404 protein-coding genes, 4 pseudogenes, 5 riboswitches and 2 other annotated features (1 of these 415 only partly in view) are annotated in these 461,373 nt (G+C 46.5%); of the genes and pseudogenes, 125 read left to right on the top strand and 283 right to left on the bottom strand.

Annotated elements, in window-relative coordinates:
- A protein-coding gene (locus AC3WTP_RS02040; protein ID WP_492392901.1) for a VanW family protein crosses the window boundary here: on the top strand, nt 1–785 show its 3' portion. It extends 649 nt beyond the left edge of the window; 785 of the gene's 1,434 nt are visible here — the last part of the coding sequence; its start codon lies beyond the left edge, outside the window; its stop codon occupies nt 783–785.
- A 1,093-nt stretch (nt 786–1,878) separates the two neighbouring features.
- Here AC3WTP_RS02040 and argH read toward each other — a convergent pair.
- The 77 genes from argH to AC3WTP_RS01655 form a co-directional block, all read right to left on the bottom strand.
- A complete protein-coding gene (argH, locus tag AC3WTP_RS02035; RefSeq protein WP_492392900.1) occupies nt 1,879–3,300 on the bottom strand; it encodes an argininosuccinate lyase in 1,422 nt (473 codons plus the stop codon).
- Between the two features lie 40 nt (nt 3,301–3,340).
- Entirely contained in the window at nt 3,341–4,585 is a 1,245-nt protein-coding gene (locus AC3WTP_RS02030) for an argininosuccinate synthase (protein ID WP_492392899.1), read from the bottom strand.
- 78 nt (nt 4,586–4,663) lie between these two features.
- Complete coding sequence (argF, locus tag AC3WTP_RS02025) at nt 4,664–5,611, bottom strand: ornithine carbamoyltransferase (protein WP_492392898.1); 948 nt, start codon at nt 5,609–5,611, stop codon at nt 4,664–4,666.
- Nucleotides 5,612–5,668: 57 nt separating this feature from the next.
- Nucleotides 5,669–6,874, bottom strand: coding sequence for an acetylornithine transaminase (gene argD / locus AC3WTP_RS02020; RefSeq protein ID WP_492392897.1), 1,206 nt, complete (start codon nt 6,872–6,874; stop codon nt 5,669–5,671).
- A 107-nt stretch (nt 6,875–6,981) separates the two neighbouring features.
- The gene (gene argB, locus AC3WTP_RS02015) at nt 6,982–7,821 is read right to left on the bottom strand and encodes an acetylglutamate kinase (protein ID WP_492392896.1); all 840 of its coding nucleotides are present in this window, start codon (nt 7,819–7,821) and stop codon (nt 6,982–6,984) included.
- Between the two features lie 88 nt (nt 7,822–7,909).
- Nucleotides 7,910–9,124 (bottom strand): bifunctional ornithine acetyltransferase/N-acetylglutamate synthase, encoded by a 1,215-nt coding sequence (gene argJ / locus AC3WTP_RS02010; RefSeq protein WP_492392964.1) that lies wholly within the window; start codon nt 9,122–9,124, stop codon nt 7,910–7,912.
- A 127-nt stretch (nt 9,125–9,251) separates the two neighbouring features.
- Nucleotides 9,252–10,304, bottom strand: a complete 1,053-nt coding sequence (argC, locus tag AC3WTP_RS02005; protein ID WP_492392895.1) for an N-acetyl-gamma-glutamyl-phosphate reductase — start codon at nt 10,302–10,304, stop codon at nt 9,252–9,254.
- Between the two features lie 350 nt (nt 10,305–10,654).
- Nucleotides 10,655–11,557, bottom strand: coding sequence for a YitT family protein (locus AC3WTP_RS02000; protein ID WP_492392894.1), 903 nt, complete (start codon nt 11,555–11,557; stop codon nt 10,655–10,657).
- Between the two features lie 136 nt (nt 11,558–11,693).
- Nucleotides 11,694–12,810 (bottom strand): peptide chain release factor 2 gene (gene prfB, locus AC3WTP_RS01995; protein ID WP_492392893.1). Its coding sequence is split into 2 segments (ribosomal slippage): nt 11,694–12,737 and nt 12,739–12,810, totalling 1,116 coding nucleotides; the frame shifts between segments, so codons are not numbered across the junction.
- Nucleotides 12,811–12,903: 93 nt separating this feature from the next.
- On the bottom strand, nt 12,904–15,411 hold the full coding sequence (gene secA, locus AC3WTP_RS01990; RefSeq protein WP_492392892.1) for a preprotein translocase subunit SecA: 2,508 nt from the start codon (nt 15,409–15,411) through the stop codon (nt 12,904–12,906).
- Nucleotides 15,412–15,679: 268 nt separating this feature from the next.
- A complete protein-coding gene (gene hpf / locus AC3WTP_RS01985) occupies nt 15,680–16,228 on the bottom strand; it encodes a ribosome hibernation-promoting factor, HPF/YfiA family (RefSeq protein ID WP_492392891.1) in 549 nt (182 codons plus the stop codon).
- A gap of 134 nt (nt 16,229–16,362) precedes the next feature.
- Nucleotides 16,363–17,298, bottom strand: coding sequence for a DUF2920 family protein (locus AC3WTP_RS01980; RefSeq protein ID WP_492392890.1), 936 nt, complete (start codon nt 17,296–17,298; stop codon nt 16,363–16,365).
- A gap of 178 nt (nt 17,299–17,476) precedes the next feature.
- Nucleotides 17,477–17,674: a cold shock domain-containing protein gene (locus AC3WTP_RS01975; protein ID WP_019424729.1), complete on the bottom strand. Its 198-nt coding sequence runs from the start codon at nt 17,672–17,674 to the stop codon at nt 17,477–17,479.
- Nucleotides 17,675–17,814: 140 nt separating this feature from the next.
- On the bottom strand, nt 17,815–18,570 hold the full coding sequence (locus tag AC3WTP_RS01970; protein WP_492392889.1) for an acylneuraminate cytidylyltransferase family protein: 756 nt from the start codon (nt 18,568–18,570) through the stop codon (nt 17,815–17,817).
- A complete protein-coding gene (locus AC3WTP_RS01965) occupies nt 18,567–19,490 on the bottom strand; it encodes a Gfo/Idh/MocA family oxidoreductase (protein ID WP_492392888.1) in 924 nt (307 codons plus the stop codon). The genes AC3WTP_RS01970 and AC3WTP_RS01965 overlap by 4 nt, the downstream gene beginning before the upstream one ends.
- On the bottom strand, nt 19,487–20,476 hold the full coding sequence (locus AC3WTP_RS01960; protein ID WP_492392887.1) for a Gfo/Idh/MocA family protein: 990 nt from the start codon (nt 20,474–20,476) through the stop codon (nt 19,487–19,489). Before AC3WTP_RS01960 ends, AC3WTP_RS01965 begins: the two co-directional genes overlap by 4 nt.
- Nucleotides 20,477–20,553: 77 nt before the next feature.
- Nucleotides 20,554–21,606 carry a nucleotidyltransferase family protein gene (locus tag AC3WTP_RS01955; protein ID WP_492392886.1) on the bottom strand — a complete coding sequence of 351 codons (1,053 nt, stop codon included), beginning with the start codon at nt 21,604–21,606 and terminating at the stop codon, nt 20,554–20,556.
- Nucleotides 21,603–22,283, bottom strand: a complete 681-nt coding sequence (locus AC3WTP_RS01950; RefSeq protein WP_492392885.1) for an acetyltransferase — start codon at nt 22,281–22,283, stop codon at nt 21,603–21,605. The genes AC3WTP_RS01955 and AC3WTP_RS01950 overlap by 4 nt, the downstream gene beginning before the upstream one ends.
- Nucleotides 22,258–23,331, bottom strand: a complete 1,074-nt coding sequence (gene neuB / locus AC3WTP_RS01945) for an N-acetylneuraminate synthase (protein ID WP_492392884.1) — start codon at nt 23,329–23,331, stop codon at nt 22,258–22,260. The genes AC3WTP_RS01950 and neuB overlap by 26 nt, the downstream gene beginning before the upstream one ends.
- A 4-nt stretch (nt 23,332–23,335) precedes the next feature.
- Nucleotides 23,336–24,508, bottom strand: coding sequence for a UDP-N-acetylglucosamine 2-epimerase (neuC, locus tag AC3WTP_RS01940; protein ID WP_492392883.1), 1,173 nt, complete (start codon nt 24,506–24,508; stop codon nt 23,336–23,338).
- Nucleotide 24,509: 1 nt separating this feature from the next.
- The gene (locus AC3WTP_RS01935) at nt 24,510–25,679 is read right to left on the bottom strand and encodes a LegC family aminotransferase (protein ID WP_492392882.1); all 1,170 of its coding nucleotides are present in this window, start codon (nt 25,677–25,679) and stop codon (nt 24,510–24,512) included.
- Nucleotides 25,680–25,695: 16 nt separating this feature from the next.
- Entirely contained in the window at nt 25,696–26,703 is a 1,008-nt protein-coding gene (locus tag AC3WTP_RS01930; RefSeq protein ID WP_492392881.1) for an NAD-dependent 4,6-dehydratase LegB, read from the bottom strand.
- 24 nt (nt 26,704–26,727) lie between these two features.
- A complete protein-coding gene (locus tag AC3WTP_RS01925; RefSeq protein WP_492392880.1) occupies nt 26,728–27,735 on the bottom strand; it encodes a glycosyltransferase family 2 protein in 1,008 nt (335 codons plus the stop codon).
- 44 nt (nt 27,736–27,779) lie between these two features.
- Complete coding sequence (locus AC3WTP_RS01920; protein WP_492392879.1) at nt 27,780–29,618, bottom strand: motility associated factor glycosyltransferase family protein; 1,839 nt, start codon at nt 29,616–29,618, stop codon at nt 27,780–27,782.
- Nucleotides 29,602–30,216, bottom strand: a complete 615-nt coding sequence (locus tag AC3WTP_RS01915; RefSeq protein WP_492392878.1) for a DUF8042 domain-containing protein — start codon at nt 30,214–30,216, stop codon at nt 29,602–29,604. The genes AC3WTP_RS01920 and AC3WTP_RS01915 overlap by 17 nt, the downstream gene beginning before the upstream one ends.
- 146 nt (nt 30,217–30,362) lie before the next feature.
- A complete protein-coding gene (locus AC3WTP_RS01910) occupies nt 30,363–31,202 on the bottom strand; it encodes a flagellin N-terminal helical domain-containing protein (protein ID WP_492392877.1) in 840 nt (279 codons plus the stop codon).
- A gap of 101 nt (nt 31,203–31,303) precedes the next feature.
- Nucleotides 31,304–31,678: a hypothetical protein gene (locus AC3WTP_RS01905; protein WP_492392876.1), complete on the bottom strand. Its 375-nt coding sequence runs from the start codon at nt 31,676–31,678 to the stop codon at nt 31,304–31,306.
- A complete protein-coding gene (fliS, locus tag AC3WTP_RS01900; RefSeq protein ID WP_492392875.1) occupies nt 31,671–32,072 on the bottom strand; it encodes a flagellar export chaperone FliS in 402 nt (133 codons plus the stop codon). Before fliS ends, AC3WTP_RS01905 begins: the two co-directional genes overlap by 8 nt.
- Before the next feature lie 12 nt (nt 32,073–32,084).
- Nucleotides 32,085–33,461 (bottom strand): flagellar filament capping protein FliD, encoded by a 1,377-nt coding sequence (gene fliD / locus AC3WTP_RS01895; protein ID WP_492392874.1) that lies wholly within the window; start codon nt 33,459–33,461, stop codon nt 32,085–32,087.
- Between the two features lie 41 nt (nt 33,462–33,502).
- Complete coding sequence (locus AC3WTP_RS01890; RefSeq protein ID WP_492392873.1) at nt 33,503–33,877, bottom strand: flagellar protein FlaG; 375 nt, start codon at nt 33,875–33,877, stop codon at nt 33,503–33,505.
- 44 nt (nt 33,878–33,921) lie between these two features.
- Entirely contained in the window at nt 33,922–34,161 is a 240-nt protein-coding gene (gene csrA / locus AC3WTP_RS01885) for a carbon storage regulator CsrA (protein WP_458569897.1), read from the bottom strand.
- A complete protein-coding gene (gene fliW, locus AC3WTP_RS01880; RefSeq protein ID WP_492392872.1) occupies nt 34,142–34,600 on the bottom strand; it encodes a flagellar assembly protein FliW in 459 nt (152 codons plus the stop codon). The genes csrA and fliW overlap by 20 nt, the downstream gene beginning before the upstream one ends.
- Nucleotides 34,597–34,998 (bottom strand): DUF6470 family protein, encoded by a 402-nt coding sequence (locus AC3WTP_RS01875; protein ID WP_492392871.1) that lies wholly within the window; start codon nt 34,996–34,998, stop codon nt 34,597–34,599. The genes fliW and AC3WTP_RS01875 overlap by 4 nt, the downstream gene beginning before the upstream one ends.
- 43 nt (nt 34,999–35,041) lie before the next feature.
- A complete protein-coding gene (gene flgL / locus AC3WTP_RS01870; protein WP_492392870.1) occupies nt 35,042–35,956 on the bottom strand; it encodes a flagellar hook-associated protein FlgL in 915 nt (304 codons plus the stop codon).
- A 27-nt stretch (nt 35,957–35,983) separates the two neighbouring features.
- The gene (gene flgK, locus AC3WTP_RS01865; RefSeq protein WP_492392869.1) at nt 35,984–37,561 is read right to left on the bottom strand and encodes a flagellar hook-associated protein FlgK; all 1,578 of its coding nucleotides are present in this window, start codon (nt 37,559–37,561) and stop codon (nt 35,984–35,986) included.
- 27 nt (nt 37,562–37,588) lie between these two features.
- Nucleotides 37,589–38,089 (bottom strand): flagellar protein FlgN, encoded by a 501-nt coding sequence (locus AC3WTP_RS01860; RefSeq protein ID WP_492392868.1) that lies wholly within the window; start codon nt 38,087–38,089, stop codon nt 37,589–37,591.
- 40 nt (nt 38,090–38,129) lie between these two features.
- Nucleotides 38,130–38,405, bottom strand: a complete 276-nt coding sequence (gene flgM / locus AC3WTP_RS01855) for a flagellar biosynthesis anti-sigma factor FlgM (protein WP_492392963.1) — start codon at nt 38,403–38,405, stop codon at nt 38,130–38,132.
- Nucleotides 38,406–38,581: 176 nt separating this feature from the next.
- Nucleotides 38,582–39,004, bottom strand: coding sequence for a TIGR03826 family flagellar region protein (locus tag AC3WTP_RS01850; protein WP_492392962.1), 423 nt, complete (start codon nt 39,002–39,004; stop codon nt 38,582–38,584).
- Between the two features lie 92 nt (nt 39,005–39,096).
- Nucleotides 39,097–39,948, bottom strand: a complete 852-nt coding sequence (locus tag AC3WTP_RS01845) for a ComFC family protein (protein WP_492392867.1) — start codon at nt 39,946–39,948, stop codon at nt 39,097–39,099.
- Between the two features lie 17 nt (nt 39,949–39,965).
- Nucleotides 39,966–42,068, bottom strand: a complete 2,103-nt coding sequence (locus tag AC3WTP_RS01840) for an ATP-dependent helicase ComFA (RefSeq protein WP_492392866.1) — start codon at nt 42,066–42,068, stop codon at nt 39,966–39,968.
- Nucleotides 42,069–42,736: 668 nt separating this feature from the next.
- Entirely contained in the window at nt 42,737–43,180 is a 444-nt protein-coding gene (locus AC3WTP_RS01835) for a glycosyltransferase family A protein (RefSeq protein ID WP_492392865.1), read from the bottom strand.
- A gap of 115 nt (nt 43,181–43,295) precedes the next feature.
- Complete coding sequence (locus AC3WTP_RS01830; RefSeq protein ID WP_492392864.1) at nt 43,296–44,015, bottom strand: response regulator; 720 nt, start codon at nt 44,013–44,015, stop codon at nt 43,296–43,298.
- 4 nt (nt 44,016–44,019) lie between these two features.
- A complete protein-coding gene (locus AC3WTP_RS01825) occupies nt 44,020–45,174 on the bottom strand; it encodes a sensor histidine kinase (protein ID WP_492392863.1) in 1,155 nt (384 codons plus the stop codon).
- A 57-nt stretch (nt 45,175–45,231) separates the two neighbouring features.
- Nucleotides 45,232–47,949, bottom strand: a complete 2,718-nt coding sequence (locus tag AC3WTP_RS01820) for a stalk domain-containing protein (RefSeq protein WP_492392862.1) — start codon at nt 47,947–47,949, stop codon at nt 45,232–45,234.
- A 316-nt stretch (nt 47,950–48,265) separates the two neighbouring features.
- Nucleotides 48,266–52,606, bottom strand: coding sequence for an Ig-like domain-containing protein (locus AC3WTP_RS01815; RefSeq protein ID WP_492392861.1), 4,341 nt, complete (start codon nt 52,604–52,606; stop codon nt 48,266–48,268).
- Nucleotides 52,607–52,741: 135 nt separating this feature from the next.
- Complete coding sequence (gene metK, locus AC3WTP_RS01810) at nt 52,742–53,941, bottom strand: methionine adenosyltransferase (RefSeq protein ID WP_492392860.1); 1,200 nt, start codon at nt 53,939–53,941, stop codon at nt 52,742–52,744.
- A 187-nt stretch (nt 53,942–54,128) separates the two neighbouring features.
- On the bottom strand, nt 54,129–54,410 hold the full coding sequence (locus tag AC3WTP_RS01805) for an alpha/beta-type small acid-soluble spore protein (protein WP_492392859.1): 282 nt from the start codon (nt 54,408–54,410) through the stop codon (nt 54,129–54,131).
- Between the two features lie 173 nt (nt 54,411–54,583).
- Nucleotides 54,584–55,123, bottom strand: coding sequence for a hypothetical protein (locus AC3WTP_RS01800; protein WP_492392858.1), 540 nt, complete (start codon nt 55,121–55,123; stop codon nt 54,584–54,586).
- Between the two features lie 18 nt (nt 55,124–55,141).
- The gene (locus AC3WTP_RS01795; protein WP_492392857.1) at nt 55,142–57,643 is read right to left on the bottom strand and encodes a hypothetical protein; all 2,502 of its coding nucleotides are present in this window, start codon (nt 57,641–57,643) and stop codon (nt 55,142–55,144) included.
- Nucleotides 57,644–57,794: 151 nt separating this feature from the next.
- Nucleotides 57,795–60,776: an S-layer homology domain-containing protein gene (locus tag AC3WTP_RS01790; protein WP_492392856.1), complete on the bottom strand. Its 2,982-nt coding sequence runs from the start codon at nt 60,774–60,776 to the stop codon at nt 57,795–57,797.
- 543 nt (nt 60,777–61,319) lie between these two features.
- Nucleotides 61,320–65,363 carry an S-layer homology domain-containing protein gene (locus AC3WTP_RS01785; RefSeq protein WP_492392855.1) on the bottom strand — a complete coding sequence of 1,348 codons (4,044 nt, stop codon included), beginning with the start codon at nt 65,361–65,363 and terminating at the stop codon, nt 61,320–61,322.
- 195 nt (nt 65,364–65,558) lie between these two features.
- On the bottom strand, nt 65,559–66,692 hold the full coding sequence (locus AC3WTP_RS01780; protein ID WP_492392854.1) for an MraY family glycosyltransferase: 1,134 nt from the start codon (nt 66,690–66,692) through the stop codon (nt 65,559–65,561).
- Between the two features lie 120 nt (nt 66,693–66,812).
- On the bottom strand, nt 66,813–67,565 hold the full coding sequence (locus AC3WTP_RS01775) for a WecB/TagA/CpsF family glycosyltransferase (RefSeq protein ID WP_492392853.1): 753 nt from the start codon (nt 67,563–67,565) through the stop codon (nt 66,813–66,815).
- 16 nt (nt 67,566–67,581) lie between these two features.
- Entirely contained in the window at nt 67,582–68,703 is a 1,122-nt protein-coding gene (csaB, locus tag AC3WTP_RS01770; RefSeq protein ID WP_492392852.1) for a polysaccharide pyruvyl transferase CsaB, read from the bottom strand.
- Nucleotides 68,679–70,592, bottom strand: a complete 1,914-nt coding sequence (locus AC3WTP_RS01765; protein ID WP_492392961.1) for a DUF5693 family protein — start codon at nt 70,590–70,592, stop codon at nt 68,679–68,681. Before AC3WTP_RS01765 ends, csaB begins: the two co-directional genes overlap by 25 nt.
- Before the next feature lie 206 nt (nt 70,593–70,798).
- Nucleotides 70,799–71,233, bottom strand: coding sequence for a 3-hydroxyacyl-ACP dehydratase FabZ (gene fabZ / locus AC3WTP_RS01760; RefSeq protein WP_492392851.1), 435 nt, complete (start codon nt 71,231–71,233; stop codon nt 70,799–70,801).
- Between the two features lie 363 nt (nt 71,234–71,596).
- Nucleotides 71,597–71,890 carry a DNA-directed RNA polymerase subunit beta gene (locus tag AC3WTP_RS01755; RefSeq protein ID WP_492392850.1) on the bottom strand — a complete coding sequence of 98 codons (294 nt, stop codon included), beginning with the start codon at nt 71,888–71,890 and terminating at the stop codon, nt 71,597–71,599.
- A gap of 21 nt (nt 71,891–71,911) precedes the next feature.
- Complete coding sequence (locus tag AC3WTP_RS01750) at nt 71,912–72,742, bottom strand: flagellar hook-basal body protein (protein WP_492392849.1); 831 nt, start codon at nt 72,740–72,742, stop codon at nt 71,912–71,914.
- Between the two features lie 52 nt (nt 72,743–72,794).
- Nucleotides 72,795–73,652, bottom strand: a complete 858-nt coding sequence (locus AC3WTP_RS01745) for a flagellar hook-basal body protein (protein ID WP_492392848.1) — start codon at nt 73,650–73,652, stop codon at nt 72,795–72,797.
- Between the two features lie 57 nt (nt 73,653–73,709).
- The gene (locus tag AC3WTP_RS01740; RefSeq protein WP_492392847.1) at nt 73,710–74,711 is read right to left on the bottom strand and encodes a rod shape-determining protein; all 1,002 of its coding nucleotides are present in this window, start codon (nt 74,709–74,711) and stop codon (nt 73,710–73,712) included.
- Nucleotides 74,712–74,909: 198 nt separating this feature from the next.
- Complete coding sequence (gene spoIIID / locus AC3WTP_RS01735) at nt 74,910–75,197, bottom strand: sporulation transcriptional regulator SpoIIID (RefSeq protein ID WP_458569929.1); 288 nt, start codon at nt 75,195–75,197, stop codon at nt 74,910–74,912.
- Nucleotides 75,198–75,404: 207 nt separating this feature from the next.
- Nucleotides 75,405–76,166 (bottom strand): peptidoglycan DD-metalloendopeptidase family protein, encoded by a 762-nt coding sequence (locus AC3WTP_RS01730; RefSeq protein WP_492392846.1) that lies wholly within the window; start codon nt 76,164–76,166, stop codon nt 75,405–75,407.
- Between the two features lie 83 nt (nt 76,167–76,249).
- Entirely contained in the window at nt 76,250–77,314 is a 1,065-nt protein-coding gene (gene spoIID / locus AC3WTP_RS01725) for a stage II sporulation protein D (protein WP_492392960.1), read from the bottom strand.
- Between the two features lie 1,469 nt (nt 77,315–78,783).
- The gene (gene murA / locus AC3WTP_RS01720; protein WP_492392845.1) at nt 78,784–80,124 is read right to left on the bottom strand and encodes a UDP-N-acetylglucosamine 1-carboxyvinyltransferase; all 1,341 of its coding nucleotides are present in this window, start codon (nt 80,122–80,124) and stop codon (nt 78,784–78,786) included.
- A 275-nt stretch (nt 80,125–80,399) separates the two neighbouring features.
- Complete coding sequence (locus AC3WTP_RS01715) at nt 80,400–80,654, bottom strand: DUF1146 family protein (RefSeq protein WP_492392844.1); 255 nt, start codon at nt 80,652–80,654, stop codon at nt 80,400–80,402.
- 38 nt (nt 80,655–80,692) lie between these two features.
- Nucleotides 80,693–83,512, bottom strand: coding sequence for a S8 family peptidase (locus tag AC3WTP_RS01710; RefSeq protein WP_492392843.1), 2,820 nt, complete (start codon nt 83,510–83,512; stop codon nt 80,693–80,695).
- A gap of 261 nt (nt 83,513–83,773) precedes the next feature.
- On the bottom strand, nt 83,774–85,336 hold the full coding sequence (locus AC3WTP_RS01705; protein WP_492392842.1) for an NADH-quinone oxidoreductase subunit N: 1,563 nt from the start codon (nt 85,334–85,336) through the stop codon (nt 83,774–83,776).
- Nucleotides 85,333–86,940 carry a complex I subunit 4 family protein gene (locus AC3WTP_RS01700; RefSeq protein ID WP_492392841.1) on the bottom strand — a complete coding sequence of 536 codons (1,608 nt, stop codon included), beginning with the start codon at nt 86,938–86,940 and terminating at the stop codon, nt 85,333–85,335. The genes AC3WTP_RS01705 and AC3WTP_RS01700 overlap by 4 nt, the downstream gene beginning before the upstream one ends.
- Nucleotides 86,941–88,833: an NADH-quinone oxidoreductase subunit L gene (gene nuoL, locus AC3WTP_RS01695; protein ID WP_492392840.1), complete on the bottom strand. Its 1,893-nt coding sequence runs from the start codon at nt 88,831–88,833 to the stop codon at nt 86,941–86,943.
- Between the two features lie 66 nt (nt 88,834–88,899).
- On the bottom strand, nt 88,900–89,211 hold the full coding sequence (gene nuoK / locus AC3WTP_RS01690; protein WP_458569938.1) for an NADH-quinone oxidoreductase subunit NuoK: 312 nt from the start codon (nt 89,209–89,211) through the stop codon (nt 88,900–88,902).
- A complete protein-coding gene (locus AC3WTP_RS01685; RefSeq protein ID WP_492392839.1) occupies nt 89,208–89,855 on the bottom strand; it encodes an NADH-quinone oxidoreductase subunit J in 648 nt (215 codons plus the stop codon). The genes nuoK and AC3WTP_RS01685 overlap by 4 nt, the downstream gene beginning before the upstream one ends.
- Nucleotides 89,848–90,300, bottom strand: coding sequence for an NADH-quinone oxidoreductase subunit NuoI (gene nuoI / locus AC3WTP_RS01680; RefSeq protein ID WP_458569940.1), 453 nt, complete (start codon nt 90,298–90,300; stop codon nt 89,848–89,850). Before nuoI ends, AC3WTP_RS01685 begins: the two co-directional genes overlap by 8 nt.
- Nucleotides 90,301–90,316: 16 nt before the next feature.
- Nucleotides 90,317–91,327 (bottom strand): NADH-quinone oxidoreductase subunit NuoH, encoded by a 1,011-nt coding sequence (gene nuoH / locus AC3WTP_RS01675; protein WP_492392838.1) that lies wholly within the window; start codon nt 91,325–91,327, stop codon nt 90,317–90,319.
- Nucleotides 91,327–92,427: an NADH-quinone oxidoreductase subunit D gene (locus tag AC3WTP_RS01670; RefSeq protein ID WP_458569942.1), complete on the bottom strand. Its 1,101-nt coding sequence runs from the start codon at nt 92,425–92,427 to the stop codon at nt 91,327–91,329. The genes nuoH and AC3WTP_RS01670 overlap by 1 nt, the downstream gene beginning before the upstream one ends.
- Before the next feature lie 6 nt (nt 92,428–92,433).
- Complete coding sequence (locus AC3WTP_RS01665) at nt 92,434–93,318, bottom strand: NADH-quinone oxidoreductase subunit C (protein WP_492392837.1); 885 nt, start codon at nt 93,316–93,318, stop codon at nt 92,434–92,436.
- Nucleotides 93,315–93,833: a NuoB/complex I 20 kDa subunit family protein gene (locus AC3WTP_RS01660; RefSeq protein ID WP_458569944.1), complete on the bottom strand. Its 519-nt coding sequence runs from the start codon at nt 93,831–93,833 to the stop codon at nt 93,315–93,317. The genes AC3WTP_RS01665 and AC3WTP_RS01660 overlap by 4 nt, the downstream gene beginning before the upstream one ends.
- Entirely contained in the window at nt 93,818–94,186 is a 369-nt protein-coding gene (locus AC3WTP_RS01655; RefSeq protein WP_492392836.1) for an NADH-quinone oxidoreductase subunit A, read from the bottom strand. The genes AC3WTP_RS01660 and AC3WTP_RS01655 overlap by 16 nt, the downstream gene beginning before the upstream one ends.
- Before the next feature lie 456 nt (nt 94,187–94,642).
- On the opposite strand from AC3WTP_RS01655, the gene AC3WTP_RS01650 reads away from it, so the two are divergent.
- Nucleotides 94,643–95,296, top strand: a complete 654-nt coding sequence (locus tag AC3WTP_RS01650; RefSeq protein WP_492392835.1) for an SDR family NAD(P)-dependent oxidoreductase — start codon at nt 94,643–94,645, stop codon at nt 95,294–95,296.
- Nucleotides 95,297–95,815: 519 nt separating this feature from the next.
- On the opposite strand, the gene AC3WTP_RS01645 is transcribed toward AC3WTP_RS01650, so the two are convergent.
- The 22 genes from AC3WTP_RS01645 to ychF all read right to left on the bottom strand — a co-directional run bounded on the left by AC3WTP_RS01645 (nt 95,816) and on the right by ychF (nt 115,884).
- The gene (locus tag AC3WTP_RS01645) at nt 95,816–96,229 is read right to left on the bottom strand and encodes a F0F1 ATP synthase subunit epsilon (RefSeq protein WP_492392834.1); all 414 of its coding nucleotides are present in this window, start codon (nt 96,227–96,229) and stop codon (nt 95,816–95,818) included.
- 69 nt (nt 96,230–96,298) lie between these two features.
- Entirely contained in the window at nt 96,299–97,705 is a 1,407-nt protein-coding gene (gene atpD / locus AC3WTP_RS01640) for a F0F1 ATP synthase subunit beta (protein ID WP_492392833.1), read from the bottom strand.
- A gap of 85 nt (nt 97,706–97,790) precedes the next feature.
- Nucleotides 97,791–98,657 (bottom strand): ATP synthase F1 subunit gamma, encoded by an 867-nt coding sequence (gene atpG / locus AC3WTP_RS01635; protein ID WP_492392832.1) that lies wholly within the window; start codon nt 98,655–98,657, stop codon nt 97,791–97,793.
- A gap of 106 nt (nt 98,658–98,763) precedes the next feature.
- Nucleotides 98,764–100,278, bottom strand: coding sequence for a F0F1 ATP synthase subunit alpha (atpA, locus tag AC3WTP_RS01630; RefSeq protein ID WP_492392831.1), 1,515 nt, complete (start codon nt 100,276–100,278; stop codon nt 98,764–98,766).
- Between the two features lie 42 nt (nt 100,279–100,320).
- Nucleotides 100,321–100,860 (bottom strand): F0F1 ATP synthase subunit delta, encoded by a 540-nt coding sequence (locus tag AC3WTP_RS01625; RefSeq protein WP_492392830.1) that lies wholly within the window; start codon nt 100,858–100,860, stop codon nt 100,321–100,323.
- Nucleotides 100,860–101,345, bottom strand: a complete 486-nt coding sequence (atpF, locus tag AC3WTP_RS01620; protein ID WP_492392829.1) for a F0F1 ATP synthase subunit B — start codon at nt 101,343–101,345, stop codon at nt 100,860–100,862. Before atpF ends, AC3WTP_RS01625 begins: the two co-directional genes overlap by 1 nt.
- A 100-nt stretch (nt 101,346–101,445) precedes the next feature.
- Complete coding sequence (gene atpE / locus AC3WTP_RS01615; protein WP_458569953.1) at nt 101,446–101,658, bottom strand: F0F1 ATP synthase subunit C; 213 nt, start codon at nt 101,656–101,658, stop codon at nt 101,446–101,448.
- A 101-nt stretch (nt 101,659–101,759) separates the two neighbouring features.
- The gene (gene atpB, locus AC3WTP_RS01610; protein ID WP_492392828.1) at nt 101,760–102,506 is read right to left on the bottom strand and encodes a F0F1 ATP synthase subunit A; all 747 of its coding nucleotides are present in this window, start codon (nt 102,504–102,506) and stop codon (nt 101,760–101,762) included.
- Nucleotides 102,507–102,539: 33 nt separating this feature from the next.
- Complete coding sequence (locus AC3WTP_RS01605) at nt 102,540–102,920, bottom strand: ATP synthase subunit I (RefSeq protein ID WP_492392827.1); 381 nt, start codon at nt 102,918–102,920, stop codon at nt 102,540–102,542.
- A complete protein-coding gene (locus AC3WTP_RS01600; RefSeq protein WP_492392826.1) occupies nt 102,917–103,147 on the bottom strand; it encodes an AtpZ/AtpI family protein in 231 nt (76 codons plus the stop codon). Before AC3WTP_RS01600 ends, AC3WTP_RS01605 begins: the two co-directional genes overlap by 4 nt.
- 186 nt (nt 103,148–103,333) lie before the next feature.
- Nucleotides 103,334–104,488, bottom strand: a complete 1,155-nt coding sequence (wecB, locus tag AC3WTP_RS01595) for a non-hydrolyzing UDP-N-acetylglucosamine 2-epimerase (protein WP_492392825.1) — start codon at nt 104,486–104,488, stop codon at nt 103,334–103,336.
- A 94-nt stretch (nt 104,489–104,582) separates the two neighbouring features.
- Nucleotides 104,583–105,212 (bottom strand): uracil phosphoribosyltransferase, encoded by a 630-nt coding sequence (gene upp / locus AC3WTP_RS01590; protein WP_492392824.1) that lies wholly within the window; start codon nt 105,210–105,212, stop codon nt 104,583–104,585.
- A gap of 435 nt (nt 105,213–105,647) precedes the next feature.
- Entirely contained in the window at nt 105,648–106,898 is a 1,251-nt protein-coding gene (gene glyA, locus AC3WTP_RS01585; protein WP_492392823.1) for a serine hydroxymethyltransferase, read from the bottom strand.
- A gap of 82 nt (nt 106,899–106,980) precedes the next feature.
- Nucleotides 106,981–107,565: a TIGR01440 family protein gene (locus AC3WTP_RS01580; RefSeq protein WP_492392822.1), complete on the bottom strand. Its 585-nt coding sequence runs from the start codon at nt 107,563–107,565 to the stop codon at nt 106,981–106,983.
- Between the two features lie 19 nt (nt 107,566–107,584).
- Nucleotides 107,585–108,043, bottom strand: a complete 459-nt coding sequence (rpiB, locus tag AC3WTP_RS01575; protein ID WP_492392821.1) for a ribose 5-phosphate isomerase B — start codon at nt 108,041–108,043, stop codon at nt 107,585–107,587.
- 157 nt (nt 108,044–108,200) lie between these two features.
- Nucleotides 108,201–108,283, bottom strand: a riboswitch (ZMP/ZTP riboswitch).
- A gap of 62 nt (nt 108,284–108,345) precedes the next feature.
- On the bottom strand, nt 108,346–108,918 hold the full coding sequence (locus AC3WTP_RS01570) for a low molecular weight protein arginine phosphatase (RefSeq protein WP_492392820.1): 573 nt from the start codon (nt 108,916–108,918) through the stop codon (nt 108,346–108,348).
- A gap of 104 nt (nt 108,919–109,022) precedes the next feature.
- Entirely contained in the window at nt 109,023–109,586 is a 564-nt protein-coding gene (locus AC3WTP_RS01565; RefSeq protein WP_492392819.1) for a manganese efflux pump MntP, read from the bottom strand.
- 83 nt (nt 109,587–109,669) lie between these two features.
- On the bottom strand, nt 109,670–110,848 hold the full coding sequence (locus AC3WTP_RS01560) for an L-threonylcarbamoyladenylate synthase (RefSeq protein WP_492392818.1): 1,179 nt from the start codon (nt 110,846–110,848) through the stop codon (nt 109,670–109,672).
- A 124-nt stretch (nt 110,849–110,972) separates the two neighbouring features.
- On the bottom strand, nt 110,973–111,779 hold the full coding sequence (gene spoIIR, locus AC3WTP_RS01555; RefSeq protein WP_492392817.1) for a stage II sporulation protein R: 807 nt from the start codon (nt 111,777–111,779) through the stop codon (nt 110,973–110,975).
- A gap of 933 nt (nt 111,780–112,712) precedes the next feature.
- Nucleotides 112,713–113,636: a peptide chain release factor N(5)-glutamine methyltransferase gene (prmC, locus tag AC3WTP_RS01550; RefSeq protein WP_492392816.1), complete on the bottom strand. Its 924-nt coding sequence runs from the start codon at nt 113,634–113,636 to the stop codon at nt 112,713–112,715.
- Complete coding sequence (gene prfA / locus AC3WTP_RS01545; RefSeq protein WP_492392959.1) at nt 113,633–114,706, bottom strand: peptide chain release factor 1; 1,074 nt, start codon at nt 114,704–114,706, stop codon at nt 113,633–113,635. The genes prmC and prfA overlap by 4 nt, the downstream gene beginning before the upstream one ends.
- 77 nt (nt 114,707–114,783) lie before the next feature.
- A complete protein-coding gene (gene ychF / locus AC3WTP_RS01540; RefSeq protein WP_492392815.1) occupies nt 114,784–115,884 on the bottom strand; it encodes a redox-regulated ATPase YchF in 1,101 nt (366 codons plus the stop codon).
- 376 nt (nt 115,885–116,260) lie between these two features.
- Here ychF and AC3WTP_RS01535 point away from each other — a divergent pair, with 376 nt between their 5' ends.
- The gene (locus AC3WTP_RS01535) at nt 116,261–116,407 is read left to right on the top strand and encodes a hypothetical protein (RefSeq protein WP_492392814.1); all 147 of its coding nucleotides are present in this window, start codon (nt 116,261–116,263) and stop codon (nt 116,405–116,407) included.
- Between the two features lie 49 nt (nt 116,408–116,456).
- Here the strand turns inward: AC3WTP_RS01535 and AC3WTP_RS01530 are convergent, their stop codons facing one another.
- The 8 genes from AC3WTP_RS01530 to cls (AC3WTP_RS01495) form a co-directional block, all read right to left on the bottom strand.
- Nucleotides 116,457–117,608: a hypothetical protein gene (locus AC3WTP_RS01530; protein WP_492392813.1), complete on the bottom strand. Its 1,152-nt coding sequence runs from the start codon at nt 117,606–117,608 to the stop codon at nt 116,457–116,459.
- A gap of 184 nt (nt 117,609–117,792) precedes the next feature.
- Nucleotides 117,793–118,746, bottom strand: coding sequence for a hypothetical protein (locus AC3WTP_RS01525; protein ID WP_492392812.1), 954 nt, complete (start codon nt 118,744–118,746; stop codon nt 117,793–117,795).
- A gap of 218 nt (nt 118,747–118,964) precedes the next feature.
- On the bottom strand, nt 118,965–120,326 hold the full coding sequence (locus AC3WTP_RS01520; RefSeq protein ID WP_492392811.1) for a sodium-dependent transporter: 1,362 nt from the start codon (nt 120,324–120,326) through the stop codon (nt 118,965–118,967).
- A 176-nt stretch (nt 120,327–120,502) separates the two neighbouring features.
- The gene (locus AC3WTP_RS01515) at nt 120,503–122,233 is read right to left on the bottom strand and encodes a methyl-accepting chemotaxis protein (RefSeq protein WP_492392810.1); all 1,731 of its coding nucleotides are present in this window, start codon (nt 122,231–122,233) and stop codon (nt 120,503–120,505) included.
- Nucleotides 122,234–122,437: 204 nt separating this feature from the next.
- On the bottom strand, nt 122,438–123,505 hold the full coding sequence (gene fni / locus AC3WTP_RS01510) for a type 2 isopentenyl-diphosphate Delta-isomerase (RefSeq protein ID WP_492392809.1): 1,068 nt from the start codon (nt 123,503–123,505) through the stop codon (nt 122,438–122,440).
- 335 nt (nt 123,506–123,840) lie between these two features.
- The gene (gene sdaAA, locus AC3WTP_RS01505; protein ID WP_492392808.1) at nt 123,841–124,731 is read right to left on the bottom strand and encodes an L-serine ammonia-lyase, iron-sulfur-dependent, subunit alpha; all 891 of its coding nucleotides are present in this window, start codon (nt 124,729–124,731) and stop codon (nt 123,841–123,843) included.
- A gap of 72 nt (nt 124,732–124,803) precedes the next feature.
- Complete coding sequence (gene sdaAB, locus AC3WTP_RS01500) at nt 124,804–125,466, bottom strand: L-serine ammonia-lyase, iron-sulfur-dependent subunit beta (RefSeq protein WP_492392807.1); 663 nt, start codon at nt 125,464–125,466, stop codon at nt 124,804–124,806.
- Nucleotides 125,467–125,833: 367 nt separating this feature from the next.
- On the bottom strand, nt 125,834–127,345 hold the full coding sequence (gene cls / locus AC3WTP_RS01495; RefSeq protein WP_492392806.1) for a cardiolipin synthase: 1,512 nt from the start codon (nt 127,343–127,345) through the stop codon (nt 125,834–125,836).
- Between the two features lie 219 nt (nt 127,346–127,564).
- On the opposite strand from cls (AC3WTP_RS01495), the gene AC3WTP_RS01490 reads away from it, so the two are divergent.
- The 3 genes from AC3WTP_RS01490 to AC3WTP_RS01480 are packed head-to-tail and all read left to right on the top strand — an operon-like array spanning nt 127,565 to nt 128,825.
- Nucleotides 127,565–128,146, top strand: coding sequence for a TetR/AcrR family transcriptional regulator (locus AC3WTP_RS01490; RefSeq protein ID WP_492392805.1), 582 nt, complete (start codon nt 127,565–127,567; stop codon nt 128,144–128,146).
- A 29-nt stretch (nt 128,147–128,175) separates the two neighbouring features.
- Nucleotides 128,176–128,511, top strand: a complete 336-nt coding sequence (locus AC3WTP_RS01485) for a DMT family transporter (RefSeq protein ID WP_492392804.1) — start codon at nt 128,176–128,178, stop codon at nt 128,509–128,511.
- Entirely contained in the window at nt 128,511–128,825 is a 315-nt protein-coding gene (locus AC3WTP_RS01480) for a DMT family transporter (RefSeq protein ID WP_492392958.1), read from the top strand. The genes AC3WTP_RS01485 and AC3WTP_RS01480 overlap by 1 nt, the downstream gene beginning before the upstream one ends.
- Before the next feature lie 117 nt (nt 128,826–128,942).
- On the opposite strand, the gene AC3WTP_RS01475 is transcribed toward AC3WTP_RS01480, so the two are convergent.
- Nucleotides 128,943–129,620, bottom strand: coding sequence for a TorD/DmsD family molecular chaperone (locus AC3WTP_RS01475; protein ID WP_492392803.1), 678 nt, complete (start codon nt 129,618–129,620; stop codon nt 128,943–128,945).
- Nucleotides 129,621–130,075: 455 nt separating this feature from the next.
- Here AC3WTP_RS01475 and AC3WTP_RS01470 point away from each other — a divergent pair, with 455 nt between their 5' ends.
- Nucleotides 130,076–131,167: a M24 family metallopeptidase gene (locus AC3WTP_RS01470; protein WP_492392802.1), complete on the top strand. Its 1,092-nt coding sequence runs from the start codon at nt 130,076–130,078 to the stop codon at nt 131,165–131,167.
- A 134-nt stretch (nt 131,168–131,301) separates the two neighbouring features.
- Here AC3WTP_RS01470 and AC3WTP_RS01465 read toward each other — a convergent pair whose 3' ends face one another.
- From AC3WTP_RS01465 to AC3WTP_RS01435, 7 genes are all read right to left on the bottom strand, one after another.
- On the bottom strand, nt 131,302–134,019 hold the full coding sequence (locus AC3WTP_RS01465) for an alpha-mannosidase (protein WP_492392801.1): 2,718 nt from the start codon (nt 134,017–134,019) through the stop codon (nt 131,302–131,304).
- A gap of 46 nt (nt 134,020–134,065) precedes the next feature.
- On the bottom strand, nt 134,066–135,349 hold the full coding sequence (locus AC3WTP_RS01460; RefSeq protein WP_492392800.1) for a glycoside hydrolase family 125 protein: 1,284 nt from the start codon (nt 135,347–135,349) through the stop codon (nt 134,066–134,068).
- Nucleotides 135,350–135,496: 147 nt separating this feature from the next.
- On the bottom strand, nt 135,497–136,975 hold the full coding sequence (locus AC3WTP_RS01455; protein ID WP_492392799.1) for an ABC transporter substrate-binding protein: 1,479 nt from the start codon (nt 136,973–136,975) through the stop codon (nt 135,497–135,499).
- A gap of 102 nt (nt 136,976–137,077) precedes the next feature.
- Nucleotides 137,078–137,998, bottom strand: coding sequence for a carbohydrate ABC transporter permease (locus tag AC3WTP_RS01450; protein WP_492392798.1), 921 nt, complete (start codon nt 137,996–137,998; stop codon nt 137,078–137,080).
- A 16-nt stretch (nt 137,999–138,014) separates the two neighbouring features.
- Complete coding sequence (locus AC3WTP_RS01445; RefSeq protein ID WP_492392797.1) at nt 138,015–138,953, bottom strand: ABC transporter permease; 939 nt, start codon at nt 138,951–138,953, stop codon at nt 138,015–138,017.
- 183 nt (nt 138,954–139,136) lie between these two features.
- The gene (locus AC3WTP_RS01440) at nt 139,137–140,690 is read right to left on the bottom strand and encodes a response regulator (protein WP_492392796.1); all 1,554 of its coding nucleotides are present in this window, start codon (nt 140,688–140,690) and stop codon (nt 139,137–139,139) included.
- A 23-nt stretch (nt 140,691–140,713) separates the two neighbouring features.
- Nucleotides 140,714–142,552, bottom strand: coding sequence for a sensor histidine kinase (locus AC3WTP_RS01435; RefSeq protein ID WP_492392795.1), 1,839 nt, complete (start codon nt 142,550–142,552; stop codon nt 140,714–140,716).
- A gap of 369 nt (nt 142,553–142,921) precedes the next feature.
- Here AC3WTP_RS01435 and AC3WTP_RS01430 point away from each other — a divergent pair, with 369 nt between their 5' ends.
- A complete protein-coding gene (locus AC3WTP_RS01430) occupies nt 142,922–143,803 on the top strand; it encodes a C40 family peptidase (protein WP_492392794.1) in 882 nt (293 codons plus the stop codon).
- 37 nt (nt 143,804–143,840) lie between these two features.
- Here AC3WTP_RS01430 and AC3WTP_RS01425 read toward each other — a convergent pair whose 3' ends face one another.
- Together AC3WTP_RS01425 and AC3WTP_RS01420 are read right to left on the bottom strand one after the other, a co-directional pair.
- Nucleotides 143,841–145,397 carry a VanW family protein gene (locus tag AC3WTP_RS01425; protein ID WP_492392793.1) on the bottom strand — a complete coding sequence of 519 codons (1,557 nt, stop codon included), beginning with the start codon at nt 145,395–145,397 and terminating at the stop codon, nt 143,841–143,843.
- Nucleotides 145,398–145,891: 494 nt separating this feature from the next.
- Nucleotides 145,892–146,257 carry a cytochrome-c oxidase gene (locus AC3WTP_RS01420; RefSeq protein ID WP_492392792.1) on the bottom strand — a complete coding sequence of 122 codons (366 nt, stop codon included), beginning with the start codon at nt 146,255–146,257 and terminating at the stop codon, nt 145,892–145,894.
- Nucleotides 146,258–146,706: 449 nt separating this feature from the next.
- On the opposite strand from AC3WTP_RS01420, the pseudogene AC3WTP_RS01415 reads away from it, so the two are divergent.
- Nucleotides 146,707–147,609 (top strand): annotated as a pseudogene (locus tag AC3WTP_RS01415) (IS1595 family transposase).
- A gap of 760 nt (nt 147,610–148,369) precedes the next feature.
- Here AC3WTP_RS01415 and AC3WTP_RS01410 read toward each other — a convergent pair.
- The 5 genes from AC3WTP_RS01410 to AC3WTP_RS01390 all read right to left on the bottom strand — a co-directional run bounded on the left by AC3WTP_RS01410 (nt 148,370) and on the right by AC3WTP_RS01390 (nt 154,557).
- Nucleotides 148,370–148,708: a DsrE family protein gene (locus AC3WTP_RS01410; RefSeq protein WP_492392791.1), complete on the bottom strand. Its 339-nt coding sequence runs from the start codon at nt 148,706–148,708 to the stop codon at nt 148,370–148,372.
- A gap of 49 nt (nt 148,709–148,757) precedes the next feature.
- Nucleotides 148,758–150,434, bottom strand: a complete 1,677-nt coding sequence (locus AC3WTP_RS01405; protein WP_492392790.1) for a glutamine--tRNA ligase/YqeY domain fusion protein — start codon at nt 150,432–150,434, stop codon at nt 148,758–148,760.
- A gap of 96 nt (nt 150,435–150,530) precedes the next feature.
- Nucleotides 150,531–151,484, bottom strand: a complete 954-nt coding sequence (locus tag AC3WTP_RS01400; RefSeq protein WP_492392789.1) for a hypothetical protein — start codon at nt 151,482–151,484, stop codon at nt 150,531–150,533.
- Between the two features lie 98 nt (nt 151,485–151,582).
- Complete coding sequence (ilvA, locus tag AC3WTP_RS01395; RefSeq protein ID WP_492392788.1) at nt 151,583–152,836, bottom strand: threonine ammonia-lyase IlvA; 1,254 nt, start codon at nt 152,834–152,836, stop codon at nt 151,583–151,585.
- A gap of 88 nt (nt 152,837–152,924) precedes the next feature.
- Nucleotides 152,925–153,178: a binding site (T-box leader), on the bottom strand.
- 107 nt (nt 153,179–153,285) lie between these two features.
- A complete protein-coding gene (locus tag AC3WTP_RS01390) occupies nt 153,286–154,557 on the bottom strand; it encodes an MFS transporter (protein WP_492392787.1) in 1,272 nt (423 codons plus the stop codon).
- A gap of 240 nt (nt 154,558–154,797) precedes the next feature.
- On the opposite strand from AC3WTP_RS01390, the gene AC3WTP_RS01385 reads away from it, so the two are divergent.
- Nucleotides 154,798–156,141 carry a Na+/H+ antiporter family protein gene (locus tag AC3WTP_RS01385; protein ID WP_492392786.1) on the top strand — a complete coding sequence of 448 codons (1,344 nt, stop codon included), beginning with the start codon at nt 154,798–154,800 and terminating at the stop codon, nt 156,139–156,141.
- 166 nt (nt 156,142–156,307) lie between these two features.
- Nucleotides 156,308–157,189: an SPL family radical SAM protein gene (locus AC3WTP_RS01380; RefSeq protein ID WP_492392785.1), complete on the top strand. Its 882-nt coding sequence runs from the start codon at nt 156,308–156,310 to the stop codon at nt 157,187–157,189.
- 110 nt (nt 157,190–157,299) lie between these two features.
- On the opposite strand, the gene AC3WTP_RS01375 is transcribed toward AC3WTP_RS01380, so the two are convergent.
- The 7 genes from AC3WTP_RS01375 to AC3WTP_RS01345 form a co-directional block, all read right to left on the bottom strand.
- The gene (locus AC3WTP_RS01375) at nt 157,300–158,295 is read right to left on the bottom strand and encodes a hypothetical protein (RefSeq protein ID WP_492392784.1); all 996 of its coding nucleotides are present in this window, start codon (nt 158,293–158,295) and stop codon (nt 157,300–157,302) included.
- Between the two features lie 360 nt (nt 158,296–158,655).
- Nucleotides 158,656–159,459, bottom strand: coding sequence for an ABC transporter ATP-binding protein (locus AC3WTP_RS01370; protein ID WP_492392957.1), 804 nt, complete (start codon nt 159,457–159,459; stop codon nt 158,656–158,658).
- Nucleotides 159,460–159,513: 54 nt separating this feature from the next.
- A complete protein-coding gene (locus tag AC3WTP_RS01365) occupies nt 159,514–160,290 on the bottom strand; it encodes an ABC transporter permease (protein ID WP_492392783.1) in 777 nt (258 codons plus the stop codon).
- Nucleotides 160,287–160,580, bottom strand: coding sequence for a thiamine-binding protein (locus tag AC3WTP_RS01360; protein ID WP_492392782.1), 294 nt, complete (start codon nt 160,578–160,580; stop codon nt 160,287–160,289). The genes AC3WTP_RS01365 and AC3WTP_RS01360 overlap by 4 nt, the downstream gene beginning before the upstream one ends.
- 31 nt (nt 160,581–160,611) lie before the next feature.
- Nucleotides 160,612–161,661 (bottom strand): ABC transporter substrate-binding protein, encoded by a 1,050-nt coding sequence (locus AC3WTP_RS01355; RefSeq protein WP_492392781.1) that lies wholly within the window; start codon nt 161,659–161,661, stop codon nt 160,612–160,614.
- A 364-nt stretch (nt 161,662–162,025) separates the two neighbouring features.
- Nucleotides 162,026–162,138: riboswitch (TPP riboswitch) on the bottom strand.
- A 155-nt stretch (nt 162,139–162,293) separates the two neighbouring features.
- On the bottom strand, nt 162,294–162,980 hold the full coding sequence (locus tag AC3WTP_RS01350) for a queuosine precursor transporter (protein WP_492392780.1): 687 nt from the start codon (nt 162,978–162,980) through the stop codon (nt 162,294–162,296).
- 116 nt (nt 162,981–163,096) lie between these two features.
- Nucleotides 163,097–163,639, bottom strand: coding sequence for a PadR family transcriptional regulator (locus AC3WTP_RS01345; protein WP_492392779.1), 543 nt, complete (start codon nt 163,637–163,639; stop codon nt 163,097–163,099).
- Between the two features lie 372 nt (nt 163,640–164,011).
- Here AC3WTP_RS01345 and AC3WTP_RS01340 point away from each other — a divergent pair, with 372 nt between their 5' ends.
- The 7 genes from AC3WTP_RS01340 to AC3WTP_RS01310 all read left to right on the top strand — a co-directional run bounded on the left by AC3WTP_RS01340 (nt 164,012) and on the right by AC3WTP_RS01310 (nt 171,222).
- Nucleotides 164,012–164,860 (top strand): FMN-binding protein, encoded by an 849-nt coding sequence (locus AC3WTP_RS01340; RefSeq protein ID WP_492392778.1) that lies wholly within the window; start codon nt 164,012–164,014, stop codon nt 164,858–164,860.
- A gap of 185 nt (nt 164,861–165,045) precedes the next feature.
- A complete protein-coding gene (locus AC3WTP_RS01335; protein WP_492392777.1) occupies nt 165,046–166,920 on the top strand; it encodes an FAD-dependent oxidoreductase in 1,875 nt (624 codons plus the stop codon).
- Between the two features lie 118 nt (nt 166,921–167,038).
- Nucleotides 167,039–167,518 (top strand): adenylate kinase and related kinase, encoded by a 480-nt coding sequence (locus tag AC3WTP_RS01330; RefSeq protein WP_492392776.1) that lies wholly within the window; start codon nt 167,039–167,041, stop codon nt 167,516–167,518.
- A complete protein-coding gene (locus AC3WTP_RS01325; protein WP_492392775.1) occupies nt 167,505–168,500 on the top strand; it encodes a polyprenyl synthetase family protein in 996 nt (331 codons plus the stop codon). Before AC3WTP_RS01330 ends, AC3WTP_RS01325 begins: the two co-directional genes overlap by 14 nt.
- Before the next feature lie 176 nt (nt 168,501–168,676).
- Nucleotides 168,677–169,207, top strand: coding sequence for an ADP-heptose synthase (locus AC3WTP_RS01320; protein WP_492392774.1), 531 nt, complete (start codon nt 168,677–168,679; stop codon nt 169,205–169,207).
- Between the two features lie 248 nt (nt 169,208–169,455).
- Nucleotides 169,456–170,901, top strand: a complete 1,446-nt coding sequence (gene cls / locus AC3WTP_RS01315) for a cardiolipin synthase (protein ID WP_492392773.1) — start codon at nt 169,456–169,458, stop codon at nt 170,899–170,901.
- Between the two features lie 138 nt (nt 170,902–171,039).
- A complete protein-coding gene (locus tag AC3WTP_RS01310) occupies nt 171,040–171,222 on the top strand; it encodes a hypothetical protein (RefSeq protein WP_492392772.1) in 183 nt (60 codons plus the stop codon).
- A 1,605-nt stretch (nt 171,223–172,827) separates the two neighbouring features.
- Here the strand turns inward: AC3WTP_RS01310 and AC3WTP_RS01305 are convergent.
- The 8 genes from AC3WTP_RS01305 to AC3WTP_RS01270 form a co-directional block, all read right to left on the bottom strand.
- Nucleotides 172,828–173,700, bottom strand: a complete 873-nt coding sequence (locus tag AC3WTP_RS01305) for a UbiA-like polyprenyltransferase (protein WP_492392771.1) — start codon at nt 173,698–173,700, stop codon at nt 172,828–172,830.
- A gap of 7 nt (nt 173,701–173,707) precedes the next feature.
- Complete coding sequence (locus AC3WTP_RS01300) at nt 173,708–175,009, bottom strand: aspartate aminotransferase family protein (RefSeq protein WP_492392770.1); 1,302 nt, start codon at nt 175,007–175,009, stop codon at nt 173,708–173,710.
- 109 nt (nt 175,010–175,118) lie between these two features.
- Nucleotides 175,119–177,101 (bottom strand): peptidase U32 family protein, encoded by a 1,983-nt coding sequence (locus tag AC3WTP_RS01295; RefSeq protein ID WP_492392769.1) that lies wholly within the window; start codon nt 177,099–177,101, stop codon nt 175,119–175,121.
- Nucleotides 177,102–177,246: 145 nt separating this feature from the next.
- Nucleotides 177,247–178,044 carry an energy-coupling factor transporter transmembrane component T family protein gene (locus AC3WTP_RS01290; protein ID WP_492392956.1) on the bottom strand — a complete coding sequence of 266 codons (798 nt, stop codon included), beginning with the start codon at nt 178,042–178,044 and terminating at the stop codon, nt 177,247–177,249.
- 4 nt (nt 178,045–178,048) lie between these two features.
- A complete protein-coding gene (locus tag AC3WTP_RS01285; RefSeq protein WP_492392768.1) occupies nt 178,049–178,942 on the bottom strand; it encodes an ATP-binding cassette domain-containing protein in 894 nt (297 codons plus the stop codon).
- Complete coding sequence (locus tag AC3WTP_RS01280) at nt 178,915–179,739, bottom strand: energy-coupling factor transporter ATPase (RefSeq protein ID WP_492392767.1); 825 nt, start codon at nt 179,737–179,739, stop codon at nt 178,915–178,917. The genes AC3WTP_RS01285 and AC3WTP_RS01280 overlap by 28 nt, the downstream gene beginning before the upstream one ends.
- A gap of 110 nt (nt 179,740–179,849) precedes the next feature.
- Nucleotides 179,850–180,416 (bottom strand): Gx transporter family protein, encoded by a 567-nt coding sequence (locus AC3WTP_RS01275; RefSeq protein WP_492392766.1) that lies wholly within the window; start codon nt 180,414–180,416, stop codon nt 179,850–179,852.
- Nucleotides 180,400–180,792: a NusG domain II-containing protein gene (locus AC3WTP_RS01270; protein ID WP_492392765.1), complete on the bottom strand. Its 393-nt coding sequence runs from the start codon at nt 180,790–180,792 to the stop codon at nt 180,400–180,402. Before AC3WTP_RS01270 ends, AC3WTP_RS01275 begins: the two co-directional genes overlap by 17 nt.
- A gap of 252 nt (nt 180,793–181,044) precedes the next feature.
- Between AC3WTP_RS01270 and AC3WTP_RS01265 the strand changes: the two genes are divergently transcribed.
- On the top strand, nt 181,045–182,157 hold the full coding sequence (locus tag AC3WTP_RS01265) for an FAD:protein FMN transferase (protein ID WP_492392764.1): 1,113 nt from the start codon (nt 181,045–181,047) through the stop codon (nt 182,155–182,157).
- Nucleotides 182,158–182,298: 141 nt separating this feature from the next.
- On the opposite strand, the gene AC3WTP_RS01260 is transcribed toward AC3WTP_RS01265, so the two are convergent.
- The 5 genes from AC3WTP_RS01260 to AC3WTP_RS01240 form a co-directional block, all read right to left on the bottom strand.
- Nucleotides 182,299–183,150: a formate/nitrite transporter family protein gene (locus AC3WTP_RS01260; protein ID WP_492392763.1), complete on the bottom strand. Its 852-nt coding sequence runs from the start codon at nt 183,148–183,150 to the stop codon at nt 182,299–182,301.
- A gap of 242 nt (nt 183,151–183,392) precedes the next feature.
- Nucleotides 183,393–184,823 (bottom strand): NAD(P)/FAD-dependent oxidoreductase, encoded by a 1,431-nt coding sequence (locus tag AC3WTP_RS01255; RefSeq protein WP_492392762.1) that lies wholly within the window; start codon nt 184,821–184,823, stop codon nt 183,393–183,395.
- A gap of 107 nt (nt 184,824–184,930) precedes the next feature.
- A riboswitch (purine riboswitch) is annotated at nt 184,931–185,030 on the bottom strand.
- A gap of 187 nt (nt 185,031–185,217) precedes the next feature.
- Nucleotides 185,218–185,928, bottom strand: a complete 711-nt coding sequence (locus tag AC3WTP_RS01250) for an ABC transporter permease (protein WP_492392761.1) — start codon at nt 185,926–185,928, stop codon at nt 185,218–185,220.
- Nucleotides 185,925–186,773, bottom strand: coding sequence for an ABC transporter ATP-binding protein (locus tag AC3WTP_RS01245; protein ID WP_492392955.1), 849 nt, complete (start codon nt 186,771–186,773; stop codon nt 185,925–185,927). The genes AC3WTP_RS01250 and AC3WTP_RS01245 overlap by 4 nt, the downstream gene beginning before the upstream one ends.
- A gap of 136 nt (nt 186,774–186,909) precedes the next feature.
- Nucleotides 186,910–188,022, bottom strand: coding sequence for a LytTR family transcriptional regulator DNA-binding domain-containing protein (locus AC3WTP_RS01240; protein ID WP_492392760.1), 1,113 nt, complete (start codon nt 188,020–188,022; stop codon nt 186,910–186,912).
- Between the two features lie 278 nt (nt 188,023–188,300).
- On the opposite strand from AC3WTP_RS01240, the gene AC3WTP_RS01235 reads away from it, so the two are divergent.
- Entirely contained in the window at nt 188,301–189,671 is a 1,371-nt protein-coding gene (locus AC3WTP_RS01235) for a YjiH family protein (protein WP_492392759.1), read from the top strand.
- Nucleotides 189,672–189,852: 181 nt separating this feature from the next.
- Nucleotides 189,853–191,109 carry an MFS transporter gene (locus AC3WTP_RS01230; protein WP_492392758.1) on the top strand — a complete coding sequence of 419 codons (1,257 nt, stop codon included), beginning with the start codon at nt 189,853–189,855 and terminating at the stop codon, nt 191,107–191,109.
- Between the two features lie 603 nt (nt 191,110–191,712).
- Here AC3WTP_RS01230 and AC3WTP_RS01225 read toward each other — a convergent pair.
- Nucleotides 191,713–193,065 carry a solute carrier family 23 protein gene (locus AC3WTP_RS01225; RefSeq protein WP_492392757.1) on the bottom strand — a complete coding sequence of 451 codons (1,353 nt, stop codon included), beginning with the start codon at nt 193,063–193,065 and terminating at the stop codon, nt 191,713–191,715.
- Nucleotides 193,066–193,321: 256 nt separating this feature from the next.
- Here AC3WTP_RS01225 and AC3WTP_RS01220 point away from each other — a divergent pair, with 256 nt between their 5' ends.
- Nucleotides 193,322–194,302, top strand: a complete 981-nt coding sequence (locus tag AC3WTP_RS01220; protein WP_492392756.1) for a Rieske 2Fe-2S domain-containing protein — start codon at nt 193,322–193,324, stop codon at nt 194,300–194,302.
- Nucleotides 194,303–194,444: 142 nt separating this feature from the next.
- Nucleotides 194,445–194,864 (top strand): hypothetical protein, encoded by a 420-nt coding sequence (locus AC3WTP_RS01215; RefSeq protein WP_492392755.1) that lies wholly within the window; start codon nt 194,445–194,447, stop codon nt 194,862–194,864.
- Between the two features lie 96 nt (nt 194,865–194,960).
- Here AC3WTP_RS01215 and AC3WTP_RS01210 read toward each other — a convergent pair whose 3' ends face one another.
- The 3 genes from AC3WTP_RS01210 to AC3WTP_RS01200 form a co-directional block, all read right to left on the bottom strand.
- Nucleotides 194,961–195,449 (bottom strand): CcdC family protein, encoded by a 489-nt coding sequence (locus AC3WTP_RS01210; RefSeq protein WP_492392754.1) that lies wholly within the window; start codon nt 195,447–195,449, stop codon nt 194,961–194,963.
- 286 nt (nt 195,450–195,735) lie between these two features.
- The gene (gene hrpB / locus AC3WTP_RS01205) at nt 195,736–198,324 is read right to left on the bottom strand and encodes an ATP-dependent helicase HrpB (protein WP_492392954.1); all 2,589 of its coding nucleotides are present in this window, start codon (nt 198,322–198,324) and stop codon (nt 195,736–195,738) included.
- Between the two features lie 261 nt (nt 198,325–198,585).
- Nucleotides 198,586–200,379, bottom strand: coding sequence for a S9 family peptidase (locus tag AC3WTP_RS01200; protein WP_492392753.1), 1,794 nt, complete (start codon nt 200,377–200,379; stop codon nt 198,586–198,588).
- A 233-nt stretch (nt 200,380–200,612) separates the two neighbouring features.
- Here AC3WTP_RS01200 and AC3WTP_RS01195 point away from each other — a divergent pair, with 233 nt between their 5' ends.
- A complete protein-coding gene (locus AC3WTP_RS01195; RefSeq protein ID WP_492392752.1) occupies nt 200,613–201,491 on the top strand; it encodes a Rossmann-fold NAD(P)-binding domain-containing protein in 879 nt (292 codons plus the stop codon).
- A 16-nt stretch (nt 201,492–201,507) separates the two neighbouring features.
- Here the strand turns inward: AC3WTP_RS01195 and AC3WTP_RS01190 are convergent, their stop codons facing one another.
- The 6 genes from AC3WTP_RS01190 to AC3WTP_RS01165 form a co-directional block, all read right to left on the bottom strand.
- The gene (locus AC3WTP_RS01190) at nt 201,508–202,023 is read right to left on the bottom strand and encodes a VanZ family protein (RefSeq protein WP_492392751.1); all 516 of its coding nucleotides are present in this window, start codon (nt 202,021–202,023) and stop codon (nt 201,508–201,510) included.
- 136 nt (nt 202,024–202,159) lie between these two features.
- Nucleotides 202,160–202,510, bottom strand: coding sequence for a GIY-YIG nuclease family protein (locus AC3WTP_RS01185; protein ID WP_492392750.1), 351 nt, complete (start codon nt 202,508–202,510; stop codon nt 202,160–202,162).
- A 17-nt stretch (nt 202,511–202,527) separates the two neighbouring features.
- Nucleotides 202,528–203,289, bottom strand: a complete 762-nt coding sequence (locus AC3WTP_RS01180; protein ID WP_492392953.1) for a DUF2087 domain-containing protein — start codon at nt 203,287–203,289, stop codon at nt 202,528–202,530.
- Between the two features lie 186 nt (nt 203,290–203,475).
- Nucleotides 203,476–204,906 (bottom strand): amino acid permease, encoded by a 1,431-nt coding sequence (locus AC3WTP_RS01175; RefSeq protein ID WP_492392749.1) that lies wholly within the window; start codon nt 204,904–204,906, stop codon nt 203,476–203,478.
- A gap of 190 nt (nt 204,907–205,096) precedes the next feature.
- Nucleotides 205,097–205,675, bottom strand: coding sequence for a GNAT family N-acetyltransferase (locus AC3WTP_RS01170; protein WP_492392748.1), 579 nt, complete (start codon nt 205,673–205,675; stop codon nt 205,097–205,099).
- 788 nt (nt 205,676–206,463) lie between these two features.
- Nucleotides 206,464–209,649 (bottom strand): efflux RND transporter permease subunit, encoded by a 3,186-nt coding sequence (locus AC3WTP_RS01165; protein ID WP_492392747.1) that lies wholly within the window; start codon nt 209,647–209,649, stop codon nt 206,464–206,466.
- 172 nt (nt 209,650–209,821) lie between these two features.
- On the opposite strand from AC3WTP_RS01165, the gene AC3WTP_RS01160 reads away from it, so the two are divergent.
- Nucleotides 209,822–210,697, top strand: coding sequence for a TetR/AcrR family transcriptional regulator (locus AC3WTP_RS01160; RefSeq protein ID WP_492392746.1), 876 nt, complete (start codon nt 209,822–209,824; stop codon nt 210,695–210,697).
- A gap of 119 nt (nt 210,698–210,816) precedes the next feature.
- A riboswitch (purine riboswitch) is annotated at nt 210,817–210,918 on the top strand.
- A 65-nt stretch (nt 210,919–210,983) separates the two neighbouring features.
- Nucleotides 210,984–212,750 (top strand): adenine deaminase, encoded by a 1,767-nt coding sequence (gene ade, locus AC3WTP_RS01155; RefSeq protein WP_492392745.1) that lies wholly within the window; start codon nt 210,984–210,986, stop codon nt 212,748–212,750.
- Nucleotides 212,751–212,919: 169 nt separating this feature from the next.
- On the opposite strand, the gene AC3WTP_RS01150 is transcribed toward ade, so the two are convergent.
- Nucleotides 212,920–213,765: a polysaccharide deacetylase family protein gene (locus AC3WTP_RS01150; protein ID WP_492392744.1), complete on the bottom strand. Its 846-nt coding sequence runs from the start codon at nt 213,763–213,765 to the stop codon at nt 212,920–212,922.
- A 227-nt stretch (nt 213,766–213,992) separates the two neighbouring features.
- A complete protein-coding gene (locus AC3WTP_RS01145) occupies nt 213,993–214,481 on the bottom strand; it encodes a MarR family winged helix-turn-helix transcriptional regulator (RefSeq protein WP_492392743.1) in 489 nt (162 codons plus the stop codon).
- Between the two features lie 247 nt (nt 214,482–214,728).
- On the opposite strand from AC3WTP_RS01145, the gene AC3WTP_RS01140 reads away from it, so the two are divergent.
- Nucleotides 214,729–216,018, top strand: a complete 1,290-nt coding sequence (locus tag AC3WTP_RS01140) for an MFS transporter (RefSeq protein ID WP_492392742.1) — start codon at nt 214,729–214,731, stop codon at nt 216,016–216,018.
- A 107-nt stretch (nt 216,019–216,125) separates the two neighbouring features.
- On the opposite strand, the gene AC3WTP_RS01135 is transcribed toward AC3WTP_RS01140, so the two are convergent.
- From AC3WTP_RS01135 to AC3WTP_RS01085, 11 genes are all read right to left on the bottom strand, one after another.
- Nucleotides 216,126–216,356: a hypothetical protein gene (locus tag AC3WTP_RS01135; RefSeq protein ID WP_492392741.1), complete on the bottom strand. Its 231-nt coding sequence runs from the start codon at nt 216,354–216,356 to the stop codon at nt 216,126–216,128.
- 100 nt (nt 216,357–216,456) lie between these two features.
- A complete protein-coding gene (locus AC3WTP_RS01130) occupies nt 216,457–217,128 on the bottom strand; it encodes a DUF2642 domain-containing protein (protein WP_492392740.1) in 672 nt (223 codons plus the stop codon).
- 236 nt (nt 217,129–217,364) lie between these two features.
- Nucleotides 217,365–218,405 carry a hypothetical protein gene (locus AC3WTP_RS01125; RefSeq protein WP_492392739.1) on the bottom strand — a complete coding sequence of 347 codons (1,041 nt, stop codon included), beginning with the start codon at nt 218,403–218,405 and terminating at the stop codon, nt 217,365–217,367.
- 177 nt (nt 218,406–218,582) lie between these two features.
- On the bottom strand, nt 218,583–219,206 hold the full coding sequence (locus AC3WTP_RS01120) for a hypothetical protein (protein WP_492392738.1): 624 nt from the start codon (nt 219,204–219,206) through the stop codon (nt 218,583–218,585).
- A gap of 235 nt (nt 219,207–219,441) precedes the next feature.
- Complete coding sequence (locus AC3WTP_RS01115; RefSeq protein ID WP_492392737.1) at nt 219,442–219,606, bottom strand: DUF7577 domain-containing protein; 165 nt, start codon at nt 219,604–219,606, stop codon at nt 219,442–219,444.
- Between the two features lie 136 nt (nt 219,607–219,742).
- Nucleotides 219,743–221,482 carry an ABC transporter ATP-binding protein gene (locus AC3WTP_RS01110; RefSeq protein WP_492392952.1) on the bottom strand — a complete coding sequence of 580 codons (1,740 nt, stop codon included), beginning with the start codon at nt 221,480–221,482 and terminating at the stop codon, nt 219,743–219,745.
- 136 nt (nt 221,483–221,618) lie between these two features.
- Complete coding sequence (locus tag AC3WTP_RS01105; protein ID WP_492392736.1) at nt 221,619–223,352, bottom strand: ABC transporter ATP-binding protein; 1,734 nt, start codon at nt 223,350–223,352, stop codon at nt 221,619–221,621.
- A gap of 958 nt (nt 223,353–224,310) precedes the next feature.
- Nucleotides 224,311–226,062 (bottom strand): thiol reductant ABC exporter subunit CydC, encoded by a 1,752-nt coding sequence (gene cydC / locus AC3WTP_RS01100; protein WP_492392735.1) that lies wholly within the window; start codon nt 226,060–226,062, stop codon nt 224,311–224,313.
- Entirely contained in the window at nt 226,059–227,786 is a 1,728-nt protein-coding gene (gene cydD / locus AC3WTP_RS01095; RefSeq protein WP_492392734.1) for a thiol reductant ABC exporter subunit CydD, read from the bottom strand. Before cydD ends, cydC begins: the two co-directional genes overlap by 4 nt.
- Nucleotides 227,786–228,805 carry a cytochrome d ubiquinol oxidase subunit II gene (gene cydB / locus AC3WTP_RS01090; RefSeq protein ID WP_492392733.1) on the bottom strand — a complete coding sequence of 340 codons (1,020 nt, stop codon included), beginning with the start codon at nt 228,803–228,805 and terminating at the stop codon, nt 227,786–227,788. Before cydB ends, cydD begins: the two co-directional genes overlap by 1 nt.
- A complete protein-coding gene (locus AC3WTP_RS01085) occupies nt 228,798–230,210 on the bottom strand; it encodes a cytochrome ubiquinol oxidase subunit I (RefSeq protein WP_492392732.1) in 1,413 nt (470 codons plus the stop codon). Before AC3WTP_RS01085 ends, cydB begins: the two co-directional genes overlap by 8 nt.
- Before the next feature lie 743 nt (nt 230,211–230,953).
- Here AC3WTP_RS01085 and AC3WTP_RS01080 point away from each other — a divergent pair.
- From AC3WTP_RS01080 to AC3WTP_RS01070, 3 genes are all read left to right on the top strand, one after another.
- Nucleotides 230,954–232,162 carry an MGDG synthase family glycosyltransferase gene (locus AC3WTP_RS01080; RefSeq protein ID WP_492392731.1) on the top strand — a complete coding sequence of 403 codons (1,209 nt, stop codon included), beginning with the start codon at nt 230,954–230,956 and terminating at the stop codon, nt 232,160–232,162.
- 316 nt (nt 232,163–232,478) lie between these two features.
- Nucleotides 232,479–233,744 (top strand): Glu/Leu/Phe/Val family dehydrogenase, encoded by a 1,266-nt coding sequence (locus tag AC3WTP_RS01075; protein ID WP_492392730.1) that lies wholly within the window; start codon nt 232,479–232,481, stop codon nt 233,742–233,744.
- A gap of 196 nt (nt 233,745–233,940) precedes the next feature.
- Entirely contained in the window at nt 233,941–234,486 is a 546-nt protein-coding gene (locus AC3WTP_RS01070; RefSeq protein WP_492392729.1) for a GNAT family N-acetyltransferase, read from the top strand.
- A 62-nt stretch (nt 234,487–234,548) separates the two neighbouring features.
- Here the strand turns inward: AC3WTP_RS01070 and AC3WTP_RS01065 are convergent, their stop codons facing one another.
- Together AC3WTP_RS01065 and AC3WTP_RS01060 are read right to left on the bottom strand one after the other, a co-directional pair.
- Nucleotides 234,549–235,067, bottom strand: a complete 519-nt coding sequence (locus AC3WTP_RS01065; RefSeq protein WP_492392728.1) for a putative ABC transporter permease — start codon at nt 235,065–235,067, stop codon at nt 234,549–234,551.
- Between the two features lie 120 nt (nt 235,068–235,187).
- A complete protein-coding gene (locus AC3WTP_RS01060) occupies nt 235,188–236,135 on the bottom strand; it encodes a 1,4-dihydroxy-2-naphthoate polyprenyltransferase (RefSeq protein WP_492392727.1) in 948 nt (315 codons plus the stop codon).
- A 212-nt stretch (nt 236,136–236,347) separates the two neighbouring features.
- Between AC3WTP_RS01060 and AC3WTP_RS01055 the strand changes: the two genes are divergently transcribed.
- Entirely contained in the window at nt 236,348–236,479 is a 132-nt protein-coding gene (locus AC3WTP_RS01055; RefSeq protein ID WP_492392726.1) for a DUF4023 domain-containing protein, read from the top strand.
- Between the two features lie 120 nt (nt 236,480–236,599).
- On the opposite strand, the gene AC3WTP_RS01050 is transcribed toward AC3WTP_RS01055, so the two are convergent.
- Nucleotides 236,600–236,968, bottom strand: a complete 369-nt coding sequence (locus AC3WTP_RS01050) for an MFS transporter (RefSeq protein ID WP_492392951.1) — start codon at nt 236,966–236,968, stop codon at nt 236,600–236,602.
- Between the two features lie 449 nt (nt 236,969–237,417).
- On the opposite strand from AC3WTP_RS01050, the gene AC3WTP_RS01045 reads away from it, so the two are divergent.
- Nucleotides 237,418–238,749 carry an MFS transporter gene (locus tag AC3WTP_RS01045; protein WP_492392725.1) on the top strand — a complete coding sequence of 444 codons (1,332 nt, stop codon included), beginning with the start codon at nt 237,418–237,420 and terminating at the stop codon, nt 238,747–238,749.
- A gap of 445 nt (nt 238,750–239,194) precedes the next feature.
- Nucleotides 239,195–240,106: a lipoyl protein ligase domain-containing protein gene (locus AC3WTP_RS01040; protein WP_492392724.1), complete on the top strand. Its 912-nt coding sequence runs from the start codon at nt 239,195–239,197 to the stop codon at nt 240,104–240,106.
- 59 nt (nt 240,107–240,165) lie between these two features.
- Here the strand turns inward: AC3WTP_RS01040 and AC3WTP_RS01035 are convergent, their stop codons facing one another.
- On the bottom strand, nt 240,166–240,597 hold the full coding sequence (locus tag AC3WTP_RS01035; RefSeq protein ID WP_492392723.1) for an EamA family transporter: 432 nt from the start codon (nt 240,595–240,597) through the stop codon (nt 240,166–240,168).
- A 115-nt stretch (nt 240,598–240,712) separates the two neighbouring features.
- Here AC3WTP_RS01035 and AC3WTP_RS01030 point away from each other — a divergent pair, with 115 nt between their 5' ends.
- On the top strand, nt 240,713–241,159 hold the full coding sequence (locus AC3WTP_RS01030; protein ID WP_492392722.1) for a flagellar protein: 447 nt from the start codon (nt 240,713–240,715) through the stop codon (nt 241,157–241,159).
- A gap of 85 nt (nt 241,160–241,244) precedes the next feature.
- On the opposite strand, the gene AC3WTP_RS01025 is transcribed toward AC3WTP_RS01030, so the two are convergent.
- The gene (locus AC3WTP_RS01025; RefSeq protein ID WP_492392721.1) at nt 241,245–241,463 is read right to left on the bottom strand and encodes a cold-shock protein; all 219 of its coding nucleotides are present in this window, start codon (nt 241,461–241,463) and stop codon (nt 241,245–241,247) included.
- A 457-nt stretch (nt 241,464–241,920) separates the two neighbouring features.
- Here AC3WTP_RS01025 and AC3WTP_RS01020 point away from each other — a divergent pair, with 457 nt between their 5' ends.
- Nucleotides 241,921–242,901, top strand: a complete 981-nt coding sequence (locus tag AC3WTP_RS01020; protein WP_492392720.1) for a Gfo/Idh/MocA family protein — start codon at nt 241,921–241,923, stop codon at nt 242,899–242,901.
- A 123-nt stretch (nt 242,902–243,024) separates the two neighbouring features.
- Here the strand turns inward: AC3WTP_RS01020 and AC3WTP_RS01015 are convergent, their stop codons facing one another.
- Nucleotides 243,025–243,819, bottom strand: a complete 795-nt coding sequence (locus AC3WTP_RS01015; protein ID WP_492392719.1) for an AAC(3) family N-acetyltransferase — start codon at nt 243,817–243,819, stop codon at nt 243,025–243,027.
- Nucleotides 243,820–243,914: 95 nt separating this feature from the next.
- On the bottom strand, nt 243,915–244,226 hold the full coding sequence (locus AC3WTP_RS01010) for an antibiotic biosynthesis monooxygenase (RefSeq protein WP_492392718.1): 312 nt from the start codon (nt 244,224–244,226) through the stop codon (nt 243,915–243,917).
- A 260-nt stretch (nt 244,227–244,486) separates the two neighbouring features.
- Between AC3WTP_RS01010 and AC3WTP_RS01005 the strand changes: the two genes are divergently transcribed.
- The 8 genes from AC3WTP_RS01005 to qoxD all read left to right on the top strand — a co-directional run bounded on the left by AC3WTP_RS01005 (nt 244,487) and on the right by qoxD (nt 250,763).
- Nucleotides 244,487–245,035: a hypothetical protein gene (locus AC3WTP_RS01005; protein ID WP_492392717.1), complete on the top strand. Its 549-nt coding sequence runs from the start codon at nt 244,487–244,489 to the stop codon at nt 245,033–245,035.
- Between the two features lie 184 nt (nt 245,036–245,219).
- Nucleotides 245,220–245,600: a spore coat protein gene (locus tag AC3WTP_RS01000; protein WP_492392716.1), complete on the top strand. Its 381-nt coding sequence runs from the start codon at nt 245,220–245,222 to the stop codon at nt 245,598–245,600.
- A gap of 59 nt (nt 245,601–245,659) precedes the next feature.
- Nucleotides 245,660–246,115: a spore coat protein gene (locus tag AC3WTP_RS00995; RefSeq protein WP_492392715.1), complete on the top strand. Its 456-nt coding sequence runs from the start codon at nt 245,660–245,662 to the stop codon at nt 246,113–246,115.
- A gap of 41 nt (nt 246,116–246,156) precedes the next feature.
- Nucleotides 246,157–246,393, top strand: coding sequence for a hypothetical protein (locus AC3WTP_RS00990; protein WP_492392714.1), 237 nt, complete (start codon nt 246,157–246,159; stop codon nt 246,391–246,393).
- Nucleotides 246,394–246,944: 551 nt separating this feature from the next.
- Nucleotides 246,945–247,892 carry a cytochrome aa3 quinol oxidase subunit II gene (gene qoxA / locus AC3WTP_RS00985; protein ID WP_492392713.1) on the top strand — a complete coding sequence of 316 codons (948 nt, stop codon included), beginning with the start codon at nt 246,945–246,947 and terminating at the stop codon, nt 247,890–247,892.
- A gap of 39 nt (nt 247,893–247,931) precedes the next feature.
- Complete coding sequence (gene qoxB / locus AC3WTP_RS00980; RefSeq protein ID WP_492392712.1) at nt 247,932–249,875, top strand: cytochrome aa3 quinol oxidase subunit I; 1,944 nt, start codon at nt 247,932–247,934, stop codon at nt 249,873–249,875.
- On the top strand, nt 249,872–250,468 hold the full coding sequence (qoxC, locus tag AC3WTP_RS00975) for a cytochrome aa3 quinol oxidase subunit III (RefSeq protein WP_492392711.1): 597 nt from the start codon (nt 249,872–249,874) through the stop codon (nt 250,466–250,468). Before qoxB ends, qoxC begins: the two co-directional genes overlap by 4 nt.
- A gap of 1 nt (nt 250,469) precedes the next feature.
- Entirely contained in the window at nt 250,470–250,763 is a 294-nt protein-coding gene (qoxD, locus tag AC3WTP_RS00970; protein WP_492392710.1) for a cytochrome aa3 quinol oxidase subunit IV, read from the top strand.
- A 77-nt stretch (nt 250,764–250,840) separates the two neighbouring features.
- Here the strand turns inward: qoxD and AC3WTP_RS00965 are convergent, their stop codons facing one another.
- Nucleotides 250,841–251,491, bottom strand: a complete 651-nt coding sequence (locus tag AC3WTP_RS00965) for a TVP38/TMEM64 family protein (RefSeq protein ID WP_492392709.1) — start codon at nt 251,489–251,491, stop codon at nt 250,841–250,843.
- A 247-nt stretch (nt 251,492–251,738) separates the two neighbouring features.
- Here AC3WTP_RS00965 and AC3WTP_RS00960 point away from each other — a divergent pair, with 247 nt between their 5' ends.
- Nucleotides 251,739–252,878 carry an ATP-binding protein gene (locus AC3WTP_RS00960; RefSeq protein WP_492392708.1) on the top strand — a complete coding sequence of 380 codons (1,140 nt, stop codon included), beginning with the start codon at nt 251,739–251,741 and terminating at the stop codon, nt 252,876–252,878.
- Nucleotides 252,879–252,977: 99 nt separating this feature from the next.
- On the opposite strand, the gene AC3WTP_RS00955 is transcribed toward AC3WTP_RS00960, so the two are convergent.
- On the bottom strand, nt 252,978–254,258 hold the full coding sequence (locus AC3WTP_RS00955) for a Gfo/Idh/MocA family oxidoreductase (protein ID WP_492392707.1): 1,281 nt from the start codon (nt 254,256–254,258) through the stop codon (nt 252,978–252,980).
- Nucleotides 254,259–254,507: 249 nt separating this feature from the next.
- On the bottom strand, nt 254,508–255,023 hold the full coding sequence (locus AC3WTP_RS00950; protein WP_492392706.1) for a GNAT family N-acetyltransferase: 516 nt from the start codon (nt 255,021–255,023) through the stop codon (nt 254,508–254,510).
- Nucleotides 255,024–255,183: 160 nt separating this feature from the next.
- Here AC3WTP_RS00950 and pepT point away from each other — a divergent pair, with 160 nt between their 5' ends.
- The 6 genes from pepT to AC3WTP_RS00920 all read left to right on the top strand — a co-directional run bounded on the left by pepT (nt 255,184) and on the right by AC3WTP_RS00920 (nt 261,215).
- Nucleotides 255,184–256,416, top strand: coding sequence for a peptidase T (gene pepT / locus AC3WTP_RS00945; protein WP_492392705.1), 1,233 nt, complete (start codon nt 255,184–255,186; stop codon nt 256,414–256,416).
- Between the two features lie 161 nt (nt 256,417–256,577).
- Nucleotides 256,578–257,429, top strand: coding sequence for an ROK family protein (locus AC3WTP_RS00940; protein WP_492392704.1), 852 nt, complete (start codon nt 256,578–256,580; stop codon nt 257,427–257,429).
- Nucleotides 257,430–257,927: 498 nt separating this feature from the next.
- Nucleotides 257,928–258,632 (top strand): hypothetical protein, encoded by a 705-nt coding sequence (locus AC3WTP_RS00935; protein ID WP_492392703.1) that lies wholly within the window; start codon nt 257,928–257,930, stop codon nt 258,630–258,632.
- Nucleotides 258,633–258,642: 10 nt separating this feature from the next.
- The gene (locus AC3WTP_RS00930; protein ID WP_492392702.1) at nt 258,643–259,194 is read left to right on the top strand and encodes an RNA polymerase sigma factor; all 552 of its coding nucleotides are present in this window, start codon (nt 258,643–258,645) and stop codon (nt 259,192–259,194) included.
- On the top strand, nt 259,191–259,445 hold the full coding sequence (locus AC3WTP_RS00925; protein ID WP_492392701.1) for a hypothetical protein: 255 nt from the start codon (nt 259,191–259,193) through the stop codon (nt 259,443–259,445). Before AC3WTP_RS00930 ends, AC3WTP_RS00925 begins: the two co-directional genes overlap by 4 nt.
- A gap of 324 nt (nt 259,446–259,769) precedes the next feature.
- Entirely contained in the window at nt 259,770–261,215 is a 1,446-nt protein-coding gene (locus AC3WTP_RS00920) for a DEAD/DEAH box helicase (RefSeq protein WP_492392700.1), read from the top strand.
- A gap of 377 nt (nt 261,216–261,592) precedes the next feature.
- On the opposite strand, the gene AC3WTP_RS00915 is transcribed toward AC3WTP_RS00920, so the two are convergent.
- From AC3WTP_RS00915 to AC3WTP_RS00860, 12 genes are all read right to left on the bottom strand, one after another.
- Nucleotides 261,593–262,159 carry a GNAT family N-acetyltransferase gene (locus AC3WTP_RS00915; RefSeq protein ID WP_492392699.1) on the bottom strand — a complete coding sequence of 189 codons (567 nt, stop codon included), beginning with the start codon at nt 262,157–262,159 and terminating at the stop codon, nt 261,593–261,595.
- Complete coding sequence (locus tag AC3WTP_RS00910; RefSeq protein WP_492392698.1) at nt 262,156–263,103, bottom strand: phosphotransferase; 948 nt, start codon at nt 263,101–263,103, stop codon at nt 262,156–262,158. The genes AC3WTP_RS00915 and AC3WTP_RS00910 overlap by 4 nt, the downstream gene beginning before the upstream one ends.
- 490 nt (nt 263,104–263,593) lie before the next feature.
- Entirely contained in the window at nt 263,594–263,860 is a 267-nt protein-coding gene (locus AC3WTP_RS00905) for a hypothetical protein (RefSeq protein ID WP_492392697.1), read from the bottom strand.
- Nucleotides 263,861–263,922: 62 nt separating this feature from the next.
- Entirely contained in the window at nt 263,923–264,921 is a 999-nt protein-coding gene (locus tag AC3WTP_RS00900) for a phosphotransferase enzyme family protein (RefSeq protein ID WP_492392696.1), read from the bottom strand.
- Nucleotides 264,922–265,091: 170 nt separating this feature from the next.
- On the bottom strand, nt 265,092–265,799 hold the full coding sequence (locus tag AC3WTP_RS00895; RefSeq protein ID WP_492392695.1) for a DNA alkylation repair protein: 708 nt from the start codon (nt 265,797–265,799) through the stop codon (nt 265,092–265,094).
- A 70-nt stretch (nt 265,800–265,869) separates the two neighbouring features.
- The gene (locus AC3WTP_RS00890) at nt 265,870–266,475 is read right to left on the bottom strand and encodes an SdpI family protein (protein WP_492392694.1); all 606 of its coding nucleotides are present in this window, start codon (nt 266,473–266,475) and stop codon (nt 265,870–265,872) included.
- Between the two features lie 13 nt (nt 266,476–266,488).
- Nucleotides 266,489–266,749 (bottom strand): autorepressor SdpR family transcription factor, encoded by a 261-nt coding sequence (locus tag AC3WTP_RS00885; RefSeq protein WP_458569409.1) that lies wholly within the window; start codon nt 266,747–266,749, stop codon nt 266,489–266,491.
- 136 nt (nt 266,750–266,885) lie between these two features.
- Nucleotides 266,886–270,506: an S-layer homology domain-containing protein gene (locus AC3WTP_RS00880; RefSeq protein ID WP_492392693.1), complete on the bottom strand. Its 3,621-nt coding sequence runs from the start codon at nt 270,504–270,506 to the stop codon at nt 266,886–266,888.
- Between the two features lie 577 nt (nt 270,507–271,083).
- Nucleotides 271,084–271,911, bottom strand: a complete 828-nt coding sequence (locus AC3WTP_RS00875) for a ZIP family metal transporter (RefSeq protein WP_492392692.1) — start codon at nt 271,909–271,911, stop codon at nt 271,084–271,086.
- 172 nt (nt 271,912–272,083) lie between these two features.
- Nucleotides 272,084–272,836 carry a UMP kinase gene (gene pyrH, locus AC3WTP_RS00870; RefSeq protein WP_492392691.1) on the bottom strand — a complete coding sequence of 251 codons (753 nt, stop codon included), beginning with the start codon at nt 272,834–272,836 and terminating at the stop codon, nt 272,084–272,086.
- 474 nt (nt 272,837–273,310) lie between these two features.
- Complete coding sequence (locus AC3WTP_RS00865; protein WP_492392950.1) at nt 273,311–273,922, bottom strand: alpha/beta hydrolase; 612 nt, start codon at nt 273,920–273,922, stop codon at nt 273,311–273,313.
- Complete coding sequence (locus AC3WTP_RS00860; protein ID WP_492392690.1) at nt 273,922–274,869, bottom strand: ring-cleaving dioxygenase; 948 nt, start codon at nt 274,867–274,869, stop codon at nt 273,922–273,924. The genes AC3WTP_RS00865 and AC3WTP_RS00860 overlap by 1 nt, the downstream gene beginning before the upstream one ends.
- A 150-nt stretch (nt 274,870–275,019) precedes the next feature.
- Between AC3WTP_RS00860 and AC3WTP_RS00855 the strand changes: the two genes are divergently transcribed.
- Nucleotides 275,020–275,142: a hypothetical protein gene (locus AC3WTP_RS00855; protein ID WP_492392689.1), complete on the top strand. Its 123-nt coding sequence runs from the start codon at nt 275,020–275,022 to the stop codon at nt 275,140–275,142.
- 9 nt (nt 275,143–275,151) lie between these two features.
- Here AC3WTP_RS00855 and AC3WTP_RS00850 read toward each other — a convergent pair whose 3' ends face one another.
- On the bottom strand, nt 275,152–275,637 hold the full coding sequence (locus AC3WTP_RS00850; protein ID WP_492392688.1) for a hypothetical protein: 486 nt from the start codon (nt 275,635–275,637) through the stop codon (nt 275,152–275,154).
- Between the two features lie 279 nt (nt 275,638–275,916).
- Between AC3WTP_RS00850 and AC3WTP_RS00845 the strand changes: the two genes are divergently transcribed.
- Nucleotides 275,917–277,200 (top strand): histidine--tRNA ligase, encoded by a 1,284-nt coding sequence (locus AC3WTP_RS00845; protein WP_492392687.1) that lies wholly within the window; start codon nt 275,917–275,919, stop codon nt 277,198–277,200.
- 88 nt (nt 277,201–277,288) lie between these two features.
- Here AC3WTP_RS00845 and AC3WTP_RS00840 read toward each other — a convergent pair whose 3' ends face one another.
- From AC3WTP_RS00840 to AC3WTP_RS00825, 4 genes are all read right to left on the bottom strand, one after another.
- The gene (locus AC3WTP_RS00840) at nt 277,289–278,263 is read right to left on the bottom strand and encodes an aldo/keto reductase (RefSeq protein ID WP_492392686.1); all 975 of its coding nucleotides are present in this window, start codon (nt 278,261–278,263) and stop codon (nt 277,289–277,291) included.
- A 98-nt stretch (nt 278,264–278,361) separates the two neighbouring features.
- On the bottom strand, nt 278,362–279,282 hold the full coding sequence (locus tag AC3WTP_RS00835; RefSeq protein WP_492392685.1) for a DMT family transporter: 921 nt from the start codon (nt 279,280–279,282) through the stop codon (nt 278,362–278,364).
- A 174-nt stretch (nt 279,283–279,456) separates the two neighbouring features.
- Complete coding sequence (locus AC3WTP_RS00830; protein WP_492392949.1) at nt 279,457–280,200, bottom strand: MerR family transcriptional regulator; 744 nt, start codon at nt 280,198–280,200, stop codon at nt 279,457–279,459.
- A 90-nt stretch (nt 280,201–280,290) separates the two neighbouring features.
- Nucleotides 280,291–280,932 (bottom strand): TVP38/TMEM64 family protein, encoded by a 642-nt coding sequence (locus AC3WTP_RS00825; protein ID WP_492392684.1) that lies wholly within the window; start codon nt 280,930–280,932, stop codon nt 280,291–280,293.
- A gap of 226 nt (nt 280,933–281,158) precedes the next feature.
- Between AC3WTP_RS00825 and AC3WTP_RS00820 the strand changes: the two genes are divergently transcribed.
- Nucleotides 281,159–281,695 (top strand): CueP family metal-binding protein, encoded by a 537-nt coding sequence (locus AC3WTP_RS00820; protein ID WP_492392683.1) that lies wholly within the window; start codon nt 281,159–281,161, stop codon nt 281,693–281,695.
- 536 nt (nt 281,696–282,231) lie between these two features.
- Here AC3WTP_RS00820 and AC3WTP_RS00815 read toward each other — a convergent pair.
- Nucleotides 282,232–282,528: a DUF6509 family protein gene (locus AC3WTP_RS00815; protein ID WP_492392682.1), complete on the bottom strand. Its 297-nt coding sequence runs from the start codon at nt 282,526–282,528 to the stop codon at nt 282,232–282,234.
- Between the two features lie 152 nt (nt 282,529–282,680).
- Entirely contained in the window at nt 282,681–283,748 is a 1,068-nt protein-coding gene (locus AC3WTP_RS00810; protein WP_492392681.1) for a branched-chain amino acid aminotransferase, read from the bottom strand.
- 125 nt (nt 283,749–283,873) lie between these two features.
- Here AC3WTP_RS00810 and AC3WTP_RS00805 point away from each other — a divergent pair, with 125 nt between their 5' ends.
- Complete coding sequence (locus AC3WTP_RS00805) at nt 283,874–284,785, top strand: LysR family transcriptional regulator (RefSeq protein WP_492392680.1); 912 nt, start codon at nt 283,874–283,876, stop codon at nt 284,783–284,785.
- Between the two features lie 236 nt (nt 284,786–285,021).
- Here the strand turns inward: AC3WTP_RS00805 and AC3WTP_RS00800 are convergent, their stop codons facing one another.
- The 4 genes from AC3WTP_RS00800 to AC3WTP_RS00785 form a co-directional block, all read right to left on the bottom strand.
- Nucleotides 285,022–286,194 (bottom strand): GNAT family N-acetyltransferase, encoded by a 1,173-nt coding sequence (locus AC3WTP_RS00800; protein ID WP_492392679.1) that lies wholly within the window; start codon nt 286,192–286,194, stop codon nt 285,022–285,024.
- A 147-nt stretch (nt 286,195–286,341) separates the two neighbouring features.
- Complete coding sequence (locus AC3WTP_RS00795) at nt 286,342–287,346, bottom strand: hydroxyacid dehydrogenase (RefSeq protein ID WP_492392678.1); 1,005 nt, start codon at nt 287,344–287,346, stop codon at nt 286,342–286,344.
- A 269-nt stretch (nt 287,347–287,615) separates the two neighbouring features.
- Entirely contained in the window at nt 287,616–288,098 is a 483-nt protein-coding gene (locus AC3WTP_RS00790) for a GNAT family N-acetyltransferase (protein ID WP_492392677.1), read from the bottom strand.
- 17 nt (nt 288,099–288,115) lie between these two features.
- Complete coding sequence (locus AC3WTP_RS00785) at nt 288,116–289,189, bottom strand: MerR family transcriptional regulator (RefSeq protein ID WP_492392676.1); 1,074 nt, start codon at nt 289,187–289,189, stop codon at nt 288,116–288,118.
- A 249-nt stretch (nt 289,190–289,438) separates the two neighbouring features.
- Between AC3WTP_RS00785 and AC3WTP_RS00780 the strand changes: the two genes are divergently transcribed.
- Together AC3WTP_RS00780 and AC3WTP_RS00775 are read left to right on the top strand one after the other, a co-directional pair.
- Nucleotides 289,439–290,449 carry a YeiH family protein gene (locus AC3WTP_RS00780; RefSeq protein WP_492392675.1) on the top strand — a complete coding sequence of 337 codons (1,011 nt, stop codon included), beginning with the start codon at nt 289,439–289,441 and terminating at the stop codon, nt 290,447–290,449.
- A gap of 204 nt (nt 290,450–290,653) precedes the next feature.
- Entirely contained in the window at nt 290,654–291,538 is an 885-nt protein-coding gene (locus AC3WTP_RS00775; RefSeq protein ID WP_492392674.1) for a pirin family protein, read from the top strand.
- Nucleotides 291,539–291,563: 25 nt separating this feature from the next.
- Here AC3WTP_RS00775 and AC3WTP_RS00770 read toward each other — a convergent pair whose 3' ends face one another.
- The gene (locus AC3WTP_RS00770; protein WP_492392673.1) at nt 291,564–292,043 is read right to left on the bottom strand and encodes a MarR family winged helix-turn-helix transcriptional regulator; all 480 of its coding nucleotides are present in this window, start codon (nt 292,041–292,043) and stop codon (nt 291,564–291,566) included.
- Nucleotides 292,044–292,409: 366 nt separating this feature from the next.
- Between AC3WTP_RS00770 and AC3WTP_RS00765 the strand changes: the two genes are divergently transcribed.
- Entirely contained in the window at nt 292,410–293,036 is a 627-nt protein-coding gene (locus AC3WTP_RS00765) for an FMN-dependent NADH-azoreductase (RefSeq protein WP_492392672.1), read from the top strand.
- Nucleotides 293,037–293,105: 69 nt separating this feature from the next.
- Here AC3WTP_RS00765 and AC3WTP_RS00760 read toward each other — a convergent pair whose 3' ends face one another.
- The 6 genes from AC3WTP_RS00760 to AC3WTP_RS00735 form a co-directional block, all read right to left on the bottom strand.
- Nucleotides 293,106–296,354, bottom strand: a complete 3,249-nt coding sequence (locus AC3WTP_RS00760; protein ID WP_492392671.1) for a hypothetical protein — start codon at nt 296,352–296,354, stop codon at nt 293,106–293,108.
- Nucleotides 296,351–297,763, bottom strand: a complete 1,413-nt coding sequence (locus tag AC3WTP_RS00755; RefSeq protein ID WP_492392670.1) for a glycosyltransferase family 2 protein — start codon at nt 297,761–297,763, stop codon at nt 296,351–296,353. Before AC3WTP_RS00755 ends, AC3WTP_RS00760 begins: the two co-directional genes overlap by 4 nt.
- Before the next feature lie 31 nt (nt 297,764–297,794).
- The gene (locus AC3WTP_RS00750) at nt 297,795–298,787 is read right to left on the bottom strand and encodes a HEAT repeat domain-containing protein (RefSeq protein WP_492392669.1); all 993 of its coding nucleotides are present in this window, start codon (nt 298,785–298,787) and stop codon (nt 297,795–297,797) included.
- Nucleotides 298,781–299,713, bottom strand: coding sequence for a response regulator transcription factor (locus tag AC3WTP_RS00745; protein ID WP_492392668.1), 933 nt, complete (start codon nt 299,711–299,713; stop codon nt 298,781–298,783). Before AC3WTP_RS00745 ends, AC3WTP_RS00750 begins: the two co-directional genes overlap by 7 nt.
- 290 nt (nt 299,714–300,003) lie before the next feature.
- Nucleotides 300,004–300,981 (bottom strand): ring-cleaving dioxygenase, encoded by a 978-nt coding sequence (locus tag AC3WTP_RS00740; RefSeq protein WP_492392667.1) that lies wholly within the window; start codon nt 300,979–300,981, stop codon nt 300,004–300,006.
- Between the two features lie 210 nt (nt 300,982–301,191).
- Nucleotides 301,192–301,872, bottom strand: a complete 681-nt coding sequence (locus tag AC3WTP_RS00735) for a YdeI/OmpD-associated family protein (protein WP_492392666.1) — start codon at nt 301,870–301,872, stop codon at nt 301,192–301,194.
- A 211-nt stretch (nt 301,873–302,083) separates the two neighbouring features.
- On the opposite strand from AC3WTP_RS00735, the gene AC3WTP_RS00730 reads away from it, so the two are divergent.
- The gene (locus AC3WTP_RS00730) at nt 302,084–302,713 is read left to right on the top strand and encodes a uridine kinase family protein (RefSeq protein ID WP_492392665.1); all 630 of its coding nucleotides are present in this window, start codon (nt 302,084–302,086) and stop codon (nt 302,711–302,713) included.
- Between the two features lie 68 nt (nt 302,714–302,781).
- Here the strand turns inward: AC3WTP_RS00730 and metG are convergent, their stop codons facing one another.
- The 6 genes from metG to AC3WTP_RS00700 all read right to left on the bottom strand — a co-directional run bounded on the left by metG (nt 302,782) and on the right by AC3WTP_RS00700 (nt 309,207).
- A complete protein-coding gene (gene metG / locus AC3WTP_RS00725) occupies nt 302,782–304,434 on the bottom strand; it encodes a methionine--tRNA ligase (protein ID WP_492392664.1) in 1,653 nt (550 codons plus the stop codon).
- A 48-nt stretch (nt 304,435–304,482) separates the two neighbouring features.
- Nucleotides 304,483–304,745: a binding site (T-box leader), on the bottom strand.
- 32 nt (nt 304,746–304,777) lie between these two features.
- Entirely contained in the window at nt 304,778–305,680 is a 903-nt protein-coding gene (locus tag AC3WTP_RS00720) for an aminoglycoside phosphotransferase family protein (protein WP_492392663.1), read from the bottom strand.
- Between the two features lie 369 nt (nt 305,681–306,049).
- Nucleotides 306,050–306,610, bottom strand: coding sequence for a riboflavin biosynthesis intermediates N-glycosidase (gene ybiA / locus AC3WTP_RS00715; protein WP_492392662.1), 561 nt, complete (start codon nt 306,608–306,610; stop codon nt 306,050–306,052).
- A gap of 19 nt (nt 306,611–306,629) precedes the next feature.
- Nucleotides 306,630–307,637, bottom strand: a complete 1,008-nt coding sequence (locus AC3WTP_RS00710; RefSeq protein ID WP_492392661.1) for an AAA family ATPase — start codon at nt 307,635–307,637, stop codon at nt 306,630–306,632.
- Nucleotides 307,634–308,317, bottom strand: coding sequence for a nicotinamide riboside transporter PnuC (gene pnuC / locus AC3WTP_RS00705; RefSeq protein WP_492392660.1), 684 nt, complete (start codon nt 308,315–308,317; stop codon nt 307,634–307,636). The genes AC3WTP_RS00710 and pnuC overlap by 4 nt, the downstream gene beginning before the upstream one ends.
- Nucleotides 308,314–309,207 (bottom strand): NUDIX hydrolase, encoded by an 894-nt coding sequence (locus AC3WTP_RS00700; protein ID WP_492392659.1) that lies wholly within the window; start codon nt 309,205–309,207, stop codon nt 308,314–308,316. The genes pnuC and AC3WTP_RS00700 overlap by 4 nt, the downstream gene beginning before the upstream one ends.
- A 252-nt stretch (nt 309,208–309,459) precedes the next feature.
- Here AC3WTP_RS00700 and AC3WTP_RS00695 point away from each other — a divergent pair, with 252 nt between their 5' ends.
- The 5 genes from AC3WTP_RS00695 (at nt 309,460) to AC3WTP_RS00675 (ending at nt 315,535) form a co-directional block, all read left to right on the top strand.
- Nucleotides 309,460–311,016 carry a spore germination protein gene (locus tag AC3WTP_RS00695; protein WP_492392658.1) on the top strand — a complete coding sequence of 519 codons (1,557 nt, stop codon included), beginning with the start codon at nt 309,460–309,462 and terminating at the stop codon, nt 311,014–311,016.
- On the top strand, nt 311,013–312,113 hold the full coding sequence (locus AC3WTP_RS00690; RefSeq protein WP_492392657.1) for a GerAB/ArcD/ProY family transporter: 1,101 nt from the start codon (nt 311,013–311,015) through the stop codon (nt 312,111–312,113). The genes AC3WTP_RS00695 and AC3WTP_RS00690 overlap by 4 nt, the downstream gene beginning before the upstream one ends.
- Nucleotides 312,110–313,222 carry a Ger(x)C family spore germination protein gene (locus tag AC3WTP_RS00685; protein WP_492392656.1) on the top strand — a complete coding sequence of 371 codons (1,113 nt, stop codon included), beginning with the start codon at nt 312,110–312,112 and terminating at the stop codon, nt 313,220–313,222. The genes AC3WTP_RS00690 and AC3WTP_RS00685 overlap by 4 nt, the downstream gene beginning before the upstream one ends.
- 103 nt (nt 313,223–313,325) lie before the next feature.
- Nucleotides 313,326–314,426 carry a GerAB/ArcD/ProY family transporter gene (locus AC3WTP_RS00680; RefSeq protein WP_492392655.1) on the top strand — a complete coding sequence of 367 codons (1,101 nt, stop codon included), beginning with the start codon at nt 313,326–313,328 and terminating at the stop codon, nt 314,424–314,426.
- Entirely contained in the window at nt 314,423–315,535 is a 1,113-nt protein-coding gene (locus AC3WTP_RS00675) for a Ger(x)C family spore germination protein (RefSeq protein ID WP_492392654.1), read from the top strand. The genes AC3WTP_RS00680 and AC3WTP_RS00675 overlap by 4 nt, the downstream gene beginning before the upstream one ends.
- Nucleotides 315,536–315,845: 310 nt before the next feature.
- Here AC3WTP_RS00675 and AC3WTP_RS00670 read toward each other — a convergent pair whose 3' ends face one another.
- Nucleotides 315,846–316,187 (bottom strand): zinc ribbon domain-containing protein YjdM, encoded by a 342-nt coding sequence (locus AC3WTP_RS00670; protein ID WP_492392653.1) that lies wholly within the window; start codon nt 316,185–316,187, stop codon nt 315,846–315,848.
- A gap of 198 nt (nt 316,188–316,385) precedes the next feature.
- Here AC3WTP_RS00670 and AC3WTP_RS00665 point away from each other — a divergent pair, with 198 nt between their 5' ends.
- The 3 genes from AC3WTP_RS00665 (at nt 316,386) to AC3WTP_RS00655 (ending at nt 319,181) form a co-directional block, all read left to right on the top strand.
- Nucleotides 316,386–317,675, top strand: a complete 1,290-nt coding sequence (locus AC3WTP_RS00665) for an SPFH domain-containing protein (RefSeq protein WP_492392652.1) — start codon at nt 316,386–316,388, stop codon at nt 317,673–317,675.
- Nucleotides 317,676–317,691: 16 nt separating this feature from the next.
- A complete protein-coding gene (locus tag AC3WTP_RS00660; protein ID WP_492392651.1) occupies nt 317,692–318,435 on the top strand; it encodes a hypothetical protein in 744 nt (247 codons plus the stop codon).
- A gap of 263 nt (nt 318,436–318,698) precedes the next feature.
- Nucleotides 318,699–319,181, top strand: coding sequence for a hypothetical protein (locus AC3WTP_RS00655; protein WP_492392650.1), 483 nt, complete (start codon nt 318,699–318,701; stop codon nt 319,179–319,181).
- Between the two features lie 76 nt (nt 319,182–319,257).
- Here AC3WTP_RS00655 and AC3WTP_RS00650 read toward each other — a convergent pair whose 3' ends face one another.
- A complete protein-coding gene (locus tag AC3WTP_RS00650; RefSeq protein WP_492392649.1) occupies nt 319,258–320,004 on the bottom strand; it encodes a class I SAM-dependent methyltransferase in 747 nt (248 codons plus the stop codon).
- A 394-nt stretch (nt 320,005–320,398) separates the two neighbouring features.
- Between AC3WTP_RS00650 and AC3WTP_RS00645 the strand changes: the two genes are divergently transcribed.
- Genes AC3WTP_RS00645 through AC3WTP_RS00635 form a run of 3 tightly spaced genes read left to right on the top strand, consistent with a single transcriptional unit; the run spans nt 320,399 to nt 322,344 of the window.
- Entirely contained in the window at nt 320,399–320,977 is a 579-nt protein-coding gene (locus AC3WTP_RS00645; protein ID WP_492392648.1) for a methyltransferase family protein, read from the top strand.
- Between the two features lie 19 nt (nt 320,978–320,996).
- Nucleotides 320,997–321,512, top strand: coding sequence for a P-loop NTPase family protein (locus AC3WTP_RS00640; protein WP_492392647.1), 516 nt, complete (start codon nt 320,997–320,999; stop codon nt 321,510–321,512).
- Nucleotides 321,513–321,567: 55 nt separating this feature from the next.
- Nucleotides 321,568–322,344, top strand: a complete 777-nt coding sequence (locus AC3WTP_RS00635; protein ID WP_492392646.1) for a GNAT family N-acetyltransferase — start codon at nt 321,568–321,570, stop codon at nt 322,342–322,344.
- An 81-nt stretch (nt 322,345–322,425) separates the two neighbouring features.
- On the opposite strand, the gene AC3WTP_RS00630 is transcribed toward AC3WTP_RS00635, so the two are convergent.
- The gene (locus AC3WTP_RS00630) at nt 322,426–322,665 is read right to left on the bottom strand and encodes a helix-turn-helix domain-containing protein (protein ID WP_492392645.1); all 240 of its coding nucleotides are present in this window, start codon (nt 322,663–322,665) and stop codon (nt 322,426–322,428) included.
- Nucleotides 322,666–322,680: 15 nt separating this feature from the next.
- A complete protein-coding gene (locus tag AC3WTP_RS00625; protein ID WP_492392644.1) occupies nt 322,681–323,169 on the bottom strand; it encodes a DUF2975 domain-containing protein in 489 nt (162 codons plus the stop codon).
- 153 nt (nt 323,170–323,322) lie between these two features.
- On the opposite strand from AC3WTP_RS00625, the gene AC3WTP_RS00620 reads away from it, so the two are divergent.
- The gene (locus AC3WTP_RS00620) at nt 323,323–324,021 is read left to right on the top strand and encodes a Dph6-related ATP pyrophosphatase (protein ID WP_492392643.1); all 699 of its coding nucleotides are present in this window, start codon (nt 323,323–323,325) and stop codon (nt 324,019–324,021) included.
- A 49-nt stretch (nt 324,022–324,070) separates the two neighbouring features.
- Here AC3WTP_RS00620 and AC3WTP_RS00615 read toward each other — a convergent pair whose 3' ends face one another.
- From AC3WTP_RS00615 to AC3WTP_RS00605, 3 genes are all read right to left on the bottom strand, one after another.
- Entirely contained in the window at nt 324,071–325,117 is a 1,047-nt protein-coding gene (locus tag AC3WTP_RS00615; protein WP_492392642.1) for an LLM class flavin-dependent oxidoreductase, read from the bottom strand.
- A 133-nt stretch (nt 325,118–325,250) separates the two neighbouring features.
- A complete protein-coding gene (locus tag AC3WTP_RS00610; protein ID WP_492392641.1) occupies nt 325,251–326,849 on the bottom strand; it encodes a permease-like membrane multi-spanning protein in 1,599 nt (532 codons plus the stop codon).
- Nucleotides 326,842–327,555, bottom strand: coding sequence for an ABC transporter ATP-binding protein (locus AC3WTP_RS00605; protein ID WP_492392640.1), 714 nt, complete (start codon nt 327,553–327,555; stop codon nt 326,842–326,844). The genes AC3WTP_RS00610 and AC3WTP_RS00605 overlap by 8 nt, the downstream gene beginning before the upstream one ends.
- A 198-nt stretch (nt 327,556–327,753) precedes the next feature.
- On the opposite strand from AC3WTP_RS00605, the gene AC3WTP_RS00600 reads away from it, so the two are divergent.
- Complete coding sequence (locus tag AC3WTP_RS00600; RefSeq protein WP_492392639.1) at nt 327,754–328,116, top strand: VOC family protein; 363 nt, start codon at nt 327,754–327,756, stop codon at nt 328,114–328,116.
- A 55-nt stretch (nt 328,117–328,171) separates the two neighbouring features.
- On the opposite strand, the gene AC3WTP_RS00595 is transcribed toward AC3WTP_RS00600, so the two are convergent.
- The 4 genes from AC3WTP_RS00595 to AC3WTP_RS00580 all read right to left on the bottom strand — a co-directional run bounded on the left by AC3WTP_RS00595 (nt 328,172) and on the right by AC3WTP_RS00580 (nt 332,065).
- Nucleotides 328,172–329,770, bottom strand: a complete 1,599-nt coding sequence (locus AC3WTP_RS00595; RefSeq protein WP_492392638.1) for an alkaline phosphatase family protein — start codon at nt 329,768–329,770, stop codon at nt 328,172–328,174.
- A gap of 165 nt (nt 329,771–329,935) precedes the next feature.
- Nucleotides 329,936–330,895 (bottom strand): aminoglycoside phosphotransferase family protein, encoded by a 960-nt coding sequence (locus AC3WTP_RS00590; protein ID WP_492392637.1) that lies wholly within the window; start codon nt 330,893–330,895, stop codon nt 329,936–329,938.
- Nucleotides 330,896–330,983: 88 nt separating this feature from the next.
- Nucleotides 330,984–331,616: a hypothetical protein gene (locus tag AC3WTP_RS00585; protein WP_492392636.1), complete on the bottom strand. Its 633-nt coding sequence runs from the start codon at nt 331,614–331,616 to the stop codon at nt 330,984–330,986.
- Complete coding sequence (locus AC3WTP_RS00580) at nt 331,613–332,065, bottom strand: hypothetical protein (protein WP_492392635.1); 453 nt, start codon at nt 332,063–332,065, stop codon at nt 331,613–331,615. Before AC3WTP_RS00580 ends, AC3WTP_RS00585 begins: the two co-directional genes overlap by 4 nt.
- Before the next feature lie 406 nt (nt 332,066–332,471).
- On the opposite strand from AC3WTP_RS00580, the gene AC3WTP_RS00575 reads away from it, so the two are divergent.
- Nucleotides 332,472–333,329, top strand: coding sequence for a class II fructose-bisphosphate aldolase (locus AC3WTP_RS00575; protein ID WP_492392634.1), 858 nt, complete (start codon nt 332,472–332,474; stop codon nt 333,327–333,329).
- A gap of 94 nt (nt 333,330–333,423) precedes the next feature.
- Here AC3WTP_RS00575 and AC3WTP_RS00570 read toward each other — a convergent pair whose 3' ends face one another.
- Nucleotides 333,424–334,599 (bottom strand): MFS transporter, encoded by a 1,176-nt coding sequence (locus tag AC3WTP_RS00570; RefSeq protein ID WP_492392633.1) that lies wholly within the window; start codon nt 334,597–334,599, stop codon nt 333,424–333,426.
- A gap of 122 nt (nt 334,600–334,721) precedes the next feature.
- Here AC3WTP_RS00570 and AC3WTP_RS00565 point away from each other — a divergent pair, with 122 nt between their 5' ends.
- The 6 genes from AC3WTP_RS00565 to AC3WTP_RS00540 all read left to right on the top strand — a co-directional run bounded on the left by AC3WTP_RS00565 (nt 334,722) and on the right by AC3WTP_RS00540 (nt 340,762).
- Entirely contained in the window at nt 334,722–335,411 is a 690-nt protein-coding gene (locus AC3WTP_RS00565; RefSeq protein WP_492392632.1) for a response regulator transcription factor, read from the top strand.
- On the top strand, nt 335,408–336,412 hold the full coding sequence (locus AC3WTP_RS00560; RefSeq protein ID WP_492392631.1) for a sensor histidine kinase: 1,005 nt from the start codon (nt 335,408–335,410) through the stop codon (nt 336,410–336,412). Before AC3WTP_RS00565 ends, AC3WTP_RS00560 begins: the two co-directional genes overlap by 4 nt.
- Before the next feature lie 99 nt (nt 336,413–336,511).
- Entirely contained in the window at nt 336,512–337,273 is a 762-nt protein-coding gene (locus AC3WTP_RS00555) for an ABC transporter ATP-binding protein (RefSeq protein WP_492392630.1), read from the top strand.
- On the top strand, nt 337,263–339,209 hold the full coding sequence (locus tag AC3WTP_RS00550; RefSeq protein ID WP_492392629.1) for an ABC transporter permease: 1,947 nt from the start codon (nt 337,263–337,265) through the stop codon (nt 339,207–339,209). Before AC3WTP_RS00555 ends, AC3WTP_RS00550 begins: the two co-directional genes overlap by 11 nt.
- 117 nt (nt 339,210–339,326) lie before the next feature.
- Complete coding sequence (locus AC3WTP_RS00545; protein WP_492392628.1) at nt 339,327–339,845, top strand: GNAT family N-acetyltransferase; 519 nt, start codon at nt 339,327–339,329, stop codon at nt 339,843–339,845.
- A 26-nt stretch (nt 339,846–339,871) separates the two neighbouring features.
- Nucleotides 339,872–340,762: a GNAT family N-acetyltransferase gene (locus tag AC3WTP_RS00540; RefSeq protein WP_492392627.1), complete on the top strand. Its 891-nt coding sequence runs from the start codon at nt 339,872–339,874 to the stop codon at nt 340,760–340,762.
- A gap of 269 nt (nt 340,763–341,031) precedes the next feature.
- Here AC3WTP_RS00540 and AC3WTP_RS00535 read toward each other — a convergent pair whose 3' ends face one another.
- Nucleotides 341,032–341,184, bottom strand: a complete 153-nt coding sequence (locus AC3WTP_RS00535; protein ID WP_492392626.1) for a hypothetical protein — start codon at nt 341,182–341,184, stop codon at nt 341,032–341,034.
- Between the two features lie 454 nt (nt 341,185–341,638).
- Complete coding sequence (locus tag AC3WTP_RS00530; RefSeq protein WP_492392625.1) at nt 341,639–342,652, bottom strand: hypothetical protein; 1,014 nt, start codon at nt 342,650–342,652, stop codon at nt 341,639–341,641.
- Between the two features lie 372 nt (nt 342,653–343,024).
- Between AC3WTP_RS00530 and AC3WTP_RS00525 the strand changes: the two genes are divergently transcribed.
- Nucleotides 343,025–344,215, top strand: coding sequence for a coenzyme F420-0:L-glutamate ligase (locus tag AC3WTP_RS00525; RefSeq protein ID WP_492392624.1), 1,191 nt, complete (start codon nt 343,025–343,027; stop codon nt 344,213–344,215).
- 106 nt (nt 344,216–344,321) lie between these two features.
- Here AC3WTP_RS00525 and AC3WTP_RS00520 read toward each other — a convergent pair whose 3' ends face one another.
- On the bottom strand, nt 344,322–344,627 hold the full coding sequence (locus tag AC3WTP_RS00520; RefSeq protein WP_492392623.1) for an alpha/beta-type small acid-soluble spore protein: 306 nt from the start codon (nt 344,625–344,627) through the stop codon (nt 344,322–344,324).
- Between the two features lie 108 nt (nt 344,628–344,735).
- On the opposite strand from AC3WTP_RS00520, the gene AC3WTP_RS00515 reads away from it, so the two are divergent.
- The 10 genes from AC3WTP_RS00515 to AC3WTP_RS00470 all read left to right on the top strand — a co-directional run bounded on the left by AC3WTP_RS00515 (nt 344,736) and on the right by AC3WTP_RS00470 (nt 351,550).
- Nucleotides 344,736–344,921 carry a hypothetical protein gene (locus AC3WTP_RS00515; protein ID WP_492392622.1) on the top strand — a complete coding sequence of 62 codons (186 nt, stop codon included), beginning with the start codon at nt 344,736–344,738 and terminating at the stop codon, nt 344,919–344,921.
- A gap of 20 nt (nt 344,922–344,941) precedes the next feature.
- Nucleotides 344,942–345,088, top strand: coding sequence for a DUF4181 domain-containing protein (locus AC3WTP_RS00510; RefSeq protein WP_492392621.1), 147 nt, complete (start codon nt 344,942–344,944; stop codon nt 345,086–345,088).
- A gap of 178 nt (nt 345,089–345,266) precedes the next feature.
- Nucleotides 345,267–345,737, top strand: a complete 471-nt coding sequence (locus tag AC3WTP_RS00505) for a 2-thiouracil desulfurase family protein (RefSeq protein WP_492392620.1) — start codon at nt 345,267–345,269, stop codon at nt 345,735–345,737.
- Nucleotides 345,738–345,892: 155 nt separating this feature from the next.
- Nucleotides 345,893–346,294, top strand: coding sequence for a DUF3888 domain-containing protein (locus AC3WTP_RS00500; protein WP_492392619.1), 402 nt, complete (start codon nt 345,893–345,895; stop codon nt 346,292–346,294).
- 379 nt (nt 346,295–346,673) lie between these two features.
- Nucleotides 346,674–347,522 (top strand): GNAT family N-acetyltransferase, encoded by an 849-nt coding sequence (locus tag AC3WTP_RS00495; protein ID WP_492392618.1) that lies wholly within the window; start codon nt 346,674–346,676, stop codon nt 347,520–347,522.
- A gap of 157 nt (nt 347,523–347,679) precedes the next feature.
- The gene (locus tag AC3WTP_RS00490) at nt 347,680–348,219 is read left to right on the top strand and encodes a DUF6886 family protein (protein WP_492392617.1); all 540 of its coding nucleotides are present in this window, start codon (nt 347,680–347,682) and stop codon (nt 348,217–348,219) included.
- Between the two features lie 131 nt (nt 348,220–348,350).
- A complete protein-coding gene (locus AC3WTP_RS00485) occupies nt 348,351–348,857 on the top strand; it encodes a hypothetical protein (RefSeq protein ID WP_492392616.1) in 507 nt (168 codons plus the stop codon).
- Nucleotides 348,858–349,046: 189 nt separating this feature from the next.
- Entirely contained in the window at nt 349,047–349,802 is a 756-nt protein-coding gene (locus AC3WTP_RS00480; protein WP_492392615.1) for a creatininase family protein, read from the top strand.
- Between the two features lie 85 nt (nt 349,803–349,887).
- Complete coding sequence (locus AC3WTP_RS00475) at nt 349,888–350,865, top strand: phosphotransferase family protein (protein ID WP_492392614.1); 978 nt, start codon at nt 349,888–349,890, stop codon at nt 350,863–350,865.
- Nucleotides 350,866–351,160: 295 nt separating this feature from the next.
- Complete coding sequence (locus tag AC3WTP_RS00470; protein ID WP_492392613.1) at nt 351,161–351,550, top strand: iron chaperone; 390 nt, start codon at nt 351,161–351,163, stop codon at nt 351,548–351,550.
- Between the two features lie 74 nt (nt 351,551–351,624).
- Here AC3WTP_RS00470 and AC3WTP_RS00465 read toward each other — a convergent pair whose 3' ends face one another.
- Complete coding sequence (locus AC3WTP_RS00465; RefSeq protein WP_492392612.1) at nt 351,625–353,100, bottom strand: protein adenylyltransferase SelO; 1,476 nt, start codon at nt 353,098–353,100, stop codon at nt 351,625–351,627.
- Between the two features lie 222 nt (nt 353,101–353,322).
- Between AC3WTP_RS00465 and AC3WTP_RS00460 the strand changes: the two genes are divergently transcribed.
- On the top strand, nt 353,323–354,687 hold the full coding sequence (locus AC3WTP_RS00460; RefSeq protein WP_492392611.1) for a TrkH family potassium uptake protein: 1,365 nt from the start codon (nt 353,323–353,325) through the stop codon (nt 354,685–354,687).
- 63 nt (nt 354,688–354,750) lie between these two features.
- On the opposite strand, the gene AC3WTP_RS00455 is transcribed toward AC3WTP_RS00460, so the two are convergent.
- On the bottom strand, nt 354,751–355,539 hold the full coding sequence (locus AC3WTP_RS00455) for a class I SAM-dependent methyltransferase (RefSeq protein WP_492392610.1): 789 nt from the start codon (nt 355,537–355,539) through the stop codon (nt 354,751–354,753).
- Between the two features lie 55 nt (nt 355,540–355,594).
- Nucleotides 355,595–356,557 (bottom strand): phosphotransferase, encoded by a 963-nt coding sequence (locus AC3WTP_RS00450; protein ID WP_492392609.1) that lies wholly within the window; start codon nt 356,555–356,557, stop codon nt 355,595–355,597.
- A gap of 256 nt (nt 356,558–356,813) precedes the next feature.
- On the opposite strand from AC3WTP_RS00450, the gene AC3WTP_RS00445 reads away from it, so the two are divergent.
- Both AC3WTP_RS00445 and AC3WTP_RS00440 read left to right on the top strand, forming a co-directional pair.
- Complete coding sequence (locus tag AC3WTP_RS00445; protein ID WP_492392608.1) at nt 356,814–357,761, top strand: helix-turn-helix transcriptional regulator; 948 nt, start codon at nt 356,814–356,816, stop codon at nt 357,759–357,761.
- Between the two features lie 67 nt (nt 357,762–357,828).
- Nucleotides 357,829–358,368 (top strand): DinB family protein, encoded by a 540-nt coding sequence (locus AC3WTP_RS00440; RefSeq protein ID WP_492392607.1) that lies wholly within the window; start codon nt 357,829–357,831, stop codon nt 358,366–358,368.
- Nucleotides 358,369–358,450: 82 nt separating this feature from the next.
- On the opposite strand, the gene AC3WTP_RS00435 is transcribed toward AC3WTP_RS00440, so the two are convergent.
- The 6 genes from AC3WTP_RS00435 to AC3WTP_RS00410 form a co-directional block, all read right to left on the bottom strand.
- A complete protein-coding gene (locus AC3WTP_RS00435; protein ID WP_492392606.1) occupies nt 358,451–358,831 on the bottom strand; it encodes a VOC family protein in 381 nt (126 codons plus the stop codon).
- Between the two features lie 33 nt (nt 358,832–358,864).
- Entirely contained in the window at nt 358,865–359,380 is a 516-nt protein-coding gene (locus AC3WTP_RS00430; RefSeq protein ID WP_492392605.1) for an SRPBCC domain-containing protein, read from the bottom strand.
- 12 nt (nt 359,381–359,392) lie between these two features.
- On the bottom strand, nt 359,393–359,755 hold the full coding sequence (locus AC3WTP_RS00425) for an ArsR/SmtB family transcription factor (RefSeq protein WP_492392948.1): 363 nt from the start codon (nt 359,753–359,755) through the stop codon (nt 359,393–359,395).
- 145 nt (nt 359,756–359,900) lie between these two features.
- Nucleotides 359,901–360,692 carry a class I SAM-dependent methyltransferase gene (locus AC3WTP_RS00420; protein WP_492392604.1) on the bottom strand — a complete coding sequence of 264 codons (792 nt, stop codon included), beginning with the start codon at nt 360,690–360,692 and terminating at the stop codon, nt 359,901–359,903.
- A gap of 82 nt (nt 360,693–360,774) precedes the next feature.
- Entirely contained in the window at nt 360,775–361,575 is an 801-nt protein-coding gene (locus AC3WTP_RS00415; RefSeq protein WP_492392603.1) for a MurR/RpiR family transcriptional regulator, read from the bottom strand.
- Nucleotides 361,576–361,793: 218 nt separating this feature from the next.
- A complete protein-coding gene (locus AC3WTP_RS00410) occupies nt 361,794–363,740 on the bottom strand; it encodes an FAD-dependent oxidoreductase (RefSeq protein WP_492392602.1) in 1,947 nt (648 codons plus the stop codon).
- A 247-nt stretch (nt 363,741–363,987) separates the two neighbouring features.
- Here AC3WTP_RS00410 and AC3WTP_RS00405 point away from each other — a divergent pair, with 247 nt between their 5' ends.
- A complete protein-coding gene (locus AC3WTP_RS00405) occupies nt 363,988–365,043 on the top strand; it encodes a hypothetical protein (RefSeq protein WP_492392601.1) in 1,056 nt (351 codons plus the stop codon).
- 102 nt (nt 365,044–365,145) lie between these two features.
- Here AC3WTP_RS00405 and AC3WTP_RS00400 read toward each other — a convergent pair whose 3' ends face one another.
- The 4 genes from AC3WTP_RS00400 to AC3WTP_RS00385 form a co-directional block, all read right to left on the bottom strand.
- On the bottom strand, nt 365,146–365,967 hold the full coding sequence (locus AC3WTP_RS00400; RefSeq protein WP_492392600.1) for a TlyA family RNA methyltransferase: 822 nt from the start codon (nt 365,965–365,967) through the stop codon (nt 365,146–365,148).
- Between the two features lie 222 nt (nt 365,968–366,189).
- Nucleotides 366,190–366,849, bottom strand: coding sequence for a GAP family protein (locus AC3WTP_RS00395; protein WP_492392947.1), 660 nt, complete (start codon nt 366,847–366,849; stop codon nt 366,190–366,192).
- Nucleotides 366,843–367,616, bottom strand: a complete 774-nt coding sequence (locus tag AC3WTP_RS00390) for a MerR family transcriptional regulator (RefSeq protein WP_492392599.1) — start codon at nt 367,614–367,616, stop codon at nt 366,843–366,845. The genes AC3WTP_RS00395 and AC3WTP_RS00390 overlap by 7 nt, the downstream gene beginning before the upstream one ends.
- Before the next feature lie 28 nt (nt 367,617–367,644).
- Nucleotides 367,645–367,794 carry a hypothetical protein gene (locus tag AC3WTP_RS00385; protein WP_492392598.1) on the bottom strand — a complete coding sequence of 50 codons (150 nt, stop codon included), beginning with the start codon at nt 367,792–367,794 and terminating at the stop codon, nt 367,645–367,647.
- A 158-nt stretch (nt 367,795–367,952) separates the two neighbouring features.
- Between AC3WTP_RS00385 and AC3WTP_RS00380 the strand changes: the two genes are divergently transcribed.
- Nucleotides 367,953–368,612, top strand: coding sequence for a DUF4097 family beta strand repeat-containing protein (locus AC3WTP_RS00380; protein ID WP_492392597.1), 660 nt, complete (start codon nt 367,953–367,955; stop codon nt 368,610–368,612).
- A 96-nt stretch (nt 368,613–368,708) separates the two neighbouring features.
- On the opposite strand, the gene AC3WTP_RS00375 is transcribed toward AC3WTP_RS00380, so the two are convergent.
- The 3 genes from AC3WTP_RS00375 to AC3WTP_RS00365 form a co-directional block, all read right to left on the bottom strand.
- Complete coding sequence (locus AC3WTP_RS00375) at nt 368,709–370,328, bottom strand: sigma factor-like helix-turn-helix DNA-binding protein (protein WP_492392596.1); 1,620 nt, start codon at nt 370,326–370,328, stop codon at nt 368,709–368,711.
- A 142-nt stretch (nt 370,329–370,470) separates the two neighbouring features.
- The gene (locus AC3WTP_RS00370; RefSeq protein ID WP_492392595.1) at nt 370,471–371,928 is read right to left on the bottom strand and encodes a response regulator transcription factor; all 1,458 of its coding nucleotides are present in this window, start codon (nt 371,926–371,928) and stop codon (nt 370,471–370,473) included.
- A complete protein-coding gene (locus AC3WTP_RS00365; RefSeq protein ID WP_492392594.1) occupies nt 371,928–373,661 on the bottom strand; it encodes a cache domain-containing sensor histidine kinase in 1,734 nt (577 codons plus the stop codon). Before AC3WTP_RS00365 ends, AC3WTP_RS00370 begins: the two co-directional genes overlap by 1 nt.
- A 185-nt stretch (nt 373,662–373,846) precedes the next feature.
- On the opposite strand from AC3WTP_RS00365, the gene AC3WTP_RS00360 reads away from it, so the two are divergent.
- From AC3WTP_RS00360 to AC3WTP_RS00295, 14 genes are all read left to right on the top strand, one after another.
- A complete protein-coding gene (locus tag AC3WTP_RS00360) occupies nt 373,847–375,148 on the top strand; it encodes an ABC transporter substrate-binding protein (RefSeq protein WP_492392593.1) in 1,302 nt (433 codons plus the stop codon).
- 76 nt (nt 375,149–375,224) lie between these two features.
- A complete protein-coding gene (locus AC3WTP_RS00355) occupies nt 375,225–376,100 on the top strand; it encodes a carbohydrate ABC transporter permease (protein WP_492392592.1) in 876 nt (291 codons plus the stop codon).
- On the top strand, nt 376,100–376,921 hold the full coding sequence (locus AC3WTP_RS00350; RefSeq protein WP_492392591.1) for a carbohydrate ABC transporter permease: 822 nt from the start codon (nt 376,100–376,102) through the stop codon (nt 376,919–376,921). Before AC3WTP_RS00355 ends, AC3WTP_RS00350 begins: the two co-directional genes overlap by 1 nt.
- A 17-nt stretch (nt 376,922–376,938) precedes the next feature.
- Nucleotides 376,939–379,095 (top strand): alpha-amylase family protein, encoded by a 2,157-nt coding sequence (locus AC3WTP_RS00345; RefSeq protein WP_492392590.1) that lies wholly within the window; start codon nt 376,939–376,941, stop codon nt 379,093–379,095.
- A gap of 10 nt (nt 379,096–379,105) precedes the next feature.
- The gene (locus tag AC3WTP_RS00340; RefSeq protein WP_492392589.1) at nt 379,106–379,522 is read left to right on the top strand and encodes a hypothetical protein; all 417 of its coding nucleotides are present in this window, start codon (nt 379,106–379,108) and stop codon (nt 379,520–379,522) included.
- A 5-nt stretch (nt 379,523–379,527) separates the two neighbouring features.
- On the top strand, nt 379,528–383,946 hold the full coding sequence (locus tag AC3WTP_RS00335) for an S-layer homology domain-containing protein (RefSeq protein WP_492392588.1): 4,419 nt from the start codon (nt 379,528–379,530) through the stop codon (nt 383,944–383,946).
- Between the two features lie 390 nt (nt 383,947–384,336).
- Nucleotides 384,337–384,918, top strand: a complete 582-nt coding sequence (locus tag AC3WTP_RS00330) for a sterol desaturase family protein (RefSeq protein WP_492392946.1) — start codon at nt 384,337–384,339, stop codon at nt 384,916–384,918.
- Nucleotides 384,919–385,149: 231 nt separating this feature from the next.
- Nucleotides 385,150–385,461: an ArsR/SmtB family transcription factor gene (locus AC3WTP_RS00325; protein ID WP_492392945.1), complete on the top strand. Its 312-nt coding sequence runs from the start codon at nt 385,150–385,152 to the stop codon at nt 385,459–385,461.
- A gap of 73 nt (nt 385,462–385,534) precedes the next feature.
- A complete protein-coding gene (locus AC3WTP_RS00320; protein ID WP_492392587.1) occupies nt 385,535–386,710 on the top strand; it encodes an MFS transporter in 1,176 nt (391 codons plus the stop codon).
- Nucleotides 386,711–386,899: 189 nt separating this feature from the next.
- Nucleotides 386,900–387,454, top strand: coding sequence for a cupin domain-containing protein (locus AC3WTP_RS00315; protein WP_492392586.1), 555 nt, complete (start codon nt 386,900–386,902; stop codon nt 387,452–387,454).
- A gap of 246 nt (nt 387,455–387,700) precedes the next feature.
- The gene (locus AC3WTP_RS00310) at nt 387,701–388,075 is read left to right on the top strand and encodes a RidA family protein (RefSeq protein WP_492392585.1); all 375 of its coding nucleotides are present in this window, start codon (nt 387,701–387,703) and stop codon (nt 388,073–388,075) included.
- Between the two features lie 67 nt (nt 388,076–388,142).
- Nucleotides 388,143–389,495, top strand: coding sequence for a D-serine ammonia-lyase (gene dsdA / locus AC3WTP_RS00305; protein ID WP_492392584.1), 1,353 nt, complete (start codon nt 388,143–388,145; stop codon nt 389,493–389,495).
- A gap of 32 nt (nt 389,496–389,527) precedes the next feature.
- Nucleotides 389,528–390,865, top strand: coding sequence for a GntT/GntP/DsdX family permease (locus AC3WTP_RS00300; protein WP_492392583.1), 1,338 nt, complete (start codon nt 389,528–389,530; stop codon nt 390,863–390,865).
- A gap of 223 nt (nt 390,866–391,088) precedes the next feature.
- Complete coding sequence (locus AC3WTP_RS00295; RefSeq protein ID WP_492392582.1) at nt 391,089–391,967, top strand: helix-turn-helix transcriptional regulator; 879 nt, start codon at nt 391,089–391,091, stop codon at nt 391,965–391,967.
- An 89-nt stretch (nt 391,968–392,056) separates the two neighbouring features.
- On the opposite strand, the gene AC3WTP_RS00290 is transcribed toward AC3WTP_RS00295, so the two are convergent.
- The 4 genes from AC3WTP_RS00290 to AC3WTP_RS00275 all read right to left on the bottom strand — a co-directional run bounded on the left by AC3WTP_RS00290 (nt 392,057) and on the right by AC3WTP_RS00275 (nt 396,212).
- Nucleotides 392,057–393,025 carry an alpha-L-fucosidase gene (locus tag AC3WTP_RS00290; RefSeq protein ID WP_492392581.1) on the bottom strand — a complete coding sequence of 323 codons (969 nt, stop codon included), beginning with the start codon at nt 393,023–393,025 and terminating at the stop codon, nt 392,057–392,059.
- Between the two features lie 332 nt (nt 393,026–393,357).
- A complete protein-coding gene (locus AC3WTP_RS00285; RefSeq protein ID WP_492392580.1) occupies nt 393,358–394,248 on the bottom strand; it encodes an alpha/beta fold hydrolase in 891 nt (296 codons plus the stop codon).
- A gap of 125 nt (nt 394,249–394,373) precedes the next feature.
- Entirely contained in the window at nt 394,374–395,366 is a 993-nt protein-coding gene (locus AC3WTP_RS00280; RefSeq protein WP_492392579.1) for a MerR family transcriptional regulator, read from the bottom strand.
- Nucleotides 395,367–395,429: 63 nt separating this feature from the next.
- Complete coding sequence (locus AC3WTP_RS00275; protein ID WP_492392578.1) at nt 395,430–396,212, bottom strand: alpha/beta hydrolase; 783 nt, start codon at nt 396,210–396,212, stop codon at nt 395,430–395,432.
- A 311-nt stretch (nt 396,213–396,523) separates the two neighbouring features.
- Between AC3WTP_RS00275 and AC3WTP_RS00270 the strand changes: the two genes are divergently transcribed.
- On the top strand, nt 396,524–398,671 hold the full coding sequence (locus tag AC3WTP_RS00270; RefSeq protein WP_492392944.1) for a YhgE/Pip domain-containing protein: 2,148 nt from the start codon (nt 396,524–396,526) through the stop codon (nt 398,669–398,671).
- Between the two features lie 67 nt (nt 398,672–398,738).
- Here the strand turns inward: AC3WTP_RS00270 and AC3WTP_RS00265 are convergent.
- Nucleotides 398,739–399,008: pseudogene (locus AC3WTP_RS00265) on the bottom strand (hypothetical protein); the annotation flags it as partial.
- A 223-nt stretch (nt 399,009–399,231) separates the two neighbouring features.
- On the opposite strand from AC3WTP_RS00265, the gene AC3WTP_RS00260 reads away from it, so the two are divergent.
- On the top strand, nt 399,232–400,269 hold the full coding sequence (locus tag AC3WTP_RS00260; protein WP_492392577.1) for a helix-turn-helix domain-containing protein: 1,038 nt from the start codon (nt 399,232–399,234) through the stop codon (nt 400,267–400,269).
- Between the two features lie 58 nt (nt 400,270–400,327).
- Here AC3WTP_RS00260 and AC3WTP_RS00255 read toward each other — a convergent pair whose 3' ends face one another.
- From AC3WTP_RS00255 to AC3WTP_RS00240, 4 genes are all read right to left on the bottom strand, one after another.
- A complete protein-coding gene (locus tag AC3WTP_RS00255) occupies nt 400,328–401,884 on the bottom strand; it encodes an SAM-dependent methyltransferase (protein ID WP_492392576.1) in 1,557 nt (518 codons plus the stop codon).
- Between the two features lie 149 nt (nt 401,885–402,033).
- The gene (locus tag AC3WTP_RS00250) at nt 402,034–402,918 is read right to left on the bottom strand and encodes a hypothetical protein (RefSeq protein WP_492392575.1); all 885 of its coding nucleotides are present in this window, start codon (nt 402,916–402,918) and stop codon (nt 402,034–402,036) included.
- 116 nt (nt 402,919–403,034) lie between these two features.
- On the bottom strand, nt 403,035–403,226 hold the full coding sequence (locus AC3WTP_RS00245) for a GNAT family N-acetyltransferase (RefSeq protein WP_492392943.1): 192 nt from the start codon (nt 403,224–403,226) through the stop codon (nt 403,035–403,037).
- A gap of 309 nt (nt 403,227–403,535) precedes the next feature.
- A complete protein-coding gene (locus AC3WTP_RS00240) occupies nt 403,536–404,675 on the bottom strand; it encodes a helix-turn-helix domain-containing protein (RefSeq protein ID WP_492392574.1) in 1,140 nt (379 codons plus the stop codon).
- 211 nt (nt 404,676–404,886) lie between these two features.
- Here AC3WTP_RS00240 and AC3WTP_RS00235 point away from each other — a divergent pair, with 211 nt between their 5' ends.
- Both AC3WTP_RS00235 and AC3WTP_RS00230 read left to right on the top strand, forming a co-directional pair.
- Nucleotides 404,887–407,181, top strand: a complete 2,295-nt coding sequence (locus tag AC3WTP_RS00235; RefSeq protein WP_492392573.1) for a beta-glucosidase family protein — start codon at nt 404,887–404,889, stop codon at nt 407,179–407,181.
- Between the two features lie 22 nt (nt 407,182–407,203).
- Nucleotides 407,204–407,962, top strand: a complete 759-nt coding sequence (locus AC3WTP_RS00230; RefSeq protein WP_492392572.1) for an SDR family NAD(P)-dependent oxidoreductase — start codon at nt 407,204–407,206, stop codon at nt 407,960–407,962.
- A gap of 141 nt (nt 407,963–408,103) precedes the next feature.
- Here AC3WTP_RS00230 and AC3WTP_RS00225 read toward each other — a convergent pair whose 3' ends face one another.
- The 3 genes from AC3WTP_RS00225 to AC3WTP_RS00215 all read right to left on the bottom strand — a co-directional run bounded on the left by AC3WTP_RS00225 (nt 408,104) and on the right by AC3WTP_RS00215 (nt 412,006).
- Entirely contained in the window at nt 408,104–408,811 is a 708-nt protein-coding gene (locus AC3WTP_RS00225) for a DNA alkylation repair protein (protein ID WP_492392571.1), read from the bottom strand.
- A gap of 112 nt (nt 408,812–408,923) precedes the next feature.
- Entirely contained in the window at nt 408,924–410,348 is a 1,425-nt protein-coding gene (locus AC3WTP_RS00220; protein ID WP_492392570.1) for a PQQ-dependent sugar dehydrogenase, read from the bottom strand.
- A gap of 98 nt (nt 410,349–410,446) precedes the next feature.
- Complete coding sequence (locus tag AC3WTP_RS00215) at nt 410,447–412,006, bottom strand: MFS transporter (RefSeq protein ID WP_492392569.1); 1,560 nt, start codon at nt 412,004–412,006, stop codon at nt 410,447–410,449.
- Nucleotides 412,007–412,179: 173 nt separating this feature from the next.
- Here AC3WTP_RS00215 and AC3WTP_RS00210 point away from each other — a divergent pair, with 173 nt between their 5' ends.
- Nucleotides 412,180–412,701, top strand: coding sequence for a PadR family transcriptional regulator (locus AC3WTP_RS00210; RefSeq protein WP_492392568.1), 522 nt, complete (start codon nt 412,180–412,182; stop codon nt 412,699–412,701).
- Between the two features lie 78 nt (nt 412,702–412,779).
- Here AC3WTP_RS00210 and AC3WTP_RS00205 read toward each other — a convergent pair whose 3' ends face one another.
- A complete protein-coding gene (locus AC3WTP_RS00205) occupies nt 412,780–414,651 on the bottom strand; it encodes a leucine-rich repeat domain-containing protein (protein WP_492392567.1) in 1,872 nt (623 codons plus the stop codon).
- 212 nt (nt 414,652–414,863) lie between these two features.
- Nucleotides 414,864–414,961, top strand: a riboswitch (cyclic di-GMP riboswitch).
- A 92-nt stretch (nt 414,962–415,053) separates the two neighbouring features.
- Here AC3WTP_RS00205 and AC3WTP_RS00200 point away from each other — a divergent pair.
- Complete coding sequence (locus AC3WTP_RS00200) at nt 415,054–420,285, top strand: OmpL47-type beta-barrel domain-containing protein (protein ID WP_492392566.1); 5,232 nt, start codon at nt 415,054–415,056, stop codon at nt 420,283–420,285.
- 112 nt (nt 420,286–420,397) lie between these two features.
- Here AC3WTP_RS00200 and AC3WTP_RS00195 read toward each other — a convergent pair whose 3' ends face one another.
- Entirely contained in the window at nt 420,398–420,859 is a 462-nt protein-coding gene (locus AC3WTP_RS00195) for a UTRA domain-containing protein (protein WP_492392942.1), read from the bottom strand.
- Between the two features lie 102 nt (nt 420,860–420,961).
- Between AC3WTP_RS00195 and AC3WTP_RS00190 the strand changes: the two genes are divergently transcribed.
- Nucleotides 420,962–421,678, top strand: a complete 717-nt coding sequence (locus AC3WTP_RS00190) for a GntR family transcriptional regulator (protein WP_492392565.1) — start codon at nt 420,962–420,964, stop codon at nt 421,676–421,678.
- Nucleotides 421,679–421,843: 165 nt separating this feature from the next.
- A complete protein-coding gene (locus AC3WTP_RS00185; RefSeq protein WP_492392564.1) occupies nt 421,844–424,255 on the top strand; it encodes a glycoside hydrolase family 38 N-terminal domain-containing protein in 2,412 nt (803 codons plus the stop codon).
- 244 nt (nt 424,256–424,499) lie between these two features.
- On the opposite strand, the gene AC3WTP_RS00180 is transcribed toward AC3WTP_RS00185, so the two are convergent.
- The 3 genes from AC3WTP_RS00180 to AC3WTP_RS00170 all read right to left on the bottom strand — a co-directional run bounded on the left by AC3WTP_RS00180 (nt 424,500) and on the right by AC3WTP_RS00170 (nt 427,454).
- Nucleotides 424,500–426,059, bottom strand: a complete 1,560-nt coding sequence (locus tag AC3WTP_RS00180; protein WP_492392563.1) for a hypothetical protein — start codon at nt 426,057–426,059, stop codon at nt 424,500–424,502.
- 154 nt (nt 426,060–426,213) lie between these two features.
- Nucleotides 426,214–426,657, bottom strand: a complete 444-nt coding sequence (locus tag AC3WTP_RS00175) for a DUF4748 domain-containing protein (protein ID WP_492392562.1) — start codon at nt 426,655–426,657, stop codon at nt 426,214–426,216.
- Nucleotides 426,658–426,905: 248 nt separating this feature from the next.
- The gene (locus AC3WTP_RS00170; RefSeq protein WP_492392561.1) at nt 426,906–427,454 is read right to left on the bottom strand and encodes a pyridoxamine 5'-phosphate oxidase family protein; all 549 of its coding nucleotides are present in this window, start codon (nt 427,452–427,454) and stop codon (nt 426,906–426,908) included.
- 216 nt (nt 427,455–427,670) lie between these two features.
- Here AC3WTP_RS00170 and pdxR point away from each other — a divergent pair, with 216 nt between their 5' ends.
- Nucleotides 427,671–429,101, top strand: coding sequence for a MocR-like pyridoxine biosynthesis transcription factor PdxR (gene pdxR / locus AC3WTP_RS00165; protein WP_492392560.1), 1,431 nt, complete (start codon nt 427,671–427,673; stop codon nt 429,099–429,101).
- A 300-nt stretch (nt 429,102–429,401) separates the two neighbouring features.
- On the opposite strand, the pseudogene AC3WTP_RS00160 reads toward pdxR, so the two are convergent.
- Nucleotides 429,402–429,548: pseudogene (locus AC3WTP_RS00160) on the bottom strand (DUF8821 family protein); the annotation flags it as partial.
- Between the two features lie 311 nt (nt 429,549–429,859).
- On the opposite strand from AC3WTP_RS00160, the gene AC3WTP_RS00155 reads away from it, so the two are divergent.
- Entirely contained in the window at nt 429,860–430,546 is a 687-nt protein-coding gene (locus tag AC3WTP_RS00155; protein WP_492392559.1) for an early set domain-containing protein, read from the top strand.
- 79 nt (nt 430,547–430,625) lie between these two features.
- Nucleotides 430,626–431,675: a hypothetical protein gene (locus AC3WTP_RS00150; protein ID WP_492392558.1), complete on the top strand. Its 1,050-nt coding sequence runs from the start codon at nt 430,626–430,628 to the stop codon at nt 431,673–431,675.
- A gap of 293 nt (nt 431,676–431,968) precedes the next feature.
- Here the strand turns inward: AC3WTP_RS00150 and AC3WTP_RS00145 are convergent, their stop codons facing one another.
- Complete coding sequence (locus AC3WTP_RS00145) at nt 431,969–432,133, bottom strand: hypothetical protein (protein ID WP_492392557.1); 165 nt, start codon at nt 432,131–432,133, stop codon at nt 431,969–431,971.
- Nucleotides 432,134–432,413: 280 nt separating this feature from the next.
- Between AC3WTP_RS00145 and AC3WTP_RS00140 the strand changes: the two genes are divergently transcribed.
- Entirely contained in the window at nt 432,414–433,448 is a 1,035-nt protein-coding gene (locus tag AC3WTP_RS00140; protein WP_492392556.1) for an ABC transporter permease, read from the top strand.
- A gap of 1 nt (nt 433,449) precedes the next feature.
- Nucleotides 433,450–434,127, top strand: coding sequence for an ABC transporter ATP-binding protein (locus AC3WTP_RS00135; RefSeq protein WP_492392555.1), 678 nt, complete (start codon nt 433,450–433,452; stop codon nt 434,125–434,127).
- 121 nt (nt 434,128–434,248) lie between these two features.
- Here the strand turns inward: AC3WTP_RS00135 and yjeM are convergent, their stop codons facing one another.
- The 3 genes from yjeM to AC3WTP_RS00120 all read right to left on the bottom strand — a co-directional run bounded on the left by yjeM (nt 434,249) and on the right by AC3WTP_RS00120 (nt 437,521).
- Nucleotides 434,249–435,745 (bottom strand): glutamate/gamma-aminobutyrate family transporter YjeM, encoded by a 1,497-nt coding sequence (gene yjeM / locus AC3WTP_RS00130; protein WP_492392554.1) that lies wholly within the window; start codon nt 435,743–435,745, stop codon nt 434,249–434,251.
- A gap of 284 nt (nt 435,746–436,029) precedes the next feature.
- On the bottom strand, nt 436,030–436,623 hold the full coding sequence (locus tag AC3WTP_RS00125; protein WP_492392553.1) for a hypothetical protein: 594 nt from the start codon (nt 436,621–436,623) through the stop codon (nt 436,030–436,032).
- The gene (locus tag AC3WTP_RS00120) at nt 436,616–437,521 is read right to left on the bottom strand and encodes a hypothetical protein (RefSeq protein ID WP_492392552.1); all 906 of its coding nucleotides are present in this window, start codon (nt 437,519–437,521) and stop codon (nt 436,616–436,618) included. Before AC3WTP_RS00120 ends, AC3WTP_RS00125 begins: the two co-directional genes overlap by 8 nt.
- A gap of 494 nt (nt 437,522–438,015) precedes the next feature.
- On the opposite strand from AC3WTP_RS00120, the pseudogene AC3WTP_RS00115 reads away from it, so the two are divergent.
- The 3 genes and pseudogenes from AC3WTP_RS00115 to AC3WTP_RS00105 all read left to right on the top strand — a co-directional run.
- Nucleotides 438,016–438,180: pseudogene (locus AC3WTP_RS00115) on the top strand (transposase); the annotation flags it as partial.
- Between the two features lie 218 nt (nt 438,181–438,398).
- Nucleotides 438,399–438,986, top strand: coding sequence for a GNAT family N-acetyltransferase (locus AC3WTP_RS00110; RefSeq protein WP_492392551.1), 588 nt, complete (start codon nt 438,399–438,401; stop codon nt 438,984–438,986).
- A gap of 127 nt (nt 438,987–439,113) precedes the next feature.
- A complete protein-coding gene (locus tag AC3WTP_RS00105) occupies nt 439,114–439,779 on the top strand; it encodes a hypothetical protein (protein ID WP_492392550.1) in 666 nt (221 codons plus the stop codon).
- Between the two features lie 381 nt (nt 439,780–440,160).
- Here the strand turns inward: AC3WTP_RS00105 and AC3WTP_RS00100 are convergent, their stop codons facing one another.
- From AC3WTP_RS00100 to AC3WTP_RS00080, 5 genes are all read right to left on the bottom strand, one after another.
- Nucleotides 440,161–440,931, bottom strand: a complete 771-nt coding sequence (locus AC3WTP_RS00100) for a hypothetical protein (protein ID WP_492392549.1) — start codon at nt 440,929–440,931, stop codon at nt 440,161–440,163.
- Between the two features lie 1,019 nt (nt 440,932–441,950).
- Nucleotides 441,951–442,430: a 23S rRNA (pseudouridine(1915)-N(3))-methyltransferase RlmH gene (gene rlmH, locus AC3WTP_RS00095; RefSeq protein ID WP_492392548.1), complete on the bottom strand. Its 480-nt coding sequence runs from the start codon at nt 442,428–442,430 to the stop codon at nt 441,951–441,953.
- 351 nt (nt 442,431–442,781) lie between these two features.
- Nucleotides 442,782–443,312, bottom strand: coding sequence for a hypothetical protein (locus tag AC3WTP_RS00090; RefSeq protein ID WP_492392547.1), 531 nt, complete (start codon nt 443,310–443,312; stop codon nt 442,782–442,784).
- A 347-nt stretch (nt 443,313–443,659) separates the two neighbouring features.
- Nucleotides 443,660–443,830 carry a CxxH/CxxC protein gene (locus tag AC3WTP_RS00085; RefSeq protein WP_492392546.1) on the bottom strand — a complete coding sequence of 57 codons (171 nt, stop codon included), beginning with the start codon at nt 443,828–443,830 and terminating at the stop codon, nt 443,660–443,662.
- A 107-nt stretch (nt 443,831–443,937) separates the two neighbouring features.
- Nucleotides 443,938–445,194: a S1C family serine protease gene (locus tag AC3WTP_RS00080; protein ID WP_492392545.1), complete on the bottom strand. Its 1,257-nt coding sequence runs from the start codon at nt 445,192–445,194 to the stop codon at nt 443,938–443,940.
- A 342-nt stretch (nt 445,195–445,536) separates the two neighbouring features.
- On the opposite strand from AC3WTP_RS00080, the gene AC3WTP_RS00075 reads away from it, so the two are divergent.
- The gene (locus AC3WTP_RS00075) at nt 445,537–445,731 is read left to right on the top strand and encodes a hypothetical protein (RefSeq protein ID WP_492392544.1); all 195 of its coding nucleotides are present in this window, start codon (nt 445,537–445,539) and stop codon (nt 445,729–445,731) included.
- Nucleotides 445,732–445,759: 28 nt separating this feature from the next.
- On the opposite strand, the gene AC3WTP_RS00070 is transcribed toward AC3WTP_RS00075, so the two are convergent.
- From AC3WTP_RS00070 to AC3WTP_RS00005, 14 genes are all read right to left on the bottom strand, one after another.
- Complete coding sequence (locus tag AC3WTP_RS00070) at nt 445,760–446,581, bottom strand: MBL fold metallo-hydrolase (protein ID WP_492392543.1); 822 nt, start codon at nt 446,579–446,581, stop codon at nt 445,760–445,762.
- Nucleotides 446,581–447,324, bottom strand: a complete 744-nt coding sequence (yycI, locus tag AC3WTP_RS00065; protein ID WP_492392542.1) for a two-component system regulatory protein YycI — start codon at nt 447,322–447,324, stop codon at nt 446,581–446,583. Before yycI ends, AC3WTP_RS00070 begins: the two co-directional genes overlap by 1 nt.
- A gap of 25 nt (nt 447,325–447,349) precedes the next feature.
- Nucleotides 447,350–448,666, bottom strand: a complete 1,317-nt coding sequence (locus AC3WTP_RS00060; RefSeq protein WP_492392541.1) for a YycH family regulatory protein — start codon at nt 448,664–448,666, stop codon at nt 447,350–447,352.
- Entirely contained in the window at nt 448,666–450,537 is a 1,872-nt protein-coding gene (walK, locus tag AC3WTP_RS00055) for a cell wall metabolism sensor histidine kinase WalK (protein ID WP_492392540.1), read from the bottom strand. Before walK ends, AC3WTP_RS00060 begins: the two co-directional genes overlap by 1 nt.
- On the bottom strand, nt 450,537–451,259 hold the full coding sequence (gene yycF / locus AC3WTP_RS00050) for a response regulator YycF (protein WP_492392539.1): 723 nt from the start codon (nt 451,257–451,259) through the stop codon (nt 450,537–450,539). Before yycF ends, walK begins: the two co-directional genes overlap by 1 nt.
- 226 nt (nt 451,260–451,485) lie before the next feature.
- Complete coding sequence (locus AC3WTP_RS00045; protein ID WP_492392538.1) at nt 451,486–453,000, bottom strand: peptidoglycan DD-metalloendopeptidase family protein; 1,515 nt, start codon at nt 452,998–453,000, stop codon at nt 451,486–451,488.
- A 171-nt stretch (nt 453,001–453,171) separates the two neighbouring features.
- Nucleotides 453,172–453,909, bottom strand: coding sequence for a spore coat protein (locus AC3WTP_RS00040; protein WP_492392537.1), 738 nt, complete (start codon nt 453,907–453,909; stop codon nt 453,172–453,174).
- Between the two features lie 202 nt (nt 453,910–454,111).
- The gene (locus AC3WTP_RS00035; RefSeq protein ID WP_492392536.1) at nt 454,112–455,395 is read right to left on the bottom strand and encodes an adenylosuccinate synthase; all 1,284 of its coding nucleotides are present in this window, start codon (nt 455,393–455,395) and stop codon (nt 454,112–454,114) included.
- Between the two features lie 287 nt (nt 455,396–455,682).
- Nucleotides 455,683–457,038: a replicative DNA helicase gene (gene dnaB / locus AC3WTP_RS00030; protein ID WP_492392535.1), complete on the bottom strand. Its 1,356-nt coding sequence runs from the start codon at nt 457,036–457,038 to the stop codon at nt 455,683–455,685.
- Nucleotide 457,039: 1 nt separating this feature from the next.
- Entirely contained in the window at nt 457,040–457,483 is a 444-nt protein-coding gene (rplI, locus tag AC3WTP_RS00025) for a 50S ribosomal protein L9 (protein ID WP_492392534.1), read from the bottom strand.
- Nucleotides 457,480–459,465: a DHH family phosphoesterase gene (locus AC3WTP_RS00020; protein WP_492392533.1), complete on the bottom strand. Its 1,986-nt coding sequence runs from the start codon at nt 459,463–459,465 to the stop codon at nt 457,480–457,482. The genes rplI and AC3WTP_RS00020 overlap by 4 nt, the downstream gene beginning before the upstream one ends.
- An 11-nt stretch (nt 459,466–459,476) precedes the next feature.
- Nucleotides 459,477–460,403: a DUF2232 domain-containing protein gene (locus AC3WTP_RS00015; protein WP_492392532.1), complete on the bottom strand. Its 927-nt coding sequence runs from the start codon at nt 460,401–460,403 to the stop codon at nt 459,477–459,479.
- Nucleotides 460,404–460,409: 6 nt separating this feature from the next.
- The gene (locus AC3WTP_RS00010; protein ID WP_492392531.1) at nt 460,410–460,712 is read right to left on the bottom strand and encodes a MazG-like family protein; all 303 of its coding nucleotides are present in this window, start codon (nt 460,710–460,712) and stop codon (nt 460,410–460,412) included.
- Nucleotides 460,713–460,765: 53 nt separating this feature from the next.
- Nucleotides 460,766–461,188 carry a CBS domain-containing protein gene (locus AC3WTP_RS00005; RefSeq protein ID WP_492392530.1) on the bottom strand — a complete coding sequence of 141 codons (423 nt, stop codon included), beginning with the start codon at nt 461,186–461,188 and terminating at the stop codon, nt 460,766–460,768.
- Between the last annotated feature and the right edge of the window lie 185 nt (nt 461,189–461,373).

Below are 461,373 nucleotides of genomic sequence, written 5' to 3'. Positions count from 1 at the left end.
AAGTCGAAGGGATCGACCGTAAAATTATCGAAATGGTTACAAATATAGCGCCTGGGGATGCTGGACGTTTTCACAATGTTAAAGCAGCGGCCGATACCGTGAACAAGATGGTCCTAAAGCCGGGAGATATATTCGACTATGACAAAGTCATTGCCGAGGCCGAACGACAATACGGCTTCAAAGAAGCCCCTGTCATCTTAAATGGAAAGCTCGTACCCGGAATCGGCGGCGGAATCTGCCAAGTATCCAGCACACTCTATAACGCAGCACTCGGTACTGGGCTTGAAATCGTCGAGCGCCGCAATCACTCGCTGCCTGTAGCCTATATGCCAATTGGATTAGACGCAACCTTCGCTCAAGGCTATATCAACTTCCGCTTCAAGAACACAACCGGCAAAGATATTATCATCCATACATCCACTGACGACAATCGTCTCACTATCAAAATGTTCGGCACCATGGACCCAAGCATCAGCTATAAGACAGAAACTAAAACCACAAAAATCATTGAGCCTACCGTAAAATATGTCGTCAACAATAAACTTGCCGATGGACAGCAGGAAACGATCCAGAAGGGCAAGCGCGGGTACACAGTAGAATCCTATCGTATTAAAATGGTCAACGGCAAAGAAGTTTCCCGCGAACGTCTCGACGTAGATAACTATCGCGCACAGCCTACTATAATCGCGACCAGCTCCGGCGGGCAATTGGGCAAGTCCGATGCCAAGCAGGAGAATCCTACTCCGATTGTCGAAGACGGCCTAAGCGGCCCTAACTTCCGCTAACGCCATACAGCTTCATATTTATTCACGGCTGACAGCCGCTGGTTCAAGCTCGCTCGAGTGAGGGACCGGATCCTCACATTATTTCGGATCCCCCACTCGCCCGCTTCCCAGCGGCTGCAGCTGTATTCAAGGCATGCTCGAGCGCGCGCTTGTGCTGCCCCCTTGGCTGCCCCGCTCACCCCTGACCATTTCCGCGCGCATGCACTCCGCGCACACCTCTCACTGCTATCCCACTCCTTCAGGTGCGTATACCCTCTGTGTTTACATTGGGGTACTATACCATTCGCTCAGATTTGCTCACCCTCTGCGTTTACATCGGGGTACTTAACCGTTCGCTCAGGTCCGTATACCCTGCGCGTGAACCCGTTCAGATAATATCCCACTCGATCAGGTGCTCATATCCTCCGCAATCGTATCTGAGTATTACACCTTTCGCTCAGGTGCACCTTCCCTCTGCGTTCACATCGGGGTACTATACCGTTCGCTTAGGTCCTTATACCCCGCGCGAACCCGTTCAGGTAATATCCCACTCGATCAGGTACTTGTATCCTCCACAAACGTATCTGAGTATTATACCCTTTGCTCAGGTGGTCATTTGGTAAGAGGTATAAGAGATACCTAGCGAGAATCTGGATTTAAGCTTAGAGTGCAAAGAACTTATTCCATCTGAGGCATGGGGAGATTGGTCAAAGGCTTGCTCAGACTTAGTGCCAAGAGGTGGCTGGTTATTCAACTTCCTCAGGTTCGAAAGTGATTACCTGAGCTATTGGGAGATTGGTCAGAGGCTTGTTCAGACATAGTGCCAAGTGGCAACCGGTTATTCGAATTCCTCAGGTTCGTAAGTGATCACCTTAGGTATTGGGTGAATGGTCAGAGGAGTGCCTGAACATACTGGGAGATGATTTAGGGACTCTTTGATGAAATATTGCTAGAGAGTGGCGGATGGGGTTGAGAGAAAATTGAGTCGGTTAAGTTAAAGAAGAAAACCAACAAAAACAACAAGGCCGTCCTCTTCAAGCAGCAGAGGACGACTCTTATGGTCTGCTCACGCGCGTGCGGCCTCACTGGACCATCTTAACGCACGGAGCAAGGTTTATATTGTTTTCAGCACAGCTTCGTGTGCGGATAACCATTCTTTTGTGGTTTGCACGGCAGCGCCTGCGCGAGCGATGGCAGCCGCTACTTGCGGTGCAGCCGTACCGCCAAAGACGTTGCGGGCGTTGACCACCTGCTCCGGCTGGAGCACATCGTAGATCCGCTCGTCGAATAACGGTGAGAATTGCTTGAACTCATCGAGTGTCAGATCGAGCAGGTATACACCCTTCTGAATACAGTAGAGCACGGTCTTGCCGATGACTTCATGCGCTTGGCGGAAAGGCAGCCCTTTGTGAACGAGGAAATCTGCGATATCCGTAGCGTTTGAGAAGTCCTGACGCACCGCTTGACGCATGCGATCGCGGTTGACCTTCATCGTCGCAACCATCGGCGCGAACAAACGAAGCGCGCCATCTAATGTAGCGACGGTGTCGAACATGCCCTCTTTGTCCTCTTGCATGTCTTTGTTATAGGCAAGAGGCAAAGCCTTCAATACCGTCAGCATGCCGACGAGATTGCCATATACGCGGCCTGTCTTGCCGCGCACAAGCTCCGGCACATCCGGATTCTTCTTCTGCGGCATGATGCTTGAGCCGGTGCAGAAGGCATCGTCCAGTTCAATGAACTGGAACTCGGTGCTGGACCAGAGCACCATCTCTTCGCAGAAGCGAGAGAGATGTGTCATGATGAGCGATGCGTTCGCTAGGAACTCGACGATGAAGTCGCGGTCGCTGACAGCGTCGAGGCTGTTTTCGTACACGCGGTCGAAGCCCAATTGCTCGGCGACGAAGTGTCGATCGATCGCGAACGTTGTACCCGCGAGCGCTCCTGCACCAAGCGGCAGCGTATTGATGCGCTTGTAGCTGTCCTGCAGGCGTTCGATGTCGCGTTCGAACATCGACACGTACGCCATCAGGTGATGCGCGAACAAGATCGGCTGCGCCCGTTGCAAATGGGTATACCCTGGAACGATCGTATCGATGTTCGCTTCCGCTTGCTGGATCAGCGCTTCCTGAAGCTTGGATAGCAGCTCCACGAACAGGATCACATGCTTGCGCAGATACAGATGCATATCCGTTGCCACCTGATCGTTGCGGCTTCTTCCGGTATGCAGCTTGCCGCCTACCGGTCCGATCAGCTCGATCAGCTTCTTCTCGATGTTCATGTGAATATCTTCATCGGACACCGAGTAGATCATTTCGCCATTCTGGATAAGCTTCAGCACCTGGTACAAGCCGTCCTTGATTGTCTCGACATCTTCCTGCGGCAAGATGCCGCAGTGTCCGAGCATCGTGACGTGTGCCAAGCTTCCCTGTATATCTTCTTCTGCCATTTCCTTATCAAATGTGATGGAGGCAGTGTACTGCTCTACCAATTGGTCGGTTTGTTTCGTAAACCGGCCTCCCCATAGCTTACTCACACGGCTTCCTCCTTACGTTGCTTCGTCTTGTGGTATGAGATTATAATCCGTGAACCTTGGTACCGTGCACGCCGGAAGCCACTTTGAGGCGAAGCGCGTTCAGGTGGATGAAGCCTGTAGCGTCATTTTGATCGTAAGCTTGAGTTGGATCAGCTTCCATCGTCGCGATATCCGGGTTGTACAAGCTCACCGGGCTTTGGACGCCTGCGCCTATGATGTTGCCCTTGTACAGCTTCAAGCGCACCACGCCTGTGACGCCCTTCTGGCTCTCGTTCACAAGCGCTTGAATCGCAAGGCGCTCCGGTGCGAACCAGAAGCCGTTGTACACGAGCGTGCTGTACTTGGTGATGAGCGAGTCGCGCAAGTGCATCACTTCGCGGTCCATCGTGAGCGATTCCATCTTACGATGGGCCGTGAAGAGGATGGTGCCGCCCGGCGTCTCATATACGCCGCGGCTCTTCATGCCTACGAAGCGATTCTCGACCATGTCGACGCGGCCGATGCCGTGCTTACCGCCTAGTTCATTTAGGCGTTCCATGACTTCGAGCGGTGTCATGGACTCGCCGTTGATTGCCGTACAGTTGCCTTGCTCGAACGTAAGTTCAATGTATTCCGCCGCATCCGGCGCATCCTCTGGCGAGACGCTGAGGAGGTACATGCCTTTGTTCTCATCCGCGCTCGGATCGAACCAAGGGTCCTCCAACACACCGCTCTCGTAGCTGATATGAAGCAGGTTGCGGTCCATGGAGTAAGGCTTCGCCGCTGAAGCCTGCACAGGGATTCCGTGCGCTTCGGCATAGGCGATCATTTCCGCGCGTCCTGGGAACTGGGCGCGGAACTCTTCGGAACGCCAAGGCGCGATCACTTGAATCTCCGGCGCGAGCGAAGCCGCCGTCAGTTCGAAGCGCACTTGGTCGTTGCCTTTGCCTGTCGCGCCGTGCGCGATCGCCATGGCGCCTTCCGCGCGCGCGATCTCGACCATGCGCTTCGCGATCAGCGGACGCGCGATGCTCGTGCCGAGCAGGTACTGCCCTTCATAGAGGGCGCCTGCTTGGAACATCGGATAGATGAAATCCTTCGCAAACTCTGCTTGCAGGTTGTCGATATAAGCTTTGCTTGCCCCTGTTGCGAGGGCTTTCTCTTCCAAGCCGTCAAGCTCTTCTTTCTGACCAATATCCGCCGTAAATGTGATAATATCCGCGTCGTATGTTTCCTTCAGCCATTTTAAAATAACCGATGTATCCAAACCGCCCGAGTAGGCCAGCACGATCTTGTTCTTAGCCATAATGAGTTCCGCTCCTTCCAATCTGCCACCCGCAGTACGTCGATGTCGCTGGGTTGTGTTATCTGTTAATGGGGTTAATTAAGCCATCAAGGCTGCCATGATTGCTTTCTGTGCATGCAGGCGATTCTCCGCCTCATCGAAAATGACGGAATTCGGTCCGTCGATCACGCCCGAGCTAACTTCCTCACCGCGATGCGCAGGCAGGCAGTGCATGAACAGGTAATCCGGCTTTGCCAATCCGACCAGCTCTTCATTCACTTGGTAATCCGCGAATGCGACTTCGCGCGCCTTCTGCTCCGCTTCAAAGCCCATACTTGCCCATACGTCTGTATAAATGACGTCCGCGTCCTTGACCGCTTCCTTCGGATCGTTCGTCAACATGATGTTGGCGCCATTCTCCGCAGCGACTTCGTACGCTTGCTTCACGAATTCCGCATCCGGCGCATAGTTCGCCGGTGTTGCAACTGCGATCGTCATACCGAACTTCGCCGCACCCATCATGAGCGAATGAGCCATGTTGTTGCCGTCGCCCACGTACGCGATCTTGAGGCCTTCGAGCTTGCCTTTCATTTCATATACGGTCATGTAATCCGCCAACGCCTGACAAGGATGATTGAAATCCGACAGTCCGTTGATGACGGGCACGGTCGCGTTGCGAGCCAGATCAATTACGGTGTTATGGCCGAAAGTACGGATCATAATGCCGTCGACATAGCGGGACAGTACCTGCGCCGTATCGGAAATCGGCTCACCTCGCCCGATCTGGATATCGTTGCTGCTCAAGAACAGCGCTGAACCGCCTAGCTGATACATTCCGACTTCAAAGGAAACGCGTGTGCGGGTGGATGATTTCTCAAATACCATCGCCAGTGTCTTGCCCTTCAGCGGCTGCTCGGGGTCCCCTGCCTTCTGCTTGCGCTTAAGTTCGATCGCATAATGAATAAGTGCATACAATTCTTCTTGTGTATAATCAGCCAGCGCAATGAAGTCGCGGCCTTTCATTTGTTCAATAAGATTCAGGTTCATGTCGGTATTCCCCTCCGTGTCGTGCGGTCGTATTCTTCGTGCGTGATCATACCGGTGTTATGAAACCGGAATCGTGGCTTCCTGCAGCAAATGCTGCAGCATATTCACTGCCAGATCGATGTCTTCTTTCGTAACGAGCAAGCTCGGCAGAAGGCGAATGACATTCGGACCTGCGGTCACGAACAGCAAGCCGTCTTCTTGAGCTTTCGAGACGAACTCAGCCACGGGCTGTTTGCACTCGATGCCGATGAGAAGTCCCGTACCGCGGATCTCGGTTACGATAGGCAGATGGCCGATCTTATCGTGGAGCTGCGCTATCAAATAAGTGCCGGTATCAGCCGCGCGCGCTGCTAATTGTTCTTCGATATGCGTTTCGAGTGTGCCAAGCACTGCTGCCATCGCGAGCGGTGTTCCGCCAAATGTAGAGCCGTGGCTTCCTGGACCGAACGCCTCGCGGAGATGACCCTGCGCCAGCATCGCGCCTACTGGGAATCCGCTGCCCAAGCCTTTGGCTACTGTGAAAATGTCCGGCTTCAGCCCGTAATGCTCATGCGCGAACCAACGGCCTGTGCGACCCATCCCTGTCTGTACTTCATCGATAATGAGCAGCAAGTTATGCTCTTTGCACAATTGTGTCACGGCTTCGGCAAATGCAGGCTCGATCAGATGCACGCCGCCCTCCGCTTGCACGATCTCCAGCATAATCGCCGCTGTATGCGGACCGATGGCTGATGCGAGAGCTTCTGCATCGTTAAATGGAGCATAGCGGAAGCCTTCCGGAAGTGGCGCAAAGCCTTCCTGCACCTTGGCTTGCCCAGTTGCGGTCAGCGTAGCGAGCGTGCGGCCATGGAACGATTGATGGAAGGTGATGATCTCGTAGCGATCATTGCCCAATATCTTCTGATTGTAGCGGCGAGCCAGCTTGATCGCGGCTTCGTTCGCTTCTGCGCCGCTATTGCAGAAGAACACTGCGTCTGCACAGCTGTTCTGCGTGAGCAGCTGCGCTGCTTCCTCCTGCTGCGGAATGTGGAACAGATTGGACACATGCCAGAGGGTGTCCAGCTGAGCTTTTATTTTGTCTGCGACCCGCTTCGGCGCATGGCCGAGGTTCGTAACCGCGAGTCCGCACATAAAGTCGATGTATTCTTTGCCTTGATCATCCCAGAGCCGGCTTCCTTCACCCTTCACCAGCGCGATTGGATATCGCGCATAGGTTGGAAACAAGGCGCTTGCGTTAGAATTTGTCGAGTTGGACATGGACATCCTGTAATCCCCCTTTGTTGGCGCATATCGCAGCTTGAGCGTGGATAGCGCAGTCGTATATTCGCACCATGGTGCGTTGGAGTCTGAGCCACAGAGTGTGCGGTGATCTATCGTCGATGACCCGCTCCTGCTCCTGTTGTATCCGCCGCTGCTGTGTACGTCTTGACGATTCGTGTTCCCAGCTGCTCGCCCGCAGCCAAGCGCCGCATCACATCCGGCTCAGTTCCTTGGGCGATGACTACCTCCGCTACTCCTCCATCCATGCACTGCATCGCGGCGCGAACCTTGGGGATCATGCCGCCATATATGTCTCCGTCCGTGATCATCTGTTCGATATCTTCCGTCGATATGACTGGCAGCACTGTTTTCTCGCCATCTATCGACTTCATAATTCCTGGTACATCGGTGATGACGATTAGCCGATCAGCGCCTAGGTGAGCTGCAACCGCGCCTGCGGCGGTATCAGCGTTAATGTTATAGCGCTGACCTGCGGCGTCGATGCCGATCGGCGCGATAACCGGGATGTAACCCATTTCGATTACCCCTGTAATCAATGAAGCATCCACATGGGTTACATCCCCGACGAAGCCGATCTCAGCGGCTTGCGCCACCGGTTGCGCCTGAATCATGGCGCCGTCCGTGCCCGACAGCCCAATCGCAGCAGCTCCGGCCTGCGTAAGCCTGCGCACGATCTGTTTATTCATGCTGCCTGCGAGTACCATTTCCACAACATCCAGCACTTCTTCACTTGTCTTGCGCAGGCCGTTGATGAATTCGGTCTCGATTCCCAGCTTCTCAAGCGTTCCCGAGATTGCAGGCCCGCCGCCGTGTACGATGACAGGCATGGTCCCGCTAGCCTGCACATCACGGAGCTGTTCATAGAAGGAATCCGGCAAGGCCGCAAGCGTGCTGCCGCCGCATTTCATAACTAAACGCCCGTTTCCCATTCGGTTCTCCTCCTGTTCTCTTTCCTGCGATGTAGGATGTGTTGATCATGGAGGGCAGCTTCGTACTACACTCCCCTGTGCCAAGTCTCTATGTTCGATACGCCGCATTAATGCGGACGTAATCATAAGTTAGATCACAGCCCCAAGCGATTGCTTCCCCGTTCGCCATATTCAAGTTGACGTGGAACACAATCGTGTCTCCTTTTAAGTAAGCAAGCGCTGCTTCCTCATCAAATGCTATTGGTGTGGATTGGCGGAGCACTTCAATCGGTCCAACGGAAATGTCGACTGTGTCCACCTGCACCTGCTCGCCAGAGTAACCGACCGCCGCGATAATCCGCCCCCAGTTTGCATCAGCGCCAAATACCGCCGATTTCACCAAGCTTGAGCCAATGATGCTCTTTGCAATCACATGTGCGGAATGATCGGTAGAAGCGCCCGATACGCGAACCTCGATCAGCTTCGTCGCGCCTTCGCCATCGCGCGCTATGGCTTTCGCCAATGCTGCGCATACATGGTGGAATGCCGCTGCGAAAGCTTCCCATGCTTCGTGCTGCTTATTGAGCGTGTCGTTGTTGGCAAAGCCGCTTGCCATAACAAGGAGCATGTCGTTGGTGCTCGTATCACCGTCCACGGTGATCATGTTAAATGTGCTGTCTGTTGTGTGCTTTAGCAGCTCTTGCAGGGCCGTTTGCTCCACTGCCGCATCCGTCGTAACGAACGCCAACATGGTCGCCATGTTCGGGTGAATCATGCCCGAGCCCTTTGCAGTTCCTGCGATCGTGATCGGCTTGCCGTCTATCTCAACAACTACACATACTTCCTTCTTCACGAGATCCGTCGTGAGGATCGCCTGACTGAACTGCTCCGCTCCGTCCCGCTCCTTCGTGAGCTTGGCAGGCAATGAGGATATGCCGTTCTCGACGCGATCCATTTTCAAGTTTTCACCGATAACACCTGTAGAGGCTACGGCAACAAGATGCGGCTGGATGCCCAGCAGCTCCACCAATGCAGAGCGCATACGGTAAGCGTCAGCTTCGCCCTGCTTGCCCGTGCAGGCATTGGCATTGCCGCTGTTGACCACGACCGCCTGCAGCTTGCCTTCCACAGCGATGCTTGCGCGCGTCACGCCAAGCGGCGCGGCTTGGAAGGCGTTGGTCGTGTAGACCGCCGCCGCCGTTGCCGGCACGTCACATACGATCGCGCCGATATCGTTGCGCGTCGTCTTCTTGAGGCCGCAGTGCAACCCTGCGGCCCGAAATCCTTGCGGTGTCGTAACGGAACCTTCCGTCACTTGAAACATTGGCGTTCCGCCTGCCGCTTCCTTCGAAGCGTCTGCCAGCTTGCTATTCATAAGGCACTCCTCGCCCTTCATCTTGTAATCTATTACTCTATCTATTTCGTATATGAATAATGACTGAATCTCGCAATTATGGATAAACGGGCACGAACAACAACCCCGTCGTCTCATCCCAGCCCATCATTAGGTTCAGGTTCTGAATCGCCTGCCCTGCCGCGCCCTTCACGACGTTATCAATGACCGAGATGATCGTCACGCGCTGCGTTCGCTCATCGATATTAAAGCCGATGTCGCAGTAGTTCGAGCCGGTCACTTCCTTCGTCATCGGCCAGTGCCCTTCCGGTCGCACACGGACGAAGCGTCTGCCTTCATACATTTCATTGTATAAATGTACAAAGTCGCGTTCCGTGTACTGTCCGTTCAGCTTCGCGTACATCGTACACATGATGCCGCGCGTCATCGGCACAAGGTGCGGTGTAAACGTCACGGTCACCGGCTTGCCGGTCAGATCACTCAGCACTTGCTCAATCTCTGGCGTGTGCTGATGCTTATTGATCTTATAAGCCTTGAAGTTCTCGTTTACCTCAGAGAAATGAACCCCCATGTTCACTCCCCGCCCAGCGCCGGATACACCGGACTTCGCATCAATGATGATGCTGTCCGATTCCAGCCAGCCTGCCTGCAGCGCAGGCGCCAGGCCAAGCAGCGCGGCGGTTGCATAGCACCCGGGGTTCGAGATGAAGCTCTTTCCCTGCACATCGCTCCCGTACCATTCACACAAGCCATATACGGCTTGCTCCAGCGTATCGGGATCAACAGGGTCGTGCTTATACCACTGCTTATACTCCTCCGCATCCTTCAAGCGGAAGTCGCCGGACAGGTCAATGACCTTAAGGCCTGCCGCCAAGAGCTGCGGAACGAGCTTCGCACTTACACCAGAGGGAGTCGCCGTAAATACGATATCGGCCTTCTCCTTGATCACCTGGGGGTCTACGCCATCCAAGGTGTCCAACATGATCTGGTTCAAGTGCGGGAACCAATCCGCAATCGGCATGCCTGCGCTCGATGACGAGATTACCGATGTAATGTGAACCTGAGGATGCTGCTGCAATAAACGTATAAGTTCAACGCCACCGTATCCAGTAGAGCCTACGATAGCCACTCGAATGGTCGAAGATGTCATGATGAATTCTCCTTTTCCCCCTATAATGACGATCATCCGTTCACGATCAGAAGTTTTAGTTGCAAACCTCTTAAACAATTTATGTATCATTATACGATCGTATTTATAATAATACAACCACTTTATGAAAAAAACACAATCGCCTTTAAATCTACTAGGGAATCCCTTGTTTATTCAGCTCAAATTATTCAGTTATACCGATATTCATGCATAAATGGGGTTAATTATAGATTGGGTGAGATAGTTGAAATTTAAGATTTATGAGTCTATGAGTAGAAAAAAGATAACACCAAAAAACCGATCACCGCTCTTCTTAGCGTGATGATCGGTTTTATTGTTTTCATCGCATATTACGAATGAACTTTAAATCCTTCACCCAATACTTCATTCGCATCACTTATGATGACAAAGGCCGTTGGATCGACCGAGCGAACGATGCTCTTGAGCTTTACGATCTCCGTTTGTCCGACGACGACCATCAGCACCTGACGTCCCTCGCCTGTATACCCGCCTTCCGCATGCAGCTTCGTCAAGCCTCGATCCAGGTCATGAAGAATGGCGTTGCTCATCTCCTCATTCTTATCCGTTATGATATGAGCGAGCTTCGTATAACTGAATCCTAGCTGTACCACGTCCAGCGTCTTGCTCATTACGAACAGCCCGATCAAGGCATACATTGCCGCTTCAAATGACAGCATGAAGCCCGCCAGCAGGATGATTACACCATCGCATATCGCGACAGCAAGCGGCAAACTGATCCCTACGAAGGTATGCAGCAATTGCGCTGTAATCGCATTGCCGCCAGTAGATCCTCTTCCACGAAATACAATCCCAAGACCAAGTCCAATCCCGATACCGCCGAAGATGGCGGCTAATAGCTGATTATCCGTTCCCGCAGGCAGATTCTCGGTCAGATATATAAAGGTAGGAAATGCGATTGAGCCAACAAGCGTCCGAATGCCGTATTGCTTGCCTAGCAGCGAAACGCCTAGGATAAAGAGTGGAATGTTGAACGCATATTGTGTAATAGCTGGGTTCCAGCCAAATGTTTCTTCCAATATGATCGATAGCCCCGATATGCCGCCTGAAGCAATGTTGTTTGGCTGTTGCAGCATATTGAAGGTAACCGCCATGATAAATGCCCCGATCAGGATCATGCCGTATTCGATGACCGTATTTATGGGATGGTTAGGAGGTATTAGCGGCTTCCTGCGATTCTTCTTGGATAACCGGACGCGAGATGTTGATGACATGATTTCTCTCCTTTAATATACACTTAGTATGCTCGATAATAGATAATCTCTTACTCTGCTGTGCTACAGCGATCAAGTACATCAAAAAACCTGCCCCGACAATGTCGGTGGCAGGTCCATTACAAGCTCAGCATATTTATTGTTCAGAAGGCTTCTGTATACGGCTGCGTAAGTAGGCTTCAATGAACGAATCAAGATCGCCGTCCATGACGGCGCCGACATTGCCAGTCTCATTCTGTGTGCGATGATCTTTAACCATGCTGTACGGATGAAATACATAAGAGCGGATCTGACTGCCCCATGCAATATCCATCTGTTCGCCGCGAATCTCGGCAAGGTGCTTCTCCTGCTCTTCAATCTTAAGCTCAACGAGCTTGGAGCGCAAGTGGGTCATCGCACGTTCCCGGTTCTTAATCTGCGAACGTTCTGTCTGACAAGTCACAACTACTCCAGTTGGAATATGCGTGATTCGTACGGCAGAGTCCGTAGTATTGATATGCTGTCCACCTGCACCGCTTGCTCGGTACACATCAATTCGCAAGTCCTCTGTACGAATCTCAACTGCACTATCCTCAGTAATCTCTGGAACCACGTCACAGGATACGAAAGAGGTATGTCGACGACCCGAAGCATCGAATGGCGAGATGCGCACCAGACGGTGAACACCCTTCTCAGCCTTCAGATAGCCGTAAGCATTGAAGCCCTTGATGAGCAGCGTTACACTCTTAATACCCGCCTCATCACCAGGCAGGTAGTCTAGCACTTCAACCTTGAACCCGCGCTTCTCCGCCCAGCGTGTATACATACGGAGCAGCATCTGGCCCCAGTCTTGAGACTCGGTGCCGCCGGCTCCCGGATGCAGCTCAAGGATTGCGTTATTCTTGTCATACTCTTCGCTAAGCAGAAGCTGAAGCTCATACTTCTCTACTTTCTCGAATAGCTTCTCCACGGACTCGGTGATCTCCACCGCAAGACTCTCATCCTGCTCTTCCTCAGCAAGTTCCCACATCATCTCGATCTCTTCTTGCTCTTCCTTGAGCGTCTGGTATTGATCAACAATACTCTTAACACCATTCAATTCAGCAATTATGGCTTGAGCCTTCTCATTGTCATCCCAGAAGTTAGGAGCAGACATCTTCTCTTCATAATCCGCTATCTGTTCCAGCTTAAGGTCTAAGTCAAAGAGACCCCCTAAGATTTAATAGTTTCGCTGCGACTTCACGCAGTTGATGACGTACACTTGGATCGATCATCTGAGTCACCTCTATAGTAGATTGTTCACTTGTACAGCAACATCGGGCGCCCCGAGGGTCGCCCGATGTTTATATCATATGCACGGTTAGAGTTTATGCATCCTTACCGTGGCATTGTTTGAACTTCTTGCCGCTGCCGCATGGGCAAGGGTCATTGCGACCGACCGTAGCCTGCTTAACCACTGGCTTCTTCGTCGCAGGCTCAGCGTTAGTGGACATCTTGCTCTCTTCCACAACAGCTTGACGTTCCACCTTCTGTTGAACCTGAGCTTTCATGATATACGTCGCCACTTCTTCTTGGATCGTTGCGACCATCGCATGGAACATCTCATAGCCTTCAAATTGATATTCGCGAAGCGGATCTGTACCGCCGTAAGCGCGGAGGTGAATACCTTGACGCAGATGATCCATCGCATCGATATGATCCATCCACTTCGAATCGACTGCACGAAGCACGATCACTTTCTCGAACTCGCGCACGAGCTCTTCGCCCATCTGCTGTTCGCGTTCGATATACTTCGTCATGACTTTGTCGAAGAGGTATTCCTTGATCTCTTCTTTCTCTTTGCCCCAGAGGTCATTTTTCGATACTGAACCTTCTTCGAGCAAATGGCGATTCATATATTGAATAACTTCTTCGTATTCCCAGTTTTCTGGAATTTCTTCCTCATTGCAGTGTGCATCAATGATTCGATCGATACAAGGCTCGATCATATCCATAACAATCTGGCGGATATTGTCTGCGGCCAATACTTCACGTCGCTGACGATAGATGATCTCGCGCTGCTGGTTCATCACATCGTCATACTGCAGGACGACTTTGCGCAGGTCGAAGTTGTTGCCTTCTACGCGTTTCTGTGCCGATTCAACCGCACGCGTGATCAGCTTCGATTCGATCGGCTGATCTTCTTCGAATCCAAGCTTCTCCATCATGCCAAGCACGTTATCCGCACCGAAACGGCGCATCAATTCGTCGTCAAGCGACAGATAGAACTGTGTCGATCCTGGGTCGCCTTGACGTCCCGAACGTCCGCGCAGCTGGTTGTCAATCCGACGGCTCTCGTGGCGCTCTGTACCGATGATGTGCAATCCGCCTACTTCCGGCACACCTTCACCGAGCAGGATGTCCGTACCGCGGCCTGCCATGTTGGTCGCGATCGTAACCGAACCCGGCTGACCCGCACGAGATATAATTTCCGCTTCTTCAGCGTGGAACTTCGCATTCAGTACTTTATGAGCGATGCCCTTCTTGCGCAGCATATCCGACAACAGCTCAGAGTTCTCGATCGATACCGTACCGACGAGTACCGGCTGGTTCGTCTTGTGACGCTTCACGATCTCTTCTACAGCAGCGCGGAACTTCGCATTAACAGTCTTGTAGACGACATCCGGTATGTCTTTACGAATGTTCGGCTTGTTCGTTGGAATCTGAATAACTTCAAGACCATAGATGCTCTTGAACTCTTCTTCCTCTGTCTTCGCTGTACCTGTCATACCCGCAAGCTTGCGGTACATGCGGAAATAGTTCTGGAATGTAATCGTCGCGAGCGTCATGCTCTCATTCTGAACATCCAGCTCTTCCTTCGCTTCGATCGCTTGGTGCAAGCCGTCACTATAACGGCGGCCTGCCATCATGCGGCCTGTGAACTCGTCAACGATAACAACTTCGCCTTCCGTTACGACGTAGTCTACATCACGACGCATAATCATATGCGCACGCAAAGCTTGTTGAACGTGGTGGTTCAAGGTAACATTATTCACATCGAACAGGTTCTCGATACCGAATGCCTTCTCAGCCTTCGATACACCTGTCTCTGACAGCGCAACTTGGCGTGTCTTTACATCTACAGTATAGTCATCCTTCTCCAAGCGTCTAATGAAACGATCAGCCGCGAAGTACATTTCAGTAGACTTCGCTGCTTGTCCAGAGATGATGAGCGGCGTCCGCGCTTCATCTACCAGAATGGAGTCTACTTCGTCAATGATTGCATATGTCAATGGACGCTGTACCATCTGCTCCTTATACAGCACCATGTTATCGCGCAGATAGTCGAAGCCGAACTCATTGTTTGTACCATACGTGATATCGGCTGCATATGCTTGCTGCTTGTCGTCTGGATCCATGCCCGCAAGGTTCAAGCCAACTTCCATACCGAGGAAGTTATAGATCTGACCCATCTCTTCACTGTCGCGTGTAGCCAAGTAATCATTAACTGTGACGACATGAACACCCTTGCCTGCGAGTGCGTTCAAATAGACCGGAAGGGTACCAACCAACGTCTTCCCTTCACCCGTCTTCATCTCCGCGATCTTGCCTTCATGCAGAACGATACCGCCAAGCAGCTGAACGTCATAGTGACGCTTGTTCAATACACGCTTAGACGCTTCACGCACTGTTGCAAATGCTTCAGGCAGCAGTTGTTCCAGAGTATCTCCCTTCTCCAAGCGCTCGCGGAATTCTACCGTTTTCGCTTTGAGCTGTTCATCAGTTAATTTTACGAATTCTGGCTCTAAGCCATTGATGACCTCAACGGTCTTCATGATACGCTTTACTTCGCGCTCATTGACATCGCCAAATATTTTTTTAACAAGTCCTAGCATGGTTAACCCCTTTCGCCCCAAACAGATCGTTGTGGTCGTCACCATCATCATTATATGAAGGTGGAGAACTTATCCGTTGACTCGTGTTTGCAATAAATTGTAACAGTTTCACGGGAGAGCCGCAACCGCTCAAGTCTCGTTTCGACCGATAATCATGAGTTATAATATCTATTATACGTGAAAAGAGCCTATTCCGTTGTGGAATTAGGCTCAATTCATTATTGGCGTTAAATACCGTCTATATCAGGCGGTTGGCCGCTACCGTTTCTTAGCCTTGTTCAATGAGGCCATATCGTCCGTCATTCCGGCGATATACCACATTGACTTCCTTCGTCTCCGCGTTAGAGAAAACGAAGAAATTATGTCCGATCATATTCATCTGGAGGATCGCTTCCTCAACATCCATTGGCTTCAACGTGAACCGTTTCGTTCGCACAAGCTCGAGCTCATCTTCATCCTCTACAGTAGCAACAGGGGCTGCTTCTGTAAACAGTTGCTTCAAGCCGCCTTCTTGACGCTGGCGAATCTTGCGGTTGACCTTCGTCTTATGCTTGCGAATCTGGCGTTCCAGCTTCTCCACCACCAGGTCGATGGATGCATACATATCGTTGCTGCGGTCCTCTGCTCGAAGAATCAAGCCAGGCATAGGAATCGTAACTTCGACACTGTGCAGGTCGCGCGTTACACTGAGTGTAACGTTCACATCGGATGACGGGGGTGTTTCGAAATAGCGTTCTAGTCTACTAAGCTTTTTCTCAACGTATTCGCGAAGAGCTTCTGTGACTTCAATTTGTTGACCTCGAATGCTGTATTTCATAAGGAACTCCTCCTTTGCTTACCTGTATTATATCACAGGCAGGCACCTCAATTCAAAATGTCAGCCAGACTTATTTATGTACAATTACTTACATTTTTCACAACCGAGATGGAGGGGGGGAAACAGAGGGTGAATTATAAAATCAGAGCAGAAAACTGTAATAATCCACTCGAATAATCAATAGTAAATATATGCTCACTCGTCTTAATATCCACTCTAGGTAATTCAATTGATCTCTTCTTCTCGAATTTGACATTAGACATTACTTTTTCAAATAACAAGAGGAAATCCGCCCCTAGTCCATGGGTGTTTGATTTAAATACTATCCCATCTACATCATCCAACGTAATTAGGTTAAACTCCACGTTAGCGACCTGCTCGCAAAACTTCTTCTTGCTTGCAGAGGGCACCATAAGGTCTTGGTCACCGTTATAGCTTACAATCCTACATACATTATTAAATTTCCTATAAAGTGAAGGCAGATAAAATACCTCTTTTTCTTGTGGAAAGTCTGCGGCGATATAATGAAATCTAATCTGTTTATCCTCGGTGGTTAGTATACGATCTGACAGTAGATATAAAGGATATAAATAGGAAGAGTTATCAATTAATAATGTAAATAATCTTGGAGCAAATGCATTACACAGATACGCTAAATATGATCCATGCGACTGCCCGAGTACAATGACTTTTCCGTAATTTATATTACGGTTTTGCTCTTTAAGTATTCCTACAACTGTAAGCACAGCTGTAATATTATCTATGGCCTGCATAAACGACATATCGTTAAAGTTCTCAATATTCTCCTTTTGAACATCCAGTTGCATAAACTCTTGCCCGAAGTAATGACATTGAACTGCGATGAGATTGTATTGATTCGCAAATTGATCTCTCATCTTCTGATACACTTTAGATTCTGTAGTAGCACCGAATCCAGGGATTAATAACACGACCCCCGTCTCCTCATTTACTCCTTTGTTAGGCAAAGAATAGACGATATCTATTTCTCTTGGTGTATTCGTATAAATGTTACAATGACCCGGTGCTGATAATCTATAATGTTCTGCCATTGTATCCTCCTAGTGCTCTGATGTTAGAGTATGATAGCGCTATAATTCATAAAATAACTAGTCTATATATCGTCAATAATGCTGTTCGTCATTAGAAACCAAACCATAATAAAAACCCCCAGCAATGCTGGGGGTTAGCTAATCGAAATCATATATTATTCGGCGATTGCCGTAACAATTACAATTTGATTACGTTAGCTGCTTGTGGTCCGCGTGCGCCTTCCACGATATCAAATTCAACAGCTTGGCCTTCTTCCAACGTTTTGAAACCGTCAGTTTGAATAGCGGAGAAGTGAACGAATACATCGTTACCTTCTGCAGTCTCGATGAAGCCATAGCCTTTCTCTGCGTTAAACCATTTAACTTTACCTTGCATCTCTTAACATTCCCTTCATCTTCAAATCAGTAAGGATGACCCTCACAATTTCGACTATATCACCCAGTGGAAACGGTGTCAATGATAATTATGGGAATTATTTAATGAGGTGCTGATAAGTTTGAACATGAATCAGTGTGTCAATATAAATTCGAAATGTTATCGTATATGGCTCGTATTGCCGGATCTTCCGCAAGCAATTTCAAATATATATATTCCATCCACTTGAAATCTTCTTCTCCATCTATATCCAGCACTAATGTGTCATTCATCTCTATCATTCCGCATGCTCCATCAAAGATATGGGCATTTTTTGTCAAAAAATTCGGTTCAAATGCATAAATTGATGCATTCATGTCATACGTAAGTGGAACTTGCTGTCTAGCTGTATATTGGGCTGTTTGGACCAATTTAACTGTACTCTCATTCTCTTTCTTAACCATGTTGAAATATGGACTTCTTCTTGATTTCACAACAGAAAAGACAACATCTAAGTTTCTATGTTTCAGCTTGTGGTTAACTACAGACAAGATGTCGTTTACAGTTCTTATTGGCGAAGTAATGTCCAGATCTAACACGAGATCGTAATCAAAATTAGTCTGCTCCCTCATCTTGAGATAAGTATCCCTAATTACACTTATTTTACCGACATCATTTCCCGCCAGTAACACTTCTCTCTCGATCACTTTACAGTTCGGAAGCTTGGATGATAATTGCTTCAATTCCGCACTGTCTGTATTCATTGCTACATCTACTGATCCATCAATCTGCTTCATCAGCAGATCGATTGCCGATAAAGTGTACAAGACAAGCGGATAATCATTAAATTTTTTAATATTCTTCCCCTTTACCCCTTGAGAACCTGCTCTTCCGCATACCGTTACAAGTATTCTCATTGTAATGACTCCCCTTTGGCCAACTTAAGAACATGGCTAGCTCTCTTTAAATTATTCCAGTTCCCTTGCTTCTTCATTACAACATCTAAGAAGTAAGCTAGTTCTTGAATATACATCGTATTGGATATTTCTTGGGTATCCGCAATCTGGCCTTCCTTGTGAGAATAGATTGTGTTGTTGATGAGGTCACAAACAATTAGATCATCTTGAGTAACCAATTCAATTTGACGACGAGAATACATACCGAAATAGTCTAGATGAACTTCTACCACCTTATCCGTATACTCTAGTATGTATACAGCTAGATCATTACTACTAATATTTAGGTCAGATTTCTTGCTGAGTGTACAATTTACGCTGGAGGGAAGGCCAAACAAATCCGTTACATAGTCCAATTCATGAATACAATCTAATTCGATGCCGCCGCCCATTTCTTTTCTAGCAGAATACGAATTCCTATAATCACCGTCTCTCCATTGAGGAAGATAAGAAGAACATATGACCCTAACAGAATAAACCTGCTTATCTCCTATATAGGTTTTTAGTGACCTCATTATCCTTTTGTATCGTAACGGCGCAGCAACATAAACTGAATCTTCATCAATATCATTCAGCAACTCATAGTATAACGGTTTATCGAATACTGGCTTCTCCACAAAAAAATACTGTGCTTTATTCTTCATCTTTTGAAGAGTCTCATAATGAAGCGAAGTCGGATTGGTAATGAAAGCGACATCGTATGTAGCTGGCACTTCTTCTACATCATAATAAGTAGCAGATATGTGATCCACAATATCAGCTGTTCTGCTTGTTCTGTACGCATCTACTGTTAGATCAAGTTTCCTCTCTTCACATAACTCCACCAGATTACGAAGATGTCTCATTCCAATGGAGCCTAATCCAAAAAATATGACTTTCACTTCTCAACCCCCTCGATCCTGTCGATCAATTGCAGAATAGACTTATCTTCCGCAAATGAGTATCTTGTTGTTGCAACTTTCCCCTCAATATAGCTAAGAAACTCTCTGATCTCCTCCAAATATGCATCCTCAATAATTGTTTTGGAGTAAGCATCATCCTTCTCATACTTTGCATATGTACTGACTTGTTTCATAGTTGCCAGTTCTTCGTCCCACACTTGTAAGCTGGTAGGCGACCCTTCCCATTCCAATTGAAGATTCTCGCCTACAATCTCCAGACTCCGTTTAGCTACTCGTGAAACAACATTAATGTTCAACGTGCCCACTATTCCATTCTCATGTTTCAGTAGGATAGAGAAATGATCGGGGTAATCTATCTTTAAGCTAGTTATCTTACCTCTCTCGACATGAAAATCTTGAATCTGACCAAAGGTGCTTGTTAGCCAGGGTAGTTCGATCGCCATTAATTCTCTGCAGCCATTCGTTTGTTGATGTGCCACAAAAAAATCTTGATAAGACTCCCAAGGATGCCAATCCTTTAGATACTGTCCAACGTGATATCTATAGGTTATATTCCGGTAACTATTCGCTACTAACGATTGAATGTGCTGAACTTCCTTGCGATATAACATCGTAGACGACATGAACAGCTTAACATCGCAAGCCTCAGCTTTCCCCATCAATTCGTCGTAATAATTATGGAGTAAGTTGAGTTCAGTAAATACATGAAGCCCGTAGTTTATCGCTTGTCTAATAATCTCCTGATGCGTAATTGGAGAAGTACATACCATAACAGCAGTTATCTCCTCATGGCTAATCAGTGCATCAAGCGAATCGTATGTCCCAATCCCGTGCAGTGATCTCACTTCCGCTTGACGGTCTTTCCTTACATCAACACCATAAACTGTTATATGATTAAAGTTGTTTCTAAGCAATCGAATTCTTCTCTTCCCCATTGAACCTAACCCGATGATAGCAATCTTCATCCGTACTGCTCCTTCCAGATGTATATAAAAAAACGGATAATCCGTCTATTCAAAGCACGTAATTATCCATAGATAACTTATATTACCCCTGCCTCGACATCAATGTTTGCCCGTTTGAAATCGTCCATCTTACCGATATCAATCCAATATTCACGGATAGGGAATACAGTTGTTTGGAGCTGCTCCTGTATAAGCTGTTTAAATAGTTCAGGCATATCATAATACTCACCACGGGGAATAAAAGCCAAGGAGTCCGGATGGAGCACATATAGCCCACCATTAATAAAAAAGCGCTGTGTCGGCTTTTCTTCTATAGAAAGGAGCTTACTATCTTCTACTTTAACGACTCCGTAAGGAACCTGATACTCGTGCTCCCTTACACACATCGTAGCAACAGCCATATGTTCAAGATGATAATCCAGCAATTGCTCGAAGTTAACCTTGGTCAATAAATCACCATTCATGACAAAAAAAGACTCATTTATCCCTTTATCAGATAAATAGCCTAGCGCCCCTGCGGTGCCTAGTCGCTCTGTTTCATGTATATATTCTATCTCTACTCCCCACTTGGAGCCGTCACCAAAATGCTCGATAATCATGTCAGCATGATAATTAACAGTAATATAAAACTGGTAGAATCCATGATCAATAAAATTCTCCAGTATCATTTCCAATATTGGCTTTTCTCCAAGCTTAAGAAGAGGCTTAGGGCAGCTATCCGTTAATGGTCGAAGCCTTGTTCCCAGTCCCCCTGCCATTAATACAACCGGATTCGAATATAATCGCTTTTCTATAAAGCTATCTATCAATTCGATTCTTACGACTCTTCTTCCTGAATCAAGAACAGGAATTTGACGAAGGCGCTTTTTCTTCATTAATCCATAAATATTGCGTTTGCTCTCACCTAAATAAGCTACAATAGGATCCTCGTTCATAATTCTTGTAATAGGCTCCTCTAGAGAGACTCCTCGTAGTATTCCCCTGCGAACATCTCCATCTGTTACCGTACCTAAGAGTCTCTGCTCTGCATCAACAACAAGTGCGATTTGTAAACCTGCTGAGTCAATCCGCTCAATCACTTGCATTACCGTCATATGATCATGAACAAATATCTTCTTCCAATCAATCATGGTGACACCTCCCTAGCTGGAACCCCATAAGCAATAGCTCTAGATCCAATAGAACTCAGTACAACTGAGCCAGCACCTATCACACTTTCATGTCCTATATGAATCCCCTGAATTACCGTTGCACCCGCTCCAATGAAGCTGCTTGTCCCGACCTTTACATCTCCACAGAGGGTAGAACCAGGCGCTATATGTGTATGAGATCCAACTATACTGTCATGATCTATCGTTACGTTCGTATTAATGATCGAATTTTCTCCAATAATCGTATCTGCCTGCACGACCGCGCCAGCCATTATTTGTACACCTTGCTGAATTGAAGCGGAAGGGGAAACGATTGCTTGAGGATGTATAACTGTCATAAAGAGATACCCTGCTCGAATGAACTGATCATACACACGCTTTCGAACTGTAGGTAGCCCCACTGCTCCTATGCCATTGACCAATGCAATATCATTAACATCATAAATATTAATATGGGCATCATCGCCTAGATAGGGAATACTGCTATGTAAACGAGATTCATGCGATGGTAGTTCCGTATATCCTAGAATGGGTATAGACAGACGTTGTAGAATCTCTGAAAGAACCTTTGCATGTCCGCCGCTTCCAAGTATGATGACTGATCGATTCATGAGATCACCCGCTTCATCGTTACTGCAATAATTCATCTGCTTCATAATCTTTATCAGCTATTCGACCAATCATATCCCAATACAACATCGGTGACTTTCCACTACCAGGCCGCTTCGCAGTTAAATTATGTACTGTCCATATCTCACCTCGAGACACTGGAACAGCTGCCACTAGGCTCTTACGTGCAATTGCCATATTCCCAACTTCAGAATGTGAGGGAAGCTTCTTCCCTGTTCCCATCGCCTGCTCAACCTGTCTAATAGCACTGACCATAAGTTGAAGCTCCTCTGGATTTAAGGAAGCCTGATGATCTGGTCCAGGAAGCTGCTTGTCCAATGTAAAATGCTTCTCTATAACCTGAGCGCCAAGAGCAATCGACGCTGTCGCTGCGGCTATCCCTGCAGTATGATCTGATAAACCTACTGGGAGCCCAAATGCTGCTTCAAGCGTAGCTATTGCCCTCAAGTTAACTTCTTCGACAGGAGTTGGGTATTCTGTCGTGCAGTGCAACAAGGTAACCTTCTCCTTCAGATGGAGCTGCCCCTCGTCAGAACGATATGCTTCTTCTATTAAAGCAGCTGTAGGTGTCTGCTGTCCGTTGACATAGCCACAAGCGAGTACTGACAATGCTTCCTCTACCTCTCCCAAAGTCCCCATGCCAGTAGATAAAATAACCGGCAATCCTGTGAGTGCCACTTGCCATAACAATGGTCCATTCGTTAGGTCTCCTGAAGAAAGCTTTACTTTTTGAATGCCACATTGATGGGTTAAGAATTGCAAACTCAATTCGTCAAACGGTGTAGAGAGAAATTCAATTCCTTCTTCCATGCAGCACGCTCTCAGCAAATGGTGATCCTCTTCGGACAATTCAAGCTTCTTCAGCATGTTATATTGTGAATCATCACCCGATGCTCGTTTCTGATACGCTGCTTTCTCTGCCTGCTTCGTCACCAACCGTTCTGACTTGAAGGTCTGGAACTTAATAGCATCCGCACCCGAACGAGCAGCAACCCGAATCAGATCTTTCGCCATATCAATAGAGCCATTATGATTTACGCCCGCCTCGGCGATGATATATACTGATCGCTTCATCTTGCTAGACACCTTCTCTTTCCTTGCAGTCATAGAATGACTTGGCTGTACCTCTGCTCAGATCTATAGCCTTAAGTACTTCTTTAATTTGAGGAGATGCTTGACCCGCTCCATATACGGGTATTGCTTGCTTCAGCGCACGCTGAAACTCTGATGATACAGCGCGATGAATCGCTTCAATAATACTCTCTCGACTTTCTTCACAATCCAATATGGAAGCACTGCGCAAGCGGCCTTTCTGCCGATCACCAATGTTTACAGTCGCCACTGACAATGAAGGTGCTTCTATAATTCCACTAGAGGAGTTTCCAATCACAGCAGTTGTATACTTCATTGCGCTCAAATATCTTAGCTGCCCAAGTGAAGTCGTTAGATACACACGATCTCTTCGCTCAGCAGCATATTCTTCTAGCCTTGTGATCAAGCTTCTTCCACCAGCATCAGCATTAGGCTTTGTTATGATGACGGGGAAATCAGTAAAACGGTCTAGCGCCTCAAGCAGCTCATTCAGTGCTTCCAACGGCGTTATGTTCCCCCATGTTGCAGGATGATAAGTAACTAAAAAGTAAGGACGTTCCAATGAAAAGTTTAGTTGCCGACTTAATTCTTGTCTCGAGAGCAGTGCTGTTCTAGTAAGATGATCAAGTCCAGGCGCGCCAAAGTTATACACCCGATTCGGCTGCTCCCCAAGTTGGATAACTCGATTGCGATACGGTTCCGCTGCTGTAAAATGAACGTACGACATCTTCGTGATACTATGGCGAATCGATTCATCTACAGCACCCTCTGTTACTTCTCCCCCATATAGATGAGCAACCGGAATATTCGCAAACATGGCTGATTGAGCAGCTGCTAATGTCTCAAAACGATCGCCCGTCAGCACAACAATATCCGGTCGCAGCCGATCGAAGGCTTCCGCGAATCCTATGACACCAAGCCCAACAGACTGACTCATCGCTTTATGCGTATCACTGGACAACAGCATGTCTACTTTCCAGTCAATAGTGAAACCATCTTCTTTGATCGATCTGTATGTTAATCCGAACTGCGGCGACAGATGCATCCCTGTTACAATGACATGCAGATCCAGTTCTGGATCTTCTTGAATCTCTTTCATTAGCCAATAGACCAATCCATAGTCAGCTCTTGTCCCCGTAACTACTGCTATCTTGCGCATCTTATACACCTGCCAGAGTAGGACTGCTTGGTATATTAATGACCTGATGCTGCAATCTTTCGGTTATCGATAAAAGCATCCTTGGTGAATCCTGATACATCGGCAGCAAATGAAGCGGTGTCCAGATCGGACGGGTCATCCATCCTGCTTCATTCGTAGCCTCAAGTATACGTTGCAGCGCTTCTGAATCAGGTTTATCTAATACTAGAGCATTGAGCCAACAATTACTCCGCGCATACTCTGATTCTTCAAACAATCGCACACCTTCTATATGTTTAAACTGCTCTGCATAGCGTTTAGCCAGTTCTCTCTTCGCCGTAATAAAGGACTCAATCGATTCTAATTGAGCACAACCAAGCGCTGCATTCAGATTAGGCATCCGATAATTGTAGCCTGTTTCATCATGATAGAATGACCATTTATGCGGAATTTTTGCAGTCGTAGTCACATGCTTAGCGTGTTTGGCCAAGCTGCTGTCATTGGTAACTATCGCGCCGCCACCGCCCGTTGTCATCACCTTGTTTCCATTAAAGCTGAACGCTCCAATTTTGCCCAAGGTCCCTGTGTGCTGCTGTTTATAGGTCGATCCAAGCGATTCTGCAGCATCTTCAACACAAGTGATATGGTATCGTTCACAGAGGCTCAACAACGGATCCATATCAACAGGATGTCCGAATGTGTGCATAGGAACTACAGCACGAATAACTCGATTGGTAGATTTGCTAATACATACACCATCTTTAACAATCGCAATTTCTCGCAGATACGCTTCTAATTGATAAGGATCCAATCCTAATGTCTCTTCAGACACATCTACAAAATGTGGGATTGCTCCACAATAAGCTACAGCGTTTGCAGTAGCTACAAATGATAAAGATGGTATAAGCACTTCATCATCACGTTCAACACCCGCAAGCATTAAACTAATATGAAGTGCAGCTGTTCCATTAACTACTACCACTGCATGTTTAGCACCTAAGTAATCAGCTAGATCAGCCTCAAGTCGATCTACATAAGAACCAACCGATGAGACCCAGCCGTCATCAATACATGACTTGACATAGTTCCACTCATTCCCCTGAAATGTCGGTTCGTGCAGCGGTATAAATGGCTTAGGTTGTCCTACCACATGCTGCAAAGTACTAATTATATGTTCGGGTGTAAGTGTCATCTTCTTCACCAAGTTTCTATACGTTGTATATATCAGATTTGTACATTTGCAAATTCTTTGGATCCGCAAACCACTCAATGGTCTTTTCAAGACCCTTGCGAAGTCCCATTACTCCAGGGTATTTAGGTTCCCAGCCTAATAACTGCTTAGCCTTAGAATTACTTGCCCATAGTCGTTCCACTTCACTCTTAGCTGGTCGAAGACGCTCATCAGCAGTCTCATTCTGTACATTCTTGCCCATAATCTCAGCAATAAGGCTTACCGTATCTCCAATGCTTATCTCATAATTACTGCCGATATTGATCTCCTCGCCTATTGACTGTGGAGACTCAAGCATGGCTATAAAGCCTCGCACCGTATCCGCAACATAGTTAAAGTCTCTTGTTGGGTGAAGAGATCCGAGCTTAATCGTTTCTTTACCTGCTAGAACCTGAGTGATAACAGTCGGAATAATAGCTCGTGCTGACTGCCTAGGTCCATACGTGTTAAATGGTCGAATAACGCCCACTGGAAGCTCAAACGACCTGTAGAAAGACAATGCCATCTGATCAGCGCCAATCTTCGACGCAGAGTAAGGTGACTGTCCTTGAAGTGGATGCGCCTCATCAATAGGTACGTATCTCGCTGTTCCATATACCTCACTCGTTGATGTATGTACCATCTTGGATATACCCATTTCACGAGCTGCTTGAAGAACGTTTAAAGTACCTTTAACGTTTGTATCTACATATGTATCGGGTGAATGATAGGAGTATGGAATCGCGATAAGCGCTGCAAGATGAAGCACTCGATCACAGTCCTGCATAGCCGCCTTCACTCCGTGCGGATCACGGATATCTCCACTAAAAACTTCAAACTGTCCTTTCACATCAGGAGCGCATTGATCCAACCAGCCCCAGCTGTTAAAGGAATTGTATAATGTAAAAGCTTTAACTTCATAGCCTTCTCTAACCATTGCTTCGGTAAGATGAGAGCCGATAAAACCATCTGCTCCGGTAATTAATACTTTTTTACTCTGTGACATGGCCACTCACCTCAAATAAAATAATCAATTACCATCTTCCTGTGTAACCGTCTTATACCATTCATAAGCTTTGTATGGACTTATATCATTTATTGCTGTTAATAAACGACCAAACTCATTAATTCTGTTAAAATATTTATTGTCTCTGTATTCCGGGAAATTTTCACGGACATATTTTCTCATCTCAAATACTTTAGCGAATGGAGGTCTTTTGAATCTAGAAAATGCTAAATGCAGTGAATTGGCATAAAATAATTGAATAAAGCTAAATTCTATCGCATCCTTATTGTTTTCATAGAGACCTCTTTTGCGGTACTCTTCTAATTTCATAATCTCTATCGTTAAACGATCAAAGTGATGCATACTTTCGGTAGAAGTTATCGTTGAACTAGGATTGATAAAATAGTAATAATAGCATTCATTGATATGGTAATAAGTATTAGCATAAAAAAATACAAGCGGTCCCCACAAATTGTCTTCATAGAACAAATGCTCAGGAAACCACAGATCATGATCAATTATCATTTTTTTACGATATATTCTACTCCATATACCGGGTGTAGATCCGTCCAATATAATATTCTCACGTTTTGTTTCATCAAGCACGCCAGTAATGTAGGATAAGTCACGAATCTGTAGTGAACTATAGTCGTTCACACTTCGGGCCCGAACGCAATTGCAACTTACGATATCCGCATCGTTTTCTATAGCCTTGAAATATAAATGCTCGAACATATCTAGGCGTACCCAATCATCACTATCAACAAATCCGATATACTCACCTTTAGCAGCTCGTATCCCTAGATTTCTTGCTCCACCCTGCCGAAGGTTTACTTTTGAATCAATTACAAATACTTTATCGGGATACTCCCGTTCGTATTCTTTCATGATATCAATAGAATTATCGGGGGACGCATCATTAACTAGTATGATTTCAATATCTTCCATCGTCTGGTTAACTAATGAATCTAAGCATCTTCGCAGATATTGTTCTACATTATATATAGGGACTATCACACTTAGCCTTACCATCTTTAGTCACATCCCAAATGTATCTAATTATTCAAGTTCATAATCTAACAGTCTGATTTCAAACGGTGAATGCTGCTGGAGAACTCTGATTCCAGAAAAGGTATGAACTCTAAAATATGCTTAATTAGTAACTTCAAATACTTTTCAATTATACGAAATTTATCTCTAGGATTGGATAAAGAACTGATCTGAGAAATATATCGTTGATAACTGTTCATCATTGAGTTCAATCCAAAGCTAACATATATTTGATAAACTTTATTAGCTGAAATTCTACCCCACTGTTCAGCTATTTGATTAAGACCATTGATGAGTTCATTCATATTGTTTATTTTTTTGGTCATCCTATCAATTAACTTAAGTAGTTGTTGAAGTGAAAGTTTCAACGAGTGAAGATCATACTGATCACGTTCCAAACGACAAATTAGGTCTGATACTATGTTTTGTTGAGTATTACTATCAAACAATCTTTTTACAAAATTTTCATCTTGTGTATCTAACTCGTTGATAAGTAACTCACCAAGCGTTCGGAAAGGCGCCCCCTTAATTACTGCCCCATGCTGAGAAGCATTGGTGAAATCTACATCAGGAAATTGTTCAATCAATTGTTCTATGTCCTTTAAAGTAACGAACATTGTGTGATTTGTATCGTTTGTTGTTCCGAATACATTCGGGACTTTCATCGTTCCCTGATTCATTAATTGATCGATTACTGCGGAGTCCGCATGTTTGACGCCGGATGCATAATACTTTCGATTTGGAAATGATAAATCCTGACCAGTAAGTATAACTGACCTGCACCCCATATATGCAGCCAACTGAATACATAATCCGGTAACACTAAAGTTAGATTTGAATTTAGTAATTTCGGTAATATTGCTAAGCAAATGGGGTGTAACAATATCGAGATTCATAATGGTATAGGCCATATGTTTGCGGTTATCGTTAAGAATCTCTGGGTAAATAAAAGTGCCAAATACCATCGGAATATGATTAGTCTCAATTGATTCGAATGCCCTGTTATTTGCTACATTTCCATCCATAGATACAATAATATCTGGCTCAATATTATTAGCAAGTAAGGCTTGGGTACTTGTACCTGCAGCTATGATTATCGCTTTATTCTTTATCTCTTTAAGCAATTCCAAATCGTATTGTAATGAAGGACCTGAACCTACAACTACAGCTGGAATATTATCAAATTTGTTATGAAAAATAGATATATGGCTTGACTTTGAAATATAATATAAATTTCTTAATATATTGCTAATCCAATCATTGGAATATTGGCTAAAAGTAGCTAGATTACTTCTCTTCATCTTGGTGATTTGGACGGCTAGTTCATGAAATAACTCAATCTCATCACCAAATAACTTCGCATAAGTTGGAACGATTATTTCCGTAAATGACCCAACAACTTTATCAGTGTATAGGTTCAAAAATTTATTAATTACATCTCTATCTGTTCCTACTGCAATGTCCACAATATTCTTATTGTTTATTAATTCAAATAAGTCTATGCTCTCAATAGCTTTTGAAAAGATATACGGGCTAGGTTCATATACAAAAAAGAGTTTGTCAGGAAATCTCTTCATTAAAGCCTCTATATGATATCCAAGTCCTAGACCTATAACTAACAGTTGTTGTGAATCACTAATATCAGCAGTTACTTGATCTAGCCAAAGAGCTATCTCTCGTTCTGAATTGTAATTACTATACAAGTGAGCTACTCTACCATTCTGATCCAAACCTATGTTTAATCGTCCATCTCTTGCACGCGAAACTTGAAGAACACTTGGTATCTCTTTATCATCAATAATTACTGACAGTAGATGAGGAAAGCGATTCTGAATAGCCTCCATGTTGCTAATTCTTATACTCAATAGCAATCTTTACCTCCTTGCTCTTACTTACCAAGTCCTCAATAAGAGGTAAAAATTCGTACTGTATAATATCGGCAAAGCCAATGAAATTTCCCCACTCAATCTCATTAGATAATAATTCAATTACAGGTTCATAGCTTTGAATGAATTGATTCACAAATTCAGTCACAGAAGCATCAACTTTCACCTGCTGACTTAACTGTTGTAAGAATAGCATTGAAGTACCAATCCATTGAACAGAAGAAACAACAGTAGAAATAATAGGTTGTGAAGACTCAGCTGAGCCAGCATATAAAGGTTTAATATAATTCCCCATCTCTTCAATTACTCTTTCACAATATGTATTCAATTCTGTCCAAGTCATATCATAACTTTGTTGTTCTGTAATAGTAGTAATACTCACCGTTTCAATATCGTTATATCGCGATAACAATTCATTAGCATAGCCATCATAATACTGCATCCCATCAATATTCACACAATATAACAATTTATTATCATCCAAAATGCTTCTCGTTACATTTCCCCAAACTTCATCCATCTTTTCGTTTGAGTCGATATCGAACTCACTTATATCGTTATTAATTATTATTTTCACAATAACACCTCATTGGCTCTATTTATACTACTTATATCGGCACTCTCCCCCTCATTCGTGAGTTTTCATCATAAAATGAAATATTAATACAAAAAAATATCCTGAAGGTGATTTCACCTTCAGGATATTTATTAGGTCGCTAAGTATTAACCCAGCAATTTCAGTACGCTTTGTGGAGCGGAGTTAGCTTGAGCTAACATCGATGTTCCTGCTTGTACCAAAATTTGATTACGTGTAAAGTCTGTCATTTCTTTAGCCATATCTGCATTGCGGATACGGGATTCGGAAGCAGACAAGTTTTCATTCGTAACACCAAGGTTAGCGATTGTGTGTTCCAAACGGTTTTGAACAGCACCGAAGTCAGCGCGTTGTTCAGAAACTGTATTGATAGCAGCTTCAATTGTAGCAATTGCATCTTTAGCAGCTGTAGCAGAGCTAAGGGACAAGCCCGACAAAGACAATTCGTTTGCATTCATTGCCTTCAAAGTTGCTGTAAGTTGGTTGCTTCCATCAACACCAATTTGGAATGTAACAGAAGTAGAGAATGTAGCAGCGCCTGCTCCACCACTTCCTAACAATTGAATTCCATTGAAGTTAGTGGATTTAGCAATATTGTCGATCTCGGAGACCAGTTGGTCTACTTCCTTTTGAATGTTCGCACGGTCTTTGTCATCGTAAGTACCAGTAGCAGATTGGTTAGCCAATGTGTTCAAACGTTGCAGCATGGAGTGAACTTCTGTCAAAGCACCTTCAGCTGTTTGAATCAAAGAAACGCCGTCTTGCGCGTTACGCATAGCTTGAGTCATACCGTTCATTTGGAAACGCATCTTCTCGGAGATTGCAAGACCAGCAGCATCGTCTGCTGCACGGTTAATGCGGAAACCAGAAGACAATTTTTCCATTGTCTTACCCATTGCACTGTTGTTGATACCCAGGTTGCGGTGAGCGTTGATCGCGCCAACGTTCGTGTTAATAAACATAGACATTCTAATCATCCTCCATGATTATAAGTTATAGGTCACGTCCTTGCGACCTATTATATATATCGTTATTTCGTGAATAGAAGTTTATAGCAGATTCAAAAAAATTATTGTTTTTTGTCAAAATAATAGGCAGTATCATTCATCCGCCCTAGGTTATAATAGGCATTGGCAATGGTTTGATTCTGCTTCACAACTACGACTTGAGACTTAACGTCATTAAACTTACTTTCAACTAGTTTCAACAAAGACTGATGATTATGTATTAATTGTTGCAGCAGCATCTTTTCTTGCTCCTCATTTAATGACTCGATCGAAGAAGAGGAACTTTCAATAATCTGCTTGCACTTCTCCCATTCACCCTCGAACAGCAGGAAAGCAACATCATTCCACTCCGTACTTTGATGAATCTCGTTAGAAAGCTGCTTAATTAAACGATCCATTTCATGATAAACACTGATCTTATCTGAAACACTATGCATAGGATTTCCCTGCTGACATTTCTTTCCCCATTTCATTCCAAGCACTGCTAATAGACTGCAGCATCTCTATAACAACCGGAAGAGATTCTGTACTTTTGTTGAGATTAGCCGCTACCATCTGCTCAATCATATACAGATATAGATTCTTTAGATTGCTAGCGATCTCTCCCCCTTCTCTTTCATTAAGAGAAGAAATCAGTTCAAATACAATGTCTTGAGCCTTCAGCAGTGATTGATGAGCCGATTTATAATCCCCACTGTCCAAAAAGGTAATGGATTGATTTACGAATTTAATTGCACCTGCGTACAACATAGAGATTAAACGATGAGGAGAGGCCGTTTCATATTTGTTTTTCTGGTAAGCTTGATAACTCTTTGCTAGTGAAGGATTCACATTTCTATCCCCTTAACCTTTGGATTTACTTAGACCGGCCAGTTGACTGTTCAACCAATTCCCTTCACTCTGCAATTTACCCATTGCAACTTCCATAGAGGTAAATTGTCTCTTGAGACTTTGTTCTTTCTTCTCAAGGCGAATCAGCATATTTTCCATCGAATCATCGACGAAAGATATTTCGGAATCGTACCCTTTTATACGAGAATTCAGAATCCCATTCGTTGTACTCGTCCATCCATCAATTTTATCATTTATATTTCGCGCAATCCCATTAGAACTGCCTTCAAAATTGAAAAGTGTAATCACTTTATCGGGATTGTTTTCGAAGACCTCTTTAAATTTCTTTTCGTCAAGAGTTAGCTGACCCGTCATCTCCGATCCTTTTTTACCCTTGTCCATATCAATACCAATATCGGCAAGCATTACTTTAGTGGCAGGAGTATCACCTACGACTTTGGTCACCCAATCTGTTAGCTCCATATCCAATTGTCTAAGAGTAGAATCACCTTGCATGGGTTTATCTTTTGCCGTATTTTCACGAATGAGTTTACGGACATCATTGAAGGCGTCCACAAATTTTTTAACGTTCTCGTATACCTTATTGGTATCTTTTTGAGCCGTGATCAGGGATGAGGAGTTCTCTTTAAGAACCGTAATGGTAACTCCATCGATAACTCCTTTTATTTCATTTGTCGCACTTTCAACCACTAGTCCATTAACTTTAAGGCGTGCATCACTAGAATCTTGGACCATATTCCCATTAGGATCTGTCAAACTTCCCGTTATACCGATCTTATCTAACCCTGCTATCTGGGGACCAGTTGCACTATTAATCGTATTTTTCTTTCCTGTATTAGTTGAGGTTAGAACTAAAGTCTTGTTCCCTGTCGATGTCTCAACGACAGCTGCTGATATACTTTTAGATTTACCGTTAATATCATTCTTCAAATTCTCTAACACTTCTGCATCATTATTGCCTCTAAGCTTAAAATCAACGCCATCGATCGTGATTATATCATCGGGCTTAAGTGTATTGCCGGTCGCTGAGAATTCACTCGATTTGATTACATGGCTTTTAGCTAACTTCTCCACCTCAATATTATAGTTGCCCGTAGCCGCTTTAGATGTTCCCGATACTCTTACGGCAGATTCATCTGAGCTTTTAACAGTGGATATGTTAAAGCTACTATTGTAAGTCAATTCCGTAGTTGCTGTCTTTAACGTATTCAACTTCGTATTTATCGTACGAAATAGTTCCTGGGAAGTCTTTAGATCCTTCTTCTTCGTTTCTAGATTGTTATATGGTATGCGCTCTAACTGCATCAACTGGTCAATCATAGTCGCTGTATTAAGACCTGACGCAATACCTGACATACTAAAAGACATTATCCTGCACCACCTTTAATGTAATAGGCACTTATTGAATATCAAGCTTTCTCGTCCAAAAAGACACCGACCATCTCTTTCATCCGAATCGACAATTCCAGCAAATATTCTGCAGGTGAAGTGGCAATAACCTCTCTTGAGGCCTGATCCAGCAGCTCCACTACGATTTGTTCGGCTTCTTCATGGTACTTCAATCTAATCTCTGTTCCAGATGTCTTAATAGTTTGATTCAACTGCTGCAGAGCTAGCTCAACCTGTTTCTTGTCCGATTCCAAATACGGCTCGAGATCAGTCTTGCCGAGCTGCGGCAGTATGTTTCCCATATTACTTGTATTAATGGACCTCGGAAGCGAGAATCCTGCTTTACCTTGTTGAAAGTCTACGCTGCCGGTATTATATCGATGAATTTCGTTCATCTTATTTCCACCTCACCAGACCGTTTGATTTACAGTATTACTCCCTATTTCTTAAAATTCTTAAGTACATTATCTATCTGTTGCTTATTAGGCTTGATCGTTTCAGCCGCAGCATTCTCTGCAGCAATGCCTTGGTGAAGCTCCTTGCGCATAATCTGAACATGCTGCGGGGCGTTAAAGCCGAGCTTCACATAATCGCCTTCGACACCAAGCACAACGACTTCAACATCGTCGCCAATCATCACTTTCTCTCCGACTTTTCGTTTAAGTACGAGCAGAGTCATCGCCTCCTTCACGCAGCACATGGCGAATCGGGAGCTCCGCATTGTGAATGATGTATTGGCATGCCTTTCTGGTCAATGGAGCTAGAATCACCGGGGCACGTAAGTTAACGCTCACCTGACCGTCATTCAGATTGACGACAAGCATCGTGATGGCATCTTCCGGTCCGTTTAACCCAAGAGAATGAACTGTGGCAGGATCAAGCTCTATCGTGAAATTATCTACTTGATCGGCAGGCAGCAGAATAAAGCTAATATCCTCCTGAACCGCATGCAATACATAGAAGGGAGTATCTTCATATGGAATCAAGGCATACTCGCGAATGGCTTGAAAACCAATCATTCCCTTGGTCATATCGAACAGCTGATGTTTATGCGGCTTCAATTCTCCATAAACAGAGCTGTGTATCACTACTTCATCCGCTTCACTCGCTATACTCACTCTCGAACAACACCTTTCGTTTCTACTTTAATCTCAGGCGGATAGATCCTCACGTCTATCGAAACACCGAATCTGGGCAGCGCTTGAAGCTGTACTTCCTTCACACCGCTTCTAATGTAACGTTGGAAGGCCAACTCACCATAAGTCACTTTATTCTTCGCGATGTTGCCCAACTGATCGCCTTCTTGCGTATGTTGAGCGATACTTTCCAGCCCCTTCTGAAAGGCATTGGACTTCAGTTCATTAGCGAGCGAAGAAGGCGGCAGCACTCCGATCTCTTCCCAGACCGCTTCCCAATCCGCATCCATCTCTGGATTGCGGGTCGAGATATGAAGCTCAGCTGGCTCATACCGAAAGGAATGAGATTGAATCTGACGAATAATGCTAGAAATCTGCACCGTTGCTGCCACCTTCACTTTCTATAGCAATTTAGGTCAACGATTATCGGATAAAGTCGATCAAGGATACCTGCATAATGCGAGCCCCAGTTGCGAGCGAGGCCTGCAGAACGTTCTCTTGTGTCTTGAGCTTAATAAACGCTCCTGGCATATCCACATCCGCCACATCCGCGCGTTGCTCAGTCAACGAAACTTTATCATCTTGCAGACGATTCTCCATGAGCTCGAAGCGATTCATTCGTGCGCCGATCTCTGACCATTGTGTTACGATCCGATCAACATGTAAGTCAACTCTCGTCATACTATCTGCAATCTGTTTCGTATCATTTGTTTCAAGCGCACTAATCAAATCATCCATCATACGAAATACATTATCATTGTCCGGCGTTGCAGGCTTGCTAAGGTCTACCGCACCGCCGAATATGAGTTCTCCAGTAATACTCACAGGAACTGTTACGGCTGGGCTTACATTAAGCTCGTATACGCCTTTATCCGTCGTCTCCGTTGATGCGCCGTTCACCGTATATGGCGGGCGGTCTGTCATCTGCCCATTAAATAGATAACGTCCATTATAGGAGCTGTTTCCAATCATAACGAGCTGCTCTTTGAGCTGCTTCATCTCTGCAGATATCGCCTTGCGAGCATCATCTGGCGTAGTTCCGGTAGAGGCTTGCTGAGCTAATACCCGAACACGCTTCAATACATCGTTTGCTTGCTGCATCAAGGAATCCATCGTGCTAAGCATTCCAGAACCCATCGAAGCGTTAGTTGCATACTCATCATTGCGGCTTAATTCCGTGTCATAACGCATCTGATAGCCGATCCCTACTGGGTCGTCGCCTGGTCGATGAATCTTCTGCGCCGACGCCAGTTTGTTCTGCAGATCCGTGATTTCGCTATTATTGTGACGCATATTCTTAAGCAGCTGCGTGTTCTGCATACTTCCTGTTACTCGCATGTTTATCCTCCTTCGTCAATACCTATGTTAGCGTCCGACTAGTCCCATCTGGTTAATAACGCGATCCAGCATTTCATCAACAGTCGTCATATTCCGAGCTGCTGCATTATAAGCGTGCTGGAATCGAATCATGTCAGCCATCTCTTCATCAAGGGATACACCGCTGACCGATTGACGTCTGAGATCGACATTGTCCACCATATCTTGTTGAACCTTGACATTCCGTCCTGCATTGGCAGAGCGTGTTCCCAGATCCCCCACTAAGGCTCGATAGAAATCATCCGTTGTACCCGTTGACATGGCAGTCAGATCCTTCGGAAATTCAAATATCGCGTCTCGCATCGAAGCTAGCCCGTGCGCGATAACACTGTTGCCTTTGACCGTAACATTTTGACCATTTTCCACATTGTAACGGCCGGAAGCTGCGATCATATTCGTATCTTTCACGATATCAGAATTAACCTGAATGTTATCGATCGTGAACGCTGTCCCACCATCCATCGTGGTGAAGAATGGAATACCCGACTTAGCAGGGTCCGATAGCGAATAACCCATCTGATGCAGGCCGTTGAAGCCTTGTACATCCACTTTAACGGAACTTGATAGCACTGAACCTGCTGGAATGGTGCTGCCTGGCTGAATCACCGTGCCATTTTCTAATGTAGTAGCCGTCTTCGCGATCATATCCTGTGCAGCAACGTACCCCGAAGGCAACTCGACTTCTACCTTGCCAGTGACCATCGTGTTGACCATCGCATTCAGCTGGGTACGCATCCGTTCCACTTCAGCCAGCGACTTATTATATCCGCTCAATTCACCTGCTGTTGCAGTATCGAGTATATCTTCGGTCAGGAATGTAACCGCATCGTCTTCCATGACAACCTGTCCGCCCGCGGTTAACGTCATTTCGCCATAAGCGCCTTCTACCACTTGAACATCAATAATAGTTGATAGCTTATCAATCAATAGATCCCGCTGGTCGCGGAAGTCATTCGCATTGTCGTTAAGACCTTCAACCTTCTTGATCATTTGCGTTAGATTATTAATGTTATTAATGAGATCATTAGCTTCTGTGATCTTGATATTAATATTGGTATTAATGTCATCCTGCAGCTTCGTCAGCGAGCTGCCGACATGCTTAATCATATCTGTCATATTGGTCGCCGCGCCTATTACCTCTACACGGGCACTTAACAAGCTTGGATCTCGGTTCAGTACTTCCCATGAATCCCAGAACTTATCCATTACCGCTCTTAGACCGTTGTCAGACGGCTCATTTAAGAATCCCTCTATGGAGCTAATGGAGCTGTTCAGAATCTGCCATTCACCCAAGCTTTGATTCTCTCTTCGATATTGCACATCTAGAAATGAATCACGAACTCGCGTAATGCTGTCATATTGAACCCCTGTACCCAGCTGCCCTGGAGCAACAGAGGAGTACATGCCCGGCATCTCTAGCGGGCGTGTTGCCGAAGCGCTGACGCGCTGGCGTGTATAGCCTTCTGTCGATGCATTCGCAATATTGTGTCCTAACGTCTGCATCATCGTGTTCTGCACAAACAGTGAGCGTTTGCTCGTCTCTAATCCATGAAAAGTAGATCTCATACGATACCTTCCTTTACCCGTTCATAGTTATGCTCTAGTGTCCAGGCGTCCTGCCGTCCAAACTGAGCGATTGCTTTGTTCCGGCCGTTTATAAGTAAGACCTTCATCTGGATATTCAATCATCAGATCAAGTCGATAATTAACATATTGCAGCGATTGATCAAGCAGCTGCTGATTATGATCGTTAAGCTCCTTCAACGACTCCAGTGTGTCATTCAGCTTCAGCTGTACAGCGCGCAGGCTCTGACGCTGATCAGGATCAAACACCAGCTTCGATAGCTCTGTAACCGTGAGCTTTAACTGCGAGCGTATCCCCTTGCTCTGGATGAAGGCATATGAACGATCAAGGAGCTGCTGCTCCGCTTCAGCGATCTGTTTCATCAACGATTTCTCAGCTTGTGTACACTTTAGCAGCTGATCGATATCGTTCTCAACGATGACTCTCGTCTTCCGGCGCGCGCTCTCAATAAGCTCCTGATAGTGGCCTTCTAATGTATATAAGTTATCGATTATAGCTCCAATCTCCATTCAATCGCCCCCTATTCCTATAGCATCGCCCATCAGTCTATTATTCTGAGTAACGGCGAAATATTGGCAAAAGCTTCTCCGCTACTTTCTCGGCGTCTACATGATAAGTCCCAGTAGAAATCGCCTGTTTCAGCTCTTGAATGCGATCAGCACGACTCGTATCCTGAGCTTTATTCTGTGCGTCGAGCATCTCCTTCGCTTCAGTGGAGATCGATACCTCGTCCTTCCGCGCCGAGGGCTTCGTCGTCCGCTGCATAGCTGATTGACGCTGATATTGCTGCGCTGCACCTATCCGTTGTGTATCATTAATCTTCATCATGTTCACCTCTTCACTCAACTAAAGGAATATATATCGAAACCTTATCCGAATTCATACCTCTATATGCTCCACAATGACAAAAAGCCGATAACCTTTACTAAGATTATCGGCTTCACTGTCATAAATATTTAGTCTCTTCCTCAATAAATCGCTTGACTATTAGAAAATAATTACTATCGGTTCAAATCCTTCTCCGCTGTACGGTATGTAGCTGCCTGCTGAGAAGCATTGCGCGCGGCTCTTGCCGCATCCTCTGCACTATGATCCTGTGAACGCTTCAGATCGCCAATTAATCTGCGGCGACAATCCTCACAAATATTTCCCACATTGATAGGACTTCCGCAAGTCTCGCAGTCGTAGAACATATTCGGCGCGTCTGCAATCGAGATGCGTCCTTCGCGGATAAACTTCGTAATCTGACTCATGCTGACACCTGTTGCCTCAGACAGTTCAAACATCGTCGCTTTCCGTTCTTTTCGCAAATAGTCCACGCATTTGTTGTATTCAGCCTCAATGTCCTTCAAACAATGGGGACACAGATCACGAAATGCCTTCGCGAATAACCGTCCGCAACGGTAACAGTTGCACAATTCCATTGCCGTCACCTCTTCTGTCATCACTTTACCTATAATCATATCTCATCATTTGACAGAAAACGAGTCTTTTTTTATGAGTCTTTTTATAGTTCTTAAGCCCTTGCCCACGTATAACCCCATACCGTGCCCTTAATGCCCGCTTCATCCAGCCCTCTCTGCAGAGCATCCGCACAAGCGCGCAGCGTATTCCCGGTCGTGAACACATCATCAACCAGCATAATCGTAACAGAGCTGCTATTACTAGAGAGAATCCGAGATAGCACTTCGTGATTGCTGCGATACGCTCCCTGCATACTGCGCTCACGACCGCTTCTGCTCTGATGACTCTGTCTAGCGTCTTCCCTCACACGGGACAGCGCCGGCAGCAAGGGCCGTTTCCAAGCATGCGCCAGCAGCTCAGCTACAAGAGCGGCTTGATTGAATCCGCGATCCTGCAAACGTTCCGTGCTGGAGGGCACAAAGGTTACAGCATCCGGGTATGATGAGCGCGAGCGATTCCCATGTATAAGATCTCTTATTCCCTGTAAAAAACCTGAACTCTGACTACTTCTATCGACGAGCTCGGTACGCTGATAGACATCCTCGTACCTCTCCAGCATCATGCCCGCAAGCAGCTGGGCAAACCCGATCTCCCCTTTAAACTTGAAACGGGAGAGCCATTCCTTCATGACCGCATCGTATTGTACCACGCTGCGGTTTGCTGCAAGACCATGCGCCATCAGAGGATGGCGCCTACAGTCCGAGCAGCGGATTCCCCGCCCGCAGCTGCGGCAGCCGATTGCGGTGATCCAGGGGATGGCCTCCAGGCAAGACCGGCAGAGACGATGCATCCATCGTCTCGGGTCCGTATTGCCAGAGGCTCCTCCCGTTGGAGAACCGCAGGTGAGACAGCTGCCGTGCGAGGGCGCGCTCCATTGCTCGAACCAGCTGCGTCTTGTCTCCATCGCCCAACCCCCTCCGGCTACGAAGCGCCATCCAGCAAGTAACCGCCGCGCTTCGCCAGGCGGTTCATGCGGCGAATCTGCCGCACCGCTCCGCGCTGGGCGCTGGTCCACTGCGGAGCGGCGAATACGACGCGCCCATGCGGGTCGTCCTTCGACCGCCCGGCGCGACCCGCCATCTGGACGAGAGACGACGTGTCAAACAGCTTGTCGTCCGCGTCCAGGATGAAGACGTCGCTTCTCGGCACGGTCACGCCGCGTTCGAGTATCGTCGTCGTGACGAGAACGCGGATGTCTCCTTGCCTGAAGCGAAGCACCTTCTCCGTCCGCTCCGCATCGGCGGCGGACGTGCCTGCCACCGGCTGCTGCTCGAGCACCCCGCGCAGCAGCCGGACCATCCCCTCGACGTGGCGAATTCGCGCCACGAAGACGAACACCTGCGCCCCCCGCGCAACCGCCTGCCGCAGAGCGGCGGTCACGCGGCGGGGCAAGTGCCCGCGTGCAATGCAGCGGGCCACCCCCGGCATCGCCATCCGCTCAGGCACCGGCAGCGGATGGCGATGGTACCGCACAGGCACAATCGCCTGTGCGAGCTGGCCGCGCCGAACCGCGCGCTGCATCGGCGCCGGCGGCGTCGCCGACAAAAATACAAACGTGCCGCCCGGCTTCAACGCCTGCTGCGCCGCACGCTGAAGCACTGGGTTGTTGTGGTAAGGGAACGCATCCAGCTCATCCACAACAACCAACTCAAAGGCATGCGCGAAGCGCAGCAATTGGTGTGTCGTCGCCAGCGTAATCTCCGCCTTCACCCAGCGCTCTGCGCTCCCGCCATACAGCGTCGCCACCTTCGCATCGGCAAACGCCCGCTCAATCCGCGGCTTCAGCTCCAGCACCACATCGCGTCTCGGTGTCGCGATGCATACCCGCTTCCGCGCCGCGAGGGCGTAACCGACGAGCGGAAACATCATCTCCGTCTTGCCCGCTCCCGTCACCGCCCACAACAAAAACTCCCCTTTGCTAGCCGCACCGCCCACACGGCGTCCCTCCAGATACTTCAACGCCTTCATGCTCGCATCTCGTTGAGCAGGTGCCAGATGATAGGGATTCAACAGCTCGTCCAGATCACTCTTATTACTTGCATCCTCACCTTCATTCAATGACGCACCATACTTCTTATACGTCTGCGATTGAACAGGATCCGGAGTTGTCAGCCCGATCACGAGCATTGCGCACGAGCGACTCCGTCCTAGATTCAGACATTCCGTGCACGTTAAACACTTCTTCGAGCCGCAGCTCTCGCAAGAGGATTCCTGCAGCTTCTCGCCTTTGCCCCCGCATCTTCGGCAATAAGACTCCCTAGTATTGCTCGTATCCTGGTTCAGTTTCGGATCATCCTGGATCCGCAACCGAAGCTTCAACGCATGAAACGACTTCCCAACCAAACGCAGAGTACGCTGACCGATACGAATCCAGATGCTGTCTCCCTCTCCCCACGCTATACCATTCGTCAATGCCAGCTTGCCACGGAGCACTCCCCATTGGAGCGCCGCATGCAGCGTACCCCGATCTGTCTTCTCGCCATATGATTCTAATAAAGAGAGGATCTCACTTTCAAACAAGGAACGTCCTTCCAACATCTCGCACAAGCGCTCACTCAAAGTAATAATACCTGCAAATCCGGTTACTAAGCGGTCGTACCTATGCATCATTCGTTGAGTATTCGTTTCATACGCAGCAGCTATCTCCCTCACATAACCGTTATCTGCATATCTGCCTGCAGTTTCATTCACATGTCTCCTGCCAAAGATCCTAACATCGATCCTCTTCGTCGTCTGTTCTTGATACCCGAGATCAATCGTGTAGGCCATAATTAAGAATCCATCAAAATATCGTCTCCACTCTTCCTCCCCCCAACTGTCCATATCCGATCGCGCCTCAAATTTCTGCGACGCTCTAAGCGCAATCGGCAGCGGCAGCAGTTGATTCAGCATGACGAGCTTCTCTCCTTGTGAAGGCCCCACTCTCTGTTCTTCCATCCAATACTTAATGTCTACGCGACCGTTTAGCGTCAATCCCATATGCCAGCCTGTACGTGAACGTACCGTATAGAGCATGACCTGCATCTTTCCCACCTTACCTTTCTACTGATATATCTCATTCTATTCTGGTTTTTAGAACTTTTATCAGGCTCGGTCTTGTCATATGCTGCTGTAAAATATCTTGGGTAATTTTACAATTATTAGTTCTCTAAACCTATTCAACTTCCTGCTGCCATTCATGTACTTTTTGCATATTTCGATATTATTCTTCAATTAGCGTCATCATCTTATGTCGACCTAATATAGTTCATTACTCCTAACTATTACTAACGCTTCTTTTCTACTCTCCTTCCTAATTAACAGATTGGTACTTTTGTATCCTATTGTTGATTGCCCGACATAAGCTTCGCATCCTTTATCGACATCAAACAATTGCATAGCAAACAGTTTATAGCTGCACCCTCCTCACATTTGCACGACCTAGTTTCCTAACGACATTGACATTAAACGAGATTAACTATTGAATCTGTTAATTTGTATTCTTCGTTTGATAATATACTCACGCCACAAACACAGCAAAAAAGCACACCCATTCCAAATTCAATCGGAATGATGTGTGCTTCACATCTACGAACTTGTATATAACTTTGCCCTAATATTACCACCAAGTTCTTGATTTGCCAAGTACTCAAACTCGAGATGCAGTTATGAGTCAGCGGCGAAGCCGACGCCACCATTGGCGGACGCGCCTTCTAAAGCGCGCCGCCAGCCACAAAGGGAACTCTTCGCCAGTCTGCTTGCTTATGCAGCATCAGCACAATCTGTGCTTCCTCCGGCTCCTTCTGCATTCTTATGCGGTGCACCGCATCCTCTTGCTCTTTCCTGCTATTCACATGCACAACATGACAAGTCATATCATTGCGAAGTACCATTTTGCTAATGATCGCTGTTGTATCATCCGTCGAGTTATTGTCCACAACGGAGAACTGCAGCCGTCTACCCTTAATCCAAGCGAACCAGCTATAGGCCCGGATAATCCATTCCATATGGCGCTCATCATTATGCGACACAATCACGACATGCATCCAAGGTGCTGGCTTAACGCCGCGCAGCTTGTTCTGCAGTCGGTGTACCAGATGAACGACCACCACCGCCAACCCGTAGCATCCCACAATCCATAACAGCATTGCAATCATGCGGCCCACCTCCCTATAACAAAGTGTATGCCGCAATATGCGCTACGGTGACGGACAAGCGTCGTCATTTTTTGATTTTTTTCTTAAGAGTTGTACTTCTCCATCCGCAATCCGCTTATAGAGTTACCCAACCATTCTTAATGGACCCGATAACGGCTTGAGTCCGATCTTCCACACCCATCTTTTGCAGGATGCTGCTGACGTGATTCTTAACTGTCTTTTCACTGATAAATAGATACTCGGCAATTAATTTGTTGCTTTTGCCTTCTGCCATAAGTCGAAGCACTTCCGCTTCACGTCGAGTCAACGGATTCTCTTCCACATTGTTGAGACGCACGCCTGCATCTTGTACCGTGTCGTGCTCCATTACCCCTTCGGCATCCAATAATGTCATGCGACGCAGCTGTTGAATCAATTTCCCCGTGACCTTTGGATGAATATACGCGAACCCGTTCACGACTGAACGAATCGCATTAATCAAGGCCTCAGCCTCCATATCCTTCAACAAATAGCCCCATGCGCCTTTGCGTAAAGTTTCAAATACGTAGCTTTCATCATCATGGATCGATAGAATAAGAATCTTTACATTAGGAAATATGTCTCGCATACGTTCTGTAGCTATTACACCATTTTCTACGGGCATGTTAATATCCATTAGCACGACGTCAGGCACTACGTGATTGCAGAATTCCAGCACCTGAATGCCATCGCCGCATTCCCCAATAACTTCCAGGTCATCTTCCATATTTAAAATACGCTTTAATCCTTCACGAAATAGCTGGTGATCGTCAGCAAGGAGTACTTTTATTTTATTTCCTGACTTACGACTGTCCATAGGTTTACTCCTTTCCCTTATCTACATTCGTAGGAATGACAATGACGATTTCAGTACCTTCGTTCTCGATCGAATGAAAAGTGATCTCACCTTCCACCAGTTCAACACGCTCCCGCATGCCGATCAGGCCAAAATGTTCTTTGGCTTTTGATTCCAAACTCCTCATATTGAATCCGATGCCATTGTCCTTAATAACTAGCTTAACTTCCTTATATTCATAAGACAATTTACAGAATACGTGTGTTGGATTCGCATGCTTGGCTGCGTTCGTGAAAGCCTCTTGAACCAACCGGTAGATGGCCGCCTCCATGGCCGAGCTCAACCGGCGTTCTTTGCCTTTCAAGTCAAACGAGGTATGTATCTGCAATCTATCTTCAAAGTCATGAATGAACTTGCGCAATGCTGGTACAAGCCCCAGATCATCTAAAGCCATAGGCCTCAAGTTGAAAATAGTTTTACGGATCTCCTCTAATCCAGCTCGCACTTGCGATTTTAGATCTACTACTTCGTGCTGAGCCATTTCAAATTCCTGCTTACTCAGCATTCTCTCCACAATTTCCGTCCTAAGAACTACATTGGCAAGAGACTGAGCAGGACCATCATGGATTTCTCGTGCAATCCGTTTTCGCTCTTCTTCTTGGGCCAGGATGATCTTCAAGCCGAGCATTTGCCTATTCTTCGCTGATTCCAATATACGAGTGACCTGTGACAAGTCTCCTGATAAATACTCAAGTGCAACATTCATCTGCGAACCGATCATTTCAGCGCGTTCAACCGACATCTCAACATGACGCAGTCTCTTCTGCAGATCTTCTCGGCGAGCCTTCAGATAGGATTCCTTCTCCTTATAGATCATGAGCTCCACCTGAAGCGCTGTCGCTTTCTCATAAGCCTGCTTGTTGTCTTCTTCCGAATACTTCATGAATTCGCGGCTGACTTCGGTAAGACGTCGACGAGCCAGGCCAAATTTCAGCTCCAACTCGTCCACTTTATCACATACACGACTCGTTTCCTCCAACATCTCTTGCATCTGATGCTGCAGTGTCGCTGCTTCGTCTCGTGCAGAGTCCAGAATCTCGAATATTTGATATTTACTGTCCTCCATCACTTGTATGGCATTCTTAATCACGCGATCAATAACATCGACTTGATTGTCCAATACTGTTCCGTCCCTTGCATGAGAATAGGTGCTGAATTCTCCTATTATGATACCATATTAACGGATTGTTATGGACTTCGTCTTTTGGTCCCAATTCACTTGTAGTCCTAATTGTTCGGATACGAGTCGAAGAGGGACTAGAGTCCTGTTCGATCGAATGATAGGTGCTACTTCAGACTCTGATCGTTTGCCATTGTTCCAATAAGTCTTCTGATCTACTCGCAGTTCCAAATAACTATCGCCGCGAAGGATGCTTACTCGTTTCGCTTCATTATTCCAAGTCGCGTTTCCGCCAAATGCATCCAAAATGACCTTAACCGGCACATACGTTGTTCCGTTCAATACGATCGGCGCTACATCCAGCTTGACGTCTTTGCCGTTCACTTTCGCCTGCTTGCTGTTGACCGTCAGCTTCATCTCGGCTTTAGGCAGCGCCACAGAGCCTCCCGCTGGGAGCTTGGCTTTGATGTTATCAAATGCGATTTCTCCTGCCGAAGAACGCTCATCTTGACCCTCCGTGAGATTAACTACGTATAAACGCTCCAATGTCACAGGTCCAGGCACTCCTAAAGATGCTAGATCCACCTCGAACGTCTGCCATCCATCCCAGTTGATTACCTCGGCCACATCTACGAGATGCTGCTTGCCGTTTGCATCTACCAGCTTAGCTCGCAGCCAATTCATGCTGTTATCACCGTATACATCCACCGTAAAGGATGTTGTTCCAGCAGGAAGCTTAATGCCTGTTGCCCCATTCAGCATTGCATAAGCGAAGTTGTCGGCTGTGTCGCTTGTCATGTCGTACGACAGCTTAACCACCTTATCTGCAGCTCCCCGGCCATCATAACCGCTAACAACTGACGCTTCACCGAATGTTGATTCCTTCGGCAATCCAGCGAAGCTAGGCTTTACTGTAGATTTATTGAAGTCCTCTACCATCTGCTCAGAGCTGAGTGTGAGTGGAATCATCGTCTTCACTCCGTCATAGCTGGCAAAGGCGTAACCAACCTTCGTGTTGTCAGAAACTGTATCGACCGTCAGGACTCCATCTGTTACACTGCCGCTGAAGCCTTGGAATTCCCATTTGATAGATCCATTAGGCACGGTTGCAGTAGAACCGTCCATCAGCTTCACCTTTACCGGCACAGCGATCTCAGCGCCAGCCTGCAGAGGTCCACCACTTGCATCGATATACATATCCTTAATCTGAGCCGAGCCGATTACTTCAACGTCCTTCTTGTTAGTCGCGCTGCCCGACTTGGCAATGACTTGCGTCTTACCGGATTTCTTCGCCGTAAATGAAGTTCCATTCCACGCGACTTTATCATCTGAAGCGATCCATTTCACATCCATATTGCCAGAATCCACTGGGTTGTAGTATTGGTCATACGCTTTGATGCTGTAATTGGCATTCTGTCCGATAAAGAGGCGGTTAGGTCCAGACAACTGCATCCCTTTAACTTCGCCCTTAGGAGCAATGGAGAACACACCCAGGCCATTAACAACTCTTCGTTGTGTAGTGCCATCCTCTGTGTTGTGCGTCACCTGTGTAGCCGTATCACCAAGCGGTCGATGCACCATCTGTGTAGAACCGCCGCCATCCAGGTTAACTGCTTTCCATACTCCCATCTGAATAAGAGCTTGCTGAAACTCCTGCAGCGTCAAACCGCTGCTGTTCTCATTCTTCTCAGCGGTTACCATATATACATAACGGTTATCCTTTGAGTAGCCTACTGCAGTGCGAGCACGCGCAGAGCTGCCGCTGATCGAGCCCGTGTCACGCGTGAACCCAGACGCTTTGCCATCTTGTACAAGCAGTGTGTGCCCTCCTATCATCATCTGGAACGAATCTGGATCTACTTCCTTTCCAGTCGTTTCAGAGACTAAATGATAGTCTACCGCCACAGGCATGCCGACCTGCATATTCTGACGCATATATTCCGCAGCCTTCCCATGCCCGCGCAGTATATATGCTCCTTCTGGCACGCTCATATCAAGCGAGGAGCCATCTGAGAAGTCCGTGACAACGCCATTCTGCACGAGCGCCTCCGTCGGTGTTGTGGAGCTGTTCTTCGGTCGTTCCTTGTTCTTCCACGCGCTTGTGTAGATGTACATTGTGTTCGCATGACTATATTGCTTATCTGGCTCAGTCATATAAGTTGCCTTATTAATGCCTGCCAACGGGAATGTTTCTCCGTTAGAACCGCGTGCTGTTCCTTCAAATTCATAATCATCAATAACCGGCTTGCCGTCCTCTGTAACTGCAAATGCATACATACCCGTTAGATCCGAAGGACTTGATATCATTTCTCCACTTGTAATGTCGCCTCCAAGCGGTGCGCCCTCCAAATTCATGGTGAAAAAGTCGCCGTTTATACCTGCTACTGCGCCGGTGTCCTTGGTCATGCCAACAACACTCTGATTTGAATTCAGCTTGCCTTGCTGTCCATTCATCGTATCGAGCTTCACATAAGGGTTTGATAAGTCTACTACTACCGCATTCATATTCACAGGAACTGATTTACCAGCACGCGGCGTAGTATATTGATACTTGACTAAACGCGCGCCAGAAGTAATGATCTCCTCATCAACCTGCTTCAATGAAGGCGCAGTCGCAGCCGCGTTCACTGCTGGTTGGGATTGTTCATCTCCAGATGCATGAACCGTGCCTGTAAAGCCGTAGAGCGGTGATAATAGCATCGCTCCAGTAAGCAATAGTGTAAGCCACTTTGGATGGCGTGTTTTCTTCGTTTCTACATTTGCATTGAAAGACATTTCGTTTCATTCACTCCCCAAGTCGTCGCTTCCTACTCTCCCAAGCCAAGCAACGGATAATCTAGCTAAAGCCGCCTCTCCCCACGACTTATAACTCTATTCAAATTGCAATAATTCTACCAAATTGTGCTTTTTTCTATTTAAATAGACTCCTTTTGATAGATAAAAGTTGCGTTTTTCAGCCTATGTAATTCATGGAACTGCTCGTGCATACGAAGATTTGGCCTATTAAAAAACGAAATAACTCGTATATCACAAGAAAAGCACCATCCTTCTTCACTAAGAAGTTAGGATAGTGCTTGTCCTATATCATTCTTTAAATATAGTTAAGTTGCTGCATCATACGTCGAATCATAATGCTCGCTTGAGCTCGTGTCGCGTTTTCTTTAGGGCCGAATTTGTTGCCTGTCATCCCTTGAATGATGTTTGCCTGCACCATCTTAGCGACAGCATCTTGCGATGATACGTTGATGCTCTTGTAATCTTTGAAGCCCGTCAGATAGCTGCTTACGGATCCGTTCAACGTTACTGGCTTGCCTGCAGCAATCATGGCGCGGTTCATCATGAGCGCCATTTGCTCTCGCGTGATCAGGCTGTCCGGCTTGTAGGTGCCGTCTGTAAAGCCTGTAATGATATTCGCCTTAACGGCTGCGCCGATGTAAGGCGCCGCTGCCGAAGTCGGATTCACATCACGGAATCGCTTCGCAGAATCAACGTTGCCGTCTAAACCAAGCGACTTCGATACAAAGACCGCAAACTCGCCTCGAGTAATAGGCTTGTTCGGTTCAAACTTGCCGTTGCTGCGCGCATCGACGATAAAGCGACCCGCGAGCGCGTTGATGTCGCTCGCAGCCCAATGGCCGCCTACATCGGAGAAGCTGCGGTTGCCGCGCGCGATCGCAAGCGCGCCATTTTTTGGCATTTGGCTGTTCACCACACTGACGCTGCCCTCATCTTTTACCGTTGTCGGTATATAGGCAATCTGTCCAGAGGATCCCTGATCCAATCGAACCGCTGATGTTTTCTCCGCGGCAATAGACTGAGTTGTACGATAGCTGATGTGTGTCTTCGTATCTAATGTTACAGCCTTTGCACTCGGATAACTCGTATAAGCCGACAGCTGGAACTCATGCGGCTCTACAATGACGGAGCCCGAGGCATTGCGGATTGCATTCGATAAGCCCGCTGCCTGCTGCGATGACTGCTTCTCCATCTGGAACAGCAGCGTCGCACTAGCTGACGACGTTCCTAGTTGACGACTGATAGTCGCAAAGTCCAGATCTTTTAACGCGATCGTATACAGCCAATCTCCATAACGTACGCCAATCTTTAACTCTTTGTCCTTGCGAGCCATTTCCTCAAGAGATTTGAATGGAATCGCAACAATCGCAGCTTTCTCATTTTCAGATAGATCCAGAACTACAGCTTCTACTCCATTACGAGATGCATATTCCATGGCGCTCTTCCAATGAGCATCGTCTACACTATATCGATTCACATACTGGCCTGACAACGAACGGTCCGTCGTCTTCTTGGCGGCTGCCGTGTCTACCAATAGCAAATCTTTCAGGAATAAGTTCCATGAAGCTTCCTTCGTATTGCTTGGCAGGGTGCCCGAAGAACCGCCGCCATCTATCGAAGAGTTGGTCACCTTAAACGAAGTGAACCCTCTCACCTTATTACCGCTCATATCCTGCAAATAGTTAGAGCTCGGCGCACTATAAGTTACATACACCGCATCACCATTTGTAATCGGCTGTGCCAGCGTTAAGGTCACGGTTGAATTGTTCACCTGCACCGAACGTACGGAGCTCTTGGCATAATCCGTTCGTACTGTGAAGGAGCTTGCTGTAGGAACCGAGTAATGATCCAGCTGCTTCGAGAAGAGCAGTGTGATCTGATTCCCGTCTACGCTTGCCTTATCCACTTGTGGAAAAGAGGTATCCGTCGTAATGCCTACAGGAATCATGTTGAATGCTGGCGCTCGATTGCCTGACAAGTCCATTAGCCATGGCATTCCAGGCACATAAGACAAGGTTACGATATCATTCTTGGATGTGACTGCTGAGCTTAATGTCAAGATAACTTGGTTGTTTCTGATATCTACCTTGTTGACATAGCGCGCTTTATCATTTACAAGTACCGAATAGAAGCTCTTCATCGGCACGAAGTCTGGATTCAAGCCTTCATTATAGTTTAGGATCAAACGTGATCCATCAACGACTGTCGAGACAAGGACAGGCGCCTTCGTATCTACACTATTACGAGCGTATACAGGTCCGAACGCAGATAGATTAGCATTGTTGCGATCCGTCAGCGGATACGAACCAGGCGTATACTGCACAGTCACAACCTGTCCGTCTGCAACTACCGTATTCAACGTTAACAGCAGCATACTATTCGCCGTAGTCGCACTTACCGGAGTGTATTTTACACCATCAACCATAATGGTAAATTGTGAAGTGCCGCGACTATCCAGCTCTTTCAGCCACTCGCTAAATGTAACCTGTATAATGCTGCCCATCACCGTAATTGAAGTGATCTTATTCGTCGAGGTTTCTACATTATTCGTTACCTCGCGCGATGAGAAGCTCGCGGCACGGTTGCCGTTTACATCCTTCAACGGGATGCTGCTCTGCGTATAGGAGACTTTTACAACTTGACCCGTTGCAATTCCGCTCTGCATGAATATGCTCACTTTTTTACCTTGAACAGTTACACCTATCAAAGGGCGTTCTTCATCATTGACTGTTACTTTGAAGCTAGACAGATAAGGTGTGCTTGAGCTGTCCAGATCTTTGCTGTAAGTCAATTCAATCATATCTGATCTTGCCATCACTGCCGATTCCAGAACTGGAGCTACCGTGTCCGGTATAAGTGTCTTAAATGTCCACGCATTCGTCATCCCTGGGTATGGATTGCCTGACAAGTCCTTCAGAGCCCCTTGCGCAATGCTCACTGTATAGGTAGTACCAGAGGTAAGCGCATAACGCGGTTTAATACGCACTTGTCGTTTATCAGATGGATTCACTGACACATCCACAGTTACAGCACTTCCGCCGCTGCGTTTTAACACGATCCCACTTGCGTTAGCAACCACGACGTCTTTATTCATGGTCATGACCAGCTCTGTATTCAGCGGTACATTCGTTGCATTATCAGTCGGATATACGGATGAGATCGCAGGCGCGCTCGTATCTGACGATACCCGGAATGTCCAGGTTGTACTATCTTTAATGCCGTTGAATTCATTATTGTAGCTGTCTCGGAAGGCTCCGCGATCCACATGTACATAATAGGTTTTATTATCTTCCAGCTCATTAAGAGCAATCTCGATGGTATTGGTGCCTCCGCCCTTAACATTTGCAGATGTCGCCTTGTGCTGCTGTACGGCATTCGTACCTTGATAGACGGTGATATAACCATTACCAAGATAAACTTCTTTGTTAAATACCATCTTCAAGGTTGGCTTCTTGGATACCCCAGTCGAGTTATTGGCTGGTGATAAGCTTGTTACTGTAACTGGACTCTGATTGCTGCCCGCTTCAGTAGTAAATCGCCAAACGTTCGAATTCTGGATTCCCGCGAACGGAGTCATATCGGAATCATAAAATGTTCCTGCATCAGCTAATACATAATACTCCGTGTTTTTCTCTAAGCCGCTGACACGAATCGTAGCCGTATTGCCTGATACCGATACATCATTCGATGTAACCATGATATCTTTAGTCGCGTTATCGCTCATGCGCTTGATCTGGATCTTCCCACTGCCTACCGATATAGGCTCATTGAAATCCATCCGCATAATAAGCTCAGATCCAAGGACAACCCCTCCCGCGAGATGTTGAGGGAACGTGCCCTGCAGCTGTGGAGGTGTGTTATTAGAAGACACTGTCTTGAAGTTCCAATCATTTACTCCTGAAAATGGCTTGCCCGAAAGATCCATAATCGCATCTGGTGTGATCTCTATTGAATAATCCGTTCCATGCTGCAGATTAAGTCCGGTAATCGTCAACGTGTTCGTACCCCAGCCGCTAATATTACTAGGGCTTGGCACTGGAATAGAGGTCTCTACTTGACCGCTCTTCTTGATCAAGATCTGTCCCTTATTCGCCAATACTTCCTTGTTAAAGGTGATCGTTAATGCCGTGTTCACCGCTACTCCAGATCCTAGAGGCTTCTTGTCCGTCACGAGAATCGGAGTGTTGTCAGCAGCAGGGCCTGTTTCAAATAGCCATTGGCTGGGTGTCGATATCCCGACATATGGCTGATTGCTATAATTCAAAAATGCATTATTATCTACGGTCATGTAATACGTTTTATCATGCTTAAGCTCGCTGACTGTAAATCTAGCAATACTGCCATTAATCGATACATCGCTTGCTTTAATAACTTGAATTGCTGTTTGCGATGTTGCTTCATATACGGTTATATTTCCAGAGCCTGCTTGTACAGGTTCACTGAATACCATGGAAAATGAAGATTGAGGCGATATATTCTTCATGCCTGTTTCCGGGTATGTTTCTGTCAGACTTGGTCCTGCTGAGAGCACTTGAACTTCACCAATATCTGATATCGGTTTAGCTGCAACCGTACCGCCAACTATCCCTTGCATAAACAACATCATCGCCAAGGCGATGGACAACGTACGCTTCATTATGAATTCCCCTTCCGAAAAGACACTCGTACTATATTTTTCGGCTTCGGGGAGGTGAAAGTTTAGAGTTATTCCTTTATTCTGGGCAAAATAAAACCCCTGTCCCATTATAGGACAGAGGTCATGTCTTATTCCTTATAGGCCAGCTTCTGCGCGAAGCTGCTCAGCCTTGTCAACACGCTCCCAAGGGAGGTCAACATCCGTACGGCCAAAATGACCGTATGCAGCTGTTTGCTTATAGATTGGTTTGCGCAGGTCAAGCATCTTGATGATGCCTGCAGGACGAAGGTCGAAGTGCTTCTCAACGAGTTCAACAAGCATCTCCTCTTCCACCTTGCCAGTACCGTAAGTGTCAACGTTGATGGACACTGGGCGCGCTACACCGATTGCGTATGCCAATTGGATCTCGCACTTGTCAGCTAGTCCAGCAGCGACAATGTTCTTCGCTACATAACGAGCTGCATATGCCGCTGAACGGTCGACCTTCGTTGGATCCTTGCCGGAGAATGCACCGCCACCATGACGCGCATAGCCGCCGTACGTATCAACAATGATCTTACGGCCAGTCAAGCCAGCATCCCCTTGAGGTCCGCCGATAACAAAGCGTCCAGTTGGGTTGATGTAGAAACGAGTCTTCTCGTCAATCAAATCGCTTGCAACAACCGGATTAATAACATGCTCACGAATATCCGCTTGGATCTTCTCCAACGATACATCTTCAGCGTGTTGTGTTGAAACAACAATCGTATCTACACGAACTGGTTTGCCGTCTTGATATTCGATTGTTACTTGTGTCTTACCATCCGGACGGAGGTAGTCCAATGTACCGTCTTTGCGAACCTCAGACAAGCGGCGAGCAAGACGATGAGATAATGAGATTGGAAGCGGCATTAATTCCGGTGTTTCGTTCGTTGCGAAACCGAACATGAGACCTTGGTCTCCAGCACCGATATTTTCCGTTTCACTCTTGGCATCTTCAGTACGCGTCTCAATCGCGGAGTTAACTCCTTGTGCGATGTCAGGCGATTGTTCATTCAAAGATGTCAATACCGCGCATGTCTTATAATCAAAACCATACTTCGCGCGTGTATACCCGATTTCTTTCACCGTTTCGCGCGCGATGGATGAAATGTCAACATAATCGGCTGTTGTGCTAATTTCTCCGATAACAAGCACTAGACCTGTAGCAACGGATACTTCGCACGCAACCCGAGCATTCGGGTCGTTTGCCAGAAAGGCGTCCAATACCGCATCTGAAATCTGATCACAGATCTTATCTGGATGTCCTTCAGTGACGGATTCGGAAGTGAACAAATGGCGTCCTTTAATAGACATTGGACTCTACCCCCCATACCAAAAATGTGAGCGTTCCATGATGGAAACTCTAGACAAAAAACGAACCTTCTCCATCGTGGAAAAGGTTGTTATACCAGCCTTCGAAAATTCATATTACTGCATTTGATAGGAAGTGTCAATGTAACAACCATAAATTGCTTGTCCATATATTTCTTAATATTCGGAATCAGGATTTGGATAATTGTTCGCCTTGGGCTACCAATCGCTTCGTAATCTCACCGCCTACTGAACCGGCATCACGCGACGACAGGTGACCCCAGTAATCATGGTTTGACATTCCATACCCTGAGGATGTGACCGAGCCAAGTTCTCCTGCGAACTCTGTGTCTCCAAAGCCGCTTTGAACTCGCTGTTGAGCGACGGGCAATCCGAATTCTGCCGCAATTTCATATTTCAATCGATAAAGTGCATCTTTGCTTGCTGGTACAAGCTTCTTATTATTAGCCATGGGGATTTCCCTCCTTATATAGGTAAGTTAGATGAAGTAATGATGTTAGTATGCACGAACACCCTAACCACACCCGTAGGAAATAATGTCCCCTTTGGCTGAAATAAGAAAGAGCGGCTCCAAGGCCGCTCTTTCTTACATAATAGGAATAATAGCTGTACTATTGCGCCATACTATGGCTTAACTGTTTCATCCGTCGCAATGTTCTTAATGGTGTATCCACCACGAACCATGACGACGACACTGTTCTTAGGCGTATCCTTCGCTGTAATGCCGCGCCCGTCGCGTGGGAACAGCAGCAGATGGTTCTTTGGCACATCTGCGCCATTCAACAAGTCCACGCCGTCGGTCAAGTCAGATACTCCGCTTGCATCCGCACTATAGATCTCGGACTTGCCGGCGCGGACCACGAACTCGGCTCCGCCGCTCGCAATTAATTGCTGCCCCGGCTTGATCGTCACGATCTCCATCTTGTCAGCTGACGCACTTCCGCCAGCTGAACCGTTGTCGCTCGTTCCACCGCCGTTGCCGCCATTGCCGCCGCTCAGCTTCGCAAACAACTGATCCACGTAACTTTTCGTCACGAGCGGGTCCTGTGCATTGCCTGGTTCAGCACCTGCCGTACTCCATGCGCTTATGTTCATTAAACTGCCCATCAATATGCCGCCGCTAAGCACCGCGGCTGTAAATAAGATTTTCTTTGATTGTTTCATAGGTGCATCCTTTATTAACTAGTTTATAGGAATAATACTTCTATACGGCGCAATCTCTTTTGTCGCCAGCAGTTTACGATGTCCATTAATCTCATCGTAAATGTTGATATTGTAGCCTTTATAGAGAACATTGATTACATCTTTTCCTTCAAATGTAACGTTTAGCTTCTTATCCTCACCTGTAGGCATCGACTCAGACTCGCTTCCTCCAACTGTATAAGATTTCTCAAATGTGCGCGTGCCATCTACGATTTCAAATACAACCTTATGACTCGAGTTAGCTACTTCTTCATATGGTGTGGACATCTTCATGTTGTAGCTGAATTCGATATTGAACTGATCATTAGAAGGAACGGATACGCTGAGCTTATTCACATCTAATGTATATGGGTTGAAAGATAGACCCTTCAGATCCGTCATTACTGTTGTTGATTGCGTAGGAAGAATGTATTCAGTCACATTTACGATGCCATCCGGCTGTGCTTCACCTGTCGTATATTCAGCTCCTGTAATAGCTTCACCGACATATAGTCTTATTTTATCCTTAGAAACGGATTTAGGAATATTTGCAGTTATGGCTACCAGTGCTGATCCAGTCGAACTGATCTTATTTTTCGCATACTCGAACTTTGCTGGAATATAAGTACCGTTATCCGCGACAAAGTATGCCGACATTCTTGGAAGTGTGTTCATCCGTGTTTCTTGATTCGTTTGCTTAAAGTCTACATACAATAGATCTGATTCTTTTCCTTCATAAACTGAGTAGTTCATAATATTTACTTGCGACTGTCTGCCACTGTTCGCAATTACGAGCGGCTGATGGTTCTGCAGGTATGGCATATACTTGAATTTGCTTCCTGTCAGCGAGAATCTTCCAATAGTACTGCTGCTTGTTTCACTCAACACGTTGGACAGCACAACAGTTACGTTGCTGTAATCATAGTTGTATGGAACCTTGCTTGACATCACCATTTGGATCGTCTCACCAGGCTTTATACTGAGCTTATTGGCAGGCTTTATTAAGTGGACAGACTTTTCGTCCAACTTATTGCCGTTCAGAACCATATATCCTTTAATGTTTGGTACTGAAGCATCTGCTGTGCCTTTATTCGTAACTTCTATAATCGCATTCAACAGATCTGAATCTTCCCAAGGCAAGCGCTGAAGCTTATCTACCTTCACTTCATAGATGCCGTCCTTATTCTTCAATGTTGTAGTATTGCCTGATGAACTACCTTCATTCATCGCAGGAACCTGATAAATTGCGACGAGATAGTCATTATTTTTGTTCTCTTCTTTAGCCTTTTTAACCAGAAGTTTTAGACCATCCTTGTTAGCTGTGCTAGGAATGCCTACTGACAAATTAATCTGAGCTTGCATGCCAGGAAGAATCTCTTCCTTCATCTCATCAGCTTTCATAGGGTATACAATACCTTCTGATGTCATAATGCTGTATTGATAGGCTGGCAATGCTACAGCCTTCTTGCCTATGTTCTCGAGTTTCAACGTTAGGTTAATATTTTTCGTATCTCCAGATGTATCAATCATAGAGTCTACGATCTGAGTAGCTACACCTACATCATTGATATTGACGATTTTCTTGGCATCCGGTTTGGTATATACATGTTCGTCAGCTTTAATGATCGTGCCATAATAACCAAGTGGAACTTCGGTGTTATTTTCACCGTCTTTTGATGTAACATACAATTGATAGGTTACTCCACGATTTTGAGTAGGCAGTTTAGCATATAGATTGATGTTCTTGTTCTCATTAGGTGCAATCTCTGTACCTGCAGCTATGTCGGCCTCTAGTTTATAGAACTTACCTTCCGAGCTCTTCAGATAATAACTCATCTCTGGCAGCTTCACATTATTGTTACTAATGTTCTCTACCGCAAGCGACATAGTTCCTTCAGTCACCTGGCCCACCTTCACTAATTGAAGACTGGAAGCAACTGTTTTGAGCTTAAGATCTTTCTGCGTTATTACCTTGCTTCTACCATATGGTACAACCGTTGAGTATTTCGCAGGTACTGCAATCTTTCCTAGCGCTTGCTCATATCCTGGCATGCTGAAATTCCATTTTACAATGTTAAATCTTAGATCGGATAGATTTGTCTTTGGATTCACCTTGACCGAAAACCGAATACCTTCAGTCGTATTTGGTGCTATCTTACTCTTCTTAGCATCAGCAGGATTGATGACTGGTGTATAGTTGGAACCTAATACATCCGTTACCCTAACCCAATAATCTTTGAAATCAAGCGAGGACTTTTCTCCATTATGTATTGCAAAAGTAAAATATACATTTTTGTCATTTCCTGTGTAGCTCAATTCAAGATCTTTAATCTGAATATAACTATTCTTCGTTATGTATATAGATTGCAGTTTAGGTGATTCATGAACAGGATTCGTAATTCCTGATGCAGCATGTGCAATTGATGGCGCTAATCCGCCCACTGAGAAGGACATCAACATAGCAGATGCAGTCAACAACAATACAGTACGTTTCAGTTTCAACCTTTTCATCCTTTCTGGTAAATCTCATAATATATACAATTATATAATGTATGACGACTAGAATGGATAAAAGTTGCTTAAAGTTAGATGACAATATTGACACAAAAAAAGAGCTGGGATAAATCCCAGCTCTTTTTCTAATTTACGTTAATTACTTAACGATAACTTGGAAATCAACGATGAGTGCATTGTCAGCGATAGCTGTGATTTGGAATTTGAATCCGGACTTCACAGTCACACCATCCAAGCTGCTAAGCGCATTTCCATTATCGTCTTTAATGTTTGTAACAAGTACTGCTAAGTTAGGGTTGGAAAGAGTTACACCATATTGGTCAGTTACTTTAACAACATCCTTAGCAAGAGCTTGTGCAGTAGTGAATTTCGCAGCTTCGATGGAAACCACTTTATCAGCTACTTTGGATGCTGTAGAACCGTCTTTCAATTCTACTTTAGTCGCAGTAGGAGCCACATCGGAAATTACGATTTCTTTAGGTACATTCACTGCAGAGCTTGCACCGTATACTGTAACAACGACGGATTTCTTCATTTCACCGGATGAAGGGAACGCTTTGGAATCATACGCAGCGCTCAATTTTCCACCATCATATGTCAAGTTTTTGTCCATTGTGTTTACAGCGTAGCTAGTAGCTGGAATTACAACTTTAGTTCCATCTTCAAGCAAGCCGTTAACTGCAACTGCTACAGCGTAATCAGAACCACCGTTGTTGTACAGTTTACCAAGGTCTGCTACTTCGTAGCTCTTGATATCTGCTTTAGCAACTACGCGGGAAGTGAATGAGAATTGGCTTCCATCAACCAATTTGCCAGCTGCATCATACAGGGACAATGTGATTGTGGAGCTGCCAGGTTGTTTAGCTGTAAATGTTACATCTTTGCCACTTGCAATTTCAGATGCACTCAATGCAACAGCTGCTTCGTTGGAAGATTCAACTTTTACTTTGTATCCTTTTCCAGCGAAGTCAAAGTCGCGACCATATTGGTCTTGAACCTTGATGTTGCCAGATTTCAGTGTGTTAGTTGCATTTTCTGCAAAGTTGGATACGAAGTCTTTAGTACCATAAACTACTTTGCCTTCAGCTTTAGCTACTGCAGAGAATGAAGCAGTTGCAGGCTTACCTTTTTTAGTGTAAGCATTAATGAATACTGTGCCTTCTGCAGTTGGCGTAACGTAAAGCTTAGCTTTACCAGTTACATAGTCTTGTTCAAATACTGGATTGGAAGCATTAGTTGAATGAATGCTCAAGAAACCATTATTCAAAGCAGTAGCGTTAGTGATTTCATTACCGAATTGGTCAAGAGCAGTGAACGGAATCTCTGTCTTCTCACCAACTACAGCAACAGCTGGATTTCCGAAAGTAATGCTATCTACAGTTACTGCTTCTTTAACTACAACATCATAAGTAGCGCGAGCATTAGATGTTTTAGAAATCAGTGTAACTTGGGATGTACCAGCTTTTACAGCTGTTGCATCTTTTCCAAGCTTCAATGGAAGAACAAGCTTGTTCACACCATCGATTGTCATAGTTTTGACATCAGCGTAAGTTGCGTCAACTACAGTAGGATTAGTAACCACAGAGACCATGTTGTCTTTGATAACTTGTGGATCAGTGATCACATTTCCATACTGGTCCTTAGCATCAAGAACGAGACCCCAGTTTTGTGGAGCGCTTTCGCCTTCAGTCAATTCTTTCTTATCAGCGTTGTGAAGACCAGAAATGCTGATTTCAGCTACGCCAGCTTGGTCAGACACAGTCAGCAATTGAGTTGCAAATTGCTGGGATTGAACATCAAGAATGTTGATAACAATCTTGTCGTCCTTTTTGAAAGGATTAGTGCCCGTTACTTTAATTACACCGCTTGGATCAGCAGCAGCTGTGTAACCACCAGCAGTTACAGTCAAGCCGGATGCTTTAGCCTTAGTGATGTCTTCATTGTATTGGTTATAAACTTTGTATCCTGTTGTAACGATGTGATTGTCCTTTTGCAAAATAGCTTTGTCGGACAAGAATTCGATCTTAGTTACCTTCTCAGCTTCTACGCTGAATTTACCAGCGTCAACAGCTTTCTCAGAAACGCCGTTCACTGTTACAGTGTAGTCGCCTTTGAGGAAGTTAGTAACAGTTTCAACAGTTGCAACTGTTTTGTTGTCGTTCCAAGCTACCTTAGCAACGTTTGCTTTGCCGCCAGTGGAGTTCTTGATATCGAAAGTAGCTTTAGTTGTATCAACAGCACGGTTGAAAGTAACTTCTACTTTCTTAGCGCCTGTCAACTTAGTAGTTGCGGATACAGCTTCAAGAGTAACATCTACTTTGTATGTTTTGCCTTTGTGTGTTACTTCAACAGTTGTTTTTTCTTTTTCAACAAGAGCCTTGTCAAGAGCTACTTTAACAACTTCTTTGTCAGAGAAAGTAACTTCGATGTTTTTCTCATCGATTACTTGTACTTTTTCTACAACTACGCCAGTTTGTTGACGAACAGCATATGCTGCATCAACCAAAATAGCGCGAGTTACTGGAACGTTCCATTTGCCGTTAACGGAGAAGTCATAGCCTTCTGCCTTCATAGCTGCAACCCAGCCATAAGCCCATTTGCTTACGCCGTCGATTGCTGGAGCGTCTTTAACTTCTTCAAGACCAAGAGCTTTAGCGAATGCTTTCGCCATTTGCTCGCCTGTGACCTTACCTTTAAGGTCAAACTTGTCATTGCCTACACCGCCCATGTAGCCAGCTTTGTTAACTGCTTCTACATAGTCTTTAGCCCAGTGCTTAGCATAGTTTTGATCCTTGAATGATGGAGGTGCGTCTTTAACGATCTCCAAGTTAGTTGTAAGAGCAAGGATCTTAGCGAATTGACCGCGGTCAGTTTGAACGTTCAATTGCGGATCGTTGCTTCCTGGAATTCCGTTAAAGATACCATCTTTAACCAATGCTTCGTATTTCTGTTCTGTTGTGAGTTCTGCGGCACCGAATGCTACGTTCGCGAACATGGAGAACGCCATAGCAACGGATAGCAACATAGCTAATCTTTTTTTCATAACCTTTTTTTCTCCTCCTCTAAATTGCTTCGGTTGTTGAGAGTGTTGCATTGAAGATTGATAGCTCATTTCCCTCATTCGCCGATTCACCCCCTTCCCAGAGTAGAGCGAAATGTATACAAAAGAAGTCTGCAACACGAGCATGTTACAGAAACTCGTAAACGAATGGGAATAATAGAGATATGTATGCCACTCTAGACATTATACATGGGCTAGTGCCTAGCGTAAAGCATAATTTGTGAAAAACAGGGAACAATAAAGAATTTTACCGTTTGTTTTTCAACTTCATGTATTTTAACGCAACAATCTCAAAAAAGTTGCGCAAAACAGAAAAAACTTTTTAAAAATCGTTTTTCTTCTGTCCTACATATAAAATCTCTATACAGTTTGCTATACGATATGTACACTTCCAACATCCACGTCACATAGTATATCGCTATATATACCTATCGTCATTCATCAATGTTTTCCAACAGATGTAATAAATTCAGCTAACTGGATGATTTGAGCTATGCTTACAATTTTGATCCTCATCAACTAAATCGTAAAAGAGAGAGCTGAGATTCACCTCAGACTCTCCCACTTTATTACCCCATAATGCAATAATCAGAACGATTAATCTTATAGCTTAGGAAGCTTCTTCATATCAACCATGACTCTCGACATGATCAGAGCAGCATCCCCGCGAAGCATGTTAGCATCAGGATTAAACACATAAGCGGTCTCCGGATCGCTAGGATTAACAGGCATACCAGAGATCAAGCCCTTCTTAGCAACTGCTAGAACGGATGGACGCGCATAGTATTCAACCTGGTTCCAGTCCTTAAAGTACTTCGCGAGTTCCTTGTCAATCTTCGCACGGTCAGTATCTAGCTTCAAATTAAGAGCTTTCGCGATCATAACCGCGGCATCTTGACGAATAACCGGCATGTCTCCTTCAAATGCATACGGCGCAACCCCGCGCACGATCCCCTTGCGGGCTGCCGTCTCGACATATCGGGCATCCCATAGGGCTGTCTCATCATAGACATTATTTTCAGAGAAGTAGATATCATTAAAATGCTTAGGCCCGTCATAATCCAGCGGAATATCGAGAGCCTTAACAAGCATGCGCGCCATCTCTCCGCGGCTCACGTACGTATCTGTACCGAACGATTGATACGGCAGCTCTGCATTCATAATCCCCTTAGCAAATATCGCTTCAATATGATCGCGAGCATATGGATGGTTGACTACATCATTATAGGAATAGGTAAGCTTCGCTACGACATAGTAGCCGAATCGATCAAAAGGAACGGTAATCGTATGCTTATCCGGATCAACAACGCCGCCGAGATTCTCCCATCCTTGCGTACCTACGCCTGTCTTATAGGTGTCGCCAACATATCGGAATACGGTGATGACAGAGCCAGCGTCATGCGTTACGTCGTTATCATAGGATAATGTGAGCTCACCGACTTTGGACGGAACCAATTCTCTTTCCGGTTCGCGATTCATGAAAGATGGAACCTCAGCACCAGGGAATTGATACGGATCACTTCCGTATTTGATTGGATCATAGATAGCCTCTGAACCCGGAGGTTCAATGTTATCGGCCAAGCCTGGATCAATCCAGAACACTGGGCTGACCTGCGTAAAGCGGTCTGGGAACAGCTCAAATATGGAACGTCCTTTATTGACTTCGTCCTCAACAAAGTTTGCCGGGAGGTCAAGGAAGTCATGACGATTCACTACCCCATCGCGCGTATTGGCCATTGCAAATAATAGATCATTATTCGCATACACCTGATTTTTGTATTGCTCCGGTACATCATAATCTTTGCGAATCAAGCTCGTACCTGTAGCAAAATTCAGTGACAAGGCGTTTTCGAACATTTTATGAGACTTCTTCATAGTCTCCATATATTGAGCGCCAGGAATGTTCGTCGGTACATACGTTACTTTAATGGTGTCTTCGATACTTTCCGTACCTGTCACGATCGTAAACTTAATCGGCGTTTCCTTGTTCTTCTTCAGATTCTTGACAAGGACCCGATAGGCATCGTCAAAGTGCTTATCACCAAGCGTATATTCCTGCTTCTTAACAGCTTCACCATTAATAATGACCTTGTCGGCTCCTGGTGAATTAATGACAACCTCTACATAGTTCTGATTCAGGATCGGCTTAAGGACATTACCGGAACTGATCGGATATGGCTTAACAATCGTATAAGGCAAATTAATAGGTGCAATGATCAGCTCTGCCGGAGGCGCTGCTTGTCCATGACTGCTTACAATAACGGTAAACACGACCATGCTGCCGTTCGTTGGAAGCTCATTGTTACGCAAGAAGAAAGAGAAGTTCTTCTTATCGCGGTCATAGACAACCTTTAGTCCACGGTCTTCATAATCATTTAATCCATCAACGAACAGGTCATCTTTGTTGCCGCCAATGATTGTAAAATCGTCATCAAGCGTCCATGTCAGGTCCAGATTACCAACCGTCGGCGCTTTGATTTGAACTTTGTATTCAGATCCGTCTACTATACTTTTGCGTATTTCACTGGCATCTTCTAGATTAGGAAGATCAATAAAGTCGAATGTACCAAACACGTTGGCCGATTCTTCCCTAGTGTAGAATACGCCGCCCTTCTGCTCGAACAATTCCGAATTTGGAATTGGATAAGGCTTCACGCTCTGCGAATTGCTATACGGGAACAGCTTCTCCACTATCGGTAAATTCTTAGGTACGATCGAAATCTTGATCTCATTGGTATAGCTTGTCTTGCTGTCGCGATATTCCAATCGAATCTTGTTTTCACCCAAAGCCAAGCGGCTAGCAAAGGATGTATCATCCGGATTACCGGCCAACAATTCGATGCGATTGGTTGCGAGTTTAGTCTCATCCAGCGGATGCATACGCACATTGTTCAAATACAAGGATACGTTATCATTTGATAATTTACTGTCACTCGGAACATTAAGCAAATCCCCTGCTAAACGCCCTAGGTCATCTCGGAATACACTAAGCTTCCAATCATCTTTGTTTGTATTTGCATTAACAATCATTCCGTTATAGGCTTTATCAAATTTGAAATAAGGGCCGTGAACGACGGATACTGTCGCAGTATAGGTCTTATTTGCTCCAGTCATATCGTAGACAAATTCAATCTTCTGTTCTCCCGAGAAGGGCAGTTGATCCAGCTGATAAATATAGCGCATCGCTTGCCCGCTGCCTACATCAACCGATACAGGCTCTTTAGCAAGGAATTTCAAGGCTGGCAACTTACTTGCAGTCTTACCAGCAGAGTTCTTAACCTCTTTAATCTCAATTAGATCTTCCCCATCCGCACCGTTTACCACAACAAACTCAATTGCTGTCGGCAAGCGGTAAATGCCTGCGCCATTGAGAGGAGATCCTGGAAGGCCGAATATTGCACTATCATTGTTTTCCATTGAAATATCATAGCCCTCTAAATAATTAACCGTTTGGAAGAAAGGCGTGCTGTTATTCGTTACTTCGACTGTATAAGTTTCACTTACAATATTGCTAGGGAGCAAGTTGGTAGATATCCCACTTATCTCAACCGAGATTCTGTTCTTGCCGAACGCAAGATAACCACCTGGGTTATCGTAGCTATATTGTATAGTCGTTGCCGCACTGCCTTGATCAATCGAAACGATCTGGGCTGTTGCGCTTAACGCGGGATTCGCGCTCGCCTTAATCGTTATAACGGGTTTTATAATATCACCGTTACTATCTTTCATTAAAGCTGTTGTCGGAATTGTAACGGAACCTTCCAATATCGAATACTTCTGCATATCTGCATCTGTTGCCATAGATATATTCGGATTGGTCGTAATATTGATCTTATTCTTGCTGCCCGTCGCTCCATCTACATTAACAAGGTTTACATTATGAAAAGTAACATTGCCATTGAAGAAGGTAATGAGCCTTTCCGTTTCAAACACTTGGGAGCCGTTAATTGAACTTATCTTGACTACATTCGTCCCTCGTTTGATATTGACGGCGCCAGCTGTGAATTTCCATCCGCTGGATCTCGATACGTTATACGTCCAAGAGCCGCTGTCTGTTGTAACCTTAACCTGCTCAGCGTTCTTAGCTATACCGCTGATGCTGACGTTGATGCTGTCTTTATTCGTGCTGTTATTGTTAGTAGATGTAATAACCGTCGCTTCATTCTCCTTCAGCTCTTGGTTATTCACTTTCAAGTCTTGCAGAGTAGGACCATTGCGGTACTCGATATAGATGGATTCAGGCTGAACCGGAGATATACCGACGTTACCCTGGAACGTAATTCGGTTCATTCCATCGTACAGCTGAATGTTGGAAACCGTAATCTTGGTGCCCGACTGCGTAATATTTCCTACCAGTCCTTCACGCGACTCAATGGTGGTTTCTTGGGTGCCATTCTTCACTACTTTACTTACTGTGTAGGTTATCGTCTTGAAATCAGATATCCCATTCACCGTACCCGAGATATTGACGCGTTCGTCAGTTGTTACTCGAGCATTATCGAATGTATAGCTCTCATTCGGAAATAAGAAGTAAGTCCCCTTATCCGTCTTAGTCGTAGCCGCTGCCTCTACAACTGAGCTAACAGGCAATGGCACAAACGTAACGATAAGCGCCAAGGTGAGTATTATGGAGATCAATTTCTTCAAAGTGTGCGTCCTCCTTTGTACTTGCATGTTCGCTTCTAGGCTCCTTCGTAAAAATACAGATATTCATATACCTTTCTTATCGGTACAACTTGCTTCAATCTTTAGGCAAACCATCAAATACAACAAAAAAAACCTTCACAATCTCGATAGCAATTCGAGAACGTGAAGGTTCTTACAGCAGTTATATGATTATGATTATTCCGAGCGAGAATTCGTCGTATGGACCTTAGCACCCAGACGATGCAGCATATTAAGCAAAGGCTTTCTCGTCTTGCTCACAATACCGATGACTTCGGCACCGATCTGCAATGCTACAAGCAGAATACATATCACGACGAACGTCACCCAGCTTGCATCATGTGAAGCTGCGATCGATGAAATAATAGCTAATACTCCAAAGAAAGCCGCAATTCCATAAATGATCAATACCGTCTTGCGGTGGCTGAAGCCTAACTCGCGCAAGCAATGATGAAGATGTCCCTTATCAGGCGCAAAGATCGGTTTCTTCTGCAGCCAGCGGCGCAGAATCGCAAAGAAGGTATCAGATAACGGCACGCCGATAATAAGCAAAGGAGTAATGAAGGATACGATTGCTACTTGCTTAAATCCAAGCATCGATAATACCGCCAAACTGAAGCCAAGAAACAGGGAGCCTGTGTCACCCATAAAGATGCGTGCTGGATGAAAGTTAAAGAACAGGAATCCGATAATGCTGCCAAGCAATAGCGCACAGAGCAGAATGACAACCGGGTTGCCCATTATAACGGCCATTACAAGCAGCGTGCCAATCGAAATCGCTGATACGCCGGCAGCCAAGCCGTCCAAGCCATCAATAAGGTTAATAGCGTTCGTCACACCGACGATCCAGAAGATCGTAAGCGGAATCGCAACCCAATCACCGATATTCAAGTAATGATCGCCGAATGGCACATCGATAAAGTTAACTGTCATATCGAAGCCAAATACGACGACCAAAGCCGCAACGATCTGGCCGAGCAATTTCACCTTCGCAGACAACTCAAAGCGGTCATCCAGCGCGCCGACCAATACGATGATCGTACCGCCCGCTAATAAAGCTTTAACCAGGTTGGCGTCTCGCACAGTTCCAAATAAAACATCCGGTACAATCAGCATCATTCCGAGCAGCGTAATGGCAAAAGCGCCATAAATCGCAAGGCCGCCCATACGTGGCATAATGCGTGTGTGGACCTTTCGCGCGTTAGGAACGTCGACAGCTCCCACCTTAATCGCAAATTTCTTTACTAAAGGGGTCAATCCAGTAGCTAACAGCAACCCCATCAATCCACCGAGTATATAGACAATAGTCATTGGTTTCGTTCAACCTCCATTTGATGTACCGGATTGAATTATACTCCGTTCAAAATGGAAACTCCAACACCGTAAAACGTTGAAAACTTACGAAAATGTAAGCTAACAAACGCGTTTATTTCATTTTAGCACGTTATTCTTATCTCGCATGACTTTCAAGGCAAATTTCGGCAACGCCAGCATTCGCTTGTAGCGAGTTGGCTCCTTGACCAGTCGATACAGCCATTCCAGCTTCATCTGCTGAACCCATTGCGGCGCACGCTTCGAACGACCCGAGATCACATCAAAGCTTCCTCCAACGCCCATCATTAATGCGGCGTTCAGAGAATCGCGATATTTCGCGATCCACGGTTCTTGTGTGTCCGCGCCGCGAGCTACAAACAAGATATCTGGAGCTGCGGCACGAATCTGCTCCACGACCTGTTCGTCTTCCGCTGCGCCGAAATATCCGTCTCGTGCCCCAACAATCTGGACACCCGGATATTGTTGCTGCAACCGCTCTTTAGCTGCCTGAATCACTTCTGGTGCTGCACCAAGCATATACACGCGCCAGCTGTACTGCTCACCCGCGCGCATCAATTCGTGGAGCAGATCAAACCCTGTTACACGTTCCGCAAGCGGTGAACCCGCGTAATTAGCCGCCCACACGATACCAGATCCATCCGGCACAATCATGTCGGCTTGCTGCATAACGCGCATGACGTTATCATTCTCCAAAGCAGCCATGACCATTATGGGATTAGCTGTAATAACATGCGTATTGCGACGTTGGATGATAGCCTCGGACAACCAGGCAACTGTTTCCTTCATCGTCAGTGTCGAGAAAGGTATTCCATATATCGGTACTGTCTTAAAGCCTTCTGCTTGTTTCATTAATTTATCACCTATCCTATGGACGCATAAGCTTCATGATTTGTTGCGCTGGCTGTTCAGCTTGTTCAATCAGCCGAGTAATCGCAGCCTCATGATTGCTGCGCCAGCCGTCAATATTGCCAAGGACAGCGGCGACTTCATCAGCCGCGTGTTCAGGATCGAGCTTCTCGGTCGAGCCGATCGCCTGTTCATCCAAACGGTGCAGAAACTGATCGATCTTCGGATCATAGGATATTCCGAGCACCGGCACGCGCTGTGACGCTGCGTAGATAAGGGCATGCAGCCGCATGCCGATCATCAGATCACAGCGCGCTACCTCCGCGAGCATATCGAGCGGATGGTCATAAGCAGGGCTGATGCTCATGGCTGAGCCATGAGCATGTACATCGCCCAGCTCCTTCATCACGAAGCGCGAAGCCTCCTCATCCGCGTTCCCGTGAAACGGAAGGAAGCGGATATGGACCGCTTGACGCTTGATCATTTCCTTGAGCAGCGCAGCGACGCGCTGCAGGTCTGCGCGATCCGCGTTCCAATAGCGAACGGACACACCGACAATAGGCAGTCCATTCGAATCCTTAATCGCAGGCAGCCTCTTCTCCGCCGGGAGCTTGATGCCCATCACCGGATCCGGCACAACGGATACGCGCCCTCCATCCAGTCCCATCTTCTCAAGCAGCTGCTTGGATTCAATATCCCGTACAGTGATCAGCGATGAACGCTTGAACGCATTGCGGATCAGCGGGAAGAACGCTTCACGTCCCACTGGTCCAATCCCTTGCGCGTATATAAATGTCGGCTTGCGCAGCCACTGCGCAAGCTTCAATATTCCAACATAGTACGGAATTGTCTTCGGGCTGGTCGCGTCCTGCAGCAAGCTGCCGCCGCCGCTGATCAACCCGTTGCTCTGCCGTATAGCGCCAAGCACATCTCCCGGCTTCATGCGGTGCACAGCGCGAACGCCGTACAGCTTCGTTGTCACAGCTGGGTCACCGGACAAGACGATCGGCTCTACCTTTATTCCCTGATCTTGTCCCGCTCTTTCCAGCGCAGTCAAGATGGAGGTCAATACCGCTTCATCACCGCTGTTATGGAAGCCGTAATATCCTGATAAGGCTATAGTCCGAACTTCGGCCGCCATTTTTCCCAACACCTTTCAATGAAGTACCAGACACATACACCAACCAGACCAATAACAAATCCAAGGCCAAGACCGAGCGCCGTGCGGGCAAGCGAGATCATCACTGGCGTATGAATATGCGCAAATGTATCCACCATCGACAATTGCCCCATAGCGGCAGCAATTAGAATGAACTGACCAATACGATAGCGGAATGCGATAAAGGCACCGACGATGAACAGAGGATGCGCGATTAAGAACTCCTTCGTACGTGGACGAACGCCAAATGTATCTTCTAATAGTGCACGGAACGTCAATTCAATCGAGCTGACATTACCAGCATTACCTGTACGGGACATGTAGTAGTAACCTACAACAGCTACGATACCGAAGCCGACTACCCACATCAGGGTCACATGCGTAGAGAGCCAGCGCTTCGCTTCCTTGAACACGGATTCGCCGCGGTATAGGAATACATACAGCGCAGTCAAAGCAAGCGGAGCAAAGTGCAGCAAGCTGACGCCGCGGAATTGCTGAAGCAGCAAACTATAAGTAATATTATTCAAGAAGCAGATAATAAATGGCACGGCCATCAAGGACAACAGCGATGTGCGGAAGAACAGTGCTGTTACGCGACCTATGCGTGCGCCAAAGCCCGTTACAATCGGACTTATTTCAATACGACGTACTGCCAGCACCATCGCAATAGTTGGAGCGCTGATTCCTACGCCCAATGCGAGCGACTGCTCCAGCATCGCAGGCTTCAATACAAATAATCCAGCCGCTCCAATCAACCCGATAACAAAAGCAGGAAGCATCACATACGGCATGAAATACGACAGCAGCAGAGCAATAAAGGCCACTCCGCCAACTACAGCAACTGCTTTCGCATATCGCTGCCATCCGGAATCCACTACTTCAAACGGCTTAGCCGCACCGAAAGAGAAGCCATCTTGAGCGATCATTGCCATACCATTACCTGGTTCGTGCATTGCTTTGATCAAGTTGTCGGTTGCCGTAACCAGCGTAGAGTTGCTTACATCTTTCTTCACACCCACATTCAAATAAAACATGCGGATATTGCGATCCTTAACAGCTAGCGCCATGCGATCTCCCAACACCAGTGGATCATTAAATGATTCCTCTTCGGAAATCGAATGTGTCCGCACCACATTGTAGTCCGTCATATAGGCGAGCTCATTAAAGCCTTTCTGTGGCGCCTTCAAGCCTTCTATTGCAGCAATACCGATACCGTGCTTGTTCATGAGCTCCGCGAAGGAAGACAGACTCTTCTTCTCCGCATTATCCTTGTAGCCTTTAACGGCATCACCTTCAAACAAGATGCGTGTTACACCGAGCTCTTCGAACTGTGTGAGCATCGCATCTACCTGCTTCTCATCGTATGGCATCGTGTCCGATAGACGCGGTACGATATTAAAGCCCTTATCAACGAGCATCTTCATCGCGATCGGATCCTGCGGCATCGACTTCAGCAGCGCATCCTCCATAGGCGTTTCCAGAATCAGACCTTTCTTGCCTTCAAAGGTCCATGGTCTAACAGGAATACCTACTTGTTGAAAAGTTTCCGTAATGATTGGGGATAACTGACGCTCATCCTCCGGTGTCAGGAACAGCAGGTATGTATAATTCTCATTCGGATTCGGCACCTTATGTTCCAGCATTGCCGCATCATTGGAATTGTACAGCGCAATACGCCGTGCGTTCTTGAATTCCAGCAATGAACTTTCATACATAGCCATGGATTGAACGCCGGCTTCCTTCAATAGATCCAACTGAGTATTTAAATAAGCTGCAGGATTAGCTTGTAACGCTGAAATATCGACTAAGTCGCGGTAATCAACAACGAACTCCACTTGATCTGATGATTGCTCTGTCTGCACACGTTGCATTGCAACAGGCAATGAAGCGACCATACCGACGATGACAATTAGCCAGAGCCAAATTTTGAACCGTCGATTTGCCCGTTCTAACGATTGAAACACGAGATCCCCTCCACTGATGATCTGGACTTCTGCATGGGTAACTTCATCGCATCCCCACCACCGCCCTTGCGGTTAACACATAGATTGTCCAATTTATTCATATACAATCACTGCTATTCAGGCTTTGATAAAGCAAACATAATCTCTGCTTCCGCAACAACTCGGTCGCCTACCTTAGCAACAGCTTGTCCTTTGCCAATAACGCCTTTCAAACGAGTAATTTCCACTTCAAGCGTCAATGTATCTCCAGGGAACACCTGCCCGCGAAAACGCGCGCCATCAATCCCGGCAAGGAATCCGATGCGTCCCTTATTCTCTTCCTTCATTAATATAGCCGCAGCACCAACCTGTGCTAGTGCTTCAATAATCAATACGCCAGGCATTACAGGATATTGCGGAAAATGTCCTTGGAAAAACGGCTCATTAATGGTCACATTCTTGATACCTACAGCACGCTTGCCCTCTTCCACCTCTGTGATCCGGTCTACCAGCAGAAACGGGTAGCGGTGAGGAATGATTTCTTGAATTTGCTGATTCGTTAACTCCATAATATTTCTCCTTTCTGAATAACAAGCATAGGTTTTGGTCCAAACTACAAGTATCCTTCATTGACTGCAGGCTTGGAGGTTAAGATAAGGGGCTTTCCTAAGCGTCAAGGCGCTGAATGGGAAGCTCTTTCTATTACGTAATCGAAACGCAATACAGCACGGTTGTTAGTTTACCCATAATGTTGGCAGGTACCCATTGACTTCATTCCTTCAACATATTATACATGCCCATCTATAAAAATAAAACCGCATAACCGTTACCCATTCTGCTGTTAAGTAGGAACTCGATCATAAAAAAGACACCTCTATGGCAGTAACAGCCTAGAGATGCCCTAATGTTTATCACATTAATCTCATATGTCGTTAACCAAACACAAGCTTGAACACATGTGTCCATGTATCCAAGTTCAGCGCTTCTGATACAGTGCCATGCCCTAATACAACAAAGCCTACCATCATACCTCCAAATGTCGCTAAAATGCATAGCATCGGTACGATGAGCAGACGAAACACCCATTTCATAGCGTTGGACTTCTTCGGTTTAGAATCGGCATGATCCGGATCGGATGATGCGGGCCCTTCCTTATCAGTTGGACGCAGCCGTTCTACACGACTAATAACCTTAGCTGGAGTATAGGGCTCTTGATCCTTATCCATACTAGCTCTCACCCACTTCATCTACCCTCGAATGCTGTTCGCGAGCCCCCACATTGCATCTCCCGAAGACAGCGCACGAGAAGCCATCTGATATGCACGCTGTGCTTGAATCAATTCAGTCATCTCGTCTGTTAACGAGACATTCGAATTCTCCAATGCGCCTTGACGTACCGTCAATGGCACATTACCATCTGCGGGAATATTCGTCAAGTCTAATTGTTGCACAACTGTGTTGATGTCGATTCCTTGCGGCACTGTGTATAGATTGTCGGCAAGCTGCTGAAGCAGCTCTGGCTTCACAGGTTGTACAATCTTGATAGCGCCGACTTCATTAGTCTCATTTTTAGCTGGATTAACTTCGAACACACGGCCTGCTTCATCGATCTTCATCTGATAGCCAGAGCGAATCCGAATATCGGTGCCATCTGTGCTTGAGACAGGATAGCCCTCTCTCGTCGTCAGCATCGCTTCTCCACCATTTACCGGAGATAATTGAAAGTCTCCTTCACGAACATAAGCCGACCCTTCCGGTGTCTTGACTTCAAATAAACCATTGCCCTCTAATGCGAGATCCGTAGGCAAATTCGTCTGTACGAACGACCCCTGCGAGAAGTCACGCATGACAGAGGTTAATCGTGAACCGTAGCCATCCGTGTACCCCAGCGGGGTAGCGCGTCCTGGAAGCGCAAATTCCGGAAGCTGCTGCTGTGCAGTCGTAAGAACCTCCGAAAAGCTGGCCGTTTTCCGTTTATAGCCTCGTGTATCCACATTAGCGACGTTGTCAGATATGACATCCATCTTGCGCTGCAAGCCGCTCATCGATACGGATGCTGCAATCATTGATTGATTCATAATAGCTGAAAGCCTCCTTCTGCTGAGGAGACAGCATAGATCGAGCTACCTATTACACTCGCCCAATCTCGTTTGCTGCCTTCTCCAACGTCCTATCGTAGAATTGGATTATTTTCTGATTCGCTTCATAAGCCCGGTATGCCGACATTAAGTCAACTTGGGATTGCAATGGATCCACATTAGATCGTTCCAGATAACCCTGCTGGATCCGAACATCCCCTGGCTGAACAGGCCGTGTCTCAGCAGCGCCATCTTCTAGACGATAACGCCCGTTACCTACGCGCAGCAGCTTGTTCGGATCTTCAATCCGCGTCACGAGAATAGTCTGACCAAGCCCCGCCCCTGTGCGACCGTTAAACAGTTGACCCTGCTCATTCACGACCACATCGGACATGTTGATATTGTTCAAGACGATAGGCTGATTAGCCGTGTTCAACACAAGCGCGCCGTCAGCCGTCATCAATTCTCCATTCGCATTTAATTGAAAATGTCCATCACGCGTATATCGAATCTGGTCCCCTTCGCGCACCGTAAAGAATGCTTCCGGTTTATAAGTCACATTGCCCTGTTCATCAACTGATTTACCCGATTGATCGAATGCTACACCCGGAACTTCAATATCAGACAAGAGCGCAAAGTCACTCATTTGATTCGTCTGCATCAGATCGCCTTGCGTAAACACATGACGACCTTCTTCACCGAATACACCCGTGCTTAGCTTACCGAGCTCGGCTCCAGCGGCGGCATCATTGCCCATCAACTGGATCATGATTTCAGGAAATGTATGCTGAACCGTATTGACTGACTTATAGCCCGGCGTATTCATATTCGCAATATTATTCGTAACCGTATCATGGCGACGCTGCTGCGTCATCATGCCTGAAGCGGCAGTATATAAACCTCTTAACATGAACGTTCCTCCCGATGACCGATATGGGAATTAAACCACTATATCTTATATATCGGTTTAGAGAGACAATTTCTTAACGACTTTATCCAAATTATCGAGCATAATGCCCGTTCCTTTCACTACACAATGCATAGGGTCGTCTGCAATCAAGACAGGAACCTTCAGCTCCTCAGCCAACAGGTCATCCAATCCATCAAGCATCGCACCGCCGCCTGTCAATATAACACCGCGATCGATAATATCTGCTGAGAGCTCTGGCGGTGTCCGTTCCAGCACGGACTTAGCTGCTACAACAATTGACGAAATCGGATCCCACAGCGCTTCACGAATCTCATCTGAACTGATCGTAACTGTCAACGGCAGACCTGTCACCATGTCGCGGCCGCGAATGTCCATCTCACGAATACTGCCGTTAGAGCGCACTGTTCCAATATTAATCTTGATATCTTCCGATGTGCGTTCGCCGATCAACAACTTGTACTTTCCTTTTATGTATCGCATGATAGCGCCGTCGAACTTGTCGCCTGCTATCTTAATGGAGGAGGCCGTTACGATATCGCCCATAGAGAGCACCGCAATGTCCGTTGTACCGCCTCCGATATCAACTACCATATTGCCGCTTGGCTGGAAGATGTCCATGCCCGCGCCAATAGCGGCTGCCTTAGGCTCTTCCTCAAGGAAGACTTCCTTAGCGCCGCTGCGTTCCGCTGCTTCACGGATAGCTTTCTGTTCAACAGAAGTAATATTAGTCGGGGCGCAAATTAAGATGCGCGGATGCGAATACCATTTGCGGCCGCCGACACGTTGGATAAAATGTTTGAGCATCGCTTCAGTAATCTCAAAGTCTGCGATGACACCGTCCTTCAGAGGACGAATCGGAACGATGTTCCCCGGGGTACGTCCTACCATCTTGCGCGCGTCTTCGCCCACCGCCAATACACGTTTTGAATCGCTTTCAATTGCGACTACTGCCGGTTCGTCCAAGACAACCCCCTTTCCTTTCACATGAATAAGAACGTTGGCCGTTCCCAAGTCAATTCCGATATCCTTGCTTAACATAGGTTCGAGAGCCTCCACAATAAATAATGTTAATAAATTGCGATAATTTCCGACCAATTCCTGCATTTTCTACATTCCTCATAACCATAGCACAATTAATATATCCGGTTCAATGAAAGATTGAGAATGCAATGCACATTCGTGAAACGAACGGAAGGGCAGGTGGCGGATCCTATGTCAAGACCGCGGAATGAGGGATTAAGCTTTTCCAGCAGTCATTACCTCACGTTTCTTGCCGGTTGTTTTCTTGTACTTAATCTTGGTGGCTTCGCCTCCTCGCAAATGGCGCACGGACTTGTGGTATTCGAGAATGTGCTTGACTTGGTCCGCCAGATCCGGATTAATCTCCGGAAGCCGCTCGGTCAAATCTTTATGCACCGTGCTCTTTGACACACCGAACTCTTTGGCGATGGTCCGAACCGTATGCTTCGTCTCGACGATGCAACGACCTATCTTAATGGTTCGTTCCTTGATGTAATCGTGCACGCTCCCGCCTCCCCTACTCGGTTTAGTTTGGTACATTATATGAGGGGTCTCGGCACTTATGTCTTATAGACAAGTCTGACAAGCTATGTAACTTGGATTATTTCGAAAATGGCCCGTTGATCCTGTTGTACAGCATGCCATTACAAAAAAAAAGGAGCTCGTCCCATAAGTAGAAAACTACTTACGTGACAGCTCCCTTTGCACATATTAGTTCTTAGCAAGCAGCGTAGACGGATTAACTGGCTTGTTGTCCTCGAACACTCCAAAGTGTACGTGAACACCGAAATCCTTCTTCAGTTCACTGCGTCCAGCTTTCGCAATGGCATCGCCCTTGGAGACAACATCGCCTTTCTTCACTTTCATATCCGCTACACTTTGGTAAACGGTCTTCATGCCGTTGCCATGGTCGATCTCAATGATGTTGCCCTGCGTCGGATGAGCTTCAGCGCGTGTCACTTTACCGCTCATAGCAGCAAGTACATCAAATTCCTTCTTGTCTTTGCGAGCCAAATCAATACCTGAGTTAGCCGTGAAGGTCTGCTTGTACTCTACCATTGCCTTTTCTTGCTCTTCCGCAGAAGCCGAGGCATCAAAGAAGCCCATAACCACTTCTACATCTTTGGCATCTGCCACCGGCCAGCCAAGTGTTTCATTGTGCGCCACCACTTCGACAACCTTCTCATCTTGAGCGTCCTTGCCGGAGTTGGCTTTGCCCTCAGTCTGCACTGCGCCTGGGTTCTGATTAGTCGTTGTCTGTTCGCCTTGGTATACCCATACCAGCGTCAAGATCAGCGCTGCAGCCGCGATGTAGAGAGCAGGAAATACCCACTTCTTCGAAAGCAGCTTTCTCCATCCCGAAGTTGGAACAGCCGATGCCCCTGCTAGTTTTGAAGCTTCTGGCGTGTTCGTATTCGAAGATGATGTCGTAGATTTGTTTGTTTGTTTTGAGTTTTGGTTTTGTTCACTCATTTGTGATCACCTCAGTAACCATTGTTACCGAGTGTTTTTCTTTTATACGTATGAAATTGGTAATATTTAAGATTCATAGCTAGTTATTTGATGGCGACAGCCGCCACGTCTTTAACTATGCTCGCTAGAGATACGATTTGAACGTCTTTATAGTAATAGTTTATGATCTGTTTCGCCGCAGCGCCTTCGAGCGCCATTCCCTGTGCGCCGTATTGACTCATCCCTACGCCATGGCCATAACCGCGAGTCTCCAATACGATCTCTCCTTTATCCCATGACCAAGTAAAGTCGGTAGAAGGTAGTCCTAGTTTCTCTCTCATCTCTCTGCCTGAAAATACATGCTCTCCTACTTTTATCTGCGCAACTTTCCCTCCTGGTGTCTTGGAGATAAGTTGTATAGCCGAAGCTAGCGCTTGATCAGAAGATGAATCGGTTGAATCTATGGATTGAAATGCAGGCACTGATTCTGCAGATAGGCCCAGCTTCTTCAATAGCTCGGCGGCATCCATTCTTATTGTGTCGTTAAAGCGGGGGGACAGCTTCTCGTCCCAAGGACTTGGCACACTGCGCAAATATGGCCGCTTCGCCGACCAATAATCCTCTGCATTCTCGGTGAAACCATTGCTAGTTGAAAAGTAGAGTGCGTCGATGGGCTGATTGTTATAGGTGGCAATCAGCCCGGCGGTTTCGTTGACGGCGCGGTTCAGCTTAGCGACCGCGTCGTCAGCGCGCGCGTCGAGCTCGGTGAGCGAGACGTACGCTTGGTGGGCGACGGTGTCGGTGACATCGGCGCCCTCTGGTGCGCCGCCGCCAGCCTCGCCCTGCATGAGGCGGCGCACGATGTACGTGCGGGCGGCGATCGCCTGCGCCTTGAGCGCTTCGAGCTCGAAGCGCTCCGGCATCTCCGCCGCGATGACGCCGCGCACGTACTGCTCCAGCGCGACGCGCTCAACCTGGCGCGTGCCGCTTAGGAGCACGCGCACGTAAGGCGGCGCATCCGCTGGCGCCGCCAGGTTTGGCGCCTGCGGCGCCGAGCGCTCGCCGGCAGCGCTCATGCTGGGCTTATTATCGTGACCGGCGGTCACGATAATAAGCGGCACGAGCAGGGCGAGCGCGATGAGCGAGCCGGCCCATAGGGCGAGGCTCACTGCGGCTTGTCCGCGTGCGGCGGTTGCACCTCGCCGCCCCCGCCGCAACCCCAGTCCTGGCCATGTATTCCGTGGCATGTCGTGAATCTCTCCTCTCTAGCTGTCAGTGTGCCCATATTTTCTCAGAGTAGAACCTATCTAGCGGGCTTGTACTGCCATCATATGCGAGTTTAAGAGAGACTAGAACATCAGCATGTCCATCGAGCCGGGTGCATGTGTTATCTGGCAATGCGTCTTGCTATTATCCCTATAGCTCAGAATTCGAGTTTGATTGCGATGTTTCGCTTCACCGCGCATCTATGGATCTATAGTCTTGAATCCAACTTATTCGTTTCATAATTACTTTGGCATTCACCATGAATTCGGAGCACATCGAAACGCATCTACCACATCACCCAAGCATCCTCAATAGAGTCATATTCACAATTCCAAAGCCTTGCTATTCGTGAATGTTTCGGGTAACAAGCTGGAAACATGCGCCAAGCGCAGTAAACTGCAACTGCTAGTACCATTTGGCAGTAGATTCGCAGCCTGACTCTCTGTAATGGACACAGGAGCCGCTATTTTGAGATTTCGAGGCATATTTCGAGTTTCGCGGACTCAGATGACCTTATTTGCCTCAAAACTAGCAATTATCCGCTGACTTTAGCAAAATAACGGCCCTACAGTCCGCGAACACGATCATTTGGCGGTTTTTGCTGCAAATAACGGCCTGTGTGTCCGCTCCCGTACCTGCTGTAGAAACTATATCGCTTGCCGCCTCTCCCCCAACCGCCATCTGCCTATTATCCCCCACACTCAGAAGTCTTCCAATTGAGCTCGACTCAACATTCCCCTCCCTGAGCCAACGGGATAACAGTCAGATACTACTGCTAAGGCACTTACTTCCTCGACCCACACTTCATTCTACACCCTCACACCTGAGCCATTGGGATAATAGACAGATACTGCTTCTGAGGTATATACTTTCCCCGCCCCACATTTCACTCAACACCCCACCCTGAGCCACTGGGATAATAGTCAGATACTACTTCTGAGGCACATACTTCCTCAACCCACACTTCACTCAACACCTACCCCCGAGCCATCGGGATAATAGTCAAATACTACTTCTGAGGTACTTACTTCCTGAGCAATCGGGATAATGGTCAGATGCTATTAGCTATAGACATACACCGTACAACCACTCCGATTTCCAGATAACTAGGGTACACATCGCTTTCCTAAGTACGATCGATCCAGCACCTTTATCGCAATAGGGTTATCACTCCATAAAGAGATGCAGCTGATGAAAGCTTATTCCCACACTTCCGTCCATTTTCAAAAACATGCTGGTTATTGCATCTCTTACGAGAATTAATTGAATGAAACTTACCTCGACACGTAATGCACAAAAAAATCGCCCGCCTCCTTACCCTTAGGTAAAGAAAACGGACGATCTATTCATTAACGGCTGCCCTGATCCAGACTTACGCCCAGGTTGGCTGCGCGTTAAACCTATTTACTTCCTGCTTGTCACTCTTCTCGACTTTCTCAGCCGCGTCTGGCTTCTCCACGGATACTCGCCAGATGTCTGCGCCAAGAGACGCCAATTTCTCGGACAGATGCACATAACCGCGATCGATATGGTGCACACCACCCACTTCAGTCGTACCTTCTGCAACCAAGCCTGCACAGATTAGTGCTGCGCCTGCACGAAGATCAGTAGCTGTCACTTTCGCTCCGATCAGCTTGCAATTGCCCGGAATTACAGATGTGCGGCCATCAACCTTAATGTTGGCATTCATCAGATTGAATTCATCAACATGCATGAAGCGATTCTCAAATACCGTCTCTGTAACGACCGACGTACCCGTCGCCGTTAACAGAAGCGCCATCATCTGAGATTGCATATCTGTTGGGAAGCCTGGATACGGCAAAGTCTTAACGTCAACTGCCTTCAGCGGCTTGTCTGCGATTACTCGCAAGCCGTTCTCATCAGGTATAACGGTAATTCCCATCTCTTCCATCTTCGCGATGACAGGACCCAGATGGTCGGCAATCGCGCCTTCCACATATACATTGCCGCCAGTCATTGCTGCCGCAACCATGTACGTTCCTGCTTCAACGCGGTCCGGAATGACCGTATGCTCTGCTCCATGGAGACGCTCCACGCCCTCGATGCGAATCACGGCAGTACCAGCACCGCGCACCTTGGCACCCATCTTGTTCAGATAGTTTGCCAGATCGACGATCTCTGGTTCGCGTGCGGCATTTTCGATCAGCGTAGTACCTTCTGCCAATGTTGCTGCCATCATAATATTCTCGGTCGCTCCTACACTTGCGACGTCGAGATAAATCTTAGCGCCTTTTAAACGGCCATTAACTGTAGCTTCAATATAACCTTGTCCCAAGCCGATCTCTGCACCCATAGCTTCAAAGCCCTTCAGATGCTGATCAATTGGACGTGTGCCGATCGCACAACCACCCGGCAAGGAGATTCGTGCTTTACCTGCCCGCGCAAGCAATGGACCCATTACTAGGAAAGAAGCACGCATCTTGCGTACTAGCTCGTATGGGGCTTCATGCGAATGAAGTTGTTCAGCTTGAATGTGAACTGTCTCATTAGCATATGTAAGGCTAGCACCTAATTGTTCTAATACTTGATGTATCGTCTTAACATCCTCGAGCGGGGGTGCGTCATGAATGATGCTAACGCCTACTTCCCCCAATAACGAAGCCGCGAGTATCGGAAGCACTGCATTCTTGGCACCACTTACACGTACCGTACCCGACAACTGCTTGCCTCCGCGGACGATAAATTTACTCATCTTGTTTCCCTCCGCGATCTTATTCCCGCCCCATCATTCTATTTATTATCTGTAAAATGGTACGAATTTTGATTTTCTCTAAATTTCAGCTAATTTTCATCCAAATTTAATAATACCACTGCTTGACAATGATGGACAAGTCCTATTTTCGACAACAGCATTCTACATATTCTTTGGCGCTATCATCCATTGTTCACATCTTCATCCGATGTTATTCGATAATCATCTGTAGACTGCGAAACGCTGTATCCCTCAAGATAACGATTCTACAGAAATCAAAATAGATATTTTAATGACTGTGTCCAATCCCAATAGTCAAGGAAGAAAAGTGATACTGCCCGTCCTAACACAATTGCGAGCAGAATATGAAGCATCTTTCCAGGTCCGTCCTTTGGATGGCGAATAAACAAGTCCAGCTTCACATTTTTTAAGGACCACCAAGCAATTGCGATACAACATAGCGTTACAATAATCTGTACTAAACCATCAATGCCAACTTGTGTAGATACTTCATTCAACGTACTGTCCATCACATATTCTCCTTCCGTTCCTTACCGCACACCACTTCCTACTTGTCTACAGCTGTACTAAGCAGCGCCGCGAATTCAGCTCTAGTTGCGGGTCGTTCCGGCAGGAACAGATTATGATCTGAACCTCCAAGCAGACCCTTTGCTTTCATCTCGGCTAGCATCGGCGCAGCCCAATAGTGAACCGCGACATCGTCAAATGGCGCCGTCACATTCTTAGATGGCTGCAGATTCAACGCATTGCCGAACATAACTGCCATCTCTGCACGAGTGACCTGCTGATTTGGACCAAACAAGCTTGGTTTATATCCGTTCGCGATGCCTGCTTGGGCGACCTTCTCGATAGCATCATATGCCCAATGGTTCGTTGGCACATCCTTAAAGCTGGCCGTACCGTTCTTCTTCAGCTTTAAATTAAACACTTTCGATAGAACTGTAGCAGCTTCAGCACGCGTAATCGTACGATTAGGGGCAAATTCCGCATCGCCATAGCCATTCATCCAGCCCTGTTTCAACGCGCTTACGATAGCCTCCTGCGCCCAGTGCCCTTCAATGTCGCGCATTCCCTCAACCAGCTTCGATAAGTCCACACGGAATCGATAGGTTTGCATATCAAACTTCTCGTTCGTGCTTAACTGTACATAATAAGTTCCTTTATCCAGCATGATTCCTGCTTCAACGGATGTCTGCTTCTTACCATTGCGGCCCGTCAGCAGAGCAGTCCCCTTGCTATTAAGCACCTTCATCTCAACTGTGCTGTCTTGCGGAATCTGGTTCACGCTGAAGACAGCATATGCAGGTTCATCAATTCGTATCTGGAACCAATCTTTATCAGCTAACGCATGGAATACGCCGTGATAATCCACTTCTGGCGCAATCGTTACAGCTTCGTATTGCTTATCATTCGGTTCATTCGGATCTGAATATTGTCTTAGGAAATCAAGGTGCAGCGTATATTCTCCAGCAACAGCTTCTGCCTTCGGAGTTACCGCATTATCCACCTTAATATACAGCTTGCCTGGCTCTAGATCAGACAGAACGGTCATTTCCGCTTGACCTTCAGAGTTCTCGTCGGTTAGCTTCGGAAAGTCCAGCATCGATCCTTTAATCTGAAGCTGCGGATCGATACGAACGGTATCCGTCGTAACTTTCACGGATAAGGTTCCTCTGCTCGGAATCTGGACCATATACCAGTCCTCATCACCCTTATGGCTGAACGTAGCCGTAACCTGCTGCTTCCTCGGTGTTAGATTATAGGCTTCGTACTGTTTATCGTTCGGCTCACACGGATCGTCAGCTATCCATAGATGCGTCCATATCTTATACGCGAGCGGATTCGATTTCGTTGCTTGGTCGGATTGAAGCTGCAGATATTGCACGCCCTTCTTAACTTGAATGCGAGCAGATTGCTCGCTTAGATTCGAATAGGTCGTGTATGCCGTGTTGTTGCCTGCATAGTGGCGGACATTCACCTGCCCATCGCCGCTTATTCGGCTATAGTCCAACTCCAGGATGCCGTCATACGGCACCTCCACACGATACCAATCGCTGTCATCAGCTGTCGAGATCATCCCGTTCTGCATCGTATTGATCGGAAATACTCTCGCTTGATCCCGAGTCGGGTTAGAGCTTAGGCTATCCGTCTCCGGCTTAGTCATTACAGCCTTATCCGCGCGTAACAAGCCGTAGCCGCTCTTGCTGTCCCATCCTTTTGGACCGATATCCTGGGCAGTTCGACGCAAATGCTCGCGTACCTGGTACGGCTTCAATTCGGGATACATGCTCCATACCAGTGCAGCAACTCCAGCTACTTGGGGGGCTGACATCGAGGTTCCTTCCATAGCTCGATAACCGCCTCCCATAGCAGTCGTGAACACATTCCATGGAGCTACGATATCTACTTCTGGACCCGAGTTCGATCGTTGCTCCACATCCAGGTCAGGTGTGCTGCCTCCAACGGCCAACACACTCGGATAGGCTGCAGGATACTTTACTTCTATCTTATCCAGATATCTTGATCCATCATTGCCTGTTGCTGCTATGAGCATTACACCCTTCATTTCAGCGTAATCCACAATGTCTTGCATATACTTTGAATATCGATACAGTCCAACTGACATAACGACGATATCAGCCCCATGATCGACCGCATACAGTATACCTGCTCCGAGCTTGTCTTCATCTCCGTAGCCTCGAGCATCGAGAGCCTTGATTGGCATAATATTAGCGGACCATGTAACACCAGCTACGCCCTCTCCGTTGTTGCCAACAGCAGCGAGAATACCTGCAACGTTCGTACCATGACCGTTGTCGTCATTGGGCGGACCCGTTTCCAACAGATTCACGCCCGGCACTAGATTGGGCTTCAAGTCTGGGTGCTCCATGTCGACCCCGGTATCCACGAGCGCAATAGTCATTTCCGGTGATATCTTCTTCGACGCCCAAGCGGTATCCGCCTTAATCTGCTTCAGATATTGCTGTTGAGAGACATAGGGATCATTAGGCTTGACCGCATCAGCAAGCGTCTTGACTCGCTGATTCTCTTCCGCATATTCTACGTACTCGCTCTGCTTCAGCATATGCAGCCATTGTTGAGGCTGCACTTCTGGTGAAGGACGCATGACGTTAATACCCACTTCGGGCTGCTCGCTTTCAATGATGCTATACGATATCAGTTCCTCATCGCGGAGGTCTGGTGATTTCCATTTTACAAGCCAACTAGATACTTCATCTACAGCTTCATCCTCAAGTCTTGCTTGTTCATAAGCTGTTAATGACCAAGAAGTGCATCCAGTTAGCACCCCGCACGTTATCGAGACGATTAAGAGCATTGCAATGGTACGCCGCCATCTTATTCGCAATATAATCACATCCAGTAGTATCAATAGTTGCACTAGAGGGAGTGGTGCGCCCCCATACAACTGCCAACCCTATCAATAGAATTAGCGTGTATAACTTATTCGTCGTCTCACTTGCCAATCCTGTACTTGATATGGAAATGAGATGAAAGTCCCATGCAAGTGGTTTCTAGTTCAATAAAAATGTAATAAACCGGTTCATTCCCGCCATTAAAGGTGGACGTGAACCGGTTCATTATAACACATTCAGGACAGCATCGATATTTAAGGCTTTACGGGTACGATGATGTCCCCAGGAATCGAGAATAAAGTATTCAACCATTCAATAACCACATTCGGGAACAGTCCCAGAGCAATAACAAGAACAACGCATATCCCAATCACGATCCCTTGTGCAGCTGGCACTCTTACAATGTCGTGATTGTTTTGGCGCATATACATTTGTCGGATAAATCCGAAGTAGAAGTAGAATGAGATCACACTCGTTATCATCATCACGATAGCAATCCAGTACGCTCTGGTTGCAGCAGCCCCTACGATAATGTACAGCTTGCCAAAGAATCCAGCCGTTATCGGAATTCCCGCAAGGGAAAGCACGAACACTGTCATGGCTATGGCGAGCCATGGCTTGCGGTAATACAAGCCTGCGAAGCCGTTCATTTCATCATGGCCAGCCGCGCGGCTAACCGGCAGCAGCACAGCAAATGCCCCCATCGTCGTTACGAGATACGCCGCTAGATAGAACCAGAAAGAAGTGAAGAACGATGTGTATACCGACTCTGTTGATAGCAGGTCCATAGCGATCGGCACTAACAGGTAACCCGCGTTGGCGATACCGGAAAGGGCAAGCAATCGTTTCACATTCGTTTGACGAAGCGCCATTGTCGTACCGACTATCATCGAGAGCGCCGCGATAACCAATAGAATGGTCAGGATATCATGGTAGATAACGAAGTCATGACCAAGCCCGAAGAATATGTTATAGATCATTCGCAGCAAGATCACAAGACTCGCGCCCTTCGCTACAACCGCCAGGAATGCGGTGACAGGTGTCGGCGCACCCTGATACACATCTGGCGACCATGCATGGAACGGTGCTGCCGCAATCTTGAAGCCTATTCCCACAATCAGGAGCAGCAAGCTTACATAGATAAGCGGTTCATAAATATCAACCGATGAGCCAAGCGCAAACGCAATATCCGGCATATAGGTGCTGCCGCTCATACCATACAAGAACGACATTCCATATAAAATGAAAGCGGAAGCCACACTGCCGAGTACTGCGTACTTAAAGGCGCCTTCAGTAGATCGGCGATCCTTCTTCTTCATTCCCACCAGGATATAGGAGGTGATGCTGAGCAATTCCAAGCCAACGTACATCGTGATCAGCTCCGCAGCTGAAGCCATCATCATAGCTCCAAGCGTCGCAGGCAGCAGCAAATAATAGTATTCGCCGCGATGAGGAATCTCATCGTCACGCATGCTGCCTATGCTCATTAAGATAACGAAGGCCGTTCCTATTAGGAAGAGTACTTTGATCAACAGTGCGAAATCATCTACACGATAGCTGCCGTTTAGCAGCATTACCGCTTCTACTTGCGCTCCTCCGAGCGACTGCGAATAACGATCGATTAATGTCCAGATGACGAATCCGAGCGAGACTACTACACCCGCAAGGGACATAATACCGATCCAATCGCGATTCACTCGACGCGGGAGCATTAAATCTATCAAGGATAAGAGGACGGCCGCGATAACCAGCGTCAATTCCGGTGCCAGAATCGCTAGATCGCTCCATTGTAAGGGTGAAACCAGCTGCTCACTCATGGACCTACCCCCCTTACTTTTAAAATTTCAATAATGTGCTGGATTCCTTCGTCAACTGGAATTGTGATGAAGGAAGGGAAGATTCCGATTATTAGAATGCAAGCCGCCAAGACAATCGCCGGAACAGCTTCCATCAATCGCGCATCTTTCAAACCTGCATGATGCTCCGCAATCGGTCCATACGTTATAGCCAGCACAGCTCGCAGAACATAGACAGCGCTCAGCACCAGACCTAATGTGCCAATAATAGCAGCCCATGGCATGGCATCAAACAGACCGAGCAAGGAGAACAGCTCCGCAGGGAAACCGGACAAGCCTGGCAAGCCAAGTGAGGCCAGACCGGCGAGCAGCAGCATCCCGCTGATGAAAGGCATGCTCTTCGCGAGACCGCCAAGCTCGTCAAGGCGAGTCGTGCTCGTGCGTTCCAGAAGTCCGCCTACCAGCAGGAAGAACAGCGCTGAGATAAAGCCATGGGAAACCATTTGCAATACCGCGCCCTGCAGCCCAATCTCATTCATGGCCGCGATTCCAAACAGTACGAATCCCATATGGCTGATACTGGAATATGCCAGTACAAGTCGGAGTTCCTTCTGTACAAATGCCAATACGGCACCGTATACGATGTTAATAATACCGAGAATCGCCAGAGCCGTAGTCCAAGATGCCGCTTCTTTAGGAAGCAGTGCCACCCCGAACTGGATTAAGCCGTAGGCGCCCATTTTCAACAGAATACCGGAGTGCAGCATGACGATAGGCACAGGCGCTTCGACGTGCACGCGCAGCATCCAAGTATGGAAAGGGAAGATCGGAAGCTTGATGCCGAATGCGATCAACAACAAGATGAATGCGAACATACGCCAGCCTTCCGAAAGGTAAAATGGAGTATCCATGATGTTTACGAACGCATTAGGATTCGCCAACTGACTCATAATCAAGTCAATGTTGCCGGTGTAGGCGAGCTGACCGCTCGGGTCTTGAACTAGGCCGGCGGTGACGGTCAAGATTGCGAAAGTTACCAGCATCAAGGCTGAACCTAGTCCGTTATACACCAGAAAGCGATTGGCCGCCTTCTCTCTGTTGAGGAATCCCCAGATGCCGATCAAGAAGAAGGTCGGTACAAGCGTCCACTCAAAGAACATGAAGAACAAGAACAGATCTCTTGCCATAAATACACCCAGCATACCTACTTCTAACAGCAGGAACAGGATGTAATAGGTTTTGACACGCTTCTGAATGTTTAATGACGCTAATGCCGCCATAACCGTAACGATCGTCGTTAACAACACCAACGGCAAGGACAATCCATCGATCGCTAAATGATATTGGATAGCAAACTTCCATGAAGTTGCATTGGTTAGAACATCAATATTCAACGGAATCGATATCCAGTTAAATGCCTCCGTGAGTGACTTCCCCTTCTCCAAGTTTGCGTAGTCAGCGTATATGAGCAACGACAGCACTAACGGAATGAGGGTCGTCACAATCCCGATCGTACGAATAGCGGGCACACGATCCTTCGGAACGAACAGAAGCAGCAGCACACCAAGCAGCGGCGAGAAGGTTAACAGCGTCAGCCATGGGATGGATGAGACAGATGATAGCATTTACCACAACTCCCTTCCGAGCGCTAACACAAGCACGACAAGCGCCGCAAAACCAAACAATGAAATGAGGCCATAGGTTTGCAGCTGACCGTTCTGCAAGCGAGTAGAAGTCTTTCCGAAGCCGACCGCAATCGCCGAAATACCGCGTACAGCACCATCAACGATGTAATAGTCGAAGGCATTAAGCGCGCGTCCGATCGCGCCCAGTGGACGAACGATGATAAGCTGATACAACTCATCGATATAGTACTTGTTCTCCAGCAGACGGTAGACTGGGTTCACCTGCTCACCAGGTGCCGTGCGGCCGCGTTTGCCCGGTCCGTACAGCATGTATCCAAGCAGAATCCCCGCGATACCTGCAGCAGAAGACAATACGATAACGAGAATATTGGCATGCTCCTCTTCAGGCGCTCCTGTCAGCCACGTGCCGAATTGACTGTTAAATGGCGTATAGACGAAGCCAGCTACAACGGCGAGAACCGCCAATACGATAAGCGGAATCGTCATCGTAGATGGAGATTCATGAGCATGATCATGCGCTTCTTGATTAGCAGCTGGGCCGGTGAACACCAAGAAGAACAATCGTGCCATGTAAAATGCAGTAAAGCACGCTGCCACCAGTCCTACGATAAAGAGCAGCATATTTTGTTCCCATGCCGCTGTTAGAATGGCATCCTTAGACCAGAACCCTGAGAATGGCGGAATACCTGATAACGCCAACGTGCCGATCGCAAAGGTCCAGGTTGTAATCTTCATCTTGCGGCTCAAGCCGCCCATACCGAAGATGTCTTGGGTATGTATCGCATGAATGACGCTGCCCGCTCCCAAGAACAGAAGAGCCTTGAAGAAGGCGTGTGTGAACAGATGGAATATGCCCGCAGTCAAGGCGCCAAGTCCGAGCGCCATCATCATGTATCCAAGCTGACTCACGGTGGAGTAAGCCAGAATCCGCTTAATGTCACGCTGTGCGATGCCTATCGTAGCTGCAAATATGGCTGTGAATCCGCCGACTGCCGCTACAATCGCCATCGCCGTGTCCGACACCTGGAAGATGTCGAACGTGCGAGCAACCAGATACACCCCTGCTGCAACCATCGTTGCGGCATGGATGAGCGCTGAGATCGGCGTCGGACCTTCCATCGCATCTGGAAGCCAGGTATGCAGCGGGAATTGACCTGATTTGCCGATAGCGCCGACAAAGATCAACGAAGCGATCCACGTCGCAAGACTGAGCGAGATACCGTGTTGAGCAGCAGAATCCGCACTCGCGAATACGGTCTTGATCGTTTCAAAGTCCAGCGCATGGTTAGGCATATGCCAGAACAAGATCAGAATCGCGATCAGCAAGCCTATATCTCCGATGCGGGTGACTATAAATGCTTTCTTGGCCGCCGCTCGGGCGGCGGGACGTTCATACCAGAAGCCTACGAGCAAGAAGGAGCATACGCCTACCAGTTCCCAGAAGATGTAGAGCTGGAGCAGATTCGGCGAAATGACAAGTCCGAGCATCGCGCTTGTAAACAGCGCGATATAGGCAAAGAACACGTTCTTACGCTCATCGTCTGCCATATACCCGCTGGCATACAGATTAACGAGCGTGCTCACGACCGTTACAATGATGAGCATCAACACGTTTAAGTTCGTTATTTCGTATCCGATTTCGAATCGAACATCCCCAAAGCTGACCCACTCATAGCTGTGCGTGAACGGCTCCGCTCCCGTACCGCGCTCCGTCAATACCAAGACAGATAACACTAACGAGATCAGCGAGCTTACGACGCCAAGCAGGGCGGCCGCACCTTTTATAGATCGGCCGAAAGCCGTCAGCACGAGGAACGCGAGCAGCGGAATGACCGGAATAGCCCACGCGTACTGTGAAAAGACGGTATTCATTCTCGTATCCTCCTATGATGAAACGGGTTGCCGTATTTCACGACCCTATCGCTTCATCTACACGGTTTATCTGCGCAAGTCGTCAAATTCGTCCACGTTTGCCGAACCTCGGTTCCGGAATAACGCAATCAGGATCGCGACCCCAACCGCAGCCTCCGCCGCTGCTATGGCAATATTAAAGAGTGAAAACACTTGTCCCTGCAAACTAGGTACCGCACCATATTTCGAAAAGGCGATCAGATTCAAGTTAACCGCGTTAAGCATCAACTCGATGGAGAGCAGCACGATTACCGCGTTGCGCTTGGTCAGTACGCCGTACAGTCCAATACAGAACAGAATCGCCGCCAGCGTTAAGAAGGAAGCCAGCATCGTACTCATTTCGATTCACCTTCCTCTTTCGCTTGCGACTGGAGAGCATCGCTGTCTGCCGGCACCGATTGGCGCAGCAGTTGCTTGATCGCTTCATTGTTCGGCGTTGGCTCGACTTTAAGCTTCGCTTCATCCGGATCTTCCTGCTTCGCCAATACGATCGCCCCGATAAACGCGGCCGTAAGCAGCACAGACAACAGCTCGAACGGTATAACATGCTCGGTGAAGAGCTTCTTACCTAGCTCCATCGTATTGTCCACAGCAAGCGACTTGTCCGCCGGCGTTGGGAAGGCCGTTCCGCGTATCGCGAAGAACAGCACACCGAACAGCGCGATACATCCGACACCCGCCAGCACCTCTTTCATAGGCTTAACAGATGCCGCATCCTGTTTGTCATGCTGCGTCATCATGATGCCGAAGATCATCAAGATCGAGATGGCCCCTGCATACACCAGCACTTGAACAAACGCTACGAACTCCGCCTCCAGCATAATGTAGACACCGGCCAAGCCGATAAATGTGAAAGCGAGCGAAACGACCATATGTACAACCTTGGTAAAGTGCACCATCAACACCGCGCCGGAAATGATACATGCCGCAAATACGAAGAACAATATCGTTTGCGCATTCCAATCAAATGACAGATCAAACATCTTTCTTCGCGCCTCCTTTCGGCGCTGTAGTTACGTTCTCTTTGCGGACATTCTTGTTGTTCTCGTCCAGCCACTGCAAGTTCTTATACAGATCATCGCGACTGTACGTCGCGAGCTCGAAGTTGTTAGTCATGACAATGGCTTCCGTCGGACATACCTCTGTACACAAGTCGCACAAAATGCAGATCTCGAAGTTGATGTCATACGTGTCAATAACCTTCCCCTTCTTCTCTGGGTCCGGGTTCGGCTTGCCTGTCAACGATATGCATTCCGTTGGACATATCTTGGCGCACAGGTTGCAGACGATGCAGTCTTCCGGCTTGAAATGCTGGATACCGCGGAAGCGGTCCGGCATTTGTAAAGGGACATCCGGATAGGCATAGGTTACTTTTTTGGATGTCATGGCCTTCCACGTCACACCAAGACCCTTGAATATTCCTTTCACGGAGATCACCCCTTGCTTATTTGATGAATATCTCGATATATACCGCCGTTACGAATATATTGACTAACGCTAACGGCAGGAGCACCTTCCAGCCAAAGCTCATCAGTTGATCGACGCGGATACGCGGAAGCGTAGCGCGCAGCCAGAACAAGAAGAATACGCAGAAGGTAAACTTGAGTATGAACCACAATAAGCCTGGAATGAAGTCCAGAAAGGCAAGCGGCGGATGCCAGCCGCCCAGAAACAATACGGTAGTCAATGCGGCGATGGCGAATACGTAAACGTATTCCGACAGCATGAAGAAGGCAAAGCGGAAGCCGCTGTATTCAACGTGATAACCTGCAACAAGCTCAGATTCCGCTTCCGGCAAGTCAAACGGTGTACGGTTCAATTCAGACACCGCAGCAATGATGAACACGACAAAGCCGATGATCTGCGGCAGGAAGTTCCACTCCCAGAAGTTGTTGCCTTGTCCTTCCACGATGGTCCGCATGCTCAAACTGCTGTTCAACATGATCACGCCGACGACGGACATTACTAACGGAATCTCATAGCTGACCATCTGCGCCGCTGAGCGCATGCCGCCAAGTAAGGAATACTTGTTGTTCGAAGCCCAACCACCCAGCACAATACCAATCGTTGAGATACTGGACAGCGCCGCATAATACAGCAGGCCGACATTCAAGTCTGCAAAGCCCAAGTTAGCCGCATACGGAATGGTTGCCAATACAGCGAATGCAGGTACATACGTAATGACTGGCGCAAGCATGAACAGCGCGCGGTCCGCTTTCTTCGGAATCGTATCTTCCTTAATCAGCAGCTTAAAGATGTCAGCAAAGGATTGAAACAGTCCCCACGGTCCTGTCCGATTGGGTCCGATCCGGAACTGCATCCAGCCGATAACTTTGCGTTCAAAGTAGATGGCATAGGATACAAAGAGCAGGATGAACAACAGAAACACGACCGCCCACGCAAAAAATGTTAAAGTGTTAATCCATGAAAAAGGTTGCTGAATGAGATCATTCATTAGCAGTCCACCTCCCCGACGACGATATCAACGCCGCCCAAGATGGTAATTAGGTTCGTCATCGTTTCACCGACGAGCAGCTTAGGCAAGATCTGCAGGTTGACGAAGGACGGACGACGGAATTTCAGGCGATAAGGCTCTGTCTTGCCCTTGGATACGATGTAGCAGCCGATCTCGCCGCGCGGCGATTCGATGCGTTGGTACACTTCACCAACAGGAGGACGAAGTACCCGAGGCACCTTGCCCAAAGTTTCGCCGCTGGATGGAAATTGTGCGACTGCTTGTTCCAGGATGCGGAGACTCTGCTTGATCTCTTCGATCCGAATGAGATAGCGGTCGTAGCAATCGCCTCGTTGGCCAAGCGGTACATCGAACTCAAAGCGGTCATACAAGCTGTATGGCTCGTTCTTGCGCAGGTCCCAATCTACGCCGGTACAGCGCAGATTAGCACCGCTCAAGCCGTATGCAATCGCAGTCTCCGCATCGTAAGCGCCAATGTCCTTGATTCGAGCCAGAAAGATCTCGTTGCCGCTCACCAGCTTGTCGTACTCATCCAAGCGCTTGCGCATGTAGGGTACGAAATCTCTAACTTTATCGATCCAGCCGGATGGAGCGTCCCACTTCACGCCGCCTACACGCATGTAGTTGTAAGTTAATCGTGCCCCGGACAATTCGTTGAACAGATCGATGATGATCTCGCGGTCGCGGAAGGCGAACAGGAACGGGCTCAGGGCGCCAATGTCGAGCAGGTAGGTTCCCCACCATACGAGGTGGCTCGCCACACGCTGCAGCTCCATCGCAATGATCCGCAAGTACTCGGCCCGTTCAGGCACTTCAATATTCATCAACTTCTCAACTGCACTAACCAACACATAGTTGTTCGTCATGGCAGAGACGTAATCCATACGATCGGTATAAGGGATAATCTGAGTGTAATTAAGGTTTTCCGCGAGCTTCTCCGTTCCGCGATGCAAGTAACCCATAACCGGAATGGCTTCCTTAATGACTTCCCCGTCCAGCTTAACTACGATCCGGAATACACCGTGGGTACTCGGATGCTGGGGTCCTACGTTCAAGAGTAGTTCTTCTGTGCGTAACAAGGGTCATTACACCTCCGAATCGAGCGGCTCATAGTCTTTGCGAAGCGGATGGCCAACCCAATCATCCGACATCATAATACGTCGTAGGTCGGGATGCCCCGGGAAGTCGATCCCGAGCAAGTCATATACCTCGCGCTCATTCCAGTTCGCAGTCGCCCACAGCGGCGTCACAGAATCGATGGAAGGATGTTCACGATTGGTCCTTACGCGCACGGCAACTTCATTCTTCGTCGTTAAGCCGATGAGATGGTAGACGACCTCCATCTCTGTCTCCAGGTCAACGCCGGACAAATTGCGAAGGTAGTCGCAGGACCATTCGGGCTCGTCTCGCAGCCATTGCGCGACTCGATACCAATAATCTGACTTCACAGTCAGTGTAGGCAAGTGATTATTAACTTCATTAATCACAGCGCCTTCGATCGCTTCAGGCGCGAATGCAGCCTGCAGGTCAGCAACGAGCTTGTCGAGCAGCGGCTGCTTCGGCGATGGCTCCTTCGGCTGCTCAGGCTCCTCGCTCTTCGCGGCACGCGGCGCGCGCGCCGGGCGCTCCGTGGCAGGTGCCGCCGCTTCGCCTTCGGCCGCGCCGCTGTCTGCGCCTGCTTCAGGAGGCTTCGCACGCGCTGCGCGCCGCTCTTCAGCCAGCTTCGCGCGAGCAGCCTTCTCTTCTTCACTCAGCGGCTGCCTAGCCGGCTTATCCGCTGCCGCCTCAGGCCTAGCTTCGGCTTCCGTGGCTACACTGCCCGCGTCAGCCCCGGATATCGTAGCTTTCGCAGCACGCCTCTCTTCCGCCGCTCTCACGCGGGCAGCCTTCTCTTCCTCGCTCAGCGGCTGCCTGGTCGGCTTATCAGTCGCCTCCCGGTTAAGCTGTTCCTCTATCCGATTCTCACTCATCGGTTCGTCACCCGCTTTCCGGTCTTCGCCTCATAACGGATCTTCTCTTGCAGTTTATTAATGCCATAAATCAGTGCCGCAGGGTTAGGCGGACAACCTGGAATATAGACGTCGACCGGTACAACTTGGTCCACGCCCTTCACAACCGCGTAGGACTTCACATAAGGTCCTCCCGCTGTTGCGCAGGAGCCCATCGCGATCACCCACTTCGGCTCCGGCATCTGGTCATATAGACGGCGCAGCAGCGGCGCCATCTTCTTCGTTACCGTCCCTGCCACAATCATGCAGTCGGATTGACGAGGCGATGTGCGGAATATAACGCCGAATCGGTCCAAGTCATAGTGTGAGGCACCCGTGTTCATCATCTCTATCGCGCAGCAGGCCAAGCCAAAAGTCAGCGGCCAGATTGAATTGCTGCGAGCCCACGCCTTCAATTCCTCAAGCGTCGTAAAGAACACATTGCGTTCCAGCTCCTCCCGTTCCTGCGGGGAGATGGCTTCTAAAGCGAATTCCATGTGAGCACCTTCTTCTTCCAGGCGTATATTAATCCAACTAGCAATAAGGCGACAAATATAAGCATCTCGACTAATACGAACAAGCCTAACTGCTTATACGCTACGGCCCAGGGATACAAGAAAACGGTTTCTACATCGAAGATGACGAACATAAGGGCAAACAAATAATACCGGATGTTAAACCGTATTTGCCCTACGCCTACCGGTTCGTTACCGCTTTCATAAGTCGTCTTCTTCATTTCTGTCGGCTTGTTTGGACGCAGCAGTCGACCGATGCCCAGTGCGGCAACCGGCAGCAGAATTCCAAGAGCGACAAAAATGGCCACGATGACGTAATTGTTGATGTAGTTCATGACATCTCCTCCGTCGTGCAGCATTTTTTTGCAGAAAATATGTGATATTTGTAATAAACCCGCCACAATTATAACAAAACCTGCCAATACAGTCTATGAAAATGCTCCCATATTATTCTTTTTTATAGATTAATTTTCCTCTTTACTATTATGAGAGAGCTAATGTGAATAGAAGAAGCATTTTCGAATTTTCTGTGACGTTGCCAACGGCAATACACCTCAATGAGGGAGAGCTTGTGGCTTTTCCACCTTTTAGATATGATATGTTGTAGCACCACTTGAACACTGGTCAATAGAACTCGGACCATATCCGATAATCACGAGAGTTCCTTCCACATTATCGCTGTATTAATTCCAATCCTGTCCATTTTTAAAATATCTTTACCTTTGAATCGCGCTTCTGAATTCCGTTACAATAGATTTACATTGGATATTGACGACAAGGGGATGAACCGAATGAAACAACCGACGATCTGGATCGTGGGTGCCGGTTGCGGTATTGGCTTGGGGATTGCGAAGTCATTTGGCAAGAAAGGCTACACGCCTATTCTCGTAACTCGCAGCAAAGAGATATTAGAAGAGATGATACAGACACTTGCTTCGCATAATATTGAAGCTCATGGAGATGTCGCTTTCACTGGCGATGAGGCCGATCTGAACCGAACATTGCAAGCATTAGATTCACGCTACGGCACACCTGACGTTCTCGTGTATAACGCATCATCTCATACACCTGGTTACCCGTCTGAAGTTGCACCGCAGCATATGATAGACGACTTCAAAGTCACTGTAGTCGGAGCCTTAGTTACCGTTCAAAGCATTCTGCCTGGTATGAAGCAGCGCGGGAGCGGTACAGTACTGCTGACTGGTGGCGGACAAGCCCTTAATCCATCTGCGACTCTCGCATCTCTAGGTGTTGGCAAAGCAGGTTTACGCAGCTTGGCGCTCAGCCTGCATGAGGAATTGAAAACGTACGGGCTGTATGCGGGAACATTGACTGTGAGCGGATTCGTTCAGCCGAATACACCATTCAATCCTGACATGATCGGTGACGCATTCTATCACATGCATAAGATGAAATCAGACGCCGAGGTTACCATTAAGCCTTAAACAACTCCATAAACTGAGAGATTCAACCTCGCACATCCACTTATAGGTGAGCGGGGTTTTTTCATGTTCGAACATTTGATCATCTGGGAAAATCGTGGCCAAGTGCGCAGTTGTAGTGGAGTTAGAGCTGCATTCGAGGACATCGTTCCTTAGTAAATGGTTCAGTACATACTGTTGTTGATTTCACAGCGACACTTCACTAATAACCTCCCCTGCTGTTTTTGGGGGAGGAGCGGACACACAAGCCGTTATCTGTGAACAAAACCGCTTATTTTCTATATTCGCGGACCGTAGAGCCGTTATTTGCTTCAAAACGTTTAGTTATCACTAGTTTCGACACGAATAACGTCATCTGAGTCCGCTAAACTCAAAAATATCCTCCAAAATCAAAAATAGCGTCCCCTGTGTCCGTTATCCGTTACAGCGAGTCAGCATGACCGGTGGTTACCCTAACATCCCAATCAAAAAAGGGTGCCCCAGAGAACCAATCTCCAGGTACACCCTCTTATTAAACATTGATTACCGATGTTCGGACACTCGGATTCGTGTAACTGCGCGTTGAAGCGACAATTCTGCACGACGGAAGTCAACTGCATCTCGCTTGCTGCGATCTGCCATCGAGATACGCTGTTCTGCGCGAATCTTAGCTGCCTTCGCACGTTCCAGATCGATCTCCTCAGGCAATTCCGCACTTTCCGCAAGAACGACTACTTTGTCGCTGCGAACCTCCAGGAATCCGCCATGGATTGCAAGCCAATGCTCTTTACCCTCAGTCTTGATCTTCATCGGTGCAATCTGGAGCGGCGTGACTAACGGAATATGTCCAGCCATGATGCCAAGCTCCCCTTCAACGCCTTTAACGCTGATCATGTCCACCTCTTGAGCAAATACTTTGTGCTCAGGCGTGACAATTTCCAACATATAGGTGCTCAACTGCGGTTTCCTCCTTCCGTTCTGCGTCCCTCGCTAGGGTTCAAGCAGACCGTATCACGTCGAGGCCGCTTACAGCGTCTTCGCTTTCTCTACAGCTTCCTCGATCGTACCTACGAACAAGAATGCTGCTTCTGGAAGATCGTCGTGCTTGCCATCGAGAATTTCTTTGAAGCTGCGAACTGTTTCTTTGATCGGAACATACTTGCCCTTGAGGCCTGTGAACTGCTCGGCCACGTTGAATGGCTGGGACAAGAAACGCTGTACTTTACGAGCACGCGAAACCGTCAACTTATCTTCCTCGGACAATTCGTCCATACCCAAGATGTTGATGATATCTTGAAGCTCTTTGTAACGCTGCAGCAGGCGCTTAACGCCTTGTGCTACGTTATAGTGCTCTTCGCCGACAACGTCTGGCGCCAAGATACGGGAAGAAGACGCGAGCGGATCAACCGCAGGGAAGATACCCATCTCGGAAATCTTACGCTCCAGGTTCGTCGTTGCATCCAAGTGAGCAAACGTCGTAGCCGGAGCCGGGTCAGTATAGTCATCCGCTGGAACGTAGATCGCTTGGATCGACGTTACGGAACCTTTTTTCGTAGAAGTGATGCGCTCTTGCAATTGACCCATCTCAGTTGCCAGCGTTGGCTGGTAACCTACCGCGGACGGCATGCGGCCGAGCAAGGCAGATACTTCGGAACCCGCTTGAGTAAAACGGAAGATGTTATCGATGAAGAGAAGAACGTCTTTACCTTCTTGATCACGGAAATATTCCGCCATCGTCAAGCCTGTCAGCGCTACGCGAAGACGAGCACCTGGAGGCTCGTTCATCTGACCGAACACCATCGCCGTTTTCTTAATAACACCGGATTCTTTCATCTCTTCATACAAGTCGTTACCTTCACGAGTACGCTCACCAACACCTGCGAATACGGAGATACCGCCGTGTTCTTGTGCGATGTTGTTGATCAGTTCCTGAATCGTAACAGTCTTACCTACACCGGCACCGCCAAAGAGACCAACTTTACCGCCCTTAGCATAAGGAGCGAGCAAGTCAATAACTTTGATACCTGTCTCGAGAATTTCCGAAGTTGTGGACAATTCGTCATACTTAGGAGCTTCTCTGTGAATTGGATTGTTGTGTTCACTAACCACTTCACCTGCATTGTCAATTGGTTGACCCAGTACGTTAAATACGCGGCCCAATGTGACATTACCAACTGGAACTGTGATTGGTCGACCCAAGTCAACAGCATCCATACCTCGCACCAAGCCGTCTGTGGAGGACATCGATACACAACGAACGGTATTATCGCCCAAGTGCAAGGATACTTCCAGCGTCAGGTCGATACTAGGCTCGCCAGGCGCAGTTGATTGTCGATCAATCTTAATGGCGTTCAAGATTTCCGGAAGATGTCCACGTTCAAATTCAATGTCAACGACCGGACCCATAACGCTAAGTACGCGTCCTTTATTCATCTCGTTACCTCCTCTGACAGAACAGACCGCGGTGATATACACAGATCGCGATCGTTCTATCCTATTTGAAACTTGCTTTATCCGATTAGCCTTGAGCGTTCGCTCCAGCTACGATTTCTGAGATCTCTTGCGTAATGGCCGCTTGACGAGCACGGTTGTAAGTCAACGTCAGATCCGAGATCATCTTCGACGCATTCTCAGTCGCGCTGCCCATAGCTGTCATCTTAGCTCCGAACTCACTCGCCTTCGCATCCAACAGAGCGCTGTAGATCAGCGTTTCTGCATACTTAGGCAGCAAGTGAGCCAGGACCACTTCCGCTGACGGCTCATATTCATATGAAGCCACAGCACCACCGCCAGCCATGTGGTTATCTTCCAATGGAAGCAAGCGCTTCTCAACCGGAATTTGCGTAATGGCATTAACGAACTCGTTGTAGAACAGGTTCAATTCGTCATACTGCTCATCTTCGAAATATTTGACAGCTTTATTCGCGATCGTCTTAATATCCGAAAACATTGGAGAGTCAGGCAATTCTGTAATCTCTTCAACGATTGGCATATTGCGACGACGGAAATAATCGCGTCCTTTGCGTCCGATAACGAACAATACATACTCGTCACTCGACTTATGGCGCTCCTTGATAACCTGCATGACACTACGCAAGATGTTCGCGTTGTAACCACCAGCAAGACCGCGGTCCGATGTAATAACCAGATATCCCGTCTTCTTCACAGGTCGCTTCACGAGCATAGGATGATTTACACCCTTCGTTCCGGAAGCAATACTGGACACGACTTCCTTCAGCTTCTCAGCATACGGTCGTGCAGATTGCGCCTTCTCTTGAGCGCGGCGCAGCTTAGCTGCAGCCACCATCTCCATTGCCTTCGTGATTTGTCTTGTGCTCTGAACGCTCTTAATCTGGCGTTTAATATCGCGCATTCCTTTAGCCACTTACGTTTCACCTGCCTTTGACGCTTTGCGTGAGGCAAAGCAAACTTCTATGCTTGAACGCTGTATACCGGGCGTCTAGCAGACACCCAGCACACCAATATATTCATTAAGCAGATACAGCAAAGCTCTTCTTGAATTTCGTAACGGATTCAACAAGCGCTTCTTCTGTTTCCTTGGACAAGTCCTTCGTTGTGCGGATTGCTTCATAGATCGAAGCGTAATTGTTCTGCACATACTCCAGATAGTCAGCTTCGAAACGGCGAATATCTTGCAATGGGATCTCATCAAGATGACCCTTAGTCGCTGCATACAAGCTTACTACCTGCTTCTCAACCGGAAGCGGCTGGTTAACGCCTTGCTTCAGAACTTCCATCAAGCGAGCACCGCGGTTCAAGCGGGACAACGTTGATTTATCCAAGTCGGATCCGAATTGTGCGAAGGCTTGCAGCTCGCGGTATTGAGCCAGGTCAAGACGCAGTGTACCTGCAACTTTTTTCATCGCTTTGATCTGTGCGGAACCACCGACACGGGAGACGGAGATACCAACGTTGATCGCTGGACGTTGACCTGCGTAGAACAAGTCAGCTTCTAGGAAGATCTGACCGTCTGTAATCGAGATTACGTTCGTCGGAATATAGGCCGATACGTCAGATGCTTGCGTCTCGATGAATGGCAATGCAGTCAGAGAACCTCCGCCATTCGCATCGCTCAGCTTCGCAGCGCGCTCCAGCAAACGGGAGTGCAAGTAGAATACATCACCCGGATAAGCCTCGCGGCCCGGCGGACGACGGAGCAGCAAGGACAATTCGCGGTATGCCGCAGCTTGCTTAGTCAAGTCATCATAGATAACGAGAACATGCTCGCCTTTGTACATGAAGTATTCGCCCATAGCACAGCCAGAGTATGGAGCCAAGAACAGCAATGGTGCTGGCTCGGAAGCAGAAGCTGTAACTACGATCGTGTAATCCAATGCGCCGTTGCGGCGGAGTGTTTCAACAACCTGTGCAACAGTGGATTGCTTTTGGCCGATAGCGACGTAGATACATTTCACGCCGTTGCCTTTTTGGTTGATGATGGTGTCGATTGCAATCGCAGTCTTACCAGTCTGACGGTCACCGATGATAAGCTCACGTTGGCCGCGGCCGATCGGTACCATGGAATCGATCGCCTTGATACCCGTTTGCATCGGCTCATGAACCGACTTACGGTCGATAACGCCCGGTGCGTTACCTTCTACTGGACGGAATTCAGTTGTGTGGATTGGTCCTTGACCATCAAGCGGTTGACCCAAAGGATCAACTACGCGTCCAAGCATTGCTTCGCCGACAGGAACTTCCATGATGCGGCCTGTGCGCTTCACTTGGTCTCCTTCGCGAATGTCTCTATATGGTCCGAGGATAACGATACCGACGTTATTCTCTTCCAAGTTCAGCGCCATACCCATAACGCCGTTAGCAAACTCGAGCAACTCGCCGGACATACATTGTTCTAGTCCGTGTACACGGGCAATACCGTCACCTACATTGATGACCGTACCGACCTCTGCCACTTCGATCTCGGATTTGTACTTCTCGATTTGACTTTTAATCAGCGTGCTGATTTCATCAGGTCTAATGCTCAATTCGCTTCACCCCATTCTACCGTACTTTATATGTTACCGTGTTCAGGACAATAATGAACGTTCCATACGCGCAAGCTTGCTAGACAGACTACCGTCATACAGGCGGTCGCCGATGCGTACTTGAATGCCGCCAATAATTGAAGCATTAATGACGTTGCTAATCCGAATCTTCTTATTTAATTGCTTGCCAAACGTTTCAGCAATCGCATGCTGCTCTGATTCGCTAAGCGGCTTCGCAGAAGTTACTACCGCGTCAACACTGCCAAGCGCTGCCCCAGCGATCTGTACGTAGCTAGCGAGTACATCGTTCAAGATTGCGACGCGTCCACGCTCAACTAGCAGTTTTATCAACTCAATGACATTATCGGAAATATGGCCTTGAAACATCGTGTTCAACACATCAAGCTTACCAGCCATATCGATGTTTGGTGTTGTTAGCAGCAATTCCAATTCATGACTGGATTGAATAGCCTCTACAACGGATTTGAGCTGTTGTTCTGTTTCCAGCACAGACTTCTGCTCAAGAGCCAGTTCAAACAAGGCCTTCGCATAACGTTTTGCAACTACTGTTTCCTGGCTCATTAATGTTTGCCCCCTACCTCTTTCAGGTATTGGTCAACCAATTGGGATTGGTCTTTCTCATCCAGCTGCTTCTCCATAATCTTGGAGGCGATAGCCACGGACATGCTGCTGACTTCGTTGCGCAGAGATTCGATCGCTTTGTTCTTCTCGCTCTCGATATCGCGTGCCGCATCCGACTTCAGACGCAAGGATTCATTCTTCGCTTGCTCGATCAATTCGTCAGTTTGACGGTTAGCATTCTGCTTCGCCATTTCAACAATATCGAACGCTTCTTTGCGTGCTGTTGTAAGTGCCTGCTTCTGCTCGTCCACAAATTGTTGTGCCTGTGAACGGCTCGTAGCCGCTTCTTCGAGCTGCTGTTTAACCAATTCGCGGCGCTTTTCCATCACATCGAACAATTTGTTAAACGCATATTTTGAAAGCAGCCAGTACAAAATACCGAACGCTATTAATGCAAACACTAAATTTTCCCAAACTAAGCTCAATACAGTCACTCCTTTCCGGTAACATCACGTACACGTCAGTCCTTACAAAACGAAGGCGCGGATGGCATCGGCCTTCCCCGCCAAACCGTTTGTCGAATTATTAAGAGAACATAATCAAGAACGCGATAAGAGTAGCCGCGAGAGGAATAACCTCTACGATACCAACACCGATAAACATTGTTGTTTGCAAAGTACCGCGAGCTTCTGGTTGACGAGCAATGGATTCTACTGTTTTGCTTACGATCATACCGTTACCAAGACCTGCGCCCAAAGCGCCTAAACCTACTGCAATTGCTGCTGCCAAGAATTCCATGAGAAAATCCTCCTCAAAATTGTTTAATATTTTTGAATTTGATAAATTAATATATCTCATCCGACTAGTCCGTTAACGGAAGGTAGTACGGGCAGAGTCTATTAATGCTCTTCGTGCACTGCCGCTTGACCGATATATACCATGGTCAGCATGACAAAGATAAACGCTTGCAAACCGCCGACAAAGATACTGAATCCTTGCCAAGCCGCAACGAAAGGAATACCGAAGATACCTGCCCCAATGAGTGTTCCGAGAATAACCTCACCCGCAAAGATATTGGCAAACAAACGAATAGCCAACGCGATCGGTTTAGCGAGATTCTCAACGATATTAAGCGGTAAGAAAATTGGAAACGGCTCAATATAGTGCTTCAAGTAATGCTTGGCGTTGTTCTTAAGACCTAAGAAATTCACGATGACAAACACCATTATCGCCAGACCCGCTGTAATCGAGAGATCGGCTGTTGGTGATTTCCACCATAAATACTCGGCTCCAGCCTCGGATCCCACAAGCTGATGTCCAAAGACCTCGACTGGGCCATGGGCCTCTGTGATGATCGCAAACGGCAATCCGAGCACGTTAGCTACGAAGATAAATAGGATAAGCGTTAATCCTAATGTTACATAGCCTCTGCCTTTCTTGAAGTCCATTGCGCTCGCCACGATACCCTGTACGAATTCGACAACCCATTCCATAAAGTTCTGCATTTTTGTCGGATTCTCAACTGATAGATTGCGGACAGCGAGACGTGCAAGAATGAAGACGGCGAGGACGGTGACGGTTAGCATCATGATAATTGACAGGTCTAGTCGAAATCCATTGATTTCAATTATTGGAGCTAAATGCATTGTGTTGTGTTCACCCCTTTCAAGTAAACTTGGTCATTGTTTCTGCCTCAAATTGATGACAAAGGCGACAACCAAAATGAGAAGTTGTGCCGCGAACAATCCAATAATAGTGGAAACGAGTGAAACTTCTTCAAACTTAACTGCAACCATTACCGTCAACAGCGCTATGCATATTCGAGTAATGAAGCCGAAGCTGAAACGTTTCTTCTCTGTCTGAGCAAGCGCCATCTGGGCGATCTGCTGAACCTTTGTCGCCAGGTAGCGTACATTTATTAATCCGGCCGCCATGCCAAGGGTCAATCCGATGGCAACAGGACGGTATTCCGGAAGTAATACATATCCAGAAAGGAACAATGACATGAGAAGAAGCGCCACTCTGGTGACAACATTCACAATGGTTGAAATATCAATCATTTTGTTCCCCCAATGAACTTTCTAACCAACCAGATGATATTGGCGATACCGAGAAACATCCCAACGATTGCTCCGATACCCATCCACAACTTAGGCCCGTCCCATATCTGAACCAACCCATATCCCACGAAATAACCCAGCAGAATATATACAACTAAGGTTAGACCCATTCCACTGATGGCTAATGCAATTCGCCACATATTTTCGTTATCATTCGACGATTTCATAGGCTATAATTCCCATTCATTTTACTTAAAAAAACAACTTTTTGTCAACGAACCAAATGCTTCAAATCTCCCTTGTTTCAAGGGCTGTACTGCGTTGATTTTCATTGTTTTCAAGCCGGAAACCCGCGCCAAACCGTACAGTTTCACTGTATGCTGAATAGTTTTCAGAAAGAATGGAAGGACTTCTTAATTTGTGAACATTGTGTGAAAAGACTCTGGACGATCCGATTTTAGCCCAAAACTGTGAAGAATCGCACTGACAATCCGTTCAGAAGCTTTTCCATCACCGTAAGGATTAGCCGCTTTACTCATTCGCTCATATACCTCTTGATCTTCAAGCAGCAGCTTCGTACGCTCATAAACCTTCTCTTCATCTGTTCCTACTAATTCTAGAGTGCCTGCCTCGATTCCTTCCGGACGCTCGGTTGTATCACGCAGCACAAGAACAGGTACACCAAAAGACGGAGCTTCTTCTTGAAGTCCGCCAGAATCGGTCAGAATGAGATGTGTGTGCTGGTAAAAATTGTGGAGATCAACAACGTCAAGCGGGTCAATCAACTTGATGCGCGGATGATTACCAAGCATCTCATGGGCCGGTTCACGAACTGCTGGGCTTAAGTGAACTGGATACACGATCGCGATGTCCTCGAATTCGTCAGCGATACGGCGAACTGCTCGGAATATGTTGCGATGAGGCTCACCTTGTGATTCACGGCGATGGGCTGTCATCAGAATAAGTCGTTTACCCTTAGCCCACTCCAGAACCTCGTGTGTGTAATTAGGTAATACTGAATATTGAAACACATCCGTCACGGTGTTGCCTGTGACATATATCGATGCATCATTTTTATTTTCACTTCTCAAATTGTTAGCGGACCATTCCGTCGGCGCAAAATGCAGATCAGCCAGCACACCTGTCAGCTGTCTGTTCATTTCCTCAGGGTACGGGGACAATTTATTCCATGTCCGCAGTCCTGCTTCTACATGACCAACTTTAATCTGCTGCATGAATGCCGCATAGCTTGCTAGGAATGTTGTAAGCGTATCCCCATGAACAAGCACGATATCCGGCTTCGCTTCCTCCAGTACAGGCTGGAGCCCTTGAAGAACGCGGATCGTAATGTCATTCAGCGACTGACTCTTCTGCATGACGTTCAAGTCATAGTCCGGTTTAATCTTGAACACTTCCAGCACCTGATCCAACATCTCACGATGCTGCGCCGTAACGCATACGATCGATTCGATCTGTTCCGTGTGCTTCTCAAGTTCAAGAATCAACGGAGCCATCTTGATTGCTTCCGGCCGTACGCCGAACACGGTCATTACCTTTATTTTTCTCATTATGCAAATCCTCCGTTCCCGATCATAATAATGAGGAGGACTGCCATATTCCGCTAGCAGCCCCAGACTCACATCTAATTATTTCCTTATAATACTACTTCGTTCCAAACAGGCGGTCTCCAGCATCGCCAAGTCCTGGCACGATATAGCCATGATCGTTCAGCTTCTCATCCAGCGCCGCCACATAGATGTCTACATCAGGATGCGCTTCTTGCATTGCCTCTACACCTTCTGGCGCGGCTACTAGACACATCAATTTAATTTGCGAACAGTTGCACTTTTTCAATACATCGATTGCCGCAATAGCGGAACCGCCTGTCGCCAGCATTGGATCGATAACGATCAATTGACGCTCTTGCACGTCTGTTGGAAGCTTCGTATAGTATTCGACTGGTTTCAGTGTTTCTGGGTCGCGGAACAGACCAACATGACCAATCTTAGCGCCCGGCACGAGCTTAACAACACCTTCTACCATGCCAAGACCTGCGCGAAGGATTGGAATAAGACCAAGCATACGTCCGGAAATAACCTTGCCCTCAGTCGCAGAAACGGGCGTCTCAACTTGAATCGTGTCGAGCTTCAATTCACGTGTAATCTCGTAAGCCATCAACGTGGCTACTTCGTCCACCAGCTCACGAAAATCCTTCGTGTTCGTGTGCTTGTCTCGAATGAACGTTAATTTGTGTTGAATCAATGGATGATCGCAAATGACCAATTTACCCATAAGAATAGTTACCTCCGCTATTTACTTATCCGTGATGATTCTTGGTGCATGAATATAAACAGGCTCTATTATAACACCCTTGTGATAGAACTGCACATGTGTTACATCTCTTACCCTTGGAATACGAATCAGAGCGTACAAAGTATGCAATTTTTTGCACATGCTTTATTAGTGGTCATTTTGAAAATGAGTTATACTCACACCATCCAATTTACGCCCTCACAATCCAGCTATATCAGCTGCTTCCAAAAGTATTCTCTATATAGCTTTAACATCTCGCACTAACGATATGCCCTATCCTGTATAGGGATAGCTCGGACATATATTAACTGAACCGCTACTTATTGGATAGTGATGCTGCATAAAAAAGAACCTCCGCAGCTCACATTCAATGTGGAATTGGAGGTTCCTTTACACGATATTATTCGTTATCGATTAATATTTCAGATCAGAGTAAAGAGGGAATTGATCCGTCAATTCGCGAACCATACCTCTTGCCTTCTCAAGCACAGCCGCATCGTGCGGGTTCTTGAGCGTGATCGCGATGATTTCTGCGATCTTAACCATCGCCGCTTCATCCATGCCGCGGGATGTTGCTGCCGGCGTACCGATACGGATACCGCTCGTTACGAATGGGCTAGTTGGGTCAAATGGAATTGCATTCTTGTTCACGGTAATGCCTACGGAATCAAGCACCTTCTCCGCGTCTTTACCCGTAATGTTAATGTTGCGCGTATCGATCAGCATCAAGTGGTTGTCTGTTCCGCCGGATACGAGATGCAGGCCTTGCGCGATTAACGATTCGGCCAAGACGCTGGCATTCTTCACAACCTGCTTCGCGTATTGCTTGAAGGAAGGCTGCAGTGCTTCGCCGAGTGCGACAGCCTTCGAGGCGATCACATGCATGAGCGGGCCGCCTTGGATGCCCGGGAATACAGCTTTGTCGATGGCCTGTGCCCAAGCCTTGCGGCACAGGATCATTCCGCCGCGCGGTCCACGAAGCGTCTTATGCGTCGTCGTGGTCACGAAGTGCGCGTGCGGCACTGGGCTCGGATGCTCGCCTGCAGCGACGAGGCCAGCGATATGCGCCATATCGACCATGAACAGCGCGCCGACATCGTTTGCGATGGAAGCGAGCGCTTCAAAGTCGATCACGCGAGGGTATGCACTTGCACCGGCTACGATCATCTTCGGACGGTGCTTGAAAGCCGCTTTGCGAACGTCGTCATAATCAATGCGGAATGTTTCTTCATTGACGCCGTAATCGACGAAGTTGTACAGCAAGCCGGAAGCGTTGACCGGGCTGCCGTGGGTCAAGTGTCCACCATGTGCAAGGTTCATCCCCAGCACAGTATCGCCAGGCTTCAAAGCTGCCAGATATACAGCTAGGTTCGCCTGCGCACCGGAGTGCGGCTGCACATTAGCGTGCTCAGCGCCGAACAGTTCCTTCGCGCGGTCGCGTGCGATGTCTTCTACGATGTCAACATGCTCACAGCCGCCGTAGTAACGGCGTCCTGGATAGCCTTCCGCGTATTTGTTCGTCAGAACTGTTCCCATCGCTTCCATAACTGCTTCACTAACAATATTTTCGGAAGCAATCAGCTCGATGTTGTGACGTTGACGTTGAAGCTCCAGATCCATTGCTTTCAATACTTCAGGATCTTGCTGTCTCAGATGATCCACCATAATTACAACCCCTCCCAATAGTTAACTCATACCATATAGTACCTTCTTATTAGATCGCCTCACAATGTGGCAGGCGCAAAGGTCAATCGCACTTCGTCGATGAAGTATTCTCCAATTGATACACAGCCCGTTCCCCGCCAATAAGCTTAGGCCGTGTTCTAGCCATAGTGACTCGAGCTGAGCCAATTGATTTGACCGTTGTGCGCAGAGGTACGGCCACATGCCGAAGATGCATGCCAATCAACGTCTCGCCGATGTCGATGCCAGCGTGAGCTTGAATATGCTCCACCAAGCACGGCTCTGCCAATCGGCGATAAGCCGCAGCGGCCATGGAGCCGCCAGCCTTAGGCACAGGTACAGCACTTACTTCTACGAGCTGCTGAGCTTCGCATGTGTCCCGTTCTACGACAAGCGCACGATTCAGATGTTCACAGCATTGATAAGCCAGCTTAGCACCATACTGATGCTTCAATATTTCCAAGCCGTCCAATAAGGCATTGGCCACTTCTAACGTGCCGGAGGTGCCGATACGCTCGCCGATGACTTCGCTGGTGCTGCAGCCAATAACGACCAACTGTCCCGGGCGGAGCCCTGCTTCTGCCGCAAGTGCATGTGCTGCTGCTTCTGCTTCCTGCCTGATGTTATTCAACAATTGCGGTTCGTGCACGGTTCAGTTCCCCTTTCCGTTAGACCTCGGAATGATATTGATCTTCAATCTGCTTAATCTTCCCCAAACGATTGACGTGACGCTCGCCATTGCTGAATTCAGTGGACAGCCAAGTCCGAACGATGTCCTGCGCAAGTCCAGGGCCTGTCACACGCTCGCCTAATGCAAGCACATTCGTATCATTATGTTCACGTGTCGCCTTAGCTGAGAACAGATCATGTACAAGCGCGCAGCGTACACCGCGTACCTTGTTTGCAGCGATCGACATGCCGATGCCTGTGCCGCAGATTAGAATGCCGCGATCTGCCTCTCCCTTGGCAACCATCTCTGCAACTGGCTGCGCATAGTCCGGATAATCAACAGATGTGGAGCAGTCACAGCCCTTATCGATTACGTCATGACCTAGTTCCTTAACTACGTCAATGATATCCTGCTTCAAATTAACTCCTGCATGGTCTGCGCCGATTGCTATTAGCATGATAGTATCCTCCTTGAATGAAACGGTTAGCCGCAAAGTGCAGCTTAATCTAGTCTGGTTTATAACCCTTTCCCTTATTATAGCTGATTTCATCCGGAAAGACAGGCAACCAAATAAACAAGGAGAGCCAAGCATGCGCTTCTACACGCATACCCTGCTCTCCTGCCCAGGCGACCGGCCGAATCGTTCGATGCTCCACTGTGGTTTCATCCACGTTCGTCGCCAGTTACATCGAACACTGCTCATTAGCTGTATCATATCCTATTTGGTAAAGAAACTCAATTACTGCTTTATTAAAATTTTTATGAAAATCGTTCTACGATCTTAACAAGCGCGGCATGAATCTCTTCCGCTGTCAGCTTGTAATCTGCTACCGAGCCTCCGAATGGATCCTGAATATCCAAGCTAGGAGCTTGCTGCTGAAATTCCCGGAGTCGTGCCATCTCAGCTGGCGTAGGCTGTTCGCCTTTTGACAATTTGATCTGCAGTTCAACAGCCAACGCCGTCATTTCATTTAACGCTGACTCGTCTGACGGCACATCGGCATACTCTTTTAAAGTATACGTCTTATCTGCCGCTTCCGGATATAAGTGCAGCAGATGGCGTTTATGGCTGGTAGTCAACGTTAATATTAGATCTGCCCAAGTCACTATAGGCTCTGAGAGCATTTGTGAAGAAAATGATGCATTCTCCATCCGCATATCCTGCAGTACCTTCTGCGCATGATTGGACATCGGTGTGCCGTCCCATGCCGACACTCCAGCGGAGCGCACTTCCACTTCAACGCCCTGCTCCTTAGCAAGATGTCTGAGAATCGATTCTGCCATCGGACTGCGGCAGGTATTCCCCGTACACACAAATAATACGCGCTTCATGCTGTCCCCCCGCTCCATGTCATTGAATCATGCGAAGGACATTCGTTCATCTGCCCTGCGCATTTCCTGCTAATTATTATAACCGAATATTAGGTAAGGTTGTCCTATCCGATCAAGAACAATATACCGAATGTAAGTAAGATCGCGCCGCCTGCCGCTTCGCCGTATTCTCCAATCCGCTGTCCAATGTGGTTGCCCAGCATAAGTCCCATTACAGACATTAGCCCGCCGAACAATCCAAATGCCGCAATCGTAGTCCACAGGTCTGACTGAAACATACCGAGCGATACTCCCACTGAAAATGAATCCACACTCACACTTAACGCAAAAAATATCGTTCCGATCCAAGTAGCTGTGCTCATGAAGCCCGAAGACTCGCCTTTCAGCGAATTATAGATCATATGAGCCCCTAGCAGCGCCAGCAGTGCACCGGCAGCCAGGCCCGTTATTTGACCCAGCATTTCGCTCATCCACTTGCCAGTTAATATACCCACCAACGGCATGATCAGGTGAAAGAGCGCGACCATAAAGCTGATGCGAAGCATATGAAGCCGCCGTACCCCTTTAATCCCAATCCCTAAACATAAGGAAAAGGCATCAAATCCAAGCGCGACGGCCATGACGATAATCGTTAACCATTGTCCTATCGGAAATGAAGTCTCCAGCACGGTCCGTTCTCCCCTTGTCCCATCATCTATACACCTTATGCGGACAAGGGGAGAAACATGACGGCACCGATGATATGGTGCCGTTAGATATGGATGAGACGATGGCCGGCGGCTTTCACGAGGCGGTTCATAACCGCCAAGCCCATCCCCTCGGCCGGACACGTCTCAGCCAGAATGTATGTGGCGCCTGCATCGTCACATTGACGCAGGGCGTCATAGAGCAGCTGAGCGGCTTGGCTTAGGTCAGCCAAGCTGCCCAGCTCGACGACGACGTCGGCGCGGTAGAGGCTGGCGTGCTCGCTGAAGGCGAGTACGCCGGTCCGTTCACCACGGCGCTGAGCGTCGTCGAGGTCGGCCTGAATGTAGGCCGACACCGCATCCGCGGAATCGCCCTGCACGAGTGACAATACGCCCTTTGGAGCGTAATGGGTATACTTCATGCCGGGCGACCGCGGCGCTTGCGCGGGCATCTGCTTATCGGTTGCCAGCGTCGCAGACGCCGCCTTAGGCAACTCGCGCAGCATACCGCGCTCGGGATCAACCGCGGGATCTATCGTTACCCGCGGGCACACCTCTTTCAGCATCGCCGGCGTAATGCCGCCTGGGCGAAGCACATGAATCGAGCCGTCGTTCACGTTCACTTCCACGACGGTCGATTCCACACCAACGCCGGTCGCGCCGCCGTCTACGATACCGGCGATGCGACCGGCTAGATCCGCGCGCACATGCTCCGCGCGCGTCGGACTTGGGCGCCCCGAGCGATTCGCGCTCGGCGCCGCGATCGGACACCCGGAGGCGCGGATTAGCTCCAGCGCCACCGGGTGGTCCGGCATCCGTACCGCCACCGTATCAAGCCCTGCCGTAACGCGAGGCGACACAGCCCCCTCACGAACCGGCAGCACAATCGTCAGCGGCCCCGGCCAGAAACGCTCCATAAGACGCGCTGCTATCTCCCCATACGGCTCAACCAATGCATCCACCTGCTCACGGTCTGACACATGGACGATAAGCGGATTGTCCGAAGGACGCCCCTTAGCTGCAAATATAGCCTCAACAGCCTCCGTCGATCCGGCATCGCCGCCCAATCCGTATACCGTTTCCGTCGGAAACGCAACGGTCTGCCCTGCAGCCAACAAATGAGCCGCCTCGCGAATTGCTTCCTCTCGCTTCAGCCCTTCCAGCTCATTCAACGGCCACCACTGTGTATCTATATCGTTCTTACACGCCTGATTCAGCGCAGCATCTTGATTAACTAGTTCCATGTTGATCCGTCCTTCTATCGCTAACTATCGTGCAATGCAAGAAAGATGTCGACACATACGTTCGACATCCTCCCTATTCTTCTACTCATTATACAGGATCGTGTCAATCCATATATGATATAAACTAACCAAAAATGGCAGTAAACATAGCCTGAATCCATTCTCCAATTGCTACAAGCATATCCCATAGAAAAAATCTCACTTCACGTTCCGTCTGATCCGAGCTGTCGGTTGATGCGCTGCCCTCAGCATTGTTGGAAGCTAACTCTTCTTTGCTGGATCCGCTTTGATCAGCTTCTCCTGCCTTCTCTTTCAGCTTATCCCCATCAGCCCCGGTTTCTGCATTAGCCGTCGCCGTACCCTGGGTCCCATCAACAAAGCATAACGGTGGAAAAAGCACACACCACCAGTTCTGACCCTCTCCCGTACCAAGCGTGATTCGCAGTGCTTCATAATCACCAGCTGGATAGACTTGTCCTCCATAGAGCTTAGCAGGAAACGGAACCACCTTCAGCTCCGCGACTGCCTTATAAGAAATGCCAGCCGACTCCAGTACATCATTCGCTGCCCGCTGCAGCTGCTCCAGATGCGTTTCAATCATCGCTCGAGCTTCATCTCTCGTACTTGGCACATTACCATCTTCCAGCCAGCCATTCATCAGCTCAACCACGCGGTCGCGCACTTCTCGTTTAACGGCTTGATCTTCATCGCTGTCCGAGTTTGCCAAGATACGCAAACGAATCGCATCTGCTGGAATGACATCAGCACGTGCTTGATTATAATCAGAATCCTCCGCAGCATTCGCATAAATACGTGCGGATTCATTAATATTCCCATTCGAACTAGCCAATACTACAGTTCCCCAACTCATCACAGCGCCTGCTAAGATCGACCCTAGCATTACAGCTTTTATAACTTTTTTAATTTGCATGATGGTCATGCTCCTTGTGAGGTTGGGCGCGCCTCTTAGCCATCATTATGTCCCCAACCCTACCGAGCTAAACCTATCAATCTATTAAAATATGCCCTCCACCATCAAGCACTTAATATCTCGACCAGCCAAATGTAACGTATATACCTCCCCAACCCCTCAGACTATTCTCCCATTGGCTCAGGTAACTGCTTTTCTAGCGCGATCTTTCCATTGTCCTTAGCATCGGGGATAACAGCCGAAGGGCTTGTACACCCTCCGCTTCCCTCTCACTATTCTCCCTTTCGCTCAGGTAGCTACCCTTCTGACGCGATCTCTCCATCGTCCTGAGCTTCAGGGATAACAGTCGAAGGGCTTGCACACTCCTCACTTCCCTCTCTCTATTCTCCCTTCGGCTCAGGTAACCGCACTTCTGATGCAATCTCTCCATTCACCTGAGCATCAGGGATAACAGTCGAAGGGCTTGCACACTCCTCACTTCCTTCTCACTATTCTCCCTTTGGCTCAGGTAACTGTCCTTCTGACGCGATCTCTCCATCGTCTTGAGCATTGGGGATAACGGTCGAAGGGCTTGCACACTCCGCACTTCCCTCTCACTATTCTACCTTTGGCTCAGGTAACTGGCGCTGCTCATTTGATCACTACTGACCTTTCTGAGCCGGTGGGATAATGGTCAGATGTCAATGACAGAGGAGCTCGTTATCTCTTGTGTTTATTTTCACAAAGATAAGTCTTGATTAGCAAATCACATTTGCTGGTACTCCAATACGACAATTGATATTCTATTGCACATTATACGTTTGAGGATGTTCAACAATAGTTAGTTAACATCATCGAGTAGCTCAGAATAACAGGATATATCCTCGTCAGCACTACTGAAGCATTAGATATTTAAAAGGGAGCCTGCAAAGTGGCAGGCTCCCCGTAAAACTGCTATGAACGAATACCTAGCACATGGCGGTCAATGCCGGCTAGGTCTGTTATTATGCGTATCTCGCGGTATCCAGCGGTGCGGACCAGTTCTGCTACGGCAGGGGCTTGTCCCATGCCAAGCTCGAACGCGACGAGGCGCGGCGGCCGCTCCCATTGAGCGATGGTATCTGCCATACTGCGGTACGGGTCGAGCCCGTCGTCACCGCCGACGAGAGCGGTATGCGGCTCGAAGTCGCGCACCTCGCGCTGGAGATCAGGGATGTCTGCCGCCGGTATGTACGGCGGATTAGACACCAAGATATCCAGTGCGCGGCCGTCTAGCGGCGCGAGCAGGTCGCCTTCGAGCCACTCGAGCTGTGCGGCGACGCCAAGCAGCTCGGCGTTGCGCTGTGCCACAGCAAGCGCCGCTGGCGAGATGTCGACCGCGCTCACGCGCCACTGCGGCCGCTCGTGCGCCAGCGTGCACGCGATCGCGCCGCTGCCCGTGCCGATGTCGGCGACGCGAAGCGCAGCAGCTACCGCGCCCTGGCCCCAGAGGCGATCGGCCTCGGCGAGCACCGCCTCGACGAGCAGCTCCGTCTCGGGGCGCGGTATGAGCACGTCTGCGCTCACTTCATAGCGCAGACCGTAAAACCATGCCTCACCCATAATATATTGGGTGGGCTCACCAGCCGCTCGCCGCATCATCATCGCGGCAAACGGCTCAGCGACTTCCGCCGCAAGCGGCTCAACGAGCCCCATCAGATAGCGGGTTCGCTCCCACTGCAGCGCATGCCGCAGCAGCAGCTCCGCATGATGGGGCCCGTCCGCGACTCCATGGCCGGATAAATAAGAAGAAGCCTGAACCCAGGCTTCTCTTATTGTGCAGGGCCATTCGAGGCGGAAATTCGCTTCCGTTCCTTCCGCTCCGCGCCCCTGCATCATACTTGATTCTCCCGCTCCATCAATTCCGCTTGCTCCGTCAACGTGAGCGCTTGAATGATATCTTCCATATCACCGCTCATGACTTGATCCAGCTTGTGCAGTGTTAAGCCGATGCGATGGTCGGTTACACGGCTTTGCGGGAAGTTGTATGTGCGAATGCGCTCAGAACGGTCGCCAGTACCGACCTTGCTCTTGCGTTCGCCTGCATACTTCGCTTCTTCCTCTTGACGCTTAATATCGAAGATACGCGCGCGCAATACTTGCAGCGCCTTCGCTTTATTGTCATTCTGCGACTTACCGTCCTGACATGTCGCCATGATGCCCGTAGGAACATGCGTGACGCGAACCGCAGATTTCGTCGTATTAACCGACTGACCGCCTGCGCCAGAGGAGCAGAACGTGTCTACGCGAATATCCTTATCCAGGATCTCCACTTCAAAATCTTCAATCTCCGGCATTACCCCTACAGTAGATGTCGAAGTATGAATACGTCCGCCGGACTCCGTCACTGGGATACGCTGTACCCGGTGAGCGCCGCTCTCATACTTCAGCTTGCTGTATGCGCCTTTGCCGTTAATGCTGAAAATAACCTCTTTAAAGCCGCCCAGGTCATTGATGTTTGCTTCCATGAGCTCTGTCTTCCAGCCTTGGGATTCTGCATAACGTGTATACATACGGTACAGTTCAGCTGCGAACAATGCTGCTTCGTCACCGCCGGCAGCGCCGCGAATCTCAACGATAACGTTCTTATCGTCGTTAGGGTCCTTAGGCAGAAGCAGGATACGAATCTTATCTTCCAGCTCTTTCTCACGCTGAGAAAGCTCATCGATCTCCATCTTCACCATTTCACGCATTTCGTCGTCCAACTTCTCCTGCATCATTGCTTTAGCGCCGTCCAGCTCACTCACGACGGTCTTGTACTCCATAAAAGCTTCATATGGCTCTTGAAGATCGGACTGTTCCTTCGACAAGTCACGCAGCCTCTTCGTATCGTTCGCCACATCCGGGTCACATAACAATTCACTCAGCTTTTCATAGCGATCAGCGAGCGATTGCAAACGATCTAGCATCATAATGGTTCACCTCTTATCTTATATTATTGCGGAGACTGCACACGCGCTCTCCAATTTTATATCAGAAGCCCCAACTATACGTTGAAGCGGAAATGCATAATGTCGCCGTCCTTAACGACATAATCCTTGCCTTCCAGACGAAGCTTGCCCTGCTCTTTCACAGCATTCATCGATCCACCAGCTACTAGGTCATCATAAGATACAACTTCTGCACGGATAAAGCCGCGCTCAAAGTCGGTATGAATAACACCTGCTGCTTGCGGAGCTTTCATGCCTTTGCGAATCGTCCAAGCACGTACCTCTTGTACACCCGCTGTAAAATAAGTATACAGTCCAAGCAAACGATAAGCCGCTTGAATCAAGCGATCCAGACCGGAGAATTCAAGTCCGAGCTCTTCAAGGAACATCGCGCGATCTTCTCCTTCAAGCTCAGCGATCTCGGATTCCACCTTCGCGCTGATCGGCACTACTTCAGCACCTTCTTGCGACGCAAACTCACGAACTTTCGCTACAAATGGATTATCTTCTGAGTTAGCAACTTCGTCTTCGCTAACGTTGGCTGCATAAAGAACCGGCTTCATCGTCAGCAAATGAAGATCGCGAACAACCAGCTTCTCTTCATCAGTCAGCTCCACACTGCGCGCTGGCATATCGCTATATAGGGACTCTTTCAGCTTCTCCAGCACTTCTAATTCAGCCGCATACTGCTTGTTGCCGCCCTTCATGTTCTTCTTCGTACGATCCAGACGCTTCTCAACCGAATCCAAGTCTGCGAGTATCAGCTCAAGGTTGATCGTCTGAATGTCGCTGATCGGATCGATCTTGCCATCGACATGCGTAATGTTCTCATCCTCGAAGCAGCGTACAACGTGAACAATCGCGTCTACCTCGCGAATATGAGCAAGAAACTTGTTGCCGAGGCCTTCGCCTTTGCTCGCGCCGCGAACAAGACCTGCAATATCAACAAATTCGAACGCTGTAGGAACTGTGCGATTAGGCACGACCAACTGAGTCAATTTAATAAGACGCTCATCCGGTACCTCAACGACACCTACGTTCGGGTCAATCGTACAGAACGGATAGTTAGCTGATTCAGCACCTGCTTGTGTAATTGCGTTGAACAACGTCGACTTCCCTACGTTAGGCAGTCCTACGATCCCTGCTTTCAATGCCATATTTATTCCACTCCTTAGTTGTTGTCATGTATAATCAACGTTCATTGGTCCGCCGTTTAAAAACCGCCCCTTGCATAACGCAGCTTATAAAGCTGTATGTTAAACAACGTTTCCAGACGTCTCCTTCTAATTTCAAAAAAAATTCCTTACCCATTATAACCAACAACATCAAAAAAACCTAGTCATAGACTAGATTTTTTGTTGGCAAGTGAAGCAATTGAATCCCTTACATGTATTATAACACAGAATTGCCCGCCAACACTTCAGCCATCTAACCCCATTTCGTAAAATGAATAGGATGCCGAGCTCGATTCCACACTATAGACGATCACATCATACCGAAAGCTGCCTAACGGCAGTGAAGGAGGCTTGAACGATGGAAAACAAGACTCATCGCGGCAACTATGTCGGCACAACAAATATGCAAGCCAAAAATCAAGATATGGCATTCGTCAACGATACGGTTGAACAAGCGAAGACCGCTGTTCCCTTCCGCCAAAAACCAAAAAAGACGGATAAATGATCCGCCTTGCCCATTTCAAACCAAATACGGGGGTATCAGAGGATACCCTCTAATTCTTTCTAAGTTTATAATGTGCAGGATACAGCAAATGCTTAATGCCATATGCGGATGCAAATGGAACATCTACCGAGTGCTCCACAATGAGTCGCAAAGCTTCGCATAGCAACTCTGGCTGCTCCTCAAACGGCCCCGCCGTTTCGCGGCTGCTAAAACGCCATCGCAGCATATTATCTGCCACCAGCATAGGCGCGTTCCAATGCCACTGCAGGAATTCCTCATCCCATTGCACTTTCGAATATCCAACTTCCCAAGTGACCAGCTTGCACATGTGTTGATGCCCCGTAATTGCTCTTTGTAGCGCATCACGCCACCATTTCAGCATCTGGCTGTCGCTCCATCCGAGCTGTTGTATAGCCATGCGTGCCGCTTGCGCGCAGCAAGCAGTCGGTGAACCATCCGCCCATGGAAATAAAGAACGCTCCGAACGAGGCATAGCCATCCCGCTTAGCAGCATATCCATATCCATTTCACGCATCCCGCCGCCAATCGACATGATTCCCATACTGACAGCGCGCATCGCTTCATACAATGGTTGTTGGCTCATCTGCCCAAACGCAATGGATGGATTAAACGATGTCCCCGCACGGCGTCGCATGTCAGCCAAAGCCACTAAGCCATTAAGCCGTACATAAGGAGATGACGTATGCAGCGTAACCTCAAGAAGCGCTGTCTCAATCCGCTCTTCGTCACTCTGCAATAAATGGATCGCATAGATGGCTTGAATCGCCGTTGCTTCCTCTTCATGCAGCAATTCGATTAATTGCGGTAATCTATTCGTCAACATTTGACGCCAAATGGCGCTTCCATCTGACGAGTCAGCTCGAGTCGGCCCATATGATGCTGTAATTCCAAATACATCATGTCCATCCCATTCTTGAATCAGAAACTCTGTCATTCGATTCAAGATCACAGACTTAGCTACTGACTTGTCTCGAATAAGAAGCAGGTCTATTAGTAACGGAATGAATATTTGCGCGTAGTCATTCGACAGCGGCTCAAGCATCAGCTGATCGAAGCATTCATGGGCCGCTTCTGCCGATTGCTGCTGTGAACCGTTCTCCATCACAGCTAACAGCTCAGGCAGACCATTATAAGAATCACCTGAAAAATAGATGCGGTGTTGATTCATCAAGATGCCCATTCGAGCCTTACGCCTCCATACTATGCGCATATAGTGCGCTTGATATTGCTATCCATTATAGCATTTATCCCATTTTTGAAAAGTGTCTGTTTCAAGGCGGACTCGTCCGGATCATGATGAGCAGTTGGGTCTGTTGTATGTTCTGGAATATGAAAAAGGACGCCATCTCTGGCGCCCTTACTTATTACTTCACATTATTTTGAACAATGATCATATCAGCATGTGATTGAGCTGGAATAGAACCTGTCACGATTTGGGAGTGGTATCCAACTACTTTCGTGCCTTTTTTCAGATCAGAAACCGCTACCTTTTTACCATTAACATCGACAATTGGTGTATCTTTCTTGATCTTCAAGATCATATCGTTCTCGATCTTGCCATCAGCTTTCACATCAACGTGAATTTTGTTGTGATCAGCACTAGCTACTGTTCCTTCAACTTTAGAAGTCGCGTTGTGAACAACAATCTTTTCTGCTGTCGCGATTGGAGGAAGGCTTCTTGTCATTGCTGGACCGTATGTTGCTGTAATGCTGACGTTTTTGTCCAGTGCATCTACATTCAATTTCTTGCCCTTCTCATCTACGATCTTCGTGTCTTTGTTTACATTCAGGATAACAGGGTTAGCGCCTGCTACTGTAACGCGGTAGTAATCGTCACCTTTGTTCTTGCCATCCATCTCTTGTACATCTGTAATGACGCCTGCCGATACGATCGCTTCTTGCTCCGGCTTCGCTGGAACTTCAACTGTAATCGATATTGCTGAGGATTGCGGAGGAATGCTCATTGTCATTGCCGGACCGTAAGTCGCCGTTACTGTCCATTCATTCTTCACCGCTTCAAACAGGTCAGCTTTCTTACCGTATTGGTCTTTTACTACAACATCATCGCCCAATACGAGGCGAATCACATCAGGATTACCCGCTGTAGCGCCTTTTCCTTCAAGCATTGCATAAGTACCGTACTTGTTATGAACAATTTCAGTGATGATTCCTTTAGTAACGGCTGCTTCTGGCTTCTTCACATCGTTCACTGGCATCACATGCCCAGTAACTTGCTTTGGTGCTGCTGCTGCTGTCAGCGGAAGTGCCATCATTGCTACGACTGTTGTTGTAACGAGTAGTTTAGACCATGATTTCATAATGATTACCTCCTGAAGTAAGTAGAGTATCAGAGTTCCCTGTGATGATTCTTCTGAATCAAAGGGGAACTAGTTTGCTGTTTGTTCAGCTGTACCCCTTAGACGTGCCTACTCAAAAAAGGTTGCATCAAAATTATCTAATTTATTTACTTAACTCCAAATTTGTTGATTATCCATATAAAATAAAGAATCCTGCCGCAAGAGACAGGATCCCATTATTAAATAATTCCGACTGATGACAACAAGATCAACACGATCAGAATCGGTATAATGTAGCGCATAGAGAAATACCAGACTTTCATCCAGCCATTGGACAGGCCGACCTCTGCTCTGGACTCCTTCCATACATAGCCGACAAGCAAGGTTACGAACAATCCGCCGAGCGGAAGCATCACGTTGGATGTAATAAAGTCAACCCAGTCGTACAGGTTATTGCCGCCAACGACGTAGTCGGTCAGCACACCTCCTGATGAGAGCGTAACAGGCAGTGCCAAAGCATATAGAGCAATCATGAATACGGTCGCCGCCTTAATTCGACTCATGGAGAACTTGCGCATCAAGAGGGCTACCGGCACTTCGATCAAAGCCAGACATGAAGTGAGCGCCGCAATAGCTAGCAGGATAAAGAATATGCCGCCAAACAGGCTGCCATACGGCATCGACGCGAACGCTGCGGGCAGTGCAACAAAGATAAGCCCAGGGCCTTGGTCAGGCGCGATTCCAAATGTAAAAGTAATCGGAAATATGATCAAGCCAGACATCAATGCATACGCCAGATTACCAGCTCCAACTGCAATGGTCGCATTCGGAAGCGACTGACGCTTGTCTACATAGGCTCCATACGTAAGCATAGCCCCCATACCTAGTGATAACGAGAAGAAGGCTAGACCCAACGCCATAAGTACGGACTGGAATGTCAATTGTGAGAAATCTGGATACAAGAAGTAGCGAATTCCTTCAGCTGCGCCATCAAGCGTCAAGCTGCGGAACAACATGATAACGAGAAAAACGAGCAAGCTTGGAATAACGATCTTATTGAACTTTTCAATACCACTGGAGATACCTCGCACAACAACGATAAAGCAGAGTGCCAGTACAACAATTTGCCATACGATTGGCCAATAGCTGCCAGTGAATTCATCGAAGAACTGAGCGAAGTCCGTATGGGTAAACAGCTCGCCGTTAAGCGATTGCACCGCATAATGCAGCGTCCAACCAGCGATCGTACTGTAGTAAGTCAGAATGAGGAATGCCGCCAGTACTGCGATAAAGCCCAAGATACCCCACCATTTCTTGCCTGAAAGCTTCGTGAATGCATGTACGGCGTCACCGCGACCAGCACGGCCAATCGCCATCTCGCCAAGCAATACCGGGAGGCCGACAACGAATAAGAAAAATATAAATAGCAGGACGAAGGCTCCACCGCCATTCTCTCCTGTTACATATGTGAATTTCCACATATTCCCAAGTCCAACAGCGCTGCCGATAGCCGCCAAGATGAACCCTGTCGAGCTAAATTGATCAGTTGAGCTTAGGTTAGTCCCTTGTGTTTGACTTGAAGTAGATTGCTTCTTGGACATGCTGCAAACGTTCACTCCTTCATACTCCGTAAAATGTCTTGTAGCCTTTTGCATAATAATTAAACCCATTGTATACAGGTATTTCCCTAAAATCCAAAGGTAATAATTTCTCTACGCAGCGCAGATAAAAAGACCCCTACGCCGACGGCATACGAGTCTTCCGCATCAAGGTTCATTTATTCCAATTCAAATTGATTAACACGCGATTCCAAGCCATCCGACAGCTTATGCAGTTCCTCCACCGTGCTTGATATTTGACTCATCGATTCCAGCTGGTCTTTCGTCATATTCATCACATGCTGGGTATCCTGCATCGATTGATCCGCAAGCTTCGAAACTTCGATTGTAGAGGCGGCAATTTCTTCAGAGCTCGCGCTCATTTCTTCGGTAGCTGCGGACACCGATTGCATCTGGGCTGAAACCTGCTGCACTTGAAGGTTAATGTCCATAAAGCATTGCCCCGCAAGCTCTATCGTCTGCTCACCGCTGTTCACATGCTCCTGCACATCCTCCATTGCCTCATTAACATGACTAGTGCCCAGGCTCAAGTTAGCAATAACTTGTTCTATATCCTTTAGCGAGTCGCTGGTTTGGGCTGCAAGCTTGTGCACTTCTTCCGCTACGACGCTGAAGCCCCGACCGTGCTCACCCGCACGCGCCGCTTCAATAGAGGCATTCAGGGCCAGCAAGCTGGTCATCTTGCTTATACCTTGAACGGTGGCAACTACCTTATGTATTGAAGCAGAATACTCGTTCATCTCTTGTACAACAGCCGCAGCACTTTCAACCGCGCTGCGAATCAGCTTCATCTTATCAATAGCCTGCTGCATCTGTACGGTTCCAGCTTGAGAATGAACTCCAGCATCGATTGCCAGCTCCATTGCTTCTCCAGCTGCATTGACGATGTCTTCAATCCCTCTCGACATTTCTTCCATAGCAGTAGACGTTTCGGCTGTCGAGAGCTGCTGCTGGTTCACACGCTCAGCTGCCAATCCCATCGTGCTTACCGTCTGCTTCGCATTCTCGTGCGACCGCTCGGTATAATCCGCAACATGGGAGGCACTGTCAGCCAACTGATGGCTGCTGGACTTAATATGGAATACCAAATCACGCAAGCTCTGGATCATATGATTAAAGCTTTGCGATAGCTTGCCCATCTCATTGTTGCTTAACTCATCGCTTTCAACGCGCAGGTCTCCGCTCGCAGCCTTCGCCATTAATGCTTGAAGCTTCATGACAGGTCGATTAACCGAGCGCATAATCAATATGCATATCCCTGCTACAATAGTACAAATCATCATGACGATGATAATGCTCTTCCACATTTCGGACTTCCCGCTTGCCTGATTACTGTTATAGATATCCTCTGATGCCTTTAAACTGGCGCCTTCCAGACTCTTCATCTGATCGAACATTATTTTGTGCAGCGGAGCCCCCTGGTCCTTATAAAGCTCTTGGGCAGCAGCAAAATTATTATGTTCAGCCTGTCTGTGCATCTCATTCGCAAGCTGCTCCATCTTCAGGAGGTTGCTGCTCAGCTGATTCAATGTTTCATTCACGCCTAAATTCGTCTGCAGCGACATAAAGTCGGAATGAGCGTCCTTTACTTGCTTCATATAACGCTCATAATCTTCCCAGTGCCACACGGCTACCTTCATATCTTCACTTTCTGCCATTCGCTCCAAGTAAGCGGAAGCCTGCTTGAAGGAAATCATCATGCTTTCCGTCCGGATTACCGACTTCATATGCGTATTGTACATTTCGTCTAAACTATTCATCAGCTTATTGGCTTGGCTTAATGAGACAATTCCGGTCGTCATGAATCCGATCAATATGACTATAAATAAGAAAAAAAACTTTTGTTTCAAGGAACGTTTATCCGCTACACTAATAAACCACTGTCTCATATGTACACCTCTTCACAGTCTGTCTAAACATTGTTGACATTCACAATGTTACTATCTAATAGATAAATGTCTAACAATAGATATTTGAGCATTTTTTCACATATTGTTCATCACTTACCCTTCAAGTTAACATTTTGTTCACACTATATGAATCTAGATTGCATAAAAAGAGCCCTACAGGGCTCCTCGCTATGGCAAACATGCTTATATCAACACTAGTCGATCTGTATGACGCAAATCTTCAATCGTCCGGGCGCCGATGCCGAACATCGCGATCGACAGCTCCAATTCGACCTGTGCCAATGTATCATGCACCGCTTCGTCTGACAATACCGCTGACCGCAGAAGCGATCGGCCGTAGCCAGCGGCATTAGCGCCCAGCGCCAACGCTTTGGCGGCATCGACGCCATTGCGCAGCCCCCCGCTTGCGACCACCGTCATGTCAGGCAGGGCGCTGCGCACATCCCGCACGCAATCGGCTGTAGGAATCCCCCAGCCGACAAACGCTTCCGCTGCGTGGCGGCGAATGTTGTCCTTCGAGCGCAGCTTCTCCACCTGGCTCCAGGACGTGCCACCCGCGCCGGCGATATCGATGAAGGCGACGCCGACATCCGTCAGCTTGCGCGCTGTATCCGCAGCGATGCCCCAGCCGACCTCCTTCACGCCGACAGGAACTTCAAGCTCACGGCATACCCTCTCGATCTGCCGCAGCAGGTTCGAGAAGTTCAAGTCGCCTTCCGGCTGAAATACCTCCTGCAGCGCATTCAGATGCAGAATTAAACCGTCAGCTTGTACGATATCTACTGCACGGCGGCATTCCTCTACTCCCATCCCCATATTGAGCTGCACAGCTCCAATGTTCGTAAACATCGGGATCGTCGGCGCCACATCACGCAGTTGAAACGTATCCGCAACTTCTGGATTCTCCACTGCCGCACGCACCGAGCCGACTCCCATAGCCCACCCCCGCACTTCTGCCATAGCGGCTAAGCGGCGGTTAATCTGTCCCGTTCCATGACTTCCGCCTGTCATGGAGCTAATGAGAAACGGTGTCTTGGCTTGCTTGCCGAACCATGACACCGAGAGATCTATATCGTGGAAATCGATCTCCGGCAGTGCTTGATGCATAAAGCGATATCGCTCAAGCCCTGTCGAGATGCCGATCCCGTTCACTTCTTCTTCTAAGCAGATTCGCACATGCTCAGCTTTACGTCTTTCTGTCGCGTGAGAAACAGGGAGCTCTGATGCGGATTCATTAGATTGTATTGTCACTGGTAACTCTCCTTTCCCCATCGTCGCAAACGAGATATTGGCAGACCGGCTTCACAGCGCAATCAGTCGCAGCTTCCGCCGCACGATGCCAACTTAGCTTAGCGCCAGCTTATGCGAACCAGTATTGCATCTATTCCATACACAATATTCCATCATTTTCTTATAATATGACTAAGCATAACAAAAACTGACGGCATAGTATACGGCGAATATCCACAAAGTCGTGGTAAATATATGATGCCGCGACTCGTCCTGTTCTACATTGCCATGTCGTGAAAGAACCCTCAAGAAAAGGAGCCCTTTTCAGGACTCCCGCATGAATCATATAAGATTGATTATTCGGAATCGGCTGCCTCTGGTTGCCCGAATATCTCCTGCTTCAGCCGCTTCCCGGTCGGCGTGGCGGCCAATCCGCCCAGCGCCGTCTCTCGCAGCGCTGTCGGCATCGTCTGCCCGATGCGGAACATCGCCTCGATCACTTCATCGCATGGGATCGTGCTCGTGATGCCGGCCAGCGACATGTCTGCCGCCACCATGGCAATCGCCGCGCCCATGGCATTGCGCTTCACGCAGGGCACCTCTACCAGTCCTGCCACTGGGTCGCACACCAGACCCAGCAGATTCTTCAACGCGATAGCCATCGCCGTTGCCGACTGCTGCGGCGTTCCGCCGGCTAACGCGACGATGGATGCCGCTGCCATGCCCGAAGCCGATCCGACTTCGGCTTGGCATCCGCCCGCCGCGCCGCTGATCGATGCATTGTTCGCCACCACCATGCCGAAGGCACCGGATACGAACAAGAAATCGATCATCTGCTCGCGCGTCGGGTTCAGCTTGTCGCGCAGCGCGAACAGCGTGCCCGGCACGACACCCGCCGAGCCGGCAGTCGGCGTCGCGCAGATCATGCCCATGGCGGCATTGACCTCGTTCGTGGCGACCGCCTTGCAGACGGCGTCCAGAATCGTGTTGCCGCTCAGGCCCAGCCCGCTGTCAATATAAGCGCGCATCTTCACGGCATCGCCGCCAGTTAAGCCCGAATGCGACTTCACGCCGGCCATCCCGCGCTCGACCGCCTGCTCCATCACCGTGAGATTGCGGCCCATCTGCTCCCGCACTGCTTCGCGACTGCGGCCCGTCACCTGCATCTCCTGTTCAATCATAATGTCAGCAATCGAGCAGGACCGCTCTTCCGTCATCGCTATCAATTCCGCTACATTTCGAAACATGTAAGCGCTGCCTCCTCTAATCATATAGAATGCCCATACGGCTGCTAAAGGTTCACACCGTGAATCACTATGTTAATCCTCCATCCGCAGCACGCGTACGACGCCCTGCAGACCCCGAATCTCCCGTAGGATTTCTTCATCCATCGTCTCATCGGTTTCGATGACCATGAGAGCCTGTTTCCCCTTTTCCTTCCTTGACACTTTCATATTGCCGATATTGACCTGTTCGCGGCTCAATATGTTCGTAACCCCCGCAATAACGCCAAATCGGTCTTGGTTCACGATGAGGATCGCCGGACTCTGACCGGACAAGCTAAGCTGGAAGCCGTTCAATTCGCATATCTCAACCTTGCCGCCCCCAATTGATATCCCTGCTACTTCCATCTCATCCAACTCATCCTGCATATGAATGCGAGCTGTATTCGGATGCACTGGAATGGCTTCTTCTGTTGTAATCGCAACCTCAACGCCCGCTTCTTCCGCATACTTCGGCGCGTCCGGCAGACGAGGATCATCCGTATCGTAATCCAATAGTCCAGCGATAAGCGCTACATCCGTCGCATGACCTTTATAGGTCTCCGCAAAAGAACCATACAGCATAATATGCACCTTCTTCGGCTGCCTTCCGAAGATGCTTCGAGCAAGCCTGCCGATCTTTGCCGCTCCGGCTGTGTGAGAACTGGATGGACCGACCATGATAGGTCCAATGATGTCAAACACACTACGATACTTCATGCCCCTTTTCCCCTCCGCTATTTAACGCCATTAGGCTAATATCCTTAATCACATGCAGCGTATATGTTTATGCTAAAGGTGAACCGTTATCGGTTTCACCACACTACTATTGTACGTTAGAAAGTGTCCGCTTACCAAAGACATTTTCACTTTTAGACACTATAAAGACATGAAAAATAATAATAGGTCTCTGCTCAGATGACAAATGACCATTATGGCCTCATTCTGTGGATATCCTGTCCATCCTATCATATGCAATCCGCTCTATAATAGATCCTACCTCTAGATGTTCCGCTTCCTATTCTGTTTCTCCCGCCAAAAAAAGCTGTTGAGCTCGGCTCAACAGCTTGATGAAATATATGAAAGCTTATAGCAGCGGTGAAAACAACCGCGCCACCGACTCCAAGAACCTCGTCACGATGCGGCGGCGCAGAAAATGCTCTTCTCGAATATGCTTCGTCGACTGCAGGTCGCGTTCAAAATCGCGTACCAGTTGGTCTACGCTCTTCGTTTGCACGAGCAGTGCGTTCACTTCAAAGTTCAGATAAAAGCTCCGCATATCCAAATTTGTCGTACCTATTGTAGCAATCTCACCATCGACGATGACGAGCTTGGAATGCAGGAAGCCCTTCTCATACTCATAGATCTTGACCCCCGCTTCAATCAACCCTTGAAAGTAGGAATGAGACGCCAAGAACGGCAGCCACTTGTCGGGCTTAGCGGGAAAGAGCAGCTTGACTTCAATACCGGACAAGGCCGCCACCTTCATCGCAGTCAATATATCTTCATCTGGGATAAAATAAGGCGTCGCCATCCAGATCGAGCGTCTGGCTGAGGTCAGCATAGAGAAGAATACATTTTTCATCGTCTGGAATTGCTGGTCTGGTCCGCTTGCAATGATCTGAACTGCGCCTGCCGATTCCTTAATAGACGAGCTCACCACGAAATATCGTGAATCGTACAATTCCTCTTTCGTCATATGCCGCCAATCCTGCAGAAAGATCATCTGCAGCGTCTGAACTGCCTCGCCGCGAACGATCATGTGAGTATCCCGCCAGAAGCCGTACGTCTTGCTGCGGCTCAAATATTCGTCGCCGACATTTAACCCGCCGATAAATCCAACGTCACCATCGATGATGACAATCTTGCGATGATTCCGATAATTCATTCTATTCGTGAAGATACGAAACTTCATCGGCCCGAATGCAACGACCTGAATACCCGCCTGCCTCATCTCATCTAGAAATGACTTTTTCAGATATATACTGCCCACCGCATCAAACATAAATCTTACCTGCACGCCGGATCTGGCCTTCTCCATCAGGATGGACTTGATCTGCCGTCCGATATCATCGTCGCGATAGATGTAATATTCCATGTGGATATGGTGTCTCGCACGCTTTAATTCTCGAATAAGTGCGGAAAACGTCTCCTCGCCGTTCGTCAGCACTTCCGTGTGGGTGGCGAAGGTTACAGGGCTCTTGCTCATGCGCTGTGTAAGCTTCAGCATCTGGCGCTGCTCCAGCGACAAGCCGGAGAGCATATGATGTTCATTCAACACCCTGCTGTCGATGAAGCCGTAGCTATGTCTGTCTCGTTGAGCCTTCTGATTGAAATTGCGGCGCTTGCGATAATTTTGACCGAATAAGAGATAGAAGATAAAACCGACAACCGGTACAAGTGCCAACACCAGGATCCAGGCCGCTGTACTGGAAGGATGCCGATTCTCCATAAAAATAATCAAGATCAACGATATAACAGCTAGAGTAGTCATCAAACTAACGACCCAAGTTATCGATTTGCCGAATGTCCCATTCAAGTAAACACCGAATGTAAACAGCAGGATAATAAATACAGCAACCTGCATGGCTCTTCTCATGTAAATCCCCCAATGTATGTATCTAATTTATTTCATGAATATTTAATTTCATTACTTTTATTTATATATGATCAGTAATGCCATCATAACAGATGAAGATAGATGCCGTCTCTCCATAATCAACTATATCTTAATATTGACAACCCATTTATCATGTGAGATACTCTACCTAACGAACGGTAGGTAGGTAATGAACAATGACGTCAGGAGGAATTACTAATGACTGCACATCATATTCGACAAGTTGCTCTTGCTCACTTTGCACAATACGGCTATGACGGTACGTCCCTTTCTAAGATCGCGGACGAAGTTGGCATTAAGAAACCCTCTATATATGCTCATTATGCCAGCAAAGAAGATCTGTTCCTGCAAGTTGTGCAATTGGTATTCGATCAAGAACTGCATACGGCCGGCCAATTCTTCAAGGAACACCGCGGTCAGCCATTAGAGTGGCAGATGAAAACGTTCCTGTACAGCTATTTGAAGCGATATGAACAGCAGGCAGAGATTAAGTTCATGATTCGTATGTCCTTCTTCCCGCCAACTGCTCTGGAGAAGCAGGTATTGGAACGAGTTAATGCTTTCTTGGATCAACTCGAGCATGATCTTGTTCCGATTATCATATTGGCGCTGCGCAGCGGCGAGATTGCTGCCGTTCATCCTGAACAAGCCGCCACTGCATTTATGTGCATGTTAGATGGCCTGTATGTTGAATTGATATATGGCGACGCAGAGCGATTCAAGCGCAAGCTGGACCGCTCATGGCATATCTACTGGAGAGGCCTGACACTCAAAGCTTAGACATCTAGATTAAGGGAGGTTACTTCAACATGAAAAAAGAATGGTGGCTCGTCGTTCTGGCCGGTGTTATTGAGGTCTTCTGGGTAAGCGGGCTTAAGTATTCCACTTCATGGTGGGGATGGCTAATTACGATAGGCTCTATCGTATTAAGCTTCAAACTGCTAATTGAAGCAGCATCGCGATTGCCGATTGGCACGGTGTATGCCGTCTTCACAGGACTGGGAACTGCAGGAACGGTAATAGCCGAAATGCTCATCTTCGGAGAACCCGTTGATCCTATAAAGCTCTTGCTTATCGCAACGTTGACTACAGGAGTAATCGGATTGAAGCTGGTAACGCCGGATACAAAGGAAGGTGAAGCGTGATGGCTTGGATCGCACTAATCATCGCCGGACTGTGCGAAGTGCTCGGCGTACTCGCTATAAAACGTGTAACGCTATATCATAATTGGCAATCGTATTTATTTTTGAGCATTTCATTTATCACAAGCTTCTCCCTGTTGTCATATGCGATGGGGCAGATTCCGATGGGAACCGCATATGCGATCTGGACAGGCATTGGCACTGTTGGAAGTACACTTCTCGGAATGTTCGCCTTTGATGAGCCAAAGGAATGGAAACGTGTATTCTTCATTGCTCTCATCCTGGCTTCTGTTATCGGGCTTAAAATTATCTCCTAAATAAATAATGGCTGCATGACGAAAAAGGCTGTCTCCTGTGCGGAGCAGCCTTCTTGATTTATATTGATCGGAATGTTATATGATATGAACGTCCCTGCTTATATGCGATTTACATGATTAATGAGCTGTTTCTCTTGCCCAAGCTGCTTCCTTCGCGATGAAATCCTGCAGCATCATACCGATTGCCTTATATAGAGGATGCGTAGAGTATTGCTCTAGATCCTGCCCGAATCGAATGACCCAATGCTGCAAATGATCTTGAATAAACCGGCTCTGTCCATTGATATAGCGCTCATAACGCTCTTCAGTCATTAGTGTGTTGTGCATCTTCCCGATAATAACAGTCATAAATTCCAATTCAACCGCGATATGGTCGTCGCTCTCGCCTTGCATCTTCTTAAAATAAATACTGAAGTCTGCATAATCCTCACGCACTTCTTGTGCGTATGACTTCGGCAGCATCTGCTCATGCGCGCGATACATCGATTCGCAAGGTGTCACCGGAAGCTCCCCGCCAGGTTGAAATAGTCGTTCATATTCCACTCGCATCGATGAGAGCAAGTTGTACAATTCAAGCAGCGGCACTTCTTGTAATCGCTTGCATACTTCTCGAGCTCCTTCGGACATGGAGCTTAGTTGTCCCCATATCGAATGATTGCGCCAAGCCACGATGTTCTCCAGCGTGGGTTCTTCCCCAATAAAATCGACCAGTAGTTGATAAGCGGCGTTACGAACTTCCAAGCATTCAACCGTCTGTTCTTCCCTATGAGTTAGGTTTCCCGCCATCGTAAGCATCGTCTTTCCCTCCATAAGATCATTATTCCAATCAGCGGTCGGCTTCAGCCCAGGCCGTGATATCTCTATATTCTGACTGGTGTGTATATCCATTCTGCCACACGTTCACAATTCAAAGTGTGACGAAAAATAAACAAAACAGCTCATTTGTTACAGTCTTGTGAATTGAATCTCATGCAGAGATGGAGACGTTCGCACAGTGATATTGGTAGGGAATCATTTACATGTCGAGCGCAGCTATGCGTATTCCAGACAATTGTTCCACGGGGAACGTGAAACATTTTCCATTTTTCATTTTCCGAGGCTCCTTAGTCGCAATTCATAGTTAAAAGTGGTACATTCAACATATATTACGAGCATGATTTCATTCACTGGCGTATGCGTAGAGCATCTCTGCTCAACCTCCGCTGAACGGATGCCGTGATCATGCTCTCAGTTAGAAAGGGTGTTAAGCAATGAGTCATATATGGGACAATATTTCCCGCTCTATGGAAGCTGAACAGTGGGATGCTGTTCTGATTACGGATCCCAAGCATGTGTATTACGTGACAGGCTTTGCGTGCAATCCACATGAGCGTTTTCTAGGTGTAGTCTTCGCACGCGGCGAAGAGCCGGTACTGATCGTGCCAGCCCTCGATGCCGATAAGGCAGCGGCTGTATCGTCTGTACAGCGTATCGCGACCCATACCGATACAGATAACCCTTATGCGATCCTAAAGCGCCATCTCCCTGCTGGGCTGCAGACGTTAGGGGTCGAGAAGGCGAATCTGTCCGTCAGCCGATTTGAGACGATGCAGGCAGAGCTTGGCACACTGCGCTATGCGGATATCGGCGATGTCTTGCAAGCGATGCGCGTGATCAAGTCGGAAGTGGAATTGGATCGCATGCAAGCGGCTGTGGACTGTGTCGAATCCGTACTCGGCTCTGTCGTGCGCCGCGTCCGCGTCGGCATGACAGAAGCAGAAGTCGTAGCGGAGCTCGAATACGAGATGAAGAAGCAGGGCGCTGATGGACCATCCTTCGATACGATGGTGCTTGCCGGCGAGAACGCGGCATTGCCGCATGGCGTACCGGGCGCTCGCGTTATTCGCGAAGGCGACCTGCTGTTGTTCGATCTCGGCGTTTACCTTAACGGCTACGCGTCCGATATTACGCGCACCTTCGCTATTGGTGAAGTGAGCGCTGAAATGAAGGACATCTATAACACGGTGCTAGCGGCTAACGAAGCCGCGATCGCTGCCGTTAAGCCAGGCGTCAGCTTCGGCTCGCTGGATAAGGTTGCGCGTCAGGTCATCGTGGATAAGGGATACGGAGAGTATTTTACACATCGCCTTGGTCACGGTCTTGGTATCGATGTGCATGAATATCCTTCTGTACACGGGCAGAACGAGGCGCTCACGCAGCCTGGTGTCGTGTTTACGATTGAACCAGGCATATATCTGCCTGGCAAGGGCGGCGTTCGCATCGAAGATGATGTGGTTGTAACCGAACAAGGAGTTCGCGTGCTGACTTCCTATCCGAAGGAATTGACCATCATCGGCATATAAATGACATAAACCGCTGGGGCTTGCGTGCTCCAGCGGTTTATTTATGTGCGGAAGATCCATTACGGTTCCATGCAATACAGCACAAAAAGAGCTGATTCAGGTCTAAACCCGAATCAGCTCTTCTACTATCCATCTTACTTCTTCATGCCCACTGTAACGATCTCAGCAGCACGGAGCTCGATATGCGCGGACTTCGCGTCGCCGGAAGCGACCGCTTCGCCTTCACGCTCCAGCACGTCGCTCGCATAGAAGCCGGTTCCCGCTTCTGGCAGCTCGACACGCAGAGAGCGAGGTTCATGCGCAAGGTTGTACCAGCGCGCAACCATGTCGCCGCTCTCTTCCGCCATCTTGACGGATGAGAAGGCTACACTATCGCCAGACCATTGCATGAAGGCATGGTCTGCCGGCAGTTTGCCCTCGTGCACGTCCGTTTGACGCACAAGGAATGGCACGGCATAGCCGTATGCCTCTGCATAAGCGCCGGATGTGATCACATCGCCCTCGTGAGGGATGATCGCATATTCCGCCGTTTGAATGCCGATGCATTGCGCCTCTGGCGTAGGGAAGTAACCCCAGTCGCCAAGCTCACCCGAGCAGCGAAGCAAAGTAACCGCGATCGTGTTCTTCTCATCCTGCGACAATTCGTATTCGAACAGGCCTTTGTTCGCGATCGTCAAGCCCAGCTTAGTGTCGCTCGCGCTGACAAACGCGTGCTGATGCTGGTCATTGCTAGGGTTAGCCCATTCCTTCTCAGGAATATTGTTGCGGCGCGCCACCTCGAAGATGGAGTCCGCAAGATGCGTTTCCGCTTGGAATCCAGTTGGGAACAGCGCGCGCACGCGATGGTCCTTGGATTGATTGTTCATCGTAACGGATACGTCGACGCGCTTCGCATCGCGATCAAGCGTGTAGCGAGTCACGATGTGGAAAGGTACCATCTCCGTAGAACGCTGAGCCTTGCGGTTCGGGTAGCTGACTACATCGATCTGCTCCTGATGCAGCGTTTCGTCTGCGGAAGCTGGAATCTCCCAGTTGTGCGTCACTTCGATCACCGCGCGGAACGGTGTATTCTCCACTACTTTACGCTCAGCCTTCACACCTGCTGTTGTCAGCGGTGTCGAACCCTTCGGCATAAAGTACATATATTCATTACCGATATCGCCGGCATCTTCGTAAACGTTGATACCGTCGAATACGTGATTGGTCTTCTTGTCTGTCAGCTTCAAAGAGCCGTTGTCCAGCACTTCAACCTGCAGACGTTCGTTCTCCATCTTGAACTCGCCAGTCACAAGGCTTGCACCCGCTTCTTTGCTTGCTCCTGCAACCCAAGCGAGCGTCTTGTAGCCGAACGCAGGGATGTCTTGCACTTGCAGGCGCACTTTAATGATGCGCGCCATGTATGGCTGGCGGAACTTATCCTTCGGCAGATCATAGCCGAACATAACGCCAGCGTCTTCCCACTCGCAGTCCAGCACGTTACCCTGCGCGTCCATCACTGCGCCTGGCTCGATCGCTTCTTGTCTCAGCTCTCTCGCCAGCACTGTCGGATACGCTTCGCTGAAGTAACGGCGCTTCAGCTCAAGCGTCACTTCAACAACGCCGTCGCGCGCATATCCGGCCGAGTTGAACACCGTAAACGGCGTCGCATCCTTGCCTTCATATACGCTGGTGTTCACCTGTGGCATCAAGCTATCCAACGTCTCATTAATGATCATTTCCGTCATATGCTTCGACTTCATGAAGCGCGTTTCCATCTCGCGGTGCACTTCATCGACGGAACAACCGCAGATACTGTCATGCGGATGGTTCTGCATCAGCGTCTTCCAAGCATACACGAACAGATGATGCGGATAAGGCTTACCGTTATGGTGAGCAAATGCCGCAAGCGGCTCTGCTACCTTCTCAAGCAGCGTTTGACACTCCGCATTGGCCTGCTTCAAATAGACGCGGGACGATGCTGTATTCACGAGCGTATACCAGCCGTCTGTACGTTGGCTGCGAAGCTCACCTGCTACCGTCTTCAGGTTCTCAGGCAGCTCATCGCGTAGAGCGTCAACATAATCGTTGAAGTTGGAATGAACAAACTCTACGTCTGGGAACAGACGCTCCGCCGTTTCAATCGCTTGCGACAGATCCGTCTGGATCGGCTGATGGTCACAGCCGTTCATGAACAACAGGTGGTTCGTCGACGCGAACTTCTCTGCTGCTGGAATGCGCTGTTCCCAGTAGGCTACTGCCTTCGCTTCTTCTACTGGAACTTCCATACCGTTGCAGTACCAGTTAGCGAACAAGATACCGATGACGCGTGAACCGTCTGGCGATTGCCACATCATCTCAGAGAAAGGCGACTCATATGCCGCATCTTCCGATACTTCGTTGTTGAAGCCAGTAGGCTTAACGCCGCGTCCGAATACAGCTACATCGATGTCCGCTTGCTTCAGAATCTGCGGAGCTTGACCCATGTTCCCAAAGGAGTCTGGGAAGTAGCCCTGCTTCGAGATGTTAACACCATATTTCTTCGCGTCGCGGTGACCGATCTGCAGGTTGCGAATGTTCGCCTCACTGCTCGTCAAGAACTCATCCTGCAGGATGTACCAAGGGCCGATATGAATGCGGCCTTCACGGATGTAATGCTCCAGTTTCTCTTTCATCTCTGGACGAATTTGCAAGTAGTCTTCCAATATAATCGTCTGACCGTCCAAATGGAAGCTCTTGAAGTCCGGATCGCGATCAAGTGTTTCCAGAAGTGTATCCATTAATTCAATAAGAAGCGCATGATGGTATTCATATGGCAAATACCATTCGCGGTCCCAGTGTGTATGAGAAATAATATGAGCTGTCTTCTTCGTCATCGTATAGCTCCCCTTCCATCCAATCCTAATCTAAGTTGTAACCAGCCTAGCCTTTCAGCCAATATTCACGATATACCAATTCAGAGAATAAGCTGTTTGCCCATGCGAACCATTCACGCGAGAACTTCTTCGGATCGTTAACATCAAAGCCCTCATGCATATAATCGGTATCCGCATCCGTGCTTAGAATAACCTTAATTAGATCATGCACTTCATTTTCATCAACCGATGTAAGCGCCTGCATAGATAGGCTGATATGCCAGATATGATTATGCTCCGTATGCGGACTTCCTATGCCTTTCGCCTTCGTTCCTGAGAAGAAGTAAGGATTATCTTCGCTCAAAATAAATCGGCGTGTGTTCTGGTAGATAGGATCATCTGCTGTTGTATAGCCAAGGTAAGGGATCGCCAGCAAGCTAGGCACGTTGGCATCGTCCATTAGATTATAATTTCCGAAGCCGTCTGTTTCATAGGCGTAAATCTTACCGTAAGTTGGGTGATTATAGATACCGTAAGCTTTAATACCGTCATCGATTTCTTCTGCCAGACGCAGCGCTTTATATGCAAACGGTTGGTCTTCATAGATTTCCTTCGCGATCTCAGCCAGGTAGCGAAGCACGACAACTGCAAACATATTCGCAGGAATCAAATAACCGAACGTATTCGCATCATCGCTAGGACGGAAAGCCGACCATGTCATACCTGTATAGTTAACCGGCATACCCATTCCGTTGTTCTTCAGCGTATCTGTCTTGCGGCATTCCATGCGTTGGAAGCGGTATGGAGATTGCTCGAAATGGCGCTGCTCCGTCGTCCACAAGTTCATGATGATATTCGCCACTGTCTTGAATTCGCCGTCAAACAACGAAGAATCACCTGTTTGCTTCCAGTACAAGTAGCTCAGTTGAATCGGGTAGCAGAGGGAGTCAATCTCGTACTTTCTCTCCCACACCCAGCCGTTCAATTCCGTATTGTCACGGTGATGAACTTCACTAAGGGGCAGTTGCGTTTCGTTAAATGCATTAGCATAAGGATCTATTTGAATATACTTTAGTTGTCTCTTCACAAGGCCTGTAATGACACGGCGAACATCCGCATCTTCATTTGCAAGCGGCAAGTACTGACGGACTTGTGCGCTGGAATCGCGCAGCCACATTGCTGGAATGTCACCTGTAAATACATAGGATGTACCGTCATCTTGCAGCTTGGTCGTCGTTTTAAGGGTATTCGGGAAACAATTCAGAAATACACGCTGCAATTTAGGCTGTTCCGCTAGCTTCTGCTTAGCTTCTTCCATGACACGAAGCACGGATTGAGGTAGGCGTTCCATATGAGTTCTCTCCTTTTTCTAACCAAAGTCTAAATGAATTATTTATTATATCCATTATATTATATCATACTATCTAAAAATACAATTCTACTAAACATAATTAAGGTGAAGCCTAGGCTCCACCTTAATATCTAATCATTTGTTATGCTATTTCTTTGCCTGCTTCCACTCATCCAATTGTTTTTGCATTTCCGCTTCGATCTTGTCCAAACCGGCTGACTTCATCTTCTCTAGCATTTTAGGCACGTATACTTTAGGATCTACCGAGCCCGTGAACAAAGATGGATAGAACTCTTCGCGAATGTTCTGCATGGATGCTACCTCTGTCTTTACATTTGAGCCATCGAAGTTGAAGCCGAGCAGCGGCGCATTCTTTGCTGCATCGTTAAACTTCTTGAACTCTTCCCACTTATTGTCTGGGTCGTTAGGAAGCTTATCCAGAATAAAGAAGTTTCCTAGCGTAAATTGCGGCAGATCGTAAGCTTCCTTCCTAGCTGGCAAGTACTCAATCCGATCCTCGCTCAGTCGTTTGTAATGCGTACCTTCAATACCGTTGTTCACCATATTACGTACGTATGGATCTGTATTAAGCAAGTTAAGAAATTGCAGGGCTTTCTCAGGATTAGCTGAATTTGCGGATACGGCCATCATAGAGCCCATTACCGACCAATTGTATACATACGGCTCTTCCGCAGGACGAGTCACAATAGGGTAGCCGTTGCTTTCAGACCACGCTACATCTGCAAATGGCTGCGTATGCGGCATATCGACCAGCCATTTTCCCGTCTTCTGCTCATCACCGGCTGAAGCTGTCGCTGCATCCTGTCTCAAATATCCGGCTTTATAGTATTTGTGCATGGTCTCAAGGTGCTTCATCACTTCAGGCTGATCAAACAGATTCTGCAGCTTCAGCTCGCCATTGTCATCGAGACGAACACCTAATGGCAAACCCTCATTCACCAAGTCGAAGCCCAAGTCGAACTTAAAATCTCTCCCTGCAGAAAACGGGAACATGCCAGACTCGCCTGCCTTGACTGCAGCGAGCAGCGACTCCAGGTCCTCAAGTGTCTTAACCGAATCAATGTCCAATTTATATTTATCTACGAGATCCTTGTTGTATCGGAATACACGTTGTGCTGGCAATTCCTTATTAACCGGGATCGCATACAGCTTACCATCGATCTTGGCGCCCTCCAAGAAGGAAGGGTGAAGCGTTTCCTCAATGCCCTTTCCGTATTGATCCATCAGGTCAGTAAGGTCATAGAATGCACCTTTCTTCGCGTTAGCCACATAATCGAATGCCCATGACGATGTAAAAGCAATGTCATACGGCTCGCCCGAAGTTGCAATAACGCCCATTTTTTGGTTGTAATCGCCCCAGTCGAACATCTTCATCTTGATCGTAACGCCGATCTTCTCTTTTGTGTATTCGCTGAGCTTGTTCATTACGGTGTCGACATCTTTCTGCGGTGTTCCGATTGTGTACCATACCAGCTCAACCGGTTTATCTGCAGTTCCTTCTACCGGCTTGTCTGCTGCTTTGTCTTTACCACATCCCGTCAGAACGACTGATGCTACGAATATCAAGCTAATCGTCATCAATAGCATTTTCTTCACTTTCGACATGTTCAGCTCATCCCCTTAAGTTATATTTATGATAGCTAGATGAATCTATTATTTCCGCCTAACAGTCGCTAGACAGTGCTAGGCGGCAATAAGCATAAGTCTTTACCCCTTCACTGCACCGATCGTTAGACCTTGCACGAAGTAGCGTTGGAAGAACGGGTAAGCGCAAGCAATCGGCAGAGTCGCAAGCACGACGAGCGCCATGCGCGTTGATTCCTGCGGCAGCGTGCGCAGCAATTCCAGCGATTGACCGGAGGAACTGAGCTGAGAGTTGCTGAGCAGGAACTGCATGCTGTTCTCGATTCGCATCAGCATAGATTGAAGCGGCACGAGGTCCGGTCTGCTGTCGATATAGAGCAGCGCGTTAAACCAGTCGTTCCAGTATCCGAGTGTGGCGAACAGTCCAATCGTTGCAATACCCGGCAATGAAATAGGGAGTACGATCTTGACAAAGGCCCGAAGTTCGCCCGCTCCATCGATCTTAGCCGATTCGATAATAGAGTCGGGAACGCTTGTGCTATAGAACGTTCTAAGAATGAGAACGTAGAACGCATTCATGACGAGCGGCAATATAAGCGCCCAGATCGTGTCCTTCAGGTGAAGCACTTGTGTCACGACCATGTACGTCGGCACGAGACCGCCGTTGAACAGCATCGTGAAAAAGGCGATGAAGGAGAAGAAGCCGCGATACGCGAAGTTCTTCCGCGAGATGGCATATGCATATAAAGAGATTACAATCAGGCTAATAATCGTACCAACGATCGTGATTACGATAGTAACCCCATACGATCGTAGCAGTTGGTCACCTGCTTCGAAGATGTATTCATATGCAGAGAAGCTCCATTCTTTCGGCCAGAACCTATAGCCGTACATGTTCAAGGATTCTTCACTCGTTAAGGAAATGATGATAACGAAGAAGAACGGGAACACGCAAATGAGTGCAAACGAAGCAGCGATCAGATGAAACAACAGGTTCCAGCCTCTTGAGAGTTGATGAACGTCTCGATGTTTTTTCTTGCGCATAATCTGCTCTCCTCCTTTAGAACAACGCGTTGTCCTTGTTGAATTTGCGTACAATCCAGTTCGACGTTATGACGAGGACGAAGCCGACAAACGATTGATATAAGCCTGCTGCTGTACTCATGGAAACCTCACCACTTGCCTTCAATCCGCGGTAAACATATGTATCAATAACGTTCGTCACTTCATATAACGGTCCGGAGTTGCGCGGAATCTGATAGAACAGCCCGAAGTCAGCGTAGAAGATTCGTCCGATCGCGAACAGTGTCAATATCGTGATCAGCGGAGTGATCGAAGGAATCGTAATGTGGCGAATTTGCTGCCACTTGTTCGCACCGTCAATCATCGCCGCTTCATAATACGTTTTGTCGATGCCGACAATCGCCGCCAGATAAACTACGCTTGAGTACCCGATGCCCTTCCATAAGTTCAAGAACACTAGGATAAAGGGCCAGTAAGTTGGATCGGAATACCACGTTATTGCGGGCTTGCCTAAGCTGACCAATATCTGGTTGATAACACCTTTATCTACACTCAAGAAACTGAAAGTGAAGTATCCGACAATAACCCACGAAAGGAAATATGGCAGAAACATACCAGTTTGATACAATTTGGCCAACCGCTTATTGACGATCTCACTCAAGATAATGGCCATAGCTACCGAGAAGAAGAGACCTAGAATAATAAACACCGTGTTGTACAGAATGGTATTTCGCGTAATGATATACGCATCGTTTGTGCTAAATAAGTATTCAAAGTTTTGAAATCCGACCCACTCGCTCTGTACTAAGCTGGCGAGGAAGCCGTCACGACTATAGCGATAATCCTTGAAAGCTATTACTGTCCCGAACATCGGCATATATGAGAAAAATAAAAACCATAGAGTGCCCGGAAGCACCATTAGTAAGAATATGCGATTTTTAAAAAGATTTTTCGCAAAGCTCTTGATGGCTAACATGCATTTATTCCCCCTTGCGTCTGATGTAGCTTTAGCTTACTCGATATAAAACGCTTACAATAGTCAACATATTTTAGAATTGGTGTATAAATTAAAGAAAGGGCTTACATAATATCCACTGCGCGCAGATATCGGTATAAGCCCTCTCACCTTATATCGTTTAGACCACGTCAAACCAGCTTGCTATTGCATCCCGCGGTACTCCTTCGGAGATATTCCCACATACTTTTTGAACTGCTTGTAAAAATAACTTTTGTCCCAGTACCCCACCTTGTCAGAAATGTCGGACATCCTCAGATTCGTTTCCGTCAGCATCTGCTTCGCCATCTTAATGCGCGTCTTATTCAAATAATCGGAGAAGGTGCACTGCATTTCTTTCTGAAATAGCTGCCCTAGATATACCGGATTCATATGGTACAACTGGCTGAGCGTCTTTAACGACAGATCCTCCATGTACCTCTCCTCGATATGATACAGCACCTGCTTCACTACCGGTACCATCTGCTGCGGCTGGTTCATCTGATCAATTAACTGGTCCGCCGCCTGCATAAGATGCTCCTTCAGTGCTTGAACGGACTGCATGCGATAGATCGCATCGAACCAATCCTGCCCTTCGTTCGAGGCATGCATCAACTCATCCTTGACCGACTGCTTCCACGTGATGAGCAGTTCCACCGCAAAATTGCGAATATCGCGAGGTTCCACGCCCTCCGTACGGCTCAAGCGTTCAAAGTCCTCGGCCAGTCTCTCATGGATAGACAGCCGGTCCTTTGCGTACAGCAGCTTCATGTAAGCCTCCGTATCCGGTTGTACAGCTTGCGGCCTTGAAGAGCGGTACTGGCTTGTCTCTTCATAGTCCACCAGATCTTCATCCAATCGAATGAGATGATAGGGCTGAACGCGCTTAGCATGCTCATAGCTAAGCGGCGCCTTCACATATCCAGGCTGGACACTTCCTGTCGTCATCTGCAGTGTAAACTCATATTGCTGCTCTAGCTCGCGTTTCCAGACGCGGAGCCGCTCCATGATGACCGCCTTATCCTGCTCAGGGTTCATGATCCCGAATACTAATGCGATCTCGCCATCCCATTCACGTATGTAATACGCTTCCTCACCGTCGCTAATAAACTGCTTTGCGGCTTGAACGATCCGATCTTGCTGCTGAAGATCAGATTCCAATTCCCGCTCGCCTTCCAGACGCAGCAGCACGACCATATAGTACGAGTGGATAAACTTAATATCCAACAGCTCGGCGCGCTGCTGGAGCTCTTCCAGATGAATGAGATCCTTTATCCAGCGGTACAGCACATTATCACGCAATATATCATGGTTATGGCGCTCTACTTGACTCAATCTATTCGTCTGATCTAGCTTCTGAACTGTCGTCTCGATCGTCGAACGAAACTCCTCCAGATTAATCGGCTTCAGCAAATAATTTTCTACACCAAGCTTGATACCTTCCCTGACATACATAAAGTCGTTATAACCGCTTAAAATGATAAATCGTGTATTCGCATTCAGCTGCTTAACCTTCTCAATGAGCTCCAGCCCCGTCATGATCGGCATCATAATATCCGTCACAACCAGATCAACGTGACTGTTCTTCAGCTGGTTCAATGCTTCTTCCCCGTTATTCGCAGTACCAGCGATCGTCAACCCGTAGTCATTCCATTCCAATATGGATTGGAGTCCTTCTGTTATGAACGGCTCATCGTCTACCAACAACACTTTATACATCGTGTACCACCTTCGATCTCTAACTAATAGGATGAGTTCTGCAATGCAAGCAATGGAACGCGCAAAGTGACGACTGTTCCACACTCGGCTATACTCTCGATACTTACACCGGCTTCTTCACCGTATAAGATGCGTAGACGGTTATGAACATTTTGTAAGCCTAATGAACCGTGATCATTCCATTCTGACTGCAGCAAGCGATGCTGTATTTCCTTCAAACGGTCAGCAGCAATTCCTTTTCCATTGTCGGCTACTTCGATCACGAGCACCTCTCCTTCACGTTTCGCTGCAATCTTCACAAGGTTATCCTTCCGCTCCAGGCTCAGTCCGTGAATCAAATAATTTTCAATCACTGGCTGCACAGACAGTTTCATAATCGAGTATCCCCCGATGCCAGAGTCCATGGAAACGGAATACTGCAGCTTGTCTTGATAGCGTATGCGCGTCAATTCGAGATAGCGCTTGCAATTCTGAATCTCTTCCTCCAATGGAATCACGCTCTTATCCTTTACCATGTGCTTAAAGATGGAAGCCAGATTGTAGATCATCTCGCCAACATCATGAGCGCCTTTCGAGACAGCCCTCATTCGTATGACCTCTAGCGTATTGTATAGAAAATGAGGTTTGATCTGCGACTGTAGCGCCACCAGCTCCGCATTCTTCTGCTTCAGCTCAGACTTGTATACCCGGTCGATGTGCTGTTTCAGCTCTTCCACCATTCGGTTGAAGCTGTCTGCTATAAGCCCTACTTCATCTTTATGTTCATCGGACACCCTGGTGTTCAGATTGCCAGCCTGCACCTTTCTCATAGCGCGGATAATACGTTGAATACGTCGTGACACCTGACTAACCGAAATATACGACACAGCGACCACGGCGATAATACAGATAACGGTTACAATGATGATCGTATTGCGTAGACCCAGCAGCCTAGCATCCGCATCTCGCGCCGGAAGCAGCGCTACAGCTGTAAGACCAAGCTTATTGGAACTCGATACAGTTACATGCGCTTCCCCACTGCCAGGTATTTGGATCAATTCCGTTTCATTAGGCACCATCTTGGCAAATATTTGACTCCCATTATGATACCAGCTGGGATCCCATGTAGACGAGGTATATACGATTCTCCCCGTAGAATCGATAACAGCAATCTGTGTCAAGGTGTCCTCTGACTCTACGAGCTCATCAAGATCATCGAACGTATAGTCCACACCGATCGCTCCAACATTGGCAAGTGTCTGCGGATTGTTGAGCTGCATAACGACGGAGACAAGATCTCGATAAGAGGGTGGCTTATCAGCCTCCGACTCTACAATAGGCTTCATACCTATGAATCGTTCCTTGATCAGCTCGGGATTCTCGATCTTACCTAATCTCCAATCCAACAGTTTGCCCGAGTAGCCTCCATTATGATAAATATACGATAAATTCTGCTTCGTGCTGAACAGCGTAATATTTCTCATATCTGCATCTTTCCAGAACTGAATGCTGTAGAATTGATGAAAGTTACGAATATATGTACTATTACTTTCGCTATAAGAATCTAATCGATACTTTATAAAGCTTTCATACCCATGCTCCAATAAATAAATCGTATCATTAAGCAAGGCGCTCTCCTGATACAACTGCTGCATGATTGCCTGTGTCGTTTCAACCTTCTGATCGAAATAATGGTTCATGTCATTAATTGATCGCTGCTGCTCCATCGTGACGTCATTAGCTATCTGACGAGCAAAATATAGATACGTGAACGCAGCTAACGCAATTAGCGACAGCACAGCAATAAAAGAATAGATTACAATGAGCTTCAAGAACAGCTTATGCTTAAAATATCGTTCATATAGCTCGCGCACCTCACTCACAATCTATGCCTCCTCTTCTTTCTGAGTCTGACAACGTATCTATAACATCCTACTTTTTACGAATCCATAACTATATGTATAACAAGGTGAATCAGCATCTATCACAATGACATTTTCTATTGTGGATATTAATATTATTAATATACCAGAAATTAGATACCAGAAAAGTAGGTTATGAGTTTGACACGGTTACAATTTTGTAAGAAAATAAGCGAAGAGAGATTACAAATCTGTAATAATCGTTCAACCTAATGTAGAAGAAGATTTGTAATTCTTATGGCTGCAAGTGTGATACCGCTAACAACAGCTACTGTACATAATTTTACTCGCCAGACTAACAAAAACCAACAGCTTAGAGGAGGAGATTTTTTGAAATTTGCAATACGAACTGCACTCATTACTGGAGCAGTTTTGGGATGCATGCTCCTGACAGACGGCGGGCACGACATGAAAGCCTACGCTGATGCCGGAGCGAAGAATGTTACTATGACGGTTAATCAACAACAACTTAACTTTAATTCCAGCGTACCCATTCTAGAGAGCGGAACGAATATGTATGTTCCCATCCGTCCATTCGCTGAGCAGATGAACTACTCTCTCGATTGGCGCTCTATTGGCAACGGACGCGTGGAAATTACTATACAAAATAAAGATACATCCATTACATTCCGAACAGACGATAAGATGGCTGAAGTGAATGGGGAATCTGTTGTAATGCCTGACTCACCATGGTCTTATCAAGATAATACATACATTTCGATGCGTTTCTTGATCGACACTCTCGGATTGGATTACACTTGGGATCCTAGCTTATCGAAAACATTGCCTTCAATCGATCGATACGCACCCAAAGCACCCGCACCTAGCAACAGCTATCAATCAACGATGGCGGATAAGATCATTAATACTGCGAAGAGCTATTTAGGCGTACCATATGTATGGGGCGGCATGTCGCCAAGCGGATTTGATTGTTCAGGATACGTCGGCTATGTGTTCAACAAGCATGGCATCGACCTGCCTCGAACAGCTCAGCAGATGTACAAGTCACTTGGACCAAACCTTAGCAATCCGCAGAAGGGCGATCTAGTCTTCTTCTCTGAAAGTGGAAATGGCATCACTCATGTCGGCATCTCGCTTGGTAACGATCAATATATTAACGCCGCAACCGGATCCGCCAACTGTGTTACTATCTCGAACTTAGGCTCCAGTTGGGCCAAGAAAACATATGTAGGAGCAAAGAGAGCACTGTAAATCTCATAGCTTACATAGAACATGCCGTAGCTTATCGCTACGGCATGTTTGGTTTATGCACAGGATGCACACCCACACCATCGGGGGCGGTCATTCGCTCAGGCTGCGATCGATAGGTGGAGGTACGCATCTTCTCGCGCGATACGACGTAGCCATCCTTACGCTTGATGCGATACGTCTCTACCACATATCCCTTCTTCCCTTGCTGAATGACATGCGTCTGCAGATCAGTTGATACTTCCTTCAATTCATACATGGATACAGGATTCATTTCCTTAATCGTGCGCGTTTCCGTTTCATAGGTTACACCCGGTTCCTGCTGGCCGTATACTTGCACAGTGATCTTATCATCAGTCACTTGCGTCTTCCATACAATATCGCCTTCCGTATTGTTGCTTACGACTAAGTCGGGGCCATTCTCAGAATACGTGGCGTCTAATCCGAGCGGAACATAACTCACTGGGAGTGAATGCGCATGACGTTCGACAATATCAAGCCCGCTGAGGAGCGCCGCATTATACATCGTAGTCGAAGTCTGGCACAAGCCGCCTCCAAGCCCGTTTACTAGCTTGCCCCTTTCAATTACCGGTGCCATCTGCAACCCATATTGATCACTCGTATGGTTTACAACGTCATCATAGCGAATACTTTGTCCCGGCGAAAGCACCCAGTTATCCAGAACACTCGCGCTAGATTTAATGTTATGATAATGTCCTTCGCCCACGTCAGTGATAGTTGTCGTATATTCCGCCAGCAACCCATCTGGTTGACGCTGTTGAAGCGTTTCGAGAGTTAGTTTAGCAGGAAGTGTCACCAACGGCATGCGAAGAGTTAGTGTCTCTGGCTCCAATTCTTCATCCAATAGCATCAATTGGTCAGACTTTTTGGAAACAGTCGATTCTTTAAGCACCTGCTCATCTATAGCACTCTTTAACTGTTGCACCAACTTATGCTCATCTAGCTCTATGCCATCTACTTCATCCTTATATACAGGTTTCAGCGGATTCTTGTAATTGACCTTAGCGTCCTTCGGAGTCCGATTCACAAGCTCACCGTAAGTATCAATAACCGTATTAGCCATCACAGATTCATCTACTTCGTACCGTACATCAATATTCGCGTTCTTGAGCTCGCGCTGCAGCCGCAGCTTTGTCCAGAAACCGCCCTGCTCCCATTCTTGAAGCACCGTATCTGCTTCATCCGTCACAAATGTAACGCCTAATCCCTTCAGAGTAAACATATGTTCCACAAGTGACTCTAAAGAGTCATCTGTTCGATCCGGTACAAAGCTAACATTAGTATTCTCCCAGCGATTGATTTGTTTATGTATTAATTGCTCCGCATGTTCGACATCTAATCCGCCTGCTTGAATCCCCATTACACGAAATCCTGATGGCAGCAGGTTATCATTTAGTGTGCGTGAAACGAACCATCCTGTTCCCGCCCCAAGCAAGAGGAGTACCGTACCGATCAGCACCAGCAGTCTTGTATGTCGTTTACTTGCACGAATAATCCGAACGAACAAGTTCAAATCTGGTGATGAATCGCTGGATTCAGGCTCATTCGGTGGTTTATGCTGTTCATGTTGCTGCATCGTTGCCATTCCTCCCATCACGCCATAATAATAACCCAATTCTTTAAGTAAGGTGTTACAACGCTTTAACCCTTATCCTTTCTCTCCCTTTCCATAAATGGAGTACTTATATCGTGTTTCTTTCCATGCTTCCCTATACGAATCACAGAAAAGTTAGCTTATACGTGGACAAAGAAATAATTCCATATCCACTTATTAAAGCGCTATCATTTAAGTCACTATCGTGCTTTATTATCATATGCATTTTTTAGCACCCTCTGTGTGCATAGTCCAAATCCGATATTTTAGGCGGTGAAATAAAGAAGGCTCTACACCACAATGCGCTGTCCTATCTACTGGCTTGAAAATTACACCGGCCTTGCTCTACAAGCAGAGACGCTTGTTCGAAGTTGTAGAATTGTCCGTCTCAACCGCTGTTGTGATACAGTATTTTCATTTATGAAAGAGAAAAAGGGCGCCTGCATCACCAGCAGACTACCCTTCTCTCATAGATATCATGACGAGACATTCTTCCATACATTCACAAGCAGCGTCAGAGCTGCTAATACAATCAGCAAGCCTCCACCGATTAACATCGGCACAGCAACGGCCACTTCATTCACTTCCAGAGCAAGTCCTGCTGCGAAGACCGGCAGACCGACATTGTGCAGCCAAAAATGTACTGCCCCAAGCGAGCTCTCCCCTGCCTTCGGAAACTTAATGTAGATCAATCCACTCAGTGCAAGCGACACCCACCCAATCAAGTTAATATGCGCGTGCATTGAAGTATACTCAAACGCCTTCATAGACCCCATAACGAGCCCAGCCAACACGCCTATCAAAAAATAAACAACCGCCGCCTTCAGGAATCTGACTCCCATAAGATTACCTCCCGCGCACAAAACTGAGCATTCAATTATTCATATGTGCTTAAGAGAAATTGTATACCCTCCCGCGGACCGTCTCACTACTCTCCCTCTCACTCAGGATTCGAATTGCTCCGTACTCCTTCTCCTGTTGTCGAATACATCGCCTCCGCTTGTATATATACCCTCCCGCAGACCATCTCACTATTCTCCCTTTCGCTCAGGATTCGAACTGCTCAGTACTCCTTCTCCTGTTGTCGAATACATTGCCTTGCTTGTATGTATATCCTCCCGTAGACCGTCTCACTATTCTCCCTTTCGCTCAGGTCGTTTAACTTTTCCGCTCTCCGCAATAGTTCAATCATATGTCGTGATTTTAACATTTATTAGTTGAATAACGAACATTTGTTTGGTATAATTTTCATATGACTAGAACATATATTCGGTGTGGGGTGGGAATTCCGATGGAGAAGTTGAAATGTTGGAATACAATCGAGGAGTTATCTCATTACTTTTTAGATGAACAATCTTGCATTTCTTTTCTTTATGATATGAAATGGTCGTCTGGATTCCAATGTCCACGTTGCCATCATTCACATGCCTATGTCATTAATTCACGGCGGCTTCCTCTGTACGAATGCTATGCTTGTCGTCATCAAACTTCACTCACTGCTGGTACCATCATGGAGAATAGCCGCACTTCATTGAAGAAGTGGATCACAGCCATCTGGCTGATGTCTCAGCATGACGTCAACATTAATGCGGTTCAGCTTAGCTCAATTATTCAAGTTACTTATAAGACTGCTTGGTCGATTCTACATAAGATCCGATCTGTCATAAGCGCTGCTGATGTCGAGCAGCCTCTTGAAGGTATTATTCAAGGAGTTGTAGATTATCATGCCAAGCCTCTTTATCGTACGTCGTATGAACTTCGTCCTAATGAGCGTCCGCTTATTGTCGCAGCATCTATCTCTTCACATGAACAGATCACTAACCTCAAGGTAAAGACCGTTAGCCGATAACATCTTTATGGAAGATCCTTACGCAATATTGCTTGCAGTCATTTCATTGATCTTCACACGTGCACAGACATCTCATGCATCACAATTATCCAGCAGCCCTTTAGAACAAAACAATTTCACTACTTAAAAAAGGTGTTTATGAAAGCTCGCAGATGGATGATCAACACTTTCCACGGAATCGGACCAAAGTATCTGCAGAACTATCTGGATGAGTTCTGTTTCCGTTTTAATGCACTGAACGGTAGTTATTCTGCATGGGAACGATTAATCAGCTTAACTATGTCTACACACTTCGGTTTCGTTTCCAGGCACATACCGACCTCCTCTATAGACTTGGCTGCATAGGTCATCAATTAACGTAGTGTTTATGCCATGGATAAATACAACACAATTCATTAATCGTATTCTCTTTTCATGCCTCTGGACATGAGAAGATTATATATTTATCATTCGCAACAATGATTCATTGCGTTGTCGGTTTCTCTGCATCTTTACTTGGGCTACTTTCATAGACTTATCATCTAAATTTAAAAATAGCACCATCAATATCTCCTGAGCGAAGGGGATATTAGACCAACACTCTCCGAGACACATATGGCATGGCTCACAGTGCTTTAATAAAGTGCAATATACTGTTCTTCAACGCAAGGCTCTACAGGTAACAGGTGATATTTACTTCACTGTTGCTCAGCTGCCTTCTGAGCGAAGGGGATATTAGGCCAATGCTCTCTGAGACACACATACATGGCTCACTGCGCGCTAATAAAGTGCAATATACTGTTCTTCCATGCAAGGCTCTACAGGTAACAGGTGATATTTACTTTACTGTTGCTCAGTTGCCTTCTGAGCGAAGGGGATAATAGACAAATGCTCACCAGAAGAGACATGCTATAGCTCATTACATCTAAGGGATATACGTTCAAGCCGCTATCATGTTAACTGGTATTCTAACATCAGGAACAGCCGAATAATCTCTGTAAAAAAGGCCCGTGACCTACAGCTCCAATAGGAGCATGCAGTATCACAGGCCGTATGCCTATTCATTCATAATGACAGCCTAATTGGCTGCGTCAATTCAGAGTTTACGTCTCGCGTAGAGTATTGCTTATCCGATGGTAATGACCTCATGCTTCGCTGCAAGCTCCACGAACGTCGCCATACCTGAAATTTCACCACAGCTCAGCTGCTCTAAGATTCCATAGTGGTCTACGCACGTCTTGCAAGCCAATACCGGCACACCAGCTTCGGCCAGCTCTGCCAGCTTCAATGAAGATAGGGATTGCGGCGTTAATGCCAGCACCCCGCGGTTCATACAGAAGATCGCAGCGGGTCTATGGCCTTCGCTCTTCAGTACCGTCAGAAAGGTTTCCAGCACGGTTGCACCCAACCCATCCGCTTCCGCGCCGATTCGGTCCGATTGCAGCAGAATGACTTTGTTCTCCATTCCGTTCGCCTCCATTCATCTCGTATGTTGAGTATGCTCTGAACTTACCTTATGCTTTCGGCAGCACAAACGAGCTCTTTAACGATACGATCAGATTAAATACAGGCTTCGCCTCAGTAGACTCTTTAGGATCTACGTTGAAATAACCGTGACGGAAAAATTGAAACTTATCATGAGCTGCAACGTCCTTCATATTCGGTTCGACAAAGCCTTGTTCAACGACGAGCGAATTCGGATTGATATGATCCAAGAAGCTTCCGGATTCTCCTTCAGTCTCCTCTTCTTCCTCTTCATCCAGGATAAGCGGTTCGTATAAACGGAACTCCGCAGGGATCGCTTGAGTCGCTTCCACCCAGTGAATCGTTCCTTTTACTTTACGGCCTGTAAAGCCTGAGCCTGACTTCGTTTCAGGGTCATACGTACAGTGAATCTCCACTACTTCACCGTTCTCATCCTTAATAACTTCCTCACACTTGATAAAGTAAGCATGCTTCAGGCGCACTTCATTGCCCGGGAACAGACGGAAGTACTTGCTTGGTGGATTCTCCATGAAGTCGTCCTGCTCGATATAGATCTCACGGGAAAATGGAATCTGGCGTACGCCCATCTCCTCAACCTCTGGATTGATCTCCGCATCCAGCCATTCCACTTGCCCCTCTGGGTAGTTGGTAATGACTACTTTAAGCGGCTTTAATATGCCCATCGTGCGCGGCGCCTTCAGCTTCAGGTCCTCGCGAATGAAGAAGTCCAGATACTTCGAGTCTATGATCCCGTTGCTCTTCGTTACACCGATCTCACGGCAGAATGTGCGAATGGATTCCGGCGTGAAGCCGCGACGACGCAGTCCTGCAATCGTAGGCATGCGTGGATCATCCCAACCATCAACAACACCTTCATCCACAAGCAGCTTTAGCTTGCGCTTGCTCATTACCGTGTTTGTCATGTTAAGACGACCAAATTCATATTGATGCGGCGTGCTGCTCATCTCACACTCTCGCACAACCCAATCGTAGAATGGACGCTGATCTTCAAATTCCAGCGAGCACAGAGAATGCGTAATGCCCTCAATCGCATCTTCAAGCGGATGGGCAAAGGCATACATCGGATAGATGCACCATTTGTCACCTGTATTATGGTGAGTTGTATGTGAAATACGGTAAATAACCGGATCACGCAGGTTAATGTTTGGCGAGCTCATGTCGATCTTAGCGCGAAGTACCTTCTCACCATTGGCAAATTCACCTTTGCGCATACGCTCGAATAAGTCCATATTTTCATCAATAGTACGTTCACGGTGAGGACTGTTTGAACCAGGCTCAGTCAATGTACCGCGAGTAGCACGGATCTCATCAGCTGATTGATCGTCGACATATGCAAGTCCCTTCTTAATAAGCAGCACTGCGCGATCATACATCTCGTCAAAATAATCCGATGCGAAACGCAGCTCGTTCCAATTAAAGCCGAGCCATTCTACGTCATGCTTGATCGCGTCGACATACTCCTGATCCTCTTTCAAAGGATTCGTATCATCAAAACGCAAATTAGCGCGACCCTTGAATTCGCGCGCAATCTCAAAGTTCAAGCAGATCGACTTGGCATGCCCGATATGCAAGTAACCGTTAGGCTCTGGCGGGAATCGAGTAGCGACCTCGTTCACTCGACCTTCCTTCAGGTCATCCATTACGATTTGGCGTATAAAGTTGTTGGCTGTATTTGTGTTTTCCATAATCTCAACCTTTCTTTCCCATTGACACTTATACATAAATATAACGGTAACGCCAAAACAGTTCAACTGCTGACCTCACAACGAGGCCAGCAAGTATCACCATTGACGCAATATTTCATTATAACGCTGATCTAACTCATTCATGCGCTGATTTGCGTTGCTGCCAGCCGTCTCCAGCTTCGAGACCACGGTAGAAATCTGTCTCTTCCCGTTCCGCACCGCTGACAAGGAATCATCGATCTTCCCCATTACAAGCCAATCCGAGATTAATCCGTCAAAGAAGTAATCTGCCATCTTCAAACCACCGCTTATGTCGACTAGGTCTGTTGATTGCATGTGCGCACTTACATCCTTCAATTCCCGTTGAAAAGTACGTATGCAGGAGTTGGACTTTTGAACCTCTGCCTGCGCATCATCGAATCGCTCATGCTTCATATGAGTCGAGATCATTCCACCTCCAAATAGATCGAGGGTACTCCAACTATCAGCAGATTCAAACAAGTCCTCTGCTCGATTCAGAGCAGCAAGCGCTCGCTTCCCCGCATGAATGGCCTCATCCAGCTCCTTGCGTTCACGAAGCAAGCTGGATTTAGCAGCAGACAGATCATCCATCTCAGCCGCCGCTTCCGGACTGAGGTCGCGAATAAGCTGCACCTTGCGATCATTGGCCTGCTGAAGCCTCGATTGCCACTGACCGGCGGCGTTCCGCTTCACCATCAACTGGCCGATCTCGGCATCCATTTCCTTCAGAGCAGCCAGCGCCTGTTCGTATCGTTCTTTGGCTCGGAGCGCTTCCTCAGCTTCCTTCGACAGGCGAGAGTCCTTCTGACCTGTTAACGTAAAGAACATATTCGCAAGCGACCTTGTCTTCAAACGATCTACATCATGCTGCTCCTGCCGCCACCACTCTTCCAAGCGGTTGCACTCTGCCTTAGCTGTCTCTTTCTCTTGCGAAAGCCTGGTCAGCTGCGTGTCCCATCGGTTCATCATTTCCCTGTCTAACAGTGCTTGTTGACGTTCCTCTTCAATTCGCTGCAAGTCGTTCATCATGATCGCCTCCTCAGACATGGTCTACCGCTAGAACAATGTTTCATACGAAAATATACCCTGCAAATGCTGTCCAAGAGCAGTACCGAACCTAGCTCGATCTAAACAAGAAGATTGAACAATACGGCGTCCTTATTCAATTCAATGAACTCCAGGCCTTTCTTCTTCATTCGTTGAATAAGTCCGTTGTAATCTTCCGGATGCTTCAGCTCAATGCCAACCAAGGCCGCTCCGTTATCTTTGTTATGCTTCTTATTATAATCGAAACGCGTAATATCGTCTTCCGGCCCAAGAACATCCTGCAAAAATTCGCGCAATGCGCCAGCGCGCTGCGGGAAGTTAACTGTAAAGTAGTGCAGCAAGCCTTCATAAATAAGCGAACGCTCTTTAATCTCCTGCATGCGATCGATGTCATTGTTGCCGCCGCTAATGACGCAGACGACATTTTTGCCACGAATATGATCGCGATACAGATCAAGCGCAGCAACAGGAAGTGCACCTGCAGGTTCTACGACAATTGCATTTTCATTATAAAGCTGCAATATGGTTGTGCACGCCTTCCCTTCGGGTACGTGAATAACGTCATCCAATACGTTCTGACAGATCTCGTACGGCAATTGTCCGACACGCTTTACAGCCGCGCCATCCACGAACTTATCGATCTTCTCCAGCGTAATGACTTCTTTCTTCGCAAGGGAAGCGGTCATGGAAGCAGCTCCGCTTGGCTCTACACCGATAACACGAGTACCAGGACTAACCGTCTTGACATAAGTTCCAACGCCCGCTGCCAAACCGCCGCCGCCGATCGTAACGAATACGTAATCTGCACGTGTGTCCAAAGATTCCATGATTTCCATGCCAACTATTCCATTGCCTGCGACTATATAAGGATCATCGAACGGATGGATAAAGGTCAAGCCTTGTTCCTCCATAAGCTTCATCGCAGCATCAAACGCATCGTCATAATTGTCACCTGTCAGCACTACCTTGACAAAGGAACCTCCGAATCGCTTAACCTGGGTCACCTTCTGGCTCGGTGTTGTGCTTGGCATCACGATCGTGCCTTGAATCTCCAGGGCTTTGCAGGAAAAAGCCACCCCTTGCGCATGATTGCCCGCACTCGCACAGATGATTCCGCGACTCCATTCATCTTCGGACAGATGGCGAATCTTGTTATACGCGCCGCGAATCTTAAAGGAACGCACAACCTGCAGATCCTCCCGCTTCAAATACACGTTGCAATCATAGCGCGCAGATAAGATCGGATCTCGCTGCAGCGGTGTCTTCACAATAACTTCCTTCAATACGTGGTGCGCTCTAATGATATCTTCCATCGTCACATTCGTCGTTCCCATGTCAACATCCTCGCTTTCCTTCTTGAAGCATTGTTTGCCTATGTTGCCTCAGATCAGCCGTTATTGAACAGCAAAAAGACCCGTCCCTAAAAGGGACGAGTCTGAACTCGCGGTACCACCCTTATTCCACAGCAGCATCAGCTCCTGCAGCTCTCGGCTGCGCTGTCTAAGCGCACTCCTGTTAACGGAGGAGGCCGGCCGTGCTTACAGCATCCGCATGAAACGGACATTCCGCTCGGCATCTCGGAGAGGATATGCAGCTTACACTTGCCATCGACTCTCACCTGCCGTCGACTCTCTGAAGGCTACACGCAGCGCACCTGTTCTCGTCATCAATGTTGGTTCAACCTGTCATATATATTGATTCTTATTATGTGCACGCTGTACGCAAAAGTCAATGGTCTTCTACTCACTTCGTCCTCCTCAGATAGACAGAAATCGTTCGATGCCTACTCCGCACCTACTGCCTGTTTCGCTTCAATCGGTACATCTTTATTGCCCATTCGCAGCAACGGAATAATTATAAGGAGACCTAGCAAGAAGAATGCAGATGCAACCTCGTACAGCACTGCAAGTGAAGATGCCTCCTTAATAATGCCCGATATAGACATCGATACAACCATAGCTCCTATAAACATCGGATTCAGTATTCCATTTACCCGCCCGATGAACGAGGACTCTGTATTCTTCAATATCAAGGTGTTGATCCCAATCTGAAGACTCGGCATAACCAAGCCATTTAAAAATTGAGCAATCAAAATAATCCACAGCTTGTCGGAGAAGGCCACTACCAGCATGGTCATACAACTCATTATCATTCCTAGTGCAAGCATGTGTTGTGGCGGAAGCTTACGCGACAGAATCATAGCAATACCACCGCCAATCAGCATAGCGACTCCATTTACCATCAATAGCACGCTCAGATAAGATTTATCCAATAACAGCCTTTCTGTAACAAGAAATATTCCCATCGGTTGGATGAGGCCGACTGCCAAGCCCGCCATCGCAAAACAGCCGCCAAGCGGCTTAAGAAGCTTGCTCTGCATGACATATCGAAATCCAGCGGCCAACTCTTTACGTACCGTTGATTCCGTAGTCTTTCTCTCCGATTGAGCTGGATCTGCAGGAAGCAAGCGAAGAGCTACTGCTGATAAGAGGAAGGCAATTCCCGTTATGACGAGAGACGTCGTTATGCCATACAACTGAAATAAGAGTGTACCGATCCCAGGGCCGATCAACATAAACAAGGCACCCATCGTCTGAAAGATGGACATACTCGCTTGCAGCATATCTTCCGGCACATGCTGTTTAAACAGCTTCATGGCTGAAGGTTGAGAGAACTGTGAGAGGATAGCTGAAATAAAAGTCGTAAAGAACACGGCTTGCCATGACCCCAGCATGATCGTAAAGAGTACCGCAAATACGGATAGCGCACTGAGTACCTCACACCAGATCATAGTAAGCCTTGGACGCCAGCGATCGGCGAACGTTCCGCCGATGAAGGAGAACACAAATATCGGTGCGAACTCCGCGACATAGACCATGGACACAGCATAAGAGTTACCCTTCGTCATTTCCGTTACATAAAGCAGCACAGCAAAGTTGCGAATCCAGATGCCAAGATGCATAAATAAACCAGAAAGCATAATTGCTTGCACAAAGCGATTGCGGAACAAACTAAAGACGGAAGCCTTTCCGCTAGTTGAAGTATTTGCGTTCATCCTTGCTCTCCTCTCCCATTATAGAGCTTTGTATATCTACTCATAATTTCCAGTTTACATACATTGTAGAAGCTAAACATCCGTCTGCAGCATGGTTTATTGGAAATATTTTGTGTTGTGGCGGCTGTTTTCAATAAAGTTACATTGTCTTACATATATTTCACGTTGTTTTGGTAAAGCGTTAATGTTTTAATTAGATATTATAGTAAAACATTTCGAACTAGTTAGGGTGACATTCAGATGAGCGCAGTATTACTATCGTTAGCCGCACTATTTATATTGAGTTTATGCCGTGTTCAAGTTGTATTTTCGATGCTGGCTGCAACCTTAGTCGCCGGATTGATCGCTGGGCTGGGCCTCACGCATACCATAGATACATTTACCGGAGGAATTACAGACAACGCCTCTATAGCACTCAGCTATGCTCTGCTGGGCGCATATGCCGCTGGATTAACCGAAACCGGGCTGCCAGAACGATTCGTTCAAGGTGTTGTCAAGCTAGTCGGGGGCAAACAAGCCTCCGTCAAGGCGAATGCGGCTTCCCGTATTGGTCTGCTGCTTGCGATTGCAGGCATTGCATCGCTCTCACAAAATGCGATACCTGTTCACATCGCTTTTATTCCAGTGCTGATCCCGCCGTTATTGCAGCTGTTCAACATGATGCATATCGACCGCCGCGCGGTGGCCAGCGCTTTAACCTTTGGCTTGATCACGCCCTACATGCTGCTGCCTGTCGGCTTCGGCTCTATCTTTCACGAGACGGTAGCCAGCAACATCACACAGAACGGGCTGCCCGTGGATGCATCCATTCTGCCTAAGGCGATGCTTCTGCCCGCGCTCGGCATGTTAACTGGGCTATTGATCTCGATCCTATTCACCTATCGGAAGGCGAGAACATACAAGGAGCTGCCGTATACGTCGTCGGCAGTTTCCGATAACCGCGCGGATGACGCGCGGGAAGTCCCTCCCGCCCGGATGACATGGACCGGGCTGCTCTCGATCGCAGCCATGCTTGCCCTGCAGCTTGGCACAGGCTCAATGATTTACGGCGCGGCAGCAGGTCTCGCTGTCCTGCTGCTCGGCCGCATCATGCCGCTCCAACGCGCGGAGCGCGTCTTCACCAGCGGCATGCGTCAGATGGCGTACATCGGCTTCGTGATGATGTCCGCCGCAGGATATGCCGCCGTGCTGCGCGCGACTGGCGGCATCGAGTCGCTCGTCCAGGCCTGTGTCGGCCTGGTTGGCGACAACCGCGCCTTAGCGGCGATACTCATGCTCGCGATCGGGCTGCTCGTCACGCTCGGCATCGGCTCGTCGTTCTCGACGATTCCGATCATCGCGACCGTGTTCGTGCCGCTCAGCCTCGAGCTTGGCTTCAGCACGCTCGCGACCGTGGCGCTGATCGGTACGGCCGCGGCGCTCGGCGACGCCGGGTCGCCGGCGTCAGACAGCACGCTCGGTCCGACCTCAGGTCTTGCGGTCGACGGCCAGCACGACCATATATGGGACACTTGCGTGCCGACCTTCCTGCACTACAACGTCCCGCTCCTTATCTTCGGCTTCATCGCGGCGATGGTGTTGTAGCCTCGCAGGCACGTATACAGAGCCCCAAGTCATTCATGTTGACTTGGGGCTCTTTGCTTGCCGCACCCTATATAAGAGATGTGCGGCCCGTGATAAATATGACACATAGCTGTCAAGTTGCATGTGGCATAATGTTGTTATGCTTCGTCACAAGGGGGTGTTCAGGATGGAATTCATACCTGCGAAATCAATGATTACGAAGACGAAAAGTTCAGAATGGTTTAGCACAGACTACACGATGAACATCTATAGAGGGTGCAACCACGGGTGCATCTATTGCGACAGCCGCAGCGATTGCTATGGGATTGACAATTTTGATACCGTAAGAGCGAAGGAGAACGCCCCTGAACTCGTTAAAGATAATCTGAAACGGAAACGCAATACCGGTGTGGTCGGGACAGGCTCGATGTCTGACCCGTATAATCCGTTTGAAAAGAAGCATCGGCTAACTCGACAAGCGCTGGAGTATCTGGATCGGTATCAATTTGGAGTGGCGATTGCGACGAAGAGCGACCTCATTACGAGAGATATCGATGTTCTTCAACGTATACAGGAGCATTCTCCCGTTATCGTGAAGGTAACGATCACGACTGTCGATGATGAGCTCTGTAGGAAGATCGAGCCGCATGTGGCCGTCTCCTCCAAGAGATTTGCCGCCATCAAGCAGATGGCTGACCAAGGAATCTTTGCAGGCATACTGTTGATGCCCGTGCTGCCATTTCTCGAGGACAATGCGGAGAACATTCAAGGGATCATCACTCGCGCCGCAGAGCATGGAGCTAGATTCATATACCCCGCATTCGGCATGACGCTACGAAACAATCAGCGGGATTGGTACTATAACAAGCTGGACGAGAAATTTCCGGGACTCAAATATAAGTACATTCAGCAATATGGCAACTCGTATGAATGCTCATCTCCTCGTGCGAAGGAGCTGTGGAAGTTATTTTCTGGCGAATGTGACCGACTTGGCATTCTGTACCGCATGCAGGATATAGTCGATGCCTATAAGCACGGTTACGGAGATCGGCAGCTTACGTTGTTCTAAATGAGCCATGTTCGTAGATTGATCGAGATATGCAAGAAAGGCTGCACCGAAGTCATGGAATGTGACTTAGCGCAGCCATTTTACTTTTTAACGCTATTTATTGTTAATGATTACTTCAGTACTCCATCCGCCTTCATCTCAGCAAGCAGCTTCTCCGCAAGCTCGAGGTAGTTATCCCACGCCGTGTTGCGAGTTGTATATCCGCTCTTGCCATAATCACCGGAATCCTCGATTGCAGGAAGACCTGTCAGATCAAGCATGTCCTGCGTTTCGAGCACTTTCTTCTTCAGCTCATCCATCTGAACGTTGAAGCCGATGCGGGAAGGCTCATCGTAGTCCACGCTCTCGTACTTGGACTGTCTATAGAATTGCTTAAGCTTCGGATCTTCAATATCGTCCGGGGAATCGGCGAAGATCTCGTCATAGCGAAGATCGATAATCTTGCCATCCTTCACAACAACCTGCAAACGGCCAGTCAAGCCGCCGCCAAGCTCCTCAGCGATACCGTAGTATTTCTCACCGCTTACTTGCTCGAGAGATGGAGCGAGCTTCTCAGCGAGCGGCACCATCGATTGATTGATGCTGTTGGACGCGCCGGATACGGTGTCGAATTCACCCGTTAGTCGCTGCTCGGTAAGCATTTGCTCCTCCGCCTTCAGAACTCCTTGAATCCATGCTGCGCCTTTCGCTTCACCCATCGTGAAGTTGTAAGCGGACCAACGCTTGGACACATTCTGATAGTAGCGATTATAATAGTTAGGACGAGTTATTTCATTGAATTCCACATGAACGAGCTCATCGCCGTTCTTCACAGCTTCCAAGGTCCCGAGGTGGCCCTGTCTGAAACGTTCTTCGATCTTATAGTAATCGCCCTTTATGAGTCCTAGCTTAGGTTGTGCGGTCCATTCGAGATCTGTAGTCTTTACTTGTCCCGCCGAAGCACTAGAAGTGGAATCTGGTTTATCATTCGCATTTGCATTACTGGTTGTTTCTGTTTGGCTCGGCTCCGCTTGAGCCGCGTCTTTCGTACTGGAGCAGCCCATCAGGGATAGTGCCATCATAGCAGAGATCACGAGCAGACAAAGCTTCGTACGTGTTGATTTCATTCACATGTTGTCTCCTTTGAATGTATAGTCGTTGTGAGTGCTGCTTCAATACCTACTCTTCATATTTGTCATAACTTGATGTCATATCAAAAATTGAATAGTTAAAAAAACAGTATAATAAATGTATCCTATGTTACCAGAATTTTATGTGATTTTATTCACGTAGCATAGAGTGTTGCAGCTTTCTTCTATTAGAAAGACCTTAAAAGTAAAAAGCTCTGCAACGTACACAGCAATAGTAGCTGCCCTCTCGCCATCTGCATGATCTCGCTTGAGATCGTTGGATGACCTGTAAGGCAGCTCCTTCGTTTATAAAGCTTATGCAAGTGTTATAGATGCAAGAGGCATCTGCCCTGCGCCCTAGCGCAACAGCTCGCCTATGCGCTGCTTCAGCTCGCTGAATGCGGGCTCGAGCGTCAGATCCTGCCGCCGCGGACGCGCGAACGGCACCACAACGCGCTCGAGCACCCGCGCTGGCCGAGCTGTCAGGACGTATACGACGTCCGACAGCAGCAGCGCTTCCTCGATGCTGTGCGTGACGAACAGCACCGAGCGGCGGTGCTTCTCCCACTGCGCGAGCAACCAGCCCTGCATCTCGCCGCGTGTCAGCGCGTCGAGCGCGCTGAACGGCTCGTCGAGCAGCATCAGCTCCTGCGGGCTGAGCAGCGCCCGCAAGAAAGCTGCACGCTGCTGCATCCCGCCGGACAGCGTGTGCGGATAGGCCTTCTCGTAGCCTTGAAGGCCGACATTGGCGAGCCACGCCTGTGCCTCTTGGCGCAGCTCCTTCTTGCTGCGGCCGGTCAATTCCTGCGCCAGGATGACATTGTCCTCCACCGTGCGCCACGGAAATAGTGCCGGCTGCTGCGGCATATAGCTCACGTGACCCGTCTGACCGATGACGGAGTCACCGTGAATGCGAATATCGCCTGCGGTCGGCTTCACCAGCCCGCCGACGAGGTGAAACAGCGTGCTCTTCCCCGAACCAGACGGTCCGATGATGGATACGAACTGCCCCTGCTCCACTCGCAGGGACAGTCCATCCAGCACCGGCACCTGCTCCTTCGCTCCCGCGAAAGACATACATACATCTATTACTTCAAGCGCGGCCACACCGCTGGAAGAACCCCCGGCTTGCTCAGGAGCTCGCCCTCCTGCGGAATGCAGCCCATTCGCGCTCAGCTGTCCATTTGCTGTTGACGTGCTCATCTGCGTCACCTCCTACTCCTCTGCCTGCTCTGAGCGCTGCGCCTGCCAGTGGATGACACGGCGTTCTACAACTTGCACGATCGAGAATAACGTTATGCTCATGACGACCACGATTAATATCGCAACAAACATGCGATCTGTACGATAGGCCGCCTTCTGCAAGGTCATATAGTAGCCAATCCCTTTATCCGTGCCAAGCCACTCCGCCACAATGGAACTCATCACGCTGTATGTAGCAGCTATTTTTAGACCAGAGAAGAGAGAAGGCAGCGCTGACGGAAGCTCCAGCTTCCAGAACAGCTGTGACCGAGTTGCTCCAGCCATTCGCATGTAGCGAAGCATCGTGCGGTCGGTCTGCATGAGGCCATCCATCGTCGCGATCGTGATAGGAAAGAAGCAGACGAGCGTAATGACGACGATCTTCGGAAGCATGCCGAACCCGAACCAGATCATCAAGAGCGGCAGCAGCGCTATGGTAGGCACGTTCTGGCTCACGATGATGAGCGGATACAGCGCGCGCTTGACGAGTGGAAACGGATGAAGAAGCATCGCTACCAATAAACCGAATAGTGAGCCGATCACAAACCCAATCAATGTCAGCTGCAGCGTGGCCCAAGTGTGACGCAGTAAGGATGGAGCGTTAATCCAAGCTTCACGCGCAACATCAATGGGACTCGGGAGAATGTATTTCTCTACATCAAACACCATTACTCCAAGCTGCCACAACACAAGAAGAAGCAGGACCGCCACAATGGGCGGCCCCGCTTGCGACCAACGGCGTCTGGTCATGGCCGATGCTTCTCCGTTAACTCATTCATCGTAATACCGCTAGGCTTATAACAAACCTTGATCTGCGAAATAACGCTGCCGCAGCCCATCTCGATCATGGCTTCATTCATCTGTGCAATAACGCCAAGCAATTCGTTCATGTCGCCTTCCATTGTCGTTTCAAGCGGGTTCACTTGATACGCTACACCCGAAGCCTTAATGATCTCAATCGCGCGATCGACATAAGGTATCGAATTCTCACCGTTCGGTGTTTTCGGAATAATCTGAATGCTCACTAAGCTATTTGCCATTTTAGTCTCTCCCTTATTCGATAATATCGATTTATGATTGCGGCAGATAATCGTTCGTAAATGCTTTGTCTACATCAATTGTCTGCTCCATCAGCTTGTTTTCAGTCATCCAGTTCGTATAGTTTTCCCATACTTCCCGCTTCTGCTCGCCCCAGCGCGGAGCATCGTCCTTATACTTCGGACTCAGCCACTTCTGGCTCGCATGGACTAACTCTTTATCGAGATCCGGAACGGCCTTAAGAAGCAGGTCAGCCGCTTCCTCCGGATGATCGATCGCGAATTCATAGCCCTTCGACACAGCCGCCATGAACGACTTGATTAGCTCTGGATCTTCCTTGATCGTCTTCTCGTTCGTTATGATTACAGGCGTGTAGTAATCCAATTTGTCGGAAAATTGATTCACATAGATCATGTCGACCGGCTCGTTGCGAAGCTCCGCCTCGATTCCTGTCCACGCGTAGAAGATCCACGCGAAGTCAATATCCTTCTTCACAGCCGTAAAATAATCCGCATTGCCTATGCTTACATTTTTCACTTTATCGAAGTCCGCGCCTTCAGTCTGCATGATTGAACGAATAATAGCTTGCTCTACAGGCGATCCCCAGCCGCCGTAAGTCTTGCCTTCAAAGTCCTTCGGTGACTTAATGTTCTTCGACTTCGGCGCAGCGAATCCGGACGTATTATGCTGAATGATAGCCGCTATCGATACGATCGGTACATTCTGCGATCTAGCTTGCGTGACATTCTCTTGGACGCTTATGCCAAATGGGATCTCCCCGCTCGCAACCATCTGATCCGCACCGCCACCGCCGGGCTGAATAATCTCAACCTCAAGCCCCTGCTCTTTAAAATAGCCGTTCTCCTGCGCGACAAAGATCCCTGTGTGATTCGTGTTTGGCGTCCAATCGAGCACCATCTGAACCTTGCGCAGCTCATTTCCTTCCTTCGCTGCATCCTTGTTGCCTTCCGTGGTGCCTTCTGTTGTCCCATTCCCGCCACAGCCTGTTAGCGCCGTTGTGATCATCATCATGACAATGAGCAGCAAAGCGCTCTTCCTTAAAGCATGTCTTGTCTGTTTCATAGCCGATACCCCTCCAACTTTTCTGTATATGCTTCCCTGCTTATTGTGCAGAGCGCATTAGTAACCATTTCCGACGAACGAGGTTGAAGTTCGCACTTATCGACCGCAATGCTGTAAGCCCGGTTGTATGTCTTGTTTATATCGCACAAAAAAAGCGCCCCTGTAAGGGCGCTTAACCGTAGCGTATGTTCATGGAGAGTACTGCTTGCCTATACCGGGAACCCGGCAACCCGCTCATCACACACAATCCGTCAAACCGCCTCATCTACGCACAATCACTGTGCATATAGCAAGCCGTTAACGACTAAGATAATAGTTATGAATTCGCCTCATCTATACAGAATTCGGCACGGGATGTATGGCAAGCACACATATCACGTCTTTCCTACGCTGGCATTACCCAGATCAGGTGAAGGGTCGGTATCTTATTGGGATACAATCTCAGCCGGCCAAATCCCAGCTCCCCTAGCGTGCTATTCAATTGTTCATCGGTAAACTTGGTTCTTGTGTCATTATAGTATCGGTTTTAAGGAAAGTCCAGTAATTTCAAATTTAACATAATCAAATAGGGTAATTAATGCCTGTAATTAATGCCGCTATATATTAATGTACGTACTTACATCATCGAATTATCAGAACTTTTCTTCATTAACCGTGAAGCTGCGCGCCAGATACAAGAATGGTGTGGAGGCTACGGATATGATTAATTTAATCAGATAGGTAGTAATGAAGATCTCAAACCACACATCCCATTCATACACACCCATGAAGGCAATCGAGCAGAATACGAACGAATCGGCTAACTGGCTCAGCCCTGTACTCGCATTGCTTCGAATCCACAGTTGATTCTTCTTGCCGTACTTCGCCTTGATAACACTGAACAGCCTAACGTCAAGGAATTGACTGACGAAGTAAGCACTCAAGCTTCCGGCTACGATCTGCGGCATGATCCCGAAGATCGTTTGCAGCGATTCTTGAGCTAAGTCGCTCTCATGCGGCGTGAACTGCAGAACCATCTGCATAATAACGGTCGTCATAATTAACGTGAAGAAGCCGAACCATACCGCACGCTTCGCTTCCTTTGGACCGTATCTCTCATTCAATAGGTCTGTAGTTAAGAACAAGGAAGCGTTGGCCGTATTCCCTAAGGTCATTACGATGCCAAACATCTCAATGTTCTTGGTTACTTGAATATTGGCTAATACCGTCATTACCCCAATCCATGCATACAGACCAAACTTGCCGAATATGCGGTAACAAGCCAAGAAGAACGCAAAGTTCACTAACACGAACAGTACGCCCCATATCGCATTATACATAATTTGATGCTCCCCTTTAGTTTTGATAACGCGGGATGGTTACGAACCGCGGAGCCTGCTGCGACTGCAGGCACAATCTAAATATTCTAGCACAGGGAGATCATAATGCCAATCGCTTAATCCCAGTAATCAACCGGATGATTATCCGTTTTCATATAGCTGATGCTCTGTTCCAACACTTCAACCTGCGCGCGATAATCTTTAATCCCGAATTGCATGGAGATCACTCGAGGTTTGGACAGCTGGTGCTTGAGGTTCTCGTATATGTCTTCAAGCTGAGACAGATACTTCTTGCGCAGCTCAACAGCTTCTTCAAGGTGGGAAACAAGCCGCTCATCATCCGTATATTTGCCGAAGAACAGCCTTGCTAGTATATCTGATCGAATAATATCACTCTGTACAGGAGAATTCATATAGTTCATAAAGTGTTCCCTGCCGGATTCCGTTATCGAATAGATATTCTTATTGGGCTTGCCTTCCTGGACTATTAATTCCTTTATAATGTAACCTAATTTTTCTAGCTGCTTCAGTGTAGGATACACCGAACCGTAACTTGCATCAAAGAAATGGTTCAGACTTATTTCATACTCCTGCTTAATATCGTATCCAGACTTCGGTCCTTGCATGAGCAGTCCGAGAACTACGTCTTTGGCTTGCATATTCACACCTCAATTGTCTGTTTGTTGATTTCTAGTGGTTTAAGCGAAAAATAAGCGATGCTTTACCGACACACTACGACGATACCCAGGTATGTTTCGATTCGAATTGACATTAATGAATATATGTAAATACGTTCATTATATATAATGGTCTCACTATATAAAACCCTATATTTACCATAACTTTTAGTTATTTAAAATTTGACATTTCTGCAAACAATGATTACGAAATAAAGGATCCGTATCATTTTCCTACTCATATACACTTGAATCTTTGTGAAAAAATGATACAATAAACTTTGCAACGAGTTAGATAAAATTTTCACAAAGTACTTTTTAAAAAGATCAAAGAGGAGAAGGTGGAGGTACGTCATGAAAAAGAAACTTGCGATTCTGCTTACAGCAGTTATGGCATTTGGTATCTTGGTCGGATGCGGTGCGAAAGAAGAAACACCTAACACAGGAGCAAATACAGAAAAAACAGGCACCGAGCAAGCTGCCTTGAAAGACGGCAACTACTATGCACAAGCTGAGCCAGACGACAAAGGCTGGATGTACATGATTCAGCTCGATGTTAAAGGCGGCAAGATCGAAAACGTAAACTTTGACGCTGCTAACGTTAAAACAGCTGGCGATACTAAGAAGAAATTGTCCCAAGATGGAAAATACGGCATGAAAGCTGGCGGCGCTTCTTCCGAGTGGCACGAGCAAGCTGAATTGCTGGAAAAAGCATTGGTCGAGAAGCAAGATGTTAAAGCAATCACGCTTAACGCTGAAGGCAAGACAGATGCAGTATCCGGCGTATCCATCAGTGCTAACAACTTCGTAGAATTGGCTGACAAAGCTCTTACTGCTGGTCCAGTAGAAAAAGGTCAATACAAAGACGGTGCATACCATGCGGAAGCTCCTCAATTCGAAGAGAAATCCGGTTGGAAATCCATTGTTGATATCACTGTATTCAACGGTAAAATTGTAGCTGCTAACTGGGATGCTATCCACAAAGATGGCGGCGACACTAAGAAAGCTCAATCCATTGCTGGCACTTACGGCATGAACTGGCATGAGCAAGCTTCCAAGATGGAAGCAGACCTTATTGAGAAGCAAGATCCTGCAGCAATAGTTATGAAAGAAGACGGCACACAAGACGCGATCTCTGGCGTATCTATCCACGTAAATGATTTCGTTAACCTGTCCAAAGAGGCATTGGCTAACGCTAAATAAATGTTGATGCAATAATGATTTGAACAACGGAAGCTCCGCTTACTCACTAATAGGTCGATGACACTTACTCTTATGTTCATCGCCACTCATTGGGTGGCGGAGCTGCCTTCTTGATTGCACATCCATGCGCAATCAAGCCGATACTATACATTTACCAACCAATATCTCAGGGGTGACTGAAGAATATGAAAAAGATCGTTGTATTGGGCGGTGGCTATGGCGGCGTCCTGACGGCGAAAAAGTTGGCTAAACGTCTTAACAACAATAAAGATGTTAGTATCCAACTGATCGATCGCCATCCTTACCACACAATGATGACTGAACTTCACGAAGTGGCAGCATGCCGTGTTGAAGAAGAAGCTATCAAAATGGATCTTAAGCAAATCTTTGCAGGTCGAAAAGTTGATGTTGTATTGGACGACATCGCTAACATCGACTTTGATGGTCAGAAATTAACAGGTAAGAACAAATCCTATGATTACGACTACCTCGTAATCGGTACTGGCTGTAAGCCAACATTCTTCGGTATCCCAGGTGCTGAAGAACATTCGATGACATTATGGTCCTTCGACGATGCCGTGAAATTGAAGCGTCAAATTCGCGACATGTTTACGAAGGCTTCCAAAGAAACAAATGCTGAGCTTCGCAAAAAAATGCTTACTTTCGTCGTTGTCGGCGCTGGCTTCACTGGCGTTGAGCTTATCGGTGAGATCGCTGAGTATCGCGAAGAGCTCTGCCACGAGTTCCACATCGAACCGTCTGAAGTTCGCTTGGTTGTTGCAGATATGGCACCGAAGATCCTTCCGATCTTGCCTGAAAAGCTGATTAAGAAAGCCGAAAAATATTTGCGCAAAATGAACGTTGAAATGATCACTAGCGCGAAGATCACCGGCGTTACGGAAGATTCCGTATTGCTCGGCGACAAAGGCGAGCTTAAAGCTGACACTGTTGTGTGGACAGCAGGCGTTGAAGGTTCTGACCTTGTCGGCAACCTTGACGTTCAACAAAATGGACGCAAGCGTATCGTTACTAACGATAAACTGCAATCCGTTGACCATGAGAATGTATATGTTGTCGGCGACAACATCTTCTACATTCCAGAAGGCGAAGAGCGTCCAGTACCTCAAATGGTTGAGAACGCTGAGCACTCCGCTGGAACAATTGCACACAACATCACTGCTGATATCAAGGGCGGCCAGAAGAAGTCGTACAAACCGACTTTCCACGGCACTATGGTATGTATCGGCGGCCGTTACGGCGTAGCTTCTGTCGGTATGCCAGGCAAAATGTTCAACTGCTCTGGATTCCTAGCTATGTTCTTCAAGCACATGATTAACTTCGTGTACTTCTTGCAAGTACTCGGTTTCCATAAGATCTGGTCTTATAAGATCCATGAGTTCTTCCGAGTTAAGAACAACCGCAGCTTCGTAGGCGGACACTTGGCAATGCGCTCACCTAACATCTGGCTAGTACCGCTTCGTATCTTTATTGGTGTAAAATGGTTGCTTGAAGGTCTCAATAAGATTGGCAAAGTTATCGCTGACCCTAACAATATCTTCTTGATTCCTCCTAAAGCGGTTGATGGTGTAACTGCAGCGACACAAGCTATTGGCGAAGTTAAAGATACTGTTGACGCAAGCTCTGCAGCATCGTCCGTAGAAGGCGCTGCTACTGCAGTTCAAGCGTTGCCTGTTCCTGACTTTATCGAAAAGATCATGAGCTGGTCCATGGATACATTCTTCTATACAGCTGATGGTGGCTATACAGTTCTTGCTACGATCTTCCAAACATGTATGGTACTCGCGGAAATCGCATTCGGCGTAATGCTTATTATCGGTCTGTTCACGGCTGTTGCATCGATCGGGACAATTGCGATGGGCGGAATGATCTACATGTCCGGTATGGCTCCTTATGAAATGCTCTGGTACGTCTTCGGCGCAATCGCGCTTATCGGCGGAGCTGGAAGCACACTTGGCCTGGACTACTACTTGTACCCTCGCCTGAAGCGCGTATACAAAAAGATACCGTTCGTAAAAAAATGGTACCTTTACACCGACTAATCCGTATATAGAATAGATTGCATTCAATAAAAGTAAAGTAATGTGTACATCCTACACATTACTTTACTTGTTTATATTAACTACATCTTGATTAGACCACGAGAAGCGGGGTGTTCCCTTGAATCGGCAACTCTTGCTGGAGACGCAGCATCTTCTAGAGCAGCAACTACCGAAAGACGCAGCTATCCGTCTTAGTATGACGCACATACAACCGGAGCTCGCTGCAATGGCGGATATCTTAACTGCATATGAGACGGAACAGCGCGACCAGTGCGTCCTCTTGGGCTGTTACTGGCTGCTGCTGCAGGCGCTGCGAACGCATGAACAGTTGCCGTCAGACCCGCAGGCCGCAGCTCGTGCCGTGTTGGATGGCGATTTCCTCCAGAGCTTCTATCTGCAGTTCGCCTTGCGTCATCAATTTCTCGATCTTGTCACAGATCTGGCCTCGACCATGAAAGAGATTCAGATCCGCCGTGCTGAAAAAACAAGATGCAATGACTTGCTGTATCAACGATTCGTTGGCTTCGTGACGGAGCAATATTCAAGACGGCATATTCCACCACAACGATTCAAGCAGGTGACTTATGACGTTATCTAGCCTTTCCTTAGCCGAACACCTGCACATATCTATGCAGCGAATTAATCGAGATCTTGAGCGTATGGTGACTCATGATACCTCATTAAGCTCACGTTCCATTGTTACGAAAAATGTGTTGGAATTAATTCGTTCCGGCGGCAAGCGTCTGCGCCCTATTATGGTGATCGTGGGCAGCCGTTTCGGCAATAGCCCCGAGAATAACGACGTATTCAGGCTGGCTGCTGCATGCGAATTTATTCATGCTGCTTCACTCATTCACGATGATATCCTCGATCAAGCGGATACTAGACGCGGACAGCCCGCACTGCATCGAAAGACAGATACGCAGACAGCTGTTTATATCGGCAATTATATGATGTGCCGTGTCGTAGAGCTGTTAACGAAGCAAAAAAATGATCTGGAGTCGTACATCGATAAGCTGGCTGTCATCACGACAACACAGCTGTGCATCGGCGAATACCAGCAGATGGAACAGCGTTATGACTTCTCTATCACGTTAGATCGCTATTGGGAGAAGACGTGCAACAAAACAGCTATGTTGATGGCTACATGCCTTCAACTCGGAGCAGAGGCAAGCAACGCTGAACCTCAAGTAGCTAAGCTGCTTTACCAATTCGGAGAACAATTAGGCATGGCCTTTCAGATACGTGATGATATATTGGACTATGAACAATCATCTGATCAACTTGGTAAGCCCGCTGGAGCGGATCTCCGCAATGGCCAGGTTACACTCCCTGCCATGCTAGCCATGGATGACCCAGCGATACATAGTCACTTAAGCAAGCTTAACAGCGATTCTTCACCTGAAGCATTCGATGAAGCGGTAGCCCTTATCCGCAACAGCGGGGCATTGGCTCGCGCGCTTGACATCAGCCACGAATTTATGCAGCGTGCTTGGACGATAAGCGAGCAGTTATCGAGCTATCCTGCACATCGCGATCTGCAAACCCTGTGGCACTATTTTGAAGAACGCACTTATTAATAGATAGGACGCCATATGTCGAAGATCGAGTCTATCCACGCGGTGGGCTCTTTTTCGTACTGCCCTTTTTCATGAAGATCGATAACGTTTGTACCGTTTACTCTTTCTTGCGAAGGGGCAAGGTGTTATTATGTACATGTATAACAGCATCTTTGAAGGAAGAAGGAGGATTGACCGTGCAGCCTCGTCGGTTTGTAATTGAAGCGGTGATGTTAGCCGTATACGGTCACCTGCTCGTACCGAAGCACCCGGTGGAATTTCTCATCCCCTATTCCACCATTATGGAATTGTACGAGATGAGACAGAGCGAAGATCGGGTGATGCCAGATCCAGAAGAGGATCAGTTTGCGAAACAGCAGATCGAAGCGCTGATCCGATTTTTCGAGAACGAGTTGAACCAGAAGAAGCTAGACCGAGCTATAAGCGTCCCTTGGCGCAACAGCGCTCCCTTATTGCTGCAGGACAATGTTTCCTGCATCGTCGTGAACGCACTAGACAATATGCGTTACGGGGAAGCCTTTGACCCGATTGAGACGGAGCTTGTTATGACGTCCATGCGTGAGCAAGCACCGCTTCTGACAGATCAATTAGAGTATGTCGCGCGTATCATCGAGCACGAGATTCCGGTGCCCATTTACGATATCGAAGATTTCGAATATGCGTTGGAGCAGGAACCACACCAACAAGATTGGAACACGAACACATAGTGTCATTTGCACGATGATTCGACCTGAGAGCAGCCGCTAAAGGCGTCCCTTTAGCGGCTTTTAACTAGTTATTTGACGAGCACAATCCAACTCAAGCTTCTCGACAGCTCCTCCAGCACATGCGCTGCTCTTGAGCAGCTTTTTGCTTATATTCAATATTCCATGCACCTCATGATAAGTCTAGTATAATAACCAAACATCCTACTTCACGAGTGACAAAAAATTAACGCTATAAAGGAGACGGCTACGTGCAGTACTGGGATATCATATCGAATTGGCTCATTGTATTTAACTTTATATTTGCGTTAGTTGTTGTCTTTCTAGAACGGCGCAATGCTGCGGTAACTTGGGCGTGGCTGATGCTGCTCTTATTCATTCCCATATTCGGGTTTATTTTTTACATCTTGCTAGGCCAGAATCTAGCCCGCCATAAAGTATATAAGATCAAGCCAAGTGCCATGAGATTGGCCCAAGAAGGATTGAACAAGCAGATCAGCTTGCTTAAGTCCGATGAGTTCCAATACCGGCGGCCTGAGGTGAAGAAGTACGAGCATCTCATCTATATGAATCTGATCAACTGCTTCGCCCCGCTGTCCCAAGATAACGACGTCCGCATCATTACGGATGGGCGCGAGAAGATGGATCTGCTTATTGAGCAGATTCGCAAGGCGAAGAACCATGTTCATTTGCTCTATTATAAAGTGGCCTCTGATGAGACCGGTCGCGAGCTTATTGCCGCATTAACCGATAAGGCCCGAGAAGGCTTGGTTGTTCGGCTGCTATACGACGACATCGGATCGCCCAAGCTTGAGAAGAAGGCACTGCAGGACCTGATTGCAGCAGGTGGAGAAGTACATAGCTTCTTCCCTTCACGAATTCGTTTTCTTAATCTTCGCGTCAACTATCGCAACCATCGCAAGATTGCTGTCATTGACGGCGAGGTAGGCTTTGTCGGCGGGTTCAACATCGGTAATGAATATTTGGGTCTGGACCCCGCAATCGGGTTCTGGCGAGATACGCATCTGATGCTTAAGGGCGAAGCTGTCCACCGACTGCAGTTGCAGTTCCTGCTGGATTGGTCGATTGCGGCGAACGAGCACCCTGCATACGATAAGACTTACTTTCCAGACATTCAATCACAAGGCAGCACCGCAGTACAGATCGTATCCGGAGGCCCAGACTCCGACAAGCAGCAGATTAAGAACGGTCTGATCAAGCTCATCTTTGAGGCTAAGCATCGAATATATCTGCAGACTCCTTATCTTGTACCGGATGACAGTGTGCTGAATGCCTTGAAGGTGGCCATACAATCTGGTATAGATGTTCATATTATGATACCGCTGAAAGGTGACAGCAAACTCGTACAGTGGGCGTCCAATGCCTATTTGGCGGAGCTCCTGCGTGAAGGAGCAAAATGCTACTTTTACGAAAAAGGCTTCCTTCATTCGAAAGTGATCGTTGTCGATAATCAAGCTGCTTCCGTCGGTACAGCCAATATGGATCATCGCAGCTTTGAGCTCAATTTTGAAGTCAACGCCTTTTTGTACGATGAGGAATTCGCAACACAGCTGGCATGTATATTTGAACAGGATATGCTCGACAGCCGGCTTATCAATTGGCATCAATACCAGAAGCGAAGCCTCTTTAACCGCTTTATGGAATCCGTCGCGCGGTTGATGTCTCCAATCTTGTAGCTTAACTAGCTGGTCGCTCTCAGACTTGAACATGCTGGATGCAGAGTTATGTGTTAGGTTGTATTGCCCATTTGGCAAACACATGTTAGTCTGTTAGTGTATAAATCTAGCGCATTATAAATAGGGCAGGTGGAACCAATGTCAGAATCCAATGAGCCGAAAAAAGTTAGTCAAGCCGATGCGATGAAAGAAATGCTCGCTAAGAAGAAACAACAACAAGAGGCCCAAAAAGGCGGCTTTAATGCTAACAACACAAAGAAGCTGGTAACCCAAAACAACAAAAAGCCAAACAACCAACGTCGCCGCACTGGCGGATCGTAGTTGTATAGCTGCAGAGCTAATCCTAATGTTAAGATTAGCTCTGGAGATCATGAATTGCACATGACTAAGATACTCAAGGGAGCTGGTCCGATAACGGACCAGCTTCTTTCATATGGGTGGAGGATGCTGATCGCACAATGTATCTGTCTCCAAGTCCCTCTTGGTATTACCCCCTTCAGTCAGATCGCCAAATATCAAATGCTCTCACTTGATCCTAGTCCCCTGCGCTTACCGCATCTGAGTGTTATCCCCTCCAGTCAGAATCACATATCTGTTCTGTGCATCCCCTGCAATTCAGATATCAATGATTCATCAACACTGTGTATCCATCTTCAAGCGCCTTCGGGTACTCTCCCCTTCAGTCAGGTCATCGCGCACCTACAGCTATTGAGCCATTGCTAAGTACCCTTCGAAGCCAAGGGGAGAGTACCGTGACGCTCTCCTGAGGAGATATACACCTCACGAGCGATTCTCCGCCTACCATCCATACAGGGACTCCAACACATTCTGTTACACCATTAGCACGCTTTATGTATTTACAAACACCTCGTGGCATTATCCCCAGCAGCCAGGTCCTCACGTACCAGCAGCCATTGAGCTATTGCTCAATACCCTTCTGAGCCAAAGGGAGAGTACCGTGACGCTCTCCTGAGGGGACATGCACCACACACAAGCGATTCTCCGTATATCATCCATTCAAGGGCTCAGACACATTCTGTTACCCCCATGAGCACGCTTCATGAATTTACAAACACCTCGTGGCATTATCCCCTTCAATCAGAATCACATATCTGTGCCGTGCATCCTCTGCAATTCAGATTCCACTGATTCATCAGCACAATGTATCAATCTCCAAGCGCTTTTGGGTATTATCCCCCTCAATTAGGTCAACGCGCACTAGCGGCCATTAAGCCATCGCTCGATACCCTTCTGAGCCAAGGGGAGAGTACCGTGACGCTCTCTAGAGGGGATATACACCCACACACAAGTGATTCTCCGTCTTTCATCCAACAGGGGCTCAGACACATTCTGTTACCCCCATAAGCACGCTTCATTTATTTACAAACACCTCGTGGCATTATCCCCTTCAATCAGGTCATCGCGCACCAGCAGCTATTGAGCCATTTCTCAGTGCCCTTCTGAGCCAAGGGGAGAGTACCATGACGCTATCCTGAGGGGATATACACCTCACACACAAGTGATTCTCCGCCTACCATCAACTAAGCGCTCAGACACATTCTGTTACCCCATAAGCACGCTTCATGTACTTACAAACACCTCGTGGCATTATCCCCTTCAATCAGAATCACATATCTGTGCTGTGCATCCCCTGCAATTCAAATTTCACTGATTCATCAGCACAATGTATCTATCTCCAGGCGCCTTTGGGTATTATCCCCATCAATCAGGTCATCGCGCACCAACAGCTATTGAACCATTTCTCAGTACCCTTCTGAGCCAAGGGGAGAGTACCGTGACGCTCTCCTGAAGGGACATACTCTGGTCGGTGCGTATTTGCAGCTATTGCACTGTACGAAAACACGAAAAGACGGCTGCCTATCCACTAGTCGTTAGTAGACAAAGCAACCGTCTTGTTCGAATATTTTATCCTATAAAGTAATCCGCCATTGTAAACAACAAGATAACCATGCTGATCACTTGATTTAGGTTGTAAGAAGCAACATTCATCCGTTTGCGGCTGGATGGCTTGATGATGTTGTGCTCAACCGCCAGAAGCACTGTCGCTATGGTGATCCCTGCCAGGTAGATCCATCCCAGATCCTGAAGGAAGAACAATGAAAACAGCAGCAGAACCATAATGGCGTGAAAGCTTCGCGAGATAAACAATGCATCATCCAATCCGAATACACGCGGGACGCTCCATAACCCTGTCTTTTGGTCAAAATCGATATCCTGGGTGGCGTAGATGATATCGAAGCCGCCAATCCACAACATAACGATAGTGCCGAGTACAAATGGCGTAAAAGCGAACTCGCCTGTAACGGCGAACCATGCGCCGATTGGAGCTGAGGCGATGGTGAAGCCGAGATATAGGTGGCAGAGCCACGTAAAGCGCTTCGTATACGAGTACGAGCAGATCAGCACGATGGCCACCGGCGATAGCACGAGGCAGAGCGTGTTTAACATGCCTGCCGCTAAAATGAAGATCGCAAAGTTAATGATAACGAACGCGACCACTTCACGCTCCTGCAGCAGCTTGCGCGGCATATGCCGATGAGCTGTGCGCGGATTCGCGGCGTCGAATTGACGGTCGACGAGGCGATTAAATGCATTCGCACCGTTGCGCGCAGCAACCAGCGCGATTAATGACCAGAGCAGCACATAGCCTGAAGGAATGCCCTCTGCCGCCCACACCATCGCAATGATCGCGAATGGAAGTGAAAATAACGTATGCGAAAACATAACCAGCTCGCCGAACATTCGAGTCTTATGAACAACTTTATGAATCATCTCCATAACGTGATCAGAACTCCTCTGCTTTGCATTCTGCCAGCACTTCATCCAGCGCAATCAGCATCGATTCCACATCCTGAGCAGGCATTATGATCGGAGGCTGGAAAGCTAGCACATTGCGACCGATTCCATTCTTGCCGATAATATAGCCGCGATCCTTCATCTTCTCCAACACAGCATCCGTCAAGGCAGCGCTCGCTTGGTCATCCATACCGCTCAGCTCCGCACCGCACATTAGATTTTTGCCGCGCACATCTGTTATGTACGGATGCTTCGCTTGAAGGGCATACAGCCCATTCAGCAACCGTCCACCGACTCGTTCCGCGCGTTCAATGAGCTGCTCCTGCTCGATATAGTCGAGCACAGCCATAGCGGTTACCGCTGAGACCGGATTGCCGCCAAATGTCGAGGCAGACGCGCGATTGAAGCTCGCTGCAATCTCATCTGTCGTTGCGAATGCCGCAACCGGCACACCATTGCCGAGCGCCTTGGCCATCGATATGATGTCTGGCACGACGTCGAAGTGTTCCATAGCGAACATTTTACCCGTGCGACCGAAGCCTGTCTGAATCTCATCTGCAATCAACAGCACACCATGCTGCTCCAGCAATGTCTTCACTTCACGGAAATACCAGTCAGGCGGTGTAATCATGCCGCCATTGCCTTGGATCGGCTCGACGATCATAGCCGCGATGGTATCCCCCTTCTCAGCAAGAACCTCGCGAAGAGCATCGACAGATCGATGCGCTGCTGTATCAAGGTCCAACTCTGGATCGTATGGACGAGGGATGAAAGTAACTCCCGGATCTAAGTAATCATCCGCGCGCCACATCGGAATGCCCGTTACTCCCATCGTGAGGAAGGTACGGCCATGAAGCCCATATTCAAGCGCGATAAAGTCGCGCTTCTTCGTATGCAATCGCGCGAGAAGCATCGCGCCTTCATTGGCCTCTGAGCCGCTGTTGCAGAAGAAGGTGCGTTTTAAATTGCCTGGAAGCACCCCGTTGGCGAGCCGTTCAGCCAGATCAACCATCGGCTGTGTCAAATAAATCGTCGTCGTATGCTGAAGCGTCTGCAGCTGCTCAATCGTCTTAGCCGTAATCTGCTCATTGCAATGGCCGCACGCCACGACTGAAACACCAGCAAAGAAATCAACATACTCATTTCCCTGCTCATCGTACAGATGCTGCATCTTACCGCGCACAATCTGCGGCGGATTCTTATAAAAATGATGGGTACATGGAAAGAAATACTGTTTGCGCTTAGCCAGCACTCCTTCTGGTCCGATATACGATTGCTGTTCGTTGCTCACATTCATCCACCCCTGCAAAAGTTTAGTTTACCCTCTATCTAGCTTTGTCTTACCGCAAGAAACGGCAGACTCATGGTCTGCCGCCCCACAGGAGAGTATCAGCAGCTGCCTAAGCTTCCACCAACTCTAATTTAAGCGCATTGCCGAAATGCAGTGAACCGAGCGTGTAGCCTGCATACACAGGGTTCATCTCTTCGAAGAGCTGCTCGCACTGTGTTAGATCGGATACAGCTTTCTTATACGTGCTCACGATCTGTCCAAGCTGTTCTGGTGTATAGGTCTTGCCCTCGATGCGGAAATAATCAGCGCCTGCTTCATGCAGTTCCTTTAACAAAGGCAAATAGCACAATTCTTTCGATAATGCCAAATGGTTTCGGCTGCTCCAATCGCGATATACTGGATTCTCGCCTTTGTCCGTCATAAGTACAAGATATTGATTATCAACATATTTATTATCTTCTTGTCCGATGGGATCCATAACTGCTGTGTTTTCGTATAGATCAAGCTCAAGATACATGACGATCGGCGATCCATGTACTATAACTTCAACTGGTGCCGGCGCACTGTTCAACAGCTTCACCATGTCATTCAACGGAAGCTCAAGCGAAGCATGAACCCGCTGCATATTGAAATGGTTGCGGTACAGCTCGGCAGACATGTGGTTGAATACGTTTAGATTGAACTCCGCTACCATTGGCAATGGTACATGACGGAACTTATGCATCGCACCGATATTCGTCACGAGCAAGCCATCCAGACCATAGTAATTGTGCTTCTCGCCTTCGTTAAGGAGTTGGCTGTATTGCTCCATATGAAGCTCCGTCATCATGCGCGGCATGCCCAGCACGATCTGTGCTGCGCCCTTCTCAGCTGTCAGTTGCTCGATCTCCTGACGTGTGAATGGTCTGCTTGGCTGGAATACATCGCCTGTCAGATAGATAACATCTGCGCCTGCCGACAGTGCTGCGCGCGCTTGCTTAATGTCATTAACATGAACGCTGATCTTAGGCGTTGCAGAAGCTCTAGCCGCTGTCCGCTTGCTGCTCGCAAACGTATCGCGAACTTGCTCCATCCGCTCGTCCTTTATTTCACGTTCCGCAGTCGGTGTACTGAATACTTTGCCCGTGCTGTAGAACTTGCCTGTTCCTTCATAACGGCGGTTGATATAGTCTAGACCTGGCTTGCCGAAAGCATACCCCGTGCTGAAATCACGCTTACGATTCTCATACAGCGTATCCGCATCTTCCTTGCGGTTATAACCAATTGGGTCCGTAATATAACGATCTATCGCGTCGCCATAGCTGTTGACCAAAGAACGAAGGAAATCGACCTCGCGCATCCGACCCTCAATCTTGAAGGACGTAATACCGGACTTGATCAGCTCTGGAATATGCTCGTACATATACATATCCTTTGCAGCCAGCGGATACTCGGTAGGATAGATATGGCCATCCTTCTTAACGCGATAATCCCAGCGGCACGGCTTCATGCATCGACCACGGTTAGCGGAGTTGCCGAAGAGCATCGAACTGATCAAGCAGTTGCCGCCATGAACTGTGCACATGTCACCATGAACAAAATATTCGAATTCTATCCCAGTCTTGGATTGAAGCAATTCAGCTGTATGAAGGTCCATTTCTCGGGATGCCACAACACGTGTCACTCCCATGTTCTTCAGGGCTTCGATCATATCGTAGTTGTGGACATTCATCATGACAGATGAATGGACTGGAATGTTCGTTAAGTTCATTTCTTGAATGAGTGGAAATACAGCCATATCCTGCGCGATGATGGCATCCGGTCCAACTTCATTTAAGAAGGTGAGGTACCGCTTCGCTTCATCCAGATCATCATCATTCATCAGATTGTTTACGGTAACATAAGCACGTTTGCCGCGTTCATGCGCATGCTTTACAGCTTCGCGCACCTCGTCATAGCTCAAGTTATATCCTTTGCGCATCATCCGCATATTTAGAGAAGGTCCACCGAAGTACACTGCATCGCAATTCATATCAATTACTTCTTTGAATATGTCAAATGTTCCGGCAGGAGCCAACAGTTCAACTTCTTTACCGTTAAAAAATCTGGCCATAGTCGTTCCTCCTTACCAACCTGGGTAAATTATCTAAAAATTAATCTATCGCTATTATAGCACCATTACAGCCCCATTGTGACGCAATTCACAAATCGTTCGATCTAAAGCGATTTCATAAGCAGATTTCATTAAAATAATATCGCTACAGCACTGTCGCTGTGATAATCATCACAATAAATAAAGAAACGAATAAACTATCAGGCATTTTCCATTCCAGCTTGCGCAATGAGGTACGTTTCGCATCTAGAACATATCCGCGCGATTCCATAGCCATAACGAGATCTTCTGCACGTCGAAATGAACCTACAATGACAGGTACGAGCAAAGTGACAAGGAGTTTGCCTTTCTCGCGAAAGGTCAGATCCTCATAATCGGCACCCCGTGATGCTTGTGCCTTCATGATCTTATCCGCCTCCTCAAATATGGTCGGAATGAATCGCAGGGCTACGGATATCATCATCGTCCATTGCTGAGAGGACACGCCAAAAAATCGAAGCGGAGCCAGTACAAATTCAAGTCCAAGGTTTAATTCCACTGGTGTTGTGGTAAACGTAAGAATGGACGTAAAGGAGACCAATAGCAGCATGCGCCATACCGCGTACACACCGAGAATTATGCCTTGAGTAAATAATTGGAAGGCACCAATGCTTAGCCATGCTTGACCGCCGCCTTCAAAGAATACGTAGAATAAGAACATGAATAGCATAAGCGGCCAGAGCGGCCTGGACGCTCTCCAATATCGCTTCAATGGAATACGAGACGTTGCTAAGATTGCGATAGCAATTGCGGAAATGATCGTCAATTCCACAGCGCTGTTTGCCAATATAACAGCAATAAGAAAGAGGAGCATACTTATTAATTTGGCTCTTGGATCGAGCCGATGAACCCATGACTCAGCCGCCACGTACCGACCCATGATCATTCTGGATTGCATCTGCATCAAGCTACCCCTCCTTCCTATCACCAGTCTTGGAATTGGAACTGTTCATCCTCTGCATGAACCATTCAACCCATGTATCGACACTGCAAGGCAGCTCTGTAATCGATGTGCCTGTAAGCGCCTGAATCTGCCGTGCCAGTTTTAACGTAGAAGGCAGTTCAATGTCAGCATCGCTAAGCATCTCTGCCTGCGCAAATAGTTCTTCACGCGTGCCTTGGAAGCTGACTGTACCCTGCTTCATCAAAATAAAGCGGTCTGCATACTCTAGGACCTCATCTAGTCGATGTGTCACCATAACGATCGTCTTGCCGTGATCTATGCACAGCCGCTTCAACAGCTGAATAAGCTCGCTGCGGCTCACTGGATCAAGCGTAGCTGTCGGCTCGTCCAGCACGAGCATCTCCGGGTTCGAAGCGAGCACTGTCGCAATCGCCGCCTTGCGCATCTGGCCTCCGCTCAATGCAAACGGACTGCGGCTTAACAGCTCCTCCGACAAGCCTACTTCTCGCAGGGCTTCCAATGCTGCATCGCGCGCCGCTTCTTTACTCATACCGAACTGAAGCGGTCCAAACATAAGATCCTTCTCCAGCGTCTCTTCAAACAGCTGCTGTTCCGGGAACTGGAACACCAGCCCTACGCGACTCCGCAAAGGCTTTAATCCTTTAACTCTCTGTCCGCCGTTAAAGACAACGTCGAATACCTGTAGCCGTCCCTCAGTAGGCTGATATATCCCGTTAAAATGCTGCATCAAGGTCGATTTCCCTGAACCGGTCGCACCTAGGACAGCCGTGAACAATCCCTCTTCGATCTGGAGGTCCACATGGTTCAGCGCACTCGTCTGGCCGACGCCTTGCTGCGGATATTGATAGCTTACATTCTGTCCGTACACGATGGCCATAGCGCCTTCACCAACTCTCCCTCATCTTGGTACATCTCGATGTCTATACCTCTAGATCGCATCTCAAGCGATAGGGCCAGCGTAAATGGAGGCCGCAGCTTGCATTCCTCTGCCAGCTGCTTGCGTTCAAACAGCTCCAGCGGCAGCATATCCGCAGCAATCGCGCCATCCTTCAAGACGACTACGCGCTCCGATTCTAGAATCTCTTCCGCATCGTGCGTTACGGATATGATCGTCATGCCTAAGTCCCGATGGAGCTCCTTCAGCTTGGCAATCATGTCGCGCTTAGCACGCTCATCCAGCATCGATGTCGCCTCATCCCAGATCATAATATCTGGGTTCAGCACAAGTAGACCGGCAATCGCAACGCGCTGCTTCTGACCGCCTGAGAGCGAAGCTGGATGTCGGTTCAACCACTCGTTTAATCCAAGCTCGCTCGCCACCTGATCAATTCGCTCTTCCATCTGTTCGCGCGGCACGCATCTATTTTCCATTCCATACGCCATATCATCACGTACAGTTGTAGCAATAAACTGGTTATCCGGGTTCTGAAATAAATAACCGACCCGACTTCGAACCTGCTCAATGGTATCACGGCTGAGCACCATATCGGCTACTGTTATCGTGCCCTCTTCGGGGACGAGTAACCCATTAATTAGCTTTATGAGTGTGGACTTTCCAGACCCATTCGGCCCTACGATCGAAACCCATTGCCCGCGCGGTATATGCAGCGACAAATCTTGAAATAACACATCTCGCTTCGGATAACGGAAGCTCACACGTTCCAATTGAATCATGCGTTTCCCTGCCTTTCATTCCATCGCAGAACCATAGAGCACTGCTTATGAACATGATGAAGGCATCATGCCACTTCGGACATGACGCCATATAATAAGGTCTAAGACGACTATTGAGATTCAGGTACGAATGACTCGAATAACGATAGTTTGGACAAAGAAGTCGTTACATATTTAGCAGCGAGACCAACGAATATACCTGTCACGACGCCTAAAAGCATAAGCGGAGGCAAATATAAAAAGATCTTGGATGAATGAAATATAATAACTGCCGCTGTCAATTGCCCAACGTTATGCGCAACGCCGCCAACTACGCTGATTCCAATTAAACTGATCTTCCCTCGCCCAATCTTAAGCAATCCATACATCACTATAAAGCTGAACATTGAGCCTAAGAAGCTAAATAGAAACGCCGAGAATGTACCCAATATCAAGGTCATCAGCAATGTCTTAAGTACAACTAATGCAAAGGCATCGCGCCCATTTAAAAAATAGAGACAGGTCAATACCATAATATTAGCGAGTCCAAGCTTAGCGCCTGGAACAGGTAACAGCAATTGTGTCGGAAACATCGACTCCAGGATGCCCAATACGACTGCAACCGCACTAAAAATGGCAATGATCACTGCCTTTCTCAGCTTTATCGTCGTGTCGCTGTAGCTACTTGGCGACGGCATCCGTGTCACTCTCCCCGCCTGCTTCGCTCTTCAGTTCAACTAGAACCCGGTGCGGCAGACATACGATGGTATCACCCTTATGTGTAACAAAGCCAAAGCCTAAACATACTTTGTCCGGGCAATCTGCGTCGATCATCTCAATTCCATTATTGTGCACCTTCAGTATATTGGTGCCATGATCCGTCTTAACCTCGACGATCTGCTCTTCCTCAGTTAATTCGACTTGTTTATACGGCTTACCATCTACAGTAATATCTGCGTACATATTACCATTGTGCAAATTTTCACTTGTGTCTTGAAACAGCCACTTCGGAACAATAAAGGCCAAGGCTGCAACTATAACGATGCCGATCAAGATCATATCTCCACGTTTCATTCGCAATAACTCCCTGAAAACAAATATAATTTTAAATATCTAGTTCTATGCTATTATACAACTTAGTGAACGAAGGTTCAATGTAGCAGCTCGGGTACAATCGTGAACATATACTGAATTATTCAGTATATCAAGTTGGCTTGCGCGGTGCTAGTGATATGCTTCCTTTCCAATTTTTCATTGCCCTGATATAATAAAATGCTTGTACACATCCTATATCTAGATTGACTTTTAAATGCGGAGGAATTAACCATGCAGCATAGCAAGAAACCTTTCCGATATGTACTGCCTGTCCTTATTGTGGCATTATCGACAGCTCTATTATTCAGCGGTTGCACAAAATCACAGAAAGACCAGCAGCAGGAGCAACCTCCGAATCAATCGGAAACGACCGCAGCCAATGAGATTAAACAAGAGACTTATTATATATTCGATACAATTGTAACTGTGAAAATTTATGATAAGCGCGCAACAGATAAGGACTTTAAGAATATTAACGACCTGTTGGTCAATATTGAGAACAAGATGAGCCGAACGAACGAATCGAGCGAGCTGTACAAGCTCAATGCACATGCGGGCAAGGGACCTTATAAAGTGTCTGAGGATACATTCGAGGTCATCAGTAAAGCAATCGATTATGCACAGCAAACAAATGGCGCATTCGATCCTACAGTGGGACCATTGGTCAACTCTTGGAACATTGGTCATGAGGATGCGCGCGTTCCTTCGCAGGAGGAGATTGATGCGGATCTGCCGCTGGTTGGATACGAGATGGTTCAGCTTGATGAGGCCAACCAGACGGTGACGCTGGAGAAGCCGGGCATGGTGATGGACTTGGGCGGAATCGCAAAAGGTTACGCGGCTGATGTCATTGCCAACTATATTCGAGAGGCTGGATATAACAGCGCCCTCGTTGACTTGGGCGGCAATGTATATGCAGTTGGTGAGAAGCCGGGCGGACTAGACTGGACGATTGGGGTTCAGGATCCAAATGAAGTGCGCGGCAACCCGATCGGGAAGATGAAAGTGAAGGATAAAACGATTGTAACTTCAGGCGTTTATGAACGATATTTTGTAGAGAATGGAAAGTATTATCACCATATTCTTGACCGTAAGACCGGTTATCCGGTCGATAACAATCTTAACAGCGTCACGATCGTAACGGATAAATCCACGGATGCCGATGCTTTATCAACAGCCATCTTCTCGCTCGGAATTGAGAAAGGCTTAGAATTTATTGAGTCCAGGACGGATGCCGAAGCCATCTTTATTACAAAGGATCAGAAAGTGTATATGTCGTCTGGCATAAGCAAAATATTCGAGCTGACGAATGACGCGTACACGATTGCGACCTTGGATAAATAAATAGTGTATTAACCAATAACGGACAGTTCCTCTCTGCTTGCGTTTAAGCATCGCATGCGAGAAGCACTGTCCGTCTTGAATATGTTCAAACACGCTCAAAAAAGGCGCTTGCATCAGCAAGCGCCTCTTATATGAGTCCATTTAGGATACTGCAGATTTCGCTTTCTTCGAAGTCTCCGCAACCGCCTGCTGCTTAACAGCCGACTGCACCGCTTCGTCTTGATTCTTCTTGTTGTAGGCAATGAAATAAGCCGCCGCTACGAAGAGAGCACCTCCGACCAAATTACCGAGCCATACCGGCACAAAGTTCGTCAAATACTCACCCCAGCTATAATGGCCTTCAAAGATCGCTGCTGGAATAACAAACATGTTAGCTACAACGTGCTGGAATCCGATCGCGACGAAGGTCATCGTCGGGAACCAGATAGCTAGAATCTTGCCGCTAAAGCTCTTTGCTCCGTAGCTCAGCCAAACCGCCAACGCTACGAGCCAGTTACAGCCGATACCAGATACAAATGCCTGCAAGAAGGAATCATGCAGCTTATGACCCGCGACAGCAACCGTTTTATCCAAATAGACCCCGCTAGCTGTCAAGCCTACGATATGTCCGAAAAAGTAAGCTACAAAGATCGCGCCCAAGAAGTTCGTTAATGTAACCACGATCAGGTTGCGAGCCATTTCCCAAGTGGAAATACGTCCCTTCATTCGCGCGAGCGGTACTGCCATCATGTTACCAGTCAGTAGTTCTCCGCCGCCCAGCAAGACAAGGATCAATCCGACGGGAAAGAGTGCTGCCCCTATGAAAGTCGTAATGCTTCCCCACTCGGCAGGCGCATCAGCCGTTACCCGGATATAAAGCAAGTAACCTAAAGCTATGAAAGCACCGGCCAAGAAACCGAGTATACTCATCGTCAATAGTGAATTCCGCGCCTTTACGACCCCTGTTTCGATCGTTGCTTCTTTAATCTCTTGCGGTTTTAAGTAGCCCGCCATCTTCATACCCCCTAGTTCATACGCTATTTGACTGTTGCCAATTCGTCCATACAACCCATCAGCAGCAACGAAAACTATCAAATATATACGGACTTATTGTAACGAACCATCTGCTCAGTTAATGTGCACTTTATCACATACAATTCCCCTATATTCACTCCTGCGGAATACGTATAATTGCTAATATGGTCATATAAAAAGCGGAATGAGCTCAATGTTGCCCATTCCGCTTTATTAGTTGTTTAGAGCTTAGCTACAATGCTCCGTGCGATGTGAACACCCGCAGCGCCGGCTTGAGCCAGACCGCGTGTGATACCAGCGCCGTCCCCGCCGCAGTATAAGCCCTTGATCTCCGACTCCAGCGTTTCTTCGAGCTTCGGACGGGCCGAATAGAACTTCGCTTCCACACCGTAGAAGAGCGTATGCTCTGATGCAATGCCTGGCGTAACTTTATCCAGCGCATCCATCATTTCAATCAAGCTCTTCATCGTGTTATAAGGAAGCACGAGCCCTAGATCGCCTGGTACCGCTTCGCGCAGAGTCGGCTCCAGGAAGCCCTCGCGAATTCGGTTATCCGTCGAGCGGCGGCCGCGCAGAATATCGCCGTATTTCTGTACGATGATACCGCCGGAGGATAGATCATTCGCACGTTGGCAGATCTCGCGAGCGTATTCGTTCGGCTTATCGAATGGCTCTGTAAACTTATGCGAGACAAGCAGCGCAAAGTTGGTATTGGCAGAACCTAGCGCTGGATCCTTGTAAGAGTGCCCGTTCGCGCACATAATGCCGCTGTGATTCTCGACCACCACATGACCTGATGGATTGCTGCAGAAGGTACGGACCTGCGTGCCTACCGAAGTGTTAAACACGAATTTACCTTCATATAAGTTCTCGTTAATCTCGCGCATCACGACATCGGACGTTTCGACGCGGACACCGATATCCACTTGGTTGTTGGACATCTTCAGACGACGTTTCTTGAGGATATCCGTCATCCAAGCGGAACCGTCACGACCAGGCACGATCACGACATAATCCGCTTCGTAGGTCTCGCCCTTCTTCAGCTCGATCCCTTTCACGACGTGGCGGCCATCTTCCTTCACTGTGATAATGTCAGCCACTTCCGCTTTATAGATCATATCGATACGTGGACGCAGATATTCATAGATCGATTTCATGATCTCTAGATTCTGCTCCGTTCCCAAATGACGCACTTGTGCTCGAAGCAGTTTTAATCCAGCCGCATAGCCCTGCTGCTCAATTCGTCTAACGACCTCAGTCGTCGGATCGGTAATATCCTTCGTAGCCCCATGCTCCAGGTTGATGCTGTCCACATAGCGAATCAGCTCCAACACGCGGCTTGGCGCCAAGTAATCCGTCAACCATCCGCCGAATTCAGTCGTAATGTTAAACTTGCCGTCGCTGTAGGCACCAGCGCCGCCGAAACCATTCGTGATCGAGCAAGCGGGAATACAGCCCGCAAACTCTTTGCGTCCTGCCGCAGGCGGACACTTCGTAATCTTCTCCTCCAAGATTGGACAATTGCGGCGATATATATCATGCCCCTTATCAATTAGCGCGACGCGCAGATGCGGAGCCTTCAAGGACAATTCATAACACGTGAAAATACCAGCTGGACCTGCTCCTACAACAATTACATCATATTTACTCATGAGTTCCTCCTTGATGAACAACGTAGTTATATTTCATGTAATCAAGCACAACCCCTTGTAATTCGCGGCATACGAGAACACAAAAAATCCCGACCACATACGGGTGTGCCAAACAGCACATCCGTCGTAGTCAGGAATTTACGGTTCCTTGTAGAGACCCCTGAACCATATCATCAGGGTTATACGAACAAGACATTTAAGTAGCCATGTTAAGTTAGCTGCGAGTGATCGCAACAACCTCATTGTAGGATATAACAACGAACATGTCAACGGCATATTAATTAATTGTTCGTATTTTTATTATATTGTTTAGATTTAGAAAACATTAACTGCCTTAGTATTCGTAATTTCCGAACATTATTTACATTCTCATAATTAATCTTGCTAATTCTGGTTACTTATCGAATCTCTTACGGCTGTACACGAACACACATAGAATCAATGACCCAACCATCCAGACGGCATGAACCAACAAGCTTTCGCCTATGTCGGCTAATCCAGCACCTTCACTAAGCTGAACTAACGCTCTCGTAAAGTGCTCTGTCGGCAAGTATTTAACGATAGCTGTCAATGTATCATTACCCATTAACGGAGCGTACATGGGCCCCATTAGAAAGATGATGAGTATTGGCAGCCCAACAATAGAAGATTCCTGTACCGAGCGGGACAACAGTCCGATAATGGTTCCGAGACTAATAAACATGACTAGTGACAAGGTGAATAATAAAGCGATAGCCGGTAGATTATTCAAAGGCATATCTGCAACTATGATCGATACTGCGGCAACAAACACCGTCATTACAACCGTTAATACGCTCTTACCCATTAGAATTTCCGAAGTCTTGGCTGGTGAAAGCATAAGTACACGCAGGGTGTGCTTCTCTTTCTCTTCTGCGATTGTCATGGCTTGAACAAACGCCCCTGTCATTGAGAGAGCGAGCATCAGCGGAAAACTGATCAGCTCTGCTCTATCGCTTCCCATCTTGCTGAACAGCACGGAGAACATGATCGGCATTACAACCATAAGGAGCAGCTGCGGGTTCTTAAGCGCGTCCTTCCATTCTTTATTCACAATCGCTTGAAATCTCTTCATTGAAAATGTCATACCAGATTCCTCCCTGTCATTTGCACGAATATATCTCCCAAAGTCGGTTCATTCGAATGTATAGACAACAATCGTCCTGACTTCATCCAATTCGCTACGCGCGCAGCGCTCTCTTCGTTCTGCTCCAGAACCAGCTTACCCTCATCCTTAACATTCACTGTAATCGAGGAATCGGCATGCAGCAGTCGCAGTTGCTCCGGCGTATCCATTGCCTGAATGACCCCATCATGAATGAACGCCACGCGATCACAGAGGCTTTCCGCCTCCTGCATATTGTGCGTCGTTAGGAAGATCGTCGTTCCCTCCCGATTCAGCTTGCGCAGGCCTTCGTGAATATGCAGTGCATTCACTGGATCCAGCGCAGAAGTCGGTTCATCCAGAAACAGCAGCTCCGGTTTATGCAGAACAGCTCTTGCTAATGTCACTCGCTGCTTCATTCCTTTAGACAGCTTCTTCACGATTGTCTTGCTTTCATTTGCCAGGTTAACCTCTTCTAACACTTCCGCAATTCGTCGTACATCTACATCATATAGCTTGCAGAACAGCTCCAGGTTCTTATATATACTGAGTCGTTCATACAGTGTGCTGTTGTCCGTCAATATGCCGATTCTCTTCATATGATTGGAATCGTTCTTGCGTCCGATCTCCTGTCCGAATACACGAACCTTGCCAAATGTCGGCTGCAATTGCGATGTAAGAATCTTTACTGTTGTTGTCTTACCGGAACCGCTTGGACCGAGAAATCCGAATATTTCACCTTTATGAATGTTAAAATCAATCTGTTGAAGCGCCGTTTTACTATCAAACTTCTTCACTAATTGGTTGACTTCGATAATGCATTCCATCTTCATCGTCCCTTCCGATCTCATCTCGCCTTACAATCCCCATGTTACGGATATCGTGGGAAACCCGCATTAAATCAGGGATGAGAAGAGCAATATAAGGGGTGAACACTGCAGATTTCACGCTGAATGATGCATCTTAGAAGCCTAATATTTGCTTTAATTCATCGTACTTGCCCTTTGAAAGAGGGATTGTACTCTTCTTCGCATCATCTAAGATGAGGCTGAAGCTGTTACGAGTCCACGTGATAACTTCCCGCACCTTCTGCAGGTTCACCAGATAGGAGCGATGGCAGCGAAAGAAGCCAAATGCTTTTAATTTTACTTCGAGTTCATTTAATGTTAACGTACACGGATATGTACTTTGATGGACATGCAGGTTAGAGATACCCTCTTGGCTTTCGATGTAATCAATCTCGGTTGGATCGAACAAGATGATCTTGTCGCTTACTTTCGCAGGTATCTTCTCCATTCGCACTGGCCGCAAGATCTCCTGAGCCTGGACAGCCTGCGGTGCGGATGTCGCAGCTTCCTCGTGTGGACTTGAATCAACAGCTGATTCTTCAGTTGGCACACTAGGCTCAACAGCTGATACCCTCTCCTGCTCCTCTTCCGCTGTATCCACCTTCTTCAGGCCGTTCAAGCCGTATAGATATACTTCATTAGTCAGTGTTAGAGCCTGTTCAAGCACAGTCGTGGTCACTAGAATCGACATGCCTTCATCTTTTAACGTTTGCAGCAGCGTGCGAATGATGTAGCTCGTTTCAATATCTACATTTTGCTCAGGCTCTTCTAATATAAGCAGCTTAGGATGATGAACGATTGCTCTCCCAATCATCAACCGTCGCACCTCTGAGTAGCTAAGCTTAGATACTTTTGTATGTTGTCGATCGGTTAATCCGATCTTGCCTACGATGTCAATGACGTCTGCCTTAGATTCATACAATTGGGTAAAAAACGTGATATACTGCAGCACCGTTAATCGTTCATAGGCATTATCCGTCAACATTTGAATACCGATCTGCTTTTTCATTACATCGAAGCTTTCTTTAGTCAGCTGCTGACCTTCGAACAAGATTTGTCCCGTCGATATAGGGATAATTCCAATAATAGCTTCAATCAAACGATGACCAAGCTCATGATTGCACTGAATGACCACACATTGTCCTGCATCAACCTTTAGTTCAATCAAAGGCAGCAAAGTGCTATTTCCCGTCATTTTACTTACTTGCTGCAGTTCTAGTGTAGACATATTATTCCTTCTCCCTATCGTTTTGCGTATATATTCCAATGCTAATGGAAAACGCAGGAGATTCCTATCTTTATTTGGCTGCAAAGGCTGATTTCATTGTCATTTCCCGAGCAATAATGTCAAATATCGTTTGTGTCGGACAAGTTCATGCATTTTCTATTTACCACCCTATTTTCCACTAACTACCTACGTTTGCAGGGTTGGTTTTTTGCTCATAATCGTATAAAGTTGTGCATGTTGTATAAATATACTTTTTTGAGCATAAGGAGATTAGATTCATGACGTCCAAGAACGACTCGTCCTTATCGCCGCGACTTACGATCAGTTCGCTGCTTTCCTTTCTTATACCTTCGCTGATCGGTATGGTCCTCTTCGTAGTTCCGATACCGTGGAACGGAGAAGTAACTGTTCCGATTGCGTTTCTTTCTAAATATGTTCAGCATTTGCTAGGTGGTTGGCTTGTTCCGGGGGCTGTATTGTTAACAGGAATTGCATGGATCGGTGTTGTGATCCATAAATTATTCCGCCCGCAAAGATTGATGAAGTTCCACCTGTGGCGAGCGTTGTTCGATATTTCAAACTTCTGGTTTATCGTACGAACAGCAGGTCTGCTGTTCGTCATATGCACGTACTGGGGAATTGGTCCAGAGTGGATCACATCAGCTGATACTGGGGGAATGCTGCTGAACAGCCTGATCCCTGGATTAGTCGTCGTATTCATGCTGGCAGGATTGCTGCTGCCGCTGCTCGTTGACTTCGGCTTGCTGGAATTCGTCGGCATGCTAATGACGAAGATTATGCGGCCGCTGTTCACCCTTCCAGGCCGCTCATCCATTAACTGCATGGCATCATGGCTCGGAGACGGTACGATCGGAGTCATGATGACCAGCAAGCAGTACGAAGCTGGCTACTATACAAAGCGCGAAGCAGCTGTTATCGGCACGACCTTTACAGCCGTGTCGATTACATTTTGTTTTATTGTGCTGTCGAACGTAAAGCTAGGGCATATGTTCCTGCCCTTCTATGCTACTGTAACGTTCGCAGGCATGATCGCGGCGATCATTATGCCGCGCATACCGCCGCTATCGCGAAAGCCCGATACGTATGAGGAAGGCGTTGTTCCTAGACAAGAGGAGCTTGTCCCTGCGGGCTGGAAGCCGTGGCGGTACGGTCTTGAGCTAGCGACGCGCAAGGCGAAGAGCCATGAAGGTCCTGCTGCTTTCCTTAAGAGCAGCAGCAAGAACATTCTTGACCTCTGGATCGGAGTCATTCCAGTCGTCATGGCGATTGGTACTATGGCGATCGCGATTGCTACGTATACGCCGGTGTTTGAATGGCTTGGCAAGCCATTTGAGATAGTTCTTGAATGGATGCGAGTGCCAGAGGCCGCTGCTGCTTCTCAGACGATCATGGTCGGCTTCGCCGACATGTTCCTGCCAACTGTGCTTGCAGCAGATATCCAGAGCGAGATGACTCGTTTTATCGTGGCTGCATTGTCCGTAACGCAGCTCATCTACATGTCAGAAGTAGGCGGCTTGCTGCTAGGCTCGAAGATTCCGGTCAAGATTCTTGACCTAATCATCATCTTTATTCTTCGCACCATCATTACATTACCGATTATTGTAGGGATTGCTCATCTCCTATTTTAATTTGAACGTGAAATAGCCGATATAATTGTCTAAGGCCCAGTCCGTAAGCGGGAATACCCGATTAATTACGGATTTTGGGCCTTTTTCCATATTGCTGAAAATGAAATTGCGGAGTAATGTAACTTCCAATATCTAGATGACACTTGAAGTCAGTCAACATGAATTGGAAAGGAGAAACCGCATGTCCCAATCGTCTGCCGCTTTATCATCAAAGACAGACAATCCGTTGATTCAAGCATCACCTGGCACTTCAACTATTTATAAGATATTGATAGCCATCAGCTTTATGCATTTATTCAATGACACATCACAGTCGGTCATTCCCGCTATCTTCCCGATATTGAAGGATTCCATGCATTTAAGCTACGTCCAAATCGGCTGGATATCGTTTGCCATCAATTTTACTTCTTCCATTATGCAGCCTGTAGTCGGAATGTTCTCGGACCGGAGACCGACTCCCGCGCTTCTGCCAATCGGTATGGCCTTTACCTTCACAGGAATGATGCTGTTGGCCTTTGCACCGTCATATACTATGGTGCTGGTCGCGGTTATATTTGTCGGGCTAGGCTCTGCGGCCTTTCACCCAGAAGGTATGCGCGTAGCTCATATGGCTGCTGGCAACCGCAAAGGCTTGGCGCAGTCCATCTTCCAGGTCGGAGGAAACGCCGGTCAAGCGCTCGCTCCATTAATGACGAAGTGGATCTTCATTCCGTTTGGACAGATCGGAGCATTAGGCTTTACGATTATAGCTGCGATCGGATTTATCGTACAATCCTTCGTGGCCAAATGGTACGGCGGGATGATGAAGAGCGGCTATACCTTTGCAAAGCGAATACCGCGCGGTGTCATAGATCCCGCTCAACGTAAGCGTGTAATGTGGGCGACGATCACTCTCGTAGCGCTTGTAACCTTCCGCTCCTGGTATGTATCAGCAATTGGTACGTACTATGCTTTCTACTTGATTGAACACTACAGCTTGTCCATTGACCAAGCGCAGATATACGTATTCTTATTCCTTGGCGCTGGTGCGGCAGGCACATTATTCGGCGGCCCGCTCGCCGATCGCTTTGGAAGACGCAATCTAATGGCCGCCTCCATGCTGGGTGTCATACCGCTTGCGCTCATACTGCCGCATCTGCCGCTGTTCTGGGCTGGCATCGTCCTTGTGCTGACCGGCTTCATATTGCTCTCAAGCTTCTCCACCAGCGTCATCTACGCTCAACTGCTGCACCCTGGCAGTATCGGCACCGTTTCAGGCCTTATAACAGGCCTCGCATTCGGTATGGGCGGCCTAGGTAGTCTCCTGCTAGGAAACTGGATTGAAGCTGTCGGCATTCAACAAGTAATGCTGATATGCGGCTTCATCCCTATATTCGGTTTCCTCTCACTCCTGCTGCCAAGCGATCGTCAGCTTATGAAATGGACTGAGCAGCAATAACCACAACTTATTCACCATGAGAATCGTGGCTTGCGTAGGTTCAAATAACATACATTCATGACATTTAAGTAGTTATTAGTAAATTTTTAATATGCTAATGATGAACAGCAGCTTGACGAAAATGTGCCACAACGCGCTGCTGTTCCTCCCTTCTCCACCGTCGCCCGTCTCGCTATTCTCCCTCTCGCTCAGGTTGAGTTTCTCCTTCTCATAATATCTAGATTCGGACAATAGGCCTGGTTAATGTAAACAACACAAATAAGCTTATAATTGCAAAGGAAAGTGACAACATACGACTTCCGTTATACATATGCGGTTCTAACCATATTAAACATCGCTACACCTGACCATTGGGGATAGTACTCAGAGGGACTCGGGGACTGATGATGCGCGGACTTCAGCGGGGATATTTTATTTGATGCTTGATTGCTGCTCTTCAAGGGGATCGATCACTTCTTCCTGATCATTGGGGATAGTACTCAGAGGGACTCTGGGGGCAGATGGCGCGCGGACTTATACAGGTATTGACGATGGCAGCAAGATGATGGATACAAAAAGGGCGCTCCACAGTCAGTATGACTAACGGAGACGCCCCAATCTAGTTTACGCTGATAGTTGTTCGGCGTTGGCCTTAGCCTTAGCATTTGCAGCTGATCTATCTGGGATGATCAGATTCAGAAGCAGTGCAGATAATGCGCCGATCGTGATACCTGAGGATAGCAAGTAAGATACGAAAGACGGTACACTCTTCAATGCATCCGCCGGCAATACTGTAACTGCCATTGTTAGCAGAATAGGAACGCCGATAATCATCATGGCGCGCTCGTTCAGCTGTACGAGCTGTATGACCTTCATGCCGTTAATAAAGATGGCCACGCACACGACACCGAAGATACCGTTAATGACTGGCTCTGGAATACAAGTTATTGCTGTAGAGAGCTTGGGAAACAGACCGAGCAATACTAACAGAACACCGCCCGCCATAATCGCCATGCGACTGCCTACGCCTGTGATGGCAACTAAGCCCGCATTAGAGGAGTAGCCGGTCATTGGGGTACCGCCAAACAATGCCCCCACGAAGCATCCCAATCCTTCACCCATAGCCGCGCGATTCAGACGATCATCTGATAATTCCTCGCCTGTTACGGATGATACAACGAACCAAGTACCGGTTGTTTCAATCAGGATAATAAAGTATATAAACACCATCGTCAGGATGGCACCCCAGTCAAACACAGGCGCTCCAAACGGGAAAAATGATGGCAGTGAAAAGAAAGGCGCAGCTGCCACTGGCGAAAAATCTACTGTGCCGAAGTAAGAAGCTACTGCTGTACCAACAACAATCGCTACTAATACGGAGATGAGGCGCGACATCGTGCCGAGACGACCACCTTTGCTGCCGAGCAGCATACAGAGGATCAGCACACCCGCAGAAACAGCCGCTATCATCACATTCGTCCAGAGATCTCCTTCAGAGCGGTATATGTTGCCCATACCAACTGGCATAAGTGAAATGCCCACGATCATAATAACAGTTCCGCCAACTAACGGCGGGATGAATCGACGAACTGCCTTTGCGAATATTTTCAGAGGAACACCAAGCAATGCAATCAATAAAGCTCCTGGAAGAAGCGCACCTGTCATCGCGCCAAGACCAAGCTTGCCACCAATCGCGCCGATCGCGCCTATAGGAACATACGATGGTCCTTGTACAACGGGCAAACGCAAGCCAAAGCCTGTTTGAATCAGGGTTGCCAGTCCGGTACCTAGGAAGCACATTTGAATAAAGAAGGACGTGTCCTCAATACTCAGGGACAAAATACCCGCAATAATAATAGGTGCAATATACAAGTCCATTGCCAAAACATGCTGCAGTCCAAGCAAAAACGCCTTACCTACGCTAATCTTCTCATTAACACCGACTACAAGACCGTTGGACTTAGGTGAATGTTCCATTGGTGTGAAGTTCCTCCCCTGTTCATCTCTCACTGTGATACATCTCACACTCGATTATAGTGAGCAGCACCAGATTTGTACACCCCATTTCACGAATAATTCAAAATTATTTCATTTTAATGTTCGTATTTAGCCTTGACTATCACGGATTTATTTCCTAAAATTAGCCTTGTTAATGTTAAATGAACGAAAAATGAGTTTTCTATCATTCCTAAGAACTTACATTGCTATATTGAAAAAGGAGACTGCACAGCTCATGGTTATTAACGACTCCGTATTGCGTCAAGAATGGATTGTTGCTTGTCTGACTACAGAATTGACTGATCAACCAAAGCAAGTTTATATAATGGGTGAACGCGTGGTCTTGTTCCGCACAGAGGAAGGCGTGCATGCTTTTAAAGATTTGTGCGTGCACCGCGGAGCAGCTTTATCGCTTGGCTGTGTAAAGAATGGACAGCTTGTATGCCCTTATCACGCATGGGAATACGAGCCATCGGGGGCATGCACGAAGATTCCGCAGCTCGATGCGAATCAAGCCATCCCTACGAAAGCACGTGCAACTGTCTATGGCTGCAAAGAACAGTATGGCCTCATCTGGGTGAATCTCGAAGGTGGTGAACATACACCAATGTTCCCGCTGCCGGAATATGAGGATGACAGCTTCCATAATGTCATGTGGGGGCCTCAGGTCGTAGCTGCTAAACCGCCGCGCATTATCGAGAATTTCCTCGATGTCGGTCATCTTGCTGTCGTGCACGAAGGTTATTTAGGGGTGTCTGATCATACCGAGATCGGCGATTACCGCGTCATTCGTGATGATAATGGCATTCATTCTGAAGAAATAGAAGTATTTCAACCTGATCCAGATGGCTCTGGACAAGCAAAAAATGTGTACTACACCTATGCAATTGATCGACCATTGACTGTTCATTTTACGAAGCGTGATAAAGAGACTGGCAACCTGATGTCCATTCTGCTGACTATACAGCCGCGCGATGCGGAAACTTCAGTAGCCTACGGCATTATGTCATTCAATTATGAAACAGGAAACAGCGACCAGGATACCGTGAAGTTTCAAGATATGATCTTTGCGCAGGACAAGCCGGTAGTTGAGAATCAGAAGCCTGAGGATTTGCCGCTTGATCTCCAAGTGGAGCTATCCTTAAAGTGCGATCGAGTGAGCATTGCTTACCGTCAGTACTTGAAGGAACTCGGTGTTCAATGGGGTACGGCATAGACTTTACAAGACATATAGGATACTTCTTTACCATTATTGGTTAAGGGGTATCCTTTGTTGTTTATTTATCAAAATTAATATTGTGAATATGACGCAACTTGTTTAAACTTAACCTCGTATTCTGTACGGGGAGGAATTCATCATGTCATTCATATCAATCATATTCCTTTGTATTTCTATTATCCTAGTTGGTGTAATTCCTTATGTATTATGGAGAGGGCTGGAGCGAGGCAAGAAGTGGACAGATATCTTTACATCAACAATTATATTACTACTGCTCTTCTTCATCTCTGTCGGCGAGGTTATGCGTTCATTTCTGAACGATGCAGGTATGGATCTTTATATAAAGTTCGTACTTATTTTGTTTATATTTATTGGCGTTTTACCGTTGATTATTATTACTATACAGAATATGAAGCACAGCGGGCAGAAGTGGCAGGACCCCGCCACCTATAAGTATGTATGGTTGTACAAGATTCGCCACACCTTGCTAGTATTGCTCGTGTTAGTCCTGCTTCTTGGGATATATCAATTGTTCTATTTAATCAAGTATTTATATTAATCTTTTACATATTTAAATCAGTTACATATACTAATCATTTACATATTAAAAAAATCAAAGTCCCTGCATTCTCTAGAAGAAGCAGGGACCTCTTAATTATGACGCTACTGTGCGTTCAGTTAGCTTGCGATACTGTGCATACATGGCAATCCGCCAAGGCAGCAACATCCCGAATGCTAGGATGAAGAATATACCGGCGCTTTGAGACACGCTAACATACTGTTCAACTACATCATGCATGAGGAGACGAATGATCAGCAATCCGATAATAACGATGATAAACATATTGGAACGCTTTAAATAAATTTCTTCACCGATCCGCTCAAATTTCGATGTCCGAATCAAAGGATAAGAAAATAAGAGAGCGCCAAAGAGAAAAGCACCAATTGCATAGCTCCATGGTATACGCATCGCCGGTACAATAAACATGGAAAAACCGGTCGCCATGCCGATTGGAGGCATAATAATCTTCTTTGCAGATGTAGGCTTATTGGTCGCTTTCAATCTAAGTATAATTACTGTCACTCCCATAAACAGCGACATAAGAATGGACATGAGTTGTGCTGTGCTTATCGAAAATGTCATGAGGTTACACCACCAGTTTATATGTTAATGACCCACTGGTCATTTTGTTGATGTAACCTATCTTACACCCAAATGAGCAAAATAACAAATGGTTTTCATTTACATTTATATTTACATTTATTCGGCTAGATCGCTAACTGTAAGCCGCGATCGAGGCAGAGGAAGAGCAGCCCTATGTGCTGCCATCTCATTGCTATCCCTATGACTCAGGCAGTGCATGGCACGGTCTGAATCAGGGATAGCATATGGTTGGAGATTATGAACCTGAGCTTAGAGGTACAACACGTCAGTTCGACGTTCCAGGTGGACGTACGCGGCGGGTTGCCACCGCCTCCGTCGGATCTTCCGGCCAGTAGTGCTTCGGATACCGGCCCTTGAGGTCTTTCTTAACTTCAAAGTAAGTATGACGCCAGAAGTTGTCCAGGTCCTGCGTCACCTGCACCGGTCGGTGCGCAGGTGAAAGCAGTTGTATCGTCAGCGGGACGCGCCCGCCCGCTATGCGCGGCGTGTCCCGCATCCCGAACAGCTCCTGCAGGCGCACAGCCAGCACGGGCTGTTCGGGGTTGGTGTAGTCGATGCCGATGCGCGATCCGCTCGGCACGACCAGATGCGATGGCGCATCGCCATCGAGCTGCTGCCGCTGTGCCCATGGCAGCAGCCCCTCGAGGAGCGAGGCCACCTGCAGCTTCTGCAGGTCGGCCTTGCTCCGCAAGCCGTACAGATGCGGCGCGAGCCATTCATCCGCTGTCGCGGTGAGCGCCGCATCTGAGACGTCCGGCCATTCCTCTGGCCGGTGGACGTGCATGAACTGCAGCCGCGCTTGCATTTGGCGCGCGGATTTGGTCCATGCCAGCATCCCGATGCCGTCGGGATGTGCGGCGATGCCTGCGAGCAGTGCTGTCAGCACGGCGTCAGGATCAGGGCTCGCGCATGTCCGCTCCTGCAGCACGAGCGCGCCGAGCCGCACTTGTTCGCGAGCGCGAACCGCTTCCGCGCTGCGATCCCACGCGACTGCTTCTACTTGCTGAATCTGTCCCGCTAATGCGCTGCGAAGCACAGACAGTGAGATGGGCGCAGCCAATCGTATTCGGCTGTCCGTTCCCTGATCATCCAGCTCTGTCGCTACAATATAGGGCGAGTATGTGACCGGATGACGCCCTGCGTGCGGCGTAAACGCAGCCCCGCGTCCATTGCTAAGCAAGTATCTGCCGTCTGTACGACGCTCACCGATTCTATCGGGATAAGCCATTGCTAGCAGCAGCCCCGCCCGCTCTTCATCTGGTGTGAGCAAGGATGGCGCCCCCGTCTCAATGTGATCGAGGGATGAGGCTTCTTGTATGACTCGTGTTAAGCGGCGCGTTTCCTCTTGAACGCGATGGAACGTGCCGCGATCTATATGTGGCATGTCTAGGACATTCGAATGCTGGCGTACAGCTTCAAGTCGTTCGCGAATATCTGGACTCGGCTCAGAGCGGCCGTCCACACCGCCGCTGCGGAATAGATCCCGCTCCTGCAGCAATGCCGCTAAGCTGCAAGCATCTTCGCTCATGCCGAGCTCAGCTGCCGCGAGCAGCATGTGCGCGAGCCGCGGGTGCAGCCCAAGCCGCGCCATGCGGCGGCCATGATCTGTTAAGCTGCCCGCGCCGTCGAGCGCATCAAGCTTCTGAAGCAGAGCGCGTGCCTGCTCCAGCGCTGCTTCAGGCGGCGGCGTCAGCCAGCTAAGCTGGGACGCATCCTGCGCGCCCCATGCAGCAAGCTCCAGCGCGAGCGGCGCAAGATCGGCGTCCGCAATCTCTGGCGTGCGATGCTCCGCCAAGCTCCCGTGCTCCGTCTCTGACCAGAGACGGAAGCAGACGCCGGGGCCGAGCCGTCCCGCACGGCCGCGCCGCTGATCTGCGGCGTCGCGGGTGACGCGCTCCGTCACAAGCCGCGTCATTCCCGTCCGCGGCGAGAAGCGCGACACGCGCATAAGCCCGCTGTCGATAATGACGCGCACACCCTGCACCGTTAGGCTCGTCTCGGCGATGGAGGTCGTGAGCACGACCTTGCGCTCGCCTTCGCGGCCTGGCGCGATCGCCGCGTCCTGCGCTTCCTGAGCGAGCTGACCGTATAACGGCAGCACGCGCACTTCAAGCCCGCTCGCATCCCGCTTCACTTCTTGCCGGCGCAGCTCACCCTCAACGCGGCGGATCTCACCTGCTCCCGGCAGGAACACCATGAGATCACCGTCCTCCGATTGGAGAGCAGCGATCACCTGCTTCGCAACCGCCGCTTCCAGCGGTTCGCTGGCCAGCTTCGGCGTGTAATAGGTCTCTACGGGATACGTTCGTCCCGTACTCGTGATCACCGGCACGCCTCCCATAAGCTCAGCCACAGGCTCCGCGTCCAGCGTCGCAGACATGACGAGCAAACGCAGATCTTCGCGCAACACCGCTTGCGCTTCCAACGCTAATGCCAACCCTAGATCCGCATGCAGATTCCGTTCGTGGAACTCATCGAATATAACTAGTCCGATTCCTTCCAAGGACGGATCATCCTGCAGCATGCGAGTCAACACCCCTTCCGTGACGACTTCTATCCGAGTCTCACGGCTCACCTTCGTGTCCTGGCGGACGCGATACCCGATCGTCCCGCCTACGCGCTCGCCGAGCGCTGCCGCCATCACCTGCGCGGCCGCGCGAGCGGCCAGCCTCCGCGGCTCCAACATCACGATGCGCTGGTCCGCCAGCCATGGCGCATCAAGCAGCGTCAGCGGCACGCGCGTCGTCTTGCCCGCTCCCGGCTCCGCGACCAGCACCGCTCCGCCCTTCGCCGCCAAGGCGTCCGCCACGGACGGGCACACCTCGTCCACTGGCAGCGGCGCTTTCGCCTGCAGGGCTGCAATCAGCCCCCCAGGCGCCCGCCCTTCGTTGCTCTCATTGCCAATCGTATCTCTCACGCTCAAACCTCCGCTATCCGTTCAGGGTTTGTCCCCGACATGATGAAAGTAGCTGCATTATACCCGCTCTGTCAGCTTCGTGCAACTCCCTCCGCATGCGCTGATGGCAACCCCCTCTGCCGTACCCTGACAAATGAAAAACCGCCCCCCGCCTTGGCCATACCTGGCAGAGGGAGGAGCGGCAGCATGAATATATAATTACTTGCAGCGTTCCAGGAACTCGACCATACGGCGGTACGCGATCTTCTCGTTCGCTTTCTTCGTAATGCCGTGGCCCTCATCGTCGAAGACTAGATATTCAATATCGCGGCCCTTCGCGCGCAGAGCCTCGACGATCTGGTCGGACTCTTCCTTCACGACGCGAGGGTCGTTCGCACCTTGAATGATCAGCATCGGATTGACCATATCGTCCAGATAGGTGATCGGAGAATCTTTAATGAAGCGCTCGCGATCCGTTTCAGGATTGCCAATCCAGAGCTCCATCATCGGTTTCCAATGCTCAGGAACCGAATTGTAGAACGTGAACAGGTTGCTCACGCCGACGATGTCGATCGCAGCGCGGAAATATTCCGGGTTGCGACCAGCAAGCAGCAGGGTCATGTACCCGCCGTAGCTGCCTCCCATAACGAACAGCTTCTCTCGACTTGATATGCCTTGCTCGAACAACCAATTCATACCCGCTAAGCAGTCTTTACGCGGACCTTCTCCCCAGTCCTGCTCGACCAGCTTCACGAACGAGCTGCCATAGCCCGAACTGCCTCGGAAGTTCGGGCAGAAGATGTTATATCCCTGAGCGATAATGTACTGGAACATCGCCCGGAATTGCTTCCGCTCCGCAGCTTGCGGTCCGCCATGCGGCCAGAATACCGTGTAGCCGTTGGCCGTTGCTTCCTTCGCGCGATACAGCATCGCCTCGATCTCCATACCGTCAAACGACTTGTATGTCAGCACCTCCGGCGCAACCATATCATCCTCCGTTAAGCCGACCATGACATTCTTGGTCACCATGCTCCATTCGTCATTCGCATAACGGTAGATGTTATATGGCTTCACGGCGCCCCGCATCAACAGGTAGAGGTTGCCCGCGCGCGTCACTTGGATTTGCTCCACGATATCGGATGGCAGCGGAATCGACTTAAGCTCGCCGCTATCCAACGAATAGGCATACAGCTTATCGGCCACGCCTGGATCCGTGACGATATACAAGGTGCGGGATTCCTTATGCCAACGCAATGCACTAACGCTTTCTCGATCGATATGGCATAACGGCTTAAAGCTGCGGTTGGCGATATCGTACTGTGCTACATACGCGAATTCAGAATCATAGTCGGTTGCAAACAACAATAGATTGTCTTCAGCAAATACAACCTCACTCGCCAAATGAACCGTTTCAGGCGACGGCGTTATGCACTGATCCTCTTCCCCTTCACGGCGAACATAGCTGACTCCGTATGTGTTAGCGTATATCTTCGAATAGACGATCGTCTTCTCGTCCGCGCTCACGGCAGTAAGCTCCGTCAATGCATCTTTGCCTTCCAGCACCAGCTTATCTTCCTTCGTCTCCAGATCATAGACCCGCGCGTTCAAGAAATTCGGATTATCCTTAGAAGTAACGTAATAAATACGCTTATGATCCTCAGACATATGTATATATTGATGTTTGTCTTCCGGTGATGCTTCTATTAATGGCAGCGGTTGTCCGCCGTTCCAAGGCAGCGCATGGAACTGGTAATTTTCATTGCCGTCGCGATCGAAAGCTGTCAATATATAACGACCTTCAGGATCCAGCTTGATCGTATTGCACAGCTGATCATTGTATGTCAACGGGAATGGATAGGTTGTATCCCCGCTCAGATCCATGGCCCACAGGTTAAACTTGCCGTTCATGCTGCTGCTGAATACGATCCTCGACTCATCTGCATTTACTCCAAACTGACGAATAAGATAAGTCTGAAAAAATTGCTCTACATCCGGCTTCGGAAATTCGATCATTTACTGCTGCCTCCTCTATTCATATCTATTATCCATAGGTTAATAAGCGCAAGTATATTTCCATGGATTTCCTCCAATTATATTCCTTATATAGGAAGAAATAAATCAACCTGAAGACCGATCTTCTGTCAGACTCTAATAGATGGAGAATAATGAAGATGGGAAGAAGATAACATGTAGATAAGCGATGAAGCTGAAATAGCTGCTGATCTAATCAATAGAGGAGGATGATCATGGGGAACGTACTAGTATTGGGCGGTACGCAGTTCTTTGGCAAACGACTCGTGCAGAAGCTGATCGATGCCGGCGAGCAGGTTACGATCGCGACACGAGGCAGAAAAGCCGATCCGTTCGGCGATAAGGTTAATCGCATCGTGCTGGACCGTGAAAGCTATAAATCTATGCGGACAGCAGCCGCGTTAGCAACATGGGACGTCGTCTACGACAACATCTGTTTCGCGCCGGATGACGCTGTTCACGCCTGTAACGCATTCGCTGGCAGAACGAAGCGATATATTATGGTATCGACCTTATCCGTATACCCATGGGGTGATTCTCTAAGCGAAGACGCCTTCGATCCGTATGACTACCCTGTTGCATACGGAACCCGACACGACTTCAGCTACGGTCAGGGCAAACGCTTGGCGGAAGCGGTATTCTTCCAAGAGGCAACCTTCCCGGTAGCCGCTATGCGGATTCCGATCGTTATGGGAACTGACGATTACACCCAGCGTCTTGTACTGCACATCGACCGAATCGCGCAAGGTCAGCCGATCGGCCTGCCCGCTCCGCAGGCGGCCATGTCGATGATCACTTCGGATGAAGCAGCGCAATTCCTATTCTGGCTTCGGGATCAGGAGCTTACGGGTCCTGTTAACGCGTGCTCGGTTGGCGCAATCTCGATCGCCGATATGCTGGCGGAAATCGAGCGCAATGTCGGTAAGCAAGCGATCATTGAGCGTGAAGTAACAGATGCTAACAGCTCTCCGTATGGCATATCAAACGATTGGATCATGGACCATACGAAGGCTGTAGAAGCAGGCTTCCAATTCACGAAACTTGCGGATTGGTATCCTGCATTAGTGAAGGAGCTTACGCGGCAGCATAAATAATCCGCCCATACGCAGCTTAATATCGGAAATTTACGCGGCGGGGATTGCGCCGCCTTGCGAATAAACCGACTATAACGTAGCAGAGCACGACGAGCGCGATGCCGATACTGTCAACCCCTACATCAATTGCATGGCCTGTCCGCCCTGTGACAAAGCTCTGATGCCACTCATCAGACATTGCATACAGCAGCGAGATGGACGCACCTAGCGTGACTGCCTTGGCTCGATTCCAGCCAAGCGCCCGAAAGGAATGGATGACAAGAAAAGCAAGCAATGCGAATTCGGCCACATGCCCCCCCTTGCGGATGAAGAATTCGATGAAGTCGTACGGCAGCTCAGATGTCACGAGCTCCCCATCATAATAAAATTCCACGTTCGGCAGATAGTTCACTACCGACTGCGGAAGTGCGGATGCAAGCGATGGACGCAGATCTTGTTCAATATAGGGCTGCGAGGATTTATAGAATATAAATGCCATCCATATGAGTGTAATAAGGAGCCACAACAGGAATTTCTTTTTGCGATAAGTCATTAAAGTAGGTCCTCCTGCTTTTTTACCCTATTCTATCGATAGTACTCGGAAAATGAAAGGGATCCAGACACGCTGAACAGCAAATGTCCCCACTTTGTAAGAAAGTGGGGACATTATGGTCTTCTCTATCGGCTTCTTATGCCTGCAACCGCTCTTTCCATTGATCCAGCATCTTCTTCAACATAGGTTTATATTTCATCCGTTCCGCATCACTGGCCAAGTACTCTTCCTCAGGCTTGATCTCTTCCAGCTCGATCAGCTCGAACGTTTCCTCACCATACTCATTCCAGTCCTGCTGCAGCTTGCGGTCTACAAACCCACCCGAGTTCAGCTGTACATACAGCCTGTTCCAGATCTTATCCAAGTCCATGCTGCTGTTTACAAAGTAAGAACCCGTCACTTTGTTGCGCAGTTGGAAGATCCCCATTCTGCGGTGCGTGTGCGCATACTCGTGCGCGATTTCCTTCAAGCGTTTGCGATTATCCATCTCGATATTCCTCCTCATTAAGTGAGCCAATACTGACTTCCGTCATCCTGGCGGCTCATCAGTCCATATTCAATCAAATATCGCCGCAGCGTGACATAATCACTCTGAGCGGTCTTCAGAATCTCATTAACTACCTTCTCTGTATATACCCGACCTCGTTCAAAGCGGTTCAGGAGATGACGCAGAATGACGACCTTGCGCTTCTCTTTCTTCGGGAATGAAGACAGCTTGCCGTCCAATCCATCCTTAAAATATTGCTGCAGGATCGCTCCCTGCTCTTCCTCCGTCACAGCAAACCGTTCATCGACGAGCGGCGCGGCTTGATATACAGGGACCCACTTCGGCTCATGCTTATTGTGATCTTCCAGCATCTCCATCATAGTCAAGAAGAGCTTAGCTTGCTTCATCTTCTCGCGAAGTGTAAAGCGGTGGTTGCGGATGGTGGAGCCGCTGCCGCCGCCCAAGCGCTTGACTACTTCACTGTCGCTCAACCCTTCATAGAACATGCCCATAAGCTCCTTCTGAAGCTCAGTCAGCCCTGTTTGCTTCTTGCTCATCCCAAGCAGCACATGGAACATCGATTGATGCTCCTCATGAACATGAAGCTTCATCTTCTTCTCAGCAGTGAGCCCTAACCCCTCTTCCACGCCAGGATAAATGACCCCTTCTTCATAACACTGACCGCATGCTAGGCATACATACTGCTCATTATCGTAGACATAGCCTCGCTTCAGCTCTGAGATCGTCGCCTCGGCAAACAGCTCTGTAGTATCTATAATCATAAACATAACCTTCCCTCGTTTGCAATAATATAGACATATTATCAAATTGTTTAGTAATTATCAATGATGCAAACATGTATATTTGTTCTTTCCACTACTTGTGCTCGTTCACAGTACAGCAAAAAGGCCTGCTTCGCGCAAATGCGCTTATCAGGCCAATAACTAAACAATCGAATGTCTTGTTTATGACGGCTTGCGTTTTCCCCTTGCCAAGGACGGAAGGATCAAGCCCAGTCCGATCAAGATGAAAGGTGTTGCGACGTTTAGCGTAAGCTGGAAATACCATTCGCTTGTAAACATTTCGACCTTCGGAAACATGCCCATGAGACAGGCGAATGCAGTGAATACGAAACACCATAAGCCAATGATGAAACCAAACGTGTGGTTCTTAACGAATTGGTAGTTGGAAGTAAACTTATGCGATAGCCGCATCAATGCCATGAAAGCAGCGAATACCCATAAGTATCGCAGCGGCATGACGATGGAGTTCAGATCCAACAGCCAGTTGAACAGTGAGTTCATCTCTCCGATCCCGAGCGCGGGAACGATGATAAGAATCCCGACGAGCACCGCCGTCATGAGGTATCCATTGATCGGTGTGCCGCGGTCGTTCATTTTCAAGAGCGACTTCGGCACGTAGTTCTCATCCGAGTCAGACAACAGCACGCGCAGCGGCGCATCAATGGAGAAGGCTAATGCTGAGATCTGAGCCAACACATTAGCCAACGCGTAGATGACCATAATCCAGTTGCCCACTCCATAGTACTCGCCAAGAATCTGGAAGGCGTAATACTGCCCATTCATCTTTAAGTCGGGCGGGATATTGTTCGCATTGAACATCAGCCCCATGGCATACGATCCAAGCAGGGCGCACACCGCGACCATTATAGCCAGCGTGAGCATGCCGCGTGGAAATTCTTTGGACGGGTTATAGGTGTTGTTGACGTACGGAGATATCTTCTCCGCTCCGCCCACGGCGAACACGAGCATCGACAAGGTTGTGAAGTATGCAAAGTTAAAGTCAGGTATGAAGGTGTTGAATGTGATATTCGGAGTGGCGACTTCTACACCTCTTATTGACGGCGCGGCAAGAGCCAGCAGAATATATAGCAGCGACATGACAAAGATGGACATCCCTGCGAACGTCCCTATTCGCCTTAAGGAGGTAATCCCCCGCGAAGCCATCGCTAGAAAGATAAGAAAGATGATTAAGCACAGCGTTTGAACCATCAGAGTAGACATCTCTTTTACCAAAGAGCCGTTACCCTTCCACGCCCAACCAAATGCAATCAGGATCGCTTGCGGCTTCTGCGCCAGGTAAGGGATATGAACTACCCAATAGGTCCATGCCGCAAAATATGCGGTGCTTGGCCCCATCGTTTCCTTGATCCAGCTGCTCACTCCACCCTTGCCGTGCGTGAAGGTTGAGCCTAACTGACCCACCATCAAGGCATATGGAACGAAGTACAGCGCAATGATGAGAATCCATGACGTAATGACCGTCAGCCCTTGGTTAGCGTAGTTGTTAACGACATTGCCGAATCCCCATACGGAAACGAAGGCCATAAGCGCAACGTTGTACCATCGCAGTTTCTTGATTTGATTGTCATTCATAAATGCTTGATCTCCCCTTCAGTCACGGCATGTACCCAAAAAATGTTTACTTTAACTTTTCCAGTTCTGCGCAACTTCATGCATCGGAAGGAGATCAAACGTATTCTAACACCCATAATTAAAGGCTCACTCCCCCTGCTAAGGTGGAGCAAGCCTCTATGGTTTGTAGCCGCTTATATTGCGTTGTAGATTATAGATCAGCTGGAGGAGCAGGATCGTCTGCATTTTTCACATAAATCAAATTATCGGTCCACGCACCAAACTCATAGATGAAGCCCTTGCGAGTACATTCGTACTCCATGCCGATGCTCTTCGCAAGCGCGATTGAAGCCGGATTATCTGTGTTAATATGCGCCTCAACTCGATGAAACTTCAGCTCCGTGAAGGCAAGCTCCAACAGCTTGCTCGCCGCTTCCTTCCCATAGCCCTGGCCCCAGTGCTGGTTGTGCAGCGCGTAGCCCATCCTTGCCCACTGAAACTCACCGCGTATGAGCGTCGCCACATCCACCCCGCCCAGACTAACGCCATCTTTCTTGCGGAATATGCCAAACACATAAGCGACATCGTCTGCAGCCAGCTTCTGAAAACGTTCAACTCTAGTCTGGTACTGTTCCTCCGTGTATCCGCTCATGTTCTGCCATCCCGAGTCATGTTTATGGACTGCTAGCTTGCGTTTGTGCAGCTGTTCAAGCCAGTTGGAATAGTCCCCTATTTCATAAGGACGAATGATTAACCGCTCCGTCTCTCCTGCAATGTTAAATGGTGTCATGCTGTATCCTCCTGTATCGATGCTTTCATCATACCACTCACATACTTCGGCGTAGCCGGAGAACAGCATCGGAAACTTGTATTGGGCGCGGACACACAGGACGTTATTTGTGAACAAAACCGCTGATTTGCCACTCTTGCGGACCGTGAGGCCGTTATTTGCTTCAAAACATCAGATAATAGCTAACTTTCAGGCAAATAGCGTCATCTGAGTCCGTAAAACTTAGAATCAGCCTCATATTCGCAAAATAGCGTCCCCTGTGTCCATTAATATTTACATAATATGTATATCGTATAGAGTTCGACGATCGGCTGTTCCACTCCTCCACCGTCTAAATATTGACATCCCAACTGTTGTTGTGCTATAATACTGAGGTTGTATTAACTAACCCCATATGTTCCTCAAAGAAAACCAAAGATATACTATCTTAGATTCCCGTAGCAATTGATTGTTTTCACACGAGAGTTGCGTTACTTATCCTGTCGTTGCAGATTTCAGATTCACACTGGAGCGGTCATTGGAGCCGCAAGGACGAAAGAGAGGCAGGGCTTTTGTCGGATTGGAAAGAGGTTTAGGTACCGTAACATTCTCCAGCAAGGAACCAGTCCCCGTATCGCGGCTTAGCCGGGCAGGGGTTAAATACATGATAAAGAGGCGTGGCTCAGTTACGAGTCACGCCTCGTCCAATATTTTGGCCCCCTTGTTAGAACGCGACCTGCGGTCGGAGTGTTATGGAGGGGGCCTTTAAGGGCTGTTCCGGTTGTAGTTGACCGGAGCAGCCCTCTTGCTTATGCAGCCGCTCGTTGCTGCTTATCCTTGCGGCGCAGCTTCATGAGGCTCTCGTACACGATCGGCACGATCACGAGCGTTAGCAGCGTCGAGCTCGTCAGGCCGCCGATGACCGTCACGCCGAGGCCGCGGGAGATGATGCCGCTGCCTTCTATGCCGAGCGCCATCGGAATGAGCGCGCCGATTGTCGCGATGGCGGTCATCAGAATCGGACGCAGACGAGTCCCGCCCGCTTCCAGCAGCGCTTCACGCGTGGACATGCCCTCGTTCTCCTTATGGATAACGCGGTCAATCAACACGATCGCGTTCGTCACAACGATACCGATCAGCATCAGCATGCCGATCATAGCTGAGATACTGATCGTTTCACCCGTGATCAAGAGCGCCACCAGCGCGCCGATAACGGTGAACGGCAGCGAGAACAAGATCGCGAACGGCGCTAAGCCGCCGCCAAACGTTACGACAAGAATAAAGTATACGATTGCAATTGCCGCAGCCATTGCGACTCCAAGCTGGGTAAACGATTCCTGAATGTCGGCTGTTACACCGCCAGTCGTAATCTCAACACCCTTCGGCAGCGACATGGCATCCACTTGCGCTTGAACTTCCTTGGACGCAGTCGATACATCTGCCGAAGTAATCTCAGCGCTCACGTCGATAACCAATCTACCGCCACGGCGTGTCACAGTATCCGATGTCGTACCCTTCTTCACATCAACGACATCTTTAATCGCAACAGGCTGACCCATACGGCTCATCATTTGACGTTCGAGCAATTCGTCAATCGATCCGTACTTGGCTTCTTCCACCTTAATATATACATCCAACTCTTGGCCGTCCTTCTCGACGGTAGTGAGCACCGGACGCGTACGCTGCTGGCTCAGCGTCATGCCAACCTCAGCAGTAGTTAAGCCAAATTTGCTCAGCTTCTCTTGATCGATAACGAGCGAATATTCATCATAAGCTTCGCTTAAACTGGACTTTACATTTTTCAGATCCGCGATTCCAGAAAGTCTTGATTCGAGCTCTTCAACCACTGGCTTTATCGTCTTCAGATCTTGACCATACACATAGAGCTTCATGCCGCTGCCGCCGACCCCACCCATGGCGAAGTCCATCGTACCCCATGTGCCCGTTTCTGTCTCCGCTTGAAGATCCTTCAGCACCTGACTCTGTTCATTCGCAAAGTTCTTCGTGTCCTTGTTGTAGGCAACGAAGAAGAGCGCTTGATTGGAGCGTCCCGGACTGAATGGATTCTCGCCGCCCAGTGAATATTGAACCGTCTCGACACCCGGACGATTCATAAAGAATTTCTCTGCTTGCTCAGTAACCTTAGCTACATTCTCTAAGGTTTGTCCTGGCGCTGGTTTATAGGTAGCGACCACCATCTTCTCCTGATCGGACGGGATAAAGCTGACACCGATCAGCGGCGTCAAGAACAAGCTGCCTGCCAGCAGAATAACCGCAGCTGATGAAGTGATAATCTTATGATTTAGGCACCACTCCAACAAGCGCTTATAGGAGCGGCTCAAACGGCTCGGGTGCTCATCATGGTGATGCTGCTGCTTGGACTTAACGCCATTCTTGAACATGGAGTGCGCCATCACAGGTACGACCGTAATCGCGACCAGCAGGGAAGCCAGCAGAGCGAATACAATAGTCAACGCGAATGGCATAAACATCTCGCCGATCATTCCCCCTACTAAGCCAAGCGGCAGGAATACAGCGATGGTGACGATCGTCGAGGACATAATCGGCATGAACATTTCCTTGGTCGCTTCACGGATCAAGTCTCTGCCCTTCAACGTTTCCTGGCGCAAGGTCATGCGGCGGAATATGTTCTCTACAACAACGATGGAATCATCCACGACCCGCCCGATAGCGACCGTCATTGCCCCAAGTGTCATCATGTTCAACGTAATATCCATCTGATTCAGCAGCAGTACCGCGATCAGCAGCGATAACGGAATCGATACGATGGAAATGAGTGTCGTGCGGAAATTGCGCAAGAACAACAGGATGATCAGCATCGCAAAGCCTGCGCCGAACAACGCCTTGCTTAACATCGTGTTAACGGAATCTTCAATCGGCTTGCCTTGGTCAAACGTCGTAACAAACTCCATATCAGGATAGAGCTCTTCAAAGTCCTTGATCAGAGCTTTCACATCGTTAACGACCTCAACCGTATTCGCGTCAGCGCCCTTAATGATCTGCAGGCCAATGGCATCCTTGCCATTCGTGCGCGAGATAGATTCCGCCTTGCCGATCACTTCAATCTTAGCCAATTCACTAAGCTTAACCGTAGGCAAGGAAAGGTTAGCAGGCATCTGCTGCGTCGGTACTCCGGCTGGAGGAATAGCCGCTCCAGTTGTTGGCGCGCCTCCTATAGCACTGCCTGCCCCTGGCATCGCGGTCATACCGCCTTGACCGCCTGCGGCGACAGGGCTATACGGAATTTCAAGATTGTTCAGATCTTCAACGGACAGCACTTTGCCGTCTACGACTACCGATTGCTCCGTGCTGCCGAATGTATATATCCCTAGTGGGAACTGGAGATTCGAGGCTTGAATCATGCCTTTGACTGCTTCTTCCGACAAGCCGTACTGCTTAAGCTTCTCAGGGAGGAACGTGATCTGGCCTTCATTTACATATTGGCCTGTGATCTGCACCCCGCCGATGCCATCCACGCCCTCCAGCTTCGGCTGAATGACCTCTTCGACCTGCTTCGTCAGCTCCGCAAGCGATTCTTGGTCATTCGAGATGCTCATCCCGACTACCGGGAAGGCATTGAAGCTTAACCGCGATACTTGCGGCTCTTGAACATCTTCCGGAAGCTTCATATTCGATATTGATCGTTTAACTTCATCTTCCGCCTTCTCCATGTTGGTCGAATAGGAATATTCGATCTGCATCTGCGATACATTCTGGAATGATGACGAACTAACTACTTTGACGCCGTGCAGATTCTGCAGCTGCATTTCCATCGGCTTCGATATCTTCTCCGCCACTTGCTCCGGTGTCGCGCCGGGATAGATGGTTGTCACCGTGACGAGCGGCACCGTAATGTCGGGAAGTGTCTCCATCTTCATCTGCGTACCGGAATACAGTCCGCTGGCCGTTATGATAATCGTCAGCAGCCATACAGCGAATTTGTTCTTTAACGTAAAGTTAATCAATCCATTCAATACGCTCTCTCCTCCTTGAATCTCTACTCCTGGATAAATAGTTCCCACCTTGACTGACTGGTCATAACATCCCATAATATAACTGACTAGTCAGTTTCAGTCAACCGCCTAAGGGCTGATTATTGTGCTTATAAGATTTAATGAAGATCGTATTCTTGAAGGAGCGTATTCTGTGAAAGAGAAAGAGAAGCTGATCATTGAAACAGCCATGAAGCTGTTTGCCCAGAAGGGTGTCATGGCGACTTCGATTCAAGAGATTGCTACCGAGAGCGGGATCTCCAAGGGGTCCTTCTATCTTTATTTTCCGTCAAAAGAGGCGCTCTTGCTCGCCATTCTGCAGCACTACAGCCATCGGATTGAGCTGCGAGTGATGGAAGTGGAAGCCAAGGGTCTGCCTTTTCGGGAACAATTCCAGCGGCAGATTGAGGTGCAACTAGATGAAATCAAGCACCATAAGGACTTCATCATTATGCATTCTAGAGAGTTTGCCATACCCTTCAACCAGGATATAGCTGTATTTGTTCATCGCATGCGGGCGGATACCAATCGATTCTACCGAACCAATCTGCTAAAGGTATACGGAGAGATCATAACCCCATATGTACATGACCTTACGCTGATGATGAATGGAATGATGTCCGCTTGCTTTGAGCTGATCGTATTTGATAGGGCCAACCTCAATACGCAGCATATGACTGCCTATATCATGAATCGAATGGATAGTCTTGTAGAGGGATTGTGCCGCTCGAAAGAAGAACCGTTGCTGATGAACGATGTATGGATGGATATGCACTGTCTGAATGGGGCAGCAACTGAACAAGGAGACACTTCGGCTATTCTGTTGAAGCTCGTTGAGCAGGCGATTGATTCCGCCGTTCGTCAATCTGGCAGCGAACATCTAGTCATGACGCTTGAGCTTCTACAGCACGAGATGGAGGCAGATAAGCCCCGTCTTCCCCTGATCGAAGGGATGCTTCATAATTTAGGAGCATATCCTCAGTTGCATGCGCTTCGCGATCACATCCGAACGTATTATCAATTGAATTAGCATAGCACCCACAAGCGCGCGAGGATCGCCGCGATCAAATTGAGGATAGTTGATGTTGAATAATTCCATTGGCTTGACGAGGTGCGCGCTTCCCGATAAGATGATGTACAACTCAATACCTTCATTTGTTACAACTGCTTCGTATAGTACCGGAAATATGGTCCGGAAGTCTCTACCAAACTACCATGAATAGTTTGACTACGAAGAAAGGTTTCTTTACGCGAACTCCGCACTATTCAGCCTTTCTTCTCCTACTGATCATAATGAACAAAGGAGAAAGCATCTTATGAATTCGACCAACCAGCAGCTTCAGCATTGGATCGCTGCGGCCAACAAGCGCCAGCCAGCAGATCTTATCATCCGCAACGCAAGGATCATTGATGTATTTAATCTAGACATTATCGAAGGCGACATTGCAATCGCAGACGGCCGCATCGTAGGCATCGGAAGCTACGACCAGGCGGCAGAGATCGTCGATGCCAATGGCCGCTACGTCTGTCCATCCTTTATCGATACTCATGTTCATATCGAGTCGTCCATGGTAACTCCGCCCGAGTTCGCACGCGTGGTGCTGCCGCATGGCGTCACTACGGTGGTAACTGACCCGCACGAGATCGGCAACGTCTGCGGCGAGGCCGGCATCCAGTACATGCTGGATGCCTCTGAAGGTCTGCCGCTTGATGTGCGCATCATGCTGCCGTCTTGTGTGCCATGCACACCGTTCGAGCATGCCGGAGCACAGCTGACCGCCGATAAGCTGCGGCCGTTCTACGGTCATCCGCGCGTGCTCGGCCTCGCCGAGGTGATGGATTATCCCTCGGTGGCGAAGGGAGACGCGGACATGGTGCGCAAGCTGGCTGACGCCGCGGATGCGCAGTGCTTCATTGACGGGCACGGCGCCGGGCTCGACAGCGATGCGATCAATGTGTATCGCGCCGCCGGCATCCGCACCGACCATGAGTGCGTGGACGCCGAGCAAGCGCTGGAACGGCTGCGCCGCGGCATGTACATCATGATGCGCGAAGGGTCGGTTGCGAAGGACGTGAAGGCGCTCGTCCCGGTAGTGACGCCGCACAATGCGCGCCGCATCGTGTTCTGCACCGACGATAAGCATCTAGACGAGCTGCTCACGGAAGGCAGCGTCGATTACAACGTGCGGCTCGCGATTCAGCGCGGCTTATCGCCGCTCACCGCTATTCAGATGGCGTCGCTGAACGCGGCCGAATGCTTCGGCTTCACAACCAAGGGTGCGATCGCACCAGGTTACGAAGCCGATCTGCTCCTGCTCGATAATCTGGAGCAGGTGCAGATCCACCGCGTATACCGCGGCGGTCGGCTCATCGCCGAGGACGGCCGCTATGTCGGGCCGGAGCTGCCCGCGGCCGTGCCGCCAGCTCCGCTCACGGCGACGGTGAACCTGCCCGGCGGCATTGGTGCCGAGCAGCTTCAGCTGCCGATAGCCGCAGCGCCAGGCACAGCTGCCCGCTGCCACATCATCGGCATCGCGCCGAACAGCCTGATCACGTCCCACCTCATCGAGGAGGTGGACACGGCTGACGGCTGCTTCCTGCCTTCGATTGCTAAGGATCAGCTCAAGATCGCCGTGTTCGAACGCCATCAGGCAACTGGCAACGTCGGCCTCGGCATCGTGAAAGGCTTCGGCCTCTCATCTGGGGCCATCGCCTCTACTGTGGCGCACGACTCGCATAACCTTGTCGTCACGGGCACGAACGACGCTGATATGCTGGTCGCGATTGAAGCGCTGCGCGAATCGGGCGGAGGACTCACCGTCATTAAAGACGGCCGCGTGCTCGCGCGATTAGAGCTGCCGCTTGCAGGCCTGCTCGCAACCACTCGCTACGAGGCGGTGCTCGAGCAGCTCGCGACGCTGCATCAGGCGCTGCACGAGGTAGGGGCATCGACCGAGTTTCATCCTTTTGTGACACTATCATTCCTCTGTCTGCCTGTTATACCGGAACTAAAGCTTACCGATATGGGGCTGTTCCATTTCGGAGATTTTGCGCATATGGATGTTAACGCACGAACGGACTAATCCTATTATCATGATCAGGGTTTACGGTAGATCCACAGCTTCTGCTGAAGCAACAACATAGATGATCGAAACGCTAATAACCGCGCTGCATTTCTTGGACTCTTCCAAGACTACAGCGCGGTTGTTTGATTGGGCGATTCACATCTTCCTAGCCATGTTCCAAGTTTGTTCACTTCTGCTTATCACCCAGCAATACGGGTACCGTCACGAGTTCATAGCCTTGATCCTGCAGCTGCTTAATGATTCGCGGCAGCGCTTGAACCGTTCCGCTAAGATCTTCGCCCACACCGCCAGCGCCATGCTGCAATATGATGGAGCCCGGCTTCACATGGCTTATCACATTGGCCTCCACCTGATCTGCGTTCAGCCCTTTCCAATCAAGGGAATCCACGTTCCAATTGACCACCTTCAGCTTCTGGCTGACAAGCCACTTGAGCTGCTCCTCATTGATGTTGCCGTATGGTGTACGAATGTATCTCATCCGATAGCCGCCTGTAATTCGTTCCACTGCCTGCTGCGTCTTCAGCACTTCCTCATGGAATACAGCATCCGACTCCTTCGGAAGGTTGCGGTGTGAATAAGAATGGTTGCCCAGCACATGTCCTTCATTTACCAGACGCTGTATTATGTCCGGATTCTTCTCCGCTCTATTGCCCACCACGAAGAATGTCGCCGGCACTTGGTACTTCTTCAAGACATCCAGCACCTGTACTGTAAAGTTCCGATCGGGTACATCATCAAATGTCAACGCTGCGCGCTTAGGGTAGCTCGGGCCCTTAAACACGATGTTGGATTTGTACTTGACCCGAAGCTGCTCCAGCGTAAGCGGCTTAACCTCTTTGCGTGTCGTTTCTTCATTGCCGCCCGAAAGCGGTGGAGTCGCTGTATTATATACCTTGATCTGGCTATCATTGCTTGTATTTTGGGCTGTCGAGTTGGATGAACTGGAAGTACAGCCAGAAACAACAACCAACAGCAACATCATCATTACCAATATGAGCTTATGTTTAATCATTCGGCATCCTCAGCCTCCTATGTAGAACCAGCATGCAGTGTTAAGCAGAGTCCCAACATCATGCCCGCTTCCGATTGCTCGCAACACCGTACCGTTTCATAATCAAGCAGCGCTGCCATTAGAATGCCTAAACGAATAGTTCTTTATCCCTTTATATCGTCTTAGATTCCCGATTGAATGGTCTGTTATACGAGTCCGCATAGAAGCCATGCTGCTTCATCAGCTCGTCATTCCTTTCCACTCTCCTTGACGTCCTCTTCCTCTCGATACTGCTCCTTCATACTACTGTGATAGTCAAACAGCTTATTCAGCAATTCCGCCAACTTCTGCGCGTCTTCTTCACCTAAATAATCGATGAGCCCCTGAGTATGCTCTCTAGCTCTTTGTCTGCCGATCGCTGTTAATTGCTTACCTGCGTCTGTAAGACCTACTCGAACAGCGCGGCGATCTTGGGAATCGCTTATTCGTTCGACTAATCCCTTCGCTTCCAGCGCGTTAATCAGCTGTGACACTGTAGGTGATGTCACCCGCAGCAAGCTGCTGATATCCGAAACACGCATAGCCGGCTCTTCTTCACTTGCTTGCTCTTGAATCGCAAATAATACCATCATCTCGCTGCGCTTCTGTCCTGCGAGCATTCGCTGCTGCCACTCCGCACGATTGAACTTAACAAATGTCTCAATCAGTTCTCTAGATAATGAATGTTCTTCCGACATAACCGATCACCTCTTCATACAGCTTTCCCCATTATTCGTACGGCTTATCAGTTCCTTTCTCTTCGGTTTCAGCCTCATTTCACCTCTCTTCACCGTTAATCGCCGTTTATACTGGCAAGTATGTCGCTACGTTCAAATATCGCTTGTTAACTGCTTTAATCTACGACTTCTCTCCCTTCCTCTTTTTTACATGGCAGTATACAATAGTACAATCCTTATTGAATGAATTATGGAGGAAACCGCCATCATGCAATTTGCTCACAATCTGATGACTGAAATAAGGGGCTGGAACCGGAATATCCAGTTATTTTTTATATCGAATATCCTCTATCAATTCGGCAGCGGCTTGTTCTCGGTGTTATACAACCTATACATAAAGTCGCTCGGGTACGGTCAGGAGATGAACGGCAGCATCGTCAGCATACAGTCATTGGCGACGGCACTGCTATTCATTCCAATTGGACTTCTTGGCGATCGATTAAGCCGCAAGCCTTTTCTTGTGACCGGCGCACTATTCACAGGCATACTGTTTATCAGTCGCGCATTTGCACAAGGAGAGCCCTACCTGCAGCTGCTAGCGATCGGGACAGGGGTGTTTGCTTCATTCTATCAAGTATTGGCTGTTCCGTTCTTGGCAGAGAATACAGGCATAGAGCGCCGCTTGCGCATGTTCAGCCTGCACTTCTCGATGGTTCTGGCAGCTCAAGTGCTTGGCAACATTAGCGGCGGCATCTTAGCAGACAGCTTGCAAGCGGTCGGCATCGATCATACACAGAGCTTGCAAACCTCCCTGCTGCTTGGCGGCATAGCCACTTTCTTATCCTTCATCCCGTTACTATTCGTGAAGGAGAAGAAAGCAGAATTCGTATTAGAAGCTTCTATTTCTACAGTTGCCGCAAAATCTATACATACAGCCGATGAAGCTAGGGAAGATTGGCGCAACATCGGCAAGTTCACAATAGGCCAGCTGCTAATTGGGTTCGGTTCAGGCTTGGTCATACCTTACCTGAATCTGTACTTTACCGATCGGTTCGACATCTCGTTGACCTCAGTCGGCTTGCTTGTCTCTCTTGGACAAGTGATGACAATCATCTCTATGATGATCGGTCCAAAGCTAGTTGGACGAGTTGGTCAGGTCAGAGCGATCGTTTATTTTCAACTGTTGTCCCTGCCGTTTCTGCTGTTGACAGGGTTTACGAATATATTGCTTATCGCGTCTCTCAGCTTCCTATTCAGGCAAGCGCTGATGAACGCAGCGAATCCGATTCAATCCAATCTCATGGTAGATCGTGTATCGGATCGCCGCAGAGGGATCGCCAATTCTATTACACAAACCGCATTTATGCTTGGTTGGGCTAGTATGGGCAGTGTGCAATCCGCGCTAATAACAAATTACGGCACATATTGGGGCTACGCGATAACGTTCTCCATTACCGGTATTCTGTATGTTACAGCAGCTCTGTGCTTCTTCCTGATGTTCCGCGAGCCTCATCCGAGTAAGCTGCACCTCAACAATCGCACGACCTCCTCTATGTAAGGGGTCACTTGGCAACAATAATGAACATGCAAAAAAGACCATGCAGGGCACATGGTCTTTCTTGCAGCTTATACACTAGCATTTATACTGCTTAATTGGTAATCGGATTAATAGAAGTCATCATCGTCGCCGTAATCATCGTCGTCGCAATCATCATGTTCGCGTTCACGTTCACACTCACACCAGCACTTAAGGCGTTTCTTTTCCTTCTTCTCGTGCTTCTTCTTGCAATCACAATCCTTTTCCTTACGCTTCTTGTGGCATCCACAATCCTCGTGCTTCTTTTCCTTCTTCTTTTCACACTTACACTTGCATTCGAATTTTTCTTTACCTGTCATATCAGGTCACCTCCTATTGGTTGTACTCTATCTTATGTTTGATATTTTTAATTGACTAAACTAATATAACTAGTCCGAAAAAGAGGTGAATGCTAGATAGCTAGATGTACGGAGAGTGAACTGTCTGTATATGCTGAATACTGCTGAACAACCGCTCTTCATCAGCAGTAACCAATTCTATTAAACTACCTTCCAATCGATATAATAGACCTTGCTTGTGCATATCATGTCCAAGATCAAGGACGATAATCTTGCCTTCCAGCTTCTTCATCTGCTCTTCAAACGTTCTAGCTAGCGTCAGTTCAGAGGGTTGCACAGGCAAGAATCTCATATCTAATGAGTAAGGGGTTCTCCTGCTCACGTTGTACGTCAGCCATTTTAGATGGATCAGAGGAATGTACATGGTCTTGTAGATTGGGGAATAAAACACGAAGTAGTTCGTTAACACGTTGGTGATATATCCATGAATCGTTTGGTTGCTGGACACATACAGCTCTATGAACTGTCCTTTAGCACAGCTCAATGTTTTTCGATATGAGATATCGCGCTCATTCAACAGTTCTTCATCTGGAGGAGCCATCATCCTTGTATCCTTCTCTTTCATTAACTTCATATGCTGCATATGCAAGGATGAGATGTATACATACCTGCTGCCATCGTAAATGACGATGATGTCCAGTCCATAATCTACAAGCCTGCCTGCTAATCGCCTGCTTCCTGTTACTTCGATCTCAACAGGCTGCCCAATATAACTGCTAATTAAGTTCATCATAATACCCCCTTCTTAAAAAATGGATATATATGCGCGGATACGAATAGATGTTGACGAAACTTACGGCTAGTCCCACACAAAAAAGCGATGTTTTGCTTGCGAACTCCGCAACCACACTCACAGGATCAAGTCAGAGTCCAGTAAACAGCTTGACGCCGACTTGATCCCATGAGCGGTTACAGAGGACCAAAAGAAAATTGCAGGTTCCGTTATCGCCTAGCGGTTCTCAACATACATCATCTTCTTTTGCGAGGCGCATAGATACGTGGATTGATTATAAGCACGTGAGCTTGCCGCGACTGAACCGTTGATTGTGCTACATTACGTTTGTTAGTCTGTTGACGCAGCGCTGTTGAGTTGACAATGCGACGCTGCACATGTCTGTTGGAGCTGAATTGGAACATAAGCGAATGAACATCTGTGTGTTCAGACTTACTTCTTGGCTTAGTTCTTGAATTCCATTTGTTCGGATAAGCCTTCTGTCGTGAGCGCCGAGTTCGCTTTCTTCTTTCACGGCTATATTGCATTTCAGGTAGATCATAATCCTCTGTCATAATGCCGGATAACGACACCGGCGCAGCAGCGATAGGAATAGCAGATAAAGCTGGTTCTCGGGAAATGCGTTCTTTCACATGATCATGAACAGAAGGCTCTACTTCCTGATGGACAGGTGAAGAAATGTCTAGCGGGGAATCTGGGGATTGGACCTGTTGAGATTGAAGCAACGACAACTTAGGTGCAGGATTAGATTCAGGTACAGGAATAGGTTCAGGTTCGGCTGGCTGTTCGGGTATAGCAGACACTCGAGATTTCTTCTCGATTGAACAGCTTATACGCTCAGGAATCGCCTTTACTTCTCGACTTCGGCTTATGGATACAATATGTTTAGTACACACGTTTACAATCTTGTCGTTATCCACTAGAAGCAAGAAGTCGTCAAGGAAATGAATTAAGATGCCCCGAACAGCCCCAGCACCACCGCGATTGATATCCACCACATAGTAGCGCATGTTGTAATATACATCTTCTAAGCAGACCTCATCCTCGCACCAATCACCTTCCATCACATTAGATGGCAGTGCATATCGGTCCTCACGGGAGTCCACGCCCGCACTCTCAATATTCTCGATCTGGTAATATACAGGTCCATGCTCATCAGTCTTGACGACCAGGTGATCCTCTTTAATTGCCAAGAGCCTTCCTCGGCTTGAGTACGGACCACCTCTGTTGATATTAACTTCCATACCTACTTGGCTGTTCAGAAGAGATTGTACCATGCGATTATCACCTTTCATTTGTCATAGTCAGACATTGATAATCCATATATACTCATCCCTATAGATGTCTGTACTAATCACTTCGCCTGTTTTACTAGTTCGATATCATAATAGTGAAGGAACCTAGATATACGAAATTATGTTGTATACCCAGATTCCTCGTCATCGTAAATGTAACTACTTATCGTGCTTTCGGCATTTTTTATCATGTTTGTCGTCATTTTCGTACTTGCATTTTTTACGCTTTTTGCTTTTCTTCTTATGATGATCGTCTTCACAGTCTTTGTCGTCATCGTCATCATCATCATCATCATCATCATCGCAGTCAACTTCAACTTCATATTCATATTCATAATCATCTTCATCTTTACAGTCATCATTCTCCTTGCATACAACACTGATGCTGCGAACGTGGTAAGTAAATACCGTAACGACCTCTCCTTTAACGATGACAAGCAGACGATCATCACCTACTGATGTCAGAACACCTACAACCTTCTCCGGACCGCTTCGGTTTATCTGCACAGTACGGTATTTCATATTGCTAAGAACATCAATGAAGCATGGCTCATCAAACGAAGGATAACAATCTTCTTTTCCGTGATCTTCGCAATAATACCCATTCACAGTCATACTCTTGATATGTTCGGAGTTGTAATAAATGACACCCTCACGCTTATGATCGATGGCCAAGTAGTCCTGCTTCACCGCTATCAGTTTCCCAACTCTTGACTCAGGGCCGCCTCTGTCTATGCGAACGACTCTACCTATCATAGACATAACAAAACTGATTTTCTCCATGAGATAAATATCCCCTTCCATTTGTTGTGGATATGAACTTGTGATGCATAATACGTTACCTATCCGTTACTTGTACTAGTTCTACACCCATCTTGTAACAAATCCGCTAGTATACTAGTAAAAAGCGGGATATCTATCCCTGCTGAATCAAAAAATTCAATCAGCACCCAAAAAAAAAGACTGTCCCTGAGGTAGAGGAGCCTACTTCAGAAACAGTCAATAATGCATCACATGATCAAATATCTTTTCCGCACTTCGGACAATAATCAAAGTCCGACTCCACCTTTGTCCCGCAATACGGGCAATAATCCCCTTCGAAACGTCGATTGGAAGCTCTTGGCTCTGGCTGTTGACCGCTCAGATCGTCATTAATCTCGGAGAGCCTTCTGTCGGGTGTCATCTTCCCTCTGCCGTAACGTTCCTGCAGCGGATTGCGCTGACGGCCCTCGTCCAGGCTTAATACTCTTCATCGGATCACACCTTTCATTTGATTCCATTATTATGAAATACGGTCATCTGGATGAATAGTTGCTCTATTAGGTGTAAGCCCCATGCTGCTCGTACTGCCCCTCCACCAGTTGGCTGTAATATCCCTTCTGCCGCATCAGCTCATCGTGCGATCCGTTCTCTTGAATCTGTCCATCGATAAGCACGAGAATCTGATCTGCTTGCCGGATCGTATTCAGACGATGCGCGATGACGATACTCGTTCGATCCTTCATCAGTCGATACAGCGCTTCTTGGATGTGGAGCTCTGTCACGGTATCAATACTGCTCGTCGCTTCATCCAGAATAAGAATAGCCGGATCCGCCAAGATCGCTCGCGCGATAGACAGCAATTGCTTCTGTCCTTGGCTGATGCCGCTTCCCTCGGTATCTAACCGCGTATCATACCCATCAGACAGCTTCATGATGAAGGAATGTGCATTAGCCTGCTTAGCCGCTAGTTCCACTTCCTCATCCGTAGCTTCCAGACGTCCATATCGAATGTTATCTCGAATGGAGCCTTCAAATAAGAAGGGGTCTTGGAGGACAAAGCCCATATGACCTCGCAGGCTGCTTCGTGTAATCTCCTTGATATCCATTCCATCCACTCGAATGTGGCCGCTATTCAACTCATAGAAACGAGATAGAAGCTGGACAAGCGTCGATTTGCCCGCTCCAGTAGGTCCGACTAATGCGGCAGTTTGTCCTGGAGCAACATGGAATGATACATCCGAGACAGTCTGAACATCCGCATCGTACGCAAAGGATACGCCGTCGAATTCGATATCGCCTCGTAAGTGCTGAAGCGGCTTCGCATGGGCTTCATCACTAGCCTCCGGCTCCTGTTCCAGCACTTCAAACACCCGCTCCGCGCCAGCAACGGCAGAGAGGAACGTATTGAACTGATTCGCCAGATCATTCAGCGGTCGCGTAAACTGCCGCGCGTATTCCGCAAACGTCACGATAACACCGATTGAGATTAGATTATATACCGCCATCATGCCGCCTGCGCCTGCAATAAGGGCGAAGCTCAGATCGTTCAGCATATTCATCAGCTTCGGAATGAAGCCGGAGTACATCTGCGCCCAATATCCCGTGGCGCGCAGACGCTCGCTCTTCGCCAGGAATTGCGCAGTCACCTTCTCTTCCTGGGAGTAGGCTTTAACCAGCTTCTGCCCGGAGAAGGTTTCTTCCACGAAGCCGTTCAGCTCGCCGAGCACGCGCTGCTGCTCTTTGAAGTACGGACCAGTGCGGTTCGTAATCCACCGCATACCAAGAAACAACAGTGGTACGATAATTAAGCTGACTAACGTCAGCAGCGGGCTGAGCCACAGCATCATGGCGAGCATACCGATGAAGGTCAGTATACTGGAGGACAGCTGGATAAAGGAGCTGTTCAATGTCTGGCTCACGTTATCCATATCGTTCGTAAGCCGGCTCATCAGCTCGCCGTGCTGACGCTTCGTAAAGTAAGCGATTGGCAGGCGATGCAGCCCTGCGAATAGATCCGCGCGCATTCGAAATACTGCGCGCTGGGCGATGTTGATCATCCATATCGATTGCAGCCATGTCGCAGCTGAATATCCGAGGTAGGTTAGGCCGAGCGCGCCTACAAGCAGGGGCAATCCCTGATCGCCCTTTGTGCTTATGTAATGGTCGATCGCATATCCGAGCAGATAGGGTCCCAGCAGCTTAAGGGCGGAGCTGAGGACGATCATGAATAATATAAGTGCTAGCTTGGTCTTCTCGCTCGATAGATACGCCCATATCTTGAATAAGGTGCCGAACATATCCTTCGGTTTTACTTTCGGCTTGCCTATGCCGTGCGGACCTCCCGATCCATGCGGCGGGCGCGGCCCTGCATGCGCCGCTTGATGCGATAGGTTGCTCGTGTCGCCGCTTGATTGTGCCGTTGAAGCTGCTGGCTTAGACATGCGGCAGCGCCTCCTCTCCGAGCTGAGAATGTACGATGCGGCGATACAGCCCCGACTGCTTCAGGAGCTCGTGATGCGCGCCTTGCGCGAGCAGACGCCCCTCATCCATCAGCAGAATAGCGTCCGCATGCATAGCGGCGCTGATCTTCTGCGTGATGATCAGCGTGGTGCCGTTCAGCTTCGGCAGCTCTGCGAGCAGCCTTGCTTCGGTGCGCACGTCGAGCGCGCTCGTGCTGTCATCAAGCAGGAGCAGCTTCGGCTTGCGGACAAGCGCGCGGGCAATCGCGAGCCGCTGCTTCTGACCGCCGGACAAGTTGACGCCCTTCTGTCCGATCACGGTATCATACTGCAGCGGCAGCTTCATGACAGTATCGTGGATTTGAGCGGCCTTGGCCGCCTCCACAATATCGTCCAGCGAGGCATCTTCGCGCCCCCAGCGAATATTGTCCTGCACGGTGCCGGTGAACAAGAGCGATTCCTGCGGCACGAAGCCGATGTCGCGTCGAAGCGAGTCCAGCTTCATTTTCCGAACATCGGTACCATCTATCTTCACGCTGCCTGCCGTAACATCGTACAAGCGCGGTATGAGCTGAAACAGTGAGGACTTGCCTGCGCCTGTCGCTCCCATGACCGCAACCATCTGACCTGGCTGTGCTGTAAACGAGACCGTATTCAGAACATCTTCAGCTGCGCCTGGGTATCGGAAGGAGACTTGAGCGAACTCCACTTCTCCAGAAGAGATGCGACGACTCGCATCCACATTCTCTTCTTCAACGATGCCTGCCTTCGTATCGAGAACCTCATCAATCCGCTGCAGAGACGCTTTCGCGCGGGATATGGTCATGACGACCATCGATATAACGGAAAATGCCCCGATCATTCGAGTCCCATAGTTAATGACCGCAACAACCTCACCTACGTTGGCGCCGCCCCAGATATGTACCTGCTTGCTGCCGAACCATAGGATGAAGAGGATGCATGCATTCATGACTAGCGTTAGCACGGGCACTGTCGTTTCGACCATCCATAACGCTTTCATGTTGTGCTCCATCAGCTCCTGGTTCACATCTTCAAACCGCTTGACTTCATGCCTGCTGCGCACAAATGCTCTAATGAGTCTCATTCCTAGCAGATTCTCTCGCATAACGCCGTTGGTTCGATCCAATCGTTCCTGCACAGCGCGAAACAGCCTGAAGGCCATTTTCATCATCCACAGTAAAAATAGAAACAGCACGGGTGTTACAATAGCGAGAATAAAGGCGAGCTTGGCATTGACTAGGAGCGCCATCACGAGTCCGCCTATAAGTACGAGCGGCGCGCGCAGTATGATGCGCATCCCCATGAATACCAGGTTCTGAAGCTGTGTCACGTCACTCGTGACCCGAGTAATGAGCGTTGATGTAGGGAATTGATTGAAGTTGGAGTACGAGAAGGATTGGACTTGTTCAAATATTTTCTTGCGGATGTCGAAGCCGACATTTTGCCCGACACGGGCTGCGAAGATCGAGTTAATAATGCCGCAGGTAAAGCTAATTGTCGTTAGGCCGAGCATAATGCCGCCCCATTGCAGCACACTATCCAGGCTCTGCGGCATAATGCCTTCGTTGATCACTCTAGCAATTAGAACTGGCTGCAGGAGCTCAATGCTCAATTCTACGAGCAGCATAGCGATTGCAAATGCAAACGGCTTGCGGTAAGGCCTCAGCCAGCGCCACATATTGCGCATGCATCCACCTCCATAAAGTCATCACAATATAGAAATACTAACATAAATTCCACAAATTTAAAGCATAAACCAGCGCTGTTTTACAATTCATGCGCCGCACACCATGCGGCACTTCCTGTGCCGCTCACAGCCGCTTCCCCCTCTCGGTCACCTGCTATGATATGCCTGTCCATACGCTTCATTACCTCTGTAACACGGTTTTTCCCTGCTATCTCGCTACTTTTGCGCATTTCGCACGCTGTAACTGGGAAATAGCCTGGCAACTCGATCTGGCATGACTCTCCATCCGCCTCATTACCTCTGTAACACGGTTTCTCCCTGCTATCTCGCTACTCTTGTGCGTTTCGCACGCTGTAACAGGGTAATGGCCCGGTAACTTGCTCGGACATGTCTGTCCATCCGCCGCATTACCTCTGTAACACGGTTTTTCCCTGCTATCTCACCACTCTTGTGCGTTTCGCGCGCTGTAACTGGGTAATGGCCCGGTAACTTGCTCTCGCATGACTGTCCATCTAATTGAGTAACCAGAGGGGGGTAACGGTAGGGTACAGGGAAATAAATCGTGAAACTTACGATAACAACAATAGGTTGTTAAGCACCGATGAGGTTCCAAGCTGTATGCGGACACACGAGCCCTTATTTACGGCAAAAGTCGCTTTTTTGGCTCACTAGCGGACCGTAGATCCGTTATTTCAATGAAATCAACGGAAATCCCCCCGTTTTGTAAGGAATAACGGCCGCTGAGTCCGCCAAACTCTAATATGTATCGTATTTATCTAAAATAGCGGCTCCTGTGTCCGCTTCAAAGCCAGAATCCGTAGGTGACCACTTATACGGCTTCAAAATGGGCTCTACCTGACTCCGCAGCGTGAAGCGTGATGATCGCTCCCCACTCAATCCACACAAAAAAAGCACAGCGGTCGGAGATGACATCTCCAGAACTGCTGTGCTTGTATTATTAGGTAAATGGTCGATCCAGGCGGTACAGGCCGCGGTAGCGAGGATTCTGCTCCATCAGCTCGGCATGCGTGCCATGCATCTCCACTCTGCCGTTCTCGATAAACATAATATCATTCATCTGCTCGACACCTACCAGGTGGTGGGTGATCCAGATCAATGTCTTCCCTTCCAGCGTGCGGAAGATCGTCTGCAGCAGCTCCCGCTCGGTGAGCGGATCAAGCCCTACTGTCGGCTCATCCATGATTACGATCGGGTTATCCTGCAGCAGCACGCGTGCCAGCGCGATCCGCTGGCGCTCGCCGCCCGAGAAGCGCTGCCCCGTCTCGTGCATCGGCGTGTCATAGCCCTCCGGCAGCGACTCGATCAACGCGCTGAGCTGCACTTGCTCAGCGACGCGACGGATCTCTTCGTCCGTCGCGTCCTGACGACCAAGGCGAATATTATTCGCCACAGTCGTATCAAACAGATGCGGCCGCTGATTCAGCACGCTGATCAGCTGCGGCATCCGCTCGCCGATGGCGAAGGCTGGTGTTCCGTTAATCGTAACGGAACCACCGCCAGGCGCAACCGCGCCCTGCAGCAGCTTCATCAGCGTCGACTTGCCGGCGCCGCTGCGGCCGATGACCGCGATCTTGCTGCCGGGCGCGATGTCGAAGGATACGCCGTCCAGCGTCCAATCGCTCGCTCCCTCGTAGCGGTAGTGCGCCTGCTCTACGCGAATGAACGCATTATCGCGTGCCGCCGCAATCTCCGCATCGCCAATGGAAGCATAGCCTCCATCAGCAGCCTCCGCGCCTTTTGTCTCGCTGATTCGGACAAGCCGCTCAACCGAATCCTTGTACTGCGGGATTCGCTCGATCGCCTCAGACACTGGCAAGAAAGCATCCATTAGCGGGAAGATGACGAGCACGAACGCAGCAATCAACGTCACATCGATCTGCCGATCCGCATACTGCTCACCTGACCAATAGATGACAGCTACCACTATCAAGCCAACAACAAGCTGACCAATAAATGTACGCCATTTCGCCCAGTTGCTTAATGTGCGCTCTACTCGTGCCAGACTCGCTTCATCTTCTTCATACGTATCAACGAATTGCGCAGACCGTCCGCTGATTACCCAATCGCTCATTCCCAGCACCGCATCTGTCAGCTTCTGATACAAGCGGTTCTTCTCCTGCTTCGCCCGGCGATTGCTGCGTTTCATGAGCCATAGCGATACACCCGGAAGAACAAACACGAGCACACCGATATACAGCGCCATCAAGCCTGCAAACACGAGGTCAAACCAACCAAACACCGCAATAACAACCGCATACATACCGAGCGCAATGACGCTTGGAAACACCGTCCGCATATATACGTCTTGCAAATATTCAATATCGTCAGCCAGCGCGCCTAAGATATCGCCCGTACGGAAACGAGAGCGAATAAACAAAGCTTGCGGCTCTACGATACGGTACAGACGCACCCGCATATCAGAGAGGATCCGCAGGATCACATCATGGGCGATCAAACGCTGACCATAATGGATAACCGAGCGACTGATTCCGAAAGCCCGTACCAATACAGTCGGCACGTACACCATCAGGATGTTCTCTGGACGAAGCGCTGATTTCGAGATCAGATACCCTGAAGTGAACATGAGCGCGCTTGCCGTGGCCACTGTCAGAATACCTAGAAGGACGACTAGAGCGAAGCGCCCGTAGTACATCTGGAAATAAGGACGGAACCACCGTTCGCGTTTCATTGCCATCCCTCCATCTCTGTCGTAACCAGCTCATGATACGCACCGCGGCGCTGCATTAATTGATCATGCGTGCCGATCTCTGCCACCTTGCCCTGCTGAAGCACGATAATCATGTCCATGTCAGGCATCCAATGCAATCGGTGCGTAGCTAGAAACACTAATTTATGTTCAAACAAGGAGAGCATCGTCTCCTTCAGCTCATATTCGGTTTCAATGTCCAAATGCGCAGTAGGCTCATCAAGAAGCATAATCGGCCGCTCCCCTAGAAAGGCGCGCGCCAATGCCACTCGCTGCTCTTGTCCTCCGCTCAGCGTACGGCCTCCATTGCCCACAACCGTGTGCAGTCCTTCCGGCAATTGCTCTACAATGGACTTCAAACCTGCCGCTTCGATTGCACGAGCTACATCATCCGAGCGTGCATGCGGTTGATAGAAGCGCACATTGTCTTCCAGCGTCGCGCTAAATAGATAAGGGTGCTGCGGAATGTACGTCACCAGCTCACGCCATGCTTCATCTGCAAGCGTCTCCAGCTTCGCATCATCAACCGTAATACTGCCTGAAGATGGACGAAGGAATCCGCCCAGCACATCAATCAGCGTGGACTTACCGGCACCGCTCGCACCGATGATGCCAATCTTCTTCAATCCCTGCACGCGGAAAGTCACGTCCGTCAATGAAGCAGGACCGTCCTCCTCATGCTTTAACCCTATTTCATGTACCTCAAGAACACGATCATTCGTCCATTTCATGCCTGCAGGCAGTTCAGCTGTGACCTCAACCTCGGACGCTTTACGGATGAGATCCTGTATAGCTTGACCTGCTTCTTTGCCATTGAGCGTTGCGTGATAATCTGCGCCTACCATGCGAACAGGCAGAAAGTATTCCGGCGCAAGGATGAGCACCATGAGGGCTGTCGGAAGCAGCATCGTACCCTCAATTAACCGCAAGCCAAGGCTTACCGCCACGAATGCCACAGACAGCATCGTGAAGAAATCAAGCGCGAATGAGGATAGAAATGCAAACCGCAAGGTCTTCATCGTTGCAGAACGATACTTGTCGCTCACCCATTCGATCGTATCGCTATGAGAACGGCTTAGACCCAGCACCTTCAGTGTATCCAGCCCTCGCAGCGAATCGACAAAGTGATTGGACAAGATGCGATAAGACTTCAACTGGTTATCTACCTGCTTCTTCGCAGCCAGACCAATCAGAATCATAAATATGATCAGAATAGGTATCGTAATCGCTAAGATGAGCGCTGAGATCTTATCCTGCGTGAATATATAGATCCATATGATGATGGGTGTGAATGCCATCCCCAGCATACGCGGCAATATTAACTCTAAGTAGGTACGGAACTGAGCCACGCCATCCAACACCATTGTTACGACATTACCCGTCCCCTCCCGCTTCGCAACCCGAGGCCCGAAACGGAACAGCTTATCCATCAGCTCCTTGCGGAGATCGCGCCCCGTTCGTTCTGCGAATCGATAGGCAATCTTCTGCATAAGGAGCGCCGTCACTTGACGGACGATAAACGCAAGCAGGAACAGGGCAATGTTATTTGCCTGTTCCTGCAGCGTATCGCCGGCAAAGAGGGCGGACACCGCGTCCGCCAGCCCTTTAGCCAGCATTATGATGGACACACTATGAATCAGGGTAAGCAACGCAAGAACCGCTATGACGGGCTTGATCCCCTTATATCCAAGTAGTGATTTATCCATTAATAAGTCAAATGCTCCTTCTCGTTAATCCGTTTATGGAAGACAAAGTAGCTCCAGATCTGATAGCCCAATACAAATGGCAGCAGCGTCAACGCCACGATTGTCATAATCTTCAGCGAGTAATCGCCAGAAGACGAATTGTATACAGTCATGTTATAGGCGCTGTCCAAAGAGCTAACCAATACGTTCGGGAACATGCCCACGAACACTGCAGATACCGCGATTGCAATCACAGCACCTGTCATACCAAACGCCCAGCCATCGCGCTTCTTGGACATGAAGTAGCCTGCTAATATAAAGGCTATCACACCAAGGACTGCCATCGCAATCAGAACCGCGCCGCGGCTGTCAAAGAAGTCTGTATTGAAGTAAGTCATAAGCCCGAATCCGAGCAGCAATACCGCAAGTGGAACCAACAACAGCTTCGCAAGCTTGCGAGCGCGTTCCTGCAGGTCGCCTGTAGTGCGCAAGGACGCAAACATCAGACCGTGTACAAGACAGAGCAACGTAACTGCGACACCGCCAAGGACAGTATATACATTTACAATATCACCGAAGAATGCGGCATGCATCTCCATATTCTGATCGATAGGCAAGCCTTGCACAAAGGTTGCGAACACGACACCAAACAGGAACGGCGGCAATATGCTGCCGATGAAGATGACGATATCCCATGTCTTCTTCCATGCTGCAGTGCTTCCTTGGTGACGGAATTCAAACGCTACGCCGCGTCCGATAAGCGCAAGCAGCAGCACGACGAGCGGAATATAGAAACCGCTGAACATCGTCGCATACCAATGTGGAAATGCGGCGAACATCGCGCCGCCCGCTGTCAGGAGCCACACTTCATTGGCATCCCAGAACGGGCCGATGGAGTTGATTAATACGCGTTTCTCTCCATCATTTTTCGCTAAAAATAATGTCGACATACCTACACCGAAGTCAAATCCCTCTAAGAAGAAGAATCCAACAAACAACACACCGACAAGGACAAACCACAGTTCACTCAACTCAAACATGGAGATTCTGACCTCCCTTACTGAACGGATCGTTCGTCGTTACTTCTGCAGCGTGATCATGATCCACCGCATCTGGACCCTTCTTAATCACTTTAACGAACAGATAGAGCATGACAACTAATAGAATCGTATAGATCGTTGTAAATGCGATCAGGGAGAATAACACCTCACCTGAAGTAACGCTAGGAGAGACACTGTCTGCTGTCGTCATTAAGCCGAATACCGTCCAAGGCTGACGACCAATCTCTGTCATAATCCAACCGGCTGTATTCGCGATGAACGGCAAGGAGATCCCAAATACCATCATTTTCCAATACCAAGGCTTAATCTGATCAATCTTCTTGCGAGCCATCATATATACACCGTACATAGCCAACAAGATCATAAGCGAACCTGCTACAACCATGATGCGGAAGCTCCAGAATGTTGTCTTAACCGGAGGAATATAATCACCTGGACCATACTTCTGTTCATATTCCGCTTGCAGTTCCTTCATCCCGATAACTTCACCGGAGAATTTACTATAAGAAAGGAAGCTCAGTGCATATGGAATCTGTAACTCCATGCTGTTTTCCTGTTTTTCTGTGTCAATCTTAGCAAATACCGTCCATGGCGCAGGGTCTTCACTCGTCGTCCACAAGGCCTCTGCCGCAGCCATCTTCATTGGCTGTGTATCAACCAGATACTGTGCTTGCTGGTGACCAAAAAGCGCAACACCAATTGACGAGATCAAAGCTACTACGATAGCGATATTAAATGACTTTTTGAAGAAGGCAACATCCTTCTTCTGCATCAAGCGCAGCGCACTAATACCTGCGATCAAGAATGCGCCTGTCGCAAATGCGCCCAATACGGTATGCGGAAACTCTACAAGTGCCTGACCGTTGGTAATGAGTGCCCAGAAGTCGTTCATCTGTGCGCGGCCATCAACAATTTCATATCCGACTGGATGCTGCATGAAAGAGTTCGCTGCCAGAATCCAGAAGGCTGACATCGTCGTCCCTAACGCGACTAACCAGATACAGGCCAAATGCACTCTTTTCGATAGACGATCCCAACCGAATATCCATAAACCGATAAACGTGGATTCCATAAAGAACGCAGCCAACGCTTCAATTGCAAGCGGCGCCCCGAACACGTCTCCTACGAAGCGAGAATAGTCCGACCAGTTCATACCGAACTGGAATTCTTGAATAATACCTGTTACTACACCTACAGCAAAGTTAATCAGGAACAGCTTGCCCCAGAACTTTGCCATCTTTCTGTACTGCTCTTCACCTTTGACGACATACATCGTCTGCATAATGGCGATGAGCAGCGCCAATCCGATCGACAACGGAACGAAGAAGAAGTGAAATATCGTCGTCGCTGCGAATTGAATACGGGACAGTTCAACTACATCCATCCGTAATCCCCCACCTTTCTCATACTAGTACCATTTTCCATATTTACATGCTATGTCAAGCTAAGTGGCCGCTTCCGCCTGCTTCAGTGACCATCGAAACCTGCGGTCGGCGGTATTAGCCTGTATAACGGAAGATCAAGAGTGTTGCTCGTGACCCATCATCATTCTGTCAAAAAAGTCACTTCATCGTTGTGACAATTATCACACACTTGCCCGTTCTCTTTGAGCAATTTGAGAACTTTTTCTCAAACTTCACAAGTTTGTTGAAAATGTGGGTGAATTCTATCACAATTGTACTTGCGTTTGACTTATAAGGCATTTTAACTTTTGTAATAGTGTTTATTGTCAAGCGCATTCTGTGAAATGGGTTCTATTATACCATTTTTCCATAAATAGGTTTACATTTCATCATTCCTCTATATAATAGATACAGATAAGTATGGCTTTAAAGATGTGGTTACAAAGTGTATCAATCGACTAGCTACCCTCAATGCTATCAATAGCCTTGACGACACCTGTGAATATTGGCGCTTCTCTTCCTGTATACCCGTTGAATTCATTCCATTCCATATACCTGCTCTCCGTTTATGTAACAACTTCACCGAAAAGTACTCGACGAAAGTCTAGTTCAAATACCAATCCAGGGTCGGTTTTACCACAGTCATCCATTTCATAAAATGAGAGTATAAGCCATGCAGACTTGACGATTAAACAAAAGACACAACACAAGGAGAGAGTGGAGTATGTTCGGGTGGACGACGCTAACAGACAAGACTCACAGAACCAAAGTACTGGTACTGACCGGTTCACTCGGGCATGGTCATGTACAAGCTGCTAGTGCAATTGAAGAATCAATGCGGAAACGTTACGGCAATCATATAGAGGTACAAATCGTAAATTATTTGGAACAGATGGCGCCACATCTTCACATGGTAGGCTCCTATTGCTTCGTACAATGGCTCAAGCACTTCCCTGGCATGTACGGCACACTCTTCGAATGGATGCGGAAAGATCGCAAGCTGGCGCAATTCATCAAGAATGTGCGCCTAACAAGCTTGCGCCCGCTGGCCAAGCTCATTCGTGAGACAGATCCAACTATCGTTGTAAGCACATTTCCAGCCGCGAGCGCTGCAATCTCTAAATTGAAAGAACGCCGCATCATTAACTGTCCAACTGCGACAGTCATTACCGATCATACGGATCACAGCTTCTGGCTGTATCCATGTACAGATATGTACTTGGTCGGATCCGAGCATGCTAAGCAGAAGCTGGAGCATCAAGGAATACGCAGCAGCAAGATTGTGGTTACCGGAATCCCGGTACGGCCTGCCTTCTATGACGCTTATAATAAAGAGGAGCTTCGCGTTCAGCACGGGCTGCACACAGAGAAGTTAACTGTCCTTCTCATGGGAGGCGGCTGCGGCTTGCTGGATCCGGCGATATTGCACGCAATGGAGTCTGCCGCTTGGACCAAAGACCTGCAGATCGTCGTCGTGTGCGGTCGCAACGACAAGCTTCAGCGTCAGCTTCAGCATTGGAGCGAGAAGGTGTCGCTCGACGTGCATATTAAAGGATACATCAATAACATGCATGAATATATGGCGATGGCTGATGTGATGATTACGAAATCAGGCGGTGTTACAACTGCGGAAGCGATAGCCCAGCACCTGCCGCTTATCATTTATAAACCGTTGCCTGGTCAAGAGCAGGATAACATCTCCTATCTGCTGAAGACCGGACTTGCCTGCCAAGCAGAAGATGTTCCATCCTTGCTTGAATGCTTGTCCCGCTTCACAGCACAACCAGAACTGCTCAAGCAGATGCGCCAAGCCGTAGAGCAAGAGCATTCAGGCACTGAGCGGGATCCGATCGATGCCATCATGCAGTTGAGAAGCACGCCAGCACCTGCTATCCGCTCAACGCCGTCTTGGTTCCGGCGCCCAGTGGGCTAGCCATAACAAGATCCGGTCTCGTAGAGTTACGCACTCGATGAGAACCGGACTTTTTGTATTTTTTCAGTATTTACACGTTTACCCATAATTTAAGCGAATGAATAAATCCTCATAGTGATGTATACGTTTGCATAATGGGTTTTTCCATAATTTACGGCTAATATCCTCGTGTTTCAAGCGCTCATGGATTTTTTTTATCAGTGTATATTGTGATTTTTATACATAAAATACACAAAAGCCATTTAAAAATGTCAATCATCTCTTTATAATAATTAGCAAGCGTTTTGTACCAATTTAGAAGGATAGGTGAGTGGATATGATACAACATAACACAACTACAGATGATTCGTTGAACCCTTATTTAAATGCACAACGTCAGGTGGACGCTGCAGCGGCAAAGCTACAACTGCCTAAGCATGTGACAGAGATATTGAAGAAACCTAAGCGTGTACTGTCCGTCAGCTTCCCTGTGCGTATGGATGATGGTTCAGTTCGCGTATTCGAAGGCTTCCGCTCCCAACATAACAATGCAATCGGTCCAACTAAAGGCGGTATTCGTTTCCATCCAGGCGTTACTCTCGATGAAGTTAAAGCATTATCCATGTGGATGACCTTCAAGTGCGGAGTTGTCGGCCTCCCTTACGGCGGCGGCAAAGGCGGCGTTATTTGTGATCCTAGAGAATTTAGCAAAGCAGAGCTTGAACGCGTTAGCCGGGCATTCATGGAAGCTATAGCAGATATTGTAGGTCCGGAGAAGGATATCCCAGCTCCAGACGTATATACTACTCCACAAATCATGGGCTGGATGATGGACACTTACAGCCGTTTGAAAGGACATTATTCACCAGGCGTTATTACAGGCAAGCCGCTTATTATTGGCGGATCGCTTGGACGCAACGCTGCTACAGCACAAGGCTGTGTTTATGCTATTGAATGTGCAATGGCTGATAAAGGCCTCCCAATCGAAGGTGCGACTGTAGCGATCCAAGGCTTCGGCAACGCAGGCCGCATCGCAGCTCGCCTCCTGAATGACATGGGCGCTAAGATTGTAGCAGTCAGCGATTCCCGCGGCGGTATCTATGATCCGAACGGCTTAGATGTTAGCCGCGCTGAGCATCTGAAAGATCATTCCGAGCTTACAGACTACGGCCCTCAATATATCATTAGCAACAGCGAGCTGTTGGAGCTACCTGTTGATATCTTGATTCCAGCAGCACTTGAAAATGTCATCACGAAAGAGAACGCTGGAAACATCAAAGCCAACATCATTGCAGAAGCTGCTAACGGTCCAACAACACCGGAAGCTGACGTTATCTTGAACAATAACGGCATCACCGTTATTCCTGATATCTTGGCTAATGCGGGCGGCGTTACGGTATCTTACTTCGAGTGGGTACAGAACCTGAACAACTACTACTGGTCTGAAGAAGAAGTGCTTGAGAAGCTAAGAGCTAACATGATTAGATCTTGTGAAGCTGTTCGTGATATGGCAGCGGCATATGACACGGACCTGCGTACTGCTGCTTACATGATCTCGATCAAGCGAGTAACAGACGCAATGACAGCACGCGGTTGGGTATAAAGGGTATAAGATAGCGGCAATTCAATCTATATGCAGCATGTAAGAGTGCGAAGGGTCCTTTGTAAGATGGAGGATTCTTCGCATTTTTGTATATGGGGCCTATTCGCGTAGACACCCGTACAGCATTCGGAACGCGCTTGTCTTTATGCGATTATTCGGTTATAACTGGGAATAGATCTAGAGGAGGGATGAATTCATGAGAACTTATACATTAATCCAGCAGCAACTAGACAATGGATTAGAGGTTCATCAAGCAGTGCTAGACGATACGTCCGATATTATGGAGCTCCTCACGAATACTGCGAAATGGCTGAAGAGCAAAGGTTCCACCCAATGGAGCGCGCTTCTGGACGGACACGATGTTCACGGGACCGGCGACGCCATTGAGCGCGGCGACGTATTCCTATTCAAGCAGGGCAAGATCGCAGCAGCCATGGTCATCCTGTTAACAGAACCAAGTCCTTGGGATCTGGACTTATGGGGAGACGACGGGCACGATCCATCCTTCTACGTCCATCGCCTGGCGATTAACCGCGATTATGCGGGCCAAGACCTGGGCAACGCTGTCATGCAGTGGATTGAGAGCGGCATCCGCATCGAGGGCAAGCCGCAGATTCGTCTGGACTGCATCGAAAGCAATGATACCCTGTTCCGTTTCTACAGCGGAGCTGGTTTTGAGCATAAAGGCGCTGTAAAGGGCTTTCATCTATTTGAGAAAGCGAGCGCCGCACATCAGAGCTAACGATGTGCGGCGGTACATTAGCGCTCTCCCGTTGAAGTCGGGCTCGTCTCTTCATCGTTGAATCAGGTCAAGTCTGCGGCTCGTCTTGGTCGACGATGAAGAAGCGTGCTCCCTATATCCCCCACCATATACATCATCATTACCGGTTCCATGCGCAGCCAAGCCGGTTCCATACTTCCGTAAAAAGCCGCAACAGCAGGATGCAAGATATACAGAACGACTAACGACAACAGCAGCCAGTAGAGCGAGAATCTGAGACAGACGTATCCGTTCATCTGAAACCGATAGTCGGAATAATCCCAATAGCGTTTGTGGAACACCTTATCGAGCATAAGCCCGCTAATATATTCAATAAGCGACGGAATGAAGAAGCTAAGCAGCAGCATCCCCCACCAGGATAGCCCAGCATCTGATGCCATGATCAGCATTATTGGCGCGATACCGTACATCGGCTTAAGCGGTCCCAGCAAGAAGCCCTCCTGTTTATACACGCCTGTCGTCCATTTGCAGTAAACCTGCTCCAGCAGCCAGCCCCCACATGCATATACCATGAAATAAAAAAACAGCGCCGATCCTGTCATATTACGACCACCTTCATTTTCAATGGGTATGTTCATATGCTCTGTAGTTTCACGCTTTCCCGCTGTAATTATTCATCTTTCACCTGGGAATCAGATCAGCTCGCGATCGCGCGCCTCCGTCTAGCTAACTAGAATGGCAACAAGGAGCAGCGCAATGCGCGCCGCGTTCATGACGATAAAGCTTCTGACAGAGAGCACGAACGTCTCTGCCTTCGTCTGCTTCTCCATAAATTGTGTTACATTCTTCCATACGGGAACTACAGTCAGCAGCGGAAGCACGAGCAGCAGTGGATAAACCTGCAAATACAGATATACCGCCAAATCCAAGTAAGCAACAATGTAGCTCAAACGGAACAGGCGCAGAGCATTAGCTTTGCCGATGTATATCGGGAGAGTGTATCGATTATTCATAATATCCTCGTCCATGTCGCATATGTTGTTGGCCAGCATGATATTTCCAATGCCGATAACAGCCGGTATGGAGATGAGGAAGATGAGCAGTATTTCCTTCAGGTTGATGAAGATATCTACAAATCCATATTGGTATATCAATACCATCATATGTTCAGGCTTAAGATGAATAAAGGCAGCGATAAATATAATGCCGAATCCCATGAACAACCCAGAGAACAGCTCGCCAAGCGGCATCCGCGAGATCGCGACAGGACCGAACGAATACAGGATGCCTACCATAAATGAAAGCCCGCCAAGCAGCAGCACAAGCACATTGGTGTTCAGATACAGCAAGATACCAGCACTTGTCGCTACGACAAATAAAGAGATGATCGTCGCCAACACGGTGCTTTCCTTTAATTGATGGCTGACTATAGCGTTATGGACAACATAACCGTAGCCTTTGGTTTCAATTGCCCGCTTATAATCAAAATAGTTGTTCAACGCAGTGGTCATCATGTCGAAAGAAAGCAGCGATACGAACATCAGTATAAAATTTCCCGCCTGAAATTCGTGAAACCGCAGCATTGCATACAAGCTTCCGATGAGAAATGGAATGATGCTGGCGGCTTTCGTTTTGATTTCGACCAATTGCAGAAAGCTTCTAAAGGTCACGGTCCATCCTCTTCCCTACTATAAGTTAATGGTTAATATTTGAAGTTGCCCTTCGTTTCATACATACATCAGTCATATGGTACTAAGCTATAAGCCGCTCCGCTGGTACGAAAGCATGGTGAAGGACGCCGACCATCCTCATGATTTGAGAGCTTGCTGGTTATTCTAAGAATGAACTAAAGATCTGCGAGTACATGTAAAGGAGGCCGCCCATGGACAGTACCCGTGAATTTGTCGATAAGGTGCATGATACACAGCGCAAGCAAGAGCTTAACCATAAGCATTATGGAAAAGGAACACCCTCAGACAAACTGCCAGGCAAGCAGAAGAGCACCAATAAATAGTATAAGGGCCGTCGCGATCACTGCGATCGTAACGGCCTCTTGTCATACTCACGCATATGCGGTTACCCCGCATGTTGAAACGCATTATGGGAACGACGACGGCGGTGGTTGTACCAACTCCTACACCCTCACCCTTGCGCGGCGTCGGTACAAGATCCGCTGCAATGGCTCCTGTTGCGGTCGTCGAAATACCGAGCCGATGCCGTGAACCAGTCGAAAAGCGAGCATTACCTCGTAACTGTGAACAAATGAGTATAATAACATACAGATCAAGTATACACTAAGTCCGACCAACATTATTTTCTTCTTGTCGCCATCATCCAACCATTTTCCTGCTAAGGGACGAAAGATGACAGTAGTGAACACAAAGATTATCATAATCAAGCCGACCTGCTCTTGTCCGCCGTGCAGACTGTCCATGACAAAGATCGGTAATGTAACGAGTAGAATATAATAGCCTAAAAACATAAAGAAGTGGCATAAGCATATGGCTGTATGTGATCGTTATTTAGATATCCTCTTGTGCGTTCTGCATAATGGATCATCGAGCCGAGCAATGGTTCAGGATTCATGATAAACCCCCATAAATAGTTGCTATAGCGATAATATGTTCTCCAAATATTACCGTCAATCTTCGTCGTGGACGAACCTGATTCAAATCATAAGCATGGGCTTGCTTCTGAACGGCAAGTACCAACACGCAGATCGCTGCAGCAGGCGGCTGTACGATATCCCATAAGGGTTTCGGCCTTAGCGAGAGTATGAAACATCTACTCTATTTTGATTATTACAATGGGGTGGAAATATACCATCGGGATCAAGAAATCCTAACTTAGCCACTCTTTTACAGGTGATCATTACTTAACCACTCGGTTGCAGAAATAAAAAGAGGCTACTATAATGGCAATATCTTTTTTTTGCATTAAGGATGTGTTTATTTGAATATTCGTGTATTTATACTGGCTATTGCGGCCTTCGTGGTCGGAATGGTTGAATTGATCGTCGGCGGGATTCTGAATCTGATCGCTGAGGATCTCAACATCTCGGTCAGCTCAGCTGGGCTGTTCATCACGATCTTCTCGATCTCCTTCGCTGTATCGGGTCCGATCATCATGAATCTGACTTCTAAAATGGATCGGAAGCGGCTGTATCTATATGCCATGACTCTATTCCTGATATCCAACTTGATTGTCGCATTTACCTCCAGCTATGTGCTGATCCTGTCAGCCCGCGCCTTATCCGCTATGAGCGGATCTGTTATCGTCGTGTTGTCCATTACGATGGCTGCGCAGCTTGTGCCTGATTCCCATAAAGGAAGGGCTATCGGTATCATCTATATGGGCATCAGCGGATCGCTCGTACTGGGTGTGCCCATCGGTTTGGTCATTGGCAATGCGTATGGCTGGCGGGCGCCATTTCTCGTCATCGCTTTCCTTAGCCTGCTGGCTATGATCGGCATCGCGGCGATGATAAAGCCTACCGCGCCTAACCCGGTCGTACCGCTGCGGAAGCAGCTATCGACGTTAAGAGACAAGAAGATTATAAGCGCACATCTTATCGGCTTATTGATGTTAACCGGTCATTTGACATTGTACGCTTATCTGACGCCATATGTAGAGTCCACCTTCAGCATCAGTCCTAGTATGATGAGCGTGGTATACTTCCTGTTTGGAATCGCGGCCGTACTTGGCGGCGGTATTGGCGGCTTGGTGTCTGACCGCTGGGGAACGACACGATCGATTCTAACGATCGTTACCTGCTTCTCCATGTCGATGTTCTCCCTGATGCTTGCTTCACAGGTGTCGTTCTACGTATTTCTCGCCTTCATGATGGTCTGGGGCGGGCTCAGTTGGTCACTCTCGCCTGCGATGCAGACGTATCTGATGAAGATTGCGCCGGATACTTCGGACATTCAGCTGAGCTTGAATTCATCTATGATGCACCTGGGCATTGCAGGTGGATCGCTTATCGGCAGCGTCGTCATCAAGCAGAGCTCGGTAGCGAACAATCCGTGGGTCGGCGGCTTAATCGCCTTGACCGCGCTGGGCTGCGCCGCCTATTCACTTAGCCGCAGATCTGCGGGTTCTGTGGTCGAGCCAGGCGCAGAGGCGTTCTTGGCCGGTTCGGTGACCGGGCCAAATGTAGGGGCGTCTGCTGCGGTTTCTGCAGCTGAGCCAGCTGCAAAGGCGTTTGTCGCGGGTTCTGCAGCTGGGATGAGTACGGGAGCGTCAGGTGTAGAGTCTGCGGTTCCACTGAGTGTCCGGAAATAGCGGCACATCCACAATCCCTTTAGCCTGAGCCGGGATTGTGGATGCAGCTTTCAACGAGACATAGGATAGTGCCCTTATTCAGTGCCTCCCCCGTGTATTCTGGGGAAGAGTTACTGAATAAGGGCTTTTTTTGTTGTGAGATACTCTCTCGGTGCCATTCGAACCCGCTAACTGGTTTTTTACCCGTTACAGCCGGAAAAGTGGGCACGATGGGTGCGGTAACGGGGTATTTACCTGTTACGGACTTACTGCGGCTTAGGTGCAGAGTGATGCGCGGGAGATAACGGGGTTTTTACCCGTTACAGCCGAAAAGGTAGGCACGGCGGACGCGGTAACGGGGTAAATTCCTGTTACGGTACCGAGAGATGGATGGTCATATGTTGTGGGTTAAGATTTAACGTGCTACCATGTTGGCAACTGAAATGATTTGCGGAGGAGCGTAACCATGGAACATTATGAGCGTATGTTGGTGCTGGATCGCACAAATGATCTCACGGAAAAGGATGTGCTGTATCCATTTGCCCTGGATGAAATGCTGTGCCGCCGGACTGGTCAAGGCGGACCCGCGATCTGCCATCTCTGGCGGCATCCGCGCGCCTTCGTCATGGGGCAGCGCGACAGCCGCCTGCCCCACGCCGCCAAAGCCGAGCAATGGCTGCAGTCGCTCGGCTACGAAACGGCGGTGCGCAGCTCTGGCGGCGCCGCCGTCCCGCTTGACTTAGGCGTGGTCAACCTGTCGCTTATCCTGCCCAAGACGAGCCAGGGGGATCTTCATTTTCATCGCGACTTCGAGCGGATGTACGAGCTTATTCGGGCGGCCTTAGAAGCAACAGGCCGCGAGGTGGATAAGGGTGAGATCGCAGGCGCGTATTGCCCTGGCGATTACGATCTAAGCATCAACGGCCTGAAGTTCTGCGGAATCGCCCAGCGACGGCAGTCGCATGCGTTCATCGTGCAGGCCTTTGTGATCTGCAGCGGCTCGGGCCGGGACAGCGCACGGTTCGTGCGCGACTTCTATGCCCGAGCTGCGAGTGAGCGCGGCCAAGGCACGTCGGCGGCGGACACGCGTGATGCGACCGGCGCAGGCGATGCGGAGCCGTCTGAGGTGCGGCCAAGCGCGGCGGGAAATCACCCGCTGGTGACGGAAGGCAGCACCGCCAGCCTGGACGAGCTAACCGGGCTCGGCCCCGACGCCGCGCGCCTGTTCGCCGACGCGGTCAAGCGTGTCATACACGCGCGGCAGACCGCAGAGGGCATGGCCGCTGCCGCCGCCAGCCTCTGGCTGCCCGAACCCGCGCAAGTGCGCGAAACCGCAGCCAAGTTGCGCAGCCGCTACGGCATAGCGCCAAGCGAATAGACATGAAAGAAACGACCTCGCTCCCAGTTCAACTAGAGTAAGGTCGTTTCTTCATTGACTTATGAGGCAATCGCTGTGATCAGCACGCCTAGCGCAATCAGACCCACGCCGATATATCCCCAGAAGGATAGCTTCTCGCCCAAAAACAATATAGCAAAGCCGACAGCCAGCACGACGCTGAACTTATCAATCGGAGCAACCTTGGCCACATCGCCCTTCTGAATCGCTATAAAATAAAACAGCCACGATAACGCACCCGCTACGCCGCTTAGAACGATGAACAGCATCGCTTTCTTATTGGCGAGCACATCACCGATCTGTGCCAGCTTGCCTTGAAAGGCCAGCACACCGAACAAGAACAGCATCATAATAACGGATCGAATCGTCGTCGCTGTATTCGGATCGACCCCCTGCAGACCCAGCTTGCCGAATATGGACACCATCGCTGCCATAACAGCAGATAACAAGGCAAACAACAGCCAACTTGGCATAATATCGCCACCTCTTCTAATCAAAAGCTAAAAATAGGGATAAACTTGTCCGTTATATGTTGTATACTGAAACTATATGTAAAGTTACTAGATCATTCCACGAGGTGCAGAAGCTGTGAACTTAAATGTGGGTCATTGTGAGAGATGCAAGAAGGTATTTCAAATTACATATTCTAATTACTGCCCGGATTGTGTTGTATTTATCCGCACAGAACTGGAACGTTGCTCCGCCCATCTGCGGGCTAACCCCGATTGCTCGCTCGAAGAACTCAGTGAAGCGACTGAAGTTCCGGTTAAGAAGCTTATTTACTATATTAACGAAGGTAAGCTGTACGTGTATGATTATCCCAATCTCACATATCCATGCTATTTTTGTGAAAAAGAAATTAAACGCGGCTATTTATGCACAGAGTGTGCATACAAATTCAAGATGGAAGTAACGGATCTATATATCAAAGAAGGGTACGAGGTGGATCATGTCACGCATCAGATCAAGCAAGTACCTCGCGCATTCCCTCATAAAGACGATACTTTCACTGTACAAGGCCGAAAACGAAATTAAGGGCGACGACCCATGGGTCGCGCCCTTAATTCTTATTGGCAGCGATCGAATCATCGCTTGTCCGCAACATAACCCCTTGCGACGTTTAATCGCCTTTCTGGTGAGTCTTCAGATCACTATAATTGACGAGTACCGGCAGCATCTTTTCTCCCTTAATCATCGGCGAGTTGCATAACGGGCAAGTGGGTTCTTCCTGGAAGGAGAAATTATCTCTCATCCAGCCCTTGCATCCATCTGTTTCACATGACCATATCGCAGTACTCACTTCTGGGATATCCTCTACCGCATTTTTTCGATTATACATGACAGTCCCTCCTACAATCCCTTAACAAGCATACTGTGCTCATCATGCGACAAGCCGTATGCCGTTTATGTGCGCTTGCAGATACCAAACCATGCTTACGGTTCATAAGCGATATTATGACCCGCAACATTACATTTTATTTACAGTGCCGCCTAATTATGACTAACACTTTAAAACCAACGGAACCTATCCTTCCATTGTCCCTCAACTTCTTATTATACCCTATATTTTCCGAAAAAGGTTGGCCTCTTCAGAAACTGCACAAGAAAGATCGCTGGAAAAAACCACTAATCACTACTATAGCAGGCTCCACCATTAATGATATGAACGTTTTCATATCTCTTCAGCTATTTCATTTATGTGATGAACCATGTATGAATATGCCTCCCTAACCTCATACTCTGGTATAATCAATAGCAACATCCTACATAAAAGTACATCAAAGGCGGGATCCTCTATGATACGTTTTGGAATGATTGGTACGAATAAGATTGCTGATGAATTCGTTCATGCGGCGGCAGTTGTCGACAATGTTCATATTGCGGCGGTATATTCACGCTTAACCGACACCGCTGCTTCATTTGCCAGCAAACATGCGATTGCACGGACGTATACCGACTTGGACGCATTTGCATCCGACCCCGAGCTGGACGCCATCTATATCGCTACTCCCAACATTGTGCACGCGCCGCAAGCGATGCTGTTTCTGCGCCACGGCAAGCATGTATTGTGCGAGAAGCCAATCACGACGAATGTACGTGAGCTTCAGCAGTTAATTGCAGCGGCCAAGCAGCATGGAGTGCTGCTGATGGAAGCGATGAAGCCCGCTTGCCTGCCAGCGATGGCAGAACTCCGCTCTCTTATGGAGAGCATAGGTCCGGTTCGCCGGGCTGTATTCTCTTACTGCCAGTACTCTTCTCGTTATGATGCTTTCAAACGAGGAGAAGTGCTGAACGCCTTTAAGCCGGAGCTCGGCAACGGCTCATTGATGGATATCGGCGTATATTGCATCAATCCGCTAGTGACCTTATTTGGCGCTCCCGAGAATATTCACGCGAAGGGCTATAAACTATCCACTGGTGTAGACGGCAACGGTCTGCTCACACTAGGATATCCGGAGATGGATGCACTCATCTCCCATTCAAAGATCACGGATTCCTATCTGCCGAGTGAGATTCAAGGAGAACAAGGCACCATTCTGATCGATCGAATCTCTACCCCACAGCAGCTTGTGCTTCATCTAAGAGGCAAGGAGCCGCAGGTGCTGGATTATACTTGTGAGCTTCCTATTATGGCTTACGAAATTCGACACTTCGCAGACTCGATCGAACAAGGGCTGACTGAAGCACCGCTTGTCCCGCATGCGGTGTCATTAGAGACGACGCGCATAATGGAAGAAGCCCGACGCCAGATCGGGCTGGTCTATCCGCGCGATTGATTCTGCTGAGCCGAATATATAGCAATAGACCCGATCCCTTATATGGGACCGGGTCTTGTTCTATAGCAGACTGCGCCGTCTTAACAAAGTATGTACTAGCTCTATATGACAGCAGTTCTGATGTTAGTATTCATTCGGCACACGAAAGCGGCTGATCAGCTCTTCCTTCAGAGGCTGCGGATTCGAGAACAGGTCCGGATCAAGCTCCAGCAAACGCGATATGAGCTCCGCCATCCATCCCGTTTCACATATCCATACATCCGAATCACCGAATCTGCCCCGTTGAATCGCTCCTCTGCTCTCCAGCAGCTCTTCCAGCTTACCAAAGTAATGGTGCGAGGAAAGAGAATGACGGCGTGAAGGAACTTCAATCTCTGTTCCATCAGGCAGCACAGTAATCAACCTCTCGTGGTCTTCCGTCAAGCGACCGGGTATGTCTTCCCATTCCTCAATGCCATGAATAATGGTATTTCGCGTCAAGTCTACACCTGCAAGCAGAATCTGCGCTTCTCGGTCCAGCAGCTTGCCCCAAGCAGAGCCGCGAGCAACCGGTGTATCAAACCGTTCGTCCCCCGTTATAAACGATGCAGCATCTTCACCTAACGCCGCTACCGAATGAGTAGGATGCCACGAACGCACAACACCTGGACGCTTGCGAAACAGTTCTGGCAGAATACCGACGCAGACAGGAGTGTCTTCAACGTAATAACGCGGGTTATCTGCATTGATAGTAGACCAAGTATGCGTTGGCAGAACCAACAGCCCATCCTTCATGTACTCTGATAAAGCATCCAACACGGTGTCAGCTCCGCCTTCCACGTCTCCGATCTGTTTCATCGAAGAGTGGACGAGCAAGGTCCCTTGGGGACGGATGTCCATCCTCTTCAATTGAGCTATAAGACTCTGCTTCGTATGCATGCAGCTCACCCTCCATATCTGGTATGGTACGCTTTCATACTAACATCATTACGTTCCATTTGGAACTTGTTTAGACGGGCACAGCCATGTTGAGATTAATCAGCTTGATGCGATACGACAAGTTCATATTGATTCAACGCAGCACCAAGCATGTATTCCTTCAGATCTCCCGACCCGCGATGCGATTCGCGGAAAGCATCAGATGAGGTCCATGCTCGGAAGGATGTCTCGTCCTTCCACAGTGTACATACCTTCAACTCTTCTTCGCCTTCCTTGCCCGCTCCAAGCCATACTTCCAGCCGAACAAAGCCCGGCATCTGCTGTACACCTTTCGCCTGAGCAAAGCGTGCAGCCACTTGTTGGCCATGTCCTTCCTTAATACGAATGGTATTCGTCACAACTAACATCGTCTCGCCCCCATTTCTTAGCTACTGATCTGAGCATCTGTCCACTTTCATACGATGTAAGCGCTGAAGGGACATGCATGTTCTTCTCTATTATACGTTACGACGTGATATTTATCCAAAATATTCAATAAACTGCAATGAAACAACCTACGTCCAAACCATTTGTCAGGGCTGCACATAGAATAAATCACATAGAAACACACACTTCTGGTATACAGGAATACATCGTCTACAAAAAAAATATAGGAGGCACGGTTACCTTGAGTGAAGAAACAGAAAAAGAAAAAGGACCCGACAATAAGTTTATATTACCTAACAGTGTAGTCGATCTATTGATATTAGACACCTTCAAGCGTAATGGAGCAGACACTGCTCCTCCCGAGGAGCCATTACCGGATCATGAGAGACAGATGATTCGTAATCTAGTCACCGATCTATCGAAGCAGGTAAACACCTTCATGAAAACGCAAAAGAAAAATGAGGAAAGTGTCAAAAAAGTGACGCTGGATCCCGCTAATATTGAGTATGTAAACCAGCTGAAGCTGAAGGCTGCTATTCAAGAAGAGGAAGCAAGGAGAGAGAAAGAGGCCGCCGCTCAACCTAAAGAAAAAGAAATAGAAAAAGAAAGAGAAAGAAAAAAGCCAAGAGTATGGACCTATGATGATGAAGAGGAAGCAATCTACCGAGACTTCATGCAGCCGAAGACAAAACAACCAGAGCCGAGAGCAACACGTCCAGAACCGAAGACAAGACGCCCAGAGCCGAAGAAAGAAGAACAGCCTAAACCCCGCCGCAAGAGAGAGTGGTAGTTCTGCACCAATCTTCAAAGACGCCGTTAGGCGTCTTTATTTATTCATATAACCATTAATCTATGTCTAGAAGCCTCATCGCTATATTAGCCCTATTATTCAAAATATAGGGTTTTAGGAACCAATTCGTCTATACCATCCCGTCTGTCAGCACATAGAAATAGAGTAAAGGAGGTGAGATCCTATGAAAGATGCAGATGTAGAACAACATGCGGAACAATCTATTGATAACTGGCAAGGTTCTCATGAATTGATTCATATTAAGGATTCGTGCGGAGTAAAAGTCCAATCTACAGATACGAAGCTGGCTGCTTCTCTACAAGTGGCTCTCCAAGCAGCTATCGCTATCGTAGTCAGCATTTCGATCGCCGATGGCGAACGCGCCAAGGCTGTAACGCAACAACTGCTGCAGAAGATTCAAGTCAAACAGCAAAATCACCAGAAAACAGTCATCTTACGTTCAGCAAACGTTTCGGTTTCTACGGCAGACACTGATGTGTCACTGAACATTCAAGCTCTGTTGCAAATTCTTTTGGCCCTTGTCATTCGTATAGATATCCTCTAATCCTACTAGTTAAAAGATTCGCAACCCCCAAATTAAATATGTAAGCGAGGTGTACAACGTTGAGAAGAGAAGAACAATGCGAAGAAGAAGATTTCTATTGGTCGGCTACAGACAATTGTCATTGCAAGCATCCGATGGATCATGCGGATGTGAATCAAGAAGCGAAGCAAAAAAGTGAAACAACTCAAATTTCTCGAGAATTGATCTTGATCAAGGACTCCTGCAACGTCGAGGTTAGTACAACGGATACTAAAATAGCTGTGTCTATTCAAGCCGCATTGCAAGCTGCTTTGGTTGCTGTAATCAGTATTTCAATCGGAAGCCACTCACGGGCTGAAGCTATCGTGCAAGATCTGATGCAGAAGATTCATGTAGAGCAAGAAAATCGCCAGAAGATCCTCATTGAGAACTCCAAAGAGGTTTATATTACGACAACTGATACGTTCATTGCCGTCAACATTCAGGTACTCTTTCAAATCTTGCTTGCTCTTGTCGTTCGTGTGGATGTGTTCTAATTCCAGATTGAACCCTACTTCCCTAGAGAGGAGGGATCGAATTGGATAATTTGAAGTCAATGGACGACGTATTAGCTCGTTTGAAGGTTCTTAATGAGAAGAAGCTGGAAGAACTGATGAATTCATACGGACGTGTCCGTGCTAAGCGGAAAAGAGAACGTCTCGTCTCTCCAATTAATGACATTCCTGAAGTCGTCGAAAAAGCATCTCAGGATACTGCAGTAGACGCTTCGATGGATCAATGGCTTAAGCTCCTCAATGAATTAGGAAGAAAATAAACAATCTACCGCCGCTGCATCCGAATTTGAATATAGTTACATCATCATAGGAAGAAGCCTCAGCGCTCCGATCGAGAGTTGCTGGGGCTTCTATTCGCGTTCCCATTAATTACATAAATACAAGAATAGATACTGATTAGATTCGATCTGCTGTGGTTATTAAACTGTATCCAACCTATTCCATAGGAGGATAATATGTTCTGTTTCCCACAATACCAAGCTTTTTGCGTTTCCCTCGCCGTAAAATATGATGTGAATTTTATCACAACGCAGGTTTTTAAATGTGACAATATAGCGAAATAAGGTGGTGACAGAGTTAATTATGAACAATATGCAAAGTTGAAGAAAACGGGTGATATTGGACGTAAATCGCCGAATTTGCGAGAAAAAATTGTGAACAAGCGCTCTTTTCTTCCTCGGAACTGGATTCAATTGTAAAATGTGGTTTTATTTATGTGATGTTTCTTTTTCGAGTTGTGACTACTATATATCTGACCAGAATTATTATCCAATTATATTATAATAGTTCATCTTAGAGAAAGGGGTACGTTATGAAAAAGAAAGGGTTCTTACTCACCGTTCTTTTATCCCTCTTAGTTCTGTTGACCGGATGTGAACCAATTACGGTTCTTAATCCAATGGGTCCTCAGGCAGAGACACAAGCTAAAGTAATCATCTTCTCCATCATCATGATGGCGACGGTACTGCTTGTTGTGTACGTGCTGTATGTCGTCATTCTGACGAAGTACCGCGCTTCCAAGGCAGCTCCAGATTATGAACCGCCGCATGAAGAGGGAAGCACATGGATGGAAATCACGTGGACACTCATTCCGGTTATTATCGTGGCCGTGTTGTCTGTAGTCACCGTCCAAACTACTAACGCCGTTGAAAAAGTTCCTGTAGGCTATGAGGATCAAAAACCGCTCGTAATCTACGCTTCCTCTTCCAACTGGAAATGGCATTTCAGTTATCCTGAGGAAGGGATTGAAACCGTTAACTATGTAAACATCCCTACTAATCGTCCAATCGAGTTCCGCATGTATTCGTATGGCCCGATTACGAGCTTGTGGATCCCGCAGCTTGGCGGTCAGAAATATGCCATGAGCGATATGGTGACAAAGCTTAACTTTGTCGCTGAACAGGAAGGCTCTATGATGGGCAAGAACGCAAACTTCTCAGGTAAAGGCTTTGCAAGTATGGAGTTCGAGACTTTGGCTATGTCACCTGCAGCTTATGATGAATGGGTGAAGGATGTTAAGAAAACTGCTCCTGAGCTGACGGAAGACGAGTTCAATACGCTGCTTGAAACCGAGTTTGTTGGCCGTGAGACATATTCCTCTACTCACTTGGAATTCAGTCCTCCGCCTGAAGGGGAAAATGCTTCACACAATCACGGCTCTGATGCAAATGCTGATACAGATGCAGATGCAGACGCTGACCATAACACGGAAGATGCCCATACGGATCACTCCGGTATGGATCACTCCGGGCATAAGTAACTTAGCAACTAGGAATTCATCGAAAGGAGTCTACTCTCTATGAAATGGGACGAATTTTTCGTTACCGGCGAACCAATGATCTACGGCGCTATGGTCAGTATCGTCGTCGCGACGCTCGCCATCATCATTGGTTTAACCTATTTTAAGAAATGGGGATACCTATGGCGCGAATGGCTGACAACGGTCGATCACAAGCGCATCGGTATCATGTACATCATATCTGCGCTGCTTATGCTGTTCCGCGGCGGTGTTGACGGATTGCTGATGCGTACACAACTAGCTGTACCAGAGTCGGGATTTCTCGATGCGCAGCATTACAATGAGATCTTTACAACGCATGGTATCGTCATGATTCTATTCATGGCTATGCCGTTTATCATAGGTCTTATGAACCTTGTCATTCCGCTTCAGATCGGCGCGCGCGACGTTGCATTCCCACGGTTGAACGCCTTAAGCTTCTGGCTGTTCTTCTCAGGCGCGATGCTGTTCAATCTCTCGTTCGTTATCGGGGGTTCCCCGGATGCAGGCTGGACCGCATACTTCCCGCTTGCAAGCAATGAGTTCAGCCCTTCAGTAGGCATGAACTATTATTCTATCGCACTTCAGATCGCAGGTATCGGTACACTCATGACAGGCGTTAACTTTATTGTGACGATCCTGAAGATGCGCGCTCCTGGCATGACGCTGATGAAGATGCCAATGTTTACTTGGTCGATTCTGATCACAAGCGCTATTATCGTATTTGCTTTCCCTGCATTGACTGTTGCGCTTGCGCTTATGATGTTCGACCGTCTGTTCGGTACCCAGTTCTTCACGATGGCTAACGGCGGTATGGATATGCTGTGGGCTAACTTGTTCTGGGTATGGGGCCATCCAGAAGTTTATATCGTTATCTTGCCAGCCTTCGGTATCTTCAGTGAGGTCATCTCGACCTTCTCGCGCAAGAACCTGTACGGCTATAAATCAATGGTTATCAGTATGGTAGCCATCTCACTCTTGTCCTTCCTCGTATGGGCGCATCACTTCTATACGATGGGACATGGCGCGGTCGTAAACGGATTCTTCTCCGTTACGACGATGGCCATCGCGGTACCGACCGGGGTCAAGATCTTCAACTGGCTCTTTACGATGCGTAAAGGCAGGATCGAATTTACGACTCCAATGCTGTACGCGCTGGCATTCATCCCGATCTTCACCATCGGTGGTGTAACGGGTGTCATGCTTGCAATGGCAAGTGCCGACTATCAATATCACAATACGATGTTCTTGGTTGCTCACTTCCACTACACTTTGATTCCTGGTACTGTATTCGGAGTTCTTTCAGGTCTGTACTATTGGTTCCCGAAATTCTTCGGATTCAAGCTCAACGAACGTCAAGGCAAGCGCGCCTTCTGGTTCATTGCCATTTCGTTCAACGTTACCTTCTTCCCACTGTTCTTCCTAGGGTTGGATGGTATGACGCGCCGTATGTACACCTACTCCGAAAGCACAGGCTTCGGACCGCTTAACATGCTTGCCTCTATCGGTGCAATGGGACTTGCTATTGGCTTTGTTCTCTTGGTGTACAACATCTACTGGAGCTTCCGCTACCAGCCAAGAGAAACAAGCAGCGATCCATGGAATGCGCGTACACTGGAATGGGCAACTCATAGCCCAGTTCCTGAATACAACTTTGCAATCGTACCTACTGTCAAGAGCGCGGAAGCATTCTGGGACTTCAAGAAGAAGAAATATCCGTTATTTGAAGGCAAGATTGAAGAGATTCATATGCCTAATAACAGCGGACAACCGGTTATTCTGAGCGTTCTCTTCTTCGTGGGAGGATTCTGTATGGTGTTCAGTTGGTGGACGCCTGCCATTATTAGTGGTATCGCCATTTTGATTATGCTCGCTATGCGTTCTTTCGAGCAGGATCATGGACGACATATTTCGGTGAAAGAAGTTAAAGAGACGGAACAACGATTGCGGGGTGAACAAGCATGAAGATCGATAAGACGCTTCCGCTAGAATACAGCACAGAGGAGAACAGAAACCGAATATTCGGTTTCTGGATCTTCCTTGGAGCGGAGATCGTGCTCTTCGCCGTTCTCTTCTCCACATATCTGACACTTTGGAATCGACCAGGCAATGGTCCGTCAGCACAAGAGATCTTTGTGATGAAGCCTGTATTGATTGAGACGTTCCTGCTGCTCACAAGCAGCTTTACGATCGGGTTGGCTGTCAACGCCATGCGACTTGGCATGAAGAAGGCCATGATGTGGTTCTTCGGCATCACGCTTCTTCTGGGTCTAGGCTTCCTAAGTGTAGAGATCTTTGAATTTATGACTTACATTCATGAGGGTGCGACACTGCAGACTAGCGGCTTTACTTCCAGCTTGTTTGTACTGCTCGGCACGCACGGTGCTCACGTAACAATGGGTCTTCTCTGGGGTACTGGTATCATGATTCAGTTAAAGAGCCGCGGCTTGAATAAGGATACAGCGAACAAGTCATTTATATTCTCGCTGTACTGGCACTTCCTGGATGTAGTATGGATCTTCATCTTCAGCTTCGTATACTTGAAAGGACTGATGTGATATGAAACAACTATTCCCGATGCGTCATGTAATGGGATACGTATTCTCCCTCGTCCTTACAGTAGTTGCGATGGTGGTCCTTCTTCCAGACTTCCAGATGTCACACGGAGTGGAGATTGCGATTCTGATGATCACTGCTGCGGTACAGACAGGTGTGCAATTGTTCCTGTTCATGCATATTGATGAGGATAAATCCAGCAAGTCATCGTTGTATACTAATATCGCTTATGCCCTGTTTGTAGGTCTAGTAACGGTATTCGGTACACTGTTTACGATGATCTGGGGCTACTTGTAGAATATATTGCAGCAAACAACAGAGGCTGTCTTGTCCTTGAAGTCATTGACTTCAGGATGAGACAGCCTCTTTCTTATCTATACCGATTCCCGCTGTTCTACACCGTTGCTAATCGCATGCTCTGGAGTCTCGGAGTTCCTTGCAAACCTAGCTTCAATCTTCTTGCTTATGAATAAGGACACCCCTACAAACAGCACCACATACAGCAGTTGAATCGGATTATCTATAAATCGCTGTACGTCGTGACCAATAATAGAAACAGAAAATATCATGATGGCCTTGCCGAACAAAATAGCGATGAAGAATGACCGCAGGGGCATGCGCGCAACCGCGGCAATCATATTGACGAAGACGAATGGTCCTACAGGAAACATACTCAACAAGAATACGTAACTGAACCCGTTGCGACGAACCCAGTGCATCGTTTTCTGTACTTTGGGCTTCTGAGACCAGCGTTCCATGTAGGGATGCCCTGCTATCTTGCGAATGATGAGAAAGGTAACGACACAACCGGAGATGATGCCGACCCAGGAGTACAGAAAGCCTAGCCATAGTCCATACACAGCCGCATTAACGCCTACTATAACCATTGTCGGCAGTGGTGGAATAAAGGATTTCATAAAGGTTAATAGGATGCCCGGAAGCGGACCGAATGAACGGTACTTCTCAATTAGGGCCATTATATAATCCTCGGTGAGATAGGATGTTAACGATGCTGCCATTTCCATATTGTGCGGATCACCTGCTTATATTTTATTTTACATAACGATTCACAGTTAGCACAAAAATAGCTCGCGCTCTTGAGTATAACTAAAAATGATATCTAAAACATGTAAAAAATTTGAACGTTTTGTATTTACATCCTATGGTTCGTTTGTTATTATTAAATTATGATATTACGTAATTACGTAATAATATGCTATTCAGTTCACGTTATACGCATTGGCGAAGTCGAATAATAATGAGGTGATTCCTATGGTGCAGGGCAAAGAACGGGATTATGGCACGGAAATGGACGAATTGAAGGCTCAGATGAAGGAGCTGCAGCAGCTTGTCCAACAATTATGCAAACCTTCTTCAATAAGCAGCAACAAGCTTCTTCCTCATGACTCACATTCAGATCATTCACCAGTGCCTGCAGAGCTGCAAGAAAGTATTATTTATTACTCGGGGCAATATCGTAGCGTGAAGTCGCATTATCGATGGGATTCGCAGGCAAGAACGCTCCATCAATTGCTGGAGCAGGACAGCGAGAAGATGGCGCGCGTATTGGGAGCTCTTGGGCATAAACAGAGAGTGGACATTCTGCGCTCCCTGATGATTCAGCCAATGACAGGTCCTGAGCTTGTAGAACGATTGAATATGGGAACGACTGGCCAGCTCTATCATCACATTAAGGCCTTGATCGGCGCTGATCTGCTCCATCAGGAAGAACGCGGCGGCAAGTATGCTGTTACCGCACATCGCGCGCTGCCGCTGCTCCTGCTGTTTACGGGAGCCGCTGAATTGTTCGATGCAAGCGATTATATGGAAATGACGGATGCGCGCGATCATCCGGAACAGTATCTGGGCGATAAGGGCGACGACGCAGAGCAAGGAAGCTACGATGGTCATATGCTGCTGCGGGCTGTAGTCGAGAATTGCATTCTCGAGCATCAAGCGGGATATTGCACGGAGATCGGCATCTTCCAGCACGAGGATGGCAGCATTACAGTCGCGGATAATGGCCGCGGCATTCCAGCGGCTGCCTTATCGCATATGTATAAGTCCCGGATTCAAGACGTGCTCACAAATATGGGGCATCTGAATCCTAGCGCGGCTTATGTCGCACCCGGCAGTGAGAAAGGCATCACGATGAGTGTCGTTAATGCATTGTCGCGCAAGCTTAGCGTAGAGATTCGCCGCGATGGCAAGGTGATGCGTCAAGAATACAGCCTGGGCCATCCACATACGGAGCTTCGTACAATTGGCGCCACTCAGGAGACGGGTACAAGCATTACGTTCCAACCGGATCATCAGCTCTTCGGCAATATCGGCTTTAATCCAGAACTACTGCGCCAGTACGCTGATGAGATCATGTCTGCTTACCCCAGCCTGACCGTCAACGTCTATTAAGCATGACAGGCTCAGGCTAATTCACGGCACACTGCGCTTGGCACACAAAAAAACTCGCTGACCCGTCAGCGAGTTTTTCTTCAAGCTATGCCTATGGATTTATCTCTGAGGCTGTGCCGCAAACTGGTTGTAGAACGCTTGAATCTCGACAGGCGTACCGCCATTCAAGCGGGATTGCTCTGCTGCGAATGCCATCAGATGGCTGCGTACCGAGATAGAAGCAGAGGACAAGCTCTCGACGCCCTCTTGACCAAAGTTGCGCACTCCATCCAGGAATGACGCCACAATACCAAAGTCGCCGCCGCCATGTCCAGAAGCCGTTTCCTCAAGGTTCACTTCACGGGATTCCTTCGTCACTAAGTTGGTAACCTCGAAGGAGTAATTCTCCATATTGCCGCGAATTTCACCCTTCGTCCCCATAATCTGAACGATGCGAGTATTGTCCTTCGTGAAGCCGCACATGCTGAACATGGCCGTAGCTCCGCTCTTGAACTCCATATTCACGACTTGATGATCCACGACATTATTATCGGTCTGATAGACGCATCGTCCGTAAGGGCCATCCGTCAATGCAGCAATGATCTCCTCGTCTGTTCCCTTATCCACAAACTTGCGTGCCCAGCCTCTGCCCTCTTCACTCATATAATAATTCACCGCATGATACTGACAGCTCTTCTCAGCCGGGCAGCCTTGAATACAATAAGCTGGTGCTCCTGCAGGCTTATTCGCTTCATTATAATGCATCAAAGATCCGAAAGAGCTGATACGCTCGCACGGCTCATCCATTAAATAAGCTAAAATGTCCATGTCATGACAAGACTTCTGCAGAATCATCGGGCTTGATTCCTGACTGTTCCGCCAATTGCCTCGTACAAAGCTATGGGACATGTGCATGTTGCCTACATTTTCATTTAACTGTATAGAAACGATCTGGCCGATCTCTCCATTATCAATCTCCTTCTTAATGGCCTGCCAGAACGGTGTATATCGCAACACATGGCAAATAGTTAACGAGCGTTGATGTTCCTTCGCTGCAAGCTCCATCTCAACACATTCTTGTGGATCAGGCGACATTGGCTTCTCAAGCAGAACATGATAACCGAGCTCAAGCGCCTTTAAAGTTGGTTCTCTGTGCATGCGATCCATCGTACATATGATAGCCACATCCGCCAATCGTTCCTTGCCCAGAATGGATTCCCAGGAATCATACTGCTGCTCTAGTGTTAATCCATGCGTCTCTGCAAATCGCTCACGACGCTCCTGTATAGGCTCAGCCACACCTACAAATCGAATCTCAGAGGGATGCTGCAGTGCATACGGCGCATAGGCTCGTTCCCCTCGGTCTCCTGCTCCAATGACGATAGCTGTTACTGCTCCCATCTCTATCTCTTCCTCCCTAATTGAAAATGTCTGTGGGCTCATGGCACAAGAAGATCATTCTTACTCTGGCACGCATCTTGTACGATTCATCGAACCCAATCTGCAGAATATCTCCATTCAAATATTCGACATTCGGAGATCATTTCCTTCAAGTTTTGAGATAATTATGATTTTTTTAATCATTTTTTTGTTTGTATCGATCGTTATGTTATCAAATATGATGGAATTATGCAAAAATTAACATTTCATTCACTGAAGCTTCGGAATGATATACTCGTATACCGGCTCCTCTTGGCCAGTATCCTCAAACCATTCCATACCCGCTGACGTAAACCCCGCTTTCTCCAGCGTCTTGAACGAGGCTGCATTACTAGGATCTGCTGAAGCATGTATACGTCTTACCCTTCCGTCCGCTTTAGCGAGCTGGACACAGGCTGTCGCCGCTTCTGTAGCATATCCCTTTCCCCAACTGGTTTTGGCATAATGATAAATGAGCTCGACCTCTTCTACACCTTCCGTTACATTGAAGCCACAGGCACCAATTACAGTACCGCTGGCCTTCTCCACTACGGCGTATACGGACAGCCCCATTTTCTCGTGGCATGCAATGTATCCGGCAAGCACCTTCGGTAAGCGTTCAAGCGGTGTAGCGCCTAAACAATACTTCATCACTTCATCATCTCCCCAGAACGATGCCGCCGCTTCATGATCCGTCTCTTCAAACACTCGTAGTTGCAGTCGTTCCGTCTCATATACCATTTTCATCTGACTCCGCCTCCTCCCAATCATTAACAACAATATTGTAAATTACACCAGATAGGATTACAATTCAAACAACTCTTTAAGGACAGTACTGCATAGTTACTGTTTGCAGCTGCAGAACATGATAATATGAAATAAAGGAAGATGAAGGGAGCGATTGAACTTGAAGCAAGAGCTAATCGATCGATTAATCAATTATGCAAAGGTAGATACACAATCGAATGAAGACAGCACCACCTGCCCTACAACACCGGGACAGCTTACGCTTGCCAACATGTTAGTAGAAGAATTGAAGCATATCGGAATGGAAGAAGTGACAATTGACGCGAACGGTTATGTCATGGCCACTCTCCCGTCCAACACGGACAAGCAGGTGCCAACTATTGGATTCCTGGCTCACGTAGATACAGCGACTGACTTCACTGGCGCCAATGTGAACCCTCAAGTGATCGAACAGTACGACGGCAAGGATATCATCTTGAATAAACAGCTGAACGTCGTTCTCTCGACCAAAGACTTTCCAGAATTGAGCCGCTATGAAGGACATACGTTAATTACGACGGACGGCACGACATTGCTTGGCGCTGATGACAAGGCCGGAATCGCCGAGATTATGACCGCCATGTCCTACTTGATTCAGCATCCTGAGATTAAGCACGGCCGTATTCGCGTTGCATTTACACCTGACGAAGAGATTGGCAGAGGACCGCAGAAGTTCGATGTACAAGCGTTTGATGCTGTATATGCGTACACAATAGACGGCGGACCGCTTGGCGAGCTGGAATACGAGAGCTTTAATGCCGCCGCGGCCAAGATTACGATAAAGGGAGTTAATGTCCATCCCGGCACAGCGAAAGACAAGATGATTCATTCCTCCAAGATTGCCATGAAGCTGCATGCACGTCTGCCAGAGGAGGAAGCGCCAGAGCATACGGATGGTTACGATGGCTTCTATCACCTCATATCCTTCGAGGGCAATACTGAATTGACGAAGCTGCATTACATCATACGCGACTTTGATCGCGACAAGTTCGAAGCGAGAAAGGCGAATATGCAGAGCATCGTCGATGAGTTCAAACAGATGTATGGCGACGATCGCATCCAACTCGATATGTATGATCAATACTACAATATGCGAGATAAGATCGAGCCTGTCATCGAGATCGTCAACATCGCCCGCGAAGCGATGGAATCGCTCGACATCAAGCCGATCATGAAGCCGATTCGCGGCGGTACGGACGGCTCCCAGCTATCCTATATGGGACTGCCTACACCTAACATCTTCACCGGCGGCGAGAACTATCACGGCAAGTTCGAATATGTCTCTGTCGACAACATGATGAAGGCGGTTCAAGTGATCGTCGAGGTCGTACAACGTTTTGAACTGCAAGCATAAGCTTACAGCGCTCAGCTTCACCGTTTAACGATTCTGTTCTGAATCCAAGAATCATATGATATAAACCATAGCAGCATGGAGCTTGTTCAGGAGAGTACAGCTATCACTCCGTTCAAGTTCCGTGCTGTTGCTATGTTAGGCGATGAGGAGGGACATCTCGTATGAACCGATATGTAGGCGTTGATATTGGCGGCACGAAGATGTATATGATGGCGGAAACACCGGGTGGACTAATAGAGCATAGAGCTCCGACAGGCGCAGGATGCACGCGAGCACAGATGAAACAAGCGCTTGATGACTTCATCGCTCAACTGCCTTACACGCCGGATGGAATCGGAATGGGCATACCTGGGCTCGTGGATGGCAGCGACAGAGTGGAGATGACCGATCTTCTCACCACACTGAACGGTGTAATAGCGGACTATTTCTCAACGGTTTGCCCCGTTGCGTTCATCAATGATGTGAAGGCGGCTACGATAGCTGGAGCCGCGGATCACGCGGAGAGCCATACAGTAGCCGTCATCATGGCAGGCACCGGCATCGCGGTAGGTGTCGTTGAGAAGGGCGAATTGCTGCTTGGCTCAAGGGGCTGGAGCGGCGAGATGGGCTATATGATGCTGGCGACCGACAGCGCGAATGGGAAGGCGGAGAAGCTTGACAATCTCGCCGGCGGATACGCGATCCTGCAGCAAGCAGGCACCGATGTGGCGACGTTTCTGCAGCAGCTGGAAGACGGCAACGAGCGTGCCGCTTCGATCATTAAGCGTGCGGGATTCTACTTCGGGCTGTCGCTCACGAATGTGCTGCACTTATACAACCCCGACGTGATCATGGTTGGCGGCAGCGCTTCTACCTATAAGGGCTACATGGAGGCAGCCCTTGAAACGCTGCAGGCTCATGCTCTGCCTGAGCTGCTGGCCTGCTGCACCATCACGCAGCCGAAGGACTTGAAGCGCATCGTCGCATTAGGCGCTCGCGAATGGGTGCGCAAGCTGAACACCCGTACGCACTAAGCTCGCTTGAACACTCACACATCCTGAGCGCAGCAGCAATAAAAGCTAACTATTCTTTGAAAATAAAGTTTTAGACTGGGATCGCTAGATCCCAAACTTGCTAACTTCGTACAAGCTAACCAAAATAATCGTCGGCATGGAGCCAACAGGACATTACTGGCGTAGATGCGATCGCTTTTGCTGGCGTTTTAGGGGAGTCAGGCGATCTCAGCGGTTATATCCACGGAAACGCACTACTGCGTCACGCAGGCCTTAATCTGACCGAGGCATAACTTTTTCGGCGAAATGGTCATAAGGAAGACCACTCTTGTCATGTTCTAGCTCATTAGGTTCATACCAATCCTTTTTTCCTTTCTCCGCTTCTATCCTAGAGCGTTTGCCGAAAACGCATCCGCAAGTACCGTTATCTAACCAAAACATTTTTCTATATTTCTCAACACTTTTAAAGGAGAAACGTTATATCAAGTGTAATTAGAAAATAATGGGAGCGTGGAGCGTATGGAAAACTTACAGCAAGCAAATATTCAAGGGAGAGTTATTGAAAATCATGGGCTTCTTGATTGGACTGGTGTGAAATCAGAGGATTTGGCCGATGTTACCTCTATCAGCAACAATGGTCTTATTATTGCTCCAGAATCGATAAGCAGTACTTTGAATCGAATTCCTCAACACAATAACGGATGTATTTGTTTAGTTCCTCATACGACAGGAAAAGTGGTATTCTTGTCCGGAAATGTTTCTTTGAGTGGGGAGTATATTGCCAATAGTAACGGTACTCCTGAGGACATATTGGTTATTGCAGGGCAGGCCGTCGTTACTTCGGTGGTGGAAAAGATCGGCTTCCAAGATATCGTCGTAGCTGGACAGCTGATTTTGCCTAAAGGGAGCGAAGTTGTTATAGGAAGTGCCTTGTCTCGTGTGTTCGGTCAAGTCATTTATTATTCGAATACATCCAACGTGCGAATATTTATTGGAAAGGATACATTCTCCAACAGCTTTTTCGAATACCTCGAAGACAAGATGAGCATCGTGCTAATCGGAAGTTTTGAAGTTGACGATGATGTTCAAATCGAGTCGATTAGAAGCAAAGTTTCTGAATTAATCTTGATCGGCGATTTAACGGCTTCTAAAGCTATAGTACCTTTGCTTCAGTATCTCACTATCTCTAAAAAGGGAAATATTAACATCAAAGAAGATGTGTGAGAGATCGTATATGCCGATGAAGCCAGAGACTTTATTTCAACAATTATATCGTTCACATTCTCGAAAACTGTATTCCTATTTGCTGGGGCGAACTGGGAGTCAGGAAACGGCTGCGGATTTGGCGCAAGACGTATTTGTTAAAATATGGAACAGGATAGAAATGGTTGAGCGCATTCCCGAAGATCAACAATTGTATTGGATATTTACTGTTGCTTCCAATCAGGTAAAGGACTATTATCGGAAGTCGCAGAGTTCTAAGCAAGCTGTAACAAAAATGCAGTTGTACGCCTTCCCAAACTCGAATGGCGACATATCACAATTACTAGTTGGACGTGAGCAGTTTCACGAGCTGGAGTTAGCCATTCGCGAACTTCCCGAGGAGCTTCGTTCCATATTACTAATGAAGGCGGTTGGCGGTATGAAAAGCGGAGAAATCGGTGCAGCACTCGGTTTGCCTGCAGGAACAGTACGCTATAAAATATTACTAGCACGCCGCCAGCTTGCCGAAGCTCTCGGAATGTTAAATATCAAGAAGTCTGCGGAAAGGCAGGAGAAGGTATGAACGATCATAAGTCAGATTTGCTGCTTTCAGCCGATGTTGAGCAACAGCTGAATGAATTACTGGATACTTGGGCTCTTCATGTCCAGCATTCTTCGCAGCTAAAGGAAGAAATCAATCCTCATATGTTTACCATTTCCAACGACCTTAGCAACGAGTGGTGGCATTCTTTATTCAATCAATTCCCGTTTAAAAATGCTGGCTCGTTCTCGTCTTCCGCATTTTCATCGTATTATGTTAAACGTACAGGATAAATCCTATAGTCAAGTAGAAAGGGACCTCCTTGGGGGAGTCCCTTTTTTGGCCTTAAGAATTGAATTAAAGAGATCCTATTGCAAGAAATGTCGTTGTGAATATCTTTTACAACTTTAAACTCGATTCTCTGCTTTACCACTACTTGTGATACGGTTCACCGTAACACAAAAGGGGAATTTTCAGGGTATCCAACGCTATGTCCTTTTCGTTCATGAATGTACCGATAAATCCATTGGGTTCAGAGTATAATGGATGAGTATACAATAGATGTACGGTGGAACTGTATATATAAGTATTCGAATATAGCGCAGAAGAGGTTAAAGATGAGTGAGAAGCATTTTACAGATTATCAATTAAGTGAAGAGATTGCGAGAGCGCTCAATAGTTTGGGTTATGAGACACCCACACAAGTTCAGACAGAGGTCATTCCTGTTGCGCTTGAGAAGAAGGATCTTGTTGTCAAATCGCAAACAGGCAGCGGCAAAACAGCTGCTTTTGGCATCCCGCTCTGCGAGCTAGTGGATTGGAATGAAAATAAGCCGCAAGCATTAATCTTAACGCCAACCCGTGAACTCGCGTTACAGGTCAACGAAGACATAACGAATATTGGACGCTTTAAGCGGATCAAGGCGACGCCTCTTTTTGGGAAACATCCTTTTTATATCCAAAAGGCCGAATTAAAACAAAAAACGCATATCGTAGTAGGTACGCCTGGGCGTGTGCTGGACCATATTGAACGCGGCACGCTATCGCTAGAGCGGATTTCCTATCTCGTTATCGATGAAGCTGATGAGATGCTGAATATGGGCTTTATTGAGCAAGTTCAGTCAATCATTCAAGTACTGCCTCGTGACAGGGTTACCATGTTATTTTCCGCTACGTTTCCTGCGGATGTGGCCAAGCTGTCACGCAATTATATGAACAATCCTGCCCAAATTGAGATCCTAGCGAGCGGTATAACAACGGCCACGATTGAACACGCTCTTATTCAGGTGATGGATTCGGATAAGCTGGCACTGCTTCAAGATATACTCATTGTTGAGAGTCCTGACAGCTGTATTGTTTTCTGCCGTACGCAAGAGCATGTGGATACACTATTCAAAGAAATGGCTGATCTCGGTTACTCATGTGATCGTATTCATGGTGGGATGGAGCAGGAAGATCGATTCGAGGTCATGCATGCGTTCAGAAGGGGACAATTCCGTTACTTGATTGCGACAGATGTAGCCGCTAGGGGTATCGATATCTCGAATATTACCCATGTTATTAATTACGATGTTCCACTTGAGAAAGAAAGCTATGTTCATCGCACGGGACGTACAGGTCGTGCAGGCAAAACGGGTAAAGCAATTACCCTCGTCACGCCGAAGGATTTCAAGCGATTAGCCGAAATTGAGGCGTATATTGGATTCGCGATTCCGAAAGTAAAAGCTCCCTCCGAAGAGGAAGTTGACCGCCATAGAGAAGATTTTGAACAGAAACTAAATATTAAGCCTGAACTGAAAAAAGATAAACGCGAGCAATTAAACAAGCAAATTATGAAGCTTAACTTCAATGGCGGCAAGAAGAAAAAACTTAGAGCCGTAGACTTTGTCGGGACAATCGCTAAGCTTGACGGGGTAACCGCAGACGATATTGGGATTATTACGATCCTCGATTTTGTGACAGATGTTGAGATTCTGAACGGCAAAGGACCGCTTGTGCTTGAAAAGATGAAAGACACGACAATAAAAGGCAAACTGTTAAAGGTGCGCAAAGGAAATAAATAAGAGTTGATATGACAAAAAAAAGGGTGATATTGGCTTCATGCTAAAATCACCCTTTTGTGTTTGAACTCGTTTGTCACAAACAGCGAACTCGTGTTGCTGTCATCAAGCGAGTTAATGCGAAAAGAGCTCATCTAATAGATTATTTGACATTGATAAAAACTCCACTCCTGTCATTTTACTTTCTTAAGCGAATCTCGAAATCAAAACTTCGAATGATCAATTTATTCGTTGTCACATACATGTTGGTTTGGAATAAAGTTTGATCATTTTCTACCTAGTAATTCTAAAACAATCGCGCCCGATTGCGGTATAAATATTATATTTTTGCTAAGACAGAGTTAACAAAATCGGTTTTTTCTTCTGGATATTTATGTTTATTATGGGTCGAGACGTTGATAGCTTACATTTCTTTCCGAGAGATCCTTTTCTACTAAGGATTCTGTTATTTTCCCATTTAGATTTTTAATCGCCAACATCGAATTATCCTGAATGATTCCTGTATCTACGAAACCAAATGAAGCGTATAATGTTTTAGCTATGACATTACTTGTTCGATAAAAGAGGGCTACATATTCTGCTTCCCCATATGGCATAGTTTCAATATCCATCAACATTTTTTCAAAGGCAAGTTTGCCATATCCTTTCCCCTGGTAACTCTTATCAATCATAATATGCCAAATAAAATAGCTCTTCTTCCCGTAAAAAACTTCATTTTCAAATGATTCGTGATCCAACGTATCATAAATATACATCAAAAATCCAACCGCAACTTCATCGGCATAAATGGCAAAGGGAGTCGCTGGTATCCCGTCTGCGTTCAACACATGAGCGTCTGCAATGCTTCTGAGGTTAGTAGTTTCTATAAAGTCTCTCTGGTTTTCTCCAACTTCAAGTGCTATTACTTCATCTATGTTATCCCCGGTTATCTTTCGTAATTCAATCATTTTTTTATCTCCTCTCCTAAATCTACAATATATCGTCTTCCATCTCCTTGAATGATTAGATCTACCTGACGAATAAAATCTTCCGCAAGTTCAAGCTGCTTAGTTGCAAATTCCAAATCTCCGTTGCCTGCAAGGGCGAAATCCAGATTGCCTAATGTGGACATTAGTATACGTGCGATAATAGCAAATCCAAAAGCTTCTAGATCGGATCTATTGTTTATTTGGCTCAATATATATCTAAAGGTTGGGTCCTGAACTCCGTTGAATAACGCACGAATACTAACAAATGAAGCCAGATCCCAGTATGCAGGCATCAGAGATATATCTTCAAAGTCCGCCCAGATCCAACCTTCAGGACTTGACAATAAGTTTCTTGAATGGGCATCTCCATGACTCGGTATTAGCAAACTGGTTTCGAGTCGCATCTGTCGATCAACCCTTACGAACACATTTAACAGTCTTTGTATGCGCTGATCGGGATGCTTCATCAATCTAGTAGCCGATTGACATGTCCGCTCCCAAACTCCAAGTTTAGGAATTTCGTCTAAGAAATCTTTCATAGCTAATGAAAGTGTGCTTACTAGTTCAACAGCTTCGCTTGGTGAAGGAGGCTGTAATTGTGTAGGAAGAGCATACTTCCAAAAGGTGATCCATGTACCACCAATATCATATGGCCCTGCATCAATATGATCAGTTGGTAATAATACGGGTACTCCCTTTGATTGAAGATGACGTGCTACCCTTAACTCACGAGCAAGTATCTTATAAGCGTAATCTGCATCTTCCTTTGATATGACAGTGGCTATTCGGGCAACAATTGGATGCGGAGCCAAGTGAATGATCAGGTTCGCACCATTATTAAGCTCGATAGGTGTGATTTCTTTTAATCCAGCCTTCTCTGCTATTAGCAGTACTTCTGAAATAAGTTTACCTTTTTCCGACACTAAAACAGCTCCTCAACAAAGTATAATCATATCCTAGCACCATAATTTTCTAACTAATAGGTAAAAAACCTCTATAACCATTAATTCAAAATAAAAAAGAGAATGCTCCCGCGTCTAAGCTTGGGCTACATCCTCACATCTATTACCATATATTAATTAAAGCACATACCTCGGATGGACTAATATGTAGGCGTAGATATTGGCGGCACGAAGAGCTCAGAATGATCAACTATGTTGTATAAAGTGCAACATAATGAGCTGCTACTGATCTAATTCCATCGTATTGTTGTACAGAATACAACAATGTCCAGCAATTAACCACGAAATCAGGGGGATTAAGGGCATTTTGTTGTATAACGTACAACATAATGCCTATTATCGCGGATCATTGCAAGTATTGTTGTATTCCGTACAACATTTTGCCGATTACATGGCAATTCATCCTGCTGGATCAGTTGTGGGCTTGTCGTATAGATTACTTTTGGTTTGTTCATTTCTTTGACGGGGGAGTCCTTCCTTCGCCGTCGGCCGTCGGCTGCTGTTGCAGCCGTATCTCCTTAACCCGCTGCTCGTACCGCTCGCGGATCTTCGGTATTGCCTCCTCGCGTGCCCTTTGGATCCTCTCACCTGCTAGACGATCGAGCTTCACTTTCTGCTCCGGACTGACCTTGTACACATTCGTCGTTATGACTTCAGTTGTTTCTAACACCGTTTTCGCTTTTTCCAGAGCCTTTTTCTCTTTGTCCAAGTTCGACATGCTCCCCCGCCTCCGTGCAAAACTAAAGTTGTGAGAGTTAGCTTATTGGCTGACGTGCTAGTTTACAGCTGCAGCTCCATACAAGGCACGCCATTATCGATGTCCTGCAGATTGTGCTTCAGCCATGCTTTTTGCATGGGGTTGCCGTTACCCGACTCCTGACATTCAGCATACATCAGCAGGCACAGCTCCAAACGCCGCTTCTCCACGAAGAGCGGCAGCTGCTTCAACCATTTCGCATCTAACTGGTACTCACGGTTGTATCCAATCATAAAGGACGCAAGCAGTTCATTCGCCAGCTTCGATACACGCGCATTCTCATACTCAGGCGTTCTCCACGCGCCAAATACCGCTCCATAATACACCGCCATCGCGATATCCTGCACGAAGTAATCATACCCGCAATCGTCAAAATCAAACGCGATCATGTTGCCCTCATGCACATAAAAGTTGCCATGGTGCAGATCTCGATGACATAGCCCGTATGCGCCCGCTTCATGCGGGAGGGCGTTAATCTCCTTATCTACCTCTTGCAATCTATCGTATATCTTATGCTCTTCTGGGCCGAAGCTCGACGTATTGAATCCAAGAACATCCTGATGCGGTCTTGCTGTCATGTCCGCAGGCAGGCTGTATTCTTGCGCCAATGCATGCATCTTCCCTGTAATCTCGCCCCACTGCTCGAATAGCTTCGGCCCCCAATCCTCGTGGTTACAATCGATATGACCGCCTGCCGCTTTCTCGAACATCGTTAAGATGAAGATGCCATCCTCACTCTCCAGCGTCTCTATTAGCTGCCCCGATGGGAAGGCTACTGGCCTTGCAATGCGAACACCGTGCTGCGCAAGATAATCTATAAAGTGCATCTCGGAAGCCATCAGTTCTACCGTGCGATGAAAGCTGTGCCCTACCCGCAGAATGAGATCCTGCCCTCCCTGCTGGAAGCTGTATACGACATTTTCAAAGCCTCCACAGTGAATAATCGATTCTTTCTCAACACCGATACGCTGCGCGGCCTGCGCTAGCAACTCCTCATTGAACTGCAGCTGCCAGTTTGGCATTCTATTTCCTCCTCTATCTTGTGCATCCTTGAAATGGTCCGTTTAGTCAATCGTATCCATGCCCCGTATTGTTATATTCTGCATACCGCTCTTCATTACCTTCACATAGAAAAAAGGGAGTCTACCCGCATCATAGTCGGATAAGCTCCCCTTCGTTAAGTATTGCATTTTTAGCATATGCACGTCTTCTTCTTCATGCCTAGCTTGCCTGCCGCTTCAACCTTATGAATATAATCTACCGCTAATGGCACTTTACATGCCGTCCTGCCGACATCAACATGCACCTTGCCTATAACATCTCCCACTCTCAATGCCTCCTCGTGCAGGTCTATAACAGACGCTCCAACCATGATGACAAATGAATTCATCGTATACCGCACTCGATTCGGCTGATCATGAATCGCAGTCTCCACTTGATGCAGAAGCGCTCTGATCTCTTCTATATCCAACTGGCTGTCTGGAGTGAGCGAGATATAATTCGCATACGTCGACCAACCGCAAGTCGCTGTCATTTCCTCATCAGACTGTATCCATTCCCGCGCCAGCTCTAATCCGTACGGACTCTCAGCCGCAACGCCCGCTACGGTCGTCTCCGCGATCATATACCAATTCGCCTTGCTTACCCAGTCCTGCAGCTGCTCTTTGGACATCTGCTTAGGATTGATGGCAAGTCCCGCCAGATACATGGCATCACTATTGCCAGAATGATAGAGAGCTAGAACGAGCTCCTGGTCTTTCTTCACTTCTCGAACAAGCTTCTTCAAATCTCCTATTTTCACACCAAATAGCGGCTCCATCGCACCATGTCTAAGAAATGTCTGCTTCGTCTGTTCCGTGCCGAGCGCTTCAAGCTTGCTCATAACCTCATCATAATTCATCGTAACCCTCCTCGTTTCATGTCTCTCCTTATATAGCCGATTTCATACAACTAATCTGACCGTTGTTGGATTAAACGTTTAAACCCTTGGATTTTCTATAGAAAAACCATAAGGAGTACAGGCCGGGAATAAGAATCCACGTTAAAATGCTAGTTGCCGTTACCTTCTCAACAGGGAAGAAGAAGGCTGTTACAAACATCGCGATAGCGATCGGAAATGACGTGTACCCTACCAGCTTGTGCGCAATTCTCCACGTATCTTCGTCCCGTATCGTCCATGGGAGTCTTAATCCTAGATTGCGATTAAAAGGAATCTTCGGTGCAGCATTGCCAAATGCCATCATAAACACTGCAACTAAACCTACCACGATAAGTTCATTCGTTCTTGCGGAAAAGACGTCCTCAAGCGGTTCCAGCACCATGAATATAAATACCAATGCAACTGTGCTTAGCGTAAGTCTGTTTAGGTTGCGCATCGTCTTCACTTTCGGATTATCTGGGGACAGCTTAGCGATCCGAGGGGCTTGAATATCGAATATAACTAAAGCTATAATCACTGCCGCCCCGATAATGGCATTGGTCACATTGCCATCCGGCACGAAGATCCCCACAGCTAAGATCAGTATGGAAATGATAATAAAAAATAGGCTTGTAAAGGTAATATCAGACTTTCTCATCTCTAATTCCTCCCTACTTATTATTAAATAGGCTCAAGAAGCCTCCTAAAACATCCTGCAGCACCGTTGTGTTAATGGAGTAGATCACATACTGCCCCTTCTTCTCCGAGCTTACCAATTCCGCTTCCCTCAATATATCTAAGTGCTTGGAAATAGACGGCTTGGACATATTAAAATGATCGGATATCTCACCGGCGCTCATATCTCGGGTATGCAGCAGCTGCAATATGGATCTGCGCGTCTCATCGCTTAAAGCTTTAAAAGCTTTATGCATAGGGTAGCTCCTTTCTGTTTGTTGCGAAGTTATTTAGCTAATTAGTTAAATATATTATAGATGTCGATGATGGAAAATGCAATAGAGAAAGGGTTACCCTTATGGATAACCCCATTGCAAACTATAAACGTTCTGCTTATCTATGATCCAGCATTCGCAGAATCATCACTACAGCCTCCGCTCGGGTTGCATTATTATGCGCCTGCAAGCGGCCATTGCTTCCTTCCACTATGCCTTCGCGTCTCAGCGTCTCCGCCATTGCCTTGACCCAAGCCGGTATAGAGGCGTCATCATCGAAGCCCGTCTTCTTTACATTCAGCGGCTCGATACCCATCGTGCGGCCAATGATGGCCGTCATCTCCGCACGGCTGATCGACGCATTCGGGCGGAAGCTTCCGTCTTCGTACCCCGTCACGATCCCCAGCCTCACCGCTTGGGAGACCGCCTTCTCCGCCCAGGCCTTAATCTTCGCCTGATCCGTAAAGGTGATGCTGGATTCCGACGTATTCAGATCCAATGCGTTCATAACCATGACGACGAACTCGGCACGCGATACAGAAGCATTCGGTCGGAATCTTCCGTCTGGATCTCCTTTCACGATTCCCATCTCAGCAGCGCGAATAATGGCATCCTTGGCCCAATGTCTTGCGATGTCCGTGAAGGATATCGGATTGTTGCCATTTCCGTTGCCGCTTCCATTATCACTTCCGCTTCCTTTGCCTCTACCGATGACCGCGAATATGGCAGAAGATCCGATATTGCCGACGTCAATCGTTATCCGACTGCCGTTGACCGTGCTGTTCTTCTCTACCCATCTCTTGTTCGCTTTATCGTAGAAGTACACGCCAGGATCGCTATTCCGGCTTAACTTCGAACGGTCGTAGGACATCGAGATCGTGATCGGCTCCAAGAACTTGTTGGAGTGATTCTTCTCCAGCTGATAGACCGGACTTAACAGCACATAGCCGCTGTCCAGCGGTTTATCCTGTCCGCTTACCTGGTCCAAGTACATACACAGCGGCATATCTATAGCATCTGCAGGTACTTTAACTGTGATCAGATCCGCAATACTCAATTCCCCCGCTTTCCATGCGGGTAAGCGAAGGGTGTAGGACTTAGGGTCACACCATGGTGCTGTTATCGGCTCGGATATGTTGCGGATATCCACCTGCTTCACATTTTCATTGCCTGCTGCGTCCTTCACATATACCGTATACGTGCCGTTAGAGGTTACTCTGAACTTCGCGGTCGATGTAATATCCGTTCCGTTCTCAACAAAGTATGCTGCATTGCGCTCTCCCGCAGCCCACTTGATCTTCGAGATGGCGTTGCCCACACCGTGCACAGTTGCAGACACGGTGACATCAACCGAACCCGCATTAGATGTCTGCGGATAGCTAGACGTTGCAATCGTCGGCTTCGTTAACAAGATATTGACGATCTCTATCATCTTAACGGTGCCATTGCCTGCTGAATCTTTGGCATAGATCGTATATGTGTCGCTCTCTGACACGGTAAATTTCTTAGCTGCCGTCATATCTGTGCCTTTGCCCGCAAAATAGGCTTCATCGCGCTTTCCTACGGCCCATTTTAACGATACGATCGTATTATCTGCTCCCTGAGCGTTGGCAGTTACAATCACTTCAACCGGTTTATTGGTCAGTGTAGATGGCAGCAGTGTAGTCGTGATCGTCGGCTTCGAGGCAAGTATATTCTTCACTTCGACTGTGCTTATGGCTGCATTGCCCGCTTTATCTATAGCATAAACGGTATAAGTGCCATTCTTGGATACAGCGAATTTCTTGGTCGAAGTGATCTCTGTGCCTCCTTCCGCAAAGTAGGCTGCGTCACGTTTGTCTGGTGCCCATTTGATCAGAGCAATGGTATTACCTTCTCCCTGAGCGTTGGCCGTTACAGTTACTTCTACTGGCTTGTTAGTTGATGTTGATGGTGTGAGTGTGGTGGTTATCGTTGGCTTCGAGGCTAAGATGTTGCTGACTTCGACCTCGCTAACAGCTTCATTGCCTACCTTATCCTTGGTGTAGACGGTATATGTGCCATTCTTGGATACGGTAAATTTCTTGGTCGAAGTGATCTCCGTGCCTCCGTCCGCGAAGTAGGCTGCATCGCGTTTGTCTGCTGCCCATTTGATCAGAAGAATCGTATTGTCTTCTCCTTGTGCATTCGCTGTGACGCTTACTTGTACGGGTTGATTGGTGGATTCAGATGGTGTGAGTGTGGTGGTTATCGTTGGCTTCGAGGCTAAAATGTTGCTGACTTCGACTTGGCTGACGGTTTCATTGCCTGCCTTATCCTTGGCGTAGACGGTATATGTGCCGTTCTTGGATACGGTAAATTTCTTGGCTGAAGTGATCTCCGTGCCTTCATCCGCGAAGTAGGCTGCGTCGCGTTTGTCTGCCGCCCATTTTAACAAGATGATCGAATTGCCCTTTCCTTGAGAGCTTGCCTTCACGTTCACTTGCACCGGACCGGCCGTCGGCGTATCTGGAGTGACACTTAATGTGATCTTCGGCGCCGCATTCAGTCCGTATTCATAGGCTCCCATATCCACAACGTCGTTGACGATCCGTGGCGAGCCGTTCAAGTCTGTCACGATCTTCGACAGGTTCGGAGTCTGCCCGGACTCATATATGATGTTCGAGCCCTTATCAATCGCTGGGGATACCGCCTTCAGCTGGTAGTTTCCAGCCCCTTGGAACAGCGGATCGGAATCTAGATTGTCGCCTTCATTTTTGCCGAGAGATGCAGCCAGCTTGCCATCCGCTTTAGAGTCCTGAACTAAGCTATGGGAGATAAGAGACTTTCCTTTATCGTTGTGTATGCTTCCTTCCGCCGGATCTTGATTGCCCCAAACGATACTGTTGCGCAGCTTCAGAACCGCAGCCTTGGCATTATAGATTCCGCCGCCAGACTTCTGTCCTTCATTGCCGCTTATCGTCACGTTGGTCATGACTGCATCCGAATCCGCCGCATTAAACACACCGCCGCCGCGCTGTGCCTTATTATTAATAATAAGGACATTCGTCATCGTCGTTCGGCTCTGCGAACTATTATGGATCCCGCCGCCTGATTCGGCACTGTTGTTGCTAATCGTGATGTTGGTGAGCACTGGACTGCCGTCATTACTCATGGCCCCGCCGTTCACAGCCTTGTTCCGGTCAAATGTCACGTTGGTCAGCGTCGGACTGCTCTCGGAGTTCAGCATCCCCCCGCCAGCTTGATGCCACCCATCCGCATTCCCGCCTGTGATGGTTACACCATCTAGGACAGCCGTGTTGTTGAGGCCGTTGTTTACAAATACATTGTAAACATTGTTATCCAGCTTTCCATCCTTGTCGATATCGCCGCTGATGATCGTTTCATTCTTCTTGAATTGACGATTAGCGAGAATATCGGATATAGACGATGACTGCACATTCTCAGTGCCTTCGAATCCGCCGCGAATGGCGACCCCATTCATCATCTTAAAATGCATTCTGCGAACATCATCGGCTGACATATTGCCGCTCGGCATATAGGTTCCCTGTGCAATCCAAACTTCGGTCTTGCCTTCCTTGCCTGCTTCCGTCAGCGCTTGATGCAAGTCCGTGTACGCATGAGTCCAACTGCTGCCGTCATTATTGCCAGCGGCATCCGCTTTTACGTAGATAATGCTTCCGCCTTCCGCCGCATGAACTGATATTCCCCCTATCAGCAAGGCAAACATCAGACTAAGCCATAAGAGCCTTTTCTTCACCCATTTAGCACCCCCCCCGTTTTTTCCATTCACTGTAAATGACGTAACTTATATACAATAGTTGCGGTCATAAACAAACTATTGCTACATTTTGTATACTTTGCGAGTGGAAATGGGGGCTGAGGGGCGTGCGTGCCGCGGGGGCCTGATCGCTGTAACGGGGTTTTTACCCGTTACAGCAAGCGCGGGGCGCCACTTGCGGCGCCGTTACGGGGAATTTCCCGCTTACAGGCATCCAACGGCGCGCCTCGCGGGGGCCCCGACCGCGTTAACGGGGTTTTTACCCGTTACAGCGTGCGCAGAGCGCTCCTTTGGGTGCCGTAACGGGGTATTTCCCGCTTACAGGCATCCAACGGCGCCCGGCGCGGGGACCTCGATCGCGTTAACGGGGTTTTTACCCGTTACAGCATGCGCGGGGCGCTACTCCGGGTTCCGTTACGGGGAATTTCCCGCTTAGGGGCATCGAACAGCGCGCCTCGCGGGGGCGCTAAGACAAATAAAAACACCTCCAAGCTGGGCGAATATCTTACAATACTCGCATTCTCAACTTAAAGGTGTTTACCCCTGTCTCACAAACTTATCCCAACGCGACATCAAGCACCATCATTACGGTGAATCCAAGAATGCAGCCAATTGTAGCTAAGTCAGCGCTGGAATTCTTCCCATCCCGATTGCTGGACTGCGCTTCGGGAATCAACTCTTCCACCACGACAAAGATCATCGCGCCTGCAGCAAAGGCCAGTGCATAAGGCAGTATGCCTTGCACGTAGATAACGAGCGCAGCACCGAGAACACCTGCGATCGGCTCTACAATACCAGATGCTTGCCCATACATAAAGCTCTTCGTTCTAGATAAGCCTTCACGTCTCAACGGAATTGAAACGGCGGCCCCTTCCGGAAAGTTCTGAATTCCGATACCGATCGCTACAGCTAGAGCTGCCGAGGTCGTGCCTCCATTCAGATCATTCGCCGCTGCGCCGAAAGCGACACCAACTGCAAGACCCTCCGGAATGTTGTGAAGTGTAATAGAGAGCACGAGCAGAATACTCCGCCGCAATCTCGTAGGCACCCCTTCGCTTTCCCCATGCCCAGCGTTCAAATGCATATGTGGAATCAGCTTATCGGCAAACCATAAAAATGCCGCGCCGCTTAGAAAACCGATTGCTGCGATGAGCCAAGCTGGTATCGCTCTGCCTTCAGCCATCTCGATAGCTGGAGCTAGCAGCGACCAGAAGCTCGCGGCGATCATGACTCCTGCCGCAAAGCCGAGCATCGTGTTGAGCACCTTCTGATTAATCTCTTTGAAGAAGAACACGAGTGACGCTCCAAGCGCAGTGAGGCCCCAGGTCCCCAAAGTGGCAATCAAGGCAAGTAGAATCGGATTCTGTACATCTAACCACTCCATCGCCATAACCTCTTACATTTTGGGCAGATGCCCTTCTGATAGTAGTAACCCTTTATTTAGACTATATACCGATCATTGGGATTGTCAATTCTTTATTGTGAAGTCATGTACTTGCTTGAAACGCATAGATTGACAGCCCTGCGCACAGGGCAAGATGCTCTTTCCCTGCATCTCAGCTCCCCAGCTCGTTCTCAAGCTCCAGCACGGAGTCACTACATATGATCGTACCGTTATTTTTCCCATTGCATATCTCTTTCATGGAACCTGGCTTATCGAAATTGAATACGTGAATCGGCAAGCTATAATCCCTTGCCAGTATAAAGGCGGACTGATCCATCACCTTCAAGTTATATCGGATGACATCATTATAGTGCAGCGACCTATATTTCACAGCATCCTGATTATATTTCGGGTCGGCATTAAGCACTCCGTCCACACCCTGCTTCGCAACTAACAGCGCATCGCAATTCACCTCAATCGCTCGCTGCACGGAAGGGTAATCCGTCGTTACGTATGGCTGCCCATTTCCCCCTGCAAATATAACGATATAACCTTTCTCTAGATGGTGGATGGCCTTCAAGCGAATATAAGGCTCAGCTACGGAACTGATCGGTATAGCGGTCATAACTCGGACTTCCTTATTCGTCATCGCCTTTAGAACACCGCGCAGCATCAAGCTATTAATGACTGTGGCAAGTGTGCCAATATTATCGGCCTCCGCACGCTCGATGCCCCAGCTCTCCGCCATATTGCCGCGAAATATGTTCCCTCCCCCTATGACGAGACAAACTTCCACTCCCATGTTGACCACAGACATAATCTCGTTAGCGATGTGATCCAGTTTATCCGGCTCGAAGCCGAAATCGTTCGCACCTGCTACCGCGCCGCCGCTCAGCTTGATGAGCACTCGCTTATACCTTGTCAATTCTCGCACCCCCAGATTAAATAAAAAACACTAAAGCTATAAACGCTTTAGTGTTTCAATGGAATGCGAATATAAGATAGCCAGCGTGTACTTCTTACGCTTCAATCTCATATTCTCACTCCCTCCATTTGTATGCATCCCATTTATTGTATTCACATTAGGCTGAAAATACAATACACCAAGGCAATTTTATCATTTAGATTTTGGATTGCCTATCCATACCGCTGGAAGCGGACACACGGGACGTTATTTGTGACTTAAACCGTCAGATTGCCGTACTCGCGGACCGTAGAGCCGTTATTTGAATGGAAACAGCATAAAATCGATCATTTTACAGCAAATAACGGCTTCTGTGTCCGCAAAACTCCAAAAAGGCCTCGTTTTTTGCATAATAGCGTCTCCTGTGTCCGCTTGAACTACTGAGCCAATGAGCGATTGAACAACTTAGCGAGCTAGGCTGACTATACCAATCGTCTATTTAGCAAAATACTGCTCATACCAAGCTGCCGCTGCAGTTACTTCGGTGAATGTGAGCTGGTGTCCAGCTCGTTCCCAATGGATCTGAACAGCAGCGCCGGCTCCTGTGAGCAGCGCAGCCAGCTCCTCTGTTTCTTGAGCCGTACAGATCGGATCATTGACGCCTGCGCCGATAAAGCATGGTGTACCTGATAGATCAGGAAGCGTTACACCGCGGCGCGGCACCATCGGGTGATGGAGTATAGCCCCCTTTAAAGAGCCCGGATGATGGAACAGGAGACTTCCCGCGATATTCGCGCCGTTGGAGTAACCCACCGCGACAAAGCTGCTGCGGTCCAAGTCATAATCCGCCGCTGCCTGGTCCAGAAATTCATTTAGCTCCTTCGTGCGAAATACGAGATCTTCCTCGTCAAACACACCCTCCGCTAAGCGGCGAAAGAATCGCCGCATCCCCCGCTCCAGCACATTGCCTCTAACACTTAGCACGGCAGACGTTGGCGAAATCTCTTTCGCTAATGGCAGCAAGTCGTATTCATTGCCGCCCGTGCCATGGAATAGTACGAGAGTCGGAGCAAGCGGATCCGTTCCCTTCTGAAATACATGCTTCATCATTTATCTTCCTCCAATATCCGCACTTCAATCGGCGGTAAATTCGCTATAATCTGTGGTCGGTATTCCTCATACCACGCTGGCAGCTTCAGCTCTTGACCGAGCGCTTCTGGCTGCTCGTCGCGGGCAAAGCCCGGCGGGTCTGTCGCGATCTCAAACAAGATTCCGCCTACTTCACGGAAATAGATCGCATTAAAATATTGTCGATCCGCTACAGGCGTTGGATACAATCCGCTGTTCTCTACATGCTCTCTCCATAACGCATGTTCTTCATCATTCCTAGCGCGCCAGGCAATATGGTGCACAGTACCTGCACCGCTAATTCCTCTTGCTGCTGGTGATAAGTTGACATCGATGATATTGCCTAAGTCCCCCGAAGCTTTGAATCGCGCGTAACCATTTTCCTCGGCAATCTTCTCAAGGCCCAGAACTTGTGCCAACGCACGTTCAGTCTGTTCTGGAGCCAGGCTATAGAGTACAGCTCCGCCAAATCCTTTAATAGCCTTATCTGCCGGAACGCCGCCATATGACCAACCGCTAAACGCTCCTTCTTCACGCTCCACGAGCTCAAGCTGCAGACCGTCCACATCCTCGAATCGCAGAACCGTTTCGGAGAATCTCTCACTTCTTACGACTGGAATATGGAACTTAGCCAGCCGTTCCTGCCAGAAATCAAGCGCGCCCAGGGGCACAGCATACGTCGTAATTCCGACCTGCCCACCGCCTACGCGACCTCTTCGGGACTCAGCCCATGGAAAGAACGTAATGATCGTCCCAGGACTCCCCAGTTCATCGCCAAAATACAAGTGATACACCTCAGGAGCATCAAAGTTAATCGTCTTCTTAACCAATCTTAGTCCAAGTACACCTGCATAAAAATCAACATTAGCCTGCGCGTCGCGTACAAAAGCTGTGATATGGTGAATACCTGCCGTTGGTTTAAGCATGATGTTTCACTCCTTGGATGATACGTTTAATGTATGATAAATTCTTTGTTTTATATATCTCGATTTCAAGATACTTTAAATCAGTCTGTTTGTCAAGCTAGAAGGCCTTTCCCTCACTCCGAATAGCATGAATAAGAGAAGGCCTTCTAGATGAATAGACATGATGATCATACAGCTGCGGCTGCAGGGCAGATCGTATGCTGCAGAGATACAGTCTCTGCTGGTGTAATCGGCTTATCTGATTCAGCCCTCCTCATCAGCACAACTCGCTAAATATCGACATCAGTTGTCCGCTGATCCCAACTTTAGAGCTCGTTCCATATAAGCGATTAACTCCTGCTCCCCTTCTATTCCTTCTGTGCTGAGCGATGACCATATCCATGTGATGGACGCTCCAAGCAGTGTACAGATCAGAGCCATTAATAGAATGAAATGAAAAGGGATTCCAGAGGACAAGCTTGCCAATGTGACGATAACCACCGAGCTTGCAAATAAGCCTAATACTGAAAATATGTCCGTTAGCCCCTTGTACGTGCGAAAGGATACGATCGTCTTGCCTTGCTTCGTCTTAATTCTCCCTACTGCCTTGTTAAAGATCGTGTTATTCCTCCTGATCTCGCCGTTTCGATATGATAGGCTGAATAAACTGAATCGGGTCCATCCCTTTACATGCTCCATGCCATATTGGAGCGAGACAAAGTCTACATTCTCTTTAATAAAAGATATACATTCCTGTTTGGTATAGCCTGAAGTGTAAGTTCGTTTCATGTTATCCCCCTATCTATCCGATCTAAAGATAAGATTTGCACATTTACTTCGTTTTGGCTATAATCAATCCAATTAGCTGAAGGGGGCGTACGATATGTACACCAGCAATATAATCATGTCCCAACTTCATCATCACAAGCGGCGTTAGCACACCTGAACGATTCAGGGTGGGCTAACGCTATTCGCGTTGGCCTCCCTGCAGCATACATGGCGCGCAGGACCAAGAGGTCCTGCGCGTTTTTTATTTTACCCCGACTATATGGAGAGGAATGAGCTGACATGCAAAATGTAAAAGGAACCTACGATTACTTCGGTAAAGAACAGGCGCTGCGCAAGCAAGTGCAGTTTGTGCTTCGGAACATGTTTGAGCTGTATGATTACGACGAGATGGACTCGACGATCTTAAATGAGCAGGACCTACTGACCTCCAAATACACAGGCGGCGATGAGATTGTGAAGGAGATGTACCAATTCAGCGATCAAGGCAATCGGAGCCTCGGGCTTCGATATGATCTGACGATTCCCTTTGCGAAAGTCATCGCATTGAATCCGGGAATTGAATTTCCATTTAGAAGATATGAGATCGGCAAGGTGTTTCGTGATGGCCCTGTCAAGCGCGGACGGCTGCGAGAATTTTTACAGTGTGATGCGGATGTAGTTGGAATTGCAGGCCCCGAAGCTGAAGCCGAGCTGATGCAGCTTGCCGTTGAAGCCTTTCGCCAGCTAGACATAGCTATTGTACTGAAGTGGAACAATCGGCGCTTTCTCGGTGAAGTGTTAGAGCGTATTGGAGTCCTCAAGCAAGATCTATTATCCGTAATGCTGACACTCGATAAGATCGCGAAGATCGGGAGCAGCGGCGTCATGGCGGAATTGCGCGATAAAGGTCTGGAAGATGCCGTCACGAACGCTGTGATGGAGCTGATACAGATGGATAACCCAACATTTGAACGGATATGTGAGAAATATGATCTACAAAATAACCCCAGTACTCTAGAGGTCACTGCGCTTATGGAGCTGATTCAAGACATTGGACTGGAACAAGTCTGTATATTCGACCCCTTCCTATCTCGCGGATTGTCCTTCTACACAGGCACGGTCTATGAAATATTCGATGCTGCCAACAATTTCACTTCGAGCTTGGGCGGCGGCGGACGGTACGATGCCATCATCGGCCAATTGGTTGGGCGGGAAGATATCCAATATCCGACTGTGGGGCTGTCCTTCGGGATGGAGTCGATCATGGAAATGCTTGAGGGGCGTCAGATCGAGACGGCTCAAGCCGCAGTGGTCATCATCCCTATCGGAAACACGCTTTCCAGCGTGTTGAACGCAGCCACTCAGCTGCGCAAGAACGGGATTCGTGTCTCCTGCGACACTAGCGGCCGCAAGCTGAAGAAGTCGCTGGCCTCCGTATCTGCGAAGGGGATACCATTTGTCATCTTAATAGGCGAGGATGAAGCTGCTCAAGGTATGGTACAGGTAAAGGACATGTCTCAGAATACGGCGTACACCGTTACGATAGAAGAGGCTATCCAGTTCATATCGAAGTGTAAAATTTAAGCTCCACATAAATTAGAGCTCTTGACAGTGGATAATGAGTACCCGTCGGCTACCAAGAGCTCATGATCAATCGAGAATGCTGGATTTCCTAAGGTAAACGATACACCGCAAACGGCTCTCCTTGTCGGAAAGGTTCGCTGATCGTCTCTAGTTCACGCATGAGGTCGGCGCCGATCTGAATAGATACGCTCTTCAGATTAGCCTCCAGCTGATCCACACGAGTCGCACCCACGATGACTGAAGACACGACAGGCTGATGCATGAGCCATGCCAATGACAAGGCACTGGAGGTGCAGCCATTGTCCTCCGCCAGCTTATTCACCTGTTGACCGAGTGAGATCGTTCTATCATTAATGAATCGATTGAAGTTCGGATCTGTTTCCGCTCTAGAACCTTCTGGGGCACTGCCAATCTCAAGATATTTGCCGCTCAATATGCCGCCTGCCAACGGAAAATACGGAATAATGCTGACGCCCTGATCCAGACACATCGGAATCAATTCCCGCTCCGGTGTTCGATCCGCGAGTGAATAGCAGGTCTGTGAGGATACGTATCGATTCCAGCCATGCCGATCACTGATGCCAAGCGCCTTCATAAACTCCCACGCCGCATAATTGGATGCGCCTATATATCTTACTTTTCCCGAAGTCACCATATCTTCAAGAGCTCGAAGCGTCTCCTCAAGCGGTGTGTAGGGATCAAAGGTATGTATCTGGTACAGATCGACATAATCGGTCTTTAACCGCTTCAAGCTCTGCTCCAGCTCTTGCTGCAAATGATAGCGCGAAGAACCGCGCTCGTTCGGCCCCTTCCCTGTAGGCAGACCAGCCTTTGTGGCCAATACGACTTGATGGCGTTTACCCGCCAGCGCCTCGCCAATGATTCGCTCCGATTCGGTTCCGGCGTAGATATTCGCTGTATCGATGAAGTTGATCCCATGTTCGATAGCATGATGAATGATCTGGATCGAGGTTTCTTGATCCGCTCGTTTACCGAATGCATTGGTACCCAGTCCTAATGCGGATACTTCCAATCCGCTGCTCCCAAGACGGCGATAATTCACATGCAACAACTCCCCTGCAAAGTTTATGTAAGTTGGATATCTCACTACAGTTAATGTCAGCCATATGTTAGCTGCGGCTATATGATAAACAGTGTACTTTACTTGTATACCTGTGTAAATGTCGCCTCGGGTGCTCGTTTGGTCATACGACTTGTTTGATCCGAGATGAATACTCCAGCTACGATCAGGAGGCCTCCCAGCAAGGCATAAACTGTGATCGTCTCTTCCAGAATCATGGCAGAGGTCAGCATCGTGATGAGCGGCACTAAGTATATGAAATTGTTCGCCTTCACTGCGCCAATCTTCCATATCACCTTGTTCCACAGCAAGAAGCAGACCGAAGAGGCTATGATACTTAGGAACAACAAGTTAGCGATAATCCTGCCGTCATATAGAACGGTTAGATCCCACCGGAAATCCGTAACGAACACCGCAGGCAGCATCGTCACGATGGAATAGAAAAATATTTTGCGTGTAATGTAGATGCCATTATATCGAGTACCGATTCTCTTAATTAATACGGAGTACATCGCCCATGAAGCAGCGCCTGCAATAGCCAGCATGTCTCCAAGAGGATTAAGCTTCAGCACGAAATGACCGTTGAAGATGACGAGGAACACACCGAGTATCGCAACGATAAATCCGAAGACCAAGCCTTTATTGAGCTTCTCGCTTCTAGTAAAGAAGTGAGCCATGATGGCCGTCAGCATCGGTGCGGTAGCGACAAGCAAGCCTACGTTAGAAGCAGTCGTATATTTCAAGGCATAATTCTCTGATAAGAAATATAAGGTTCCTCCAAATATACCTGCTCCGATAAAGAGAAGCTCCTCTCTAAAGCCACCCAGCTTATGAAACTTAGGATAGACTACGAACAGAACCGCATAGGCTATCAAATAGCGATAGAACATAATCTCAACAGGGCTTAAACTTTGAAGCAGCACTTTGGTAGATACATAGGTCGTACTCCATACGGTGATGACGAGCAGAGCGATAACGTAATATAGGGTCTTGTGCTTCATATGACTAACCTCCGTGATACATGTGGACGAGGAATAATATTCCTAATTTTTTCTATCATACTCTATTCATCATTTTAACGTAAGGCAGTACGTGAGCTAGTACTGGCTTTTTTCCTCATCTACAGCAAAAAAGGGCTGTAACCAGCCCTCTCTTACATTCCAACTCATTCGCTATTATCGGTTATTATCTGCGTACACAGCCATTGCATCGCACATGAATCGGGCTAGGCCTTCACCGAACTGATCGATATTTTTCGTAAAGCGCTCGTCAGCGACGTACATCTGACCCAATCCCTTAAACGCATCGAGTGAATAGTTGCCCATCTTGTTTAATAGGTCGTACCATTCTTTGATCGCTGCTTGTGAAGCTTCCGCTTCAGGCGCACCATGGCGCAGAGCCGCGAGCTTCGTATATAGCTCATTGAAGGCGGCTGTGAACTCGCTCTGCTCACTCTTGGACATCTTGCCAATCTTGGCGTTCGATTCGTCAACCGCTTGATCCCCCCAGCGTTCACGCGCTTCTTGTTCGTATGGATTGTGGCTGAAGTCAAAGCCTTCGAATTTTTCTTTGTTAGACATCTGAATTTCTCCTTTCGTATGTTGAATCGTCTTATCAATCGTCGTGATCATCTGATCCAGATGGCGACGCTTATCCAGCAGCATCTCCCGATGCAACAGAAGCGCCTCCTGTCGATCGAACGTGGGACTGCTGACAATCTGCTTAATCTTCTTCAAAGGGAATCCTAGCTCTCGAAAAAATAAAATCTGCTGCAGCAGCTCGAGATTATCATCGGAGTAGAGGCGGTAGCCTGATTCCGTTGTCTCTTCCGGAACTAACAACCCAATCTCATCATAATGGTGCAGTGTGCGCACACTGATTCCCACTAAGTCAGCTACTTCCTTCACTTTCAATGTGATCCAGCCTCCCTTCAACATTTACTATAAAGTATCACGTAACGTGAGAGTCAATACATCGTTTTGAAAAATGTTGGAGCCGTTTGGTGTGCTCTATATCGTCTCCAGCTTGTCCTTGTTTGACGCCTGACTGCGTTTCCAGAGCTGATGCAAGCTTAACGTCACAGCAAGAAATACAGCATAAGTACCGATCGTGATCATACTATTTCTCGGGTTGGTCATCAGGTTATCCCCGACCAAAGCAAACAGCAGCATCAACGGAACCTTGCCGATTAAGGAAGCGATGGCGTATGACGTGAAGGAAACACGGCTCAATGCGGAATATGTGTTAATCATAATGGAAGGAATGAAGGGAAGGAGTCGGGAGAACAGGATCGTCACGAACGCATTTTTTTCGAATAATACCGTTACATTGCCTATGCTCTTGTGACTGTACAGAATCTTGGCGCCCCATTCCTGATATCCATAGCGAACAAATAGGAACATGAAGAGCGAAGCAGCCGCTGAACCCAACCAGATGATGAAAGCACCTAACGCAGGACCGTATGCGGCCCCGATTACTCCGCCGACTAGAGGATAGGGAACGATCGGAAATGACGCCAGCAACGTCGCGATCGCGATCACGAGAAACATGTGATTCGATTCCTGAATCCAGGATAAGATAACGTCTCCGTACACGTATATTAGATAGGCGACACCTATATAGATGATTGCTAGGCTTATTTTCTTGAACATATACCGTCTCCCGCAAAAGTATACATCCATATTACCATACCATAAAGCGTCTAATCTCTTAGTTAACAGACGTATTATGATTACGCAACAGCGTACAATTACTGTTAATAGTAGATGTGAGATTATATATTTAAAATTTATAGGATTGCATGCTATTATTCGACTAGCGGGGAAATGATTGAACATGAATGGAATCAACTATTATTCAACAAGGCAGGGATAATTGATGAAAAAGCTAATCATTGGAGTTGCTGGGGTTGTTGTCGTTGCGCTTGGGGCTTATTTGTTTACAGCAGCTGATGAACAAGCAGGAACAAGCAGAGTCGCTTCAAGTGACATTAAGCAGATGGTACAGGACTTCAGCTCAGGCAATAGTACAGCCAAAACGGCTTCTATTACATCCAAGCAACTCAAGGTACTTCAAGAAGATTCGAAAGAAACGACCTATGCTTTGCCTGATGATGAATTTTTCGTTTCTATCGCTCCATACGTAAATGAAACGCACCCTTGTGCGATCCACAACTTGGTCTCTTGCCGTGGTGAAATGGCGAACCAACAATTCGATGTGTATATTGAAGACGCTGACGGAAATGTGGTACTAGATCAAACGATCCAATCTCAGCCCAATGGATTTATTGATCTATGGATCCCGCGCGATAAAGAACTCAAAGTAAAGATCACCCATAATGGAAAAACGTCGGAATCGGAAATTTCAACATTTGAACAGGATAATACTTGCATCACGACGATGCAGCTTGCATAACCATTCGCAACAGCATACGTCCAGCATGACGTGTCCAAGCCCATACCTCGCTTCTTCGAGGCATGGGCTATCTTCTTAGTTACGCCGTACAAGAAATGCGCCACGAGCTCGTGCCCCTTTCGAGTCGGCGCAGCTTGGTAAATGAGATAACGGGAATTTAGCCAGTTACAGAGCGAGAATCCATGTCGTGAGACACGATAACGGGTAATTACCGTCTTACAGGAGCATGACTGCGTGTCGTTGCGGCTTGGTAAATGAGATAACGGGGATATATCCAGTTACAGAGCGAAATTCCATGTCGTGAGGCGCCATAACGGGGAATAACCGTCTTACAGAAGCATGGCTGCGAGTCGGCGCAGCTCGGAAGGTGAGTTAAAGGGGTTTTTATTAATTTTCCAATGCACGATCTTTCACACATAATAAATAGCCGCCACCCTGCCGCACAGAGCAGCAAAGCAGCGACTTCGTCAGCCATACTTCAATATTTCAGCGGAATGCCTCTCTAACGACCAGCTAACCAGCGCCAGCCACCCAAGCTAAGCCCTCTTCTCCGGTAAATGCTCCTTGCAGAAAGCAACCACAGCCTCTTCCTCTTCCGGCTCCATATCGAAATCAAGGTATTGATTCGTCGATCTCTCATAGATATCGTACTTTGCAATGCGCGATACTTCACCATCCACCATGAAGATCGCTCTTATAAATACGCCGTGCTCCGAGTATAACTCATCGTCCTCTGGCACATCCAGATCAAGTACAAACTCATAGCGCTCACCGGATAAGATTCCGAATGGATCTCTTATGGGTTCAACGCTGTATTCTTTAATGTTCAGCATATTCTCATCCCTTCCGTCACTTTATGTATTATTATACACCTTAACCATTCAAGCCCTATCTTATAAAATGAAAAGCCAGCCCCTCTCACTGCAACTGCGCGAAAGGAGCCAGCTCAATACACAGAATCTGCTATAACGATCTACATGCTCGATTATACTTGAACCGTCCAGCCGAATGAATCCTCGACCTTGCCGCTCTGAATACCCGTCACCGCATCATACAGCTTCTTGGACACCTCGCCCGTCGAGCCTCCGCCAATGACAAGCTTCTCGTCATGGTAGTACAGCTCGCCAACCGGCGAGATCACAGCCGCCGTCCCTGTGCCGAACGCTTCTTCAAGCGTACCGTTATGCTGCGCTTCGACCAGCTCATCAATCGATATTCTGCGCTCTTCAACAGGGATGTTCCAATGCTTCAGCAATTGGATAACCGAATCTCTCGTAATACCTGCCAGGATGCTTCCGTTCAGCTCAGGCGTGATCACCTTGCCGCTAATCTTGAAGAACACGTTCATGCTGCCTACTTCTTCAATATATTTGCGGTGAACGCCGTCTAGCCAGAGCACCTGCGAATAGCCCTTCTCCGAAGCTTCCTCCTGCGCCTTCAAGCCTGCAGCATAGTTGCCTGCAGTCTTCGCATTGCCGACACCGCCCTTAACCGCGCGGACATATTCCGACTCAACATGAATCGAGACAGGATTAATGCCTTCTGCATAGTAGGACCCTACTGGCGACAGAATGATCATGAACTTGTACTGGCGGGAAGGCGCTACGCCAAGCGCAGGCTCAGTCGCCACGATGAACGGACGAATATAGAGGGATGTGCCTGTAGCAGACGGAATCCACTCTTGATCAACCTCAACCAGCTGCTTCAACCCATCCAATACCAGCTGCTCATCCAGCTGAGGAATGCTTAGGCGGTTGTTGGAAAGATTGAGACGCTTGAAATTCTGCTGTGGACGGAACAACAAGACACGTCCATCCTCTGTACGATAAGCCTTCAACCCTTCGAATACACTCTGACCATAGTGGAAGATCTTAGCCGCAGGATCAACCGATATCGGTTGATAAGGTACGATTCGCGGATGATGCCAGCCTTCACCAGCATCATAGTCCATAATAAACATATGATCAGTGTAGTACTTACCGAAACCGAGCTTGTCTGCATCCGGCTTCTGCTTCTTGTTTGTTGAAAGCTCAACTGTAATTTGCTGCGTCATCTTGAACACCTTTCCTTTGCCTGTAAATTTATTAATTGAATCATAGCAAATTCCTTAATATATTTAAAATATCTGTTTTATATTATAAACATATATCTAAGGTATTATTGAGGTGAACATATCGGATGGATATGCGACAACTCCGTTATTTTCTCACGGTTGCTCATGAAGGACAAGTTACAAGCGCGGCCAAGCTATTAAATATGGAGCAGCCTCCGCTTAGCCGCCAGCTGAAGCTGATGGAGCAAGAGCTCGGTGTAAGCCTGTTCGACCGAAGCGGCAAACGGCTGAAGCTCACGCACGCTGGTGAATTATTGCGTCAAAGGGCTGAAGCCCTCTTATTACAGTTTAACGAAACGATCAAAGAAGTCAAAGAGCTGGATGAAGGTATACATGGCGTTCTGGCTATAGGATCGGTCGTTTCCTGCATTTCTCTCCTGCCGCAGGCCATTAAGCAGTTCCAAGAGAAGTACCCTCAGGTTACGTATAAGATACAAGAAGGCGACCACTTTCTTCTTAGCGAGCAGATGGAGCAGCGCAAGATCGAATTAATCGTCACTCGACTTCCGTTCGAAGCCACGGTTAATGCAGAGCGTTATTCGATCCTTAGACTGCCGTCCGACCCTTTCGTCGCTCTGCTTCCAAGTCAGTGGAGTTCGGTTCCCGACCAGCAATCGATGAGCATTCATGAACTGGCACAGTATCCTTTCCTATCTTTGAAGACCGACCTAACCAAGTGGATGCACGAAAAAGTGATGCGGGAGTTCAAGAAGCATGGCTTCGAGCCCCCCGTTCTGTGCGAATGCTCAAGCGTAGCGATCATCTTAGCGTTTGTAGCAGCAGGCATAGGCGCGACGATTTTGCCGAAGTCCGTGATGTCCTCCTTCTCACTGTCGAATATCAAGATGTACGATATCACGAACACCGACTTGGAATCCGAGGTAGGCCTTGTCTGGTTGAAGGATCGATATCTCTCTAAGAGCGCTCAGCATTTTATCGATACGTTTACGAGCTATTGTTCACCAACAACAAGTTGATCCCTAGAACGCCCGACAGCGTCCAACAGAGTCTAAGTAATTTACATTTTGTCCTATATCTCTATTTTACGCCTAATATGAAGATGGAGGCTAAGTATTTTTCGATCTTATGTGTGGATATGTGAAAATGGATTAGAAGGAGTACCGCCTGGAGAATAACGGCTCATGTACCCCGTTCAGAGGGGTACATGAGTTCCGTGGTGAGAGAAAAATTTTGCCGAGATGGCAGTGCTTGCTTAACAGCAGTCCAGCACCGGCGCGTATAGCGGCAGCGGGAACCAGCCCAGCGGGCATTGGCTCTGCACAGCGGACGGCATCCACTCAGAATACGTGCTGAGCGGAGAGAATAGGTATGCGATTGCTTCCCGCTTCGACATGGTCACATCCGCTGTAATATCCGCAGCATGCTCATCGTGGCGGTTCACGGTGATTTGGTTGCTGTTGACGATGATTTCCACCGTTTCACAGCCTTCTATACACAGCGTGAACTTGCCGTCTTGCAGCGTCGTGTAAGACGCCTTGCACTTCATAAACGCTTCAATAACAGCGGCAAAATTCAACACATTATAGCTTTGATGATGACCGACCGAATACATGTCGGACACATCGCCCAAGATCGCGAGCTTCTCCCGATCATAAGACGGCAGGGTGAAATGAAGCGAATTCAGCCCAAACTTAGCTGCCAACGCTTTACTTACCACTGGCAGGCTCGACTGCTCGAGCAGCTCAATCTCTTGGATAACTCCGCCCGTCTTCGACAAGGCCACATACCCCGCGAATGCTCCGTCGCGCAGGATAGCGTATGGACTTGAGTTCCAAGTCTGCAGGACCGTCACGAACTGCTCCTTGCTTCTGGCTCCACTCATGATGCCCTGCTCATACAACGCATATGCCGCGTCCAACCATGGAGACGCGTCGGTCAATGGCTCGAACTGTACCGCGCTGGCATCCAGCCCGCTGTACTTGTGACGAATATTATCGGCAGTCAACGTGAAGTCCAGCTTCACTCCTGCTGGCTCATAGCCGAAATATTCGTACCGCTGACGTTGTCCCCCCAAATTGCTAAAAGCATATCCCTGTGCCTTCATGTCGTCCAGCGCCATGGAGAGCAGCTTATTCATGTAGCCCTTGCCCCGCGTGCGCGGATGGGCGGACACTGTACCTACGCAGCCTGCTTTCAGCTCTATGCCTGCCACGTTAAAGGTTACGGGCAGTACGCAGACCATCGCTCTGATCTTGCCGTCCTCTTTCATCAGATAGTGATACTGCTGTGTATCCTGACCATCCCTATACAGCTTCGGAATCAACTGCGCGAAATTATGCGGGCCTGAGGAAGCACTGAAGATATAATCCGCAAATTCCACTATATCCAGAGCATCCTCTTGGGTGCCCCTAACGATCATTTCCATGCCTAACCCTCCATCCATATTATTCAGATATAGAAGCACAGTAAACCAAGGAAAAGGAACTCCTCTCCTAGACTACTGTATTATTCATGACTGCGTTCAATACTATATGAAGCTTGTATCACTCTTTGTTCATATGGTTCGATAATGCTAGCTGACTGACATCTTGCTGGCATATGCGCGATCAATCTCGCCCTTCATCGGTTCGCCATTCAAGAAGCTCTTCATATCTTCAATGAGCGTTCGAGTTACGATCAAGCGACGATCAATAGTAGGTCCACCCATATGAGGCATTAAAATGGCATTGTCCAGCTCCATCAGCTTATGACCTGGAGGCAGCGGCTCGACTTCGAATACATCAAGAACAGCCTTAATCTTGCCTTTCTCCAGTACTCTGCACATGGCTTCTTCGTCAATGATAGCACCGCGTGCTGTGTTAATAAGCAGAGAACCGTCCGGCATCCTATTCATCAAGTCCTCGGTAATGAGATGATAATTCTCTTTCGTATTCCCGCTATGAATGGATACGATATCGCAGGTTGAGAAGATCTCTGGAAGATCCGCTTTCTGCATGTTATGTTTAACAAGCTCCTCCTCGGCGATATGTCTGGAGAATACTTTAATATTGGCATGGAACGGCATAAGCATCTCGATAACGAACTTGGATATCATACCGTAGCCTACGATACCGATTGTCTTGTCGAGCAGCCCTTTATTGTAGAAGTTGTCAGGCCAGATTCCCTGCTTCAGCTCACTTGAATAACGAGGAATATCCCGCAAGGAAGCAAGTGCGTAAGCAATGACGCTTTCCGAAACTGACTCCGCAAACACGAGGTTGCCGCTTGTGGCGCGAATGCCCTGTTCGTACGCTTCATCCGTTACATAAGGCCTTACAGAGCCCCCGGTGTGAGCGACCAAACGCAGTTTGTTTGCATGACGGAGTACCTCTTCATCGAATATCGGTGTTCCCCAACCGGTCACACATATATCAACATCTTTCAGATTGGCGCATAGCTGCTCCTTGGTAAACTGGTTATCGCCTTCATTCCAGACAACTTCGCCGATCTCCTCCAGCTTCCGCATTAACTCATCACTAAAAAAAGTATTAAAGATATGACCTTTCGGTATCGTCACTAGAATCTTGACGCCTGCCATGATATTGCCACCTTTCTACATTTTGTCGCGAATGTTAGTCCTTGCAGTTACAGCCCTATCCCCTTCACGAACAATCCCAATTCCGTTGCTGAAGTGATAGTCTTGAAGAAAGCCTGTCTCATTCAACCTTTCGATGCAGCTGTCGAATTTATCCAGAGCCCCTTATCCAATCATATACGCAGTTGTACTTATTGTCACATAGGTAAATAAGACATTTCGATAACATTTCCTCTCTATGACTCTACTTCCACCAATTACACCATCAGTCATTATTGATCAGTTTTGAGATCCTTGAGGTACCATACATCGCACGAGAAATGGCCTGTGTCGCCTATCGGCTTATCTAGTGCTATGAAGCCGTACTTTCGATAGAACCTATTAGCCGCCTCCATATTGCTTAACGTTTCAATATAACACTGGTTATACTGCTGACCCGCAAACTCCAGTGCTGTCGCCATAAGCTTATGAGCGATTCCCGTACCTCTCGTCTCCGGCAAGCAGTACATCTTCTGCAGCTCGCAGACTCCTGTCAGATTGTCTACAGGCCCAATGCCGCAGCCTCCAACGATCTTCCCGTCCTGCTCAACGACCCAATACATGGCGTTATCCGCCTGATAGACCTCCGATAGTCTGCCCAGCAGCGGATCCGCCCAAGCCAAGCCTTCCCGGTCCCCGCCGAATTCCTTGAGACAGGTTCTAATAACATCCTCTATCTGTTTGTTATCTCTTTGTTCCAGTTCTCTTATAATCATGCTGCATCCCTCTTTCTCTATTCCATCGGAGTCCCATATTTACTTAACTGTTCGGTGATAGCTATCGCCTCTTCCCGTGTCTCGGCAGGAGCGGATATGATCAAATCCTTCGTTGTCTTGGCAGCCCCACTAATCGGCTCAAATACCTGAATATTTATTTTTTCCATATGCTTATCTATCCAAATGCCTCCCAGGGATTCATGAATTGGATGACCATTGGAAATGGAATGGTAGATCAACCATCCCCAGCCGTTTCTGATGTCTTCGTGGAATACAATATCAAACAACTGATATTCCTTCGTATACGGATACTGCTCGATAATGAACGTGCCTTTGAATCGAGGATCAGAGAACCATCTCGTATAGAGCTTGCCATCGACCTTAATCTTCGTTCGTTCCATATAGCTGGCATCATCTGCTCGATATTGTATCGCAGGGTACTCTACACGGATCGTCTCAGGAATGGCGGATATGCCGATCAACACTGACATCACCAATCCGATACTCAATAGAGCAGCCAATATCCACTTCATCGGCCTCCAGAAGATCTGCACCCGATCATTTATTCTGTCTTCTATAGCTTGCTTCACTCTGAATTTCATATAAGCGTCTGCTTTTTCTTCTTCAGTCTCAGGGTCAAACTTTCCGAAATCCGGACCTATTCCGATATTCCGGTCCCTTCCGAAGTTCGGCTCCATATCCGTTGCCGGAAGCGACAGGGCTTCCGCTTCTTCAGTAAAGTTCATCACCAGCGTGTGGATGTCACTCACCATGGAATAATCTAATCGATCATGCACAGCTAATATCTTCTGTCGGAGAGCAACCTCCTCGTTCATGGTACAGCAATGTTTATAGCAGATGTCCTTCATCTTATCAGGTTGCTGCTGCATGTCCTGGATATCAGCAATCGAGAACAGCATCTTTCTAAGAGTCGCGATATCTTTCAGATCCTCAACATCCTGTTCGGAATATACTTGATACTCCCTGCCGTTTTGGATCTCTATCTTCGGATGAATAAGTCCGTTTTCCACATAGAATCGAATCGTATGCTCGGAGAGCTCTGTTAACTGACAAGCCTCCTTCAAGTTCATAATTAGCACCATCCTTTAAATCCTGTAAACATTAGCCATGGTATTATTGGGAATTCGCTATAAAGACCGCATTCCCTGCTTCCAAAGCATCCATCACTTGATATGGAAGCCGCATCACACTCTTTTCTACTATTATGATTTCTTATACTAAGTATTAGGAATTCGTATTGGTGTTTCATATGGGTTTCTCTTATTATGAAATCTGATCGTTTGTATAAATATTCATAATGATTGAGAGGATTCAACACCATGACCACATTGAAAAGATTGGTCCCCGGGCTCGGTCTCGTGCTTGCTATTTCCATCGTTGCGGTTGTTCTAGGTACATACTTCCCTGTCATAGGAGGTCCAGTATTCGGTTTATTGATCGGTCTGCTACTGAACAATACGGTAGGAAAGCCACAGAGCACGCTAAGCGGGGTAAAGTTCAGCTCCAAAAAAATACTGCAATGGTCCGTTATCATCATCGGATGCAACTTAAGCTTATCCAGCGTCTGGAGTACTGGCGTAGAGTCGTTAGCTGTAATGCTGTCCAGCTTGCTGGCGGCCTTCCTTTCGGCCTATTTCTTCGGCAAGCTGCTTAACATTCCTTCTCGACTAAAGATTCTGATCGGGGTAGGCACAGCTATATGCGGCGGTTCAGCAATCGCGGCTACATCTCCCGTTATAGAAGCTGAGGAAACAGAAATTGCGTATTCGATATCTACCATCTTCATGTTCAATGTAGCTGCTGTGCTGTTGTTTCCGTTTATCGGACATCTCCTCGGATTATCGGATACGGGATTCGGATTATGGGCAGGCACAGCTATCAACGATACGTCTTCTGTCGTCGCCGCAGGCTACTTATACAGTAATGAAGCAGGCGATTATGCAACGATCGTGAAGCTGGTTAGAACGACCTTTATTATTCCGATCACGTTCTTCTTAGCTATGTACAATACGAGACAGAAGAAGAAACAACAGCAGATCGAAGGTTCTACAGAGACCTATAGCCTGTCCAAAGTGTTCCCATGGTTTATCGTTTGGTTTCTAGTCGCCTCGCTCATGAATACGTTAGGATTGTTCAGCGAGTCGGTACTCGCATTTACGGGACAAGCCTCCAAGTTCATGATTATCATGTCATTAACCGCGATCGGCCTAAGCGCAAACTTAAAATCGATGCTCAAGACCGGAGTCCGACCTTTGGTATTTGGACTTATCGTATGGTTCTCTGTCGCATCGGTAAGCTTACTTGTGCAAGCGTTGAGCGCGCAGCTGTAATTACAACTTTTCATATATTACAAGAGGAGTCCAGGGTAATCCTTGGGCTCCTTCTCTTATAACGGATTCAACACAACCACAGGGATGGATCACCTGCCGAGCGGTATGGTGTTGACAAAAATCGCTTGGTATATTATCTTTAATTCAAGATACTTCATTTAAAGAATTAAGCAGCTAACTTTATGTCACAAGGAGCGTACGCCTATGACAAGCACATTTAGAAAGATCGAGGGTATATTTAGAGGGGCGCCATTCAACATGGTAGGGGATGGGTTTCGCGTCTCCAACTACTTCCCGTCAGGCAATAACTTTGCGCATCAGATGAGTCCATTCATCCTGTTGGACTATAACTCACCGTTTGTATTTCCGCCAAGCGATCAAGTGAAGGGCGTTGGAGCTCATCCGCATAAAGGCTTTGAGACGGTATCCATCGCATATGAAGGCTCCGTCGAGCATAACGACAGCTTCGGCAACCACGGGATTATCGGACCTGGAGATGTACAATGGATGACAGCAGGGTCGGGGCTTCTGCACAAGGAGTACCATGAGAAAGAATTCTCTAAGCGCGGAGGCACGTTCCATTTTATACAACTATGGGTCAATCTCCCTGCGGCACACAAGAACCATCCACCTCAATATCAAGCGCTCCTGAAGGAGGAAATGGGCAGAGTCGAGCTTCCCGATCACGGCGGAACTGTGCGCATCATTGCAGGGGATTACAATGGGGTCAGCGGACCAGCTAAGACCTTTACGCCAATACACCTGTTTGATATCGACTTTAATACCAATGGTAAAGCGCGATTCGAGCATCCGGCTTCCTTCAATACCGGGGCATTAGTGCTTAGAGGAAGCGCCAAGATCAATGAATCGCAACTAGCTAAGGAAGGCGACTTCGTGCTGTTTGGCAATGCTGCTGGAGAGATTGCAATCGAGGGGCTAACCGATGATACACTCGTAATCATCCTAAGCGGAGAACCGATTGAGGAACCGATTTATATGCATGGGCCATTTGTGATGAATACTCGCGAAGAGATTATTCAAGCGTTTAAGGAATATCAGGTTGGAAAGATGGGGAGTCATGATTTCTAACGTTAATCACGACATCGTGCCATCCTTACTTTAACTGACCATCACATGTACTTGACATATCCTTATTGGCAATGAGCTGGAGCAGAAGATCAAGAAACTGCTTGCGCTGCTCTTGAGATAAATTGCCCAGTAGTTTGTCTGCGATCTCCGCTTGATAGGTTAGAACCTGATTCAGGTTGGTTTCCGCAAGCTCCGTTAGTTGGATAAGCGTTGCTCGGCGATCCGTTGGGTCGGGGATACGTACAAGAAGGTGCTCACGTTCAAGCGCATCGACGAAATCTGTAACAGTACGAGCCTTAATCCCCAGCTTGGCTGCCAATTCATTCATGCGGATCTTGCCAGATTCGGATACAACGGATAACAAGCGTAATCTAGGGCCTGTAATCTGGTAAGGCATGTTAAATGCAGACAACTGCGCATCAAATTCTCTTTGAATGTAGTGGGCTGATCGGATCAGTACATGGATAACGTCAATCGGTATTGGGTGATCGGTCGTGGAAAGCATAAAACTCCTCCTTGATATGTTGGGAAAATTATTTCTATTCTCATTTCAATAGACGAGTTTGCTCTTAGTGTGTATGCTCACAATATTATACACTCGGCATCTGGCCTCAACCATAGTTAAGCTCTGGCAATTTACTTCTTATTGTAGCTGATTATGAACTGGATGCAAATTCTAACCCGTAAGAAAGATGCTTGTCTGCTCCATCTGTCAACTTAACTTGACACGCCAAAAAATACTGTGTATCCTCAGTATATCAACTTAGAGAGTAACATCATAGTGAGTAAACTCATTTTTAATGTTTTATAGTTCACTAGTTTCTCTCACGTTAACCTTACTCTATTACTTCACTATATGGGAGGAACTACAATGTCTACTGTATTATTTGTCAAAGCAAACAACCGTCCAATCGAGCAATCCGTCAGTGTAAAGCTTTATCACACTTTCTTGGATGAATATAAGCAATCGAATCCGAACGACAACATTACAGAGTTGGATCTGTTCACAGAGCAGTTGCCCTATATGGATGTCACGATGATTAACGGCTTGTTCAAATCGGCAAATGGCTATGAGCTATCCGCTGAAGAACAAGCGCAAGCCGATATCGCCAACCGCTACATCGATCAGTTCCTTGCAGCAGACAAGGTTGTGTTCGCATTCCCGCTGTGGAACATGACAGTTCCTGCGGTTCTGCACACGTATATCGACTATTTGAACCAAGCGGGCAAGACGTTCAAGTATACGCCGGAAGGTCCAGTCGGGCTGGTTGGAGATAAGAAAGTCGCGCTGCTCAATGCTCGCGGCGGGAACTATTCCGAAGGCGAGGCTATGGCAAACGAGATGGCGGTTAACTTCGTGTCGAAGAATATGCGGCAGTTCGGCATCCGTGATCTGACAACGGTTATCGTGGAAAGCCATAACCAGTTCCCTGATCGAGCTGAAGCAATTATTCAAAACGGTGTAGATGCAGCAGCTCAAGCCGCGAAAACGTTCTAATCATTCTTTTAAAAAAAGCCCGTTTACAGCCGAATATGGCTCCAAACGGGCTTTTGTTATTTAACATCATCAATACTTCGAGAAGGTGTCCTGCATGATGTAATACGAATCCTTCAACCGCTCGTGATAGATCGGAACGTCCCATTCGTCCCAGTCATAAGGCTTCAACATCTCTCGGGTAACCGCCGTACCTTGCGGGATGACAGGAAGCGTCTCCACACGATCAGCATTCCCATTCTCCCCCTCGTTCAGAACAAGCAGTCGGAATCCCTCCGTAGTTGCACTGGACTTCACTCCTAGTCCTGTGCCCCACATATCGCCGATTACCTCATGCGCGCTCGGGTCCTTCACATTCAGCATCAACCATGGAATGCGGATCTCCACTACGCCCTGATCCTCATTCACCGCGTAGTCCGTCAACGAGTCATAGTCCTCTGACCGCACATCGCTGTTCCCATGCTTCAACTTGCCTGTTGTATAAGACATAAGCGGATATACGATATCCTCCCCGCCAGGAACGTCAAGCGTCAGCTTGTTACGCAGGAGCAGACGGATCGGATGGTAGATGCCGTTATCCTTCTGCTTCGCATAGCTTTCCTGCGGAATGATGTTGAGCTCATGCGCGTAGCTGTAATAATAGCTGTCATAGTAGCTGTCGATGAACATTTCCGCTTGATCCGAGCTCTTAACGTCAATATAGAAGTCGAATCTCGCTTCATTATGGAGGCCGCTCTGACCTGGCAGCTTCGTGATTCCTTGGTTATCAATCGTATCCAGCATGATCTTCGTATCGATCTTATCCTTATTCAACTGCCCATAGTCGAGCCGCAGATATAGATACTCCGAGTCACTCGTCATATACAGCTGCTTCAGATTCTGCTTGCTGTTCTCCGGCACCTGATAGATCGGACTCAGATTCAGACCGTCCCAATCCGCCGTATGTCCGTCAATGTTGATCACAACCTCATTGATTCCCGGATCAAACGACATTATGCCGAAGAACTGCTCATTCGTCTGAATATTCGGCCAATATGGCCGACGATCTGGATTGTCATACTCCATCGTGTTCCAGGTTCGTTTAAACCATTCGTCCTGCCACGCGAATATCATCCCTCCGGCGTAGTTCTCTGCGATAATATCTTCGTACAGCCCTTTAATCAGCTCACCTTGCTCCTTCTCGGAATGACCGCCTTGATCTTTGCCTTGTGGATTGCTGTGCGTGATCCCGCGCGATGCAGGTATCCCGAATTCAGCTACGACGATTGGAAGCCGATGAACTTCCTTGAGCGCTTGAAGATACCCGGCATATGCATTCTTCTCCCCCCGCTGATCCACATAATCCTGGTACTCATTGTTCATGAATTCAGGATAATAAGGGTAAATGTGATAAGAAGCAAAAGAGCCAGGGTAATACGCATCCGTCGTGTAGATATGATTCGGATCGACAACAGACATGTCCTCCTTCACATCGGCCTCCGAAGGATGGTCTAACAGATCGGTCGTAATCCAGTTCGTGAAGCTTAGCAGATGCTGCTGGTTATAACGATCCGCTTCATAGGAAGCCGTATATTCCATACTATTAGCCAGCCACAGCTCAAACGGCGAGGCGTCCTGGGTATATACATATTGGCCTTGAAGCTGCTTCGCTTGTTTATGGTTCGCATTCGTGTTCTGAACCACAAACGGATCCCATTCAATTCCGATGATCCACCCTAACAAGTAGGGCGATACATCGTACTTATACTGACCCGAAGCATGTCCCTTTCGCTCCGCAATCTCCGCATTGCCATGTACCGCATCGACTACATTTCGAATCTCCTCGTAAAATGGCTCGGTGACCCGATCCGAATAAGCGTCCTGCGTATCTACCAGTTCTTCTTCCAGCACCCATGCACCATGGAACAAGTACAACGGATTAGCGGCCGTCTGGTTATATTCATACAAGGCCTCATAGAATCCTGGAGGCTGCAGCGTGTACACCCGAATCGAGTTGGCGTTCATCGCGCCAATCTGCTGGAACCAGCGGTAATACTCGTCTCGAGTAATCGCCGCTTCACCAGGAAATACGCCTGGCTTGCCCATGCCTATGTTAACGCCCTTCACCGTGAAGTCTACCCATTGGCCATCCTTTAGAATCTGAAGCCCCTTGCCTTGCGAACGGGCATTGTAGGTTACGCCGTTATCCGTCTGATGCTCGACTACAGCAGGCTCCGCGGGCACATGAAGTCCGTTGCGCAGAATCTCCTTTATCAGGGGCACATAAGCCTTCCAATAGAATTCATCTTCTTCACCATGCCAGTTAGGCAGCTTCTTAAGATTCGCGTAGAAGAAGCTCTCATACAATTCGGGTATCTCTCCTTGATTCAAGTAATCCCCGCAGAAATAATAGCTCGCATACCGATTATTCTGATGATGAATAACGGCGGGAATCTCAAGCGGAATGGAGTGTTCTTTAAGCTTATCTTGACCTGAAGCCGTCACTCCAAGCTTATAGGTTGCCAGTACTTCATTCGGATCAGCCGGTTCCATAATATCAAACCAGCCTCGATAAGCGACTTCATCGGCTAGTCCTAACTGCTCCCTGCCTTGATCCGTGTACGAGAATTGAACTGGCGTTCCATTAGCCTCAATATCTTCCTTCGTCAATACGAGAACATCGTTATGATTCTCATTCAGCAGCAGGATGCCTTCCCCGCTATAGGTCCAAGGCTTGCCCGATTCTTCCTCATATCGAGCCTTCACTGCGGCAGGGATATCCGCGCCTGCCAGATCACTTGTATACCTTCCCGTCCAGCCTGTCCACTGTGCGTTAAGCAGCGTATACATATTCTTCTTGACTTCAGTAGTGGTGGATGGACCGAACAGATTATATTCCGCGATTAATGTCCCGCCCTTCTTCAACAGGTGGTCGCGGATCGCCTCATACTCCATTTGCTGCAGCCCATTATGAGGCTTGGCCTCTTGCTCCTCGACCCCGTACATATCCGCCAAGTAGATGAGATCGTATGCATCCAAGCTGCTCGGGAGCTTATCGATACTGTAGCTATTGCCTTGAAGCGGCTTGAAACCAACATAGTCGGAAGCTGGATTATAAGGTTCACCCGATTCGGTTTTGATCTTCTCATTGTTCAGCAGCCAGGTTAATCCCTTATGGTGCCTATAGGTATCGTCTGGAACCGTCTTATCGAAGATGAGCACGTTCAGTGAAGTTGACGGCTTCAGGAACCATAGCCAGAACGGCGAAGTTAAGACCAGAAGGACTAAGACAAACGTTAGGATAACAACCCACTTCTTATTGATCACATCAACATTTTTCATGAGGACAGTCCTTTTCGTTTCATTTCACCCCAAGAACGCTTGCGGAAGAAGAATTGAATAATTCCCTCGACCCTCCATATGACAGTTAGCGGGCGATACCATATAATTTCAGTCAATGAATAGAAATAAAGCTTCAGCACATCTTTATAGCTCGAATACTTGCGCAGATTCCACTGCTCCAGTTGCATCGCCAACAGTGAAATGATAGAGCCGTACAAGATCAGGACGAGCAGCAGCAGTACCGCAAACTCATAATAGAGGTTCCCTAAGATAAAGGAGATGATAATGAATATATATCCTCCGAGCTCCACGACGGGACCCAAGAACTCGACGATCCAGAAATACGGAATAGACACCATCCCAATGGAACCGTAACGCGGATTAAGGAACATCCTGCGGTGTGCCGATAGACTCTCGAGCAAGCCGCGATGCCATCGATTGCGCTGTCTTCGCAGATCACGCATCGTTTCCGGCGCTTCCGTCCAACATACGGGATCCGGAACAAATACAATACGCTTATTCAGCTTCTTTTCCTTGATGATCCGCTGCAGTCGAACGACCAGCTCCATATCTTCACCAAGTGTATTGGCGGAATACCCGCCCGCTTCCACAACCCATTCCTTCGAAAATACTCCAAATGCGCCAGATATGATCAACAACAGATTATGTCGGCTTAGACCAATTCTTCCGATTAAAAAGGCTCTAATATATTCGACGATCTGATAAATGACGAGCGGCTTGCTGGAAAGCTTAATATTCTGCACGACACCCATCTGAATATCGCTGCCGTTCGCGATTCTAACCGTTCCGCCTGACGCTATAACATCTTCATTTGAATCGATAATAGGCTTCATGACCTTGGTCAATGAATCTCTTTCCAATATCGAATCCCCATCGATCGAACAGAAGTGCGAATAATGAGCAAGATTAATGCCGGTATTCAGCGAATCCGCCTTTCCGCCATTTTCCTTATCGATCATATAGAGGTTCGGAAGCAGTTCAGATTGATACACCGCTCTTACAGGCTTCGTATGAAGGAGCTGTCTCGTGTCCGGATTCACCTGAACCATCTGAAAATGATCCACCATCTTCTCTAACGTGCTGTCTGTTGAGCCATCATTAATCACAATGACCTCGATCTGCGGATAGGTTAAGCTCAGCAGAGATCGAACGCTGCCTATAACTCCTACCTCTTCGTTATAAGCTGGGATCAGGATAGACACAGGCTTGGTATACGTAATCTCATTAAGCTCTTTATGCGCAAGATAGCTATTCAGCTTATGTTCTCTAAACATAGAGAGAGACGCGAATAGAATCATGACTAGATAAAACAGGCTGACGCCCATTGTATAGAACACGACGAACATGCTGAAAAAATATAAAATAGTTTGCCAAATCGTTTCGATCATAGGTTGTTTATCCTCAACTGTTGAATTCTAGTTATGTTAGCTCGCTCAAGATCTGATCCCCATCCTTGGATCTCGACAGCGCTTGAGCCGCTTGATTGCGAACCCACCAAGATGAATCCTCAATAAGCATAGCTAGATATGGCATAGCTTCCGACGTTCCTGCCGAACCCAGCAGCTTGGCAACCATCAGGCGTTCTTCCCATTGAGGAGACGTGACGAATGAGGTGTAGCGCATCACATCGTCCGTGTAGCCAAGATTGGCGACGGCCTTGAGTATTCGAATGCGCTGCTCTGCATGATCCGTATCAGGTTGGTCAAATACGAGATTCTCCAGAATCGGTATATACTCATACTTCATCTGAATACTCACCATGTCGATTAAGCTGTATTGAAAGTCAGCAGGCAGGTTGGCAAACTGGTTCATCGTTTCACGGAATTGAACATCTGACATCATGGCCGTAAGCTGGCGGTATTCTGAAGGAGATACCGCTGCAGGCGACTGCAAGATATAGGATAAATAGTCGTGATGACGAGTACTCACCGATATTTTGCACATCAGCACATACTCTTCACTCGATACACGCTTGGGCCGCTCCATCATCTCTTCCAGTTCTGTGGTGAGCGTGTCCATCCTATATTCTAAGATCGAATACAGCGCGTTCATTCGATAGCTCCACTTCTTGCTCTTCATGCGCCGCCGATAATGCGTTGTAAAGTACATTTCTGCAAATGACTTTACCCTCTGCTGAATCTCTTCCCCCTGTACGACTCTTAAGTAGCGATTCAACAGCTGCTCCATAGCCTGCAAGGAAGCCTTGGAATCCGGAACAATCAGCCGTGATGACTCGCCGTGCACCAGATATTGATATAACAGCGTGCTATTACGCTTCGCGAAGGATTGGTTGTAGGCATTCTGTCTGTTATCCAACCATTTGAGAACGGTGATGTAACAGAATATAGCAAGTGTCAGGATCAGCAGTGCAGATATGCATACACTTAATATGACGATCTCTCTGCTTACCATGACGCTAACCTCTTGATCATGCGCTTGACCTTCGCCTGCAGCAGCTTGATGTTAAACGGCTTCGCGATATAATCATCGGCACCATTTTCAAGCGTATATATGGTTTCATTCTCTGTATTGCGGCTGCCCAGCATAAAGATCAGGTATTTATCTGAATTCGGCATCTGGCGCAGGTCCTTCAGAACCTCCATTCCATCCCGCTGGGGCAATATGTCGCTCAGAAATATAATCTGCGTATGAGATGAATAATAGCGATTGGAGTTAATGAAGCTGCTGCCGTCATTAAAGGTTTGAATATCGAAGGTCGTATTGTCGAGTTGAAGCCCCTCGATGAGATTGGTTACGATATTCTGCGTGATGACATCATCATCGATGATCGTGACCCTGATCTGTCTCGTATCCGGCGCCGCTTCAATAACACCTTGTTCCAGATGAAAGGCTTCTTTCTCCATAGCGAGCTCCAGCGCTTGAGTGATGGAGTCCATGATGTCTTGATACGTCGTGTTCGGATTGCGAACGGCGGCCATTCCGCCTATACACTGAACTCTCGATAGCAGCTCCTCTTCTCGTAATAATGCCATCTGAATTCTCTTCATAAAATACGCCGCTTCTGTTTCGCCTGTATGCATCAATACCAGAATGAACTGCTCATTATTCTCTGTTTCAAAGAGTAGATCCGTCTTCCGAAGCTGACCAGATAAGAATAGTCCTAGGCGGCTGAATACGTCATGATACGCGCTTGGCTGCTCTTGATTCTCACGGACTGCAATACGAATAACCGAGAATGTCTCCCTCGATCTCGGCAAATCTGCTAGCTTCCATGCTAAGAACAGCTCTAGAAAGTCCTTATGACAGGCTCCTGTTTCCTCATGGATGAGTATGGATCTGAGGTTAAAGTCATTGTTGTCATCAACCGTATGCTTCAAAGCAAATGCACCACCAAATGTAAGTAAGTGATCGTGATCGTAATCAAATTAATAGTACCAGTTATTGTTACATTATACATTACGACACATATCGACACCATTCGTCAAGCGGAAAGAGGCTGTCCCGGAAGTCATGAGAATGACATCGGAACAGCCCCCGTATAATTTCTTGTGAGCATTCAATATACCATGGACCAACTCGATCTGCCAATGGATATCAAAGGAGATGTTCCAGCCATAACATCCACATATGGGAAATGGGGCAGCCCCTTCTAATGCTTAAGCATTCGTTATTCTTTCACGTATTCTTTAGTGCTGCGCACCGTATCGATTGGACGAACCAATTGTTCAATCTGCGCGCGCTTCGGCTCTAGGAATGGGGGAAGCGACAGCTTCTCGCCAAGTGTTTCGTAAGGCTCATCTCCCATAAAGCCCGGACCGTCAGTTGCGAATTCAAACAGGATCTGCGGCGCCACCCGCGCGTACAAGGATTCAAAGAAATGACGATTCACATACCCGGAGTTCGGGAATCCGAAGCTGTCGAGTCGATCCGTCCATTCATCCAGCACTTGGCGATCCCCCACACGGAATGCCGCATGGTGAACAGTGCCGAAGCCTTGCTGCGCTTGAGGCAGAGCAGCATTATGCTCGACGATGACTTGTGCGCCATTGCCCCCCTCGCCCACTTCAAACAGATGGAACGATCCTGCCTGATCTATTTCTCTAAACAACAGCACTTTCTCCAGCATTTCCTTGAAATATTCGAAGTTCGCGATCCGCACAAAGACTGGTCCCAAGCCAGTAATTGCATGCTCCAGTGGAATCGGCCCTTTCTGCCACGGAGTACCTGAAGGTACACCCTTATTGTTCTGGTCTGAGATCAATTGATACTGCTGGTCATCAAAATCAACGAAAGACAGCGTCTTTTCGCCGAATTGCTCTTGAATGCCGTCATGCTTCACACCCAGACGATTAAAGCGCGCTTCCCAGTAGTCTAACGACGCGTCTGTCGGTACTCGGTAGGAAGTCTTGGAGATCTCGTTCGTGCCATGGATGCCCTTCGGAATGCCGGGGAAGTCGAAGAACGTCATGTCTGTACCTGCGCTGCCTTTATCATCCGCGAAAAATAAGTGATACGTCTGGATATCATCCTGGTTGACCGTCTTCTTCACTAACCGCATACCTAGCACATGCGTGAAGAAATCGTAATTCTTCTCCGCGCTGCTCGTAATAGCTGTAACATGGTGAACACCTTTCAAATGGTTCATTGTGTATACCTCCGTTATATAGTTGAGTCTGTATATAGGACTTATTATCTCTAAATGTATTATCTTTATTTCGAGATAAATATACCATGCTCATTACTCACTGTCAATAAGTAAGTACCTCAAGGCTTCATGAACGTAAAAAGCCCGCAATAGACGTTCTTCATCGTCCATGCGAGCTTCATGTTTAACAGCATCCGATACAACGGCTGATTATTTATTTCTTCTATATAGATCCATTGATTTATATCCTTCGCCCAGAATAGTCTCCATCTCCAGCAAACGCTTCTCTTGCGTCTCTGCCCGCTTCGCGCTGTACACATACCGCGCCCAATCTTTCTGATAGCCGAATGTCAATTCGTTGTAGATACGCAATAGATCCTCATTGCGGCTCAAATACTGTTTAATATCGTCAACATGCACGATATAATCGTCGACGCACTGGCTCGCCTTTGAGCTCGCCGTTTTCTTCGCTTTCTTAGGCTCACACTTCAGCCCTATAACCGTAAACACTTCATTAAAGCTCACCATTCGCGAAAACTTAATGCTGCTCTCCAGCACATAGCCGTCATCATCGATCGGTATCTTCGGGAAGAAGCTGTCGCGGTCGATGTACTGCTCATATTGTTTATTATTTTTCTTCGGATAAGCAAAGAATAGATATCCCTTATCCTTGAGCAATTGGTTATCCACGACGAATCGCAATCGTTCCGCATATTCCTCTAGACTAAAAATAAACATAAAGATAAGGTCATACTTCTCTTTCTGAATAGATGCGTCATATTCCATTCCTTCAAAGTCTTGAACATCGTCAGGGAGGTTCAGAATCGCCTTTGTCGGATATTTATTCAAACTTAACTTATCAATAATAGTCTTTGTGTTCGCCTCACTCACATCCATCACTCCTTATGTTGACCGTTTCAGACTAGCCGCAATCCATCGTATAACTGCAGAATCCGCTAGGTCATGCTACATTTGTATAGTGGACATCATACCTTATTATTATAAATTCTCCATTATCCGCAGTAAACTGCTCGTCTATTAGCGGCGGCACGGGATTAGTGGATTGCTTCGCCCATCTATTGATGAACTAGGAGTGAAACATGTGGAACCTATAGAACATGGTCATCGGACACCTGCAGCAGAAGGAGCGGTACAGGACATCATACTCGAAATCAACCAACGCATCAGTCACACTATTAACACATTGGTTGTGGCGTTAGATGGAGGAAGCGGCGCAGGAAAATCGACGTTGGCTGCAGCAGTGGCCTCCGCTTTACCTGTGGAGACAACCGTCATACCGTGTGACGACTTCTTCGTTGCGACGATCGCCGATGCCGAGTGGGATATCTGTACTCCAGAGCAAAGATGCAGACAGTGCATCGATTGGCAGCGAGTGCGCCGTGAAGTGATAGAGCCGTTACTAGCAGGCCGGATCGCGGAGTATCATCCGTATTCACTGGAAGCATCGGATGGACTTGCAGCTCATCGGGTAAGCAAATTACCCGCTAAGGTGATCATTCTTGACGGAATCTACAGCGGCCTCCCCGATCTGTCTGACATCGTTAATCTCTCCATCCTCGTGAATGTGAAGCCTGAAGTCCGATATGTGAGACATAACCTGCGAGAAGGCAGTGAGGATGCGGCGTGGCATGTAAGGTGGGACCCAGCTGAGGACTACTATTTTACTAAGATTCGCCCTGCCGAGACCTTCGATCTGGTTGTCCACAATTAAAAATGACACCTGCAGCGTATAAAGCGACCACCATCTAGGCCCCGCTTTAGGTGGTCGCTCTAACGATTCTATGGCCGTCTTTGCTTCTCTAGCTGTTTGGTCTCTTCCTCAATCCGACTTACATCGATACGCTCAAACAGCAGCTCCAAGCTCTGGATCTGCCGATTAGCCGGAACTGCAACCAGCTTCCAAGCCGGTTGGTCAAGAGTCAAGAATGTTCTGATCTTCTCACAGGAAAATGGAACAAACGGCTGCAGCAAGTTAGCCAGATTCGCGATGATCTGCACACATGTATACAAAGTAGCGCCGCAAGCTTCTCGATCCGCCTTAATCTGCACCCAAGGCTGCTGTTCGTCAAAGTATTTGTTGGCTTGGCGAATAAAAGCAAATATGTGCTCAATCGCTCCCTTCAGATGTCCTCCTTCGATCAGCGCCCCTGACTCTGCATACACCTTCTCGATCTCCTCTTTCCACGCTTCGCTAAGATCGCCTTCGGGAACACGCCCCTCATACGACTTCTCGATGAACGCCAGCGTTCGGTTCACGAAGTTCCCATAGGCGCCCAGCAGCTCCCCGTTGTGGCTATAGATAAACTCTCTCCAAGAGAAGTCGGTATCCCGCTTCTCCGGACCGTTCGCGATCAGGAAGTATCGAATCGAATCCGGATGATAACGAGCCAGCACGTCTGGCACCCACACCGCCCAATTGCGGCTTGTGGAGATCTTCTTCCCTTCCAGGGTCACATATTCGCATGAAATGATCTGATCGGGCAGATGAAGCCCCCCTGCACCCAAGAGCACAGCAGGCCATATGAGTGAATGAAATGGTATGTTGTCCTTACCGTGCACGTAGTAAGCTGTGATCTGCTTCGGTTGTTCATCTTCATCCACCCAGAAGGACTCCCAGCTTCCACCTGTCTCAGCAGCCCACTGTTTACTGGCCGACAGATACCCGCTAACCGCCTCAACCCATACGTAGATCTTCTTATCTTCGAACCCTGCCACCGGAACATCGACACCCCATGTCAGATCTCTCGTCGCAGCGCGATCTTGGAGCCCTTCTTCCAAGTACCGCCCCGTCAACTGCACCGCATTGTCTCTCCAGCCCTGAGCCTTCTCTGCATATTCGGTCAATTCAGCTTGGAAACGAGACAGCGCCAAGTAATAATGCTCAGTCGGACGCTCAACAGGCGGATTGCCGCATATCTTGCAAGTCTTATCCGTTAAGTCCGCAGGGTCGAGAAGCGTCGAGCAATAATCGCATTGATCTCCGCGGGCACGGTTCCCGCACACCGGACAGGTGCCTTCAACGTATCGATCAGGTAAGAACCTTCCGTCTGTTTCGCAATACGTTTGCTGTATTGTTTTCTTGTACAAATGCCCATTGTCTAGCAGATTCAGGAACAACTCCTGGACGACTTGGTGATGAAAGGGTTGATTCGTGCGTGTGTACAGATCATAGGTGAATCCCAACCGCTCGAAGCACTCGGAGAATTCCTGATGATATCGATCTGCGATATCACCCGGAGTAACCCCCTCCTGAATTGCTTGCACGGCAACTGGCGTACCGTGACAGTCGCTGCCCGATACATAGAGCACCTTCTCTCCTTTCGCCCGATAATATCGCGCCAGCACATCTCCCGGAAGTAAGCTTGCCAATCGTCCTAGATGTAAGGATCCGTTTGCATAAGGCCATGCCCCGCCAATAAAAATATTCGCCATCGTAAAGCCCTCCTTTTTTTTATGAAAAAACAAAAAAAGCCCTCATCCCAAAGGGACGAGAGCTGTGCTCACGCGGTACCACCCAACTTTATCAATGCCTTGCAGCATTCATCTCTTCAGGTACGACGCGCTTGCGTTTATACCCTAGCACAGTAACGGATGCAGGTTCCGGCGCAGCCTACAACCGCATAGCGGCTTCGATGCGCAGCTCAGAGACCATATTCCCACGGTTATTCTTTACCCCTTTTCACCAACCGGGGCTCTCTGTAGAAAGACATCGCCATGGTACTCTTTCTCTTCTTCGCTTTTGTCGTAATTGTATTACTGGATAATATATCTCATATTATTTCCGAAAGTCAATGTCATTAGGCATAACTGCTCTCCACAGCGTGGACACACTTTCCTGAAGAAACTCCTGATTCTTCTCGATCCCCCGCCTTTTACACCAATCCACCGCACCGAATGCATCATAGAAATTGTAAAATGGCAGCACCGCTTCCAGCTCAACCATCGGACGAATCGACTCATATCCCTGAATATAAGGCAGTCTCATGCTCGGGTCCGCTTCCCATATGTATCGATTGACTTTCGTAAAGTCGATTTCCGTTGATCCGCCCCTTGCGCTCTCGTAATCAATAATCCCTGCGACCCCGTTATCGTTCACAAGAATATTGCCCAGTCGAAAGTCCATATGAACGGCACGAGGGCCGTCAGGTGCAGGCAGCGCCTTGTACACGCCGTCAAAATGAACCACGCATCTCTCGTACAATTCAGGATCCAGGATCTCCTTGCACGGTTCTTTCCATGTTTCAAATTTATCTTGAATGTACGTTCTCCAATCATTCGGCTCCAATAAGGTGTAACCTTCAGCAGTATAAGAGCCGTAACCCGGCATGGCGACCTCATGAAGTATGGCGTGATACATCCCGATCTGATATGCGAGCTTATGATCCACGGCACCTGTACATGGCACACCCTCAATCGCCGACAGCAACAAGGCGCCTGTAGTTGTGTCGTCGCCATCCCACATGTCCAATACTCTCGGAACGGGGATGACCTCTTGCAGCAGATTCAGCATCTGATATTCACGAATGAGCTTGTCCTTGTTATACGGAATCTTGGCGTACACCGTTTCTTGATTTATAAGGGTTAGCTTATACACCTCTGAACTGAAGGACTCCGGCACACCTTCAATATGCAGTACATTGAGCTTGAACTGTTCAATTACCTTCGAGATGGAATTCATCAGGGCGCCTCCTGTAATAGGTCATAACGATACGGCACAAAGGAGCTATCCCCTAGTGGTCTTCCCCACTCGGACATGCTCCTTCACAAGCTGACGGGTTGGAATAACCATCAGCGGCTTTATCTTAATGCACTTTGTACAGTTAATTTTACTCGAAATAACGGATTAGGGGGGGATAACTGCATTTTCTGCAGTTAAAATGGTGGCAACAGGCAGTCATCGCCTTGATACCCATAAATAACTGTATCTTTTGCAGTTAGCTTCCCTCCAAAAGCAATACTTTCACATTAACGGTATGAAAGGCAGTTAGCTGCTTACACGGTTGCTTCGATCTTCCTCTGAAATGCGCGAATCATGCCTCGGTTGCATCTATTCGACGCTCCCCGCTTCCAACAGCATCTGCCTAGCATCCATTAAGGCGAATCCCAATAGATTCTGACCCTTCCACAGCATCGGATTCTCAATTGATTCATGGTCCGCTGCCATTCCGATTCCCCATATCCGATCTACTGGACTCGCCTCTACCAGCACTCGATTCTTCGTACCTAATAAGAAGTCTCTAAACTGCTTATCTTGTGAAAATTTCGCGTAATTGCCGCGTACGACAATATCATATCGGTGCTGGTCCCATAGCTCCGCATCGAATCCACGCACTTGTCTCCCCAAGGCTTTAACCCGCTTAGGATCATGGGAAGCTATAATCTGATTGTATATGTTATGATCCTGAAACAGCCTTGCCTTCTCAGCCATCATATATTGTTCCGCACTGCTGTATGTGATTCCATCGAGGGTGAATCGGCATTTCCACCATTGGCTCAAGCAGCTCTTCGTGATGCTCCCATCGGCGGATGGACGATGCCCCCAGAAGAACAAAAACTTCAGCTTCATTCCCCGCTGGTAATCTTGCTGCAATTCATGCAGGAGATACATTCCGCATCCCTCCCTTTACTTATCTATTACTTCCAAAATAATTGCTGTAAGGCGTATAATCAGCCAGCACTTCATCCACCTTCCGCATGCGTTCCTCCAGACTGCCCCGCAGCGTGATGTATGGAATCCGCCGCTCCTTCAGATCCGAGATAATCTGTTTATGGAATATGTGGCGCTTCTGATCGCCGCTCCGATCCCATGTGTCGTCATATGGAATATCGTCATCACATAGGAAGAAGAGGTCGTATCGCTTTGCATTTTCCAATGCCAATCGGGTTAACAGCTCCGGCGCCCGCCCATGATAATCAAGCGCAAACATATACGTCGTGATCGCATTCGTATCGACAAACAGATAGCGATTCGCTTCAAGCAGCGCCTTCTCTTCCCGCTCGATATGCCCAACTGCGATCTCGTCGAATGCCGCTAGGCCAATTCTTCGATCCACCTGATGCTCTGTCCAGTAATCCCGACCATACTCACTAGCGAAGGTTGTCTCGTACCGCGCAGCCAGCGCTTCTGTTATCGTCGACTTCCCGGTGGACATCGCCCCTACGAACACCACCTTCGTAATGAGATCGCGGTATACAATATCGCTTATATACGACCGATGCTCATAGGGATTCGAACGGATCATTGTAGCAGAAATAGGCACCTGCGCGCGCGGTTCATCTACTCTTCTATCTATCGCCCCTAACGCTAGACTCATATGCTCGCCATAGAACTCGCTGGAGTAGAAGTGTGTGACCTGCTCACCATTTAGCAGTCCAAGAATATATTGCTCTTCTCTAATCTCGTGCTCCCTATCATTCGAGTAACCGTCTGGTCCGTCCCAAGCCTCGATCACTCTTGCCGTCGGGTACAGCTCGCGAATCCAATTCGCCCGGATTTGAAGCGGAATTGTGGTTACTTCTGTATCATAAATGACGACAATCAGTTCATCGACTTCCTTCAGCGCCGTCTCGATCATGAATTGATGGCCCTTATGAAGCGGAGCAAATTTTCCTAATGTTAATCCTAACGTCTTCATAACGCCGCCTCCCTAGCACCCTTGCTCCAATTGTAGTAACCGTAGATCGCATTGATTAAGTAGGCGCTCCACATCACGATCATCAGCATGCCGTCCGGACTGCCATCGAGCGTTCGAATGATCCATAACAGCACGGTAAATATATTCAGAATGATATAGACCAACCATTGTTCCTTATATCGTCTTACCATTAGAAACGTAGCGATGATCGAGAGAATGGTCGTTGTTGCATCAATGTACGGTGAATTCTGAGTTGGAATAAAGGACAGCCCGAAGCCGAGTCCTGCGCTGCCGACCACACACGCGATGATTACCATAAGCACGCCTCGGATGTTCATTTGCCGCATTGCTAGCTTGCCGCCATGTTGATGCTTCTTCCACATGATGAACCCGATCACATTCATCGGAACGAAGAACAGCAGGTTCAGCATCACTTCTCCGAATAGTCCGTTCGTATACGACAGATAGGCATAGCCGAATGTATTATACATACCGAATACATATGTCATCAGGTTACCCTTAGCCGCCAGCATGACGCACCACACACCTGTGAAGAATACCGTGAATCCAAACAGCGAGTCCTTCGTCAATACCGTCAATACAATAGCTACGCTGGAGAACAGCGCTAACCATACCATTTCATACAGATTCCAGCCTCTCCAGCTCCATCTGTCATTCATCCTAATCCCTCCATGTTCCGTTTGAATAATCGCGAAGGTCGATGCCCTGCATGCTGAGTGTACTGATCTGTCTCGATGACGAGCTCCGCGATCTTGCGTCTGAAGTTCGCCTTCAACAGCTCTTTATCCAATAGGATCTCGTATACCTTCTGAAGCTCCGTTAAGGTGAACAGCGCGGGCATGAGATTGAAAGCAATATTCGTGTATTCCACCTTGCCCCTCAGTCGTTCGATAGCATAGGCAATGATCTTGGCATGGTCAAATGCAATCTGATTCGATGCCGCCACGGAATAGTCAGTCGTTACAGCAAATTCAGCAGCCGTCTTCGTGCATACGATCTCTGCTTCGAGTCGTATGTCGCCGTGGGACAGGGTTAAGAGCCAGTTCGATTGCTTTACACTGCCCGTTGGCAGCATCTCCTTCACTTCTCGCAGGAGCTTATATTGGACATCGAACCATGCGACGTCAGAGGCATCATCGCCTGCCTGAATCGTAAGCTTGCTGCTGTCCACCAGCGCCAAGTAGGAGCAAGAGATGACCCACGTTCTCGGGTCGCGGCCAGGGTCACTGAACGTGTACAGCTGCTCCAGATATACATCGCTAACCCCGGTCTCCTCCGCAAGCTCCCGCTGGGCAGCCTGCTCCGTCGTCTCGTGGGGTTTAACGAACCCTCCGGCAAGCGCCCACTGTCCGATGTAGGGATGCTCGCCGCGCTTAATCATGAGCAGCTTCAAGCTCTTCTCCGGCAGCTTCCGATAGTTGTCTTCCTCCTCGCTAGAAACAGTGAACACCGCTATGTCTGTGGCAACGGAGGGGCGTTCATACTCTCCTGCATCATACTGCTTCAGGAATTCCGCTTCCGTTAGCCCTTGTTTATTAAGTGGTTCCATGGCAAGCACCTCTTATTATCATTTTGATATTATCAATTGGTTAATAACAATGTAACATATGATCATTCACCAATCAAGCCATATTTTTCTAAGTAGCGAGCTAGATGATGAGGCAACAAAAAAACGCCCAGCATACCACTGAGCGCCCTAACGGAGCAACCACTGATTAAAGGTATTATTCCACCCCTTTCTGGAAAACCTTGATGGTATCATTCAATATCTAACAGACAGCTCAGGACAGGGTGATTACATATGTTTTCGTTAATAAAGCGATTGATGGGAGAACGCAATACAAAGTATCAAGCACCTAATAACAGCAGCTCTTCTCAGCAGACTGTTCCTATTAGCTCCGAACTTACCGCTAATTTAATCCACCTTAAGCAATTGTTCGATCTAACTCCAGAATTGGTCATTCGTCCGATCCAAGCCGACCAAGCAGGAACTAATCATGCATCGCTTGTATACTTGGACAACATGGTCGATAAGCAAGCGATTAACAACAACATCCTTCGTGAACTGATTCACGGAACATCAGAACAGCAGATTCAAGCACCCCAGGTCAGTCTGGGCAGCATTCTTGACGTATCGGATTGGAATCAGATTGAAGATGCCATTCTGCAAGGGGATAGTGTGCTATTTATCGATGGGCAGACCCATGCCAGTATCTATGCTACGAAGGGAGGTCCTCAGAGGAGCGTCGAGGACTCTAAGATTGAAGCATCTCTTCGCGGGGCTCATCTAGGCTTTGTCGAATCAGGGAGTCAAAATATCGCACTGATTCGCAGATATATCCCTAACCGAGAACTCAAGATCAAAGAGCTTACCGTAGGCCGACGCGGTAAAACAAAAGTCTCGATATTATATTTGGCTGATGTGGCTAACCCAACTCTACTCGAGGAACTTGAAAAGAGAATTAATCAAATTGATGTAGATGCCATTACCAATACAGGCGAGTTAGCGGAATTCATTGAGGATAATACGTATTCACCTTTTCCTCAGCTCCTGTTAACAGAGAGACCAGACACATCCGCAGCCAATATTCTGGAAGGCAAATTCATTGTTGTTGTAGACCGATCTCCCTCGGTAATGGTTGCTCCTGCAAGCTTTATCTCTTTCTTTCAAAGTGTGGATGATTACAATAGCCGATGGCTCATTGCTTCATTTATTCGAATTCTCCGTTTCTTTGCTCTAGGAGTTGCTCTGTTCTTGCCTGCAACGTATATTGCGTTGATCTCATTCAATTATGAGGTAATTCCGGTGCAGTTCATTCTATCGATTGCCCAGACAAGAGCGGTTGTTCCATTCCCGCCATTCTTTGAGGCTATTCTAATGGAAATTACGATCGAAATGATGAGAGAAGCGAGCATTCGACTGCCTACTGCCATCGGTCAAACCATCGGCATAGTAGGAGGTATCGTTATCGGTCAGGCTGCTGTGCAAGCAGGACTTGTCAGCAATATTATGGTCATTATCGTTGCTACTACAGCGATCGCATCCTTTATTATTCCTAACTATGATATGGGTGCGGCAATTCGGCTGCTTCGGTTCCCTATGATGATATTAGCTTCCATGTTCGGAATTGTGGGGATTGTTACGGGAGCAATCATCTTGACTGTACATTTCGTATCTCTTGAATCGTTGGGAACCCCTTATGGAAGCCCTTTGGCACCGTGGAGAATTGCTAATATGAAGGATGCATTTATTCGTCTTCCTATATGGAAGATGAGTAAACGTCCTGAAAGTAAAGGCAACCTGCAATCCGTCAGACAGAACAGTCAGAACAGCCAGCGAGGTGAAGAGAACTCATGAAAAAATATGGGCTTAGTGATATCACTTTCATGCAATTTGTCTTTATCATACACGGGACCCAAGTGGGAATTGGAATGTTTGCTCTTCCCAAGTTTCTAGCTGAACAAGCTGGTACAGATGGCTGGATCTCCCTTGTCCTTGGCTGGCTCATTAACGTAATTGCCGGTATCATCATTGTGCTGATATTTAGAAGATATCCCGATGATACACTAGCGGATCTAATGATCCGCTTATTCGGTAAGTTTATCGGAAAGGTGCTCCTCATTCCATTTATCCTTTACTTTTCATTTTTCACCTATAACTTACTCACATTGACGATGCTATACGTTAAACAATGGTTTCTGCCTCTCACTCCCGATTATCTGGTCATGACCTTATTGACAATTCCTGGTTTTTTTATAGCTGGAAAAGGGATTCGTATATTAGGTCGGTATAGTGAGCTGGTTTTTTACATGTTCATCCTGATGTTCTTATTCTTGCTGGTTCCTTTGAAGGACAGCCACTGGATTAATCTGCTTCCGTTCGTCAAGGAAGGTTGGGGACCTATATTAAAAGGAGCGCAAGCGGCTACCTATTCCTTCCTCGGCTTCGAGGTCATATTTTTCATATACCCTTTGCTGCAGACAAAACATCTCGCTATTCGCGGAGTCGTCATTGCCAATACCATCACAATTATCATATATCTGGCAGTCACCTTGATTTGCTTTGCCTTTTTTAGTCCTGACGAGATCACATCCTATAATCAGCCCGTGTTCAACTTGTTGAAAAATATCGAATTCCACTTTCTCGAGCGTTTTGACATGGTTTTTTTGGCTATATATTTGTTCGTAGTTACGACCTCTTGGATGCCATATATGATGGGAATGGCCATTAATACTGCTCATTTGCTTGGGAAAAAAGATTCTAGTTCTTTCGGTGCTCTATTGTTGTTGCTGATCATCATACTCATCTACTTCCGTCATCCTTCATGGCATCAGACAGAACAAGCGATCACGTTCATTAGTAAATCAGGGTATGGAATCTCCTATATATTTCCTCTCCTGCTTTACCTATATATAAGTGTGCTTAATTCCTTACAACGGAGTGAATCCCAGTGAAGCGTGTTTGCTTATATAGTCTACTGTTGTCACTATTCCTCCTTTCAGGCTGTGTAGATCGAATCGATATTGAAGATATATCACTATCCTTGTTATTAGGAATAGACCTCGATGATGAGAACAACCTTATTATTTCATCATCGAGTCCTGTCTTTCATAAGGAAGCCATCGAGAAGCAAGAGACGACTGTCGTTAAGGCCATCTCGATCAGACAATCAAGACAAGAATTCGATTCCACCATCACAGCCTTGACGAGTCGAAGCAAGGTACAAGTTATACTCATTGGCAAGCGAGTGTTTGAGCATGAGGATTGGTTCAATCTCCTGGATACCATTTATAGGGATGGAAGGAATCCATCATTGTCCACTGTTGTCATGGTAGATGGTCGAGTTGCGGACATCTTCTCACTTAAACCTAAAGACAAACCGCGTCTCCCTGTATATTTGATGAACCTAATTAATTCTTCCCTTAAAGTAAACATTACCGTTAATACATCACTTCAAAAGCTTCGTCGTCAATATATGGAAAAAGGGGTAACTCCCAGCATAACTGCGTTTAAGCCAGATAGTGATGTTAAAGTAACGGGCACAGCACTATTGGATGAATCGGGCATATATAAAATGACCCTCAATCCTAATCAAAATATGCTCTTACGAATCTTGCGGCATGAAACGGATGGCTTGTTCACGTTTACCCTTACTCTGCCAGATCAGCATAATAAGGGTTTATTCCACGAAAATAGATTAAGCTTCTACCCTGAAAAGATCAGTGTCAAGACAAAGACAGATTACGTGGATGACCGATTTACATTCAATGTTGGAGTAAAGATGAAAATTATCGTGAATGAGCGCCTATTCGACTTTGAAGACAAGAATGGCATTCATGAGTTGGAACAACAAATTCAAGACGAGCTCAAGAAGAAATTTGAGTTGCTGATTAAGAAGATTCAAGCCGCGGAGATCGATCCGATTGGACTTGGCCCGTTTGCAAGAGCCTATGAATATGTGCAATGGAAAAAAGTGCAGGATGATTGGGGCGCGGCTTTATCTAAGGCAGATGTCCATGTAAACGTAAAGGTAGCGATCAACGGTATGGGAACAATCAAGTAGCTATTCGATAAAATCGATAGCTATCTACAATGAGCAAACGACCTGAAAGTAAAGGCAACCTGCAATCCGTCAGACAGAACAGCCAGCGAGGTGAAGAGAACTCATGAAAAAATATGGACTTAGTGATATCACTTTCATGCAATTTGTCTTTATCATACACGGAACCCAAGTGGGGATCGGCATATTTTCTCTTCCTAAGGTTCTGGCTGAACAAGCTGGCACAGACGGTTGGATCTCTCTTATCCTTGGCTGGGTTATTAATGCAACGGCCAGTATCATCATCGTGCTGATATTTAGAAGATATCCCGATGATACATTAGCGGATCTGACGATCCGCTTATTCGGTACGTTTATCGGAAAGGTTCTCCTCATTCCATATATCCTTTACTTTGCATTTTTCACCTATAGCTTACTCACATTGACGATGCTATACGTTAAACAATGGTTTCTGCCTCTCACTCCCGATTATCTGGTTATGATCTTATTAGCAATCCCAGGGTTTTTTATAGCTGGAAAAGGGATACGTATATTGGGTCGGTATTGTGAGCTGGTCTTTTATATGTTTATTCCGGTGTTCTTATTCTTACTGGTTCCTTTGAAAGACAGCCACTGGATTAATCTGCTGCCATTCGTCAAGGAAGGCTGGGGACCTATATTTAAGGGAGCGCAAGCGGCCACCTTTTCCTTCCTCGGCATCGAGGTCATATTTTTCATATACCCTTTTCTGCAGAAAAAGCATCTCGCTATTCGCGGAGTCGTCATTGCCAATACCATTACATTTTTCTTATATCTAGCAGTCACCTTGATTTGCTTTGCCTTTTTTAGTCCTGACGAGATCACATCCTATAATCAGCCTGTGTTCAACTTGTTGAAAAATATCGAATTTCACTTTCTCGAGCGCTTTGACATGGTTTTCTTGGCTCTATATTTGTTCGTGGTTACGACTGCATGGATTCCATATATGCATGGTATGGCTTTCTTCACTGCTCATTTGCTTGGAAAAAAAGATTCTAGTTCTTTCGGTGCCCTATTGTTGCTGCTGATCATCATACTCATCTACTTCCTTCATCCTTCATGGCAGCAGACAGAACAAGTGATCACGTTCATTAGTAAGGCAGGGAATGGGACCGCCTATGTATTTCCTATCCTGCTTTTCCTATATATAAGTGTGCTTAATTCCTTACAACGGAGTGAATCCAAGTGAAACGTGTTTGCTTATATGGTCTACTGTTGTCACTATTCCTCCTTTCTGGATGTGTAGATCGCATCGACATTGAAAACATATCACTTTCCTTATTATTAGGAATAGACCTTGATGATGAGAACAACCTTATTGTTTCATCATCGAGTCCAGTCTTTCAGAAGGAAGCCATCGAGAAGGAAGAGACGACTGTCGTTAAGGCCATCTCGATCAGACAATCAAGACAAGAATTCGATGCCACCATCACAGCCTTGACAAGTCGAGGCAAGGTTCAAGTCTTACTCATTGGCAAGCGAGTGTTTGAGCATGAGGATTGGTTCAATCTCCTGGATACCGTTTATAGGGATGGAAAGAACTCATCATTAACTAGTGTTGTCCTTGTAGATGGTCGCGTTGCGGATATCTTCACACTTAAACCTAAAGACAAACCGCGTCTCCCTGTATATTTGATGAACCTGATTAATACTTCCCATAAACGAAACATAACCGTTAAAACATCACTTCAAGAGCTTCGTCGTCAATATATGGAAAAAGGAGTAACTCCCAGTATTACTGAGTTTAAACGAGACAGTGATGTTAAAGTAACGGGCACAGCGTTATTGGATGAATCGGGTATATATAAAATGACCCTCAATGATGATCAAACCATGCTCTTAAGAATCTTACAGCATGAAACGGATGGCTTATTCACGTTTACCATTACTCTGCCAGATCAGCATAATGGGGGGTTATTCCACGAAAATAGAATGAGCTTCTTCCCAGATAAGATCAGTGTCAAGACAAAGGCTGATTATGAGGATGGCAGGTTTATATTCAATGTAGGAGTTAATATGAAAATTATCGTGAACGAGTTCCTATTCGACTACGATTACAAGAGAGGCATGCATGAGTTGGAACGACAAATTCAAGACGAGCTCCAGAAGAAATTTGAGCTACTGATTAAGAAGTTTCAAGACGCGGAGATCGATCCGATCGGACTTGGCCCGTATGCGAGAGCCTATGAATATGCGCAATGGAAAAAAGTTCAGGATGATTGGGGTGAAGTTTTATCTAATGCTGATATCAAGGTAAATGTAAAGGTAAAGGTCAACGGCACGGGAACAATCAAGTAGCTATTCGATAAAATCGATAGCTATCTACAAGGGCCGGGAGCGGACACACGAGCCGCTATTTGCAGCAAACGCCGCTAATTCGCCATACTAGCGGACCCTGTGTCCGTTCAAGGACGGGTCATACGGCCTTGCTGTCACCGTATGTGCTATCGGATAAAAAAACCGCTTATCCAGTATCATCGACTGGGTGAGCGGTTTCTTATTGGTGTAGAAACAAAGAAGGGTTGTCCCAAAAGACATGAGAAAAATGACTTTTAGGACAACCTCTTATCTATTTTAACCTTGTGATTCAGGGGTTTGAATGCGATGCCTATACCTTTTTCACAAATTCTGACTTGAGCTTCATGGCTCCAAATCCATCAATCTTGCAATCAATATCGTGATCTCCATCAACCAAGCGGATATTTCTCACCTTCGTGCCTATCTTAAGGGTTGAAGAGCTTCCCTTTACTTTAAGATCTTTGATAACCGTTACCGTATCGCCGTCATTCAAGACGTTGCCGTTCGCGTCTCTGACAACCTTGATATCTTCATGATGGCCGCTGTCAGTTTCCGGGTTCCACTCATGCGCACATTCCGGGCAAACCAACAAGCTTCCATCTTCGTAGGTGTATTCGGAGTTGCATTTGGGACAATTAGGCAGATTAGACATGTGATCAATTCCTCCATTCTTTACTGTTTATTCTAACATATACGAAATGTTTATTTATTTCCTTTTATAGGAATATACTTCGAGTTAGTATATAAAATATATTCCCCGAATACTCCATATTTGAGTCGAAATATGACCTAGGTCGTATTACAATATATTGGATAGGCAATTTATAGAATTGTGAGAGGGGTTATATGCATGGCAATCATAGATGTCGTCAAATTCAATGGCCCTGCAGGTGTTCTGGCCTGGAAATATCCAAGCGAGGAACTTGCAACATGGACACAGCTCATCGTCAACGAGTCTCAAGAAGCGATCTTCTTTAAGGGCGGTAAAGCGCTGGATTCGTTCGGAGCTGGACGACACACCTTATCTACTCAGAATATTCCGCTGCTGTCCTCCTTCGTTAATCTACCGTTTGGGGGCAAGTCGCCATTTGCTGCTGAAGTTTGGTTCATTAATAAAGCACACTCTCTAGATATCAAATGGGGTACGCCATCCCCTATTCAACTACAGGACCCTAAGTACCAGCTCCCCGTCTCCGTTAGAGGATTCGGGCAATATGGCGTACAGATCGAGAATGCGCGGCAGTTTCTCATTAAGCTGAATGGCACACTTCGTGTATTTGATTATGACACGTTAGGGAAATACTTTAACGGCATTCTTATGATGAACATCAATAAGTACATATCAAGCTACCTTGTACATAAAAAGATTAGCGTCTTGGACATTAATGCGTACGTCGAAGATATCTCGAAGCATATGCAGGAAAGCGTAGGTCCTGTATTCGCAGAGTATGGCATTCGACTCCTTAACTTCAATGTGCTCTCTATCAACGTTCCTGACGACGACCCGGCCACTATGCGGTTGAAGGATGCACTGGCTAAGCGTGCGGAGATGGATATACTCGGCTATACCTATCAGCAGGAACGGACGTTTGACACGCTCGAAGGAGCAGCGAAGAGCCCCGGCACCGGTTCTTCCATCATGGATGCAGGAATCGGCGCGGCAATGGGCTTCGGCATGGCGCAACCGATCGGCGGCATGTTCTCACAATTGGCTAACCAGATGACTACTTCCAGTCAGCAGCGCATCTGTGCCAAGTGTCAGACAGCAAACCACTCGGACGCCCGTTTCTGTTCGGGCTGCGGGAGCTCCTTGGTGGTCGAAGCGCCAGCCGCAAGCACGCTTTCCTGCAATAGCTGCGGTCAGCCGATGTCACCTAACTCCAAGTTCTGTCCGCACTGCGGCGATGCATATCATGCTTGTCCGCACTGCAAAGCTGATAATCCGAAGGATGCACGCAGCTGCACTCGATGTGGAACTCCATTAGGTGTTCCATGTCCTCAATGCAGTGCGATGGTAGCGCCAAATGCGAAGTTCTGCCCCGAATGCGGATCAAGCACGACACTGCAATGCGGGCAATGTCAGACCGAGGTACAGCCTGGGCAGAAGTTCTGCCTTGAATGTGGACATAGGCTGATCTAATAGGGAGGGAAATAGAGTGAATCGATTCCGTTATCCAGGACTAGTAACTGCCTTATTCGTATTTGTATTCATCATTACATTGGCTATATTTCTAGCACTCGGTTTACCAACTATGTTTCAGCCACATTGGTGGATATCCCTTGCTTCATTGCTGTTGGTTGAGCTTATAGCATATGTCTATTCGATGTTCTGGGCACGCAATAGTAATCAAGTGAATCAGCAAGTTCCAGGCAATCTTGCAATCGGCACCGTTATTGGATTGTACACCGCAGTCGTAATTGCGAATATCTTGCTGTTCTGGCTGGTATGGGAGACAGCTATTATCACGTATCTCACGATTCAGATCATAACAGCCGCCGTTGCTGCAATCGGAATTATCATTGCCATCATGGGTCGGAACTATATAAGTGATCAAGACACGGAAGTTAAGAATCAGACCGAGTTGATGCAGCAGATTAAGCTAATCGTATCCTCTGTGGCATACGAGCTGTCAGAGCTTCATGATACGGAACTCGCGGACATCAAACGCAAGGTTATACGCTTGGAAGAACAGGTGAAGTATAGCGATCCTGTCAGTCATCCATCTATAGTTCCCTTAGAAGAGAGCATGCTGTGGCAGGCCAGTGAGCTTCAGAGATGTGTGCTGAATATACGGAACAACAATCAAGGCGACTATCAGACTGAGCTGCCGTATAGATTGATTCAAGATATTCTCAGTGACTTGAACAAGCGCAATCAGCAGCTGTTGACACTAAAGTAAGGGGGATATAGATGGGTCCGGATAATAAACCTTCGATTAGTAACTTAGCTGTAATTCTATGGCTCATATTCTTTTTTCCAGTAGGGATACTTCTCATCCTTATACGCTTATTGAGGCATCTGAATTATACACATCTGAAGATACTGGATATTAAGATGTTAGCGAACTTTCTCCTAGTTTTTTTTGTAATCCTTAGTTTCCCCTTAGCGATGGGCTTTGATCAGTATCTGCAAGAGCATAGTAAAGATGCATGGGCATATATTATGATTTGGCTGTTTTTTGGATTACCCTGCTTCTTGTGTTACTACTTGGCATACCGCATGAACAAAGGATTAACCGGACGATTTAAGCAATATCATTCTCTTATCTATACGCAGCGCGTGACCTATATTCATGAGATATCGGAATATGTGAAGAAGCGGCCTGCCGTAGTCATCAATGAGCTCAGACGCATGGCCTACCTTCGGCAGCTCCCAGATGTCTTAATTGATCCTTCATCCATGCACGTACAAGTAAGGGGAGCACAACGGATGGAGGATCATTCGGAGTGGATAGACGATCTTCAGGGTACAATCGAGGCTGCTTTCACCGCGGTCTTTACAGAACCAAAAGCTGCGGCACCGAAAGCCGCAGAACCACAGCTGCCTAAGACGATATCCTGCTATGGATGCGGTTCTAAGACACAGCTGAAGCCTGGAGAGAGCAAGGAATGTGAGTACTGCGGCTCATTACTGCATTACGCATAAGCCGAATACCTATGGATTAGCAAGAAGAGGGATGCTGGAGCTAACGCTCCGACATCCCTCTATGTTTGATCACCTATTATGTTCGCGCAACAATCATGAAGCGTTTAGAGTTCGTTCGAATTCCCTTGTTCGTTGAATGATCCTTGATGAATTGATCCAGTACAGCAAAGTCATCTTCTCGACTGCCGAAGTCTGAAACGATCGGAGTGTGCTTCAATAGAAACAAGAGATCCTCGTATGTTTCGTAATATTCCACAGCATCATATTCGTACGATTGGATCTCACGAAATCCCGCTTCATGTAGCTCAGTCATATTCTTCTTCATGAGTGCCCCGTCTTCAACAGCTATTCGTCTTCTTCCAAATGCTTGGACGAGGTTCAGCTTATCATGCTCACTCACTTGCTGTGTCAGGAACACTCCGCCATCTACTAAGACACGAGCTGCTTCTGATGCGCAGAATGGCGAGTGCCGGCAAGATACGACGTTGAAGAATCTCTCTGGGAACACGAGCTCGCTGGCGTCCATCTGCAGGATGCGTACATTCGATACGCTGGAGCTGCGCACATTAGCATGCGCGGCCTCCACCATTCCTGCTGAATTATCGACTCCTACTAGCAGCATGGCGGCATCTGCCATAGACAGCAGCGCTTCCCCGCCGCCAGTTCCGATATCGAGCAAGATGTCCGACTTCTTGCATCTGCGGGATACTTCTTGTTGAAAGTCCCACGCCGCTCCTTCCGATCTGCACTTTACCTTGCTGAAGTTCCATCCATTTAATTTTCCGACGCGGTCATAAAAGGCTCTGTATTCTACTTCATTCATCTATTCTCAATCCTCTCCATGAAATAAACAAAGCCAAAGGAGTATAGCGCTGCCGAATAGGAGCCGATGATTGTTCATCAGTCTCGTTATTCAGACAACCCTCGATATCCCTTGGCTAGAAATATAAGGGATGACAACCAACACCATTCAACGTTATAGTTTTCATATGATCAAAAGGGCATAGAACCCCCTTGATAGCTGGTACGCGTGTTATCCAGCCCGAAAACTATATACCTCGAACGATACGGAACGACATCCCATTCACCTCATTAGAAAAGATTATTTATAGTATATTGGCAGGCATGGCGTTATACAAGGACTTTTTGCGTAACTGCACGGTTTGTGGATTAATCCTAGCTATAGAATCTCATTTTATTCAATGGAGGGTTTGAACATGCTGCTTATATCCGGGTTGATCGTCTGGTGTCTCTTCTATGGAAGCTATATGCTCAAGATGATGCTGCAGAGACAGAAAGGGATATCGACCGATCGAATGGGCAAAGGCAAGAAGGAGCGCAAGACGTTTATCATCGAGGCCGTACTTAAAGCAGCTACATATGCATTAGCCGCCGCACAGATCATTAGCATCCTACTCGATACATCTCTCGTCTCTAATCCGACTGTTCGTTGGGCGGGTATTGGCATTGCACTGCTAGGAACAATCGTGTTCATCACCGCGATGTCGACGATGAAGAGCAGCTGGCGTGCTGGCGTTGATGAAACGCAGCAGACGAATATGATCACTACTGGCATCTATCGTTTTAGTCGCAATCCCGCATTCTTAGGCTTTGATCTGTTATACATCGGTCTAGGATTAGCTTATTCCAATATCGCGCTTATACTGTTGAGTGTGCTTACCATCGTTATGCTTCATCTTCAGATCTTGGAGGAAGAAAGATTTCTGCCCAAGGCCTTCGGGAACGAGTACATAGACTATAAACATAAAACGGGGCGCTACTTTTGGCTAATATAAACAGGAGGCTGTCATGCATATGAATCGCGTAATGATAGTAGGCAGCGCAGGCAGCGGCAAGAGCTACTTATCTAAGAGGATCGCCGAGATTACAGGATATCCCCTCACCCACCTAGACAATGAATTTTGGCAGCCCGGCTGGGTTCAGCTCCCGAAAGATCAGTGGATCGAGAAGCAAAAGTCGATGGTTTCGAATGAAAAATGGGTGATTGACGGGTATTACGGTTCGACGATGAATATTCGATTTGAAGCTGCGGACACGATTATATATCTGAATACGAATAGGCTGCTCTGCATGCTCAGAGTATTAAAGCGTCATGGCAAGAAACGATCCGACCTGCCGGATTACTGTGTGGAGAAGATGGACCTGGAGATGATCCCATTTTTGAAGTCCATATGGACTTTCCCTAAGAAGAGCAAGCCCAAAATATTAGATTTACATCAACAGCACCCCGACAAACACTTGATCATTATGAATCGGAAAAAGGATGTCGATCATTGGATAGAGCAGCTGAGGGATGAATTTGCTCATTAGCTCGACACGGATTACTTTGCATTGGAACATCATGATATGAAATGTGGAGGATCTTATGGATAAGGTTAAAAAGATAATGGAGTGTGAGTCTGCTTATACGAGATGCTTCTCACACGTTGATGAGAATGAGGAATACATAACATATCGAGACATTCTCCTCCCCGATATGTATGACCACAACTATACTAGAATAAGAGAGCACATGAGTGAATCCGACCTAACAGATCTCATTGAACAAGAAATCATGCGGAGTCGTAGAGATGGTCATGATTATTGCAAGCTCATCATGGATGACCTCCCCAATGAGCAATATCTTTCCGCTCTCGCACATCAACCAGAGGTCACTAGATACGGGCATTACGTTTATAAGAAGCTGGGCAATCCCGATTGGCCTATAAATGATAACTGCTCAATCGTAAAGGTTGATAGCTGGGACACGGTCGAACATATCCTGCAGCTTGACTTGATTACCGATCAGCCATTGTATGGAGAGGATTTTTGCAAGAGGCGGGTGCTCAGACGCGGACAGGTATATCTGTCTGCTGTCGAATTAGATTCCTATGTATGCCGCCTTGGTGATGACCCAATTGGCAACTGTGATCTATTCATCCATAACGGCACGGCTAAGATCGAAGACTTTGCAGTCACGCCGCAACAGCAGCGCCGAGGATATGGAACGAGCATATTAAAGCATTTAATAGGTACAGCTATTCTCTCTGGTGTAGATATGGTCTATCTGACCGCCGATGAAGACGATACGGCCAAGCATATGTATGAGAAGCTTGGGTTTGAAAAAGCATGCGAAACCTACAGTCTGTTATTCCAATTATAAGCTCCATAAGTCCATCATACAGCGAAAAAACTGACCCCTAGTGGTCAGTTTTTTAATAATTCAACAGAGAATGAGCCGATATCACTCCGTATTCACTGCACTCTCTTCTTGGTCGTCATCCTCAACATACTCCAATATATCTCCCGGTTGGCAATCTAAGATTCTGCATATGGCATCAAGTGTCGAGAACCGGACAGCCTTCGCTTTATTGGTCTTCAATATAGAAAGGTTCGCCATCGTTATATCTAATCGTTTAGATAGCTCCGTAGAGCTAATCTTTCGTTTTGCCATCATCACATCTAGATTCACTATAATTGCCACAACTATCATTCCCTTTTATATAGTCTGATCATTTTCATCTTTGATTATTGCAGCCTGCTCAAACAATTGTGCCAAAGTTAAGCTGAAAAAGCCAATAGCTAATGAGACGAATGTAACGATAACCATAGGGAAAATAGTCAATGCATATAGGTATATGTCGTGAGCGTACACCAAATATAAGGAGCAACCGTTAAACAAGACGATCTCGCTAAACGCACAGATCGAGATCACTCTCAACGCTTTAACCGTATCAAAGGTGAAAGGCGTATTCTTCACCGCTATGCTGCTCAGCTTCTTCAACTTGAATAACGCAATTATATACGGCACTGCACATAAATAGATACAGCTTGTTATGGCAATGACCAACCCTTGGTCTAATATAGAAAATGCGCTTTTAAGAAATGCCGTTAACACCAATGGTACAGCTGCAAGTGCGAGCAATGACATAGCTATGCCACAGGCTACAATAATGTTCATGATTCTCGAACTCAACTTATTATTCATATTGTCTGGCCTCAGCTTTCTACAGTAATTCATTTCATCCTCATTTTAGAGTTACACTTATCGTTTGTCAATAAATATTATTCTATAAACAATAATTGTTTATACCTTCATTAGTGATACAATATAATGAATGAAGCAGAGGAGAAGATAGCTATGGATAAGAATATGGATTGGCGAAATGGTGCTGCCGGGCATAAATTTATCGCTTCTTATAGTGGAGGAAAGGACAGCACTTTAGCTCTATATAAAGCTATGAAGGTTGGCCAAGCGATCGGATTGATCGTCATGTTGGAGGAAGAAGGCAAACGTTCCAGATCCCACGGTATGACTCCCGATCTAATTCAAGCCCAGGCAGAAGCAATAGGTCTGCCTGTATACACTGCAGCTTCTAGTTGGGACGATTACGAAGCCAATTTCATGCGTCTATTAGGACAAGCGAAGCAGCAGGGCGCGGAGGTGCTGGTAACCGGAGATTTGGATGTGCCTGCCCATGGATGCTGGCATGATCAAGTGACGAAGAATGCTGGACTAAAGCTCGGGATGCCTCTATGGGGTATGAATCACCGTGAAGCGGTCGAGGAATTCATCAATCTAGGATTTGTAACGATCGTTGTAACGGTGAATTTATCATTAGGAATGCGTGAAGACGATCTCGGGCGAACCTTAACTCATGAATATGTGAAGGAACTTGAAGCGCGCGGTATCGATCCATGTGGAGAAGGCGGCGAGTTCCATACCACCGTAATAGATGGACCTCTCTTTAACAATCCTATCTCTGTTCGCAAATGTGCGATTGTTAAGGATGGACAATATGCTTTTCTGCCGTTGGAGCTCGATCATCACCCTAACTAAAGACAACAAAAAGGGCTCCCCTTGACCTTTGGGGTGCCCCGACAAAAAGTTAAACTGATTTATTTCTTACCGCACGCCGAATAGCAGGCGCCACTTCTGTCGCAAGTCGTTCGATGTTATCGGCGACCTTGCTAAACGGTATACCGCCGATGTCCATCTGCGCCATAAATCGTTGATGCCCGTACAATTCATGTTGGTGCAGTACTTTCTCAACAATCTGTTGCGGGCTTCCTACAAACAATGCCGTATCCGGCGCAGACATCCGATCATAGTCAGCTCTGGATAGATGGGAGCTCGTTCCGCGCTGTCGGTTGACTTCCTCCCAGTAGTTCGCATAATACGGAAAGTATTCTTCTCTAGCCTGCTCTGTCGTCTCTGCGATATACGTATGTCCTGTCACTCCGACCTTCAATCTCTCCAGCGCATGTCCAGCTTGCTGAGCGGCCTGACGGTACAGCTCGACGAACGGCTTGAACCGGCCAGGGTCCCCTCCGAGTATCGCCAATGCGAGATTCGTTCCTAATCTACCCGCCCGCACAGCACTCTCCGGAGTACCACCGACACCGACCCATAGCGGTATTTCATCCTGTGTAGGACGTGGCACTATATCAGCTTGATCGAGTTCAGGGCGATAACGGCCGCTCCAGGTAACCTTCTCCGATGTGTTCAACTTTAGTAACAGCTCAAGATGCTCTTCGAATAATTCGTCGTAATGGCTTACATCATAACCGAACAAGGGGAATGATTCTATAAATGCCCCGCGACCAGCTATTATTTCCGCCCTTCCATTGGACAAGAGATCTAATGTAGCAAAATCTTCGAATAGTCTAACGGGATCAATCGTGTTCAGCACTGTCGTAGCCGATGTCAATCTAATACGCTCGGTTACTTGTGCAATTGCCGAAAGCACGACAGCCGGCGATGACACCGCATATTCCAGGCGGTGATGCTCACCTACTCCGAATACATCAAGCCCTGCTTCATCCGCCATCTTAGCGGCCATTATCATTTCATCGATACGCTGCCTCGCGCTGACCGTCTCCCCCGTATGCGGATTGCGACACAGATCAGCTAACGTATATACTCCAATCTCCATCTTGCCCTCCTCGTTGTAATCCACTAGCTTTCTTAACTAAACTGCCAGCAGCTTAAACTTAAGCTGCCATCACTTCAACATCTCATGTCATTAGCATGCCCTGTTAGGCTGCCTCCATCACTTACATGGGTTGTTAGAGCGCCTGAAACAGCTGCTCCCCTTTGGTCTGGATATATCGATACAACACGATGCACACCACTGCCATAAGCAGTCCGATGCTTAACAAGATAAGATTCCCATTTACATTGGACAGAAGAAGAGCTAAGCCGATTGATATCACTAGCGTTATAAAGCTTATAAGCATGGATACAAGGACAGATGCACTCTGTTTGATCACTGCAACTTCGCTCGTCCATTCTAGTTTAGGAAGCTTCAAGTTAACCAGCACGCCCAATATTGCTGAAAAACAAGCAAATATCAATGGGATAACAAGCAGCAGCAAGCTTTCTATCCATCCTATGCCGAGCGATATCATGAGCATGACGCAGCTGACAATCGAGATTGGCATAGTAATAGTGAGATTCACCGCAACCTTGCTGAGCAGGATCGTTGATTTTGGTACGGGTGAGCTCTTGAGTATCCATAGATTATTACCTTCTAGGGAAATAGAGCACGACGTCGTGCAGCTTATGGCTACAAACATCGAAACGACCAGCGGCGCCAGCTTGTTCAGGTATTCGGACAATTGCGGGATTTCCATCAGTTCCCCGAGTTCTCCCGAACCTATGAACAATAAGGAGATCGACATCACGAGCAGCAGAACCATGCCGATACTCGTATTCAGCACATATAAGGAAGAGCTAAAATATCGGCGCAGCTCCTTCATATACAGCGCACGGAATGGCGATGATGTGTTAAGGTGCTTGATAACATATTTGCCGCTTGCATGAGAGGTCGTTAATCCCGTGTGAATAGCTTTATATCTGGTGCCAAGTACAGTGACAAACAGCATAAACGCAAGCACGGATGTGACAATAAACAATAGGAGTGGAACAACCTGATACGAGCAAACAGCTTCGACGTACAGAGCTGCAAGAGGATAAAGCTTGAATATCATATCCGCCAGCTGCGCGCCCATATCAGCAAGCACCTGTTCGTTCCCATCCATGCGCATTGAAACAACCATAAACCCTATGATAAAGGCAAAGGTTAAGATGATGCTGATGATTCGACTCGCTCTAAATCGAGAGGAGATCCAGCTAATCAGTGAGCCAATGATGGTTGCGGCTATGATCGGCAATAACGGGATAACGAAGAGTGTGACGAGATAAAACAGATAGTATAACGCTTCAGGGTTCACTCTAATCGCATATACCGCACCAGCTGGCAGCATCACCATTAATGTAAAAAATAAATTCAGTACATAGAGCTGAAGAACACGGCTCGCTACGACATGACTCGTCTTGATCGGCAGCGACATCACCAGATCATAGTCCTTAAAGTTAAATAATACTCCGCTTGCCTTATAGATCGTTGTGAAGAACCCAATCATAGAAGTTGCCGCCATCATAATAGCCAAGAGCAGATCTATCCGGCCTATCTGCTCAAAGGTCAGCGCCATCATGTAGCTGTATCCGAATGAAACCGCCGCCATCATAACCATGCCAATCATAATGCCGATGCTCAGGAGAAGCAGCTTGCGTCTTTCTTTCACGACGCGCGTATGCAGCGCCTTATTTAAACCGAATGAGGACAGCAGCTGTATCTTCGTCAATCTCCATATATTAATCATTATCTATCAACTCCAAGAATACATCTTCAAGGCTGTTATCACCCTTTACTTCAGCTGTCTTGCCGTGAGTGATCAACTTCCCTCCCTTGATGATCGCAATCTTATTGCAGAGCTTCTCCGCTACATCCAGTACATGAGTGGAGAAGAAGATGGCACTGCCATTACGGCACAGATCTGCCATGACCGTCTTCAGCATATGAGCCGCCTTCGGATCAAGTCCCACAAAGGGCTCATCCAGCACCAGCAGCTTAGGTTTATGAATAAGAGCCGAGATGATAGCCAGCTTCTGCTTCATGCCATGAGAATACGAGGAGATCATATCCCCCAGATTGGCAGTAATCTGAAAGTCATCGCCGTATTTTTGGATAAGAGATTCACGATCGGACTTCGATACGTTATAGAGGTCGCCAATAAAATTCAAGTACTGAATACCGGTCAGATGTTCGTAGATATCCGGGTTATCCGGAATATACGCAGTAATCGCTTTGCAGGCTACTGGATCTTTCTTAATCGAGATGCCGTCAATTTCGATATCCCCTTCTTCAAAGTCAAGGACACCAACTACGGCCCGGATGGTTGTCGTCTTTCCTGCGCCGTTATGACCGATAAAGCCGTAGATATCGCCGCTTTCGACCACCAGATTCAAGTCATCCACAGCCTTTTTACCACCCTTATAGCGCTTGGAAAAATGTTTTATAGTAAGCATCCTCCGTCACCCTTCCCATGCAAATTCGCAACTCATAATTGGTTACATCTCTTTTTACCCATAAGCTTTTCTAGTAGAACAACTATAATACGTTTAGCCTATTCAGAACGTTCAACGTTAATAGATAATCTTCATCGCGCGTAATATAATTGCCGTATTATGATCCGAATTGTAATCATTATGTAACAGAAGGGACAGATGATGATGATGATGTTCGCAGGAGTGTGTTTGATAACTGACGATGTTCCCCGATTAGCAGCATTCTATAAATTGATCTTGAAGACAACATCCGATTGCGATGACACGATCCATCAAGAAATACGTACGAGCGGCGCAGCATTGGCCATATTCAATAACGGAGATGTCAAGGAAACCAGGAATGAAAATATGTCCATTGCATTTGAGGTGGAAAATGTAGATGAGGAATATGACAGGTTGAAATCGTTAGGTATACCTATTATTGAGCCTCCAACAACAAGACCTTGGGGGTGCCGATCGATGATGTTCACTGATCCGGATGGCAATCATATTGTTTTTAGAAGCCCTGTATATTCAGGCTAAGTCACATAGTAAGAGGTCACTTGAGCGCTTTGTTTACCCTCAAGTGACCCTCCGCTCACCTCAATTGTGCTCCTGACAACTTTAACAAGAACGGCTTCATATCGATAATTCGCAGATATTCAGGCTTAAGGTTCGTACCGCATATGATCAATGGGACTAGCGAGTCAGATTGATGCAATGAGCCATGCCCTCCGCCTCCCTTATGAGTCGGCGAGCTGCGGTCGGCCAGTTCATAGCCCGGCTTAGCGGTGATAACGAGGAATTCCCCCTCATGAGAATGCAGAGCAGCGTGCAGCCTGCGCAGACCGTCAGGGTATTGCCCATATTGCAGGCGGCGAGATGAAGAATCCAAGTGTAAATCAAGCACAGATACATCGTTATCTATAGTCCAAGACTGTCCGTAAGGATCAATCCATTGTCCTTCGGGCCTAAACGAGAATTGTTTCCCCGTCCCACCTTGAACGACACGAACCGAATCGCCCTCCAACCAGGATATGGTGTCAATTCTTGATTCCGCCTTCAGAAGATCGGCAACATCAGCGAGGTGAACATTGGGGTTCAACTTATACGCGTAAGCCATATTCTCATTGACGGCCAGAACGAGATCCGTCTGTTCACTCTCCGCTTCTCCCCGACGCAATACCCGATAATCACGTAATAAAGGCACCAAATCGATCACGGGTTGCTGACCACGCGGGAGAATCGCTGTCATTCCGCTGTCGCCGATGATGACAAGATTAACTTGTTTCAACGCTTCTTCGCGCGAGCCATAAGCCTGCAGTATATCATCAATCTGACGGTCCACTTTAATTAAGCCTTCTATGTCCGAAGGTCCTTTTCTGTGTAGGCGTTGATCGATATCAGGAAAATAGACATACAGAAAATCAGGCAGCTTCCTGTCCTGAATCAGCTGCTTCACAACTTCAACCGCGTATTTGTTGTTTAATCCCATACGATCGACCAAGCCTGTGGGCAGCGATCTTATGCCTTCATACGGATTGGAAAACGCGCCAAATGTAAAAAAGTCCGGACCCTTTACGGCTATCTCCTTCGGCAAAGTGGTCGGAACATGAAGCCATGACGGAATTGACAAAGTATGTTCGATGTTCCCCCGATATATAAGGCCATTCACGGAACCAGATTTAAGCCCCTTTTTCGCCATATCTTCATATATGGTTGGAGTGTTCGGGTTTAAGTGTTGACCATTCAATTGGATCAATGCATCATTCAACATCGGATTAATGCCATGCCTAGCGATCTCCATCGGTCCCGTTCCATAAATAATCATCTTCTTGTCTGCAGCTGAATACCAGGATAAGCCAGGTATTCGATGACCATCGGGATAAGTGCCTGTCATCAGGGAACTGTCGATGGTGACGGACATCGTAGGGAACGAACTTACCATATCTCGATAATATTGACCCTGTTCAATCAAGAATTGAAAGGTAGGTAGCTTGTTTTGCTGGATTCCTGTATCAATCGATTGAGACATTAACGAATCGACAAGAATAAGGATGACGCTTTTTCCATTCCTATTTACTGATTTAACGTGGAGCAGGTCATCTTCTTTCGATACTTTCCCGCCACAGCCAACTGTGACCGTTAGCAGAACAATGATGCACGCGATGACGCCTTGTTTCATTCTGTTGTGCACATCAATCACACCTTAACTCATGCATTATTTGTTGGATCTCTAGTCACTTTATGTTTTGCGCTTGATATTTTTTCTATTCAAGTACACAACTATGACTTAAGGAAGACCCTACAAATCATGAGCTCAGATCATCATCTAGTTAAGAGATTTATGATGGATCACTGTTCAGGCTTCATCTTGGTATGAATCCTTGTGCTGACTGTACCACTCAGGTACGGTTAATTCGAAGTTGTCGTGATCATCCATGACCTTATGAATCTTCATCAGCATGATGTCCAGCTCCTCCGGCTTCACCTTCAAGACCCAGACGACCGATGAAATCAACGTCATGGCTAGGTAGAGCGAGTACAGCTTCCAGAACCGTTCGTCCGGTTCGCTGTGATTATGGTATCCCTGAATCTGACCGACGGAGAACGGCACGCTCACCTCCGCGCTAAAGATACCTACCTTTACAAACTCATGAATAGGATCTCCCCAGTCGCACCTGTTGAAATCGATGATGCCTGACAGCATCCCGTCCTTAAGGATCAGATTGCCAATATGATAATCATCATGCTGGAATAGATTCGGTCTATCCTTCATGATGTCCAAGTTATGATCAATAAAGGATAGCAGCTTCTCTCCATGATCGATCGCAACTCCAGACTTGGCGTATTCGGTTCGATATCGCTGATGCTTAGCAGCCGTCCTCTCATACCAAGGCTTCATGTCATCAGGGCAGGTCACCTGATGGATCTTCTGCAGCTCCTTACCGGCTTCAATGCCAATGCTATACTGCTCTTGATCAGATAAGCGCGGCAGCTCTTCTGTTGCTTCACTGCCTTCTATATAAGAGACGATCATGTACCCGAGTTCTTGCTCGGGCAGGATGCCGATCTCAATAGGTCTAGAGCAGCTCACACCCTGATTCGCCATCATGATGAGACGATTGAATTCCAATCTCTTTCCCTCATCTTGATCGATACTAAAGGTTCTAAGTATGTATTGGGGTCGGCTGTCGCCGCCATATACGATGTACTTCCCGTCACTTGAGTATCCCTTGTCAATGAGTTCAATCTTGGTGCTGTTCCCTATTAATGAAATCCTCTTTCGGAACTGTTCATATAGATTCATGACATCACTCACGGCTAACCCTTCCTTCTCAAATATCTAGCCGAATCATACGCAGATTCGGCTAGAAGCAGTTATAAGTTATATCACTGCGTACAGCAGCTTATATCGTCCATTGATCGTGAATGATGCCGACCAGCGCATAGCCGCCCTCGATCTTCTCGAATACGAGACGGAGACTTCGCCAGTCTATACCTTGCAAGTTCGGATCAATACCCTTGATATGATATTCTACGAAGTTGTGGCTGTCCTTCGGATAAGCTTCACCTACGTTGTTGATCGTATTGCCTTCCCTGAGTACCTCGTTTATCGCAATGTCCGCATTTTTCATATAATCCGCATCGTACACGAACCGCTTATGGTAATCTGCATATGTCAGCTCGATCGGTTCACCAGAACCATCGAATGCCCCCCACTTTCGCACCTCTGCATCGCTCATCGCATCCTTTAGCTCATCCTTGGACAACACGATATCTGTCTCTTTGTTGACGTAAGTGTAAGGAGTGAACCGAACTCCCTTCTCAGGATGAGCCAGATCCGCGAGCCCAACCATATTACCATCATGAAGCATCGCAACAACGGCTGCTGCCGCTGCCTGCGGCGTCGATGGCAATTCTGTCTTCAATACCGCCTCCTGCTGCTGCGGTTCCACAGCCTCAGTCGCTCCATTGCATGCAGTGACTAGTAACAATACAGCTGTCAGGACGATTGCTCCCACATTTCTGAAGCTAATCATTCAGTTCCCCTCCCTGTTCCATGGCTAACAGTACGTCGAGTGATAGACCAGTCTATTCCCGCATAGATCAATCCCGCGATTCCAAATATAATGATGGAGCTGCCCGCGAACAGCTCATATTCCTGCACGAACCATGGTTTGTAGAGCATATGAAACAATCTCCATCCGCCCGCAGCCCACACCGCGGCAATAATCAGACCGAACAGGATGAATGATGCTCGTACCTGAGGAATCCGGCGAATCAGCCACGACAATGGCAATTGAACAACCGGATATAGGAGCGTTGATGGTAGAAATATAATCATAATAAAGGTAAGCCCTATATTGCGGAGACCATAATACTCGGTTGTCGTGATCTTATACCCCTCGACATATTCCAGCCCTATCGCCGCCCCAGTAATCAATAGCGTACATAGCATCCATAGTATAAGATGTGAGACGATTCGCACGGCAATACCTCCAGATCCATTTTATGTAATAGACGCTGGGAAGCAGTGAAAGGTTCCGTTGAAATAAGGCATCGTATATTCAAAGTAAAGGTAGTTGTTGTTCTCAAATTTACTATATGTCATGTATAATTCCACATAGTCATTGGAAAGTTAATCAGTGTATACTGATACAATTACTTGCAGGCTGGGCCACCTATGGATGAAATAACAACATGATATACCCGATCTGTAATTTAAGAACGAAACATATTCGTCGATAAATTCCAGATACACCATCCTGCAATTATGTTAAAATAGCTTTAGTCATACTTGCGCTAATACATATTAGCGGTGCCATTCTCATTATTGTTTATGACAATGAAGAGAAACCATTATCAGAAAAAAGGTACAAATAGGAGGAGTAATAATGGCATTAGAGTCAATGAAAGACATGTTAAACAAAGCAGCAAAAGGTGGTTATGCTGTTGGACAATTCAACATCAATAACCTCGAGTGGACTCAAGCAGTCTTGAGCGCTGCTCAAGAAGAGCAATCCCCAGTTATCCTTGGTGTATCCGAAGGTGCAGCTCGTTACATGGGCGGATTCAAAGTCATCACTGCATTCGTTAGCGCTCTTATTGAAGAAATGAAAATTACTGTTCCTGTAGCTATTCATTTGGACCATGGCTCCAGCTTTGACAAATGTAAAGCAGCAATCGATGCTGGCTTCACATCTGTTATGATCGATGCTTCCCACCATCCATTCGAAGAGAACATTGAAACAACTAAGAAAGTTGTTGACTATGCACACAGCAAAGGCGTTTCTGTAGAAGCTGAGCTTGGTACAGTTGGCGGACAAGAAGACGATGTTATAGCTGACGGCGTTATCTACGCTGACACTCAAGAGTGCGTTGAGCTTGTTAAACGTACAGGTATCGATTGCCTGGCTCCAGCTCTTGGTTCCGTTCATGGTCCTTACAAAGGTGAACCTAACCTTGGCTTCAAAGAAATGGAAGAAATCGGTAAAGCTACTGGTATGCCATTGGTACTTCATGGCGGAACAGGTATCCCAACTGAGCAAATCAAGAAATCCATTTCCTTGGGTACTGCTAAGATCAACGTAAACACAGAGAACCAAATCGAGTTTACGAAAAAAGTTCGCGAAGCACTTGCTGCTGATCCTGAGCAATACGATCCTCGTAAATTCATCGGTCCTGGCCGTGACGCAATCAAAGCTACTGTTATCGGTAAGATCCGCGAATTCGGTTCTAATAACCAAGCTTAATTGTTCGATCAAATAAGCTGTAAATATAACGACCTTCTCCAGCGTACAAGCTAGAGAAGGTCGTTTTTTCATGCTATGGGCGGCTTATAGAACTCTACCCCGCCTGACTGCGGGATACAGCGCGGTTCGTCTTCTCGGACATGAAGGCCATCAACAACAAGAAGGCCAACAAGAAGAATGGGAACCAAGCGATATTTACATACTGCGCGATTAAGCCGAATATCGGCGGCATGAAGGTGGCTCCGATATAGGCGCAACCCATCTGAATGCCCATAACCGACTGCGACGTCTCGCTTCCGAAGTTCTTCGGTGTTTGGTGCAGCATACTAGGAAAGATCGGTGCGCATCCTAACCCGATCATCATGAATGCTATAGGATTCATCGCATTCCCAAGCGGAAGCAGCAAGAAGACGATACCGACCGCTATACCGCCTAGACCGAGGCGGACCATCGCGACGTTATCGAGCTTCGCCGAGATGAATCCGGAAGCCATCCGACCCAGCGTAATCCCAAGGTAGAACAGCGAGATCCACTTCGCTGCTGTTTCCGGACTAATCCCTCGATGGATAACCAAGAAGCTGCTTCCCCATAGACCCGCCGTAGATTCTAACGCGCAATAGCTGAAGAACGCGATTAAGGCGGGCTTTATCCCTCTGATCTTTAAGATATCTTTCTTCTTCATGGCTACGGGCGCAGAAGCTTTATCCGCTGCCGCCTCCGGGGCAGCCTTCTTCCATAAAGGTAAAGTCATGAACAAGATCATAACCAGAATGACTTGGATAATCCCAATCGTCAAATAGCCCATGCTCCAGCTGCGGTCATTCATCAGATAGAACGACATGATAGCCGGCCCAGCCGTAGCGCCAATGCCCCAGAAGCTGTGCAGCCAATTCATATGCTTCGCCTTATAGTGCAAGGCCACAAAGTTGTTAAGCGCCGCATCGATGGAGCCCGCTCCTAGACCAAGCGGGATCGCCATGAGGCACAGCCAGATGAACGACGGCGCGAAGGCGAATCCCAATAGGGCGATAGCCGTCATCAGTACACTAACGACTGTAACGAGTCCCGTTCCCCAGCGTCGAATGACCGTTTCACTGAAGAAGCTGGATATAATCGTGCCGCAGGATATTATCATAGATATGATGCCCGCATACGATACGGGAGCGCCTAGCTCATGCCTCATAGCGGGCCATACTGAGCCGAGCAGTGAATCGGGCAAGCCGAGGCTGATGAAGGAAATATAAATAATAACTAACAGTAAGGTCATCATAATAATCTTCTCTCTTCTCTTATGTAGTCTTCCACCTATCTCATAGTGCCTTGTTCTATAGCCAACCCCGCGACTTTCCTATACAATCGTATCATATATGAAAGTAAAGTGCGGTGAACTTAATGTTTAAACTCTTGTTGATAGAAGATGATGCAACTCTCTTTCAAGAGGTCAAAGATAGATTAACGCAATGGTCTTATGATGTGTACGGTATTCAAGACTTTAGCAAGGTCGTTCAGGAATTTGCCGAGATTAAGCCGGACTTGGTCATTGTCGACATTCAGTTGCCCAAGTTCGATGGATTCCACTGGTGCCGCATGATTCGCACGCATTCGAACGTGCCGATTATATTTCTGTCGTCGCGCGACCACCCTACTGACATCGTCATGTCCATGCAGCTTGGTGCCGATGATTATATCCAGAAGCCGTTTCACTTCGATGTGCTTATCGCTAAGATCCAAGCGACCCTGCGGCGCGTCTACAACTACAGTGCGGATAAGATCGAGCTCAAAACCTGGTGCGGAGCAACCGTCGACTATGAGCGCAATACAATCACCAATGAGGCAGGCTCTATCGAGCTGACCAAGAATGAGATCTATATCTTGAAGCAGTTGATCGAGAAGAAGAACAAGGTCGTCACCCGTGAAGAGCTCATCAACAGCCTGTGGAACGATCAGCGCTTTATAAGTGACAATACCCTAACGGTAAATGTGAATCGACTGCGCAAGAAGCTGGATGAGTTGAACTTAGGTGCCTACATCGAAACCAAGGTCGGGCAAGGATATATGGCCGCGGAGCAGCTGCCGCTATGATTAGGAAGTTTATCGTAGAAAGACGCAGTTGGATTCTGTTCTATGCCATCATGCATTTATTCATTGTCTTCGTTGCGTATATCGATCCCACGATCCCGCTCCCATCGATTCTCTATCTTGTGTTCTTGTCGCTGTTAGCCTTTATCATATTCTTGATCGTTCGCTATCATGCCGAAACCAAGTTCTACAGCAGTTTAATAGAACGGGAAGATGATCTGGATCTATCGAGTATCGGCAGTGCGGAACGTCCCTTTGAACGAATCGTGGAAGAGAGCATGACGAACCAGATCGAGCACCTGAAGCAGGACGTCTCACAGCATCTGTTAACCCTAGCACAGGAGAAGGATGACCTGCTGGCTTGGATTCATGAGGTGAAGACACCGCTCACAGCCATGCGTCTCATTATCGATCGATTGCCGAATGAAGAGATGAAGTCGCAGATGACTTTCGAATGGCTGCGCATTCACCTCCTGCTGGATCAGCAGCTTCATCAGAAGCGTATCTCATTTATTGAAAATGATCTGTATATGGAGAACCTCCAGCTGGAAGAGATCATCTATAGTGAAATCAAAACGCTGCAATCCTGGTGTATCTATAAAGGAATTGGCTTTGACATCCATCTTGAGGAAGCGGAAGTACTCAGTGATACGAAGTGGCTGGCCTTTATCATCAGACAGCTGCTAACCAACGCCGTGAAGTATAGCCAAGCTTCGGATATTACCATCAGCAGTTATCGACGTGATGATCATACGATCCTAGAGGTCACAGATTGCGGTCGGGGCATCGATCCCAAGGATCTGCCGCGCATCTTTCAGAGAGGCTTTACTTCAACGTCTGTCCATCAGGACACCGCCGCAACAGGCATGGGCTTATATCTAGCCCATAAGGCGGCAACGTCGTTATCCATTCGGATCGATGCAACCTCAGAGCTAGGAACAGGGTCTACGTTCACCCTAACCTTCTCACAACCGAATGCTTTCGTCCGTATCACAAGCGTGTGACAACAATGTCACACGCTTGTGTTATTTGTACGGTCAATCGAAGGATAAAGAGTCGGAACAGCTCTATAATGAATGTATTCACAAGAGGGAGTGATCCGTATGATGATCCTAGAAGCGAATAAGATACATAAAAGCTATGGCAATAAATCCAATAAACAAGCCGTGTTAAGCGGACTCGATATTAGCATCATGAAGGGAGAATTCGTTAGCATTATGGGTCCTTCCGGATCGGGGAAGACGACCCTGCTGAACGTCCTCTCCTCCATCGATCAGGTCAGCGACGGCACGATCGTAATTGAAGGCAGCGAAATCTCTCGCATGAAGGAGAAGCAGCTAGCCGAATTTCGCAAGCATCACTTGGGGTTCATTTTCCAAGAATACAATCTGTTAGATACCCTGACAGTGAAGGAGAATATCCTATTGCCGCTATCCGTTACCAAGACACCCAAGAAGACCGCCAATCAGAAATTTGAGGCTGTCGCTCGAGAGCTTGGAATAGTTGAGCTTGCGAATAAATACCCTAACGAAATATCGGGCGGCCAGAAGCAGCGCACCTCTGCGGCACGCGCCTTTATCCATGACCCAAGCATTATATTCGCAGATGAACCAACTGGAGCGCTTGATTCCAAGTCCGCTTCCGACCTGTTGAATAAACTTAGCGAAATGAATCGAACGAGAAATGCGACGATTGCGATGGTCACTCACGACCCTGTCGCAGCCAGCTATTGCAGCAGAGTCATCTTCATTAAAGATGGTCAGATCTTTACTCAACTGAATCGAGGAGAGGAATCAAGACAAGCCTTCTTCGCTGACATCATGAAGACACAAGGTGTGTTGGGCGGTGTGCAGAATGAGCATTAGTCATCTCCTATTTCGCAATCTGAGGAAGAATCTAAAGAATTACTATCTTTACGTGTTTTCATTAGCCTTTGGTTCTGCACTTTACTTTGCGTTTGTGACGCTGCAGTATGATCCTGCTATGGATGAAATAAAAGGGTCCATCAAAGGGGCAGCGGCGATTCAGGCCGCATCTGTCCTGCTCGTCGCTATTGTCTCCATCTTTCTGTTATATGCGAATAACATCTTTATTAAGCGGCGCAGTAAAGAGATCGGCTTGTTTCAGCTCATCGGCATGACCAAGCGCAAAATATTTGGAATTCTTACAGCAGAGAACTTTATTCTATACTTTGGTTCGCTTGTGATCGGGATACTGGCTGGATTCTCTGTGTCTCGATTAATTATGATGCTGCTGCTTCAAACGATTGGGGTAGAGGTGGCTACAGAGCTTCATTTTTCCACCAATGCCTTGATTCAGACTTTGATTGTGTTCTTCGCCATCTACATCCTGATCATGATTATGAATTATCGATTCATACGAAGACAGACTATCCTATCCTTGTTTAAGGCGAACTCCGTAACGGAGGACAGAGTGAAGAAGATGTCCATCCTGGAGATGTTCATAGGGGCAGCTGGAATTATCCTTATCATAGTCGGCTATGTGGTCTCGTCCCAGCTATTTGGCGGCAAATTCGTTTCCATGAAGGCACTATCTCTCGCGATGATGTTTATTCTGGGATCGGTGATTATCGGGACTTACCTCTTCTATAAAGGATCGGTCAGCTTTATCTTCAACCTCATTCGCAAGAAGAAGAGTGGCTACTTATCGATTAAGGAAGTATTGTCCCTGTCATCCATCATGTTTCGCATGAAGTCGAACGCCGTGCTGTTAACCATTATTACAACCGTGTCCGCACTTGCGATCGGCCTGTTGTCCCTAAGCTATATCTCCTATTATTCAGCTGAGAAGTCGGCCAAGCTGTATGTGGCAGCAGATTTCTCCATTGTAGATGAACAGGATGCAAACAAGTTTGAACAAGCCTTAACCGACAATAACATTGAATATACCGACAAACGGATTGATGTTGTGCAGGCAGACTTTAATGTTGAGAACATACTCGGAGCCAAGATGGAAGGTGCGAGCTTTGATTCGAGTATTATGACTATGCCAGTCATTAGTGATCAGGCAATGGAAGATATCGACCTGTCTGCAGATGAGACACACTTCACAGGTTCCAGCGGGTGGGTAAAGGACCTTATGAAAATGAAAAGCAGCGGAACCGTTGAACTCAAGGGGTTGAAAGAAGTCATTCCGCTCAACTATAAAGAAATCGACCGTAGTGCCCCTGTCTCCTTTTACTTCACTAGCGGCGGCTTGCCTGTTGGGATTGTGGATGAATCGGTATTCGATCGTATTCAGCAGGACCTAGATCCAGCTATTCAGAAGGACTCTTCCATCTATATCGGAATTGAAATTACGAATAAAGATGAGATCGAGCAAGCCAATGCCATCTTCAATGACTTGGGTTATGACGAGAGCTTTGATCATGATTCTCAGCTTGGCATGAGCAACTTTCAGAAGCAGAACATGGGACTCATCATGTTTATCGTGGCATTTCTCGGGCTGACCTTCCTGGTCACATCCGGCTGTATTCTATACTTCAAGCAGATGGATGAAAGTGAGACCGAGAAGTCCAGCTACACGATTCTAAGAAAGCTCGGCTTCACACAGAGCGATCTGTTGAAGGGAATTCAGCTCAAGCAAGTGTTCAACTTTGGGATTCCATTGATGATCGGGCTGTCACACAGCTACTTTGCCGTTAAATCGGGCTGGTTCCTGTTCGGTACCGAGCTGTGGACGCCGATGATCCTCGTCATGCTGCTGTACACCGCATTGTATTCGATATTTGGCATACTGTCTGTCTATTATTACAAAAAGGTGATCAAGCAATCACTATAAGAGAAGCCCAAGCTTCAGGACATGCGTTCTGGGGCTTGGGCTCTATCTATCTCTCATTATTTTCTATATTATTGAGATATAGGTATGGAGTGTTAGCAGGATAGGGAGATGAGTACCTTGCAGATAGTAACTAGTCGATTGATGATTAGACCTTTTAAGGAAACGGATCTACCACAGTTTGAACAGCTGCTTCAGATCCGCGAAGTACCCGGTTGGCAGATGCAATTAAACGACTCAGAGGGCTTTCTTAGATGGCATATATCCAACTACATAGCGATGGATATTATCCATGGGATCGTGTGCTTCGGAATATTCGATAAGATTAGCGGCAAGGTATTAGGGGCTGTCGGAGCTGGAGAACATGATGACCTGCATGAAACCGAAATATTCTATAATTTACTGCCTAACGCAAGGGGCAATGGTTATGCTGCTGAAGCGGCTAGGGCTGTAACGACTTGGGCGTTAGCTAACTACGATATTCCCTATATCATCGGCACCGCTTCTATCGATAATGTACCTTCACAGAAAGTATTAGAAGCATGCGGCTATGAATTCATCAATGTACAGACCCTGTTGGTTCACATCGCGAACCAAGAGTATGATTTCAACTATTACAGATACTACTCCGCTTTATAGGCATCATTACGAAGGTGAGGTATTCTATGAGATACAACATCTCAGGCCATGAATATGATTATACGATAAAGGTTAGAGATAACGAGCAGGTTAGAGCAAGCTTTAACCAACTTGCGGAAGAAACATTTGGTCTCCAATTTGAATCATGGTATCAGAATGGATATTGGGGCGACAGCTACATCTCACACGCATTATTGGACGGAGATACTGTGGTGTCTAACATTTCGGTTAATGTGATCGATACGGCATGGAACGGCCAGAAGAAGAGGTATGTTCAGCTTGGAACGGTTATGACTGCTGCTTCGCATCGTCAACAAGGACTAAGTAGTTGGCTGATGAATAAGGTCTTAAGCGAATGGAGCGACAAGTGTGACGCTATCTATCTATTTGCCAATGACAGTGTCCTTGATTACTATCCTAGATTCGGGTTTGAACGAGCCACGGAGTATCAGTACACCATGAAGATCCATCACCAAGAAGCTGCAGTAAGAAAACTCGATATGTCAGCGGCAGAGGATGTTAGCATATTGCTTAACACCTATAAGCTCTCCAATCCTTATTCTGCACTGCCCATGGAGAATAGCGTTGGTTTGCTTATGTTTTACTGCTCTCAATATATGAGGGAACACATCTATTATGTTGAACCGTATGAAGCCGTAGTAGTGGCTGAGCATGATGGTGAACGTATGATTTGTTATGATATTTTCTCAAAGGAAAATGGCCGGCTAGAAGATCTTCTTCGTGCAATAGCTTCAGGTCATACGAAGACAGCCGTTCTTGGCTTTACGCCAAAGCAGGCTTCAAACCTCAATGTTGAAGAATGGCATGAAGAAGGGACAACCCTTTTCCTATTAAGAGGCAAAGAGAATCTGTTTAATAGCAATAAGCTCATGTTTCCACTGCTATCTCATGCATAGAAGTAGAACAGGCCTTTATTCATATACGGAGGGATGATTGAGGATTATCCAATTGCGAATACAAAACAAAACTTCCCTTAAATATATAGCTATAATTATTATGTTTCTTAGCATTCTCCTCAGGATATTCAAGCAGGCGGACACTCATCCCCGCACGATTCAGGTTCCTGAAGACTGGAGCAGCGTGCTGTCTGAATAAAGGGCGCTCTTGTTCCATCATCAGATCCATTATGCTGCCCCATGCTCCACGATCTGATCAAACAATTCTTCTACTTGTTCGACTTTCTTTGATCCAACGGCCTAATCACCTCCGAAAAGAACGGATGTTTCAGTCGATTCTCCTTCGTCGTTCGGACAATCCCAATCTTCGCGAGCTCTCTCTCCACAGCTTCCTTGCTGTTTCCAATCCATTTCATTTTCAAAAAACATTCCTCCAGCTATCCCTTTGTTACAATTATAGGAAGGATACACTGTTTATAGACCTATGCTTTAAGGTGAATGCTTCATTATCCCTAAATGTGAACGTTTCGTGAACATAAAAAATAGGGCTCGTTAGAGCCCTATTACCTACTTGATTCATCTATTTATTTGGTACGAATAATTAGCTCGCGGCGCGTTCCTCCAACAAATGAAAAAGAACCTCTTTGTTCTCTAGGCACGGATGTGGGTACGATTCCGATAGACGCCAACATTTTCTCTATTTCTTTTTTGGAGTTCTCTTGTTTTTTCTTAGGGGTCATCAGAATCACCCTTTCACAGAATCCATATATTTCATATATTGTTTTCTCTCCTCATTATAGTCGATCATGTCAATTTGTGTCTACCACCCTCTATCCCGAATCCCCCCTCTTCCATCCTATGTCTAGTAAATTTACACTATGCCGGACTCTGCCTACTGGACAACATACCCACGATCTTTTCGCTTATCTCCTTCTCTATTCTAGCGATTTCCTCATCATAACTTCGAACTTCCAGGATCGAAGCATCGAATATCACCAAGTACAGATAATTCAGTCCCTGATCGTCTTTAAGTACGCGTCCCATATAGAGCCGATCCTTCTTTTCGCCAGCCTTTTTATACATAAAGGTAAACAACCGTGTTTCAAGTAATATCGATCGCAATATCCCTGTGCGCTTTATGCTATCCAGCTTAATATGATCTTCTGGATCAATAATGGTACTGAAGTCATAGCTCTCACCGAACTCTTCTTCAAGCAGTCTAACGCCTAAGTCTAAATAAGCATACGATATCGCATCTTCTTCACTAAACTGATGATCTCTTCCGGCAAGCAGCATCCCTTGTTCGATAATAAAGAGTGTCATGGGTACTCTATGATCAACATCTAACGCCCTCTTTGCTTTTCTGAATTGAGCTAACAGATTGGCGTCGAGTTCATAATAGGCCTGTCCCATTGCATTGAGATTTACTTGGTCACATACTTCTCCGAATTCATATTCTACCTTAATCTTCACCTTATTGCGGATATGCTTCTCTTCAAATTGAAAGAGCTGTATCCCTTGGATATTACGATGGCGCTTCAAGAATGTAGCAAAATAATTGCGAAGCAGGTCTTTCTGACGGTAGCGGTAATACTCCCGATTCAGTAAGGTGGCTTGCAGCAATTCATCCTCTAAAGCTTTTTTCGCCTCTTCGGTTTCTGCTCGATACTTGTCCAAGGCAAGTCTAATAAAGAATGAAGCCACGAGCCACACTCCGATTGCAACCAGAGTAATAAAATAGATTGGGATCTTGAATTCATAGAAGATCTCCAGCTTTTCCGCTAGTATTCCTGGAGAAGGTCCATAGTTATTATATAAACCGAGTGAAGCGAGAACTACAAAGACAATAGCCGGGATCAGATATACAAATACAATTTCCCACTTCTTCAAACCCTCTCACCTCGATCTGCTTTCTAATTCCTAAGCGTATGTACCCCATTTATCTGAAACCACTTTTAGTTATTCGTCCATTTTCCATAATCCTCCTTCTTTTTATTCTGATATACTAGGTCAGCGAAAATGGGTTTAAGGCGCTTCTCGAATATAGAAACAATGAATATCATAGATTAAGGAGTGTCGTGACAAGCCATGGATATTCTGATTAGGCGTATTGATGTTACGGTTCCCCACGCTGGAATATTAAGGTTGTATTATTGTTGTTTATATCTAATATCAACTAGATTAATTTTACTTATGTCACTAATTCGATGTATAGTACAGATAGATAAGATGGACATTATGCTGTGATAAGGAGCGATTGCATTGGAGAGAGTAGTTGGAACGGTTGTTAGAGGTCTTCGTTGCCCGATCATCAACCAAGGGGACAATATAGAAGAAATCGTAGTGGACAGTGTGTTAAAAGCTGCAGAAGTTGAGGGCTTTCAACTTAATGACAAAGATATTGTTACGGTCACCGAATCAATCGTTGCTCGTGCTCAAGGAAATTATGCAACGATCGACCATATTGCAAAGGATGTTCAATCCAAATTCGGAGATGAGACGATTGGCGTCATATTCCCGATCTTAAGCCGCAATCGCTTTGCGATCTGTCTGCGCGGTATTGCTAAAGGAGCTAAGAAGATCGTTCTCATGCTCAGCTACCCATCGGATGAAGTGGGCAACCACTTGGTAAGCATCGACATGCTTGATGAAAAAGGCGTAAATCCTTGGACAGATGTGTTAACAGAAGCGCAATTCCGCAATTATTTCGGGCATAACAAGCATACGTTTACGGGTGTCGACTATATTGACTACTATAAATCCTTGATCGAAGAATACGGCGTTGAATGTGAAGTCATCTTCTCGAACAACCCTAAAACAATCTTAGATTATACTAAAAATGTACTCACTTGCGATATTCACACTAGATTCAGAACGAAGAGAATATTAAAAGCAAACGGCGGCGAAAAAATCTATAGCCTCGATAACATACTATCTGAGTCTGTTGACGGCAGCGGATGCAACGAAGCTTATGGTCTGTTGGGATCTAATAAATCAACAGAAAATACCGTTAAGCTGTTCCCACGCAATTGCCAGCCAATCGTGGATAAGATTCAGCATAGCCTTCAAGAAAAGACAGGTAAACTCGTCGAAGTCATGATCTACGGAGATGGAGCATTTAAAGATCCAGTAGGTCACATATGGGAGCTTGCGGATCCAGTTGTATCCCCGGCTTATACTTCAGGTCTGGATGGAACACCGAATGAGATCAAGCTGAAATATCTTGCGGACAACAATTTTGCGGAGCTAAGAGGCGCAGAGCTTCAACAAGCGATTACCCAATATATTGATAACAAGAAGTCGGACCTCGTAGGATCGATGGAATCCCAAGGGACTACACCGAGAAGACTTACGGACCTGATTGGCTCTCTATCCGATCTGACTTCTGGAAGCGGAGATAAAGGTACACCGATTATTTATATCCAAGGCTATTTTGATAACTATACCAAATAATTGTATAAATGAAAATATTTAAAATGGAGCTGTCTAATAAGTCATAATAATTGACTGATGGACAGCTCTTATTTTGCTATCAGAGATATGAACGCTGGACTGATGGTTATAGACGGTTTCCTTTATCCGTCTGATCTGGATTGGACAGCTGCTCTTGAGCTAGGCGAATCATCTCACGCACCATCGTGCCGCCGATCTTGCCACCGATCTGCCCCGCCGATTCCGTGGTCAGTTCGCCGTTACCTTCTGGCTGCAGCGGTATGTTCAGTTCTTTCGCCACTTCGAATCTCACATCATCCGGTCGATTAGGGTTAACGGCGTAGCCTTCTTTTCTCATCACATCTGCCTTAAATGCCTGCACCGCCTGCTCAACCCCAGGCACCGCGTATTTTCGATTTCTTCTCCTAGCCAACTGGTTCGCCCCCTCATTATCATTTTCATTAGCATGCCCCTTGAAGGAGCAATTATAAAGGAATTAATCCGTTAGACTGATATTGAACTGTATTCTTAGGGGGATTTAATGGTGGCTACAATTGCAATTGGATTTATATCTATAATCCTCGCTCTTTCTGATTTGATTTTAAGAAAATGGATTGCTGGTACTAAAAAAGTGGAACTTCCTGATGAGGGTAAAAAAGTTGAAAAATGGGGTAAGATAATACTTGCAACCATTGGTATTATTACTGTAATTATTTTTTGGATCTAGATGTCTTAGATGCCGATGCTATGAAGTGGTTTTGGATGGTAGTTATAATAACAGCAGTGGGATTTCAGTCATTTATTGATTGGAAATATCTAAAGGGTTCGAAACTATATATTGTTTCACTTATTAATCTAATCCTAGGCGTAATTTTAGTTTATTTCCTTCTCTAATTGGTCGTATATTCTTTAAATATCGTGTTTGACTTAATGGATATCTTGAAGAACTGTACTGAAGATAACGGGAAACGAGTTCAATAACAAAAGGGCTGTCGAGTGGCAGCCCTTTATTCCGCTACAAGGAATTTAGTAAAATAAAGAAATAAGGTAAACTAAGTTTGAGGTGATATAAATGATATTAGTGAGCTCTTGTTTAGCAGGCCTAGAGGTAAGATATAACGGTACGCATTGTTTAGATAAAACGATACGCCAGCTGGTAGAAGAAAACCAAGCAATATCTGTATGCCCGGAATTGCTCGGGGGATTTCTAACTCCAAGAGAGCCGGCTGAGATCGTTGGAGGTAATGGGGCAGATGTCCTTGATGGTAGGGCAAAAGTGGTCGAAAAATCGGGAAGAGACGTTACAGAACAGTATATAAAAGGAGCATATGCTACTCTAAGAAAAGCTCAAGAGGTCGATGCAACACTAGTTATTCTTAAGGAGTTTAGCCCCTCTTGCGGAAGTTCGATGATTTATAATGGTGAATTTATAGGTAAGAAAATTGTCGGAAACGGAGTGACAACTGCTCTACTTAAACGAAACGGAATTCAAGTCGTTTCAGAAGAGAGACTCACTGATTTTCTTGATGGCAACTTTAAATAGCTAACGGGAATAAGGACGGAGCAGTATGCCGCGGCAGCTGCTCCATTTTTTTTGTTCAACTAACGGGCAGTCTACGTTAATGGATCTTCATTTTACTTAGTTGCATGCATAAACCCAACTCACTTAACGGAAATTACTTCAATGGGGTGATTTTAGTGAATGTTAAAAGTTATATCGGGTTACTGCTAACAGTCATCATTTTCTCCGTGCTTATACAGCCAGTTTATGCTAAACCACGCGAAGAACCATTGGAGCGACTTGTACTTACTTTGTTAGCTCCAAATATACAGAAACAGATTAATCGATATTATGAAGATAAACTAACTGTGTCTCCTACATTTTCACCATTTCTAGGTGGGACTGAACTAAACGTTAAATATCATCCTTCGCATATTGATGTTAATGTTACAGTGATTCCGTATGTGGGACCTCATTTAGATGTAGGGATGGACTCGATGAAGTTTCGTGTAGATAATACAGGGGCTGTAATGGTTCTAGAATATAAACACATTAGGGACTATGAGTTGCTTCCAAACTGGCAACACATTCTTCGTTGAACTAAACGGGGAACGATAGTTCAAAAACTACTCAAAGCAAAGGCTGCCAGCTCGATTGGCAGCCTTTTTCAGCTAACGGGCAATTTACGTTAATGAAAAAATAAAACCGGCACAATTATGTACCGGTTAACCAATAATGCCTAAAAAGATGATCCCTAAAAAAGACATGGATACATAATAGTCTATAAAAAAATTAAGCATAAGTCTATTACTTTCTCTGTATAAATTGTATGTTATATAAGCGACCGCGGCGCAAAAATCAAGATTTAAGTTGTAATTGCTATCAGTATCTTAATGTGTTGGATGTAAGCCTATGCGAAATATAGATAACAAATATAATTTTACAATGCCTCATTAAAAACGGAGGAATCAAAGACTGATGAATACAACAGATATCCGGTACGAACACTTCAGCGAAAAAGATTATAATGCCGCAAGAGAATTATTAAGCTATGACGCCAATGCGGGTGAAAACATCCTTCGGGTGCTCGCTGCAGAGCCACAATTATTTATTACCGCGTTCATTGAGGATAAGCTTGTTGCAATCGCCCAAGTGAACGAGCCTGCATCTCAGTCCTACTTAACTGTGTTTGTCGCTCCTCAGTTTCGCAAACAAGGAATCGGTTCTGCAATGGTAAAGTATGCTGAAACCCAATTGAGGGCGGGCGGAACCCAAAAAGTCAGGAGTTCCTTTCGTGCCGGTCATCAATCATCTCTCGCGTTTGCGCGCAAGCTCGGCTATGACCAATACTTTTCATCGGCTTTAATGCAGCTAACTGGCGATCCTTTTCCCCTGGAGGAGCTTCCGGTGAGACTATATACGGACGAAGACTATCTTGCCAGTCAGTCGCTGTATGCTACAGCATTTCATGAAATGCGCGTCCGTGTCGGGTGCTTTCCCGATTCTGTGATTGCCGAGCCCAGTGAAAAAGAACGAAGAGCATGGTTAGAGGATGCAGAAAACCGTTTTGTCTACGAAATAAATGGGGAAATCGTCGCTTATAGCCACCTTTCTGGTAATGAACTCAGTAGTATTTCCGTCCGTACAGACTTTCAAGGGCATGGGATCGGAAGAAAGTTTGCGATGTATCTATGTAACGAGATCTATCAGCGTGGCAGTACAAGCGTCGATCTTTGGTGTGTTGTCGGGAATTATGCCAGAAATCTGTATGACAGCCTTGGCTTTAAAGAAAAGTATATTATGCAATTTATGCGGAAAACGCTGTAATTCTTGTCATTTCAGACAGCGCGGCGAACCGAAACGTCTGTTGAATAGCAAGGGAGCAGATTACTACGGAAGCTGCTCCCTATTTTCATTGAAGTAACGGGCAGGTTAGTTTAATGAGTAAATAGAATATAACGGTATATGAAAGGGGAGAAATTACATGCTATATCACTTTAGTGAGGATGATAGTATTAAATTATTTGTTCCCAAAGAAAAACAAAATCGCCCCGATTTTCCTGCAGTAGTTTGGGCTATTGACGAGGAACATGAGTTTACATACTATTTTCCCAGGGATTGCCCGCGTATTGTATTGAGAAGAGACGAAATGACAACGGATCAACAAATGCAACTTTTCTTTAATAACACGACTGCCAATATTATAGTTACAGTAGAAAGCGATTGGTATACACGGATATCAAAGCAGACCATGTTTAGATATAGCTTTGAGGATGAAAATTTTGAACTCTTTGATAAGACAGCTGGTTATTATATCTCTCATCAAGTAGTTGAACCCAAGACAGTACAAGTATATGGAGATCTAATAGAGAGATTAATTCAAAAAGGAATTGAAATAAGATTCACAACAAATTTATATCCGCTTAGAGAAGCGATACTAGCTTCCGATTTCAAAGGGTTTGGCATACATAGATTTAATAATGCAAAAAACAATATTTCATTAAGCTCCCTCGATATGATTTAATTTCCTCACGCAAGCTAACGGAGAACGATAGTACAACATCAGGCTGCCACTACAACGGCAGCCTGTTCAGCTAACTGGCAGTATACTTCAATGGGAAATTGAATGAATATTGATAAAAAGGAACGGTGTTTATGGGCAACCAACTACTTGAGTTTACACGCATTTCTATATTTAGAATGTGCGAGCATTACCTTCCAAAATTGAAAATAGCTTTGGATAGCGTAGATAAAGATGTTCTTTGGAAACATGAGAAAGATACGCTTAATTCAATTGGGGGCATAGTGTTACACATAGGACAGCATATTCAACGACATGTCATCAGATATACAAATAGCGGGAAAGTCGAGGGCGGAATAGAAAATTACTTCCCTGATGAAGTCGCTACTTCTGCAACAGACTTAATTCAATTTATTACTGATCGTTTTAATTCATGGAGAGAAGTCATGTTTGATTATACAGAAGGGAATAAGGATGAGCAGAACCTCGATATGTTTGATATTTATCATTTAGTCGAACACACGGGTTATCATTTAGGACAAATAATCGACCGAGTACAAAGACTAACGAACAGGAGTTTCCAGTTTGTTCAAAATGGAATCAATGAAAAAAGTTTAAAAGACCTTATTTATAGAGATTAACATTACGCTAACGGAACACGATAGCTTAATGAGAACAGGCTGCCGGCTAATCGGCAGCCTATTCAGCCAATGGGAAGATTAGTTTAATACACAATCGAATAGGATAGGTTTGTTTAAAGGTGTTTTCTACCACCTCAAAGATGGTACAATTTGGGTTATTTTAGAAATTGATTTTTTAGGGGTGTTCATATGCTTAGCTTTAGAAACACGACAAGTGAAATCTCAAGTAGCGGAATGGATACAGCGATTATATCTGTTGGGGCAACGGAACAATTTGGACCCTACTTGCCCATGCATTTAGATACTCTTATCGCTGAGTTATATGCAATCGCATATGGAACAGAATTGAACGCATACGTATTACCTACCATACCCTTTAATACCTCTGAAGAGCATGCCAATTTCATGGGGACAGTTACCGTAAGCCCCAACATCTTAACAGCAATGTTAGAGGATATTATTTGTAACTTAACTAGACAAGGATTTAGAAAATTCTTGGTCTGCACGGGACATGGTGGGTCTTACTGGGAAGGTGCATTTGTTAAACATATTAATTACAAATACCCAGAAATTATAGTCATCACTGCAAATCATAATAGTCATGTTGCATGGGAAGAAGCAGTTAAGGCAGCAGGCTTAGAAGGGCTGAACGAAATGCACGGCGGTCTGTTGTCCGTTTGCACGGCAATGTGGCTTTGTCCAGAATTGGTAAAACCTCAGTCGATGGGTTCAGACATCCCTTCAGAGAACCGCCTTTATGCAGATTACCTAGGATGGGATAAGTTAACAATAGATGGCTGTTGGGGGAAGTTCGAAGAAGGGGTCTACTCAAAAGAGGATTTAGCTGAGAAAGGTAAGACTTTTTGGAATGCCCTTATTCAAAAGAGAACTGAAGGCCTTAAACAAATCCTTGAAGATGGCTACCGTCGAAAAACTCAAGCATGATTCAGCTATTGAGGAAAGATAGTTCATTAACGCAAATCGTTGTCAAACTAGTAAGGGTTAGAAATCGTGTAGGAGGCGACCTGTGGTGAAAGCTTCAGCAAGATTGTTCGATTTTCAAGCGCTCAACGAAGACATGGTAAAAAGGCTGTTCGCCGCTTTCGACCCCAAGGCAGGCATTACCCAAGTGTCGCCCTTGACGAAAGGCATGAGCACCAGCAATTATGCCTTACGGACAGACAGTGGTAGCAAGTATGTATTAAGGATTTATCCCGCTAACAACGACCATAGCCGGACTGAAGTGACGGCTTACCAGTATGCGAAAGCAAGGATTCGTACCCCTGAAATTTTCTTCTTCGATGACAGCAAACAGATTGTCCCCTTTTCTTACTTAATCATGGCGTTTATTGAAGGCTCAACGCTAGGGGATTTTATTGCAGGGAACGAGGGATGTCCAGACCATGTTGTGCATCGAATCGGCAGTGCGCTTGCCTTGCTGCATCAAACGGAATATCCGCATATGGCGCTGTTAGACAAGCATTTGCAGATCGCGGAACATCTTGAATCCTTCGAGAGCCAATATTACTCGCTGCTAAACGGCCATGCAGGGACCCACATTCAACCTTCAACGAAAGTGAAGTGTTTGCAATTCCTAACGAATCACGCCGCATTGGTAGAGAAGATTGCGGACAAGCATGTGTTCTCGCATGGCGATTTCAATTTCTCCAATATTATGATTACGCCTTCATTGGAGCCTTGTTTCATCGATTATGAGTACTGTTTTGCTGCTCCTGTCTTTTATGACATCGGCAAATTTTTCAGGACAAGGACGCAAGTTGAGTGCTATATCGACGCAGACACCGTTGCCGCCTTCCAGGAAGGCTACAACCGAAAGGCGAGAGAACCCTTGCCCGAGGAGTGGTACGCGCTTTCCAAGCTTGCTGATATATCCACCATGCTCCACCTCATCAACAAACCGCAAATTCCTGACGGATGGGGAGCGGCCATAGACTGCGAGATAGAGAAAAATTTGGAACTGATACTGGCCGGGAAAGCCGGCAACTAATAGTGCCGTTACATATAAATGAAATGGAATCTCGGATAAGTAAGACAAACATGAATCATTGATCTAACGAGGAACGTTAGTTAAATAATTCAGCGTCAGTCTAGGGCTTTTTAACTGTCCAAGGCTGCCGCTGTTTCTATATTGGAGTCAGTCTAATACATGATTTTGACTAGACAACGGGGACGGCAAGGCAGGCCTCCGAAGGGAGCTTTGACGCTTAAGAAGATGTCGAGTATGATCGGAATAAAGATTGATACACTAGGACTATGAATAAGGTTTATGAAAGGAAGCATCCATGGAACGGAATAATATCACATATGCGTCAATTGATGATTACATTTCGCAATTTCCATCCGAGGTTCAGGAAATACTTGAAACGTTACGAAAAGTGATCAAAGAGTCGGCACCAGGCGCTCAGGAAAAGATCAGTTATCAAATGCCTACATTCGTGCTCCATGGGAATCTGGTGCACTTTGCAGCCCATAAGCATCATATCGGATTCTATCCCGCTCCAAGTGGTATTGATGCATTTAAAGCTGAATTATCTGAATATAAAGGGGCAAAGGGATCCGTACAATTTCCTATAGATAAGCCGCTTCCTTATGCTTTAATAAGCAGGATCGTTCAGTATAGAGTCGCTGAGAATATGGAGAAGGCAGAAAAGAAATTAAAAAAGAAGAACTGAGCGACGATTCTATTTCTCCATGCAAAAAAAGAACGAGAGCTGCTCGCAGTTCCCGTTCTTCCGTATGCCCTGCATCAAGTACCGCAAAAGGTTCGGTAAGGTTTGCACGATGGCTCAGGCAGCGTGGAATATTCCACTTGTTCAGGTGAGTGCGCGTAGGGACGCGCAAGAACATCCAGAAGCCGCTCCATCACGCTGTAGTCCCCTCGTTCCACAGCCGCTTCCAGCGCTTCTTCCACCCGATGGTTGCGCGGGATTACCGCGGGATTGCTGTTTCGCATCAGCTCGTGCGAGGCGTCTCTAGATTCCTGCTGCCTGCCTAGTCTCGCCTGCCACTGCTCATGCCACTGCGCATATTCCGCCTTGCCATGCAGGACGGTGTCCTCAAGTCTATCAAACGTCAGCGCCCGGAACGTATTGGTGAAGTCCGCACGATACTTCTGCATCATGGTAAGAAGATCCTCAATAAGGGATTCATCCTGTGGTTCCTCATGGAATAACCCTAGTTTAGCACTCATTCCCGTGAGCCAGTGACGGTTATACAGCTCAGCAAACTCGGAGATCGCATCCTCGGCCATCTTGATAGCTTGCTCCTCGTTGTCATGCAGCAGGGGCAGCAGCGTCTCCGCATATCTCGCGAGATTCCAAGCAGCAATAGGCGGTTGATTGCCATAGGCATAGCGGCCTTGAACGTCAATGGAACTGAACACCGTTGCCTCATCATAGGCATCCATGAATGCACAAGGGCCATAATCGATAGTTTCTCCGCTAAGGGCCATATTATCGGTATTCATCACCCCGTGAATAAAACCAACAAGCTGCCACTTGGCAATCAGCTCGGCTTGACGCTTGGTCACTTCCCGCAGGAGAGCAAGATAGCGGTTCTCACCAAGATCAGCCTCTGGAAAATGTCTCTGCAGCGTGTAATCAGCCAGAGCTCGGAGATCCTCGACAGTACCCCATTTTGCTGCATATTGAAAGGTTCCAACGCGCAGATGACTGGCGGCTACACGAGTCAGAACCGCACCAGGAAGCTCCGTTTCGCGGAAGACGGGTTCACCCGTCCATATAACCGCTAGGCTTCGGGTAGTCGCAATACCAAGCGCATGCATGGCTTCGCTCATGATGTACTCACGCAGCATCGGTCCAAGCGCCGCTCGACCATCTCCCCGGCGGGAGTATGGCGTTACCCCTGGGCCCTTAAGCTGAATATCATACCGTTCGCCTCTAGGCGTGATCTGCTCACCAAGCAGCAGAGCCCGGCCATCGCCTAACATGGTAAAATGCCCGAACTGATGCCCCGCATAAGCTTGCGCAAGCGGTGAAGCCCCGTCTGGAATCTGGTTGCCGGCAAATATCGCTGTGCCCTCAGTACTGTGCAGCGCTTGAGCGTTCAACCCTAGGGATGCTGCCAAGGGTTCATTCAGCTTAACTAGCTTCGGTGCCCGTACTGGTGTTGGGTTAAGCCTAGTATAAAATGATTCCGGCAGATGGGCATAACTGTTGTCGAAGTTCCATCCCATATCTGTTATCGCGTTCTTCTCTGTCATCGTATCTCCTTATTTCGAACAGGAATTATGATTGTATGGACACAGACTAGCTCCATTATGATTTCCTTCTTCCTATTTATTATACTAAATACCTATTAGTGAATCCCCTCTCTTTACAAGCAAGAATGCAAAGGGTATGATATACACCGATTGAATCAACTCGGATATGAAGGGTTGACGAGACATCTTGTTATTTACAATAAATTGGAGGATAGCTTATCCATGTTCAGTAAAGTGCGCGCCTGGCTGGAGAAACGGTCACCCGCTCAGGTTATAACCGGCTATTATTTACTGGCTGTAACCATATCTATTCTGTTATTGAGTTTCCCAGCCGTGCATAAGCCTGGAGTTGAAGTAGACTTTTTTGATACCGTCTTTACAGCCGTCAGCGCGGTAAGTGACACAGGTTTAGGTGTTATTAATATTTCAGATACCTATAATGAATTAGGATATTTTGCGATTATACTTATACTGCAATTCGGGGGTATAGGTATTATGGCGATGAGTACATTTTTCTGGCTGCTGGTGGGCCGAAAGATCGGATTGCGTGAACGCCGCCTGATCATGGTTGACAACAATCAGTTTCAATTATCAGGACTGGTTCATCTCGTTAAGGAAATCCTCAAGATTATTCTAGTAACAGAGCTTGTAGGAGCAGTCATATTGGGACTTCATTATTTGAACTATTTCCCGACTTGGCAGGAAGCATTTATGCAAGGCTTATTCGCATCTGTTAGTGCGACAACGAACGCCGGGATGGATATAACCGGGAATTCCCTCATCCCTTTTGCGCACGATTATTTCGTGCAGTTAGTCACCATCTTTCTAATCATATTTGGCACGATCGGGTTCCCTGTCTTAATTGAAGTAAAGCAATTTTTATTCCGGAAAAAGAACGAGCTTGAACAGCCTTTCCGCTTCTCATTATTTACGAAGCTAACGACGCTTACATATGGAATTCTCCTTGTTGTGGGGACAATTCTTATTTTGCTGCTTGAATATGAACATTTCTTCAAGGGTTTATCGTGGCATGAAAGCTTCTTCTACGCCTTCTTCCAAGCGGCAACGACAAGAAGCGCCGGGCTTACAACATTAGATATTAATCAGTTCTCAGAATCGACGCTCTTGGTTATGAGTGTGTTCATGTTTATTGGCGGATCTCCTAACTCTGTAGGCGGGGGCATTCGGACAACGACATTGGCTCTAAATATGTTATTTTTATATCACTTTGCAAGAGGAAACCGTGAGATCAAAGTCTTTAACCGAGAGCTTCATCCGGATGATGTCATGAAATCACTGGCCATTACGCTGCTAGCTATTGTCATGTGTATGATGTCGGTTATCGCTATAAGCATTTCGGATTCACACCAACAGCTTATTGCTATAATTCTTGAAGTCTGCTCTGCCTTCGGAACGGTAGGCTTGTCTACTGGAATTACCCCGGAGCTCAGCAATTTTGCGCAATGTATTCTCATGGTGTTGATGTTCATAGGCAGAATCGGTTTAACTTCGTTCTTGTTTATCATCGGCGGCAAGAAAACGAAAACCAATATCCACTACCCCGTAGAGAGAGTAATTTCGGGTTAATCAAATAAATTGAGTCAAATGGCAAAACCACTCCTGACAAATGGAGTGGTTTCTTTGTTAGCATTACTTTTGCGCTGCTATTGTAAATGTTTTAGGTATCCCTTTATCGAACACCTCGGAAGAAAGATTGGGGAGTTCCTCCAACGTTTTAATCATTAAACCTTCACTCGCAATTGCTGTAACAATTTCACCAAGTGTCCAATTACGTAGATAAACCTTTTGCGCAGCTTTATTGATATGTTCAGGATCTGAATACTTAGAATGGGAAACATCTTTTTCAACAAGTGATGTATCAAAATAGTCGCCTGCAACCTTATGCTTCCGAATGTTTGCTGTTGTTCCCTTGGAGATGATTAGCTTAGTAGATACAGGGTGAAAATCTTGCAATATCAACATTCCGCCATCGTTAAGAAGGCTATGCACCACATGAAATAAAGGGCACAAGTCAGTGAAGTAATGAAGGATGCCAAACTCCATAAATACAAGGTCGTATTGATTAGCTAATTCATATGATGGTAAGTTCAGTACATCGGAAACGATGTATCTTATTTCAACACCTGCTTGATTCGCTAATTCCATGGCATAACGCTCATTTTCAGAAGAGAAATCAACAACCGTTACATCTGCTCCCAACAGTGCTAACGCTACTGCTTTATTTCCGTTTGAGCCAAGTAGATTGATTATTCTCTTACCTTCCAAATCTTCACCCATATATTTGAAAGCCGTTCCTATTCTCTTTTTGGGATCTTGCTTTATTTTCGCAATAGCTTCCTTTGGCGTTCCAAACCGATTAACCCAAGACTCGTAAGTGCCATTGTTCCATGCTTTATTATTTTGTTGTGTAGATTCCACCTGATGATCCTCCATATTCTTCGCCTACGGCGACTAGGGGTTTGATTCGTAAAAACTAGATTAGAGACGATAAGTCTATTTTTCTGAAATACTCCATCTTACTATCTATAAATCCATTATCGAAGTCAGCTTCTCCCAGCAGTTCTGTTTCCTCAAAACATAGACCGAAGAGCCAAAGCTGTCTAAGCACAACGAATATGGGCACTGCTTGAATATCGTGCTCACTGATATCTCTGATGCCTCTGTATCCCTCTAAAAATGCTTGCCATAACGCTACCACTTCATCTGGATTATGTCCACTATGAATTTCCCTTGCTAACCTGAACTCCGCAATATCATACGCTCTCCAGCCATAACCACATATATCGAAGTCATAATGAGTCAGTTTCCCCTCATCAGTAAAGGCGACATTCGTATTGCCATGCAAATCCCCGTGGCATAATCCCCATTCTAGCCCTTCTATCAGATGATTCATGATATGCCCTTTTAATCGCATCGCAAGGTCATGGAGATAATCATAATCCTCTTGACGATGTTCCATATGTAGTCGGATTCTATGAAGTGGCTTCTCTATCAGATGTTCGAGATCAAGTTGACCTCTTGCGTGGTCACTAGTAAAGTGATCCGCAGCTTTATGCAGCTGTGCAACTGAGCTTCCAAACAAATAACTATCTTCTACGTTATGAATCGGCTTCTCCTGTCCTTCGGCATAACTAAACATAACCCCGTATTTAATACCCTCAGGAACCATAAAATCGCTAATATAAGTCCCATCGATCCTAGCGATCGGAACCGAAACACTTACGCCATTGTCATGGAGATGATTCAGCAGATCTAATTCAAATGCAATTTCTGAATCATTTCTTCTGTCCGCACGGTATACTCGGAAAATGTATTTTCCCTGATTGGTCACTAGTATATACGTATCGTTCATTCCCCTAAGGAAATAACGGTAACTAATAGGTTCGCCAACGTCATAATGGTCTTTGATATATGCTAAGATCGCTTCCTTCGACAAGAGTGAATAGGCTACTGGAAACAAGCTCAATCCCTGCTTTCATCGTTAGTATCATATGAGAGTTATACCATATATTTTATGGGTTTGCTTTAGATTAATTAAGTATAAACATATATTGCATTTTACTTTAAGGGGAAATAAAACACGTTTTGCCTATTCTGATGCTTATAGAGTACGATGATATTACTTTAATCCTAAACCTTCAGCGTGAGCTTTTTTCATTTTATAAGGAAGGATGCATTGGGGAGGTACAGTATTGAACAAAACGGACCGTTTACTGGCTATCGTTCTGGAGCTTCAGCGCAAAAAGCTGGTGCGGGCTGAGGACCTGGCCGCCACATTTGAGACGAGTATCCGTACCATATACCGCGATATTCAAGCTCTAAGCGAGGCCGGAGTACCTGTGGTCGGTGCCCCGGGGCAAGGATATTCGTTGATGGAGGGGTACTTTCTCCCGCCAATCCGATTTACGCCGGAAGAGGCTGTGACGCTGCTTATCGGAACGGATTTTATAGAACAAAGATTTGACGTGGACTACGGCATGAGGGCATTGTCTTCCCGCAACAAGATTGAGGCCATTCTGCCAGACAATGTCCGCCAGGAAGCGTTAAGAATACGCCAAACCATGCGGTTGATCTCTCCCGGTAAAGAAACCGTACCAGGAAGAGAGAAGCATTATTTGGAGACGATCCGCTGCGCGATCCTTCAAAGGCGAAAGCTGAATTTTCATTATTTGAAAAACGTTCCCGACGATAACGGCAGAAGGCATAGCATACGAACTGCAGCTCCGTATGGATTAGTGTTTGTTCAAGGCACATGGACATTAATCGCATGGTGTGAACTGCGGGGTGAAATCCGCAACTTCCGCTTATCGCGCATGACAGGCCTTACGGTGCTGGAAGAAAGCTTCGAGGTGGCTTCGAATTTTAACTTAGAGGATTATAGGCCCAGGGATGACCGTCACCTGATCGTTCGGATTCTGGTTAATCCTGATATTGCGGACAAGGTAATAGAATCGAACAACTATTATATGGAGGCAGCAGAGGAGCGTGAAGATGGCCTGCATGTGATTCTGCGCGTGCGCCGGGTCGAGGAATTACTGCATTGGGTGCTCAGTTGGGGATCGGGGGTCGTTGTGCTCGAGCCTGAATACTTCCGTGACTGCATCCGTCATGAAGTGGAAAAGTTGTTAAAACGCTACTGACATGACGTTGTCAGTAGCGTTTTTGTATGATTCATGTAAACGACGATAAAGGAGCTGTTGAAACGATATGAACACAACGGAAGCTTTACAGCAATTTCAAGAAACGGTGGCTCACTATCTTCATGAATTGGATGGCTTCAGTCTAGATCAGTTGAGGTTCCAAACGACAGATGGCGAGTGGTCGATCGGGCAGATGTACCAGCATTTGATTCAATCGGCGCTGTACATGCATCTCCACAATATTGAGAAATGCCTGGCGCAAAGCAGCGATTCTGCAACTATCTCAACGGGGAAAACCGATGAGGGCGCAGCCGTATTTGAACAAGGGAGCTTTCCGCCTATACGCATTCACGTTCCGCCATCACCTCAATATACACCCGTGCAGCCCGAAACCAAGGAGCAGCTGATCCACGGATTAACCAAGGTGGTCCAGCGAATGGAGGAAATCGAACCAACACTTGAGAAAGCATCTGTCCAAAGTACAATCCCTCATCCGAGATTCGGGGGTCTTCATGCTAAGGAATGGTTCTTGCTTATTGAAATGCATTACCGTCATCATCTGAGGCAGCTGGAGCGTTTGAAACAGCTTATAGGAGTGGAGTGTTGATTATAAACGCCATACACGTGGGTAATTAATCGAAGAACTTTTAAGGCCATCCTGCAAAGGATGGCCTTTTCCTAGTCATTAATCATTTACTTTTTTCCATTACAGCAAAGTAATTTTCTTCATGGTCTGCAAAGTTAAATACTCTGCCGGAAGGCAAGTTTACAATTTCTCCGACCTTTACGTTTTTACTGGATAAGTCGCCATGTAATTGGTCAAGATTATCCGTAAAAAACATTAAGGAAGGTGTGCCGAAATTTAATTCAGGGCTCATCTTAGCAACGAATTCTTTATTATGAAGAACGATGCTTGTTTCTGCACCCTTAGGAGCAATTTCAATCCATCTAAATCCTTCACCATTATTCTCTTCTGCAATGACATGAAATCCGGCTTTTTCCGTCCAGAAATCCACTGCCTCATCTTGGTTATTTACATACAACATAATTTGACCGACTTTACTAATCATTGATTATTTACACTCCTTTGTATAAGCAAGAATCTACTTCAGCGAATCCACCAACTCATTCAGGCGATCCCAAGTTTCAGTAATTCCTTGCAACATGCCCATGTCCATAACAGTCTTGATGGCCTCCGCTGATACATATTCGGAACGGCTGACAAGCTTCGTTTTGCCGCCTAGATCGATGAATTCTATCGTGGTCTCGGTCGACGGCATGCTCTCGTTCGAATTGCCTTCGGCATCCGAGAAATAATCGGTGTAAACGATCTTCTCCGGTTCGACAATTTCCTTATAAACGCCTTTGCCCCAAGATTCCATGCCATAAAATTGACCTAGGTTCTGATCAACACACTTCATGCAATAGTGCCAAACGCCACCCGGCCGGAAATCGACGTTGCAAACTGGAAGTTCAAAGCCTCTAGGTCCCCACCAACGCTTCAGATGCTCAGGCTCTTTATACATCTTGAACACGAGATCGCGCGGCGCGTCGAACACGCGCTCCAGCACCAGCACCCGATCGTTCTCTACCCACGAAACCATTGCATTGTTAGGCATTGTAATTCCTCCTCATTCATTTGAATGATCTTGTGATTTCTCCTTGTTTTGCAGTTCCCGCAAGTAGCCTTCCAGATTGTCGAATCTGTCTTCCATGACGCGATTGAAAGACTTCACCCAAGAATCTAGAGCTTGGAACGGCTCGGCCCGGAGCTTATAAATCCGGCGGTTGGCTTCGGCCTTCACTTCCAATATCCCGCTGTCGCTGAGCACCTTCAAATGCTTCGAGGCTTGGGGCTGGCGAAGCCCCAGTCGATCGGCGATTTCCCCCACAGTCATGGGACCTTCGCGCAAAAGTTCGACGATATTCATGCGATTCGGTTCGGCCAAAGCGCTCAGCGTCATCATGTCCATGCCCGGATTGTTCCACGACATGTCGCTTTCACCTCGTTCATGATGTCCCATTAAGCAATTATCCCCTTAGTAACCATTATATCCTGTTGTTGATTTAAATATACGTGATAAGGAATATTCATGTCAATGAATATTTAAAAGTTAAAAGCACCACCAGATGAAAACTTTACAACTTTCTAAAACGGAATATTACAGCAGGCGGGAGCTCGTACCAATCAAATCGGTTGTTGCTATGCTCATCCATTTTAAAACTGGGTTCTTCCCATCCATCAAGCACAAAATGTGAACTTAAAAACAAGTTCATATAGTACGATAAAGGTCTATGAAATATGAGATGCGGAACTGGTTGACCTTTTATGGCTATCGTTTCAAATGACTCAGAAGCTAAATAGGTTGAAATCTGCACACTATTTCTTGTTACAATCTCCCCATTAATAACTTCCGTTTCATGTATCTTTCTTGTGTTAGGTGCTTGGAAGCACGGGTGAGGGATTGAGAATACAAACACGCCATTTTTCTTTAACAATTGCTGTAAGGCTCTCGATAAATTAGTAATATCGGCAATATCCATTAAAGCCATATTAGCTACCGCTCCATCGTATCTTTCCGTTCCAAGTTCAATTAATGAATCATAGTTTGTGGCATCAATCACTTGATATTCAATTCGATCCACATACGCTGTGGACCTTAGCTTCGCTCTTTCAATCATGTTGGGACTATAATCAAAGGCAACCACCTTTGCACCTAAATCAGCTAATCTACGTGAGAAATTCCCATTTCCACAGGCAATATCAAGTATATTCTGACCTTCATCTACCGCTAGCAATTCTTCTGTCTTGGGTCTAACAATTTCCCGATGAAACTGATTGCTGTGTTCACCCATGTAGTCATCCCAAAACCCAGCTATCCCATCCCATCTCGTTCGAGATTCATTGGTCAACTCTTTCCACTGACTCAATATACCCACTCCCCTTTTACCGACGACGGATAAAGTTTAACCCTTATATTACCATACAGAAGAATAGCCGTCTTTAATGTATCTATGTCATGCCTATTGCTTCTATTGTCAAATTCATATTTTTTTGCTGGTATTCTAACGACATATGCGTAATAAGCGCGTTTACGACTATAAAGCTTAGAGCTAGTGAGTGATAAGGGAACTCAAACATAACATCAACATTCTGATTGGAAAATAGCGTCGATGTATTCGTAATGAGCGCCACTTTAGCTCCCCTTTGTGAGGCGTCTTGCATCATTTGTTCAATGGTAAATACCTCGTCATTCGTATAGTGGAAAAATATAGCGAAGCTATTCTCATCTAAAGATTGGACATCCTCTATTTGATACCTCGGGTCTAAGAATGCCGTTGACTCTTTACCATCCATGAGAAGGTCAATTTGCAACAGCCATACCGATTGAGGAACACTATATCCATAGAAGCCAATCCTAGCCTTTGAGTGCAGCATCTTAACGAACGAATTTATTTGTGACGAATCAAATTGGTCTAGCGAACTATCAATAGTTTGCGTAATAATATTTTTCCCACCGACTAGTTTATTCTCCATAATCGAGACTTTTTCCCTAGTTGAAAGCACATTGAGAACATATCGCTGTCTTAACCTCGATAATTCTAATCGTAATTCAGGATAACTGGAATAGTACAAATGGCGGCAAAACCTTGTGATGGTAGAAGGAGAACAATATGATTTCTCAGCTATTTCAATGAGGCTCATATCACTGATCTGATCAAATTGATAGATGAAATTCTTAGCTACGCTAAAGTAGATATCATCGTGATCATAGGTGTTGTAGAATTGCAGTAATGCTAAGATACTTTGCATCCCTTATTTCCCCTTTAACATCAATCTCATTTCTCTACATTACAGCTCTATCTCCCACAAAGTTTATACCTTCTGGCACAGAAAGGATAGTCAACTTATCACTCCATAAAAATGCACCCCCTATAGATATTCATCGGCTATTAACACCAGTGGTGTCTATCCAATGACTACGATAAGAGGGTGCTTCAAGAGACTTCTTCTGTTTGCCTTAATGGTTATTACTTTTTGGCGTATTCAGCTGCATTTTCTCCAGCTATTTTTCCAGATGTGTAGGCGAAACCGAGCGTACCGCCTTCTATTCCAATATAAGTATTGCCGTACATTCCACCTGCATCATTTCCAGCCACCCATAGTCCAGGAATAGGTTTTTCTTGGTCGTCAACCGCCTGAATGTCCTCATTGATCTTCACTCCGCCAAGCGTCCCCAGACAACGTGCAGAAGTGCTCAAAGCATAGAATGGTCCTTTCTCCACAGGATGCAGATATTCCGGATCTTTAAAGAAATCCTCATCCACGCCCTTCTTGCTAAATCCATTATAACGATCAACGGAAGCAGTAAGTGTCTGTTCATCTACACCTATTTTGCTTGCCAGCTCTGCAATGGTATCTCCCTTTACGATAACCCCGGATTCAATCGCTTCTTCTATAACTGGCGTATAATCAAAAGGAGTAACCGTAGACTTATAGTTGGTATCCGTATCAAACGGTTCATTAAACTCCATGAAGCCTTGATTCTTACCTTTAAACGAGCTGTATAAGTCAGCGTATTCAATAAGACCTTTGGTCTTTACCGTCTCAATCAACTGTTGGTCAAATAGAGCCCAGTGCGAGGCACCTGGTTGTTCGTAGATGGCCGATGACCCATATGCAAAGTCAAACACAACGTCTTCATTAATATAGCGTTCGCCATTATTATTCACCCATAACAGCGGTAAGGCAGTTAAATCCCACAGCACATACGGGTCTTCCATTTTTTCAGTCAAAGCTGGATTCGGCATATAATGGTACCACTGTGCCAGATCTGTACCATACTCAGCGGCTCCAGCATCCCAAGCCATTTTAAGTCCATCTCCTGTAGCAGAAGAGATCAATCCTGTTCCTGCTTTTTCTCCAAAATGTTCTTTCATCATTTCAGCATTGCCGCCGTATCCTCCAGTAGCGAGGATTACGGATTTAGCATGTATTTTTAATTCTCCGCCATCCGCTTTTTTGGCAATAACGCCTGTAACGTTGCCTTTGTCATCCTTCATCAATTGTTCGCCAGGCGTCTCGAACATAATCTTGCCGCCCTTGCTTTCAATCTGATTGCGTAGCTTCTCTAAGGCAACAGAGCCACCCTCCACATATCCATGAATGGTAGCTGGAGTACCGACCAACGCTTTTTGACCACTTTGCCCAGGATCCGTAAGAACTAAGTTCGCCCCATTTCCGATCAACCAATCGACAGTTTCCCCTGACTCATCCATGATTGAACGAACCAGTCTTGCATTCGCATGATAGTTACTCGTTTCCATATACTTATTAAATAGCCATTCTTTATCGACCACTTTATTCTGTTCTTTCTGCTGTGTGCTATCTACGGCAAACATCCCGCCTGCTAACGTTCCTGCACCACTAGCCACTGCTGTCTTCTCGATCAGAAGCGTATCGGCCCCTTGTTCGAGAGATGCTAATGCAGCCGCAGTACCGGCAGCTCCTGCCCCTACAACAACAACATCAACCGTCATTTCCTCTGACTTGCCTTCTTCCTTCTTAACAGCAACCGATTTGAGTGCTTCTGCATCTCCACCTGCTTGTTGCACAGCATCTGCAACTGCTTCAACAATAGCATTACTTACGACTGTCGCACCGCTTACGGCATCTACACCTAGTGATTGATGTTCCACGATATCGGCTGGAACACGCTCTGCTGCTTTTTCATAGATCCCAGGTGTTTCATTATGTTCCTTGATTTCAATGGAAGTAATGCTATCTTCCGAAAATACGACTTCAACCTTAATTGGTCCATTGTTGCCTTTGCCAGTCCCTGTATAAGTCCCCGCTTTATAACTAGCTTTCTCAGACGTTGGACTCTTTGAACTCTCTGTATTACTCGAACAACCCACAACAGAAAGAATTAAAGAAATACATAAAACCAAACTGAGTATCATTCTACATTTCTTCATTTTATTTGTTACCTCCAAGTTTGTGAATTTTGTAACAATATCACTTTAACATAGATTTCTTCAACTCCAGACGTCTGCAAAAGACGTTCACTCGGCTGATTCAGATGAGTAAAAAGATAACAAGGGACAGTTTGCGACTCTAACAAATATCACTTCCATATATATCTTCTATTACTTATAATTAGTTTTGTTTGCATAGTTCTTAAGCCTTGCCTGTAGTCAGACTAAATTCCTAAAGAGGTGTCAAATGGGTAGTAATAAAAAGAAAGCAGTCGTTCTGATTAGTTCAGCAGTAACCGTCATTATCCTGATTTTAGTCGTCGTTATCTTCTCAAGAGGTGGATTCGGTAATAAATATGTCCAATGGGTAAAAGAAGGTAAAGCTATTCCAGGGAAACCTTACGCTATAGAAGAGGTGCTCGAAAACAATAAAATATTCAGTAATGTAGAATGGTCCCAAGTAACACGCGACGGAAATAAAGACGACATTGACAAGTTCGTCATGTACCAGTCTACATATTCCGACCAAGGTGTCAGTGTACACATCCGTTCCATTTTGCAAGTTTTCGGTCCAGGGCAGTTTAAGCCTGTCGAATTCTCAGTAGATGGAGAAATGATGGAACTTCCTAATTGGACACTGTTATTAGCAGAAGCAACGGATAAATACGAAGGTAAGCAAACACAACCAGAAGAAACCGTGCAGAATTCAGAAGTTGCACCAACACTTGGAGCATCGAAGGACAGCCAGTCAGATAGTCCAACTAACGAAACAAGCCAACAAGAAGATCAGGACGCGGTACAGAATACATCTGACAGCACCCTAGCGAACTTTCTATTATGGAACATAACAGACCAAGACAAGGAAATTCCTCTCAAACTGGATGGAGAGAAAGCTTCCGTAGTCATCGGTCTAGATACACCAAACGGAATCAATCTACGTGTCGTGATCGACAGCATGCAAACAGGTTGGAAACTCGATCTGCCCGCGAACGAAGATGGACCATTCGATGAGTTCGGCGATCTCCAATCTGGATTCAGTCTGTATCTCAAGGATCATGACTTCGATAACGATGGAACTCCAGAAGTGGTTGTCGCCGCAAGTAATCAGTTGGACCAAACATTTGTATGGGTATTTGGCTATAACTTTGTCGCGCTTGAAAATGGAACTTCTCCGCTGGAGCTTCTCATGAGTGCGGAAGGACAGTCTGATGTTCAAATAAGTAATAACAAGATCACGCTGCCGTATGGATCTCAAGGTCTCTTTGAGGAATACACCTATAGCAATGGTACGTTTATGAAATAAAACCTCTAACGAGGAAGGGGCTTTCCTTATCTTCAGGAAAGCCCCTCAACTAAAAGCTACTATTCATTCGATTCACTCAAACACTTAAACCATATCGATGGCTTATTTACGATATGCCTCCAGCTTGACCGCCTCATGGATAGCTGCATCGATGTCTCGGCCGATATCTCTTCTTGCTGAAGAGCCGCCCGGACCAAGCCATAGGAAAAATTCTTTCGTCCCTTTGTTCCCAGTAACCGGACTATGCGAGATACCAAGTACGCGAAGCCTGATACTTTCCGAAAAATGAGCGAGGTCCTCTAGAATTCGCCTATATATGTCCGGATCGTCGATTACCCCCGACCTGCGTATGTACCGGTCGGACACTTCAAACAAAGGCTTGACCAAACAAAGCATTTCACCGCCCGGCTCCAGCAGACGATCCACAAGCGGAATCGCCTGTTTCAAAGACAGATAAGAGAGGTCCAGTGCAGCGAATTCCGGCCCGGGCTGCAGTTGCAGCTTTGAAACGGAACCGATATTGGTCTTCTCCATGTTCACGACCCGAGGGTCAAGCCTTAACTTACCCGCCAGTTGGCCGTATCCGACATCGATCGCATACACTTTCGCAGCGCCGTGCTGCAATAAGCAATCCGTAAATCCGCCCGTAGAGGCTCCCGTATCCAAAGCGATTTTACCAGTAACATCGATCTGAAAATGATCCAAAGCGCCCTCAAGCTTGAGTCCGCCTTTTCCGACGTATTTCTGTTCATAACCTTTAACGACTAGCTCGACATCTTCTTTAACCTGCTCGCCTTCATAAACGGCAGATTGACCGTTCACTAACACCTTACCCGACATAACCCAGCTTGCGGCCTGCTTCCGGTCTTCAAAATAACCCCGCTCCAGCAGCAAACTCCACAAAGGCACTTTTCGCTTGTTCAACTCATTCCGCTCCTCTTCTTCATAGTCTCTGTTCGGGACTTCTGAGAAGGCGGAGCTCTTATAGGCCGGTCATAACGTTATATTTCAACCAACAAATGATACATGCAGAATCAACTCCGTTTTTTCCTATATCATAACAATATTTTCTAGTTAAATGTGTGATTTACCTCAAACTCTTGTCTTGCGTAATAGCCATCATAAACTTCCTTCGTTGTCTGTATCTTATAGATAATCTAAACTATTAATAACCAAAATCAACCCCACGATACACATAACCCATGAAATAGCCGATCCTGAATGCTGCGAAAGCTTGATTTGAAGCCTTTCCAACGGTCTCTTCATTACTCGCCCTAATAATAAATGCAAGGTAAACAGGATTAATGGCGGCAGTAGCATTATAAAATTATAACCAGCTAACATCGGGAGCCACTGAAAGACTGCTAAATTGGAAGTAGTCATAAGACCAATCGCAGCAAAATACGGCACCGCCATCCCCACTTCAATCAGTGATGTCGTGAACCCGAGTGCAATCATGGATCTCTTACTTTTGGACTTCGGCTTTGGCAAATCCGATTTTTTACTCTTAGGGTAGTAGAAGCTTGCTATAAACAGAATCCCCCCAATGATCAGCATAACCCAACTTACAATACGATTCTGAAAGATGGAGGCGAACGAAGCTAGCAACACATCCAAGCCTAACATCAAAGCAACGCCTACTGAAAAATAAATTGCCGCGACTGTCACTAAATAAATCATTAAGCGTGAGCATAATCGCTCCTTCTCCGTTAACAGCAAATATACCGTCACTCCCAGTGTTGCAGGACTTAACGTATCTAATAAGGCTAATCCCCCTACCGAATAAAGAAGTTCCAAACTCACGATACTCCTCCTTGCTCCAAGGAAGAGTCCTGTAGGGAAGAAATGTAGATGTCATATGCCCGTTCCATAAAATCAAGAACTTCCTTGTCTATAGGATACAGTCCGAGACTCTTAGATTGCTTTGGGGATTTTCGCAAATCCCATAATTTATTCACAAACTCGTCTTCGTCTTTGAAATCTTCCAATTGTTTTTCTACCATACGCCGTATGATGTTTTGCACTCTTGAGGAAGCAGGATCATCTCTCGTATATCGTTTTATCTGCCCTAGCAAAGCGATCCACTCCAGAGAATCGGGGTCTTCTCCACTCATTTTAGGAAGCTTTGTCCAAAGCTCGATTTCCTTATCGTTAAACACGTTCTCCTTGAGGGTCGGCGATCTTTTTTTATGTTGATTCGATAACTGAATAAGTTTCTGTATCGCAAGCCGCTCATCCCCGCCTTCGACTGCAATCCCATTTATCAATTCCCGCAGAGATGACTCTATACTCTTTAATCTTTCTTGCTCTTCAAGGATATAAGCTAACTGGCTATTCAAACTGTTCGACCAATTCCAATTCGAGTCGGATAGCATATCTTTAATATCTTGCAGCTTGTAACCCATTCCTTTTAAAAATTGGATATATTGCAGCTTCTTCAGTTCCTCTTCTGAATATAGACGATGTCCCCCTTCTGTTTTGGATGAAGCCGTCAATAATTCGATCTGATCATAGTACCGAAGTGTTCTGACCGTAATATTCGTTTGTTTCGCAACTTCTTTGATATGAATCAATTACAGACACCTCCGACGATGGAAAATGCTAATTTTCTTTATTTTTATAAACTGCATTTTTAATTAGATATCCCAATCCTAGTCCGACTACTACTCCTGGAAATGCATGATCCAGCATAAGTCCAATCCCTGCTCCTATAATGACACATGCATAAATAATGATATCTCCTTGCTTCATATCTATTAGCCCCTTTCATCATTGGCTTGATTATACATAATGACGCAACGTCACTTTCAAGTGTTTTTATGATTAAAATATTTTTTGCGCAAGTTAGCTTGATGCTGACGCAACGTAATCTTATATAATCATGTTCACAATAATGAAGAGGTGAGGATATGAACAAATATTGCGTCTGTTTGCTTTTGGTGGTGATGCTGTTTCTTAGTGCCTGTAGTTCTAACAATGAGGAATATGCACAAACGGTGTCGATAAAGTGGATCGATAACATCCATATTGACCACGGCAGCACAACATTGGTAGTAGAATCAGCGGATATCGAAGCACTTGAAGCATCCTGGATCAATAGTAATGGACCTGGAATCGTTATTGATAAGGAGGAAGATACCGTCAATATTCAGCTCAAGAGTGATCTCAGGGACATCGTAAATATCGGGAAAATGCCTCAGCTATCCGTTCGTATTCCAAACAGTTATGAGAGACAAGTAACGATTGACGGTTCTTCCGGAAACGTAAAGATACATAATCTGAACACACAAAAACTCAATATTAAAGGAAGCAGCGGAAATGTATCGCTTGACTATTTAGAAATTGATAGCGACATCAATGTTTCTGTCAAAAGTGGCAACGTTCTTTTACATCTAGAAGACAAGGACTCCAACATAAACTGGCTGTTGCAATCTAGTAGTGGAAGACAATCTGTCGGTATTCCTTTGAATAATTCACAACAAAGTAACAGAAAGACACAAGGACAAACAGGAGATGGCACATTTCGTGTGCAACTCCAAACAACTTCTGGGGATATAACGATTAAATAAAACATTTCGAAAGGCTATAATTCGCGAAGAAAGGCCTTCCTCTGCAGGACGGCCCTTTCTTTGATCTCACTTTATCCAACTATCGGTAACCCCGCGCTAGCTTTGATTCATGAACATGATCGTAGAAATGCCCTTTTGACGGTGCGGATCAGGTATTTTTAGCATACCGATATCGACCAAATGTTTGAGTACATATGTACGCATTGTTCCCGACGCCATGTTGTTCTGCGACCAGTAGCGCACATATTTATCTGCATGGACTGGTTGACCTTCGAGATTCAATTGATAGACAGCCTGATCCAATTTCGTAGCGGCTTCTTTAATTCGTTCGGACGGTTGTGGAATCGCCGCATGCAGACGTTCTCCTGTTTGTTTATCTTTGCAATAAACAATATTAACTTCAAGGCCAGATTCCGTTCGCAGCAAATATTGCTTGTCGAATAGACGGCGATAGGCGTCGATGTTCGCATGGTTTTGCGGCAAATCTCCATTAATCACGTGCATCAGGCTGATGAAATCCGAACTCAGATTGTCTCTCCAGCCGCCCTGCCTGCCGCACCACCACGTATTGATCTGCCATGCCTTTACTGCGTGCTCATCGGAATCGCGACTCATATCGCCGCAAAAATAATATTGGCTGCGGTCAAAGCTGACATTAAACTCTCTGTCGATCGTTGCAAAGGCGGCGTAATGGCCGCCATCTTTACGGCTGACTGAAACCTCTTCATCGCTTACCCTATCAAGTTCATTGAAGCTCAGCTGTTTACTAGCATACGGAATAAGGCTCCATAACAGCAGATTGATGTCTCCGCCTGGAATATAGACACCGGTCTCTTGGAACACTTCAGCCATCGAGAAAAGTGTCTTGAAATAATGCTCGACGGCAACCTCGGCATACTCTTCGAACAAACGGTGTAGTGCCTCACTTTTCGTTTGGGACGGATCTTCAATGTACATATTTGTACGATATTTTCCGCCCGGTAATTGATCCATGAAGCCGTATTCTTCTAGGACTTCGACTTCATCTTCGATAAATACAGGTGAAATGCCTAGTTCTTCGGCGATTTCATTGACCGTGAGCGGCTTGTGATAAGCGGAGAAAGCGATGTTTTGTCTGATCGCCGTCGCCAGAAAGTCGGCGGTATCGCCTTTATTGCCCGGGGATCCGCTATGCCCTAATCTTGTCATGCGAATCGGATTGATGCCGAGGTTGCCTATCGATCGGATTGTGTTCATCTTGTGTTTCAGCTCCTTTTTCGCTTCGAATAAGTGCCATTTGACCGTGCCACTGGAAAGATCCATCGCAGCCGCGATTTCTCTAATTTTCATGCCGCCGTAATAGTACTTGACTACGATTTCCCGTTGCTGGTGAGATAAAAAGGCGATTTCCCGCCGCAATGCGCCAGCGGTTTCTTGATGGATGATCGCGTCGAAGCCCTCGTCTTTGGATATCACCTCGTTGTCATCTATCCGCAATTGGTTGGACGCCTTCACTTTCTCGCCGACGTATTTCGCCCATACATAATGAGCGATCTTAAAGACGTAGCTGTTCAGATCCAGAAACTCCGTCTTTTTGAGAAGCGTCTGGTAAACCTCCAGCGTCATTCTTCCCGCCAACTCCTCGGCTTCGGCGATATTGCCCGTTTTGTTCAAAGCAAACCCAAACAGCGGCTTGATGTAATCCTTGATGACAAGGTTGGCTTGTTGTTTATCCATGACTTGAAAGCTCCTCCTTATCGGGTAGCACTCAACTATATACTGCATCGAAAACGAAAAAGGTTGGGTAGTAAAGAATAATTTTAACTAAACTCCCGTTTAGCTTAGAACCGATTCAAGTAATAATCTAATCTCACCTCATCTAAAGTTTTAAACTTTTCCTATAGTCAGAAGGGTAGATGTTAGTTAACTTGTAAAATATGTTTGTAAAGTGTCTTGGGCTATTGTAGCCAACCATTGAAGAGACCGTTTTAATAGAAATATCGTTATTTGATGCTAGGAGCAATTTAGCATTATAGATGCGGACCTGTGTTAAATAGTCTGTAAACTTTGTCCCAAACTTCTCGTGGAAGAGCTTGCTTACGTAATTGGGAGAAAGCTTGTAAATTTCAGAAATGACTGTAATACCAATGTCTTTCATATAATTTTTATCGACATATTCTTTGATCAGATCCATCTTATTCAATGACGACTGACTAATGTTGATTTTTAAGCCTTCGCCTAATGCCAGCAGCTCTTTAAAAAACTGTTTTGGACTCTGATGCTCTTTTAGGTTTTGACCCGTTAATTTATTCGTATACGATTGCAGTTCCTCGAAATTAATCTTTAATAAATTCATCTTGGTATGACTCAGAATATTTTTAATGTGAATGGTGTACTCAGGTTCGTTCCCATCAATATAAGCAGAGATAACCTTGAAAAAAAGCTCCAAAAATGCAAAATCATCATGGTTTAAGCCGGATGCTGCTGCTTGGATATCATGAACTATTCCTGTTTTATTGGCAAAAATACAGTAGTATTTTTGATTAATGTTTGCTGCATGTTCGGGTAAAAGGGTAAGGGTAGATGAATTTGTACTTAAACAGCTAATGTTACAGCTTTTATTATATTCTTTCAGAATTAGATTGATTGAATGAATAATGTAATCTTGATTATCTTTAACCGATTGAATAACAAGAGCAAGATTCCCTCTCTTAGAATGAAAAAGTGCACTTTTATTCCCGTACTTCAGCAAGTTGTCTGCTAGATCACCTAATTCATTGCTTAGCTTGGAATAAATAGAGTGATAGATTTCATCATAGTTATTGCATAAAATAAAAAATTCAAAGTATAAAAAATCACCATGTTCTACGTTCTTGTCCACATCTTTACCGGGATTTCTGAAGTTTGGATTATTGAACAATGAGATGACTTTGTGCTGAAATTTAAAGTTATCAAATGATGTTTCTTTATTTATCTTAATCTTAAGCTCTTTTAACACATGTTCTAGCGTTTCCCGCTCAATTGGCTTTAACAGATAATCTGTAACTCCTAAACTAATGCAGCGCTTAGCGTAAGAGAAATCTGCGTAGGCAGTCAATACGACAAAATTGGTGTTGGGGCAGCTCATTTTCGCTTGCTCAATGGCAGAGATTCCATCTACATACGGCATTTTAATGTCAACGAAGGCGATATCAGGTGAATGCTGTAAACATAGATCGATCAATGCTTGACCATTTGCGGCCTCTACCATTTCATAGGGCTCGTTCATGACTTCAGCTATCAAGCTTTGCGTATAATATCGGATTAGCTTATCATCATCTGCAACTATAATTTTCATCATGTCTCCTCCTGTTCACAGAATTTGATTATAATGATCGTGCCGACATGCACGGTTGAAGCAATAGATAAATCAACTTTATCGTTCCAGAGCATTAATCGTTTTTTGACATTGGCAAGGCCAATATTATCTTTACGATCATCCATATTAAATCCCACACCGTTGTCTTTAACCATGATCGTGTACATCTTCGTTTCATCTGAATAAGCAGCGGAAATCTCAATTAACATCGGATCATCGGTGGAACCCATGCCGTGTATAATACTATTTTCAACAAGTGGCTGCAGTATAAGCTTGGGTATCTCGATATTTTTGCAGCATTCGCTCATATTTATGGTGTAGAACAGTCTATCCTCATAATGAATCTGCTGTAGATTGATATACTTTTCAAGGAAATCCAATTCGGTTTGAATGCTGACACTTCTTTCGCTAGTCGAAGTATATTGAAACAGTCTGGTTAGATTAAGGATAGCGTTTTCAAGTTTATTTCTTTCACCCATACGGTTCAGGGCAAGCAAACAATTCAATGTGTTATAGAGAAAATGCGGATTGATCTGGCTTTGCAAAGCTCGATTTTCTGCTTTTTTTTGTTCCACAACGGCTATGAATTCTTGCTTGATATGTTGATCTAAATCAATTGTCATCTCGTTTACAGCATGAGCAATCATGTTCAATTCATTATTGCGATGAACGGTAATTCTTGTTCTTAGGTCGCCCCCTCTAATCTTCTTGAGCGCAATAACAATGGATTTGATATCTAATACAAGTCGGTTAGAAACGTTTTGAAATATGAAAAAGGCAACGCCAATGGTCAATAAGCTTAAACATATAGACAAAATATAGACGGGTTTATTAGATGCAGCAAGATCATCTTCAGAGATCGCGTAGATGATTTCCCAATCCGAATACGAAATATTGGCATGGATGGTTCGATAGGTATGTGAATCAATCTCAAAAGATGCAGTGGAGTTCAATATTTTATTTTCTAAAGAAGTGTCATATTCTTTATTGGCGTACAGAATGCTCTCATTATTGGCTAGAGCAATGAATGAATTTTCCGATGTGACGATGCTTTGAATCATCTTTTCTAGATTCTCTGAGAGAACATCGATCTGTAGAACGCCAATAATCTGTTTGGTATCAAAATCTTTTATTGCTTTTAGAGCGGAATAGACCCGATGATTGGAGCCGTTAATTTCTTTCTCATAAATACCTGTTAAGTACATGTTGCCTTTACTGGCAATGGCCTTCTGAAAATTAGTGCTTTCATGATAATCATCTATTGCAATGGTATGTAACCCTTCACGGCTCTTATTTACTTCATACACCAGATTACTACTAGGGTTGGTTGGAAGAAACCGAACGCTATCGATGTCGTTGCTATTCGTGTAAATCAGTTTGGTAAAGGTAGTAATGTAATTACTTTGAAGTCTGTTTTGTTCTAGAATATCGGTAAGAAAGACACCTCGATTATAGGATTGAAGAGCATTAAAAATATCAACATATAGCGCTGGAGTGTTGGCAACGTTTTCAAGATTGTAGATCAGCGTATTTATATTTATGGCAACCTGGTCAATAATATTTTGAACTTGCCGCTCCGTAGCTTTGATATTTTGAGCATTTAAGTAGGCAGTAATACAGATCGTTGCAATAAAAATTGGCAGTATAATGCTTATCGCAAACAGGCTGTATAAGCTTAATCGAAAGTTTGGTTTTATCAGTGGTCTTAGCATCGGTCTCACTTCCTTATACCCATTATATTGGACAATGTAAGCGCAACCGTCAAGAAATTAGTGAAAAAAAGGGTATTGTAGAAAATTGTACTTCTCGTGTAGATTCGCTACATTTTCGGGATACATATTGTTTCTTATAATGAACCCGAGATGATCATTAACATCCAAAACGGAGGGATCGAAGAATGAAAGCTAGAAAAATACTTTCTACAGTTTTGGTCGGAATACTTGCAATAAGCATGCTGGGTGCTTGTTCATCTAAACCGCCTGCATCTGAGGAATCTCCAAAACCAGCGGCAACAGAAACGCCTGGAAAACCAGCATCGGATGTAAAGCTAACATTTATGACCAACGTGGTAGGTGTTCAAGCAGAAGCATTACAGAAAGCAGTTAAGGATTTCGAAGCCAAATCAGGTTATACAGTTGAATTCTCAGCGCCTGGCAAGAGCTATGAAGAGCTCATGAAGACCAAAATGTCTTCAAACACTTTACCCGATTTATTTACAACACATGGTTGGTCAGTTGCTCGTTATAGCGAATATCTGGAACCCGTAAATGACATGGAATTTGCAAGCAGAATCTCGGATCAGATGAAGCCGGTTATTACGGATAAAGAAGGAAAGATGTATGTTCTCCCGATCGACGCTGATATCGCGGGTATGATTTATAACGAGGATGTACTTACGGCAGCAGGCGTTAAGGTAGACGACATTAAAACTTGGGATGACTTTACGGCTGCAGCTCAGAAGATAAAAGACTCTGGCAAGGAAGTTATAACGATCGGCGGTAAAGATGTCTGGACGATTGGACAGTTCTTCGACTGGGTTGCACCATCTTATTACGTTACGAATGATGCCAATAATAAGCGAGATGAACTGAAGAGCGGTACATTTGATACAGCTGCTTGGGAGAAGGTCGCTGGTCTGATGGATCAATGGGTGAAGGCAGGATACTTTAACAAGGATGTTCTGACCGCTGATTATAACGGCGATATGACAGCGCTTGCAAATGGAGAAGCAGCTTTTGCTTTCTATGGAAACTCCTCGATCATCGATGCTAAGAAAGTGAATCCGGATGCCAAGCTTGGCATGATGCCAATTCCTTCAGCAAGCAAAGATGATGAGCCTTCATTAATCGCAGGTGAGAGAGTTGCAGTAGGCGTATGGAAAGACAGCAAGCATAAAGAAGCAGCGATCGAGCTGTTAAACTATCTCGCACAGCCGGAAGTTGCCGTTACGATTTCAGATGCAACAGGTAATCCATCAGGCTTAAAAGATGTAACTGGAAACCTTGGCGATATTCAAAATTACTATGATAAATATGCAAACATCCGTACCTTCCCATACTTTGATAGAGAGTATCTGCCAAGCGGTATGTGGGATGTTATGTGTTCAACTGGAGCAGAGATTCTTGCAGGAAAATCAGGCTCTGTACAAGATGCAGCAAAGTCCATGGAACAAAACTTCAATGATAAGTTTGTGAAATAGCTGCTACGAATACATGAGATAACAAGTAGCTGTATTTCGAAGATACAGCTACTTCTCTTCATACAAGGAGATTAATATGAAACGTACTGGTGAGAAAAACTCCATTGTAAACATACTGTACATTCCTGCCCTAATCTTATTTATGGTGTTTGTCATCTACCCGCTTTTTAGGGGTGTGTTCTTATCATTTACCAATTGGAATGGTTACTCGCAGACATATAAGATCGTGGGTATCTCCAATTATACTCGCATGTTTACCGACGAAAATTTCTATCGAGCATTTATCAATACGATTGTATATGGCTTTGGAAGCACCATACTTCAGAACATTTTGGGATTGGCATTAGCGATTTATTTGAATCAGACATTCCGGGGCAAGTCGCTTGTTAGAACGGTTGTGTATTTACCGGTCATGATCGCACCTTTAATCATGGGATATATCATGTATTTCTTCGTTCGCTATGATGCTGGTGCCATAAATGATATTTTGATCGCGCTGGGAGCCAGTCCAGTAGACTGGATGGCAGATGGCACAAGGGCAACCATTATCATGACTTTAATCAATTCGCTGCAATATGTCGGGATATCCATGGTTATTTATTTGGCAGGACTTCAAAATATCTCAGAAATGTACTACGAGGCAGCGAAAGTGGATGGCGTTAATGCTTGGGGACAATTCAAATATATTACCTTGCCGCTATTAATGCCTGCGATCTCTTCTGCTGTCATTATCAATTTAATCGGTGGATTGAAGCTGTTTGATATCATTATGGCTTTAACCTCCGGCGGTCCTGGATATGATACACATTCACTATCTACACTCGTTCACAGAATGTACTTCGGCAGTGAAATGGCTGGTTACGCCTCAGCGATTGGCTTTGTAACTTTCGTTCTCATATTGATTGTGAACAGAGTTGTATTACGTCAGTTAGATAAAAGGGAGATCGACTAATGAAAACGAAAAAGAAAACAATCATTTGGCAGACACTTGTTGCCATCGTCTTGTTCGTAATCTTTGCCTCTCCCATTTATGTACTAATTGGTGTTGCATTTAAGAGCCCTCGCGATCTGAGTTCGATGTGGACGATGCCATCATACATTAATTGGGATAACTTTACCGCTGCCATAAATGAGGGAAAGATCCTCCTTTCGATGGTCAACAGCTTGATTATTTCGGCTGCTTCTGTCGTGTTCATTGTGTTAGTTGGCGCACTTGCTTCTTATCCGTTATCACGTGTAAAAACTAGACTTAATCGAGTGATTAAAGGATTCGTCTTAGGCATCATGATTGTGCCTCCACTTAGTATTCTCGTTCCTTTATATGAAACCTTGGTCAATCTGGGCGGTGTAAATAACTATTGGGGTATTGTGATCACCCTGCTGACATTTGAATTGCCGCTTAGTATATTTTTGTACTCGAATTTTGTCGCAAGCATTCCGAAAGCGCTTGATGAAGCAGCTTCTATTGATGGTTGTGGACCAATCAAGACATTCTTTGCGGTCATTTTGCCACAGCTAAAACCAGTAACAGCATCCGTCATAATTTTAGCCGGGGTTCATTGCTGGAATGATTACCAGTTTTCATTGTATTTATTGCAGGATCCATCCTATAAAACCATTACACTCGCGATTTCTTCCTTCTTCTCGCAAACGACAAGCAACTTGAATGCAGCTGCGGCTTCGGCCCTATTGGCTATTCTGCCTATTTCACTAGTGTTCCTATTCTTGCAAAAGTACTTTATCAAAGGCATGGTCGATAGCGCGATTAAGTAAAACAATGAGGTGACCCTATGAATAACGAAAATTTTCATCCTATACAACAAGTGCCACCAAACGCTCATGCGCTGCATAAATGGTACGAAGACACCAAAACGCTAGCATACGAGTATAACGGCATCGATATTCTTTCTTTCCATGTTCCGGATGCAGAAGACTTGGGCTTCCGCCATGGCTCTGACGGTTCCATGCAAAGCGTACAGTATTATCAGCAGATTTATATTGCAGTTGAGAAGCCAATGAAGGTAAACATGACGTTCAACCTGTCTGCAGATGTTATTAATATGCGTCCAAGAAGAGCACGGGCAAACGAGGCCATTCTAGGACAATGCGGCAATGTTCTGATCGAGGGCGTGAATGCGCTTTACGATATTAGCCTTGATCTGCTAATTGACTGGAATGGTGTGAAATGGTCTTGGCTGTCCAAGGAAATTGAGATTATCAATGGTCGAGCGATTGTTCAAGTTGAAGTCGAGCTTAGTGAGAAACCGATGTTTATCAATATTCGCCCCCATTACTATAACAAGCATCTAGGTTACAGCTATCACAAGCCATGGGAGTTCAAACCGAATCCGAAAGCCGTTGCTGGCTGGTGCTCTTGGGAAGCGTATCGCCGTGATATCGACATTCATAAAGTTAAACAAGTTGCTAGGTTTATGGCGGACAATTTCAAAGACTATGGGATGGAATACATTCAGGTTGATGATGGCTATCAGAAGATGCCGCTGCCTGCTAACCCTAAAGGTACAATGGCAGAGGGCTGGATGACTTGTGAGGATGAGAAATTCCCGGAGGGGCATCAAGGAATTGTTTCAGCCATTAAGCATGAGGGAATGGCTCCCGCGATCTGGACCAACGCCAATATCACGAACCCGGAATTCCCGATCTATAACCCGGAAGCCGTCCTTTGGAATGGCGACGAAGCAATTAAAGGGGAATGGATCGATTATTTGTACAGCTGTACACCTGAAACACTTGAGAAGCACATCGTTCCTCTATTCGAGAGCTTTAAAGAAATGGGCTACGAATATATCAAGATTGATGCCATCCGCCATTTATTATTTGATGGGCTGCATGAGTGTGTTCGGCTTGGACTGATGAGCAATGAGGAAGCGGAGCAGAAGTTCAGAGCCTATATGGAAGCGACGAAAAAAGGCCTTGGCGACAAGGTGTATTACCTTGCAAGCTGGGGAGAAATGCATGAGGTTGTAGGGCTGGTAGACGCTTGTCGTATTTCGATGGATGCTAATCCTACTTGGGCAGGCGTGCGTATGCAGCTGTTTGAAAGCGCTCGCTGGTTTCATACCCAACGAATCCTGTTCTTGAACGACCCTGACCATGTCTGTGTTCGAACCAAGCTGGAGTGGGCAAAGACCGTATTATCTTTAATTTCGCTGTCAGGCGGCTTATATATGCTCAGTGATACCTTGGATGCGTATGCTCCAGACAAGATGGATGTGATTCGAAAGACATTGCCGACACTGACAACCAAAACCGCTGAAACGGGACCTTTGTCGTTGGAATATCCAGCTTATACATGGACCAAGCTGCATGGATTCGCCGTACAATCTCACGAAACACCAGTCGTGGCAGAGGATGCCTCTCTTGATGATGCCTATCATATGGCCGGAGTTTATGAAGGCGTAGATGCTGAGCATCCATTTTCCTCACTATGGTCATTCCATGTAAATAAGGGAAGCAGAAGATGGTGCGTGATGACAAGAGTAGCCACCTTGCCGCTCTCGAAATCCGAAGTAACCATGAAAACTCTAGGACTTGATGAAGCTAAAACCTACTTGGCCTTTGATTTCTGGAAGCAACAGTTTATAGGTGAGGTTCAGGGCGCATATGAGGCCGGGGCTCTCGATTTAGGAAGCTGTGAAGTGGTTGCATTCTATGAGAAAACAGCAGAGCCTCAAGTTATTGCATCCGATAGACACGTTTCGATGGATGCTGTCAGCGTACTGGAGCATGAATACAACAATTCATCTTTAAACCTCAAACTAGAAGGTGTAGTGGGCGCTGTACAAAAGTATTTTGTTTATATTCCGGATGGCCATAAGGTAACAAGCGTATCTGAACATGCAAAGGTTGTAACACTTGAAACCAACTTAGTCTGTATAGAAGTAGCGTTTAAAGAAAAACTCATGGATATCTCTATCCATTTCTAGGAGAGCGCTTATGATCAGAACTATTACAAAAGAGAGCTTTAAACCCTATGGCACTGTCATTGAGTTTTCAGAGAATCCAGCAGATCCACGCTTTGAAGTGGTGGTTACGGAAGTCAATCATCCGTGGCGGCTAGCGGTTCTTCGAGTGGTTGAGAGAGAATTTGATCAACTCGAATGCCATACGATGTCGCTGGAAAGCTTTGAACCGGTAAGCGGTACAGGTTTATTGATCGTAGCTGAACACGAAACGCCAGAGCAGTATGAGGTGTTCCTGCTGGATAAGCCAGTGTGTCTCCATAAAGGGATTTGGCATCAAATGATCACCTTGTCTGAGGAAACTATCATCAAGATTGCGGAAAATTTGGAAGTGAGCTCAGCGTTTTATAACTTTGATCAAAGTTTAACAATCCATATTTCTGGGAGATGAGATTAATGTGGAAGAAGACGTTGTCACTAGTATTGGCACTTACATTGCTATTTCCTATGGTTCCCTTTAACAATCTTGAAGTACACGCTGCAGCAGGAACCAATTTGTTGAAAAATGCTGGATTCGAAGATGGGAAAGTGGCTTGGAATTTTGTTGGGGCAAACGGAAACTCCGGCTCAGGAATACAAACCAACAATCCGCATTCCGGAGCTAGAGGATATTTCCTTGATGGTACGGATGAGAACTCGCTTGGATATTTCGCAGTAGAACAGGAAGTTACAGCACCTTACACTGGAAGTTACAACACTTCTGCATTCATCTCAACAGGCGGCTCAAAATCTTCTTTTGGTGTTAAACGAGTAGATAACACGGTATTAAACAGCGTTGTTATTCCAAATGGAGCTACCTACAATTCAGTTCATACTTTATCACCAATTGAGCTTAAGCAAGGCGATAAAGTGATCGTGTATAGCAATAGCGGTACCGGATGGACCAACGGTGATGACTTTTCTTTCGAATATGATCTTTCCAGTGTGCTCCGTAATGTAATGAGTGATGCCGGATTTGATCAGATGGTGAGAATCCCAAAGGCAGGGCAATATATTCTAACTGCTAAGGTAAGCGGCAGCGGTGAAGTAACGATAACTGCTGGTCAAGAAAGCAAGACTATTACTGCTGCAGAAGAGCCTCAAGAGGTTAAGTTGATTGTACCTGACTTGGCGGTTGATACAGAGCTTCAAATTACTGCAACAGCTGGAGCTGCTGTTACAGATTACTCATTAAGATTTGATATGGATAGTATAGCGAATCATGCACCAACAGCCACAAACGTATCTATCTCGGGGAATTATTGGTCTGGCCAAACCTTGACTGGAAGCTATACCTTCTCAGATGAAGACGAGGGTCAAACGGAAGGAACTAGTCTTTATCAGTGGTATTCTTCCGATACACCTGATGGAACCTACACGGCAATTGAAGGAGAAACCAAAACTTCATTGGTATTAGATGATGAAGATGTGGGCAAATATTTTAAATTTGCCGTAACCCCAGTTGATATATGGGGGTTGAAAGGTGAACAAGTGATGTCAGTTGCTGCTGACCAAATGGTTCGGATCAACTATGTGCGTAACTATAGCTTTGACATCGAAGTAAATGGTTCGCCTGCGGGCTGGAAGTTTGCTAACGGTGGTCAATCTCCGAACAATCCATCTGTAGCAAAGACAGGGTTCAGATATGGTTATTTGCCAACAAATTCACCGAGTGCAGAACTATTCTACACCTTCCCGGTCGACAAGACCGCTAGCTATGATTTAAGCATGTACATCAATGCCGCCGCTCCTGGTACAGAGATTGGTGTCAGATATCAAGGCGATACCACGGCGATAAAATCCTTACAAACAACAAAAGCAACCGCTGGATATGAGAAAGTAACGTTAACTGATATTGTTCTCGAAGCAGGTTCTAAAGTTGAGGTTTATGCCAAGGGTGGAGCTAGTACAGAAGCTTCTTTGGTAGATGACGTTGAAATGTACTTAAATCCTGCTGCCCAGGTGCCTGATCTAGCGAATTTATTCTCTTTTAAGGCAGATAAGCAGATTGGCGATGCTGTGATTAATTCTAAAGATAGAACCATCACTTTTAAAGTCCCATATGGAACTGATGTAACTTCACTTAATGTCGTCATAGAAGTTTCAGAAGGGGCAAATGTTAGTCCGTCAACAACGGGGGTAGATTTTACTAAGCCTGTACAGTTCACGATTTCAAAAAATGCGGTTCGTAATGTCTGGACGGTAACATGTGAAATTCAGGATAAAAAAATTGCTTTAAAATCGAGCAACAAGTATTTACAGGATACTTTCAACTGGGCCGTAAATAAAACAGAACAATTCGTGATGACCGGTAAAAGTGGACTGATCAATAAGTCGGAATGGGGTCTAGGCACTGGTCCGGTAGCTTATGTACCATCTTACTGGGCTGGATATTATGACAGAACGGCTTTCTATAGCAGAGACTTTGTGCATCAGGCAACTGGCGGACAGATTGCTGGACTTGCAGATGAAAACTTTAATATGTTTAAAATCTTCGCAGCAGGTGCAAATGAGGCTAGAAAGTGGTATACCCTGTGGGCATTTAATTTCGACGGTTCCAACTATACATTGGATTACCATCATGATAACAGCTTTGTACGTGAGGTCCCTGCACAATTCGAGCTTGTTCAACGGGCATACGAGCAGTACCGCTGGACTGGCGATGAAAGATACGTACAAGATGAGACATTATTTAATTTCTACACCAAGGTAATGACTGATTTTGTTACTCTACATGATACAAACGGCAATGGTCTTGCAGAGGGAACGGGAACAGGCAATATTTTTGCTGGCTCAAGTACCTATAATGAAAGGGGTAACGAACATCCCATCGAATCAGGAGACTCTGTAGGCTCGCAGTATCAAGCTATGCTCGCTTACTCAGGTATTCTAAAAGCTCGTGGTGATGAAGCAGGAGCTGCAGCATGGAATCAAAAGGCCGCTGATCTTAAAAAATACTTCAATGAAGAGTGGAGTGTAAAAGAGGGCTATAATGGCTTTGCGAGAGGGCTGGCCAAAGATGGTACCAAATACGATGGATTCGGTAAAGAAAATAGCTGGTTCATGCCAATGAAGCTCATCACTGAGCCGGGTCAACGTAATGATGACTACATGGCATTTATTGAAGCGAATCTAGGAACTGGTATTGGCAGCACGCCAGAAGCGCCGCATAATATTGAAGCTTATACTTACATTCCTGATATGTATTTCCCATATAACAAGGCCGATCTAGCCTGGAAGTGGATGAAATATATAACGAACGTTAAAGACGTACCACATGAAAGACCATCACAAGGTACAAATGGGGATTATCCTGAAATTTCGTTTACATTTGTATCTCATGTCATTGAAGGTATGATGGGAATCGAGCCTAACGCAGCGGAACATCGTGTCATTACGGCCCCACGCTTGCCATCTGAAGTGAATGACGTTGAGGCTATGTACATTCCAGTCGGTGAGCATGAAATTAATGTGAAGCATACTGGTCTAGCAAAAACTCAAATTACGAATATTTCCAGCAAGCCTCTTGCCTGGGAAGCTAGATTCTATGGCGATTACAATAAAATTACAGTTGGTACGCAAACCTATGAAGCTATGCATAAAGATATCAATGGTGTAAAAGTGAGCTATGCAACGATCACAGTCCCGGCAAATGGTACCCTTGAAGCAGCAGCAAGCTCTGGCAGCTCTGGCGGTTCAACACCAATCATACCACCGATCAAACCGACAGAAAAACCAAAGGATATGATCATTCTTAAGCCAAGCGTTGACTCAAATAACAACGCAAGAGCGATTGTCAGCGACAACGATGTTACTGAAGTTATTAAGAACGATAATGCAAAAGATGTTATTGTAAGAGTCGATGCTCCAGCAACTACTAGAAGTGTGGAAATAGTACTTAGTAAAACGGCTATGAGCAGTCTGTCCAAGAGTGATAAAGACTTCGTTATCAACACTGGAATCGGCGATGTTCGACTAGAGAAAGCAACTTTAACCCAACTTGCAGGCAAAGACATTGTTATTAAGATCGAAAAATCAGCTGAAGTTGATCGAAGACCGGCTATAACAGTCACTATTCTTGCAGATGGAGTACCCGTAACTCATTTCAATGGTGTTATCACTGTCTCTATTCCATATGTGAAGGAAGGAGCAGAAAAAACCGAAAATATCGTAGTTTACCGTATGGATGGAAACAACAAAGTCATCATCCCAAGTTCAAACGTGATCGATGGCAAAGTTGTATTTAAGACAAAGCATTCCTCAACATTTGCAGTAGGTCATAATCCGAAATCCTTCACAGACATAACCAATCATTGGGCTAAGGACAGTATAGACTTTGTAACTGCAAGACAGCTGTTCTCAGGGGTAACGACCAGTTCCTTTGCACCAAATGAACTAATGACTAGAGGAATGCTGGTTACCGTGTTAGGCAAACTTGACGGTGCTGATGTAGCTGGTAAAACTACAAACTTCACTGATGTATCTGCTGATAAGTATTATGCACCGTATATTGCATGGGCGAGCGAAAGTGCAATTGTAAAAGGTATAGGGAATCAACATTTTGCACCTGACAAAGTGGTAACAAGAGAAGAAATGGCAACGATTATTGCGAACTATGCCAAGTACGCCAACATTACACTCGCCAACTCGGATACTACGAGTAAATTTACAGATGAAGAAACCATTTCATCTTGGGCATTATCTGCAGTAAATCTCATGCAAGGATCCGGCATCATCAGCGGCAAGCCTGGCAACATATTTGATGCCAAAGGTATAGCAACAAGAGCCGAAACAGCTAAGGTGATTCATAATTTGATTAACAAAATAGTGCAATAAGCGGTTTATAGAACTAGTTTAGCCCTCATCCTATTAATAGGTGGGGGCTTTTGATATTTTCTATAACTTTCCATACGACAAGCAGCCCATACCTGACCTAGCAATGTGAATTGCAATGTAATCGGCAAAATGTTGTACGGAATACAACAATACTTACTCTATTCTTTTGAGCGTGGCATACATGCTTGTGAGATAGCACCCGGCTTACCAATAAAATTTAACTTGCAATATCCATTTATTTCCTGCATATTCATAGTATAATGTGATCACAAAGCCATTTCATAAGAAACACGGAAACGCGGACCCTACGTATTGATAATCAGGAGGTGCTGTTAATTGAGCAATAAAAAATATGTAAAAGAGTATTTCTTGTTCCCCGACATAGCCATCATGAGCGGAATCTTCCTGGTCAGCATTGGATTTCTAATTCCAAACCTGACATCCATCGGCCCGTGGATTGCTTTTGTCATAGGTATGGCCGCCTATGCTGCTGCCGAGTATTTCACGCACCGCTTCCTTTTTCACATGAGAGCTCCGAAAAACCCTTTCTTTTTAAAGTTGCTTAAGCGCTTACATTACGATCATCACTCCACTCCGAATGACCTGCATCTATTGTTTCTGCCTTTGTGGTACTCGCTGCCGAACATCGCCATTGTGGGAGCAATTGCTTATTTGATTACAGCAAGCCTCGTGATTACAAATGCTTTTATCGCGGGAGTGATCCTATTTCTATTGTTCTACGAGTGGAAGCATTATATCGCCCATCGACCGATCAATCCAGTCTCCCCCTGGGGTCGTAAGATGAAGAAGATCCATTTATGGCATCATTTTAAAAATGAAAATTACTGGTACGGCGTCACGAATACGGTTCTTGATCACGCGCTAGGGACTTTTGAAGATCACACAAAAGTTGAGCATAGCCAAACGGCCCGTAACCTTGAGCAGCGCGAATATCAAAAGCTGGATCTGTAAGTTAAATCTCCACTGTGTAAGACAAAAATATGCCTGGCAATCGTTAATCCAAGATCATCTCAACTGGAATTACCGTCGTTACGGTATTGAGATTTCTCCAATAGAGCCAAGTGGTATCGTAAAATTAATGAGCGGTGTATAGCCTTCTGTCGAGCTTATATATACTTTCACCTTAGCCCCAAATACATTGCTCATCTTTACAAATCTATAAAAGTAGATATAATGATCGATATGGAACCTATATTAATCTTTAAAGCTTTGTCTAACGAGACGCGTTGTCAAATTATGCAGTGGCTGAAGAATCCAGCGGAGTTTTTTGATGAGAAGCCCTATTTGCAACAGGGGCTGAACTTTGGTATTGGTGTATGTGTGGGAGATATTCAGGCAAAATCGGGACTTGCTCAGTCGGTCATCTCGAACTATTTAGCCACCATGCAAAAAGCGGGTTTATTGGAATCTGAACGAATTGGAAAATGGACGTACTATCGCCGAAACGAAAAGACGATCCAGCAGTTTGCTGAGTACTTCCAAACTAAACTATAGTCGAAAAGGAGTTTTTTTTCGTTTAACATATCTATATTTCTATATACGTATATAAATGGAGGCATTCATCTTAATGAAAAAGGTCAACTCTTCACTAATCATTTTTCTTGCTTTAGGTGTATTTGGCATTATTACAACGGAAATGGGGATTATCGGTGTTCTTCCCCAAGTCACTCAGAAATTTCAGATATCGCCCTCGCAGGCTGGGTATCTTGTAAGTATATTTGCTTTAGTCGTTGCGATTTCGGGACCATTCCTAACCTTACTCGTTTCCGGCATTAATCGTAAAATCATTTTATTGATCTCTGTTCTGATGTTCGCAGTATCTAATATTGTTTATGCTTTCACAACCCAGTTTGAAGTCATGCTTGCTTTCCGAATTGTGCCTGCAATTTTCCACCCTGTCTTTTTTTCAATTGCTCTTGTAACTGCGGCCAGCCTTGTTCCTCCGGAAAATAGCAGCAAAGCCGTCACCAAAGTTTTTGCTGGAATAACCGTTGGATTTGCTTTTGGCGTGCCGTTGACTTCTTATCTCGCAGACAAAATATCGCTAGAGGTTGCATTCCTATTTGCGGCTGTCGTGAGCATCATTGCTTTTATTGGGATACTGGTCTGGCTTCCTTCCATGCCAGTTAAAGAGAAAATGTCTTTTGGCAAGCAGCTAGGCATATTACGCAAGCCTCAATTGTGGTTGACGATTGTTACCGTTATTTTCATCTTTGCAGCTATGTTTTCTGTATATAGCTATTTTGCAGAATATCTTGGGCAAGTAACCCATATGAACGGCTCATGGATTAGCGTTATGCTGATGGCCTTTGGCGTTACCATGATTGTTGGGAACTTTATGTTTGGCGGTTTCATACACAAAAGTATGACAAAGACCGCCATTCTGTTTCCACTAGTATATGCGGTCATTTACTTCATCACTTATTACCTCGGTTCGTATTTCTTGCCGATGGTGGTTATCGTATTTATTTGGGGAGCTGTGCATTCCGGAGGACTCCTTATCAGTCAAGCCTTGCTAATGAATGATGCGAAAGAAGCCCCCGAATTCGGCAACAGCTTGTTTGTCTCCTTCTCCAATGTTGGGATTACGGTAGGGACTTTGATCGGCGGCTGGTTTATTTCTCACTTAGGCATACATCAGCTCATCTGGTGCGGCATTTTGTTTTCATTGCTTGCTTTCATGCTGATCCTAGTAAAAATAACTATTTCAAAATCAAACGCAGAAAAAGTAAATGTACGTTAAACAGATCAGAGGCCACTCCTAACAATTGGAGTGGTTTCTTTCGATACAACATGAATCTCCTTAGCTTATAAAAGTCTGATCAAACTTTAAATTATCCAAGATCTATGATATCTTTATATTTATAGGCTATTAAGCTCAGGAACGGCATATTAATTAACTTCGGGGTATTTTTATGAGGTATGATAAATAATGGATAATTTAGAATTAGGTAAAACAATCGCAAATTTTCGCAAAAAAAAGAACTATACGATTAAACAGTTATCAGAAATAACGAATGTAACTTCATCCATGTTAAGCCAGATTGAAAGGGGACTTTCCAGTCCGTCACTGAATACGCTGCGCATGATCGCCGATGCGTTGGATGTTCCTTTATTTAGTTTATTTACTGAATTTGTGCAAACTAAAGATTTAATTACCAGAGCAGACTCCAGAAAAAAAATCACACTTCCATCATCTAATAATTGGGAATATATGTTATTATCTCCAGATTTAAGCGGATCAATTGAGATGGTTTTAATGAAATTACCACCTGAATCCCAGTCGAGCGAAAAACTGATGAGACACATTGGCGAAGAGGTCGCATATGTATTAGCGGGTGAGGTAGTTTTATTTATTGGGGACGATGTGGAGACTTTATATACTGGAGACAGTGTAAAAATACCACCTGGGGTAGAACATAAGTGGGAAAATACATCGGGTAAAGAAGCAACCGTTATTTTTGCTATTACTCCTCCGACATTTTAGAAAATAAATTAAAATTATATGGGCCGATTTGTTTAAACCGTCTCTGTATTTACAAGTGTATTCCACACTAGTAAATGCAGAAACGGTTTTTTTTGAATTAAATCCTTATTGATTACCTGACCAAAAAGATCGATAAATATTACGCTTGAAATAATAAACGTAAGATGCTATTATTTACCCAGATTTAATTTATTAACTCCTATTTAACTAAAAGCGACTATTACTTCACAACAAGGAGAGGACATTATGAAGAAAACAATTATGACTGATAAGGCTCCCGCTGCTATTGGACCATATTCGCAAGCAATTGTAAGCGCTTCACGTTTGTATGCGTCTGGGCAACTTGGAATAAATCCACAGACAGGTGAAATGAATGATGACTTTGCAATACAAACTGAACAAGTGATGGAGAACATCTCCGCAATTTTGAACGAAGCAGGATACGTTTTCGAAGACATTGTTAAAACGACTATTTTTGTGACCGATCTTGCCAACTTTACTTGTCTCAATGAAATCTATGGCTCTTATTTCAAGTCTAGCAAACCCGCACGTTCTTGCATCCAGGTTGCAGGTCTTCCTAAAGGAGCCAAAGTAGAAATAGAATTTATCGCAGAAAAATAAATTTAAAAACCACAACTCAAATCGCCTTTTGGACTTAAAATTTATCCATTTTCGTACGGAGGTAAACATGACTAACAAAATTGCTGGAAAAACGATCGAAGAATGGAAAAATGAATTGCCGGAACTGCAGAAAATCATTGATACTGAGGAAGTTTTCTGGGTAAACCCACAGCTTGAGAGTTGCAGCAACCGAATGATTAACACGGAATTAGGGATAGCTGATATCGAAGATGCGGAACAACGACTGATTCGCTTCGCTCCCTATTTAGCCAAAGTATTCCCGGAGACCAGGGAAAAGAACGGAATCATCGAATCTGAACTAGTCAACATCCCTAAGATGCAGCAGAAGTTATCAGAAATGTTCAATCAGGAAATAGCGGGATCTCTATATCTTAAATGTGACAGTCACCTGCCCATCTCCGGTTCTGTAAAGGCTCGCGGAGGAATTTACGAAATATTAAAAGTAGCCGAAGAGATTGCCTTTAAACACGGCATGCTGTCAATAACCGATGACTACTCCATTCTGGCAGAAGAACAATTTCGGGCGCTATTTTCGAATTACTCGATTGTGGTCGGGTCAACCGGTAATCTAGGTCTTAGTATTGGTATTATGAGTGCCCAATTAGGTTTTAAAGTTGTTGTGCATATGTCTACTGACGCTAAAGAATGGAAAAAAGCTTTATTGCGGCAAAAAGGTGCAATCGTCGTTGAACACAATAGTGACTATGGGAAAGCAGTAGAAGCAGGCAGACAAGAGTCCCAGAAAGATCCCAACAGCCACTTCGTCGATGATGAAAATTCTGCAACGTTATTCCTTGGTTATGCCGTAGCAGCTAAACGACTCCAAAAGCAACTGAATGACATGAAGATTCCAGTCGATCAGGATCATCCGCTATTCGTCTATCTGCCTTGCGGTGTAGGCGGCGCTCCTGGTGGAATTACTTTCGGATTGCGGACAGTATTTGGAGACAATGTCCATTGCTTTTATGCAGAGCCAACCCATTCACCGGCAATGTTGCTAGGTTTAATGACACGCAAGCATAGCGAGGTATCAGCTCAGGAATTTGGCGTTGATAATATTACTGCAGCAGACGGACTTGCCGTGGGGAGACCATCAGGCTTTGTGGGTAAAGCACTAGAGAAAGATATTAGTGGTGTCTTTACTATTCAAGACGACTGTCTCTATCGAATCCTTAGACAGCTAGCCGATTCAGAAGGAATATTCTTAGAACCATCGGCAGTTGCAGGCTTTATCGGACCAGTTCAACTGCACGCTTCTTCCATTGGACAAGATTATTTACAACATAATCACCTTGAACAGAAGACGCAAAATGCCACTCACATTCTTTGGGCTACTGGCGGCGGCATGGTTCCTACAGATGTCATGGATGATTTCTATCGTAAAGGTGCAATGAGCTAATTCACTTTATAGTGCAGGGAGAGATTAAGGACATGGAAACTGGAACAATGATGATGCTAGTGTTAGTCGCATCTATAGCAATTCTCATCTTTCTCATTCTTAAAGTTAAAATACATCCCTTTCTATCCTTAATATTAGTATGTATATTTGTGGGAGTTGCCACAGGTATGCCTCTTCCTAAGATTGCTACTTCCATTGAAAACGGAATGGCTGGAACGTTAGGGTTTCTGGCCACCGTTATCGGTTTTGGTACGATTTTAGGTAAGATGATGGAAGTATCTGGCGGCGCCGAGCGCCTTGCACGAACATTACTAGAAACAATGGGAGAAAAAAGAGCTCCCTGGGCTATGACAATTGTCGGCTTAATTGCCGGAATCCCCGTATTTTTTGAAGTAGGATTTGTTTTACTTTTCCCTTTGGTTTTCATAGTTGCCAAACAAGCTAAGATGTCGTTACTCCGTGTTGGAATTCCGTTGGCAGTATCGCTGATGATCGTTCACTCGATGGTGCCTCCACATCCGGCAGCGTTTGCAATTACTACAACTTTGGGGGCTGATGTAGGTAAGGTCATTCTGTATGCTCTTCTTATAGGAACTCCGACTGCCATTATAGCTGGCCCACTTTGGGCCAAGTTTATCAGTACGAAGTGCAAGACTGGAGTATTAACCGAATCAGAAGTGAACGCTGCAACACCAGCTGAGAATCTCCCAGGCTTCGGCATTACCTTATTTACGATCCTATTGCCTCTAATCATTATGGTAGGAAAAACGGTTAGTGCATTGTTTCTCGCAGAAGATTCAGCTTTATTGCCTATTGTTAATTTCTTAGGCAATCCAATTATTGCACTTCTCATTTCGGTATTTGTAGCTTATTATACGTTAGGCCTTTCTCGTGGTTTAAAAATGAAAAACTTGTTAACGCTTACAGAACAGTGCTTTGGACCGATTGCCGGCATCTTGTTGATTATTGGTGGCGGTGGAGCTTTTAATCAGATATTAGTCGACAGTGGGTTAGGTAATGAATTGTCAACGATTTTGATGTCACTAAATATGAACCCCATTATTCTCGCTTGGCTCATAGCTTGGCTCCTGCACCTGGCTATCGGTTCTGCTACAGTGGCCATGATTAGTACTGCAGGCATGGTGGCACCTATGCTGGCTGCTTATCCTGGTGTGAGCCCAGAAATTATCGTTCTCGCCATTGGTTCCGGAGCGATTGGCTGGTGTCATGTCAACGATTCGAGCTTCTGGTTTGTAAAAGAATATTTAGGATTATCGTTACCGGATATGTTTAAGAGCTTCACTGCAGCCTGCCTTATCGCATCATTTGTTTCTCTTGGCGGTATACTAGTTCTATCTCTTGTAATTTAACAAATACGATAACAACACCATCCTCGCCATTAGTCATCGAGAGGTATAGAAGTAATGGGTACTTAAATTACATGCCGCCAACGACATGTAGTTAAAGTACCTTTTTCATCTCTAGCTGCTTGCAAAGCTAGGAATAGTCCATGCACAAATATGCCTTGGCAGGGATGACGGCGCTATCGATTTATAGTACAATTTCTACATTCCATTTAATAGGTGATCCGATATGCTTGTACTTGAACTTCCTGTTCCGCCCCTTCCTCTGATCGCGACGGTCGGTCATACATTATGGCCGCCGGGGATTGTACATGCGAAGCGTCAATTTGATGCATTCGATATCATTGTTTGCGTGAAAGGTACGCTTTACATGGAGGAAAACAGGATTCCATTTGACATCAAAGAAGGCATGGTCTTGGTCCTTGAGCCTGAGAAGATGCATCGTGGCTACCGGCCGACCGATACCGAGACCGAAGTATATTGGATTCATTTCCAGTATCCAGGATTCCCTCAGCCAACCTTAATTGACAAAACGAACTGGCAGCAGCCTCTGCTCAATCGAACGGACCAGGATGTCGAGGTTCATCCGGGTGTGGTAGATATCCCGAAATTTACGGCCATTGATTTGCGCCCGATCCTGCCGCTGCTTACGGAAATGATACATGTGCATAGCATGTTATCTGCATCGCGATCCTACGAGCTACAAATATTATTCGGCCGATTTCTCCTAGAACTGCAATACAGTATGCGAAACCGCAGTCCGCATGCCCGTTCTCTTTCTCTCGGTGAGCAAGTCGCTTCCTATTTGGCCGAACATTTGGAACAACACTTCGATGCCGCAGGAATGGAAAATGACCTGCATTACCACTTCGATTATTTAGCCCGCTGCTTGAAGCAGTACTCGGGGATGAGTCCCTTGCAATATAGGCATCATCTTCAGATTGAACGTGCCAAACAACTGTTAACGCACTCTGAACTGTCAATCATTCAAATCAGTACGCGATGCGGGTTCAGCGACAATAACTATTTCACGCGCTTATTTAAACGCCACACTTCCTTTACGCCGGGAGAGTTCCGTAAGCGGTATCAGTTTATTGTAATGGATTGAACCGTCCTCGGCATGCTACGGACGAAAAAAGCGCTTGTTAAATTGAATGAACAAGCGCTTTTATATTCGGCATCGTTTCGATTAATTTACTATCGATGCAACCAGTTCGTAGGGATTCTTACCAGATCCTCTGGCTTCCGGTATCTTCCTCCGATTTCTTTGAACCGCTCGATGATATTTGCGTCCAATAGCCCATGCTGATTCGGTGCGCCGTTTAATAAGAATGTCACGTTATAGCTGTTCGCATCATGTATTTTGTCTAAGACCCAATCCGTCGTTTTAAGATCCATCGTCGTATCCGTTGATCTCCAGAACCATGTATCCGTCAAAATATTGCAGCTGGCGCCCGGCCCCTCGAAAGAGTCTTCAATCTCCTGTCCAGCAGCATTTTCGTAAAATACGATATCGGTATGATCCAGATTGGATTCACAGCTAATATTCATCAGGAGGCAATTGGGTTGCAATCCCTTTACGAATTCATTTATTTCTTCGAAGGGAAGGTCCTCGTACTTCGGTCCCCCCCAATGGGCGTTCCAGCCGTCAATAATGAGAAACGGAATGTGGCCATAGCCTGTCAGCAATTCTTCGATTTGGTCTTTAATGAACTGCTTATCTTCCAGGGTGCATTTCTTACGGCCGATTCTATGGTGGATGTCCAGCATCGAAAAATAAAGACCCGCTTCGATTCCTTCCTGCCTGAACGCGTCAAGATATTCCTTGACGACATCCCTTTGGCTAGTTGCATTTCGAATACAATGCTCCGAATACTGTGTTGGCCACAGGCTGAAGCCTTCATGATGCTTGGTCGTCAGGGCGGCGAAGCTCATTCCTGCGGCTTTAGCAGCTTGTGCCCATTGCGTACAATCCAGTTGGTCCGGATTCCAGTCTAACGGATCGAACGGGAACCTGCGCGGCTCATCATGATTCTCGTGTCCGTATTCCCAATCTTTCATCTCCGTGTGTGCGAACTGGAAAGTAGCGCTGTTAAAGTGTATAAACATGCCGAATCTTTGATTCACGAACCATAACTGTCGTTGTAGCATAACCTGGTGATCCATATCATTGCCTCCTCGAACTGTGTTAACTCATCCTTGGATGATATCTACCAATGTAAAGGATTGCACCCATGGATTCATCGGTCTACGGCGACATCCTATCGTACGATTTCTACTTTATCTTACGTGCGATGACTTGATCCCATCATCGTCATTGCAGTTGCATTCGACATTCGTAAATATGTTGCGAAGAAGTAGAATTCAAAAAAACACTACTTACCATACATTGGATTCAATGTTAATAAGGAGTGTTTTTATCATTCATAATGCTTTTTCCCCTACACTTACCGTTACTTATAGTACGGTTTTCCGCTCCGAAATGCCCCTGAAGCACGTCAGTCCCGGCCCGCCTCGTACAACTTCTGCGCCACCATGGCCGGCCTTGTGCGAGTATCCGTAAAGTGGTCCCCGTCGCCGACGATCAGGCGGAATAGACCGAGCCGTGTGGACATATGCGGATTCCATCCGAAGCCCTCTCCTTGTGGCAATACGCCATCTTGGTAGAAATAGACATAGCTCTTGGGCATAGTCAACGTGTAGAACTTTTTAAGATCCAGCTTCTCGAATAGCGGCTTCGCCGGTTCCGGAGTGACGCCTGCATACGACCGTTGGGCCAACTCCAAGGTGGCCGTATTGACGAACAAGTCCCGAAACAGCGGAAACGGAAGCATGATCGTATCGTCCCTCGATTCGGCTCTGAGCTGCTCGAAAGCTTGCCTCGTTTGGGGCGGTAACTCGTCGGCAACCGACTCGCCGTCTTTCAGTACGAACGCGTCCCAGAAGACGAGACGCTTGATGCGGTCCGGCACCTGTTCGGCAACCTTCTGGATGACTGATCCGCCGAAGCTGTGCCCGACGAGAACGATGTCTCGCAGGTTCTGCCTCGTTATAAAGTCAACGACGGACTTCGTGATCATCGCATGCGTGACAGCTTTGTTCGGATCTGTGCCGTGGCCTGCATATTCCGGCGTATAGACGGCATGCCCTTTGCTGCGCAGCGATGCCGCTATGCCATCCCAGAAGTGAGCATCGGCCCAGGAGCCATGCACGAGCACGAAGGTTAACAGCTGCTCAGGCAGCCGGTAGCTTTCATCCGATTCCAGGGCGTCATACCACCAAAGCCATCTGCTATCGGAATAAGGGAAATGACAATACCCGCAGGGCATAGACCCGTAATCGTAATTGGAATAGGGGAATTGCTGCAATTCCGGGCGATAAGGAAACATACACAAACATCCTCTCAAATCGACATATATCAGCTTATGCCCATTGCATTTGAGAGGTTCCTATACTCAATCCGCCGACATAAAAGAGATACCCTCTCTTTATGGGTACCTCTACAGGTAATGTTCTAGCTATTTTTCAACTTTGATTTGATAGGAAGCAGAAGATCCAATTGCGTAGCTTTATCACATTCCTCATGGCTTAAATGATATTGATTGATGTAGTTTAAATGTTCTTCCAAAGAACCGTGCATGCAATCGGGATCGCCCCAGTTTGGTTCATACTCATCATTGCTGTTAACCCATTCGGCAAGCCAACCCCATTCCTCGAAGTTCCCCATAGGAATCATGTGGGCAGCATATAATCCTCCCGGAAATTGCTTCTTAACAAATGGTTCATGGACTTCCATATCGTCGGGAATGGTTATCCATCTCTCGTACCCATGGTCTGACCCATCGGATTTATCCCCGTTCGGATGGTTAAAGCCATAATGACGCAAATCAGGCTTGATACTAGCAAGATTCGTCTGAATCATAAATTGTTGAACCAAATCTCCTGTGTCGTATTCCGGTGTCCCGCCTACCAAGTGTATGGACGCTACCGATGAAGGGGGTAAATATACAATTCTTACATCCTTTAGCTTGGACAAATGTTTATCGGTCATATTGAGTTCATTCATGCACATCTCCTCCTTAAGTTTGGTTTTCATACCAGGCAGAGTTTCAATCAATTGCTGGATTGATTCATCAGCCAGAATAGGAAGGCTCACTTTCACTTCTGCATTTTCCCTTAGTCGGATTACAAATTGATCTAATACTGATCGAATTGCAGACAATGTCGTTATATCACTTGATAGTTCTTTAATTTTCCCTTGAAAAATGGCTGCTGCTACCCCGGATTCTTCCTCTTGTAAGAGTCTCTCAATTTCTTTCAATGGAATTCTCAGCTTTCTTAAGATCAAGATCTGTTCCAGCCTTTGCAACGAACATTCATCATAGGTACGATAAGCATAGCCCTCTTTTTTCGTGCTCTGGATCAATCCGATTTGTTCATAATATCTAAGCGTTCTTGTTGAGATTCCATAGGCTTTAGTAACCTCGCTAATTGTCAGCAGCTCCATAGTTCCTCCTTTCCATGACTAGCATAAGGTACGACACGACGTCAAAGTCAATTAGACCCGTATTCATATAAATGATAACGACTTTAAATAATCTGCAATCATTAGAGTACTCTCGTGATAACCGCTATGCTCATGTTTTCCATAGTGAAAAAAGTCATGACCCATATCTTCATATGTAATAAAAGTAATGTCATTCTTCTCGTCTACCATTCGTTTAACGAATTGTTGATTTTGTTCGCATAGGTCATCCGCTGTGCCGCACATCCATAGCGTTGGAGGTAAGCATTTTTTAATGTTATGGATAGGAGATAGTTCTGCCGCAATGTCTAGCAGTTCTGGATAACGTCTACTCATAATGTCGACCCCGTCCATTCCAGCACCGAACACAACTAGAGCATTCGGAATATGGTCGATATTTTGATTGTCGCTATCATCGTTTAGATGTTCAAACATAATGGAGGACACCGCAATGTATCCACCTGCTGACGAACCGCACACAACAATTTGATCAGGGTCTACTCCCAAATCAGCCGAATGCTCCCTTACCCACCGAACAGCAGATTTCACATCCATAATGGCTTGAATTGGCGTGAATTGTTCGTCACTTCCATTGCGATAGTCAACACAGATTGCAACCATACCTTTTGAAGAAAGATAATTGGCTTGGTGTTGAAAGAGTACAGGTGTTATGAATGGTTTCTTTTTAAAACTACCGCCGTTGAAAAAAAGAATAGCAGGTTGTTTTTGTGAAGGTATCTTAGGCTCGAAGATGTACAATTTCAACCGTCTATCGCCTATCACTTTATACGTTCTTTCAGTCACTGGGAAATCAAATGTTAACTTCACACGAACACCCCCTGAAAAGTTTGGAACAATAGTACCATATTATCCCACTTGAGTGAAATGAAATAAACAGGAAATCGAACGATCTTCGAGAAAAAGAAGCGTTTGAACAAATATACAATGCTACTATAGACAATGTTTATCGAACCCTATATATCCTCTGTGGTTCAGAACGTGATGCAGAGGATATGAGCGAACCCTTTCGATTCCCTGGAAAATGATTCGTAAGGAATCCATCCATTCACTTTATCCGTATTCAGATTCCGAAATAACGGCATACTAGTCTAAACGTACCTGAAAGAGAGGGATGTGTTATCCGGAACCTCCTCGGTATCTATTTCACTGATCTCAAGAGGATTGGAACCAACTGGGCAGCCGCCATTATCATTGTAGGCCTTGCCATTCTGCCATCGCTGTACGCATGGTTCAACATTGCTTCTTCATGGGACCCGTATGGTCAAACCTCCGGGCTTCCGATCGCCGTAGCCAATCTAGACGCTGGTACTACACTTCAGGGGACAGCCTTGAATATCGGGGATGAAATCGTCAACTCGCTCAAAGACAACCACAATCTCGGCTGGCACTTTACCGACAAGGATTCGGCGATCCAGGGCGTCAAGCGAGGTGACGATTACGCGGCCATCATCATCCCTGAAGATTTCTCTGCCCGCATTGGAAGCGTACTGACCGACGAGCCAGCCAAAGCTGAAATTCACTACTATATCAATGAAAAGATTAACGCCATTGCTCCAAAGGTAACTGTCTCGGGAGCTTCCGGCATAGTTCAGAACGTTAGCCAAAATATTGTTCAGACTGCAAGTGACACTATTTTTCGAATTTTAAATGAGTTGGGGATCGAACTTGAAAATAATCTCCCCGTTATTAACAAGGTAGAACGTCTTGTCTATAGCATAGAAAGTCAGTTTCCAGAACTGAACGCAGCGATGCAAACGGCCATCCAGGACATGAAGACAGCAAACGAAATCGTTTCTCAAGCTCAGAAGTCACTACCGCTGTTCGAGGACATCGCCACCAAAGGGCAAGAAACCGCTGGAGCGCTAGCCGACTTCGCCAAGCGCACCTCGGAAGCAGCCGTATCGCTTGATCCCCTGATTAAGCAGGATCTTGCCATACTAAACGAAGCCGCTATCTTCATTCAGCAAGTGCTCGATCAAGTCGAACAGTCCAGCCTTCCCCCCGCGGAAGCCGCGGCTCGCCTGAAGAAAGCAGTGGACCGAGCTGGTACTGCCGCTAAAACAGCGGACCTCCTCGCTGATCTGTTCGGGCGGCTGAATCAGGTACTGCCAGGAACCGTAAAGTTCGCTGACGATCTCAAGCGCTTGAGCGATCGCTTCACCGCCCTACAGAAAGGCTTAGAAGATGCCTCTGCGGCAATTAGTCCGGACGGTACCTTGGGACCAGAACAGCTCGCTAAGCTAAGACAGCTTGCCGATGACGTTACCAAGCTGTCTGGAGAAGTGCTGACTAGCTATGATAAGGAGATCGGTCCTCGAATTTCCGAGGCAATTAACCGCGGACAACAAGCCGCCCCGATCGTTCAAACGGAGATGGGCCGGGTTCTAGAGGGTCTAACGGAAGTACAACGGATTTTGCAGGATGCGGAAAAAGGCCTAGCCGCAGGAAAAGCAAAAGCTACTGAGATCCAGAACCATCTCCCTGAAGCCGAACAACAAGTTAAGGCGATTGCTGATCGTTTTCGAAAACTGGAGCAAAGTGGCGAGATCCAGGAAATCATCGATTTTCTGAATAACAATTTTGAGCAGGAAAGCATTTTTTTTGCTGAGCCGGTCGTGTTAAAGGAAAACAGGCTTTATCCGATTCCGAATTACGGTTCGGCCATGTCACCTTTTTTTACAACGCTATCGCTCTGGGTAGGTGCTTTGCTTCTCGTTTCCCTCCTTAGCGTTGAGGTGCATGAAGAAAAGGACCCACCCTATCGCAACTGGGAGGTCTATTTTGGACGTTTCCTCACCTTCCTGACCATCGCCATCGTTCAAGCGTTATTCGTCACGCTTGGCGACATGTATCTGCTCGGAACCTATGTTGTGAATCAAGGCTGGTTCGTCCTGTTCGCGCTCATTAACAGCGCAGTGTTTATGCTGATCGTGTATACTTTGGTTTCGGTTTTTGGCAATGTCGGTAAAGCGATGGGCATTGTGATGCTCGTTCTTCAGCTTGCTGGTGCTGGCGGTACATTTCCGATACAGATGACGCCGACCATTTTTCAGGCTATTCATCCTTACCTCCCGTTCACGTATGCCATTAGCTTGATGCGTGAGGCAGTCGGAGGAATTGTGTGGGATGTCGTGTACCGTGATTTATTCTTGCTGGCCCTATTCGCAGCCGCCGCTCTTGTCATCGGCCTCGGCCTGAAAGGACCAATAAACCGCATCGGCAAAGGGATGGTCGAAAAATCCCGGAAATCAGGGCTGCTCCATTAACGACAAATCGCGGAAGCATCGGCTCGCCTGAATGATGGCGCGGATCGAGCCGATGCTATTTTCTCACTCAATTATGAAAATCTGTACCATCTGTTACTGCCTTGATCATACCAGTACGGATCACATAATCACCAAAATGTTCCCTTTCCTCCCGCTCTTGAGCATAACGGGCAAGCAGAACACTTAATTCATGTAAATCGTCTGCTGTTAGATATGTTTTCAATCTAGAGTTGCATCGTTCTACACTTGTACGCTCGTTATAAAGCTCTTTCCAGCGTCTCGTATCTCGATGTGGATTGATGTATCGTCGAAGATCTTCCTTCACATCTACTTTCACTCTGCGACTGGCTGATCAGTATTGCCAATTCAATAACCGAATCAAAATGATCCAGCGCCAAGCCCCCTTTTTCAAGGGGTTATTTTCATTTTCAGTAAGCTATAAAACTACTAATGTAACAGATAAGCTCATTCGTGTAACCACGCGGTCATTGAGGGTATTTCAAACAAAAAGTTATAATGCAATTGACTAGTCGACATGATCAAAGTGGGAGGTTAATCAATTGAGTATTGAGATCGGTAGAAAAATCAAAGCGCTGCGTTTACAAAAAGGAATGACTCAAGAGGAACTTGCGGCAAAACTGAATATGTCATCCCAAGCCATATCCAAGTGGGAAAACAATGTAACAATGCCTGATATACAATTGCTTCCTAGTTTATCTGTGATTTTGGGCGTTACCATTGATGAGCTGTTTGCATTAACCGATGACACCCATTTAGAACGGATTGAAAATATGATTAGCTATGAACATTTTATATCAAAAGATGATTTTACCTATGCTGAACAATTCCTTAATGAAAAACTTAATGACGACGAAAAAAAGGCCCAATGCCTCACATTGCTAGCCGAGCTGCACATTCATCGTTCAGAGGAGCACCGTGAATTAGCTTCCCATTTCGCCAAGGATGCACTGATATTAGCTCCAATTAGTAAAAGGAATCATAACGCTTTACGGGATGCAGAGAATGGAGTCATATTGGACTGGAACTTCTCCAACAACCATAAACTCATCGAGTATTATAAAAATTTTGTGCCGAATCATTCAGATTACTGGCGAGGTTATGTATGGCTGATGAACTACTTACTTGCAGATGGCAGATGTGCTGAAGCTAGAGAAGTACTAGAAAGATTGAACGAAATCCAACCCGGTTATTTGTATCCATTATATGGAGGTCTGATATGCAAGGAAGAAGGTAACCTTTCTCAAGCACTCGTTCTCTGGCAGCAGATGACCGAACTGTATCCTCATGATTGGAGTGCATGGTCCTCTAGAGGAGACTGTATGGCGAAACTATGCAAATACGACGAAGCCATTGATTACTACTCCAAAGGTCACGAACTACAGCCACATCCAAAATATACGGATTCATTGATAGCCATTTCGCATATATATGAAATTCAAGGGCAATATGATAAGGCTATTGAAAAGCTCGAGGAAATCATTGCACTATTGGAAAGTGACTGGAACATTACGGAGGGTAAGACAGTTGATTCTCATAAAGGAGAAATAGAGCATTTAAAGACACTGCTGATACAATGAACGACAAGCCCCTTCCGCTAAAACGGCAGAGGGGGCTTGTCTTTTCACAATGGCAAAGCTATTCTGACTCAAATCTGTTCAACAACGCCCGTGCTTCTTCATGATCAGGCTCAAGTGTTACTAATTTTCTAGTGTAATTCAAAGCATCCTCTTCTAATTCTAACTCGAAACAACAAATGGCTAGACAGTAATATACGGTGGATACGGTCTCCTCTTGGTCTTCAAGTATCGATATTTCTAAATACCGCTTGGAGTCCTCGTACATTTCCATCTCAAACAGTAACACTCCAGCATCGAGTGCGATGCCATAACGCTGCTCCATGACGTAGTACGACGACCACATAAGCTCTATACCCCGCAAAATATCCTGCTTTTCTTCATCATTTGCATCCGGTAACAGACTAGAGATCTGTTTCACACTCTGCAAGAAGAATTCCGCGTCATATCCACCTAACCGCCAAAAGCTTAATATTTGCTGAAGCTCCATACTATCTATATTGAGATCTATCCATTCCTTCAAGCTAAAAAATTCATCCGGACCAAAGCGCTCAATAAATCGACGATAAGCTAACCTTGTTTGAAAGTAGTCCATCGGTGTATCCATATTGATCATACAACCCACATTTATATTTTTGTAATGATGCGGGGGAAATAACGCGAGGGCTCCGTTCTGTTCCAATACTTGCTGAATCGCATGGTAGTTTGCCGTTACAGAAAAGCTTCCATGCAGGATCAACTCCGGTGGCTCCGCGAATTTCCAGTTTTCAAGCAAGTGATCCCCTTTGTCTGCTGTTATTAATAGAAATCCCTCCTGCGACAACTCGTTTAAACGTTCTAAACAAGTTAATCCGGCGGCTGGAAATAAAATATGTGAATCCTCCAATTGTTCCTGATATTGAGCTATGACATCACGATAAGGATACGTTTTTTGTTCATACTCCGGCGCCCGCCGATGCTTATATTGTAAAGATATTTGATTAAGTAATTCTGATGGTTTTAGTGAATCTCTATGTTTAGGATATTCGACGAGTACATCTGCTTCGTAAATTTCACCTTCACCCACATAAAGCAGCTCTTGCGGAATACTATCAAAAAAGTAGTTAGCCACAATGACTAAAGGCTGTTTTAAATCTCCTTTTCTAATGGTTGCATCTGATACAACCAAGTTCAGATCCGTGTCATGAACAGCATCAAATCGTGCGAAATCGAGTATCCCCTTAGCAATAAAAGTCTGTAGTGCCGGATGCTCCTTCCATGCCAACACATTGTTCATCGCCAAGTCCGTCATGATATACCGAAACGAGGGTAACTCGATCTCCACATAGTCTATCAACCGACATAACTCGTGTAACACATGGAAAGCAAATCGCCCCGCTCCAGCTCCAAGTTCTACAATTAGAACAGGCTCTGAGCTATCTCCCTTATATGCTCGGTCTTGAAGAAACCCGAATATCATTTCTGCATATGCCGTTGCGATCAATGGATTGCACGTTATATATTGAGGAACTTGGTCGTTGTTCCAAGCCTTCAATCCTTCTTCTTCATAATATTTTCGCTGAATATTCCATATAGGCGCTTCACTAAAGCGGTAACTTTGCTTGTTATTATCTGTCATTTAAACCTTATCCTGCTCTCTGGAAGTTATTCGATCCCTGTATCCGGTGTTGGAATCGTTATTTGTAATATCCTATTATTATAACCTCCTATATTCATGTGTCATACTAGCCTTGATTATCAAGTCTCGCTTCCGGCTCTTTTACTAGTTCAATCTTCTTTCGGAACGTACTCCTCTCCAAAAAGCTCCTTGATCACGGTCCGGTTGATGTTAAGCTCTCCATTCCAAGCCGCCCACGGCATCTCCATATCCGAACGGCCTTTTGTATTCGGAAGCTTTTCTTCGTGACTCACCATATATTCGAATTCCGTCCAGGTACTGAAATGAGTATGGACAAACAAGTTAGGAATGACTCCTGTCACAGCGAGCGAATTCAAAATCCCCCGTCGCACATATTTGTTTTTCGGCATGATTTGTTCCGCCGTCAGCCGCTTCTCGAATTGACCCGGAGTTTCGTCTGGCCCCGAACGCGCCAAACTGGCCAATAAATTCCGAAAAACGTCGATATCCTCCTTCGTCGGTTTGATCGGAGGCTGCTCTGCCAACTCCTTAAGGTCCAGGAGCGCCCCCCAAGGGTTTGAGCCATACGCGCTCCCTAGATAGAGGGCATAATGAAGATATGAAGCATTTTCCCAAAATCCGTCTTTCTTATTTTTCGAAAAGGAACATATTTTGCAAGCCGCATAACGATCTGCCGCCAGATACTCATGTTCCGGGATGTTCTGCATGGTATAATAACTGACCAACGGGGATAGACCTCGGGGATAGCTCCCGCCAATTCCCGCGATAAAGCCATCTATGATGCGTTCACGATATAAGCGTTTGTCCTGTCTTAGCTTTATTAACTCCTTGACGCATGAGTCATGGGAAAGCCATTCCAACTGGTTGACCAGCCAATTCATTTCTTTCAGCAGCTCTTTCTCCTGATCCGTTAATGAGTCTTCTTTGAACAACCTCACTTCCCGTTCAAGATCGTATTCTGAATTGGTTGAATGATAAAGTTTCTTGAGCAAGCTCATCTTCTTTTTATCCATACCGGTTATGCCTCCATACTGTAGAAATATTATTATGTTTCAATGGAATTGGAAGTTTCGCTGCCCTGCCAGTTAGCTGAACAGGCTGCCAATGATCTCGGCAGCCGTATGATAGATTATGAAATGTAAGTATGCTCGGCAAAACAAGAAATTTCAATAAAACTATTTTTTTCATAAAATCTTTTTGCCCCAACATTAGATTTAGCCGCACGCAGATAAATATTTCCCATCCCATGCAAACTCATACGGTTAATACAACTTTTTAATATGATACTTCCATATCCACGGTTTTGAAATTTGGGATCTATAACAAAATCGCGTCATATCCATTAAATGTGCTCAGAAATTCTTCAGGTGCTCTTTGGCAACTATCTGTTCTCCAACCATTTTCTTTGTTCAATTCATAATACGCTCTATCAAATAAATGAATAAATTTCCCGAGCATATCTGGCGTGAATCCAAGTTCTCTCACGAATTCAATTAATTCTAATAGTGAGTCGCTCATTCTGTATTTGATGAAAGAAATATATGCTATTATACAATCAGCATTCTCCACCAAACAAAAGACACCATGATTTTGAATGGACTCCTCATAAAAGACGACAGATACCGTTTTATTAACCTTCCGTTTTCAATGTGGATCGGTACTTCTTCGGCGTCATGCCCGTATACTTCTTGAAAACTTTAATAAAATGAGATTGATCATAAAAGTTCAACCGCAATCCGATGGACGAAGTCGTGTCATTGGTCATATGAAGCAGTTTCTTGGCTTCTTCTACCCGCTGTTTCTGTATATAATTCAGCAGTGTCATGCCTGTCTGTTCTTTGAATAAATTCATCAAGTAGCTGCTGTTCAGTCCAGTCAACTCCGCAAGCTTGTCGAATGTAATCTCTTGATATAAATGGTTGAAGATGTACTCGCAGCAAATTCTGATCGGTTTGGACATACTTTCTTTTTGGCTCTGTTCAACCCGTTCCGTAAAGTCCAATAACGCACGTACTAACGCGGCCTCAACTGCCTTGACATCATTCAGTTCCTCGATTTGTTGAATATGCAGGTCACTGAGAGTAAAGGCCAGATCTTCATATATTCCTCCTTCTATAGCAGCCCTCATAGCAATCGCAACACAGCAAATGGCTAAATTTTTGATATTGCGGAGTTGACTCCGCTTAGATAAGATCCCCACGCCCTCGTTAGGAAAGGCGATCCACTGTTTCATTAATTCACTTGTATTGCCGGTTCGAATCAATTCTAGCATCCGTTTCTCTATTTTCGAACTATGATTAGATACCGATAATTCCCGTTTGGTTATAATTTCAATTTCTATATTACTCTGAAACATGGCGGGCAGCACATATTGATAACTATATTGCAGCACATCCGTAATCTCCAAAACCTCTTGATTGATCATCCAATGCGCAAGTACGCTGATATGGAGCAGACGAAGACGGCTCACGACGGGAAGGCTGTCCCAATATGCTTTCCAGTGCGGCAGATCGCGATGGGACATTTGGTTATCGTTCATAAGGCCATTGATATGCTCATCCGTAGGTACTTGCTGGATTGAAGGACCGATTACAACGAATCCATGCCGCTCTCCACTACGTTTAACAGGCACTATGATAAACTCTTCCCAGGAATTCGCTGTGAGAATCACCGGGTGTTCCATTTCTTTCTCTATAAATGGACAGAATAGCTTTTCGAATTCCATATTAAATGGCCAATGCTGATCTCCGCTCCCCCAAATCGTTTCCACGGCATGTCCATCCTCGGTATAAAAGATCGGAAGTTGGATGCTCTCATATAGCAATTTACATGAATAGGCTACATCAGATTGATTGTGAACATTGACCACTATGGAATCCCCCTTTACGTACAATTTTTCTAAGTATTATACCATACGAGAAAGCGTTACCATGAAATAATGTGAGTAATACAGATTTTTGCATTCAAGGAGGTTATATCTTATGAAACGCGATATTCAAGCGCTAATTGCTGAGATGACATTGGATGAAAAAGCTGGCATGTGCTCCGGTTTAGATTTTTGGCGGCTAAAAGGTGTGGAGCGCCTTGGCATTCCTAGCATTATGGTCACCGATGGTCCGCACGGACTGCGCAAGCAGCAGGAAGACACCGACCAATTGGGCATATTCAAAAGCGTACCCGCAGTTTGTTTCCCGTCGGCAGTCGGCATGGCCAGTTCATGGGACCGGGAGCTAATCGGCAAGGTGGGCGTAGCACTGGGTGAAGAGTGCCAGGCGGAAAACGTTGCCGTCCTGCTTGGACCAGCCGCCAATATCAAGCGCTCTCCACTATGCGGCCGCAACTTCGAATATTTCTCGGAGGATCCTTACCTATCTTCCGAAATGGCGACCAGCCATATTCAGGGTGTGCAGAGCCAAGGCGTTGGCACTTCGCTGAAACACTTTGCGGTAAACAACCAGGAGCATCGTCGCATGGGCGTTGATGCCGTTGTCGATGAACGCACGCTGCGGGAAATTTATTTGGCGAGTTTCGAGGGTCCGGTGAAGAATGGCCAGCCGTGGACGGTCATGAGTGCTTACAACAAAGTTAACGGAACGTTTGCTTCCGAGAACAAGTTCTTGCTTACCGATATATTGAAGGAAGAATGGGAACATGAAGGATTTGTCGTGACCGATTGGGGCGCCAACAATAACCGGGTAGACGGGCTGGCTGCCGGGCAAGAGCTGGAGATGCCTTCAAGCGGCGGCGTAGGCGACCGTAAGATCGTGGAGGCGGTCCAGAACGGCAAGTTGTCCGAAGAGGCGCTTAATCGTGCGGTTGAACGGATTTTGCGCATCATTTTCATGAGCGTGGACAACAAACAACCAAACGCCACGTATGATCGGAACGAGCATCATCGTCTGGCGCGCACCGTTGCCGGCGAAACGATGGTGCTGCTGAAGAACGAAGAGAACCTGCTCCCGCTAGCAAAAGGCAAGAAGCTTGCGGTCATCGGTCCATTCGCGCAAAAACCGAGATACCAAGGCGGCGGAAGCTCGCATATCAATCCGACCCAGATCGACGTGCCGTTTGAAGAAATCCGAAAATTGGCAGGCAATTCTGCATCAGTTGTATATGCACAAGGCTTCCATGCAGATAAAGATGATTTGGATGCCGCTTTGGTCGGGGAAGCGAAACAAGCTGCCAGCGAAGCGGACGTTGCCGTCATTATCGCGGGTCTTCCTGACCGTTATGAATCCGAAGGCTATGACCGCAAGCATCTATGTATGCCTGCGAACCAGAACCAACTGATCGAAGCGATCGCCGCTGTGCAGAGCAACGTGGTCGTCGTACTCATGAACGGTTCTCCAATTGAAATGCCTTGGGTCGACCGAGTGAAATCGATTCTTGAAGCTTATTTGGGCGGTCAGGCAGCAGGAAGCGCGATCGCTGATTTATTGTTCGGCGAAGTGAATCCGAGCGGTAAGCTTGCCGAGACATTCCCGATGAAGATAAGCGACAACCCTTCGTTCTTGTTCTTCCCAGGGGAAGGCAATCGGGTCGAATACCGGGAAGGCATATTTGTCGGCTATCGTTATTATGATGCCAAAGAAGTGAAGCCGCTGTTCCCGTTCGGACACGGTCTGAGCTACACCACATTTGAATATTCGAATCTTGTCATCGATCACACAGCAATCAAAGATACGGAATTCGTTAATGTACAGATAACGATACAAAATACGGGATCCCGTGCCGGTAAAGAAATTGCTCAGCTCTATGTCCGCGATGTAGAGAGTACGATTATCCGCCCCGTCAAAGAATTGAAGGGCTTTGCTAAAGTAGAGCTTCAGCCGGGAGAGAAGAAGACCGTTACGATGACGCTGGATAAGCGCTCCTTCGCTTACTACAACGTAGATCTTAAGGATTGGCATGTGGAGTCCGGTGATTTTGAAATATTAATTGGACGCTCGTGTGAAGATATCGTTTTGAGCGATACGGTACATGTCGAGTCGACAATCGCTTTGACATTCAAAGTCGACCGAAACACATTGATTATCGACCTGTTAAACGATCCGCAAAGAGCGCCGTTCATGCAAGGATTGCTTCAGAAGATGCAAGAGGGCATGGGATCTATGTTGGAGGGTCTTGAAGCCGCGGAAACCCTGGGGGAAGGCACGAGTGAGATGTTCGCTGAGATGATGAATTATATGCCGCTGCGCGCGCTGTCGATGATGAGTCAGGGCATGTTCACGGAAGAAATGCTGAACGGGATTATTCACCAATTGAATCATCAATAATAATAGGCGGAGGTACTAAAAGATGCAAAACGAAAACCTAATCGTAGTAGTTACCGGAGCCGGCAGCGGAATCGGACGCGCAAGTTGTATAAAGCTGGCGCAATCCGGAGCGAAAGTCGTTGCGGTCGATTTCAATCAAACAACCGGGGAAGAGACGCTTGCACTAATACAAGAACATGGTGGCGAAGGAATCTTCGTGCAAGCCGACGTATCGAAGAGCGAAGACGTCGAACGGTATGTTCATCTCGCCGTCGAAACATACGGACGCATTGACGCATTTGTCAACAACGCCGGTATTCTACAAAAGTTTTCAATGCTGTCGGATATCAGCGAAGCCGAATACGACCGTATCATGGACGTCAACGTGAAGGGTGTTTTTCTCGGCTTGAAGCATGTTCTCAAAGTTATGGAGAAGCAAGGACACGGTTCGATCATAAATACCTCCTCTACGGCAGGCATTCGCGCCGAACATAGTCTCGCAGCATACTCAGCGAGCAAACATGCTGTGATAGGATTGACGAAGGGGGCGGCTTTGGAATACGTGAAAAAAGGTATACGCGTCAATGCGATTTGTCCAGGTGGTGTCGATACGACATTGACGCAATCTGTTCCTTTGATGATACAGGAGACCGGCTACGTGCCGGAGGAGCTCCCGAACATGCGTATGAATCGGTTTGCTGATTCCTCAGAAATAGCAGAGATGGTGGTCTTCTTGGCTTCCAACAAATCCAGCTATATGACAGGTTCAATCGTTGTCGTGGACGGTGGTTTGACGCTGTAAACACGATTCATGTCGACAGGGTGTTTCAACCCAAGGAATACTCTTCACTTTTGTAATAACGCGGATTAACTCCGTCCCCTAGGGGCGGAGTTTTTTGCGTTTATATCACGATTGAACGGGTAGTCATTCAAGATTTATGGACTAACACCTTACATATTTGCGTTTGAAGCCGAGCTGCTCTTTATCTACCGCCTTTTGAATATTAGCGGAAGCGTTCAGGAACTTGGTTTTTGTCGAGCCACTATTGACTTCCACCGGGCCAACTTCCTTCGCGATCTCGACTGCCTTATCATGAAGCGGCTGATAGGATACTGCCACAGTGTACATGAAATTGTTCATCGCGTATTTCGTACGTTCAGGTGCGTCATGAATCGTGTTTTTTACAAGTTCCAGCATATCGGCTATTTTCTCTTTGGAAAATTCACTGTCCGGACGATTGCCGAGCAGCCAGCAGTAGCAGCTCCAGCCCGCAGACATTTTTAGCTCTATATCGCTTGCAATCCATTTATCCGAAACTTCTTGCGCAATATCCGTTTCTGCCAATGTTACGGCTACCACATAATCCGATAGCATATAAAAATAAGCTCCGTCAATCCACCGTTCAAAGTCCGTCTCAGACATTGTTTTAGGATCCGCGATTACCCCGGCAAAGTACATAGCATCGTAATTTCCTGTAGCATAGAGCTCCTCGGCCAATGGCTGGTTAAGTTTTATTTTCTTGAAGATGGGCTTCATCGCGCCTGTAGCAACACCAAAAAGCGGTTCGTGCGCGCCATTGGATAGGTATATCTTCTTGGTGCGTTCCTTGCCAAGAGCTTCAAGCTCTTGCATGACCATTTCTAGATTCATTATTGGCACTTCCTTTATTCAATGGTTTGTCGTTAGTGATTAAGTCGTCTTTAACATGAATATATCATAAAGCGGCCTTAATCCCATAAGATCAGGACCAAGACCGCTTAATTTATGGAACAATTTCAAAAATGGTCCCTTGGTTAAAGTCAGCCACTTTCATAGAGCCATAAACTCCTAAATATAATCTGGTTTGATCCAGATTCGTTCCCAAACTAACATAATAAGCGGATTGAGACCCAAAATTATAATCCGTTTCAATAACACTAAAATCATGAAGTTTACAATCTGTTCTTACCCTGGTATAAGCCAAAACCCCTCTAACCGGAGGTTGAGATCCTTCATTCCGAGCTAGATCGGTAAACACAACGCTTCCCGTTAAAGCAGGGATTTCATTTCCTATATATGACTGGACTCCTGTAAGTGCGGTTCCTCCAAATTTATCGGGGCGGGAATCCTCATGATAATAACTAGTTAGAGGCTGCAGACGCCGTGCAGAAGTTTTTACTGCTTCATCGTAATAAGCAATCGTTTTCTCATTTAAATTCGGATTTGCAGTGCAGCCCCGTATGATCGAAGTAGGAAGTGCACCTTCCCACCCTCGCCAGCCAAAGTTAATAAATCCTTCTTGGTCAGGTTCAGAATTCATTAAAGAAGCTTGAACAAGCTGGGTAACCGGCATTGGTTTATAATGAACGAATGAAAATATCGACTCTACCAGATCTTGTCCGACATTCCCCACATATTTAATGTACTGATTATAAACCCTTTGAAATGAAATACCCGGTATATTGCGAACCCCTTTGGCGATTACCGTAAGCGTCTGCTGAATAGATATGGGAAGTTCATCAAAACGTGTAACTACAGGGGGATTATCGATAAATGTACTCTTAACTACATCGATTTCAATAATTTTTCCGGCAATCTCCATATCGTCCTGACTTGAATTAAATGGATCATAGCCTGATCCACCATCTCCGGTTGTTAACACAAGCCTTCCTGTTTCAGGTGAAAAGTTTAAGCTATTAACACCATTATGATTTAAAAATGGTCTTCTTAAGTTAAGTAATGTCCGTCGTTTTTGAGGTTGACCATTCGGTTGTAGCATCCATTCTTCAACAGTATCGATATGATCATATTGCGTTTCTCTATTTATCCATCGTAGGTTTAAAGTTCTGGGATCACACGGATTAGGCTTAAAAGATTCAAAAGCACCTGAAAGGGCACCTGGACCTTGTGTTTCGGCTACTGAAAAATGAAGATAGAAAAGACCGTTATAATGAAATTCGGGATGAAACGCTAGCCCTAGCAATCCCCGTTCATCATATCCTCCACTAGAAACACCTAGTTTAATAATTCGGGGACTAATATCTAAAAAAGTCCTCATAACTCCGTCTCGTATATAAAAGATCTCCCCTACCTGGGTTGCAATAAATAATCTTTCAATTGAATCACCCGGGAGTATAGCTGTTTTCAAAACAGTGGGTAAATTTATCTTGCTTACAAAGGGCCGTAAACTAACCTTAACTTTTATCAACTACCTTCAGCCCCCCTCCTCATATTTCTTTTTTAGAAATATGATCAGGACTGTTCCTTTAGCACCTGTCACTTATGGTACGGTTCTCCACGCTTTAGTCACGCGGCCTGCTGGTTCTTTTCTTTTTTCCGAACCACGCCAATGATTGCAGCAAGCACTATACAGAAGGCACAAATAATCGTCGATGTAATAAATAATCCGCTGTAACCATTCCCCACAACCTGATGAAGAGAATCCATCAATACCTGCTTGATCGTTGGATCTTGGATTTGCTCGAAGCTAGCCTGCAGGGAGTTGAAATCCATTTGGCTCGGCATTTGCATCATCATATCAGAGCCTGTGAGTGGGATATTCGCTGCATTCATATTGCTTTGGATGACATCCCCCATATTCATAAATGAACGAGCGATAAACCCTGCAAGGAATGTTGGTGCGAGAGTCATGCCAATCTGACGAGCAAGTGAAGTGGTCGAAAGTGCAACCCCTTTGTTCTCTCCTGCTTTCTCAGTCGCTAATACATTTACTGGTGCGCCGATCATTGAACCAAAGCCTACACCGACAAAAATGCTGGCAAACACCATTTCCCATTTCGTTGTTACCCACAGTGGGAACAGCAGGAATCCAAACGCAGCTATGGAGCTTGCAACTAACAATGTAAAGACAGAGCCCTTTTTATCAACCAGCCGTCCACCGAATGCCGCCCCAATCCCTGAAGCGAGAGCAAGCGGTGTAAACCAGTAACCCGCTTCCGTGCTGCTTACGCCAAGATACTGCTCAACAAAACCTGGAACGAATATAATCGATGCGATAATCGCGCCTGAAAACATTGCAAATACGAGCGTCCAGCGGAAAGTATTGTCTTTAAACAGATACGTTGGCAGAATGGGGTCGATCGATGATTTTTCTACGTTTTTCTCAACAAAATAGAGGATGATAAGCAGCACAACTCCTGCACCGAAAAATCCTAGGAAAGATGCTGAGGTTAGGCTATCCACAAAGTTCACGCCATCCAAATTCGTAAATCCATACATCATGGATAACATCGCTAAGCTAAGCAACGTTACGCCGACCCAGTCCATACGTGATTTCGTAAGAGTCTGTGTTTCGTGTATATATTTCACACCAAATACAAGCAGTAATATGGCAACTGGAACATTAATTAAGAACAACCAGTGCCAGCTTCCGGTAATATCCAAGATAAAGGCACCAATGTTTGGTCCAAGAACGGCTGCAACTCCGTTCATACCACCTAGCATCCCCAGCATTTGTCCTTGCTTTTCTCTTGGAAAATTATTGAGAACGAAGGAGCTAGCGATAATGAAGATACCGCCACCGCCCATGGATTGAAAGAATCTTGCGATCAAAAACCATGTAAAGTTCGGACTCAAAGCAACTAATAATGAGCCTAAACCAAATATTATGACTTCTAGGATAAATATTTTTTTACGTCCATATCGATCGGAGAGTTTCCCGATAATTGGAACACTTATGGCTAAACCTAATGTGTATACCGTGATCGACCAAGCACCCCAAGTCGGGGATACGTTAAATGCTTTGGATAGTGTCGTCAACGCCGCGGTAATGATCCCGTTATCCAGTGCTGCCATAAACACCCCGACAGCGAAAACGATCAAGCTTACTTTTAATTCACGCTTCATACTCACACCCCATTTTAGAACCGAAGATTGAGAATCCTTAGATTCTTGTGTATACTAACAGCATATAGTCATACGTGACTATTTATTCGTGATCATATTTTAGCAATTCATTTTTATATAGTCAAGCGTGACTAATTACATATGATTAAAACAATTTTAAGAAGGTGACAACTATGGATGAACGTATACTCTTAATTCTTGGATTATTAAAATCCAATAGTCAGCATGGATATCAGATTAATGATTTTATTGAGCGCAACTTGGGACGAGTATCCGACATGAAAAAAGCAACAGCCTATTCTTTGTTGAAAAAACTGCATGAGAAAGGCTTTGTCGATGTAACGATTGAGCAAGAGGGGAACCGTCCATCTAAGCAAGTGTATTCTATTACCCCATCAGGTGAAGAAAAATTCTATAAATTGTTGCGGCAGTCCCTTGTTGTTGTGGACGATTATGTTCCACGGGGTGATATTGCATTATGCTTTATCGATCAGCTTCCAACAGAGGAGGTCATCAAGTATTTACAATCCAAATTAATAGCGATTGATAAGCTGCTCGCCACTTATGAAAATATACCAATGCGTGCCGAGCACACCAAAGGTGTAAATCTATCGATCCAACACCGAATTGCATTGTTCCGCTGTGATCGGACATGGCTTACAGAGACAATTGAAAAACTTTCCGCAGAGGTTTAAGACAATAGAAAAAAGCAGTAGCCGGCTCCCTTAAGGATTGGCTGCTGCTTCTTCTTCAAGCGACTTATACTCGTTACCTCAATAAATCGAAATTTCCTTGTCAAGAACAGACTTGTTTTGCACTTGATTCCCTAAAATAAATAGCTTCTTTAAATTGGGCAGATTCACTAAAGGCTCTACATTTGAAATAGCGTTATTCTCCAAATGAAGCACCTCGATCTGTTGCCAATTTTTCATGAAATTTAAGTCTTGAAGTGAGCCGTCTTGCATCGTAAATGAACGTAAGGCTGTCACATCAGCAAAGTAAGGCATCACCTTATCCACTTCATGCAACCAGTCACCATTACCTATTCGAAAAGATACATCATTAAAAGTTAAATGTTCCAGCGTGTTATTCGCAAACGGATCCTGACTATTTATTTGGAACTTACATTGATTACAATTTAACGTTTTTACATGCTGCAAATTGAACAATTCACTCATTTCATCGTAAAAAGAAGTCTCATTTAAACTTAATGTTTGCAGACTTGGCAGACGATTTAAGGAATTAATACCTATAAAGTCTCCATACTCCATCGCTGAAAGTTGTTCTAGCTGCGGGTATTTCACTAAATCTGCCCCATCCAAATTATTTTCCGACCCGCGTATGTAAACAGTTAAAGATTTTAAAGCAGGCGCCTCTAACTTTGGTATGAAAGTACCTATTAATTCAGCTTTCTTTAAATTTGGTGCTACGATCGATGATACAGTGCCGTTATAACCTGTTATAGACAATTCGGTCAGTGAATTCAAACTATTCACAACCTCAATAGATTCCACTTTATAGAGAGAAGATAACCGCAGATTCGTCAATGATGACTTATTTTTAAGGCGTTCTAAATTCGCAATGTCAACATTCTCAAGATCAAGCGACTGCAAGTTAGGCATGTTTTGTATGAAATCCAGCGTTTTTAAATTTCTTACTGACGTAAGCTTCAACTCTTGTAATTGACTCAGTGAATAGAACGCGCTGAAATCCGTCGCTTCACTATTATCTATTGCCAATGACTCCAAACCAGTTAATGAAGACAACCACTTCAAATCATTGATAGTTCTTAAAGACAATGATTTTAACGGCAGTTGATTCAGCAGATGGAAGTCGGTAACCGATTCATCTACATAACTAATTTCAAGCGATTGTAGATTCGGAAACTCTAATAATAAAGCCATTTCCGCATTACTTCGAATTTGTGTGGAGAGTTCAACTATTTTAGCTTTATCACCAAAATAATGTGCAATCTCTCTAAATGATTCGTTAAATCCGCCTGTATAGCTTTTTAACCCTTGTAAATGTTGAAAACTCACTTTCTGACCTTGTGAAACTTGGTATTCACCCATTAGATTTATCACCGTTAGTCCGCTAAATGCCTCAAAGTCTTTTTGTTCGATTCTTTGTGTATTCAATATCTTATCCGTAATCACATAGTCGGAAATTTCAGCATGCTCATTCGTAAATGGATCGTCAAAGCTGTAAGCAAGGTGCCACTGATCGTCATCATAGCGAGTAGACAAATAACGGATGCTTGCGATTTCTTCTCCTGTAGGCATCACTGCGCCTTTATTAAAAATATCTTTTAAAAAGAACAGGAGAACTTCGCTTTCAGGCATTGTTCGAATAGGTACTTTTACATCGCTGCTGTATTCTGATTGATTGCTAGTAAAGAAATATCCAACCATTAAACAAACAAGTGCGAGCGGCACAATGAATAGCATCTTTAAATTCGTATTTGGGCGTGTTGTTGTTTTAACAGGTGATGTCCCATAATAATTGTTGATCGTTTGGTCAACAAAATAGACGTTATTCTCCTTCAACAATAATTCCGTTTTACAATATGGACATTTGAATGTTTGCCCTTCCTTGTATTCAACGTTCCCATTACAATTTGGACAATTTAATTTAAGTATTTCCACTGGCCACCCCTCCTGATATCCTTATCTATTAAGACAAAACTATATATTGATCTAAAGTATCTAATTATCTTTAAGATCATATCATGATTGGATAATTTTGGGTGGTTTAATAATATGACTTAACCTATGACAAAAGACCGGATCTTGGTAGTTTGTACCTATTCACACCGTCAGTTCTAGGTCGTATGATAGATTCGTAGTTACAATTAACCAAGTGAAAAAGGCAAATCATAGGAAACTATGAGACGCAAAGCCAAGGGCCTGTACCACAACGTTTTTTACATGATGTGGATGGCAGCCGGTTGCCACAAGGCATCATAGTATTATTTTCTATGAACCTTGTATGTAAGGTTCTTTTTCGCATGCCTTTTTCCCTAAATCCATTATGAAAGGTAGAACAAGATGATGAGAAAAAGATTTAGGAGTAGCTTGCCTTTACTCGTGTCGATGCTACTTGTGTTGCAATTGTTCTTTCCAATTGCAAATGTGTTTGCACAAAATGCTGCCTTGGCTGGCAGCAGTATTTTGCCACCGAGTAACCTCGACTACCAACCTGTAACACCAAGTGACGTAAAACTCACATGGAATTCTGTTTACCAAGCGACTGGGTACAATATCTATGAAATAGGTGATGGTCAACTCAACCTGCTAGGTACAACAAAATCGAACTATTATAACATTAACGCCCTTTCGGAAGGTTCTTACACTTATGTCGTTTCAACGCTAAGTGCTGAAGGTGAATCAGGGCCATGTGCACCGATTACGGTTAATATCGTTTATCCGATAATGGCGGCACCAGCTACCTTAACTTATACCTTCCAGAATGGAAACGATCTTGTACTGAACTGGGGATCGTCACAGTATGCTGAAACCTACAGTCTCTATCAAATTGGTGCAGATGGAGAAAAGACACTAGTCTCTTCGCTCAAGGACCGTACATACAAAATTACAAACGCACCTGCTGGAACATACACCTATGCGGTGTCCGCTGTAAACTCCAAATACGGTGAATCACCTCTGTCCAATCCATTAGAGGTAACGGTGGGGCTGCCAGTTATGGCTGCGCCAGGAAATCTCGCGTACACAGTAACAAACGGTGGAACAGACATCAATCTGAAATGGAGCTCCGCCACCTATGCAAACAGCTACAAAGTCTATCAAATTATCGACGACCAAAAAGTTCTAAAAGATACGGTGACTGGTACAAGCGTTACTTTCAGCAACATGTCTACCGGTACCTATGTTTATGAGGTTCACTCCTATAGTGACCGCTTCGGTGAATCAGAACAAGGAAGCCAGATCTCCGTCACTTTAGGTGACGTAATCATGGCTCCACCAAGCAACCTGACTTATGTAGTGAAAAACGGAAACGATATTACTTTGAGCTGGGGCGCGGTTGCAAATGCAAATAGTTATAAGGTTTACCAAATTGTTGATGGTCAAAAAGTATTAAAAAGTACCATCACAGGTACAACTGTAACGTACACCAACCAACCGGTAGGGGTTTATCTGTTTGAGGTTCATTCTTACAGCAATAGTTACGGTGAATCCCCGGACGGAAGCCAGGTTACTGTCAACTTGGACGATGTGGCTATGGCTGCTCCGGATAACTTCACTTATAAAATCAACAATGGCAACGACATCGTTTTAACCTGGGGAACTGTAGCCAACGTTAACAACTATAAGGTTTATCAAATCATTGACGGTCAAAAAGTGTTAAAAAGTACGGTAACTAGTCCAACCGTGACATTTAGCAACATGCCGGCAGGAGATTACAACTACGAAGTGCATTCTTATTCCACCCGCTTTGGCGAGTCACCGGAAGGAAGCAAGCTCACGTTTACACTGGCTCACCCTGCCATTCAACCGCCGCAGAATTTGGTTCAGAAGACCCAAAGTGCGACCAGTTTCTCTTTAAGCTGGGATGCCGCGTCGTATGCAAATAGCTACAAGGTTTATCAAATCATCGATGGACAAAAGGTATTAAAAAGTACAGTGACCGGTACAAGCGTGGCATACACCAATATGACGCCGGGTGAATACACCTACGAAGTTTATACCTATTCCACTCGTTTTGGGGAGTCGGCGGAGGGAAGCACACTTACTTTCACACTCACCGGACAAATTATGCAAGCACCGACAAACTTGACGTATACCATTACAAACGGAAACGATATTACATTGAAATGGACGGCAAGCAGTTATGCAACAAGCTACAAAGTATATCAGGTGATTGACGGACAACATGTCCTGAAAAGCACAGTAACTGGTACATCCGTTTCCTACACGAACATGCCTGCGGGAGATTATGACTTTGTTATTAAATCTTTCTCAACGGTTTTGGGTGAATCGCCTGAGGGGGCGGAAGTCAATTTTTCATTGGTTCATCCGACGATGACAGGTCCGGGCAATCTTGCCTTTACCATCAAAAACGGAAATAATGTTGTGTTGACTTGGACAACAGTACCTTACGCCAACAGTTACAAGGTTTATGAGCTGGTAGACGGTCAAGAAGTACTGAAAGCAACTGTAACTTCCCTCACTGCAACGATCGTAAATGTACCAGCGGGCGACCATATTTATGTGGTGCATTCGGTAAGTACGCGCTTTGGTGAATCGGCAGAAGGAAGTAAAATCTCAATAAATCTGGATCAACTGATGATGGCAGCACCGGGAAATCTTACACAAAGTATTTCCAACGGCAATAACATCACACTGAAATGGAACTCCGTCACGTACGCAACTGCCTATAAAATCTACCAGATCATTGACGGGGAAAAGGTATTGAAAAGCACCGTAACGACTACGTCTGTTACGTATCCTAATATGCCGGCTGGTGAGTACACCTTTGAGGTCCATTCTTTTAGCGACCGCTTCGGTGAGTCTATTGAGGGGAGTCAAATTTCACTTACTCTGGTTGCTCCGATCATGCAAGCACCAAGCAACTTTAAGCAAAGCATTGCAAACGGAAACGACATTATTCTTAGTTGGGGAGCAGCAACCTACGCAACAAACTATAAGGTCTACCAAATCATCAACGGGGAAAAGGTGTTGAAAAGCACCGTAACGGGCACATCTATTTCGTATCCTAATATGCCCGCAGGTGATTACACCTTTGAGGTGCACTCTTTCAGCGATCGTTTTGGTGAATCTGACGAGGGAAGCCAAGTTTCATTGACTCTGGTGTTCCCAATCATGCAAGCACCAGCTAACTTTAAGCAAAGTATTGCAAACGGAAACGACATTAGACTTAGTTGGACAGCAGCAACCTACGCAACAAACTATAAGGTTTACCAAATCATCGACGGAGAAAAAGTATTAAAAAATACTGTAACAGGCACGTCTGTTTCATTCAGTAACATGCCGGCGGGCGATTATAGCTATGAGATTCACTCGTACAGCACTCGATTCGGAGAGTCGCCAGAAGGCAGTACGGTGGATATCACACTTGTTTGGCCTGTTGTACAACCTCCGACGCTGACAGCATCAATCTTCAACGCGAACAATCTGACATTTACCTGGCCAACAGTAACCTGGGCGAACGAATACCGTCTTTATGAGATTGTTGATGGTAACCGCCAGCTAATCTATAAAGGAACAGCATTAACCTACAAGGTGTACAACCTAAGTGAAGATACTCACCAATATGAAATTACGGCGTACAGTACTCGCTTCGGTGAATCTGCTCCTTCAGAACGAGTGGTTGAAGAGATTATTTATCCTGTGATGCAGCCGCCTGTGGCAAGCTTGAAACTTACAAGTGACACAAGCGCTAGGATTTCATGGAACTTTGTTACTTACGCTAATGGCTACAATGTCTATGAAATCATTGATGGAAAACCAGTTCTTCTAACCGAGAACCTGAATAACCTGTCTTACACAGTTTCAAATCTGTCGTATGCGGACCATGAGTATTATGTTACTTCATACAGTAACTCCTTTGGCGAGTCAGATCCGTCCAATATCGTGATTGCGAAGCTGATCGTAGACACGACGCCACCGGTAACGAAGGCGAATGTACCAGAAGATTGGACGAATCAAAGCCCGGTTGAAGTGATGTTGTCTGCAACAGATGATATTACGGGCGTTGCGAAGACCTACTATGCTGTGAATGACGGGGCTTTCGTTGAGGGCAATACATTGTCTGTCAGCGAAGAGGGAGTAACCAAAATTTCTTTTTACTCTGTCGACAAAGTAGGAAATACCGAAACTGCTAAAGTCGTCTATGTAAAAATCGATAAAACGGCACCAGTGACCACAGCAACAACAGATTTGCAATCAGCTGCCATCAATCTCACTGCCACAGATGAACAAAGCGGAATATTTAAAACATTGTATTCCGTAAATGGTGCAGATTACGTGGAAGGAACAACAGTAACTCTTGAAAAAGAAGGGGCAAACAAGGTTTCCTTCTACTCGATTGATAAAGCAGGTAACAAGGAACCAGAACAAACTGTTGAAGCTACACTTGACCGGACTCCACCAGTCACTACGGCAGATGCACCCGCGACTTGGTCTAAGGACGATGTGACTGTAAGGTTGACCGCTACAGATGCGCTAAGCGGCGTTGCGAAAACCTTCTACTCCGTCGACGGTTCGGCATACGCGGAAGGAACATCCTTCACTATCAGTGAAGAAGGCATTCATAAGATCGCCTTCTACTCAGTGGATGCGGCCGGAAATATTGAAGCGGCAAGCACTGCTGATGTGAAAATCGATAAGACCGCTCCGGTCATTACCATGAATTTGAATGAACAATACGACATCGGGGATAAGGTACAGCTGACTTACGAAGTAAAAAATAGTTTGTCGGGTATCGTTTCTGAGAAAATGACCGTTGTCGGTCCGAATGAAACTACCGGAACCGTGCTGACAAATGGCGCCGTGATCCAGCTGGACAAGCCGGGCGTTTATAACGTCACCGTTACCGTTACCAATGCTGCAGGCACAAGTGCTACGATACAAAAACAATTCACGGTAGCTACCATTTTCGATTATGTGCTTTTTGCTGGGGACCCGACTAAAACTTTCACTTTAAGCGGTTCAAACAGTAATTTTAGCGGGAAAGTGCATGTCAATGGGAATGCCGCAATTTCCGGAAGCAAGCATAAGTTCGATGTATTCGAATATGGAAATTCGTTGAGGGTATCCGGCTCCGGCACCACGATTGCTTCCGAAGTAAAGTCTGCTTATACGGATATGATTCAAATAAGCGTGGATGAGTACAAGAATAAAGCAACGACAATTTATAAGGGTAATAAGCACTTCTCCGGAAGCAATATCAAGATCGATGGAATCGTGTTCGTAGACGGAGACGTCACCATCTCCGGAAGCCAGATTAGCGGTGCAGGGACAATCTTTGCTACCGGAAGCATTAAAATAACCGGGTCGGGATTAAAATATCAGACCAACAATGACCTGGTTGCCTTCTACTCGCTAAAAGACATCGAAATGTCAGGAAGCAACCACGAATATAATGGATTATTTTACGCTCCAAACGGATCAATTAAGATAAGCGGAAGTAAAACGACTGTCCATGGTTCGCTGATTGCCAAAGAAATCCGCATTTCCGGTTCAAACTTCAATGCGGTCTATGATCCAAGATATAAAACCATATTTGGCTCGGCACAATAACATATTCACGGTCATCAAACGAAAAGTCACTCTGGACGACCTTCATTCCCAGTTTTTTTTGGGAGTGAGGGTCGTCTTTTCATTTCGCATTCGATCAAAACAAAATAACCAGTTAGAGTAATGTCAGCTCAGAGGATTCATAGTTCAAATTGCATTCTTGTGTATTAACATAGGAATATTGCACACAGAGCATACCGCTTCTATCCTGAATACTCTGCTGTATAAGCAGAAGTGGTTTATACAGCCCACATTGCATCATGGAATGAATCACTTGATCAGCTGTGATAATAGAAAGTGATGTATTTACAACTTTAAACCGACATTTCAATATTTCTTTAAGATATCTATTTAAAAGGCAGTTCTCTGGAGCCAGGTTATCGGTAATAGCCAGTCGCTTAGCAAAATAGGTCTCGGTATAAACGGGGGTTACCTGTTTATCTTCAGTATGAAAACAGCGTTTTACTTTCCATAAATCTGAACCAACCGATACATCAAATTCACGAGCCAAGGCTTCATCCGCTCTGCTGATTAGCGGGCGCTGCCACTCAACAACCAATGGTTCCTTCGTTTTCATCTGATACAAAAATATCTATCCCCTAACTTTATTGCCGTTTCATTTTTTTGATGATATTCTATCACATGTAATGACATATAGCCATTTAGAGGAGCATACACCATGCCTTTGTACGACCAAATTATCCAGGACATCATGTATAAAATAAATAGCCATGAATTAAAGGAAGGCGATATGCTTCCTACTGAAATAGAACTTAGTGCACAATTCAAAGTAAGTCGTCCTACAGTACGCACAGCCATGCTCAAGTTGGTTAACGAAGGGTACCTGACACGAGTGAAGGGTCGGGGTACATTTGTAACCAAGCCCAAACTCGTACAAGAATCTTCACAATTTATTGAAAGCTACAATGAAGAAATGTCGGGTAAGGGACTCGCTCCACGAACCATCGTGTTGGATTTTAAAGTGATAACTAAAAATGATTTAGTTTGTTCCAAATTAAATATCTCTCCTGGTGATAAAATCATTCTGTTACGACGCCTACGTTATGTGCAACCTTCGAGTGAAGAAAAACCCGTTGTGCTGACTACCGTATATATTCCTTATGATCTTGTACCTGATCTGATGAATTATGACTTTGAATCGTTTTCGTTATACGAGGTACTAGGCAAACATGGGATCACGGTCACTCAAGTCATTCGTGAATTGGAAATCAAGATGCTGCATGGAAAAACGGCACGCCTACTCGAGGCAAAAGAAAATTCTGCTGCTCACTTTATCTCTTCTACCGGGTATGATACGAATGGGCGAGTAGTTGAATACTCAGAAAGTTTCTATCCCGCTGATCGCAATAAGTTTATTATAAAAGTTTCAAACTAGCATAAGTACCCTGATCATAGAGCAATCTTTAAGGTTCAATAACCTGAGATTGCTCTTGTTTTTATGCAGATAATTCCATAGTAAATGGCAATTTACAACGCTTTAGAAGGTTGTTACAATACATATGTTATTACATTTAAATAAAATTACGCCTGGGGTGACATTATGTCAGAATATACATTTACGATCTATTTGATCCATCACAGTCATACTGACATTGGATATACGGATTATCAGGAAAAAATTGAAATGCATCATGTTCATTTTATTAAAGAAGCTATTGATATTCTAAACGCAGCACATCAAGGAAAAGAAGAATGGCTTGGATTCAAATGGAATTGTGAGAGCTTCTGGTGTGTAGAGAAGTTTTTGGAGTACGCTTCACAAGAAGAGATCCATGATCTTATCAAATATATTCAATCTGGCGAAATTGGACTCTCTGGCAATTACTTAAATCTTACGGATCTGGTGGATGAAAGAGTCCTTCGTGATACATTTGCCCGTAGTGTAGAGACGATGCGAAGCTATAATCTTTCTATGAAATCCGGCATGACTGCTGATATTAACGGCTATAGCTGGGGGTACGCGGATGCGCTTGCAGACCATGGAATCGAGAACTTGATGTCCTGCATCCATTCCCATCACGGCTACCATCCTTTATTTAAGAAACAAACACCTTTCTACTGGCAGTCACCAAAAGGAAATAAAGTGCTCGTGTGGAACGGTGAACATTATCTGGTTGGAAATGAACTTGGTATCACGCAAGTAGGTGAATACGAATATTCCATACGCGACAATTTCACTTCTGCCCCTCTAGATAAGTTCACTAAGGCTGAACAGCGGATTGAAGCTTATGTGCGAGTGCTGCAAGAAGAAGGACATCCTTATCCTTTTGTTCCGCTTAGCATCTCGGGTAGAATGACGGATAATGCACCGCCTAACACCAAAATTATTGAGTTTATTAAAAAATACAACCGCCTTCATGGGGATCAGATCCGACTGGAAATGGTGACATTAGATGAATTCTTTACGATTCTAAAAAACAACAACACGGAGATCCCTACCTACTCCGGCGACTGGACGGACTGGTGGGCTGATGGTGTAGGCTCTACCCCTAATGTCGTACAGCATTATCGTGAAGCTAGCCGCAAGCTTGATATGGCTCATAAGCTTGATCCTGATTTCCAGTTCTGCAGCAAAGAATTGCTGGATAAAGCGAGCTACAATCTCATGTTCTATGCTGAACATACTTGGGGGTATTCGTCCTCTGTCTCCGAGCCATGGCATCCGGGCGTAAGCAAATTAGATCTGCGAAAAAGTTTATATGCACAGAAAGCCAATGAGTATGCTTCGCGTGCTTGCGATCAGATTAGCTTTGCGAATGGGGAAACGCCATTTACCTTTAAGAACGAGCTTTCTATCATTGCGATGAACCCGCACGATATTCGCGTGACGGATATGATTCAAGTCGAACAAGAAGTGCTTTATAATGAACACTTTGAAGTTGTGGATGATACTACAGGGCAGACTGTGCCGTATCAGATTGGGTCTTATTCGCGTGGCAAGACGCTGAATATCTTGGCGACTTTGGAGCCTCACGAGAAGAAACAGTATTCCATTCGGATCACAGAAGCGCCACCACTGCATTCCTCAGGTCATTATGCACCTATAGGGATTGATGGAGTAAATGATCTCTCTCCGTCATTTAAGCGTCAACTTCATGAGGGCAGTGTGGTGACACCTTATTACCTGGAAAATTCATTTTTCCGTATGCAATACTCTCAAGGTGAGGGAATAATCTCGGTCTTGGATAAACGACGGAATCAGGAGTTGATACGAAGCGATGCTCCTTACCGAGCGTTTACCCCTATATATGAGGTAACCGATGTTACAACCACACAGTGCGATGAACGTCAACGGATGGGACGCAACCGCAAAGCAACTTCCACTCGTCGTTATGAGGGCAAGTTGCGAGGCGTAGATGTGCTAGAGGATGGTAGTGTTTATTCCAGAATTGAATTGCATTATGATCTGGAAGGAACCTCATTCTGCTCGCTCCTGATTACAGCGTTCAAGGATATTCCAAGAATCGATGTAGACTTCCGCTGCCATAAGGACAGTGTGTGGAATCCTGAGAATCTGTATCTGGCTCTTCCATTCACGACAGGACAAACCGATGAGGAGTTGTGGATTGACAAGACCGGAGCCGTGCTACGTCCGCGTATAGACCAACTACCTGGAAGCTGTACGGATTTCTATGCAGTGCAGAATGGCCTATGCCTCTGTTCCTCTAAAGGTTCCATTGCAGTCGCTACACCAGATACGCCGCTCCTCATGATGGGTGACATCAAGGCGCATGAGATCAAGCTTGCGGGTGAACCGGGAGTTCACAATCTGGACCATGTATATGCATGGATGATGAATAACTTCTGGGAGACCAATTTCAAAGTGGATCTTGGAGGCTTCCATCAATATCGTTATACACTGATGCTAAGTGATAGCACGCATGCTGCAGATGTACTGAAGCAGGCTAAGGTAGTGAATACTTCTGTGCTTGGATTCCAGTCCTATCAATAGCTCTACAGGTTACAAATAGTGGATCTCATTTTTACTTGAATTTCGTATGAACCAAAAAAGCGTAAGGATTCGATAATTTGCAGCTCGAATCCTTACGCTTATTCTTTATTTATCAACGCATCGCAATATACCTTCATAGCATTTCGCAAAATCACACTCCGCTATTTGTGATACGGTTCACCCTAACGGTCAAAGCGGGAAAAAATGCGAAAGGAACCGTCACGGACAGCACTCTTTGTTCGAATCAAAAATCGCGGAGTTGGTCGGTATATTCCCACAACGCATGTTCATCAATTTCGATCTGAATCGCACGCAGTTCCTCAACAATCCCGGACACAAGTGGAGTCACGGCTTCAAAAATCTTCTCTCGTTCCTCAGTATAAATAAACACCTTGCGCTTGTCTAGTTTATTAAACCCTTCAATATAGGTAGAAAAGATGTGTTCGAGCCGCTGCTGCACGTCCTGGGAGAACATATTACCTGTTTGCGCCTGAGCCGCTAACTCCCGCAGCTGTCCGCGTATCTGTTTGTACAGCGAGGCAGCCTTTTTTGCTTGTGCAGGTGTAATTCCTTCTCGACCGTCCCACGCCCGAAAGGGGTTATCGAGATTATCGGCTAACCATTCCGGCTTGCGCGGTTGGCGAATGGACAAATCCAGACCTTGCTTTGCCGCTTGTTTGTAGGCTTGCTTGATCGTCTTGGCAGCATCATCCGGCAAGCTGTCCATCCACAACGTGTGAAGTTGCGGCAACTGATGCGGCTGTGGAAACTGCTCGCCTGAAAAGCCAAACATGTCCACCGTCGTGAACATTCGAAGCTGTTCGAGCTTGTACAGCTGCTCCATTCCACGGATGTAACCTGGCTTACCCCATATCCGCAAGCTCTGTAGTGATGGAAACCGATCAATGACGTCTTCCAGATCGATGTCATCGACAGAGCACAGCTCCAGCCTAGACAAATGCGTAAGACCCCTCAAGAAAGAGTAGGACTTCACTCCCTCGCCATTCAATTGAAGCGTGATGCCGCACCCTTCCCGCTCGTGCTTGATATGAACATCATGCTGCAAACTTCCCTCAAGTGTTATCCGATCCATGTCGTTAGGAATAAGCAGCTCATGGGTGTTTGGCGGCTTCATTGTGATTTCTGTGATGAGCGTGTGCTGCAAATCAATCCGTTCCACGGCTGTCTTGAGTTCCAGCTCCAGCTTGTAGATAAAATCATGCGTTCTTACATAGTCCTCCAGTGCAGAGCTCCAATCGAAAACAGTCAAGTATGTCAGACAAGGCAGACGGTCCAATTCCGTGTAGTCGGTTAGGTCTGGGATCCGGTCCAGAGAAAGCGATCGGGTTCCCCATTGCACCATTACTCCAGCAATTTCCACCTGCTGGCTGTAATCTGCCTTGCTAGCAGCTTTGAAGTTATGTCGTTTGTTCTCTGGAATGCGTTCCCACTGTAGCTGACGATACATCCTGTTCTCGCGATTCCAGTCTCCGTAGCTTCTCGGCTGCTCTTTCACAAGGATCTCAAAATTTCCAATATAGGTATAGTCACGAGGAATCGGACCTGCACTAATGAGATGATCCGGCTGATCATTCCAAAAATAAAAATTGAGTACAAGCGGCTTTGCCTGCTTCAGCTGATCAATGGCAGGAAGCTCTTCCCCGGTCCAATCCAACATCAATGCAGCATAGCTGTCTTCTTCGTCCGGATTTTTTGCTGGCACAATATGCGTAATCTGGCATGCCACATAAGCGTTCAATTCCGGATTCCAGAATCCGAATACATCACCTGGTTGTATCGTCATGTTTATCCTTGTCCTCCAATGGTGCTTGTTATTGATAAATAGAAAATTACCGCCCAAATCTATATAAGACTTGGGCGGTAAAATAATATTATTCAAGATATATTAAGTAACTACTAAATAATGTTGTCGTATGCCAAGCCCATATGAGACTCTTTTATTCAGCTGAGTTAATGGTCGGCTCTGTCGCGGTTGCTTTTTTAGCAAGACTTCCTGGCAACTGCCATGCTGTTACCACTGCCAATACTACAAAGATGATATCCTTGCCGCCGAAGAATTCTGTGATATTCTCTTGGAATATCGTTAGAACTTCGCTGTTGAATATTCCAGAGATATTTTCATTATAGTAATACCCTAGAATGAAATATTTACCGAGTAATATTCCAATCAAACTCGCTATTACGGCCATGACTTGATGTACTGCGTTGACTTTCTTTTTTGCGAGATAGTAAACCGAATAACCGGCCAAGCCCCCAATGCCCCATGCCACAAAACCAATCTCGTAATCCGTCAGTACTGCGATTAACGCCCACACTGCTCCCCCAATTACCGCAGTTAACAATGCGCCAAGAACAGGCAAAACTATTTTGTTGCTCTCCAATGTCATACTCTCCCTACAAAATATGTATTTTATACAACACATTCTATTAAACACCAAAATAATCCTCTTTTCTACATTAATTTGGTAAAATTCTTTGACATTTTAATGTAGACGTAACCACGCAACTAAATAACCCCCAACCTATGAGTTGGAGGTTATTGTTTCTTTGATTATGAAATTTTGAACTTTATAGAGACTTAAACTTTTGCACACGTTAGCTTAGCGCAAGTCGTAACGGTACTTTGTCGTTAAATCCCTCGTCCGACATTCATGACCGTTCTATACATTTTTTCTGCTTCAATAGGACTTTCTTTTGCCGTCACATGGTGCGGAATTACTCGGTAAACTTGAACCGGTCCGCCGAATACAGCCGACCTATACTTGTCCACATGCTGCTTCGACAAGGGGCGGTTATAATAGCCGGGCACATATTTATTGATCATTTCCTGAAGTACATGAGTGGCTTCGTCCAAATCTGTGATTGGCTCTGCTTGTCCAAATATCATTACGCTCATGTAAGCCGTATCCGTTTTGGCAGGTACCTGATCCGTGATAGTTCCGTATTCCTCACATACCGTAAAACATACCTCTGGATTTTTACTCATGACATGATTACGTCTTCCATCTCCAGCCCCGTGAAAATAGAGCTTCCCCTCAGTCCATACATAATTAAGCGGTACAACATAGGGGAGGTTTCCATCAACCAACCCAAGATACCCAATTCTCGCTTGTTGAAGGAAACTTTCAATTTTCTCTTGATCCTGGCATTCCCTGATCTTGTAACGAACCGAATCCATTTCCAAATCTCTCCCTTCACTTATAAGATATTCATCCCACTCCAATTGTCTTAACTCTAATAGTCTTCCAGAGTGCGGCAATAGCCAGATTGCAAATACCAGCGTTGTTACGGTATTATACCAATGATTGGAATGTACTAAAACATCCAAATATCACGATTATGAACAATCCATAATTCGTATTTTATGAATGGAGCCTATTTGGAGGTGTGCAGGATGATGAAGGTAAATCGTAATGACAAGAGACCAATCTGGCAGCAATTGCTTGATCAAGCGATTCATAATATTACTAGCGGAATCTGGGCGCCAGGAGAATTGCTGATTCCCTCCCGTGAACTTGCTCACATGTTAGGTGTCTCTCGCTCAACGATACAGATCGTCTATGAGGAATTACAAAGTCGAGGCTATACGATTACATCTCGCAGAGGAGGAACGCGAGTTAGTAACTGGAAGCAAATCACTGAGTCAATGAAGGAAATAATAACAGATGGCCCCCCCCCTCCCTCACTTCCCTTATTGAACACGGCTGTCGATCATTTACATGACTGGTTAAGAGGCAAGGATCAGCGAGAAGTGGATATTGATTTTACTCCCCATGAACCCTATTTGGATGAACAATTTCAAAAGAACTGGCGACGATCGCTTCTCCATGCATCCGCAGAAATGGATTTATCAAGCTGGACTTACGGCAATCCCTATGGTCTCACACCATTACGCGAGCAAATTCAGCGTTATTTATCCCATGAACGAGGCATTCATATTCAAACCAATCAGATTTTGTTGACATCAGGAGCTCAGCATAGTATTGACTTAATCGCACAATCCCTTTTAGCTGATGGGGACACTGTCTCTGTAGAAGATCCCGGTTTTCCAGCTTCCTGGATAGCGATGAAATATCGACGTATGAATGTGGTACCCGTTCCCGTTGATAAGTATGGTTTAGTGGTGGACAATATTCACCCCCAATCCAAACTGATCTTTGCGACTCCTTCGCACCAGTGCGCGGTCGGGGTCGTTATGTCAGAGCCGCGTAGGCAACAATTGCTGCATAAGGCCTCCCAAGAACAATTTTGGATCATTGAGGACGATTATGATAGTGAATTTCGATATCGCGGGGAGCCGCTTCCAACGCTGTTTAGTCAAGCACCCCATAATACTTTGTACCTCATGAGTTTTTCTAAAATGATTGCTCCAGGCATTCGTATTTCGGCTATCGTTGGATCTGTCGAGGCAATTGCTCAACTAGCCAGGGTACAGGAGCTGACTTACCGTCATCTTCCGATTATGGATCAGCTAACACTAACCCACTTCATTAAGAATGGTCATTTTATGCGACATATGAGGAGAGTCAGAAATGTGTACCGAAGAAGACACGAAGCCATAACAAAGGCTATTATGGCTAGTGGCTTAGGGGAGCGTTTCACACTAAGTGGAGTAGAAACGGGATTGCATGTGTTACTTGAAGCTGAAGAGTCATACGACGAAGAAGCCGTGACAAAGTTAGCCCTACAACAGGGAATACGTGTATACCCTCTTGGACCCTATTGTTTGGAAAGCAAACGAAAGGGATGGGTGTTGGGATTTGCAAAAGTAGATGAAGCATCGATTGAGCGAGGAATTCATCGTCTTGCGGAGTTGATCTTATAGCTTTCATCTTCATAAACTGGTTTCGCTGCGCCTACACGCTCTTATTGTCCAAAAATTTAGCCGTCACTTATGGTACGGCTCACCGTATCACTATAACCACGAATCTATAAATAAATCAGGGGCAACAATTGCTTTAGTTGCGGAGTAAGCAAACAAATAAAGCCGCTTTTCCAACACTCGGAATAGCGGCTTACTCAAAATAAGCATTAACAAATGACTCGACAAGCTCTGCAAATTGAACTTTTTCTAAATAGCCCTCGAGTCAAGAGAGCAATGGCTGGATTTGCGCTTTTTCTTACTTTAATATTCTCCTTTAATTACAAAAAACGATCCCCGAATGGTTCCGGCTAGTTTAGACTTCTTCCTAGCAAACTTAATCTTCTCTTCTAATTCCTTTGGTACCTCCATCCCTTCAGAAAGCTTAAGGCCAACGGCCCACTTCTTTGGGCCAACCCCACAACCAAGGCGCGATTTTCTCTGGGATATACAGCTCGGTATGTTCGCAGCTCGAAGGCTAGCTTTAAAACTTGCTGGTTGACGGAAAGCCGTCCGCGCCCGAACGGATCAAGATGGCCAAATTCGAGCTTTTGGGAGATACTCCTTTTTCTATGCCTAAAAAACTAGTCACAGCAAGAGGTTAGATTTATGAAATTGATTCAAAAGGCCTAATGTTTGATCTAATTTTACCGATATAAATAATAAATAGAATATTCTCAAAATAACCACATCACGTGATAACTTATAGGAGGTATTTTATTATGGAAGTAAATTTTCAATATGAAGAAAGTAACTGCCTACCAATTAAGACCATATCTGTAATAGGAGAGTTTAATGGTTATGATCCTAGCAAAGGGGTTATGGTTAATGAGAATAATAAATGGACATTTAAATGTGATTTGCAAACAGGTGAGCATCCCTATAAATTTCTTATTAATGGAGAATTAAAGCTTAATGATCCAACTGCAAATATATATTTTCCAGATGATAATGAAGAGCTTTGGTCTATAGTCAAGATTAATGAAAATGACCAGAGAATGTACAATAATACCCAATATACAACACATATAGAAAAATACAATATAGGCTCTGCAGTAAGTGAGCAAGAAAATAGCGTGAATAAAAAGATTTTTAATATGACTTTAGATAAAAAAATAGTAACAAGGTTTCAATTTACCAATGTAACAGGATTACATACTGTAACAACAGCATGGTATACACCTGTAGGAGAGTTGTTCCAAGTAACTGAGAATAATTTATTCACGCCACCAAATCATGAAGAACCAATAACGTTATGGTTTTGGATGGATTTAACAGACAATACTCGTAGATATATTTTTGGGAATTGGACAATGAAATTTTTTATAGATGGTGAATTCATATTAGAAGATCAATTTAAATTAACTCAAAACTCTGTATATTCGCCGCAAGGAGATATAAGATACTAGTTTATAAATTTAACTTTGCAGGATATAACCACTTATCAGTGATTATATATTATTTAGAAAGAAAAGGATGTGAAAGGTTATGAGAATAACTAGCAACGTCAACCTTAATTCAAGTGTTATCAACAATAGCATTGATAATAAGAACAAAGGTAAAATAGTTGAAAATTCCAACACAAAATCAGATATACAAATGGCTAACATGAAAGAAGCTAAAGACATATATGAATCTTCAATTGTTAGTGCTGTGGGAGGCTCTTCAGAGGTTGCATCTAAAGAAAGAGAGACAACTAAGAGTTCCATAGGAGGATTTTTTAAATCAGTTGCTGATAAATTTTCTTTTGCAGCTAATGAGGCTTCAAGATTTGTTAAGACAGCAGTTTCTGTAGGTGAAAGTGTTGTTAAAACAGTAAAGTCGGTTTCAAGTGTTGTTGTTGATACTGCTACGGCTGTAGCAACAACTATAAAAGACGTGTCAGAGTCAGTAGCTAATAAAGTAAAAGATACTGCATCACAAATAGCTAGTACCTTTAAGCAAGTAAAAACTACTGCCGCCGATTTGAAAAAAGCAGCTGAAGATGTTAAAAATTCGGCTACATCTCTAATAGATACAACAGTAAAGACAGCTGTTTCAGTAACGAACGATGTTGTGGGAATAGCAGTGAAAATTGGGACATCAGTGAATGATATTAAGGCTGAGTGGAACAATCCAAATGACGGCATTATAAAAAAAGTGGTTCAAACGGGTAGAATAGCTAAAGATGGAATAGAATCCATAAGTGGATCAATAAAAGAAATAGGAAATACAGCTTCAAAAGGAATTGATGAAATTAAGAAGAATTACAATGACATAAAGAGTAAGGTTGAAACTTCACTGTCATTAATTCAAGAAGTTAAACAGTCAGTTGTATCAGTTAGCAAGAATGTAATTGATACAGCAAAAACAGTTGCAACTGAAGTTAAAGATGCAAGCAACATTGTATTTGATAACATAAAAAATGCTTCAGCTAATATAAAGAACATAGTTAAAGATGGGTATAATGAAATTAATGAAACTATACAAAACTCAAGTAATGAAAAAGATAAGAATAGCCTAGAAAATAACATTGGCATGACACCTTTATTTACTTAAACGATGGTTAGCAAAGGTAAGCTTACAAAGAGGACTTATTAATAGGTCCTCTTTTGAGTTTAGCTTGATTATCCATTCACTTTATTGACCATCACTTCAAATTATTCTATTCCAACTATTTATTTCGTAGTGTTTACGACCACCGAATTTGTGCTTACTTATGATACGGCTCCCGTAATACATTAGAATGCTTAGTGGACCCATAACACAAAGAACTTTTCCAGGTACATCTCTCCCTTGATGTAACTTAGATAAGTTAATATATGAAAATAGTATCATATAATTATATGCTGTTATTCAAAATTAATATGTGAAATATATTCCTTATCCCCCCCCTCCACCGCACCCACTTTCGTTACGATTCCGTCAAATGGTGCAATCAGTGTGCCATTTGCCGACAAATCCTCCTGCAGTTTTTGAATTCTACGCTGTAAAACATGGCCGATTCCACATCCCATTTCACAGTCCCGCCACCTTGAAATGTATGAACAAGCCGAGAATGATGCGGTTAATTGTCTGCCTACACCCTTTCGTTCTATATATTCTCCTGCTTGAAGGCATCAGTAATGTTTTCTTTTTTCACTTTTGAACTGGAAAACCATAAGTAAATACCGACATTCTAGCATCTGCTCCGTTAATTGGATAATCACTCCTTCTGATCTTTTAAAGCTCCGTTCATCCTCCGTTCATAATTCAATTGTATACTCATAATGCAACAGAGAAAGGGAGGCACAGTAAATGAATATGGCATGGAAAGAAATCAAGAAGAGTAAAGTGAAGTTTATTATTCTAGGCTCTATCATTTTTTTAGTTAGTTTTTTAACCTTTATCATATCGGGACTCGCGAATGGTTTATCACAAGATAATGCATCTTTGATCAAGGATTTACCTGCTGGTCATTTCTATATGAATGAAAAGGCTAATGAAACTTATAATCTTTCAAAAATAGATCCAAGTGTGCAGGAGGACATCTTAAAGGAACAGAAGGATGCCGTTGCACTCTCGATTCAGATGGGTTTTGTGAATGATGCAGAGGACAATCAGCATGGTGTAGCGTTTGTTACTTCAACCGAATCCCCATTATTTGAGAAAGTGAATCCAGGGGAAATCATCTTAGATAGTTCGCTTGAAAAAGAAGGCATTAAAGTTGGAGATGTCTTAACGAACAATCAATTCAGCGGTGAATTTAAAGTGGTGGGATTTGCGGATCAAAAAAAATATAGTCATGCGCCTGTTGCTTATATCCATATGGATGACTATAAAGAAATTTACCGCGTGAAAACTATGCAATTGCTCTTTATCCCAGGACAAGATCAAGCACAGGCTATAGACGGATTACAATCCTTTTCAAACAATCAGTTTCTAGGCACTATTGCGAGCTATAAAGCAGAAATGACGTCCCTTAATATGATTATTTGGTTCCTAGTTGCCATCAGTGGCATGTTGTTTGCGATTTTCTTCTATATGATGAATGTTCAAAAGATCGGACTATATGGTATCTTGAAAGCCATTGGTGTAAAAACAAGTACATTATTCCGTATGATGTGGTCTCAAATGTTCTTCATCACGGCAATCTCACTAGTATTATCAATTGCACTCAGTCAGGGCTTTAATATGATCGCACCAGAAGGCATGCCGTTCAGTCTAACGACTGCAGCGACCATTCAATTATCGATTCTGTTCTTAATCATTGGATTTATCGGTGCAACTCTCTCTGGTCTTCAGATTAGAAAAGTTGAACCCCTACAAGCCATACAGCAAGGAGATATCTAATATGACTACCTTCACAATACAAGATGTCAAAAAAACATTTACAAATGGCGAAGTCGACGAACAAGTATTGAACGGGATCAATCTTTCCCAACAAGAAGGGGAAATAACGGCACTCGTGGGTGCTTCAGGTTCTGGCAAAAGCACGCTTCTTACGATCGCAGCAGGTCTTCAGCGCGCATCTGATGGACAAATCATTTTCGAGGGAAAGAACATGACCGAAATGTCGCAAGAAGAGATTCGCAAAATACGCGCCAGTCAATTTGGGTTTATTTTTCAATCGTCTCATCTTGTGCCATTCCTTACCGTAGAAGATCAGCTCATGCTGATGCTTAACGTGTCAGAGACCAAAATGAGTAAACGTGAGCAAAAAGAAGAGGTCGCGAAGATACTCAAATTGGTAGGCATGGATCATCGTAAAGATGCTTATCCTTCTTCACTGTCGGGTGGGGAAAAACAGCGGGTTGCCATTGGTCGTGCCATCATCCACAAGCCCAAAATGCTATTCGCAGATGAGCCAACTGCAAGTCTAGACTCGACTAGATCAAAAGATGTCATGACACTCATCCGCAATTTGACTAAAGAGTTGAAAATCACCACCTTGCTGGTCACACATGATGAAGAAATGCTCTCCTATGCAGATCATGTTATCACTATGAAAGATGGATTGATTGTTAAATAAATAATGAAGAAGCACCTACATGACTAGGGTGCTTCTTTTTTTGCGTTATATGAAAAACCTTAATCGACCATTTACCTCGACTGACAAGGCTTTTCTTCGAAAATTCACCCTACTTTTCGAGCTAACTTAATTTCTTTCTTTCATAATTTCTATACATTAACCATGCAACAATTGAGAAAATAACGGGTCCAGCCACACTCCAAATGGTTGTTTGCATATCCCCTTCTAAAGCTGGCTGTATGATACTAAAGAAATTTGCAAATCCAACGGTTAGAACAACGATCCATGTCCAAATATTAGCGCTCAATTGCGTCTTATATACAATAAACGGCTTATCGATTTCCACTTTTTTCTTAAAATGTGGGAATGCAAGTGCTATAAATACATACGGTATTGTCATAGCCACGTTAGTCATCGAAACGAGTATGTTAAAGAATACGGTCATGGTGCTTCCACCGAAAGCGATTAATGCGATCATCACACTAACGATAGTAGCTTGAATCCACATCGCATGAACAGGCAGACCATTCTTTGTTTCTCCAATTTTTCCGGGCCACAATCTTTTAGGTGTTCCTTCAATCAATTGCTTTAGCGGTGAAAACATTAAGGTAAAGAACGCACCGGAAAGTGCCAGGAACATTGAAAGTCCAATAAATCTTGCAACCCCATGTCCCATGGCTGTAGCTGTAGCATCACTTGCTCCAAAAGCGGTGCCTAATGAGTAGCCTAAATTGGCCATAACTATATAACTCACGTTTCCTAGGTTAACATTTGCAATACCCATTACAGATGCCCAGTTTGTGAATATTCCAATTAATAGTATTCCTAATGAATACCCTACAGAAATGATAGCTGCAGATATAAGAATTCCTTTCGGAAACGTTTTTTCTGGATTTTCTGTTACATCCACTAAACCGCCCACTGCTTCAAGTCCGCCATAAGCAAAAAGAGCATATACGATAAAAGCTAACGAAGCAATAAGATCTCCTGCATATTTAGGATTTGGTGTTTGCATAAATGAATGCAATCCTGTAATCGGCTGTGCCAACTGTCCATGATTGCCTACAAGTACTGCAATTGCACCCACCCAAAGAAATACATTCAATAACAAGACCGCAGTACCACCTAAAGAGGTTACTTTCTTAATCTTATCCAGACCCTGTATTGATGTGTAGGTTACGATAAGAATCCATACAATACCAAGCACCCCCAAAACCTGAGGTCCTCGAAGATTAAAGATAGTCCAGCTTTGTGTTGTATCTTGTCCAAAGATAGCATTTGACACCGGAACCCACATACCAGATGCGACATTAACCATCCAAGTGATATAAGAAAAATACCACATAAACGTTCCTATAAATGCAAATTTGGGACCGATGGATTTTTCCATCCATGAGTAGATCCCACCCTTTTCCTCTTTAAAGGCAGAACCAAATTCAGCGACCATTAATGCAAAAGGAACAAAGAAGGCTATGGCTGAAAATATGAACCAAGGAATAGCAGCATAACCCATCTTATAAAATGATCTTGGAATGTTGTTGAAACCATACACAGAAGTGAAAATCATTAAAACTAGGGATACTAAAGTCAACTTTTTGGTTATGTTTGTGTTTGACACACGTTTTTCCTCCGCTATATTTACCTTCAACACACAATATTTACTTAGTATCACCTAAAATGATTTTTTTAATTTTTCACTTTCAGCAAGTCTTAACAGGATTACTTTATAAGTTTTCGAGAAAATCCCGACCAAAAAAGCGCCAAGAACATTGAATTGTTCTTTGACGCTTCAGTATCAATTAACGATGAATTTGTGCTTACTTATGGTACGGCTCACCATATCGGTCATAACGGCGAAAAATACAAAAGGAGCTGCCGCGGCATTCTCCTTCGTTGCTTAGCTTATGAATTAGTATTTTGGTTTTCTTTCTCTTCTTTGTATGTAAGATATAAGTAGAGTGTCTTCATATTTCGAATTGAAAGAAGTATTGAATGAATAGTGATTACTAGCCATAGACCAGCCAATCCCCAAGCCCACCAATAGATTGGCCATTTCTTCAATGAATCTGGAATAAATGAACCTACGTAAAAAAGAATGATGCTAGTAAAAACAACAATGAGCTGTATAATCACAGCCCACGTAAAGAAACATACGACTGTGTCAAAGAGCCTCAACTTGTTGTCAGCCGTTTTTGCTTCTTTAAGTTTTCTAGTTGGCCCTCCAGTTATTGTGGAAAGAATTGTTATGCTCGCAATATTAAAGCCTGCTAATATGGAAATAGCAGCAATAACCTGACCACTAACTTGTTGAAATTTCTCAATTAATATAGATAACTTATCAGCCGTAAACGAGGTGAAATACAGCAGAACTACTGATAACACAACAGGAAATAACAAGTCGACCATTAGTTCGGATGTCGACGCGTCTTTCCAATATCTTTTAAATGTTACTATAGGGAAGTTATTTGCCTTATAGAACGCTTTTATTCTACGCATCCTCGTCCTCTCTCCTTAACGGAGCTCTGGTTTGGGCTATTTGGCTTAGTTTATCTTCAGCAGAACGCAATGTAGGTTGCCCAGTCCCATCAACCTCTACACTCCGTGTATACTTTTCTTGTGACTCGTCCATACGAATCACCTTTTCAGCACCAGCAAGCTTACCTTTCACAACAATCTTAGTAACTCCTGGTTTATCCTTGTAACTTCTGATGAAAGGCACAGCTCCAGCTAATCCGCTCCTCCTGAATTTTGCAGAGAAGTCCAGCTTAACTGTTGTCGCATCCATTCTATCAGCTTCTGATTGAAGCATTTGAACGGCAGCGTTCTCATCAGCGGCTGCCTGGGCGGTTGTTACTTCAATCGAGACTTTATTAACTGAATTTAACGCCTGAATATTTTCATAGAATGAACTGTCAAGCAGAGTGCAGATCTGGATATAAGTCAATTGGTTATTCCGGATCACAGGTTCCCCAATACGTTCTAAATACTCTTCTACACGCGGCCTGTTTAACTTCATATGTGATTGGAGCAACAGGAGACCGTCACTCTTACGAATTAAGAAATAAGTATAAAGTGTCTCGCCTTCCCTCAAGTGTTTTGGATTAGGACGACGAGTAAGGTTATCGGCATGAATTAATTGCCCTGTTGTACCATATTCTGCATAAGCGAATCTTCCAAATAAATAGTTTCTTTCAATTGAGAAATGATCCAAGTAAATCAACCACGAGTCATGAAACCGTTGCGTCTTTTGATTATCTGGTAGTTGATTGATATAGTTTAACAGGTCAATTATGATTCTCTCGTCCCACTTAACTGCATCAACTTGAAATTGATGTCCTTCCAGATAATGCAAATCGATTTGATACGCATAGAAGTTTTTCTTTTTATCTGGCACTTTTTACACTCTCCTTTTTACCCAGTGTTCGACAAAAAGGAGAATAACTCCTGCAAAAATGAGCTTTTCATTACTTATTTTTTATAAACTCGTTTGCCTACCTGTTTATTCTCATGTTTGCTGCTAATAAGCCATAATAACAATTCTTTAACTTCTAACCTAAACCATAAACAATCACTCCTTAATGTTTGACTGTTACCATTATACCAAACATACGTTCCCGTTTAAAGTGATTGTTGCTGATTTCTTTATGAAAAATTCATTCTAGTAAATATTCGCCCTACTTATGATACGGTTCACCGTATAGTATCTAAGCACAAAGTATCATTTGATCGTAGGGTATACATATGTATTTTAATGACAAAACCATTCCTAATAATGGAGGCCACTGAAAAAGTCCAAATATCAAGCAGGTATCATTCGTATAATTAAATTATGTGGATGGTACCTGTTTTTCGTATAATAGAAGTATCAAATTCAGGCGTGTGTTCGTGGTGATTCAAAATCAACAGACTCTTAATTTAAGTCCATACATAGCAATTTATGATATCGTAGTGCCTCAAGATAATATGCTACGTAAAATTGTAGAGCTAATCGACTTTTCATTTGTATACAATGAATTAAAAGATAAATACTGTCATGATAATCGACGAAATGCAGTCATCGATTCGAGTTCACTAACAAAATTCCGCAAACTGCGATATGGCATTGTCAATTTTATTGCACAATAGTAGCGATGGGGTTGTCTAACTGTTTGAGTGCGCCAAATTGGTTAATGACGCATCAGGCTGATAAGGCGTACTACTATAAAGTTGAATTTAGACGTTGGCTTTAGGGATATTCTTTTTGTTACGCTGATGACAATGGGGGATAATTGATGAAATTTAATGACTACTTCAAAACAATTCCAGTTCTTGAAACGAATAGATTAATTTTACGGTCATTTTGCTATGAGGATATGAACGATTACTTGAAAATTATATTTGACCCGCAGGTCCAGCAGTTTTTAGGAGGTGGCGTAAACACTTTTAGTACGGAACCACATATATCCAATTGGCTTAATAATATAAACGAAAGACTTCTAAAATCAAAAACAGTTTTCACATGGTGCATAGAGCATAAAAGTGAAAAAAAGGTCATAGGTAGGATTGACTTGGGTGGATTTGTTAAGAAATCAATGGCTGAATTAGCCTATCATTTCTCTCCGCAATATTGGGGGATGGGGTTAGCGACGGAGTCGGCAGAAACAGTAATCCACTTTGGTTTTGATGCGTTAAAATTACACAGAATACAAGCAATGGTTATGCCAGAGAATATTCCTTCATTAAGGGTACTGCAAAAGGTTGGATTTATAGAAGAAGGGCTTTTGCAAAAATATTACTTTGGGAAAGAGTTCCATGACACAGTCGTGATGGCTGCTATTAACGAATGTAATTTAGGGATAGACAAACAGGGGAATCTATAATACATGATCGGAAAGTAATATTCCTAAATGGGCCTTCAAACGCATCTTAAACAGTTTTATAATATGTATTTTATTACATTTTGGGATGATAATACAAAAGTGCGAGAAGCGAAAAGGTGGGACTTTTATGAATATCGAAAGCAATATATTAAAACACTATTTAAAGAACTGCTACTTTATAAACGGAACAGCATATGCCGGGAAATCAACTATGTGTAAAATGCTTGCTGAAAAATTTAACATGATTCATTGTGAAGAAAACTACAATATGGATATGATCCTTTCTGTTGTTACGGAGCAACTCCAACCTAACATGAATTATTTTAACTCTAAAAGGGATTGGCAGGAGTTTCTTAATCGCTCGCCTGATGAATATGAAAATTGGATTAATGGTAACGCAAGGGAAGTGGCAGGATTTGAAATTGCTGAATTAATACGAATATCGGCAGATAAAAAAGTAATAGTTGATACAAATATTCCGTGTGATGTATTAAGGGAAATCTCAGATTACAATCAAGTTGCAATAATTCTATCGCCCCATTCTATGTCAGTAGATAGATTTTTTGATAGAGAAGATCCCGAAAAACAGTTCTTGTTTTCTGAAATTCAAAAATCAAATGACCCAGAAAAAACATTGAGTAATTTTCGCGAATGCATTGCGAGAATTAACAGTCAAAGGTACTATGATGAGTTTTTAAACAGCGGGTTTTTTACTATTGTTAGAGAAGAAAGTGATTTGGATACTAAAACAGATACCTTAAATACTATTGCAAAACATTTTGATCTTGCATAATAATTGATACAAAAGTCAAGTTCATGGGTAAGATTATCAGCATTTGACGTAGTTCATTTAATTGGCATATTGTGTAGTAGTCATTTGATTATAAGCAACGTTAGTACAAGGGGCTGTCTCAAAAGCCAATTTGTGATTTTTTGAGTCCCACTTAGAACCTCATATTCCGATAGAAAGGACCTCAGCCTCCACTTTGCAGTGGTGAGTGAGGTCCTTTCGTGTGTAAATTGGGACGTTCTTATATCATACGAACACTTTTGAGACAGCCCCTTTTTTCGCCGTTACTTATGGTACGGCTCCCCATATCATCTATAGAACGAAAATCGAAAGGCACCCAACTGGGTGCCTTTCCTTAATGCCCGGTGTATTTGAATACCTACCTCAATGAGCCCCTTTAGGTTTAGGTACACCAAAACGTATGTGTTTCTCTACAAGATCTGTTGCTGACATGATATATGAACTCTCACTTAGATCATTCATTTCAGCTACAAATGGAGTTTCAAGTCCATCTGAAGTAATTACAAATCGATGCTCGTATTGGTATTTAAGTTCATCACTTTTCCAAAATGCCACATCTATCTTTTGAGCATCCTCCATTCTCTCCCGTTGGTTGATGCTGTAATCAACATACTTGACCTTACGACCAACAAAACTAAACTCTTGAATCTCAGCGGCTTTTTTAAGCTCCTCTAAGAAAACAGCATATTCGATAAGTAGCATATGTTTTCCGAACGCATCTATAATCGAATCGAGTTCATCCTGATTAAACACAATCTCAACAAAGTACGTATTTTCATCTTCTCCAATAATCTCAAGAAAATCGGGATCAATTGCTAAAGAACAGAATACCGGTAAATCTAGTACTTCATCGAAGGCAAAAGTCATGCCGCTGGCAGTTCCACTAGCCACTTCTTCACCCGTTTCAAGATCCTGAATACTTATACTTTGTATGTTTCTTATGACAGTGTGACCATCAAATGCGTCACCCATCCCCTTTTTACCTTCCCTTTTTTCAATTTCCTTGTAGAGACCTAAACGATTCATAAATACCTTGCCGCTTCTCAGATACTCTAATCTCTCAATGTTATTACTGAATTTAGCGATAAACTGAATTTGCCCTTGATAATGTTCAACAGTCGATAATCGTGCCATTAGTCCGTTGCTCCCTTCAAAGCTAAGACCTGCTTATATGTCTTTCCCCTCCATAGCTGGTCTACTTAGATAGTTTTTCTATTAATAACCCGCCATGCAAATACTCCACTCGAAACTGCTCCGCTTCCTTCTTTGCAGGTCCCGTCAAGTCTGAAGTTGTAACGAATAAAAGTCAGCATGAAACTGTGAGTCCGTTTTGCTGCGACAAGCTCTCGGACGGTCTGCACAAGAACCATGTTATGGCCAGCGTAGCATTTTGCCTGTACCGCTGTTCTCTCCCCGCGCTTGTTCGAGTTAGCCTTCAACGAGGAGACCGAGAAGCATTTTTTAAGCGCAGCCCCTTCCGCCATGTTGTCAGCGGAAGGGGCTTTTCCTTTGTCCGGAAGAGCCCCTATGCTACATTATCAGTTAAGACTTACTCTTTAATACTTTACCAGCCGAGAAGCACATCATCGAGCCTACTCTCAAACGAAGCTAGATATTCCAACCACTACTCCTTAAAGCTCTCTCAATCATTTCAGCTTGGGAAAACATCCTCATTCTTCGAAGTTCAACGACAAACAAAGGCCACGGTGGGTGAATGGCCCTATATGGATTTGAGTCAGGACCGGTGTACATACCTCCGCCCGGACCCGTGTATAATCCTCCCCCTGGCCCCGTGTACATTCCTCCTCCAGGTCCTGTGTACAGTCCACCACCCGGGCCGGTATATGCTCCGCCTCCAGGTCCTGTGTACAATCCACCACCCGGGCCAGTATACGCACCACCACCTGGGCCCGTGTACATTCCTCCTCCTGGACCGGTATATGCTCCGCCTCCGGGGCCCGTATACAATCCACCACCTGGGCCGGTATATGCACCACCACCTGGGCCCGTATACATGTTTCGAACCCATACATTAGCTTCACCCATCTTTGAATCCCCTCTCACATAAAGAATTATCCAGGTTAGGACACTGGCAATAATTGCATCACCCTACCAATTATACTGTATTTTATGAACATATCAGAAATTTCGCCCTACTTATGGTACGGTTCCCCGCGGTTAATCTTCACCGCGCGGTAGATCTGCTCCACCAGCACCAGGCGCATCAACTGGTGCGGCAGCGTCATGCGGCCGAAGGAGAGCTTCGACTGTGCGCGTCGCAACACGGCTGGCGAGAGGCCTACCGAGCCGCCGATGATAAACACCACGTGGCTCGTTCCATAGGTAGCGAGCTTGTCAATGTGCGCCGCGAGGTCTTCGCTCGACCACAGCTGGCCGTCGATCGCCAGCGCCACCACATGCGCATCCGGCTTCACATGCGCCAGGATGCGCTCGCCTTCACGCTCCTGCACCTGCAGTAGCTCCGCGTCGCTCATATTCTCCGGTGCCTTCTCATCTGGCACCTCCGTCACTTGGAACTTCACATACGGTGCAAGCCGCTTGCTGTACTCCGCGATCCCCTGCACCAAGTATTTTTCCTTTAACTTGCCTACGCCAATTAACTGAATAAACATCTATGTAAAACCCGCCTTTTCCTTATAATATGGGAACTCTAACTGTCCCTAACATACTACCCGCATACGATAAGCATACAAAGAGGAGAGCCCGCGCTCTCCCCATCCGATCATCTAGCAATGCTTCCTACATATAGTGTAACCGACAAGAACCGTCTTAGTCCATGCGAACCCACACTGCTTCAATCCGTCACAAATGTTTTAGTGGTTCTATCCTACACCACCATTCGACACGATCCCCTGTAAAAAGAGGGAGAAGAGCCGCGAAAAACAACAAAAAAGAGCAAGCCATGAGAAAGCCTGCCCTCGAATCCTCGATATAAGAATAATAAGTCGATAATTGCCTACCCATCAACCACCAAACAACCGTTTAAACCAGTTCAACACATCGCCCGTCAATGGAATTAAACCAAAGCCATGCTTCCCAATCACGACCACACCGTACACCCACTCACCTAGAGCAACAACGCCAAAGGCATACTTACCCACAGCAACCGCGCCTAACGCCCACTCTGCAATGGCCACCGCTCCGAGTGCAATCTCACCCGCTATGGCAACAGCACCCGCGGACAAGCCCCAGCTGCACGCCACTGCACCTAATGCCAACCACAAGCCCAACGCAACTGCGCCGATAGACAACAATCCTACACTGACCGCCCCGACCGAGATTAACCCAACTGCGATATCACCGATTGCGATCAATCCAACCGCAACCTTAGGCTTTCTCAATCCGCCTTTCCAGGAAGAACCGTCCCCGTATTGTGCTAGATTACTTCGAATACTAATCACCGGAAATGATGGAGAAGGCCATTGATAATCGATTTCCCGTTCACCCTTATTCTGATCAACCATATACCGTGTAAAGTGCTGATGCCACTTCATCTTCATCCCGTCCTCTACAATATGCTATTTCCAATTATAGCTTGTATCCTCACTCTTGGAATCCAACTCTGACCTGACCTTTACTCGGTCTCTAGACCGACTTTGTCTCAGCTTATTTCAACACGCTAACCGTTATCCACATGTGCATAACCATTTACAACAGCCATATCCCCCGTGTTATCCCCATAATACCCAGCCTATACACAAAAAAACAAGGGCCCGGACATTCATCCACAACCCTTGCTCTCATCTTCCTATAATCTGAACTTCCCTGCCTGCACTAGCTCAAGGACCGACTAAAGCTCTAACTCGATCTCAAGCTCCAGCTTCATCCCGCTCCCTCTCATCTATACGACGAGGAATTGAGCCTCCTGTTCGCAGTTCAAGCAGCAATTAATCGGGCGTTCCCAGTCACTGAACTCATTATCATCCAGATTGACTACATCCGGAGCATCCTCATACTCATCTACAAATTTCTCAATTGCCAACTCGATATGTTCTTTGCAAACTACGTACATGATGAACCCTCTTTCTTGCCTTCTAGCTGTCTAAATAGCAGCGACTTCGCATTACTTCTTCACTCTACCGCATTTGGTACAGATGATCAAGCATGACAAGGCTTCTTTTATGCTTCCGGCTTCTCATCCAGCGTCACCTGTGTCGTCATCAGCTTCCCATCTCGATAGAAGGATATCTTCATCTCTTCACCGATCTTCTTCTGCTCATACAGATACTTGCGCATATCCAGTGTCGAGTTGATATCCGTAGTATCGAACTTTACCATCACATCGTTCAGCTTCAAGCCGCTTTCCTTCGCAGGACCCGACGCTTCCAGTACGATGACGCCTTCCTTCTGCGTACTTGGTAGCTGCAGCTCCTGACGCTGCTCATCCGTGATTGGCGCATATGGATTGTTCAGATCCACCGTGTATACACCCAGGTAAGGACGCGCAACCTTCCCCTTCGCCTCCAGCTCATCCACCACAGGCTTCACAATATGCGACGGAATCGCGAATCCGATACCTTCTACACCCGTCATCGATATCTTCATCGTATTGATTCCGATAACCTCACCGTCAAGATTCACCAGGGCACCGCCGCTGTTGCCTTCATTAATAGCGGCATCTGTCTGAATAACGCTCTGTTCCCAATCGTACACTCCATCTTGATTCAGGGAAACAGGGATCATTCGATTCGTATATCCAACGATACCGGCGGTCAACGAATCCCCGAGTCCAAGCGGATTGCCGATCGCGATGACCGTTTCTCCTCGCCGCAATTTATGAGAATCACCGATCTCGGCCACTTCCGTGACACCGGCGCCATCCATTTTCAATACTGCAAGATCCGTGATCTTATCTGTGCCTACAAGCTCGGCATTCTTACGTTGCCCATTGGGCAGCACCACTTCCAGAAGATCGGCGCCATCCACCACATGCTCATTCGTCATCACATAGGCTTCGTCATTCTCCAGCTTATAGATCACACCGGACCCCAAGCTTGCATCCGCTAGCTTGCTCTCCTCATCCAAGAGGCTCTTCTGCTTATTCACAATGCTGACAACCGTAGGACTGACCTTATCCGCGGCCTGCACGATTCGTTCATAAGGATCATTCGCGACCTGTTCATTAACCGCAGCAGCTGTTCGCACAGCACCAGGAGCTACAAGCCATCCAAATACCATAATTGTCAATATCGACGTAACGACAGAACTAATTACCGCAACTTGTATCGTTGACAGCCCTTTGCGCTTACGATCCAGACGCGGCCCACCGCGCCATCTTGGAATACGTAAACGAGGCAGACGCTTGCTTGATATCCAGGAACGGCTACTGTTTCTGCCAATCTTCGGCGAATAGAAATCATCATCAAACAAACCCATCCGCACCATCACTCCCTCTTACGGCGGCACTCATGCCTCTCCGGTTGCTCCATTACCCTTATATGAATGTCTTCTACCCTTATAGAAACAGGAATGGGAACCATTCAAACGGTCAACACTAATGAACAGCGCATATGACGAGTCTATGAACCAATCTATTGAAATATACCATGGACAACAGACCGGATAAACGAACCATAACTGAATATACCAGGCAGCTTCTATCTTAAAGTAAATTCTATCAATGTGTCATAGACGATATGAACTGTACATATTCTATCATAAGTAAACTATGAACCGCGAACAATATGAAAATAAACCTAATAGAAGGAGCGATCAACTATGACTTCGAACTCACCCAACTGGGTCGACATCGATCTGATCGGCAAGCTAGCTGATCTGAAGCATGATCACTACCGTTTGACCTTAGCTGTATCTACACTAATGGAACTGCTAGTGGAGAAAGGAATACTAGAGCAAGAGGATATATCGCGGAAAGCTGCGGAGCTTGATTCCTATATCGCTTGCGCCGAGTAGGGCGGCAGTACGAAGCCGCCTTCGGTTATTACCGCCGCACGGGAGCCTTCACATTCACCGTATCCCAAGCGGTAGGCTTATCAAAATACGTATCATACAGCTGGAATTCCGATTCCTTGAAGAAATGTCCACGGTCCTCCATCACATTTTGCACCGTCATACGAGCCAAGTCTTGTTGATTATGCTCTCGACTTAGATGCGCCAGATAGACTCGACGAGTATTACCCGTCATCACATCACACAGCGCTTCGCCTGCGGCTTCGTTCGACAAGTGACCTTCATCACCGAGTATACGGCGCTTAATGTTCCATGGATATCGGCCCATGCGCAGCATCTCAACGTCATGGTTGGATTCCAGTACGAGCACATCCGAATCTATAATCGCATCGCGCACCTTGTCACTCATATATCCGAGGTCGGTTGCTACACTCAGCTTCGTCTCGCCTTCACGGAACGTGTATGCGACCGGCTCTGCGGCATCATGCGAGATGCCGACAGACTCAACGCGCAGATCCCCGAAGTCTCGAGCCTCTCCCGTTTGCATCACGATCCGATTCTCTTCCACAATCTGGCCTATATGCTTGTCGAGAGCTTCCCATGTCTTCTCATTCGCATAGATCGGCACCTTATGCTTGCGCGCGAACGCGCCCATCCCTTTGATATGATCGGAATGCTCATGCGTTACGAGTATGCCGTCAATATCAGCGCCGGACAATCCTTGCTCCTGCAGCAGCTGTTCTGTCCGCTTGCCGCTTAACCCTACATCTATCATCAACGTCGTATCATCATTTTTTATAACCGTCGCATTGCCAGTAGAACCGCTCGATAGTACCGTAAAGCGTAGACTCATTACTTCTCCTTCTTCCCTGCTGGCACGTGCTCAACCGCGCCGTTTATTGCATTCATATAATAGACATCCCCATTTTCCAACAGCAGCCGCCAAGACGGCGCAGCCACCTGCGTATCCGTGTCAAATACTTGGCCGTGATAACCCAGCTTCACATCCGTCACAACGGAGTTAGGAGCTAGATGCTTCTCAATGACCGTATCAAGGGCTTTGGAAGCCGGCAGTATCTTCTGGTCCTCGGAAGTCTTCGAATTCTCGATCTCAGCGTACTGCTGACGGTATGCTTTAATCATCTGATTCTCAGAATACAGCTCCAGATTCACTTCAAATAACGGCAGCCCATTCACCATCTGCTGATGCATAATGAATACCCCGTCTCCACTAAGAGCCTCATCATGCTGATACATCTCGATATGCGGAATCTCGTCCTCCATCTCCTGAATCGTATCCCGCTTCGTCATGAACAGCACCTTGCTCTCCACCGGCTCCTTCATCGGAATGAGATCGACGTCCTTATCTATCATGCGATACGTAATCTCACGCAGGGAAGGAGTCTCCGACGGAATACTAGCGGTAACGCTAATCTGCTTCACATCCATAATCTTGCGCGTCTCCTCTGAGAGCGACGTCCAGTCCAGCTCCTTATTCATCTGGTCACTTATATCCTGCCACAGCTGATAGCCCAGCACGATATTCAGGAGCAGAAAGGCGTATATTAAGATGCTCTTCGCACGACTCCAATCCATGAAACTCCTCCTCTCCGCTTCAACATTACAATCTCAACAACTGAGTCGATCCATCGTAAAATGTAACCTGCCACACCGGCCGCAAATGAATCTGCGTTTCCATCAGAATCGGTTCATATACCGGCTCTACCGCCGCAATCGAGTTCATCCGGTTCGTAGATCGCAGCGCTTCGATTAACACCTCTCCACCTGGAAGCTTGTGAATCTCTTTCTCATCTGCATGAGTCGCCAGCTGCAACAGCGAACGCTCATAATTCATAACCATTCCTTGCTTAAGCTTCACCTGCACATAGCCAAACTTGAAGTCCTTCGTGGATATGATCGGGTAGGAACCCCAGTACAGCTGGAACTTCAGGGTCGTCTCGGTATCATTAGACATCTTAAACCCGCTTCCAGATACGGTGTCCTTATCGACTGGTATCTCCGCTAATCGATAGCGACCGTTCCATCCGCCATGCTTATTGACGAAGTTAACAGCCTCCCACACATCAGCTGACAAGTCGTTAGGTCCCTCAGTAGGAGCGGTTGCATCCGTATATGTCATCCAGTGCTGTTTACTCTGCAGCTGCAAGCCGCGCTTGCCATCCGTATAGATGGTTGATCCATCCGATTCACGGATAATCTTCGTCAATGCAGGGTCAAAGAACAAACTCTTCACCATCTGCTCCGGAGCATAACTTGTGTATGGAAGCTTAACCTCCACCATCTCAAGCGGCTCCTTCGGAATGTAGAATGCTCCGTTGACAAGCTGATAAGGCGTCAATTCACGCCCGAATTCAACCTGCTGCTTGATATCCTGTACCGTCAAGTCTGCGTCGGTTGACTCATACACCCGCTCCCCATCAGCGGTCAGGAACAAGACGATCACATCATTGTCCTCTTCCGACGTATAGATCATCATCTTGCTCACACTTTCCTGCTGAAAGAGAGGGTCATCTGCGATTGGCATCACCTTCTGCAGCAGCTTTACCGGGACAGCCGAATTATACTTAAGCTCGATGCCTTCAGAATTCGCCTGTATGGACGACCAATCGATCGTTGTCGACTGCTTCATCTTAAATCCATCATAAGATCGCCCCTGCAGTCGATCCAAGATAATGTTATAAAAAGTCGTTCCTGGAGCCAGCAACGTATGCTCGTTATTGCCCATATGAAGAACGATCTTCTCTGGGTATATTAAGTTCTCGATCTTCTCGTCGGGTCCCATCGGTTCGGTTACGACGTAATCCCCGGCAGATCGTTTCTCTCCATCAAAGTTCGGCATGCTGTAAGTCAGGAAGAAGCTCTGTACAAGACTGAGTACGACAAGGAAGGTAAGTGCAATCGACTTTAATCGTTCCATTATACGCCCCCCTCACTCTTGTCTTCCGCATTCACCCGAACGGGTGCGGGATCTATTGGAAGCGTAAAGGTAACGCAAGTTCCTTCGTTCCATTCCGAATCTATATGAATTGAACCGCCGTGCGCCCTTACCATTTCCCGGGCAATCGATAGTCCAAGCCCTGTGCCGCCCATACTGCGCGAGCGTGCCTTATCCACTCGATAGAAGCGTTCAAATATCCGCTCCAGATCCTGCTTCGGAATACCCATCCCGTTGTCCTGAACCGTTATCGCAACGTGCTTCCCATCCTCCGCCAACACTGCGCTCAGCTCAATAACGCCCTGTTCAGGCGTGTACTTGACCGCATTCGACACCAGATTGTCCAATACCTGATCAATCTGGTCCCGATCCATAACAACCATCGGCAGCTGCGGATCTATCGTTACATCGGCATAGATCTGCTTGCTGCGGAATTGGAAGGAGAAGCGATCCTTTACTTCCTCCAGCAGCTCTACGACATCCATTGGCTGCATACGAAGCCTAGCTTGCTTCGAATCAAGCCGTGACAGCTGCAGCAGATCCGTTACTAGCCGGATCATGCGCTCGGTTTCATTCTGTATAACACCGACAAATCGACTCGCCAATTGAGGCTCTTCCAGCGCACCGTCATCCAAGGCTTCCGCATAGCTCTTAATCGTCGTGAGCGGCGTACGCAGCTCATGGGATACGTTCGCTACGAATTCGCGCCGCGATTGATCCAGCTTCTCCTGCTCGGTTACGTCCTGAAGGACGACGATTGTCCCTGTAATGCCCTCTCCACGGCGATGAATCGGCGTGAAGGTAACACGCAGAATCGTGTCATGCCCTTCCTCACCGTCCACTCTTGAACTGAGCGGCAGCAGCATCCCATTGATCTTGTCCTGCATGCGCTCCTTCAGCTCGTCAGCGGTGATATTCAGCAGAGCGGTCATATCTCGACCTTCCCAGTCTTGTCCTTTCACGCCGAGCATCAGCCCCGCGCGTCGATTCATGACGATAATGTGTCCTTGATCGTCAGAAGCGATTACGCCGTCGCTCATGTTCGTCAGAATCGAAGTCAGCTTCTCCTTCTCTTCCTCGTTCATGCTGAGCGCTTCCTGCAGCCGCTTCGTCATATTATTGAACGCTTCGCTCAATTGCCCGATCTCATCGTTGCCATGCACCGTAACCTGACCGTCATAGTGGCCTTCCGCTACTTTAGTGGCCTGCTTCGTGATCTCCTTGATCGGTTGTGTGATCGTATGAGCCAATATGATGCCAAGCACAGCGGTCAATCCAAGCGCGATAGCCATACCCGATAAGAAGATGCGGTTGATATCATTGATCGTCGCATATAGTTCATTCATAGAGCCGACGGCATATACCGCGCCGATCGTCTTGTTTTCGACCGTGATCGGCAGCGCGAGCACTTGCTTGCGATCATTATTTTCATCGATAATGACCTCTTCGTTCTCGCGAATCCCCTGCAGGGCGCGGCTAACTACCGTTTCGGTGTTCTTCTTGCCTATGATATTCGCATTGGATTGCACCGAAGTGGCGAGGATCTTGCCGGTTGCATCAAGCACTTGGATCTCGACCCCGTTCATCTTGAACAGGTTCTGAAGTGAAATGTTCAAGTCCTCGATCACATCTTCATCCTCAGTGCCGACTTCCCCCTTAAGCTTCTGAACGGCCATTAGCAGCACATAGTTAGCGGTAGTCTCTAGATCTTCTGTAAAATTGTTGGTTAAGGTGTTCTTCATCGTACTGACGAAGTAGACCCCGATGAGCTGCATCGCGATTAAGATCAGCAGCACATAGATAATGATCAACTTGGCCTGGATCGTACGAAAGAAACGGCTGATCCAAGCCATCACATTCCTCCGTTACGCGGATTGCGCATCATATAGCCAAGACCTCTGCGGGTGATAATATACTCCGGCTTGCTCGGATCATCCTCAATCTTCTCGCGCAGGCGGCGAATGGTTACATCCACTGTCCGCACATCGCCAAAATACTCATAGCCCCATACCGCCTGCAGCAGATGCTCACGCGTCATGACCTTGCCGCTGCTCTTCACCAGATAATGCAGCAGCTCAAATTCACGGTGTGTCAAATCTAACGGCTCACCATTCTTATAAACGATATACATATCCGTATCAATCAACAGCTCATGAAGACGAACCCCTTGTTTCTCATCTTCAGCTAAGGCTAGCTCGCTAGATGTCACTTTCGCCAGACGACGCAGATGGGCCTTAACCCGCGCTAACAGCTCGCGCGTACTGAATGGCTTCGTGACGTAATCGTCAGCCCCCATTTCAAGACCCAGCACCTTGTCTAACTCCGTGTCCTTGGCCGTCAACATAATGATCGGCATCTGCAAGTGCTGACGCACCTCGCGGCATACGTCCATGCCATCCTTTACCGGAAGCATGAGATCCAGCAAGATCAAGTCAGGCTTCTCCTTCAACGCCAGCTCAACCGCTGTCCCGCCGTCAAATGCACAAATGACTTCATAGCCTTCTTTCTCCAAGTTGAATTTCAGTATATCTGCAATCGGCTGTTCATCGTCAACAACTAGTATTTTGCCGTACATGAACTCCACCTCTTTCGTCTCTTCTTAACCACTATATTGTATCATACTTGCCCCAATAGTCAGAAGCAAACCAATACCGTCGCTATCGTTATTATGCACTTTCCTCTAAGGTACAGAATGTTCGTATCGGAGTAAGAAACCACGCCAAAAAAGCGAATAACCCGAAGGCTATCCGCTTTCCGTTGTATCCATATAAATTAAATGATTGCATTAGAGGATTATAAGCTTATAAATATTTACTAGGATTGACGACATCACCATTCTTATGGATCTCAAAATGAAGATGCGTTCCCGTAGAGTTGCCGGTGCTGCCCATAATGCCAATCTGTTCGCCCTGCTCTACGACCTGGCCCTCTTCCACCGTAATCTTGCTGAGATGACCGTAAAGCGTCTTGTAGCCGTTGTTATGATCGACGATGATGCAGTTGCCATAGCCATTCTTCCAGCCGGCATACTCGATAACACCTTCATCTGCTGCTGAGATCGTCTTGTCCGAAGAAGTCATATCAAGTCCCTTATGAGTTGTGCCCCAACGAGATCCGTATCCGCTTGACAGACTTGCATTATTTACTGGATATATAAATGAACCTGAGCCCTCACCGTTTACAACCTTCGTGCCCTTCATAACGATCTTGGATACAGGTGCTTCAACCACTTCTTGCTCGATCCATTCTTCCTTCGTCAGCATGCCGTTGTCCTTAATCAAACGGTAGGTCATTCGTTTCAGCCCTTGCTTGCCTTCTCGAACTACCTTGCTCTCACCTGCAGGCATGTCAGGATTCTCGCGAATCTCAACCTGAGGCTCTGTGACTACATATTCGGTATAGCGCTCAACCGTCTTCACCGTTACCAATGGATCAGGTTCTGTAATATCAAGAACTTGCCCGACTTTCAGATACTCCTCACCTACACCAGGGTTGTTGCGATAGATTGTTTCACGAGAAACATTCATTTTCTCGATAATAGAACTAACCGTATCACCTTTCTGAACGGTATATGTTTCTTTCTCTGTATGACCTGATGTCAGCAACATTATAGCCTCTTCTGGCGTCAGTACTTTGTCAGGGGTAGTCTCTGTTTCCACCGTGGCAACGCGTTCGCGCAGCGATACGGATTCGACATGAGATACCGTCTTCGTCGTTTGGGCTGACTTCGTAGCAGACAATGTCTTAACTGCTGGTTTCTTATTCAGATCCGGATTGTATTGATTCTTAATCTGTGCGAGTATCTTATCTGCTGTAGCCTGATCCTTAACGATACCTACTGTCTTACCTTCAACTTTCAGTTCTACGCCTTCGGCATAGCTAGGGATAACCTCAGCTACCTTCTTCAACGTGTCTACTGTTTCGGGCTCTGCTTTAAACGCTTTATCTTCTACTGTATGGATGGCTGATGTGTCTATTTTCATGATAGCATTCGGATTATCTGCTTGTACTTCCTTCAACTTCGCATCATAGAGTGCGTCTAACTGTTCCGCGCTAGCGATCTCGCCAATGAATTGTTCACCGTTATATACTTGTAAGTATGGAAATGTATTAGCCTGTACATATGCTGTTCCGCCCCAGATCGCAGCTGTTAATACGGCTGCGCCTCCAACTGACAGGAGCAGCTGTTTGCGAGATTCATATACCCAGCGCTTCATAGCAGCCGGCTTCTCTTCTGAGCGCCATGCCGCAGTGAGCTTCTGCCACATTGATGTTGGCTCGCTCTCATTCCGTTCCTCGTTTAGATTATGATCCATGATATTCTCCCTATCTTCATATAAACTGATAAAGATTAATATTTTGTTACCTTTTATAATGTATCATACTAAAACTAACGGTTGCAACTACCAGACGTGAAAACGCTTTAAAAATAGACAAAATAATAGACTGCCTATTGGCAGCCTATCGCAATTCATATGATCTTAAAATTAAGCGCCTGGTGTTGTCGAGTCTTGCCCTGCTTTGGAGCCAGCTAACACATCACGCATCTTCTTATACTCTTCGTCATTGAGATGCTTTGCTAGAATCTGTTCTACTTCCGATAACTCCGAAGACGTCAAGCCGCCTTCCATCAACGTCGATATTCGCTGCCAATCCTCCTGCGGGAGCTTCTGCAACAGCGTTCGGAATATCTCATCCTTCGCATTGGCAGGCAACTGCTCCTTGCTGTCCTTTAGAGCTTCTGGGGTCACGATGACCTCTTCCTGCTGATCGATACCGCCCGCTTCTTCCGATATGGAGCCCCATACAGGAAGAGCATCATCCCCTGTAGGCTTAGACTCCGTATCTTGCTCCGAACCTTGAGAAGCACCTGGAGATTCCGTCGATCCTGCTGAACCCGACGTTTCGGACTCATGCCGTGATCCACCCAATCTTTCCTCTCCCGCTCCCGGTGTCACGGCTTGTCCAATGCCTGTCGGATTCAGTTTAGCTTTACTCCCTTGCTCCTGCTTCTCCTGCTTTGATGCAGTCCCTTTCCACAATGAACTCCATAACGTGACCGCCGTCATCGGTTCCCGCTTGATCGGAACATTGAACTGCTGCAAGGCTGTCTGGATATATCCATCTACTACAAGAGCCGTCGTCCCAATCGTCAACAGGCTCGAAATGACGCTGACTGCCGCAATGACAACAACCGTCCTAACTATCCTTATGTACCAACGCATATGTCACGCCTCCTTCCTGCCGCACTTGCACAAGTTGTGTCAGACGCTTCCCCTGCTGCTGACCTTACGTGCGTACGCAAATTACTTCTTAGTATGCCCGCACCAGCATCATTCCATGCATAACGGTCTATCTTAAAGCCAAAAACGCCCTTCCCGAAACAACCGCATATGCGTGTTTCGAGAAGGGCGTTCCTATTCTAGATTAACGATAGATCGGACGAACTTGGTTCGTTTGCTCACGATTGCGGCCAACGGAGAAGATCGAGATCGGAATACCTGTCAGTTCCGATACGCGCTTCACGTAGTTGCGAGTCGTTTCAGGCAGATCCTCCAGTGTCTTGCACTTCGAGATATCTTCCGACCAGCCCGGCATTTCTTCGTAGATCGCTTCGCATTCAGCCAGCATCTTCAGGTTCGCTGGGTAATGTTCGATAACTTCGTCATGATACTTGTAAGAAGTACAGATCTTAACGGTCTCAAGACCTGTCAATACGTCCAGCGAGTTCAAGGACAAGCCCGTGATTCCGCTGACACGGCGTGCATGGCGTACCACGACACTGTCGAACCAGCCTACACGACGCGGGCGTCCTGTTGTCGTGCCGTATTCATGCCCTGCTTCACGAATAAAGTGTCCAACTTCGTTATCAAGCTCCGTCGGGAATGGGCCATCGCCAACACGAGTTGTGTAAGATTTCGCTACACCGATAACTTCTTCAATCTTAGAAGGACCGACGCCGGAGCCGATGCAGACGCCGCCCGCAGTCGGATTCGACGAAGTAACGTACGGATACGTACCTTGGTCGATATCGAGCATAACGCCTTGAGCGCCTTCGAACAGCACTTTCTCGCTGTTGTCGATCGCATCGTTCAACACAACAGATGTATCAGCTACATACGGACGGATGAATTCAGCATACTCAAGGTACTGCTGCAGCATCTCTTCGACATCCAGTGCCTCGCCGTTATACATCTCGATCAGTTCATTCTTCTGTACGACGAGGTGACGAAGCTTCTTCTCGAATTCTTCGGCATCCATCAGATCCGCGATGCGGATACCGATGCGCGCTGCTTTGTCCATATAAGCAGGGCCGATCCCCTTGCGAGTCGTACCGATCTTATTCGGACCTTTGCGCTCTTCTTCCAGCTCATCCAATACCATATGGTATGGCAAGATGATATGAGCGCGGTCGCTGATACGCAAATTATCCGTATTAAAGCCGTTCTCGTGAATATATTCAATCTCTTCAATAAGCGCCTTCGGATTAATTACCATACCGTTTCCGATGACGCACAGCTTGCTCTCATAGAAGATACCGGATGGTATCAGATGAAGCTTATATTTCTTATCGTCGATTATTATTGTGTGGCCCGCATTGTTACCGCCTTGATAACGAGCTACGACGTCTGCGCTCTCAGCGAGAAAGTCAGTAATTTTGCCTTTTCCTTCGTCGCCCCATTGGGTTCCTACAACTACTACTGTAGACATAATCTCTACCCCCATCGGGTGTTTACACACCAAATTTGACTGCCTTTGGGTAAAATGCAGCTATCACAGTGTATCAGCCTTAATGAGCAAAGTCAATTAAATAGCGAACATTTTTTATCTCCCAATCCTTAACGTTCGGATACTTATGAGATTTATGTTTATTGGCTGGTAACATTGCATGACTATTTTGCGAAATGGTACATTCAGTAAAACAAAAAGTAAAAAAAGACCGGATTCATACGCCATCCGTCACGGGATATATAATGTGGCTTGAAGCCCTATTATCATTATCCCGCATGCGGATCGCCATGATTCCGGTCGTAGCTGACAAATTTATTGAAATTTTTGAGGAACACCAGTTCAACTGTACCTACGGGACCATTACGCTGTTTTGCAATAATGATCTCAATGATGTTCTTCTTCTCCGTGTCTTGATTGTAGTAATCATCGCGGTACAGGAAGGCGACGATATCGGCATCCTGCTCGATCGAACCGGATTCCCGCAAGTCGGACATCATCGGACGCTTATCCTGACGCTGCTCAACACCCCGGCTTAACTGGGACAATGCGATAACGGGAACTTCGAGCTCACGCGCAATCATCTTCAATGTACGCGAGATCTCGGATACTTCCTGCTGTCTGTTCTCCCCTGCCTTGCCTCGGCCATGAATCAGCTGCAGGTAGTCGATCAGGATCATACCCAACCCATGTTCCTTCTTCAAGCGACGGCACTTCGCGCGAATATCCGCGACGGTAATACCTGGCGTGTCATCGATGAAGATCTGGGCTTCCGACAATGAGGCAATCGACATCGTCAGCTTCTCCCAGTCATCATCCTCCAGCGCCCCGGTACGCAGCCTTGTCGCATCTACGTTGGATTCCGCACAGATCATACGCTGTACGAGCTGAGCGGCGGACATCTCGAGACTGAAGATCGCGACGGTTTCCTTGGCACGTACGCCTACATTCTGCGCAATATTCAACGCGAAGGCGGTCTTACCAACGGAAGGACGCGCCGCAACGATGATCAAGTCGTTTCGCTGGAAGCCGGCCGTCATCTTATCCAGATCGATGAACCCTGACGGAATCCCGGTTGTCGTCCCTTGATTCTCGTTCAAGGTCTCGATCCTGTCGAATACCTCCATCAGGACGTCCTTGATCGCGATGAATCCGCTCGATGATCGGCGGTTGGAGATCTCCAATATGCGGCGTTCCGCATCGCTTAGCAGCGCACCGATATCTTCCTCAGCGGTATATCCTTCGCTTACGATCTGTGTGGCTGTCCGAATAAGCCGACGCATCATCGATTTCTCTTCGATGATCTGAGCGTAGTAGTCCACATTGGCGGCAGTTGGCACTGCGTTGGCAAGCTTCATCAGATATGAGACGCTGCCTACTTCATCCAACTGCTGCTTCACTTGCAGCTTAGCCGCCAACGTTACCAAGTCAATCGGCTGGCCTTCTTCTGCCAGATCGATCATCGCTTCAAATATAAACTGATGTGCAGGATTATAGAAATCCTCCGGTTGAACCCGCTCCATCGCGGTAATTAGCGCTTCCGCATGGATCAGGATCGCCCCGAGAACCGCCTGCTCTGCCTCCAGATTCTGCGGGGGCACGCGATCGACAAACATGTCGCTCATCTTATTCCTCCGTTACATGTACCTTCACGGTCGCACGCACCTCAGGATGAATCTTTATTGTGACATTCGTATATCCAAGCGCACGGATCGGCTCTGACAGCTCAATCTTGCGTTTATCAATCTTCAAATTCAGATGAACCAATGCCTCAGCGATCTGCTTCGTCGTGATAGCACCGAATAAACGACCGTTCTCACCGGCCTTCGTCTTCACTTCCACCGTCGTCTCAGCAAGCTTAGCCGCCAGCGCTTCCGCGTCAAGCTTCTCCTGCTCTTTGCGCTTCGCCTCGGACTTATGCTGCTGTTCGAGTGTCTTCACGTTGCCTTCGGTCGCAGGACGACCTAAGCCGCGCGGGATAAGGAAGTTAGCAGCGTAACCTTCGGATACTTCCTTAATCTGTCCTTTTTTACCTTGACCTTTGACATCTTGCAATAGGATGACTTTCATTCGAACAACCCCTCTTCTGCATCAATTTCGGCTAGCACTTGCTTCAGTTGCGTCTCTGCTTCCTCGAGGGAGCATGTCAGCTGTACTGCGGCGTTCGTTAGATGACCGCCGCCGCCTAGGCGCTCCATGACGACCTGCACATTCATCTGCCCAAGTGAACGGGCACTAATGCCGATATATCCGTCTGAACGCTCGCTGATAACGAACGAAGCTAGTACTCCTGTCATAGTTAATAGCGTATCAGCTACCTGAGCAATGAGCAACTGAGAATATTTTCGCCCAGGCTCGGTCACCGCGATCGCTACATGATCATATATCATTTGGGTATGGCGGATTACTTCCGCCTTCTGAATATACTCCTCAAAGTCCTCTTTCAACAGCTTCTGCACAAGAACGGGATCGGCACCATGACGGCGTAGGAAGCTCGCCGCATCGAAGGTCCTTGAGCCTGTTCGGAGCGAGAAATGCTTCGTATCCACCGTCATCCCCGCCAGCATGACAGTGGCCTCCAGCACGCTGAGATGCAGACGGTTATGGATATACTGCAGCAGCTCGGTCACTAGCTCACATGCTGATGATGCATATGGCTCTAGATAGATAAGCACCGCATTCGAGATGAATTCCTCTCCTCTGCGATGGTGGTCGATGAGCACAATGCGGCTGGTAGCCTGCAGAAGCCGCGGCTCCTCAACCATCGAGGCCTTGTGCGTGTCGACAACGACAACGAGGCTGTCCTCGCTTGCCATCTCGATCGCTTCGTGGCGTGTGATGAATCGTGACCATAAGAGCTCATCCTTGCTGATCATCGCCACCAGGCGATCGATGGATGGATTGCTCTCCTCCAGCACGATATAGGCATCCACCTCTAACATGCGGCATGCATTCAACACGCCGATCGCGGCACCGATCGAATCCGTATCCGGATTCCGATGGCCCATAATGAGCACGCGATCGCTCTGGCGAATGAAATCCCGCAACGCGTGCGCAATGACGCGCGCGCGCACTCTTGTGCGCTTCTCTACGGCGTTCGTCTTGCCGCCGTAGAAGGACAGGCGCTGGCCTACGCGCACAGCGACCTGATCGCCGCCTCGACCGAGCGCGATGTCCAAGCTGGACTGTGCCATCTGTCCAAGCTCAACGATGGACTCCACATCCGCTGCGAACCCCATACTCAAGGTTACGGGCAGCTTGTTGTCCATCGTCATCTCGCGCACTTCGTCGAGAATAACGAATCGGGTCTGCTCGAGCGCATGAAGCGTCTGAACGTCCATCACCATGAACTGTCGTTCGGAGGATAGACGCTTCATCAGAATGCCATTGCCTGCCGCCCATTCCGTCAGATGGCTGGTCACACGAGCGAGCAGCGCTGCCCGCTGCTGATCATCCAGCCCCTGCGTCGACTCCTCCAGATTATCCAGCACCACGATACCCACGGCCATCCGTTCCTGCTCATATCGAGTTCGCAGCGCTGTCATCTCTGAACTATCTGTAAAATAAATTAATCGTTCCTCGGCAACAACCTGCGCTCTTATTGTGCGCTCGCCTATTTTAAGCTCAACGACGTTATGGTTGTCTTTACCTGAACCCGTCGGTGCATGCAACTGCAGATCCAGCTTCGGAAACAGTTCACCCAGCTTAATCCCTGCTGCACTGTCTTGTTCCAGCATGTCTGATACATAGCGGTTGTGCCATTCCACAACCTGTTGATCGCTATAGAGCAATATACCGTACGGCAGTTCTATAACTGCTTCATCACCGGCGAGCTTTATACGATGCCCCAGCGTATTCAGATAATTCTCCAACTCAAGTTGGAAATTACGCTCTGCCGTAAATGTAATGACAAGCAGCACTGACAAGCAGAGAACACCGAAGATTGCGATCATCCAGTTGTAGAAAGCCAGTACAACCGTCAGGCCCAAGACAAATATAAGCGCCCAGATGGTATGCTTAGCGTACCATCGTTGGAACCACAATTTTGGCATATCCTCTCACCCTATTGTTTTGGTCTTGATACCATTTGCCGCAATGGAAATGCCATATCGATGATGCCGATTATTCGCAGCAGTATATATGCAAACGGAATAATCAGTGATGTAATAAGGATTGCCACCGGTACTATCTTCGGCCAACGCTTAAAGTCAGCGATGTAGAACAAGAATGATATTCCTTGTATCACGAAGCCCAACTGCAGAAGCGGTATTAGGTTAAGCAAGATCACAACCAAGAAGCTGCCTGGTGAATCCCCTACAAACATCTGCAGGATAATCGTAATCAAGTAATACCAGATGAACGACTTCGGAAGCATCCAGTCCTTGATCGGCTTCATCTTATTAACCTGTACACCCTGTGCCGTTAATAAGCGGTTGCTGATAGCATACGTAATAGCTCCCATATAGATCGAGCTCATGATCAGCATAACTGGGATCATCTTATTGAGCGTAATCACAAGCGCATCTACCAAGTTCCCTGCTTTGTCAGGTGTAATGCCCCCTGCTTGCTGCAGTTTATCCATGCTCAATTGAATTTGGCTTCTGAGAAACTCAACAATGTCCAAATCAAAGACAAGTGTTCCAATCGCCAACAGCACCAATGATTCTGCTAAAAATGCAATGGTCCCTGCAGTGAATGCGTTCCATCCAGAACGATTGCGCTTAAACATATAGCCCATGACGATACCTGGAATTATAAAATATATCGAAGCCAGCACAACCGCAGAACCAAATGTCCCGGCTAAGAAAAAGACGACGATCAACAGCGCCACGACGTGAATCGCGAACGACTTGATCGACTGCGTCGTAAATAGCATGACGAACGGAATCGCCATAAAGCTCATCGTAATGACCTGAACAGGATTGCCGATCGATAATAACAGCACCACTGCTGCTATTGCCCATGCTATCGAAATCAAGCGTTTATTCAAACTATTTCACCTCTTGCGTAAATGTTCATCCAGCTTAGACAGGTCCTGGTACCATTCTTCCAGCTGATGTCCTTCCTGTATGGAGCGCTGCAATTTGTCTTGGATGCTGTCGTCTAATTCCCGATAGGAAATGCCTACGCGTCGGCCTAATACATAACTGCTTACAATTAGGCTCGCTAAGCTGTCAACGACTTTCGTGGTGCTGCCTTCCCACAGAGACCTGAAGAGGCGTGCTGCATAGTCCATCACTTCGGTCTTCAACCATTCGATGACTTTGGCACGCTTCGCTAAATCCATCTCTTTGTGCATCCTCGATTGTCACACCTTTCTGTAAAAGTGCGTTATTCCCCATTATAACATACTTAATGAACGTCCATCGCTTTCGTTACGAACTGCTCGCAATATTCAATAATCTGGCTGCGCCGTACAATTCCTATGAATCGATTCCGGTCATCAACTACGGGTACGAAGTTCTGAACCTTAGCCAATTTGATAAGATCTTCCATGTTAGAATCAATTCTTACTGATCTTATCAGCTTATTAAGTTCCACTTCTTTAAGTAAAAATTTCGAAGCGTTCTCAAAATTAATTGCACCATTCGAATTCTTCATATGCCATAACAGATCACCTTCGGTTACCGTACCCACATATTCCCCATTATCATTAATGATAGGCACTGAGGTAAACCGGTGATGCTCCATGCGCTCTAAGGTTTGACGAAGAGTTGACTGTTCATTCAGACAAACAACCTCATGTTTTGGCAGCAAGAAAAATGCAATATTCATCCGTCAGGTATCCTCCTCATGATTAGCGGATCATCCCTATTATTATAAAACCTACCTAATTATAAATTAACACATTTATTATTACAAAAACAAAAGCCAGCTGCCCAATGATATGCTCCCATCATAGTAGACAGTAGATAAAACAAAAACTTCTACTGCTACAATGATGGGAGTTTTTCTGATGT

The sequence above is a fragment of the Paenibacillus sp. EB106-04-04-XG159 genome (assembly GCF_058791835.1).
This window is presented reverse-complemented; position numbering and strand designations above follow the sequence as displayed.

What these genes read in the sequence shown, in the direction of transcription:
- AC3WTP_RS01520 (WP_492392811.1), bottom strand. Translation starts at nt 120,326, where the DNA reads ATGTCCAAGAAGCAATCTACTTCAAGTCAAACACAAGGGACTAACCTA.
- AC3WTP_RS01490 (WP_492392805.1), top strand. Translation starts at nt 127,565, where the DNA reads ATGACTGCACATCATATTCGACAAGTTGCTCTTGCTCACTTTGCACAA.
- AC3WTP_RS00540 (WP_492392627.1), top strand. Translation starts at nt 339,872, where the DNA reads ATGAGATACAACATCTCAGGCCATGAATATGATTATACGATAAAGGTT.
- AC3WTP_RS01775 (WP_492392853.1), bottom strand. Translation starts at nt 67,565, where the DNA reads ATGAAACAAGCAGAAGGCTTTAAGACAGTACCGATATATGGAATACCT.
- AC3WTP_RS01625 (WP_492392830.1), bottom strand. Translation starts at nt 100,860, where the DNA reads ATGAGCCAGGAAACAGTAGTTGCAAAACGTTATGCGAAGGCCTTGTTT.
- AC3WTP_RS00640 (WP_492392647.1), top strand. Translation starts at nt 320,997, where the DNA reads ATGAATCGCGTAATGATAGTAGGCAGCGCAGGCAGCGGCAAGAGCTAC.
- AC3WTP_RS00470 (WP_492392613.1), top strand. Translation starts at nt 351,161, where the DNA reads ATGGAACGGAATAATATCACATATGCGTCAATTGATGATTACATTTCG.
- AC3WTP_RS01340 (WP_492392778.1), top strand. Translation starts at nt 164,012, where the DNA reads ATGAAAAAGAAACTTGCGATTCTGCTTACAGCAGTTATGGCATTTGGT.
- AC3WTP_RS00740 (WP_492392667.1), bottom strand. Translation starts at nt 300,981, where the DNA reads ATGAACCATTTGAAAGGTGTTCACCATGTTACAGCTATTACGAGCAGC.
- AC3WTP_RS00775 (WP_492392674.1), top strand. Translation starts at nt 290,654, where the DNA reads ATGACAAGCACATTTAGAAAGATCGAGGGTATATTTAGAGGGGCGCCA.
- AC3WTP_RS00645 (WP_492392648.1), top strand. Translation starts at nt 320,399, where the DNA reads ATGCTGCTTATATCCGGGTTGATCGTCTGGTGTCTCTTCTATGGAAGC.
- AC3WTP_RS01525 (WP_492392812.1), bottom strand. Translation starts at nt 118,746, where the DNA reads ATGAAATCATGGTCTAAACTACTCGTTACAACAACAGTCGTAGCAATG.
- AC3WTP_RS00235 (WP_492392573.1), top strand. Translation starts at nt 404,887, where the DNA reads ATGAAACGCGATATTCAAGCGCTAATTGCTGAGATGACATTGGATGAA.
- AC3WTP_RS00515 (WP_492392622.1), top strand. Translation starts at nt 344,736, where the DNA reads ATGGTGGCTACAATTGCAATTGGATTTATATCTATAATCCTCGCTCTT.
- ychF (WP_492392815.1), bottom strand. Translation starts at nt 115,884, where the DNA reads ATGGCATTGAAAGCAGGGATCGTAGGACTGCCTAACGTAGGGAAGTCG.
- sdaAB (WP_492392807.1), bottom strand. Translation starts at nt 125,466, where the DNA reads ATGAAGTATCGTAGTGTGTTTGACATCATTGGACCTATCATGGTCGGT.
- AC3WTP_RS00045 (WP_492392538.1), bottom strand. Translation starts at nt 453,000, where the DNA reads ATGGATCATAATCTAAACGAGGAACGGAATGAGAGCGAGCCAACATCA.
- AC3WTP_RS00150 (WP_492392558.1), top strand. Translation starts at nt 430,626, where the DNA reads ATGAGAATAACTAGCAACGTCAACCTTAATTCAAGTGTTATCAACAAT.
- ybiA (WP_492392662.1), bottom strand. Translation starts at nt 306,610, where the DNA reads ATGTATCTCCTGCATGAATTGCAGCAAGATTACCAGCGGGGAATGAAG.
- AC3WTP_RS00650 (WP_492392649.1), bottom strand. Translation starts at nt 320,004, where the DNA reads ATGAATGAAGTAGAATACAGAGCCTTTTATGACCGCGTCGGAAAATTA.
- AC3WTP_RS00315 (WP_492392586.1), top strand. Translation starts at nt 386,900, where the DNA reads ATGGATAATTTAGAATTAGGTAAAACAATCGCAAATTTTCGCAAAAAA.
- AC3WTP_RS01010 (WP_492392718.1), bottom strand. Translation starts at nt 244,226, where the DNA reads ATGTTAGTTGTGACGAATACCATTCGTATTAAGGAAGGACATGGCCAA.
- AC3WTP_RS01655 (WP_492392836.1), bottom strand. Translation starts at nt 94,186, where the DNA reads ATGAACTACATCAACAATTACGTCATCGTGGCCATTTTTGTCGCTCTT.
- AC3WTP_RS01840 (WP_492392866.1), bottom strand. Translation starts at nt 42,068, where the DNA reads ATGCAGGTCATGCTCTATACGGTACGTTCACGTACAGGCTGGCATATG.
- AC3WTP_RS01190 (WP_492392751.1), bottom strand. Translation starts at nt 202,023, where the DNA reads ATGACTTATCGCAAAAAGAAATTCCTGTTGTGGCTCCTTATTACACTC.
- wecB (WP_492392825.1), bottom strand. Translation starts at nt 104,488, where the DNA reads ATGAGAAAAATAAAGGTAATGACCGTGTTCGGCGTACGGCCGGAAGCA.
- AC3WTP_RS00195 (WP_492392942.1), bottom strand. Translation starts at nt 420,859, where the DNA reads ATGAAAACGAAGGAACCATTGGTTGTTGAGTGGCAGCGCCCGCTAATC.
- AC3WTP_RS01140 (WP_492392742.1), top strand. Translation starts at nt 214,729, where the DNA reads ATGCAATTTGCTCACAATCTGATGACTGAAATAAGGGGCTGGAACCGG.
- AC3WTP_RS00575 (WP_492392634.1), top strand. Translation starts at nt 332,472, where the DNA reads ATGGCATTAGAGTCAATGAAAGACATGTTAAACAAAGCAGCAAAAGGT.
- AC3WTP_RS00005 (WP_492392530.1), bottom strand. Translation starts at nt 461,188, where the DNA reads ATGAATATTGCATTTTTCTTGCTGCCAAAACATGAGGTTGTTTGTCTG.
- AC3WTP_RS01070 (WP_492392729.1), top strand. Translation starts at nt 233,941, where the DNA reads ATGAGAACTTATACATTAATCCAGCAGCAACTAGACAATGGATTAGAG.
- AC3WTP_RS01015 (WP_492392719.1), bottom strand. Translation starts at nt 243,819, where the DNA reads ATGCATACGAAGCAGAGTCTTATAGCTCAATTGAAGAGGATGGACATC.
- AC3WTP_RS01380 (WP_492392785.1), top strand. Translation starts at nt 156,308, where the DNA reads ATGGAATTCATACCTGCGAAATCAATGATTACGAAGACGAAAAGTTCA.
- nuoL (WP_492392840.1), bottom strand. Translation starts at nt 88,833, where the DNA reads ATGAATACCGTCTTTTCACAGTACGCGTGGGCTATTCCGGTCATTCCG.
- AC3WTP_RS00485 (WP_492392616.1), top strand. Translation starts at nt 348,351, where the DNA reads ATGGGCAACCAACTACTTGAGTTTACACGCATTTCTATATTTAGAATG.
- AC3WTP_RS00210 (WP_492392568.1), top strand. Translation starts at nt 412,180, where the DNA reads ATGGATGAACGTATACTCTTAATTCTTGGATTATTAAAATCCAATAGT.
- AC3WTP_RS00635 (WP_492392646.1), top strand. Translation starts at nt 321,568, where the DNA reads ATGGATAAGGTTAAAAAGATAATGGAGTGTGAGTCTGCTTATACGAGA.
- AC3WTP_RS00320 (WP_492392587.1), top strand. Translation starts at nt 385,535, where the DNA reads ATGAAAAAGGTCAACTCTTCACTAATCATTTTTCTTGCTTTAGGTGTA.
- prfA (WP_492392959.1), bottom strand. Translation starts at nt 114,706, where the DNA reads ATGCTAGATCGTTTGCAATCGCTCGCTGATCGCTATGAAAAGCTGAGT.
- AC3WTP_RS00250 (WP_492392575.1), bottom strand. Translation starts at nt 402,918, where the DNA reads ATGGATAAAAAGAAGATGAGCTTGCTCAAGAAACTTTATCATTCAACC.
- spoIIR (WP_492392817.1), bottom strand. Translation starts at nt 111,779, where the DNA reads ATGCAAATTAAAAAAGTTATAAAAGCTGTAATGCTAGGGTCGATCTTA.
- AC3WTP_RS01455 (WP_492392799.1), bottom strand. Translation starts at nt 136,975, where the DNA reads ATGTCGAAAGTGAAGAAAATGCTATTGATGACGATTAGCTTGATATTC.
- AC3WTP_RS00605 (WP_492392640.1), bottom strand. Translation starts at nt 327,555, where the DNA reads ATGCTTACTATAAAACATTTTTCCAAGCGCTATAAGGGTGGTAAAAAG.
- AC3WTP_RS01150 (WP_492392744.1), bottom strand. Translation starts at nt 213,765, where the DNA reads ATGATTAAACATAAGCTCATATTGGTAATGATGATGTTGCTGTTGGTT.
- AC3WTP_RS01890 (WP_492392873.1), bottom strand. Translation starts at nt 33,877, where the DNA reads ATGAACGAAATTCATCGATATAATACCGGCAGCGTAGACTTTCAACAA.
- AC3WTP_RS01660 (WP_458569944.1), bottom strand. Translation starts at nt 93,833, where the DNA reads ATGGAATTCGCTTTAGAAGCCATCTCCCCGCAGGAACGGGAGGAGCTG.
- AC3WTP_RS00080 (WP_492392545.1), bottom strand. Translation starts at nt 445,194, where the DNA reads ATGGGTTTGTTTGATGATGATTTCTATTCGCCGAAGATTGGCAGAAAC.
- AC3WTP_RS00780 (WP_492392675.1), top strand. Translation starts at nt 289,439, where the DNA reads ATGACCACATTGAAAAGATTGGTCCCCGGGCTCGGTCTCGTGCTTGCT.
- AC3WTP_RS01185 (WP_492392750.1), bottom strand. Translation starts at nt 202,510, where the DNA reads ATGGATAATCGCAAACGCTTGAAGGAAATCGCGCACGAGTATGCGCAC.
- AC3WTP_RS02000 (WP_492392894.1), bottom strand. Translation starts at nt 11,557, where the DNA reads ATGTCATCAACATCTCGCGTCCGGTTATCCAAGAAGAATCGCAGGAAG.
- AC3WTP_RS01605 (WP_492392827.1), bottom strand. Translation starts at nt 102,920, where the DNA reads ATGATTGATATTTCAACCATTGTGAATGTTGTCACCAGAGTGGCGCTT.
- AC3WTP_RS00890 (WP_492392694.1), bottom strand. Translation starts at nt 266,475, where the DNA reads ATGAGAAAGTCTGATATTACCTTTACAAGCCTATTTTTTATTATCATT.
- AC3WTP_RS01175 (WP_492392749.1), bottom strand. Translation starts at nt 204,906, where the DNA reads ATGAATGACAATCAAATCAAGAAACTGCGATGGTACAACGTTGCGCTT.
- AC3WTP_RS00310 (WP_492392585.1), top strand. Translation starts at nt 387,701, where the DNA reads ATGAAGAAAACAATTATGACTGATAAGGCTCCCGCTGCTATTGGACCA.
- walK (WP_492392540.1), bottom strand. Translation starts at nt 450,537, where the DNA reads ATGGCTTGGATCAGCCGTTTCTTTCGTACGATCCAGGCCAAGTTGATC.
- AC3WTP_RS01115 (WP_492392737.1), bottom strand. Translation starts at nt 219,606, where the DNA reads ATGACACCCGACAGAAGGCTCTCCGAGATTAATGACGATCTGAGCGGT.
- AC3WTP_RS00180 (WP_492392563.1), bottom strand. Translation starts at nt 426,059, where the DNA reads ATGACGATACAACCAGGTGATGTATTCGGATTCTGGAATCCGGAATTG.
- nuoK (WP_458569938.1), bottom strand. Translation starts at nt 89,211, where the DNA reads ATGAGTACGATGCTGGCTTCCTTCTTAACGCTGGCGGCGATTCTGTTC.
- AC3WTP_RS01780 (WP_492392854.1), bottom strand. Translation starts at nt 66,692, where the DNA reads ATGACTATTGTCTATATACTCGGTGGATTGATGGGGTTGCTGTTAGCT.
- AC3WTP_RS00960 (WP_492392708.1), top strand. Translation starts at nt 251,739, where the DNA reads ATGGTGCAGGGCAAAGAACGGGATTATGGCACGGAAATGGACGAATTG.
- AC3WTP_RS01275 (WP_492392766.1), bottom strand. Translation starts at nt 180,416, where the DNA reads ATGCCGTCGCCAAGTAGCTACAGCGACACGACGATAAAGCTGAGAAAG.
- AC3WTP_RS01755 (WP_492392850.1), bottom strand. Translation starts at nt 71,890, where the DNA reads ATGGATAAGGATCAAGAGCCCTATACTCCAGCTAAGGTTATTAGTCGT.
- AC3WTP_RS00930 (WP_492392702.1), top strand. Translation starts at nt 258,643, where the DNA reads ATGCCGATGAAGCCAGAGACTTTATTTCAACAATTATATCGTTCACAT.
- AC3WTP_RS00610 (WP_492392641.1), bottom strand. Translation starts at nt 326,849, where the DNA reads ATGATTAATATATGGAGATTGACGAAGATACAGCTGCTGTCCTCATTC.
- AC3WTP_RS01845 (WP_492392867.1), bottom strand. Translation starts at nt 39,948, where the DNA reads ATGGAGACAAGACGCAGCTGGTTCGAGCAATGGAGCGCGCCCTCGCAC.
- qoxD (WP_492392710.1), top strand. Translation starts at nt 250,470, where the DNA reads ATGAAACAACTATTCCCGATGCGTCATGTAATGGGATACGTATTCTCC.
- AC3WTP_RS00510 (WP_492392621.1), top strand. Translation starts at nt 344,942, where the DNA reads ATGAAGTGGTTTTGGATGGTAGTTATAATAACAGCAGTGGGATTTCAG.
- AC3WTP_RS01440 (WP_492392796.1), bottom strand. Translation starts at nt 140,690, where the DNA reads ATGTATAAAGTGTTGTTGGTAGACGATGAGCCGTTCATAACAGAAGGA.
- AC3WTP_RS01125 (WP_492392739.1), bottom strand. Translation starts at nt 218,405, where the DNA reads ATGGTACAATCTCTTCTGAACAGCCAAGTAGGTATGGAAGTTAATATC.
- AC3WTP_RS01445 (WP_492392797.1), bottom strand. Translation starts at nt 138,953, where the DNA reads ATGTTAGCCATCAAGAGCTTTGCGAAAAATCTTTTTAAAAATCGCATA.
- AC3WTP_RS00040 (WP_492392537.1), bottom strand. Translation starts at nt 453,909, where the DNA reads ATGCGTTGGTACATAAGGATAGTTAGGACGGTTGTTGTCATTGCGGCA.
- AC3WTP_RS00225 (WP_492392571.1), bottom strand. Translation starts at nt 408,811, where the DNA reads ATGAATCTAGAAATGGTCATGCAAGAGCTTGAAGCTCTTGGCAAGGAA.
- AC3WTP_RS01410 (WP_492392791.1), bottom strand. Translation starts at nt 148,708, where the DNA reads ATGGAGAACAAAGTCATTCTGCTGCAATCGGACCGAATCGGCGCGGAA.
- AC3WTP_RS01365 (WP_492392783.1), bottom strand. Translation starts at nt 160,290, where the DNA reads ATGACCAGACGCCGTTGGTCGCAAGCGGGGCCGCCCATTGTGGCGGTC.
- AC3WTP_RS01420 (WP_492392792.1), bottom strand. Translation starts at nt 146,257, where the DNA reads ATGGGAGTCAGATTCCTGAAGGCGGCGGTTGTTTATTTTTTGATAGGC.
- AC3WTP_RS01715 (WP_492392844.1), bottom strand. Translation starts at nt 80,654, where the DNA reads ATGGACAGTACGTTGAATGAAGTATCTACACAAGTTGGCATTGATGGT.
- AC3WTP_RS00435 (WP_492392606.1), bottom strand. Translation starts at nt 358,831, where the DNA reads ATGATTAGTAAAGTCGGTCAAATTATGTTGTATGTAAATAACCAAGAT.
- AC3WTP_RS01390 (WP_492392787.1), bottom strand. Translation starts at nt 154,557, where the DNA reads ATGAACGCAAATACTTCAACTAGCGGAAAGGCTTCCGTCTTTAGTTTG.
- AC3WTP_RS00330 (WP_492392946.1), top strand. Translation starts at nt 384,337, where the DNA reads ATGAGCGGAATCTTCCTGGTCAGCATTGGATTTCTAATTCCAAACCTG.
- AC3WTP_RS01830 (WP_492392864.1), bottom strand. Translation starts at nt 44,015, where the DNA reads ATGGACAGTCGTAAGTCAGGAAATAAAATAAAAGTACTCCTTGCTGAC.
- AC3WTP_RS01850 (WP_492392962.1), bottom strand. Translation starts at nt 39,004, where the DNA reads ATGGAATTGTGCAACTGTTACCGTTGCGGACGGTTATTCGCGAAGGCA.
- AC3WTP_RS00140 (WP_492392556.1), top strand. Translation starts at nt 432,414, where the DNA reads ATGAATATGGCATGGAAAGAAATCAAGAAGAGTAAAGTGAAGTTTATT.
- AC3WTP_RS00700 (WP_492392659.1), bottom strand. Translation starts at nt 309,207, where the DNA reads ATGGAACCACTTAATAAACAAGGGCTAACGGAAGCGGAATTCCTGAAG.
- AC3WTP_RS00460 (WP_492392611.1), top strand. Translation starts at nt 353,323, where the DNA reads ATGTTCAGTAAAGTGCGCGCCTGGCTGGAGAAACGGTCACCCGCTCAG.
- AC3WTP_RS00720 (WP_492392663.1), bottom strand. Translation starts at nt 305,680, where the DNA reads ATGAATTCCATCTCGAAGGTAATTGAACAGTTCAAGCTCAATGTACTG.
- AC3WTP_RS01955 (WP_492392886.1), bottom strand. Translation starts at nt 21,606, where the DNA reads ATGATTGATTGGAAGAAGATATTTGTTCATGATCATATGACGGTAATG.
- nuoH (WP_492392838.1), bottom strand. Translation starts at nt 91,327, where the DNA reads ATGAATGATCTCATTCAGCAACCTTTTTCATGGATTAACACTTTAACA.
- AC3WTP_RS01515 (WP_492392810.1), bottom strand. Translation starts at nt 122,233, where the DNA reads ATGAGACAGTGGTTTATTAGTGTAGCGGATAAACGTTCCTTGAAACAA.
- AC3WTP_RS01790 (WP_492392856.1), bottom strand. Translation starts at nt 60,776, where the DNA reads ATGAGGGAAATGAGCTATCAATCTTCAATGCAACACTCTCAACAACCG.
- AC3WTP_RS01355 (WP_492392781.1), bottom strand. Translation starts at nt 161,661, where the DNA reads ATGAAACAGACAAGACATGCTTTAAGGAAGAGCGCTTTGCTGCTCATT.
- AC3WTP_RS01135 (WP_492392741.1), bottom strand. Translation starts at nt 216,356, where the DNA reads ATGACAGGTAAAGAAAAATTCGAATGCAAGTGTAAGTGTGAAAAGAAG.
- argD (WP_492392897.1), bottom strand. Translation starts at nt 6,874, where the DNA reads ATGTCCATGTCCAACTCGACAAATTCTAACGCAAGCGCCTTGTTTCCA.
- AC3WTP_RS00350 (WP_492392591.1), top strand. Translation starts at nt 376,100, where the DNA reads ATGAAAACGAAAAAGAAAACAATCATTTGGCAGACACTTGTTGCCATC.
- rlmH (WP_492392548.1), bottom strand. Translation starts at nt 442,430, where the DNA reads ATGTTTATTCAGTTAATTGGCGTAGGCAAGTTAAAGGAAAAATACTTG.
- AC3WTP_RS01470 (WP_492392802.1), top strand. Translation starts at nt 130,076, where the DNA reads ATGAGTCATATATGGGACAATATTTCCCGCTCTATGGAAGCTGAACAG.
- AC3WTP_RS01570 (WP_492392820.1), bottom strand. Translation starts at nt 108,918, where the DNA reads ATGAAGCGCGTATTATTTGTGTGTACGGGGAATACCTGCCGCAGTCCG.
- AC3WTP_RS00155 (WP_492392559.1), top strand. Translation starts at nt 429,860, where the DNA reads ATGGAAGTAAATTTTCAATATGAAGAAAGTAACTGCCTACCAATTAAG.
- AC3WTP_RS00670 (WP_492392653.1), bottom strand. Translation starts at nt 316,187, where the DNA reads ATGTCTAATCTGCCTAATTGTCCCAAATGCAACTCCGAATACACCTAC.
- AC3WTP_RS00380 (WP_492392597.1), top strand. Translation starts at nt 367,953, where the DNA reads ATGAACAAATATTGCGTCTGTTTGCTTTTGGTGGTGATGCTGTTTCTT.
- AC3WTP_RS01950 (WP_492392885.1), bottom strand. Translation starts at nt 22,283, where the DNA reads ATGAAGCAGATGAATTATTGCAGTAACGATGAAGCGGGTGATCTCATG.
- AC3WTP_RS01055 (WP_492392726.1), top strand. Translation starts at nt 236,348, where the DNA reads ATGGACAGTACCCGTGAATTTGTCGATAAGGTGCATGATACACAGCGC.
- dnaB (WP_492392535.1), bottom strand. Translation starts at nt 457,038, where the DNA reads ATGAGCGACATGTTTGTCGATCGCGTGCCCCCGCAGAATCTGGAGGCA.
- AC3WTP_RS00920 (WP_492392700.1), top strand. Translation starts at nt 259,770, where the DNA reads ATGAGTGAGAAGCATTTTACAGATTATCAATTAAGTGAAGAGATTGCG.
- atpD (WP_492392833.1), bottom strand. Translation starts at nt 97,705, where the DNA reads ATGAATAAAGGACGCGTACTTAGCGTTATGGGTCCGGTCGTTGACATT.
- AC3WTP_RS00680 (WP_492392655.1), top strand. Translation starts at nt 313,326, where the DNA reads ATGAAAAAATATGGACTTAGTGATATCACTTTCATGCAATTTGTCTTT.
- AC3WTP_RS01345 (WP_492392779.1), bottom strand. Translation starts at nt 163,639, where the DNA reads ATGCAAGCCAAAGACGTAGTTCTCGGACTGCTCATGCAAGGACCGAAG.
- AC3WTP_RS01910 (WP_492392877.1), bottom strand. Translation starts at nt 31,202, where the DNA reads ATGTCTATGTTTATTAACACGAACGTTGGCGCGATCAACGCTCACCGC.
- argJ (WP_492392964.1), bottom strand. Translation starts at nt 9,124, where the DNA reads ATGTTTCAAGTGACGGAAGGTTCCGTTACGACACCGCAAGGATTTCGG.
- AC3WTP_RS01305 (WP_492392771.1), bottom strand. Translation starts at nt 173,700, where the DNA reads ATGGAGATGATTCATAAAGTTGTTCATAAGACTCGAATGTTCGGCGAG.
- secA (WP_492392892.1), bottom strand. Translation starts at nt 15,411, where the DNA reads ATGCTAGGACTTGTTAAAAAAATATTTGGCGATGTCAATGAGCGCGAA.
- AC3WTP_RS01195 (WP_492392752.1), top strand. Translation starts at nt 200,613, where the DNA reads ATGGGGAACGTACTAGTATTGGGCGGTACGCAGTTCTTTGGCAAACGA.
- sdaAA (WP_492392808.1), bottom strand. Translation starts at nt 124,731, where the DNA reads ATGTTTCGAAATGTAGCGGAATTGATAGCGATGACGGAAGAGCGGTCC.
- qoxB (WP_492392712.1), top strand. Translation starts at nt 247,932, where the DNA reads ATGAAATGGGACGAATTTTTCGTTACCGGCGAACCAATGATCTACGGC.
- AC3WTP_RS00085 (WP_492392546.1), bottom strand. Translation starts at nt 443,830, where the DNA reads ATGTACGTAGTTTGCAAAGAACATATCGAGTTGGCAATTGAGAAATTT.
- AC3WTP_RS01685 (WP_492392839.1), bottom strand. Translation starts at nt 89,855, where the DNA reads ATGTTTGATCTGTCATTTGATTGGAATGCGCAAACGATATTGTTCTTC.
- AC3WTP_RS00415 (WP_492392603.1), bottom strand. Translation starts at nt 361,575, where the DNA reads ATGCAAAGTATCTTAGCATTACTGCAATTCTACAACACCTATGATCAC.
- AC3WTP_RS00020 (WP_492392533.1), bottom strand. Translation starts at nt 459,465, where the DNA reads ATGCCAAAATTGTGGTTCCAACGATGGTACGCTAAGCATACCATCTGG.
- ilvA (WP_492392788.1), bottom strand. Translation starts at nt 152,836, where the DNA reads ATGGGAACGACGAATGTGACGATGGAAGATATCATTAGAGCGCACCAC.
- AC3WTP_RS01040 (WP_492392724.1), top strand. Translation starts at nt 239,195, where the DNA reads ATGGAACATTATGAGCGTATGTTGGTGCTGGATCGCACAAATGATCTC.
- prmC (WP_492392816.1), bottom strand. Translation starts at nt 113,636, where the DNA reads ATGATGCAGGGGCGCGGAGCGGAAGGAACGGAAGCGAATTTCCGCCTC.
- yycI (WP_492392542.1), bottom strand. Translation starts at nt 447,324, where the DNA reads ATGGATTGGAGTCGTGCGAAGAGCATCTTAATATACGCCTTTCTGCTC.
- glyA (WP_492392823.1), bottom strand. Translation starts at nt 106,898, where the DNA reads ATGGTGGATCATCTGAGACAGCAAGATCCTGAAGTATTGAAAGCAATG.
- AC3WTP_RS00695 (WP_492392658.1), top strand. Translation starts at nt 309,460, where the DNA reads ATGTTTTCGTTAATAAAGCGATTGATGGGAGAACGCAATACAAAGTAT.
- ade (WP_492392745.1), top strand. Translation starts at nt 210,984, where the DNA reads ATGAATTCGACCAACCAGCAGCTTCAGCATTGGATCGCTGCGGCCAAC.
- AC3WTP_RS01970 (WP_492392889.1), bottom strand. Translation starts at nt 18,570, where the DNA reads ATGAGAATACTTGTAACGGTATGCGGAAGAGCAGGTTCTCAAGGGGTA.
- pdxR (WP_492392560.1), top strand. Translation starts at nt 427,671, where the DNA reads ATGATGAAGGTAAATCGTAATGACAAGAGACCAATCTGGCAGCAATTG.
- AC3WTP_RS00765 (WP_492392672.1), top strand. Translation starts at nt 292,410, where the DNA reads ATGTCTACTGTATTATTTGTCAAAGCAAACAACCGTCCAATCGAGCAA.
- AC3WTP_RS01170 (WP_492392748.1), bottom strand. Translation starts at nt 205,675, where the DNA reads ATGACACCATTTAACATTGCAGGAGAGACGGAGCGGTTAATCATTCGT.
- AC3WTP_RS01750 (WP_492392849.1), bottom strand. Translation starts at nt 72,742, where the DNA reads ATGAATCAATCAATGATTGCAGCATCCGTATCGATGAGCGGCTTGCAG.
- murA (WP_492392845.1), bottom strand. Translation starts at nt 80,124, where the DNA reads ATGAGTAAATTTATCGTCCGCGGAGGCAAGCAGTTGTCGGGTACGGTA.
- AC3WTP_RS00365 (WP_492392594.1), bottom strand. Translation starts at nt 373,661, where the DNA reads ATGCTAAGACCACTGATAAAACCAAACTTTCGATTAAGCTTATACAGC.
- AC3WTP_RS00615 (WP_492392642.1), bottom strand. Translation starts at nt 325,117, where the DNA reads ATGGAGATTGGAGTATATACGTTAGCTGATCTGTGTCGCAATCCGCAT.
- AC3WTP_RS01705 (WP_492392842.1), bottom strand. Translation starts at nt 85,336, where the DNA reads ATGAGTGAGCAGCTGGTTTCACCCTTACAATGGAGCGATCTAGCGATT.
- AC3WTP_RS01930 (WP_492392881.1), bottom strand. Translation starts at nt 26,703, where the DNA reads ATGTCACAGAGTAAAAAAGTATTAATTACCGGAGCAGATGGTTTTATC.
- AC3WTP_RS00375 (WP_492392596.1), bottom strand. Translation starts at nt 370,328, where the DNA reads ATGGATAAACAACAAGCCAACCTTGTCATCAAGGATTACATCAAGCCG.
- AC3WTP_RS00955 (WP_492392707.1), bottom strand. Translation starts at nt 254,258, where the DNA reads ATGGGAGCAGTAACAGCTATCGTCATTGGAGCAGGAGACCGAGGGGAA.
- AC3WTP_RS01250 (WP_492392761.1), bottom strand. Translation starts at nt 185,928, where the DNA reads ATGACATTTTCAATGAAGAGATTTCAAGCGATTGTGAATAAAGAATGG.
- cydC (WP_492392735.1), bottom strand. Translation starts at nt 226,062, where the DNA reads ATGAAACGCGAACGGTGGTTCCGTCCTTATTTCCAGATGTACTACGGG.
- AC3WTP_RS01310 (WP_492392772.1), top strand. Translation starts at nt 171,040, where the DNA reads ATGTCAGAATCCAATGAGCCGAAAAAAGTTAGTCAAGCCGATGCGATG.
- hpf (WP_492392891.1), bottom strand. Translation starts at nt 16,228, where the DNA reads ATGAAATACAGCATTCGAGGTCAACAAATTGAAGTCACAGAAGCTCTT.
- qoxC (WP_492392711.1), top strand. Translation starts at nt 249,872, where the DNA reads ATGAAGATCGATAAGACGCTTCCGCTAGAATACAGCACAGAGGAGAAC.
- AC3WTP_RS00625 (WP_492392644.1), bottom strand. Translation starts at nt 323,169, where the DNA reads ATGAATAATAAGTTGAGTTCGAGAATCATGAACATTATTGTAGCCTGT.
- AC3WTP_RS01480 (WP_492392958.1), top strand. Translation starts at nt 128,511, where the DNA reads ATGGCTTGGATCGCACTAATCATCGCCGGACTGTGCGAAGTGCTCGGC.
- neuC (WP_492392883.1), bottom strand. Translation starts at nt 24,508, where the DNA reads ATGCGCAAGATAGCAGTAGTTACGGGGACAAGAGCTGACTATGGATTG.
- AC3WTP_RS00905 (WP_492392697.1), bottom strand. Translation starts at nt 263,860, where the DNA reads ATGTCGAACTTGGACAAAGAGAAAAAGGCTCTGGAAAAAGCGAAAACG.
- AC3WTP_RS00190 (WP_492392565.1), top strand. Translation starts at nt 420,962, where the DNA reads ATGCCTTTGTACGACCAAATTATCCAGGACATCATGTATAAAATAAAT.
- AC3WTP_RS00285 (WP_492392580.1), bottom strand. Translation starts at nt 394,248, where the DNA reads ATGTTTCCTTATCGCCCGGAATTGCAGCAATTCCCCTATTCCAATTAC.
- AC3WTP_RS00690 (WP_492392657.1), top strand. Translation starts at nt 311,013, where the DNA reads ATGAAAAAATATGGGCTTAGTGATATCACTTTCATGCAATTTGTCTTT.
- AC3WTP_RS00355 (WP_492392592.1), top strand. Translation starts at nt 375,225, where the DNA reads ATGAAACGTACTGGTGAGAAAAACTCCATTGTAAACATACTGTACATT.
- AC3WTP_RS01260 (WP_492392763.1), bottom strand. Translation starts at nt 183,150, where the DNA reads ATGGCGGGCTACTTAAAACCGCAAGAGATTAAAGAAGCAACGATCGAA.
- AC3WTP_RS01035 (WP_492392723.1), bottom strand. Translation starts at nt 240,597, where the DNA reads ATGCCAAGTTGGCTGTTGTTTGCCTTGTTATCTGCTGTTATGGCAGCG.
- AC3WTP_RS00790 (WP_492392677.1), bottom strand. Translation starts at nt 288,098, where the DNA reads ATGATTATAAGAGAACTGGAACAAAGAGATAACAAACAGATAGAGGAT.
- AC3WTP_RS00410 (WP_492392602.1), bottom strand. Translation starts at nt 363,740, where the DNA reads ATGAAGAAATGTAGAATGATACTCAGTTTGGTTTTATGTATTTCTTTA.
- AC3WTP_RS00805 (WP_492392680.1), top strand. Translation starts at nt 283,874, where the DNA reads ATGGATATGCGACAACTCCGTTATTTTCTCACGGTTGCTCATGAAGGA.
- AC3WTP_RS02030 (WP_492392899.1), bottom strand. Translation starts at nt 4,585, where the DNA reads ATGGCTAAGAACAAGATCGTGCTGGCCTACTCGGGCGGTTTGGATACA.
- AC3WTP_RS01270 (WP_492392765.1), bottom strand. Translation starts at nt 180,792, where the DNA reads ATGAAACGTGGAGATATGATCTTGATCGGCATCGTTATAGTTGCAGCC.
- AC3WTP_RS00850 (WP_492392688.1), bottom strand. Translation starts at nt 275,637, where the DNA reads ATGAAACGAACTTACACTTCAGGCTATACCAAACAGGAATGTATATCT.
- AC3WTP_RS00820 (WP_492392683.1), top strand. Translation starts at nt 281,159, where the DNA reads ATGAAAAAGCTAATCATTGGAGTTGCTGGGGTTGTTGTCGTTGCGCTT.
- AC3WTP_RS01245 (WP_492392955.1), bottom strand. Translation starts at nt 186,773, where the DNA reads ATGGAATGCATTATCGAAGTCAACCAATTAGTGAAGAAGTTTGATAGT.
- AC3WTP_RS00125 (WP_492392553.1), bottom strand. Translation starts at nt 436,623, where the DNA reads ATGCGTAGAATAAAAGCGTTCTATAAGGCAAATAACTTCCCTATAGTA.
- AC3WTP_RS01385 (WP_492392786.1), top strand. Translation starts at nt 154,798, where the DNA reads ATGAGCGCAGTATTACTATCGTTAGCCGCACTATTTATATTGAGTTTA.
- AC3WTP_RS01200 (WP_492392753.1), bottom strand. Translation starts at nt 200,379, where the DNA reads ATGATCGAATTTCCGAAGCCGGATGTAGAGCAATTTTTTCAGACTTAT.
- AC3WTP_RS00760 (WP_492392671.1), bottom strand. Translation starts at nt 296,354, where the DNA reads ATGAAAAATGTTGATGTGATCAATAAGAAGTGGGTTGTTATCCTAACG.
- AC3WTP_RS00620 (WP_492392643.1), top strand. Translation starts at nt 323,323, where the DNA reads ATGGATAAGAATATGGATTGGCGAAATGGTGCTGCCGGGCATAAATTT.
- AC3WTP_RS00855 (WP_492392689.1), top strand. Translation starts at nt 275,020, where the DNA reads ATGAATAGACATGATGATCATACAGCTGCGGCTGCAGGGCAGATCGTA.
- AC3WTP_RS00825 (WP_492392684.1), bottom strand. Translation starts at nt 280,932, where the DNA reads ATGTTCAAGAAAATAAGCCTAGCAATCATCTATATAGGTGTCGCCTAT.
- yycF (WP_492392539.1), bottom strand. Translation starts at nt 451,259, where the DNA reads ATGTACGGCAAAATACTAGTTGTTGACGATGAACAGCCGATTGCAGAT.
- AC3WTP_RS01280 (WP_492392767.1), bottom strand. Translation starts at nt 179,739, where the DNA reads ATGATTCAATTGGAACGTGTGAGCTTCCGTTATCCGAAGCGAGATGTG.
- AC3WTP_RS00345 (WP_492392590.1), top strand. Translation starts at nt 376,939, where the DNA reads ATGAATAACGAAAATTTTCATCCTATACAACAAGTGCCACCAAACGCT.
- AC3WTP_RS00185 (WP_492392564.1), top strand. Translation starts at nt 421,844, where the DNA reads ATGTCAGAATATACATTTACGATCTATTTGATCCATCACAGTCATACT.
- AC3WTP_RS01375 (WP_492392784.1), bottom strand. Translation starts at nt 158,295, where the DNA reads ATGAAATCAACACGTACGAAGCTTTGTCTGCTCGTGATCTCTGCTATG.
- AC3WTP_RS00110 (WP_492392551.1), top strand. Translation starts at nt 438,399, where the DNA reads ATGAAATTTAATGACTACTTCAAAACAATTCCAGTTCTTGAAACGAAT.
- AC3WTP_RS00940 (WP_492392704.1), top strand. Translation starts at nt 256,578, where the DNA reads ATGAACCGATATGTAGGCGTTGATATTGGCGGCACGAAGATGTATATG.
- argC (WP_492392895.1), bottom strand. Translation starts at nt 10,304, where the DNA reads ATGACATCTTCGACCATTCGAGTGGCTATCGTAGGCTCTACTGGATAC.
- pnuC (WP_492392660.1), bottom strand. Translation starts at nt 308,317, where the DNA reads ATGAATGACAGATGGAGCTGGAGAGGCTGGAATCTGTATGAAATGGTA.
- AC3WTP_RS00935 (WP_492392703.1), top strand. Translation starts at nt 257,928, where the DNA reads ATGGAAAACTTACAGCAAGCAAATATTCAAGGGAGAGTTATTGAAAAT.
- AC3WTP_RS01765 (WP_492392961.1), bottom strand. Translation starts at nt 70,592, where the DNA reads ATGCAACGTGTGCAGACAGAGCAATCATCAGATCAAGTGGAGTTCGTT.
- AC3WTP_RS01325 (WP_492392775.1), top strand. Translation starts at nt 167,505, where the DNA reads ATGACGTTATCTAGCCTTTCCTTAGCCGAACACCTGCACATATCTATG.
- AC3WTP_RS01820 (WP_492392862.1), bottom strand. Translation starts at nt 47,949, where the DNA reads ATGTCTTTCAATGCAAATGTAGAAACGAAGAAAACACGCCATCCAAAG.
- AC3WTP_RS01105 (WP_492392736.1), bottom strand. Translation starts at nt 223,352, where the DNA reads ATGCGCAATATGTGGCGCTGGCTGAGGCCTTACCGCAAGCCGTTTGCA.
- csaB (WP_492392852.1), bottom strand. Translation starts at nt 68,703, where the DNA reads ATGGCGGCCGAAGTTCGGACTATAGCCTTATCAGGATATTACGGCTTC.
- AC3WTP_RS00070 (WP_492392543.1), bottom strand. Translation starts at nt 446,581, where the DNA reads ATGAGTCTACGCTTTACGGTACTATCGAGCGGTTCTACTGGCAATGCG.
- AC3WTP_RS00900 (WP_492392696.1), bottom strand. Translation starts at nt 264,921, where the DNA reads ATGCCAAACTGGCAGCTGCAGTTCAATGAGGAGTTGCTAGCGCAGGCC.
- AC3WTP_RS01240 (WP_492392760.1), bottom strand. Translation starts at nt 188,022, where the DNA reads ATGTCTACACTAGAACTGCAGCAAGTAAGTAAAATGACGGGAAATAGC.
- AC3WTP_RS00255 (WP_492392576.1), bottom strand. Translation starts at nt 401,884, where the DNA reads ATGACAGATAATAACAAGCAAAGTTACCGCTTTAGTGAAGCGCCTATA.
- AC3WTP_RS01225 (WP_492392757.1), bottom strand. Translation starts at nt 193,065, where the DNA reads ATGGAACATTCACCTAAGTCCAACGGTCTTGTAGTCGGTGTTAATGAG.
- AC3WTP_RS00505 (WP_492392620.1), top strand. Translation starts at nt 345,267, where the DNA reads ATGATATTAGTGAGCTCTTGTTTAGCAGGCCTAGAGGTAAGATATAAC.
- AC3WTP_RS00885 (WP_458569409.1), bottom strand. Translation starts at nt 266,749, where the DNA reads ATGCATAAAGCTTTTAAAGCTTTAAGCGATGAGACGCGCAGATCCATA.
- AC3WTP_RS01700 (WP_492392841.1), bottom strand. Translation starts at nt 86,940, where the DNA reads ATGCTATCATCTGTCTCATCCATCCCATGGCTGACGCTGTTAACCTTC.
- AC3WTP_RS00060 (WP_492392541.1), bottom strand. Translation starts at nt 448,666, where the DNA reads ATGGAACGATTAAAGTCGATTGCACTTACCTTCCTTGTCGTACTCAGT.
- AC3WTP_RS01130 (WP_492392740.1), bottom strand. Translation starts at nt 217,128, where the DNA reads ATGATGAACTTAATTAGCAGTTATATTGGGCAGCCTGTTGAGATCGAA.
- AC3WTP_RS01255 (WP_492392762.1), bottom strand. Translation starts at nt 184,823, where the DNA reads ATGAGTAAATATGATGTAATTGTTGTAGGAGCAGGTCCAGCTGGTATT.
- AC3WTP_RS00915 (WP_492392699.1), bottom strand. Translation starts at nt 262,159, where the DNA reads ATGATTGAATTACGAAAGATAACCGGGGATAACATAGATGAAGTAATA.
- AC3WTP_RS01835 (WP_492392865.1), bottom strand. Translation starts at nt 43,180, where the DNA reads ATGATTGCAATGCTGTTATGGATTGTGGGATGCTACGGGTTGGCGGTG.
- AC3WTP_RS00425 (WP_492392948.1), bottom strand. Translation starts at nt 359,755, where the DNA reads ATGTCGTGGAACAATCCGGGCATGGACATGATGACGCTGAGCGCTTTG.
- AC3WTP_RS01285 (WP_492392768.1), bottom strand. Translation starts at nt 178,942, where the DNA reads ATGGCCATCGTGTACGGACAGAATGTAAGCTATCAATATCCGCAGCAA.
- atpB (WP_492392828.1), bottom strand. Translation starts at nt 102,506, where the DNA reads ATGCATTTAGCTCCAATAATTGAAATCAATGGATTTCGACTAGACCTG.
- atpE (WP_458569953.1), bottom strand. Translation starts at nt 101,658, where the DNA reads ATGGAATTCTTGGCAGCAGCAATTGCAGTAGGTTTAGGCGCTTTGGGC.
- argF (WP_492392898.1), bottom strand. Translation starts at nt 5,611, where the DNA reads ATGAACCTGAATCTTATTGAACAAATGAAAGGCCGCGACTTCATTGCG.
- AC3WTP_RS01485 (WP_492392804.1), top strand. Translation starts at nt 128,176, where the DNA reads ATGAAAAAAGAATGGTGGCTCGTCGTTCTGGCCGGTGTTATTGAGGTC.
- AC3WTP_RS00950 (WP_492392706.1), bottom strand. Translation starts at nt 255,023, where the DNA reads ATGAAAATGGTATATGAGACGGAACGACTGCAACTACGAGTGTTTGAA.
- AC3WTP_RS00105 (WP_492392550.1), top strand. Translation starts at nt 439,114, where the DNA reads ATGAATATCGAAAGCAATATATTAAAACACTATTTAAAGAACTGCTAC.
- AC3WTP_RS01925 (WP_492392880.1), bottom strand. Translation starts at nt 27,735, where the DNA reads ATGGTAAGGCTAAGTGTGATAGTCCCTATATATAATGTAGAACAATAT.
- AC3WTP_RS01535 (WP_492392814.1), top strand. Translation starts at nt 116,261, where the DNA reads ATGGAAAACAAGACTCATCGCGGCAACTATGTCGGCACAACAAATATG.
- AC3WTP_RS00835 (WP_492392685.1), bottom strand. Translation starts at nt 279,282, where the DNA reads ATGAAGCACAAGACCCTATATTACGTTATCGCTCTGCTCGTCATCACC.
- AC3WTP_RS00170 (WP_492392561.1), bottom strand. Translation starts at nt 427,454, where the DNA reads ATGGATTCGGTTCGTTACAAGATCAGGGAATGCCAGGATCAAGAGAAA.
- AC3WTP_RS01650 (WP_492392835.1), top strand. Translation starts at nt 94,643, where the DNA reads ATGAAACAACCGACGATCTGGATCGTGGGTGCCGGTTGCGGTATTGGC.
- AC3WTP_RS01215 (WP_492392755.1), top strand. Translation starts at nt 194,445, where the DNA reads ATGTCATTCATATCAATCATATTCCTTTGTATTTCTATTATCCTAGTT.
- AC3WTP_RS00135 (WP_492392555.1), top strand. Translation starts at nt 433,450, where the DNA reads ATGACTACCTTCACAATACAAGATGTCAAAAAAACATTTACAAATGGC.
- AC3WTP_RS00230 (WP_492392572.1), top strand. Translation starts at nt 407,204, where the DNA reads ATGCAAAACGAAAACCTAATCGTAGTAGTTACCGGAGCCGGCAGCGGA.
- AC3WTP_RS00010 (WP_492392531.1), bottom strand. Translation starts at nt 460,712, where the DNA reads ATGCACAAAGAGATGGATTTAGCGAAGCGTGCCAAAGTCATCGAATGG.
- AC3WTP_RS00755 (WP_492392670.1), bottom strand. Translation starts at nt 297,763, where the DNA reads ATGATCGAAACGATTTGGCAAACTATTTTATATTTTTTCAGCATGTTC.
- rpiB (WP_492392821.1), bottom strand. Translation starts at nt 108,043, where the DNA reads ATGCTAATAGCAATCGGCGCAGACCATGCAGGAGTTAATTTGAAGCAG.
- AC3WTP_RS01360 (WP_492392782.1), bottom strand. Translation starts at nt 160,580, where the DNA reads ATGGCAAATAGCTTAGTGAGCATTCAGATTATTCCGAAAACACCGAAC.
- AC3WTP_RS01405 (WP_492392790.1), bottom strand. Translation starts at nt 150,434, where the DNA reads ATGGAAAACACAAATACAGCCAACAACTTTATACGCCAAATCGTAATG.
- AC3WTP_RS01460 (WP_492392800.1), bottom strand. Translation starts at nt 135,349, where the DNA reads ATGGAACGCCTACCTCAATCCGTGCTTCGTGTCATGGAAGAAGCTAAG.
- AC3WTP_RS01805 (WP_492392859.1), bottom strand. Translation starts at nt 54,410, where the DNA reads ATGGCTAATAATAAGAAGCTTGTACCAGCAAGCAAAGATGCACTTTAT.
- AC3WTP_RS01960 (WP_492392887.1), bottom strand. Translation starts at nt 20,476, where the DNA reads ATGAAGATTGCTATCATCGGGTTAGGTTCAATGGGGAAGAGAAGAATT.
- AC3WTP_RS00385 (WP_492392598.1), bottom strand. Translation starts at nt 367,794, where the DNA reads ATGAAGCAAGGAGATATCATTATTTATGCATGTGTCATTATAGGAGCA.
- cydD (WP_492392734.1), bottom strand. Translation starts at nt 227,786, where the DNA reads ATGGATAAATCACTACTTGGATATAAGGGGATCAAGCCCGTCATAGCG.
- AC3WTP_RS00340 (WP_492392589.1), top strand. Translation starts at nt 379,106, where the DNA reads ATGATCAGAACTATTACAAAAGAGAGCTTTAAACCCTATGGCACTGTC.
- AC3WTP_RS00290 (WP_492392581.1), bottom strand. Translation starts at nt 393,025, where the DNA reads ATGGATCACCAGGTTATGCTACAACGACAGTTATGGTTCGTGAATCAA.
- AC3WTP_RS00370 (WP_492392595.1), bottom strand. Translation starts at nt 371,928, where the DNA reads ATGAAAATTATAGTTGCAGATGATGATAAGCTAATCCGATATTATACG.
- AC3WTP_RS00785 (WP_492392676.1), bottom strand. Translation starts at nt 289,189, where the DNA reads ATGAACTTGAAGGAGGCTTGTCAGTTAACAGAGCTCTCCGAGCATACG.
- fliD (WP_492392874.1), bottom strand. Translation starts at nt 33,461, where the DNA reads ATGTCTTTTAGTATGTCAGGTATTGCGTCAGGTCTTAATACAGCGACT.
- AC3WTP_RS01080 (WP_492392731.1), top strand. Translation starts at nt 230,954, where the DNA reads ATGTTCGGGTGGACGACGCTAACAGACAAGACTCACAGAACCAAAGTA.
- AC3WTP_RS01075 (WP_492392730.1), top strand. Translation starts at nt 232,479, where the DNA reads ATGATACAACATAACACAACTACAGATGATTCGTTGAACCCTTATTTA.
- qoxA (WP_492392713.1), top strand. Translation starts at nt 246,945, where the DNA reads ATGAAAAAGAAAGGGTTCTTACTCACCGTTCTTTTATCCCTCTTAGTT.
- AC3WTP_RS00480 (WP_492392615.1), top strand. Translation starts at nt 349,047, where the DNA reads ATGCTTAGCTTTAGAAACACGACAAGTGAAATCTCAAGTAGCGGAATG.
- AC3WTP_RS00815 (WP_492392682.1), bottom strand. Translation starts at nt 282,528, where the DNA reads ATGCTGAACATTAAAGAATACAGCGTTGAACCCATAAGAGATCCATTC.
- AC3WTP_RS00665 (WP_492392652.1), top strand. Translation starts at nt 316,386, where the DNA reads ATGGCAATCATAGATGTCGTCAAATTCAATGGCCCTGCAGGTGTTCTG.
- AC3WTP_RS01230 (WP_492392758.1), top strand. Translation starts at nt 189,853, where the DNA reads ATGTCCCAATCGTCTGCCGCTTTATCATCAAAGACAGACAATCCGTTG.
- AC3WTP_RS00300 (WP_492392583.1), top strand. Translation starts at nt 389,528, where the DNA reads ATGGAAACTGGAACAATGATGATGCTAGTGTTAGTCGCATCTATAGCA.
- AC3WTP_RS00965 (WP_492392709.1), bottom strand. Translation starts at nt 251,491, where the DNA reads ATGGAAATGGCAGCATCGTTAACATCCTATCTCACCGAGGATTATATA.
- AC3WTP_RS00430 (WP_492392605.1), bottom strand. Translation starts at nt 359,380, where the DNA reads ATGCCTAACAATGCAATGGTTTCGTGGGTAGAGAACGATCGGGTGCTG.
- neuB (WP_492392884.1), bottom strand. Translation starts at nt 23,331, where the DNA reads ATGAAGCGATCAGTATATATCATCGCCGAGGCGGGCGTAAATCATAAT.
- AC3WTP_RS00600 (WP_492392639.1), top strand. Translation starts at nt 327,754, where the DNA reads ATGATGATGATGATGTTCGCAGGAGTGTGTTTGATAACTGACGATGTT.
- fabZ (WP_492392851.1), bottom strand. Translation starts at nt 71,233, where the DNA reads ATGGAGTTAACGAATCAGCAAATTCAAGAAATCATTCCTCACCGCTAC.
- AC3WTP_RS00655 (WP_492392650.1), top strand. Translation starts at nt 318,699, where the DNA reads ATGATTTGGCTGTTTTTTGGATTACCCTGCTTCTTGTGTTACTACTTG.
- AC3WTP_RS01600 (WP_492392826.1), bottom strand. Translation starts at nt 103,147, where the DNA reads ATGAAATCGTCGAATGATAACGAAAATATGTGGCGAATTGCATTAGCC.
- AC3WTP_RS01210 (WP_492392754.1), bottom strand. Translation starts at nt 195,449, where the DNA reads ATGACATTTTCGATAAGCACAGCACAACTCATGTCCATTCTTATGTCG.
- AC3WTP_RS01450 (WP_492392798.1), bottom strand. Translation starts at nt 137,998, where the DNA reads ATGCGCAAGAAAAAACATCGAGACGTTCATCAACTCTCAAGAGGCTGG.
- AC3WTP_RS01145 (WP_492392743.1), bottom strand. Translation starts at nt 214,481, where the DNA reads ATGTCGGAAGAACATTCATTATCTAGAGAACTGATTGAGACATTTGTT.
- AC3WTP_RS00495 (WP_492392618.1), top strand. Translation starts at nt 346,674, where the DNA reads ATGAATACAACAGATATCCGGTACGAACACTTCAGCGAAAAAGATTAT.
- AC3WTP_RS00090 (WP_492392547.1), bottom strand. Translation starts at nt 443,312, where the DNA reads ATGAAGTGGCATCAGCACTTTACACGGTATATGGTTGATCAGAATAAG.
- AC3WTP_RS00325 (WP_492392945.1), top strand. Translation starts at nt 385,150, where the DNA reads ATGGAACCTATATTAATCTTTAAAGCTTTGTCTAACGAGACGCGTTGT.
- AC3WTP_RS01800 (WP_492392858.1), bottom strand. Translation starts at nt 55,123, where the DNA reads ATGAAACAATCAAAGAAAATCTTATTTACAGCCGCGGTGCTTAGCGGC.
- AC3WTP_RS00335 (WP_492392588.1), top strand. Translation starts at nt 379,528, where the DNA reads ATGTGGAAGAAGACGTTGTCACTAGTATTGGCACTTACATTGCTATTT.
- metK (WP_492392860.1), bottom strand. Translation starts at nt 53,941, where the DNA reads ATGTCTATTAAAGGACGCCATTTGTTCACTTCCGAATCCGTCACTGAA.
- AC3WTP_RS00035 (WP_492392536.1), bottom strand. Translation starts at nt 455,395, where the DNA reads ATGTCTACAGTAGTAGTTGTAGGAACCCAATGGGGCGACGAAGGAAAA.
- AC3WTP_RS00800 (WP_492392679.1), bottom strand. Translation starts at nt 286,194, where the DNA reads ATGGAAATGATCGTTAGGGGCACCCAAGAGGATGCTCTGGATATAGTG.
- AC3WTP_RS00405 (WP_492392601.1), top strand. Translation starts at nt 363,988, where the DNA reads ATGGGTAGTAATAAAAAGAAAGCAGTCGTTCTGATTAGTTCAGCAGTA.
- upp (WP_492392824.1), bottom strand. Translation starts at nt 105,212, where the DNA reads ATGGGTAAATTGGTCATTTGCGATCATCCATTGATTCAACACAAATTA.
- AC3WTP_RS00295 (WP_492392582.1), top strand. Translation starts at nt 391,089, where the DNA reads ATGCTTGTACTTGAACTTCCTGTTCCGCCCCTTCCTCTGATCGCGACG.
- AC3WTP_RS01265 (WP_492392764.1), top strand. Translation starts at nt 181,045, where the DNA reads ATGCAGCATAGCAAGAAACCTTTCCGATATGTACTGCCTGTCCTTATT.
- AC3WTP_RS00360 (WP_492392593.1), top strand. Translation starts at nt 373,847, where the DNA reads ATGAAAGCTAGAAAAATACTTTCTACAGTTTTGGTCGGAATACTTGCA.
- dsdA (WP_492392584.1), top strand. Translation starts at nt 388,143, where the DNA reads ATGACTAACAAAATTGCTGGAAAAACGATCGAAGAATGGAAAAATGAA.
- AC3WTP_RS00465 (WP_492392612.1), bottom strand. Translation starts at nt 353,100, where the DNA reads ATGACAGAGAAGAACGCGATAACAGATATGGGATGGAACTTCGACAAC.
- AC3WTP_RS00550 (WP_492392629.1), top strand. Translation starts at nt 337,263, where the DNA reads ATGAGCATTAGTCATCTCCTATTTCGCAATCTGAGGAAGAATCTAAAG.
- AC3WTP_RS01120 (WP_492392738.1), bottom strand. Translation starts at nt 219,206, where the DNA reads ATGGAGAAAATCAGTTTTGTTATGTCTATGATAGGTAGAGTCGTTCGC.
- flgL (WP_492392870.1), bottom strand. Translation starts at nt 35,956, where the DNA reads ATGCGAGTAACAGGAAGTATGCAGAACACGCAGCTGCTTAAGAATATG.
- AC3WTP_RS00490 (WP_492392617.1), top strand. Translation starts at nt 347,680, where the DNA reads ATGCTATATCACTTTAGTGAGGATGATAGTATTAAATTATTTGTTCCC.
- AC3WTP_RS00750 (WP_492392669.1), bottom strand. Translation starts at nt 298,787, where the DNA reads ATGGTAAGCAGAGAGATCGTCATATTAAGTGTATGCATATCTGCACTG.
- AC3WTP_RS01860 (WP_492392868.1), bottom strand. Translation starts at nt 38,089, where the DNA reads ATGGAGATTGGAGCTATAATCGATAACTTATATACATTAGAAGGCCAC.
- AC3WTP_RS01465 (WP_492392801.1), bottom strand. Translation starts at nt 134,019, where the DNA reads ATGACGAAGAAGACAGCTCATATTATTTCTCATACACACTGGGACCGC.
- AC3WTP_RS00565 (WP_492392632.1), top strand. Translation starts at nt 334,722, where the DNA reads ATGTTTAAACTCTTGTTGATAGAAGATGATGCAACTCTCTTTCAAGAG.
- flgM (WP_492392963.1), bottom strand. Translation starts at nt 38,405, where the DNA reads ATGAAGATTAATGATACACAACGGATAGGTGCAGCGCAGCAATATCAG.
- AC3WTP_RS01975 (WP_019424729.1), bottom strand. Translation starts at nt 17,674, where the DNA reads ATGCAAGGTAAAGTTAAATGGTTTAACGCAGAGAAAGGCTATGGCTTC.
- AC3WTP_RS00585 (WP_492392636.1), bottom strand. Translation starts at nt 331,616, where the DNA reads ATGATTAGCTTCAGAAATGTGGGAGCAATCGTCCTGACAGCTGTATTG.
- AC3WTP_RS01475 (WP_492392803.1), bottom strand. Translation starts at nt 129,620, where the DNA reads ATGCTTACGATGGCGGGAAACCTAACTCATAGGGAAGAACAGACGGTT.
- AC3WTP_RS01935 (WP_492392882.1), bottom strand. Translation starts at nt 25,679, where the DNA reads ATGACACTTACACCCGAACATATAATTAGTACTTTGCAGCATGTGGTA.
- AC3WTP_RS00100 (WP_492392549.1), bottom strand. Translation starts at nt 440,931, where the DNA reads ATGGCACGATTATCGACTGTTGAACATTATCAAGGGCAAATTCAGTTT.
- AC3WTP_RS01220 (WP_492392756.1), top strand. Translation starts at nt 193,322, where the DNA reads ATGGTTATTAACGACTCCGTATTGCGTCAAGAATGGATTGTTGCTTGT.
- AC3WTP_RS01350 (WP_492392780.1), bottom strand. Translation starts at nt 162,980, where the DNA reads ATGTATAATGCGATATGGGGCGTACTGTTCGTGTTAGTGAACTTTGCG.
- AC3WTP_RS01980 (WP_492392890.1), bottom strand. Translation starts at nt 17,298, where the DNA reads ATGGCAGAACATTATAGATTATCAGCACCGGGTCATTGTAACATTTAT.
- flgK (WP_492392869.1), bottom strand. Translation starts at nt 37,561, where the DNA reads ATGAGATCTACTTTTCATGGATTAGAGACGAGCAAACGCTCACTGTTT.
- AC3WTP_RS01335 (WP_492392777.1), top strand. Translation starts at nt 165,046, where the DNA reads ATGAAAAAGATCGTTGTATTGGGCGGTGGCTATGGCGGCGTCCTGACG.
- AC3WTP_RS01235 (WP_492392759.1), top strand. Translation starts at nt 188,301, where the DNA reads ATGACGTCCAAGAACGACTCGTCCTTATCGCCGCGACTTACGATCAGT.
- AC3WTP_RS00810 (WP_492392681.1), bottom strand. Translation starts at nt 283,748, where the DNA reads ATGACGCAGCAAATTACAGTTGAGCTTTCAACAAACAAGAAGCAGAAG.
- AC3WTP_RS01745 (WP_492392848.1), bottom strand. Translation starts at nt 73,652, where the DNA reads ATGTTAAGAGGTTTATATACTGCCGCTTCAGGCATGATGACGCAGCAG.
- AC3WTP_RS00845 (WP_492392687.1), top strand. Translation starts at nt 275,917, where the DNA reads ATGCAAAATGTAAAAGGAACCTACGATTACTTCGGTAAAGAACAGGCG.
- AC3WTP_RS01400 (WP_492392789.1), bottom strand. Translation starts at nt 151,484, where the DNA reads ATGATGAACGACTTGCAGCGAATTGAAGAGGAACGTCAACAAGCACTG.
- AC3WTP_RS01560 (WP_492392818.1), bottom strand. Translation starts at nt 110,848, where the DNA reads ATGGAACTAGTTAATCAAGATGCTGCGCTGAATCAGGCGTGTAAGAAC.
- AC3WTP_RS01665 (WP_492392837.1), bottom strand. Translation starts at nt 93,318, where the DNA reads ATGAGTGAGAATCGGATAGAGGAACAGCTTAACCGGGAGGCGACTGAT.
- AC3WTP_RS01290 (WP_492392956.1), bottom strand. Translation starts at nt 178,044, where the DNA reads ATGCAGATGCAATCCAGAATGATCATGGGTCGGTACGTGGCGGCTGAG.
- AC3WTP_RS01025 (WP_492392721.1), bottom strand. Translation starts at nt 241,463, where the DNA reads ATGTATAATCGAAAAAATGCGGTAGAGGATATCCCAGAAGTGAGTACT.
- AC3WTP_RS00280 (WP_492392579.1), bottom strand. Translation starts at nt 395,366, where the DNA reads ATGGAGCTGCTGACAATTAGCGAGGTTACTAAAGCCTATGGAATCTCA.
- csrA (WP_458569897.1), bottom strand. Translation starts at nt 34,161, where the DNA reads ATGACTCTGCTCGTACTTAAACGAAAAGTCGGAGAGAAAGTGATGATT.
- AC3WTP_RS00860 (WP_492392690.1), bottom strand. Translation starts at nt 274,869, where the DNA reads ATGCTTAAACCAACGGCAGGTATTCACCATATCACAGCTTTTGTACGC.
- AC3WTP_RS00075 (WP_492392544.1), top strand. Translation starts at nt 445,537, where the DNA reads ATGACTTCGAACTCACCCAACTGGGTCGACATCGATCTGATCGGCAAG.
- AC3WTP_RS01815 (WP_492392861.1), bottom strand. Translation starts at nt 52,606, where the DNA reads ATGAAGCGTACGTTGTCCATCGCCTTGGCGATGATGTTGTTTATGCAA.
- AC3WTP_RS00795 (WP_492392678.1), bottom strand. Translation starts at nt 287,346, where the DNA reads ATGGCAGGCGTCAAGATTCTAGTGACGATACCGAAAGGTCATATCTTT.
- AC3WTP_RS01530 (WP_492392813.1), bottom strand. Translation starts at nt 117,608, where the DNA reads ATGGGCATCTTGATGAATCAACACCGCATCTATTTTTCAGGTGATTCT.
- rplI (WP_492392534.1), bottom strand. Translation starts at nt 457,483, where the DNA reads ATGAAAGTCATCCTATTGCAAGATGTCAAAGGTCAAGGTAAAAAAGGA.
- AC3WTP_RS00710 (WP_492392661.1), bottom strand. Translation starts at nt 307,637, where the DNA reads ATGAAGACGTTAGGATTAACATTAGGAAAATTTGCTCCGCTTCATAAG.
- AC3WTP_RS01295 (WP_492392769.1), bottom strand. Translation starts at nt 177,101, where the DNA reads ATGGCCAGATTTTTTAACGGTAAAGAAGTTGAACTGTTGGCTCCTGCC.
- AC3WTP_RS01425 (WP_492392793.1), bottom strand. Translation starts at nt 145,397, where the DNA reads ATGCAGCAACATGAACAGCATAAACCACCGAATGAGCCTGAATCCAGC.
- AC3WTP_RS00560 (WP_492392631.1), top strand. Translation starts at nt 335,408, where the DNA reads ATGATTAGGAAGTTTATCGTAGAAAGACGCAGTTGGATTCTGTTCTAT.
- AC3WTP_RS01065 (WP_492392728.1), bottom strand. Translation starts at nt 235,067, where the DNA reads ATGACAGGATCGGCGCTGTTTTTTTATTTCATGGTATATGCATGTGGG.
- argB (WP_492392896.1), bottom strand. Translation starts at nt 7,821, where the DNA reads ATGGGAAACGGGCGTTTAGTTATGAAATGCGGCGGCAGCACGCTTGCG.
- AC3WTP_RS00770 (WP_492392673.1), bottom strand. Translation starts at nt 292,043, where the DNA reads ATGCTTTCCACGACCGATCACCCAATACCGATTGACGTTATCCATGTA.
- AC3WTP_RS01905 (WP_492392876.1), bottom strand. Translation starts at nt 31,678, where the DNA reads ATGCATAGTGTTTCAGATAAGATCAGTGTTTATCATGAAATGGATCGT.
- AC3WTP_RS01000 (WP_492392716.1), top strand. Translation starts at nt 245,220, where the DNA reads ATGAAAGATGCAGATGTAGAACAACATGCGGAACAATCTATTGATAAC.
- AC3WTP_RS00895 (WP_492392695.1), bottom strand. Translation starts at nt 265,799, where the DNA reads ATGAATTATGATGAGGTTATGAGCAAGCTTGAAGCGCTCGGCACGGAA.
- AC3WTP_RS00865 (WP_492392950.1), bottom strand. Translation starts at nt 273,922, where the DNA reads ATGAAGCATGTATTTCAGAAGGGAACGGATCCGCTTGCTCCGACTCTC.
- cydB (WP_492392733.1), bottom strand. Translation starts at nt 228,805, where the DNA reads ATGTTTGAGTTGAGTGAACTGTGGTTTGTCCTTGTCGGTGTGTTGTTT.
- AC3WTP_RS01110 (WP_492392952.1), bottom strand. Translation starts at nt 221,482, where the DNA reads ATGTTCGGCACCTTATTCAAGATATGGGCGTATCTATCGAGCGAGAAG.
- AC3WTP_RS00145 (WP_492392557.1), bottom strand. Translation starts at nt 432,133, where the DNA reads ATGGGATGTGGAATCGGCCATGTTTTACAGCGTAGAATTCAAAAACTG.
- cls (WP_492392806.1), bottom strand. Translation starts at nt 127,345, where the DNA reads ATGAGAAGAGCCATGCAGGTTGCTGTATTTATTATCCTGCTGTTTACA.
- AC3WTP_RS00875 (WP_492392692.1), bottom strand. Translation starts at nt 271,911, where the DNA reads ATGGAGTGGTTAGATGTACAGAATCCGATTCTACTTGCCTTGATTGCC.
- AC3WTP_RS00215 (WP_492392569.1), bottom strand. Translation starts at nt 412,006, where the DNA reads ATGAAGCGTGAATTAAAAGTAAGCTTGATCGTTTTCGCTGTCGGGGTG.
- metG (WP_492392664.1), bottom strand. Translation starts at nt 304,434, where the DNA reads ATGGCGAATATTTTTATTGGCGGGGCATGGCCTTATGCAAACGGATCC.
- AC3WTP_RS00440 (WP_492392607.1), top strand. Translation starts at nt 357,829, where the DNA reads ATGAACACAACGGAAGCTTTACAGCAATTTCAAGAAACGGTGGCTCAC.
- AC3WTP_RS01730 (WP_492392846.1), bottom strand. Translation starts at nt 76,166, where the DNA reads ATGAGTGAACAAAACCAAAACTCAAAACAAACAAACAAATCTACGACA.
- AC3WTP_RS00925 (WP_492392701.1), top strand. Translation starts at nt 259,191, where the DNA reads ATGAACGATCATAAGTCAGATTTGCTGCTTTCAGCCGATGTTGAGCAA.
- AC3WTP_RS01020 (WP_492392720.1), top strand. Translation starts at nt 241,921, where the DNA reads ATGATACGTTTTGGAATGATTGGTACGAATAAGATTGCTGATGAATTC.
- AC3WTP_RS00200 (WP_492392566.1), top strand. Translation starts at nt 415,054, where the DNA reads ATGATGAGAAAAAGATTTAGGAGTAGCTTGCCTTTACTCGTGTCGATG.
- AC3WTP_RS01740 (WP_492392847.1), bottom strand. Translation starts at nt 74,711, where the DNA reads ATGTTAAGCAAGGATATCGGAATTGACTTGGGAACGGCCAACGTTCTT.
- AC3WTP_RS01085 (WP_492392732.1), bottom strand. Translation starts at nt 230,210, where the DNA reads ATGGATGTAGTTGAACTGTCCCGTATTCAATTCGCAGCGACGACGATA.
- AC3WTP_RS00570 (WP_492392633.1), bottom strand. Translation starts at nt 334,599, where the DNA reads ATGATGACCTTACTGTTAGTTATTATTTATATTTCCTTCATCAGCCTC.
- AC3WTP_RS00555 (WP_492392630.1), top strand. Translation starts at nt 336,512, where the DNA reads ATGATGATCCTAGAAGCGAATAAGATACATAAAAGCTATGGCAATAAA.